Source organism: Austwickia sp. (genome assembly GCA_016699675.1).
Lineage (GTDB): Bacteria > Actinomycetota > Actinomycetes > Actinomycetales > Dermatophilaceae > Austwickia.
The window spans coordinates 2,761,874-3,223,246 of record CP064985.1 but is presented as its reverse complement, the minus strand read 5'-3'; the positions used below and the strand labels follow the sequence as shown (position 1 = coordinate 3,223,246).

The window sequence follows — 461,373 nt, the reverse complement described above, 5'->3', positions numbered from 1 at the left end:
ATCCCCGCGGTGAGAGCGAGCGCGACCGGTACGACGTACCACGGTGACTCCCGCGCCACGTAGCGACGCCGCTCCCCGAGGACGAGGAGGCCGATCAGCCCCAGATAGGCCAGCGAGCTGAGGTTGCGCAGGTACCAGTAGCCGGCGCCCGCCCAGTCGAGCGCCCGGAAAGCGACGGCCACCACCGGCACCGCCAGCCACGATGCCGCCACCCCGAGCGTGCACGCGGTGACATAGGTGACCAGATCAGCGGTGATGAGGAACTCCCGGCGCCGGCTGCCGCGGCCGGACAGATAGAGCTCCGCGGTGACCACGGCGGCGATGCAGTTGGACACGCCCGAATAGTTCCCCACCGGGGTGGGGCGGCCGGTGTGCAGCGCGATCAGCGCGGAGGACGCCACGATGAAGGCGATCACGAGCCAGAACGGCGCCCGCCGGTACTGGCGGCGATCACTGACGAACGGCACCAACCAGGCGAAGGCGATGCCGATGGCCGGCCACGTGGCGGCGATCTGGGCATCGCCCACGAGCAGCCGCCGGCCCGACCACACCGCCACGCAGTAGGCGAGACACCACACCGGGTGCGCCGTCCACGGCGAACCCACGGGATCGAGACGACGCCTCAGCGCCGCGACGAGCGGATGGGGTGTCGTCTCCTCCGTGAGATCTCGAACGAGTTGCCGCACCGGCATATTCCCACGATCGCAGATAGTCCCGGGAATGACCGATCGCTGCGGCGCGCTCCGACTTTCGGACGAAAATGAGGGCAACGGCAAGCCGGCTGCCCGGCTTAGAGCAGCGGTTGCATGCGTCCGAGGATGCGCTCGCCGACCCTGGCGAGAAGCCCGCGCGCCTGCCAGTCGTTGAGGTGCAATTGTCGACAATGCGACAGATCGCGGGCGAACACCTCTTCCATGTGCGCCGCCTGTTCGTCGCTGAACAGCTCCAGGTTGACCTCGTGGTTGCCGAGCAGGCTGAGCCGGTCGATGTTGGCGGTCCCGACCGTGGACCACAGGCCGTCGATGGTCGCGGTCTTGGCGTGCACCATCGAATCCCGGTAGAGCCAGATCGTGACGCCGCCCTTGAGCAGGGCCGCGAAGTACCCGCGGGCGGCCCAGTCCGCGACGATGTGGTTGCTGTATTCCGGGATCAGGATGCGGACGTCGACGCCGCGCTTCGCCGCCGCGAGCAACGACCCGAGAATCTCGCGGTCGGGCAGGAAGTAGGCCTGCGTGATGTAGATGCGCTCGACCGCCCGGTCGATGGCGTCGAGATAGAGCCCGCGCACGGGAAACAGCATGCGATTCGGTGCGTTGCGGGCCGCCCGGATCCGGGGCTCCCATTCCCGGGCGCCCCGATCGGGGATCTCGGGGTGCTTCTTCCCGCGGTATTCGTTCCAGAAGTCGATGAACGTGTTCTCGATCTCCCAGACGGCGGGGCCGGCCACCTTCAGGTGGGTGTCCCGCCAGCTGGTCGCGTAGAGCGACCCGATGTTGTATCCGCCCACGAAGCCCACCTCGTGGTCCACCACGAGGATCTTGCGGTGGTCGCGGCCGAAGTAGCGAGGCTGCAACATCAGCATCCCCAGCCGCAACGCCGGGAACCGCAGCACGTGCAGCGTCGCCGGGAACCGGTAGAACCGCGGGTCGACCACGAGGTTGGCGAATCCGTCGTAGACGACGAAGACCTGTACGCCGCGGGCGGCGGCGTCGATCAGGGCCCGCTTGAACGTCTCCCCCACGTCGTCGGACTTCCAGATGAAGGTCTCGAACAGGATCACCTGGCGGGCGTCGCGGATCGCCGCCAGCATGTCCGCGTAGAGGTCCTCGCCGTAGGTGTACGTCGTGACGGCGGACCCGGCCACCTCGGCCGTGGTCGGCGGCGTTCGGGGGAAGGCGCCCGGCGGCGACGTACGGTGCTTGCGCACCTCGTCGACGGCGATGACGATCGCCGCCGTCCCTACCTGGGTGGCCGTCGAGACCCCGAGCGCCCAGGCCCCGGCTCGCACGACGGAGGCGTGCGACGGTCGACGGAATCTGGGCATATCCCGAGGGTAGCCACGGCGGCTCCATGGCGCCTGATCAGGGCCTGTGCGAACGCGGGGTGTCGGGCGACCGGGCGCGGTCGGACGGGCCAGCGAGCCGGCGAGAGCTCAGGGATTGGGCGGGGCGGGGTTGTCGCCGGGTGGCCCCACCCGGGCCTGCGCGGTGGCTGACACGGTGAGTTCGACCGGGCCGAACACGGCCGCCAGCAGGGCGCTGGCCAGCGGCATCTCGACCGTGCCGGTGAGCACGACGGTGGCGGCGCGGCCGTCCCCCACGCCTGTCCCAGGGGCGAGGTCCCAACTCGACACGTGCACGGGACGCTCCGACTGGGCGAGGTGACGCCCTGCCTGTTCGCGCACCCCCGCGTCGGAGAGGGGGATCGTCGTGCCGACGCCGGTTCGGTACGCGGCATCATCGGCCAGCGCATCGGCGGCGTCGAGGGCGGCGGCGTCGGCGACGTCGTACAGGCGCACCCGCGCGAGCTGAACCGCCGTCACGTTGACGACCCCGACCACCAGGGTGAGGACCAGGACGCACACGCCGAGGATCAGCAGGCCGATCTGACCGTCCTGGGAGCCGTCCTCCGCGCCGTCGTCGGACCCGGCCTTCATCGCCTCCGTGAGCTCGTCCCTCATGGCGCGGTTTCCCGGAACCGGTCCACGGTCACGCCGTAGCCGCCCTCGATGCGGATCGTCGTGGGCACGGCGTCCGCCAGGAACGCGGGCACGAGCGGAAGCGGTACGTCGACCGTGGCGTCGACGTCGACCCTGGCCTCCGGGGTCAGGCACGGGTCGGCGGCGCACCGCACGGCGATGCGGCCGGTATCGAATCCGTGGTCGGCGAACGCGAGCCGCGCGGCGGCGTCGGCGCGAGCCTGCGGGGAGGACCCGCGGGGGGCGGTCACGTACGCGCGGCCGGCCTCCCGGGCGGCGGTGGAGACGGCGTACGACGCGGCCTGCAGGCGTCCCACCGTGAGCACCAGGTAGATCGTCGGAATGAGCAAGACGACGGCGAGGACGATGAACTCGATCAGCGCCGCGCCCTCCTCGCCCGCTACGCGCGGGGGCGATTCGGTCACGGCTGATCCTCGGCGAAGGCGCGACCACGGGTGTTGACCGCATCGGGCGGGCCCCACAGGGCCACGATCGGCAGGGGCGCCGTCACCTGGACCTCCACGACGGCGACCCCGCCGTCGAGCGTGCGGGTGGCTCGCACGTCCTCGGCGTACGCGGGCGACAGGCTGGCGGCGATCAGCTCGCGGCAGCGCTGGGCGCCGGCGTCGGGGGACGCCCCCACCCGGGCACCGGCGCGTGCCCCCTCCGAGGCGGCCCAGGTCAGGGTGTTCCGAACATGCAGAGCCAGGCCCAGCTGGAGCAGACCGGCGGCGAGGACGCTGACGAGGACCGCCACGAGCACGAAGTCCACGACCGCCGAGCCGTCCTGGCGACGCCAGCACCCGCTCGCCGTGGTCGCCGTGGTCCCCGTGGTCGCCGCCGCGGTCCCTGCGGGAGCCGTCGTCTCCGTGGGAGCCGTTGCCGCCGTGGGCGGCGCGGCGTCCAGCGCGGTGCCCGGCGCCCGGGGCTTCACCGCTTGCCGGGACCGGTGACCGACGCAATGGCCTGGGTGAAGAGCTCGGCGAGCTGGGCCCCGGCCAGCGCCCAGATCGTGGTGACGAGCCCGGCCGTCATCAACGTAATCAGCACCCAACCGGGAACGTCACCGCGTTCGCGATCGCGCTGGTCGTCATCCGGGCCGGCGGTCACCCGGGCCCATCGCATCAGGGTCGTGAGCACAACGAGGGGCGCGAGCAACGCGGCGGCCGACGGGCGGACGGGGGTCATGGTGGTGGCCTTTCGGTGGAGGGGCATGGTCACGGAGTCAGGCGCAGGGAGATGAAGCCGGGGTAGACGGCGAAGAGGACGGTGACGGGAAGCACCAGAAAGACCACCGGGATCATCATCTGAATCTCCTTGCGGCCCGCGGCCTCCAGCACGTGACGGCGGCCCTCCTCGCGCGCGTCCTGGGCTTGGGCCCGCAGGACGTCGGCGAGGGGGGTGCCGCGCTCGAGGGCGATCCCCACGCCGTCGACGAAGCGGGCCAGGCCGGGCAGTCCGGTCCGCGCGGCCAAACCCTGCAGGGCCACCGGGAGCGGGGCGCCCGCCCGGGCGTCGGCCAGGGCGCCGTGCAGTTCCCGCGCGAGCTCCCCGGAGGAGATGCGGCAAACCCGCTCCAGGGCCGCCGCCGTACCCTCGCCGGCGCTGATCGACAACGCGAGCAACTCGGCGACGGTGGGGAACTCCGCCATCATCCGGATCTCCCGACGGCGGACGCGCCGAGTCAGCGCCCAGTCCCGGGCGACCACTCCCCCGACGGCCCCGATCAGGACCGCGGTCACGGCCACCACGACGGAGCTCGGGTTGCGCAGCCACGCCGCCGTACCCAGTCCTGCACCCGCGGCGGCACCCGCCGCGCCCCAGGTCACCTGAGCGGCCCGGAAACCCGGGACATCCACGGGAAGACCGGCCCGGAGCTGCCGCCGGGCGACCGATGGCGCGCCGCCGAGCAGCCGCTCGATGAGGTCGGCGAGACGGTCCAGCACCGGCCGAAGCAGCGGTGTCCGCGCGCGGTGCGCCGCCACCGGAAGGAGCCGATTGGGGGGTGTGGTCTCGCGGAGGTAGGGCTCCAGCCGCGCGATCAGGGTGGGCTGGCGCCGCACCGGGGCCCCCGCCCAGAGCAGGACCACGCCCGCGGCGAAAAGGGCGCCGCAAACCGCTCCGAGACTGGCAAGAACGCTCATCGCAGCACGCGTTCGTCGTCGGGAAGCCGGGCGAGCACACTCATCAACCGGTAGGCGACCAGGCTCACCGCCGTGCCGGCGAGGAGGACGACGGCGCCCGCCACGCTCGAATACGCGCGCACCGACTCAGGGCGGGTGGCCAGCATCCCGAGGACGAGCCACGGGGCGGCGACCGCGAGTCGGGCAGCGTTGACCGTCCAGCTCTGCCGCGCCTCCAGTTCCGCGCGGGTCTGGGCGTCCTCCCGAAGAAAGGCGGACAGGGTCCGGAGCAGCCGGCCGAGGTCGCTGCCCCCCACGTCGCGGGCGATGCGCAGCGATTCGACGAGGCGGTCCGCGACGGGGTCGGCGAGACTCGCCTTCAGCCGATCGAGGCAGAAGGAGAACCGCCCCGTGGCGCGATAGTCCTCGCCGAACGCGCAGAACGCGGGACGCAGCTCGTGCGGGCCACGGCTGCCGATCTGCGCGATCGCCTCGGGGAGCGAGAGTCCGGCCCGTACGGCGGAGGCCAGGTTGTCCACCACGTCGGGCCAGACCTCGCGCAGGGCCCGGCGCCGGGACCTGGCCCGGCTGCGGACCACCGCGAGGGGCAGATAACCGACGAGGGCGCCGAAGATCACGGCGATCGGCAGGACCCGCGTGCCCACCCACGCCAGCACCATCGCCGTGCCCGCGGCGGCCACGCACGCGCCGGCGAGCCGGGCCGGGGTGGCCGTCGGGAATCCGGCGAGCACGAGGTCGTCACGCACCTCCAGGCGCCGGGTGTGGTCGCCCGGCGGGCGCACCGGACGGGGCCAGAACGACCACCACACGCAGCACACCCCCAGGCCGAAGAGGAGACCCACCACGGCGCCCGTCATCGGGTGCCGCCGCCGGTCGGCACGGGCAGGTGGTCCTCATCGCCGCTCTGGAGGAGGGCCGCGAGGTCGTAGCCGACGCGCTCGAAACGCTCGGCGTGGGGCGGGTACCCCTCCGCGCGGACCAACCGGCCACCCCGGCGGACGAAGAGGTCGGCCACCTCGACCACATCGTTTTCGACGCGTCCGGGCAGACCGACGATCTCGCGAACCCGTCGCGTGCCGTCCCGTTCCAGGGCCAGCTGCACGACGAGGTCGACGGCGTTGGCGACGGTCGGCACGACGAAGCGAGACCCGACGTTCTCGCCCGCCAGCAAAGGGAGGGTGCACATTTTCAGGACGGCCTCGCGGGCCGAATTCGCGTGAAGCGTACACATCCCCGGGACGCCGCTGTTCAGGGCGATGAGCAGGTCCAGGCTCTCCGCCTGCCGGACCTCCCCCACGATCAGCCGGCTCGGCCGCATCCGCAACGCCTCCACGACCAGCCGCCGCAACGGGACCTCGCCGGTGCCCTCCAGGCTGGGTTGCCGGCATTGCAGGGCGGCCCAGTCGCGCACGGCCAGCTTGAGTTCGAACACTTCCTCGCAGGTCACCACGCGTTCGCGGGGCGGGATCGCGCCGGCGAGGCAGTTCAGGAGCGTCGTCTTGCCCGCCTGCGTGCCGCCGGCGACCAGGATGTTCAGCCCGGCGACCACGGCCGCCTCGAGGAACCGGGCCGCACCCCGGGGCAGCGTGCCGAGCCGCACCAGGTCGGTGAGGCGCTCGGCCTTGACGACGAACTTGCGGATGTTGACGAGCCAGTGCCGCCGGGCCACGTCGGGGATCACCACGTGCAGCCGGCTCCCGTCGGGCAGCGTCGCGTCGACGAAGGGGCTGGAGAGGTCGACCCGCCGCCCGGAGGACTTGAGCATCCGCTCGACGAGATCGCGGACCGCCTCGTCCGACAGCAGGGTCGTGGTCAGCTCCGCCGTGCCGCCCCTCGCCACGAACACCTGGTGCGGTCCGTTGATCCAGATCTCCTCGATCTCGGGATCGTCCAGATATCGCTGCAGGGGCCCCAGGCCCGCCACCGCATCCATGACCGACCGGATGGCTCCCGCCGGGTCGGTCAGCCGCGGCAGGTTGCCCTGCAGCGACCGCAGCTCGTAGTCCTCGACCGTGGCCTCGACGAGTTCCAGGAGCGCCGCCCGCTCGACCATCGGGTCCAGGCCGGCACGACGTACCAGCTCCCGCACTTCCTCCTCGACCAGCTCGACGGCTGGTGGCATCGTCCCCACCCCCCGGTGACCCTCGCGCCTCGGCGCCTGTGGGCGCCCCCAGGAGACAGAGGCTACGGAGGGGCACCGACGACCCACCGGCTATCCACAGGCAGGTTGCCCGGGGCGTACGCGGCCACGGCCCCGCGCGGGGTCGGCCGGGGCGGGGCCAGAACGGGATTCGACCAGCTCCGCGCTAAATGTGATTTAGATCACTGCGCGCTGCCCCGGAGCCACTCGACCGCCTGCAGCGCCGACCAGCCGTCCGGATGGGCGGCCAGCAGCCGCTGGGCCCCCTCCAGGTCCTGCCCGAGGGTGATGCCGGGCCGCTCGACGTACCCGTCCTTGCGTTCCTGCCCGAGCCCGATGTTGGCCAGCAGCGCATTGCACAGGCACTTGCGGCCAACGGTGTCGGCCTCCGCGCCACCCTTGCGGACATAGACGTCAACCGGCTCGCTGGGGCAGCGATAGCCCACGGAGCCGTCGCCGCGCTCGTACGGTTCCCGCAGGTAGGACAGGTCGCACAGGCGCGGGCGCGCGGCGTACGTCTCCTGCTCCGAGACCGTCCCCGCCACCTGCGCGACCTTGAACGGGAAGCCGGTCGGCGACGCCCGCGGATCGTTACGGACCACCAGTGTGCCCGCCCGCAGCTCGGTCATCAGGCGCTCGCGCACGTCCGGCGCCAGCCCCGAATCCGTCGACAGCGCGAAGACCGTCCCGCATTGCACCCCGGCCGCGCCGACGGCCCGCACCTCGGCCACCGCCTCGGGCGTGGAGCGCGCACCGGCCACCCAGAACGGCAGCCCCACGTCCGCGATCTTGCGAAGGTCGGCGAGGTCACGCTCGCCGTAGATCGGGTCACCATCGGCGTCGAGCTGCATCTTCCCCCGCGGCGGCGCGCTGTGCCCACCCGCGGGTGGACCCTCGACGACGAAGCCGTCGGGGCGGATCTCGGCGTCCCGGTGCAGGTAGCTGGCCAGCGAATGCAGCGAGACGATGGCGAGGAAGTTCGGAAGCGCTAACGGCGGCAAGCACTCGCCCAGCGCGGCCACGGGGTCGACGCGCGAGACGTGCCGCCGGGTGCCCCCAGTAACGTCGATCGTCAGCTCACCCGGCCGACCCGCCGCGAAGTCCCGCAGCAGCCGGGGGATCTCGCGCGGGATGCCCGCCCCCATCAGCACGTAATCGACACCCGCCAGCATCGCCCCCACCGCCGCCGCGGGCGTCGCCATCTGGATCTTCTCCAGGAAGTTGATACCGATCCCGCCGCGGTGGCCCTCCTTCGCGAGCCACACCTCGACGAAGTTGCCGGTGAGCGACAGCTCGACCGCGTCCCGGGTCGGCTCGATGGTCAGGGTGGGATGGGGCCGGTACGGCGCCCCGCCGCGCCCCTGCGGCCGCAGGTAGCGGGTCAGCACCCGCTCCGCCATTCCCTGATCCGGGAAGTGCGCAAGCGCCCGTACGCCGTGGCCGCCCGGGTCACCGTCTTGGAGCCGGCGCGCCAGCACCGCGTCCAGGGCCGTGCCCGACACCACCCCCAGCTCGCCCGCCAGCGCGACGGAACGCGCCATCTGCCATGAGGAGACGGCCACGCCCATCCCGCCCTGGATGATCGTCGGCGCGGGCTCGGGAATCACGGGTGCTGCCTCTCGCTAGCGGTGGACCGCGGGGATGTCGGCCCGGCCGGCGGCGGTCACCGACTCGGCGGAGCCACGCTACCGAATCGGGCCGCGATGGTCCCAGCCCCGTCGCCGTCCACACCCCCGGGCCCCGCGGGGTCCGTCCACAGGGCGCGCCGCCGGCGCGCGGCGACCCAAGGTCGGCGCGGCAGGCTCGCCGCGTGGACCTTCCCCTGCACCTTCGCGCCGCCGGTGCGGCCGAGCGGCTGCGCGTCGTGGTGCGGGTGGCCGAGGGTACGCCGTTCGCTCGCGCCCGCGACGTCCTGGGCCGCGCGGCCGGTGCGCCGCCGACAGCCTCCTGGTGGGTCGGCGCTCGCCGCCTCGGGCCGGAGGACCGGCTCGGATTCCCGCCGCTTCTCGACGGCGCCGAACTGGTCTGGGCGGTCCCTGGCCGGGTCCCGGTCCCCGGGGAGCGCACGGCTGCCCGGCGCGCCACGATCGAGGCCCGCGTCGTCGCCGGTCCCGAGGCCGGCCGGATCTTTCCGGTGCCGCCCGGAGCGTGGGTCCTGGGCCGGGGCGGCACTGCCGACCTGGCGCTGGTCGACGCCGGGCTCTCGCGGCGGCACGCCTGCCTCACGATCTTCGCCGAGTGCGCCCGCATCGCCGACCTCGGCTCCGCCGACGGCACCACGGTGGGCGCGGCCCCTGCCGGGCCGCGTGGGGTCGAGCTGCCGCTCGGCACCCCCGTGGCGATGGCCGGCACCGTCATCGTCCTCGCCCAGCGGTCGTCCGCGCCCCCATCCGCACACCCCCCGACGCGCGCGCCCGCGAACCCGGACCCTGGCACGACCCAGGCCGCGGGGCCCGTTCCGCGCGGTGACGGCACCCTGGGGGTCAACCGCGCACCCCGCGTGCCGCCCGAGGCCGGCGCCCTCGTCCTGCAGCTCCCCGCTGCCCCGAATCCCGCGGAGCGGCCACGGTTCTCCGCCCTCGTCCTGCTCCTACCCCTGGCCGTCGCCGTGCTCGCGGCGACGCTCCTGCGTAGCCCCGCGTACCTGGCCTTCGGCCTGCTTGGTCCGGCGATGTCGCTTGCCCAGTACGCCGCGGAGCGCCGCCGGTATCAGGAGCGCTCTCAGGCCGACGCCGACCGACACGCAGCCGGTCTGGAGCAGCTGCAGGAGCGCCTGGAGTGGCTACTGGAGCGCGAACGCCGCGAGCGTCGCCGCACCTGTCCGGACCTCGCGACCCTCGCCGCGGCGTGCGCAGCGCGCTCGGGCGAGCTGTGGGCGCGCCGGCCCGGCGACGACGACTGGCTGGAGCTGTCCCTCGGCCGCGGGACGGTGCCCGGCCGCCTCGCGCTGCGCGCGGGGGACGGCGAACTCGTCCACCCCCGCCTGGAGGGGGTGCCCCTCACCGTGGCGCTGCCCCGCTGTGGAGTCCTCGGGGTGGCACCCCTGCCGGCCGCGCGAAGTCTGGAGCCCCTCGGTCCCCAGGCCCCGAACCAGGCCCCGAACCAGGTCCCGGACCAGGCCTCGGCCGTCGGTGTGGCCAGGGCCCTCGTCGCCCAGGCGGTCGCCTGGCACGGGCCGCGCGACCTGCACGTGTGGCTCCTCGTCGACACGCCGGAAGCGCTCGTGGAGTGGGACTGGATCTGCGCCACCCCGCACGGCCGCGACCCGGACTCCGGGTGGCTCGCCCGGTGTGCGGCACCCGGGGAAAGCATGGCGCGCGTCGTGGCGGAACTGGCCGCGATCCTCGATGACCGGGCGGCCGCGCGGGTTGACTCGTCGGCGCACCCGGAGCCTAGCCACCTGCTGATCTGGGTCGGCGCCACGCAGCTGCGAGAACAGCCGAACGTCGCGCGCCTGCTCCGCGACGGGCCTGCCCATGGCCTCTACTCGATCTGCCTGGCCGACGCCCCCGAGCGCCTCCCGGTCGAGTGTCTCGCGGTCGCCACGGTCTCCGGCGCGGGCAGCGGGGGCCGCGGCGCACAGCTCCGGCTGACGAGCGCGCCGACCAACGCGAGCGGACGCCCGGACGCCCTCCCCGCCGATGTGGCCCGGCGCATCGCCGCCGATCTCGCTCCGCTGCGCGATGTCACCCCGCGCGCCGGCGCGGCCGTCCCGGACCTGGTCCGGCTCGACGACATCCGCGGCGCCGACGCCTTCGACGCGAACCGCTTGGCCGCGGACTGGCGTCGCTGCCCGACCACGACGACGTTCGCGCTCGGCCGCGACGCCGCGGGACCGGCCGAGTTCGACCTGCGGGCGGACGGTCCGCACGCCCTCGTCGGGGGCACGACGGGCGCCGGCAAGTCCGAGTTGCTGCGGGCCCTGGTCGTTGGGCTGGCCCTCGGCAACCGCCCGGACCGGCTCGGCTTCGTGCTCGTGGACTACAAGGGTGGGTCCGCCTTCGACGCGTGCGCTCGGCTGCCGCATACCATCGGCCTCGTCACCGACCTGGACGCGGACGACACCCGGCGAGCGTTGGCCGGCCTGGAGGCGGAACTGCGGAGCCGGGAGGCGCGGCTGCGGGAGGCCGGGGCGGAGGATTTCGGGCAGTACGCCGCAGCGGTCGACGCCGGGGCCACCGGCCCGGACGGCAGCCCACTGCAGCACTTGGCCCGGCTCGTCATCGTCGTCGACGAGTTTCGCGCCCTGATTGAGGAGCTCCCGGATTTTGTGGCCGGCCTCGTCCGTCTGGCCGCGCTCGGGCGCTCGCTCGGCCTGCACCTCATCCTCGCCACCCAGCGACCCGCGGGCATCGTCTCCGCGGACATGCGGGCCAACCTCGGGTTGCGGATCGCGCTGCGGGTGCGGGACGCGGTCGACTCCCTCGACATCGTCGAGACGGCCGAGGCCGCCGCGATCAGCCCACGCGTGCCGGGGCGGGCCGTGGTGCGCAGCGGCGACGGCCAGCATCGCCTGGTGCAGACCACCTATCTGGGCGACGCCGCCGGCGCCGACGCCTCGGAGCGCCCCATCGAGGTGCTGCGCGCCGACGGACCGGACCTCCTCGCGCCGCAGGCGATGCTGCCCGTCCTCGCGGTCGAGACCAGCCTCGGGCCGGACCACGACACGGCGCCGGCGGCGGCCGCCCGAAGGTCCCGCGGCGACAACGACCTGAGGCGGGTCGCCGACGCCCTCGGTGCCGCGGCGGCGCTCGTCGGGGCGTGTCCTCCGCCACCGCCGTGGCTCCCTCCGCTCCCGACCGAGGTGGCCCTGGCAGAGCTGTCCGGGCCGGCCCTGCGGGAAGGCACGGTACGCCGCGACGGGGCGCGCCCCTGCGAGCGACCGGTGGCGCCGGCACTCCTGGTGGACGATCCCGTCCGCCAGCGCCGGTGGGTGCACAGCTGGGAGCCGGCCGACAGCCACCTCGCCGTGATCGGCGGGGCGCGCAGCGGGCGCACCACTGCGCTGCGCACGCTGACGGTCGCCGCCCTCGATGCCGGCTGTCCGACCCGGCACCCGACGTACATCGTGGACGCCAGCGGTGGCTTGGCGGCCCTCGCCGGGTACCCCCACGTCGGCGCCTACCTCCGGCTCGACCACGAGGGGGCACTGCGCCGACTGGTCGCGGCGCTGCACGATCGATCGCGCACCGCAGCCGGAGCCGGAGCTGCACTCGGAGCCGATCTGACCGCTCCCGACGCGGCCCTGCTCGTCGTCGATGGTTGGGAGCAGTTCCGCGCGGTGCTCGACCGGGTCGATCACGGCGCCGGCACCGACGATCTGGTCCAGGCCGTCCGGGGCGGGTGCACGCTGCTGGTCTCGGGCGGCCGGGAGCTCCTGAGCGGCCCCCTCGCCTCGATCGTCGCCGACCGCCTGGTCCTCGACCTGCCGGATCCCACCGACGCCTACCTGGCCGGGGTCGCCGTCCGCGCCGGCCACGTGCCCCCCGGACGGGCCCGGCTCAGCCGGTCGGGCCTGGACGCCCAGGTCGCCCGAGTGGCGGATGCCCGCTTGGCCGACCGGATTCCAGGCGACCGGGCAGCGGGCCCGGCTGGGGACCACCGGGGGGCCGGGCATCGGCCCGGCCCGCCGCACGCTGCGCAGCACCAAGAGGCGGAGCACCGAGCCGTCACGGCGAGGGCCGCGGCGGCCGCCGACCGGCACGTGGGCTGTCCAGGTCCCGTCTGCCGCGTCTACGACCTGCCACCGCTCGTGCCGTCCGAGGCGCTCCCAGCACCGACGACGGATCTCGGAACACCCCTCGGCCTCGCGGGCGACGGCAGCACCGCCGTCCTCCTCCTCGACGGGCGAGGCGTGCTCATCGCGGGACCGCGGGGCAGCGGCCGCACCGCCGCCCTGGCGCAGGTGACGGCCGCGCTGGAGGCTGCCGGTCGTCCGTGGCTGCGGTTCTCGGGACGCCGTCCTGGAGGCAGCCCCGGCAGCCCCGCGGACCTGGCCCGGGCCCTGCGCGATCTGCCCGGCGCCGTGTGCCTCGTCGACGACGTCGACGCCCTGCTGGGCGGCCCGTATGAGGACCTGCTCACCGCCCACGCCGAGAGCCCCGGCGCCGGCTCGGTGGTCGTGGCCGGGACGCTCGGCGCGCTGATCGGGAGCTATCGGGGCCTCATCGGGGTGCTGCGCCGCTCGTCGTACGGCCTGTTGCTCTCGCCGGGCCCCCGCGGCCCGGAGCTGTTCGGACATCCACTGCCGGACGGCGAGCCGGCGCTACCCGGCCGGGGCTACCTCGTCGACGACGGCCGGATTAGCACCGTTCAGGTGGCCTGGTCCGCGGGGGCCGACCCGGACCTGAACGGGTTGGCCCGGCAGCCCCCTCAGCCCCCTTGAGCCCGCGGCGGCCGCCCGGCGCCGCGGCCCGCCAGCGTGGCCGCGATGCCCGCCGCCGCCACCGCGCCCACCAGCACCGCGAGGGCCCACTGTCCCGATTGGGCCAGGCTGACGCAGATCAAGAGGACGAAGACGTTCCAGAGCACGGCCGGCGTGCGGGCCCACCCCGCGCCGCGCCCTAGCCCGCGGGCGACGACGGCCAGGCAGGCGGCGCCGACCAGGAACACCACCACCGACATCAGCGTCTGCACCGCATCGGCGCCCTCCCCGCGCGCGAGCTCCACCAGGTAGAACGCGCTGAAGCCGAGGATCGCCACCACCTGCAGGAGCAGCAGGCCAGCGGCAGCGCGCAGCGGGCGGGCAGCGGGGACCGCCACGGGCGGATTCGGGGAGGTGCGAGCCACAGGGACACCGTACGGCGTCGTGCGGGCCGCCTCGGCCGCGGCAAGGCCAGCAGGATCCGGACCGCGGGCAGGGTTGAGGTGACGTCCAGGAAATTCATAGGTGATTCTGCGCGCACCGTCGCGCAAAAACCTTCCATTGATCGGAAGGGAGCACTTAAACTAACAAGTCGATCAGGGCCTGGCGTTCGCGCCGGAGGTCGATGCCGACCCCGGGTGAACCACGAGAGGCCCTGAACGGTGTGGAACAAGGCGGCCACCATCGTTGTTGGCATCGTCGCGCAGGATTCGTCGACCACCTGAGTGCCTAGCGCTCGACGACGGCCCCATCGCCGCCACGACTCCCCGACCTCAGCCGGGCTGACGCTCGCCTCTACCGAGGCATGTCTTCGCACCACCACAGACCGCACACGCTCAACCCCCACAGGAGCACACAATGGACTGGCGCGACCGCGCTGCATGCCTGGAGGAAGACCCCGAGCTCTTCTTCCCGATCGGCAACACGGGGCCTGCCCTCCTGCAGATCGAGGAGGCCAAAGCCGTCTGCCGTCGGTGCGATGTCCAGGACACCTGCCTGAAGTGGGCGCTGGAGTCCGGGCAGGACGCCGGTGTCTGGGGCGGCTTGTCCGAGGACGAGCGTCGCGCGCTCAAGCGCCGCAACGCGCGTGCCCGTCGGGCCGGCTGACTCTTCCGATATCCCGCCTCGGCGCGGAGTGGCCACCTCGGCCGCTCCGCGCCGAGGCGTTCTCCGGGAAAACCATACGGACGTCCTACTCACTGTTCGAGGAGGCGGGGTCCCCCGGGGAGCCGGCGCAGGCGGGCCTGGAAGCGCACCTCGGTGCCGCGCGGGGATCGCGGCTGCCAGCTGATCTCGCCGCGCAGGTCCTGCACAAGCGCGCTCACGATCTGGGTGCCCAGCCCTGAGCCGCCGGGCTGGAAGTCGTCGGGCAGCCCGGCCCCGTCGTCACCGACGACCACGGTGAGGTAGTCGTCGTCGCCGTGCCGTTCCCGGTGCGCATCGACCGTGACGATCCCGCCCCCGGGGCGCAGGCCGTGTTCCACGGCGTTGTGCACGAGTTCGGTGACGATCATCGCCATGGAGGTGGCGTCCTCGGGGCTGAGCTGGCCGAAGCTCCCGCTGCGCCGCCAGGCGATGTCGTCATCCTGGTTGGCGACCTCCACGACGGCGTTGAGGGCTCGGGCGACGATCGCGTCAAAGTCGACGACCTCGTCGAGCGTGCGGCTGAGGGTCTCGTGGACGAGGGCGATCGTCGCCACCCGCCGCTCCGCCTCGCGCAGCGCCGACTTGGCGTGCTCGTCGGCGACCCGCCGGGACTGGAGCCGCAGGAGCGCGGCCACCGTCTGCAGGTTGTTCTTGACCCGGTGATGGATCTCGCGGATCGTCGCGTCCTTGGTCAGCAGTTCCCGCTCGCGGCGGCGCAGTTCGCTGACGTCCCGGACCAGCACCACGGCGCCGATCCGGGCGCCGCCCTCCGTCAGCGGGATCGCCCGCAGCGACAGCGTCGCGAAACGCGACTCGACCTCGGTCCGCCAGGGGGCGCGGCCCGTGACGACCACGGCCAGCGCCTCGTCGACCTGCGAGTGGTCGGGGATCAACGCGGTGGTCACCTCGGACAAGGACGCCCCGTCGAGGTCTCCGTGGTGACCCAGCCGGTGCAGGGCGGAGATGGCATTGGGGCTGGCGTACATGACCATGCCCTCGACGTCCAGCCGCAGCACCCCGTCCCCGACCCGGGGGGCGCCGCGGCGCAGCCCGGTGGGGGCGCCCAGCGTCGGGAACTCCCCGCCCGAAATCATGCGTGCCAGGGTGTCGGCGATCCCTCGGTAGGTCAGCTCGAGGCGGCTGGGCGAACGCATGGCCGCCAGGTTGCTGTGCCGCGTGATGACCGCGAGCACCCGACCGGCCCGCACGACGGGGATCGCGTCCTCCCGCACGGGGGCGTCGTCGCCCCATTCCGGCCCCTGATCCCGGATCACCCGGGCCCGGCCGGCGCAGAGTTCCAGGAGCGCCCGGCGTCCCGAGCCCGCGACCGAGCCCACGATGTCGTCGAAGAAGACCAGCGGACCGGTGTTCGGGCGCACGTGCATCGCCGCGACCCAGCCGTCCGGCGCAAGGGTGGTACCGCGCACCCAGAGCACCAGATCGGCGAACGACAGGTCCGACAGGATCTGCCAGTCCCCGACCAGCAGGTGCAGCCAGTCCACGTCGGACGCCCCCAAGACCGGGTGGCCGACGAGCACGTCGTTGAGGGTGGGCACTTCCCGAGCGTACCCGCGTCGTCCGCGCCCCCCGCGGCGCGGCTCAGGCGCCGCCGGCCCGCGCCACCCCCCGCAGCGTGCGCAGGGCCACCGACAACGGCGCCAGCCCGGGGCTGTCCATCTCCCGTACGCCGGCGAGGGCGACGTTCGCCCGGTGGAGGGCGGCCGCGTTGGCCGAACGCCACGCAGACAGTCGCTCGTGGACCGACTGGTCGGGATCGGTGGAGGTGAGGACCGAGCGGGCCAGTGACTCGATGGCCGAGTAGAGGTCGTCGCGCATGGCCCCGCGCGCCAGCGCGTCCCACCGCGTGGCCCGGGGCAGCCTCGACACCCGCACGAGCGTGTCCTCGATGCCGAACTGCTCGGAGATCGCGTAGTACATCCGGGCCACGGACGACTCGTCCTCGCCGGTGGAGTCCGCGAGCTCGACGACGTCCAACACCGCGAACAGGTCGAGCAGCCCGGCGCACCAGAGCGCGAGCTCCTCGGGCACGCCGGCGTCGACATACTCCGCCGCGTCCCGGCGCAGCCGCTGCGAGTCCCGCCCGGCCAGGAGGTCGGGCAACTCCGCGCGGATCCGTTGCGCGGCCCCGGAGAAGTGCTCGATTTCCGCGGCGACGTCGACGTCGCCCGAGCGCCGCTGCAGCCACCACCGCACGGCCCGGTCGATCAGCCGGCGGAAGCGCAGGTACATCTGCGTCTGCACGTCCGTGCTCACGATGTTGTCGAGCGCCTCGACCGCGGCGACGTAGCCACGCAGGTCGAAGACCTCGCGCGCCACGATGAAGTCCCGTGCGATCGCCTCGGTGTCCGCGCCGGTCTCCTCGGTCGCCCGGAAGACGAAGGTGATCCCGCCCCGGTTGACCAGCGAGTTGGCGACCGAGTTCACGATGATCTCCCGGCGCAGCGGGTGGTCCCCGAGGTATTCGTCGTAGCCCTCCCGAATCGCCGGCGGGAAGTAGTCGGACAGCGCGCGGTGGAACCACGGCTCGTCGGCGAGGCCGCCCTGGGCGAGGTCGGCCTTGACCGCCAGCTTCGCGTACGCCACCAGCACGCACAGCTCCGGCGACGCCAGGCCCTCACCGGCCTGGCGGCGCCGCTCGATCTCGGCGTCGTCGGGCAGGAACTCCAGGGGCCGGTCGAGGTCCCCGCGCTCCTCCAGCCACTTGATGAAGCGCTCGTGGACGCCGAGCATGTCGGCGTTCTGGCTGCGGGCGTTGCCGAGCAGGACGTTCTGCTCGTAGTTGTCGCGCAGCACCATGGTGGCGACGTCGTCGGTCATCGACGCGAGGAGCGTGTTGCGCTGCTTGAGCGTCATGTCGCCCTCGCGGGTCAGCCCGGTGAGCAGGATCTTCAGGTTCACCTCGTGGTCGGAGGTGTCGACGCCGGCGGAGTTGTCGATGGCGTCGGTGTTGACCCGCACGCCGGCCTGGGCGGCCTCGATGCGGCCGAGCTGGCTGCAGCCCAGGTTGCCGCCCTCGCCGATCACCTTGGCCCGGATCTCGCCGCCGTTGACCCGGATCGCGTCGTTGGCGCGGTCGCCGATGTCGGCGTTGCTCTCGGTGGCCGCCTTGACATAGGTGCCGATGCCGCCGTTCCACAGCAGGTCCACCGGCGCGAGGAGCACCGCCTTGATGAGCTCGGCGGGGGTCAGCGCGGTCACCGACTCGGGCAGGTCGAGCGCGGCCCGCACCTGCGGCGTGATCTCGATGGACTTGGCGGTGCGCGGGTAGACGCCGCCGCCCTCGCTCAGCAGGCTCACGTCGAAATCGGCCCAGGAGGAGCGCGGCAGCTCGAAGAGCCGCCGGCGCTCGGCGTACGTCGTCGCGGCGTCCGGCTCCGGGTCGAGGAAGACGTGCCGGTGGTCGAACGCGGCGACCAGCCGCGTGCATTCGCTCAGCAGCATGCCGTTGCCGAAGACGTCGCCGCTCATGTCGCCGATGCCGACCGCGGTGAACTCCTCCTGCTGGATGTCGCGGCCCAGCTCCCGGAAGTGCCGCTTCACCGACTCCCACGCGCCGCGGGCGGTGATGCCCATCCCCTTGTGGTCGTAGCCGGCGGATCCGCCGGAGGCGAAGGCGTCGTCGAGCCAGAAGCCGTAGCTCTGGGCCACCCCGTTGGCGATGTCGCTGAAGCTCGCGGTGCCCTTGTCTGCGGCCACGACGAGGTAGGGGTCGTCGGGGTCGTGCCGGACCACCCGGGCCGGCGCGACGATGTCCGCGCCGACCCGGTTGTCGGTCACGTCGAGCAGGGCGGAGATGAACAACTTGTACGCCGCGATCCCCTCGGCCAGCCAGGCGTCCCGGTCGGTCGCCGGGTCGGGCAGCTGCTTGGCGAAGAACCCGCCCTTGCTGCCCGTGGGCACGATGACGGCGTTCTTGACCATCTGGGCCTTGACCAGGCCGAGGATCTCCGTGCGGAAGTCCTCCCGGCGGTCGCTCCAGCGCAGCCCGCCGCGCGCGACCTTGCCGAACCGCAGGTGCACGCCCTCCACGCGGGGGCCGTAGACCCAGATCTCGAACATCGGGCGCGGGGCCGGCAGGTTCGGGACCTTCTGCGGGTCGAGCTTGAAGCACAGGGTCGGCTTGGCCGCGACGCCGCCCGGCTCCTGCGGGGCCGCCCCCGAACCGCCGCCCTGCTCCGGCGCGGGCAACTGGTAGAAGTTGGTCCGCAGCGTGGCCAGGATGACGCCGAGGAACGCCCGGATGATGCGGTCGTGGTCGAGGCTCGCGACGTTGTCCAGGCCCTCCCGGATCCGGCGGACGATCGCCTCCTCCGCCGCGGTCCGCGCCGGGGAGGCCACGCCGTCGAACCGGTCGGGGTCGAAGCGGGTCTCGAAGAGTTCGACGAGCATCGTGGCCAGGTTGGCGTTGGTGACCAGCGTGTCCTCGGTGTACGCCTGCGTGAACGGCGTTCCCGTCTGGCGCTGGTAGCGGGCCACCGCGCGCAGGATGACGACCTGGCGCCAGTTCAGCCCGGCGGATAGGACGAGCCGGTTGAAGCCGTCGCTCTCGGCCGCGCCGGACCAGACCGCGCCGACGCAGTCCTGGAAGCGCTGCCGCGCCCCGTCGGTGCCCTGGGTCCAGACGTCCTCGGAGTCGGCCCGAAGCCCGAAGTCGTAGATGAAGACGCTCTCGTCGGCGCCCTCCAGCTCGTAGGGCCGCTCGTCGGTGACCTCGACGCCGAGGTTGGTGAAGATCGGCAGCACCGAGGTGAGCGACAGGCCGCCCTTCCGGTACAGCTTGAGGCGGCGCTCCCCCTGCGGGGACCCGGGCAGGTGGTAGAGGCTCATCCGCAGCTCGCCGGACTCGTCCAACTGCTCGATGTGGCGCAGATCCGCGACCCCCACGCGGGCGTGGAAGTCCTCCTTGTAGGCCTCCGGGAATGCGGTGCCCCAGCACGACAGCAGCCGGGCGGCGGCCTCCTCGCCGTACTCGGCGCGGGTGGCCTCCGCGAGGTCCTCGGTCCAGGTCCGGGTGGCGTCGAGCACCTGCCGCTGGAGATCCTCGACGTTGACGTCCGGCACCTGCTCGCCCTGGCGGACCCGGACGACGAAGTGCAGCCGGGCGAGCGCGGACTCCGAGACCCGGGTCGTGTATTCCACGGTCTCGCCGTTGAACGCGTGCTTGAGCAGCGCCTCCAGGCGCAGCCGCACCGCGGTCGTGTAGCGGTCCCGGGGGATGTAGACCAGGCAGCTCATGAACCGGCCGTACTCGTCCTTGCGCAGGAACAGCCGGGCCTGCCGGCGTTCGCGCAGGTGGACGACCGAGGTGGCGATCGCCTCGAGATCCGCCACGTCCGCCTGGAACAGCTCGTCGCGCGGATAGGTCTCCAGCACGCCCAGCAGGTCCTTGGCCAGGTGGCTGTCCGGCGCGTAGCCGCTGCTCTCCAGGACGCGCCGCGTCTTCTGGGCGATGAACGGGACCGTCAGCACCGAGTTCGTGTAGGCGCCGGCGGTGAACAGCCCGATGAAGCGACGCTCGCCGCGGACCTCCCCGGCCGCGTCGAAGGTCTTGACCCCGACGTAGTCGAGGTACACCGGCCGGTGCACCGTCGAGACCGTGTTGGCCTTGGTGACGACCAGGACCCGCTTCTCCCGCGCCCGCTGCGCGGCCACGCCGGTCAGCCGGTTGAACGAGGAGGCCGCCGGGGACTCGGTGTCGTAGCGCATCAGGCCGAGGCCGGTGCCCGGCATGGGGACCAGCACATCGTCGCCGGACTGGTTCTCCAGCTGGTACTCGCGGTAGCCGAGGAACGTGAAGTTCCCCGCCGACAGCCATCCCAGCAGGTTCTCCGCCTCGGCGACCTCCTCGGCGGGGACGCTGGCCGGCGGCTGCTGCGCGAGCTCGTCCGAGATCCGACGGGCCTGTTCGGTCATCCGCGGCCAGTCCACGACCGCGACGCGGACATCGCCGAGCACCCGGCGCAGCCCGGCCGCCAGCTCCTCGCGGACCGCCGGGTCGCTCTCCCGGTCGATCTGCAGGTGCATCCAGGACTCGACGCAGACGCCGAACTCCTTGGGGGCCTGCTGCAGGTCGACGTCGAGCACCTCGGCGAGCGCGCCCGCCGCGTCCCGCCGTACGACGAGCTGGGGGTGCACGAGGAGGTGCACCGACCGTTGTTCGCGGGCGAGGTACGCCGAGACGGAGTCGACCAGGAACGGCATGTCGTCGGTGACGATCTCGACGACCGTGTGCCCCGTGGTCCACCCCTCCTGCTCGACCGTGGGCGTGAAGACGCGCACGTTCACCGAGCCAACCGGCCGCTGCGCGGCGAGAGAACGGTGCGACAGGGCCGCGCCCAGCAGGTCCTCCGGACGGCGGGCGAGCAGGTCCTCGGTGACGACGTGCCGGTAGTACCGGTGCAGCAGCCGCTCCATCGGCTCCCCCGGCGAGCGACCGGCCAATTGTGCCGCGGAGCGCAGCAGCTGGTCGCGGGACTCTTCGAGGGTCAAGGTCATGACGGGCTCACCTTCAGCGGTCCTTCGGGCACGACGGCGTGCATGGACGCCTTCAGGCTAGTGAGGCAGGTGGTACGTCGTGCGCGGGTTGCCAAGCACCGGTGACCTTTTCGCTAGGCGGGGCTAGTCAGGGCTAGGCCCGCCTAGTCCACAGGGGCCAGATCGTGGCCGCCGCGCGGTCGCCGGCCTGATTAGGCTGGCCGGCGTGACGGGCGCACCGGGTGGAGCTGGCGAGAGCGCGGAGGTCGCGGCGGGCAGCGCCGACGCCGCGGAACGCTGGGCGCGGGTCGTCCAGCACCTGACCCTGGACGTGGGGTCCCGCCAGGAGCAACGCGCGGTCCGCGATGCGCTCCAGCGGCTGGCCGTTGGCCTGAGCCCCGAGCGAGGGCAGCGATGACCGGCGCGCCGACCCGGGTCGACGATCCGTACCCGGCGTACGACGTACGGCTCGACGGCGACCCCGGGTCGTGCCACGCGGCCGCCGCGGCGCTGCGGGCGGCGACCCGGGACCTTGGCGGCCCCGGCGGGCTCGACCACACCAACGACCCGGGCGGCCCCGACGGCCTCGGCGGCCTCGGCGGCCTCGGCGGCCTCGGCGAGACGGGAAAGGAGGTCGTCGCGGATGCGCTACGGCTGGCCGACGCCCTCGACCGGTTCGCCATCGAGCTGCGACGGGCGCAGACCGACCACGCCCGCGCCTGTGCCGCCGACCGCGACGACGACGACCGGGCCGCCGACGAACGCAACGCCGCCTTGGCCCTGGCCGCTCGGGCCCGGCGACGGTTGCGGATCGCCAGCGCCGACATTTCGGCCGCGGGCCGCTACGGTTGTCCGCCATGAGGCTGACCCTGACCCTGTCGTACGATGCGGCGCCGTCCCGGGTGGGACGCATGCTCCTCGACGAGGAGTTTCAGCGCCGCGTCTGCGCCGCGACGGGTGATGCGCAGGCCCGGGTGACCGTCACCGAGAGCGGGCCGCCACCCTCGCCTGCGCGGGTCAAGACCGCCCGCAAGCTCCCCACCGACCGCCTTCCCGAGGCGATGCGCGCCATCGTGGGGCATAACCTCACCGTGGTCTATGCCGTGGACTGGCCGGCCGATCGGGGCGACGCGGGCTGGCGCGGCGACGTGGTGGTCACCGTCGAGGGCAAGCCGGTGCGCCTGGACGCCACGGCGGAGGTGGCGCCGACGGGAGCGGGCACGACGATCACGTACGACGGCGAACTCGCCGCTCATCTGCCGTTCATCGGCGGCAAGGTCGAGCGCGGCGTGGAGCCCCTGGTCCGCTCGGCCCTCGAGGCCGAGCAGCGGATCGGGGCCCAATGGCTCGCCGAGCACCCGGCCTGACGGCCGCGCGCCACCTCCCGGGCACGAGGCGGGCGCCGGCACCCGCGCGGGTGCCCGACGCCCGGCGGGCCGACGCCCCCGCCGGGCGTCTCCCTCAGATCTCCCCCGCCGCCAGCCGGCTCAGCTCGCTGACGTGGTACCAGAGCAGCTCGTCGTCCTCGTTCGAGCCCGGCTCGGCGGCGTGCAGGGCGACGACCTGATCGACCGTGACCGGTGTGGACAGGCGCACCTCGTAGCCGTCGTACGCGCCGCCGGCCGCGACCTCCTCGACCGTGGCCGGGTCGACGTCGGCCGCCGCGACCACCACGCGGCCGCCCGGTGCGTCGGCGGCGACCATCTCGGCGGCGATGAGCAGCGCGTCGTACTCCCGCTCCTCCTCGTCGTCGCTCGGGAACGCCGCGCGCACCGTGGCGGTGACGGCCGAGGCCCGCACCGACCCCGGCTCCACCCGGCCGGTCGCCGCGAGCGTGGCCAGGCCCTGCTCCCCCAGCCCCAGATACACGCGAGTCGAACCCACGCCGTCCCCTTCCTCCGGCTCCTCGGGAGCGGTCCAGGTGGCATCGCCGGCCTCGGCCGCCAGCACGTCGGAGAGCTCGATCAACGCCTCCCTCACGTAGTCCGAGAACGCGTCGAGGTCGTGCATCGCCCCGCGGTCGCCGTTCAGGCCGAGGCCGACCGTGCCGTCGTACGACGTGAGCCCGACCGCCAACGCCTGACCGAGGGCCAACGGGATCACCGGGTAGCTCACGACCATGCGGCTGCCCGCGACCCAGAGCGGGTGCTGCGGCCCCGGCACGTTCGTGATGACCAGGTTGAAGAACCGGCGCGAGGCCGCGTTGCCCAGTTGCGCCCCCAGGTGGTGCAGGGTCGTGGGCGCGAACCCGGCGATGTCCGAGAGCGCCCGGGCGCCGATGGCTCGGCCGCCGCGCACCTGCTGGCGCATCTGGAAGGTGACCTGCTCGAGGCGCATCACCGGGTTGGGCTCGCCGACCGGCAGGTCGATGAAGCAGGCCCGCACGGAGTTGCCGAAGCCCACGTCGCCGTCCCGCTCGGACACGCTGACCGGCACCAGCGCGCGGACCCGGGCGGTCCCGCTCACCGGTTCGCCGCGGCTCTGCAGCCAGCTGCGCAGGGCACCGGTGAGCACCGTGAGGATCACGTCGGTGACCGTGCAGTCCCGGGCCTCCCGGAGGCGTTGATAGTCGTCCCGCGCGGTCCGGAAGGTCTCCAGGGGGATCCCGAGGAACCGGACCCGCCGGGCGACGCCGACCCGGACGTTGAGCGGGCTCGTCGGCGCGGGGTCGGTGGCCGTGCGGGCCACGGCGGTGGCGACGTTGCGGGTCTGGCACAAGACGCGCCCGGCCAGCGCGGCCATGTCGGCCAGGCTGCCGACGACGAGGCCGCCCCACCGGTTGGGCCGGGCGACGACCTCGAACGCGGTGGAGGCCATCAGCTCCAGGTTGGTCGGCTCCCGCCGGGGCTCCAGCCGGGGCGGCGGCTCGGGCCGCACGTCCGGGTCGTCGTCGAGCAGCAGCTGGGCGATGTCGACCGCCGCGATGCCGTCGACCACCGCCTGATGCGTCTTGGTGACGATGGCGACCCGGCCCCCCTCGAGGCCCTCCACGATGTACAGCTCCCACAGCGGGTGGGCCCGGTCCAGCGGTCGAGACAGGATCCGCGCGACGAACTCCTCGAGCTGATCCTGGTTGCCCGGTCGCGGCAGCGCGGAGTGCCGCACGTGGTAGGTCAGGTCGAAGTCCGCCGCGTCCACCCAGAACGGGCTCGCGATGCGGCCGGGAAGCTCGCGGACCTTCTGCCGATAGCGCGAGGCGATCGCGACCCGGCTGGCGACAAGTTCGGTGAACCGGTCCCCGTCGAACCCGTCGGGTCCGGGCTCGAGCACGAGCACCGAGCCGACGTGCATGACGGTGGTCGGCTCCTCCAGATATAGGAACGAGGCGCCGAGCGGGGTGAGGTGATCCTCCACGCACCCCATGCTCACACAAGGGCGCACCCCGGGGTTTGGATACGAGGACACCGCTGTCGGAAGTTCACGCCCGTCGGCGTCGCCGCCCCCGCCGCCCGGTCGCCCCGCGGCCGTCGGCCCGGCCCGCCGGGCGGCCCGTGAGGTGTGCGGCGAGTCCGGCGAGGGCCACTCGGGCGGGCGACTGCGGCGCGCATTCGGCCAGCGTGCGACCCTGCAGCGCGGCGCGATCGAAGGCCTCTCGGTCGTCGGGGACGAACCACACGTCCGCCAGCCCGGCGAACCGCTGCAGCGCCGCGGCGACCCCGTCCTCGGGTCGCCTCCCCACCGCGCTCTCGCGTAGCCGGTTGACCACGACCGTACGGCGGGCGGGGGTGCGAATCGTGTCGATCTCGGCCAGCCCGCGGACCAATCGCAGCAGGCCGATGGGTTCCGCGCCGCCCACGACCACCAGGTGATCGGCGCAGGCCAGGGTGGCCAGGGTGGCGCCGTTGCGCCGCGGCGCCGAGGTGTCGTAACTCAGTTCTTCGTCGTCCTCCACGCTGAAGCCGCAGTCGACCACGACGAGTTCGGCCACCTGCCGCGCCAGGGTCAGGACCCGATCCAGGGGGTCGGGGCGCAGCTCCGGCCAACGGTCGGCCCGGGAGATCCCGGCGAGCAGCGCCAGCCCCGGGGCGACCTGCAGGCAGCGCTCCACGAGGTCCGGCACGTCGAGATCGCCCTGGTCCGCGCGGCGTACCGCGCCGGCGAGGCCGGGCGATTCGTCGAGGATGGCGAGCGAAGCGGCCTGCACCCCGCCGTACGGATCGGCGTCCACCAGGAGGGTGCGGACGCCGGCGCGGGCGGCCTCGCTCGCGATGCCGAGGGCGATGCTGCTGCGCCCCGGCGCACCCGCCGGCCCCCAGACGGCCACGATCTGCCCGGGGCGCGGCGCGGCGGGCCGGCGCGACGGGGTGGCGTCGGCCTCGCGGGGCCGCCAGCCCGACTCGATGTCCGGCGCCGCGTGGCCCTCGAGGGGGCCGCCGGCCCCGGCGTACGCGGGCCACGCGCCGGGCGGACCGTCCGCGCGACGCCCGTCGGCGTGCCCACCGCCCCTGTCGAGCCCGTCGAGCCCTGCCCGTCCAGTGGGATCGGAGTCGTCGCTGGCCGCCTCGGCAGGGTCGGCGCCGTCGCCGGCCAGACCGGCCAACCAGGCGCGCACCTCGGGGTCGGCCCGACCCGTCAGCACCGTCTGCAGCCGGTCCGGCCCGGCGTCCGCCGGGACGACGACCGCGATGCCCCGACCGCGCAGGCTGCGTTCCTGGGCCTCGTCGGCGGCGTCCCCGGGCCGCACGACGCCCACGACGCGCACCCCGTAGCGTTCGAGTTCGACCACGGCCGTGCGGTCCAACCCCGCCAGCCCGGCGCTCACCAGCGCGCTCTCCCCCAGCCCGGCGGCGGCGGTGGACAGCAGTTCGGGCAGGTCTGCACAGCGCCGCGCGAGGTCCAGGCCCGGCGCGGCCGCGATCGCGTCCACCACCGTGGTCTCCCACGACTCGGGGACGGCAAGCAGGACGGTGGCCCGCATCAGCGGTCCCGCTGCGCCGACCCGGGGGCGGGCACGAGGGTGATCTTGGCGCCCTGATCCATCGCCGCGAGCAGCCGCTCGACCTCCGCGTCAGGCACCTGAACCTGGACGCCGGTCGTGCCGACGCCGGTGAGCCGGCCCTCGTCCGCGCTCGGGACCCGCCCCACGGGGGCGCCGCGAATCAGCCGGCGGGGGGTGCCGTAGGTCGGCGTACCCGTCCCGGGCTGCCGGTCGTTGACCCACACGTCGACGACCGACCCGGCCACGAGCACCCGGGCGGAGTCGGGGCTGACCGGCACCATCACCGGGGAACGGCGGGCGTCCTCGGCGCGCGCGAGCGCCGCCGCGGGCAGCAGTTCGCCGGCGCGGACCTCACGGACGACCACGGCACCCTCGGGCAGCGGGGCGGTGGCCGACAGGTAGGTGGCCGCAGCCGACCCCAGCGCCACGTCGACCCTGGTAAGGCGCTCGGCGGTGAGGCGCTCGCCGGGGACCAGGGCGCTGGCGGCGGCGTACACCGGCGCGGTGCGGTCGGCGTTCGCCACGATCCGTACGCCGAGGGCGACGGAGGCCAAGACGAGCAGCAGCCCCACGAGGAGGCGGCCGTCCCGCCACGAGGGGCGGCGCAGCCGACGCGCCTGCTCTGGTTGTGTGCTCACGTGTGTTTCCCCCTGAGTACCCCTGGACCGTCCGTCCCGTGGACCGTCCGTCCCGGGCGGCCCGACCAGGCCGGCCGCCCCGGCGGACCTGGACGTTCGCCCATTATCACCGCGCACCCGCGACGCCGCCCACCCTTTGCCGCACAGCGGTGGACAACCCAGCCCGCGCCCCGCTGGAGCGGCCCGCGCCCTCCGACTCGGCCGGCGGCCTGTGGACGACGCCGGAGGGCCCCAGTCGATGTGGTAGACAACGAGCACCACCGGACCTGACCGCGACCACCCACAGCACCCGGCCGACCTGGAGTGAGCATGCCGCACCGATTCCTGCCCCTGGCGGAGGTCTGCGAGATCCTGGCGATCTCCTCCGCCCAGGGCTACGCGCTGGTCCGCTCCGGCGAGCTGCCCGCGATCCAGATCGGCGGTCGGGGCCAGTGGCGGGTCGAGGCCAGCGTGCTGGAGGAGTTCATCCAGGCGAAGTACGCCGAGCAACGCGCCGCGGTCGAGCACGACGCGAAGGGCTGAGACCCGGCGTCGGGGATCGGTCAGGTGGAGCTGACGGCGACGAGGGCGTCGAAGGCGATGACGCGTCGGCCCGATCCGGCCTCCCGGCGGGGCGGGACATCGAGGGGATGTTCGAGCAGCTCCAGGTGGTCGGCGCCCACCACCTCGATCGTTCCCGGCACCTGACGGCCCAGGACGTCGTCGACGAGCACCGGGGCCCGGTTGCGGGCGACGCCGCGCAACGCGTAGCCCAGGCCGTACCGCCGGGCGGCCGTCACGTCCGACCCCGCGGCCACCCGCCGGCCCAGCCCCGTGACCGCGACCAGCGCACCCAGCCGGACGATCCGGCGGGCGCCCCCGTCGCCGAGCACGAGGAAGTCCGCCCCGAGGTCCAGCACCGACCCGGTCAGCCGGCCGCCACCGAGGACGAGCAGCTCGAGCACGTCGGGCCTGCCGAGATGCGCGCCGATGCGGTCCGCGAGGCGCACCGTCGCCCGCTCGCGGCGGGTGCGATCGGCGACCTCGCCACGGGCCTCCTCGCGCGCCTCCGCCTCCCACTGTGCCGCCAGCTCGTCGAAGAGCCCCTCCCAGCGCATCGCTCTCCCTCCGCTCACCGTGCCCCCAAGGGTGTCAAGCACGCGCGGCGCTCGCAGGCGATTGCCGCCGCGCAGCGGTGCAGTTATCAACATCTAGAAGCATCGAACGACATCAAACGCTATTAGCCGCTACGTTGAGCCCATGAGCACCGCTGCAGCCCGGGCCGGAGTCGCGCCCCCGGCCCGCCCCCACGTCGCCCGTGCCGCGGCCCCCCGACGCCTGGTCGCACGCCGCCAGGTCGCGCGGCGCCTGGTCGCACGGCTTCTCACCGGTGCCGCCCTGGCGGCGTCGGTCTGGGTCTTCGGCGTGGATGCCTGGACCCTCCTCGGTCGGTGGCGCCTGCTCGATCCGAGCGGCTGGATTCGGCTGGGTTGCGCGGCGGTGGTCGCCATGACGAGCGGGTGGTTGCTCCTAACGTCCGTCGGGTGCGCGGTCGCCCGGCTGCCCGGCCGGGTGGGCCGCGCGGGCGCGGCGTGCGCGCGGGCGTTGGCTCCGGTCGCCGTACGCCGGGCGCTGGCGCTCTCCCTCCTCGCCTCGGCAGCCGGGCCCGGGGTGGCTCAAGCGGCGACGTCGACTCCGGCCGTGGCGGCCGCGCCGGCCGCGCCGGCCGCGCCGGCCGACGACGGTCTGCCCGACCCTCGGCTGCGGCCGGATGCCGAGCCCGGACGCGAGGCGTCGCCATCGGTCGTGGTCCGGCCCGGCGACACCCTGTGGGACCTCGCCGGCACCCACCTCGGCACGCGGGCGACCCCGCAGCGCATCGCCGGCGCGTGGCCGCGGTGGTACACGGCCAACCGCCCCCCGGTGCAGGACCCGGATCTGATCTTCCCGGGTCAGGTGCTACGGATCCCCACCCCCGACGCGACCAGCGGCGATGCGCGATGACCGCCGCGCCCGTGCTGGTCTGTCCGGTCGTCGTCCACGGCCACTCCGGGGGTGTCGCGTACGGCGGCTCGGCAGTCTTCGTCGGGGACCCCGCCACGGACGGCGCCGGTGGTCGCCTCGCCTGGCGCTCGCTGGACGCGCCGCGGCTGGCGGCGATCCAGGATCAGCTGCCCTTCGACGACCCGCGGCACTCGCACGCTCCCCGCCCCCGCCCGCGGGACACCACCTTCGAGCGGCAGCCCACCCCGACGGCGCAGCTGCCCCCGGCGGACGCGTTCGCAGCCCGGCTCGCCCTGGCGGCGGTGGAGGTCGCCGCCGGCGCCAGGCCCGCGACGCAGCTCATGCGGCACTGCGCCCCGCGGGTCTTCGAGTCGCTGGTGCGGCGGCAGGCGCACCACGCGGGGCGGCTCACCCGACGGCCGGCCGTGGCCCTGCGCCGGGTGCGCGTGTGTCACGTGCGCGACGGCGTCGTCGAGGCGGCGGTGATCGTCGTCGTGGCCCGGCGGGTGCGCCCGGTCGCCGTACGTCTTGAGGGACTCGACGGGCGCTGGCTGGTCACCGCCCTCGAGATCGGTTAGCCCTTCTTGTTCTTCTTCTTGGCCGCGCGGCGCTCGGCGCGACTGCCGCCGGTGGCCACCGAATCGACGGGCTGTCCGTCCCCGTCCTCGTCGCGCTCCTGCACCGAGCCGTCGTCCGCGGGCGCGCTGTAGTGCAGGTGGTCGGCCTTGTGCTCCTCCAGGCCCTTGGCGTGCACCTCGGGCTGGCCGGCCACCGCACCCGGCGTACCGGCCTCGTCCGCGACCGCCACCGGAGGGGCGACCTCGACCTCGACGTTGAACAGGAAGCCGACCGACTCCTCCTTGATGCCGTCGAGCATCCCGTTGAACATCTGGTAGCCCTCGCGGGAGTACTCGACCACGGGGTCCTTCTGCGCCATCGCGCGCAGCCCGATGCCCTCCTGGAGGTAGTCCATCTCGTAGAGGTGCTCGCGCCACTTGCGGTCCAGCACGGCCAGGACCACGCGCCGCTCGACCTGCTTCATGACGTCCTCGCCCAGGGTTTCGGTGCGCTGGTCGAAGGCGTGCAGCGCGTCGGAGGCCAGCTCCTCGCGCAGCATCTCCCGGGTGATCGCCTGCCGACCGCCGGCGGCCTCCTCGACTTCGGCCAACGTGATCGACACCGGGTAGAGCTGCTGCAACGCGGTCCAGAGCGTGTCGAGGTCCCAGTCCTCGGAGAACCCCTCGGCCGTGGCCAGCGCCACGTAGCTGTCGATCGTGTCGGTGATGAAGTGCCGCATCTGGTCGTGCATGTCCTCGCCGTCGAGCACCCGGCGGCGCTCGGCGTAGATGACCTTGCGCTGGGTGTTCATCACGTCGTCGTACTTCAGGACGTTTTTGCGGATGTCGAAGTTGCGGCCCTCGACCTGCGTCTGGGCGCTCTGGATCGAGCGGGTGACCAGCTTGGACTCGATCGGCACCGAGTCCTCCATGCCGGCGCTGGTCATGAACCGGTCGACGAGGGCGGCGTTGAACATCCGCATGAGGTCGTCCTGCAGCGAGAGGTAGAAGCGGGACTCGCCGGGGTCGCCCTGGCGGCCGGACCGGCCGCGGAGCTGGTTGTCGATGCGCCGCGACTCGTGCCGCTCGGTGCCGAGCACGTAGAGCCCGCCGAGTTCGGTGACCTCGTCGTGTTCGGTGGCCACCTGCTTCTCGGCGGCGGCGAGGGCGTCGTCCCAGGCCGCCTCGTACTCCTCCGGGGTCTCCTCCGGCGACAGGCCCCGGTTCTTCAGCGCGGTGACCGCCCGGAACTCCGGGTTGCCGCCGAGCATGATGTCGGTGCCGCGGCCGGCCATGTTGGTCGCCACGGTGACGGCGCCCTTGCGGCCGGCCTCCGCGACGATCGCCGCCTCCCGCTCGTGCTGCTTGGCGTTGAGGACGGCGTGCGGTACGCCGTGCTTGCGCAGCTGCTGGGAGAGGTACTCGCTCTTCTCCACGGACGTCGTACCGACCAGCACCGGCTGACCGGCCTGGTTCTTGTCGACGATGTCCTCGACGACCGCGTCGAACTTCGCCTTCTCCGTGCGGTAGACCAGGTCGGAGTTGTCCCGGCGGACCATCGGCCGGTTGGTGGGGACCTGGACCACGCCCAGCTTGTAGATCTGGTGCAGCTCGGCCGCCTCGGTCTGGGCGGTGCCGGTCATGCCGGCGAGCTTGTCGTACATGCGGAAGTAGTTCTGCAGGGTGATGGTGGCCAGCGTCTGGTTCTCGTTCTGGATCTCCACCCCCTCCTTGGCCTCGATGGCCTGGTGCATGCCCTCGTTGTAGCGCCGGCCGGGCAGCATGCGGCCGGTGTGCTCGTCGACGATGAGGACCTCGCCGTTGAGGACGACGTAGTCCTTGTCCCGCTTGAACAACTCCTTGGCCTTGATGGCGTTGTTGAGGTAGCCGATCAGCGGCGTGTTCACCGACTCATAGAGGTTGTCGATGCCGAGCAGGTTCTCGACCTTCGCGATGCCCTGCTCCAGCACGCCGATCGTGCGCTTCTTCTCGTCGACCTCGTAGTCGCCGGTCGGCTCGATGCCGCGCATCCGGTCGCCGGGGCGGCCCCGGTGCAGCTCGGTGACGATCTTGGCGAACTCGGTGTACCACTTCGTGGCCTGGTCGGAGGGGCCCGAGATGATCAGCGGGGTGCGGGCCTCGTCGATGAGGATCGAGTCGACCTCGTCGACGATGGCGAAGTGGTGGCCGCGCTGGACGAGCTCCTCGGTGGCCCAGGCCATGTTGTCGCGCAGGTAGTCGAAGCCGAACTCGTTGTTGGTGCCGTACGTGATGTCCTTGCCGTATTCGAGCCGGCGCTGCGCCGGGGTCATCTGGGAGAGGATGCAGCCGGTCTCCAGGCCCAGCATGCGGTGCACGCGGCCCATCAGCTCGGACTGGTACTCCGCCAGGTAGTCGTTCACCGTCACCACGTGCACGCCCTTGCCGACGAGCGCGTTGAGATAGCTCGGCAGGGTGGCGACCAGCGTCTTGCCCTCACCGGTCTTCATCTCTGCGACGTTGCCGAAGTGCAGCGCCGCGCCGCCGACGATCTGCACGTCGAAGTGGCGCTTACCGATCGTGCGCTTGCTCGCCTCGCGGACCGCGGCGAAGGTCTCGGGGATCAGCCGGTCGATGTTCTCGCCGTCCTCGAGCCGCCGGCGGAACTTGGCCGTCTCTTCCTTCAGCTCGGTGTCGGAGAGCTTCTCGAAGTCGTCCTCGATGGCGTTGACCTGCGGCGCGTAGGCCTGCAGCCGCCGCAGCTCGCGTCCCTCACCGGCGCGCAGGATGCGATCGACGAACTTCGGCACGGTGAACACTCCTGGTGCGGGGACGGTACGGCGGTTCATGGCGAACTGTACGGCGGGCCGCCCGCCGCCGGCCGCCGCGAAAGGCGACCGCCCCCAGGGTAATCGACCTCCCTGGCGGCGGCGGACGCCTCGCCGACCGCCTGGGCCGCGCCGCTGGCCGGGGGGCTAAAGCGGTTGCCGCGCGAGGCCGGTGCGCGTTTGAGTGGCAGGGTGCAGCCTGACTTTCCCACCTGCGTGCCCGAACTCACCGACGGTGTGGTCCTGCTGCGGGCCCATCGCGACCCGGACGCCACCCGGATCGTGGCCCAGTCCCGCGACGCCGCCTCACTGGACTTCACGACGGTCCCGCGCCCGTACGACGAGAGCCATGCCCGATCCTGGCTGGCGGCCATCCGAAACGGTTGGGTGGCCGAACCCCCGACGACGTGGCACTGGGCGATCGCGACGGCCGACGACCCCGACGCCTTCCTCGGCACCATCGACCTGCGGCCGACCGGCGGGGGCTCGGCCGAGACCGGCTACGGCCTGCACCCGGACGGCCGCGGCCGGGGGCTGATGGCGCGGGCGCTGCGGCTGCTGCAGGGGTACGTCGCCGCCCACCCCGAGCTGGGCATCGAGGTGATCCGGTGGCGCGCCGTGGCGGGCAACTGGGCCTCCCGGCGCGTGGCCTGGGCGTGCGGATTCACCCACGAGGGCACGCAGCGGTCCCTGCTGGCCCAGCCCACGCCGGACGGGACGGCGACCCGGGACGTCGACGGGTGGGTGGCCTCCTGGCGGGTCGGAGAGGCCACCGGGCCGCGACACCCCTGGTACGACGTGCCCGTGCTGACGCTCCCGGACGTGGGCGTCGGCGGGATCCTCGGGGGGCAGGCCGTGGATCTGCCCGCCGGCCTGCTGGCTGTCCGGCTGCGGCCGTGGCGCGAGGGCGACGGGGCCGCACTGCCGGTCGAGCTGGATGAGGTCGCCGCGCGCTTCTTGCCGCGTGTCGTGCCCACGCGCTCGACGTACGACGCGTTCCTTCTCGACCGGCGCGAGCGGGAGGCGAGCGGTACGGGCGTGGCCTGGGCGATCGTGGGGGGTCGCGGAGCCCGCGGCGAGGCCGGGGACGACGCGGAGGAGCTGCTCGGCGGGATCCACCTCTTCGACATCGCGCACACCCGGCGGGCCGGCAACGGCACGGTCGGCGTGTTCCTGCTGCCCGCCGCGCGCGGCCGTGGCCTGTTCACCCGGGCGCTGGGCGTGGTGCTGGACCACGCGTTTGCGCCGGTCGCCGATGGCGGGTTGGGGCTGGCCAGGGTCCGCTCGGACGCCGACCTGGCGAACGTCGCGTCGGTGCGGTCGATGCTGCGGGCGGGGATGACGTACGTCGGGATGACCCGAGAGGAGCGTCCGGACACCCGACCCGGCTTCCTCGGCGAGCGGGTCGACATGTGCGCGCTCGAGGCCCTGGCCAGCGACGATCGAGAGGTGGTCGGGGAGTTCAACCGGCGAGGGTGGTCACGCCCCAGGACGATCTGGGGTGACGGCGTGCTGCTGCGGGAGTTCCGCGAGTCCGACGCTGCGGCCGTGGCGCGGCTGATGCGCGACCCCGAGTTCGGGCCGGAGCACCGGCCGAACGCCGGAGAAGCGGACGCGCGGCGCTGGATCATTCGGGGCCTGGCCGGCAACTACCGCCGGTTCACGCTCCGCTGGGCCATCTGCCCTCGTCAGGATGGCCACATCGAGGAGGCACCGGTGGGCTACATCCGCGCGTTCGGGCTGGATGAGCGCCTCTATCGCGACGACGCCGAGATCGGCTACACGTTGCACCCCGACGCGCGGCGCCGCGGGCTCGCGACGGCCGCGGCGCGGGCCCTCGTGGCCTACCTGCTGACGCCGGCCGAGGACGACGGGTACGGCCTTCGCCGGGTCACCGCGATCACCGCCCCGGAGAACATCGCCTCCCAGCGCGTCCTGGAGGCCGCCGGGCTGCGGCGTTGGTTCGTCGACCCACAGGTGGTGGCGCCGGACGCTGACGAGGGCACCCGAAGCGCCTGCCAGGGCGAGAATCCTTCGCCGGACCGATGGCGCTACGGCCGGCTCCGGGATCATCCCCCGCCAGCGCCGGACTGATCCCTCGGGGGGCAGGGTCAGATCAGGCCGAGCTTGAGCAGGAGCGCCCGGTCGAGGTCCGCAAGCTCAAGAGCGTCCAGAACGCCACGGAACTCGATCAGCCGGCCAGGATCGACGGAGAAGATCTGGTCCGTGAGGATGCGCGTCACCGTGCCGTCGACGTCGATCTCTGGCCGATACACGGCGCGCCCAGCCCGCGTCGACGTCAGAGCTACCGTGACCACGCTCGTCGCGAATCGGTCCGACTGAATGACCACGGCCAGTCGTCGGCCCTGCTGCTCGTGACCCCGAGCCCCCGGCGCCGCGCGGATCGTGTAGCTACCCCCGCGGAGGATCACTCAGCGAAGCCCATATAGCGCTGGATGGCGAGGACCTCGCGTTGATCTTCGGGGTCCTCCGCTAGCCGCTCCGCATCAGCCTGGGCCTGCTCGATGGCGGTTTCCCGGTAGGTGCGCAGCACCGCGTAGCGCACGGCATCGGTGCGGCTTCCGTGCTTGGCCACCAGCTCCGATAACGCCCGCTCCGTGGCCCGGTCCGTCCGAACTTTCAGCTTGCCCACCTAGGAACCGTAGTACGAGCTGCGTCGGGCGGCCGCCTTGTAAGTCGGTCGCTGGCTCGCCATAGGACCCAGGAAACCCGGGGCCGCGTAATCCCTTTTCGGGTACGGCGGGCGGCGGGCTACCCTGGGCCAGCCCGCCGTCGGCCAGCAGAAAGCCCGCCATGTCAACCCAGCGCCGCACGCCCAGCGCGCCCGCCCAGCCAGCGCCGGACCTCGGCGCGCTGGAGCCGGACCCGGCTCTCCACGACCACCGGGTGCTGCTCTGGCTGGTCGCCGCCGCGTTCGTGGTCATCCTCAACGAGACGATCATGACCACGGCGATCCCCCGGCTGATGGCGGACCTGCACGTCAGTGCCTCGGCGGCGCAGTGGCTGTCGACGGTCTTCATGCTGACGATGGCCGTGGTGATCCCGACGACGGGGTACCTCTTGCAACGGCTCACCACCCGCGCGGCGTACCTGTTGGCGATGGGCACCTTCTGCGCCGGCACGCTCCTCGCCGGCCTGGCCCCGACGTTCGCCGTGCTGCTCCTCGCCCGCGTGGTCCAGGCGGTCGGTACCGCCATCATGATGCCCCTGCTCATGACCACGCTGATGCAGGTGGTGCACGAGCGGGACCGCGGCCGGGTGATGGGCAACGTGAGCCTCGCCATCTCCGTGGCCCCCGCGGCCGGGCCGGCGGTCTCCGGGGTCGTCCTGCAGGCGCTCTCCTGGCGCTGGATCTTCTTCCTCGTCCTACCGGCCGCCGCCGCGATCGCCCTGCTGGGGCTCCGCGGGCTGCGCAATGTCGGCGAACCCACCGCCCGGACACTCGATGTGGGCAGCGTCCCGCTCGCCATCGTCGGCTTCGGTGCGCTGGTCTACGGCCTGTCCGAGGTCGGCGCCCCGGCCACCCGCGCGGTGGGCCTGGCGATGCTCGCGCTGGGCGCCGTCGGGGTGGCGGCCTTCACGTGGCGCCAGCTCGCTCTGGGGCGCCGCGGCGGCAGCCCGCTGCTCGACGTCCGGGTGTTGCGGTCCGGCACCTTCGCGCGGTCGATGGCGGCGATGGCCATCGCCTTCATGGCGCTGATGGGCGTGGTCATCCTGCTGCAGCTGTTCCTGCAGTCGGTCCTCGGGCAGCCGCCGCTGGTGGCCGGCCTGGTGGTGATGCCCGGGGGCATCGCCATGGGGCTCGCCGCGCCGGTGGTGGGTCGGCTGCTGGACGCCCACGGCGCCCGGGTGCTCATGATCCCTGGCGCCGTCGTCCTGGTCGGCGCGTTGGCCGGGACGGCATGGCTGGTCCGGGCGGGTGCGACCGCGCCCCTGGCGGCATTCGTCGGGCTCCACGTCGCGCTCTCGCTGGGCCTGGCCCTGCTGTTCACGCCGCTGTTCACGCTGGGGCTGGGGCGGTGCCCGAGCACCTGTACGCCCATGGCTCCTCGGTCCTCGGCACGACCCAGCAGGTGGCCGGCGCGATGGGTACGGCGGCCTTCGTCACCGTCCTGGCCGCGACCGGTGGCGACGCGGCCGGATTCGGCTGGGCCTTCGCGGTGGGAGTGGCCCTGGCCTTGGCCACGCTGGCCCTCGTGCTGACGCTGCCGGCGCGCAACGCCGCAGCGGCACCGGACGCTCCCGAGCCGCAGCCCCTGACGTAGCGCCGCGCCGCGGCGACCCTCACGAAATGGGCCGACACCCACGGAAACGGCGCGCGCGTCGGCCCATTTCGCGCGCTTCACGGGCCAGCCCGGACTCGATACCGTGGGCCGGACACACCCACCGCCGAGCCACGGGAGTACCCATGAGCGCACCCCTGCGAATGCGAGCGGCGGACAGCGTGCTGGTGCTCATCGATTACCAGGAGCGCCTGATGCCCGCCATGGACGACGGCGCCGCCGTGGTGGCCAAGGCGGTCTTCCTGGCGCGGGTTGCCCGCGAGCTCGACGTGCCGGTCGTGGCCACCGTTCAGAACCCCAGCCGGCTGGGCCCCAGCGTCGACCCGTTGCCGGAGCTCATCGACGAAACGGTCGAGAAGATGTCTTTCGCCGGCTGCGGCCCCGACCTGGACGCCGCGCTGGGCCGCCGCGGCGCCCTGCGCGGCGGCACGTCCGAGATCGTGATCGCCGGCTGCGAGACGCACGTGTGCTTGCTGCAGAGCGCGCTCGGTCTCCTGGAGGCCGGCCGCCGGGTCTGGGTCGTCGCCGATGCCTGCGGGTCCCGGCGCCCGGCCGACCGGGAGGCGGCGTTGGAGCGGCTGCGCGCGGCCGGGGCGGTCATCGTCACCGCCGAGATGGTGGCCTTCGAGTGGCTGGCCACCGCGGCGCATCCCCGGTTCAAGGCGGTCTCCGCGCTGGTCAAGGACCTGTGACGGGATAGCCCACCACGCCGTCGAGGCGCAGGAACGCCGCGAGCAACGCCAGCTCCGCGCCGAGCTGCTCGGGCGCGTCCGCGCGCCGCCGCAGCGCGCCGTCCTCCCAGTGCACCGAATGCACCCGCAGCACCCGCCCGGTCCGATCCGACCGGTCCGCCTTGAGGTCGACCCGGCCCACCAACGCGTCGCCGAGCAGGAACGGCATCACGTAGTACCCGAACACCCGCTTCGGCGCCGGTGTGTAGAACTCCAGCCGGTAGTCGAACCCGAACAGCGCCCGCACGCGGGGGCGCGTCCAGATCAGCGAGTCGAACGGACTGAGCAGGGCCCGCGTGCCCATCCGGGCCGGAACCCGGGCGTCGCGGTGCAGGTACGTCGCCGCCCGCCAGCCGCCCACCCGCACGGGCGCAAGGACCTCCTCGTCGACGAGCCGCGCGATGGCCGGCCGGGCCTGGGCGATCGACAGGCGAGCGTAGTCGCGCAGGCACGCCTCGCTGGCCACGCCGTGCGCCCGCGCCCCCATCTCGATCAGCGCGGCGAAGGCGTCCTCGTCCCGGACCGGTGCGGTGCCGTGCGGCCCCGCGGCGACCACCTCGGGCGGCAGGACCGCGGACCGTACGGCGTAGCGGCGCTCGAACTGGCTGCTGCGCCCGGCCGACGACACCCGCCCCGCCCAGAACAGGTGCTCCAGGGCCGCCTTGACCAGGGACCAGTTCCAGCCCCACTCCTTGGCCCGGGCCGGCTCGTCGTGCTCCAGCGCGGCCTCGCACTCCCGCGCCGTGAGCGGCCCGCGCGCCGCGACCTCGGCGTACACCGACTCCACGAGCCCCGGCCGCTCGGCCGCGATCTTCTTCATCCACCCCCAGGACTCCTCCTCGGCCCGCCGCATCCGAAAACCGCACAACGGCCACGTCGCGGGGGCGATGAGGGAGGCCTCGTGGGCCCAGTACTCGACCATGTCGCGGCGCCCCGGCGATCGACCGTCGCGCAGGGCGTCGAGCAGCGCGGGGTCGTACGGCCCCAGCCGGGCGTAGAACGGCAGATAGTGGCTGCGCGCGACGACGTTCACGCTGTCGATCTGCACGATCCCGACGGTGTCGAGCACCCGGCGCAGGTGGGCCGCCCGGACGACGCCGGCGGGGGTGCGCCGGGACGTGAACCCCTGCGCGGCCAGCGCGATGCGCCGCGCCTGCGCCGGGCTCAGCTCGTCGCGGGGGGCGCGGGCCCCGGCCGCCGAGGCCCCGGCCAACGACGGGCTCACCGCCGCAGTCCGGGCCCTGGGTCGCCGTGGTCGTCGACGAGGCGCTCGCGCACGGCGTACATGGCGGCCTCCACCCGGCTGTGCAGCTGCAGCTTCTCCAGGATGGAGCGCACGTGGTTCTTCACGGTGTTCTCGGAGATGAACAGGGACTTGGCGATCTCCCGGTTCCCCAGCCCGCGCGCGACGTGGACGAGCACCTCGCGTTCGCGATCGGTGAGCCGGGCGCCCGTGGGGACCGCGGCGTCGCCATCGTTGCGGGCCAGGCAGGCGAACTGGCGCATCAGGCTGGCCGCCATCGTCGGGGAGACCAGCGAACCGCCCGAGCGCAGGGTCCGGATCCCCGCGACGACCTCCTCGGGAGGGACGTCCTTGAGGAGGTAGCCGTTGGCCCCGGCCCGGACCGCGTCGAACAGGTCCTGCTCGTCGTCGCTGGTGGTGAGCATGATGATCTGGGTCTGCGGGAACCGGGACTTGATGATCTCGCAGGCCTCGATGCCGTTCATGCGCGGCATCCGTACGTCGAGCACCACCACGTCGGGCCGGTGTTCCTCCACGGCGGCGATCGCGCTCTGGCCGCTGTCCGCCTCGCCGACCACCTCGATGTCGGGCTCGGAGGACAGCACGAGGTCGAGTCCGCGCCGGTAGAGGACGTGATCGTCGACGATGACCACGCGGGTGGGGGCGCCGTCGTAGGCCTGCTCCCCGTCCATGGCGTGGTTCACCGGGTCATCATGACACGACCCGACCGCCGGGCCGAAGAAGCCGACCGGTCGGCGCACGACCGGGCACGCGAAGGCGGCCGGCCCCTTCCGGAACCGGCCGCCTCCCAACGGTGTTCGCAACAACGCCGGGCGGACCGACGCGCCTCACGCGGCGTCGGTCGGGACCTCCAGCGCGATCACGCCGTAGTCCCAGCCCCGACGCCGGTAGACGACGCTGGGCCGGGCCGAGTCCTTGTCGATGAACAGGTAGAAGTCGTGGCCCACCAGCTCCATCTCGTAGAGCGCCTGGTCCAGGCTCATCGGAGCGGCGGCGTGGACCTTCTCGCGCACCTGCACGGGGATGTCGCCCTGGGCGCCCAGTTTCTGCTCCAGCTCGGTGCGCGGCTCGGGCTCCTCGGCTACCTCCGGCTCGGGGGGCAGCGTGGCGTCCAGGTCCACGGCCGGCTCCTCGAGCCTGCGGCCCCGCCGCCGGACCTTGCGCTTGTCGCCGGCGCGGCGCAGCCGCTCCGCGAGCTTCTGTAGTGCGAGGTCCATCGCGGAGTACTTGTCGTCGGAGAAGGCCTCCGCCCGGATCACGGGTCCCTTGGCGATGCAGGTGATCTCGACGCGCTCACTGCCCTTCGGCGCGGCCTTGCTGGTCTCGTGACTGACCACGACGTCGACCCGCTGGGTGCGTGGTGCGTACTGCTCGACCTTGGTGAGCTTGTCGCCGAGAACCTGGCGGAATCGGTCCGAGATCTGGACGTGACGGCCGGTGACGGTGATCTCCATGGGGACCTCCTATGGGGACGGGTGCGTGGGGAGAACGAACGAGACGGCGGTGCGGTGCCGGCATTCCCCCTTCGGTTGGGTCCGGAGACGACAAAACGCCCCGCGTCACCCGCTGCGTGGCCGGGTCGCGAGGCGTGCCTCCATGCCGGAATGTTAATTCATTTCCGGAGCCGTGACCAGCCCATTCACGATAATGGCGACCGTCACACCGGGCCGCGTGCCACGCCGCGCGGGGGTCATGCCGCCGGCGCGGGACGGCCCCGACGCGTCGTGGCGGCGATGCAGGCCGCAGCGACGACGGGGACGCCCGCCGCGTGCAGGGCCCGGGCCGCCTCGACCAGGGTGGCACCCGTGGTCACGACGTCGTCCACGACGATGACGGGACATCCCGCCACCCGGTCGGGCGCCGTGAAGGCCCCCTCCAGATTGGCGGCCCGCGCCCGAGTCGTCAGGCCGGACTGATCGGCCAGCCGCCGCCGCACCGTCAGCGCCCCTGAGTCGAGGCGCACCGCGACTCCGCGCGGCAGCCGGCTCGCGGTCCGACGCGCCAACGTCTCCAGCGGGGCGTCCCCACGACGCCGGCGGGCCTGCGCCGTCGTCGGCACGGGCACGAGGAGCACCGTCGCGCGCGCGTCCGCGGGGTACGCCGCCGTCACCGCCGCGGCGAGCAGGTCGGCCAGCGGCCTCGCCAGGTCGCGGCGGGCATCGTCCTTGTACGCCGACAACGCGTGCCGCAACGGCCCCTCGTACCGCGCCGCGGCCCACGTCGGCGGGAACCCCGCCGGGGTCGGCGACGGCCACACCTGGCGCGCCGGGCCCTCCCATCCGCCGGCCACGTCGCTCGCACAGACCCGGCACCACGCCGTACCCGGCCGGGCGCACCCGCCACACGTCACCGGCAGGGCCAGGTCCAGCGCTTCCCCGATCGCGTCGCGCCATCGCATGGTCGCGAGCCTGCCCCGCACCCCACCCCGACGGGCGGTGGGCCGGCCAGGGCGGTGGACGGCGGCGGGTCGCGACGGGGGTGTGGACGGCTCGTGGTTTGGCACGCGGCCGGCAGCGGGGCCAGGTCAACGGCGGCACCCGGGGGCCGGTGGCCAGCCTCAGCGGCAGCCGTCAGGGCACGACGATGTCCGAGGCGGGCCCGGCGTCCTGCCAGTAGCCGGCGACCGAGATCAGCAGCCGTCCGGCGGTGGTGACCACGCCGACGCGTCCCCCGCCGAGGGCGGCGATGGCCCGCGCCCCGGGGACGGCCCCCAGCTCGGATCCCTCGGCCCGCCCGTCGAGGTCGACGTACGTCGCCCGCAGCTCGGCGGTGGCCGCGCCGCGGGCCAGGACCGTGAGGCGGTACGCCGTGGTCCACGTGAGGTCGACGGCGTCGAGCAGGCCGCCCCCGACGTACAGCGGGGCCGTCAGCGAGCTGACCCGCTGGTCCTGTCCGCGCACGACCCCACTGACGCCGATCCGCACCCGCCCGTCGGCCTGCCGCAGCAGCAGCGCCACGCGCTGGGCGTCGGGGGCCACCTTGAGCGCGACGACGCGCTGCCCCGCCAGCCACGGCGTACCGATCGGAACGGGTTGGGCGGTCCCGAGTTCGCCGCGCGTGTCGATCACCCAGATGGTCGGCGCCCCCGACGGGGCGGCGCCCGCCAGCCACAACCCCTGGTGGCTGTCGAAGGCGGGCCGGACCAGGCCCGTGGCGAACGGCGCCTGCACCGCCGAGTAGCCGACGGCCGGGGTGTCCCCGCGCTGCCGGTGCCTGATGAGGCCGGCGCCGTCCCCCGTCACCGCCGCGAAGTCCCTCAGCCCCGGGCCCACCGCCAGCTTGCTGTAGGTGGGATCGATGCGCGGCAGTTGCACCCCACCGGCGTCCTCGGCCACCTTGCGCGGGTCCGCGGGACGCACGGCGACGAGCCGATCCTGGGTGCGCACCACCGCCACCTCGGGCTCGGGCCCCTGCGCCTTCTCGTAACCCAGCCCGGCGAGGTCGTACGGCGGCCCCGCCACCCCGACCAGCTCCAGCGGCCGGCCGTCGGCCCGCAGCGAGACGCCCGCGACCGACGTGGCCTGGGTGAGTGTGGCGATGGACTGCGCCAGCGCCGCGCGCCGATCCTCGGCGCTGCTCGTCGTGGGGATGGTCAGGTCCAGACGGGCCGTCCCGCCGGTCACCGACACCGACTCCACCGACAGGCGCGTGTTTGCGGGAAACCCCGTGGTCACGGCGCCCTGCAGGTACGTCGGGATAGGCTCGAGCTGGGCCCGCGCCAGGGCGGTCGGCAGGCCGCTGGTGATCGGGAAGAACCGACGATCCGGGATGAGGGTCCGCGCGATCGGGGACGCGTAGGTCACCGAGAACGGCTGATAGGACCGGTTGAAATAGAACTGGTCCAGCCAGAGCCCGAAGTCCGCCGGCAGGTGGGCGATCCGCCACTCGCCCTCGACCTTGTAGAGCTCGACCTGGATCGTGCGCTGCTGCGGCTCGGGGAGCTCGACGTACCGGCCGTCCGCGGCCAGCGTCGCGACCGCCTCCACCGAGGCATGCACCGTGGCGTTGTCCTGGTCGCCCTGCGCCACGGTGGCCTTCACCGCGCCGGTGTAGAGCACCGCCGAGCGCGACCCGGGGGCCCAGCCCTCGGAGACCGCCGGGGTGAGGAACTCCCGGGCCGGGCGATAGTCCTTGCTGACCGTGGGGCCGGACGCCGGGTCGTCGTAGCTCAGCGCGGACCCGGCAACGAGGAAGCCCTTGACGATGAGTTCCGGGCCGGCCCCTGGGATCGGCGTGACCGGGTGCATCCGCAGCGGGGTCGAGAGCGGCGCGGCGACCGGGTCGCCCGGCATCACGCTGCTGCTGGACGGCAGACCCGCGCAGCCCGCGCTCGCGGCCGCCAGCAGCGCGCCCATCGCCGCGGCGCGCACGCGACGGGCGGGTGTCGGGGCGCCGCGGCCACCCCCGCCGACCCGGGAGCAGCCGCCACCGCGGCCACCGCCAGCCACCGGCGGCCTCACGGCGTCGCGTCCAGTTCGGGATCCACCAGATCGAGCTCGGGATCGATCAGATCCAGTTCGGGATCCACCAGGTCGAGCTCGGGGTCCACCACGTCCGGCTCGCGATCCACGAGCTCCAGCTCCGGATCCACCAGGTCCAGCTCCGGGTCGACGACGTCCGGCTCGCGATCCGCCGGCGCTTCGGCGGGGACGGCCGCGGCGGGAACGGCCGCGGCGGGAACGGCCGCGGCCGTGGTCGCCGCATCGCGGTCCGCACCCTCCGCGGGTACGTCGTCGCCCGGCACCAAGGGGTCGTCGATCGCGCCCGCCGTCTCGTCGGCGGGCGGCACGGGCAGCGTGCTCGTGGTGGGGTCCCCGGCGGCCTTGATGGGCTCCCCCAGCGGGACCCCGTCCGCGCCCAGCTCGGCCGAGGTGGGGTCGGCCAGGGGCAAGGGCGAGTAGCCGATGGGCCGGCCCGCGACCCGGGGCAGGGTGAGCCGGAACCGGGAGCCGACCCCGGGTTCCCCCCACGCCTGCAGGGACCCGTCGTGCAGGCGCGCGTCTTCGAGGGCGATGGCCAGGCCCAGGCCGGTCCCGCCCGTGGTCCGCTTGCGCGCCGGATCGGCGCGCCAGAAGCGCGTGAAGACCAGGTCGGCCTCCCCGGCGCGCAGGCCGATGCCGAAGTCGCGGACCGCCACGGCGACCGCGGCGTCGTTGCCGCCCATCTCGACCCGGATCGGGCGGCCCTCGCCGTGCTCGAGCGCGTTGCTGACGAGGTTGCGGATGATGCGCTCGACCCGGCGGGGATCCATCTCGGCGCGCAACGGTTCCTCCGCGCCGACGAGGGTGATCGAGCTGCCCTTGTAGCGGGCCAGCCCCATCAGTCCGGTGAGGACCCGGTCGACGACGGTGCGGATGTCAATGTTCTCGCGGTCGAGGTTCGCGGCGCCGGCATCGATCCGGCTGATCTCCAGCAAGTCGCCGAGGAGCTCCTCGAATCGCTCCACCTCGCCGTACAGGATTTCCGTCGACCGGGCCGACACCGGCGGGAACTTCTCGTGCTCGTCGTAGATCACCTCCGCCGCCATCCGGATCGTGGTGAGCGGGGTGCGCAGCTCGTGCGACACGTCCGAGACGAATCGCTGTTGCAGCGCGGAGAGGTCCTCCAGGCGGGAGATGTGGGCCTGCAGGGCATCGGCCATCCCGTTGAAGGCGGTGGCCAGCTTGGCGAGGTCGTCCTCGCCCTTGATGTCCAGGCGTTCGTTGAGCCGCCCGTTGGCCAGGCGCTCGGCGACGACCGCCGCCTCGCGGACCGGGTCGACGACGAGCCGGGTGACGACGTGCGAGATGAGCCCGACCAGGACCGCGAAGATCAGCACGCCGAGCAGGAAGGTCCGCACCACCATGGCGAGGATCTGCTGCTGCCGGTCGAGCGGGTAGAGGTAGTACAGCTCGTACGGCCCCGCCTCGGGCACCCGCACGATCGACCCGACCACGACGGCGGGCACGTCCTCGCCGCCCCGGGGCACGGTGACGATCTGGACCTGCTGCACCCCGGCGTTCTTCGCCAACTCGTCGCGCATCTGGTCGGTGATCACCCCGATGTCGATGCCCGTGTCGAGCGTGGGCAGCACGATGTCCTTGACGTCGTTCGCGCGGGCCCGCATCAGGATCACCTTGCGGACCCCTTCGGCGCTGTCGGACTCCTGAGCGCGCACCAGGTCCCAGGTGAGCTGGCGCAGGCTGTCCGCGTCGAGCTTGTCCGTCTTGTCGAGGGCCTCCTGGATCGACCCGGCGCCCTTCGCCGCCTCCTCCTTGGCGATGCGGGTGCGGTCGTCCACCAGGCCGTCGGCGATGCGCTGATAGAGGAACGTCTGGAGCAGGCCCATGACGACCAGGCACAGCAGGACCGTGGAGACGACGACCCGGAAGTGCAGGCTATGCCGCCACCACCGGGCCAGCCAGTTGCCGACTTGCGTGGCGCGGCGCCGCAGTGCGTGCCAGGCGGCCCGCGCCAGGCGGCCGAGCCAGTCCGCGGCGGTGCCCAGGTCCCGGCCTAGCCGGCGGGCGTCGAGAGCCATCGCGTCAGCTCGGGCCGGCCTTATATCCGACCCCGCGCACGGTCACCACGATCTCCGGATGCTCGGGGTCCTTCTCGATCTTGCTGCGCAGCCGCTGCACGTGCACATTGACCAGGCGGGTGTCCCCCGCGTGCCGGTAGCCCCAGACCTGCTCCAGCAGCACCTCGCGGCTGAAGACCTGCCACGGTTTTCGCGCCAAGGCCACGAGCAGCTCGAACTCCAAGGGCGTCAGCGGGACGATCTTGCCCTCCCGCTTGACGCTGTGGCCCGCGACGTCGACGACGAGGTCGCCGATCGTCAGGCGTTCCGGCTCGGGGTCCTCCCCGCGGCGCAGCCGGGCACGCACGCGGGCGATGAGCTCCTGCGGCTTGAACGGCTTCACCACGTAGTCGTCGGCGCCGGACTCCAGGCCCACGACCACGTCGATGGTGTCGGTGCGCGCCGAGAGCATGACGATCGGAATGACGGATTCGGCGCGGATCCGGCGGCACACCTCGATGCCGTCCATGCCGGGCAGCATCACGTCGAGCAGCACCAGGTCGGGCTTCGCCTCGCGGACGGCCTCCAGGCCGGAGGGGCCGTCGGCGCGGTGCAGGACCTCCAGGCCCTCGGCGCGCAGGACGATGCCGAGCATCTCCGCCAGGGCCAGGTCGTCGTCGACGACGAGCACCCGTGCCTTCATGACCGCTTCCCTTCTGCTGCTGCCCTGCCGATCCTACCCGCGGGCAACCAGCCGACGACGGCGCGCCGCGCGGCGGCGGCTCGTCGAACGGCTTCGCGTCGGCCCAGCGAAGGTAACGCCGGCCGGCGACAGGTAACGCGGGCCCGGCGAAGGCAGCGGATCAGTAGCGGTAGTGCTCCGGCTTGTACGGACCCTCCACGTCGACGCCGAGATACTCCGCCTGGCCCTTGCTCAGCTGGGTCAGCCGAACCCCGAGGGCGTCGAGGTGCAGCCGGGCGACCTTCTCGTCGAGGTGCTTGGGCAGCGTGTAGACCCCCAGCGGGTAGTCCGCCGTCTTCGTGAACAGCTCGATCTGCGCGATGGTCTGGTTGGCGAAGGAGTTGCTCATCACGAAGCTGGGGTGCCCGGTGGCGTTGCCGAGGTTGAGCAGCCGCCCCTCGGACAGCACGATGATCGAGCGGCCGGCGGGCTGCCCCTCGGGCCCCGCCTGCGCGAACGTCCACTCGTGGACCTGCGGCTTGATCTCGACCTTGCTGACCCCCTCGACCCGGCCGAGGCCGGCCATGTCGATCTCGTTGTCGAAGTGGCCGATGTTGCCGACGATGGCCTTGTTCTTCATCGCCACCAGGTGCTCGGCGCGGATCACGTCGTAGCAGCCGGTCGTGGTCACGAAGATGTCGGCCGAGCCGACGACGTCCTCCAGCGTGGCCACCTGGTAGCCCTCCATCGCGGCCTGGAGCGCGCAGATGGGATCGATCTCGGTGACGATGACGCGGGCGCCCTGGCCGCGCAGCGACTCGGCGCAGCCCTTGCCCACGTCGCCGTAGCCGCAGACCACGGCGGTCTTGCCGCCGATGAGGGTGTCGGTGGCCCGGTTGATGCCGTCGATGAGCGAGTGCCGGCAGCCGTACTTGTTGTCGAACTTGGACTTGGTCACCGAGTCGTTGACATTGATCGCCGGGAACAACAGTTCGCCGCGCTCGGCGAGCTGGTAGAGCCGGTGCACACCGGTGGTGGTCTCCTCGGTGACGCCCTTGATCTGCTCGGCGACGCCGGTCCACTTGGTGGGGTCGGCGGCGAGCGTACGGCGTACGAGCGCCTTGAACACCCCGAACTCGGCGCTGTCCTCCTCCGTCGTCTCGGGCACCCGCCCGTCCGCCTCCCATTCCTTGCCGTGGTGGACGAGCATCGTTGCGTCGCCGCCGTCGTCGAGGATCATGTTCGCGTACGTCGGGGCGCCGTCGGCCCCCGCGGGCCAGGACAGGATCTGCTCGGTGCAGTCCCAGTACTCCTCCAGGGTCTCGCCCTTCCAGGCGAACACGGGCACGCCCTGCGGGTCGGCGGGCGTGCCGTGTGGGCCGACGACGACCGCCGCGGCCGCCTCGTCCTGGGTGGAGTAGATGTTGCAGGAGGCCCAGCGCACCTGCGCGCCCAGCGCCACCAGCGTCTCGATGAGCACCGCGGTCTGCACCGTCATGTGCAGGGACCCGGCGATCCGGGCGCCGGCCAGGGGCTGCGAGGCCGCGTACTCCTCGCGGATCGCCATCAGGCCCGGCATCTCGTGTTCGGCGAGACGGATCTGGTGCCGTCCGGATTCGGCGAGCGCGAGGTCCTTGACCTTGAAGTCGAACACGATGGGGATCCTCTGGGGTCGGGGAGGTGCCGGTCGTGCACCGCGTTCCAGGGTACCGCCGTGGCCGGGGACCCCCGAATCGCCAGCGACGGCCCGCGCCGCCGACAATGGGGGCAGACCTCCCGAAAGGACGGATGATTCGATGGCTGGTGGACTCGTCGCCCTGTTGGACGACATCGCGGCCCTGGCGAAGTTGGCCGCCGCGTCGATCGACGACGTGAGCGCCGCCGCGGGCCGGGCCAGCGCGAAGGCCGCGGGCGTGGTGGTGGACGACACCGCCGTGACGCCGCGCTATGTCACGGGCTTCACCGCGGACCGCGAGCTGCCGATGATCAAGCGCATCGCCATCGGCTCGCTGCGCAACAAGCTCCTCTTCATCCTCCCCGGCGCCCTCTTGCTGTCCCAGTTCGCCCCCTGGCTGCTCACGCCGATCCTGATGCTGGGCGGGACGTACCTCAGCTTCGAGGGTGCCGAGAAGATCTGGGAGAAGATCAGCGGTCATCACGCCGCGGAGGAGGCACCGGCCGCGGCGCAGGGAGCGCAGCAGGAGGAGCAGATGGTGGCGGGGGCCATCCGCACGGACTTCATCCTGTCCGCGGAGATCATGGTGATCGCCCTCAACGAGGTCGCCAGCGAGGGCTTGCTCCAGCGGGCCATCATCCTCACGGTCGTGGCCATCGTCATCACGATCGGCGTCTATGGGGTCGTCGCGCTCATCGTCAAGATGGACGACATCGGCCTGCACCTGGCCGGTCGGCAATCCTCGGCGGCGCAGCGCGTCGGCGAGCTCCTCGTCAAGGGCATGCCGAAGCTGCTGAAGGCGCTGGCGCTGGTCGGCACCATCGCCATGCTGTGGGTCGGCGGCCACATCCTGCTCGTCGGCGCGGACACCCTGGGCTGGCACACGCCGTACGGCCTCGTGCACCACGCCGAGGAGGCGGTGGCGCACGCGACCGGAGCCCTCGGTGGCGTCCTCGGCTGGCTCACCAACACGCTCGGCTCCGCGATCGCCGGCCTCCTCGTGGGCGCCGTGGTGGTGGCGATCCTGCACCTCATCCCACGCAAGAAGAAGGCCGACGCCGCGGCGTCGGCCGGGCACTGACGATCTCGCCGGATCGCGGGGGTCGGTCAGGGCTGCGTCGGCCCGGCGTACGGGCTCGCGTAGGCGATGACGTTGTCCCGGTAGGTGTTCCCCTCCGCCGTGCGCAGCAGCGGGCCGCCGCAGGTGACGATGGCGAGGCGGCGCGGGCCGTCCGTCGGGAAGCTCGGGAGGGCGTCCTTGCCGTGCACGACGAGCCCGTCGATCCGCCAGCGGAGGGCCCGCCCCGCCGCGTCGGTGGTGACCACGAGCGCGCCGGGTTCGATGCGGTGCAGCGCGTGCAGGGCGCCGTCCCCCACCCCCGCGACGCTCACGTGGCCCGCGAGCAGGGTCGTCCCGGTCGCGGCGTCGAGTCCGGGACCCTCCCGCCACCGCCCGACCGTGGCCGGATCGCCGGGTATCACCAGGTCGCCGCCCGCCCCGACGGACTCGGGCACGAGGGGGGCGTCGATGTCCAGGCTGGGGATGCCGAGGCGGTCGGGCCCGTACGCCGGAACCGGTGCGGGGCTGGGCGCGGGGGCCGGCGCGGGTTGGGCGCGCTGATCGAACTGGTACGTCGGCAGCGGTGCCTCCGGCGGCGCCTGCGGGTGCACGCCGCGCCAGAGCAGGGCGACCCCCGCGGCCACGAGCAGCACGAGGAGCACGGCGAGCACCGACCGCCATCGCGACGCACCGCCGCGGCCGTCCGCGCGCGAGGCGCGGGCGGCCGCGGGGGAATCGGTCCGCAGCAGGGCAGGTCCCATGCGGCGGCGGCTAGCCCTCCGTGCGCCGGCGGGACAGGACCACCAGGCCCGCGCCGGCTCCGGCGATCAGGACGATCCCGCCGCCGACCAGCAGCGCGTCCGGGCCGTCCTCCGGCGCGATGCCGGTGTTCACCGTCGTGACCCGCGTCCCCGGCCGCGGCGCCGCGCCCGGAGCGGGCCGCGCGCCGACGCCGTGGTTCGGCGGCGGCGGCGCCGCGGGAGTCGAGGGCGTCGTCGTCGCGCCGGACACCGGCGGGACCCCCGCCGAATAACTCGAGCTGCCGGTGCCCTCCGTGGGCTGTCCCGGCGCGGTGGCGCCCGTCGTGGTTTGGGTGCCCGAGCCGACCGGCGGCCGCGTCGCGGACGTCGACGACGAGGGGGCAGGGGCCGTGGCCGAGTCCGTCACCTCGCCGCCCGGCGCCGGCGGCGCCGCGGTCACCGTCACGACGGTCCCGGGCGCGGTGACCGTGCCACCGGGCACGGGGAAGGGGTACGGGACGGACACGGTGACCGTCGCCGTCGTGGGCGGCTGGGTCGTCGTCGGAGTGACGGTCGTGGTGCTGGTCACCGTAGCCGTCACGGTGTCCGTGATCGTGCTGGTCACCGGCGCGGGCACCGACGCCGAGGAGGTGGCGGTTCCCGGCGGCAGGGTGGGCACGGAACTTGTCGGTGCCGACGTGGTGGCAGGTGCCGACGTAGTGGCAGGCGCCGACGTAGTGGCAGGGGCCGTCGTGCTGGTGGCCGGCTCCGTCGTCGGGGCGGGTGCCGTCGTGGTCACGGGAGCGGTCGTGGTGGCCGGCGCACTGCTCGTCGGGGCGCTCGTGGCCGGCTCGGTGGTCGTCGTCGTGCCGGGCGCCGTACTCGTCGGTGCACTCGTGGCGGGCGCCGTCGTACTCGTCGGGGCGCTCGTGGCCTTAGCCGTGGTCGTGGCCGGAGCCGTCGTGGTGGCGGGCGCCGTGGTGACCGGTACCGTCCCCGTGCCCTGGCCGCCGGCGCCGGGGATCACGGTGTTGACGGGGATCGCGCCGCCGCCGACGGACACGGAGCCGGCGTTGGTGTATTGATCCAGCGTGTCGTCGGTGAGCCGCGAGAAGCCCATCAGCATGAAGACGCGGCCCACGTCGGCCGACTGCGGCGTGATCTGCACGACGGCCTTGGCGGCGGTGCATTCGAGCACCTTCAGCCGGTTCTTCGGCACGAAGGCCTGGCCGACGAGCTGCCCGGAGAGGTTGGCGGAGCCGGACCACATGGTGAAGGCGGTGCAGTCGACCGCCTGGCCGGGACCGGGGGTGTCCGTGAAGGTGATCGGCTGCGCGCCCGTGACGCGCGGCCCCGTGATCGCCCACTGGATGCGGGCGTCGGCGGGGATGCCGTCCTTGCCCGCGGCGCTCGGCGGCAACCACTTGGCCCACTTCGTCGCGGTGGTCGAGTAGTCGTTCTGCGGCAGGACGCCCACGTCGACCCGGTCCCGGTAGACGCTCCCGCTCGCGGTGAACACGAGGTCGTGCGGCCCGGGCTGGACGGACTGGCGCAGCTCGACGCTGAAGAAAGCGGAGCCGTGCACGCCGATGTGGCGCTCGGCGTAGTCGGTCACGGTGAACGTGACGACCTGCCCAGCGACGCCGGCCTTGGCCACGACCTCCCCCGCGCCGTCCTTGAGGTCGAAGTTCGTCCCGCCGAGGATCGCCAACTCCGGCGGCCCGGTCAGGGTGAAGGTGTCGCCGGCCGTGGTCCCGTCGGGCACCTGCCACTTCAGGTCGAGCGTCATCGCCGACCCGACCGTGGTGGAGCTCTGCCGCACGGACACGTCGGTGATGGCGGAGTCGACGGTGGCGGCGTTGGACCAGGCCACGGGGATGGCGACGAGGAGTCCGGCCGAGGCGACACCGCCGAGGATCCGCGACAACGGCAGCCGCCGGACGGTGGGGCGCGAAGGATTCATGGTCGTCTTTCGCTCGGGCCGGCGGCCCCCGAGGGAGGCGTCAACGCCTCCGCCGCCGGATGAAACTGGCGACGACGGGTCAGCCGGGTCGCCTGGACGCCACTTACCATAACTGCAATTCCCGGCCGGAACCGCCGCGAACACACGAACTGGAACGCGTGTCACAACTACTCTGACAAGTACTTTCGCCCAACTGGCGGCATCCGATCGTCCAGGACGAGCGCCTGACATTATGCCAATTGGGGCGCGGCACGCGCCTACGGTTGGCTGACGTCCTCGCCCTCGACGGGCATGTCCAGGACCTCCGACGGGGCGGTCAGCTCCAGGCCGAGGAGGGCGTTCTCCAGGACCTCGGTGAGGGCCGGGTGGATCCAGTACTGGCCGCGGGCCACCTCCCCCACGGTCTGCCCGAGCGACATGGCCTGGATGGCGGGCTGGATGAGCGTCGACGCCTGCGCGCCCATGATGTGGGCGCCGAGGAGCCGCCCGGTCCGGGGGTCGGCGAGCACCTTGCAGAGGCCCTCGGTGTCCTCCATGGCCCAGCCGTACGCCGTGTCGCCGTACCGTTGCACCTTCCCGACGTACGGCGTCCCGGCGGTCGCGAGGTCGCGTTCGGTCGCCCCCACCGACGCGATCTGCGGCGAGGTGAACACGGCCGAGGGCACGAATCGGTGGTCGAAGCTGCGCAGCGCCTCGGGGTGGGCGAGGTTGTGCGCCACGACGCGGGCCTCGTGGTTGGCGACGTGCTTGAGCTGGTACGGCGAGCTGACGTCGCCGAGGGCCCACACGCCCTGCACCGCGGTGCGCCCGTGGGCGTCCACGACGACCCGGCCGTCCTCGTGCACGCCGATGCCGGCGGCCGGCAGGTCAAGGTCCGGGGTGTTGGGGGCCCGGCCGGCGGCGACGAGCAGGACGTCGGCCGCGACGGTCGTCCCGTCCGTGAGCGTCGCCTCGACGCCCCCCTGCGGGCCGGGTCGCACGGCAATGAACTCGGTCCCCAGCCGGACGTCCCACCGCCGCTGCGCGATGTGCGTGAACGCCGCCGAGATCTCGTTGTCCTCCTTGCGGAGCATGGCCGGACCTCGGACGACGAGAGTGACGCGCGTCCCCAGCGCCGAGAACACGTGCGCGAATTCCGCGGCGATGAACCCGCCCCCGACGATGACGATCGATTCCGGCAGGGCGGGCAGGCGCATGACCGTGTCCGAGGTTTCGTACGGCACCCCCGCGTCGCGTATCAACTCCGGGATCTGCGCGGCTGACCCGGCCGCGATGACGATCTGATCGGCCGACAGCCTGCTCTCGCTGCCGTCGGCGCCGCGCACGGTCAGCTCGCGGGGGCCGGTGAAGCGGGCGCGGCCCTGCAGGACCCGCGTGTTCGGCCCGTTGCGCCGGTAGTCCAGCCCCGCGCCGGAGATCGGGTCGATCCGACCGAAGATCCGGTCCCGGATCGCCGGCCAGTCGACGGCCTCGATGCGAGCGCGCACGCCGTACCGGTGGGCATCCCGTACCGTCTCGGCGACCTCCGCGGCGTAGACGAACATCTTGGTGGGGATGCACCCGACGTTGAGGCAGGTGCCACCGAAGACGCCCGACTCGATGACCGCGACCTGTTTGTCGGCGAAGTCCGGGGTCACCAGGGAGTTGCCCGAGCCGGAACCGATGATGGCGAGGTCGACGTGGTCCACGCGTGTGAGGATAACGCCCGCGATTCGACCGACTTGGCCGGCCGCTGCGGCGCCCGGGCGCGGCGGCCGGGCGCGGCGGGCAGGGCGCGGCGGCCGGGTGAGGCCGGGGCTAGCGGCTGGTGTGGTCGCGCAGCTCTGTGATGTGCCGCGACACCGCCGGGTCCATGCCGAGCCCGATCGCCAAGTACGTCGCCAGGTAGTCCGTCGTCGCCATGAGCTGGGCCAACCGGGCCAGGCCGGGGCCGGGATCGGCCTGAACGGTGAGCACCTGCACCCCCGCGTCCTCCGCCGTGGCCACCACGCCGTCGACCAGGGCCGCCCGGTCGGCGTCCTCGGGGGACTCGATCGGGCCGGCCGCGTCGCGCAGCAGCAGCAGCCCCAGCTGCGGCTGCGGCGGGCCGTCGAGGAAGGGATCGGCGAAGATGTCGCGGCCCGCGGACAGGGCGGTCACGCCGTCCCCGCCGCCTGCGGTGAACGGCCCGTCGAACGTCGCCACGACCTGGGAGGCGGCGTCGGGCAGCACGCCGTACGTCGCGGGCACGCGGGCCGTCCGGGCCAACATCGAGGAGGCCCGCAGGGCGGCCACCCCACCGAGGTCGCCCTCCCCCAACACCACGGGCACCGTCTCGGCGATCTGCAGGGCGAGGATCTTGGCCGGGTTGACGAAGGCCTCGCTTGCGGGCCGGCAGGCCTCCGCGCACTCGTCCAGCCGATCGGCGACCTGCAGCAGCAGCGCGTCCGACACCTCGACGACGCCCAGGCGGTCGGCCGCCTGCAGGACCGGCGCCGTCATCGACCACAGCGAGGTCCGGCTCGACGTGCGGGGATTGCGACCGGCCGCGATGTGCACCCCGCGGGCCCGGGCACAGACCGCCGCCAGCGGCGAGTCCTCCGCGCCGACCGTGATCAGGGACGCGCCCCGGCGGGCCGCCTCGGCGGCGACGGCCAGCGGCCCCGGCGCGCGGCCGGACAGGGACACGGCCACGACGAGGTCGAGCGGGCCCACCCAGCCCGGCAGCGGGACGTTCCGGCGGATCGTCACGGGCACCGGCGAGCCCGGCTCGGCGAGCAGTTCCAGGATGTCGCCCACCACGGCGGACCCGCCGAGGGAGGCCACCAGCACCGACCGCGGCCGCTCCTGGCCGCGCAGCCGGTCGACGCCGGCGTCGGCCGCGAGCGTCATCGCCTCGCGCACCTGCGCCCCGGCCGTGGCCAGCGCGCGCAGCGTGTCCCGGCTGTCGATGAGAGCGACCCGCTGGGGGTCGTCCAGGACGGCTTCGTCGATCATCGGCATCTCGAGCCTCCTTCGTCCGCTGCCGCACGGCAGGCCCTCATGGGGCTGACGGTAGCGCCTCGTCGATGAGCAGGACCGGGATGCCGTCCTCGGTGCGGTAGGCGCGTCCCTCCGGCCGCTGCGGATCCATGCGACAGGCGCCGACGCAGTCGAGGAACTGCACTTCTGGGGATTCCGGGGACTGCCCGGCCGCGACCCGGTCGGTCAGCACCCCGCCGCACGCCGGGCAGCGCAGGATCTCCCGCAGCCACGGCTCGATCGAACGGCTCACGGCGTACCCCCGATCCCGCTGCCCCGGACGATGGCCAGGACGTCGTCGCGAACCTGCGCCATCGTGGCGGCGTCGCCGGCCTCGACATTCAGGCGCAGCAGCGGCTCGGTGTTGCTCGGCCGCAGGCTGAACCACCACATGGGCTCCCCGCGGTGCTCGACCGTGACGCCGTCGAGCGTGTCGACGTCGAGCGTGTCGACGTCGACCCCCTGCGGCCGGGCCCAGTCCAGGACGGCCTGGGTCGAGGCGGCGGTGTCGGCGACGGTGGAGTTGATCTCGCCGGAGGCGACGTACCGGTCGTACTGCGCCACCAGCGCCGACAGCGGCCCGTCCTGCTCCCCGAGCGCCGCCAGGACGTGCATGGCCGCGAGCATGCCGGTATCGGCGTACCAGAAGTCCTCGAAGTAGTAGTGCGCCGAGTGCTCCCCACCGAAGACGGCCCGCTCGGCCGCCATGGTGGCCTTGATGAAGCTGTGCCCGACCCGGGTGCGGACGCCCCGGGCGCCGAGCTCGGCGATGACCTCGCGGACGGCGTGGCTGCAGATCACGTTGTAGACGATGGTCACCTCGGCGGCCGGCGTGCCCGCGGCGACCAGCTTGCCGATCTCCCGCGCGGCCACCAGCGCGGTGATCGCCGACGGGCTGACCGGCTCGCCGCGCTCGTCCACGACGAAGCACCGGTCGGCGTCGCCGTCGAAGGCCAGCCCGAGGTCGGCCCCGTGCTCGACCACCGCGCGCTGCAGGTCGCGCAGGTTCTCCGGCTCCAGGGGGTTCGCCTCGTGGTTGGGGAAGGTGCCGTCGAGCTCGAAATACAGCGGTACGACGTCCAGGGGCAGGTCCGCGAGCACGGCGGGCACGGTGTGGCCGCCCATCCCGTTGCCGGCGTCGACGACGACCTTCAGCGGCCGGCTCCCGGACAGGTCGACCAGGCCGTTGAGGAAGGCGGCGTAGTCGGCCAGCAGGTCCCGCTCGGCGATCCGGCCCGGGGTCATCGGCAGGTCCTCGGCGGCGCCGTCCAGCAGCCCCTGGGCCACCCGCGTGATCTCGGCCAGCCCGGTGTCCTGGCCCACCGGACGCGCCCCCGAGCGGCACAACTTGATGCCGTTGTACTGGGCCGGGTTATGGCTGGCGGTGAACATCGCGCCGGGCATCCCGAGGGCGCCCGAGGCGTAGTAGAGGCCGTCCGTCGAACACAGCCCGATCAGCGTCACGTCGAGGCCGTGCTCGGCGACGCCCTGCGCGAACGCCCGGGACAGCTCCGGCGAGGAGGGCCGCATGTCGTGTCCGACGACCACGCCGCGGGCGCCGTCGGGCAGCGCGACCTCGGTCGCGAACGCGGCGCCGATGGCCCGCGCCACGCTCGCGTCGAGCTGGTCCGGGACGGTGCCCCGGACGTCGTAGGCCTTGATGAAGTCGGCTAGTCGGCGGTGCGTCACGCGAAAGAGCCTAATCGGCGCGGACGCTGGGCTTCACATGTCCCGCAGCACCCGCAGCTGGGGCCGGCCGAGCGGGGCGGGCTTGGTGGCGGGGCGGCCCGCCTCGGCGCCCTCGGCGGCCACGTCGGCCTCGGCCTCGTCCTGCGCGGCGCGGCGGCGCTTCGCCTCGGACCCGCGGGCCCGCGGGCGGGCGTCGACGGCGTCGGCCACGGCTAGGAGGTCGGCGTCCTCCTCGGGCTCCACCAGCTCGCCCACCAGCCGCACGACGTCCCAGCCCTTCGGAACGGTCAGGCGGGTGCCGTGGGTGGCGCACAGGTCGTAGGTGTGCGGCTCGGCGTACGTCGCGAGCGGCCCGAGCACGGCGGTTTGCTCCGCGTAGTTGTAGGTCAGCGTGGCGACTGCCGCCCGGGGACAAGCGGTCTTGGAACACCGACGCATGACTGTCACGGAAGTGAGGGTAACCCCCCGCCCCGCCGCGTGCCGAGCCCTACCCCCGCACGGGTTGGCGTGTCGTGCGGGGCAGTCGCGGCGCTGTCGGCGCCCCGTCCTACAGTGGGCGGCATGCCGCGAAGCGTCCGACCGACCGATCGCCGCCTCGGTCGGCGGGACCGCCATGGTCGGGGGGTCCGGGGCCCGCTCGCGTGGCCGCCCGTCCCGTCGATGCGGTCCCGCTCAGATGCCTTCGACGACCTCGTCCTCGACGCCGTCGAGCGGATCGAGCGGCGGTTGCCGCAGGGGCTGGGGGATGTGGAGCTGGCCGTCGAACTCGTGCCGCCGTCGGATCCCGCCCCCTGGGAGCCGCAGCAGGTGCCGCTGTCGCGCCTGTTCCCGGCGGACCGCGGGCTGGCGACGCGGGTGGTGCTCTATCGGCGGCCGATCGAGACCCGGGTCGACGACCCCCGCGACCTGGCGGCGGTCGTCAACGACGTCGTGGTGGAGCAGCTTGCGGTCGCCCTCGGCCTCGACCCCACCGAGCTGGACCCGGGCTACGAGGAGCGCAGCTGATCGGACGGCGCTCGGCGCTCAGACCGCGCGGCGCTTGAGCTTGCGGCGCTCCCGCTCCGACAGGCCGCCCCAGATGCCGAAGCGCTCGTCCTTGGCCAGGGCGTAGTCCAGGCACTCGGCCCGCACGTCACACCCCACGCAGACCCGTTTGGCCTCCCGGGTGGAGCCGCCCTTCTCGGGGAAGAACGCCTCCGGGTCGGTCTGGGCGCAGAGGGCGCGATCCTGCCAGGAGAGCTCGCCCTCCTCCACGTCCGGCTCGACTCCGAACACCAGCCGAAGCTCCTGCATGGCCCCTCCTGACGGGAAATGACACCCAGCCCCGTGCGCGGATGCGGTGACCCGCTCGACCGGTTCGACGACCGCCGGTCGATCACGAAGGCGACAACAGTGGAATTACACGCGTGTCATCTTGGATTCGTCAAGCGGTGATCTGGTAATGGACCAGGGCATTCGTTCAGGTCGAACGGCTGGTAGTGAACGCTCCGCGCAGCTCGCAGGTGGTCTGGCCGCCGCGCGGCGCCGTTGCGAAAAACCCCTTCCGTCCCGCGCGCACCAGTCAGGCCCCGCGCCCCGGCGCGGCAACGGGCCACACCCCGGTGGTTGGATGGCCGTCATGCGCATCACCGCCCTGGCCGGCGGGGTCGGCGGCGCCCGCTTCCTGCGGGGCCTGCGAGACCACCTGGACGCGACCGGCCACACCGACGCCGAGCTGACGATCATCGGCAACACCGGCGACGACATCACCCTGTTCGGCCTGCGCGTGTGTCCCGATCTGGACACCCTCGCCTACACCCTGGCGGACGCCGTCCACGAGGAGCAGGGCTGGGGCCGGGCGGACGAGCGCTTCACGCTGGCGGCGGAGTTCGCCGCGTACGGCGCCCAGCCGGATTGGTTCACCCTGGGCGATCGGGACCTCGCGCTGCACGTGCTGCGCAGCCAGTGGCTGGGCCACGGCATGACGCTGTCGGCGGCCACGGCGCGGGTGGCGGACCGCTTCGGTCTGCCCGACCGCGGGGTGCGGCTGTTGCCCATGTCGGACCAGCCCGTCGAGACGCACGTCGTGATCGACCGCGGGGAGGGCCCGGCGGCGGTGCACTTCCAGGAGTGGTGGGTCCGCCACCGGGCGGCCGTTGCGGCCCAGCGATTCGTGGCGGTGGGGATGGAGCACGCGACGGCGGCACCGGGGGTGCTCGACGCCATTCGGACCGCGGACGTGGTGCTCCTGCCGCCGTCGAACCCGGTCGTGTCCATCGGGATCGTGCTGCTGGTGCCGGGCGTTCGGGATGCGCTGCGGGGCACCGCGGCGCCGGTGGTGGGCGTCTCCCCCATCGTCGGCGGCGCCCCCGTCCGCGGGCACGCCGACGCCTGCCTCGCACCCCTCGGGGTGCCGGTCAGCTCCGCCGGGGTCGCCTCGCTCTACGCGGACTTCCTCGACGGCTGGCTCATCGACGCCGGTGAGAGCGGTGCGGAGGACGCGGTGGCGGCGGGCGGACGGTACGTCGTACGGCGTACCGACCTGCTCATGCCCGACCGCGCGGCCGCCGCGCGCCTGGCCGGCGACACCCTCGATCTCGCGTTGAGCCTGAGGGAAGGCTGACGGAGTGGCATCGCCCTCACCGACGGACGACCCGTTCCCTCAGGTTGAGTCTCAGCACGGCCCGGGGGTCGATTCGGCCGCCGCGGTCGAGATGTGGCCGTTGACCGGCATTCCCGAGATCGCGGCCGGTGCCGACCTCGCCGGCGAGCTGGTGGCCGCCCTGCGGCGCGCCCCCGGGGACCTGCGTGACGGCGACGTCCTCGTCGTGTCCAGCAAGGTGGTCAGCAAGGCCGCCGGGCTGCGCGCCCCCGCCGCGCACCGGGCGGGGCTGGTCCTGGCGGAGTCCGAGCGGGTGGTGGCCGAGCGGCTCGGGCCGGCCGGGGTCGCGCGCATCGTCGCCGCGAAGGCCGGGCCCGTGCTGGCCGGCGCGGGCATCGACGCCTCCAACCTCGGGTCCCTCCCCGTCGGCGCGGTGGACGCCGGGGGCCAGGGTGGCGACGTCCTTCTCCTCCCCCGCGATCCCGACGCCGCCGCGCGCGCCCTATTAATAGGAGTACGCGCCGCCCTCTCCGCCCGTGGGCTCGAGGCGCCCGACCGGCTGGGGCTGCTGGTCTCCGACACGGCGGGGCGACCCTGGCGAACAGGGCAGGCCGACATCGCGATCGGCGCGGCGGACATGCCCGTCGTCGAGGATCTGCGCGGCGGGGTCGATGCGGACGGGCGGCCCCTCGGCGTGACGGTCCGAGCGGTCGCCGACGAGCTCGCGAGTGCCGCCGACCTCGTCAAGGGCAAGGTGGCGCGGGTGCCCGCGGCGCTGGTGCGCGGGTGGACCTGGCCGGCGCCCCCCATCCCGGCGCCCGAGGCGGCCGCTGCAGAAGGCGCGGCGACGCTGATTCGTCGGGGCGGCGGCGATTGGTTCGCGCTCGGTCACGTCGAGGCGGTTCGCGCGGCGCTCGGCGTACGGCCCGGGACGCCCGAAGCCGTCGACGTCGGGATCCGCGCGACGACCTCCGAGGCCGTGCCCGCCCGCGTCGAGCGGGCCTGCCGCCTGGCGCTGTTCGACGGGCTGGGAACCATCCCCGCCGGACACCCGCGGGCGCACCTCGCGGGCACCCGGCCGGCCCTGGCCGGGGCGCGGGTGGACCTCGTGCAGTACGGCGTGGTCGCCGAGGCCCCCGACGAGCTCACCCTCGGGGTCGTGGTGGGCCGGCTGCTCCCGGCGCTGGCCGCGGAGGACGTGCCCGCCGCCTTCGCCCGCACCGAACCCGCGGGGACCGGTCATGGTCCCCGCGCCGTGATCGTCTTCGTCGGCGAGGGCTGACGCGCCCGCCGGTCGACACGGGACGAGCCGCGACCTCGTGCGGCGCCTGGGGGCGCCGACCGGAGGGGACGTGCCCCGGGAGCCGACGGGTCACCCGACCGCCCCGACCGGTAGCGTCACGCCATGGAACCTTCTCCCGCCGTGGTCGTCGACACGATTACCGCCCTCGTCGCGAGCGACTGGCCGACGGCGCCGGCCGAGGTCGAGCCGTGGCTGGTCGCGCACGGCGTACGACCTGAGCAGGTCCGCGAGATTCCCCCCAGCCCGCAGACCCTGCCTGGGGCGCGGCACTGGTCCGCCCGCGCCGGATCCGGCTGGGGGGAGGCGCAGCTCGGCTGGGTCGCCTACCACGAGGAGTTCGTCGGGCTGGCCTGGTTCCTGTGGCATACGGCCCCGACACCGGAGTTCCAGGGCGCCGCCCGCTCGCTGGCCGACGCGCTGAGCGCCGCGTACGGATCGCCCGAGGACACGACGGGCGCCCCAGAGCCGACGGACAGCACCGACGCCTCAGGCCGCACCGGGCAGGGCTGGACCAGCCTGTGGCGACTTCCCTCGCACACCATCGACCTGTACACCCACCTCGCTCGGTCGCCCCAACCCGGCCTGCCGCCCGTCGGGCAGTGCGTACAGCTGGAAGTCGACCTCAGCCGCCGGGCGGACGCGCTCGAGCAGGCCGCCCGGGAGCGGTTCACGCGGTGGTCTCCGCCCCAGGGGCCACCACGCTGACGCGGCGGCCCGGCTGCCACGTCCCGCGAAACGTTCCGGCACCCGAGCGCGGCCGATCAGCGTCGGGACCGCGCGACGCCTCAGCGCCAACCCCTGAGCGCCACCCCGCAGCGGGACGGCTCAGCGCGCCGACGATCCCGGCAGGTGGGTCCGCACCGACATCCGGGGGCCGCGCCGCGGTCGGGTCGCGCCGGTGAGCTCCAGCAGGCGCTGCACGCGATAGCGGTGCCCCGCGTACGGCGTGAGCAGCTCGGCCAGCCCCGCGTCGTCGGTCTCGACGCCCATCAGCGCCCAGCCGATGTTGCGGGCCACGTGATAGTCCCCGAAGCTCACCGCGTCCGCGTCGCCGAACGCCACGTGCGCCACCTCGGCCGCGGTCCAGACCCCGATACCGGGAACGGCCCGCAACCGCTCCCGGGCCGCGGCCGGCTCCAGCGCGCTGAGCCCCTCCAGGCGCCCCGCCCGCCGGACCGCCCGCATCACCGTGTCCGATCGATGGCTGTCGACGCCCGCTCGCAGCCACTCCCAGGACGGGATCGCCGCCCACCCCGCGGCCGACGGCGCGATCATCAACCCCAGCTCCGGCCCAGGCCCCGGGGCGGGCTCGCCGAATCGCCGGACCAGCACCCGGTACGCCCCGAACGCCTCCGCGCCCGTCACCTTCTGCTCGATGATCGCCGGCACCAATGACTCCAGGACCAGCGTGGTCCGCGGCACCCGCCACCCGACGAACCGCCGCCGCGCCGCCGCCACGGGCGCGTGCCGCGGCACGAACTCCGTGTCGTCGTCGCCCTCCCCCAGGATCGCCGGGAGCGCCTCCAGCACCCATGCGCGTCCCGGGCCCCACGCCTGGGCACGCACCGTCCCGGCAGCTCGGTCCTCCGCCAGGTGCAGAGTGACGGGCCCGTCCGGCGTGCGCCAGCCCTTCCAGAAGGCCTCCTGGCCCTCGCCCCGCCAGGTGGGGTCGCCCGCGCCCCGGCGTACGACCGCGAGCGCCGCGACCAGGTGCACCCGCCGCGGCAGCTCGACCACCCGCTCGGAGACCGCCCCGCCGGCGCCTCCCGCGGCGGAGTGCGCCGCCCTGGGGGCCGGCGTCACAGGCGCTGACGTGCGGGTCTCCATGGCTGCACAGGGTAGCTTGGCGGGGTGACACTGCCCCGCACCATCCTCGACGCGCTGCTGCGCGACGACGCGACCAAGCCGCGGCTGACCTGGTACGGACCCGGCGGCGAGCGCGTCGAACTGTCCGCCCGGGTGTTCGACAACTGGGTGGCGAAGGCGGCCAACCTGCTGACGGAGGAGGCCGACGTCGGGCCGGGGATGATGGTGGCCCTGGACCTACCGGCGGGGCACTGGCGCGCGGCGTACTGGGCCTTCGCCGCCTGGAGCTGCGGGGCCACGCTGCGTCTCGACGGCGACCGGGATGCCGACGTGCTGGTGACGTGCGATCCGGTGGCCGCGATCGAGGCGACCGGCTCCCTGCGGGTCCTGGTGACGACCGCCGCGCTGGCCCGGTCCCATCCCGACGGCACCCCGCCCGGGGTGATCGACGAGGCGGCGGAGCTCGCGACGTACGGCGACCGCTTCGTGCCGCTGCAGCAGGCGCGGGACGCGGACCCGGCGCTGGTGGCGGGCGACGGCACCGCCTGGCCCTATGCAAGCCTCGTCGGCGACCGACCCGTCGACGGGATCCGGCGGCACATCGACGCCACCCGCGGCGACGTCGCCGCGCGGCTGCGGCTCATGCTCGCGGTCTGGGACGCGCGCGGGTCGATCGTCGTGACCAGCGGCGGCGGCGACGCCCTACGGCGGATCCTGGACTCCGAAGGGGTCGACGAGACGGACTAACCCGTCAGCGCACCGACGCCGGATCCATGACCGACCAGGTCTTCTGGTCGAGCGCGCCGGTGACGGGGAGCCCCTTGGAGCGCTGCCAGCGCTTCACCTCGGTCCAGGTCGTCCAGTCGAACTTGCTGGTCGTCGGCAGGCCCAGCAGGCGCTGCGCGGTCAGCACCTCCGCGCCGGTGGCGCCGAACACCGTCGTGGCGTGCGAGGTGCGCGGCGCGGCGACCGGCGCCGGACAGTCGTCGATGAACCGGCCGGAGTAGAGCGCCGCCGGCTCCGTCGCGGCGGTGTAGACCCGGCACGGCCCCTCGTCCCACGTGGTCAGCGCCACCCCCGTCCACCAGGAGGTGTTCTTCATCGCGCCGTCCCAGGTCAGGGAGGTGTGGATGTGGTCGGTGTGCGGGCTCGACCCGGAGTAGGGCTGCCAGCCGCCCCCGATGTCCCAGGTGCCCCAGATCTGGCGGTTCCAGATGAGGTACATGACGCCCAGCCGGCGCGCCATCGCGCCGTTGTCGGCGGTGAGCCAGGTGACGATGTCGTCGGCGACCTTCTTCTGGGCCGGGTCGGCGGCGTTGATCATGAAGTCGACGGCGCGGCCGTCCTTGTGCTCGCTGGTGCCGGACTCGGTGCAGGAGCGGGAGATGCCGTAGACGGTCTTGGGGTAGATGGTCTTGAGCAGCTCGCCGTACGCGATCGAACCCGGCTTGTCCGTCGGGTCGCAGCTGATCTGCGCGGTGTAGTCGCCGAGGCGGTCCAGGGCGGCGGGCAGCTGTACCTGCGGCGTCGGCATGGTCGTGCCGGTGGCGGGCGGCTTCGGGGCCACCTTGGGTCGGCGCGCGATCGCACTGCCCCGGCCGTACGACGCCCCGGTGATCGCCACATCGGGGTCGGCGGCCGAGGGCACCGCGGCGTATCCGGGGGCGACCGCCAGCACGCCGAGCGCCAGCGCCGAGGCCAACAAAGAGGACACGCCGCGTGCTCGAGAGGTCATGTGGGTCTCATCGGCCAAAGCCACACGCACGTGAGGGCCACCCGCTTGGCCCCGGCCGGTAGATTCGCGGCCATGGACAAAGTGGTCTCAAGTGCCGCCGAGGCGGTTAAGGACATCCCGGACGGGGCATCGCTCGCGGTCGGTGGTTTCGGCCTCTGCGGGATCCCCAGCGTGCTCATCAAGGCCCTCCACGAGCAGGGCACATCGGACCTCGAAGTCGTCAGCAACAACTGCGGCGTGGACGACTGGGGCCTAGGAATCCTCTTGGCCGACAAGAAGATCCGGCGCATCCAGGCCAGCTACGTCGGGGAGAACAAGGAGTTCGCCCGGCAATACCTCTCCGGCGAACTGGAGGTCGAGCTCACCCCCCAGGGCACGCTCGCCGAGAAGATGCGCGCCGGCGGTTCCGGCATCGCCGCGTTCTTCACCCGCACCGGCGTCGGCACCCAGGTCGCCGAGGGCGGCCTGCCGCTGAAGTACGCCGCGGACGGATCCATCGAGAAGGCGTCCGACGCCAAGGAGACCCGCGAGTTCGAGGTCAACGGCGAGCAGGAGACCTTCGTGCTGGAGCCCTCGATCCAGTGCGACTACGGGCTGGTCCGGGCCTGGAAGGGCGACCGGCACGGCAACCTCGTGTTCCACAAGTCGGCGCGCAACTTCAACCCGCTGGCCGCCATGGCCGGCAAGATCACCATCGCCGAGGTCGAGCACCTCTACGACCCGGGCGATCTGGCCCCGGACGAGATCCACCTGCCAGGCATCTTCGTCCAGCGGGTTGTGCACCTCGACGACGTGCAGCGCCACGACAAGCGCATCGAGAAGCGGACCGTCACGCCCACGCCGTTCCCCGCGGGTGCCGGCAGCGAGGACCAGGAGGACGAGGACTGATGGCACTCACGCGTGAGGAGATGGCCGCCAGGGCGGCCAAGGAGCTCAAGGACGGCGACTACGTCAACCTCGGGATCGGCCTGCCGACCCTGGTGCCGAACTACGTCGGCGACGACGTCGAGCTCGTGCTGCAGTCCGAGAACGGCATCCTCGGCGTCGGTGCGTACCCGTTCGACGCCGACGTCGACCCTGACCTCATCAACGCCGGCAAGGAGACCGTCACGACCCGTCGGGGCGCGAGCTTCTTCGACTCGGCGACCAGCTTCGGGATGATCCGCGGCGGCAAGGTCGACGCCGCGATCCTCGGCGCCATGCAGATCAGCGAGAAGGGCGACATCGCCAACTGGATGATCCCCGGCAAGATGGTCAAGGGCATGGGCGGCGCGATGGACCTGGTCCACGGCGCGAAGAAGGTCATCGTCCTGATGGAGCACGTCGCCAAGGGCGGCGCCCACAAGATCCTGAAGGAGTGCGAGCTGCCGCTGACCGGCAAGCGCGTGGTCCAGCGGATCATCACGGACCTGGCCGTCATGGACGTGACGGACGAGGGCTTGGTGTTGCGTGAGCTCGCCCCGGGCGTCACCGAGGCCGAGGTCAAGGAGGCCACCGGCTGCGAGCTGATCGTCAAGCTCGACGGCTGAGCGCCGGGACGAGCAACGACGGAGGGGGTACGGCGCGTCGCCGTACCCCCTCCGCTCGCGTTCGCGAACGCGTCACGAGACGGGCAACCGTCCCGCCCAGCCGCCGCCGAGCCGGGCGACGGCGCCGGTGAACCCGCCCCGCCCGTCGCCGGAGTAGCGCAGCAGGGTGCCCGAGCCGTCGATCGCGAGGATGTCGGAGCTGCCGTCGCCGTCGGCGTCGCCGACGGACCACACCGCGGCCATCGGGGACCATCCGTTACCGATCTTGCGCTGGCCCTTGATCTGGCCGGCGCCGTTGCCCGAGTAGAGGTAGAGGTCGCCGGTGGTGGTGACGCCGAGCAGGTCGTCGTTCCCGTCGCCGTCGAAGTCTCCCGGCGTGACCAGCTTGACGATGCCGCCCCAACCGGTGCCGATGTTGATCGGGACGGTGAGATTGCGGCCGTTGCCCAGCGAGATGACCAGGCGCTGGGTGTCGGTGTCGATGGCCAGGACGTCGGGCTTGCCGTCGGCGTTCCAGTCGCCGGCGCCGATGAAGGACCGGTAGTGGGTCCAGCCGTTGCCGATCTGATATTGGGTCAGCCAACCGCCCGAGCCGTCGCCGGCGTAGAAGTAGAGCCGGCCGTCCTTGAGACGCCCGATGATGTCGGGCTTGCCGTCGCCGTTGAAGTCGCGCGCGGAGAACAGGTCGGTCATCCCACCCCAGCCGACGCCCACCGTGCGTCCCGCGCCGAACCGCGCGTCGCCGTCGGTCCCCTCGCCGGGGTGCAGCAGCAGGTCGCCGCCGGCGTCGCGGGCCAGGATGTCCGCGGTCCCGTCGCCGTCGTAGTCCCGTACGTCGGGGCTGGAGGCGACCTGGAACCACGCGGAGCGCGTCTTCATGAGGCCGCGGAGCTCCTCGCCGCTGACGGTCGCGGTGCCGGCCTCGCCCTCCAGGCGCGCGGTGAGGATCCGGCCGCCGTACTCGCCCCGACCGTCCCGGGTGAGGATGACCAGCCGGCGGAACTTGCCGATGCCGCGCGCGTTGTCGAGGTTGCTCGCCGGGATCGTCGCCGTCCAGGTGTTGCCGGCGTTGGGCACGGCCCCGTCGTACGGGTCGGCCTTGACCGCGAAGTAGGGCTGCCCGCCGACGGTATAGCCGCCGTTGCTCGCCGAGAACTCGGCGCTGATCAGCGCGCCGTTGTAGGTGAGCACGACGCCGGCCGTCGCCGCGATCGCGGCGTCGGTGCGCGCGTCTTCCTTCGGGGTGCGCGCCCCGCCCGAGATCTGCGCGGCGCCCGAATACACCTGACAGGTGATGGTGTCGCAGATGTCGTACCAGGAGCCGGCCGCGCGCTGCGCCTGGCGATAGCGGGCCGCGTACGTGCGGGCCGCGACGGTCTGCGCGTTGAGCGCCGACGCGCCCCAGGAGGCGGGCATCTCGTTGGGGATGACGCCGCGCAGGTAGGTCTCCATGGTGGTGAAGAGCACGCTGCGGACCGCCCCGGAGACGACGCTGGCGTGCACCTCGCCGCGGACCTCCTCCCAGACGCCGCCGGGCAGCAGGACCCTGACGATGCCGGCGTCCGAGGCGAAGGCCACGTCCGAACCCAGCGTCAGCCCGGCCGGGGTGAAGGGCTTCCACGCCCCCGCGGCGTCCTTGTAGTCCAGCTTGACGGGATTGGCCCCGCTCACCCGCCAGGCGGTATAGCCCGCCCCCGTCGGCAGGGTGACCCGGCCCCCGGGCACGACGACCCGCAGCCCCTCGGCGGGCGCGACGACGGTGTCGCCGTCCGCGTCGGACAGGGCCACCCGGATCGCGTCGTTGGGGATCGAGGTGCGCGCGGTGCCGGGGTAGTAGAAGTCCAGGATCTGGGTGTAACTCAGGCCCTTGGTGGCGGCGCCGTACGCCCCCCATTGGCTCATGCCGCGGCCGTGGCCGTAGCCGTGGCCGACCACGCTGAATTGCCCGGATCCGGGCCGGGGACTGACCTCGGCGGCGGTGGCGGGAGCGGCGAACTGAAGCGGCGCGACGACGCCGGTGACGAGCGCCGCGAGCCGGAGGGCAGCGCGACGCAGGCAGGGATGACTATTCATGATGGTTTTCCTTTCGGCCCGCGGTGCCAGAGTCCGAGGCCTGCGGCGAGGGTACCCGACGAAGATCTCGATCCCCGGGACGAGGGGCCGCGCGCGGCTCCCCGTCAACGGGGCCTCGGCGGGGCAGGCTGGACCTGCCAGCCTCGGCGCAGGGGGCCGCCGACAGGTGCGCCGACGAGGTCGCGTCGGGCAGGACGCACGGCACGGGTCGGGAAAAATCGCCCCGACTCCCGTCGCGGGGGGTCGCCTGGCTCAGGTCGCTGCGGCCCCGGTCGAAAGGTCAACCATGCGAATTGTGCCCTCCCGCCGCTCCCGCGCGCGCGCCCTCGGCGCCGCCTCGCTGGCCCTCGCCGCCTGTCTCGGCTCCGGCCTGTCCGCGGCGGCCAGCCACGCCGCGCCGGCCGGACTCGGCATGCGACCCGACGTCGCGACGGACGCCCCGGCCTTCGTGCCGGCGGCGGCGCGTGGCCTCACCGACCAGACGCCGCAGGCGCTGCCCGCCGGGGCCGCCGCCCCAGCGGGCAGCGCGGCCGCCGCGGGCGACGCCGCGACGAAGGTGCTGCCCGCCGCGGCCGACGCCTTGCGGCAGCTCCCCACCGGCGCCGAGTGCCCGGCCGGCATGACGCGCGCCCGCACGCTCTACGCCGGCGGCTTCGAGGACCGGGTCCTGCCCGAGGCGACGTACACCAAGGGGTGGTCCATCGTCTCCGGCGGCCGCACCGGCAGCTACGCCGCCAAGTCCTCGATCAGCGCGACCGACCCCAGCACGCAGCCGAGCGCCGACACCGGCTACTGGCCGCTGGCCATCCCCTACGTGACCAGCGGCGGCGGCCGGACCATCCTGCGGTACGCCATCAAGGGCGACTACCCGGACGACGCCGCGTACGTCGCGGTCAACGCCGAGTCCGGCTGGGCCGCGCCGTCCAGCTCGTGGGGCCTGGTGACCCTGGACGTGACGGACGCGATCACGGCGGCCGACGCGAACTCCCTCGACGTGCGGTTCGCGAACTTCCCGGCCAAGCCGGCGACCAACTCGACGATGTACCTCGACGACATCGAGGTCTACACCTGCAGCGCCGCGTCCAAGACCCGTGGCGACTTCGACGGCGACGGGCTGGCCGACCTGCTGACCGTCAACGCCGGCGGTGACCTGCAGCTGTGGCCGGCGACCGGCGACCTGCACCTGAAGAGCCCGATCCGGGCCGGCTGGGGCTGGGGTGGGGCGACGTGGCTGGGATCGCCCGGCGACCTCAACGGCGACGGACGCGCCGACATCATGGCTCGGTTCAGCGACGGTCGGCTGATGGCGTACTACGGCGACGGCGCCGGCGGGTTCACCGTCGGATCCAAGCAGGTCGGCAAGGGCTGGAACGGCATGACCGGCATCGTCCCGATGGGCGATCTGGACGGCGACGGCAACTTCGACGTGCTGGCCCGCGACGCCGTCGGGAACATCCGCCGGTACTGGTTCGTCAGCGACGGCACGATGACCGGCGGCACCATCGTCGGCGTCGGCTTCGGCGGCTTCACCTCGCTGTTCACGATGGGTGACTTCGACCGCGACGGTCGCTGGGACCTCACGGGCATCGCCCCCAACGGCGACATGCGCGTGTACACCACGCTGCCCACCGGTGGCCTGTGGGGCACCGGCCAGAAGATCGGCAACGGCTGGGCCTTCAAGCAGGTCAGCAGCTCCGGCGACTACGACCGGAACGGCTACGCCGACGTGCTGGGCCTGACCTACGACGGGCGGATCCTCGGCTATCCCGCCAAGGCCGGCGGCACCTGGGGCGACACCGTCACCACGGGCGTGGGCTTCGGCGCCTTCCGGCTCATCCTCTGACGTCCAGCCGCCGGCGCGGCGGTGAGCCGCCAGCGCCGGCGGTGAGCCGTCGGGTCAGGCGGCGATGTCGACGGTCCGGTTGGACCGCGCGGACTCCAGCACGGCCTGCGCCGTGCGGACCGTGGCCAGGCCCTGGGCCATCGTGACGATGTCGGACGGCTCGCCGAGAACCGCGTCCCGGAACGCCTCGTGCTCCAGCAGCAGGGGCTCCTTCTTGGTGAAGCCGTAGCGGATGGAGTCGCCCTCCGTCACCCCGCGGAACTGGGCGATGCCCTCCCACGGGGTCTCGGTCGAGCCGTTGGCGTGGAACGTCAGATCGGCGAGCAAGGTGTCCACCACGAAGGCGCCCCGCTCCCCCGTGATCACCGTGACGCGCTCCTTGAAGGGCGTGAGCCAGTTGACCAGGTGGCTGGTCACGGTGCCGTCGGCGAGCCGCCCGGTGACCGCGACCAGATCCTCGTACTTGCGACCGCTCTTGTACGCCGTGTGCGCCGCCACCTGGGTGAAGGGCTGCTGGGTGACCCACGCGGTGAGGTCGATGTCGTGGGTGGCCAGGTCCATGACCACGCCGACGTCGGAGATCCGCGCCGGGAACGGGCTCTGTCGCCGGGTGACCACCTGATATACCTGGCCGAGTTCCCCGTCGGCGAGGCGCTTGCGGGCCTGCTGCAACGCCGGATTGAACCGCTCGATGTGGCCGACCGCGCCCACCAGTCCGGCGGTCTCGAACGCCGCCGCCAGCCGCTCGGCGGCCGCCGTGTCCTGGGCCAGGGGCTTCTCCACCATGGCGTGCACGCCGGCGGCGGCCAGCTTCGTGCCGATCTCTTCGTGGTACGCCGTCGGCACCGCCACCATCGCGTAGTCGATGCCGATGGCCAGGAGCTCCTCGACGCTGGCCACCAGGGGACGGCCCTTGGCGACGTGGTGCGGGTCGCCCTGGGCGTCGCACACCGCCACGAGATCCACCCCGGGCAGGGTGCTGAGCACCCGACCGTGGTGGCGGCCCATCATGCCGAGTCCGACGAGGCCGGCGCGCAGATTCGCCATCACGCACCCGCCGTGGCCAGCGCGTTGACGGCGGTGACGATCCGCTCCAGGTCGGCCTGGCTCAGGCTCGGGTGCACCGGCAGGGACAGGCACTCCCGCGCGGCCCGCTCGGTCTCGGGCAGGTCGACGTCCGCCTGGAAGGGCTTGAGCCGGTGGTTGGGCACCGGATAGAACATGCCCGATCCGACGTTGTGCTCCTCGCGCAGCGCCTTCGCCAGGCCGTCCCGGTCGTCCGCGACGCGCACCGTGTACTGGTGGTAGACGTGCACCGCGCCCGGGGCGACCGGCGGCGGGGTGACCCCGGCGAGGTTGGCCGTGAGGAAGGCGGCGTTCTGCTGCCGCTGGGCGGTCCAGGCGTCGACCTTCTTCAGCTGCTCGCGTCCGATCGCGGCGTGGAGGTCGGTCATCCGGTTGTTCAGCCCGACCACCTCGTTGTGGTATTGCATCTCCATGCCCTGGTTGCGGTACAGCCGCACGAGCCGGGCGATCTCCTCGTCGGCGCAGGAGACCATCCCGCCCTCGCCGGAGGTCATGTTCTTCGTCGGGTAGAGGCTGAACATGGCGAACGCGCCGAAGGCCCCCACGGGTGTCCCGTTCAGCGCGGCGCCGTGGGCCTGCGCGGCGTCCTCGAACAGCTTGATGCCGCGGGCCTCGCAGACGGCCTGCAGCGCCGGCATGTTCGCGGGATGCCCATAGAGGTGTACCGGCAGGACGCCCACGGTGCGGTCGGTGACCGCCGCCTCGACCGCCGCGGGATCGAGGCAGAAGCTGTCGGGCTCGATGTCGGCGAAGACCGGCGTGGCGCCCGTGAGCGCCACCGAGTTCGCCGTCGCGGCGAACGTGAAGGACGGGACGATCACCTCCATCCCCGCGCCGACGCCGGCGGCCAGGAGGCCGAGGTGCAGGCCCGAGGTGCCGGAATTGACGGCGACGCAGGGCCGCCCGAGCCGGAAGTGCGCCGCGAACTCCTCCTCGAAGGCCTTGACCTCGGGTCCCTGGGCGAGCATCCCGCTGCGCAGGACTCGCGTCACCGCCTCGATCTCTTCGTCGCCGATCAGGGGCTTCGCAGGCGGGATGAAGTCGTTCATGACGGCGGAGGACCTCTTTCGACGATGGCTGCGGGAGGGCACAAGCTGAGCCGGCCGTGCGGCGCCCGATCTGGTCGGCCCGCGGTACCGTCGGGTACGGGCCGGGACCACGCCACGCGGCGACGCGCGGCGATCCAGCCTCGACTCTATCGAAGCGGGCTCCCCGGAGAGGAACGCGAGCCGTGAAGGTGGTCAGTGTCGTCGGGTCACGGCCGCAGTTCGTCAAGCTGGCGCCGGTGGCGCGGGCGCTGGCCGACGCAGGCGCAGAGCACGTGGTCATGCACACCGGGCCGGCCTATCTCCAGGCGATGTACGCCGACCTGTTCGAGCGGTTCGACCTGCCCGGGGTGGATGTCCACCTCGAGATCGAGCCCCCCTCCGCCACCGGCGAGACGGCCGAGGTGCTGGTGGCGCTCGAGGCGGAGCTGGCCGAGCGGCGGCCCGACTGGGTGCTCGCCTACGGCGACACGGACACGACGCTCGCGACCGTCCTGACCGCGGCCACGCTGCACCTGAAGTCGGCGCACGTCGAGGCCGGCCTGCGGTCGTACAACCGGGCCATGTCGCAGGAACGCAACCGCGTCGCGGCGGATCACACGGCCGACCTGTTGCTGGCCCCAACCGTGGGCGCGGTCGAGCACCTGACCCGCGAGGGGCTCGCGGAGCGCACCCGCCTGGTCGGCGACGTCATGGTCGACGTGCTCAACTCCGCGCTGGCCAGCGTGCAGCAGCGGCCGCCGCTGGGCGTGCCCCCCACGAACGGCCCGTACGTCGTCGCCACCCTGCAGCGCTCGGCCAACATCGCGGACCCGGACCGGCTGGCCGAGATCGTCAGGTCCCTCGGCGCGCTGGCCGCCCCGGTGCTCCTGGTCACCAACCCGCGCCTGTTCCGGGCGGCCCAGCGGCACCAGGTCGACCTGCGGGTCGGCAGCATCCGCCGGGTGCCCCCGCTCACCTACCTCCAGATGATCCACCTGTTGCGCGGCGCGAAGGGGGTGGTCACCGACTCGGCGGGCGTACAGAAGGAGGCCTACGTCCTCGGCGTCCCGTGCACCACGCTGCGCTCGGAGACCGAGTGGCCGGAGACGTTGCAGGGCGGCTGGAACGTCCTGGAGCGCGACGTGACCAGGCTGGCGGCGCTGGCCCTGCGCCCCGCCCCGGGGGCACCGCGCGAGCAACCGTTCGGGGACGGTACGGCGGCGCGGGCCATCGTCGCCGAGCTGCAGCGGGGCTGAGGGCGGGCCCGCCGAACGACGGCGTACGCCGTTCGGCGGGTCACGGTGGGCGTGGCTCGCGACGGCGGTCCTCAGGCCGTGACCGCCTCGGGCAGGCGCACCGAGTCGAGCGGGATCACGGGGTAGAGCTCCGGCTCCTGGTCGGGACGCAGGGCCGTGGGACCGTAGATCCACTCGGTGAAGATGTAGTCGTAGGTGTCCCGACTGCGCAGGATCTCGTTGCGCTGCAGCCGCTTCTCCCCGTCGTGGTGCCACAGCTCCCCCCAGACGCGGCCGGTCGACAGGACCCGGCGGCAGTGTTCCGGACGGACGGCGTTGTACGCCGTGAGCACGTCGTCCCAGTCGATGGTGGAGCCGGCGTCGGAGCCTGAGTCAGCACCGGACCCGGCGGCGGCGCCGCGGACCGCCCGCTGGGCGGCGACGTGCTCGCCGAGCACCCAGGCGTCCTCGATGGCCATGATCGCGCCCTGCCATGTACTGCAGGGGCGGGTGCGCCGCATCCCCGAGCAGCGCAATCCGCCCGTGCACCCAGTTGTCGATCGGGTCGCGGTCGAACATGCGCCACCACCGGTCCCGCCACATGAGCGGCAGCCCGGTCTGGATCGGCTCACACAAGCCCTCGAAGGCGGCGTCCAGCTCGTCGGGGGTCCCCCAGTCCTCCTCGCCGGCCAGGGCCTTCGGCGACTCGAACACCGCCACCTGGTTGAACATGTCGCCGCCGCGCAGCGGGTACTGCACGAAGTGGCACCCCGGCCCGACGTACAGCACGACGTCGGTGTCGGACACGTTGTTCTCCCGCACCATCTCGATGGGGACGGCGCCGCGGTAGGCGACGTACGCCGAGTTGACCGGCTGGTCGTCGCAGAGCAACTTGCGTGCCACGGAGTGCAGGCCGTCCGCGGCGATGACGAGTTCGGCCGTCTCCACGTGCCCGTCGGAGAAGGTCACCTCCGCCCCGTGGTCGGTGTTGGCGAAGCCGACGGCCTGGCTGTCCGTGACCAGGTCGACGCCGAGGCGCTCGCAGGCGCGCAGCAGGGTGCCGTGCAGGTCGCTGCGGTGGATGACCAGGTAGGGGAAGCCGTACTTGCGCTCCAGATCGTCGAGGTCGAGCCGGGTGAGCTCGGTGTTGTCGACGGCGTCGCGCATCACCATGGCGCTGGGCTGAACACCGAGGGCCTTGATCTCGTCGAGCAGGCCGAACTCGTTCAGGATCCGGGTGCAGTTGGGGGCGATCTGCATCCCCGCCCCGACTTCGCCGAAGGTCTTGGATCGCTCGAAAAGCCGCACCTTGATGCCCTGCCGGGCCAGGGCGATGCCGGCGGCGAGGCCGCCGATGCCACCGCCCACGATGAGGACGTCGGGTCGCGATGAGGTGGTCATGGTTCTCTCCTTGTCAGGAACGGGGGTGGGGTGGGGGCTCGTCAGAGCCAGGGGCCCAGCGCGGGGGCGGGCCGGCCGTCGGCGCCGACGACGCCCTCGGCCGGACGGCCGGCCAAGTAGGCGGTGACGTCGGGCAGCGAGCCCGACACGTCGGGCCGTACGCCGCGCTTGGTGACGATGTCGTCCTGAAGCGCCAGCAGGAAGTCGTCGGGGAGGTCGGCGAACCGCAGGCCGGTGGCCAGGTCGACCGCGTGGACCAGAACCTCGCGGGCCCGGAGCCAGCCGATCTGAGCGGCCGGGACGGTGCGGCCCTGCGCGGTGACGACGGGGGCGGCCCACTGCTCCTCGCTCAGGGCCGCCATGTCGCGCTCCAGGCGGGCGGCGGCGGTGCCGAACCAGTCCTGCAGCTCGGCCGGCGGGCGACGGCTTCCGTCCTCGATGTCCTGGGCGCGCTGGTCGGACGAGGCGTACATCGGGGTCTCGATGCCGGTGGCGGCCCAGCGCACGAGGTTGCGCAGCGCGTCGGCATTGGCCGCCAGGTGGGCGACGAGGTGGGCCCGGGTCCATCCGGGCAGCGCCGAGGCTTCGGCGTACTGTTCCGGACTCAGCCCCGCGATCTGGGAAGCCGACAGGGCGGTTCCCTGGGCCACCCACCGCAGCGAGTCGTCGAGCGCGGGGCGAACCCCACCGGGCAGCTCGTCGGGGGTGACCAGATAGGGCCCGACCGGAGTCGTGGCGTCCCAGGCCTTGCCCTGCAGCCACTCGCGGGTCCGGAACTGCCAGTCGCGGCAGGTGATGTCGTTGAGCACGGTGAATCCGGCGATGGCCGCCTCGGCCTGCGCCGCGGTGGCCCGGCGCACCGGCGCGCCGATGACGACCGCCAGCTCGACCTCCCAGTCGAACTTCTCGGTCTCGGGGGGCCGCACGATGTCGTCGTGGGCGCCGATCAGGCAGTCCCCGAACTTGGCGAACAGGGTGGGGTATTCGGGTAGGTCCCGGCCCATCCCCTGGATGTGGTTGCGGTAGTTGAGCCCGACGCAGACGACCTTGCTCGGCTGCGGGACCAGGGGGGCGAAGTCGGCATCGGCGACGGCGTACCGGGGCCCGTCGGCGGCCTGCGCCGCCGCGGCCCAGCCGGGCTGCGCGAGGACCGCGCCCACGTCGGGCTGGCCGAGGTCGACGAGCGCGTCGCCGTCGAGGCGTACGGCGGTGGTGTGGCCGGAGCGGCGGATGGTGGCGAGTTTCACGAGAGGTTCCCTTCGGTGTGCGTGCGGGCCAGGTTGAGGCGCTCGAAGATCGGCGCGTCGCTGAACTGGAAGAGGTCGAGGGCGCCGGAGTCGGAGTCGGACGGCGCGGCCTCCGAGCGGATCGACAGGGGCTGCCAGGACGGGACGACGAACAGGTCGCCGCGGGACACGGTCCAGGTCTGCTCGCCGACCGTGACGACCCCGGAGCCGTCGAAGACCTGGTAGACGGACGATCCGGTCTCGCGCCGGGGCGCGGTCTGGGCGCCGCGGACGATGCGGTGGAACTGGGTGCGGATGGTCGGCAGGACGTCGCCCGCGGTGGTGGGGTTGGTGAACCGGATCGCGGCGTGGCCGGGCTCGACGGTGGCCGCGTGGCCCTCGCGCTCCAGGTCGAGCTGGTCGGCGAGCGCCCGATCGGTGTCGGCCCAGCGGTAGCACAGCAGCGGGCTGCCCTCGCGACGGCCGAGCTGGGCGAGCGGGGCGACCCCCGGGTGTCCCCACAGGCGCTGCGACCGGCTGCGCTCGGGCGTGCCGTGCTCGGCCGGGGTGAGCTCCTCGCGGCCGAAGTCGAAGAACTGGGCCTCGACCTCGAACTGGAACGGGATGTCGAGGCCGTCGAGCCACGCCATGGGGGTCGTGGCGGCGTTGTGGTGGGCGTGCCAGTTCCAGCCGGCCTGGGGCAGGAAGTCCCCGCGGTGCATGGGCACCGGGTCGCCCTCGACGACGGTCCACACACCGGAGCCTTCGAGGACGAACCGGAAGGCGTTCTGGGTGTGCCGGTGCTCGGGGGCGTCCTCGCCGGGCATCAGGTACTGGATCGCGGCCCACAGCGTGGGCGTCGCGTAGGGCCGGCCGCCGAGCGACGGGTTGGCCAGCGCGATGGCCCGGCGTTCGCCGCCGCGGCCGACGGGGACGAGATCGCCGGCCCGGCCCGCGAGGTCGAGCAGTGCGGCCCATTCCCAGCGGTGCGGCTGGGCCTTGGTCGTGGGGCAGCGCGGCATGAGGTCGCCGATCTGCGTCCAGAGGGGGACGAGGCGCTGCTGGTCGAAGCCGCGGTAGAGGTCCTGCAGCTCGGGGGTGGCGACCGGCTGGCCGGGCGCGTCGACCGCGACGAGGGCGGGTGAGGTCATGGGGGTTCCTTTCGGGGGCCGGGCGGTCGGCCCGGGTGCAGGGGTTAGTGGGCGAGGACCGTGACGGGCTTGTCCGAGGCCGGCTTGGTCGCGGCGAGGGTCACCAGGAGCAGGACGGCGGCGAGACCGGCGGCGATGGAGAAGGCGAGGAAGTTGCTGCCGACGCCGAGGTTCGCCTCCAGGAGCCAGCCGCCGACCTGCGGGGCGAGGACCGCCCCGAGCCGGCCCACGCCGAGGGCGAACCCGAGCGCGGTGCCCCGCAGCTTGGCCGGGTAGTGGCTGGCCACGGCCGCGATGATGAGGCACTGGGTGCCGTGGGTGCCGACGCCGGCCAGGATGAGCGCGGCGTACACCGGCAGGACGCTGCTCGGGTAGGTGAGCAGGTAGGCCAGGCCGATGGCGGCGAGCGCGGCCGCGGCAATCGCGCTCTTGATCGGGCCGAAGCGGACACCGGCCCACGCCGTGATGATGGAGCCGAGGACGGCGCCGACGTTGAGCGCGATGAGGAATCTCAGCGGGTTGCCCATGTCGAACCGGGCATCGCTGCCCATGAGCTTGGGCAGCGATGCCCAGGCCGTACCACGCGAAGAGCGTGGCCACGGTCGCGATCGAGTACATCACGGTGGCGAGCAGCCAGGGCGCGCGCAGGATGGCGCCGATACCGGTGGCGTGGTCTTCGCGGTGCCCGTGGACCTGCTCGTCGGCGGTGTGGTCGATGCCGTACGTCGCGTCGATGCGCGCCGCCTCGTCGGGGCGGCCGTGGGCTCGCAGCCAGGTGGGCGACTCGGGCAGGAAGACGACGCAGAGCGGCAAGAGGACCAGGACGGCGGCGGAGGCGACGGCGTACATCGGTCGCCATCCGGCGGCCGGGATGACGGAGGTGCCGATGAGCGCGGCTGCCGTGCCGCCGATGGGCACGCCCGACATCATGATCGTCGAGACGGCGGAGCGCGTTTTGGCGCTGACGAATTCGGCAGTCAGGGCGTTGGCGGACGGGACGAGGCCGCCCAGGCCGAGGCCGGCGAAGAAGCGCAGCAGGCCGAAGATCTCCCGGTTGGGAGCGAAGTAGCACAGCGCCGTGAACAACGAGAACCACAGCGTGCACCAGAGGATGGTGCGGCGCCGGCCGAGGCGGTCGGCGAGGGCGCCGGCCGCGAGGGCGCCGACGAGCATGCCGCCGAAGGCCAGGCTGCCGATGAAGCCGGCGGTAGCTGCGGTCAGGCCCCACCCGGGTTCCTTGAGGAGGGACGGGATCGTGGTGCCGTAGACGATGAGGTCGTAGCCGTCGAAGACCACGATGAGCCAGCACAGCAGGATGACCAGCCATGCGGGACGAGTACGCAGCCCCGTGGGCCGCTCGGAGACCAGTGTGCTTGTCATGTCCACCAAGGTCCCGCTGTTCTAATCAGCAGAATCCAATTTTCTGTCTTGCAGAACACGTGCTGGACTGGGCACATGCCGAAAGACCTGAAGACCCCCCCGCCGTACGCCGTTGCCAGCGTCGACCACGCCCTCCGGATCGCGGCATGGCTGCAGCTGGAGGGCTCGATCACGGTCACGAAGGCCGCGAACCGCCTCGGGGTCGCGCGCTCCACCGCGCACCGCCTCCTTGCGATGCTCGTCTACCGCGACTTCGCGCTGCACGAGGACTCGGGCGAATATCGAGCCGGGCCGGTGCTCGAGCTAGCAGGCGCCTCACACTCCGCCACCGCGCGGCTCCGGGAGGCCTCGCTCGGCCCGATCGAGGCCCTCGTCGCCCGCATCGGCGAGACCGCCAACCTCATCATCCGCACGGGGGACACCGCCCGCTTCGTCGCGAGCGTCGAATGCAGCCAGGCCCTGCGGGTGGGCAATCGGGAGGGGATGGTGTTCCCGGCCCACCGCGTGGCGGGCGGCCGGGTGCTGCTCGCCGAGCTCGACGATGCCGCTCTCGCCGCGCTGTACGCGCCGGAACGGTACGCCGACCGCCCCGACGAGCGACCCGACGTCGAGCGACTCCTCAAGGACCTGGCGCGAATCCGCAAGAGCGGCTTCGCCGTCAACCAGGGGTGTCCGAGCGGGGGCTGGTCGCGGTCGGCCGGGCCGTGCCCGGCCCCGACGGCGCCGGGATCGCGGGGCTGTCGATCTCGATGCCGAGCGTGCGGTACACCCCGCAGGACCTGCCCCGCCTCGACGCGGCCCTGCGCGATGCGGCCCAGGCCATCGCCCGACTGTTGTGACGTTGTTCGGGTTCGGCAACTGAGAACAGGGGCACATCCCGACCGCGGCGTCAGCCGCGGCCCACGACGACGAAGGTGACCCCCGCGAATCGGTCCGGGTCGAGGGCCTTGCGCCCGTCGACGACCACGGCCACGCCGGGGATGTCGGCGGCGCCGTACTCGCGGTAATCCGCGTGATCGGCCTGCAAGATGGCGACGTCCGCGGGCTCGCCGCGCTGCCACGGGGCGAAGCCCAGCTCGGCCAGCTCCTCGGGGCGGAACATCGGGTCGTGGACGAGCACGTCGGCGCCGCGGGCGCGCAGGGCATCGACGGTGGGATACACCCCCGAGAACGCCGTCTCCTTGACCCCGCCGCGGTAGGACGCACCGAGCACGACGACGCGGGCTCCCGCCAGGTCGCCGTACGCGGCCGCCGCCAGCCCCACCGTGTAGGCGGGCATCTCCAGGTTGGCCTCGCGGGCCGCCCGCACCACCGTCGCGTCCGGGTCGGTGTGCAGGTAGAGCCGGGGGTAGATCGGGATGCAGTGGCCTCCCACGGCGATGCCGGGGCGGTGGATGTGGCTATACGGCTGGGAGTTGCTCGCCTCGATGACCTGGTAGATGTCGATGCCGCGGCTCGCCGCGAACCGCCCGAACTGATTAGCGAGGCCGATGTTCACGTCCCGGTACGTCGTCTCGGCGAGCTTGGCCATCTCCGCCGCCTCCGCGGTGCCGAGGTCCCAGACGCCGTTCGGGCGGTCGAGGTCCGGCCGCTCGTCGAAGTCGAGCACGGACTCGTAGAACTCGCGGGCGCGCTGCCCCCCCTGCGGCGAGAGGCCGCCGATGAGCTTGGGATATTTGCGCAGGTCGGCGAAGATCCGCCCGGTCAGGACGCGCTCCGGGGAGAACACCACGTGGAAGTCGCGGCCCTCGACCAGCCCGGAGACCTCCTCCAGCAGCGGCTTCCAGCGGTCCCGGGTGGTGCCCACGGGCAGCGTCGTCTCGTACGACACCAGCACCCCCGGGTGCAGCCCCGCCCCGATGCTGCGGGTGGCGGCCTCCATCGTGCGATAGTCGGGCACCCCGTCGGCGTCGACGTGCAGGGGCACCACGACGACGACCGCCTCACTCGCGGCGACCGCGGCGACGGTGTCGAGCGTGGCGCGCAGGCGACCGGCGTCGACGGCAGCGGCCAGGCGCTGGCCGAGCTCGGCCTCCCCCGGGAAGGGCTCGGCCCCCTGATTCACCAGGTCCACCAGGTCGGGCTTCACGTCGGCCCCGAGCACGGTGTGGCCCTGGGCGGCGAACTGCACGGCCAGGGGCAAGCCGATCTTCCCCAGTCCGACAACGGTGATGTTCACAGGCCCCTCGTTCCCTGGTGTGGCGCGTTCGGCGCCGCAGCCCCGCCGCGGGCCGCGCGGCCCCAGCCGATCTTAGGCGCTGCGCCGCAGGCCACGCGGACGGCGGGGCGGCCTGGCGTCAGTCCGTGGGGTCCGGGGCGGGGTGCAACCGGTTGAGGGCGCGGCTGAGGGCCTCGACGACGCGCGGGTCGTATTCGTACCCCAATCCGAGATAGATCCGTTCCATCCCGGCCCGGCGAGCCTCCGCGTAGTCCGGTCCGAGGCGACCGCCGTAGTCATCAAAAGCGTTGGCCACCTTGATGATTCGCGCCCCGATCGGCACGTCGGCGCGGCCCGACATCACCCGGTGGTAGGGGACGGACTGGTTGCAGAGCAGGTTCGCGAGGGGCCCGGGCGGGCCGCCCTCGCGCAGCAGCATGGCCCCCCGGTCGGCGATCCGCTGCTGATCGCTGGGCGCGGCCTGGACAGTGGCGCCCCGGGGAAGGGTACGGCGTAGCTCCAGCTGGCCCAGGTCGTGCACGAGCGCGGCGCTCGAGAGGGCCTCGGTCTCGCGTTCCGACATCCGCATCTCGCGCGCCATGAGGCGGGCCAGCTCGCTGACCCGCGCGGCGTGGCCTTCGGCGACATAACCGACGATCTCCGGCATGCGCGACAGCGACCGCAGCGCTTGGGCGTAGGTGTCCTGGACGTGCACGAATCTGCGTACGGCGAAATCGGTGAGCCCCAGGAAGGCGAGCAGCAGCGGAACCGCGACCAGTCCGAGGACTGAGCTGGTGAGCGCGATGAGGGCCCCCGTGGCCGCGACGGCGGCACCGAGCGGGTAGTGGCTGCGCGCGTCATCGGGGGCGAGGGTGCGCCAGCCACCGAACAGGGCGGCCGTGCGACCCACAGACCGCAGGGGGGCCTCGAACAGGGCCGTCAACAGGCCGATGCCGACGATGACGAACGCCAGCAGCCAGCCGGGCCAGTCCTGGCCGGCGACCTCGAGGGTGGCGCCCCGGAACAGCGGGAGTTCGCGGACGATCGCCGCGGCGACCGCCACCGTGAAGAGCCGAATGGCAGCGTCGAGGGCCGTGTCCAGGTCGTCCCACCGCATTCTGCCCCGCGCGACGAGCACCGCCTGGCCGCCCCACTGCCCCAGCAGGACGACGACGAGGACCTCGGCGCTGGAGCACCAGAAGGGGTAACCATCGAGCTTGGTGGTGACCGCGAGACCCATGCCGGCCGCCGCGGAGATCGATGAGGTGGGGAGCCGGCCCGGGATATCTAACCGGAACTGCTCCGCGACGGCGATGAGCAGCACGTAGAAGAGGAGCGCGGCCCAGTGACCATGGGCGCCGCGCAGGACGTTGCCCGGCATGAGCATGCCGAGGACGACGGACAGCGCGACGAATGCCAGCACGACCACGCGGGTGTGCGTGGCGGTCACCGTGCGCCCCCCGGGGGCTCCTGCGGGGTTCGCACCGTCCGGACCCTGGCCCGCCGCGGGGCCGCGGACCGCGAGCCGTGCTCTCGGGCCGCGTCATCGTCGGGGCCCAGGCTCGTGGCGGCGCGGGACGAGTCGTCCGCCGGTGGCGCATCCGGCGTGTTCGGCGCGGTCGCCGCGATGGCGCCCCCACTGGACAGCTCGTCGGCGATGACATCGGACATGGCGGGGAGGGTGTGGTGGTCCCAGAGCCAAGACCCCTCGTTCAACGGGTCGTCGTGGCCGGGCCGCTCCCGACCCCGAAGCGCGACGGTCAGGGCCTGCAGGACCCGGGGGTCGAGCTGGGCGCCGGCGGAGAGCTGCAGCTCGGCGAGGGCTCCATGGGTGTCGAGCGCTGCGCGTTCCCCGCGCGAGGTCGTCAGGGCGTCGAACGCGTCGGCGACAGCGAGGATTCGCGCCTGGAGCGGGATCTGCTCGCCGACCAGGCCGTCGGGATAGCCGCGCCCATCCATGCGCTCATGGTGGGACCGGATCGTGGGGGCAGCCTCGTGCAGGAAGGGGATGCCCGCCACGATGCGCTCGGCCAATTCCGGGTGCGGCAAGAGGGCCTGCACGTTGGTGTACGGCCCCGTTCCGCCGCGTTGGACGTCGGTGGCCCGCACGACGGACTTCATCGCGATGTCGTGCAGATGCGCCGCGTAGCCCAATGTTCGGCGCTCGTGCTCGGTCAGGCCGAGCTGACCGGCCATCAACTGGCAGAGCTCGTCAACGCGCGCGCCGTGGGCGGCGACGCGACCGTCGGGGCCGTCGCCGGCCCGCGCGAACATGCCGACGATGCGCTCGTGGGCGCGGACCTCGTCGCCGTACTGGACATAGACGAAATGCGCGATCGCCAGCGGCGCCGAGATGAGCACCGCGCTTAACGGGCCGACGCCCGCTGGCCCCCACAGCAAGACGAAGACGAACGCGACTAGGGCGTAGCCGAGGTAGAGCGGGACCAACTCACGGATACTGCCGGCCAGAACATGGCGCGGATTACCCCCCGAAATCGCGATCATGCCGCCGAGGACGGCGACGTTCACCACGAACATCGCCAGGTCGGCGGCGAGCAAGGGGGCTCCCAGGTGCCGCAGCAGCGGCGTTCCCGTCTCCCCCAGCGGGAGGACGTGACCGCCGCCGACGAGTCGGAACACCAGTCCGCCGGCCAGGGTCATCGATCCCGTCATCACGCCGTTGAAGACCGGAACGATGGACCGACCGTACTTCGTGTCGATCTGCGGGACCAACAGGCCGATCACCCCGGCAATGAGCGGGCCGTAAACAACCATGCAAGCCAGCAAGATAGCCGTCATGAATGAGTTAGCCGCACCGGTGGTTGGCAAGTCCATGGTGCGCACACTCACCACTGACAAGGCGAGAAAAATGGCGATGCCGGGGATGTCAGCGCCGGTGAGGGAAAGATCACGAACGGCGACGACGGCCATGAACAGCCAACCGATGGCAATGCTGAGGACATACGCAAAGGGCCCCCACGATTTGCGTGAGGACCCCCCCGGTGCGGGATGTTCTGTCACGAACGACCTCGCTGGGTGCGCATGGTGGTAGTTGTATCAGATCACGGCTGCCAAAAGATGGTGCGCCGACGGATGGTGAGGGGTGTCATGGAAATTCTCCTTGCGCTGCAGGGCTGGTGCAGCGCGATGAGGGGGGCGGGGCGAACCCTACAGCCTCGTCGACCCCCCCCTTCGCGGGAGTCCGTCGGCCGCCTGAGTCCGACTCGGTCGACCCGGAGCAGGTCGACTTCTCAATCTTGACACTCCAAGGCGATCTCGTCGACTTCTGAGGGGAATCCGTTGAGAAATTATACTAAAGTTTGGGCATCCCGTTCCGAAAGCGCGCACATTCAAGGACCACTCGTTTTGGACGCACGTCCAGGAAATGCACGGTCTTAGCGACATATTCTGCCCTCAGTGGCACGGTCCGGAAAGAGCGGGCCCCGCTCGACCCCGCCCCCCCAGGGTAGGTGCCCGGCTCTCCGCCGCGATGTGTCAGACTGAGCCGAAGTCCGCCGCGGCCCCGCGGCGAGGACGGCCAGGGCCAGGACAGCCCGGGCGAGAGCAGCCAGCACGAGGAGCAGGACGATGAGCAAGCGTGCCCGCAAGCGTCGCGACCGCAAGAAGAACAAGGCCAACCACGGGCGCAAGCCCAACGCCTGAGCGGTCCGCCGGACAGCCGAAGGGGCCCTCCCCACCTGGGAGGGCCCCTTCGGGCGTCTGGGCGCACGCATCGTACGGGGGCTCAGCGCTCCTCGAACCGCACGTGCTCCTCGTAGCGCACCGCGTCGTAGTCGACCCGCACCGTCGTGATCCGCGTCATGATCGACAGCCGCAGCGTCTCCGGCGCGGGTTCACACGCACACGACCGCCGGATGAGCGCCTTGAGCAGCAGGTCCCGCTCGTACGCGGTCATGCACTCCCCGCATTCGTCGAGGTGGGCGCGCACGCGGGCGACGTCCTCCGCGGTCATCTCGTCGTCGATGTATTCGTAGACCCGAAGCAGCACCTCGGAGCAGTCCGTGGGTCCGGGGTGGGCAGCGTGGGATTCGGCGTGCTGGCTCACTGCGCCTCACCCCCGAGGAATCCCCGCTCCCGGGCGTAGTCGGTGAGCAGCTCCCGCAGCTGACGACGGCCGCGGTGCAGCCGAGACATCACGGTGCCGATGGGGGTGTCCATGATCTCGGCGATCTCCTTGTAGGAGAAGCCTTCGACGTCGGCGAGGTAGACGGCCAGCCGGAAGTCCTCGCCGATCTCGGCGAGGGCGCGCTTGACGTCGGAGTCGGGCAGGTGGTCCAGCGCCTCGGTCTCCGCGGACCGCAGGCCTCGGGAGGTGTGCGACTCGGCGCGGTGCAGCTGATAGTCCTGCACCTCGGCCGCGTCGGACTCCAGCGGCTGGCGCTGCTTCTTGCGGTAGGAGTTGATGTAGGTGTTGGTGAGGATGCGATACATCCACGCCTTGAGGTTCGTCCCCGGGCGGTATTGGTGGAACGCCGCAAAGGCCTTGGCATAGGTCTCTTGCACCAGGTCTTCGGCGTCCGCGGGATTGCGGGTCGTGCGCAGCGCCGCGGAATACAACTGGTCCAGGAACGGCAGGGCCTCAGCCTCGAAGCGGGCCGCCCGCTCCTGCGGCGTCTCATTGGCCACGTCCACCAGCTCCGCAGTGCTCGGCTCCGCGGTGGGGTCACTCGGCTCGGCCGGTTCCAGGTCCGCCGTCAGCGCTCCGGGGGTCCGATTCGTTTCGCTCATCGCGCTCAAGCCTAACCGGGCGGATCGCTGCCCACTTCCTGAGCCCGGCGTGAGCAGCTGCCCCTCAGGCAGCGCGGGATGGGTGAGGAACAACGGTTCTCCTCGCGGGTGGCGACGACTCCGACGGGGGCGTTAACGCGGGTCGGCGGGGACGCATTCCCCGGCGTACCGGTTCGTCAGCCAGTCCCGGACCGCGGCGACCACGTCGCCGGGGTCGCGGGAGAAGCCGTGCCCGCCCGCGACGGCGACGACGGGGGCCTCGGGGACGGCCGCGCGGATCTCCGCGGGTCGGCCGAAGGGGTCGGTGCCCCCCTGAACGACCAGGACTGGCACCGCGACCCCCACCAGCTCGGCGGCGCGGCTCGCGGCGGGCTTGCCGGGCGGGTGCAACGGGAAGGCCAGCGCGAGGACACCGTCGGCGCCGACCGCCCCCGCCGTACGGCAGGCCACGCGAGCCCCCGCGCTGCGGCCCCCGACGACCAGCGGGACAGCGAGGCGATCCGGGCCGGCCCGCAGGCCCGCGAGGATGGCCAGCCACGCGGCGTCCAGCTGCCGCGGCGGCGCCGCCACCTTGCGCCCGGCCACCTTCCAGGGCTGCTCGACGAGCACGACCTGCCACGGCCGCGGGTCGGTCGCGAGCCTGGTGAGCGCCGCCAGGTCCGGGGTCCAGTCCCCCGAGCCGGCACCGGCGCCGTGCGAAAGGACCAGGGCTCCGACCGGCTGCGGCGGGGTCCACGCGTGCGCTCGGGCGGAGCCGTGGGGGGTGTCGAGAGCGCGGACGGTACGGCGTACGCCGTCGGCACCCGCCGCATCGGTCCCCCGGGCCTCCTCGGCCACGCCGGGCGTTTTCGGCGCGGCACCACCGGCGGCTCGGGTCGGCGCCCGATCTTCCCGGTTCATCCGCCGATCACCTCCCCCGTCATCGGGTCGACGACGCCGACGAGTTCGTCGCGGCCCAGGGGCCGGAGGAGGTCCGGACCGTTGGCCGCGGATGAGCCCACCTCGCGGTCGATCGGATAGGCGGCGAACCGACCGGGCTCGCGGGGCCGCACCAGGTGGGCCACCGCCTCGGGGTCGGTCAGGCCGGGGTCGAGCCAGGCCGCCCAGTCGGCGCGGTCGAGCACGAGGGGCTGACGGTCGTGGATGCGATCCAGGCCGGGTTCGGCGGCGGCGGTGACGATCGTGAAGGTCGTCAGCCACGCCTCGGGGTCGTCGTCGGGGCGGGCCGCGTCGCGCCAGAACTCGTAGAGCCCGCCCAGCGCCACCAGGTCGCCGTCGAGGCGGTGCATGAAGAAGGGCTGCTTGCGGGGCTTGCCCTTGGCGTCCTTCGCGACCGGGCTGGACTGCCACTCGTACCAGCCGTCGGCCGGCACGATGAGCCGCCGGGTCGCGGCGGCCTTGCGGAAGGCCGGCTTCTCGAACAGCGTCTCCGCCCGGGCGTTGGTCATCCGGGCCCCCACGCTGGGGTCCTTCGCCCAGCCGGGCACCAACCCCCAGGTCATCAGGCGCAGCTGCCGCACCGGCTCAGCAGGCCCCGGCGGCTCGGCCGGGTCGGCGTTCCCCCCTGCGGCGCTGCCCGGTCGGGGGACCCGCTCCACACAGACCCGGGCGTTCTTGCTGGGCGCCATGTTGAAGTCCGGCTGCCCCGCCGGCGGTTGCTGCGGGTTCTTGAGGATGCTGCGCACCGCCTCGGCGGTGTGATCGGCCACCACCTCGAGCTCCTCCACGAGCTCGTCGGTGGACTTCGAGGCTGCGTAGCGGCCGCACATGCCGGACAGCCTAAGCGCGCCGTTCCCGACGGGCGGGCGGTTGCGGGGGCGGTGGGGGCCGGTAGCGTGAGGGCTCAGGCCTCCCCACCCTGGGGACCCCCGATGTCAGGAGGATTCATGACCCTCGTCCGCCGCCTCGCCCGTCCGGCGCTCGCCACGGTCTTCGTGACGGGGGGCATCGACGCGCTCCGGCACCCTGGCGGGCGCACCCAGGCCGCGGCCCCGGTGGTGGAGCGGGTCTCGGCACTGACCGGGATGCCGAACGACCCCGAGCTGATGGTCCGCGCCAACGGCGCGACGATGGCGCTCGCGGGCCTGGCCCTCGCCTCGGGCCGCCTCCCCCGGGTCGCCAGCGGCCTGCTCGCGGCGTCGTTGGTCCCGACGACCTACGCGGGCCACGCCTTCTGGACCGAGACGGATCCGGCGGCGCGCAAGCGCCAGACGCTGCAGTTCCAGAAGAACCTGGGGCTCCTCGGCGGCGTCCTGCTGGCCTCCGTCGACACGGCCGGAAAGCCGGGCCTGGCCTGGCGGGCGCGCAACGCTGCGCGCATCGCGCAGCGGGAGGCCCGCAAGAATGCGAAGGCGGCCCGCCGCGAGGCGAAGCTCGCTGCGGTTCAGGCCAAGTTGAAGGTCTCCTGAGAGACGGCGCGCCGACCGTGTCCGACCCCGTCCCGGCCGAGGGTGACTGGGCGGCGCCGTACGCCGCGGCGCCCGTGCAGGCCAGCGTCACCCTGCCCGGCAGCAAGTCCCTGACCAACCGCTATCTCGTGCTCGCCGCGCTCGCCGGCGAGGAGTCGCGGTTGCGACGGCCGCTGCGCAGCCGCGACACCGTGCTCATGGCCGCCGCCCTGACGGCGCTCGGGGCGCGCATCGACGACATCGCCGGGGACGACCCGGCGCAGGCCGACTGGCTCGTCACACCCGGCCCCCTCCGGGGCGGCACCGAGGTCGACTGCGGACTCGCCGGGACCGTGATGCGCTTCCTGCCCCCGGTCGCCGCCCTGGCGGACGGCCCGGTGCGCTTCGACGGGGACGAGCAGGCCCGCGGGCGCCCCATGGGGCCCGGGCTGCAGGCGCTGCGCGATCTGGGGGTCGGCGTCGACGGCGACGCGCTGCCGTTCACGGTGCGCAGCGCGGCCGTGGTCCCCGGCGGTGCGGTGACGCTCGACGCCTCGGCCAGCTCCCAGTTCGTCTCGGGGCTTCTGCTCGCGGGGGCCCGGTTCTCCGACGGGCTGACCGTGGTTCACGACGGCAAGCCCATTCCGTCCACGCCGCACATCTCCATGACCGTGGAGGCCCTGCGCGACGCCGGCGTCGACGTGGACGACTCGTGGCCGGATCGCTGGCGGGTGGAACCGGGGCCGGTGCACGCCCTCGACGTCCAGGTGGAACCCGATCTGTCGAACGCGGCCGCCTTCCTCGCCGCGGCGATGGTCACCGGCGGCCGCGTCGAGGTCCCCGGCTGGCCGCAGCACACCACCCAGGCGGGCGACGGGATCCGGGACATCTTCGACGCCATGGGCGGTCAGGTGTCGTTGAGCCGCGAGGGCCTAGTCGTCACCGGCCCGGACCGACCCGAGGGGCTGGACGTCGACCTGCACGACGTCGGCGAACTCACGCCGGTGGTGGCGGCGGTGGCGGCGCTGGCCGCGTCGCCCTCCTGGCTGCGCGGCATCGCCCACCTGCGCGGCCACGAGACCGACCGGCTCACGGCGCTGGCGACCGAGCTGACCAAGGTCGGGGCCCGCGTCGAGGTGCTCGACGACGGCCTGCACATCGTGCCCGGACCGACCCGGCCGGCGCGGCTGCACACCTATGCCGACCACCGGATGGCGATGGCGGCGGCCGTTCTCGGCCTCGGGGTGCCCGGCGTGGTGCTGGACGACGTCGCCACGACGGCCAAGACCATGCCCGACTTCGCGCGGCGCTGGACGGCGATGGTGACGACGCCCTCGCTGCCGGTCAGCGCCGGACGCGGCCGGGGGGCCTGATGGCGCGGGGCCAGGACCGGTACGACCACTACGAGGATCGGTTCCGGTCCCGGCCCAACCCCCGCGGCAGCAGGCCGCGCACGAAGGATCGGCCCCGGCACGACGACGCCGTCGCCGGGCGCGTCGTGGCCATCGACCGTGGGCGATACACGACGCTGGTGGAAGACCGCGAGGTCCTCGCCATGCGGGCCCGCGAGCTCGGCCGCAAGGGGATCGTCGTCGGCGACGAGGTAGGCCTGGTCGGCGATGTGTCGGGGTCTCCGGACGCGCTGGCGCGGATCGTGCGCGTCGCGGAGCGGGCCAGCGTGCTACGGCGTACCGCCGACGACACCGACCCCGTCGAACGCGTCATCGTCGCCAACGCGGACCAGCTCGCCATCGTCACGGCGCTCGCGGACCCTGAACCACGACCGCGGATGGTCGACCGGTGCCTCGTTGCGGCGTACGACGCTGGCCTATCGCCCCTGCTCGTGCTCACCAAGTCGGACCTGGCGGACCCGGCGGAGTTCCTCGCGGCGTACGACGGCCTGTCCGTTCCGGCCGTCGTGACGAGCGTCGAACGTCGTACGCCGAGGGCCGGCGCCCCCGGTGCCCCCGACGGGGCCGACCCGGCCGAGCCGGCGAACGTGACCCCCGGCGAGCGGATCGTCCACGGGCTCGACGCGCTGCGCGACCACCTGGCCGGGCGCGTGACGGTGCTCGTCGGCCATTCCGGGGTGGGCAAGTCGACCCTGGTCAACGCCCTCGTTCCCGGCGCGGACCGGTCGATCGGCCGGGTCAACGACGTCACCGGGCGCGGCCGGCACACGTCGACCTCGGCGGTGGCCCTGCCCTTGCCGGACGACCCGGAACGCGGCTGGGTCATCGACACCCCCGGCGTGCGCTCGTTCGGCCTCGCACACGTCCCCGCCGAGGAGATCGTCGACTTCTTCGAGGACCTCGCCCCCGGGCACCGCCGCCTGTCCGCGCGGCTGCAGCCACGACGAACCGGACTGCGGACTGGACGACTTCGTCGCGGCCGGCTCCGCGGGCCCCAGCGGCCCGGCACGGCTGGACTCCCTGCGCCGCCTGCTCCGGGCCCGGGCGGGGACACCCGAGTGACCGGCCCGACCGGGCTTGCGGAGGCCATCGCGCGGCACGGCGTCGCGCTGGCCGCATTCGACGTCGACGGCACGCTGCTGACCAGCGATCACCGGGTCACCGACCGGCTGGTGGCGGCTGTTGCCGGGGCCCGCGCGGCCGGCGTCGAGATCGTGCTGGCCAGCTCCCGAGGCGCGTCGGCGCTGCGACCCGTGCTCGCGACTCTGGGCCTCGATGAGCCGGGCGTCCCGTTCGTCGCGGCGGGTGGAGCGTTCGTCGGTACCCGGGACGGCGCCGGTGCCTTGGTCCCGCTGGCGCACCGGCCGGCCCCCCTCGCAGGCGCGCGGGCGTTCGCCCGGTCCGCGCTGGCGGCGGGCCTTGCGGTGGGGTGGTATGCGGGCGACGACTGGTACGTCGCCCAGCCCGACGCGACGATCGAGGCGGAGATCCGCGTCGTCGGGGTCGAGCCGACCGTCGTGGCGGCGTCGGCGATGACGCAGGATCCAAGCGCGCGGCCGGCGGAGCCGATCGGTGCCGACGCCGGGGCGCTCCCTGCGCCGGACAAGATCCTCGTCATGGCCCCCGAGGGGCGCATGGCCGCCGTCGAGGCGCTGCGGGCCGATCTGCCGCCCGGGCAGTCAGCGCAGACCTCGAATCCCACGTTCCTGGAGATCAACGGCGCCGGGGTGGACAAGGCCGTGGCGCTGGCCGATCTTGCGAGCGAGCGCGGGCTCCCAACGTACGGGCTTCTCGCGATGGGCGACGGCCCCAACGACGCCGCCATGTTGGCGCTCGCCGGGCTGGCGGTCGTGCCTGCGAACGCCCGCGAGGCCGCCCGCGCCCACGCCGACGTGGTGGTGCCGAGCAACGACGAGTACGGCGCCGCGATCGTGCTGGAGGCGCTGGCCCGGCGGTCCGCAGCGCGCCCCGAAGGCCGCCGCTGAGCCGCGCGCGAGCCAGCCGTCGCGCCGCTGGCTGCGGGCCACTAACCTGGGGAGATGGCGAAGAACGGCAACGGTTCGAGCGAGGACTCCCGCCCGAAGCCGAAGAAGATGGACAAGGACCTCTACGAGGCCGAGCTGCTGCACCTGCAGGAGCAGCTGGTCGAGATGCAGGAGTGGGTCCGCACGACCGGGCAGCGGCTCGTCGTGATCTTCGAGGGCCGCGACGCCGCGGGCAAGGGCGGGGCGATCAAGCGGGTCACCGAATACCTGAACCCCCGCATCGCGCAGGTCGTCGCGCTGCCCGCGCCGACGGAGCGGCAGCGGACGCAGTGGTACTTCCAGCGGTACGTCGAGCACCTGCCGGCCGCCGGGGAGATCCGGCTGTTCGACCGGTCCTGGTACAACCGGGCCGGCGTCGAGCGGGTCATGGGCTATTGCACGACGGAGGAGCACCGGCGTTTCCTGCGGCAGTGCCCGATCTTCGAGCGGATGCTCATCGAGGACGGGATCATGCTGCGCAAGTACTGGTTCAGCGTCTCCGACGCCGAGCAGGAGCGCCGCTTCAAGTCCCGGCTCACCGACCCGATGCGGCGCTGGAAGCTCTCCCCCACCGACCTGGAGTCGTTGACCCGCTGGGAGGACTACAGCCGGGCCAAGGACGAGATGTTCGTGCACACCGACATCACCGATGCCCGGTGGCGGGTGGTGGAGTCCGAGGACAAGAAGCGGGCGCGGCTGAACATGATCGCCGACCTGCTGGCGTCGGTGCCGTACGAGCACGTGGATCGGCCCGAGTTGAAGATGCCCAAGCGGCCGCCGTCGACCGGTTACCGGCGGACCGATCGGAGCCTGCAGCTGGAGGTCCACGACCACGCGGCGGACATCATGAAGAACGGGAAGGCCGACAAGGGCCGCGTCAGCTACGTCGACCCCGAGGACTGACGAAGGACGCAGCGAAGGGTGGGCCGAGCGCAGCGAGGACCCGCCCGGAGCGGAGTCCGAGGAAGTCCTCGCAGGGGGCCCGAGGACTGACGAAGGACGCAGCGAAGGGTGGGCCGAGCGGTGACTCGCTGGGGCCACGCCCGCCCGTGAGTGAAGCCCGCCCCCGCAGGGGGCGGGCTTCACTCGTGTCGGTCGGGCGAGCCTAGACGCCCGCCCCGACCTCGTGCCGGACCGCATCCGCGGTGCTCCCGGTGCCCGCCGCCTGAGCGGCCGGCACGCTGGCGAGGATGCGACGCATGGTCGTGGCGTGCTGGTCGGCCGACAGGCCGGCGACCAGGTGCCAGACGTCGGGCGCCACCTGCACGGCGCCGGGGAGCCCGGCGGCCTTGAGCGCGGCGGTGTCGACCCGGGCGGAGTCGCGGACCTGCAGACGCACCCGGGTGGCGGCGACGAGGTCGGCGGCCACCACGTTGTCGGGGCCGCCGGCCGCGTCCAGCCACTGCTGGGCCTGCTTCGCCTCGGCGTCGCCGACCACGACGACCGTGGTCTCGGGGGCGTCGGTGCCGAGGTCGGCCTTGTGCGCGGCCTTCTGCTCATCGGTCCGGTAGTCGAAGAAGAGCACCAGCAGCATCGAGGTGACGAACGCCGCCGTGATCGCGATGAGATACAGCGGGATGTTGCTGAAGGCCGGGATGGTCAACAGCGAGCTGAACACGAACGCGCTGGTCCTCAGGCCGCCGCCGAATCCGATGATCAGGCCGCCGACGAGGCAGCCCGCCAGCAGCCGCGGGTAGATCTTCTTGAACCGTAGGTGGATGCCGTAGAGCGAGGGCTCGGAGATGCCGCCGAGGAGGCCTGCGGCGAGGGCGCCGGTCGCGGTTTGGCGCATCTGGATGTCCTTGTCCCGGGCGGCCAGGATAAGGACGCCCGCGGTCGCACCGAAACAGGCGAAGTTCCACGCGCCCATCGGACCCTGGATGTAGTCGTAGCCGAGGGTCTGGATGTTGAGCAGCATGATCGCGTTGATCGGCCAGTGCAGGCCCAGCGGGACCATGAACGGGTAGGCGAGCGGCACCACCACGGCGAAAATGAACGGCGAGAAGTCGTTGACCGCCTTGAGCACGTTCGCCAGACCTGCGCCGGCGTACACACCGATCGGGCCGATGAGGAACGCCGTCAGCGGCAGCATGATCAGCATGGCCAGGAAGGGGACGAAGATCAGCTGCAGGTTGGCCGGGATGATCTTCTTCAGCAGCTTGTAGAGCGGTCCGAGCACCGCGGCCATGAGCAGCGGGGGAAATACCTGCGAGCCGTAGTTGAAGATGGTCAGCGGCAGCCCGAAGATTCGCACGACGTCGACGTGGCTGCCGGCGACGGTCATCTGCTCGGCGGCCGATTTCAGGCCCGCGAACCCGGGCAGCATGACGATGGCCATGATCGCGAACCCGACCCAGGGGTCGGCGTTGAGCTTCTTACTGGCGTTGTAAGCCACCATCAGCGGCAGGAAGACGAACACGGTCTGCCACATGAGATTGACGAACTGCCAACTCACCGGGAGCTGAGTGCGCGGGTCGGCCCAGTTTCCGATGATCCCGAGCGTGCTCATGAGCGACATGAACGTGATGAACAGCGATGCGCCGAGGAGCGCCCCGAGGATCGGCCGGAACGAATCGGACAGGAACTCGAAGAAGCTGTCCAGCCAGGAGAACCTGCCGCGCGGGCCGGCAGCCCGGGCGGCGGCCTTGACATCATCGGCGGAGGCTCCCCCGCCGCCGGCCATCTCGGGCAGGGCCTGGATCTCGTTGTACGCGTTCTGCACGGCGCCGCCCATGATGATCTGGTAGCGGTTGCCGGCCTGCGGCACCGCGCCCATCACGCCGGGAATGGCCTCGACCTGGTCGGTCTTGATCCCGGAGGCGTCGTTGAGTTGGAAGCGGAGCCGGGTGGCGCAGTGGGTCAGGCTCACGATGTTGCCGGGCCCACCGACGGCCTTGACGATCTCACTCGCGGTGTTCGACATGGGGTGTCCTTGGGGTTCGCAGGTCGGTGGGGGTCAGTCGTCGTCGGTCGCGACGAGCGCGCGGACCTCGGCGGGGGTGCCGCAGCGTACGGCGCGTGCGGCGAGGCTCTTGCAGTCGGCCATCGAGTAGGCCCGCACCTTCGCCTTGACCGCCGGGATCGCCGGGATGGAGCAGCTCAGCTCGTCGACGCCGAGCCCGACGAGGATGGGCACGGCCTGGGGGTCGGAGGCGATGCCGCCGCAGACGCCGAGCCACTTGCCCTTCTCGTGCAGGGCCTTGGCGGCGGTCGCGATCAGCGTGAGCACCGCGGGGCTGCAGGGGTCGACCTGCGCGGCCAGCTTGGGGTGACCGCGGTCCATCGCGAGCGCGTACGACGTGAGGTCGTTGGTCCCGACGCTGAAGAAGTCGCAGCCCTCCTCGGCGGCGAACTGCCAGGCCATGACGGCGACGGAGGGGACCTCCATCATGATGCCCACGGACACGTCGGCGGTGCTGCCGACCGCCGCCCGCTCCTCGTCCCAGATCTTCTTGGCCGCCCGCCAGTCGTCGATCGTGGCGATCATCGGGAACATCACATGCAGCTCGGCGCCGGCATCGGCGGCGGCCAGGATGGCGCGGCACTGGGTCCGCAGCACCTCGGGCCGCTCCAGGCCGACCCGCACGCCACGCATCCCGAGGAAGGGGTTCTCCTCGGCGGGCAGCGGCAGGTACGGCAGCGGCTTGTCCCCGCCGACGTCCAGCGTCCGGATGACCAGCGGCTGCCCGGGGCGCAGCGCGGCCGCGCACTCGGCGTACAGCCTGGCCTGCTCCGCCTCGTCCGGGGCGCTCGCCCGGGAGAGGAAGACGAACTCGCTGCGCAGCAGGCCGACGCCCTCCGCGCCGCGGGTCATCGCGTCGCGGGCGTCCTCGACGCCGCCGATGTTCGCGGCGACCGTCACCCGGTGGCCGTCCGTGGTGACCGCCGGCTCGTCCTTGTGCGCCTCGTCGCGGGCCTTGCGTTCGGCGTCCCGCTGCTGCCGCTCCTGGATCGCGGCGATGGCCTCATCGGAGACGTTGGTCTGCAGCGAACCCTTGGTGCCGTCGAGGACGACCTTGGCGCCGTCGGGGATCGCCAGGGCCCGGCCCTCGATGCCCGCGACGGCGGGGATGTCGAGCGACCGCGCGATGATCGCGACGTGGCTGGAGGCGCCGCCGTTGGTGGTGGCGAAGCCGACGACCTTGGTGCGGTCGAGCTGCGCGGTGTCGGAGGGGGTCAGGTCCTCGGCGATGAGAATCGCCTGGTCCGGGAGCTGGGGCTTCTCGCTGCGTTGCCCCGTCAGCTCCTCCAGCACGCGGTGGCCGACGTCGCGGACGTCCGCGGCGCGGCCGGCGAGCACCTCGTTGGCGAGCCCGGCGAGGCGCTGGGCGTAGGTGTCGACGGCGCCGCGCCAGGCGTACGGGGCGCTCTTGCCCTTGTCGATCTGGCTGACGGCCAGGTCGAGCAGGTCCGGGTCGGCGAGGATCTCCTGGTGCGCGCCGAAGATGGCGGCCTTGTCGGGGTCGGCGTCGCCCTCCAGCCGGCGCTGCAGCGCCGAGAGGTCGAGCAGGGCCCGGTCCAGGGCGGCGTTGAGCTTGCGGCGCTCGGTGTGGTGGTCTTCGCCGAACTCGGCGACGGTGATGTCGTCGTGGCGGACCTGGACGACGGTGCCGATGCCGAGGCCGGGCGACGCGGAGACCCCGAGCAGCAGGTTGGGGTCGCCGGAGCGGGGCCGGGCGGGCTCCGCGGGGGTCCTCTGCCCCGCCAGGCCGGCTGCCGGCGCGTCGGGCGCGGGGACGGCCGGGACGGGTCCGGTGTCGTCGGTGCCGATCGGCGGGCATTCCTCGCCCAGCCCGGACTTGATGGCGTCGACGATCCGGGCGACGGCCTCCTCGGCGTCCGCCCCGTGGGCGCTGATCGTGACCTTGTCGCCGCGGGCCACGGCCATCGCCATGACCGCCATGATGCTCTTGGCGTTGGCGGCGTCGTCGCCGCGCCGCAGCTTGATGTCCGAGGAGAACGACTTGGCGAGGTTCGCCAGCGTCGCGGTCGGCCGGGCGTGCAGGCCAGTCGGGTTGGGGATCAGCAACGCCTCCGACGTGACGGTGCGGCCGGCCGCGCCGCCCACCGCACCCGTCGTACCGTCCCCGCTCGGCGCCGCGAGGACCACCTCCGCGGCCACGTCCTGACCGGCCGTGACGATCCCCTTGCGGGGGGTCAGGCTCGCGATCATCTCCGAGTTCGCCACGACAACCTGCGTGAGCAGGCTCTTGGCCTGGGCGGCGACCATGTCGAGGTCGAAGTCGACCAGCACGTCACCGACGCCGACCTGCTGGCCGACCTTCACCTTGGGGGTGAAGCCGGCGCCGGCCATCTTGACCGTGTCGAGCCCGATGTGCAGGAGCACCTCGAGACCATCCGCCGAGCGGATCGTCACCGCATGCCCGGAGGGCTGCAGGTCCGCTACCTCGCCGGCGATCGGGGCCAACAGCTCGTGGCTCAAGGGGTCGATCGAGAAGCCCTCGCCCACCATCTTTCGAGCGAACACCGGATCGGGAATGACCTCGATGGGGACCATCACCCCGGTGAGTGGGGCGCTGAGCTCGATTCGAGCCCCGCCGTCGCTGGTGACCACGTTCGCCTCCTGAGGCTCCGGCTGCCCCGCCCACCTCGTCGTGGGACGTACGTCCGAAGGTGCGAACAGCCTAGTGCCGACCGCCCGCCGCGCCAGTTCAGGGGGCCGTGCCGCTACCGCGTGGCGAGGTCGCCCCAGACGGCCTCGGCGCCGGTGTGGCCGACCCGGAAGGTGAGGTAGAGGACGCCCAACGCGACGAGGGTCGTCACGATGGAGGTCGCCAGGACCAGGGCGCGGGGAGCCCGGTGGGGCTGCGGCGTACCGTCTCGTCCCGGCTCATAACTGACGGAGTCGCGGCCCGGCGTGCCGCGGCGGGCGCGCCAGGCGAGGTACGCCGGGACGAGGGCGCACACGAGCAACAGGCCCGCGAGGGCCGGGAGCAGGTCGCCGACCTCGGCGTGTTCGTGCACGGCGGCGGTCTTGGGGACCTGGTGCTCCAGGCGTTCGCCGCTCTCCTTGGCAAGGAAGGTCAGGGCGAAGACGACGAGGTTCGCCGCGGCCACCGGGATCGCCAGCCGCGACCACCAGGCGGGGCGCCAGGACAGCAACCCGGTGCCGAGCGCGAGCAGCGGCAGGAGGACGACGACGCCGTGGACGAGGAGCGGGTGGGTGGGCAGCCCGAGGATCGTGGTCAGCACTCCCCCATCGTCGCGGGCCCGGGGCCTGCGGGGGGTTTTGACGCGCGGCTGGTCGGCGGCGAATTCGGCCGCGTGAGCAGGCGCGCCTGGTCGGACCGGGGGTGGCCCGGCGATTCGGGATACGTTGGTCGCCATGCCGACGTACGACGACGACCTCCGCCTCGCCCACGTCCTCGCGGACGCCGCCGAGCGGGTGACGATGGAGCGCTTCCGGGCCGTCGACCTGCACGTCGAGACCAAGCCCGATCTCACCCCGGTCAGCGACGCCGATCGCACCGTCGAGGAGCTGCTGCGCAGCCAGCTCGGCCGGACCCGCCCCCGGGACGGCGTCGTCGGCGAAGAGTTCCCGGAGACCGGCCACTCCCCGCGCCGCTGGGTCATCGATCCCATCGACGGGACGAAGAACTTCGTGCGCGGCGTGCCCGTCTGGGCCACCCTGATCGGGCTCATCGATGGCGACGACCCGGTCGTGGGCCTCGTGGCCGCGCCCTCCCTGACCCGGCGCTGGTGGGCCGCGAAGGGCACCGGCGCGCGGACCGGCCGCAGCCTGGCCAGTTCCACCCCGCTGCGGGTCAGCGCGGTGCGCGACCTCGGCGACGCGTCGCTGTCGTACTCCAGCCTCGACGGCTGGCGCGAGGCGGGCCGCGGCCCCGGGTTCCTCGACCTGCTGGAGTCGTGCTGGCGGACGCGGGCGTACGGCGACTTCTGGTCCTACATGCTCGTCGCGGACGGCGCCGTGGACGTGGCCTGCGAGCCGGAGCTCGCGCTGTACGACATGGCCGCGCTCGTCCCGATCGTCACCGAGGCCGGTGGGTCGTTCACGTCGCTGGACGGCCGCCCCGGCCCGTGGGGGCCCGGCGCCGTCGCCACGAACGGCCTGCTGCACGACGAGGTGTTGTCCCGCCTGGCGCCCCCGGCCGAATAATCCGTCCCGTCCCGCGCGGGCAAGCCCTCTGCCCCGCTGGCCCGCTCCCCCTGGCCCGCGTGTCCCCTCCCGCTTGCCCGCTCGCCATCTGGCCCACTCTCCCGCTGGCCCGCGTGTCCCCTCCCGCACTGGCGCCCTCTTTCCCCTACTGACGCCCCACTTCAAGGAGGGCGCCAGTGGGGGAAATGGAGCGCCAGTCGGGGTGGCGGGCACTCGACGCTCAGGAATCGAGGAGTCAGCGGCGGGTCGCCAGGAAGTCGCCGATCCGCCCGATCGCCTCGGCGAGGACGTCCTCGGACGGGAGCGTGACCAGCCGGAAGTGGTCCGGCTCGAACCAGTTGAACCCGGTCCCGTGCGTCACCAGGATCTTCTTCGCGCGCAGCAGGTCGAGCACGAACGCCTCGTCGTCCTCGATCGGGTAGACCTCGGGGTCCAGCCGGGGGAAGCAGTACATCGCCCCGTGCGGCTGCACGCAGGACACCCCGGGGATGTCGTTCAGCAGCTTCCAGGCCAGCTTGCTCTGGTCGTAGAAGCGCCCGCCCGGCACGATGAGTTCGTTGATCGACTGGTACCCGCCCAGCGCCGTCTGGATCGCGTGCTGCGCCGGCACGTTGGCGCACATGCGCATGTTCGCCAGCAGCACCAGCCCTTCGAGGAAGTCCTCGGCGATCTCCTGGGGGCCGCTGACCATGACCCACCCGGCCCGGTAGCCACAGACCCGGTAGGCCTTGCTCAGGCCGCTGAAGGTGAGGCAGAGGACGTCGTCCCCGCAGTACGTCGCCGCGTGGTGATGCACCGCGTCGTCGAACAGGATCTTCTCGTAGATCTCGTCGGCGAAGACCACCAGCTGGTGGCGCCGCGCGATGTCGACGAGCCCCTTAAGGGTCTTCTCGCTGTAGACCGCGCCAGTGGGGTTGTTGGGATTGATGATGACCAGAGCCCAGGTGTTCTCGGTGATCTTGGCCTCGATGTCGGCGAGATCGGGGTTCCAGCCGTTGTCCTCGTCGCAGCGGTAGTGCACCGGGGTGCCGCCGGACAGGCTGACCGCGGCGGTCCACAGCGGGTAGTCCGGCGCCGGCACGAGGATCTCGTTGCCGTCGTCGACGAACGCCTGCAGCACCATCGTGATGAGCTCGGAGACGCCGTTGCCGATGATGACGTCCTCGACGGCGCAGTCCTTGAGGCCGCGGCTCTGGTAGTACTGCGCCACCGCCGTGCGCGCCGAGTAGATGCCCCGGCCGTCGCTGTAACCCTGCGCGTTGGGCAGGTGGTGGATCATGTCGGCGAGGATCGACTCGGGGGCCTCGAACCCGAAGGGGGCGGGGTTGCCGATGTTGAGCTTGAGGATCTTGTGCCCCTCGGCCTCGAGACGCTGCGCCTCGGTGAGGATGGGTCCCCGCACGTCGTACCGGACGTGCTTCAGCTTGTTGCTCTGTCGAATCCTGCGCATGCCGGCAAGTCTGTCACGCCCGGTCCATCGGTTTTCGACGCCGACGACGCGGTACGGCGACGTGCAGGCCCGCCTCGAGCAGGGTGAGCGCCGTCAGCCCACTAATGCCAGACGCGGCCCCCGCCGCACATTACCCGTCGCCACCCGTCACCGTGGTTGCGGGAAATGGCTGCTGGACGGCTCCTGTGGTGATCGCGGCAGATCGCGGACGATCAGGCGGGGAGCACGCTCACGTCGCCCCGGTCGAGCGCCCGCAGCGGCTTCTTCAGCTGGCCGGCGTCGCCGACGACGATGCTGGTCCACGTCCCGTCGATCCAGTCCCGATAGGCCTTGCGCAGCCGCTTCGGCGTCAGCTCCCGCATGTCGTGCAGCACCCGCGTGGTGTGCTCGGTGGTGAGCCCCTCCAACGCCCGCTGGGCGGCCTCGTCGGCGATGGTGTCGGCGGTGGCGTACCGGCCCGGCGCGGTGTGACACAGGAAAGCGATCCCGGCCTCCGTCTCCGCCTCCTCGAAGCCGTCGCGACCCGCGTCGAGGATGTCGAGCATCAGCCCGAGCGACTCGGCGGTCACCTCGGTGCGCACGGAGCCGCTGGCGATGAAGAGACCACCGCCGCGACGGGGCCGGAAGCCACACCGTACGCCGTACGTGTAGCCCTTCTCCTCCCGCAGCACCGCATCGAGCCGGGCCTGCGGGCTGCCACCCAGCAGGTAGCCGAGCACCGGGAACGGCGCCCAGCCGCCGGCCACGGTGCGGTCCGGCCCGAAGCACCCGACGTACAGCTCGCTTTGCACGCTGCCCGGCCGGTCCACCAGAACGATCCGACTGCGCTTGTGCCGGGGACGCTTGGGCGCCGGCTGCACGGGCGACGCACCGCGCCCCCAGCCGCGCAGCGCGAAGTCGACCTCCCCGGCCACGTCGACGTCGCCGATGTCCCCCGCGACCACGACGACCGAGCCGGCCGGGCGCACCACCATCGCGTGATAGGCCGCCACGTCGTCCCGCGTGATCCGCTCGACGGTGTCGGCGGTGCCCCCGGTGGGGCGGCCCAGGCGCTCGTCGGACCCATAGAAGGCCCCGGCGAACGCGATCGCGGCGCGTTGCCCGGGGTGGGCGAGTTCCTGGTCGATCTCGGCGAGCCGGGTGCGGACGTGCCGGCGGACCTGCTGCTCGGGGAACGTCGGGCGCAGCAGCGCCTCCGCGAGAAGCTCCAGGGCGCCGCTCACGTGCCGCCGGGTGACGTCGACCTCGACGATGAGGCCACGCTCGCCGACCCCCGCCCCGAGCGCGACGCCGCGCCGTTCGAGCAGTTCGGCCATCTCCTCGACGTCGTGGTTCTGGGTGCCCTCGTCGAGGGTGCGGGCCATGATCGTGCCGACGCCCTCCAGCTCGCGCGGCTCCCCCGCCAGGGGCGCGGGCAGCGCCACGCGGACAGACCAGACGTGCTGGCCGGGGACGTCGTACACGACGACGCGCACTCCGTTGTCGAGTTCGGTGACCGTCGGGGTCGGGAAGCTCCACGGCCCGGGCGCCTGGACGGCCGGGCGGCGCGGGAACTTGGCGCTCACGCCGCCCCCTCCGTCCGGCTCGGGTCGGCCGGGTCGGGGGGGTCAGCGGCGCCGGCCGATTCGGCAGCATCGTTACGGTCGCCCGCGGCGTTGATCGCGACCACGGCGCGGTGCTGCGGGCGCAGCCACTCGGCCGCCGCCTGCTGCACCTGGTCGGCGGTCACCGCGCCGAGCCGGTCGAGGTAGGTGTTGACCGCGTGGGGGTCGTCGTACAGGCAGGTGTAGTGGCTGATGGCGTCGGCGCGCTCCTCCAGCGAGGTGAGCCCGGACAGCCAGCTGCGCTCGGTCTGGGCCAGGACCGCCTCCATGTCCGCGGCGGTGGGCCCCTGGGCGGCGAACTCCTCGATCAGCTCGCAGGCCCGCTCCTCCAACCGGTCCAGCTCCACCCCGTCGGCCGCCTGCAGGACCAGGAAGCCCAGCGAGACACCGTCGGCCAACCCGAGCGAACCCGCGGACACGTAGTCGGCCAGCTCCTCGGTCCGCACCAGCGCCTTCTCCAGGCGAGACGTGGCCAGTCCGCCGAGGCAGTCCATGGCGCTCGCGGCGGAGAGATAGTCCGGGGTGTTGTCCTCCGGAAGCCGAAATCCCAGGTAGAGCCGTCCGGACGGCACGAACTCGGCGCGGCGCAGGTGGGCGGGTGCACCCGCGGGCTCCAGGGGAGGGGTGCTTTCCCGGTCGGGCACGGGGCCGGCGGGGATGGCCCCGAAGTAGCGCTCGGCGGCGAGGAAGGCCTCCGGTACGCCGACGTCGCCCGCAATCGTGAGCACGGTGTTGGCCGGCGTGTACCAGTGCCGGAAGAACGCGTGCACGTCCTCCAGCGTCGCCGCGTCGAGGTCCGCCATCGAGCCGATCGTCGAGTGATGGTAGGGGTGCCCGGGGGGGAAGACGAGGGTGTAGAGGTCGTTGAGGGCGTTGCCGTACGGCGCGTTGTCGTAGCGCTGCCGCTTCTCCTCCTTGACCACGTCGCGCTGGTTGTCCAGGTTGGCCTGCGTCACCGCGTCCAGCAGGTAGCCGTGCCGGTCGGCCTCCATCCACAGGGCCAGCTCGAAGGCGCCCTTCGGCACCGTGTCGAAGTAGTTCGTCCGATCGAACCAGGTGGTGGCGTTGAGCCGGCCGCCGTGGGCCATCAGCGCGGCGAAGTGCTCGCCGCTCGCGACGTGCCGCGACCCCTGGAACATGAGGTGCTCGAAGAGGTGCGCGAAGCCCGTCTTCCCCGCCGGTTCGTGCCGGGACCCGACCCCGACCCACAGGTTGACCGCGACCGTGGGCACGCTGTGGTCCTCGTTGACGACGACCCGCAGACCGTTGGCGAGCGTGCGGTCCACGATGTCGTACGCGAGGGGCATTGCGACAGCTTAACGGGCTGCGGTCGAACCGACCCTCGGGTCAGTTGAGGGGTTCGCCGCGCAGCAGCCGCCCGCTGGTGCGGGTGCCCAACCGTCTCAGCGCCAGCCGGCCGACCAGCTGCTGGTTAGTCGTGGCGCGCTCGGCGCGGCCGCTGCCGATGAACGTGATGAACCACCGCAGCAGGGTCGTGACTTGCTGCTTGAAGCCGGTGATGTAGAGCAGGTGCAGCACCAGCCAGGCGACCCACGCCGGGAATCCCCAGAGCCGGAACCTGCCGACGCTGACGACCGCCTGGTACTTGCTGATCGTCGCCATCGAGCCCTTGTCGCGGTAGCTGAAGGGCTCCCGCGCGGGGGCCGCCGGGGTGGCCTCGGCGAGCGCGGCCGGGGCGGTGGGGGTCGCCTCCGTCGTGGTCGCCTCGGTCGTCGTCGTCTCGGTCGGTGGGGTTACCTCGGCGGCGATGGCCGCCGCAGCGTACGACGCGGACTGGATCGCCCCTTGGGCCACCCCGGGCACCCCGGGCACCGACATCAGATCGCCGATGACGAAGACCTCCGGGTGTCCGGGCAGGGTCAGGTCCGGCCCGACCACGACGCGGCCGGAGCGGTCGACCTCGGCGCCGGTCTGCTCGGCCACCGCCCGGCCGAGCGCATTGCCCTGCACGCCCGCCGCCCAGACCTTGCACACGCTCTCGATGCGCTCGGTGCGACCGTCCTGGTGCCGCAGCACCACGCCGGTGGCGTCGACCTCGGTCACCAGCACCCCCAGCTGGACCTCGACGCCGAGCTTGGCCAGTTCCGACTGGGTGATCTTGCCGAGCCGGTCGCCGAACGCCGGCAGCACCTGCGCCGCGCCGTCGACCAGCAGCACCCGGGCGCTCGCCGGGTCGATGTGCCGGAAGTTGCCGGCGAGGGTCTTGCTCGCCAGCTCGCGGATCTGGCCGGCCATCTCCACGCCGGTGGGTCCGGCGCCGACGACGACGAACGTGAGCAGCCGCTCCCGCGCGGCCGTGTCCTCCTCGAGCTCGGCCAGCTCGAACGCGCCGAAGATGCGGCTGCGCAGCTCGAGCGCGTCGTCGAGGGTCTTCATACCCGGGGCGTACGTCGCGAACTCGTCATGCCCGAAGTAGCTCTGGCCCGCACCGGCCGCCAGCACGAGATAGTCGTACGGCGTCGTGGTCTCCTTGTCGTGGAAGCGACTGGTGACCGTGCGGCCCGCGACGTCGATGTCGGTGACCAGGCCCTGCAGCACCGTGGCGTTGCGCTGCCGGCGCAGCACCTGCCGGGTCGCGGGCGCGATCTGGCCCTCGGAGAGAATGCCGGTCGCCACCTGGTAGAGCAGCGGCTGGAAGAGGTGCTGCGGCGTCTCGGCGATGAGGGTGATGTCGACGTCCGCGCCCTTGAGGTGCTTGGCGGCGAAGAGCCCGCCGAACCCCGACCCCACGATCACCACCCGATGCCCCGGCCGTGGTGTGCTGCGCATGCGCTGACCTCCCCGTGTCGAAAGTGGTTGGCGCGCCGAGGCGTCCCAACGCCGTCCGCACCGAGGCTACCCGCCCCGATTTCGGTCGCTACCAGCGCAGTCCCGCCGCGAGCAAGCGCGACTCCGTCTCGAACCTGACCTGCGGCGGCAGGGGCGGCCGACTGTCGGGTGCGTCGATCCCCAGCGTGTGGCAGGCCTGCACGAGTTCCAGGTCATAGGCGCCGGTGGCGGCGGTCACGCGAAAGGCTCGTGCCGGCTGCGAGGTGCGGTACGTCGCGGCCACCAGGCTCGCGAGGCGGGTCAGCTCCCGCTCGTGCCCCCCGATCGCGACCTTCGGGGGTACGTCGGCGCAGCCGGACGGATCTGACGACCTCTGTGAGCCCAAGAGTCCCCGCGGGTCCGACTGGTCAAGCGATCGCCGCACCGGGAGCCGCGCCCAGGCCGGCCGTTCGCCCACGAGCAGGCCCATGCCCAGCTCCAGGAGGGGGAAGATGCCGCACACCGCCGCGATCAGTGCCAGATACTGCACCCAGCCCGCCATAGCGCCACCTTCGCCGGCCACGACTTCCTTGCGTGACGCCAGCGTACGCCGGGGCGGCCGGGCGGGACAGCCCCCACAACGCCGTGAGGGCGAACCGTCTGAAACGGTTCGCCCTCACGGCATTTGAGGCTTACTGCCTTGGTAGCGGGGGCAGGATTTGAACCTGCGACCTCTGGGACGATCAGGTCCGATTTCCGCTACTTCGGAATGTCTTCGGTCGGCCGCGATTGACTCGATCTACACGGAGACCGGTTGATCACCGACGTCGCCACTGTACCGGATGTCTCGGGTCACCTCGGCCTCGTTCGCGATGTACGTGATGGGATTTCGATGGGCTCTCACCGCTCGGCCGCCGCATGATGAGATGCACCGAGAAGAATTTTCAGCACTGGTTGCCGCTGGTCGTCTTCTGTTGTCTCGCACCGTCTTCGACCAGTTCGGAGTCGCCGATGGCGGGCCGGATTCGGTGGTTGACATGGGCTCCGTCCAAGCGCACCTTCGATGGGTGGACACCAACGATGTCATCGTCTCCCTGACGCCAGTCGGGGCGGACGGTCCCGCCGAATCAGCGGGACCGGTGACGACATCGTCGGAAGTCCCCGGTGCCGGTGCCGCACCGGCACCAGCGGTGGTGGTAACTCCCCAGCACCATGACGAGTTGCGCGGTGCCGCTGCCGCGGCGGCACCGTCGGCGGTGCCGGGGATTCCCCGGCACCGGTTCCGGCGAGTCGCCGGAACCGCGCTTGCTCGCCGGCCTCTTCGTTGTTGTCCTCGTTGAAGCGGCGGACAAGCTCCTCGAAAACGGTTCCCATGCCGTGGTTGTCGAGGCCGGTGGGCGACAGGTCCAGGTTCGGGTCGAGGAACTTCGACAACAGCGTGCCGATCGCGTCGCCCTTGGAGAGCTTGGGGATCTGGTTGCGCAGCTCGAAGTTGTCGATGTTCTCCTGCACGTTGGGCGAGAAGCCGTCGAGGTAGGCCTCGAAGTCGAGCTTGAGCCGCGCAGCGTTCGTGATCGAGCTCAGCGCCTTCATCGTGAAGGACGACGTGTTGTAGAAGTCCTGCCCTGCGGCTTGGCGCAGAGCCGCGTCTTGGTTGACGATGCCGGCCTTATCGAGGGTCGCCTTGGTCTGGACGACCGCGTCCTTCGTCGTTTCCAGCACCGAGTCGAGCCGGCGCAGCACCGTGAAGGGCAGAATCACGTCGCGGTACTTGCCGCGGACGTAAAGGTCGCGCAAGACGTCGTCGGCGATCCCCCAGATGAGATTGACGATCCTGCTGTGCTTCGCGCTATCCACGCCGAGAACCCTATTGGGAGCCTCCGACGAAAGTGTCGAGATCCCGACGGCTGGTGCCGCTCGCAACGCCTCAGACCCCAAGGCCCCGTCGTCCCTGGCCAAGTTCTTGCGACGCGAGCCGCGTCGAGGCTTCCGTTGCCCGGCGGAGCGCCGCCTCGGCCCGCGCGCGGTCGAGGCGCTGGTTGTCGTCGACAGGTTGGCCACCGAGCGGGTCGCGGCTGGTGATGCCGTAGCGGTCGCGGTAGGCGGCGATGGCGATGACACTCCGCAACCAGTGGATGCGATCGACGGCCGGTGCGTCGCCGATCCGCTGGATCCAGGACTCGCGACGCTTGATGCCAGTTTCGGCGAGGGTCTTGGCGCGCTGTTCGATCAGGACCTTCCGCTCGTCGATTGCCTTGCGTATGTCCGCCGCCATCGGGCCGATGGGCTCGGGGATGAGGCCGGCGATCAAACGTGCTGGCCGTCGGCTTCGGCGGCTACCTGCATCAGAGGTGGCCAACCGGAGCCGGTGCCGCAGCACGGCGGCGACGTCGTCGGCGTCGCCGAGGCCGTACCGGTTCACCGCGACCGGCAGGATGCGGTCGACGTCGTGGCCGTTCCCCTCGGCTCGGCGGAGTTCGGCTGCGAAGGCGCCGTAGGCGTCCGAGGCGAGGACGTCGTCGCGCTGTGCTTCGGTGAGGCCGCAGCGGGCGAGCAGTCGTGCCCAGCGGTCCCGTTGGGCGGCCGCGGCGAGGGTTTCCAGCTCGGCGGCCAGCTGCCGGATGCCTCCCCAGGCTTCCTGCTCGGCCTCGATCGTCTGCGTCGCCGAGAGTTCGGCACCGACGTTGGCGAGGACACCGGTCAGCACCTCGCGGGCTGTGGGGACGTCCTGGTCATCAGGTGTGCCGTGGTTGTCGTCAGCGTCTCCGGTGATGACGTAGGCGTGGTTGTGGTCGCGGCCGCGGGTCATCTCGACGTACAGGTTCTCCCTCGTCGTCGACTCGGTGACGACCACGTGCGAGGTGTCGACGGTGATGCCTTGAGCACGGTGGGCGGTGATGGCGTAGCCGAGGTCGACGTGCTCGGCGACGTACGCGGCCGGGAGGACGACTGCTCCGCTGCGGCGGTCCTGGCGGCGGACGACGAGCGAGCCGTCGGGGCGTACGTCATTGACTGTCCAGCGGTCGCCGTTGCGGACCCAGCCGTTGCGCAGCGTGCGCAGGCGGCGGTCGTTTTGGCGGGTGATGATCCAATCGCCCGTGGTTGCGTTGGTGCCGTCGATCAGGGTGACCGCTCGCCCGTGGGCGCCGCCGCGCTCGGCTTGGGCGCGGACGTTGAGGTCGCGAACTGTCGCGGCGTTGTCGGCGATCAGGATGCTGGCTCGCCCGTGGTCGACGTCGTGCTTCCAAGCGACGTACGCGGCCTCGGTCATGGACTCGCCCGTGCCGCCGTCTACTCGCCCGTGGTCGATGTAGGTGTCTACGACGTCGACTCGCCCGTGGCGAAGGTCGATGCTGGCGAGCTTCTCCCACTTGTTCGTGAAGCGGTGGATGTCGACGAGCTCCGGGGCGTCGTCCCTGGCCTCCACGAGCATCCCGAACGCGCCGCCCGCTTCGACCGACTGGAGTTGCGCCCAGTCTCCGACCAGGAGCACCTTCGCACCGGCCTGTTCGGCGTGGGCGGTGATCCGATCGAGCGTGAGGGTGCCGGCGAGGGTGGCTTCGTCGATGATGACGAGCTGACCGCGACTGAAGCGCACGTGACCCTGCTGGTGCTCGTACAGCCACTTCGCGGTGTTCTCCGTGCCGATGCCGAGCTCCTCCGCGAGGACGGCGGCGGCCGCGGCACTCGGGGCGAGCCCGGCAACGCTGTTTCCTCCGTGCTGCTGGGTCCATGCCTTCTTGAGGACACGCAGGGCGGTGGTCTTGCCTGCTCCTGCTGGGCCGACGAGCAGGTCGAGTTGCCGCCCGGAGACGGCGACCTTCGCGATGGCCTGCGCCTGCTCGGGGCTGAGTCGATGGCCCTTGACCGGTTGGTTGGTGGTCGTGTCGACGACCTCGATGTCGACGGTCGGGGCCGTGATCGCGTCAGCCCGTTTCAGGAGTCGATCCTCGGCCGCGAGCAGGTGTTCAGCGGAGAAGACCGTGGAGTGCTTCGGACGGAACTCACTGCTGCCATCGACGCGCGTGAATGAGGCGGGCGTCTTCGTCAAGTCGGGCGGGGTGAGCCGCAGGGAGCCGTGCTCGGCGGCTTCGACGATCAGCCCGGTGATGGCTTCCCGGTCGCTGGCGGAGGCGAATCGCCAGCCGAGAATCTGCCGGGACGTCTCAGCGTACAGGTTCGCGCGTCGCCAGGTCGATCGCTTCTCGCCGACCGCGATCACCACCGAGCGCCCAACTTCCTCGATGAGGTCGAATGGGATGTCGTCCGCGCGGAGCAGCCGCTGCGGGGCGTTGGCGAGAGCGTTCTGCGCCCAGGTCGTGGCGTCCTCTCCCAGCAGATCCGTCGCGCGGCGGCGCCACCCGGCTGTGAGGTCAGCGAGTGAGTGGATGTGCTTCGGTGGCCGGGTGGTCAGGTTGGCCGTCTGGCGCAGCTTGTTGATCGTCGACCGTTTCGGCTGGTGGCCGTGCGTGGCGACGTACTCCGCGATCGCGGCCTCCGTCGCCGCGTCGATGTCCCGCGACCGTTGCGAGAACGCCGTGACGAGCTTCTGCGGCACGCCGGTGATCTCCCAGGCGGGGTTGCGGTCCCGGCCCCGCGCTCGGCGTTCCCAGCAGACGCCGAGTGCTCGGGTCAGGTGGTCGCTGAAGATCGCTTCGTGCAGCTCGGACACGGCGACGGTCCAGTGATGCAGCGGGGTGCCGTCGAGCGTGCGCCACTTGCCGTCGCGCACGGTCTTGACCCTGTTGGAGATGACGACGTGGGTGTGCAGGTGCGGGTCGCTGGCGCGGGAGTCGTAGTGGTCGAACGCGGTCGCGACGACGCCGGTGGTGTCGAGCTGCACGACCGAGCCACGCGCGCCCTTGGCGCCCGCCCGGGTGGCGACGATCTCGCGCTCGACGAAGTCGAGTGCCTCGGTGACGGCGCGGTGGTGTGCGTCGGCGATGATCGCCTGCGTCCCCGCATCAGTGACCCCCCACAGGATGCTGGCTGACTTCGGGATCGAGAAAGTCATGTCGAACCCGGCCACCGCGTGCTTGCGCTTGCCCGTCTTGGGCTGGGCATAGGTGCGGAATCGGGAGCCGAGTTGCTCGCCCGTGGCCGGATGCTGGCCGTGGCCAATGAGTCGCCGGAGCTGCTCGTCGGCAACCTCATCGCCGACCTTGAGCCCACTGTCGAGGCTGACGACGCCGGAGCCGAGCCAGTAGCCGGGCGGGGTGCCCTCCTCGGTGTAGTAGCGCGTCAGCGGGTCGCGCAGCGACCTGTCCCCGTCACCCACCGCGACCGTGCGCAGCAGGTAGTCGACCCCCTGGCCAGCGTGCATCGACTTGATCGTGACGGTCACCGCGACCACCTCCATTCAGGAGGTAGGTGTGCAGGCGGGACCGCCCCGCGGGTTGGTCATCCCGGGACGGGCGACCTCGGTTGCAAGAAGCGTCGAAGGAAATCAGGAGGCGGTGGGAGCGGGACGGGCGGAGGGCTCAGGAGCCAGGAAGAAGACGATGAGGACGTTGACGAGCAGGACGAGGGTGACCATGAAAGGTGCGGGAGCGCGGGCTGGAGAACGGTTGGACGACAGAATGGCGCTCGTGAGCACCCTGGCCGACGCCGTACTCCCGCTGATCCGAACGCGGTCCGACCTCTACCGCTACGGCGCCGCCAACGCGCACGGCCGGGACATGCACGAGGCGGTCGACATCCTCGAGGCCGCGATCCCCTCGGCCGATCCGGCCGAGATCTACTCCGTCACGCACAAGGCGCTCGCGTCGTCGCTGAAGGTGATCGCGCGCGCGGACGATTCCAGCGGCATCATCGGCGACGCGTGCCGTCGGCTGTTGGAGCTCCACCCGCGGGCAGCGGCTGCGGCCACGACGCCGGTCGGGAAGCTGATCGACTGGATGATGAAGTTCCAGTTCGACGACGAGGTCGACTACTTCGAGCTCGACCCGGTGGCGTACGCGCCGGCCCTCGGCGACGTCGGCATGGCCTCCTATCGGAAGCGGCTGGCCGAGGTCGCGGCGAAGCTCGGACCTCGTCCGGCCGACCGGTGGAACTCCGGCCACTCCCACGAGTGGTTCACCCTGGACTGGAACGCCCAACGTCTCGCTGTCTTCGACCACGACATCGATGCGATCATTCGCACCCACGCCAAGGACCGGAAGGTTGCGGCATGGCTGGAGGACACCGCCGAGGCGTTCGAGGAGATCGGCGAGATCGATCTCGCCATCGACTGGGCGAAACAGGCGACCGGATTCGACCGCGGGCACCAGTCGCTCAAAGCTGCCGACTACTGGTGCGGCCTCCTGGAGACACACCGGCCGGCCGAGGCGCTCGACGCGCGACTCTCGGTGTTCCGCAAGTGGCCGTCGTCGACCTCGGCGGCTCGGCTGCACAATGCGGCGGGCAAGTCCTGGCCGAACTACCGCGACGAGGTTGTGGCGATCCTGGCGGCGAGTCCGCGGGACGCGGTCCTGTTCGCACTTCTCACCTTGAAGGAGCCGGAGTTCGCGTGGAACCTCGCGCATTCGCTGGCGCTCGACAGCGACCACACCTGGAGCGAGCTGGTGAAGGCGTACGAGAAGGTCGACCCGATCGCCACGCTGCCGATCCACCAGCGCCTCGTCAAGAACGAGTTGGTCGAGGCCGGCGCCCAGCATTACCGGCTGGCAGCGCGAAGGCTGGCGAAGATGCGGAAGCTCAGCGCTGGGTCGCACAAGTCAGCCGAGGTCAACGACCTGATCGCGGACCTGCGCGAGACCCATCGGCGCCGTCCGCGGCTGCAGCAGGAGTTCGACCGAGCAGGGCTGCCCTGACGGCGCGTCAGTCTCCGTCGGCCCGAGGCGACCTGCCGCGGGTGACCTTGACGTTGGGCGGCAGCGGCTCGTTCGGGTCGCTGGTCGCCTCCGCACGTTCGGCAACCTCGGCTTCCGCAGCGAGCAGCGAGGCTATGTGGCGGCGCGGCGCGACAACGGCTGCAGGTGTCTGGAGCACACCCTCGTAGCCTTCTACATCGCTCTCCTGCGGTGTCCACGTGCGATGCCGTTCGGCCACCCACTCGGCACCGTCATACTCGGCGATTCCCCAGTCGACGCCGTCGGGGATGCAGATCACGACGAGCTCGGCGTTGGGGCCGCTGGCGGCCTGGCCGAGGGTCTCCACGACGTCAACGAGGCGAGAATCGTTTCTGCGGAGCGCGTTCTCGCCGATGACTCGGTAGGGCTGCATGAACGACGACTTCTCGTCGACCTCCAGTCCGAGCGCAGCGGCGGCCTCGCGGGACAGCCCGAAGCCTCCGGGCTTCGCGTTCACGACAATCATCTGCACAGCCGGCCCCCTCTGCTCCTCTGACTGCCTCCTGGCCGAGATCGACGCTACGGATCGCCTCCGACATGACCAAGCGATTTCCGATAACGCGCCTGCGAGACCTTGAGGAGCGATATCTAAGCGGATATCATGGGGGACATGGCTGGAACGATCATCGAGCGGGCACGCCGCGGCAGTGGACTGTCGCAGCGCGAACTGGCGCGCCGTTCGGGCACCTCGCAGCCCACGCTCTCGACCTACGAGCACGGCACCAAGTCGCCGACGCTCGCTGTGGCCGAGAGGATCGTCAACAGCAGCGGCTTCGATCTCGACCTCGTGCCCCGCGTCGAGTTCACCACCCACCCCGGTGCTCGCGGTGAGCCGTTCGTCGTCCCTGATCGCCTGTGGCGCCTCGACACAGCTTCAGCCTTCGCGACAGTGACGCTGCCCCAGCATCTGCACTGGTCCGGCCCGTCCCGTCCCTACAACCTTCGCAATCGGCGCGACCGCGCCAGGGTCTACGAGATCGTGCTTCGGGAAGGTGAGCCCGGCGATCTGCTCGCCTATGTCGATGGAGCACTGTTGGTCGACCTCTGGGACGAGCTCGTCATTTCGAAGGCGATCCGAAGCGCTTGGGAGCCGCTCATCACTTCGTTCGGTGCCATCGCGTGAGCGACTCACGGCTGAGCGACTTCCAGGTCGAACTGGCCAACGTGTTCTTCTCCCTGCCAGAGTCGGCAGGCTTCCTACTCGCCGGCGGCGGCGCGCTGATCGCGCAGGGGATCGTGCCGAGGCCGACCGAAGACCTCGACTTCTTCACATCGCGTCACTCAGGCAGCGTCGTGGCAGCGAGCGATGCCCTCATCGCTGCGGTCACGGCTCGCGGGTGGACACACGAGTTGGTGCGGACCGGCGAGGAGTTTCGGCGGTGGGCGATCACCGGTCCGGAGACGGTTCTCGTGGACCTCGCGGTCGACAGTCCCGCCTCCAGCACTCCGACCGTCACGATCGCCGGCCCGAGCTTCGCGCCCGACGAGCTTGCGATCCGCAAGACACTCGCGCTGTTCGGCCGCGCGGAACCCCGCGACTTTGTCGACGTCTACGTGCTGCACCAGCGATTCGACCGCGAGGAGACGCTTCTGAAGGCAGCCGAGGCCGATCCAGGCTTCGACCTCGCGATGTTCGCTGCAACGCTGCGGGCCCACGGCCGCATCGAGGACCAGGACTTCCCGGACGTCGGCGTACCCATCACTGCCGTTCGGACCTACTTCGATGCTTGGGCCGACGAGCTCGACCCGCGTTAGTCGTCCTCACGAGCAAACGCCTGGTCCAGCAGCTCGGCGGTCAGCGGGTTCACCTGCTCGTTGCGGCGGATGTAGTGCTCGATCGTCACCTTGGGATCGGTGTGGCCGAGCAACTCGGAGGCCAGGTTGAGGCTGGCCTGATCGTTGATCACGGTCGCGACCGTGCGGCGGAACATGTGCGGACTGACGCCCTCGATGCCGGCGTCGCCCAGGACCCTGCGGAGCTGGCGTCGCACGTTGGCCGTCGTGAGCGGCGTCCCCTCGCGACTGCGGAAGACCAGCGCGTCCAACGAATGGTCGGCCATGATCGCCAGCCGGCGGCGCAGCGCCTCGGCCGTGAACGACGGCAGCGCGATCACGCGGTTGGAGCGATCCGTCTTCGGGTGCTCCTGGCGGTAGGTCCCGACGCCGCGCTCGGAGATCACGGTGCCGCATATGCGCAACGTGGCAGGCGTTGTCGTCAGGTCCAGGTCGCGGCGGCGGATCGCGAGCACCTCGCCGATCCGGGCCGAGGTGCCGAGCACCACCTCGACGATCTGGCCGAGCTGCCCGTCCGGGTTCGGGCCGGACCTGCCGCGCGACTGCTCCCACGCCTTGATCACCGCTCGGATCGCGTTGACCTCGGTCGCAGTAAGCGCGGTCGGCGTCCGCTTCGGCTTGTGCAGCCGCGCGACGCCGTCGATCGGGTTGCGGTGGATCACCTCGTGCCGCACCGCGAGGCTGAACGCGAGCCGCAGCACAGTCTTCGCCCGCTTCGAGCGGGCGTACGACTGCTTGCCGAGCTCCTTGAGCAGGGCGTCGCAGCGGGCGACGCCGATCTCGCGCAGCGCGTAGCCGCGGAAGGCCGGGAGCACGAGCCGGTTCATGTCGCGCTCGTAGTTGAAACGGGTCGCCGGGGCGATCCTGTTCTCCAGATCAAGGTCGGCCAGCCAGTAGTCGACCAGCGCCGGGAAGGGGCTGTCGGGCGTCAGCGTCGTGTCGACCGGCTGGAACGCGTTGCGCTCAGCCAGCCGCCGTTTCAACGCCGCCTCGGCCGCCGGCCTCGACGACGCGGTCGCCTGCACCAGGCGCGTCTGGCCGTCCCAGTCGCGGAAGCGGGTTCGGGACTCGACCTTGCCTTTCGACCGCTGGATGAAGGCGATCTCGCCGTACCCGCCGATCGGGATGCGCGGCCTACTCATGGGAGCCACCCTCGTGTCGCTCCTCCAGCCACGCGGCGATGTCGCTGGCCGCGAAACGCAGGTGCTTGCCAAGCTTGAAGGCTCGCGGCGCCCGGCCGGACAGCCGCCAGTCGTAGATGGTCTGCACGGGGACACCGAGGTACTCGGCGAGCTCCTCGACCCCGATCAGGGGCTCCAGCCCCAATTCTGTGGTGTTCATGCCCATCAGGTGTGCGAGCCGGACCGAGCAGCCCCGAGGCAATCGGAACCGACGACCACGACACCCGGCTGGGCGGCGCTGCGCACCTGTCAATGTGATGGGTAAACGATGGGATCGCATCTCGCCCCCAAAGCGAAAGTCCAGGTCAACCATGGGCTGACCTGGACTTTCTTCGTAGCGGGGGCAGGATTTGAACCTGCGACCTCCGGGTTATGAGCCCGGCGAGCTACCGAGCTGCTCCACCCCGCGTCGGTAGGTCTCCAGTCTACCCGCCACGGGCCAAGCGTCCAAATCAGCGACCGGATCAGGACCGGGCGCCGCTCAACCGGCCGGCGTGGCCGTCGGCGCCGGGGTCGCCGCCGGGCTCGACGTACCGCTGGGCTTCGGCGTACTGCCCAGCACCTGCCCCGACAGCCGCGCCGCCTTCTCGATGGCCGCCTGGAGGGCCTTCTGCGCGTCGCCGTACGCCGCGAAGTCGCCCTTCTTGAGCGCCTCCTGGCCCGCGGTGTACTGCTTCTGCGCCTCCGCCACCGCGGCCCGCAGCTCGGCGGCCGGATCGGCCTGCGCCGGCGGGGTGGCAGGACCGCCGGGGGACGGCGCGGGGGCAGGGGTGGGGGCTCCCGCGTCCCCGCCGAAGAGCTGGTTGAGGGCGGAACCGAGGTCCTTGCCCCACGCGAGGCGGTCACCGAAGGAGACGACGATGGCCTGATTCAACGGGTACGACGTGCCGGACTGGCTACTGACATAGATCGGCTGGACGTACAGCAGACCGCCGCCCACCGGCAGGGTGAGCAGGTTACCCTTCTGCACCCGAGACCCGGACTGGTTGTTGATGCTGAGGAACTGGCTCAAGGTCAGCTGGAAGTCCGTCGAGTTCTGGTTGCTGGCGTTGATCTGGTTCTGCACCTGCGCCGGACCCATGACGTTGGTATTCGCCGGCAACTCGAGCAGCCGCATCTTGCCGTAGCCCTCGCGTCGCTTGCCGGCCTCGTTGCCCGGCTCGGAGTCGACCGCGAGGAAGCCCGTGAGGAACTGCCGGTTCTCACCGGCAGGGGTGAACGACGTGGTCAGGCTGAACGCCGGACCCTTCTGGTCGGGCATGGCGATCGAGAGATAGTACGGCGGCTGGCCGGACTTCACGTCGGACGTCGGCTCCTGCGGGACCTTCCAGTAGTCGCCGCCGGAGTAGAAGGCGTTGGCATCCGTGACGTGATAGCGGCTGAGCAGCTCGCGCTGCACCTTGAAGAGGTCCTCGGGGTAGCGCAGGTGGCTCATCAGCGCGCCCGAGATCTCGCTCATCGGCCGGACCGTGCCCCCGAACGCCCCGGACCAGGCCTTGAGCACCGGGTCGGCGTCGTCCCAGCTGTAGAGCTTGATCGACCCGTCGTAGGCGTCCACGGTCGCCTTGACCGAGTTGCGGATGTAGTTGACCTGGCCGGCGCGGATCTCCTGGACGGACTGCCGGGTCCGAGTCACCGCGTCGGAGGTGGCGCTGTCGATGGCCTGCAGCTGGCTGTAGGGGTAGTTGGCGCTGGTCGTGTAGCCGTCGAGGATCCACTGCACCCGCCCGTCGACCACCGCCGGGTAGGGGTTGCCGTCCAGGGTCAGCCAGGGGGCCGCCCGCTCCACCCGCTCCTTCGGGGTGCGGTAGTCCAGCATCGTGGAGTAGTCGCCGACCTGGTCGGACAGCATGATGTTGTACTCGCGGTAGACGGTCGCATAGGCCAGCCGCTTGAAGACGTTGTCCATCTTCACGCCGCCATTGCCGCTGAACGTCGTCCGCTGCTCCTGGCCCTGGTCGGACTGGTAGTCGATCTCGCGCGGCGCGGCCCCGCCCGGCGCCCCGGTGATCGAGTAATCCCGCGTCGTCTCCCCGAAGTAGATCCGCGGCTCGAACTGGCCCAGTTCACCCTGCACCGGGATGTCCCGGGCGAAGAAGATCGGCTCGCCGCGGCTGTCGCGCTGGGTGCCGTACGCCGCGACCACGCCGTAGCCGTGCGTGTAGACCGTGTGGTCGTTGACCCAGCTGCGCGACGGGGTGTTGTTGAGGTCGAGTTCGCGGGCGGCGATCACGGTGTCCTGCTTGGCGCCCTTGATCGAATACCGGTCGACGTCGAGGACGTCGGGGAACTCGTAGTAGCGACGCAGGCCCTGCAGCTGCTGGAACGTCGGCTGCACGATGAGCGGGTCGACTACGCGGATCCCCGGGATCGTGGCCGAGTCCGCGGAGAGGCCGCCCGCCTCCGGGGTCTTCTTCGCGTCGTACGGGTCCTTGGTGATCGTGTCGATCCCGAACGCGGCGCGGGTCGCCTCGATGTTGAGCTTGAGGTACGGCGCCTCCAGTGCCTGCTCGCTCGGCTTGACCCGGAAGCTCTGAATCGCGGCCGGGTAGAGGCTGCCGACCACCAGCGAGACGACCACCAGCGAGATCACGCCGATCAGCGGCAGCCGCCAGGTGTGGGTCCAGATCGTCGAGAGGAACAGCAGCGCGCACAGCACGGCCGCGACCGCGAGCACGCCCTTGGTCAGCAGGACGGCGTTGGCCTCGGTGTATTGCATGCCGGTGATCCGCCCGGACGCCTCGACCGACAACTGGTAGCGGTCGATCCAGTAGCCCATCGCGCGCACCAGCACGAACGCCGCCGCCAGCACGGAGAGGTGGATGCGGGCGGCGGGCGTGGTCCGCACCCCGCCGGCGCCCACGGCCAACCCGCCGTACACGTAGTGCGTGACGATGGCCGCGATGATCGCCAGGACCAGCGTCATCGTGAAGAACGACTCCAGGAACGCATACCAGGGCAGGTCGAACACGAAGAACCCGATGTCCTTGCCGAACGTCGGGTCGGTCTTGCCGAAGTCGACGCCGTTCGCGAAGAGCAGCAGCGTCTTCCACTGGCTGGCCGCGGCGAGACCGGCGAACAGCCCGAGCACCAGCGGCACGACGACCGTGCCCACCCGTCGGACCGGGTCGAGCATCTGCCGGTAGCGGTCGAGCGCCTGCTCGGCCTGGGTCGCGGGAGCGTAGATGGGCCGGGTGCGGTAGCCGACGGCCAGGCTGGAGCCGATGATCGCGCCGGCCGCGACCAGCCCGCCGACGAACAGGGCGATCTGCGCCCATACCTGGGTCCAGAACACGCTGCCGAAGCCGACGCTGTCATACCACATCACCTGCGTCCACAGGTACGAGCCGAACGAGACCAGCCCGATCAGCGCCGCGATGACCAGCAGCGTGATGGCCAGCGGCGAGAAGCGCGGGGCCCCCGGGCGGCCCCCGCGGCCGGACCCGGCCGGTCGAGGCCGCGGCATGCCGAACCCGCCGAAGCCCCGGGGCCCACCGGCCCCCGGGCCGCGACCGCCGGGACCCCCGGGTCCGCTCGGGCCGCCCGGTCGCCCGGGACCGCCCGGTCCGCGAGCGCCCGCGCCACCCCCGGGACTGCCCGCACCCGGTCCGCGCGTCGCGCCGAACCGGCCCGCGAATCCGCCCAGGCCGAAGGGGAATCCGTCGCCACCGCCGCGTTCCGACGGCTGGTCTCGACGCGGCGGCTCGCCGCCGGGCTTGTCGGGGTGCTCGCGCTCCGGATCGCCGCCGTTCGCCGCGGAACCGCCCGCCGGCCGGCCAGGGCCCGCCTCGGGGCGGCTCGCTGAGGGGGTGTCGGACGAGCCCTCGCGGGCCTTGTCGTCGTCGTCCCGCTGGTCGTCGAAGCCTTGCTGACTCACGCCGTACCGCCGTCCCTGATCCGTGCTCCCGCGGCCGCCCGGTCCGATCAGCCACGGCGCGCCTACGCGCTCCAACGTACCTGTGCTCCTGCGAGTTTCCCACGTCCGCCGGTCCGACATCGGCGGCCCCGCGGGCGCGTCGGCCGGGATCGGGCACGATGGGGTCCGTGACCTCTGTGCAGCACGTGCATCCCCCGCTGGTCCAGTGCGCGATCGAGACGGAACGGTACGTCGCGTCGGCCGGGTGGGATCAGCCCGTCCGGCTGTTCGCCCTCGTCGAGACGGCGAAGCTGCTCGCGGCCGAGCCCACGCTCGCCGATCAGTTGCGCGCCGGCCGCGACGGGCAGGGCGGCGGCGATGCCGCCTCCGAGGCCGACAGGCCCGGCCGAGACGGCGCGGACCTGGCCACCCCCGAGGCGGATGAGCCGGACGCCCTCTCGGCCATCGAGCAGGACGGGCTGCCGCCCACCGACCCGCTGGAGGACTTCCTGGGCATGCTCGCCTGGCCGGCGGAGGTGGCCGGGGTGGCCCTGGCGATCGAGCGGATCGTGGTCCCGCCCGAGGCGGAGGCCGAGCTGCCCGACGACCCCGACGAGGCCGCGCTGGCCCTGGTGCGCCATCCCGCCCGCGTCGACGTACGGCTCCTCGTCGCCGTCACCCGGGACGGCGAGTCGACCTGCCTGCTGCGGCAGCGCCCGAACGACGCGGACGACCGCGTCGCCATCGGCCGCGACATCGCTCCGGACCTGGTCGCGGGCCTGGCGGCGACGCTGGAGGACTGAGCGCGCGGCCAGCTCGGGGCGAGCGCACCCGCCCATCTCGGCAGCTCAGCAGCCCGGGAGACCCGCGCCCTGGCCGGCCGCGATGGACTCGATCGCCTTCTTCGCCTCGTCGAACGAGCCGACCCGGACCACGTGCAGCCCGTCGGGGATGTGGCCGCGCACGTCGGTGCAGTTGTCCTTCGGCGCCAGGAACCAGTCCGCGTGATCCCCGGCCCGGGCGCCGGCCATCTTGTGGTCGATGCCGCCGATCGGGCCGACCGACCCGTCGTCGGCGATGGTCCCCGTGCCCGCGATCTTCGCGCCGCCGGTCAGCGGGCCGGGGGTGAGCTTGTCGTACAGCCCCAGACTGAACATCAGCCCCGCGGAGGGCCCGCCGATGGAGCCGGCGTGGATGGTGACGTCCACCGGGTAGCGGAAGTCCACCTTCAGCCCGACCCCCACGACGCGGCGGCCGTCGGTGACGGTGGTGCCCACCTGCACGGGCACCTCGGCGCCCGCGCGCTTGACGACCATCGCGAGCTTGCCGCCGTCGGGGACCGCCGAGATCGTCTGCCGCAGCTCCACGACGTTGGTCACCGGCTTGCCGGCCAGCGACACGATCTCGTCGCCCTTCTGGAGCACGCCGTCCGCGGGGCCGCCCGGCACCAGCCCGGCGATGGTGATCGTCACCGGCACCGTGCGCCCCGTCGCCCGCATCGCCACGGCCTTCGCCTCGTCCTGGGCGCTGGTCATCTGGATGCTGGTCTGCTCCTGGATCTGCTGGCGCGTCACGCCGCTGGGATACACCTCCTCCATCGGCCTGATGTCCGAGCCGGGCTGGACCTTGGCCCACAGGTAGTCCCACGCGGTGATCTCGTGCTCCGGGCCGCCGAAGACCGCCACGGTGGTGAAGTAGAGGTCGCCGCTCGCGTCGTACGTCTCGGTCCCCTTCACCTCGATGACCGGCTTGCCGTCGATGCTGCCGAGCGTGTCGTAGACGGGCCCCGGACGGAAGATGACGTACGCCGGGTGCACGAGCATCCCCGCCATCACGATGGCGAGCGCGACCAGCAGGCCGAGGAGCCGGCGCCGTATCCCCGACGTGAACCCCCACCCGTCCAGGCGCTCCCCCCACCGCGCCGGGCGGCGCTGCGGTGCCTCGATCACGCGATCCCCACCCACTCGTCGTCGCCGTCGACGAACCGCTGGTGCTTCCAGATCGGCACTTCGGCCTTGAGGCGGTCGACGAGGTCGTGGCAGGCGGCGAACGCCTGGGCCCGGTGCTCCGCGGCCACCGCGGCCACGACGGCCACGTCCCCGACGGCGAGGTCCCCCGTCGCGTGCTGCACCGCGATCGCCACCAGCCCCGGCCCGCGCGCAATCTCGGCGGCGAGGGCCTGGAGCCGGTCGGTGGCGCTGGGGTGCGCGGAGTATTCCAGCCGCGTCACGGACCGGCCGTGGTCGTGGTCGCGGACGACGCCCAGGAACGTCGCCACGCAGCCGGCCCGGGGATCCTCCACCGCGGCGACGGCGTCGGCCAGCGACGGCGCGGGGCCCACGTGGGCGTGCACGACGCGGGCCGGCGGACGCGCGGCGTCGGGACCGGCGGCTCCGGTGGCTTCGGCACCGGCGGCGGGTTCGGGTTCAGACACGGCCTCGCGCGTTCCTTCCCTGCAGACGCCTGCGCCCCACTCGTGGGAACGCCGCGGCGCCGAAGGTGGTTATCTGGTGGCAGACATCTTCTCAGGTGCGTTTCTCAGGTGCGTCAGGAGTCACCGTGTCCGATACCCCCCGCCCCCGCGACGACGAGCCGGACTTCGCCGAGCTGTTCCGGCAGTTGCTCGGCGACGCGGACAACCCGGCGATCGCCGACGCGATGCGCTCCATGGGCCTGGACCAGGCGAACCCGGCCATGATGGGCGCCCTCGCCGCCCAGTTCAAGGCGCTCTTCGCGGCGGCCCCCACCGAGGGGATCAATCGCGAACTCTGCGAGGACGTGGCCCGCAAGACCGTGTCCGCCGGGGGCGACACCGTGGTCACGGACGCCCAGCGGCGCGAGGTCGAGGAGGCCGTGCACGTGGCGGACCTGTGGCTCGCGCAGGTGACCTCGTTCGAGGCGCCGGAGGCCGGCGCGCAGGCCTGGAGCCGCGCCGAATGGGTCACCCGCACCATGCCGGTGTGGGCCAAGGTGGTCGCCCCGGTCGCCACCGGCGTCAACGCGGCCATCGGCAAGGCCATGCGGGGCCAGTTCGAGCAGTTCACCGCCGGCGAGATGCCCGCGCTGCCCGGGCTGCCCCCGGGCCTCGACCTGGCCGGCATGATGCAGCAGTTCGAGCCGATGCTGGGCCGGATGAGCAGCTCGATGTTCGGCGCCCAGATCGGCCAGGCCGTCGGCGCGCTCGGCGGCGAGGTCGTCTCCGCGACCGAGGTGGGCCTGCCGCTGCTGGAGCGGCCCGCGGTCGCCCTGATCCCGGCCAACGTCGCGGCCTTCGCCGAGGGCCTGGAACTCGACGTCGCGCAGGTGCGCCTCTACCTGGCCCTCCGGGAGAGCGCCCGGGTCCGCCTCTTCGCCGACGTCGGGTGGTTGGGCCCGCAGCTCCTCGGCGCGGTGCAGGCCTACGCCCGCGACATCCGGATCGACACCGAGGGCATCGAGAGCAAGATCACCCAGATCGACGCCCGCAACCCCGAGGAGATGCAGAAGGCCCTCGCCGACACGCTCTTCTCGCCGGAGCCCAGCGAGGCGCAGAAGACCGCGCTGGCCCGCCTGGAGACCCTGCTGGCCCTCGTCGAAGGATGGGTCGACGTCGTCGCCGGCAAGGCGTGTGAGGGTCGGTTGCCGCAGGTGGGCGCCCTGGCCGAGGCCGTGCGGCGGCGGCGCGCCAACGGCGGACCGGCCGAGGCCATCTTCGGCAACCTTGTCGGCCTGCAGCTGCGGCCCCGCCGGCTGCGCGATGCGGCCAACCTGTTCTCCGCGCTGGAGAGCGCCGGCGGAGCCGCGGCCCGGGACGGCGTCTGGGCGCACCCCGACGTCGCGCCGACCGCGGAGGACCTCGACGACGTGCTCGGGTACGTCGAGCGAGCGCGCGGCGGCGCCGGCGTCGACGACGGCCTCGGCGGCCTCGGCAGCGAGATCGACGCCGCCCTGGAGCAGATCCTGGCCAGCGCGGATCGACAGTCGTACGCCGACGAGCAGCGCGCCGCCGCCGAGGAGGACGGGCCCATCGACGGCGGCCCCTGGCCGCGGAACGCCCCGAAGCCACCCGAGCAGCCGGGCGACGAGGGGACCCCGGACGCCACTCGCTGAGGACGCCCGCTGCCCGAGAATGACCGCCCCGACCCTGATGAGCACCTCGACCCGATGACCGCTGCCCGCACCACCGCCGCCCAATGAGCCCTGTCCGATGACCGCGCCGACCCCGACCGACGGGCCCGCCCACCGCGACGCCGTCCGCACTCTGACGGCGTACGCCGCCGCAGACCCGCACCAGGCCCGCCTCCGCGACGAGTTCCTCGCCCACCTGGCCGCGCACCCCGACGCCACCCGCCGCTCGGGACCGCCGGCGCACCTCACGGTGGGGGTCCTCGTCCTCGACCCCGCCGGCGTCCAGGTGCTGCTGACGCACCACCGCAAGGCCGACGCCTGGTACCAGTTCGGCGGCCACCTCGAGCCCACCGACGCCACCGTGCGCGCCGCCGCCGCCCGGGAGCTCGCCGAGGAATCGGGGCTGCCGGGCCTGGAGCTGACGGCCCTCCCGGTGCACCTCGACCGGCACGCCCTCCCCGGCGCGTTCGGACGCTGCCGGGAACATCTCGACGTGCGCTACGCGGCGGTGGCGCCCGCGCACGCCGTACCGGCGGTGAGCCCCGAATCGCACGACGTGCGCTGGTTCCCGGTCGACGACCTGCCCCCGGGCGCGGCGGCTGACCTCGGCGGCCTCATCGCGGCCGCCCGGCGGGCCCTGCTGGGCGAGGGGCTCACCGCCCCGGGAGCGCGGCGATGAGCCCGACCCGAGCCGGCAGGCCCACCGATCGCTCCACCGGCCGCGGTCCGCGCCGTCGGCCGGCCCCCGAGTGGCTGCCCCAGCAGCACGGCGCCTGGGCGATGCTCCTGGTCCCCGCGCTGGTCGGCGCGGTGCGCGGCGGCCTGGACTGGCTGCAGCTCGTGCTGGGTGGCGCGATGCTCGCGGCGTACGGTGCGGCGAACGCCGCCTCCCTGGCCGTGCGGGCCCGGGCTCGGCGGCGGTATCTGCGGCCGATCACGACGTACGCCGGCGTCGCCGCCGCCCTCGGGCTGGTCGCGGTCCTGGTCCACCCGGCGCTGCTGATGTGGCTCTCGGCGTACCTGCCGCTCGGCCTGCTGACCGGCTACCTCACCTGGCGCCGCCGCGAACGATCCCTCCTCAACGACGCCACGACGATCCTGGCCGCGTGCCTGTTCGCCGGCGTCATGTTCCAGGCGGGCCCAGCGCGTCGCGGGCTGGCCACGCTCGCCGCCTTCGCGGAGTGGCGCGTGATGGTGTGGGTGATCGTCGCCCTGTTCGCGTATTTCTTCGGGACCGCCCTCTACGTCAAGACGGTGATCCGGGAGCGGACCAACCCCCGCTATCACCGGGCGTCCGTGACGTACCACGCCGGCTGGGCGGTGTTCTGGGCGCTGGCGGGGGTGTTCGGCATTCCCGTCGGCCCCTGGACCCAGGTCGGCCTCGTGGTGCTCTTCGTGTTGCTCACGGCCCGCGCGAAGGTCATGGCCGGGCGGCGGGTCAAACCCCTGTACGTCGGGTTGGGCGAGATCGCTTTCTCCGCCGCCATCGCGCTGATCACGATTCTGTGGTGACCTCCCCCGCCCGGCCGTCCCCGCCGTCCCCGTCGGCATCGACGCCGTCGGCATCGAATGCGTCGGCATCGGCATCGTCATCCCCGCCCTCGTCGCCTCCCTCGGTGCCGCGGAGACCGCGCCCGGCGGCGTACCCCGCGAGGTAGCCGCGGGCCCGCTCCAAGTGCGGGTACGCGGCAAGCAGGCCCCAGAACCGCGGCGTGTGCCCCGGCTCGATCAGGTGGGCGAGCTCGTGCAGCAGGACGTAATCGCGGACATACGCGGGCATGCCCGCCACGCTTCGGCTGATGCGGATCGTGCCGTGCGCCGGGGTCGCCGAACCCCAGCGCGTGTTCTGGTTGTCGACCCACCGGACGGACACCGGCGCCGCGCGCCCGCCGAGGTACTCCTGGGACAGCTCCCGCGCCCGCCTCGCCAGCGTCGCGTCGGAGGCGCGGGCCCCCGTGCCGCGGCTCAGCATCCGGGCTCGCATCTTCTCGACCCACTCGCGCTCCTGCGCGGGGGTGAACCAGGCGGGGACGTTGACGACGAGGGTGCCGGCGTCGAGCCGGGCGGACACGGTACGCCGTCGCCGGGCGGACCGCTTCACCACCACCGGGAGGTCGGGCCCGCCCCCGCCGTACCCTCCTGCCCCGGTCGACCCGCCCGTCCCGTCCCGGGATTCCTCCGAGCCCTGCCGCGACACGCCTCAGCGACCCCGGAACGTCGGCGCCCGACGCTCGCCCGCCGCCGCGATGCCCTCCTGGAGATCCGCGGTCGCCATGGTGACGGCCTGGGCCAGGCCCTCCCACTCGAGCGCGTCGGCGAAAGAGGAGTGCCCCCCGTCGCGTAGCGCCCGCAGCGTGAGCCGGGTGGCGACGGGCGCGGCCGCGGCGATCCGGTCCGCGGCCTCCAGCGCCGCCGGCAGCACCTCCTCGGCGGGCAGGGCCCGGGCGGCCAAGCCGAGGCGCACCGCCTCCTCGCCGTCGACGATCCGGCCCGTGAGCAGCAGGTCCCGCGCGACCGCGAGCCCGGCGACCTGCGGCAACGACCAGGTGGTGGCCATCCCCGGGTGCAGCCCGAGCGCCGTGAACGGCACGCCCACCTTCGCGCCGCCGGCGACATAGCGAATGTCGCAGGCCAGGGCGACGGCCAGCCCGGCCCCGATCGCGGCGCCGTTGATCGCGGCGATCGTCGGGACCTCCAGGGCCGGCACCGACAGCCAGGTGCGATAGAACCGCAGCATCCGCAGGCGCAGATCGTTGACCGTGGCGTCGGGCTCGCTCGCGATCCAGGACAGGTCGCCCCCGGCGCAGAACGCGCTCCCGGAGCCGGTCACGACCACGGCGGCCAGCAGCGGGTCCGCCCCCAGCAACGCCGCCGCCCGCGCCCACGACGCGGTCATCTCATCGCTCATCGCGTTGCGCTTGTCCGGTTGGTCGAGCGTCAGCACGGCGATGTGCCGCTCCGCGCTCACTCGTCGCTCCACGCGCAGGTGCTCGTACGACGTCTCCCACCACGTCTTTTCCGTCATGGACGGCAGCCTAGGGGAGGACGGGGACACCGCAGGCTGCCGCGGTGGGGCCGCGCGACGCGCCGATTGGCATAACTTCACCGCCTGCCGGGCGGGGGCGTGGTCCTCGCCTATCGTGACAGCGGCCGCGCCCCACGGGGCTGGTCGGCCGCCGAACGCAAAGGAGACGGACATGGCCAGCGAGACCTACAAGGGCGAGTTCTACTGCGTCAAGTGCAAGGACAAGCGCGACGCCGAGGGCGACATCGTCGAAACGAACGGCCGACGCATGGCCAAGGGCAAGTGCCCGGCCTGTGGCACGAACCTCAACCGCATCCTCGGCAAGGCCTGACGACGCTGACGACGCTGACGACGGCGTCATCCACACCCCACCCCCGAACGGTTCGCCGCGGGGCCGGCTGTGGATGACGCTCGGGCGGGGCGAGCGGGGCGGGGAGACTGGCACGGTCAGCACCCGACCACGAAGGGACCGCCATGCCGCAGCTCGCCCCCGCTGGCCCGGTTCGGCGTGGCTCGGGTCTCGTCGTCCTCGACGGGAGCGACTCGCTGACGGAGAGTCTTGCGCCGCTCCTCCACGACCTGGGAGTGCGCCTTGAGGTGGGCACGACGGCCGCCGACGCGGTGGACCTCGCGGTCCGCGCCGGGGACGACGAGGCGGTTCCCGACCTCGTCGTCTTGGCCGGCCAGGCCTGGGTCCAGCCCTCGCGATGGGCGACGTGGCGCAGCCTCGGCATCCCGCACCTTCCCATCGACTGGGAGCGGCGGCGCGTCAGCGTCGGCCCCGTGGTCGTGCCCGGGTCACCGTGTCTGGGTTGCCTGGCGCTGCACCGCTACGACGTACGCCGGTCGGGGCGAGGCACCCTGGCGCGCCCCGACCGGAACCGTCCGGACGGCGGGGATCCGGTGCTGGCCACCCTCGGCGCCGGCATCGCCGCGCTGCTCACCCGCAACCTGGTCCTGCATCGGCGCTACCTGCCGGGGCTCAGCCTCGAGGTGAACCTGCCCGACCCGCACATCGTCACCCGGCGGTGGGCGCCGCACCCACGGTGCGACGGTCACATACCCCAGGACAGAATGGCCCTGTGACCGAATTGCCCAGACGCGCCATCGCGCGGACCGCCAAGCTCGCCGGACTCCCCCTCGGCGTCGCGGGCCGGGCCGCCCTCGGCGTGGGCAAACGCATCGGCGGCCGGCCCGCCGAGCAGGTCGCGCTCGAACTCCAGCAGCGCACCGCCCAACAGCTCTTCCAGGTGCTCGGTGAGCTGAAGGGCGGGGCGATGAAGGTCGGGCAGGCGCTGTCGGTGCTGGAACCGGCGCTGCCGGAGGACATCGTGGGCCCCTACCGGGCGACCCTGACCCGGCTGCAGGAGTCGGCGCCGCCGATGCCCACCCGCAGCGTCGAGAAGCTCCTGCGCGACGAGCTCGGCGCGCACTGGCGCTCGACGTTCGACGAGTTCGACATGACGCCCGTGGCGGCGGCCTCGATCGGGCAGGTGCACCGGGCGATCTGGAAGGACGGGCGGCAGGTCGCGGTGAAGCTGCAGTACCCGGGTGCCGGGGCAGCCCTGCTGGGCGACTTCCGTCGGCTGTCGCAGATCCTGCGCGTGACGGCGGGCTGGGTGCCCGGGCTCGACCTCGCCCCGCTCGTGCGCGAGTTCGAGGGACGCCTGGCCGAGGAGCTGGACTACGCCCTGGAGGCCCGGCGGCAGCGCGCCTTCGCCGCAGCATTCTCCGGCGACGAGTCGGTGTTCGCCCCCGACGTGGTCTTTCAGCAGAGCACCGTGCTGGTGAGCGAGTGGGTCGGCGGCCGGCCGTTGGCCGACATCGTGGTGAGCGGCACGTCGGCCGAGCGCGACCACGCCTCGGATCGCTACCTGGAGTTCCTGTTCTCCGGACCTCAGCTGGCGCGGCTGCTGCATGCCGACCCGCACCCGGGAAACTTCCGGATCCTCCCGGACGGGCGGCTCGGCGTGATGGACTTCGGCGCCGTCGGCGTGGTGCCCGACGGTCTGCCCCCGGCCCTGGGCCAGGCGCTGCGCCACGCGCTCGACGACGACGCCGAGGGGGTGCTTGGCGTGTTGCGCGCGGAGGGGTTCGTGCGACCCGGGATCGACGTGGACCCGCTTGCCCTGCTGGACTTCCTGCGCCCCTTCACCGAGCCGATCGCGGAGGAGACGTTCACGTTCAGCAGGGCCTGGATGGGTAGCCAGGCGGAACGGTTGCGCGATCCCCGGCAAGAGCATTTCGGCCTCGCGTTGCGGCTCAACCTGCCGCCGGAGTACCTCTTGATTCACCGCGTGTGGGCCGGGGGCCTCGGGGTGTTGTCCCAATTGGGCGGGACCGTCCCCGCGGCGGAGATCGCCTACAGCTGGCTGCCGTCCCTGGATCCGGACTGGGACGAGCGGGTCGCCGGCAGTCGCGAAGCAGGCCCCCGCGACGCGGGCGGCGTCAGCGCAGACCGATGAGGTCGCGCCGAATCGTGGCCTGGTAGGCGCCCTCGACGCTGTCCTCGACCGACGCGTTGCGCTTCTTGGCGGTCTCCACGCGGGAGACGGCCAGGCGGAGGCGGTCGAGCGTAAGCAGTGAGCTGTTCTTCATGATGCGGTTTCCCTTCCATGGGCTTTTTGGGCGTGCGGCATCGCTCCAGTCAGACTGGGGAGGGATACCGGGTGACGTGTCAATCATACGTGAGAAGGTAAAGGGAAGACAAATCCCTGCCGAGAAGGCTTGACCTTGTCGACGAAACATCCGATACTTTGCGCCTGACTGGACGATCGACCAATTCGTTTGGCTGGGTGAATTTTCCTGTGCCGCCTCCGGGGTGAGGCCGGGGCGGGGGCAGGCCCTGGGCCAGGGCCTGCCCCCCACCTGCCCGCGATTGCGCGCCCGAGGGGCGCCGTGTGCAGCGCCACGCTCAGGCGGCGACGCTGTCCTTGCGGGGGCGACCGCGGGGTCGCTTGCGGGCGACGATCTCGCCGCCGATGAAGAGCTGGCCGCCCCACACCCCCCAGGGCTCGGCGCGCTCGAGCGCCCCCTGGAGGCATTCGCGTTGCAGCGGGCAGCTCAGGCAGGCCGCCTTGGCCGCCTCCACCTGGTCGGGATGTTCGGCGAACCACAGCTGGCCGTCGTCCGCCTGGCAGGGCAGCAAGGGCGGATGGGTGGTCCGGTGGTCTGGTCGGGTTGCCGTGATGCTCATGGGTTGGTGCTCCTGGTGCGAGTACTCGTCCCGCGACCGGCGCCTCGTGAGCAATGAAGAGGCCGCGGGACCCGTCGTTCGGGTGCCGCGGCCGGAAGAGCCTGATCGTGCGATCAGATCATGGGCTCTCCCCGGCCGGATACCGCGGACGGGAGGTGAGGAAGGAAGGCGTCGCGAGCGACGGAGGTGACGGCGTGGCCATCGGTGCCGGGGCACAGAACGACCCCGAAGCCCCACTCGACATTGGGCATACGGGTGCCGTTGGCCTCACCGTTGGCCGCCAGGCCGAGCGGACCGACCGGACGCACGCGGACATACGCGGCGCCCCGGTCCACGGAGGCGGACGTCGTCGGGGCGGTCTTGGTGATCGTGATGCTCGACATCGTCGGCCTCCTCTCGTGGCGCGGGCGTGGGCCAGGACCGGCCCACCAGACTGGAACCAGGGTAGGCGGCTCCGCGGCTGTCGCCAAGCTATTTTTGACCTGGGCTTTTGTCCGTGGGTGATGCCGAGTCCCCCGCGACTACCGCGAGGACCTCGTCGACCGCCGCGCCACCCACCAGGGCCAGCACCGCCCCGCCGTACCGGTCGAGCTTGCGCGCCCCCACGCCGGAGATGCGGTTCAGCGCGGCGGCGTCGCCCGGCTCGGCCTCGGCGATGGCGGTCAGGGTGGCGTCCGTGAACACGACGTACGCCGGCACGCTGTCCCGCTGCGCGACCGCGAGCCGCCACGCCCGCAGGCGCTCGAAGGTGGCCTCGTCGTACGTCGGGGGGCAGTCGGCGCACCGGCCGATCTTCTTGGCGGCGGCGGTGACGAGCGGTACGCCGCAGCCCCGGCAGGCCACCGCCTTGGCGGGGCCCCGCGTCCCCGACCGGCCACGCTCCCCGCCGCCGCCGCTCTTGGGCGTCGACCGCGCGCCGTCCCCCAGGACGGCGGCCGCGCCGTCGAGGAACCGCGACGGGCGACGGGTGAGGCGACCCCCGGCCTGCCGCGCCCCCGCCCAGCTCAGCCGAAGCTCGCGCCGGGCCCGGGTCAGCCCCACGTAGAGCAGGCGGCGCTCCTCGTCGATGGCGTCCGGACCCTCGGCCATCGTGATGGGCAGGTAGCCGTCGCTGCAGCCCACGAGGAAGACCACGTCCCACTCCAGGCCCTTGGCGGCGTGCAGCGAGGCGAGGGTGACGCCCTGGACCGTGGGCGCGTGCTGGGCGGCCGCCCGCTCGGCCAGCTCGGTGACCAGGTCGCGCAGCCGGGCCTGCGGGCTGGCCGCCACGAGGTCGTCGGCGAGGCGCACCACCGCGGCCACCGATTCCCACTTCTCCCGGACGGCGCCCCCCGCGGCGGGTGGGGTCGGCAGCCAGCCCATGCCGGCCACCACGTCCCGGGCCAGCTCGGGCAGCGGCACCTCCCCCGCGTCGGAGACGGCGGCACCGCGCAGCAGGTCGCGCGCCTGTCGCACCTCCTCGCGTTGGAAGAAGCGCTCGCCGCCGCGGACGAGGTAGGGGATGTCGGCGGCCGCGAGGGCCTGCTCGAAACCCGCGGACTGGCCGTTCGTGCGGAACAGCACCGCGATCTCGCTCGCCGGCGTGCCCGCCCGGATGAGCGCGGCGATGGCCGCGGCGACCCCACCGGCCTCGGCATCCTCGTCGTCGTACGCCGTCAACGACGGGCTCGGCCCCGGCTCGGCCTGCGCCTCGAGGCGCAGCGGCTCGGGGCCCCCCATGAGTCCCGGGCGCTGCTGGCGCAGCACGAGATTGGCGAGGCCGACGACCTGGGGCGTGGAGCGGTAGTTCCGGACCAGGCGGACGATCCGGGCGCTGGAGTGCCGGCGCGGGAAGTCGAGGAGGTGGCGAGGCGTCGCGCCCGTGAACGTGTAGATCGTCTGGCTGGGATCGCCGACGACGCAGACCTCCTCGCGGCCCCCGAGCCAGAGTTCCAGCAGCCGCTGCTGGACCGCGTTGACGTCCTGGTATTCGTCGACGACGAAGTGCCGGTACTGGTCGCGGACCTGTGCGGCGATGTCGTCCCGGTCGGCGAGGATGCCGCACATGACGAGCAGGACGTCCTCGAAGTCGATCACGCCCTGCTCGGTCTTGGCGACCTCGTAGGCGTCGAGCACCCGAGCCATGGCCGTGAGGTCGAGCCCCGCCGGGTCGCGCCGCGCCGCTCGGGCCGCCGCCACATAGCTGTCGGGGGTGAGGCCGCTGACCTTGGCCCATTCGATCTCGGCCGCCAGATCGCGGACGGCGGCCCGGTCCAGTTGCAGGCCGAGGCGCACCCCCGCCCGCGCCACGAGGCCGGCCTTCTGGGGCTGCAGCCGCGGCGGCGCGCCGCCGATGGCCCGCGGCCAGAAGTAGGACAGCTGACGCAACGCGGCCGCGTGGAAGGTGCGGGCCTGCACCCCGCCGACCCCGAGATCGCGCAACCGGGTCCGCATCTCACCCGCCGCGCGCGCCGTGAACGTCACCGCCAGGACCCGACCCGGCTGGTAGGCCCCCGAGTGGACGCCGTACGCGATCCGGTGCGTGATGGCTCGGGTCTTGCCCGTCCCGGCGCCCGCGAGGACGCACATCGGCCCGAGCGGCGTCGAGGCCACGTCGCGCTGCTGCGGGTCGAGGCCGGCCAGGACGGCATCGGCGTCCCAGGCCAGGCCGGCCGCGATCCCGCGCGGGCCTGGCCCGGTCTCCCGGTCGCCGCGCCCGGTCTCCCAGTTGCCTCCCCCGATGTCCGAGCCGCCGCGCTCGGTCTCCGGGTCGCCGCCGCCGGTCCCCGCGGGCGGCGGGGACCCCTCGATCGGTCGCTGGCTGTCCATCGCCTCGCATCCTCCCAGACGCCCCCGACACTGCGGACGACCCGCACCCCGGAGCCACCAAGGGGCACCGCCGACGGGTTGCCGGCGTCCCGTGCGGAACAATCACCGCATGACCGGCAAGACGCCCCACTCAACGCCCACGAAGCCACCCCCGGGCACCGTCGTCGTATACCTGACCGCGTGGTGCCCCTACTGCCATCGGCTGCGCCAGGGCCTGGATGCCGCCGGGGTTCCCTATGCCGCGGTCGACGTGGAGCAGGACGAGGCCGCGGGCCGGTACGTCGAGGGCGTCAACGGCGGCAACCGCGTGGTGCCGACCGTGCTGTTTCCCGACGGGAGCACCCTGACCAATCCGCCGGCCGAGGCGGTGCAGGCCAAGCTCGGCCGCTGAGGGGCGGGCTCAGCCGGCGTCGCTGCGGATGGAGGCCGGCTCGCGACGTTGCCGCAGCGGCCCGCCGTACCAGTCTTCGATCAGGCGCCGCGCGATGGACAGGCGACCCGGGATGCCGAGCCGGCCGGAGCCGATCTCGGTCGCCAGCTGCTCGCGGGTGTACCAGGCCACCTCGGCGATCTCCTGGGGGTCAGGTCGCAGCGCCGCGTCGGTGGCTCGCGCGGTGAAGCCGAGCATCAGCGAGGCGGGGAAGGGCCACGGCTGGCTCCCGACGTACGTCACCTCCCCCAGCGTGAGCCCCACCTCCTCGGCCATCTCGCGCACGACCGCCGCCTCCAGCGTCTCGCCGGGCTCGACGAAACCGGCGAGCACCGAGACCCACCGCTCCTTGAACGTGGGCCCGCGGCCCAGCAGCAGGCGATCCTGCGGGTCGGTGATCGCGACGATGACCGCCGGGTCGGTGCGCGGGAACTGTTCGGAGCCCTCCGCGGTGCAGCGCCGGACCCAGCCGGCGGCGACCGGCTGGGCGGGTGATCCGCAGCGGGGACAGAAGCCGTGGCGGGCGTGCCAGCGCGCCAGCCCGACCGCGGTCATGGCGGCCTCGTAGTCGAGCCCGTCCAGCCAGGCGCCGACCTCCCGCAGCCCGGCCCAGTGCTCCGTCGCCGGGGTGGTCGGGGCGGTCGCGGTGGTCGGGGCGGTCGGACTCGCCGGGGCCGTGGGGTCGATGCCTTCGCCGGCGTCGCGGAGGGCGGCGACGTACGCCGTACCCGCCTGGTCCCGCCCCAGGAACACGTGACCCCAGCCCCGGGCGGCCTCGCCCGGCACCGGGGCGCGCCAGGTGAGCCGGCGGGCCCGGGCATCGCTCCCACCCCCGGCGGATCCGGGGGCGGGAGGCGATGCCGGCGCGACGGGCAGGCGGTCCCCGATGACGTCGAGAACCCGCGTGGTCGTCGTCGCGAGGACCGCGTCGAGCAGGCCCGCGGTACGCCGTTCGTCGGCGCGACGGTCGAGGGTGGGCCGGTCGTCCGGTCGAGGCATGGCGCCAGGCTAGGGCCGGCAGCCGTCATGGGCGATCGACGGGGTCGGCGGGACCTCGCGCCGGACGGTCGAGGCGGCCGGTACGGTGGCTGCGTGACCCCCGACGTCCCCTACCTGGCTGCCCTCGCGTGCGGGGCGGTCGCGGGGTTGCGGCCGGTCCGGGCGCAGCTGGTGCGGGACCGCCCGGGCGATCGATTCGCGGTGGCGTTCGTGGCGGACTCCGAGGGCCGGCCCTGGGTGGTCCGCCTCCCGGCCGATGCCGTCGCGGCGGCCCAGCAGGACGCCTCCGTTGCCCTCCTCGACTTGTTGGCGCGGCGGGTGCCGTTCGCCGTGCCCGCGCCGAAGGGCCACGCGGCCCTCAAGGACGGCCGGCGCGCGATGGTGTACCCCTACATCGACGGGCAGCCGCTGCGGTTCGCCGCGATCCCGCCGGGGCCGGGCCTGGCCAGCGAGCTCGGCCGCGCCATCGCGAGCCTGCACAACGTCGATCGGCGCCTGTTCGACGAGGCGTCGATGCCGGCGTACTCGGCCGAGGACTGCCGCCGCCGGCACCTGGTGGATCTCGACCGGGCCGCCGCCACCGGCTTGGTGCCGGTGGGGCTGCTGGCGCGCTGGGAGCGACAGCTCGACGACGTGTCCCGGTGGCGATTCGCCCCGACCCCGATCCACGGTCGACTCGACGGCCCGCAGGTGCTGGCCGCGTTCTCCGACGATGCCGACGCGGCCAGCGGTCGGGTCCGTGGGCTGCTGGGCTGGGAGAACGCCCAGGTCGGTGACCCCGCCCAGGACCTGGCTCGCCTGTTGGCCGAGGCCGGCCCGCAGACGGCCGACACGGTGCTGGAGGCCTACACGATGACGCGGGTCGAGCAGCCCGACCCACACCTGGAGTGGCGCGCCCGGCTGACCGCCGAGCTGCGGCTCGGCGGGGAGCTCCTGGTGGCGGTCTCCGGGCGCGAGCGCCCGGCCGTGGCCGCGGCGGTGCACGCGTTGCGTCAGCTCGACGAACAGGTCGGCGACCCCGATACTCCGCCCGCGCCGGTCCGCCCGGACCCCGCCGTCGATGTCGTGCCGGCGGGTCCCCCGAGGGGCGATCAGCTCTATCAGAGCGGGGCGCGCCCGGCCGAGCCGTCGCGGCCCGAACCGGCGGCGCAGCCTGAAGAGCCGTCCTGGCCCGAATCGACGACGCGGCCGGTCGAGCCGTCGCAGCCGGAACAGCCGTCGCGGTCGGGCGAGCCGTCGCGGCCCGACCGACCGCCGCCCGTTGCCTCGACCGGTGCGGTGCGCTTCGACGACGAGGACGACGAGGCCAGTCCCGGGGGCGCGTGACGTGGGCGGCTACGCGGTCGTCGTCGCGGATGGCAAGCGGGCCGCGTACGGGACACCGCCTGCCTCGGCGCCCTCGAGGACCTGCCGCCCGCCCGGTATCCCGAGGTGTGCTGGCCGGCCGACGACGCCGACCTGCTGGCGACGCTGGCCCGACTCCGCGGCGCCGGGGTTCTCCCCGTCGTCCTCTGGCAGGCGTTCGCAGCCGTTAGCTCCCGGCTGATGCAGGTCCGGGCGGCGCTGGTCGGGCCGGGCCCGCACCCGGTGCACGTCATCGGCGGCCCGCACGCCTCCGCCGAGCCGGAGGCGTGCGCCTGGGCGGGATTCGACCTGGTGGCGGCGGGCGAGGGCGAGGTCACGATGCGGCTCCTGGCGGACGCGCTCGACGCGGGGAGGGATCCGCGCGAGGTGGACGGGCTCGGGCACCTGGGTCCCGCCGGGTATCGGCCGTCGCCGGGCCGAGCCGTCGAGGCGCTGGACGATGTGCCGTCGTTCGCCATGCGGCAGCGTCGGATCGGGCCGATCGAGATCACTCGTGGCTGCGTGTACGCCTGCCGGTTCTGCCACACGCCGTACGTGTTCCGCGCGGCCTTCCGGCATCGCAGCGTCCCGAGCGTGCTCGAGCACGTGCGGTGGATGCTGTCGCTCGGCAAGCGGCACGTGCGGTTCCTGACGCCGACCGCGATGTCGTACGGCGCGACGGCGGTGGCCCCGGACCTGGACGCCGCCGAGCGACTGCTTGCTGCGGTTCGCACGGAGTTGCCGCCCGACGGGCGGGTCTATTTCGGGACGTTCCCCTCCGAGATCCGCCCAGAGCACGCCACGCGCGAGGCGTTGACGCTGGTCACGCGCTGGGCGGACAACGACAATGTCATCATCGGGGCGCAGAGCGGCTCGGACGCGGTCCTGGGAGCGGCGCACCGCGGGCACGACGTGGCGAGCGTCCGGGCGGCGGTCTCGAACTGCGCTTCGGTCGGGCTCACCGCCAATGTCGACATCATCTGCGGGATGCCGGGCGAAACCGACAACGACGTCCAGGCCACCCTCGACCTATGCCGGGACCTCGTCGCGGACGGCGCGCGGATTCACCCCCACACGTTTCTGCCGCTGCCGGGGACGCCGTGGCGCGACATGCCTCCCGGCCGGGTGGCGCCGGCCGTCCGGGCCCAGGTGGCGGAGCTGACGTCGCGGGGGCAGGCGTACGGCAGCTGGGAGCGACAGCAGGAGGTGGCTCGCACGCTGGCGGAGTTGCCGTCCCACCGCGTCCGCCCCCGACGAGCCCGCCCGAGCTAGCCGCCTCCCCACCCGACGGCGCTAGCCTCACTCGCAACCGATTCCGTCGCCGTCACGGTCGAGGTGCCTCCCGTACCCGGGCTGGCCCCGCAGAATGGGCGCCTTGCCGGCAGCACGCACCGCCGCGCAGTTCGCGTAGGAGGCGGGCGCATCAGGTGCCGCCGCCGGGGCCGAGTTGCCCGTGGGCGCGGCTCCGGCTGCGAGGGGGGCAGCGGGCACGGTCACGGTGACCGTCACAGGGGCCGCCGTCACCGTGACCGTCGTCGTCGGCCCGGGAGTCGTGACGGTGCTCGTCACGACGGAGGTGACCGGCGCGATCGGCGTCGCGGACGACGCTGAAGTGGTCCGTTGCCCCTGCGAGAACGAGCTGATCACCGCCAGGCCAAGGAACCCCGCAGCGGTGTAGATGACGCCCTTCTTGACCTTGCCCATACGCGGCCGGCTCGCCCCACCTGGCTCAGGACGGTGCGGATCGGTGAATGCCATGGTGAAACCCCTCCCCTGATGACCTGGGGGCGGCTGTGGTCGCGAAGGTCCCCCGGTTCGAATGGCGACGGCGCCGCACCGATGCTCGGTTTCCCCGCGGCTCTCCGTCTCGGCCAGGGTAAGCCCGCAATGAGAAAGGGAAACACAACGATTCGGCCCGCTTGGATCCATCGGGCGATGACGCTCACCACCCCGTCCCGCGTCGTCGGCCGCGGACGCTCGCCCGGGCCCGTTTCCTTAGAACCGAACGCGCCCAGCACCCGCCCAGACCGAACAACGAGCGTGGGACGCGCAGCCCTGATCGGGCACGCAGCCGCGCGTCCGCGCCGAAGGGTGCGCCTATGAGGAGCCGGTGAGGATCGCCGCCAGGTCGGCCTCCCCTGCGAGCTCCGGGAACACGGTTTCGCCCGTCGTCACGTAGTAGAACGCCGCGCGCACCGACTCCAGAGGCAGCCCGCGCAGGCGGGCATACGCGAGCCGATAAACCGCCAGCTGTATGGCGGCCGCCCTGGCCCGCTCCCCCGTCGGCGGACGTCCGGTCTTCCAGTCGACGACGATCACGCCAGCCCCGTCCCGGAACACGGCGTCGATCCGGCCGCGGATCGCGACCCCGGCCAGGTGGGTCTCCAGGGCCAGTTCGACCTCGAGGGGGTCGCGGTCGGCCCACTCGCTGGCCAAGAACCGCGCCTTGGATTCGGTCAGGTCCAGGACGTCGTCGCCCTCATCCCCGCTTCCCGGCAGATCGTCGAGGTCGACGATCGCCGCCTGCTGGTAGCGCTCCTCGACCCAGGCGTGAAAAGCGGACCCGGCCCGCGCCCGCGTCGCGGGGGGCGCGGGCATGGGACGGCGCAGCCGGCTGGCGAAGGACTCTTCGTCGGCGGAGAGGGACACCAGCGCGGAGGTCGACAGGTGCGTGGGAAGGTCGATGCGCGGCGTCGTGGCGGCGGCCGCCTGGCGTCGCTCCCGGAGCAACGCCAGGAGCTCCAGATCGTCGAGGTCGCCGGTCGCCGCGCCCGCGACTACCTCGGACTCCAGGGCCGCCACGGCGGCCGACGGCTCCGTCGGCAGCGACCGCACCTCCTCCGCCCAGATGTCGGCCGCGTGCACGAGGCCACGCCGGCGCGCCGCCAGGGCATCATGCGGCCACGGCATCGATTTAGGTCGGCCATCGCCCGGATGCGCGGGCATCCCCGTTCCCGGCTCGGGCTCCGGCATTCCTGCCCACGGGCCGCGGACGAGGGGGACGCCTCCCGCGTCGGCCAGCAGCTCCCGGAGGAACCTGGAGGTGACCCGCGGCGTGGTCGCGTCCGTCCACACCGGGGCCGTCAGGATCGCCAGGTGGCGGCCGCGCGTGAGCGCCACATAGGCCAACCGTCGCTCCTCGGCCACGGACCGCTCACCGCCGGCCTCAAAGGTCGCCGTCAGTTCGCGCTCCAGCTCGGCGAGGTCCGCGGCGCTCTGCCACCGCAGCACGGGAAGGCCGGCAGAGTCGCCGCGTAGGTCGTACGGCAACCGGTCCAGTCCCACGCACCACCCCTTGTCCCGGGCCGTCGGCAGGGTCCATTCGCCGGTGCCCTCGTCGTACGACGACCGTCCCGTCCCGGTGCTCGGAAAGGCGCCCTCGACCAACCCGGGCACGGCCACGACGTCCCATTCGAGGCCCTTGGCCGCATGCACGGTGACCACCTGGACGGCGCCCGACGCCACCGCTGCCGTCGGCGCCTCGAGGCCCCGCTCCTCCTCGAGCGCCACTTCGAGCCACGCGAGGAAGCCGCCGAGCGACGGCCGGTCTGCCGCGGCGGAGAACGCCGCCGCGGCATCGGCGAGGGCATCAAGATGGGTCCGGGCTGCGTCGACCGGTACGTCGGGTCGGGCCAGCAGCTCGACATCGAGCCCCAGGAGCCGCTCGGCCTCGGCGCACATCTCAGCCAGGGGAGCGCCGGTCAGCCCGCGAAGGCGCGCGATCCGCACCGCCAGCTGACCGAGCCGTTCCCGCGCCGGCGTGCTCAGCGTCTCACCCTCGGACCCGACCCAGCCCGGCGGTGGCAGCCGTTCCACGGCCTCGACGATGCTCGGCTGTTCCTCGGGCGGCGCGATCAACGTCGGCGCCGGCGCCGCTGGCACAGCAGCGACCTCGGCAGTAGCGGTCACGTTGGCGGCGGCCACCGCCGGTGGCGCCGACTCGCCGCCCGTCCCAGCATCGCCGCCCGTCCCTGCCTCGTCGATGGTCGCGGATCTGCTTCCCGAGCGGTTCCGTTCGCGCCGGTGCAGCTCGCGGGCCCAGGCCCCGAGGCCGTCGAGATCCGCGGCACCGAGCCGATACGCCGGCCCGGTCAGCAGGCGCATCAAGCGGTCGCCCCGGCCCGGGTCCGCCGTGACGGACAGCAGCGCCACCACGTCCTGGACCTCGGGCATCGTGAGCAGACCACCGAGCCCCACCACTTCGACCGGCAGGCCACGCGCCCGCAGCGCCTCGACGATGGGGACGAACTGGGCGCGGCGGCGGCAGAGCACGGCCGCCGAGGTCCCCGTCGGCCGGCCGTCCCCGTCGTACCACTCCCGCGCGATCCGCGCGGCCACGTACGCCGCTTCCAGGGCCGTCGTCTCGAGGCGGGCCACCTCGACCGCTCCGCGAGCGGCAACAGGTGCGGGTTGGAGCCGCCGGACGGGCACCGGCGAGGCCGCCACCAGGGGGGCGGCGACCCGGTTCGCGGCGACGAGGAGGCCCTCGTCGTTGCGCCAACTCACGGACAGGTGGCGGATCCGCGCCTCCTTGGGCCCCGCATCGTCCCATTCCGGCGCGAACAGGCGCGGGAACTGCGCCAACGTGGTCGCGCTCGCTCCTCGCCAGCCGTAGATGGACTGATGGGGGTCGCCCACGGCGACGACGGGCACCTGGGCGCCCCCGGCCGGATCAGCGAAGAGGGAGCGCAGCAGCACGAGTTGAGCCTCGCTCGTGTCCTGGAACTCATCGAGCAGGACCACGCGGTAGCGGGCGCGCTCGTGCGCCGCGACCTCCGGGAAGTCGCGGGCCAGCCGAGCGGCAACGGCCACCTGGTCGGCGAAGTCGAGGCACCCTCGGGCCGTCTTGGCTGCGGCGTACGCGGCGACGATGGGCAGGACCTGCCGCCGGGCGGCCACCACGGCCAGGAGCTCGCGCACCTGTCGGGGCAGGCCCCTGGCCTTGGAGGCACCGAGCGGAAGTGCCTCGACGCGCCGCTGCAACCGCTCGTAGTAATCGCCGATCTCCGCCAAGCCGCGCAGATGCTCGGCCATCTCCCCAGCGAGGGCGACCACCGCACGCGTGACCGTCGCGGGCGCCGCGGCGACCTTGTCCATCGGGCCGTCGTACGCCGTGACCACCTCGTGGGCGAGCTGCCAGGCGGCGGCCTCGGTGAGCAGCCGGGCATCGGGTTCGACGCCCAGGAGAAGACCGTGTTCCGCGACGATGCGTCCGGCGTACGCGTGGTAGGTCGAGACCACCGCCGCCCCCTCGGTCGCGGCGGGGACGAGCGCAGCTCCAGAGGCCGCCAGCGCTCGCAGCCGTGCCGCGATGCGCGCCGCGAGCTCGCCAGCCGCCTTACGCGTGAACGTCAGTCCCAGCACCTCGTCCGGGGCGAGCCGGCCGTTCGCGACGAGCCACACCACCCGCGCGGCCATCGTCTCCGTCTTGCCGGAGCCGGCTCCCGCCACGACGAGCGTGTTCTCCAACGGGGCCTCGATGATGTCGCGCTGCTCGGGTGTCGGCGGCGGCAGGCCCAGGACCTGCGCTATCTGGGTCGCGTCGAAGGACGGTGAGGGGGTCTGCTCGGCGGCCGGCCCCATAGATCCGGGGCCGGTAGAGGTCCTCGTCTCGGCCGTGCCCAGCGGTTGAGCCGTTCCGAGCCCGGCCGGTGATTGAGCCACCCCGACCGTCGTCAGCAGGGTCGCCGTCATGTCAGATCGCCTCTCCCTCGCCGCTCGCCGGGCAACACGAGCGCCCCGAGCAGGTGCGACACCAATCTCCGGCGCGAGCCGGGAACGTCCCGGCCGCCATGCCGTCCGCGGTCTCTGCGAGCAGTCGCCGGGCCCAGTTCGGGTCGTCGTCGGCGGACAGCGGTGGTTGCAGCTGGAGATCCACCTTGGTGGCAGCGGCGGCCTTGCCAAGCTGCAGCAGCGCAGCGCCCGCCGACCTGTCGACATCGAGGCCACCCGCGGCGACGACGGCCTGATAGGCGCCGAGCTGCGGATGACGCGGCAGGTCGTCGGCACGGGGCTTGCTGGCGCCGGTCTTGAGATCGACGACCCGCACCCCGCCGTCGTCGGACTCCTCGACGCGGTCGATCCGCCCCCTGATCTCGGCCCGGCCGACCGAGACCGACACCTCCACCTCCCGCCCCACGAGCCGCCATCCCTGGCCACGGGCCTGCGCGTCGTAGCGCGCCAGCCGGTTCAGCATCTCGCGGGCCTGGCTCAGAGCCCGCTCGGACAGCCAGCCCGGGGGCAGTCCCAGACTCGGCCAGCGAGCGCTCAACTCGGCCTGCAGGGCGGCGACGTCGGAGTTGTCCACCTCGGCGGCGATGGCGTGGACGAGCGTGCCGACCGCGTCAGCCCCGCCCGACCTGGGCCGTTCGCCGCCGGCCGTGGACAGCAGCCAGCGCAGGGGGCAGTTGCCGAACGCCTCGACCCGGGACGGCGACACCCGCACGGAGGCCTCCGGGTCCCGACGTGGTCGGTCATCGGTGGTCTCCCGAAGCGTCCACCAGTCCTGCGGGCTCGCGCCGGGCATGCCCTCGGTCGCCAGCAGCGCGAGGCGGCGGGCCGTGGCACCGGCGCGGCGGCGGTCCGGGGCCGTGGCCAGCTCACGCCGCAGCCGGGCCACCGTTCCGGCGGCCGTCATCCGCTCCGGCACCGTGAGCGCGGGCCGAGCGTCGCAGCCGGGCGGTGGGCCACCGTCGATGAGATCGAGGTACGCCGAGGGCTGCTCGTCCTCGTTGGCCGTGGCGGTGACGAGGAGCCGTCCGCGGGCCCGGCTGACGGCGACGTGGAACAACCGAGCCTCGTCGTGCCGGACGGCCGCCAGCGCCTCGCGCGGCCCTGCCGACCTCCCGGCCAAGAGGTCGACCAGAGCCTGGGATCCCAGCACGGAGCCGCGCAAGCGCACGTCGGGCCAGACCCCCTCCTGCACCCCGCACACGGCCACGACGTCCCATTCCGATCCGGCTGCCCCGGCGGGCGTCGTCACGGTGACCGCCTCCGTCCGGGGCGCCGCCTCGGCCAGCAGGTCACCCGCGACGTCTTGGCCGAGCACCTGCTCCAAGAAGCCGTCCGGTCCCCGACCCGGCAGCCGGTCGACGTATCTCGCGGCCGCCTCGAACAGGGCCACCACCGCGTCGAGGTCACGATCGGCGCGTTCGCCGGAGGCTCCCCCCTCCGGCGCCGTACGCCGCCACCCCTCGCCCACGCCCAGGGCCGACCAGATCGCCCACAACACGGACTCGGCGGTGACATCGGCACCGCGGCCCCCCGGCTCGTCGTTCGCCCGGGTTCCCGCCGCACTCGCCGTTCCCGCCGCAGCCGCCGCACCCGCCGCGACAGCCCGCGCGAGCCTCCTGGGGGAGGTGCCCTCGGGCCCGAGTCGATCAAAGGTTCCGTCCCCCAGCAGACCGGCCACCAGCGCAGCATCGACGGAACGCGCCGGAGTGTCAACGCCCCGAGGGGCTTCGGCCGCTCGCAGGGCGCGGCGAAGCCGGCGAACACCGGACGCATCCACGCCGGCGAGGGGGGAGGCCAACAGGTCGAGCACCACCGTGGCCTCGAAAGCAGACCCGCCGGACCCTGCCTCGTGGCGAGCGACATCGCGCCCCGCAAGCACAGCGCCCGGGGCCTCGCCAGCCGCGGCCAGGCTGACGCGAAGCAGTTCGAGCAGGGCGGCCACAACGGGCTCCTCCCGCAGCGGCACCTGCGCCCCGGGCAGGACGAGTGGGATCTGCGCACCCGTCAGCACGCGGCGCAGTGTGGCCGTCCGCGCCCTGCCGCGCACGATGACCGCCATCTGCGACCACGGAGTGCCGTCGATGAGGTGGGCTCGACGCAGCTGCTCGGCGACGTGCCGGGCCTCCTGGGTGGCCGAGCGCGCGACCAGCACCTCGACGCCGCCACCGCTCTCGGGGCCGGCGGAGCAATCAGGGCGTCCCGCCCCCCCGGGGCGCGCGGGAAACTTTTGCTGGGTGCCCGCTGACGGCGTCGCGGCCCGGTGGCGTGCCTCGCCCACCGTCCCGATCCGCCCGGCGACCTGCGCCGTCACTGCGGCCAGCTTGGCGGGCTGGCGCCACCGATGCGGCAACACGTATCTGTGGGCCCCGGCGGCCAGATCCATGAAGAGCCGCGGGTCGCCGCCGCGAAAGGACTGCGTGCCGACATCAGGGTCGCCGATCAACAGCAGGTCCGCGCCCCCCGCGGCAAGCGCCGCCACGAGTCTGGCGCCGGGCGGCGTGAGCTCGTGGGCGTCGTCGACAACGATGGCCTGCAGCCCGGGAAAGGACTCGCCGAGAAGGCCGGGATCGTCATCCAGGGCATCCGCTGCCGCGGCCAGCAGCGCCGCCGGGTCCAACCCGCCGGGGTTCGCGAGCGCGGTCACCGCCTCGTACTCCGCTCCCACCCGCGCCGCCGCCACCCATTCGGGACGCCCGTGCACGCGGCCCAGGGCGGCCAGATCCTCGGGGGCGACCCCCCGCTCGGCTGCCCGCATCAGCAGGTCGCGCAGCTCGGAGCGAAAGCCTCGGGTGCCCAACGCCGCCTCGAACCGATCGGGCCACCCCGGTCGGGGCGCGGCGCCGGCGGCGTGGCCGGCCAGCAATTCGCGCAGAATCACGTCCTGCTCGGGGCCGCTGAGCAGACGCGGCGGCGTCAGCCCCTCCAGAACCGCACGTCGCCGCAGAATCCCGTACGCCAGCGACGACGGCGTACGCGCCGCCGGCTGACTCGAGGTCCCACCGACGACTCCCGAGATGCGGTCGCGCAACCGGGCGGCCGCCACCCGCGAGCCGGCGAGCACAAGACACGCATCGAGCGAGACGCCCTCCGCCACCCGGCTCGTCACCGCCGCGATGGCGACCGTGGTCTTGCCCGTCCCGGGCGCCCCCACGACGAGGGCTCGCCCCCCGCGATGGGCCGCCGCGGCGGCCTGCGTCTCGTCCAGTGCAGGCAACGCCCAGCGCGGCGACGCGTCGCCCGCACGTCCGTCGCGGACGGTGGATCGCTGCAGCAGGACCATGGGCCGATTCCAGCACCGGGCACCGACAACGCTCAGCCGTCGGCCTCAGCCGTCGGCATCGTCCCTGGTCGGGAGCGCTACCCGACCTCGAGCAAGGCAGCCGCCGGGGATCCTCGGCCGGCGCCGCACGGGCAGAAGCCGTCCGGCCGTTCAGTACGCCGGAATCTGCGCGTCCACCTCGGTCCGCCAGCCCAACAGACCGCCGGCCACGTTGACCGCCCCGACGTACCCCGCCGCCCGAAGGAGGGCCACGGCCTCGGCGGACCGGACCCCGGACCGGCAGTACACGAGCAGCTCCCGATCGGTGCCGACGCCGGGCAGCCGGGCCGAGGCGCGGAGCGATCCGAGGGGAACCCAGAGTTCCTCCGGCGCCGGCAGCTTGACGATCTCCCGTTCCGCCGCCTCCCGGACGTCGACCAGCAGCGGCGCCGACGGCCCGGCCAGGCGTGCGGCGGCGACGGCCGGGGCGACCTGCGGAACCGACTCGCCGCCAGGCTGCGTCGGCGCACCTGTGCCGTTGACTGCCGGTTCGTCGACACCTCGTACGTCGAGCGCCGCGCAGGCCTCGTCCAGATCGACCAGCCGCACCTCGGCACCCGGCGAGCACGAAGGGCACGCGGGATGGGCCGCCAGCGGCACCGTGCCGACCCTGGCGGCCAGTGCGTCGTACACCAGCATCCGCCCCACCAGCGGTTCCCCCACGCCGAGCAGGATCTTGAGCACCTCGGTGGCCTGCAACGTCCCGATCACCCCCGGCAGCACGCCTAACACGCCGCCCTCCGCGCACGACGGAACCGAACCGGGCGCGGGCGGCCGCGGAAAGACGCACCGATAGCACGGACCGGAGCGGCCGCGACCGACGGAACTCGGCCACCACACGCTCACCTGACCGTCGAATCGAGCCACCGCTCCCCACACCAGCGGGCGGCCCACCAGCACGCACGCATCCGAGAGCAGGTAGCGCGCCGGGAAGTTGTCCGTGGCGTCCACGACCACGTCGTACGGCGTCAGCAGGTCCACCGCGGTCGCCGCGGACAACCGCACCTGATGTCGCTCGATCACCACATGCGGGTTGAGGTCCGCGATCCGGTCCGCCGCCGAGTCCACCTTCGGCCGGCCCAGGTCGGCCGTGCCATGCACGACCTGGCGCTGCAGGTTCGTCACGTCCACGATGTCGTCGTCGACGACGCCCAGCACGCCCACGCCCGCGGCGGCGAGGTAGGTCAGGACGGGGCTGCCCAGTCCCCCGGCGCCCACGACCAGCACCCGGGCGGCGGCCAGCCGCTCCTGTCCGGCGAGTCCCACCCCGGGCAGGAGGAGGTGCCGGGCATACCGTTCCCGCTCGCGGGCGGTGAGCCCACCACCCGCAATGCCGCCCGACCTTGGCGTACTCGACTCCATGCCGGGGAGGTTACTGGCTAGGATTGACGGCACCAAAGGGCCCCCGCCCCACGGCCGAAGGAGCGACGTGACCACGAACGATGCAGTCCCAGCGGGCCGCGGTGCACGGCTGAGCCGGCAGGCGCGCCGGGCCCAGCTCCTGGAGGCGGCCCAGGAAGTCTTCGTCGGCTCGGGATACCACGCCGCGGCCATGGACGAGATCGCCGAGCGGGCGGGCGTGAGCAAACCCGTGCTCTACCAGCACTTCCCCGGGAAGATGGAGCTCTACCTGGCGCTGCTCGACGACGCGAACGACCAGCTCACGGCCGCCGTGCTGACCGCCCTTCAGACGGCCTCCAGCGAGGCCGATCGGGTCGCGGCGACCATGGACGCCTACTTCGAGTTCGTCTCCCGCGAGCGCACGCCGTACCGCCTGGTTTTCGAATCCGATCTGGTCAACGACCCGGCGGTCCGCGAGCGGCTGGATCGAGTGGAGGCCTCGGTCGCGGCGGCCATCGCGCCGCTCATGCAGGCGAACACGGAGTTCACCGTCGACGAATCCAGGCTCCTCGCCGCGGCGATGGTCGGCATGGCCCAGCAGTCCGCGCGGTTCTGGCAGGCGCACGGGGAGACCATTCCTCGTGAGCGCGCGGCCGGGCTCGTGGCAGCGCTCGCCTTCAAGGGGGTCAAGCGGCTGCCGCTGACGTACGCCGAGGTGGACGCCCTGTTCTCGCGCGCGGCCCCGGCCTGACGCGACGCGGACGCGTGCCCTAGCGGCCGGCAGCCAGCCCACCGGGTGATACTGGTCGCCCAGCCCTGAAGCGAAAGGACACAACCCCGTGGAGATCCGTATCGGCGTGCAGCACTGCAGCCGGGAACTCACCCTGGAGTCGGAGCAGGCTCCCGAGGAGATCGAGAAGGAGATCGCCAAGGCAACCAGTTCGGGTTCGATGCTCCGGCTGGCCGACGCCAAGGGCGGCGTGGTGTGCGTCAACGGCGCCGCGATCGGCTACGTGGAGATCGGCGCCCCCCGCAAGGGCGGAGTGGGATTCGGCATGCTCTGATCCGCGGCGGGCCGACCCCGGCTCGAGTCGATCCGGGGGCTGGCCGCACCGTGGCATCTGCGCCCCGACCCGAATTCCTCGTTGGTCGACTGTCCGAATCGTGGCCTTCACCCCGTTCGTCGTGCAAAACAGCCGTACGACGCGCCACTGAGCGCGTCAGGTGGCCGCTTGACGGGGACGCACGGCTGACCAGGGCGTGTGATCAGACTGTTGCCTGCCGAGGCGTGTCAGGGTCGAGGCAGCGGGTAATCAGCCCGTGGAGGGCCACAGGGAGGGCCCCGACACACAGCCCATGAAGGAGAGCAACATGATCGGCACCATTATCGGCGCCATCATCGGCGGATTGATTATCGGCGCGCTGGCGCGTCTGGTCATGCCAGGTCACCAGAACATCTCGGTGCTCATGACGATCGTCCTTGGCATCCTCGGCTCGGCGATTGGGTCGTGGATCGTCTACCAGGTCGGCTACAGCAACAGCAACGGCGGCTTCGCGATCATCCCGTTCCTCGCGGGAATCGCGGTAGCGGCCATCCTCATCGCCGTCTACATGTCGGTCACCGGCCGTCGCGGGATCACCCGCTGACGGCTCACAGGCCACCGCCGAGGGGCCCCGGGCGTGCTGCCCGGGGCCCCTCGGTGCGCCCGGAGCCGCGCCGAGAACGCACTGGCTGGGGCGCCGCGGTATCATGAACAGGACATTCGGTGCCCGATCGGCTCGACGACCCACCCGCGCGGGGTGAAACGCGCGGAATTGAAGACCTCCGATCGGCTCCGCACTACGCCCCCGGGCGTGGCGCCCTACGACGCCGTAGCGCCGCGTGAGCCATCCCGACTCTTCGCCGTGGGCCCGATCGAGAGACGACATTGACCACAGTGCACCTCAGCTCGACGTCCGCGGACGTCGAGCACGACCTACCCACCATCGACGCCGGCGAGAACCCCACCGTGGCCCCCGAGGTCACCTTTGGCAGCTTCGGCGTGCACGACGACATCGTCGCCGCCCTGGCGGACCACGGCATTGTCACCCCCTTCCCCATCCAGGCCATGACCCTGCCCGTGGCCCTGGGCGGACACGACATCATAGGTCAGGCCAAGACGGGCACCGGCAAGACGCTCGGCTTCGGCGTACCGCTTTTGGACAAGGTGATCGCCCCCGGCGACGAGGGTTTCGGCGCGCAGGATTACCCCGGACGTCCCCAGGCTCTCGTGGTGGTCCCCACCCGTGAACTGGCCGTCCAGGTCGCCAGCGACCTCTCCCGGGCCGGCAAGCGCCGCGGCATCCGCGTCGAATGCATCTACGGCGGAAGGGCGTTCGAGCCCCAGATCGACGCCCTCGGCAAGGGGGTCGAGGTGGTCGTCGGTACGCCGGGTCGCCTGATCGACCTCAACCAACAGCGCCACCTCAACCTGCACTCGGTGCGGACCGTGGTCCTCGACGAGGCCGACGAGATGCTCGACCTGGGATTCCTGCCTGACGTGGAGAAGATCCTCGCGGAGACCCCCACCTCGCGGCAGACCATGCTCTTCTCGGCCACCATGCCGGGCGCCGTCGTGGCGCTGGCGCGCCGCTACATGACCCAACCGACGCACATCCGGGCCATGGTCGCGGGCGACGAGGGCAGCACGGTGCAGGCGATCGAGCAGTTCGTCTACCGCGCGCACGCCATGGACAAGGTCGAGATGCTGAGCCGCGTGCTGCAGGCCAAGGACCGCGGGCTGACGATCGTCTTCACCCGCACCAAGCGCACCGCCGCGAAGGTGGCCGAGGAGCTCACCGACCGCGGCTTCGCGGCGGCCGCGCTGCACGGCGACCTGGGCCAGGGCGCCCGTGAGCAGGCCATGCGCGCCTTCCGCAAGGGCAAGGTCGACGTGCTCGTCGCCACCGACGTTGCGGCCCGGGGCATCGACGTGGAGAACGTCACGCACGTCGTGAACTATCAGTGCCCCGAGGACGAGAAGACCTACCTGCACCGCACCGGCCGGACCGGCCGCGCGGGACAGACGGGCGTCGCGATCACCCTCGTGGACTGGGACGACCTGCCCCGCTGGGGCCTCATCAACAAGGCGCTCGACCTGGGCATCCCCGAGCCGGTCGAGACGTATTCCAGCAGCGAACACCTCTACAGCGACCTGGAGATCGACCCGTCGGTGACCGGTCGGCTGCCCAAGGCGGCCCGCGTGCGCGCGGGTCTGGATGCCGAGGAGCTGGAGGACCTGGGCGAGACCGGTGGCCGCGCAGGCAAGGGCCGCGGCGGCGCCGGGCCGCGGGGGCGCCGAGGCGGTACGTCGAGCGAGGGCAAGACGTCGGGCCACGGCCACGGCCGCGGCGAGGCCAAGGAGCACAAGGGCGCCAAGGAGCACGGGAAGGCCAGCGCGGATGGCGAGGCCAAGCCCCGCCGCAAGCGGCGCCGCACCCGTGGCGGCGGCGCGGCGGTCACCGCCGATTGAAGTCCGTTCTGGCTCTGAAGGGTCAGAGCAGGTCTGAGTGAGTCGACAGCTCGCAGTTGAAGCGAGCTCCCCGGCTGAGGCAGTCTTCGCGACTGCCGCCCTCTTTCCCCCACTGGCGCCCGCCTTCATTGCGGGCGCCAGTACCAACAAGAGGGCGCCAGTCGGGTAAGTGGGGCGGCGGGCGTTTGGGGTCTTGGGCCTTCCGAGCACCGCGGGGATCTTGAGCGCCTGAAGTGCGGCCTCATCCCTGGGTCTTGAGCGCCTCGCACCTCTCGTCGGTCTCGGGCACCTCAGATGCCCCGGAATTTTCGGCGTCCTCGCCGGGCAGGCCCGCCCAGTCGCTCATCTCGGCACCGTGGGCCGAGCCCTCCGGGCAGTGCGCCCGAACATCGCACCAGCCGCACAACGCCGACGGGCGCGCCGCAAACATGGTCGAATCGCGCCCGGCTACGGCGTACTCCCGCTCGGCCGACACGAGGTCCCGCACGATCGAATCGGCCTCGGACACCTTGCGCGCGAGGGACTCCGGGGTGTGCTCGTGGGCGACGACCGCCCCTGTCGGCACGTGGTGCAGCTCGACGCGAACGCAGTCTCGACGAAAGACCCGCGCGGCGCCGACGGCGTACAGGGCGAGCGCCAGCGACGTCCGCGCCTCCTCCTCGGTGCACGGGCGGCGACCGGTCTTGTAGTCGACGACGACCAGGTGCCCGTCGCGGTCGTCGAGCCGGTCCACCCGCCCGGAGAACGCCAGGCGATCCGTGGTGAACGCGACGGTCCGCTCGGTGCCGACCGGGCGCGAGTGGCGGGCCTCCCCCAGCGAGCGGAGATAGGCCAGCACCTGCCAGCGCACCCGCTCGCGCCAGCGCTGGGCCTGCTCGGCGTCGCGGAACCCCAACGAGGTCCACTGCGCATCGACGAGGGCCGAAACCCGCTGCGGCGTACGTTCGTTCGGCGCCACGTCCCAAAAGTCGCGCAGGACGGTATGGGTGACCGTGCCCACCGTCGTGTGGGCCCGCTGCGGTCGCGGCGCGGGACGCGGTACGTCGAGATAGCGCAGCCGGTATTGGCGGGGGCAGTCCAACCACGTCAGCATCCGGCTGGGGCTCGCCGAGAACAGCCGCGGGGGCAGCCCCACGAACTCGCCCTGCCGTGCCGACGGTTCACTCACGCCTGCAGGCTAACCAGACCGGTGCGCCGCCCGCGGGAGGCGCCGCGTGCTGTGGAACAACCGCTCGGGTGTGGACGCGCGGCAGCGGCCTCACCCGCGCTGCGAGCCGCGAAGCGCAGACCGGGCCCAGGTCTCGTGCGACTCCGGTTGCTCAGGCCGAGTGCACGAAGCCGATGATGCCGTCCGCCATCATCTGCACGGCGATCGCCGCACACAGCAGCCCCGCAATCCGGCTGACCAGCGTGGTCCCGCCCTCGCGAAGCACCCGGTGGATGGCGCCGGCGTACCGCATCGACAGGTAGACGACCGCCATCGCCGCAGCCAGCGCCAGGATGATCGAGGCGCGCTGTCCCATGGTGTGCGCCCGCTGCATCGACACCATGATCGTGACGATGACCCCAGGCCCGGCGAACAGCGGCACGGCGAGCGGGACCAGGGCGATGTTCGTGCGGGCCACGTCGGCGTCGGCGTCCTCCTTGCCCATGAGCAGCTCCAGCCCGATGAGCAGGAGCAGCAGGCCCCCGGAGACCTGCAGGGCGGGGACGGAGATCTTGAGATACTGCAGGATCTGCTCCCCCACCAGGGCGAACGTCAGGAGCACCCCGAAGGCCACCACGGACGCGCGAGCGGCGACGGCCTGGCGGTCGTGCTTCTTGTACGACTTCGTCAGGCTCAGGAAGACCGGCAATGCCCCGGGCGGGTCGAGGATCACGAGCAGGCTGATGAACACCGAGCCAAAGAAGCCCGTGTCCAGGTTCATTCCTGCACCACTGCCGTCGCCGTCGGCCGGCCGAGCAGCGCCTCGTACACGTCGCGCGGGGTGGTCCGGTCCGCCAGCCGATTGCTCTTTCCGGTGCCGTGGTAATCGCTGGAGCCGGTCACGAGCAGACCTAAAGCTCGGGCGAGGTCGAGGGTGTGCGCCTCCTGCTCCGGCGTGTGGTCGGGGTGGTGCGCCTCCAACCCCACCAGTCCCGCCGCGGCCATCTCCTCGATCACCTCGTTGGCGACGATCCGGCCGCGCTTGGCCGCGAACGGGTGGGCCATGACCGGCACGCCCCCGGCAGCGATGATCAGCCGCACGCCGGCGACGGCGCTGGGCGCGTAATGCTTTGCGCCGTAGGGCGACCCGTCGTACAGGAAGCGCGCGAACGCCTCGTCGCGATCCGCCACCACGCCGCCCGCGACGAGCGCGTCGGCGATGTGCGGGCGCCCCACCGTCGCCGACCCGGTGACCTGCGCCAGCACCTCGTCGTAGCTGATCGGCACGTCGGCGGCCAGGTTCTCGGTGATCCGGCGGGCGCGGTCCACCCGGCTGGACCGGGCCTTGTCGATCTCCTGCAGGAGCGGCGCGTACGTCGGGTCGTGCAGGTAGCCCAGGACGTGCAGGGAGATCCCGCCCGCCGTACAGGACAGTTCGATGCCACGCACGAGCCGTACGCCGTGCGCGGTGGCCTCGCGCGTCGCCTCGGCCCACCCTGCGGTGGAGTCGTGGTCCGTGATCGCCACGACGTCGAGGCCGCGCTCGGCTGCGGCAGCCATCAGCTGGGCCGGGGTGTCCGTCCCGTCGCTGGCCGTGGTGTGGGCGTGCAGGTCGATGAGCACGCCAACCAGCCTATGGGATGGGGCGACGTACGCTGACCGGCATGGATTTCTCCGGCGAGGCCGCAACTTGGGATGACCGACCGGACCGGGTCGCGCGCAGCAGGGCCGTGGCCGACGCCATCCGCGCGGCCGTCGACCTCGACGACCATCCGGCCACCCTGGAGCTCGGCGCGGGCACGGGGCTGCTGTGCCGCCAGCTGGCCGACACCCTCGGACCCGTCACGTTGACCGACTCCGCGCCGGGCATGGTTCAGGTCGCCCGCGCCCGCATTGCTGAGCTCCACCTGACGGCGTGGCGCGCCGAACTCGTTGGCGCGCAGGAGACCGCCCTGCCCGGTGGCCCCTACGGCCTGGTCCTGTCGCAGCTGGCGCTGCACCACATGGCCGACGTGGCGGGCGCGCTGCGCGCGGCGTACGACGTGCTCGCCCGGGGCGGTCGGATCGCCTTGGTCGACCTTGACCACGACCCGGACGGCGCCTTCCACGCGCAGCACGCCGACTTCGAGGGACCAAACGGGTTTCCCCGCGCCGACATCGTCGCCTGGTTGACCCACGCCGGGTTCGTGGGGGTGCGCATCACGACCGCCACCGTGGTGGACAAGGTCGTCCGCGACGAGACGCGCGCATTCCCCCTCTTCCTGGCGACGGCACAACGCCCGGCCTGACGGGGTTCCTCTACCGGGAGCCGGTGGCGCCGGCGCCGGCCGGCGCCACCGAAACCGATGTCACCGGCGCGGCATCAGCACTGTGTAGTCGAAGTCGAGGACCACGTTCGGCAGGTACTTGCCGTCCTCGCCCTTGTACGGGAATTCCGCGCAGGGCAGGTCCTTGGTGGCGACGGTGCGCACGCGCAGGGCGCCGATGTCGTCGCGGCCAGGCAGCACCAGCTTCTCGAGGACCTCCGACCAGGCGTAGACCGTGTGCCCGGCGAAGGTGGGGTTGGTGTGCGAGCCGCCGTTGATCGCCGCGATGGACAGGGCGTTGCCCAGGCCGTTGAAGCTCAGGGCGCGCGCGAAGCTGATGATGTTGCCGCCGTAGACGATGCGGCGGCCGTTGCGGCCCTGGCCCTCGGTGTGCTGGTTGAAGTGGACCTTGGCCGTGTTCTGGTAGAGGCGGGTGGCCATCATGTGGTCCGCCTCCTCGATGGTGTTGCCGTCGACGTGGTCGATCTTCTCGCCGACCTCGTAGTCGTCCCACAGGTACGGCGAGCCGGCGAGCTCGACGTCGTAGCCGCCCTTGCGGATCGACCAGGGCACCTGCAGCTGATCGACCGGCACCGACGTCGGCAGGCTCGGGACCACCGTGTCGGGTGCGGGCTTGGCCTGGTCCTTCTTGTTCACCATGACCCAGCGGTTGTAGTCCAGGACGACCTCGTCGCGCTGGTTGACGCCCACAGAATGCACGTAAACCACGCCGGTCTTGCCGTTGGAGTTCTCCTTCAGGCCGGTGACCTCGGAGGTGGTGGTCAGCGTGTCGCCGGGGAAGACCGGGACGCCGAACACGCCGCCGGCATAACCGAGATTGGCCACGGCGTTGATGGAGACGTCCGGGACGGTCTTGCCGAACACGATGTGGAAGGTCAGCAGCGAGTCGATCGGCATCCGCTCCTGGCCGCAGGCCGCCGCGAAGGTCGCCCCGGAGGAGACCGCGAACCGCGATCCGTACAGCGCCTGGTAGAGCGCCACATCTCCCTCGGTCACCGTGCGGGGCGTCGCGTGCCGCAGCCGCTGCCCGATCTCGAAGTCCTCGAAGTAGTTCCCGCTCATCACCTTCGCCATGGGGCGAATCCTGCCCGATCCGCGCTGCGCACGGCGCCGGTACGGGCGTGCCATCCCTCACGTACGGCGACCCGCATGCGCCGGCCCCCCGTCACTCGTCCGTCCCCCGGCCGGTGCCGCCATGGCAGCGAAGGTGCAGCTCAGGAGCGGTCGTTGACGTCCACGACCGGTACGCCGGGCGGCAGCGCCGTCGGCTCGCTCGGCGGGCGGGGATCCGCACCGGGCGGGGTGCCGGCTTGCGACAGCAAGATCCCGGCGAGCATGACCGCGCAACCCGCGTAGCCCCGTGCGGTCATCGTCTCCCCGAGCAGCAGCGCCCCGCCGATCACCCCGAAGACCGACTCCATCGACATGAGCAGCGCCGCGTGGGACGGCAGGGCGTCGCGCTGGCCGAGGATCTGCAGCGTGTATCCCACCCCGACCGACATGAGGCCGCCGTACAGCATCGGCACCAGGGCCGCGCCGATCCCGGCGTACGGCGTCGGCTCCACGACCGCCGCCGCCCCCAGGTTGAGCAGCGCGCATGTCCCGAACTGGGTGACGGAGAGGCGCAGCGCGTCGAGCCGCGCGTACCGGTCGATGAGCAGGATGTGCCCGGTGAAGAAGACCGCGCACGCCAGCACCAGGGCGTCCCCGGCGGCGATCGTGAGCCCCTCCGTCACGCAGAGCAGGTAGAGACCGACCAGGGCCAGCCCGACGCCGGCCCACGTGAACCGGCCCGTCCGATGCCCCAGCAGCATGCCGACCAGGGGCACGAGCACGATGTAGAGCCCAGTGATGAAGCTGCCCTTGCCCGCCGTCGTGAGCCCCATCCCGGCCTGCTGAAACAGCGCCGCCACGAATAGAACCGCGCCCACCAGGAGCCCCGGGGCCCGGCACCGGCGCCAGGCCGCGAGCCGGTCCGCCCGCGCCGTGCCGCTCCGTCGATCGAGGACGGTGATGAGCGGCAGCAGCGAGAGCGCGCCGAGGGCAAACCGGACCCCGTTGAACGTCAGCGGGCCCACATGCTCCGCCCCGACGACCTGCGCGACGAACGCAAACCCCCAGATGGCCGCCGCCACGAGCAGCATGAGGTTGGCGCGCAGTCGGACCGGTGACATGCGCGCCAGCGTAGGACAGGGCCCAGCCGGTCGTACGCCGTGCCCTCCCCACCGGCGCCCCGATAGGCTGCCCCCATGGCTGACTTCGATGTGGTGGTCCTGGGCGCCGGCCCGGGCGGATACGTGGCGGCGATCCGGGCCGCGCAGCTCGGCAAGAAGGTTGCCGTGGTCGAGAAGCGCTATTGGGGCGGAGTCTGCCTCAACGTGGGCTGCATTCCGAGCAAGGCGCTGTTGAAGAACGCCGAACTCGCGCACACGCTGAACCACGAGAAGGCCAAGTACGGCATCGAGGGCGACGCGACGATGTCGTTCGGCCCGACCCACAAGCGGTCCCGTCAGGTCAGCGCGGGCATCGTCAAGGGCGTCCACTTCCTGATGAAGAAGAACAAGATCACCGAGATCGACGGCTGGGGCACGCTCACCAGCCCGACCTCCATGGAGGTCGAGTCCGACGGCGGCGAGAAGAAGACCGTCACGTTCGACCACCTCATCATCGCGGCCGGTGCGACGGTCAAGACGATGGGCATCGAGCTATCCAAGAACGTCGTGACCTACGAGGAGCAGATCCTCGACGAGAACCTGCCGAAGTCCATCATCATCGGCGGGTCCGGCGCGATCGGCGTCGAGTTCGCCTACGTGATGGCCAACTTCGGCGTCGACGTGACGATCGTGGAGTTCCTCGACCGGATGGTCCCCACGGAGGACGCCGACGTGTCCAAGGAGCTCGCCAAGCACTACAAGAAGCTCGGCGTAAAGGTGATGACCGGCACCAAGGTCGAGTCGGTCGAGGACACCGGCTCCGGCGTCAAGGTCACGGTCTCCCCCGCCGCCGGCGGCGACAAGCAGGTGCTCGAGGCGGAGCGCATGCTCACCGCCTTCGGATTCGCGCCCCGCGTCACCGGCTACGGCCTCGAGAACATCGGCGTGACGGTCTCCGAGCGCGGCGCCATCGAGATCGACGACTACTGCCGCACCAACGTGCCCAACGTCTACGCCATCGGCGACTGCACCGCCAAGATGATGCTGGCCCACGTCGCCGAGGCCATGGGCATCGTCGCCGCGGAGACCATCGCCGGCGCCGAGACCATGCCGGTCGACTACGTCAACATCCCGCGGGCGACCTACTGCCACCCGCAGATCGCCTCGATGGGCTTGACCGAGGCGCAGGCCAAGGACGCCGGCCACGAGATCAAGACGGCGAGCTTCCCGTTCACCGCCAACGGCAAGGCGCAGGGCCTCGGCGAAGGTGTCGGCTTCGTCAAGGTGGTCGCCGACGCCAAGTACAACGAGATCCTCGGCGTGCACATGATCGGCCCGGACGTCACCGAACTGCTGCCTGCAGCAAGCGTCGCCAAGCAGTGGGACCTGACGGCCGACGAGGTCAGCCGCACGGTGTTCGCCCACCCGACGCTCGGCGAGGCCCTCAAGGAGGCCATGCACGGCATCGCGGGGCACATGATCAACTTCTGAGCCACCGCTTCGGCACCGAGGGGTGCCCGCCCCACACCGGGGGCGGGCACCCCTCCGCGTCCGTCGGGTTCAGCCGGTGTTCTGCAGCCCCGCCGCGGCGCCGTTCATCGTCAGCAGCACCACGGTGCGCCACCGCTCCGCCAGCTCCGGGTCGGCGAGCGCGTCCGGCCCGTGCAGCGTCCGCAGCGCGTGGATCTGCAGGTGCGACAGGGCGTTGATGTAGGGGCGCCGCATCTCGATCGCCGCGTGCAGGTGCGGCTTGCGCTCCAACAGTTCCCGCTGGTCGAGCACGTCGAGCACCCACTGCAAGGTCAGGTCGTACTCGGCCAGGATCCGCCCGACCAGCTCCGGCGCGTCGCCCAGCTCCAGGAACGCCTCCCCCAGCGCCCGGTCGGCTTTGGCCAGGCTCATCTCCGCCACGTCGATGAGCGAGGCGAACAGCGGCCAGTCCCGGTAGGCGCGGCGCAGCTCCGCCAGGTCGCCCACCGCGGCGAGGCCCGTCCCCAGCCCGTACCAGCCGGGCACGTTCACCCGCGCCTGCGCCCACGCGAACACCCACGGGATCGCCCGCAGGTCGGCCAGCGACCGGCCGACATCGACCCCGCTGCGGCGCGACGGGCGAGAGCCCAGCCGCAGCTCGCCGAGCTCGTCGAGCGGGCTCGCCTGGGCGAGCAATTCGACCAGCCCCGGGCTCGTAACCAGCTCGCGGTACGCGGTCCGCGACGCGGCGTCGATGCGCGCGCCGACCTCGGCGTACCCCCGACCGCTCTTGCCCCGCAGCCGCGCCCGCTCGGGTTCGTCCGTCAGGAGCACGGCGCTGGTGAGGCGTTCGAGGTGGCGCTGCCCCACGAGCACGTCGCCGTACCGCGCCGCGATCACCTCCCCCTGCTCCGTCACCTTGAACCGGCCGTCCACCGATCCCGTCGGCTGCGCCAGGATCGCGCGGTGCAGCGGACCGCCGCCGCGGCCCAGGGAGCCGCCGCGGCCGTGGAAGAGCGTGAGCCGTACGTCGTGCCGCTCCGCCCACGACACCAGCTTCTGCTGGGCCTGGTCCAGGGTGAGCGTGGCGCTCGCCGGTCCGACGTCCTTGGCCGAGTCGGAGTAGCCGAGCATGACCTCGACGTTGCGGCCGGTCGTCGTCACCCAGGCGGCGGTGGTGGGCAGCGCGAACCACTCCTGCAGCGTCTCGCGGGAGCGTTCGAGGTCTTCTCCCGTCTCGAAGAGGGGCACGACGTCGAGCCGCAACGGGCGGTCGCCGACCGCGAGCCGGGCGAGGGCGCGCACCGCGGCGAGGTGGGCGGCGCTCTGGCTGAAGCTGACGATGTACCGCCCGCAGCAGTGCGGCCCCCACCGCTCCTGCAACCACGCCATCACGCGCAGGGTGTCGAGGACCTCGGCCGTCCGCTCCGAGGCCTCGGCGGTGCGCCGCCCGGCGACGCCGTCGGGCCACCCGTGGGTGGCGAGTCGATCCAGATACGCCGCATCGCGCGCGGCCGCCAGCGGATCGGCGACGCCCTCGACCCCCGTGAGCAGCTCCACCAGGGCCGCCTCGTGGACGGCCGAGTGCTGCCGGACCTCGAGCTCGGCCAGGTGGAAACCGAAGGTCTGGACCAGCCAGATCAGCTGCTGCAGCTCGCCGTACGCCGCCCGCGCGTCCCCCGCTGCCACCAGGCTCTCCTGGACCAGCGCGAGGTCCGCGAGCACCTCGGCCGGACCCGCGTAGGCGAGTCCCGCGCGCTCGGCGAGCGTCAGCTCGAGCCGGGTGACGATGACGAGCATCTTCTGCCGGTGCGGCTCCCCCGGCGAGTCCTTGACGAAGCGGGCCATGGCCTCTGGCAGCCGTACGGCGTCGTTGGCCAGGGCCTCCACGAGCGCATCGGAGGGCGGGGTGCCGACCTCGTCCATGGTGAGCGTCCGCGCGATCCGGCCGGCGATCCGGGCGAGCGCGGCGATGGCGTGCTCGGCCTGGGCGGCCATGGTGCGCCGGGTGACGTCGGCGGTGACGAACGGGTTGCCGTCGCGGTCCCCGCCGATCCAGCTGCCGAACCGCACGAACGCGGGCGGCAGGCTCCGCGACACGCCTGCGTGGCGCAGGCCCTCGTCGACGGCCCGGTAGAGCCGGGGCACCGCCCGCACCAGCGTCTGGTCGAAGACGGTGAGGATCGTCTTGACCTCGTCCTGGGGCTCGGGGCGGGTCCGCCGAAGCGTGGAGGTGCGTTGCAGGATGTCGATGTCCTCGAGCATCCGGCGCCGGGCGAAGTCGCGTTCGAGGCCGCCGGACCACGGGTCGTCGTACCGGTCCAGCTGCTCGCTGATCCGGGCCAGCGCCGTCGCGACCGCGCGGCGACGCGCCTCGGTGGGATGGGCCGTGAGCACCGGGTGGATGCGCAGCCCCGCGATCCGGTCGGCGGCGCGCGGGCCGAGCTCGGTGATCGCCGCGGCGACCGCGCCATCCTCCAGCCCGGTGCCGAAGTCGGCGGTCTCGGCGCGCAGCGACCGCGCGCGCAGGCGCTCGTCGGCGAGGTTGGTCAGGTGCAGGTGCACGGTGACCGCGCGGGCCAGCTCCGCCGCCGTGCCGTCGTCGAGGTCGGCCACCATGGCGTGCGGCCGGGCGAAGCTGTCCCGATTCGTGGCGCTGGCGGAGGCCGCTACGAGCGTGCGCATGAGCTCCAGGAGATCCTCGCGGCCGGACTCCGCCAGCACGCTCGCGTGCAGCGAGGTCAGCAGATCCAGGTCGGAGCGGACGCTGGGGAGCGCCGAGTCCGGTTGTCCGGCAGGGTGATCGCCGGGCGGAGGCGAGCTGGGCAGCGGCATGCCCCCAGCCTAGGAACACCCCGGCCAAGTCCACGACTGTTCACGCCGATGACGGGAGCACATGGCGACCGGTGGGCGTCCCGGCGGCCCGCTGCTCGCCTGCGTTCGAGGTGAACCGATGTCCAGCAAAGGGGCCCGCCCATACACTCCCGCCTCAAGCGCAACGGTGCGTAAGGGAGGTATCTGACATGTCTGACGAGTCCATGCCGAGAGGAACCTACGCCACCTTGGAGGACAGGCGGAGGTGCTCACTGCCGCGGAGCAACGTTTCGAGCGGAGCCGACAGACGGCGGGCCTCTTCCTGGCGCCCAGTGCATTCCTGGTGATGCTTCTCGCGCCGATCCCCTTGCCCTGGAATCAGAAGGCGCTCGCGGCGATCTTCGTCTTCGTCATCTTGTTCTGGCTCACCGAGGCGATACCGATCCCGGTCACGGCCATCCTCGCGCTCGCCCTGTGTGTCATCTTCCAAGTGCCGGCCGCGGCGGGCAGTCAATCATCGACACAAGTCGTCTTCAGCAGCTTCACGTCATCGACGATCTTCCTCTTCCTCGGTGCCTTCATCATCGCGAAGGCGATGTCCACCCATGGTCTTGATCGCCGATTCGCCCTGTTCGTGCTGTCGTTGCCGGGAATCGGCACGTCGACGTACGGGGTCATCATCGGTTTCGGCCTCATCGCCCTGTGCCACGGGTTCGTCGGCATCTCCAATACCGCGACGACGGCCATGCTGCTGCCGATCGGGCTCGGCATGATGGGCACCCTGGGGCGATTCGTCAGCGAGCAATCGGGAACGGACACGCACCCGAGCCGGCTCCGCTTCGGGACGGCGTTGATGCTGATGATCGCGTACGGCGCGAGCGTCGGCGGCTTGACCACCCCGATCGGCAGCCCGCCCAACCTCATCGGCCTCGGCTTCATCGAGCGGCAGACCGGCCTGCGAGTGTCGTTCTTCCAGTGGGTCCTCACCGCACTGCCGATCGTCATCCTGATGTTCGTCGCCCTGTGCGTCATCCTCGTCATGCTGAACCGACCGGAAGTCGGTCGGATCCACGGCGTTCGCGAGTACGTCGTGCAGGAGCGCCGCGAGCTTGGACCGTGGAGCCGCGGGGAGAAGAACACCCTGGCCGTCTTCGTCGTGGCGGTCGTCCTGTGGTTCTCGCCGGGCTTCCTCGCGATGATCCTGGGCGAGAAGAACGTGGTCGCGGCGTGGCTCACCACCCGACTCGACGAGGGCGCCGTGGCCGTCCTGGCTGCCTCGATGCTCTTCTTCTTGCCGGTGAACTGGCGCGCCCGTCAGTTCACCCTCAACTGGAACCAGGCCTCGCAGATCGACTGGGGCACCATCCTGCTCTTCGGCAGCGGCATCACCCTGGGCACGCTGCTGTCCAGCACGGGGCTGGCCAAGACGATCGGCACGAACGTCGCCAGCGGGCTGGGCGTGTCCAGCCTGTTGTCGATCACCTTGCTGGCCACCGTCGTTTCGATCCTCATTTCCGAGACCACCAGCAACACCGCCAGCGTCGGCATCGTCGTGCCCATCGTGATCCCGATCGCCGTGGCGGCCGGGGTCTCGCCCGTGATCCCGGCCCTGGCCGCGGTGTTCGGCTCGTCGTACGGCTTCATGCTGCCGGTGTCCACGCCGCCGAACGCCATCGTCTACGGGTCGGGGATGATCCCGATCACGAAGATGGTGCGTTCCGGGTTCGTGTTCGACATCATCGGCGCCGTCCTGATCGTCGCGGGCGTGACGGTGATGACGCAGTTGGTCGGGATCGCCTGAGTCGGAGCCATGGCCTGCTCCGTAGCGCAGGACCGGTGCACCGGCCGGGATGGCCGGTGCACCCGTCCTGAGTGCTGAACGCCCGGGCTCAGCTCTCGTCGGCGAGGGAGTCGACGTACCGGAAGATCACGGGGAGCACCACGAGGCAGACCAGCGCGGCCAACGACACCCAGATCGCGGGAGCCAGCTTGCTGATGTCCTTGGTCGCCCACGTCATCAGCGCGGGAGTGAAGCCGGCGAAGAAGATCGCCGCGATGTTGTAGCTCAGCGCCATGCTGGTGGAACGGATGGCGGCGGGGTAGACGCGTGGCAGGGTCGAAGGCGCGATGCCGGCGAAGACGGCAACGTTCGCGCACAGGATCATGTGGACGATCAGCAACACCGGCAGCGACCTCGCCGCGTGCACCCAGGACAGCGCCGCCAGGGGGACGAACAGCATCGCGACCACGCCGTACGTGATCACCCGCCGCGCCCCGAAGGTATCCGCGAGCCGTCCCGAGAACACGCAGACCGCCACCATCACGATGTTGCCGACCAGCGAGGCGAGGAAGGCGTCCCGAGAGGAGAAGCCGAGGCCGATGGCGGGGCTGCTGTAGTAGGTGGGCAGGTAGATGATCAGCGCGTAGACGCACACGGTCCACAGGATCGAGAACACCGCGCCGGCCAGCAGCCGCCCCAGGTGCGTCGTGACGAGCAGATTGATCGGGGTGCTGGCGCCCTCGTGGGCCCGCTGGGCGGCCCGCTCCTCGAAGGCATGGGTCTCCGGCAGGCGCTGGCGCACGTAGAACCCGATCGGGATGATCAGCAGCCCGATGACGAACGGGATGCGCCACGCCCAGTCGATGATCTGCTGCTTGGTCAGCAGCGAGGTGATCGTGAAGCCGATGACGGCCGACATCAGGTTCCAGGCGGCCATGCTGGCCTGCAGCCAGGAGGCGTAGAGCCCGCGACGGTCGGCGGGGGCGTGCTCGACGAGGTACGCCGCGGCGCGCCCGATCTCGCCGCCGGCGGAGAAGCCCTGCAGCAGGCGGCCGAGCAGCAGCAGGAAGGCCGCGCCCGCACCGAGGACGACGTACGGCGGGGCCACCGCCACGATGAGCACGCCGAGGCCCATGATCAGGATCGTCGCGGTCAGCGCGGCCTTGCGGCCCTTGCGGTCGCCGTAGATGCCGAGCAGGACGGCGCCGAGCGGGCGGGCGGGCGGGCGATGAAGCCGACCGCGAACACCAGGAAGGTGTCCAGCAGCGCGGTCGTCTCGTCGCCCTGCTTGAAGAAGTTCGCGGCGATGTAGCTGGCGAAGAAGGCGTAGACGGAGAAGTCGTACCACTCCATCGCGTTGCCGATGGAGGCCGCCAGCACGGCCTTCTTGGAGATCGCGCCGCCGGGGGCGGCCGGGCGCACGGCGGGATTGGTCGAGGTGCTCATGGGTCGGCTCCGGTCAGGTGGGATTCGGCGTTGAATCGAGGCGAAGGAGGGTGTGGGCGAGGGCGACGGCGCCCTGCGCGATGTGCGCGGTCTGGGTGAACTCCTCGGGGCAGTGGCTCTTGCCGGCCGCCGACGGGACGAAGATCATGCCCATCGGGGCCAGTCGGGCCAGGTGCGCGGCGTCGTGGCCGGCGCCGCTCGGGACGCCCTTCCACGGCACCCCGAGCGCGTCGCAGGAGCCGGCGATGAGGTCCTGCATGGCGGGGGTGGCCGGCACGGGGGCCTGGACGCTGAGCCATTCGGCCTCCACCGCGACCCCGCGCCGGCGGGCCTGCTCGGCGATGTCCGCGACCAGCTGGGACCGGGTCGCGGTCAGCCAGTCCGGGTCGATGCTGCGCATCTCGGCCCACAGCTTGGCCCGCTCGGAGATGACGGCCATCCCGGCCGGGGTGGCCTCGATGTGTCCGGGGGTGGCGACCGCGTGGGTGGGGGCGCCACAGGCGACCCGCTCGACGGCCAGGACCGCCTCGGCGGCCGCGACCAGCGCATCGTGCCGGTCGGCCATGGCGGTGGTGCCCGCGTGGCCGGCCTCCCCGGCGAAGGTCAGCAGCAGCCGCTGGATCCCCGCGATCGCGGTGACGACGCCCAGCTCGTGGCCGCTCTGTTCCAGCAGGGCGCCCTGCTCCACGTGCAACTCGACGTACGCGTGCACGTCCTGCGGCCGCCAGGCCGCCGCCAGCGCCCCGGCGGGGTCGCCGCCGAACGCGCCGAGGGCGTCGCCGAGACGCTCCCCCGCCTCGTCCGTCAGGTCCAGGTGGGCGGGCGTCAGGGCGCCGGCGATGGCCCGCGAGCCGAGGCAGGACAGCCCGAACCGGTTGGCCTCCTCGCCGAGGAAGTCGACGACGACCAGGTCGTGCTCCAACGTGCTGCCGTGGTCACGGAACCAGGCCGCCAGTTCGATCGCGGCGAGGACCCCCACGATCCCGTCGTACCGGCCGCCGCGGGCCACCGTGTCGGTGTGCGAACCGGTGACCAGCGCGGGCGCCCCCGGCCGTGAACCAGGAAGCACGCCAATGACATTGCCCATCGCGTCGACGCGGGTGGTGAGCCCGGCCTCGATCATCTGGCGGCGGATCCAGCCGCGGGCGTCGCGGTAGGGCTCGGAGAAGACCTCACGGGCCCAGCCGTCCTGGCGGTCGTCGCGGTACGCCGAGAGCGCCTCGATCCGGTCGGCGATGCGCAGCGCGTCCGCACCCAGCCGGTCGGCCTGGGCCGCGGTCAGCTCAGCCATCGCCGTGACCCGGCAGGTAGCGGAGGAAGTCGATGCCCATGATGTCCTCGCACTCCCCGACGGCCACCGGGTCGGTCGCCGAACTCGACAGCGGCAGAAGATCACTGGGCACGTGGATGAGGATCGTGTCCATGCCGGGCACCGCATCCTTGACCGCGAGCGGGAAGCCGTCGTCGCCGCTGAGCAGGATGATGGTGTCGGGATAGGTCCCGACCCGCTCGGTGCCACGGTCGATGGCCATGTACTCGTTGAGATAGGGAACCGTGTGGTCGCCGATGCGGAAGGTGCCCCGGTCCCACCCGCCGCGGGTCTCCAGCGGCCCCTCGTGGGGCAGTGGGCCCCGGTCGAGGATCGTCCCGCCCAGCCGCCGGATCACGGCTGCGGCCACGTCCTCGCCTTGTCCGGGGTCGCCGACGCCCGCTTGTTCCATGTCGCCGCCGAGGTCCAGGGCCAGCGAGATCGAGCCCAGCGCCGCGTGCTCCTTGACCCAGGACAGCTCGACCACATTGCGGGCGGAGGCGATGAATCCGCCGGTGCGGACCGAGATGTCGCGCAGCACGTCGTCGCAGGTGGAGACTGTGCCACGGTTGACGGACAGGAAGTGCCCGTGCAGCGCCCGGTTGCCGCCGGAGACCACCTGGGTGGAGACATAACCCGGCCGGGTCGTCAGGCCGAGCGAGCCGAGCTTCCCGGTGGGGTGGGCCCGCACGTCGCCCGCCGCGTCGAGCACCTTCACGCCGAGGACGGCGGACTGGATCCAGCCGTTGTGGGTGGTGGAGTAGCCGTTCTGGGCGGTCATCACCGCGGCGATGGGATGCTCGCTGTGCTCCATCAAGGCCTGCAGCGCGTGCACGTAGTCGACGGGGCGGATCTCCCAGGTCGGCGAGGCCGGGGCGCCGATTGCCGTGACGGTGGCCACCCAGGCGTCCTCGGGCAGCTCGTCGACGGAAGCGAGCTGCGGTACGCCGATCGACGTGGCGATGTGGCCCATCAACTCGCCGTGGTGTTGCCAGCCGCCGCCGCCGCAGGCGAAGACGCCCCCGCCGATCACGCCGCGGCGGGCATCGTCACTGGTCAGGTCGCGCATAAGGGTTCCTCCTAGGAATCGTGGGGGGCGGCGGGCGACGCGTGGTCGCCGGTTTCCGCCGGGGATCGGTACGTCGTGAGCCGCAGGGTCTCGGTGTCTTCGGCGGCCTGCTGGGCGGTCTCGTAGCCGGCGACCGCGTGGCGGATGACGCCGAGTCCCGAGTCGCCGTCCAACGCCCGACGCAGCCGGATGGCCGCGGACGGGGTGCCGTCGGCGACGACGGAGACCCCGGCGGACTGCATCCAGCCGGCGTACCCGCCCCCGCCGGAGTGGATCGCCACGAGGTCGGCACCACCGCTGGCCAGCACCATCGCATCCAGCAGCGGCCAGTCGGTGACGCCGTCGGAACCGTCCCGCATGGCCTCCGTGCCGATCCGCGGGTGGGTCATGCCGGCCGAGTCCAAGTGGTCGCGGGAGAACAGCACCGGCGCACTGATCCGGCCGGAGGCCACCGCGTCGTTGACCGCCACCGCGACCCGGGAGCGCTCCTCGTGGCCGAGCCAGCAGGACCGCGCGGAGAGCCCCTGGGCGGGGACGTGCCGGGCGGCCAGCGCGAGCCACTGCGCCACCTCCGGCCGGTCTGGGGTGAGCTCGGCGGCGATGCGGTCGACCTCGGCGAGATCGGCGTCGTCTCCGGACAGCGCGACCCAACGGAACGGCCCGATGCCCCGGCAGAACAGCGGTCGCAGGTAGGCGTCCATGAAGCCGGCAATGGCCCGCACTCGCGCGGATTCGGCCTCGCCGAGGTGTTCGATGGCCTGCACCCGCAGGTTGTTGCCGTTCTCGAAGACCACCGAGCCGGCCGCCTGGAAGGCCAGCATGGCCTCGACCTGGCGGGCGATGCTGGCGCGGGCCGCGGCCTCCACCTCGGCGGGGCGGTCCTCGCGGGCCGTCACCCAGTCCTCCAGGGTGAACTCCTCCGGGACATAGCCGTAGCGGACGTCGTGGGCCGCGGTCTGGTCGGTGACGACATCGGGCCGGCCGGGGCAGCCGGGGGGCCGCTCGGCGGCGGCGTACCGCCGGGCGAGCTCGGGGAACACGATCGCGGCTTCCGCGCAGCAGCACCGCGACCGGGACGCCCTCGGCGGTCCCGCGGGCGAGCGCCGCCAGGGCCTCGTCCAAGTCGTCGGTGGTCAGGTCGGCGCCGCCGGCGGCGTCCAGCCGGGTGATCTTCGCCGGGTCGATCTCCACGGTGAGCGAGGAGAAGCCGGCCATCTTGGCGCTGATCGGCTGCGAGGACCCCATGCCGCCCAGGCCGGCGGTGAGCATCCAGCGGCCGCGCGGATCGGCGTCCCCGAAGTGCACCCGGTTGACGGCGCGCAACAGCTCGTAGGTGCCCTGCAGGGCGCCCTGGCGGCCGATGTACTGCCACGCCGCCGCGGTCAGCCCGCCCCACATGGTCTGGCCCGCCGCCGCCCGCCGATAGAACGTCTCCTCGGTGGCCTACCGCCCGACGGTGTTGTTGACGGCGGAGAGCACCTTGGGCGCCTCGGGGTGAGTCTTGAGCACCCCCACGGGGCGACCGGTCTGCAGGATGAGGGTCTCGTCGTCGGCCAGCGTGCGCAGGGCCTCGACGATGGCGTCGTACGCCGCCCAGTTCAGGGCGGCGCGACCGAGCGCGGCGTACACGACGGGATCCTGCGGTCGCTCCCCCACCTCCAGGACGTTCTCGAGCATCCGCAACAGGCCCTCGGTGCGCCAGGACCGGCAGCGCAGGGCCAGGCCGCGCTCGGCCTTGACCAGGCGGGGCCCGCGGGGGCTGTCCGGGTCGGTCATGACGATCCTCCGGGAGTAATGGGATAAGGGCTTTCGTGCGGCGGGAGCCAGGTCGAGGAGAGGCTGGCGGGTACCCGTTGCTGGAGCTGCTCGACCGCCTCCGACAGAAGGACCAGGGCCCCCTCGGGGTCGGCCTGGGGAGTGGGGCCCACCAGGGACAGCGCGCACAGGCAGCGCCCGTCGGTGAGCACCGGCACGCCGATGCCCCACAGCCCCGGGTTGATCCAGCCCTCGGTGATGTGGAACCCGCGGGCCCGGATGTCCGGCAGCTCGGCCCGGATCTGCTCGGCCGAGGGGGTGGCGGCGGTGAACGGCCGCAGCCCGGCGCCGAGCGCCCGATCGACGACATCGTCGGGGGCGTAGGCGAGCAGAGGGGTGACACTGGCGCCGGCGTACAGGGGTCGAATCTCCCCGGGGCAGTAGGCGAGCGAGGTGGTGCGCATCGAGGCCGCGCGGCGCGTGTCCAGGCACAGCGCCGCCGAGTGGACCCGCACGGTGAGGGCCACCGTCAGCCCCGACCGGGCGCCGAGGTCGCGCAGCACCGGACGGGCGACGTCGACGAGGTGGCTGCGCCCCTCGGTGGATTCCTCGGCCATCCGCCCGCCGGGGAGGAGCTGACCGTGCTGCTCCATGAGGAAGCCGGCGGCCTGGAGGGCGCGCACGTAGCGGTACGCCGTGGAGGAGGGCATGTCGAGGTCGGCGCAGATCTGCGCGACGGAGACCCGGCCCCGGTCCTGGACCAGCGCGAGCACCCGCAGCCCGCGGTCCAGCGAGGACAACCCCTGGGGGGTCACGACGGGCCGCCCCGGGTCACCCAGCGGCCCTCGCCGGGCGCGCCGAGGAGGCCCTGGTCGGCGTCCCAGACGACCCGGCCGCGGCTGATCGTCATGGTGACGGCTCCCCCCGGGGCCAGCCCGTCGTAGGGCGACCAGCCGGCATTGGAGCGCTGGTCCGCCGCGCTGATGGGGTCGTCCGAGGGGGTGAAGACCATGAGGTCGGCGTCGGCGCCGACGGTCAGCTGGCCCTTGTGGGCCGCCAGGCCGTAGCGGCGGGCGGGCGCGATCGTGAGCGCGTCGACGGCGCGGCGGAACTGCGGGCCGAGCCCGTAGCGGCGCAGCGCCGCCCCCAGCGTGAGCGCGACCAACGTCTGTGTGCCCGGCACCCCGGAGTGGTTGTCGAGGATCCGCTCGTGCGTCTTCATCTCCACCGGCCACGGCGCGTGATCGGAGACGACGCAGTCGACCACGTCGGCGGCCAGGGCGGACCACATGGCCTCCCGGTCGGCGTCGGGCCGCAGCGGTGGGTTGATCTTGAGGCGCCCGCCGTGGTGGCGCATGTCGTCCTCAGTGAAGGTGAGGTAGTGCGGGCAGGTCTCCACGGTGAGGTCGGCGCCGTCGCTGCGGTACCACTGGGAGAGCTGGATCGAACGGCCCAGCGACAGGTGGCACAGGTGCAGGCGGGCCCCCTGCGAGTGGGCGACCTCGGCGGCGGTGAGCACCCCCAGGGTCTCGCTGACCGGAGGCCGGGTGCGGCAGTGGGTCAGCGGATCGGTCGAGTCCTGGTGCGCCGGATCGGCCAAGGCCGCCTTGATGATCTCGTTGTTCTCGGCGTGCACGCACACCGTGGTGTCGGCGCCCCGAATCGCGGCCATGACGTTGACCAGATCGGCGTCGTCGATCCGCGGGAACCGGCGCGGGTCGGTGTCGAAGAGCGAAACCTTGAAGCCGACCGCCCCTGCGGCGACCAGCTCTTCGGCCCGGCGGTAGCCGCCATGGGGCTCCAGAGTGCCGAGCAGGGCGACGTCGATCACGGCCTGCTGCGCCACCAACTCGGTCTTGGCCGCCAAACGATCCACCGTGTTGATGGGGCCGGGACCGTCGAACGGCATTTCCACGATCGTGGTGACCCCGCCCGCGGCGGCCGAACTCGTCGAGGCCACCAGCCCCTCGCCGGCGTGGGAGTAGGAATGCACGTGCGCGTCGACCGCCCCCGGCAACACCAAGGCCGTGCCGACGTCGATGTGGCGGGCGCCGGCGCTCGGCGTACGGTCGCGCGCGTGATCGGCCCGCGCCGTGCCGCCCTGCTGAGCACCGGCGCCCGCCACGGCCGATGGCACCGCGTCGTCGGCGGCCTCGACCGCCACGATCCGACCGTCGGCCACGGACACCCGACCACGGGAGTACCGGCCGTCGTCCCAGCCCAGGACTCCGGTGACGATCAGATCGACGCGTTCCTCGTGTGCCATGTCGGGAAAGGTAAGTCGCGGGCCGCCCAGCTCCCAAGCGACTTCCCGCAGATTGGGAAGAACCGCAGGCCGGACGGCGGCCACCGACCGTCCGGACGGGCTATTTTCGGGCAGTGCCCGCCGGGCCTCCCGGATGCGGCGCGACCGGTGGTGGCTAGATTGGGAGCCATGACTGCCCTACGCACCGATGTCGACCCGGATGGCCTGCTGGAGTTTTCGGTGGTCTACACCGACCGAGCGCTCAACCACATGTCGCAGCGGTTCATCGGCGTGATGCAGGAGATCATCGCGATCCTGAAGGAGGCGTACGGCGCTCACACGGTCGGCATCGTGCCCGGCAGCGGTACGACCGGCATGGAGGCGGTGGCCCGTCAATTCGCCCGCGGCAAGCGGTGCCTCGTCGTGCGGAACGGCTTCTTCTCGTTCCGGTGGTCGCAGATCCTGGAGATGGGCGGGCTCGCCGCCGAGGTGACCGTGTGCCAGGCGCGACAGGCGGGCGAGGGAGCCACGGCGCCATTCGCGCCCGCGCCGATCGAGGAGGTCGTGGCGGCGATCCGGTCGAAGCGGCCGGAGCTGGTCTTCGCCCCGCACGTCGAAACCGCGTCGGGAATCCTGTTGCCGCCGGAGTACATTCGCGCGCTCGCGGACGCCACGCACGAGGTCGGCGGCCTCTTCGTCCTCGACTGCATCGCGTCCGGCACGGTGTGGGCGGACATGCGCGAGCTGGGGATCGACATCATCGTGGGGGCCCCGCAGAAGGGCTGGAGCGGGTCGCCGTGCGGCGCGTTTGTGATGCTCAGCGAGGCGGCGCGGACGGCGCTCGACTCGACGACCAGCGACAGCTTCGCGATGGACCTGCGCAAGTGGGTGCCGATCGCGGAGGGGTACGTCGAGGGCAAGCACGCCTATCACGCGACGATGCCGACCGACGCCCTGGCCCGCAACGCCGCGGTGATGCGGGAGGCCCGCGAGGTCGGCTTCGACGTGCTGGACAAGGCGCAGCGGGAGCTGGGCGCCCGGGTGCGGGATCTGCTCGCCGAGCGTGGCTTCTCGTCGGTGGCGGCGCCTGGGTACGAGGCCCCCGGGGTGGTGGTGTGTTACACCGACGACCCGGAGCTGAAGACCGGGGCGGCCTTCGCCAAGGTCGGCGTCCAGGCGGCGGCCGGCGTACCGCTCCAGTGCGGGGAACCGGAGGGCTTCTCGACGTTCCGGCTCGGCCTGTTCGGGCTGGACAAGTGGGCCGACGTCGACGCCTGCGTCGCTCGCTTGGCGGCGGCGCTGGACGAGATGGGCTACCCCGCGGCGTCGTCTTCCTGAGCCCACACCCCCGGCCTCCGCAACCATGGTGATGGCTCCCGCAACCATGGTGACGAGTTTCGGCCCCCAGACCGCGCCCATGGTGATGGCTCCCGCAACCATGGTGACGAGTTTGACTTCGGCTACCGCGAGGGTCGGGCCCGCCGCTTGAGCGCCCGCGAGAGCGCATGCGTCTGGGACGCCGAGGCGCGGGATTCGCCGACGGGCCGTCCGACGTACGTGCCCAGGCTCACCCCCGCTGCCAATGCCAACCCCACCGTCCCGGCCTGCATCAGCGTGGTGAGGCCGGCGTCGGAGCCGCGGGCCATGTATTCGTACAGGCCCCGGTAGACCATCCCACCCGGCAGCAGGGTGATCATCCCGGCGGTGGTGATGGCGAGCGCGGGGACCCGGAACACCCTGCCGAGGGCCTGCGCGCCGAGCCCGACCGCGAACGCCCCACAGGCGCTGGCCGCTTCGGCCGCCAAACCTGCGGCGGAGGCCGTCAGATAGGCGGCCCAGCCCAGGGTCCCGGACGCCAGCGCCACAAGGACGGTGCGCGGCCCGGCGTACGTCGTCAGCGCGAACGCCGCGGACACGAGCGCGGCCAGCCCCATCTGCACGACGGGAGAGGCGACGAAGGCGGTCGAGGGAGGCACATACGCCGGCATCCCCACCCGCTGACCCACCCCGAGGACGACGAGGATGCCCACGACGATGCCCAGCGTCATGAGGAGCACCTCGAAGCCGCGGCCGGTCGCCGTCACGTAGTACCCGTCGATCGCGTCCTGCGCGGCCCCGACCAGCTGCAACCCAGCCAGCAGGACGACGATCCCGGCCGTGACAACCACCGACGGCGAGATGTCGGCCAGGCCGGGCACGTCGTGGTCGCGCGCGTACATCAGCGCCACCGCCACGGCCGTCGGGATGGCACCACCGACGATCTGCGCGAAGAACGCCGCGAGCCGCCGGGCCGCCACCCAGGCCAGCGCCCGGTCGATCGCCACCGCGGTCACCAGCGTGATGAGGATCGCGAGCGGGGTTCCGTTGAGCAGCGCTGCGATGGCGGCGGCCAGGCCGGCGTTGGCCGCGGAGACGAGCCCACGCCGGTAGGGGTGCGGGCGTTCCATGATCTCCGTGAACCGGGCGCGGGCCTGATCGACCGCAACGGGATCCTCGGCAACCTCCCGGACGAGCGCCTGGATGCGCTGCAGCCGGTCGAATCCGTCGCGCGACCCGACACCACCCGCATGATCGTCACCGGGTCCTCGTCGGCGCCGCGGTGATGCGAGACCGTGATGGAGGTGTACGTGACGTCCACGTGCACCGACTTCAGCTCATACGCGTCCGTGAGCTGCAGTACCGTCGCGGTCACGTCCGCCGCCGACGACCCGGTCGTGAGGAGAGCCTCGGCGATCCGCATCGCGAGGTCGATGACCGCCCGGGCCCGCGCCTCGGCTACGCCATCCGCCACGGAGCTGAGCCGCATGCCCCACGTGGGCGGCGCGCCCTCGACCGCGTGCAACAGTCGCGACCGGAGCGCCGTGGCGCTGAGACCGCGGGCGCGGAGTTTCGCGCCGCGCCTGGTCGCCGACGCGGAAGCCCTCGCCTTGGTCTTGTCGTCCCGGGACGCGGCGAGCGGTACGCCGTCCGACCGCGCCTCTCCGTCCTTGGACACCGTGCGCGGGGGTGCGATCTGGTCGGGCCACTGCTGGTACGCCGACTCCAGCAACCCTTCCCGGTGGCCCACGCCGGAGGTTCGGCCATCGGCCCGTGCCCGCAGCTCCCCGTCTCTGCGGGTACGCCCCCTGTCGCCGCCCCGCGCCTCGCCGCCCCGCGCCTCGCCGCCCCGCGCCTTGCCGCGCCGCTCCTCGCCTCGCCCCACCCGGCAAGCCTCGGTCCCCGAGTGGCGCAGTGGCAAACCCGCACGGTACGTCGTGCGGCGGCGCCTGTTCGCCTCACCTCATGGAGGACGGAGTCCTGCCGGGTGCCCGCGCTCGGCACACAAAATTCTTGTGGTGCACGTTTGCGGGCGAGGCAACTTCCGCCCGGCGAAGTGGAGCATCAGTGGGGAGGAGCCCTTTGGGGCGCGAGAATGCTTGCACTGCGACGTTGGCCACCTTTCAGGGCAGGTTATCTGTTGCGATCACGACAGGCTCCATGGCCTGATCGCTGTCCATGCCAGCCAGCAACCTGAGGTTCCCCCCGGACCGTGGAGGCATCGACAATGAGGATTGAGATGCCAGAGAGACGAAAGAAGTACGACCGGGAGTTCCGTGAGGGAGCGGTCCGGATCGTCGAAGAGACCAAGAAGCCGATCGCGCAGGTCGCGCGCGATCTCGGGGTGAACGAGGACACGTTGGGGAACTGGGTGACCAGGTCACGCGCCGCGCGAGAGGGGACATCGAGCTTGTCCACGGGCGATTACGACGAGTTGAAGCGCCTGCGCGCTGAGGTCGCCGAGTTGCGGATGGAGCGTGATGTCCTCAAGCGATCCGTGGTCCTGTGGGTGAAGGAGGCGACGAAGTGAGCGTGGCACGCTTCATCGCTGACCAGAGGACCAACTACCGGGTGCCACACACGTTCACCTGCGCCCTGCTCGGGGTGAGCCTGGCGTGGTTCTACAAGTGGGTGGGCCGCGCGAACGGCCCGGCCGCGAGCTCAGGTCTGCACACCGATCGGGACCGGCGCCGGGACACGATCGACCGGGCCGTGGCGGTGATGTTCCGGAAGCGTCGTGGGCTGCACGGTTCTCCGCGGTTACACGCCGATCTGGTCGTGGACGGGTGGACGGTGAGTGAGAAGACGGTCGCTGACTCGATGCGCCGGCAGGGCCTGGTCGCGCGAAAGATGAAGCGCCGCAACGGATTAACCCGGCAGGACAAGGCGGCACCGAAGTTCCCGGACCTGCTGCGCCGGGATTTCACCGCTGAGCGTCCCAACGCCCGCTGGGTTGGGGATATCACTGAGATCCCGACCACGGGCGGGAAGCTGTACCTGGCCACGGTGATCGACTTGTACTCGCGGCGGCTGCTCGGTGCCGCGACTGGGATCCACCCGGACGCCGACCTGGCGTGCGCGGCGATCACGATGGCCGTCGCGGCCCGCGGCGGCATCGACGCGGTCAACGGCCCGAACTGGCGGGAAAACGAGTCGCAGCGGGTCATTTTCCACACCGACCGGGGCTCGACCTACACGGCGAACTCCTTCACCGGGCTGTGCCGCCGGCTCGGGATCCGTCAATCCATGGGACGCGTCGGATCGTGTTTCGACAATGCAGCCGCGGAGGCGTTCTTCTCCTCCCTGGAGTGGGAAGTCCTCTGCCGGAACGAGTTCACCACTACCCAGGCGGCCCAGGCCGTCCTGCTCGATTGGTGCTACGGGTTCTACAACCACGAGCGCCGACACAGCTCAGCAGGCATGATGAGCCCCATCGCCTACGAAACCACTGCGGCCACCGCCCGGGAAGCCGCATAGCCAAACCTCCACGATTCGGGGGGAACCACAACCCTTGGGTCGCCCCGGCGCGGCACTCGGCCCCCCTCCTCATCCTCGGAATCGCCCTGACGAGGGTGCCGCAACCCGTGGTCTGGAACGGCCTCACGAACAAGCCGCCCTCAGCGACCGACCGCGTGCTTCAGCCGGTTTGGCCACCCCGCCGAGCCCAGATCCCGGCTCAAATCCGGGCGAACGGCTCTGAGCTGGACCGCTTCTGGTTCCGTTATCGATTCGTGACTTCTCCGATCATCTATTGAAGGTCCAGGACAGCCGTATAGGCCGGTGAGGCGGTCGGACCACGCGACCTGCCGCGCACCCCGCTCGCGGGGCGTCGCTATCACGGAAGATGGCCCACGAAAAGAGGATTCGGATGTCCGCCCCCAAGCACCGCGCCCCACGCAGTCGCGCTCGGCTCGCCGCCGTCGCCCTGCCGCTAATTGGCGCCGCCCTGGTAGCCCCGACAATGTCCGCCAACGCCGCGGCTCCGACATCCTTGTACGTCTACGACGGGCCAGGCTGGCTCCGCGACTACATCAATCTGCCAACCCCAGCGACCTGCAATGGGACGTTGACAGTCACAGTGGGGAGCAACGCCCCAGTCAGCCCTTCTTCCGGTGGCAAGAACGTGGTCTTTGCCACGTACCCCGGCGCCGACAAGACCCTGGTCGTCGTCAAGTGTGACGCCACGACCTACCCGACGTACACCTTCGAAACCAAGCAGACATACCAGGCCGTGGCGACGACCGCGGAACCGGTGATCACGGATAAACCGGGAACAGGCAGTGACGCGGTCACGCTGAGCAACTTGCCCGGGGTCACCTGGACCGTCGCCACCACCCCAGCCTCCGCCGTTGACGGTGACTACTACGCCACCTGGTTCGAAGGCGCGAAGACCAAGAACCTGGTCCTTCCGGCGAACACTACTGCGGTCACGGTGACAGCCACTGAGGTCACCGGCTTCACCCTCTTCAAGAGCGGGGCTTTCACTCCGGTGGCCACTGCCTGGTCCCGTGCAGTCACCACCGGGCCTGCGACGGTCATCGTGCCCGCTGCCTCCGAACCGAAGTTCATCGATGCCGACGGCACCAGCGGCGATGCAGTCACCGTGACACCCGTCGCGAATGTGAGTTGGACGGCCACGGGGGGGGCGACAACAGTTCCGATCGACCTTAGCGGCGCCAAGTCGGCGGTGACCAAGAAGCTGTCCGACCTGTTCCCTGCCGAGGCGAAGAACCAGGCAACCATGGGCGTGAAGATCACCGCCACCTCGTCCGACCCGGCGAGTTACACCGTGAAGAATGCCTCCGGGGCGGTGGCGGAATACCTCAAGAGCTTCCAGTACCAGCCAAAGACCATCAATGCGGTCGACACCGTGGTAGCCGCCGTGGACAACCCGGGGACGGCGGCAGACGCTGTCGCGATCACGAGCCCGGCGGGGGTGAAGTGGAAGATCGACGGCGTCGAGGTGAAGGTGACCGCGGGTAGAGAGACCAAGACCCCTGTCAAGACCGCGAGTGTGGTGGTGACGGCAGAGGCTGCCAGCACGGACTACCTACTCAGTGGCAGCTTCGGTGGCACCATCACTTTCACCAATCCGAACATCACGGTCCCGGACCCGTCTGCTTCGATCACACATGTGTCCTCGAACAGCACGGTGACCCTCACCGGGGTGGACAACGTCAGCTACACCGTGAATGGCACCGCCGTGACGGTCGCCACCGGCACTTCTAAGACATTCACGATTCCGGGTACCGGCCAAATTGTCATCATTGCCAAGCCGAAGGCAGGCTTCTCCTTGGCTGGAGCTGCCGGGGACGGTTCGAAGACCTTCGCTGGCTAACCCGGATGTTGCACGGTGCTGCCGTGGTGGGGGTCGGGCCGTCGGTGACGCCTCGATGGAGTTGATGCTGGCTGTCGGGTATGACAACGCCCCGGGATGTCGTTTCCGGTGGGCGTCGTCTTCCACGGACAAGGATGGGCTGCGGTTCGTTGGGGCCGGGGTATTCGCTGGTCAGGGCGGCGCGAGGCCGGTGAGGCGGTCCCAGCCCGCGGTGAATAGCGCGGCCCAGGGCGCGGTGGTCTTGATGTGCAGGAGTCGCGCTCGGGCGCTGCGGGCCAGGGTCGCTGCGATCGTGAAGAGCCGTAGCCGGAGGGTTTTGGGTTCCCACCGGCGGGCCTGGTGGTCGGGGTAGGCGAGCAGACCCAGCCAGGTGAGCAGGTCGCCAGCGATCTGCACGACCAGCAGCCAGATCCGGTTTTGGTCGAACCCCTGCAACGGCAGGTTAGTCAGGCCGCAGTCCTTGGCGATGCGGATCCGGTCTTCGCAGCGGGCCCGGCGGCGGTGGCGTAGTTCCAGGTCGGCGAGCTGCCCGCGGGTGGTGTTCGTGACGAACGCGGTCAACCGGTAGCCCTGCACGTCGGTGAACCGCAGCTGCGCGCCGGGGTGGGGACGCTCGCGACGGACGATCACCCGCATCCCGGGCGGGTACCCCTTCAGGAGATTCTTGCTGGCGAGCAGGTCGGTGAACTCCACGACGGCCGCACCCTCGCGCAGGGCGCCGTCTGCGTCGTAGGCGTCCTGCCACGCGGTCGCGGGCACGAGGGCGTACAGGTCCGGGGTGGCCGCGGGCAGGGTGTACCCGATCGAGTAGGACAGGCCCCGGCGGGCCAGGAAGCCCAAGAACTCGCGGCTGCCGCCAGCGCCATCGGTGCGGACCAGGACCTTCTTGCCCGGCCGGGACGGGTTGATCCCGGGCACCGCGGCCAGCGCGTTCTTGGTCACCGCGACGTGGTCGGTCGCGGTGTTCGAGCCGGCGTTCCCGGGCCGCAGCAGCATCGCCAGGGATTCGCCGGTGCCCTCGGGGCCGTGGTCGAGGAAGGCACACAAGGGGTGGAATCCGAAGGTCTTCTTAAACGTCGCCGCGGCGGCCTCTTTGTCCGAGTGGGCCGTGATCAGCGTGGCGTCCAGGTCGATCACCAGCGGAGCAGCCGCTGACACCTGGTGAGTGGGGGCGTGGGCACCGGCCAGCTTCCAGGCCACGGCTCGCGCTGCGGTCCGGGCCGCCGCCACCGCCTGCTCCACGACACCGACGTCAGCAGCCAACGTGGCGATCGTTCGGGAGATCGTGGCATCGGAGGCGACCAGCCCATACAGGCCCGGTTCGGCACGCAGCAACGCGACATCCCGACAGGCGTCACCGCCCAACGCCAGGGCGATCGCTAGATCCACCAGCACCTTGGCCGGGTCATGGCGAGCCAGCCGCTTACGCCACGGCCCCAACGCGGCGCTCAACGAGGCCGCCAAGCCCGTGGTGGTCGCCGTCCGGGCCAAGAGCACCCCACCGGCATGGGCCACCGCGGGCACCGCCGCCGTGTCAACTCGGACATGGGGATAGGGACCGCTACGCTTACTCACCTGGGAAGTGCCCTTCGACTACGACGATTTCGACCTAGACAACCGACATCCTCGCAGCTCAAGGGCACTTCTCACGTCACGGTACGCTCAACGCAATGAAATCTCCGGGCTAACCCGGATCGTTCACGAGACTCGGGTGTGATCGGCGCGTAGAAGCACGGAAGTGCCTGTCCAGCAAGGGAAACTTGGGTTTGCGACGACTCAAGATCTCCGAACCGGAAGGCACTCCGTAGGTGAAGCGTACTTCGTGGTCTACCGGCTTGTCCGTGACCTCCGATGGTGTCGGCGTGGTGGCCCATGCGGGCAGCGTCGCCACCCGCCTTCTGGCCGACCGGGTCGGCCTCACGTCCGAGTTGTCCAAGGTGATGGTCCGCCGCAACTTCGTCCCCGGTCACGACCGCGGCAGGGTGCTGACCGACGTCGCGGTGATGCTCGCCGACGGCGGGGAGGCGATCGCCGACATCGACGTGCTGCGCCACCAGTCCAGCGTGCTGGGCCGTGTCGCGTCGGCGCCGACGGTGTGGCGGGCACTGGACGAGGTCACACCTGGCCGGTTGAAGAGGATCCAGAACGCGCGGGCGCGGGTCCGCCGCCAGGTCTGGTCCCAGCTGCCTGACGGCGTCCCGGCGAGCAAGGTCGCCGGGACCGATCTTGACGATCTGATCGTGCTCGACACCGACGCGACCATCGTGATCAGCCACAGCGAGAAGGAGAACGCGGCGGCCACGTTCAAGCGGACCTTCGGGTTCCACCCACTCGGGGTGTGGTGCGACAACACGAGTGAGTTCCTCGCCGCCAAGCTCCGCGCTGGCAATGCCGGCTCGAACACCGCCGCCGACCACATCGAGGTCCTCACCGACGCGATCGCGCAGATCCCCGGCACGCACCGCAAGAAGCTGCTCATCCGCTCCGACGGCGCGGGCGCATCGCACAAGCTGCTGGACTGGCTTACCGAGCAGAACCGGGTCCGTGGCCGCAGCGTGGAGTACAGCGTGGGTTTCGCGGTCACCGAGAAGATCCGCGACGCCATCGACCTGGTCCCGAAGAAGGTCTGGACCCCGGCACTCGACGCCGACGGTGGGATCCGCGAAGGAGGTGACGTCGCCGAGCTCACCGGGCTCTTGGACCTGAGCAGCTGGCCGACCGGAATGCGCGTCATCGTGCGCCGCGAACGACCCCATCCCGGCGCCCAACTGTCGCTGTTCGAGGAACGTGACGGCTGGCGCTACCAAGCCTTCGTCACCAACACCACGACCGGACAACTGGCTTTCCTCGAGGCCCGGCATCGGGCGCACGCTCGGGTCGAGGACCGGATCCGGCACGCCAAGGACTCGGGGCTGGGGCGGTTCCCGTCGCGGGAGTTCGAGATCAACCGGGTGTGGCTTGAGGTGCCCTATTTCTTTCGGACACAGGATCCAATAGGATCCTATTCAAGAGGAGAGGAACATGAGTGGGGCAAGGCATCGTTTCAGCCCGGAGTATCGCGAGCAGATGGTCCGGCTGTACTTAGAAGTCGAAGGACGGAAGACCGTTTCGCAGGTGGCCCGTGAGAACGGCCTCGGCACCGAGACGCTGCGGTCCTGGGTCAAGCGTCATAAGGACGAGCACCCCGCCGAAGAGCCCCCACTATCGGTGTCCGAACGCGCCCGGCTAGCGGAACTCGAACGCGAGGTTCGCGAGCTTCGGCTGGAGCGGGAATTCTTGGGAAAAGCGGCGGCCTTCTTCGCCAAGGAGTTCCGGTGAGCGCGAAGTACGCGTGCATCGCGGCGGAGAAGGCGACTCGCAATCCAGATGGCACGGCGCGGTATCGGGTGCGGCAGATGTGCCGATGGCTCGAGGTGTCCGCGTCGGGATTCTATGAATGGTCCTCACGGGCGGAATCGGCGACCGCGACGCGGCGAACTCGACTGGCGGCCATGATCGAGTACGTGTTTGCGGAGTTTGAGGGTCGCTACGGGTACCGGCGTATCCACGCAGTGCTCTCACGCCGTGGCTACCCCTGCCACCCCGAGACCGTGCGTGCCGTGATGGGCCAGCTGGGGCTCGTTGCCTGCCAGCCTCGGACCTCGCGGCGGTGCACAACCCGCCAGGCCGCGCAGGTGGCGGACATCCCCGATCTGGTCGGCCGTGACTTCAGTGCCGATTCCCCGGGTGCCAAACTGGTTGGAGACATCACTTACGTCCCGACCGGCCAAGGCTGGTTGTATGTGGCGTTAGCCCGGAGATTTCATGGTTAGTGTGGCCGGTAAACGCTGAAAGGTGCTCTTGACCTGGGAGAATATCGATTGCTGAGGTCGATATTGCCGGGTCGAAGGGAGCACCTTTCAGGTGAAGCACACTACCCGGATCTACCCCAGAATCAAGGTCGACGCGGCCACCGTTCCGGCGGTTGCCCAGGCCGGTGGGGCGCTGCTGGCCCAGACTGCGACAGTGTCGGGGCTGGCCGCGACGTTGAGTGCGGCGCTGACGCCGTGGCGTAAGTCGCTGGCCCGGCATGACCCGGCCAAGGTGCTGCTCGATCTGGCGATCACGCTGGCCCTGGGTGGGGACGCCTGCCGCGACGTGACGTTGTTACGAGTCGAGCCCGCCCTGTACGGGCCGGTCGCTTCCGATGCGACGATTAGCCGGACGATCGCGTCCCTGACCTCGCAGGTCACCGCCGTGGAGAAGGCCGTGGCCGCGCCCGAACCGCGGCCCGCGCCCACGTGTGGCATCGGGCCGGAACCCATGCCCCGAACCACGCAGCCTCAGCAACCGATCCGCTGGTCATCGACCTTGACGCGACGCTGATCACGGCCCACTCCGAGAAGGAGAACGCCGCCGCCACGTTCAAACATGGCTACGGCTTCCACCCGCTGTGCGCCTTCCTCGACCACGGCAAGACGGGCACCGGCGAACCGCTCGGCATGCTGCTGCGAGCGGGGAACGCTGGGTCGAACACGGCCGCTGACCACATCGCCGTGACCAAGACGGCGCTGGCGGCGGTGCCCGGGATCAACCCCTCCCGGCCCGGCAAGAAAGTCTTGATCCGCACCGACGGCGCCGGTGGCACCCGGGAGTTCCTGACCTTCCTGGACCGGCGCGGCCTGTCGTACTCCATCGGGTACACCCTGCCCACCAGCACGCCCCAGCTGTACGCGCTGATCCCCGAGACCGCCTGGCAGGTCGCCCTCGACGCCGACGGCGACGTCCGGGACGGCGCGGCCGTCGTCGAGCTCACCGACCTCCTCGCGGCTAAGGGTCTCCTCACGGGGTACCCGGCCGGGATGCGGGTCATCGTCCGACGCGAACGACCCCACCCCGGCGCCCAACTCCGCTTCACCGACGTCGAGGGGTACCGGCTGACCGCTTTCGTCACCAACACGACCCGTGGGCAACTGGCCGACCTGGAACTACGCCACCGGCGCCGGGCCCGCTGCGAAGACCGGATCCGCATCGCCAAAGACACCGGCCTGACCAACCTGCCCCTGCAGGGCTTCGCCCAGAACCGAATCTGGCTCCTGATCGTGCAACTCGCGAACGACCTGATCGCGTGGATGGGCATGCTGGCCTACCCCGAGCACCAGGCCCGCCGCTGGGAACCCAAGACGCTACGGCTGCGGCTCTTCACCATCGCAGCCACCCTGGCCCACACCGGTAGGCAACGCCTGCTCCACGTCAAGGTCACGGCGCCCTGGGCGGGACTCTTCACCACCGGATGGGACCGCCTCGCGATCCTGGCCCCGCCCTGAGCAACGCCACCACCCCGCCCCGACAACCCGCAACACAGCCCTCGTCCGTGGAAGACGACGCCCACCGGAAGCGCCGCCCCGGGACATTGTCATACCCACCGGCCAGAATCAGCCCCACCGAGGCGTCAACGACGGCCCGGCCCCCACCAGCAAGCCCCCATGCAACATCCGGGTTAGTGATCGACTGCTATTCGCGGGCGATCGTGGGGTGGGCCATGGCCGAACACTACCGCACCACACTAATCACCGCCGCGATCGAGATGGCCGCCCGTAACATCACCCTTCCGGATGGTGCCGTATTCCACAGCGACCGCGGCAGCAACTACACCTCCGAAGAATACCGCCTCGTCCTCGACCGGTTGGGCCTGAAGCGTTCTGTAGGTCGAACCGGTATCTGCTACGATAACGCCTTAGCCGAATCAACCAACGGCGCATTGAAAGTCGAACTAGTTAACCGTCGTCATTACGCGACGCGTGACGAGGCGGCGCGGGCCATCGCGGCTTACATCGAAGTGTTCTATAATCGGCGCAGGCATCATTCCCGTCTCGGGTATCAAACACCCTGGGAAGTCCTAAACGGTTTCCAACATCCCAGTCAGGCTGCCTGACAAACCCAATAACCGAGTCCGAGAAACGCCGGGCAGCCCAGCTGATGCTGGTGCAGATCGCTGCCGACCTGACCGCATGGACCCGGCTCCTCGCACTGACCGGAGACGCGAAGTCGCTGGCGGCGTGTGAGCCGAAAGCGCTGCGCTACCGCTTCCTTCACGTCCCAGCCCGGCTGACTCACAGCGCCCGCCGACGACGCTTGCGGATACCCGAGTCGTGGCCATGGGCGGCCGCGATCGTCGCAGTCTTCGCCAACATCGCCGCGATCCCACAACCCGCCTGACCCCCCCGTCCGCCCACGACATCACGACCCGGAGAACCGCAGCCCGGCAGCGCCAGCCGGCCCAATGTCGTACCCGCGCACCGTCATCGACTCACCCCACGCAGCGATGCCGTCGTCGGCACCGTCATGAAAGACCGGGGCTAACGCGCCGGATCGACGTGCCGTACCGCTGCTCTCGCTGCAGCGGTACGGCGCGTCGGCGTACCAAAGAGAGCTGCTTTCCCGCGGTGGCACCGGAAACCGAGGGAAGCACTCGCTGCAGTGAGCGTGGACGTCGGGAACCGGCGGCAAGGACGGAAGGGCGCCCTGCCGGCCCAGCGCCGACCACGGGCCGGCCCCGTGGCATGGTGGGCGGGTGAGCGAGAAGCAGACCAAGGCCGAGCATCGGGGGATTCCCGTCACCGACGAGTTCCGGGCGTACATCGCCACGGGATGGGCCGACCCCGACGAGACGCTCCCCCTGCGCGCCGAAGTCGCCGCCTACGCCGCGGACCGGCGCCGCCGCCTCTCCGAGCACTTCCCCGGCGAGCGCCTCGTCATCCCCGCGGGCGGACTGAAGGTCCGCAGCAACGACTGCGACTACGCGTTCCGCCCGCACAGCGCGTTCGCGCACCTCACCGGCCTCGGCGCGGACCGCGAGCCGGACGCCGTACTCGTCCTGGACCCCGCCGAGCAGGGCGGCCACGACGCGATCCTCTACCTGCGTCCCACCTCGGGCCGGGACACGGACGAGTTCTTCGCCGACGCGCGGTACGGCGAGTTCTGGGTCGGACGCCGCCCCGGGCTCGCCTCGGTGAGTGCCGAGCTGGGCCTGGAGACCCGGGACCTGGCCCAGTTCGAGAACGAGGTGGGCAAGGACGTCGGTCTGATCCAGCTGCGGGTGGTCCGCGAGGCCGACGCGATGGTGGCCGCCCAGGTCGACGCCGCCCGCGCCACCGTCACCCAGGACGCCGCGGTCACCCAGGACGCAGCGGTCACCCAGAAAGCCGCGGCTGCCCAGGTCGACGCCGCCGCCCAGCAAGCCACCCACAGCCAGAGTCAAGAGTCCGCGCAGGACGAGGGCCAGGAGGAGAGCGAGGCGCAGGACGAGTACGCCGCAGACGTCGAGCTCAGCCGCTACCTGTCCACGATGCGCCTGGCCAAGGACGCCTGGGAGGTCGACCAGATGCGCGCGGCGTGCGCGGCGACCGCGACTGCGTTCGAGGCCGTCGTCGCGGAGCTCCCCGAGGCCATCCGACGCGGCCGTGGCGAGCGTTGGATCGAGGGCACGTTCAACCGCACGGCGCGCCACGAGGGGAACGGCGTGGGGTACGAATCCATCTGTGCCGCAGCGGACCACGCCAACACGCTGCACTGGATCCGAAACACCGGCGACGTCCACGACGGCGACCTCGTGCTGCTCGACGCCGGGATCGAGATGGACTCCCTCTTCACCGCGGACATCACCCGCACCCTGCCGGCGAACGGCCGATTCACCGAGGCCCAGCGCCGGGTCTACGACGCCGTGTACGCCGCCCAGGAGGCCGGCATCGCGGCCATCCGGCCGGGCATCCAGTTCAAGGACGTCCACGCCGCCGCGATTCGGGTCATCGCGCAGACCCTGTACGACTGGGGCATGCTCCCCGACGGCGTCACCGTCGACGACGCCCTGGACAAGGACAAGGGGCAGTGGCACCGCCGCTGGATGGTCCACGGCACCAGCCACCACCTGGGCCTCGACGTACACGACTGCGCCCTGGCGCTGCGCGAGGACTACATGGACGGCGAGCTGCGGCCCGGCATGATCCTGACGGTCGAGCCCGGCCTCTACTTCAAGTCCGAGGACCTCCTCGTCCCGGAGGAGCTGCGCGGCATCGGCGTACGGATCGAGGACGACGTCCTCGTGACGCAGGACGGCTGCGAGGTCCTCTCGCACCACCTACCCCGTACGTCGAGTGCCGTCGAGGAGTGGATGGCGGGCCTGCTCCCCTGACCCGGGCTGTCCCGGTCCGACCCGGTCAGACCCCCCGGTCCGAGAATCACCGCAGCGGCGCGCCGCCCTCGTACGCCGCACGCACGTCGGCGACCACCTGGTCGGTCTGCCGCGTGAGCGTGCCGCCGTTGTCCACGGCAGCACCGCAGGGACCGACGACCACGCGCAGCCACGACATGCCGCCCGTGGCGTAGTCGAGCCGGACCACGTACACCCCGGTCCCGCCCAGCCCTGCCGTGGTCGGGCAGCCCCGGCCGTCGCCCGCGCGCGCCGCGTCGCTCACCGCCGGCAAACCGGCGACTCGAGCAAGCCACGATCCGTCCGCCGCAACCTCCCGTTGGCCCAGCAGCGCGGCGGTGGATCCGCCGGGAGCCGCGGCGGCCTCGGGGCCAACCAGGGGGTAGCTGCAGATCAGAGCACTGGCCCCCGGCGCCTGTTGGACGAGTCGCCCGGCGAGATCGGCCCCCGGGGGCCCCGGTGCCGGAAGGGTAGCCGGCAACGCCGACGGGCAGGTGGCGGCAGTGTTGGCCTGGCTCAACGCGCCGGACGACGCCGCCTTCCCCGTTGCCGCGTGCGGCAGTCCCGACGCCGTCGCGGTCGTGCGGCGCACGCTGCTCCCCGCGGCCGAATCCGCGCTCTGCGTCGCCGCGCCGCCGCCCCGGCCCAGCGCAACAACTCCCCCACCGACCAGTGCGAGTGTGGCGAGGGTCCCGGCGGCCGACAAGCCGGTACGGCGTCGCGCCGCGCGCTGCTCGACCCGCGCAACGACCCCGTCGTACGTCGTGGCGCCGCGCGACTCGGGCCCCGCTGCAGCGGACAACCGGCCCAGCAGGTCCGCGTCTGCGGGCCCGCCCTGTGGACCCTCGGTCTCCGGAGAGTCGGTCACGCGCTCACCTCCCCCGTCGATCCCCGGGACGCGCGTCGAACGCCCTCGCCCACGCCATCACCCGTGCTGGGGTCAGCACCCGGGCCTGCGCCTGCGTCTGCGCCTGCGCCTGCGCCGAGAATCCGGCGCAGGGCAGCGAGGCCCTTGCTGGCCTGGCTCTTCACCGTGCCGTCGGAACAGCCGAGCAGCCGGGCACAGTCCTGCACCGACCGGTCCTCGGCGTACCGCAAGACCACCACCTGCCGCTGCCCCACCGGCAGCGTCAACAACGCCCTCGCCAGCTCCACGTCGAGACCACCGTCGGGGACGCCACTGGCTCCGCCGGGTCCGGCGTCATCCCCAGAGCTGGCACCGCCGGAACCGGCCAGCGGGTCGGAGCCGCGCCGCCGTTCCGGCAGTGTCTGGGTGGGCACCTCGCCGCGCCACCGGCGCCGCCACCAGGCGCCCTGAAGATGCAACATCACCGTCCGCACGTAGGCCTCCTGCGCCCCGTCGCCGATCTGATCCCAGCGCGGCCAGGTCCGGGCCAGCGCCTCCTGCAACAGGTCCTGTGCCAGGACCTCGTCACCGGTAAGCAGGTAGGCCGTGCGCAGCAGCGCGCGCGTGCGCGCCTGCACGAACTCCCGGAAGCCCGCCGGCTCCGCCATACCCCCTCCTCACCCGTACAGAGGCGCATGGCCCGGCGGGAGGTTGCCGGGCAGTCCCAGCGTGGCACGGACCGCCGCGTCAACCCGTGGCTTGATGAGCCGCGTCAGCCGCGCCCGTCGCGTCGGCCTGCGTCAGCCGCGCCCGTCGCGGGGGTCCACCGCGTCGTGCGCATCCTCGGCGGCGGAGTCGTCACCCGAGACGCCCCCGGAACCGGCCCGCGTCCCGGGGACCGTCGGGGCGGGCTGCTGGCGGGCCGCGCGCTCGGCGTCGAGGGCCTCGCCATAGGTGCGGTACTTCGGCGCCGCCGGACCAGGCTGGACCGCGTGGCCGTCAGGCCCCGGCTGGACAGGCTGACCGGAGGGCGCGACGCCGTACGGCGAGTGCGCGGTCGCGCCCGAGCCCGCCTGGGGTGGCGGAGCGCCGGGCGTCGCCGCACCCGGTCCGGCGCCCGCACTGCCGGCCCCCGCAGCTCCGTACGGGCCGCTGAAGCCCTGGCCCGGCGGCACCGGCGCCGGACCGGCCGCCCCCCGGGACTGCGGTTCACGCCCGGCATCGCTGGGCACGCCACGCCGTTGATCCTCCAGCAGCGCGCGCGCCTGCCCGATCAGGGTGGCCTCGACCAACACCTCGTAGCGCGTCGCCACCACCTGCATGACGGAGGTGAAGTCCCGGGCGCCGCCGGTGAACCGGTAGAGGATCAGCGCCCAGATCATCCCGAAGATCGCGCCGACGATCACCGCGGTGAGGAACTGAGCCGCGCCCCCACCCTGCACGAACGCCCACATCAATAGGCCGAAGAAGGCGCCCATCCACGCGCCGGAGGCGGCGCCGGACGCGAGGATCCGGCCCGACGTCAGCCGGCCGGTGACGCGCTCGACCTGCTTGAGATCCGTGCCCACGATCATGACGTTCTGCACGGGGAACTCGCGATCCGACAGGTAGTCCACCGCGCGTTGCGCCTGCTCGTACTCCTCGAACACGTGCAGGCTCATGGGGTGCGGCAACTGCAGGCGACTCAAGGGGATGCGCGGCTGACCGGCGGGCTGGGTCATCGGGTTCACTTCCTGACGGCGCTCGTCGTACGGGTGGCTACCCGCTCAAACGATCCGCCCCGGACAGACATTCCGGCGCGCGCGCTCCGGCGTCGCGGTGTTGGTGCCCGTCGCCCCGGACGCGCGCTCCGGCTCGGCGCGCTCGCGGGGGGCTGTGCCCGGCAGCACTCGAACGACCCGCGCGAATCGCAGATCACGTCGGCCGACTCGGGCGAAAGCACCGTATCCGAGCACAGTGAGCGGGTCCTCCTGGCTGGCGGGGAGACGGGGGGCGAGCGCATGGGACGGCGTGTTGGGCGCCGGGGGGATGCGCTTCACGGCGACGTCAAGACGCCGGATCGTGGTCGGCAGGGCGCCGTTGACCGGCCGACCACGACCCGCGCATGACGCGGGCTCAAGGGGGTCAGGCGAAGCTGGCCGCAACCAGCAGTCCGACCCGGTCACGTCCGCGAACTGGAGCGGCACAAGCCGTCGCCACGCTCCGCGAGAACGAGACAGAAAAGCCGACGATCTGACCGGGTCTTGGTAAAGCCGACCGTCCAGAACGTTCATCCTGATAGTGACAGTTACGAAAACGCCGATCAAGTCCCGACGCGACCGTTCGTCGATTGTTCGACCCGCCTAGCAGGCACGATGTCTGTCCCGGCGCGCTGCGTCGGATGGATCTGGGAACCGGCGAATGCCCCCACGATCCCGTCGACAAAGGTCGCGCGGACGACCGTTAACAGACGTATTCGCAGGTGAATGACCCGCCCGCACGAGGCAGCCGGGCGGCCGCCGGCTCGTCCATGACCGCCCACAGACCGCTTAACCACCCTGCCGCGGCGGCAACAGCCAATCCTTCGCCACCGTCTCACCATGCGTCGGTTTGCGCAACGCACCGCCGGTCCCAGGTGGCGCTTTCCCGCGAGCCGCCCAGCCCGGGCCTCGAGGCCTTCCGGCCCATGCTGGGCGGCCGGAGCCAGCCAGCCGTCCGAGCAGTTCTCCTAGTCTGGGTCTGTGGTGCTCAGGTGGGCGGACGCCGTGACCATCGGGACGCTCGCGGGCGCCGTTTTGCTCCTCGTGGCCGGTGCGCTGGACAGCCTGGACCGACCCCGGCTGGCGGCCACGCTGGCGCGCCAGAGGTTGCTCGGGCCCCGCGGGCGCCGGGTCGTCGGCGCCGCCCTCGGACCGGCGCAGCTGGCGGTCGGCGTCGTCGTGCTGGCGCTCTGGGTCGGCGGCGCCCCCGGCTTCCGCGAGAGCTGCGCGGTGCCGACCGCGCTGTACGCGGGCTTCGCCGCCTACCTGCTGGTCCTGGTCCGTCGTCGCCCCGGGGCCCCATGTGGCTGCCTCGGCGGGGACACGCCGGCGGGGGTCCCGGCTATCGGGCGGGCGGCGCTGTTCGCCGCCTGCTCGGCAGGCAGCGCGATGAACTGGCCCCCGGCCGCCGGGGCGACCGCGATCGACATGCCCGCGCCGGACCGCCTCATCCTGCTGGCTGCCGCCGGGCTGCTCGCGGCGATCGCTGCCCTGCTGCCGACCGTCCTCACAGATCAGGCCCGGGACGGCGAGGCCGCCCGGCGCTCAAAGGGCCGCCACCAACGCCACGGCTAGCGCCGCCGCGAACGCGCTTAGGAGAATCCCGTGGATCGGGCGCGCGTGGCGATCAAACGCTCGGTCCCATTCGGCGTCCCTTCCGTAGCGCAGCGCCGAGACCGTCATCACGGTCCGGCCGAGACCGAAGCCCACGCCGGCCAGCAGCGCCGGTGCCCACCCCGCCAAGAGCGCCAGCACGGGCACCACGACGTACGCAAGCCCGGAGGTGACATACGTCCGCACCCCGGTACCCATCTCCAGCCCGAACTCGAACGGGCCCCAGAATCGGCCGTGCCGAAGCACGGACTCCGGGACCAGCCGGGCGTTCTGGGGCAACCCGAAGGACAACGCCCCGACCTCCCGAAGCGCGACCACCGCAAACCACACCGCGATCATCGCCGCCCAGAACGCGGGTGGCGCCACAAGTCGCACCAAGGAACCCACGGTCACCAGGACCGCCGCCGAGAGCAGACCTCCCACGACGAGCCCCACCCCGAAGGCGTACTGCGGCCAGCCTCGCCACACGGGCGAGTTCAGCACGAAGGCTGAGTTCCGACTTCAAGTGGATCCAGACACGGAGAAGCCGGCGATGGCGCCCATGGCCAGATACGCCGTGAGCGCGATCGCCGGCCCTGCCCCGGCCCGCCCCAGGCCCGCCGCAACGAGAGCCCCCAACGCCGGAACCGCCGAAAACGCCACGAGCAGGGCGCCGGCGAGGGGATGCCACGCAGGTGGCTGCGGCGGGGCGGTCGTCATGTCAGACCTTGGCCCGGCAGATAGTCAGGTAGCTGTACCAGGTCATGCCGTAGTACTTGACCGACATGACGCCGTCGGAGCACCGCTAGGTGACCCCGTTGACCGTCCAACGCCACGCGTTCTTCGTGGTCGTGGCCCCGCAGGCCGTGGAGATCGGCCGGTAGGACCGCGTCTGGGACCAGCTGATCCGCTCGCTGACGGCCTTGTGCCAGCCGGTGCTGTCGCACATCGTGGACCCGATGTAATAGCCGCCGAAGCACGCACCAGGCTCCGCGGTATAGACCCCCACGTTGTCGCGCTCCTCGGCGTAGCCGTTCGGATAGGCGTCCTTACAGTCCAGGGCGTCCCAGCCGGTCAACCCGGTGGGGGACGTCTCGGCCCGGGCCTGCCCGGCGCGACCGAGAGGGGACCACCCCAGCGCGGTGGCGCCGATCGTGGCCCCGGCCAGCGCCATCGCGCGCAGCACGGTGCGGCGCTTGGCCAGGGAGCCGAGCTCGGTGAGAGCCTTGGTCCGCTCGCGCACCGGCTCCTCGGAAACGGCGTCGGGGATTTCGCTGAGCTGAAGAGTCATCGGGGAATCCTTTACGGGTCAATGGGTCTGTCGGGCGGGCCACAGCGCGAGCGCGGCGTCGGAGGAATCGTCAAGACCTGTGGATGGGTGAGTTTTACGGGGTTGCTCGCGGTGAGCTCGACTTCGTGGCCGTCGGTGTTCGATAGGTAGGCGGCGTAGGTCTGCGGGCCGCCGGCGTGGGGGTGTTTGTCGGCGAACATGAGTGCCCAACCGTTCTCGGCGGCAGCGGCGGTGAGGGCGTCGACCTGGGCCTGATCGCCGGCGTGGAAGGCTAGGTGGTTGAGCCCGGGGCGTTTCCTGTCGTGAGGTTCGGCGAGCATGTCGGGCGACTGTTCGATCACGATGTAGGTGTCCGCCAGGCGCCAACTGCATCCACCGGTCCATTCCTGAAACGGCTGGTAGCCCAGCTCGGTGAGCAGCCATCCCCACTGCGCGGCGGCGCGGTCGATGTCGGGGACCCATAGCTCGACGTGGTGGATGGTCCCGATCGGTGCCGAGCTCACGCGGCCGCTCCCGTCTCGTCGTCGTCGCGTTCGACGAGTTGGCCGTTCTTGAAGGTCGCACCCGCGCGGACCAACGCGACCAGGTGCGGTGCATTGACCGCGCGCCAGCGTGCTTGCGCGGACTCGATGAGCTTGAACGCCATGGCCACCCCGGCAGCCCGGGAGCCGGGTCCCTTGGTGACCCGCTGACGAAGCCGGACGGTGGCGAAGGTCGACTCGATCGGGTTGGTCGTGCGCAGGTGGATCCAGTGCTCGGCCGGGTAGTCGTAGAACGCCAAGAGCACGTCGAGGTCCTCGGTGATCTTCGCGGCCGCCTTGGGCCACTTCGCACCGTAGTCGGCTACGAACGCCTTCGCCGCGGCCTTCGCGTGGTCCTTGTCCTCGGCGTTTCCAGATCTCCGCCAGCGCGGCCTTCGCGCCGGGCTGGGCCGACTTCGGCAGCACGTTGAGGACGTTGGCGATCTTGTGGAACCAGCAGCGCTGCTCACGAGCCTCGGGGAACACCTGCCGGACCGCGGCCCAGAACCCGAGTGCACCGTCGCCGACCGCGAGCACCGGTGCCCGCATGCCACGTCGCTTGCAGCACCGGAGCAGGTCGAGCCAGGACTCGGTCGACTCCCGGTGCCCGTCGTCGAGCGCGATCAGTTCCTTCGAACCGTCGGCACGCACGCCGATCATCACCAGCAGGCACACCTTGTCCTGCTCGAGACGGACCTTGAGGTGGATCCCGTCGACCCACACGTACACGTAGTCGGTCTCGGCCAACGAGCGCTTGTTGAACGCGGCCGCCTCGTCTTGCCAGTCCTTCGTCAGCCGGGTGATCGTGGCCGCCGACAGGCCCGCACCGGAGCCGAGGAACTGGGTCAGCGCCGGGCCGAAGTCGCCGCTGGACAGGCCGTGCAGGTACAGCAGCGGCAACACCTCGGCAACCTTCGGCGACTTCCTCGCCCAGGCCGGCAGGATCGCCGAGGCGAACCGCTGCCGCTGCCCGGTGATCGGGTCGACGCGCTTGTCGTTGACCCGCGGTGCACGCACCGGGATCGCGCCCGCCGCCGTGGTCACCTCCCGCGACCCGTGATGACCGTTGCGCACCACCAGCCGCCGACCCGCCTCGTCGACCTCGTCGGCGAACGCCTCGATGTAGACAGCGACCTCGGCCTGCAACGCTGCCGCAAGCATCTGCCGAGCGCCGTCACGGACGATCTCATCCAACAGCGAACCACCGGCCGACTCGTTGGACGCCGAAGCGTCGTGAACTACCTTGAGCATGGATGTACCTTCCCGAGCCGGCGCGCCAACGCCGACCCCGATCCGAACTTGAGCATGGACTTCGATCTTGCTCGGGAGGTACGTCCACCTCACGTCACCTCGCCGAGCGCCATCCACAGGTTCTGATCATTGCTCGCACCGTCCGGCCCACCTCCGTGACCTCATCAGGAGATTGCCCGGCCCGCGAGCCGTGGCTCATCACAGATTTGCCCCGATGTGACTTCTTCCCGGACCGGTACCGGCCGCTCGGCGACCGTGACCACGCCCCGTCTCGAGGAAGGAACAACGATCGCCATGGCCATCGTCGCGCATTCACATCCGTTCGTCATCGGCGTGGACACCCACGCCCGCAACCACGCCCACTCGATCCTGGTCTGCCCGCAGGGCGAGCTGCTCGACGAGGGCCAGTTCCCGGCCACGACGGCCGGGCTTGCACGGGCTGTCGCGTTTGTCGCGCGCCGCACCGGCGGCGACGTGGCGGTCCTGTGGGTCATCGAGGGCACCGGCACTTACGGGGCGCGGCTGGCCCGCGTCGTGGCCGACGCCGGCTACGAGGTCGTCGAAGCGCCACGGATGAACGCGCGCGCCGACCGTGGCATCGGCAAATCCGACCCGCTGGACGCCCGCCGCATCGCCGCAGCAGCCCTCCCGTTGCAGGTCACAGCGCTGCGCCACCCGCGGGCCGACGACGGGGTCCGGGCGGCTGTCCGCGTCCTGCTCGCCGCCCGAGACCACATGAGCACCGAGCGCACCGCCACGATCAACGCTCTGACCGCGCTCTTACGCGTGGCCGACCTCGGGATCGACGCCCGACGCCCGCTGACCGGCGCCCAGATCACCACGGTCGCCGGCTGGCGCACGCGAGAGGAGCCCCTGGCAGTCTCCACTGCCCGCTGGGAAGCCGCCCGGCTGGCTAAGCGCGTCGCCGCGCTCGATGACGAGCTCAAGGACATCACCAAGCGGATCAGCGACCTCCTTCACCAGAGCCCCGCCAGCGTCCTGCTCGAACAGCCTGGCATCGGCCCCATCACCGCAGCCCGTCGCCCTCACCGCGTGGTCCCACCTGGGACGCATCCGATCAGAGTCCGCCTTCGCCAGCCTCGCCGGCGTGAACCCGATCCCGGCCTCCTCCGGCAACACGGTCCGCCACCGCATCAACCGCGGCGGCGACCGGCGCCTGAACCGCGCGCTGCACATGGCCGTCGTCACCCGCATGCGCATGGACCCCCGCACCCGCGCCTACGTCGAACGCCGAAGCGCCGAAGGACGCACCCTCCGAGAGATCCGCCGAAGCCTCAAGCGCTACCTCGCCCGCGAGATCTACCGCCGCCTTAACCCGGAGATTTCATGGTTAGTGTGGCCGGTAAACGCTGAAAGGTGCTCTTGACCTGGGAGAATATCGATTGCTGAGGTCGATATTGCCGGGTCGAAGGGAGCACCTTTCAGGTGAAGCACACTACCCGGATCTACCCCAGAATCAAGGTCGACGCGGCCACCGTTCCGGCGGTTGCCCAGGCCGGTGGGGCGCTGCTGGCCCAGACTGCGACAGTGTCGGGGCTGGCCGCGACGTTGAGTGCGGCGCTGACGCCGTGGCGTAAGTCGCTGGCCCGGCATGACCCGGCCAAGGTGCTGCTCGATCTGGCGATCACGCTGGCCCTGGGTGGGGACGCCTGCCGCGACGTGACGTTGTTACGAGTCGAGCCCGCCCTGTACGGGCCGGTCGCTTCCGATGCGACGATTAGCCGGACGATCGCGTCCCTGACCTCGCAGGTCACCGCCGTGGAGAAGGCCGTGGCGCGGCCCCGAACCGCGGCCCGCGCCCACGTGTGGCATCGGGCCGGAACCCATGCCCCGAACCACGCAGCCTCAGCAACCGATCCGCTGGTCATCGACCTTGACGCGACGCTGATCACGGCCCACTCCGAGAAGGAGAACGCCGCCGCCACGTTCAAACATGGCTACGGCTTCCACCCGCTGTGCGCCTTCCTCGACCACGGCAAGACGGGCACCGGCGAACCGCTCGGCATGCTGCTGCGAGCGGGGAACGCTGGGTCGAACACGGCCGCTGACCACATCGCCGTGACCAAGACGGCGCTGGCGGCGGTGCCCGGGATCAACCCCTCCCGGCCCGGCAAGAAAGTCTTGATCCGCACCGACGGCGCCGGTGGCACCCGGGAGTTCCTGACCTTCCTGGACCGGCGCGGCCTGTCGTACTCCATCGGGTACACCCTGCCCACCAGCACGCCCCAGCTGTACGCGCTGATCCCCGAGACCGCCTGGCAGGTCGCCCTCGACGCCGACGGCGACGTCCGGGACGGCGCGGCCGTCGTCGAGCTCACCGACCTCCTCGCGGCTAAGGGTCTCCTCACGGGGTACCCGGCCGGGATGCGGGTCATCGTCCGACGCGAACGACCCCACCCCGGCGCCCAACTCCGCTTCACCGACGTCGAGGGGTACCGGCTGACCGCTTTCGTCACCAACACGACCCGTGGGCAACTGGCCGACCTGGAACTACGCCACCGGCGCCGGGCCCGCTGCGAAGACCGGATCCGCATCGCCAAAGACACCGGCCTGACCAACCTGCCCCTGCAGGGCTTCGCCCAGAACCGAATCTGGCTCCTGATCGTGCAACTCGCGAACGACCTGATCGCGTGGATGGGCATGCTGGCCTACCCCGAGCACCAGGCCCGCCGCTGGGAACCCAAGACGCTACGGCTGCGGCTCTTCACCATCGCAGCCACCCTGGCCCACACCGGTAGGCAACGCCTGCTCCACGTCAAGGTCACGGCGCCCTGGGCGGGACTCTTCACCACCGGATGGGACCGCCTCGCGATCCTGGCCCCGCCCTGAGCAACGCCACCACCCCGCCCCGACAACCCGCAACACAGCCCTCGTCCGTGGAAGACGACGCCCACCGGAAGCGCCGCCCCGGGACATTGTCATACCCACCGGCCAGAATCAGCCCCACCGAGGCGTCAACGACGGCCCGGCCCCCACCAGCAAGCCCCCATGCAACATCCGGGTTAACGCCACCGCCCAGCTCGACCAGGCGGCTGCTTGACAAACATAGGAGATTCAACGGCCGCCTGGAACACCTCCGCGGCTCCGCCCTCGGGTTCCGCAACCTCACCAACTACATCGCCAGATCCCTGCTGGAAACCGGCGGATTCAGGCCACGACTACACCCTCAATTGCGATGAGCCCGTAATGGCCGCCGGGGGCACGACGGATGATCTTGCGGGGGGGCATGGCTCCTCCACGAGCAGTGGTGTGGGCAAGGGCGAGACGGTCGACGGGACGCGTTGGTCTCGATGGAGGCCACCCCCAGACCCCGTCGAGATACGTCCGTCCTGAACGCCAGCCCGATAGTGCCAGTAGCCCATTCATCCCGGCAAGGGGCGATCAGCGCCGGGCTGCCGAGCCCGGGTCCTGGTCGGGGTCGGCCGGCTGCGAGGCCGACCCGGGGGACGGCGAAGGGGCGGCTGTGCACCCGCCCCCTTCGCCGTTCTGCCGCCCGGTCCGCGGGTCGGCGTCGCTCGATCAGCGCAGCTTGTAGTCCTTCAGCAGGCTGCGGCCGATGATCATCTTCTGAATCTCGGCAGTGCCCTCACCGATGAGCAGCATCGGGGCCTCGCGGTAGAGCCGCTCGATCTCGTATTCCTTGCTGTAGCCGTAGCCGCCGTGGATCCGGAAGCTCTGCTCGACGCAGTCCGCGCAGTATTCCGCCGCGAGGTATTTGGCCATGCCGGCCTCGACGTCGTTGCGCTTGCCGGAGTCCTTGAGCTTGGCGGCCATCACCATCATCTGGTGCGCGGCCTCTACCTTGGTCGCCATGTCGGCGAGACGGAACAGGATCGCCTGGTGGTCGACGAGCTTCTTGCCGAACGTCTCGCGCTGCTGGGCGTAGGCGACGCCGAGCTCGAACGCGCGGCGGGACACGCCACAGGCCCGCGCGGCGACGTTCACGCGGCCGACCTCGACGCCGTCCATCATCTGGTAGAAGCCCTTGCCGGGCACGCCACCGAGGATCTGGGCGTCGGTCGTCTTGTGGTTCTCCAGGACCAGCTCGGTCGTGTCGACGCCCTTGTAGCCCATCTTCTCGATCTTGCCGGGGACCGTGATCCCGTTCTCCTGCGTGCCGAAGCCGGGCTCCTTGTCGATGAGGAAGGTCGACATGTTCTTGTAGACGCTCGGGTCCCCGGTGTCGGTCTTGACCAGGACCGCGGTGAGGTTCGAGGAGCCACCGTTGGTCAGCCACATCTTCTGGGCGTTGACTAGCCACCCGTCGCCGTCCTTGACGGCCTTGGACTTGATGGCCGAGACGTCCGAACCACAGCCGGGCTCCGACATCGAGAAGGAGCCGCGGATCTCGCCGGCCGCCATCTTCGGCAGGTACTTCTGCTTCTGCTCGTCGGTGCCGTGCTGCAGGAGCATGTACGCGACGATGAAGTGGGTGTTGATGATGCCGGACACGCTCATCCAGCCGCGCGCGATCTCCTCGACCGTGAGCGCGTAGGTGAGCAGGGACTCGCCGAGGCCGCCGTACTCCTCGGGGATCATCAGGCCGAAGATCCCCATCTCCTTCATCGCCTCGACGATCTCGGTCGGGTATTCGTCCTTGTGCTCCAGCTCCGTCGCGACGGGGATGATCTGTTCCTCCACGAACTCCCGAACCAACTTGATGAGTTCGGCCTGCTCCTCGTTGAGGCCTTCGGTGCGCTGCAGTCGGGACATATCACCCTCGTCTCGTGATCGGTTAGTGCTACGAAAGCCGTACGTCGTGCGGTGGGGGGATCCCCGCGCCACGGCTGGCTCGGCTCCCTGCCTGGGGGCGAGTATGCCCCGCCGAGCAGGGCACTCGGCACGTTAGGCCGGGTGAAACCGAACACTCTGCGACCGACGCGAGGACACCGGTCCCAGCTCGCTGGTGGCCCACCGAAAACCCACCTTGCAGGGCCCCGAGTAGCTGCGCGCGACGCTCACCGACGCGCGACGCAGGGGGTGGGTCGTGGTGGTCTCGTTCGGGGCGATGCCCTCGATGAGCGTCACCTCCGGCGGCGCCGCGTCCGGCTGGAAGACCACCTGCAGATAGAGCTCCCGCACCCCGGTCACGAACCACAGCAGCGCCTGACCGTAGTCCTGCGCCAGTACCGGGAGCCCGTGGAAGCCGATCTCGTATTCGAGCAGGTGCACAGCCCCGCGGCGGAGGCGCGGCAGCGCGAGGTCGGCGACGCACATGGAGTCCGCCTTGTCGGCCACGGTCGTGCGAATCGCACACCCCAGGATCGGGGTGATGACGACGTCGATCCCCCGCAGGGGGTGTCCCGCCGAGACCAGATAACCGTCCAGCCCGTCCTCCTCCGCGCGAAGCACCTCCCGGCACAGCACGCTCGGGGCATCGCCGCTGTGGTCGGCCAGGGCACGGGTGTGGTTCACCAGTCGCTCGATGCCTGCGTCCACGTCGCGTCCGAGCCAGTGTTGGACATCATCGATCGCGGCGCGCTGCCGCATGATGTCCGCGCAGGCCGGCCGGGCGTTGTCGGCGGCGAAGTCGGCGGCGGGGGCGGGCACCAGCTGCGCCAGCTGGCCGCGCGGCACCTGCAGGATGGTCTCCAGGGCGCCCAGGGCGCGCAGCGACTGAGCCCGCGCCGGAATGCTGCGCCCACTCTGCCAATAGCTCAAGGTCGCGATGCTCACCGGATGGCCACGCGCCTGCAGGTGTGCGGCGACGCGCTCCAGAGCCAGCCCGCGGGCGGCCAGTGCCGATCGCAAGGCGTCGGCGAACGCTGCGTCAGCCACTCACCGGCACCTCCGTCGGGACTCATCTATCCGCCGCACCCTAACCACTGGTCGGCATGGTGCGGCCGGTCATGAGCCGCCCGCGTCGGGTGGTTCGGCCCAGGTCGCGCGCTGGCCCCGACGAGTCAGCGGGGATCCACAACGGGCGTGACGAGGCCTGCCGCGGGACCGGTTTCGGTGGTGGAATGGGCCCGCAGTGAGGCACCACCCCGCCCAATCGGACCGGGGCCAGGCGAAGAGAGGGACGACAGCATGACCGACCGCTCCTACCGGATCACCGAGATCGTGGGCACGTCCAAGCAGGGCGTCGACGACGCCATCCGCAACGCCGTCTCCGCCGCAGCGCGCGACACGGCCCATCTCGACTGGTTCGAGGTGGTGGAGATCCGCGGGCACATCGTCGACCAGCAGGTCGCCCACACCCAGGTCACCGTGAAACTCGGTTCGCGGATGGACTGACGGCGCCCCGTCGGCGGGCGACGTCAGCCAGCAGCTCCGCGTGTGGGGGCCGCGTCCGCGGGCGCGGCCCCCACACGCGCCGGGCCGCACCCGACCCGCTGCTTAGGCCTCGGCTTCGAGGGCCTTGATCGCGTCGTGCATCTCCAGGGAGCGCTTGGCGCTCTCCACGTGCAGGCTTTCGATCATCTTGCCGTTGTAGGTCACGACGCCGCTGCCCTTGCCGTCCTCCCACGCCTGGAGGATGCCGCGGGCGTCGTCAACCGCCTTCTCGCTGGGGGCGAACGTCGCATTGGCCGGGGCGATCTGGCCCGGGTGAATCAAGGTCTTGCCGTCGAACCCCCACTCCCGGCCCTGCTGGCACTCGGCCACGAAGCCTTCCTCGTTCTTCACGTCGTTGTAGACGCCGTCGAGGATGACCTTTCCTGCGGCGCGGGCGGCCAGCAGGCACAGCTGCAGTCCGGTCTGCACGGGCGACCGGCCGGGCACGTGCTCGGCGTACAGCTCCTTGACCAGGTCGTTCGTGCCCATGACGAGCACGGACAGGCGCGGGCTCGCGGAGGCGATCTCGTAGGCCCGGAACATGGCGATCGGCGTCTCCACCATGGCCCAGAGCGTGGTCTTCGCCGGGGCGCCGTACTTCTCCATCGACGCGACGAGGTCGAGCACCGCCTGTGCCGACGACACCTTCGGCACCGCGATCGCGTCGGGACCCGCCGCGCACGCCGCCTTCATGTCCTCCTCGTGCCACTCGGTGTCCATGCCGTTGACCCTGATGATGAGCTCGCGGTGGCCATACTCGCCGGAGCCCGCCGCCGCGCACGCGTTGAGCCGGGCCTGGGGCTTGGCGTCCGGCGCAACCGCGTCCTCCAAATCCAGCAGGATGCCGTCACACGGCAGGGCCTTGGCCTTCTCGAGGGCGCGCTCGTTGGAACTGGGCATGTAGAGCACCGACCGGCGGGGCCGGAAGCTGGTTTCGGTCATGTCAGGCTCCCTTCGCCTTGGCCTGCGCGGCCGCCTTGGCCTGCGCGTAGGCCTCCTTCAGATCCGGGTCGATCTCGGCCAGCTGCTCGGCGAGGTTCACGACCACGAGGCACTGCTTGCAGGAGGCATCGTCCTCCATCTTTCCGTCGACCATCACGGCGCCGGTGCCGTCGCCCATGGCCTCGACGACCTCGTAGGCGTGCACGAGCTCCTTGGGGTCGGGGCTGAAGACCTTCTTGGCGATCTCGATCTGCTTAGGGTGCAGCGTCCAGGTGCCGACGCAGCCGAGGAGGAAGGCGTTGCGGAACTGGTCCTCGCAGGCCACGACGTCGGAGATGTCACCGAACGGGCCGTAGTAGGCGTAGATGCCGTGCATGGCGCAGGCGTCGACCATGCGGGCGATCGTGTAGTGCCACAGGTCTTGCTGGAAGATGGTGCGCTCGCCGTGGAAGTCGTAGCCCTCGTCGGTCTTGGCCGCGTCCGCTCGCACGAGGTAGCCGGGGTGCCCGCCGCCGACGCGCGTGGTCTTCATCCGCCGGTCCGCGGCGAGGTCGGCAGGGCCGAGCGAGATGCCCTGCATGCGGGGCGATGCGCCGCAGATCTCTTCGACGTTGACCATGCCGCGCGCCGTTTCGAGGATGGCGTGCACCAGGATGGGCCGCTGCAGCTTCGCCTTGGCCTCGAGCTGGGCGAGGATCCGGTCGACGTACTGGATGTCCTCGGCGCCCTGCACCTTGGGGATCATCACGACGTCGAGCTTGTCCCCGATCTCCGTCACGAGCGTCGTGACGTCGTCGAGGAACCAGGGGCTGTCGAGCGCGTTGAGCCGGGTCCACAGCTGGGTCATGCCGAAGTCGGTGGCCTTGCCGATGGCCACTAGGCCCGCGCGCGCCTTCTCCTTGTTCTCGGCCTTGACGGCGTCCTCGAGGTTGCCCAGCAGGACGTCGACCTTGCCGACCATGTCGGGGATCTTCGCCGCCATCTTCGCGTTGCTGGGGTCGAAGAAGTGAATGGCCCGGCTCGGGCGGGCAGGGATTTCCCGCAATGGCGTGGGAGCCCCCACGGCGAGGGGGGCGAAGAAGTCCTTGGCGCTGCGCACGGCGGCATCCTCCTGGTCGACGATTGGGCGACGGCGGGCACGCCAGCCTCGCCAGGCGGCGCAGGCTGGGTCGAATGCGACGCTAGCAGCGGCGATCCGACCAAACCGCCCGGACGGCTGTGACGGCCTTCACGCGTTCGGGCGGTCTCGCCCGGCAGGTAGCCTCGAGAGCGTGACCACCCGCGTGTTCGTCAGCCGCCTGGCCAGCCTGAGCGTGTTCGACCCGCTCGGCGACCAGGTGGGGCGAGTGCGCGATGTCATCGTCACGGTCAGCCCCGCGCGCCATCGGCCGCGCGTCATCGGACTGGCGGTCGAGGTGCCCGGCCGGCGTCGCGTCTTCGTCCCGATGACCCGAGTGACCAGCGTCGAGGGTGGCCAGGTCGTCACGACGGGGCTGGTGAACATGCGCCGCTTCGAGCAGCGCCCGAACGAGACGCTGGTCCTCGCCGAGGTGTTCGACCGCTCCGTCACGGTCCGGGATCCCGAGGGCGACTATCGGGCGGTGATCGAGGACGTGGCGATCGAGCGCGAGGGCACTCGGGACTGGGCCGTGGTCAAGGCCTTCGTCCGCAAGGACGACGGGGACCGGCAGGGGTTCGGGCTGCGCCGCAGCCTGGGGTTGCGGCGGCGCCGCGGCGAGACGGCCACGGTCCCGATCGAGGTCGTCGTCGGACTCTTCACCGCCGACGAGGAGCAGGGCGCCGACCTCCTGCTGGAGAGCTATGACGAGTTGAAGGCCGCGGATCTGGCTGAACTCATCCATGACCTGCAGCCGCAGCGACGCATCCAGGTGGCGACCGCGCTCGACGACGAGAAGCTCGCCGACGTCCTGGAGGAGCTGCCCGAGGACGACCAGGTGGCCATCCTCGCGACCCTGGAATCCGACCGGGCCGCGGACGTGTTGGAGGCCATGCAACCGGACGACGCCGCCGACCTGCTCTCCGAGCTCAGCCCCGAGGCGCAGGAGCGCTATCTGGAGCTGATGGAGCCCGACGAGGCGGCTGACCTGCGGCGCTTGCTCGAGTATGACGAGGACACGGCGGGCGGTCTCATGACCACCGAGCCGGTGATCCTGCCGCCCGAGGCCACGATCGCCGAGGCGCTTGCTGTGGTTCGCAGGGCGGAGATCTCGCCCGCCATCGCCGCCACGGTCTTCGTCTGCCGGGCCCCGTTGGAGACCCCCACGGGTCGCTATCTGGGCATGGTCCACATCCAGCGGCTCCTGCGGGAGCCCCCGCACGCGGCCGTCGGCTCGATCCTCGACAAGAGCGTCGACCCGGTGCGGCCGGACGCCTCCATCGGCACGATCACGCGGGAGATGGCGACGTACAACAACGTCTCCGTGCCGGTTGTCGACGACGAGGGACACCTGCTCGGGGCGGTCAGCGTCGACGACCTCCTCGACCACCTGCTCCCGGACGACTGGCGCGAGGACCGGCACGAGGTGACCGATGCGGGATAACCAACGGACGAGGGAGGCCCGGGACGCTCGCCTGGACCAGCCGCGCGAGGCCGGCCGGCGGGGCGTCCGGCTGCCGAGGCTCGACCCCGAGGAGTTCGGGGTCATCGCCGAGAAGTTCGCCCGGTGGATGGGGACAGCCCAGTTCCTCATCTACATGTCGGTCTTCGTCGCTGCGTGGCTGGCGTGGAATACGCTGATGCCTCCCGCCGTACAGTTCGATCCGCGCGAGCTGAACTACACCATGCTCACGCTCATCCTGTCGCTGCAGGCCTCCTATGCCGCGCCGCTCATCCTGCTGGCGCAGAACCGGCAGGACGACCGCGACCGCGTGGCCCTGGAGCAGGACCGGGCCCGCGACGAGCGCAATCTCGCCGACACCGAATACCTCACGCGCGAGGTCGCTTCGTTGCGGATCGCCCTGCGCGACATGGCGACTCGCGATTTCCTGCGGTCCGAGCTGCGGGACCTCGTCGAGGAGCTCAACCAGCAACACCACCGCGACTGCCCGCACTGCGGCCGCCCCGCCGAGGAGCAGCGCGCCGCGCCCAAGAAGACCAAGTCGGGCAAGGGCAAGCGCGGCGAGACGAAGGGGCCCAAGCCGAGCGAGCCGGACCCCATCGCCGCCGAGGCGCGGGCGCGGCTCGCCGGGGAGCGCCGCGAGGGTGACGCGCCGGGGTCGGGTCCGTCGTAGCCCAACGCTGCGTCGTCCGCGGGTTCGTCGCAGCACCACGTAGGTCGAGCGCCCGCGGGACCAGTCCACCGGGCGACGGCGGCCCCATCTGAGACGACCGTTAGAGTGTGCCGCATGGCTGCTCCGACCCGTGACGCACTGCTCGCCGCCCTCGCGACCGTCGAGGACCCCGAGATCCACCGGCCGATCACCGACCTGGGCATGGTCCAGGAGGTCGAGGCGGACGAGTCCGGTCGGGTCCGCACCCACATCCTGCTCACCGTGGCGGGATGCCCGCTCCGGGAGAAGATCACCCGGGACGTCACCGCCGCCCTGATGGACGTCGAGGGGGTGACCTCGGTCGACGTACAGCTCGGCGTGATGACGGACGAACAGCGGGCGCACCTGCGCGAGACGATCCGCGGCGGCGTGGCCGAGCGGGAGATCCCGTTCGCGAAGCCGGAGTCGCTGACGCGGGTCTACGCGATCGCCTCCGGCAAGGGCGGCGTCGGCAAGTCCTCGATCACGGCCAACCTCGCCGCCGCTCTGGCCGCCGAGGGCCTCAAGGTCGGCGTCGTCGACGCGGACGTCTACGGCTTCTCGATCCCGCGGATGCTGGGCGTCGAACGGCAGCCCACGCAGGTCGACGACCTCCTCATGCCGCCCGAGGCGCACGGCGTCAAGGTGATCTCGGTCGGCATGTTCGTCCCCAACAACACCCCCGTCGTCTGGCGCGGGCCGATGCTGCACCGGGCGCTGCAGCAGTTCCTCTCCGACGTCTACTTCGGCGACCTCGACGTCCTCCTGCTCGACCTCCCGCCAGGCACCGGCGACGTGGCGATCTCGGTCGCGCAGCTCATCCCGGGGTCCGAGATCATCGTGGTCACGACCCCGCAGCAGGCCGCGGCCGAGGTTGCCGAGCGCGCGGGTTCGATCTCCGTGCAGACGCACCAGCGGCTGGTGGGGGTCATCGAGAACATGTCCTGGCTGGAGCTGCCCGACGGCAGCCGGCAGGAGATCTTCGGCACGGGCGGCGGCCAGGCCGTGGCCGACTCGCTGACGCGGATCACCGGCGCGCAGGTGCCGTTGCTCGGTCAGATCCCGCTCGACACCGCCTTGCGCGAGGGCAGCGACGGCGGCCGACCGGTCGCCGTGCACGCGCCCGACTCCCCCGCCGGGACCGCGCTGCGCGGCATCGCGCGGCAGCTCGCGTCCCGTTCCCAGGGCCTCGCGGGCAAGCGCCTGGGGCTGAGCTTCACCTGAGGCGTCCTGCGCCCCCGGCGCGACGACTCCCATCGGAGCCCCAACGTCTCAGGACGCCCACGCCGCTCCGATCGGAGCCCCGGGAGGTGCGCCGCCGCGCCCGGCGTACGGTCGCCGAGGAAGCCACGCCGCGCACGCTCGCTCGGGCTACGTGGCGTCGTCGTCGTACGGCGTGGGGCGACCCGGATCGTAGACGGCGGGGGGCGGCGGTGCGAAGTCCTGCGCCGTCGAGCCAGCACCCGTGGCAGCGGCCGTGGCCGCGCCCCCCATCCCCGCCAGCCCGGCCGAGCCTGCCATCGCCTCCGAACCGGCGCCGGCCGGCTTCGGGTCCTCCAGGAGCGCCTCGCGCACGATCCGACGCGGGTCGTACTGCCGCGGGTCGTAGGCCTTCCAGTCGACCTCGTCGAACTCGGGGCCCATCTGCTCGCGGAGCTGTTCCTTGGCACCCTCGGCCAGGGAGCGCAGCTCGCGGATCCAGGACCGCAGCTTGGCCGCGTACTGCGGCAAGCGTTCCGGGCCGATCAGCAGCACAGCGATCACCGCGATGATCACGAACTCCCAACCGTTGATGTCGAACACCCGCTGCGCCTCCGTTCGGACCGGTTGCCCGCGCACCATCCTGCCTCAGCCGACTGAGTGCGAGCTGTCCGATCGGCGCGGGAGCATTCGATCCGGCCCGGGAGACCCCTAGCGGCCCGCGATGTCGCGCCGCCGGTAGCCGACCAGGCCCAGCGCCACGAGCAGCACGGCCACCAGCGACTCGATGAGCACCGGCGGCCACGCCATGGGTTCGCCCGGGATCTTGGGCAGCTGGGCGAACGGGGTGGCGTTCAGGGCCGCCTCCGGCAGTTTGAGGATGCCGCCCAGCCAGTTGACCAGCATCGACCACGCCACGACCAGCCACGGCAGGACGGCCAGGCGGGGCACCCAGCCCACGACGGTCATGGCGAGCCCGACCACGAGCCACACGCCGGGCAGGAGGGCGAGGCCACCTCCGACCACCCGGCCCACGATCGAAACGTCCTCCGCCACCCCCTGGGGCAGCGCGCACAACGCGGCACACGCCGCCATGACGAGGCTGGGTACGCCGAGCGCGAGCCCGAGGTGGGACCAGGCGAACGCCGTACGTCGGGTCGCCGTGGCCAGCATGACCTCGGCGTGCCCGTCGAGCTCTTCGCGCCGCAACCGCCCCAGGCACTGCAGCGCGAACGCGACGACGAGCGTGACGATGATCCCGAGCATGGCGACGTAGAAGGCCGACTTGAGGTCGGCGATCCCGCGGCCCATCGCGCGGATCCGCTCGGCGACGGCCGCGTCGTCCTTCAGGGCGGTGTCGAACGTGCTGCTCAGCATGCCGACCACGGCACCGAAGACCAGGAGGCCGACGACCCAGACGCCGATGCTGCCGCGCTGCAGCCGCCAGGCGAGTCCGGCCGCGGAGGACAGCGCGGGCGTCGCGTGCGCCGGGCCCGGAGCGGCCGGCCGCAGCCCGGCGCCGAGGTCGCGGCGCGACTCCAGGGCGACGGCCAGGGCCAGCAGGGCGACGGTGAGGAGCGCGGGCAGGAGCAGGACCGGGAGTCGGTCCCCGGCGTACGGCCTCGCCAACGCCGGCCATTCGACGGGCGAGATCCACTGGAGCGATCGGAGCGGGCTGTCGACGGGCGAACCGTCCGCGAGCGCCCGCACGAGGAACGCCGCGCCCAGGGCGCTGAGCCCGTACTGCCGAGCCGTCCGAGCCGAACTCGACAGCTGCGCGGCCACCGCGCCGACCCCCACCCACACGGCGGTGCCGAGCGCCATCCCGAGGCCGAAGGTCAAGCCGCCGGGCCCCGGGGCATAGCCGGCCAGGGCGGCGGCGGACAGGACGCCGTACGCGCTCGCCGCGATCAGGCCCAGCGTGATGGCGGCGGCCAGCGGCGCGTGCCGCCCGATCTGACCGGACCGGAGCAGTTCGAGCCGGCCGTCCTCCTCCTCGCCGCGCGTGCCGCGGATCACGCCGAGCACGGCCATGATGGCGGCCATGGCGAGCACGAAGGTGCCGACCCGGAACATGACGAAGCTGCCGGTGTTCATCAGGTCGAACGGTGGCCCGAGCAGGGCGCGCATGGTCGGGTTCGCGGCGAGCGCCTCGGCGGCGACGCGGCCGGCAGGGTCGTCGGACACGATGCTGCGGTATTGGCTCGCCGTCGTCGGGAACATGCTGGTCAGCACGAGGATCCAGATCAGGTAGAACCACCGGCTGCCGCGCGCCGCCGCGCGCAGGCAGACACCGAAGCCGCTCATGCCGCACCCGCCGGCCAGTTGCGGGTCGCCGAGTCGTCGCCGTAGTGCCGCAGGAACAGTTCCTCGAGGGTGGGGGGCGAGCTGGTCAGAGACCGTACGCCGCCGTCGGCCAGCCGGCTCAGCAGGGCCGGCAACGCGGCCGGCTCGACCTGGCAGGACAGCCGCGAGCCGTCCAGCACCACGTCGTAGACGCCGGGCAGGCTCGTCACGTCGACGGGGGTGGCCGTCTCGGCACTGACCTGGGTGCGGGACAGGTGGCGCAGGTCGGCCAGGGTGCCGGACTCCACGATGCGGCCGGCCTTGACGATGCTGACCCGGTCGCAGAGCGCCTCGACCTCGGAGAGGATGTGGCTGCTCAGCAGGATGGTGCGGCCGCGGTCGCGCTCCTCGCGTACGCACTCCGTGAAAACGCGCTCCATGAGCGGGTCGAGACCCGAGGTCGGCTCGTCGAGCAGGAGCAGCTCGGCGTCGGCCGCAAGGGCGGCGACCAGCGAGACCTTCTGGCGGTTTCCCTTGCTGTAGGACCGACCCTTCTTGCGGACGTCGAGATCGAAGCGCTCGACCAGCTCCGCCCGGCGGCCGGAATCGAGGCCGCCCCGGGCGCGGCCGATGAGATCGATGGCCTCCCCCCCGGTGAGGTTCGGCCACAGGCTCACGTCGCCCGGGACGTACGCCAGCCGTCGGTGCAGTTCCGCCGCCTGCGCCCAGGGGTCCCCGCCCAGCATCGTGACCTCGCCCGCGTCCTTGCGAAGGAGCCCCAGCAGGACGCGCAGGGTCGTGGACTTGCCCGAGCCGTTGGGTCCGAGAAAGCCGTGCACCTGGCCCTGTTCGACGCGCAGCGAGAGGTCGTCGAGGGCGACCGTGGAGCCGAAGGTCTTGCGCAGGCCGCGCGTCTCGATGACGGCGTCGTTCATCAGTCCTCCCGGGATGAGGTCTCCTGCACGCATCATGCACCGATCCAGGGCGGCGCAACCTCAGGCACGTTCCACGGGCATGGCGAGTCCCGGCATGGCGAGTACCGGGCATGGCGGACCTCGGGCATGGCGAAGCCCCGCCGACGGATTAGTCGCGTCGACGGGGCTCCGGGTCTCGGGAGTGCGGCAGCCGGTCAGGCGTGGTCCGAACCACTCTCGTCGCTGCCGTGGTGCTGGACCGCCTCGGCCGCGTCGCGAACCTTCTGCTCCGCGCGAGCGGCGGCGTCGGCCATGGCGTCGGTCGCCGTGCGCGCGGCGTTCTTCACCTGGTCGGAGGCCTTCATCATCTGCACATTCATGAGGCTGCCCAGCTGAGCCGCCTCGCCCTGCAGGGCCGTGAGGTATTCGATGTTGGCGTCCGCGACGCGGTAGGCGAACTGGCGCTGGACCTCCAGGGCCTTGGTCCAGAAGTCGAAGGACCGGTCGATGCCCTCGCGCATCTGCTGGTTCAGCTCCTTGGGGTCCATCTTGGCGAAGCCGGCGGGCATGACGCCCTGCCATTCGTTCATCATCTGCTCCATCGTCGCGACCCAACGCTCCTGGGCGTTGCGGGCGGCGTCGTAGTACGAACCGGTGATGCTCATGAGATGCCTTCCTTGCGGTGGGGATGGGCGGCGGCTCGGCGAAACCACCACTCGTCGATTGAAATAGTACGCACGCCGCGCACGGCATGTCAACCGTCCATGATTGATATGCCAAGCGCCAGCGTGTCCGGCGGCTACGACTCCAGGTGGCGACGTCGCAGGCTCCGGTAGACCCCGATCACCACCTGCTTCTCCTCGTCGGTGAGCAGCGGGTCGGCCAAAACGCTGGCCTCCACGCCGGTGGCCTCCCGCTCGCCGTCCTCGGCCGGTCGCAGCCAGCCGGACTGGCTCAGCAGGTATTCGGTCGAGAGATTCAGGGCCTCGGCGATCGATGAGACCACCTTGAAGGAGGGCTGGTGCAGCCCCCGCTCGACCTGGCTGAGATAGGCATTCGACACGTTGCTCAGCGAGGCCAACTGCCGCAACGAGAGGTCCGCGAGCTGCCGCTGGGCGCGGATGAAGGACCCGAGCGCCCCTGCGCCCGGGGAAGATCCGGTCGCCCCGTCGGGGGTCGACGCATCCCGCTGTTCATCCGTTCGTCGGGCCATGGCCGAGATTCCCTTGCTCATACTCAACGGTAGTTCCATCTAGCGCACCTATAACCATCGTAGGGCCGAGGTCGGATCGGCCGATGATCGTCGTCACACGAGGTCGGATGACTCCCCCCGCGGACATCCCGGCCACCCTCGGAGGCCACATGACCGCGGATCGCCCCATGTCCCCGCTCGAACAGGTGCGACGCGCCTACGAAGAGACCGAGCGTCGCACGAGCGAGTCGATGGAGGGCCTGGTCGCCACCGAGGGCTTCTCCGATCTGCTCGCGATGACGGTCGGCAACGCCATGTCGCTGAGCAAGATGTCCGGCACGTTGCTGGACGACGTCGTACGTCGGACGCGGTTGGCCGGCCGCACCGACGTCACCCGGCTGGCCCAGCAGCTGGCGCGGACCGAGGACAAGCTGGAGCTGCTCCTCCAGCACGTGGAGGGCATCCACGACGCGCTCACCCAGCTGCGCGCCGACCTCGCCCGACCCGGTGCGCCGGCGGCGTCCGCGGCGACGCCGGACCAGGACACATGAACCCGCTGCGCACCCTCACCAAGCTGTCTCGGACCGCGCTGACCACGTCGAACATCCTGCTCACCGTCGAGGAGACGCGCATCGGCGTGACGCCTCGCGTCGTGATCTGGACCCACCGCAAGACCACCCTCTACCGCTACCGAAGCACCACCCGGCGCCACAAGACCCCCGTGATGCTGGTCTTCGCCCTCATCAACCGGCCCACGATCTTCGACCTCCAGCCGGGGAACTCCTTTGTGGAGTTCCTGCTCCACAAAGGCTTCGACGTCTACCTCATCGATTGGGGCGTGCCCGGCGACGAGGACCAGGACATGGGGCTGGCGGAATACGTCTGCGACGAACTCGCCTGGGGGATCCGCGAGGTCCGGCGCTCCTCCGGGTCGGCCGACGTGAGCCTGATCGGGTGGTGCATCGGCGCGGCCCTCTCGGCGATGTACACGGCCCTCGCCCCCCGGGGCATCGTGCGCAACCTCGTGCTCCTGACGATGCCGGTCGACACCAGCGACTCGCTCTACACCACCTGGCTGGCCCGCGATGCCTTCGACGTCGACCACGTCGCCGACAGCGTCCCGGCCCTTCCAGGTGGCTACGTGGACTGGGCGAACCGCCTGATGAAACCCGTGGCCAACTACGTCACGACGTACCGCAAGCTCTGGGAATCCGTCGACGCGGGCACGGTGAACCGACAGACCTGGCAGGCCATGAACAAGTGGGTCGGCGACAACCCGCCGTTCCCCTCGACGGCCTTTCGTCAATGGGTGACGTGGATGTACAAGGAGAACCGCTTGGTCCGCGGCCGGTTGTTCCTGCGCGGCCGGCGGGTGGACCTCGGGGCCATCGAATGCTCGACGCTGGTGGTCACCGCCGACGCCGATCACATCGCGCCGCGGGAGGGGACGCTCCCGCTACTCTCACTCGTGGCCTCTTCTGACCTGGAGCATTTCGACCGCCCTGGCGGACACATCGGGCTCATGGCAGGATCCAAGGCTCGCAAGCAAATTTGGCCCGACATCGCGGCATGGCTCGCGGCCCGAAGCGACGAGGTGGTGCCCCACACGAGTTCGACGTCTCACGATCAGGATTAACCCGCATCCCCTACGAGAACCAGTTCGCACTGACTGCCCCGTAGTGCCGTCGTCAAAGGAGACACGACATGACCACGACGCAGAACCCGTCCGCCCCCAGCTCCCCCACCAACCCGAAGGAAATGCAGTCCTACCTTCAGGGCAACAAGCTGCACGACCGGGTCGCCTTCGTGACCGGTGGAACCCGTGGGATCGGCGCGGCGATCAGCGAGAGCCTCGCCTCCCAGCACGCGCACGTCGCCCTCGGCTTCTCCGGCAACGTCGAGAAGGCGGAGACCCACCTCGCGCTGCTCAAGGACCACTTCCCCGAGCAGAACTTCAGCCTGCACCAGGGCAATGTCGGCGACCCCGAGTCCTGCCGCCGCACGATCGCCGAGGTCATCGAGCAGCACGGCCGCCTCGACATCCTCGTCAACAACGCCGGGATCACCAAGGACAAGGTGATCACGAAGATGAGCGACCAGGACTGGTACGACGTCATCAACGTCAACCTCTCCGGCTCGTTCTTCCTCGCCCAGGCGGCGCTCAAGCACATGATCGAGCGCGGCACCGGCCGCATCGTGAACGTCAGCTCGCTCATCGGCGAGCACGGCAACATCGGCCAGGCCAACTACGCCGCGTCGAAGTCCGGTGAGTTCGGCCTGACGAAGACGCTGGCCAAGGAGGCCTGCTTCCACCTGGAGCGCGCCGGCAAGCTCACCCCCGACAGCATCGGGATCACGGTCAACACCGTGACCCCCGGCTACGTCCTGACCGAGATGGTCGCGGCCATCCCCGAGAAGGTCCTCGACAAGATCGCCTCCGGGATCCCGGTGCGTCGCCTCGGCAAGCCCGAGGAGATCGCCCGCGTCGTGCACTTCCTGTGCGCCGACGAGTCCGGCTACATCACCGGTCAGGTCTGGGGCGTCAACGGCGGCCAGGACATGTGATCCGCGGGGGTGGCTAGGGAGAGATCCCCCGGCCACCCCCAGGGTCTGGGTCTGGTCCAGAACGTCAGCGGAGGAGAAGGAAATGGACAACAAGGCACCCGTAGACCCGAAGGCCGTCGAGGAGGCCGTGGCCCGCATCAAGGAGATGAGCGACAAGCTCATCGAGTCGAGCCGAAGTGCCGGGCTGGCCAGCCTGGACGCCTATGAGAAGTCGCTGGAGAGCATGCTTTCGTTCCAGCGCAAGGCCGGCAAGGCCACGCAGATCGACTTCATCTCCGAGTTCGCCGCGATGCAGGCCAACTACATCAAGGCGATGAGCGAGGCCTACACCTCGGCAGCGCGGCAGATGCTCACCTGAGTCTGCGCCTCGGACACTCCCGGCGTACGACGCAGGACCCTCGACGAGTCGGGCTCCCCGCCCAGGTGGGGAGCCCGTCTCGTTGGTTCGTGGGTGAGGGCCGGTACGCCGTATGCGGCGACGAGCTGTACGCCGTACGGGATGACCGGTTGCGGGCCGTCAGGCGGGACGCAGGCCCGGAATTCGGGTGGCGCGGGACCGCTTGCTGGTGGGCGCCCGGTGCGCCAGGGCCTCGCGGAGCTGGGCCCGGCCGCGGTGAATCCGCGAGCGCACGGTGCCGAGCTTGATGCCGAGCGTGGCCGCGACCTCTTCGTAGGAGAGGCCCTCGATGTCGCACAGCACGACGGCCGCGCGGAACTCGGGCGCGAGGGCGTCGAGCGCCCGCTGCACGTCGTCGTCGAAAGTCCGCTCGTCGTACGTCTGCTCCGGCCCGGCCTCGCGGCTGGGCAGCCTGGCGGCGGCGTCCTCGGCGAGGGCGTCGAACCGGATGCGCTGGCGCCGACGCATCCGATCCAGGAAGAGATTCGTGGTGATGCGGTGCAGCCACCCCTCGAACGTGCCCGGCTGGTAGCTGTCCAGCGACCGGAACACGCGCACGAACACGTCGTGAGTGAGGTCCTCGGCGTCGTGCGGGTTGCCGGTCAGCCGATAGGCGAGCCGGTAGACCCGGGCCGAATGTTCCCGCACCACCTCCTCCCAGGTCGGCGCCACCCAGTCGGGTGTCACCTCGGGGAGGTGGGCTGCGTTCACTGCGGTCCTCACATTCGTCGGCCGGCAGTCCGTGCCGGGCAGCCGTCAGGGTCGACCTAGCCGATGATGCCGCATGTCCCTGGGAATCGCCTGGGGGATGGCCCTGGAGCGGCCTGTCGGACGGCCCGCGACCATCGGGCTCTCATCTCCGCGAGTTGGCGTCCGTCCGCCGAACGCGGCGCCACTAGGCTTCGCCTATGAGCGGGCAGAAGGTGGCCTCGTGGGCCTACACCGAGGACTTCATCGGCGAGACGGTCGCGCTGGAGACCGCCCGAGCGCGGGGGGAACAGCTGGGCGCCACGCCGGTCCTGCCGGGCACCGGGGCGGCCCTGCGGATGCTCGCGGCGGCCTGCCACGCCAAGACCATCGTGGAGATCGGCTCCGGCGCCGGGGTCTCCGGCCTGTGGATCCTCGAGGGGATGCCCGCGGACGGCGTACTGACGACGATCGAGATCGAACCGGAACACGGGCGGGCCGCCAAGTCGGCGTACGCCCAGGCGGGCGTCCCCGCGAACCGGACCCGCATCATCACCGGCGACGCCCGGGACGTGTTGCCGCGCCTCACCGACGGGGCCTACGACATGGTGCACGTGGACGGGGACAAGCGCGACTATCCGGGGTATGTCGAGCAGGCCATCCGCATTCTGCGTCGCGGCGGGGTGCTTGCGATCGACAACATGCTCTGGCACGACAAGGTGGCGGACCCGGCCGCCCGGGACGACGTGACGACGATCATTCGCGACCTCGGCAAGAGCCTGCGCGACGACGACCGGGTCATCCCGACCCTGCTCCCCGTCGGCGATGGGCTGTTCGTCGCCATCAAGCGCTAAGTGCACGCCTCAGGGGCGCCGCCGAAGTGGCGGCGCCCCTGAGGCGTTGGCGTGACGGCGCGCGAACGCTCGGTCAGAGCGGCACGTTCTCGCAGTTCTGGATCGCTCGGCCCAGGTCGGCGGCCTCGTCGGGCGTCATCTCGACCACGAGGCGACCGCCACCCTCGATCGGCATGCGGACGATGATCGCACGCCCCTCCTTGGTGACCTCCAGCGGCCCGTCGCCGGTACGCGGCTTCATCGCGGCCATGTGTGCCCCTTTCTCAGGCGTTACCGTTGCGCTCTTTGTGCCGTCCGGCCCCGGCCGAGCCCGTACGCTGCGAAGCAGCGGCACGACTGACCGGGACGCCCGATGGCGCGCACTCGTTGCTCCATTATCTCCGCTCGCTTCTGGCATGCGAAATCGGGGACGGCCGTGTCGCGCCGCGACAGGTCGATGTCGTGCGGTGATGCGGGCTCCAGCCCGCCGAACAGGAGGAGTGCAGATGTCCACGAGTAGCCCGGTCGAGGTCAGCTGTGCGGGAGGCGTCGCCACCGTCCGCCTGTCGCGTCCGGAGGCCATGAACTCCCTCGACAACGCCACGAAGGACGCCCTGCGGGATGCGCTCGCGGCGGTGGCCTCGGACGAGGACGTCCGGTGTGTGGTGCTGACCGGGTCGGGCCGGGCGTTCTGTGTGGGCCAGGACCTCAAGGAGCACGTCACCGGCCTGCGGGCCGGGGACGCCGACCTCGCGCAGACGGTCTACGAGCACTACAACCCGATCGCGGAGCTGCTCGCCACGATGGACAAGCCGGTGATCGCCGCGGTCAACGGGGTGGCCGCGGGGGCGGGCGCGGCGTTCGCGATGGCCTGTGATGCGCGGATCTTCACTGAAGGGGCGGCGATGAACCTCGCCTTCTCGGGGATCGCGTTGTCGTGTGACTCCGGTACGTCGTACTGGCTGCCGCGCCTCGTGGGTCCGGCGAAGGCCAAGGAGCTGCTGTTCTTCCCGCGCACCCTGAAGGCGGCCGAGTGCCTGGAGTTGGGCCTGGCGACGCAGGTCGTGCCGGAGGCGGAGTTCGAGGCGGCGGTGGCCGATCTCGCGGGCAAGCTGGCGGCGGGGCCGACGAAGTCGTACGGCGCGATGCGGCAGAGCGTGGCGTACGCCATGGGCCGGGGCCTGAGCGACGCCCTGGCCTTCGAGGCGGAGCAGATGCAGCGCACCGGCACCTCGGCCGATCACGCGGCCGCAGTGGAGGCGTTCCTGGCGAAGGAGAAGCCGGCGTTCACCGGTCGCTGACGACGAACCCAGCGCAGCGTAGTTCGAGGAAGCGGCCGGCGGTTACGCCGGCCGCTTCCTCGCGGTCACGGTGGGAAGTCGCTCGGGGGAACGAACCGCCACAGCTCGTACAGCCACCACCACTGGGTCGCCACCCCGAGAGCGGCCCACCCGGCGGCCAGTGCCCACGTCCGTACGGCGGAGGGGGCCCCCCGCCACGCGCCGTCGACGGCGATGACCGCCCAGGGGAAGCACGGCAGCAGGTAGCGGATGACGCTGGTCCCCGGGTCGAGCACGACGGCGAGGTAGAACGGGTAGGCCAGGATCCAGGTGCGCAGTACGGGGCCGAGGCGCGCGGCCCACGGCCCGAGGGCGAGCCCGAGGAGCAGCGCGACGATCGCGGCCAGGGCGAGCCGGGCGGCGGTGCTGCCGGCGCCGCGGAAGAACCATTCGGAGATGCCCACCCAGGGCGTCAGGGGCACGATGTTCTGGCCGTGTCGCCAGGTGGCCATGGTGTCGGTGTACGCCGTGCGCACCCCCGTCCCGAGCCAGGCCACGAGCGGCCAGGTCAGGCCGGCCAGGCCACACCCGGCCAGGGCGGCCAGCATTCCGGTGCCCTCGCGTCGCTGGATGGGTCGGTCGGCGCGGCGGCGCCAGCGGACCACGACGGCGACGAGCGCGACCACGCCGAGCGGGACGGCGATGGGGCGGGCCAGCCCGGTGAGGAAGGCGCAGCCCGCGGCCGCCCACCACTGTTCGCGGTCCAGAAAGCGCAGGACGAGCGCGAGCAGCAGGATCGCGAGGCTCTCGGTGTAGGCCACCTGGAGGACGGGTGAGGGGGCGCAGGTGGCCCAGACGACCACCGCGGCCAGGGCCGCTCGGGGACCCACGTGGTCGCGCAGGGTGGTGCCGATGACGACGGCCGCTGCGCCGCCGAGCAAGAGCGACAAGGTGGCGCCGGCCAGCGCGAAGGGTGCGCCCGTGAGGCCCATGACCAGGCGGGTCAGGACCGGGAACAGGGGGTAGAACGCCCACGGGTTCTGTTGCAGGTCGCCGGTGTAGGGGTCCCGCGGGAGCTCATGCGGGTAGCCGTGCTGGGCGATCTCGCTGTACCAGCCCGCGTCCCAGAGGCCGACGATCGTGCCGTAGGTGACGTGTTCGCCGGTCCAACCGACCGGGACCTGGTAGCGGGTCAGCACCGCCAGCAGCACACCGCTGACGAGCCGGGCGACGGCGTACAGCCCGATGATCCACCCGACGTACGGCACGTGTCGCGCGCCGAGCTCGACCCCGCGGGTCTGCGGGGCGAGGGGACGCGCTCGGGAGGCGGCGCGCGGTCGCGACGCGGCGTGCGCGGGGGTCACGGCGCGCGGTCCCCGCCCGGAGGGTCGGTGGGGTTCGGTTCGCGAGGGGCGTCGGCGGGCTGTGCGGCGTGGGCTGCCGGACCGGGGCCGGCCACGTCGTCGGGGTCGATACCGGGGCCAACGGTCGTCAGCGCCGCGAGGCGCTCGTCCCGGGTGGCGATCTCTTCGGCGAGCCGGTCGAGGACGGCGTCGACCTGGTCCATCCGATAGCCGCGCACGGCCCGGTCGAAGCGCACCCCGGCGAGGTCGGCGCGGGTCAGCTCGCCGTGGCGGCCGGGCGGGAGCACGTCGTGGCCGGTCGTGTGGACGGGCTCCGGCATGGCCACGCTCGCCTCGCTGCCGAGCCTTCCCACGGCGAGGGCGGCGACGGCCCCGGCGACGAGCACGACGAGGGCGCTGAGGAAGACCATCACGGTCTCGATGGTGCCACGGTCGGGGCGATCGACGGCCGTGCCCCCTCCGCGCTCCCCCGCGCGTCGGCCCGCGGGCTCACTCGGGGCGGTGCGGCGGCGGCTGCCCGTCGGACTCGACGATGATCCGGACGGCTTCGGCCACGTCGTCGGTGACCTGCAAGAGGTCGACGTCCGTGGCGGAGATCGTGCCCGCCGGGACGGCGGAGTCGCGCAGCCACGCCACCAGACCGCTCCAGTAGCTGGAGCCGAGGAGCACGATCGGGAACGACGTCACCTTGTGGGTCTGGACGAGGGTGACCGCCTCGAAGAGCTCGTCGAGCGTGCCCATGCCGCCGGGGAGCACGACGAAGCCCTCGGCGTACTTGACGAACATGGTCTTGCGGGCGAAGAAGTAGCGGAAATGGACGCCGAGGTTGACGAACTCGTTGAGGCCCTGTTCGAAGGGCAGCTCGATGCCGAGCCCGACCGACGTGCCGCGCGCCTGCGCCGCGCCGCGGTTGACGGCCTCCATCGATCCCGGGCCGCCGCCGGTGATGACGGCGTAGCCGGCGTCGATGAGGGCGCTGCCGAGGCGTACGCCGAGGTCGTAGGTGGGGTCGTCGCGCCGGGTTCGCGCGGACCCGAACACGCTGACGGCGGGCCCCAGTTCGGCCAGCGCGCCGAAGCCCTCGACGAACTCCGCCTGGATGCGCAGCACGCGCCAGGGGTCGGTGTGCAGCCAGTCCGCCCGGTTCGGCGAGTCGAGCAGGCGCTGGTCGGTGGTCGAGTGCGGGATCTGGTGGTCGCGGAGGGTGACGGGCCCGCGGTGGTACGCCGCGTGGCGAGCCGCGTCCCCGTCCGCGTCGGGCGTGCCGGCTGGTCCATCGGCATTCGGCGGGGGCGGGCCGGCCGGTCCGTGTGGCGTGTGGCTCACCTGCCCCACGGTAACCGCCCGGCCGAGGCCGCCGTCAGGGCTTGCTGGGCGGCAGCGGGTGGACGTGCGGCACCTCGCGGAGCACGGCGGCCAGGTCGACGAGCAGCTGCCCGTCGACGTGGCTGGGGCGGCGCGCGAGCGCGATGTCGCGGTACGGCGCGGGGTCGGCGAGACGGCGTACGACGACGCCCGGGTGCGCCGCGACCGGTGGGCTGACGCTCAGCTCCGGCAGCAGCGTCAGCCCGACCCCGGTGGCGACCATGTGCCGCAGCGTTTCCAGGCTGGTGGCCCGGAATCCGCCGCGCTCGTGCCCGCCCGCGGAGGCGCACACGGCCAGGGCCTGGTCGCGCAGGCAGTGCCCGTCCTCGAGCAGCAGCAGCTCCTGGCCGGCCATCGCGTCGGCGGGCAGCGGCTCGGGCGCGGCGGCCAGCTCGTGCCCGGCCGGCATGGCCAGCAGGAAGTCCTCCCGGAAGAGCGGCTCGGCGGCGAGGGACTCCTCCGGCAGCGGCAGCGCCAGCAGCGCGGCGTCCAGCGTGCCGGCCCGCAGCCGCTCGATCAGCTCCGGGCTCTTCTCCTCGACGAGCAGCAGCTCCAGGCGGGGGAACCGGGCGCGGACGCCGTCCACGATGTGCGGCAGCAGGTACGGCGCGAGGGTCGGGAACAGCCCCAGGCGCAGCGTGCCGGCCTCGGGGTCCGCGACGGCCCGCGCGATCCGGCGGATCTGCTCCGCGTCCTCGAGCAGGTGTCGGGCCTGGGTGACGACCGCCTCCCCCGCCGCCGTGAGCAGGACCGAGCGGGAGCCGCGCTCGACGAGAATCACGCCGAGCTCGGACTCCAGCTTCTTGACCTGGGTGGACAGCGTGGGCTGGCTGACATAACAGGCAGCCGCCGCCCGGCCGAAGTGGCGGTGATCGGCCAGCGCCACCAGGTATTCGAGGTCGCGCAGGTTCACGCCGGCTGCGGCACCGGCGCGCTGGTGCGGATCAGGTGGTCGAACGCGGACAGCGCCGCCGTCGCGCCGGAACCCTCGGCGACCACGATCTGCTTGTACGGCACCGTCGTCGCGTCGCCGGCCCCGAACACTCCGGGCAGGTTGGTCGCGCCCCGGCCGTCGATGACGATCTCGCCGCGGTCGGACAGCTCGACGGTGCCCTTGAGCCACTCGGTGTTGGGGAGCAGCCCGATCTGCACGAAGATCCCCTGCAGCTCCAGCGATTTGGTCTCGCCGGTGGTGCGGTCCTCGTACGTCAAGCCGGTCACCGCCGTACCGTCCCCCACCACCTCAGTCGTCTTGGCGGACATGATGATGTCGACGTTCGGCAGGCTCTTGAGCTTGTCGACCAGGACGTCGTCCGCGCGCAGCACGTCGAGGAACTCGATGACCGTCACGTGGCCCACGACGCCCGCCAGGTCGATCGCGGCCTCGATGCCGGAGTTGCCGCCGCCGACGACGGCGATCCGCTTGCCCTTGAACAGCGGGCCGTCGCAGTGCGGGCAGAAGGTGACGCCCTTGTTGCGGTATTCGGTCTCGCCGGGCACACCCATGTGTCGCCACCGGGCGCCCGTCGCCAGCACGACGGTCTTGGCCTTCAGCGAGCCGGCACCGAACTCGACTGTGTGCAGCCCGCCGGGCTCGGCGGCCGGCACGAGCTTGGTCGCGGCGGCCCCCTTCATGAGGTCGACCTCGTACTTCTTCACGTGCTCCTCGAGGTTCGCCGCGAACGTCGGGCCCTCGGTGTAGGGCACGGAGACGAAGTTCTCGATGGCCATCGTGTCGAGGACCTGGCCGCCGAAGCGCTCGGCCACCAGGCCGGTGCGGATCCCCTTGCGCGCGGTGTAGACCGCCGCCGACGCGCCCGCGGGGCCGCCCCCGACGATGAGCACCTCGTAGGGCTCCTTCTCGGTCAGCTTCGCGGCCGCGCGCTCCTGGGCGCCCGAGTCCAGGCGGCCCACGATCTGGGCCGCGTCCATGCGGCCCTGGTCGAAGAGCTCGCCGTTGAGGTAGATGGTGGGCACGGCGAGGATGTTCTTGTCCCGGATCTCGTCCTGGAACAGCGAGCCCTCGACCGCGGTGTGGCTGATCTGGGGGTTGAGCACCGCCATCGCGTTGAGCGCCTGCACGACGGTCGGGCAGTTCTGGCACTCCAACGACATGTACGTCGTGAACTCCAGGGGGCCCTTGAGCGCCTGGATCGCCTCGACGGTGTCGGCGTCCTCCTTGATCGTGTGCCCGCCGACGTGCAGCAGCGCCAGCACCAGCGACGTGAACTCGTGACCCAGCGGCAGGCCGGCGAACGTCACGTGGATGTCGCTGCCGGGCCGCACGATGTCGAAGCAGGGGTGCCGCTTGTTGGCGCCGTCGAAGCGCGCGGTGACCTTGTCCGACAGGTCCGCGATCTCGGTGAGCATCGCCCGCATGTCCTCAGACTTCGGGCCCTTGCCCAGGGTGGCGACGAGCTCGATGGGCTCCTTCACCATCTCCAGGTAGGTCTTCAGCTGGTCCAAGAGCTCCTTGTCGAGCATGTCTCTCCTCAGGCGAGTCGTGCGGTGGGTGCTGCCGGGTGGATCGAAGAGGGTGCGCGAACGGCGGGCGACCGGCGTGGGTCGCCCGCCGTTGCGCGGAACGTGACTGAGTACGACGCGATCAGAGCTTGCCGACCAGGTCGATCGACGGCTTGAGGGACTCCGAGCCCTCCTGCCATTTGGCCGGGCAGACCTCGCCCGGGTGGGCCGCGACGTACTGGGCGGCCTTCACCTTGCGCATGAGCTCACCGGCGTCGCGGCCGATGCCCTCGGCGGTGGACTCGATGTACTGGATGACGCCCTCGGGGTCGACCAGGAACGTCGCGCGGTCGGCCAGGCCGGCGCCCGGGCGCATGTTCTGGAAGTTGTTGGTGATCTCGCCGTTGGCGTCGCCGAGCATGAAGTACTTGATCTTGCCGATCGTCTCGGTCGTGTCGGCCCACGCCTTGTGCACGAAGTGCGTGTCGGTGGAGACCGAGTAGACCTCGACGCCCATCTTCTGGAGCTCGTCGTAGTGGTCCGCGAGGTCACCGAGCTCGGTGGGGCAGACGAAGGTGAAGTCCGCGGGGTAGAAGAAGAAGATGCCCCACTTGCCCTTCACGTCCGCGTCGGAGACCTCGACGAACTCACCGTTCTTGTAGGCCGTGGTCTTGAACGGGAGGATCTGGGTGTTCATCAGCGACATGGGAGGTGCTGCTCCTTTGTGGTCTCGGGGTGCGCTTCCGATAAGAAACCTATATCGAAACGAGCTAAATCGCTAGGCGACGTTGATCGTTTCTCTGCATGTCGTCCATAGGGTCCGGCTATGACGGGCGTGAGCTGCCGCGATGCCGCTCAATCGGACGAACCACGCGCGAGCGAGGCGAACGTCCGTCACGAAGGCCAGTCTTCCGGATCAGGACAGCCAGCGCAGCAGTGCCGCCTCGGCTTCCCGCAACTGCGCCAGCGGCACCCGTTCGTCGTCCTTGTGGGCGAGCAGGGGGTCGCCGGGGCCGAAGTTCACCGCCGGTACGCCGAGCGCGGCGAACCTCGCGACGTCGGTCCAGCCCTCCTTCGCGGAGACCGGTACGTCGAGCGCGGTGACGAAGTCTCGGGCGGCGGGCCGATCCAGGCCCGGCCGGGCGCCGTCGGCCAGGTCCACGACCTCGACGGCGTACCCGTCGAACACCTCGCGCACGTGCGTCACCGCCTGCTCCCCCGTCAGGTCCGGCGCGAACCGGTAGTTGACCAGCAGCGCGGCCACGTCGGGGATGACATTGTTGCCGCCCCCACCGCTGATCCCGACGGCGGACATCCCCTCGTGATAGGTGAGCCCGTCGACGTCGACGACCCGGGCCTGGTAGCCCGCGAGCGTCGCCAGCGCGGGGGCGAGCTTGTGGACCGCGTTGTCCCCCATCCACGGTCGGCCGGAGTGGGCGGCCACCCCGGTCGTGCTCAGCCGCACCCGCAGGGTGCCCTTGCAGCCGCCCTCCACTTCCGCGCGGGTCGGCTCCAGCAGGACGGCGAAGTCGGCGGCGAGCAGGTCGGGGTGGGAGGCGACGACGTGGCCCAGGCCGTTGCGGGCCGACTCGACCTCCTCGCAGTCGTAGAAGACATAGGTGACATCGCGGTTCGACGCCGGCAGCTCGGCGGCGAGGCGAAGCTGCACCGCCACGCCGCCCTTCATGTCGACGGTCCCACGGCCCCACAGCTCAGGGCCATCGGCGCCGTCCTGCCGCCGGGTGGGCAGGTTGGGCGGATCGGTCAGCGGCACGGTGTCGAGGTGTCCGGCGAGCAGCACCCGCTCGCTGCGCCCGAGTGACGTCCGCGCGATGACGACGTTGCCGATGCGGTCGACACTCAGGTGGCCGAGCCCTCGCAGGGCCGCCTCCACGGCGTCCGCCAGGGGCGCCTCGTCGCCGCTCACCGAGGGGACGTCGCAGATCGCGGCCGTCAGGGCGACCACGTCGAGGGTGAGGTCCAGGTCGGGCGCGGTGGGGGTGCTCATGTCGGCAACCGTAGCCCGAGCCCGGGGGCCCCTCGAAGGCCCAGCGGGTATCGTTGCCGGACTGGCGAATTCGGCCGGAGGGAGCATGATGTCCGGCAGCTTCACCCGCTCGCGTCACCGAGCGGGCATCGTAGGCACCCCAAGTCGGCGCGCCGTGCTGGGCGGGTTGGCCGGCCTCAGTCTGCTGCCCTTGGCCGGGCGCGCCCAGGCCGCGGCGGTGCCCCGGCAGATCGCCGAGCGCTTCTGGCGCCCCGCCGACGTGGGCGCCGGCCGCCTCGGGGGCACGGTGGTCACCCCGGCCGGCGTACGAATCGGCAGCCCCCTCGGCCCCCGCGACTACGCCGACCCGTGGGGCGGGGGCGCGGGAGCGGTCCGGTACGACGTCGCCACCTGGGAGAGTCCGGCCGTGACGCCGGGATTCGCGTGGACGGAGCTAATCGCGTCATGGAACGCGGACACGCCGCCGGGCACCTGGGTGGAGATCCTGATCCGGGGGCTCGACGCCAGCGGGGCGCCCACCGCGTGGTTCGTGATGGGCCGCTGGTGTGCGGCCGACGTCGCCGAGGGCGGGGCGATCACGCGGGCCAGCGTGGCGGGCCAGCGCGCCGCCGGGGCGTCGGTCGCGACCGACACGCTGATGACCGGCGGGGGGGCGGCATTCCGCTCCTGGCAACTGCGGGCGAACCTGCTGCGCCGCGCCGGCACGACCGCCAGCCCGGCGCTGCGGCTCGCGGGCGCGATGGCCAGCGCGGTGCCGACGGCGGGCTCGATGAATGAGCCGACCAGCGCCTTCGGCGGGACAGTGGCCACGCTCGACGTACCGTCGCTCTCCCAGGAGGTGCACGCCGGGCACTACCCGCAGTGGGGCGGCGGCGGGGAGTCGTGGTGTTCGGCGACGACGACGGCGATGCTGCTGGACTACTGGCGGGCCGGGCCGAGCGCCGCCGAGCGGGCCTGGGTCGTCCCGCCCGTGGACGGGCAGGTGGACCTCGCGGCTCGGCGGGTCTACGACGCGGCGTACGGCGGGACGGGGAACTGGCCGTTCAACACGGCGTACGCGGCGACGCGGACGGCGGCGGGGGTGCCGCTGGAGGGGTACGTGACCCGCCTTGCCGACCTGGCCGCCGCCGAGGCGTTCATCCGGGACGGGGTGCCGCTGGGGGTTTCGCTGTCCTTCACGGCCGATCAGCTGACCGGGTCCGGCTACGACACCGACGGGCACCTGATGGTGTTGGTCGGCTTCGACGCGGCGGGCAACCCCGTGGTCAACGACCCCGCCTCGCATCTCGTCGCCAGCAACGCGCGGGTGCGCGCGGTCTATCAGCGCGGCCAGTTCGAGCGGGCGTGGGCGAACTCGGGCCGTACGGCGTACGTGGTGCGGCCGAGCCGCGCGCCGACGCCGCCCCAGACGCCCCTGCCGCCGGCCCCCTCCGCGCCGCGGGTGGGCATCACGCCCGGGGGACGGACGATCCCGCGTCGCTGGTGAGCGAGGCCGCGACGTCGTGCCGGAACAGGTTGTTCTTGGCGTCCTCCAGTGCCAGTGCGGCGGCCTCCAGCTTGTGGGCCTTGGCCGCGGGCTGGCGGGCCTTGAGGTCGTCGTACTCGGCCTGCAGCCGGTCGATGGCCGCGGTCAGGAACTCTCGGGTGGGCGTGGGCCGGCGGGGTCCGTGGGAGTCGTAGCTGGCGATCGCCTCCAGCGCCTTCTGGGCCGCCAGGAAGGCCGCGGACGGCGCCGCCGCGAGCATGAGGTACCGCCAGACCGAGGACATAACGGCATGATGGCGCGACCAGGACGCTCGTACAACTCCGCGCCGTTCAGATGACGCCTCGCCGTTAACTGCCTTCGCCCTTGCGACCTCGGGCGGCCGCTCACCAGGGCACCGTGCTCGCCCATGACCTGCTGGTGATCCGCCGCTCGGACTGTGCCCCGGCGCACCGGCAGGGCTCGCCTAGGGTGTCTGCATGAGCACGCAGCGCACCGCCTGGGGATGGGGACTGGCGACGATCACCGACGAGGGCACGGTCCTGGACACCTGGTATCCGGACCCCGCGCTTGGCGAGCCGCCCACCCAGAGCACGCACGCGGTGCCCGCCGACCTGGCCGCGCTGGAGAAGGCCGACCCGCGCCGCGGCGTACGCATGTCCTTCCAGCTCACCACCATCGACCTGGACGCCGCACCCGCCGACACCGCCGACGCCTATTTGCGGCTGCACCTGCTCAGCCATCGCCTCGCGGCACCCAACACGGTCAACCTCGACGGCATCTTCGGGGTGCTTCCCAACGTCGTGTGGACCTCCGGTGGCCCGTGCTCCCCCGAGGGCTTCGAGGCGACGCGGGCGCGGCTGCGCGCCGAGGGTCCGGTCGCCGTCTACGGCGTCGACAAGTTCCCGCGGATGGTCGACTACGTGGTGCCCGGCGGGGTACGGATCGCCGACGCCGACCGCGTCCGGCTCGGCGCCCACCTCGCCGAAGGCACCACCGTGATGCACGAGGGCTTCGTGAACTTCAACGCGGGCACCCTGGGCCACTCCATGGTCGAGGGCCGGATCAGCCAGGGTGTGGTCGTCGATGACGGCTCCGACATCGGCGGCGGGGCCTCCACGATGGGCACCCTGTCCGGTGGTGGCACGGAGCGGGTCCGCATCGGACGCCGGTGCCTGGTCGGTGCGGAGGCGGGCATCGGTATCGCCCTCGGCGACGACTGCGTCGTCGAGGCGGGCCTGTACGTCACCGCGGGCACCAAGGTCACGTTGGCGGACGGGCGCGTCGTCAAGGCCCGGGAGCTGTCCGGACAGGACAACCTGCTGTTCCTGCGCAACTCCGTCACCGGCGCCGTCGAGGCCCGGGCCCGCGACGGCCACGGCATCACGCTCAACTCGGCGCTGCACGCCAACGACTGAGCTGCATGCCCCCGATTGACGCCAGTCGCGGCGGGCCACGACGTACGCCCTCAGTGCCTGCTCGGAAGAGGCCCTCCGCGGCGAAAGCGCGACGGCGCGGCGCTCGCAAGGGCGTCCGCCGCGAACATTCCGCACGGTGGCGCAGCGTCATCGCGGCGCTCGGCGCCCTGGTGCTGGTCGCGGCGCTCGGCATCGCCGTCAGCCGGTTTCTCGATCCGGGGCTCGGTGGCCCGCCGCGGTGCACGTTCACCAACGCGTCCGGGAGCGTCTTCGACCTCACCCCCGAGCAGGCCCGGCACGCCGCCACCATCGCCGCGATCGCCACCCGGCGCGACCTGCCCCCTCGGGCCGCGACCATCGCCATCGCGACAGCCATGCAGGAATCCAAGCTCCGCAACCTTCCCGACGGCGATCGCGACTCGGTGGGCCTGTTCCAACAGCGACCGAGCCAGGGCTGGGGCACCCCGGCGCAGATCCGCAACCCCGTGTACGCGGCGGGCAAGTTCTACGACGGGCTGGTCAAGGTCCCGGGCTGGCAAACGCTGCCGCTCACCGAGGCCGCCCAAAAGGTGCAGCTCAGCGGGGCGCCGCATGCGTACGCGCAGCACGAGACGGAGGCGGCGGCGTACGCCGAGGCGCTCACCGGCCTCCGGCCCGAGGCGGTGGGATGCCGCCTCAAGGACGCCGCGACCGGACCGAGCGCCCAGCAGGTCCGCGCCCAGCTCGAAACCGAGGCCGGGCTGGCGGCCGACGCCGTGGATGGGGCGATCGTCCTTCAGGCGCGTACCCGGCGGGCGGCCGCCACCGCCGCGGCCTGGGCGGTCGCCGGTGCCGACGACCTGGGCGTGGCCGAGGTGCGACTGGGCTCGCGGGTCTGGCGCCGCACCACCACCGAAGAGTCACTGGCCTGGGCGGCCGCCAGCGAAGAGGCCGCCGACACCGCCGTACGGATCACGCTGGTGCACCGCTGAGCCGCACGGTTTCTGGCGCACCAGCCGAAGCGCATGACTCTGGTGCACGGCTGACACATCGACGGAGCCCGAAGCCTCGCACTGGCGCCCTCTTTCCCCGCACTGGCGCCCTCTTCCCCCCACTGCCGCCCTCCTTGAAGCCGGGCGCCAGTAAGGGAAAAAGGGCGCCAGTCGCGGAACCGGGCGGCAGTAGGGGGGGTAGCGCCCGGGAAATGGGCGCCAGTGCGGGCAAGTGCCCGGGAAATGGGGCGGCAGTTGGGGGGCTAGCTGCGCCTGGGCGTCACAGCTAGCGCGACGACAGGCGGTCTGCCGCAGCGGCGATGCGCTCGTCGGATGCTGTGAGGGCCACCCGCACGAACCGCCCCGAGCGCGGCCCGTAGAAGGACCCCGGCGCCGCCAGGATCCCCCGGTCGGCGAGCCAGCCCACGCTGTCCCAGCAGTCCTCGTCGCGGGTACCCCACAGGTACAGCCCCGCCTCGGAATCCTCGATCCGGAAGCCGGCCGCCTCCAGCGCGGGCAACAGCGTGGCCCGACGGGCGGCGTACCGCTCCCGCTGCTCCGCGACGTGGACGTCGTCGCCGAGGGCCACCCGCATGGCCTCCTGGACTGGCCAGGGCATCATCATCCCGGCGTGCTTGCGCACCTCCAGGATGTCCGCCACGAGCGCCGGGTCGCCGGCGAGGAACGCCGCGCGATAGCCGGCGAGGTTGCTCTGCTTGCTCAGCGAGTAACACGCCAGCAACCCGGTGTGGTCCCCGCCGCACACCCGAGGGTCGAGCAGGCTCGGCACCGACCCCGGCGCGCCGGCGGGACGGGGCGCCGCAGCCGAGCCGCCAGCGTTGTCCGGGGCCTCCGGGGCGTCCGGGCTCTCGGCGCGCCAGTCCAGCTCCGCGTAGCACTCGTCGCTGACCACGATCGCCCCGCGGGCGCGGGCCCACTCCACGACCTTGCGCAGGTGCGCCACCCCCAGGACCTTGCCGGTCGGGTTGCCGGGGCTGTTGACCCAGATCAGGCGCGGCGCCGTCGCGGCGCCGACCGGACCCAGCTCGGTCAGCCCCGCGAACGGCACCGGGGTCGCGCCGGCGAGGCGGGCCCCCACGTCGTACGTCGGGTAGGCCACCGACGGGAACGCCACGGCATCCCCCGGGCCCAGCCCGAGCAGCGTGGGCAGCCAGGCCACCAGCTCCTTGCTCCCGATCGTCGGCAGCACTCCCGCGGGATCCACGTCCGGAACCCCGCGGCGCCGCGCGAACCACGCCGCCACCGCCTCCCGTAGCGGCGCCGTGCCGTAAGTCTGCGGGTAGCCCGGGGCGTCGGCGGCCCCGATGAGCGCACGCCGTACGACGTCCGGGGTCGGGTCCACGGGAGTCCCCACCGACAGGTCGACGAGGCCGCCGGGGTGATCCGCGGCGCGGGCCTTGTACGGCGTGAGGGTGTCCCACGGGAAGTCGGGCAGGGCGAGCCGCCCGGCGCCGCGCCCGCCCGAGGCATCGGCGGCTGGCCGCCCGCCGGGCAAACGACCGGCGGGCGGGACCGCGCTCTCGCGCGTCCCGCCCGCCGGTTTCGCCGCGTCGGTCACTCGCCCTGCGGGGGGAGCGCCGCGATCAGCGGGTGGTCTTTGCCGGTGCGGCCGAGCTTGGCGGCGCCACCAGGGCTGCCCAGGTCCTCGAAGAACTCGACGTTGGCGGCCGTGAAGTCGGACCACTGCTCCGGGACGTCGTCCTCGTAGAAGATGGCCTCGGTCGGGCACACCGGCTCGCAAGCGCCGCAGTCGACGCACTCGTCGGGGTGGATGTAGAGGGTGCGGTCGCCTTCGTAGATGCAGTCGACGGGACACTCCTCGATGCAGGCCTTGTCCTTCACGTCGACACACGGCTGGGCGATGACATACGTCATTGGGATCGATCCTCCTGAGCTGGTCTGACGCCAGGCTTCACCCTAGCGGTGCGGGCGCTCGCGTGGGAGTCGACGGCGCGCCGGGCCTGACCTTTTTCCACGCTTTTTTCGCGGCGCCCGCGGAGGGTGTCAACGCCTGGGCTTCGGGTCTTCGTCGGGCAGGGCGTCGAGCAGCGACCCGGCGGCGGCACGAGCCTCCACGAGCAGCGCCCGCGAGAGAGCCTCCGGCCCCTCCCCCGCGCGGCCGGCATCCTCCAGCGCCCGTGCCGTCGTAGGCGACTCGTTGGGGGCTCCGTGCCGGCCGGGAGCCCGCGCTCGACGTCATGCACCAGGTCCGCCAGGGCCTGGGGTCAGTGCCGCAGCTGCAGTGCGACGAGGGTGAGGTCCGACAGTGCGGCGCGGTACTGGTCCAGCGACTCGGCGAGCGCACCGCCGAGGTCCTCGCCGTCCAGCGCCAGGTCCGCGCGCGCGGCCGCCGCCTCCCGCGCCGTGTGCACCCGAGACTCCAGGTCCTGCGCCGAGGCGATCGCCGCGAGTGCGGTTCCGGCTGCCTCCCAGGCGGTCAGAATGCGACGCCGCAGCGGCGCGGGTCGCCACGCGGGGACGACCGCGAACCCCACCAGCAGCCCGACGACCACCGCGGCGAGCATCAGCCCCGTGTATTCGAGCACCGACCGCACGGGGTCCAGGTGGCGGCTGGACACGTTGAGCCCGACCGAGACGAGCACCATGCAGCCGTTCCCGATCGCGGGTCTGTCGGTGATGAACCACAGGCCCACGACCAAGGCGGCGAGGCTGAGTCCCATCAGCAGCGGCGTCGGCGCGAGCAGCATCACGGCCAGCGCCACCGCGGCCCCGACGAGCACCCCCGTCAACCGGGGCATGGCCTTGGCGAGGGAGGCTTCCCAGCTCGACTGCAGGATCGAGAACGCCGCTAACAACACGGTGGCGGCGAAGGGGTCCCCCGGGCCGAACCACGCCGTGAGCACCAGCATGATGAGCATGCCGAGCGCGGTGCGCAGCGCGTGGCGCAGGTGGATCGAGCGGGTCCGCAGCAACGGCCGGCGGGCCCCCCGCAGGGTCGCCAGCTGCTCGTCGGACAGGGCGACGGCGGAGTCGTCGCGGTCGACCGTCGCGGATTCAACTTGGTCGAGGCCCGCCCCAGCCGTCCGCACCTCCGGTGCCGCCACGCCCACCTCGTCGGGCCCCGCGGAGCCCTCCCCCGCAGCCGGCCCCGCGTGCTCGCTGGCGCTCACGGCCGTAGCGACGGCAGTGTTCGGCTCGGCCACCGCCTCGGAAGCGCCCGGCTGGGTCACGGCGTCGGCGTTGGCGTCGGACTTGCCCGGCTTCGGGGGCTTGCTCCGAAGCTGTTGGGCAACCTCGGCCGCCCGCTCGGTCAGGGCCTCGACCGCCTCGACCGCCGCGGTCGCCGCCGGGTCCTCGCCGACCCGCAACTCCCGGGACGCCTCCTGCAGTCCCAGCCGATACCGTGCGGCGCCCTCCAGGGCCCGTCCCAGGCACACCGGCCGGCCGTCACCGGCCCAGGTGGCGAAGGCGCCGGTCAGGTCGGGAGGATCCGCGTCGAGGACGGCGGCGATCGCGGCACGGGTCTCCTTGCGGGGATCGCCGGTCCCGAAGAGCAGCCGCAAGGCCATCGCGACGATGAGGCCCGCCGCAACGGCGGCGACCAGCTGCGCCGGGCCGAAGGGTCCGCTGGCCAGGGACGCATAGGAGAACAGGGTGGCCATGCCGACGCCCTGACCGACTCCGGCGTACCGCGGCCCGCGCAGCGGCAGCAACGCGCCCACGAACACGATGAGCACGGTCGCCGCGATGGCCGCCGAGCGGGACACTGAGCAGGCGGGGACCGACGGCCGCCACCAGCAGGCCCGGCGCGAGGATGGCCATCAGGCGTACGTCGGCGCGCAGCGGCCCACCTAGAAACGCGATCAGCGAGAACAACGCCACGAAGGCCCCGATGATCGCGACCGCGCCCGCACCGAACGCCGTACCCAACGCGAACGCCGGCCCGCACGCGGCGATCATCAGGATCAGGACGACCGGGCTGCCCTTCGGTTTCATGCGCGCGGCAACCCGAGGCCGCGCCGGATCAATCCAGGCTCCGGTATTCGCCGCGATAGAAGATCAGGGCCGCGTCCGGGTCGTCCGTGGCGTCCAGGCCCACGACCTCGCCGACGATGATCGCGTGATCCCCGGCCGGATGGACGGCGGCGGTACGGCACTCCAGCCGCGCGAGGGCGTCGGTGAGCAGCGGTACGTCGGTCGCGGGTCCTCGCGTGAACGGGATCCGGTCGAGCTGGCCGTGCACCGGGCGGCCCTTCGTCGCCAACCAGTCGGCGGTGCCGCGGGCCCCCGCGGGCAGGATGCTCACGCCCCACACGCCGGACTCGACGATGGCGTCGTGCACGCGGGACTCGACGTGCACGCAGGCGAGCACCTGGAGGGGTTCGATCGACACGGAGGTCACCGAGTTCGCGGTCATCGCGTGGTCGACGCCGCCGACCGTGGTGGTGATGACCGTGACGCCCGTGGCGAAGCGTCCGAAGACCCGCCGGAACAGCCGTGGATCGACGCCGGCGGGGGCCTGGGCGCCCTCGATCGGGGGCTGGACGCCGGCGGGGACGCCCGGCGTCACGGGGTTGGCTGGGGAGGAGCTCATGGTGCTCTCCGCTCGTCGATGGTGGCACCCGGCGGCATCGGCGCGAAGTCGCCGGTGTCCGGGTCGAGGGGCACGAAGGACTCGGTGCTCTGCAGGCGGGCGGCGACGTCGTTGGAGAGCGCGTACCAGCCCGATCCCAAGCGGACCTGCGTTCGGTGCGCGGCGAGAGCGGCGTCGCGGCGCGCCAACGCCGCGAGATCGCCGGTCACCTCCCAGGCAATCAGGGCGTCGTCGACGACCGCCGCCGGGTAGTCCTCGCCGGGCGCCGGCACGGTGATCCGCTCCTGCGTCGCCACGTTCTCGGCCAGCCAGCGCCGGTCGCCCATGGCCCGGCTACGGCGTACGACGACGGCCCACAGCGCCGGCCGCTCCCCCTCCGCGAGCTCCGCGACCGCCGCGCAGGTGGCCTGGTGGACCCGCACGTGATCGGGGTGTTGATAACCGCCGCACGGGTCGTAGGTCACCACGACGTCCGGCCGAAGCGCGCGCAGGTGCTCCCCGATGGCGTCCGCCACCTCGTGCAGGGGCACCCGACACAGCGCCCGCGGATGGTCCATCGTCGGCGTCCCGGCCATGCCGGAATCCCGAAACGCGGCGTTGCCGGGGCCGCGCACGTCCTCGCCGAGGACGTGCTCGACCGCCCCGAGGGCCGCCATCGCGGCGCGCAGCTCCACCCGCCGGTAGGCGCCCAGGGTGTCGTCCAATGCGGACAGGTGATGCGCGAGGTCGGCCGGGATCACCTCGCCCTCGTCACCGAGCGTGCAGGTGAGCACGTGGACGTCCGCCCCCTCGATCGCCCGCTGCGCCACGGTGACCCCGGTGGCGAGCGTCTCGTCGTCCGGGTGCGCGTGGACGAAGAGCAAGGTTCGGTCGGCCGACGAAGTCATAGCGCCTTCCACGGTACCGCTCCGGCCGCGGCCCGAGCCCGACCGCCTCTCGGCATTCGCGACGGTGCGACGGCCGCTCCTGAACCGTACGTCGTGCCACTACCAGGTCCCGCTGTTCATCTCCAGTCTCCCGCTAGGCCAAGCCGCGGCCCTAGTCTTCGCCACATGTCGCCGCAGAACTTCCGTGAGTATCTCGATGACCTCCTCGAGCGGGGCTATTCCATCGATCACGACATCACGGGCTCGGATCCGGATCTGATCGATCCCGGCGGTTCTCCGGTGGACACCTGGCGGGAGGACTATCCGTACGACGACCGGATGAGCCGGGAGGAGTACGAGCAGCTCAAGTACGACCTGCAGGTGGAACTGCTCAAGTTCCAGTACTGGACGCAGGACGTCGGCGGCCGCCACGTGCTGCTCTTCGAGGGCCGCGACGCCGCCGGCAAGGGCGGCACGATCAAGCGATTCACCGAGCACCTGAATCCCCGGTTTGCCCACGTGGTGGCCCTCGGGACGCCGACGACGACCGAGCAGGGCCAGTGGTATTTCCAGCGGTACGTCCAGAATCTCCCCACGGCCGGGCATCTGGTGCTGTTCGACCGGTCCTGGTACAACCGCAGCGGCGTAGAGCGGGTCATGGGCTTCTGCACGGAGGAGCAGCACGCGCTGTTCTTGAAGCAGGCGCCGGTGTTCGAGCGGATGCTGATCGAGGCGGGCACGTCGTTGACGAAGTTCTGGTTCTCGGTGACGAGCGCCGAGCAGCGGACCCGGTTCGCGATCCGCCAGATCGACCCGGTGCGGCAGTGGAAGCTGTCCCCGATGGACGTGGAGTCCCTCGACAAGTGGGAGGCGTATACCGCCGCCAAGGAGGAGACCTTCCTGGCGACGGACACCGACGCCGCGCCGTGGATCACGATCAAGTCCAATGACAAGAAGCGCGCGCGGATCAACGCGATGCGCTATTTCCTGTCGCAGTTCGAGTACCAGGGCAAGGACCACCGGGTGGTCGGCGAGGCCGACCCGAACCTGGTGACCCGGGGCCGCGACGCCGTCGGCGACTGACGACGGCGTCGCGCCAACCCGCTAGGGTCTGCGCTGCTCCTCAGCCTTAAGGTCCGCCTCTGCCTCCCCGGCGTCCTTGCGGCCCCGGCCGACGCGCATAGCCCGGCTGAACGGCGACTCCGGGAACGGCGTGGAACCGCCGACGCCGGGGATCTGCGTGGTGGCAGCGCTATCGCGGTCCCGGCCGGCCTCGAACAGGTTGCGCGGCAGGTGCGGGGTGAGGACGGGCCGGTCGGGGACGGGGTTGACGGACTCGACGGCGGGGAAGACCTCGTCGACGGCTGCCTCGACCTGCGGCAGGTCCTTGGTCGCGTGGTAGCGGGACCGGTCGACCGCAACGACGACGATGGCGGCGGCCACGGCGGCGATGCCAAGCCGGGCCCAGGTGTTGGCGCCGGAGCCGATCGACAGCTGCACCACGGCGGGGGCGATGAGCACCGCCACCAGGTTCATGACCTTGATGAGCGGGTTGATCGCGGGGCCGGCGGTGTCCTTGAACGGGTCGCCGACGGTGTCGCCGATGACGGTCGCGGCGTGGGCGTCGGAGCCCTTGCCGCCGTGGGCGCCGTCCTCGACGATCTTCTTGGCGTTGTCCCAGGCGCCGCCGGAGTTGGCGAGGAAGACGGCCATGAGCACGCCGGCGGCGATGGCGCCGGCCAGGAACCCGGCGAGCGCGCCGAAGCCGAGGGCGAACCCGATGACGACCGGGGAGAAGGCGGCCAGCAGACCCGGTGTGGCCAGCTCGCGCAGCGAGTCGCGGGTGCAGATGTCGACGACGCGCCCGTATTCGGGCTTCTCGGTGCCCGCCATGATGCCGGGGTGCTCCCGGAACTGCCGGCGGACCTCCAGCACGATCGCCCCGGCCGCGCGCGTCACCGCGTCGATGGCCAGGCCCGAGAACAGGAACACGACGGCCGCGCCCGCGATCAGGCCGACGAGCGTCGAGGGCGTGACGATCGCGTACGCCTCGAGGGTCTCGGTGGCGGCGGCGCCGGCCTTGTGCAGCGCCTCGGTCACCGCGTCGTTGTACGACCCGAACAGCGCGGTCGCCGCGAGCACGGCCGTGGCGATCGCGATGCCCTTGGTGATGGCCTTGGTGGTGTTGCCGACGGCGTCCAACTCGGTGAGGACCTGCGCCCCGGCCTCGTCGACGTCGCCCGACATCTCCGCGATGCCCTGCGCGTTGTCGCTGACCGGCCCGAAGGTGTCCATGGCCACGATCACGCCGACGGTGGTCAGCAGGCCACAGCCGGCAAGGGCGATGAGGAACAGCGAGACGATGATGGAGCCGCCGCCCAGCAGGAACGCCGCGTAGACGGCGATGCCGATGATCGCGGCGGTGTAGACCGCGGACTCCAGGCCCACGCCGATCCCCGACAGGACGACGGTGGCGGCGCCCGTGACCGACGTACGGGCGACGTTGCGGGTCGGTTCGCCGTCGGTCCCGGTGAAGTGGCCGGTGATCTGCAGGATGATGAACGCGAGCAGGATGCCGAGGATGACGGCGAGCGCGGCGAGCATGCGCGGGTCGCGGCCCAGGCCGGCGACGTCCGCGTCGATGCCGCGCAGCCCGGCGAAGGTGCTGGGCAGGTAGAGGTACGACGCCGCGGCGCACGTGATCGCCGACACGACGGCCGCGATGGCGAAGCCGCGGTTGATGGCGCGCAGGCCGTTTTCGCCCGGCCGCACCCGGGTGACCATGACGCCGAGGATGGCGGTCAGGGCGCCGATCGCGGGAACGACGAGGGGGAAGACCAGGCCCTGTTCGCCGAACGCGGCGCGGCCCAGGATGAGCGCGGCCACCAGCGTGACCGCGTAGCTCTCGAACAGGTCGGCGGCCATGCCCGCGCAGTCGCCGACGTTGTCGCCGACGTTGTCCGCGATGGTGGCGGCGTTGCGGGGGTCGTCCTCGGGGATGCCCTGTTCCACCTTGCCGACCAGGTCGGCGCCGACGTCGGCCGCCTTGGTGAAGATGCCGCCGCCGACCCGCATGAACATGGCGAGCAGCGCGGCGCCGAAGCCGAATCCCTCGAGCACGGCGGGTGCCTGGGTCCGGAAGATCAGGACGACGACGGCCGCGCCCAGCAGCCCCAGGCCGACGGTGGTCATGCCGACCGCCCCGCCGGTGCGGACGGCGATCCGGAAGCCGGGGGTGCGGTCGCCGTCCCGGGACGCGGCCGCGACGCGCACGTTGGCCTGGACGGCCAGCGTCATGCCCACGTAGCCGATCGTCGCCGAGAAGAGCGCGCCGACCACGAAGAACGCGCTGCGGCCCATGCGGATCGAACCGTCGTCGGCGGGGAGCAGGAAGAGGAGGAGGAAGACCAGGAGGACAAACCACGCGAGGGTGCGCATCTGGCGGTTCAGGTAGGCGGCGGCGCCCTCCTGCACGGCGCGGGCGATCTCGACCATGCGCGGCGTACCCGTCGGGCACTGCAGGACCTGTCGTCGGAACACGGCGCCCATCACCAGCGCCCCGAGGGCTACGACGCCCACCACCAGCACGATCGTCAGGCTGTCCGAACCGAGGGTGAGATCCGAAGTCGTTTCCACGCTGGGCGCCATTGCCCCTCCTCTAGTACCCGAGTGAGGGAACAGTATCGGCGCCACGACCGTCGGTCGACATTATGGACAGGGCGCGCCGGAACCGACCGGTCGCCCGCGGCAGACGGTCGGTTGGCCAGCGATGAACGGTCGTACGCCGGGTCGCGCGGGCGCGCTGCGGTCGGCTCCCGTCCGGCCCGCCACTTCCTACACGCCGTACGAGGCACGACGTACCGCCCGTCGTACAAACGACGAAGAACGAACCGCCGTACGCCGTACGACGTCGCGAGGTCAGAGCAGCTTGTCCGCGGCGGCGACGATCACGCAGGTGGTGAGGACGCCGAGCGCCCGCTCCAGTTCCTCCTGGGTGGGGAACGTGGGGGCGATGCGGATGTTGCGGTCCTGCGGGTCGACCCCACCGGGGTAGGTGGCGCCCGCGGGCGTCAGCGCCACGCCGGCGGACTTGGCCAGCTCGACGACGCGCTTGGCCGTGCCGGGGACGACGTCCAGGCTGACGAAGTAGCCGCCCTTGGGGTCGGTCCAGGAGGCGACGCCCAGCGCCCCGAGGTCGGCGGCCAGGGTCTTGCCCACGGTCTCGAACTTGGGCGCCAGTACCGCACGGTGCTTCTCCATGTGGCCGACGATGCCGTCGGTGTCCCCGAAGAAACGCAGGTGCCGCAGCTGGTTGATCTTGTCGGGGCCGATCGAGCGGATGTCGTCGCGCTTGAGGAACCACGCGACGTTCGCCGGGGAGGACGCGAAGAACGAGACGCCCGAGCCGGCCATGGTGACCTTGGACGTCGAGGCGAAGACGAAGGCCCGGTCGCGGTTCCCGGCCGCCTCGCACTCGGCCAGGATCGGCAGGAGCTCGTCGTGCTCCTCGGCGAGGTGATGGATCGCGTAGGCGTTGTCCCAGTAGAGCCGGAAGTCGCCGGCGGCGGTCGGCATCGCCGCGAGACGACGTACGGTCTCGTCGCTGTAGGTCACCCCCGTCGGGTTGCTGTACTTCGGCACGCACCACATGCCCTTGATCGAGGCGTCCGCCGCGACCAGCGCCTCCACCTCGGCCATGTCCGGGCCGGTCGGGGTCATCGCCACCGGGCGCAACTTGACGCCCAGCTCGTCGCACACGGCGAAGTGCCGGTCGTAGCCGGGGCTGGGTGCCAGGAAGGTGACCTCGCCGGGCCGCCAGGGCGCTCCCCCGCCCGGCAAGGTGTGGAAGAACGAGCTCGCCACGCACAGGTGCATCAGCGCGAGCGAGGCGTTGTCGCGGATCACGATCTGGTCCACGGGGACGTCGATCAGCGGGGCGAAGATCTCGCGGAGCTGCTGCAGGCCCTTCGGGGCGCCGCCGTAGTTGCGCAGGTCGCCCTCGACGTCGCTGGCGTGATCGCCGGCCCCGGGCAGGGCGAGCATCCCCTCGGCCAGGTCGAGCTGGGCCGCGCAGGGCTTGCCGCGGGTGATGTCGAGTTTGAGGCCGGCCGCGACGTACTCGTCGTAACGGCGGCGCGCCTCCGGCGCGACGGCGGCGAGGGCCGAGGTGTCGACCTGCGACATGGGTGCCTCCACGGTGCTGCGGCTGGGTGTCAGCGCTCACGCTACCCAGGCGCCCACGCCTCGCTCGCACCCCGAGCGGGCGGGTCTCGCTTCGCGGACAACGCCGTACGCCGTACGGCGGCACCGCCCCTGCGCCTACCTGCCGCTAACGGCCGCCCCGGCAGCTGACGCTCATGGTGGTGGTTGGTGCTCCCGGTGGTGGTTGGTGCTCACGGTCGTGGTTGTCACCACCACCGTCTGCGCCAGCCGCAACCGTCAGCGCTACCCACTACCGCGAGCGCTCGACCCGCAACCGTGAGCACGGGAGATCGGGCGATCGGGCGATCGGGCGGTGGATCGATAGGGCCGGGCTAGACCGTGAAGCCCAGGCGGTGGCTCCGTCCGGCCGCGAGCTCCGCGGCGTGCTCGGCCAGACCGACGCAGTCGGACAGCGTCGCCCCCGCGGCCAGCCGATCGAGGACGCGCTGCTCGGCCGCCTTGACCTCGTGGGCGCCGGCCACCGCTGCCTCGGCGTGGGCCGGGTCGAGGACGATAATCCCCTCGGCGTCGGCGATCACCACGTCGCCGGGGTTAACGGTCACGCCGCCGCAGGTCACGGGGATCTCATACTCGCCCAGCTCGGTCCCGCTGCGGGAGAACGGGGTGATCCACCGGGAGTAGATGGGCAGCGCACAGTCCCGCACGTATCCGATGTCCCGGTACCCGCCATCCACGATGATCCCCGCCAGGCCTCGCGCCAGCGCGCCGCGAGCGATGATCTCGCCCGCGTAGGCAAACTCCTCCCCACCCCCGTCCACCACGAGCACGCTGCCGCGCGGCGCGTGCTCGACCGCCCACGCGAGGGGGAAGAAGTCGCGCCGCACCCGAACGGTGTACGCCGTCGCGCACACGAATCCCGCCGCCGACCGCAGAGCAATGGCGCTGGTCAGCACGCGGGTCAGGCCGGCCCGGTCGCTGATCGCCGTGGTGTCGACGACGCGGACCCGCTCGGCGAGCGCGGCCAACCCGGCCGGGGTCAGGTCGGACTCGGTCACGGCGTACCTCCTGGGCTCGATCGGTGAGGAGCACAGTAGACCCATGACCGATCCGCGCTCCCCCGCAGCCTCCGCCGTCGAGATCGCCCAGGCCGTCCGGACGGGGCAGGTCCGCTGCGTCGACGTGGTGACCGCCGCGCTCGACCGCATCGCCCGGCTCGACCCACAGCTACGCGCGTTCGACGTGGTCCGCAGGGACGCGGCCCTGGCCGAGGCCGCCGCCCTCGACGAGCGCGCCGCGGAGGGCCCGCTCGCGGGAGTGCCGGTGGCCGTGAAGGCCGCGTACGACGTCGCCGGACTCGTCACCACCCATGGCGGCCGCTCCAATTCGACGCCGGCCCAGGAGGACTCGGAAGTCGTTCGGCGGCTCCGGGGGGCGGGCGCGATCGTCGTCGGCACCACGCACATGCCCGAGTTCGGCCAGTTCCCCTTCACCGAGGGGGCCGCCTGGGGGGCCACCCGCAACCCGTGGGATCCCACCCGCTCGCCTGGGGGCAGCAGCGGCGGTTCCGCGGCGGCGGTCGCGACCGGGTGCGTGCCCGTCGCGATCGCCGGCGACGGCGGCGGCTCGATCCGCGTCCCGGCGTCGTGCTGCGGAATCCTCGGGCTCAAGCCGGTGCGGGGCCGGGTCAGCACCGCGCCGTGGCCGGACCTGTGGGGCCCGCTGGGCACGACCGGGCCGCTGACGAGGAACGTGGCCGACTGCGCGACGACGTACGACGTGATCCGCGGGGCGACGCGGGTGGACCGGTACGCGGCTCCCGAGCCCGCCGAACCGTTCGCGGCGGCGGCCGCCCGCGATCCCGGCCGGCTGCGGATCGGGGTGCTGACCCGTCCACCGTGGCCCGGGCTGCGGACCGACCGCCGGGTGGCCGCGGTCGTCGCCGAGGTGGCGCAGGTCCTGGCCAGCGCCGGGCACGCCGTCACCGAGCTGCCGGGCCGCTGGCCGGACGCCCAGCCGGCCTTCCTGCCGCTGTTCTACGCGGCGCTGCGCGGCGAGGCCGCGCACGTCGAGCACCCGGACCGGCTGGAGGCCCGGACCCGGTCCTCGCTGCGGGCAGGGGCGTGGGTGCAGCCGCAGGTCCGGCTGCAGGCGATCCGCCGGGCCGACCGGATCCGGGCGGCGGTAGAGCGCCGCTTCGCCGCCTGCGACGTGGTCCTGTCCCCCACGCTGGCCTGCCTCCCGCCGCGGCTGGCCCGCCTCGACGGAGCCGGGAGCAGCCGGGCCTTGCTGCGCTCGTTGCCCATGGTGGCGTTCACGACGCTGGCTAATGTCACCGGCCATGCCGCGGTCTCGGTCCCCGGCGGCGCGGTGGGCGGCCTCCCGGTCGGCGTCCAGCTCTACGCGCCGCACAGTGACGAGACGTGCTTGCTCCCGCTAGCAGCCCAGCTGGAACGCCTGCGGCCGTGGGGTCCGCCGCCTATCGGATGACGGAGACGGTGAGCGGCAGATCGCACGCGGCCCAGGCCCGGTCGGCGGTGAGGACGCGCTCGTTCGGAATCCGGGCGGCCAGCGCGAGGCACAGCCGGTCCCCGAGCGATAGCGGCCGCGCCCAGGGCTTCGCGCGCAGAGCTCCCGCCAGGTTGGCATCGTCCTCCGTCACGGGGACCACGCGTACCAGCGGATCCAGGCGGCGTCGGACGGCCCTGCTGTCCCCTCCAGCATCGACGAGCTTGCCGACACATTCCGCCCAGTTAGCGGCCCCCAGAACAGCGGGCTCACCGGACGCCAGGGCCGCACGGACGACCTCACCCCCGGGCTCGGCCTGCACGAGCGCGAGAACCGCGGAGGCGTCGAGGACGATCACTCGATCCCTCGACCGGCTTCCCGCGCCGCCTCGGCCCGCCGGTCGCTGATGAGCTCGTCCACGAGGCTTCGCTCGGGGACGAGGGGCGCCAGCATCCCGTACAGCAGGTCGGCCGCCGTCTTCGGGTCCGGTTGCGGCCGTAGGGTGACGGCGCCGTCGACCACGTCAACGCGCAACGTGTCGCCCTCGCGGAGGCCTAGCAGGGAACGCACGTCCGCCGGGACAACGATACGGCCCTGCTTCCCCATGACGACCGTGGCACTCATGCCACAAGGATGCCACTCAGGTGAGCTATGTGCCACGAGGCCCTGCGGAGGCGCGGTTCGATGTTCAGCCGCCGAGGCGCGATGCTCAGCCGTCGCGGCGGGCCTCGCTGCGCACCCGCGCCGCGCTGCGGGCCCGTTCGGTCCCGTCCAGCACCACCTTGCGCAGCCGCACCGCCTCCGGCGTCACCTCCACGCACTCGTCCTCGCGGCAGAACTCCAGGCTCTGCTCCAGGGACAGCCGCCGCGGCGGGATGAGCCGCTCCAGCACGTCCGCGGTTGAGGACCGCACGTTGGTGAGCTTCTTCTCCTTGGTGATGTTGACGTCCATGTCCTCGGTGCGGGAGTTCTCGCCGACGATCATGCCCTCGTAGACCTCGGTCGTCGGCTCCACGAACAGGGTGCCGCGCTCCTGGAGGTTGAACATCGCGTACGTCGTCGCGGCCCCCGTCCGGTCCGCCACCAGCGACCCCGTCAGCCGGGTGACGATCGGCCCGCACCACGGCTCGTACCCCTCGAACACGTGGTGCGCGATCCCCGTCCCGCGGGTCTCGGTCAGGAACTCGGTCCGGAAGCCGATCATCCCGCGCGAGGGCACCAGGAACTCCATCCGCACCCAGCCCGTGCCGTGGTTCACCATCTGCTCCATGCGGCCCTTCCGGGCGGCCATCAGCTGCGTCACCGTCCCCAGGAACTCCTCCGGGGTGTCAATGGTCAGCCGCTCGACCGGCTCGTGCACCTTGCCGTCCACCTCACGCGTGACGACCTGGGGCTTGCCGACGGTCAGCTCGTAGCCCTCCCGGCGCATCTGCTCCACGAGGATCGCCAGCGCCAGCTCGCCGCGGCCCTGCACCTCCCAGGCGTCGGGGCGCGCCGTGGGCAGTACCCGCAGCGACACGTTGCCCACCAGCTCCCGGTCGAGGCGGTCCTTGACGAGCCGCGCGGTGATCTTCGCCCCGCGCACCCGCCCGGCCAGCGGCGAGGTGTTGGTCCCGATCGTCATCGAGATGGCCGGCTCGTCGACCTTGATCAGCGGCAAGGGGCGCGGGTCCTCGGCGTCGGCCAGGGTTTCGCCGATCATGATCTCCGGGATGCCGGCGATGGCGATGATGTCGCCCGGCCCCGCCGTACGGTCCCCCTCCAGCGGCTTGCGCTCCAGGCCCTCGGTGATGAGCAGCTCGGTGACCTTGACGCGCTCCTGCGTCCCGTCGTGCTTGCACCAGGCCACCTGCTGGCCCTTGCGGATCTCCCCGTTGTGCACCCGCAGCAGCGCGAGGCGGCCCAGGTAGTTCGAGGAGTCGAGGTTGGTGACGTGCGCCTGAAGGGGGGCCTCGTCGTCGTACGTCGGGGCGGGGATCGTTTCCATGATGGTCTTGAACAGCGGCTCCAGGTCGCTGCCGTCCGGCTGGCCGCCGTCGGCCGGCCGCTCCAGCGAGGCCCGTCCGGACTTGGCCGAGGCGTAGACGATCGGGAACTCCAGCGCGGCGGCGTGATGCGCGCGGTCGAAACTGTCCTCGATGAGGTCCATGAACAGCTCGTAGACCTCGTCCTCGACCTCCGCGATGCGGCTGTCGGGGCGGTCCACCTTGTTGATGCACAGCACGACGGGCAGCTGCGCGGCCAGCGCCTTGCGCAGCACGAACCGGGTCTGCGGCAGCGGCCCCTCGCTCGCGTCGACGAGCAGCACGACGCCGTCGACCATGGACAGGCCCCGCTCCACCTCGCCGCCGAAGTCGGCGTGGCCGGGGGTGTCGATGATGTTGATCGTCACGCCGTCGGCGCAACCGGCGGCCCGCGCCGACGGCCCGTTGTAGTGGATCGCCGTGTTCTTCGCGAGGATCGTGATGCCCTTTTCGCGCTCCAGGTCGCCGCTGTCCATCGCGCGGTCCTGGACGTGGTCGTGCTCCCCGAACGCCCCGCCCTGCCAGAGCATCTTGTCGACGAGGGTGGTCTTGCCGTGGTCGACGTGGGCGACGATGGCGACATTGCGGATGTCGGCGCGGGTCTTCAAAGCCATATGGCCCATTCTCGCAGCCCGCGGACCGTGCCTGCGACGCGCCCGCGCCGCGGCGGTGTGGGTGGCTGCGTCACGGCGGCCCGGCTGCTGCGTCACGCCCGCCGGCGGCGGCGGACCCGAATTCACGCAGCGTTCGCTTCGGGGCCACATCCGGGGCCCGCCGGGCGGCGTTCGATGGTCTCGGTCGCCGCGGCGTCGGGCCGCGGCCGGTGGAAAAGCCGAGGCCCGCATGTCCCGCTCGTCCCGTACGCTCGCCGCCAGCCTGCTCCTCGGCTCGCTCCTCGGTGCCGTCGCCGCGTGCGGCTCCCCCGGTTCGTCCGGGGGAACGGGCGGTACGTCGTCCGCCAGCGCGGCCGCAGGGTCGGCGTCGACCGGCGGCACGGGCGGCACCGGCAACACGGTCGGCGGCTCGGGAGGCGTCACCGGCACCGTCGAGACCGCCGGGTCCTCCACGGTGGGGCCGCTGACCACGTCGATCGGGGAGCGGTTCCACGCCTACACCCCCGCCGTCACCGTGACGACGAAGATCACCAGCACCGGGGCCGGCCTGGCGGAGTTCTGCAAGGGTCAGCTCGACATCGCCAACGCCTCGCGGGCCATGGAGCAGGCCGAGACCGACGCGTGCAAGGCCGCCGGCGTCGAACCGCACCAGATCCTCGTGGCCAACGACGGCATCTCCGTGATCGTCCCGGCCGCCGACCGGACGGTGACGTGCCTGACCACGGCCGAGCTGAAGAAGCTCTGGGAGCCCGACGCGGCCGGCCGGGTGACGACCTGGAAGCAGGTCCGCGAGTCCCTGCCGGCGACCCCGTTGTCGCTGTACGGCCCCGACAAGGACTCCGGCACGCTCGACTTCTTCACCACCGCGATCACGGGCGGAGAGAAGAAAATCCGCGCCGACTACGCCGGCAGCGAGGACGACATGGCCACCGTCCGCGGGGTCCACGACCACCCGGGCGGGGTGGGCTTCCTCGGCTTGTCCTACCTACGCGAGAACCCCGACCTGGTCAAGGGCGTCGCCGTGGACGGCGGAAAGGGCTGCGTCAGCCCGACGGCGGACACGGTGCTCGACGGCAGCTACGCGCCGCTGAGCCGGCCGCTCTATATCTACGTCAACGGCAAGCGCCTCAAGGAGCGCCCCCAGGTCAAGGCGTTCGTCGAGTACTACGTCCAGTGGGCCCGCAACGTCGCCATCGACAGCGACGTCGTGCCGGTGACCGAGACGCAGCGCCTCAAGGCCAAGGAGCAGCTGGCCGAGGCGGTCAAGTAGCTCGGCCCCACGACGTACCGCTTCATTCGCTCAACAGGCCCGCGATCGCCCGCACGACGGGCAGGTCGCCCGGCAACCACGCGACGTCCTCCAGCTCCGCGACCGAGAGCCAGCGCACCGCATCGTGATCCTCGCGCGACTGCGGGACACCGCCCGCGACCTCGGCCAGCCACACGCCCATGACGTGCCGCTCGCCCAGCGGCCACAGCCCGCCCGGCGCGGGCCCCGGCACGAACGCGCCCAGTCGGACCTGGGTCCCCAGTTCCTCGCGCAGTTCGCGGGCGGCGGCGTGCTCCCACTCCTCGCCCGGCTCGACCTTTCCCCCGGGCAGCTCCCACCCGCCCGCCAACGGCCCCGGACCGATCCGGCGGGCGGCCAGGAGTCGCGTCGGCGCCGCCAAACGGTCCACCACGGCCACGCCGACGACCCCGACGACCGCGTCGCCATACGGTCGGTGACCCGGCACGTCGGGGCGCGTCGGCGCAGGCGTGGCCTTGCGGGCGTCGCTGGGCGAACGTGTCACGATAGACAGTGTGCCAGTAGGCACGTCAGGCGTTCGCCCTGGTCAGGCGGGGACCTAGGTCCCTTCAGAGGCCCGCGTGGGCGGACTCAAATGGAAGTGCGTCAATGGTGACGCGGCTTGCAGTGCGCAAACGCACCGACGCGTAGAAGGACCTTCATGTCTCCCCTCTCCCCCCAGTCCCTCCTCGACGCTGCCCTCCCGGCGGCCGGCGAGGCCGACCTGAGACTGCCCGATCTCGACCTGGCCACGTTCTTCTCCGGGGCGATCGGCGGTCGCACGCTGCTCTCGCTCGGGTTGATCGTCTGCGTGCTGGGCCTGGCGTTCGGCTTCCTCACCTACCGGCAGCTGCAGAACATGCCGGTGCACGCGTCCATGCGCGAGATCAGCGAGCTGATCTACGAGACCTGCAAGGCCTACCTGGTCCAGCAGGGCAGGTTCCTGCTCATCCTGTGGGCGTTCATCGCCGTCGTCATCGGCGTCTACTTCGGCGCGTTGATGCACTTCAGCGTCGGCCGCGTGGCGATCGTGCTGCTGTTCAGCCTGATCGGGATGGCCGGCTCGTACGCCGTCGCCTGGTTCGGCATCCGCGTCAACACGTTCGCCAACAGCCGTACGGCGTTCGCGGCACTGCCGGGCAAGCCGTTCCCCGTCTACGCGATCCCCATGAAGTCCGGCATGAGCATCGGCATGGTGCTCATCTCGGTCGAGCTGTTCATGATGCTCGTCATCATGCTGTTCCTGCCGGGCGAGATCGCCGGCTCCTGCTTCATCGGCTTCGCCATCGGGGAGTCGCTCGGAGCGTCCGCGCTGCGGATCGCGGGCGGCATCTTCACCAAGATCGCGGATATCGGCTCCGACCTCATGAAGATCGTCTTCAAGATCAAGGAGGACGACGCCCGCAACCCCGGCGTGATCGCCGACTGCACCGGTGACAACGCGGGCGACTCCGTGGGCCCGTCCGCGGACGGCTTCGAGACGTACGGCGTGACCGGCGTCGCGCTCATCACCTTCATCCTGCTGGCCGTTCACGACCCGAAGGTGCAGGTCCAGCTGCTGGTCTGGATCTTCGTCATCCGCGCGGTCATGGTCATCGCCTCGGGCCTGAGCTACCTCGGCAACGAGATCATGGCCAGGGGCAAGTACGCCACGGCCGACAAGATGAACTTCGAGGTCCCGCTGTCGGCCCTGGTGTGGCTGACCTCCGTCGTCTGCATCGTCATGACGTTCCTCACCTCGGCACTGCTCATCGGCGACCTCGGCGACGGCACCCTGTGGTGGAAGCTGTCGATCATCGTCAGCTGCGGCACGCTCGCCGGGGCCCTCATCCCCGAGCTGGTCAAGGTCTTCACCTCGACGCACAGCCGGCACGTACGCGAGGTCGTCATCTCCTCCCGCCAGGGCGGCGCCAGCCTCGACATCCTCTCCGGCCTGGTCGCCGGCAACTTCTCCGGCTACTGGCTGGGGATCGCCATCGTGCTGCTGATGGGGATCGCCTACGGCATCGGCTCGCTCGGGCTCGGCGCGCTCATGGTCGCCCCGGCCGTCTTCGCGTTCGGCCTGGTGGCCTTCGGCTTCCTCGGCATGGGCCCGGTGACCATCGCCGTCGACTCCTACGGACCCGTCACCGACAACGCGCAGTCCGTCTTCGAGCTGAGCGTCATCGAGGACATCCCCGGCATCGAGGCCGAGCTTAAGAAGGACTACGGCGTCGACGTCAACTGGGACCGCGCCAAGCTGCTGCTGGAGGAGAACGACGGCGCCGGCAACACCTTCAAGGCGACGGCCAAGCCGGTGCTCATCGGTACGGCGGTCGTGGGCGCCACCACGATGATCTTCTCGATCATCATGGCCCTGACCGGCGGCCGCGACGAGGAGATGGTCAACCTCTCGCTGATGCACCCGCCGTTCCTGCTCGGCCTGATCGCCGGCGGCGCCGTCATCTACTGGTTCACCGGCGCCTCGATCCAGGCGGTCACCACCGGCGCCTACCGGGCCGTCGAGTTCATCAAGGACAACATCCGGCTGGACGGGGTCACCAAGGCCTCCGTGGAGGACTCCCGCAAGGTCGTGGAGATCTGCACGCAATACGCCCAGAAGGGCATGCTCAACATGTTCCTCGGGGTGTTCTTCTCGACCCTGGCGTTCGCGTTCTTCGAGCCGTTCTTCTTCATCGGCTACCTGATCTCGATCGCGCTCTTCGGCCTCTACCAGGCGATCTTCATGGCCAACGCCGGCGGCGCCTGGGACAACGCGAAGAAGATCGTCGAGGTCGACCTGCACGCCAAGGGCACCACCCTGCACGACGCCACGATCGTGGGCGACACGGTCGGCGACCCCTACAAGGACACCAGCTCGGTGGCGCTCAACCCGGTCATCAAGTTCACGACGCTGTTCGGCCTGCTCGCCGTCGAGCTGGCCGTGCAGATGGCCGAGCAGGCCGGCTCGACGACGCTGACCCACGCGTTGGCGGCGGCGTTCTTCGTGATCTCGGCGTACTTCGTCTACCGCTCCTTCTACGGCATGCGCATCGGCTCGGGCGCCGAGGGCGCAAAGATGCTGGCCGGAGAGCCGGAGCCGGCCGGAGCGATCGCCGAGCCGTGACCGGTCGACGCCGCGGTTGACCGCCGAACGGCCCATGCTCGCGGGAGGGGTGTCCACAAGACGGACACCCCTTCCGCGTGCTTTCCCGCCGTCTCTACCGTGCCCACATGCGCATCTCCGATGTTCTTAAAGGCAAGGGCGATTCGTCCGTGGCGACGATCCGTCCCGACGACGACGTCTCGGCCCTGCTCGCTCTGCTCGCCAGCCGCGGCATCGGCGCCGTGGTCGTCAGCGACGACGGCGCGACGATCGCCGGCATCGTCAGCGAGCGGGACATCGTGCGTCGCCTCGCCGACCGGCCGGACTCCCTGCACGCGGCCGTGCGCGACATCATGACCGTCGAGGTCATCACCTGCACCCCCGAGACCACGGTCGAGGAGCTGTCGGGCGAGATGACCCAGCGCCGCATCCGGCACATCCCCGTCGTCCGGGGCGGCCAGATGATCGGTCTGGTGAGCATCGGGGACGTCGTCAAGCACCGGATCGGGCAGCTGCAGGCGGAGGCCGAGCACCTCGCCGGCTACCTTCACCAGTGATAACGCGGGGTTAGCTCGACCCCAAGCCAGGGCCCGGCTGTATCCGAACTGTGCCCTGACCGGGACGAGAAATCCCCGCAGTGTCGCTGACAGCGCGCCGGGCCGTCGGTTAGGTTGCCATTCACCTGGACCCCACGGTGCGCCGCTGCCCTCAGGAGGGCGTAGCGCGTTCCCCTGAGAAAGGCAGCTCATGACTGCACGTCGTACGTTCGCGGTGCTCGCCGCCGCGTCCCTGTTGACCGTGGGCCTGTCGGCCTGCGCAGAGTCCAAGCGCGACGCCGGGTCCACCGGCACCGGCGGGTCCGCAGCCAGCGGCGGCGGGGGCGGGGGCGACACGTTCACGTTCGGCGCCGCGGGCGCCCCGAAGGTCCTCGACCCCTTCTACGCCACCGACGGCGAGACGTTCCGGGTGGCCCGGCAGCAGTTCGAGGGCCTGGTCATGTTCAAGCCCGGCACCGCGGACCCGGAAAAGGGCGGCCAGAGCCTGGCCACCGACTGGAAGTCCAGCTCCGACGGCTTGACCTGGACCTTCAACCTGCGCGAGGGCGTCAAGTTCTCCGACGGCACCGAGTTCAACGCCGAGGCCGTGTGCAAGAACTTCGAGCGCATGTTCAACCAGACCGGCGGGCAGAAGTCCGCGCTCTACTGGTCGGAGAACTTCGGCGGGTTCAAGGACGGCAAGGAGAAGTCCCTGTACGCCGGGTGCACGGCGAAGGACGCCAAGACGGTCGACCTCAAGCTCACCAGCGTGACCAGCAAGTTCCCGGCGATCCTCGGACTACCCTCGTTCTATATGCAGTCCCCCACGGCGCTGGAGAAGTACAACGCCAACCAGGTCACCGCCCAGGGCGAGGGCTTCGCCTTCAACGACTACGTCACCAAGCACCCGACCGGCACCGGCCCATTCATGCTGGACAATTACGACCAGGCCAACAAGACCGTCACGCTCAAGCGCAACGACAACTACTGGGGCGAGAAGCCCAAGATCGCCAAGCTGGTCTTCAAGATCATCCCCGATGAGACCGCGCGCCGGCAGGCGCTACAGTCGGGCAGCATCCAGGGTTACGACTTCCCGAACCCGGTCGACTGGGCTCAGCTCAAGGACGGCGGCAACAACGTCCAGACGCGCCCCGCGTTCAACATCATGTACTTCGGATTTAACCCCAACACCAACCCCAAGCTGAAGGACCTCAAGGTCCGCCAGGCCATCATGATGGCGATCAACCGGGAGCAGATCGTCAAGACACAGCTGCCCGAGGCCGCTAAGGCCGCGACGCAGTTCATCCCGGAGACGGTGGCCGGCTACAACAAGGACCTCAAGGTTCCGGAGTACAACCCGGACAAGGCCAAGCAGCTGCTGACCGAGGCGGGCGCCACCGGCATGACGCTCGACTTCTGGTATCCCTCCGAGGTGACCCGGCCCTACATGCCCGCACCGCAGAAGATCTACGAGGCGGCCAAGTCCGACCTGGAGAAGGCCGGCATCAAGGTCAACACGACCACCAAGCCGTGGAACGGTGGCTACCTGGACCAGGTCGACGCGGGCAAGGCCTCGATGTTCATCCTGGGCTGGACCGGCGACTACAACACCGCCGACAACTTCATCGGCACGTTCTTCTCCAGCCTGGACAACCGGTTCGGCCTGAAGAACTACGACTGGGGCCCGGAGCTGGTCAAGGCCCTCAAGGACGCCGACGCCACGGCCGACGAGGGCGCCCGGGCGAAGAAGTACGAGGACCTGAACAAGAAGCTGGTGGACCAGTACCTGCCGGCCATTCCAGTGTCGCACTCCCCGCCGGCGATCGTCGTCAAGAACACCGTCAAGGGGATCGTTCCCAGCCCGCTGACAGACGAGAAGTTCTCGGGCGTCACGATCGGCTGACCAGTCGTGCTCTGACCGACGCGACCTGACGCGGGCGGGTCGGTGCCTGGCATCTGCCGTGGCACCGACCCGCCCCTGGCAAGGAGGCCCCTGTGGTCCGCTTCATCGTGCGCCGGCTGCTCCAGATGATCGGGGTGGTCTTCGTGCTGTCCCTGCTCCTCTTCCTGTGGCTGCACTCGCTGCCCGGCGGCACGGTCTCGGCCTTGCTCGGCGACCGCGGCACCCCGGAGAGCCGCGCGGCGCTCGAGGAGGCGCTGGGGCTGAACCAGCCCATCTGGGTCCAGTACGGCGCCTTCCTGTCCCGGGCCGCGCGCGGCCAGTTCGGCGCCTCGACGTTCGTGCTGCCGGGCACCGACGCCCTCGACATCTTCATCGCGCGCTTTCCGGCCACCATCGAGCTGAGCATCTGCGCCATCGCGCTCGCCGTACTGCTCGCGATCCCCCTGGGCTATCTCGCCGCCCGGCACCGGGGATCCGCCCTCGACACCGCGGGCATCCTCAGCTCCCTCGTCGGGGTCGCGGTGCCGGTGTTCTTCCTCGCGTTCCTGCTCAAGTACGTCTTCGCGATCCAGCTGCATTGGCTCCCGGACGGCGGCCGGCAGAGCATCGAGGCCACCCACATCACGAACTTCTTCGTCCTCGACGGGCTCATCACCCGCGAGTTCGACGCCTCCCTCAACGCGCTGAAACACCTGATCCTGCCCGCGCTGGCGCTGTCCACGATCCCGTTCGCCGTCATCTTCCGAATCACCCGCGCCGCCGTGCTCGACGTCCTCGAGGAGGACTACGTGCGGACCGCCGAGGCCAAGGGCCTCACGGCGCGCGTCATCCGGGGCCGGCACGTGCTGCGCAACGCGATGCTGCCGGTCATCACGACGATCGGCCTGCAGATCGGGGCGCTGCTCGCCGGGGCGGTGCTGACGGAGAAGGTGTTCAACTTCCCGGGCATCGGCGACGCGCTCGCGCAGAGCTTCGAGCAACGCGACTACCCCGTGCTGCAGGTGCTCATCCTGGCCGCGGCGGCCGTGTACGTCGTCGTCAACCTGATCGTGGACGTGCTGTACGCCGTGGTCGACCCGCGAGTAAGGACCAGGTGAGCGCCATGCTGTCCTCCCGCAAACGGCGTATCGACGCCCTGGCCGCCCTCTCGGGCCCGCTGCGCTCGGCGCCCGGCGACGACGGCGGCGGCGCCGTCGCGACGGTCGACGACGTCAGCGAGGTGCAGGTCGCGGACGCCGGCCACCTCGACGAGAGCATGGGCGTCAGCCTGCTGGCCTCGGCCTGGAAGCGGCTGCGGCGCAACCCCATCTTCCTGACCGGCGCCACCATCGTCGTGCTCTTCCTGCTGCTGGCCCTGTTCTCGCCGCTGCTGGCCCCCCACGACCCGACGGAACGCCTGCTGATCAACCAGATCAGCCAGCAGACCAACCCCGTGCCGGGGCCGCAGGACGGCTTCCCGCTCGGCGGCGACCCCTCGGGGCGCGACCTGCTCTCCCGGCTTCTCGTCGGCAGCCGCCAGACGTTGTACGTCGGGGTGTTCGCCACGCTCGGCGGCCTGCTCGGCGGGCTGACCCTGGGCACCCTGGCGGGGGCGCTGGGCGGCTGGGTGGACTCCCTCGTGATGCGCCTGGTCGACGTGATGCTCTCCATCCCGTCGCTGCTGATGGCGTTCTCCATCGCCGCCATCGCCTCCAAGGGGTCGCAGTGGACGGTCATCATCGCCATCGCGATCGTGCAGATCCCGATCTTCGCGCGGCTCCTGCGCGGCACGATGCTGGCCCAACGGCACAGCGACCACGTGCTGGCGGCCCGCGCGTTGGGGGTCAAGCCCGGCGCGATCGTCTTCAGGCACATGCTGCCCAACGCGCTCGGGCCGGTCATCGTGCAGGCCACCCTCGTGCTCGCCGTGGCGATCATCGACGCCGCGGCGCTGAGCTTCCTCGGCCTCGGCGACCCCGACGGCATCATCCCCGAGTGGGGGCAGATGCTCGGCACGGCCCAGATGTACCTGGCCGGCTACCCGCATCTCGCCTTCTACCCCGCGATCTGCATCATCGTCGTCGCCCTCGGGTTCACCCTCATGGGCGAGTCCCTGCGCGAGGCCCTCGACCCGAAGAGCCGGAGGTGAGCGGCGTGGCCACGACGACCGGCCCGACGTTCGGCGCCCCGCGCCATCGCGTGACCCCCGATGAGGCGTTGGTCCGGGTCCGCAACCTCTCGGTGACGTTCACCCGCCAGGGCGAGCAGCCGTTCACCGCCGTCGACGACGTGAGCTTCGACATCTTCCCCGGCCAGACCGTCGGCCTCGTCGGGGAGTCCGGCTGCGGCAAGTCCGTGACCTCGCTGGCGATCATGGGGCTGCTGCCCCGCCGCGGGAACCGGGTCGAGGGGTCGGTCGAGATGGAGGGCACCGACCTGCTTCGGCTGCCCGAGGCCCAGATGCGGGACCGGCGCGGACGGGATCTCGCCATGATCTTCCAGGACCCGCTGAGTTCGCTGAACCCGGTGGTGCCGATCGGCGTGCAGGTCACCGAGGTCATCGAGCGGCACCGCGGCAAATCCCGCAGCGAGGCGATGCCGCTGGCCGGCGACCTTCTCAAGAAGGTGGGCATCCCGGATCCGAACCGGCGGTTGAAGGAATACCCGCACCAGCTCTCCGGCGGCATGCGGCAGCGGGCGCTGATCGCGATGGCGCTGGCCTGCCAGCCCCGTCTCCTGATCGCCGACGAGCCCACGACCGCGCTCGACGTCACCATCCAGGCGCAGATCCTCGCCCTGCTCAAGGAGCTGGTGGAGGACTCCGGCACGGCGCTGCTCATGATCACCCACGACCTCGGCGTGGTCGCCGGGCTGTGCGACCGGATCAACGTGCTCTACGGCGGCAAGATCGTCGAGCGCGCGGACCGGCACGAGCTGTTCGCGGAGCCCCGCCACCCCTACACCGCCGGCCTGTTGGCCTCGATCCCCCGGCTCGACGCGCCGCGTGGTGCCCGGCTCACCCCGGTGCCCGGGTCGGTGGCGGACAACCTGCCGTGGAGCGGGGCCTGCGCCTTCGCCCCGCGATGCAGCCAGCCCATTGACGAGTGCGTGTCGACGATGCCCCAGCTCATCTCCGAGCTGCCGGAGCCGGCGCCGTGCCGGGCCCTGCGCTGTCACCATCCGATGGCCCCGCCGCGCGCCACGCCCGCGCCCACGCCTGGGCCCACGCCTGGGCCTACGTCGGCGCCGACCATCGCCGAGCCCGAGCAGGAGCGCCCATGAGCACCGCCGTACCAGCGCCCGCCGCACCCGCCGGCGGCGACCCGCGCGACGGTGCCGACGGCCGCGATGTGCTGGTCGACGTGCGCGGCCTCAAGGTGCATTTCCCCATCAAGCGGGGGGTGATCCTGGATCGCACGGTGGGCTATGTGTACGCCGTGGACGGCATGGACCTGCGGATCCATCGCGGCGAGACCTATGGCCTCGTCGGGGAGTCGGGCTGCGGCAAGTCGACGTTCGGGCGGGCCCTGTTGCGGCTGGAGCCCCTGACGGAGGGCACGGTGCTCTTCGACGGGGTCGACATCGCCTCCCTGCGGGGCGAGGAGCTGCGCTGCCGCCGCAAGGACATGCAGATGGTCTTCCAGGATCCCCTGTCCAGCCTCGACCCCCGGCAGTCGGTCGAATCACTGCTGGTCGAGGGCATGCGCGCGCACGGCCTGGGCAAGGACGTCAAGTCCGCCGGCAAGCGGCTGCGCGAGCTGCTGGCCGCGGTCGGACTCCCGGCGGCGGCGCTGAAGAAGTACCCGCACGAGTTCTCGGGTGGCCAGCGCCAGCGCATCGGGATCGCCCGGGCCCTCGCCGTGGACCCGCAGCTCGTCGTGGCCGACGAACCCGTCAGCGCGCTCGACGTGTCGGTCCAGGCCCAGGTCATCAACCTGCTGGAGGACCTGCAGAGCGAGTTCGGGCTCACCTATCTCGTGGTGGCCCACGACCTCGCCGTGGTGCGGCACATCAGCGACACGGTCGGCGTCATGTACCTGGGCGCCCTCGTCGAGGAGGCCGACGCCGACGACCTCTACGCCGCCCCGCTGCACCCCTACACGCGGGCGCTGATGTCCGCGGTGCCGGTCCCCGATCCGACCGTGGAGGACCGGCGCGAGCGGATCCTGCTGACCGGCGACCTCCCGAGCCCGGCCAACCCGCCGGCCGGCTGTCGCTTCCACACCCGGTGCCCGTGGCGGCAGCAGGAGCGCTGCGACTCCGAGCGCCCGGAGCTTCGGGCGGTCGCGATCGAGGGCGTGGCTCCCGGGCATCGGGTGGCCTGCCACTACGCGGAGCAGATCGCCACCGGCGCGCTGCAACCGCACCGGGTCGAGGCCCAGCTCGTCGACCCCACGCTGGTGGAAGACGCCCCCGGTGGGGGCCCCCTGCTGGGGCCCGCGTCAGTGGGCGAGATCAGCTGAGCTGCGCGGCGGTACGGCATACGGCGTCGCACGCGGCGGTCCGGCGTATGGGCCTACCACCGGCCCGAATGCCCCGGGCATGGCAGACGACCCCGGGACGGCCGCGCGGCCCTGCTCCGGAACGACGAAAAGGCCCGGCGTCGCGACGCGACCCGGGCCGGCAACCCGGCTCAGCCGAGTCAATGGTCCGTGGCGGGCGGCGGCCCCTCCTCCGCCGCCCGCCACGTTCCGCAGTCCTTATCGACCCCACCCGCAGGATCGCAAGAGTTTTCCGGAGCAAACCTGGACACTTGAGGGAAGCATCCTGCACTGCGCCGTCCACGGCCCCGACGGGTGTTAACAACCTTCTTCGTATTGAACGCCGCTCGTCCCGGCATGCCCATCTCCAGGCCCCCGTGTGCGGCCACCGTCCCTAGGGTGCCTTTATGCCCCGCCCCCGTCCTGTCCTCGTGATTCAACACGAGGACGGGTGTCCCCCCGGCCTGCTGGCCCCGTGGGCGGAGCGCACCGGGGTCGCCCTCGATGTCCGCCTCTGCCATCGTGGCGAGTCGCTGCCCTTCTCCCTCGGCGAACACGGCGGCCTCATCCTGCTGGGCGGTGACATGGGCGCCTACGACGACGCGAGGTTTCCCTGGCTCACCGCGGCGAAGAGCCTCGTGATCCAGTCGGTCATCCAGAGCGTGCCGTTCCTGGGGCTGTGTCTCGGCCACCAGCTCGCCGCGGTCGCGCTCGGCGGCCGGGTGTCCGTCCGCCCCGAGGGCCCCCGGCGCGGTGTCTTCGCGGTCCGGATGCTCCCCGAGGCGGCCCAGGACCCCCTCGTCGGCGAGCTGGACGGCCACGCCGCCATGCTCCACTGGAACTCCGACATCGTCACCACGGCCCCCGGAGGGGCCACTGTGCTGGCCCGGGACGATCAGGGGCACGTGCAGATCCTGCGGTTCGCGGAGCAGGCCTGGGGCATCCAGGGCCATCCCGAGGTGGATGCCGGCATCGTCTCCGGATGGCGCCGCAAGACCGGCTCGGCCCCGGCGCCGCAGGTCGACACGACGGAAGAGGTCGTCGCGGCGGTGGCCGCCCGCGAGGCCCATCTGGCGCGGACCTGGCGGCCCGTCGCCGAACGGTTCTTCGCCGCCACGCGGCGACCAGGCCCCGGTCCCGGCGGTCGCGCGGTGGTCCCCCTGCCGCCGCCTCCCTCGACGCCGTACCGCGGCCACATCCACCACCGCTGAGCTCGAGACCCCGGGGCTGTGCACCCGGTGCGTGCTGCGTGAGACGCGTTGTCCATGGGGCGCCGTTCCGCTCCCGGACCGCCGAACGCGAGGGCGCCCTGCGCTGCGGGCCCGCAGACGCAGCGGTGCCCCGGCCCTTGAGGACCGGGGCACCACCTCCGACGTACGCCATGGGCCGAGTCAGGCCCCCAGCGACCCGGCTACAGAATGCCGGCCTTGCCCGACTGGAACCGCTCCAGCTCGGTCGTTAGCATCGCGACGTGCTCGCGCTCCTCGGCGGCGAGCTCCTCATAGAGCTCCCGCTCGACCGAGCCCTCCGGGCACTCCTCCACGTGCTTGCTGAAGAAGTCGACGGCGCGCTGCTCGAAGCCGATCGCGACGCGCAGCAGGTTCGCCGGGTCCTCCGGCCGGTGGTCGAGGCCGGCGTAGATCGCGGCGCGGGTGGTCTCGAAGTCGGGCGACGCCGGAGGCACCTCGGCGTGGTAGCGCCGCTGCAGCGTCTCGAGGTGCTCGTCCTCCATCTCCGACATCCGCCCGAACAGGTCCTTCAGGACCGGCTCGCCGGCCTCCTCCGCGGCCTTGCGGTAGTAGGCCCCGCCGCCCAGCTCGATCTCGAAGGCGGTCCGGATGGCCTCCATGGCCTTCTCGTTGTCCTCGTCGATCGGGCCGGCGCCCGCATCCCGCACGAGCGTGCCCTGGCACAGCGGGCACTGACCGTACGGGAACGCGAAGCCCTCCGAGACCTTGCCGCAGCTGTCGCAGCGCCAGGTCAGCGTCTGGCCGGCGCAGCAGATGTAGGACTCGTCGCCCTCCAGCGGCTGGTGGCACTTCGGGCACAGCAGGTGGCTCTCGGCCGCCGCCTCGTCGACCGGGGTCGGGGCGGGGGCGTCGCCCGGGGCCGTGGCCGCCGGGGACGGCGCCTCGTCCTGCGGCGCGGGTGCATCGACACCCAACGTGGCGGGCATCTCGGAGAGGGATTCGGCGGTCGGCTCGGGCATCACTTCCTCCTTCGCGATCACGGGGGATTCGAACGCGTCCGCCATCTCGGACGTGATCGGCCAGGTGCGGTCTTCGGTGGACTCGCCCGAGGCCAGGTAGGCGCCGATGGCCTTGGCCGCGCGCCGCCCGGCTCCCATCGCCAGGATGACGGTGGCGCCACCGGTGACGATGTCGCCACCAGCGAAGACGCCGGGCTTGTTGGTGGCCTGGGTGTCGGGCTCGGCCACGATGTAGCCCCACTTGTTGAGCGTGAGGTCCGGGGTGGACTGACCGATGATCGGGTTGGCGTTCGTTCCGAGCGCGTAGATGACGGTGTCGCACTCGATGTCCTCGAAGACGCCGGTGCCCACGGGCTTGCGCCGGCCGCGCTCGTCGGGCTCGCCCAGCTCGCAGACCTCGGTCTTCATCGCGGTGACGTTGCCGGCGTCGTCGAGGCGGATCTCCACGGGAGCGTGCAGGAAGCGGAACTCGATGCCCTCTTCCTTCGCGTGCCGCAGCTCCTCGATGCGGGCCGGGGCCTCGGCCTCGGAGCGGCGGTAGACGCAGGTCACCTTCGGTACGCCGACACGCTTGGCGACCCGCAGGCAGTCCATGGCGGTGTTGCCGGCGCCGATGACGATGACCGACTCGGACTTCGCCACCGGGGTGTCGAGGTAGGGGAACTTGTTGCCGCCCATGAGGTTGATGCGGGTGAGGAACTCGTTGGCGGAGAGCACCTGGCCGGCGTGCTCGCCCGGGATCCCCAGGAAGCTCGGCGCGCCCGCGCCGGTGGCGACGTACACGGCGTCGTACCCGCGGTCCTTCATCAGCTGGTCGATCGTGAACGTCTTGCCGACGACCTTGTTGGTGTCGAACTTGACGCCCAGGTCGCGCAGCCCCTGGACCTCGCGGTCGATGATGTTGCGCGGCAGGCGGAAGCTCGGGATGCCGTATTGCAGCACGCCGCCGACGACGTGCAGCGCCTCGTAGACCGTGACGTCGGCGCCGGCCTTGGCCAGGTCGGCGGCGGTCGCCAGGCCCGAGGGCCCGGAGCCGATGATCCCGACCTTGCCGAGGGAGCGGGACACCTGCGGCGGGGTGGCGCGGCGCGGTACGGCGTTGTCGCCGACGAACCGCTCCAGCCGGCCGATGCCGACGGCCTCGCGCCCGCGCTTCTCGTTGCGGACGATGCACTGCGCCTCGCACTGGCTCTCCTGCGGGCAGACGCGGCCGCAGATCGAGGGGAACAGGTTCGACTCGTTGATGACGCCCAGCGCGCCGTCGAGGTCGCGGACCAGGACGTGGCGGATGAAGCGCGGGATGTCGATGTTCACCGGGCAGCCGGCGATGCACTTGGGCTTCTTGCACTGGATGCAGCGCTCGGCCTCGGCGAACGCCTCGGCCATGCCGTAGCCGAGGTTCACCTCCTGGAAGTTCGTGGCCCGGATCTCGGCGTTCGCCTCCGGCATGGGGGTCTGCTCCGGCGGGACCTGCATCGCGGTGCGGTAGCCGCGCTTGCCCTCGACGAAGAGCTCCTGCTCGAGGTTGCAGATGTGCCCGTAGGACTCGGTGGCCTCGGCCTCCAGACCACGGAATCGGGACTGCCGCGTCATCAGCTCGCCGAAGTCGACCTTGTGGCCGTCGAAGTCGGGGCCGTCGACGCAGGCGAACATGACCTTGCCGTCGACGGTGACGCGACACGAGCCGCACATGCCGGTGCCGTCGACCATGATCGAGTTCAGCGACACCATCGTCTTCGTGCCCGAGGCGCGGGTGGTCTCGACGCAGGCACGCATCATCGGCATCGGGCCGATGGCCACCACCAGGTCGGGGTGTTCCTTCTCGATGACGTCGGCGAGCGCGTCCGTGACGAACCCGGGCCGGCCGTAGCTGCCGTCGTCGGTGCAGACGATGAGGTCGTCGCAGTACTCGCGGAACTTGTCCTCCCAGAACACCAGGTCCTGGTTGCGGAAGCCGATGATGCCGGTGGTCCGGTTGCCGGCCTCCTTGAACGCGCGCAGCTGCGGGTAGACGGGCGCCACGCCCAGACCGCCGCCGACGAGCACGACGTGCCCGACCTTCTCGACGTGCTGCGGCAGGCCGAGCGGCCCGACGAAGTCGGCGAAGATGTCGCCCTTCTTGTAGCGGTCGCGCATCTCCTGGGTCGTCTTGCCCAGCGCCTGGATCACCAGCGTGATGGTGCCTCGGTCCCGGTCGAAGTCGGCGACGGTCAGCGGGATGCGCTCCGACCCCTCGTGCAGGCGCAGCATCACGAAGTGCCCCGGCTGCGCGGAAGTGGCCACATCCGGCGCTTCGACGTCCCAGAGGAAGGTGGTGTCGGAGAATTGCTGGCGATCAACGATCGTGTACACGGATCTGGACCTCTCTGTCCTGACTTCCTGCCCCGGGGAACCACCCGCTACCCCGCGAGCATGACCAACGCTGCCTGTGTGCTGGGCCACACTCTAGGCGCGCGCGGAAGCGCGCGGGAATGCCCGAAGGTCCCCTACCGACGGGTTGTCCATCTGCGGTCCTGGCGTACTCCCGCAGGGCGACCCGCGCGCCGTCGTGGGCCGGTCGTCGGGCCGGTTGCGTAGCCAGGCCGCGCGGCCGGCCTCTCATCAGGCCGGCCAGCCGTCAGGCCGTCAGGCCGTCAGGCCGGCCAGGCCGTCAGGCCGGGGCGGTCGTGTTCCCCGCCCGGCCAGACCGCCCGGACGATCCCCGCGGCCGCCAGGGCCTTGCGGCACCCCGGGCAGGGCGGGTCGGTGATGTACGCCGTCGCGCCCTTGGTGTCCCGGGTGGCGAACAGCAGGGCGTTGACCTCGGCGTGGATCGCGATGCAGAAGCCCGGAGTTCCCGGCCGGTCGTGGTCGCCCAGCTCCGGCACCTCGTCGTACCCCAATCGCCCCCGCGGGCAGGCGCCGTCGAGGCAGTCGGGCTCCCCCGGGGCCGCGCCGTTGTAGCCGGTGGCGATGATGCGGCGGTCGATGACCAGCACGGCCCCGACCCGGCGTCGGGTGCATTTCGCCCGGGTGGCCACGGCCGTGGCGATGCCGAGGAAGTAGTCGTCCCAACCGGGGACCGGCGCTGGCGCGGACATGGGCGGAATCCTAGACCGAGCCTGCGATGGGACAGGACGTCCTTCCTCGCAGGACCTACCCGACCAGCAGGGCGGCGTGCCAGATGCTCTCCTCCAGGGTCTTGCGCTCCTTCCAGCGGCCCCCGCCGTTGGTGGGGTAGATGAACGCGGTGCCGCCGGGGCTGACGGCGAGGATGTCGTCCATACCGTCGCCGTCCCAGTCGCCGACGCTGGCCACCTTGGGGAAGGTCCAGCCGGCGCCGACCTTGGTGCCGGTGCCGTACATGTTGCCGGTGCCGGTCACGACGTACGAGCGCATGTCCCCGGCGGCGTCGATGGCGTAGAGCCGACTGGGGGTCCCCGGCCGCCCCGACGTACGGACGGCGACCACGTGCCGGAACCCGCCCCACCCCGACCCGACGACCGAACCACCGGCCAGGCCGCCGTCGGCGCGGAAGCTGTAGAAGCGCATCAGCCCGTCGCCGCTGCCGGCGATCAGATCCTGCCGCCCGTCGCCGGTCACGTCGCCGACGGGCAGGATCCAGCGCATCCCCTGCCACCCGTTGCCGACCTTGCGGGAGCTGGTGAAGGTGCGTACGCCGTCGCCGAAGTAGGCGAGCAGGTCGCCCGAGGCCGTGCGCGCGAGGAGGTCGGTGAACCCGTCCCCGTTGGTGTCGCCCACCGACCCGATCCAGGTCATCGAGGCCCAGCCCACCCCCGCGCGCCAGAGGGTGCGCGACTGCGTCGGCGTTCCTGCGGAGAGGATGAGGTTGCCGTCGCGCATCACGAACTTCGCCTCAGCCAGGCCGTCGCCGTTGAAGTCGCCCGGCTCGCCGGTGGGGGCCGGCGAGCACTGGTAGATCGCGAGCCGGTCGATGTCGACGGTGCTGCGGCTGGCGGCGTCCCGCGCGATGACGACGCTGAACGGCTGGCCCAGGGTGGCCTCGTTGGCGCCGTCGGTGAGGTCGAAATGGACGGTACGCCACGAGTTCTGGGCCGCAGCCCCGGTCGCCGCGGGGACCGCCCATGCCGTACCGCCGTACTTCGGCGCCACCGCGACGTCCTGCGCCGCGAAGTCCCCGCGGACGTCGAACTTCACGTAGACGCGCGCTGCCCCGGGGGACAGCTGCGGGGAGGCGAGGATCTGCGGGACCGCGCTGCCGGTGCCGGCGTGGCGCAGGAAGGCGTTCGAGCCCTCGCTGACCAGGGTCATCCCGGAGGTGAACGGGGCAGCCGTGCCGGTGTCGAAGGTCGCGGCGGCCAGCGTGGTCGTCCGCGTCGATCCGGCCGGGCAGTCCCGGCCGGGCGCGGGGTTGACCCCCCAGGCGGGCGTCATGCGCGCGGGGGAACTGGGGGTCACCTGGGTGGACTGGCGCGCCTGGGTCGCGGCGCGGGGTCGCGGCACCGTCGGGTCGTCCGCCGCGGAGGCGGACGGCAGGAGGACGCCGTACGTCGTGAGGGCGAGCGCGGCCCCGGCTGCGATCAGGCTCAGCGATCGGGTGCTGCGCTGCTTCACGGGTCCTCCCGGGGACAGAGCGGGGGCTACGCGGCGACCTGCCGGCGTGCCTTCCCCCTGAGCACGATGGTTTCTTCGGGCGAGGCGGCGGCGGCGCCGTACCGGCCCCAGTCTGCCCGCCGTCGGGGGTCCGGTCCCCTCCTGCGCCGCAACACGCTGCCGGCTGAGGCGATTTCGTCGCTCCCGACCCCGATGGGCGAGCGGGTCGAAACCGAAAAATCGCTGTCCGCGGGCCGCCGGCAGATGGCGTCGTCCCGTGGCGGCTCTGTCCCTCGTCCGGCCGGGCGACGACGGCGAGCCGTGCCTATCGGGCAATCACCCGGGGCTCCCCGACGACGGCAAGGACAGCCGCGACGCGGGGTTGATTCTTCACCTCACCTCTAGGAAGGCAGCATGGCCCATTCCTCTCGCCTCGGTCGTCGCAGCTGGCAGGCGGCGGACATCGACGGGCTCGATGCCTTGCTCGCCGAGCTGGATGCCGGCGCGACGATCCGAGGCGGCTCGCCGCACCATCTGACGATGCATGCCGCCAGCCAGGAGGCACTGCGCATCACCGCGGAGCTGAACGGGCGTTACCACCCGCAGGAGGAGATCGTGGAGCTCATGAGCGCCCTCACCGGACGGCAGGTTGCCGATTCGTTCCGGCTGTTTCCGCCCTTCACCACGGACTTCGGCAGGAACCTCCGCTTCGGCGAACGGGTATTCCTCAACAGCGGTTGCCGCTTCCAGGACCAGGGCGGAATCGACATCGGCGAGGGCGCGCTCATCGGTCACAACGCCGTCATCACGACCCTCAACCACGAGCTCGACCCGGCCCGCCGGGCCGACATGCATCCAGCGCCCGTGCGCATCGGGCGGGACTCATGGCTGGGCGCCAACGTCACCATCCTGCCCGGGGTCACCGTCGGCGACGGTGCCGTCATCGGCGCGGGATCCGTGGTGACCAAGGATGTCCCCGCCCGCACCGTCGTGGCCGGCGTCCCCGCCCGCCATATACGCGACATCAACGACTACTCGTAGGGGTCCCCATCCTCAGCACGTGCACGACTCGCTGATCGGCGTCGACCTCGTACACCAGCCGATGCTGGATGTTGATCCGGCGCGAGTAGCAGCCCGCGAGGTCAACGACGAGCTTCTCGACACGTGGCGGAGCGGCGAACGCGTCGTCGGCGATCAACTCGAGCAACAACTGGGCCTTGGGCTTCCATCCTGCGGCCGCCAATTTCCTCGCGTCTTTCTGGGCTTGCCGCGAATACACCAGCCCCCACCCGCTCACCAGTCCAGGGCCTCAGACCCGGCGCGAATGCCCTCCGCACGAGCCTCGCGAATGGATTCGGTCATCCCGGGGATCGATGCAAGGAAGAGCGTCTCCTGGATCGCGCGCCAGTCATCCTCGCGGACCAGGACCGCATTGCCAGGTTGACCGGTGATGGTCAGTGGCTCGGCCTCGTCGTTCACCTGGTCGATCAGTCGGTACAGGTTCGCGCGTGCGGTTGTTGCACTGACCGCCGTCATCATGTCCACCTCCGTCACGAGCGTACGCGATGACGTACGCACCGGCAGGGCATCCCGCTGGATCGACCCTCCGCCAGCGGAGTCGGCACACCCCAGGTCGAGTGGGCTCTCGTGCGCACGTGAGCTGACCCGCCCTCGGGAGAGCGGACTCACGCAGCACGGCGCACCGCCCGGTCGCTAGACGTTAAACCGGAACTCCACCACGTCGCCGTCGGCCATCACGTAGTCCTTGCCCTCCATCCGGACCTTGCCCGCAGCCTTCGCCTCGGCCATCGAACCGGCGGCCATCAGGTCGTCGTACGACACGATCTCGGCCTTGATGAAGCCCCGCTGGAAGTCGGTGTGGATAACCCCGGCGGCCTGCGGCGCCGTCCAGCCCTGGCGGATCGTCCAGGCCCGGGACTCCTTCGGGCCGGCGGTCAGATAGGTCTGCAGGCCCAGGGTGCGAAAGCCGCTGTGCGCCAGCTTGTCCAGTCCGGGCTCGTCGACGCCGACCGATTCCAGCAGCTCGCGGGCCTCCTCGGCCTCCAGCTCCGCGAGGTCCATCTCCAGCTTGGCGTTGAGGAAGACGGCCTCGACGGGGGCGACCAGCGCCGCCAGCTCGGCCTTGGCCGCGTCGTCGACCAACTGGTCCTCATCGACGTTGAAGACGTACAGGAAGGGTTTGGTGGTCATCAGCCCGAGCTCGCGCAGCGCCGTGAGGTCCACCTGGTCGCGCTTGCTGAAGAGGGTCTCGCCGGCTTCCAGAATGGTCTGCGCTTCTACTGCCGCGTCGTAGTGGCTCTTGTCGATCTTCTTGCCCTTGAGTTCCTTCTCCAGGCGCGGCACGGCCTTCTCCAGGGTCTGCAGGTCGGCGAGGATCAGCTCGGTGTTGATGGTCTCGATGTCGCCCTGGGGGTCGACCTTGCCGTCCACGTGGGTCACGTCGTCGTCGACGAACGCCCGGATGACCTGGCAGATCGCGTCCGCCTCACGGATATTGGCCAGGAACTTATTGCCCAGGCCTTCGCCCTCACTGGCACCGCGGACGATGCCGGCGATGTCGACGAAGGAGACGGTCGCGGGGACGACCTTCTCGCTGGCGAACAGCTCCGCGAGCCGATCGAGCCGGGGGTCGGGCAGCGGGACCACGCCGACGTTGGGCTCGATCGTCGCGAACGGGTAGTTCGCCGCGAGCACGTTGTTCTTCGTCAACGCGTTGAACATGGTGGATTTGCCGACGTTGGGCAGTCCGACGATGCCGATGGTGAGGGCCACGAGGGGCCACTCTACCGGGGGCGGACCGCCCATCCCGCATCGCACCGGCACGTCGAAACCGCAGGTCGGAGCATTGTCGGACCTCCGGTGCAAAGTGGGGGCATGGTCATCTCCAGCCCGGTGCTCGCGGCGACGCTGCTCCTGGCCGTGCTCGTCGGGGGCGCGGTCGGTGCCCTACTCGCCTCGAGTCGCGCGGCAGCGCGGCTCGCGGCGCTGCGCACCGAGCGCGACCTGCTGCGGGAACGCGAGGAGCTGTACGCCGAGAGCCTGGCGGACCTGCGCTCCTCCGACGATCAGGACTCGGCCACGGCCGCCGCCCTGGCGCCGCTGCGCGAGGCCATGACGAGGGTCGAGCGCCAGGTGGGGGTGCTGGAGCGGGACCGGCTGGAGCACTACGGGCAGCTGTCGGAGCGGCTCGCCGAGGTCACCGCCCAGGCCGGGGCGCTGCGGCGGCAGACGGCCGGACTCGCGGGGGCGCTCAACGCCTCCGCGGTGCGGGGCGCCTGGGGGGAGGCCCAGCTCCGCCGGGTCTGCGAGCACGCGGGGATGCTCCCGCACTGCGACTTCGAGGAGCAGGTGAGCGCCATCGCCGGGCACGACGCGGCCGTCCGGCCCGACGTGGTGGTGCGGCTGCCCGGGGAGCGCACCCTGGTCGTGGACGCCAAGGCCCCGTTGGCCGCGTTCCTCGCGGCCCAGGCCGACGGCATCGGCGAGGACCGGCGCCGCGAGCTGCTGCGCGAGCACGCCCGGGCCCTGCGTGGGCACGTCGACTCGTTGGCCGCCAAGCGCTACTGGTCGGCGTTCTCCAGCTGCCCCGAGATGGTCGTGTGCTTCGTGCCGACGGACGCGATGCTTGCGGCGGCGCTCTCCGCGGACCCGGGCCTGTACGACGCCGCGCAGGCTCGCAAGGTCGTGCTCGCCAGCCCGGCGACGCTGCTCGCCCTGCTCCGCAGCGTGGCGTTCGCGTGGCGGCAGGACGCGCTGGCCACCAGCGCCCGGGACCTGCTGCGGCTGGGCGCGGAGCTCTACGAGCGGATCGGCACGGTCGGCAAGCACCTCGCCGCGATGGGCGGATCGCTGCGGCGCTCCGTGGAGGGCTACAACGCCCTGGTGGGCACGCTAGAGGGGCGCGTGCTGGTGACGGCGCGCCGGATGCACGACCTCGGCCTGGCGGACCAGCCGCCGGCGGCCGTCGCAGCCGTGACGGCCACCCCCCGACCGCTGACCGCCGCGGAGCTCATCGCCGCCGTCGAGGACGAGCTGGCCGGCCCGGAGCCGGTCACGGCCGACGACGTGGCGCGAGTGCTGCCGCCGCATGCGAAGCCGGCCACCCGGCGAGGTACCATCGGCGCGTGACCAGCGATTCCTCCGATCTTCGGGCGGACCTGGGTCCTGGGGACCAGCCCCGGGAGGAGGCCGGACGCCCAGCGGACGGGCGGCCCGCGCTGGCGATCGGCCCCGCGAACTACGCCGGCCAGGCCTACCGGTGGGCGGTCGCGGTGCGGGAGCGTACGCCGTACGACGCGTGGTCGTTCACGTACGGCGAGCACGACAAGCCCATGTACTACTTCGTCTACCCCTCGGACCGCTTCATCGGCGCCCCGCAGCTCTACCTACCGCACGCGCGGGCCCGGCGCGTCGACGCCGCGATCGCGGGCGCCACCCACGTGGCCCTCGACGGGTTCGAGCGCCTCTACCGGCTGCCCGGCATCGGCAACGTCCGCCACGACGCCGGCGTCCTCGGCCGCCGCGGGCTGCACATCGCCCTCATCTCGCACGGCAGCGACACCCGCGACCCGGACCACCACCAGGCCCGCAACCCTCACTCCTACTTCGGCGCGTCCGAGCCGGCCTACGTGCGCAAGATGATCAAGCGCAGCGCCCGCAACCGCGCGTTCGCGCAGGCGAGCGGCCTGCCCCTCTTCGTCAGCACCCCGGACCTGCTCTGGGACCTACCCCAGGCGACCTGGCTACCGGTGACCGTGGACGCGGCGGTGTGGCGGACCACCGAGCCCGTGTTGGAGCACGCCCGGCCGAGGGTCGTGCACCTGCCGAGCCGCCGGACCCCGCCGACGAAGGGCACCCACCTGGTCACCCCCGCGATGGAACGCCTGGCCGCGGACGGGATCATCGACTACACCGAGCCGGAGAAGGTGGCCCACGCCGACGTGCCGGCCGTCATCGCCGGCGCGGACGTGATCATCGACCAGATTACCGGCGACGCCTACGGCACGGCCGGCGCCGAGGCGATGGCCGCGGGACGGCTGGTCCTCGCCGGCCTGCACGGCACCCGCGCCAAGATGCCGGAGGATCCCCCGATCGTGGACGTCAGCCCCGACACGATCGCCGACGTGGTGCGGGACATCGCCGCGCACCCGGAGAACTACCGCGCCAGGGCCCACGCCGGCCCCGGCTTCGTCGAGCGCTGGCACGACGGGCGCGTCGCGGCGGCCGCCCTGGCAGGGTTCCTCGGCGACACCCCCTGACCCCGTCACGCGCTGGCGCCGTCAGGCCATGACACGGTCAGCGCGCTGACACCCACGGCCCGGCGGGGCGACCGGCGGCTAGGCGCGCAGCGCCCGCAGCACGCCGTACCCGCCGCCGGCCATCGCGACCAGGGAGATCGCGACCGACGCCACGACGTACGGCGTCTCCCCCAGCATCGGCCGCCCCACCTGGGCGAAGCCCCACACGAGCACGATCGCCACGAGCGGGACGGCGACGACGCGCCAGGCGGTACGCCGGGCCGCGCCCGACAACCGCATGACCCAGATGGTCCAGTACAGACAGATCACCAGGCCGGCCAGGGAGTACGCCTGGATCCCCCACATCCGGTCGCCGACCACCAACCCCAGCGCCAGCGCCGGGATGCGCAGCCCGGCCTCCAGCCAGGCGAGCGCGAACAGCCGCCGCACCTCGTTCTTCACGGTCGCGTAGACGGACAGCGGGGAGGAGACGAAGTTGACCATGAGGTACGGCGCGAGGATGCCCGTGATCAGCCCCGCCACCTCCCACTTCTCCGCCCAGATGGCGACGAACACCTCCCGGCCCAGGAGCGTGATCGGCACGAAGACGGCCACCGCGACCCCGAAGAGGACCGTCGCGAGCCGTGTCACGTGCCGCGAGGTGTCCTGCTCGCCGCGGTGCATCTCCGCGAACCGCACGTAGAAGACGCTGGCCACGGCCTGTCCCAGCAGCGCTACCGGTGCGGCGAGGAGCATCTGCGAGAACCCGAACTGCCCCGCGAACTTCTGGTCGTAGAACGCGGTGATCAGCGGGGTGACCGCGCCGACCGTGACGGCGTTCAGCAGCGCGGGCAGGAGGATCCAGACGGGGAACTGTGACCACCGGCGGATCAGGCCCCAGCGCGGCCGGCGGCGCCAGTCCAGCCCGCAGGCGCGCACCATGAGGCCCGTCGAGAGCAACCGCCCGACGCCGTAGCCGATGCCCAGGCCGGTCCCCGTCTGCCGGGCGGCGCCGAGCGCCAGCTGGGCGCCCACCGTGGCGACGGTGCCGGTGACGTTGGCGTTGCTCACGTCGCGGAACAACTGGCGGCGCGACAGGTGGCTGCGCAGCACGTTGAAACCCGCGCTCGCCCACAACACGAACGGGGCGATGAGCACGGACAGCCGAAGCTCCGGCGGCACGGGACGCGGGCCGTACGCCACCAGGATCGACACCGGCACCAACACCGCCGACAACAGCGTGGCCAGGGTGAGCGTCAACCGGGCCAGGTCGTCGGCCTCGTCCTGCTCCTCGGCCAGCGGGATCGCCAGCTCGAGCCGCAGCGTCACCGCCATTGCGACGATCGTGGCGAACGCGACGAGGTTGCGGAACACGCCCATCTCGTCGTCGCCGTACATGTGCCCGAGCGGCACCTGCGCTGCGAGCTGCAGGATCATCACGACGCCGGTGCCCGCCCCCAGGGTGGCGACGTGCCGGCCGGCCCCGCCCTTGCCGAGCCGGGCGAGCGTCGCCAGCCGCGCCCAGCGGTCCCGGGCAGGGCTCACGACAGCACCGCGCGGACCGTCTGCCACAGAATCCGGAGGTCGCCGACGAACGAGCGGTCCCGGACGTACGCCGCGTAGAGCGCGGCCTTGCGCGGCAGGATCGACTCCACGTAATGCTTCTCCGGGTCCGCGGCCAGGGCCAGCTCGTCCGCCTCGTGCCGGAACGCGATGCTGCCGGGGTCGGTGATCCCCGGGCGGACGGACAAAATCACGGGGCGCAGGTCCGCCGGCCACTGCGCCACATACACCGGCACCTCCGGGCGGGGCCCGACCAGCGACATGTCCCCCACCAGCACGTCCACCAGTTGGGGCAGCTCGTCGAGCTTGCTGGCCCGCAGCACCCTCCCGACCCGGGTCACCCGCGCGTCGCCGCTGGCCGACACCAGCGAACCGTCGTGGACGGCGCGCATGGTCCGGAACTTGTGGATCCGAAAGAGGCGCCCTTCCAGCCCGACCCGCTCCTGCCGGAACAGGACGCCCCCGGGGCTCTCCGCCGCCACCGCCGCCGCGATCACCGCCATCACCGGCGCAGCCACCACCAAACCGACGCCGGCGACGGCCGCGTCGACCGCCCGCTTGGTCGCCGGCGCGTCCAGGGCGGACCGCAGGGACCCCGCCGTACGCCGAAGCCCGGCGCCCCCCGACGTACCGCCGGCCGCCCCCGCAGCCGTGCTCACGCGAGGATCTCGCGGACGGCCTCGACCACGCGCTCGGCCTGGGCCGCGGTCATCGAGGAGAAGATCGGCAGACTCACCACCCGGCCGAATTCCCGCTCGGCGATGGGGAACTGCTCCGGCCGCAGCCCGTAGCGGTCCCGCCAGTAGTGCTGCCGGTGCAGCGGGATGAAGTGCACGCTGCACCCGACGCCGGCCTGCGCCATCCGCGCGATGAAGTCGTCCCGTGACACCGGCGCCCCGGCCCGCAGCCGCAGGATGAACAGGTGCCAGGCGTGCGTGCTGTCCGGCTCGGTCGGCTCGGCCGGCAGGTCGACGGGCAGATCGGCGAACGCCTCCCGGTAGCGCTCGGCCAGGGAGCGACGCGCCGCGAACATCTCGTCCTGCCGCCGCAGCTGCACCCGGCCCATCGCAGCGGCGGGGTCGGTGAGGTTGTACTTGTACCCCGCCTCCACCACCTCGTAGAACCAGCTCGGTGCCGTGCTGCGGTAGCGGTCGAAGACGTCCCTACTGATGCCGTGCAGGCGCATCGTGCGGATGCGGCGCGCCATCGCCTCGTCCGCGACGACCACCATGCCGCCCTCGCCAGTCGTCATGGTCTTGGTCGCGTAGAAGCTGAAGACCGCCGCGCCACCGGGGCCGGCGAGGGCGGCGGCGGACCCGATCAGGGCCCCCCGGGAGTACGTCGGGAAGGAGTGCGCCGCATCCTCGACCACCCGCAGGCCGTGCCGGCCAGCGAAGTTCCCGGTGGCCTCCCGGTCCACGGGCAGGCCCGCCAGGTGCACCGGCATGACGGCCTTGGTGCGCTCGGTGACCGCCCGCTCCGCCGCGGCGTAGTCGAGGCACAGCGTGCCCGGGTCGACGTCGACGATGACCGGCTCGGCGCCGAGGTAGCGCACCACCTCGGCGGTCGCCGTGAAGGTCCAGTCGGGCACGATGACCTCGTCCCCCGGACCCACGCCGCACGCGTCGAGCGCCAGGTGCAGCCCGGAGGTCGCCGAGTTCACCGCGATCGCCGTGACGCCCCCGCCGAGGTAGACCCCGAACTCCTTCTCGAACGCCGCCGCCGCCGGGCCCGTCGTCAGCCATCCCGAGCGCATCGCCTGCGCCACGGCCTCAATCTCCGCCTCGCCGATGTCCGGCAGCGCGAACGGGATGAACGGTTCCGTGCTCTCGCGGCTCACGTTTCCTCCTGGCCTCGGCATGGCCCTCGCGGCATCAACTCACCCGCTGGGTAGGCTACCTTCGGCACCGTGCCGCACCGTTGCGGCCCGACGGCGGCCGAACGCAGCGCCCGAGGAATCGTGCCTGCCGACGGCCCGAGCACGGTCGCACTCGGTGCCAACTGACCCGAGGGGCCACCAGATGAACGTCGTCACGCCCACCGCCGCCACGGCGACCCACCCAGGTCGTCGTGGGGAGCGCCTCGAGCGCTTCGTTGACCGCTACAACCCGCTGGCCCAGAAGAGCCTCATCCTGTTCCCGCTGCTGGCGGTCGCCGGGCCCTTCGCGTCGCTGCGGCCGGGCTCCACCGGGTTCCCGTACTTCTATCGCATCCTGTTCGTGGCCGCCCTCGTCGTGGCCGTGCCGATGCTCCTGATTCGGCTGCGTCGCCGGACGTTTCCGCTGTTGTTCGGGGCCGTCCTCGGCCTCTGGTTGGTGTGGACCTCGGTGAGTCTGCTGTGGACGCCGGACCGCAGCGCCGGTCTGCGCGAGATCCTGGCCGGCGCCTCGGCGCTGCTGGGCGCGTTCGTCATGCTCGTCCTGTCCGCCGGCACCGCGCGCAGCCTCCGTTACCTGCGCTGGGGCTGGATGCTGGCGTTCGGGGTGACCGTCCTCGTGGTGGTCTGGGAGATCTTCACGTGGCGGCATCTGGGCGAGGTGACCGGTGCCGTGGAGTGGTGGGTCTTCAGCGCCTATACCGTCGCGGGCCTCGACACCAACCCCAACGGGCTGAGCAACTTCGTCAACGCCGCGGCGGCGGTGATGGGCGCCCAGCTCATCCGCGAGGTCCGGCCCCGCCGGCAGGCGCGCGCCGCGGTGGACGCCCTGGAGTACGACGGGATGCCGCCGCAGGACCCGCCGTCTGGAGCACCGCAGGCGGTCGCCGGTCGGTGGGCCCGGGGCAGCCGCTGGCGCATCGCCGCCTTACTGCTCGGCCTCGTCGTGGCGGGCTATCTCTCCCTGCTGACCAACTCCCGCTCGGGAGTGCTGGTGATGGCCACCTTGTGCGTCCTCGCCGCGGCCTTCACGCTGCCCACCCGCCGGTACGTCGTGGTCCCGGTGGCCCTCGTCGCGCTGGCGGCCGGCCTCCTGGTCCTGGAGCCCGTCGAGCTCGACACGTTGCGGGTGCAGCCCACCACCCAGCCCGCCGATGTCGAGGCGCGACCGAACTCGCACGTCCACGAGTCCATGACGGCCGAGGAGGTCGCGGCGGACGCCGCCGCGGCGGACCGGCTGCGCGTCGAGCTGATGGCGTCGGGTCTGCGCCAGGTGGAACAGCGCCCCCTGCAGGGATTCGGGGCCGGCGCGGCGCTGACGCGCCTGGAGCAGGATCCCCAGTACCAGCCCAACGCGGACGTGAAGAACCGCCGGATCCTGCCGCTGCACAACACGTTCCTGGAGATGGCGGTCAACTACGGCGTACCGTTCGTGCTCCTCATCCTCGCGCTGCCGCTCGTAGTCGCCGGGGCGGTGCTGCGGCCCCGCGCGCTGCTGCGGTATTGGCCGGACCCGCTCGTGTTCGAGTGTCTCGGTATGCTGCTCGCGTTCCTGGTCATGAGCGTCATCACCAGTTCCTCGATCGGCACGCCGGTGTTCTGGCTGATGCTCGCGTACGCCGCGGCCCTGGCGTGGCACTACTCCGACGTGCTGCGGGCGGTGCGCGGCGCCGACCCGGCCGCCTCCCCCGAGAAAGCGAAGGGCCGATGAAGATCTCGATCCTCTCCCCGGTGTTCAACGAGGAGAAGCACATCGAGGAGATGATCGAGTCGGTGCGGGCCCAGGACCACGAGGACTGGGAGATCTGCTTCGTCGACGACGGGTCGACCGACGCCACGGTCGCGAAGATCGAGGCTGCGGCGGCGGCCGACGGGCGGGTTCGCCTCGTCGCCCACGGCGAGAAGCTCGGCAAGGCGGCGGCGTTCAACCGCGCGTACGCCGCAGCCACCGGCGATGTCGTCACCATCCTGTCGGGCGACGACCGCCTCCCGGCCGGTGCGCTGGCCATCCGGGCCGCCGACATGGCGACGTGCCGCCCGGGCGAGCGCGGGATGGCGACGTACAAGCTGCGGTCCTTCTCGGAGGACCCCGCCTTCGACGCGATGGTCCTGCCCCGGGGCGACGCCACGAGCATGTCCGGCGGGTCGCTGACGCTCAGCCGCGAGCTGGCGGAGGCGATCTTCCCGATCCCGGAGTCGCTGCCCAGCGAGGACATCTGGCTGGGCTGCGCCGGCCCGGCGCTGTCCCGGCGGCACATCCAGAACCCGATCGTGACCTGGGACTACCGCATCCACGGGGGGAACTCGAACCCCCGGCACCGCGGCTTCGAGGCGATGTCCGCCTCCATCGCCCCGCGGCACGAGGCCTGGCGGCTGCTGCTCGACCAGGACCGCTTCGAGCTGCCGGCGGCGGACCGGGCGACGCTGGAGGCGCGGTACGCCGCCGAGCAGCACCGGCGCCGCGGCGACGTCGTCGGCATCCTGCGCACCCGCGGCCTGCCGCTCGTGGACCGGCTCGGGTTCGCGGGGATGGCGGACCCCCGCCTGTGGGCGCTGCGGCGCCGGTTCTACAAGGTCCTGTCCGGCCGCCAGGGCCGCTGAGCCCGCCGTGCGGGTCCTCGTCCTCGGCCGCGGCCTGCCCGGGCCGGGTCAGCCGCTGCTCGGCATCTTCGAATACCAGCAGGCCCGCGCCCTCGCCGCCGCCGGGCACGAGGTGGTCTACGGCGCCCTCGACATCCGGTTCCTGCACCACGTGCGGCCGTGGGGGACGCGGCTGCACGAACGGGACGGCGTGCACGTCGTCGAGCTGAGTCTGCCGCTGGGCCGCCTGCAGTACCGCGGCGGCTATCGCCTGGTCCGGGCCCTCTGGGAGATCCTCTACCGCAGTTGCGTGAGGCGCTACGGCCGCCCCCACGTCGTGCACAGCCACTTCGTCGGGTGGTCCGCGGCGGCAGCCCTCGGCAAGCGCCGGCACGGCTACCCCCTCGTGGTCACCGAGCACACCTCCGGGCTGATGGCCCCCGACCCCCCAGCGCGGATGCTGCGCGGGATCGACATCGCGTACGCCGCCGCCGACGTGCTCATCGCGGTCAGCCCCGGCCTGGCGGGCCGCATCCGGGAGCTGACCGGCCACGAGGCGGTGTACGTGCCGAACCTGGTCGACACCGCCACCTTCGCGGGGGTGCGCAAGGCGCCGCACCAGGGCGTCCGCGTCGTCACGGTCGGCAACCTCATCGAGCGCAAGCGCGTGGACGTGCTCCTGGAGGCGTGCGCGCTGCTCGGCCGCGACGACCTGACGCTGACCGTCGTCGGCGCCGGGCCCGAGCTGGAGACCCTGCGGGCCCGGGCCGCCGAGCTCGGCCTCGCCGGCCGGGTGCGGTTCCGCGGGAGCCTGCAGCCCGAGGAGATCGCGACGGAGTTCGCGGCGGCCGACGTGTTCGCCCTGGCCTCGCGGGAGGAGACCTTCGGGGTCGTCCTGGTCGAGGCCATGGCCGCCGGGCTGCCCGTGGTCTCGACGCGGTCCGGCGGCCCGGAGGGCTTCGTGACCGCCGAGACGGGGGTGCTCACCGGCCTGTCCGCGGCCGAGATCGCGGAGGGATTACGCGCGGCTCTGTCCCGCAGCTGGGATCGCGAGGCGATCCGCGCGTACGCCGTACGGCATCACTCCCCCGCCGTCGTCGCCGCGCGGCTGACCGAGCTGTACGCCGTCGCCATCGCCCGCGCCACCCCCCGTTGAGCCCGCTGCCCACCGCCGGGGCGTGGGCGGTCCTGCGGGATCCGCGGTTCGCCCGGTACTTCACCGCGCGCCTGGTCGCCACCTTCGGCTCCTCGATGGCGCCGATCGCGGTGGCCTTCGCGGCCCTGCACATCGACCCCGCCCCCGGTGGCCTGGCGTTGGTGATCGGGACCCACACCGGCGCCCAGATCCTGTGCCTGCTGTTCGGCGGCGTGGTGGCGGACCGGTGGCCCCGGGTGCGGGTGCTGCAGGGCGCGCACGTCGTCACGGCGCTGACGCAGGGGGTGGCCGCCGCCCTGGTCCTCTCGGGGCGGGCCGACATCCCCACGCTGGCCGTCATCGAGGCTGTCAACGGCGCGGCCAGCGGGTTCGCCGTCCCCGCGATGACCGGCATCGTCCCCTCGGTGGTCGACCGGGACCGCCTGCAGGAGGCCAACTCGCTGCTGGCGCTGGCCCGGGGCACGCTGCGGGTGCTCGGGCCGGCCTTCGGCGGCGCGCTTGTGGCCACGGTCGGGCCCGGCTGGGCCCTCGCGACCGACGCCGTCACCTACACCGTGGCGGTGCTGGTCCTGGCGGGGCTGCGGCTCCCCCGCGGCGCGGTGGAGTCCCCCGCCGGGTTCGTGCGCGAACTGGCCGAGGGCTGGACGGAGTTTCGCAGCCGCCAGTGGGTGTGGGTCATCGTGGCAACGTTCGGGGTCATCAACGCCATTGGGGTGGGGGTCGTGGGCGTGCTCGGCCCGCTCATCGCCGTGCGTACCCCCGAGCTGGGCGAGGCGGGGTGGGGCTTGGCGTTGGCCGCCGATGCCGCCGGCGGGGTGGTGATGACGCTGGTCATGATGCGCCTGCGGGTACGTCGGCCGCTGCTGGTCGGCCAGCTGGCCGTCGCCTGGATGGCCGCGCCGATGGTGTTGCTGGGGGTGGCCCCAGCGGTGCTGCCCCTGGCGCTGGCCTTCGCGCTCAGCGGCACCGTGGTGCAGGTCTTCGCCATCGCCTGGGAGACGGCGTTGCAGGAGCACGTGCCCCAACACGTGTTGTCGCGGGTCTCGGCGTACGACGCGCTGGGCTCATTCCTCGGCATCCCCGTCGGGACGTTCGCCTTCGGCTGGCTCGCCACCCGGTTCCCCCCGGGGCAGGTCGCGATCGCCGGCGGGATCGCGTACGCCGTGGTCGCGCTGGCGGCCCTGCTCTCCCCCGAGGTCCGCCAGCTGCGCCGCGCCTGATCCCGGGACGCTCGCCCGAGCGGCGCTCCGCGCGCTAGTGCAGGTGCCCACCGATATCGGTGGGCGTGATCTCTTCGGAGGCCCCGCGCGCCTTGAGGTCGCGGCGCAGCTCGTTCGGCAGGGCGAACAGGAGTGACTCCTCGGCAGCGGTGACCTGCTGCACGGCGTCGTAGCCGCGCTCGGCCAGGCTGGCGAGCACGTCCCGCACGAGGATCTCGGGCACCGACGCGCCGGAGGTGACCCCGATGGTGGCGACCCCCTCGAACCAGGAATCCTGCAGCTCCGCGGCGTAGTCCACCAGGTGTCCGGCCCGCGCCCCGTGCTCCAGCGCGACCTCGACGAGGCGCACGGAATTGGAGGAGTTGCGCGAGCCCACGACGATCATCAGGTCGCAGTCCCGGGCCATCTTCTTCACCGCGAGCTGGCGGTTCTGGGTGGCGTAGCAGATGTCGTCGCTCGGCGGGTCGATGAGCTGGGGGAACCGCTCCCGCAGCCGGCGTACGGTCTCCATCGTCTCGTCGACCGACAGCGTCGTCTGGGACAACCAGACCACCTTGGTCTCGTCCCGGACGCGCACGTTCGCGACGTCGTCCGGTCCGTTGACGATCGTGATGTGCTCCGGCGCCTCGCCGGAGGTGCCGACGACCTCCTCGTGGCCCTCGTGGCCGATGAGGAGGATGTCGTAGTCCGTCTCGGCGAACCGGCGCGCCTCGCGGTGCACCTTGGTGACCAGCGGGCACGTGGCGTCGATCGTCTTCAGCGAGCGCGCGGCCGACTCCTCGTGGACGGTGGGCGCCACGCCGTGCGCGGAGAAGACCACCGTCGCCCCCTCCGGCACCTGCGCGGTCTCGTCGACGAACACCGCGCCGCGCCCGGCCAGCGTGTCGACCACGTGCTTGTTGTGCACGATCTCCTTGCGCACGTAGACCGGTGGCCCATACAGCTCCAGCGCCTTCTCGACCGTGACCACCGCCCGGTCGACGCCGGCGCAGTAGCCGCGGGGGGCGGCGAGCAGGACACGCTTGGTTTCGGTCACGCGTCCATCGTACGAAAGGCGCCGCGCCGTACCCTGGGCGCGTGCCCCCCGCCGCCGGCCCTCCCGAGGTCCCGCCCGGCACCGTGCCCGGCAAGGCGCCGGGTGACCTGCCCGGCAAGGCCGCCGAGACCACCGCCGAGCGGCCGTGGCCGGTGCGGATGCTGTCGATGAAGATCGCCGAGTACGTCGAGCGCATGTCGCAGCTCTGGGTCGAGGGCCAGGTCGTCGAGCTGTCCCGGCGCTCGGGATCGCTGTGCTTCCTGACCCTGCGCGACCCCGACGTGGAGCTGTCGTTGCGGGTGACGATCTCGGCGTACGCCCTCGACGCCATGCCGGTGCCCCTGCGCAGCGGCCAGCGCGTGGTGGTCCAGGCCAAGCCGACGTTCTGGACCAAGCAGGGCAGCCTGCTTCTGGAGGGGCGCCAGATCCGGCCGGTCGGCGAGGGCGAGCTGCTGGCCCGCGTCGAGCAGCTCAAGCGGGTGCTGGCGGCCGAGGGCGTCTTCGACCGGGAGCGCAAGCGCCGGCCGCCGTTCCTGCCGGAGGCGGTCGGGCTGATCTGCGGGCGCGGCAGCGCGGCGGAACGCGACGTGGTCGAGAACGCGCGCCGGCGCTGGCCCGCCGTGCGCTTCGAGATCCGCGAGGTCCCGGTGCAGGGCTCGGACGCTGTGCTGGCCGTGGCGGGGGCGTTGGCCGAACTGGACGCGCTGGCGCACGTCGAGGTGATCGTCATCGCGCGAGGCGGCGGCTCGTTCGAGGACCTGCTGCCGTTCAGCAACGAGGCGATGGTCCGCGCCGTCGCGGCGGCCCGGACCCCGGTGGTCAGTGCGATCGGGCACGAGGTCGACACCCCGCTGCTGGACTTCGTCGCGGACGTGCGGGCGTCCACGCCGACCGACGCCGCCAAGCGCATCGTCCCGGACGTCGCGCAGGAGCGGTCCGGGCTGGACGACGCGCGGCTCCGGCTGGGCGGCGCGGTGCGCGGACGGCTCGCCGAGCAACGGCGGCTGTTGGCGACGCTGCGGTCCCGTCCCGTGCTGCGCGATCCCGCGGCCATGCTCGCGCCGCACCGCTCCCAGGTGGATCAGCTCCGCGGTCGCGCGGACCGCAGCCTGCTGGCCCGCACCCGCCGGGGCGCCGACGAGGTCGGCCACCTGCGCGCCCAGGTCCGGGCGCTGTCGCCGCTCTCGACCCTGCAACGCGGGTACGCCGTGGTCGAGCACGCCGACGGCCGCCTCGTGAGCGGCCGCGACCAGGTCGAGGCCGGCGAGTTGCTGCGGGTGCGGGTCGCCGACGGCGACTTCGGTGCGCGCGTGGTGGGCTGACCATCGGCGCGAGCAACGCCCGGGGACCACGAATTCCTGGCCAGGCCCGCGCGACGGCCGCGCCGCCAGGGGCCTGTCGGTGCCGCCGCCTAAGGTGGCCTTCGTGACCGCCGCCGAGAACACCGTCCCCGCCGCGAAGACCGTGGACCGCCATGCGGATGTGGCCGAGCTCAGCTACGAGTCCGCCCGCGACGAGCTGATCGGCATCGTCGGCCGGCTCGAGGGCGGACAAGTCGGCCTCGAAGAGAGCATGCGGCTGTGGGAGCGGGGCGAGGCCCTGGCCGACCACTGCGCCGCGTGGCTGGACGGCGCGGAGCGCCGGCTCCGCCGGGAGGACGCGGCGGCCGAAGCCGACGAGGCTGAGGCTGAGGCTGAGGGCTCCTAGCGGGAGCTCGTCTGCGCCGCCGACGGTGTGGCAGCGGCCGTCGCGTCCTGGAGCTGAAGGGATCCCGCGAAGCGCTCGAGGTCGGCGTAGTCGACCTCGCCGGAGAGGACCGTGGTCAGGCCGCCCGGCGCGTCGGCGCCCTGCGCGACGAGGCTGCGCTGGGTCCGTGGGGGGCCGCCCTCCACGGCCGCCGTACGCCGAGTCCACGTGACGCCACCCACCTGCGACGTACCGTCGTCGCGTCCTGCCCTGCTCTGCCGCGACACCCACGTGGCCACCTGCTCCGCGCTCACGCCGTCGCCGGGGCGGGTCTGGGACAACACGACGTACCGGTCGTCGCCCGGCAGGTGGTGGTAGCCGACCTCCCAGGTCGGCACGCCCTTGTCGTCCGCGGCGAGGCGCACGCTCGTCGGGTGCCAGTCGTCCCCGGTACGCACGGTCGCCAGCGGCCAGTGCTTCTCGGCGGCGAGCTGGCCGGCGACCCGCGCCACGTCGACCGTCGTGCGCTCGCGCTGGGCGGGGTGCGGCATGAGCGCGACGAGCACGAACACCACGACGGTCATGATGACCATGGAGATGACCAGGCTGCGCCAGTTGCCGCGGCCGTGGGTGCTGGTCCGCGCTGGGGGTCCGGACGGTGTCGTCGCGGGATCAGCGCCGGTGGCGGGCGGGCTGGGCTCGGTGCTGGTCACGCGGACCATCGTAGGCGGACTGGCATGACCGCCCCGCGCCCGGACCGCCCCGAGGCCGCCGAGACGTCGTGCCCGGCCGGTCGGCGGCCCCGGCCCCTCGCGCGACGAGGGCAGCCCCAACGAATGGCGAGGGGCGGCCGGGTCGTGATGACCCGGCCGCCCCGCTACGCCGTACGTCGTGTGCTCAGGCGTCCTGCGTCCGCCCTGCCGCGGCGGCCTCGCGAGCCTTGGCCCGCTCGAGCGCGCGCTTGCGGTCCGCCTCGTTCTCCTCGGCGATCTGGCGCGCCTTGTCCTCGTCCCGGGTCAGGCAGGTGCCGGACTCCGGGTCGAAGACGTGCATCAGCGCGGGGTCGAAGAGCAGTTCGGCGTCGTCGCCCTCGCGGACCCGGCTGCGCGAGTCGAGGTTCACGACCATCTGGGTGCGCATGCCCTCGCCGTCGAGCTCACGGTCCAGCTCCTCCAGCTTGGACTGGACGGCGGCGTCGGGCTGGTCGTACGGGACGTAGGCGTACTGCTCGTTGCCCAGCCACTCGGTGACATCGACCGGGACGGTGAACCGTACGGCGTTGTCCGGCACGCTGTCGCCCAGCGTGGCGTCCTTCAGGTGCTCCGGCCGGATGCCGACGATGACCAGGTCCTTGCCGCGGATCTTCTCCGCCAGAGCACCGCCGACCGGCACGTCCACGAACGGCAGCTTGAGGTTGCCGCCCTCGACGCGGGCCGGAAGGAAGTTCATCGGCGGGGAGCCGATGAAGCCGGCCACGAACAGGTTGACGGGCTGTTCGTAGAGCTCGCGGGGGCTCGCGCACTGCTGCAGGATGCCCTTCTTGAGCACGGCGACCCGATCGCCGAGCGTCATCGCCTCCGTCTGGTCGTGGGTCACGTAGACGGTCGTGATGCCCATGCCGCGCTGCATCCGCGCGATCTCGGTGCGCATCTGGCCGCGCAGCTTGGCGTCCAGGTTGGACAGCGGCTCGTCGAAGAGGAACGCGTCAGCGTCCCGGACGATCGCGCGGCCCATCGCCACGCGCTGGCGCTGACCACCGGAGAGGTTGCCGGGCTTGCGCTCGAGGTGCTCCTTCAGCTCCAGCATCGCCGCGGCCTTGTTGACCTTCTCGCGGATCTGCCCCTCTTCGAGGCCGCCCTTGTTGAGCCGCAGCGGGAAGGCGATGTTCTCGAACACCGTCAGGTGCGGGTAGAGCGCGTAGTTCTGGAACACCATGGCCAGGTTGCGGTCCCGCGGCGCGAGGTCGTTGACCCGCTTGCCGTTGATGTTGAGATCCCCGGAGGTGATGTCCTCCAGGCCGACGATCATCCGCAGCAGCGTGGACTTCCCGCAGCCCGACGGGCCGACGAGGATCATGAACTCGCCGTCCTTGATGTCCAGGCTGACGTCGTTCACGGCCGGGAAGCCGTCACCGTATTTCTTGACGATGTTCTTCAGCTCGATCTGAGACATGTGCTGATTTCTCCTAAGTCCGTGGGCAGGGCAGGCGTCGCGGGCCTAGCCCTTGACCGCACCCGAGGTGAGACCGGCGACGATCCGGCGCTGGAAGATGAGGACGAGCAGGACGACGGGGATGGTGACGACCACGGCCGCCGCCATGATGGCGCCGGTCGGCTGCTCGAACTGCGAGGCGCCCGTGAAGAACGCCAGGGCGGCCGGCACGGTGCGGGCCTTGTCCGACGTCAGCGAGATCGCGAACACGAAGTCGTTCCACGCGGTGAAGAAGGTGATGATCGCGGTCGTGAACACGCCGGGGGTGGCCAGCGGGACGATGACCTTGCGGAACGCCTCCCAGCTCGTCGCGCCGTCCACCTGCGCCGCTTGCTCCATCTCCCAGGGGATCTGCCGGAAGAACGCCGTCATGGTCCAGATCGACAGCGGCAGGGTGAGCGCGAGATACGGCAGGATCAGGCCGGGAATCGTGTCGAACAGGCCCACCTGGCGCCACAGGTCATACAGCGGCGTGACCATCGAGATCACCGGGAAGAACGAGACCGCCAGCGCCGTGCTGAGGATCAGGCGCTTGCCGGGGAACTCCAGCCGGCTGATCGCATACGCGCAGAACATCGCGAGGATGACCGAGATCAGCGTGGATACGAGGCACACGACGAACGAGTTCCGCAGCGCCGGCATGAACAGCTCGGAGGCCCCACCGCGGAAGATCAGGTCGTAGTTCTCCGTGGTCGGGTCGGTGGGCCAGAAGTTGCCGGCGACCGCCTTGCCCGGTACGGCGAGGTCGGCGGGCTTCTTCAGCGACAGGGCCACCATCCACAGCAGCGGGATGACGGTCCAGATCATGATCAGGATGGACAGGACGAACAGCGTCCACTTGGTCTTGGTGGAGACATTGGTGTCCATGGGTCAGCCCCTTCCCTCGGCCAGGTCGACCTTGAAGCCCTTGATGAAGAGCATCGCGATGCCCACGACCGCCAGGAACAACAGGACGGACAGCGCCGAGCCCATGCCGACCTCGACGCGGCTGATCGTCTGGTTGTAGGCGAGCAACGAGAACGAACTCGTCCCGTTGGCGCCGCCGGTCATGATGAAGATGTTGTCGAAGATGCGGAAGGCATCCAGCGTCCGGAAGAGCAGCGCGACCATGATGGCCGGCTTCATGTTCGGCAGGATCACCCGGGTCAGGATCTGCATGAAGCTGGCCCCGTCGACCTTGGCGGCCTCCTCCATCACGGAGTCGACCTGCGCCAGGCCGGAGAGCAGGAGCAACGACATGAACGGGGTCGTCTTCCAGATCTCCGAGAGGCAGATGATCGCGATCGAGGACGGACCGCTGCCGAACCAGTCGTAGTTGGTGTCGAAGGCGCCGAACGAGAGCGCGTGCAACCAATCGTTGGCGTAGCCCATGGAGGTGCTGAACGCGTAGAACCACGAGAACGCGGAGACGACCGTGATGATCGAGTAGGGAATCAGCACGATCGTGCGCAGCGTCTTGCGGGGAATGATCACGCGGTGCATGACCATCGCAATGATGAAGCCGAGCACCAGCTCGACGGCGACGGTGATGATCGTGATCACCACCGTCACCCAGATCGCCTTCCAGAAGACGCCGTCCTGGAGCGCCGTCAGGTAGTTGTTCAGCCCGACGAACTCGCGGTTGTTGGGGTCGGAGAGCCGGTACTTGAAGAAGCTGAGGTAGAGCGCCTGAAGGATCGGGTACGCCGTGACCAGCAGCATGATGATGAACGCCGGCCCGGCGAGCTTCCAGCCCAGGGACCGCTCGGCCTTCGCCCGATCGGAGAGGTACACCTCTTTTTTCTTGCGCCCCGAGGCGGGCGCAGTCGCCGCCGCGGCGGGCTTGTCGACAGCGGTGCTCATAGCAGCGCCTCTCCCTTCAGGACTCGCTTGATGAGGTCGGCCGCTGCCCCCGGGGTGCTGCTGCTCACCGAGCTCGGCGGACTGTAGGTCTTCTGGATCGCCGTGGAGACGTCACCGTAGTACTGGGTCAGGGGCCGGGGGGCGCCCTCGTCCAACGACGTACGGATCATCGCGGCCAACCCGTTCGGGAACGCCTTGGTGACCTCGGGGTCGTCGTACACGCTCTTGCGCGCCGCCGGGTTACCGGACTTCAGCATGTAGAGCTTCTGGTGCTCCGGGCTGATGATGCACTGGATTGCCTTCCAGGCCTTGTCCTGCTTGGTGCTGGCCTTGTTGACGCCCACCTCGATGCCGCCGAGCGGGGGCTTGCTGGGTTGGCCGGCGACCGTCTGCGGGTAGCGGGCGAACGCCATGTCCGCGCCGATCTCCTTGTTGGCCGCGGGGACGGCGTTCCAGACGTAGGGCCAGTTCAGCATGAAGCCCGAGGTGCCGGGGTTGGTGAAGAGGCTGACCGCGTTCGTCTCGTCGAGCGAGCCCATCGCCGGTCCGCCGACGCCGCTGGAGGACACCTTCTTGATGACCTCGGCGGCCTTCTTGCCGGCGTCGCTGTCGAGGCCCAGCTCCATCGTCTTGGCGTTGTCGGGGTTCTTGGCGATGATGTGGCCGCCGGCGCCCTCGATGAGCGCGTTGATCCACACCATGTAGCCCTCGTAGAGCTTGGACTGGACGCCGATCGTCTTCTTGGTCTTCTGCGCCGCCTCGATCAGCTGATCCCAGGTGACGTCCTTGGTCATGTCGATGCCGGCCTGCTGGGCCACCGACTTGCGATACCAGAGCAGCTGGGTGTTGGCCCACATGGGCGCCGCGACGAGTTTGCCCTTCCAGGTGGCCGCGTCGATGATCGGCTTGACCGCGTCCTCGGTGAGCTTGTCCTTGTACTGAGCCGGCACCTCGGCGAGCCAGCCCGGCTCGGCGAACTCCGCGACGAACACCGGGTCCAGGCTCATGAGGTCCATGCCCGCATCACCGGCGGCGAGGCGGCGCTCGACCTGCTGCCGCTGGTCGCTGGCGCTGTTGGGCAAGAGCTGGATCTTGATGGAGTACTCGCCCTTCGCGGCGTCGGTGCACTCCTTCGCGATCTGCGCCTGGCCACCCTTGGTGGGGTCGGAGCCACCGCCGTCGGGGTTGATATACCAGGTCAGCTCGTTGCTCGGGCCGCTCGACCCGCAGGCGCTGAGGCCCGCGACGGCGGTCAGGGCGCAGGCCGCGACTGCGGCCGCCCGTTTCGTCATCTTGCGATTCCGCACCACGACTCCTTTGTCTCGTCCAGTGCTCGCACGCCGGCCGCGGGAGAGGTAGACGCGGCGACATCGCAGCACAGCGGGGTCCCACCGGTGGGGCGGCGGACCTGGGGGGCACAATGCCACCGGCGCTGGCAAGGCGCACGTCGGCATGCAGCGTACCTTAACGTCTTTTCCGAAGGGTGATGCGCACCCCCCTCCACAACGGCCTGCGACGACGACGCCCGGGCCGCGACGCCGGTCCTAGGCTGGTGGCGGAAACCCCCGCACCCGCACGGCTAAGGAGAGACGGCATGGCCGAATTCGCCTATGAGGACCTGCTACCGATCGGGGCGGACGAGACGCCGTACCGCAAGCTCTCCGACACGGGGGTGCGCACCGTCGAAGGCCCGGACGGGCGCACGTTCCTGCAGGTCGACCCGGAGGCGCTGACCCTGCTCGCCGAGACGGCGATGCACGACATCGCGCACTATCTGCGCCCCGCCCACCTCGCCCAGCTCAAGAAGATCCTGGACGACCCCGAGGCGAGCAACAACGACAAGTTCGTGGCCCTCGACCTGTTGAAGAACGCCAACATCTCGGCCGGCGGCGTCCTGCCGATGTGCCAGGACACCGGCACCGCGATCGTCATGGGCAAGCGCGGCCAGCACGTGCTCACGGCGGGCGTCGACGAAGAGCCCCTGAGCCGCGGCGTCTACAACGCGTACACCAAGCTCAACCTGCGCTACTCCCAGAACGCCCCGATCACGATGTTCGAGGAGAAGAACACCGGCAACAACCTGCCGGCGCAGATCGAGCTGTACGCCGACACGATCCCCGGCCACGAGACGACGTACAAGTTCCTCTTCATGGCCAAGGGCGGCGGCAGCGCGAACAAGAGCTACCTGTTCCAGGAGACCAAGGCGATCCTCAACCCGGACAGCCTCATGACGTTCCTGGAGGAGAAGATCGCGAGCCTCGGGACCGCGGCCTGCCCGCCGTACCACCTGGCCGTCGTCATCGGCGGCACCAGCGCCGAGTTCGCCCTGAAGACCGCGAAGTACGCGTCCGCGAAGTATCTGGACACGCTCCCCACCGCCGGCGACCCGGCGACCGGCCACGGCTTCCGCGACCTTGAGACCGAGGAGAAGGTGCTGGAGCTGACGCGCAAGCTCGGCATCGGCGCGCAGTTCGGCGGCAAGTACTTCTGCCACGACGTGCGCGTCATCCGCCTCCCCCGGCACGGCGCCTCGCTGCCCGTCGCGATCGCGGTGTCCTGCTCGGCCGACCGGCAGTGCCTCGGCAAGATCACCGCCGACGGCGTGTTCATCGAGCAGCTGGAGTTCGAGCCTGGGCAGTACCTGCCGGAGATCAGCCACCGCGACCTCGCCGGCGACCTGGAGGGCGAGGACGCCGCCCAGCAGGTGGTCAAGATCGACCTGACCCAGCCGATGGACGCCGTCCTGGCCGAGCTGACCAAGCACCCCATCAAGACCCACGTCTCCCTGACCGGCACGCTGGTCGTCGCGCGCGACATCGCGCACGCCAAGATCAAGGAGCGGCTCGACGCGGGCGAGGAGATGCCGCAGTACCTCAAGGACCACCCGGTGTATTACGCCGGGCCGGCCAAGACGCCCGAGGGGATGGCCTCCGGCTCGTTCGGCCCGACGACGGCCGGCCGGATGGACAGCTACGTCGACGCGTTCCAGGCCGCGGGCGGCAGCAAGGTCATGCTCGCCAAGGGCAACCGCAGCAAGGCCGTCACCGACGCCTGCGCCGCGCACGGCGGGTTCTACCTCGGCTCGATCGGCGGCCCCGCGGCGCGGCTGGCCCAGGACTGCATCACGAAGGTGGAGGTCCTGGAATACCCCGAGCTCGGCATGGAGGCGGTCTGGAAGATCGAGGTGAAGGACTTCCCGGCGTTCATCATCGTGGACGACAAGGGCAACGACTTCTTCGCGACGGTCGGGCCGAAGGCGATCCAGCAGACCATCCCCAAGCGGCCCGGCATGGAGGATCCGCAGCAGGACATCGACGCCGGACCCGTCGACGCACCGGTCGACGCACCGAAGGAGTAGGTCGATGACGCTTCAGCCACGTCCCGAGACCCCCGCCCAGGCCTGGGCAGCGCTGAAGGCCGGTAACGCCCGGTTCGTCGCCGGCACGCCCGAGCACCCGAACCAGGATGCCGCCCGCCGGGGCGAGTTGACCGGCGGGCAGGCCCCGTTCGCGACGCTGTTCGGCTGCGGCGACTCGCGATGCGCCGCGGAGGTCATCTTCGACCAGGGCTTGGGCGACCTGTTCGTGGTGCGTACGGCGGGGCACGTGATCCACGAGGGCGTCTTGGGCTCGCTGGAGTTCGGCACGGAGGTGCTCGGTGTTCCCCTCATCGTGATCCTCGGCCACGACTCCTGCGGCGCCGTGAAAGCGGCGGTCCAGCACTACCAGGGCGGCTCGATGCCCGGCGGATTCATCCGCGACATCGTCGAGCGGGTGACGCCCAGCGTCATTGCGGCCGCGAACAACGGCAGCACGGCCACCGACGAGGTCGAGGCGGAGCACGTCCGGCAGACGATGCGGCTGATCGATGAGCGGTCCCAGCTCATCCACGCCGCCGTGGAGGAGGGGCGCTGCGCGATCGTCGGGCTCACCTACGCGTTGGCCGAGGGGAACGCGCGCTTGGTCTCCGCGATCGGGGACATCGGGGAGGGCTGACTGGGCGGCGGGCGCCGACCGGGCGGGGGGCTGACGGGGCGGCGAAAGCTGCCTAGTCAGCCCGTACGTCGAGTGCCAGGGCCCGCCTCGCCTGCTCGCTGGTTGGTCTTCGGGGCGGCGACCCAGGCCAGAACGGCCCGGGTCGCCGAGCCGGTCAGAGGGCTAGGCGGTCCTTGACGACGTCGGCGAGCTGGTCGGCCGCCGCCTGGGCCTTGTCCTGAGAGTCGGCCTCGACCATGACGCGGACCAGTGGCTCGGTGCCGGACTTGCGCAGGAGCACGCGGCCGGTCGCCCCGAACTCCTTCTGCGCCTGCGCCACGGCGTCCTGCACGACCTCGTCGGCGTCCACGCGGTCCTTGTCGACGCCCTTGACGTTGACGAGCACCTGGGGCAGGCGGGTCATGACCTTGGCGAGCTCGCTCAGCGTGCGGCCGCTCTCCACCACGCGAGCGGCGACGTTGAGGGCGGTCAGCACCCCGTCGCCGGTCGTGGCGTGGTCGAGCATGATGACGTGGCCGGACTGCTCGCCGCCGAGGTTGAAGCCCTTGGCGCGCATCTCCTCGAGGACGTAGCGGTCGCCGACGCCGGTCTGGGTCGTCCGGATGCCCTCCCGCTTCATGGCCTGCAGGAGCCCGAGGTTGCTCATGACGGTGACAACCAGGGTGTCGTTCTTGAGGCGGCCGGTCGACTTCAGGCCCACGGCGAGGATGGCCATAATCTGGTCCCCGTCGACCTCGTTGCCGTCGGCGTCGACCGCCAGGCAGCGGTCGGCGTCGCCGTCCCACGCGAAGCCCAGGTCGGCGCCGCGGGCGACCACGGCGTCCGCGATCTTGTCGAGGTGCGTCGAGCCGTAGCCGTCGTTGATGTTGAGGCCGTCGGGCGAGCCGCCGATGACGTCGACGGTGGCGCCGGCCCGTTCGAAGGCGGCCGGGCCCACCGTGCTGGCGGCGCCGTGCGCCGCGTCGACGACGACGTGCAACCCGTCGAGGCGGGTGGGGACGCACTCGCGCAGGTGGTCGAGGTAGAACTCGCGGCCTTGCGGGAAGGGGCGGATGCGGCCGACCGCCGAACCCTGTGGCCGTTCGGTCCACTGCGCGCCCATGTGCTCGGTGATCTGGTCCTCGGTGGCGTCGGACAGCTTGTGCCCGCCGCGGCCGAGGAACTTGATGCCGTTGTCGGGCATCGCGTTGTGCGAGGCGGAGAGAACGGCGCCCATCTCGGCGCGCATGCGCGCCGTGAGGTAGGCGATGGCCGGCGTGGGGAGCACTCCCGCGTCCAGCACGTCGACCCCGGCGGAGGCGAACCCCGCGCAGACGGCCGAGCCGAGGAACTCCCCCGAGGCCCGGGTGTCGCGACCGACGACGGCGACGGCCCGGTGGCCGCCGTATGCGCCCCGGTCGCCGAGTGCCCGCGCCGCGGCCACGGACAGGTTCAGGGCGAGGTCTGCGGTGAGGTCCTTGTTGGCCAAACCCCGGACTCCGTCGGTCCCGAACAGGCGCGCTGCCATGCATGTCTCCTTCTCGTGTTCCCCCGGTCGCCGTCCGCGAGATCCCCCCGCACGGCGCGACGGCCCTCGCGTTCCGCGAACGACCGTCACGTCCTAGTGTACGGCGACCGTGCGGCTGCCCCCGTCGCCCGCGAGCACGATGGCGAGCTCGAGGACGCCTCGCGACCCGTTTCGCGCCCGGCCCCGTGACACGCGAACTGCCCGGTGCGGCAACGCCGCCACCGGGCAGTTCGAGGGTGCGCCAGCGCTGGTGGAGCCGAGCCCTGACGCGAAGCGTCAGCGCTTGGAGTACTGCGGCGCCTTGCGCGCCTTCTTGAGACCGGCCTTCTTGCGCTCGGGGACGCGGGGGTCCCGGGTCAGGAAGCCGGCCTTCTTCAGCGCGGACCGGTTGAGCTCGGGGTCGACGCCGTTGAGGCTGCGGGCGACGCCGAGGCGCACCGCGCCGGCCTGCCCGGAGGCGCCGCCGCCGTGGACGCGGACCAGGACGTCGTACGCGCCGTCCAGCTCGAGGGTCTTCAGCGGTTCGTTGACGATCTGCTGGTGGACCTTGTTCGGGAAGTAGTCCTCAAGGGTGCGGCCGTTGATCTTCCACTCGCCGGTGCCCGGGACGATCCGGACGCGGGCGATGGCCTGCTTGCGGCGGCCGGTGGCGGCGCCGGGCGCGGAGGCCGACGGGCGGCGCGCCGGCTCGGCCGCGCGGGCGTCGGTCTGGGTGGTGTATTCGGACAGCGCGGGCTCTTCGAGCTCGAGTTCGGTGGTGATGTCGGACACGGTTCTCCTCGGGTGCGGTGCGGCTGGGTCGGCTCAGTGCGGCGGGGGCCGACTACTGGGCGACCTGCGAGATCTCGAAGGGCACCGGCTTCTGGGCCTGGTGCGGGTGGTTGGCGCCGGCGTACACCTTCAGCTTGCTGAGCTGCTGCCGCGCGAGGGAGTTCTTGGGGAGCATGCCGCGGATGGCCTTCTCGACGGCGCGCTCGGGCGACTTGGCCATGAGCTCCGTGTAGGACGTGGACCGGAGGCCGCCCGGGTAACCGGAGTGGTGGTAGGCCTGCTTCTGCTGCAGCTTGCTGCCGGTGAGGGCGACCTTGTCGGCGTTGATGATGATGACGAAGTCGCCGGTGTCGACGTGCGGCGCGAAGGTGGGCTTGTGCTTGCCGCGCAGGAGGACAGCGGCCTGCGAGGCGAGGCGGCCGAGAACCACGTCGGTGGCGTCGATGACGTGCCACTTGTGCTCGATCTCGCCCGGCTTCGGGGTGTAGGTACGCACGGGTCAGCCTTGCTTTCTCTCGTGATGCTTGCTGGTGCGGGGCGCTCGCGGAGCGGAGCGGTCGTGCCCGGCCCCGCCAGTGGAGAGCCGCCCGCGCGACCGGAATCCGTCGCCGCGTGCACAACAGGCCTCCATGCTACCGAGGCCGCCAACGTCGCCCAAATCCTCCGGAACGGGTCTTGACGTGCAAAAACGTCGCCTGTATGTCGGAGGTGGGCTAGGTATGCAGCGAAACCGTGCAAAAATTCTGTGCATGACTGGCCCTGATCACGGCGAGCCACCCCCTACCGATCCGGATGTCGCCACCATCGCCGACGCCGACCTGATCGCGGACGGGCCACCGCTCCCGGCGTACCCCGTGGACGCCGCGGCCCTGCGCACCCTGGCCCATCCGCTCCGCTCCCGCCTGCTCGCCGAGTTGCGCTCGCTGGGGCCGGCGACGGCGACCGACCTCGCGGTGAGCCTCGGCACGAACACGGGGGCCACCAGCTACCACCTGCGCCGCCTGGAGGAGGTGGGGCTGGTCGCCGACACCGGGGCTGGCCGCGGTCGGCGCCGGCTCTGGGCGGCAGCCACCGACGGTCGCGAGGTCGCGCCGGGTGATGACGAGGACGATGACGCGGCGGCCGAATGGCTGGCCAGGGACTACGTGCAGCACTTCGCCGGGAAAGCCCAGGACTGGATCGGTCGGGCTGGTGAGTGGTCGCCGACCTGGCAGGACGTCACCGGGCTGGACGATCGGCTGGTGCTCGTCACGGACGACCAGCTCGCGGCGCTTCGTGGCGAGGTCGACAACGTGCTCGCGCGGTATCGCCGGGTGGGCGCGGGCAACCCACAGGCCAAGCGGGTGACGTTCTACACCTGCGCCTTCCCGGTGGATCCCCCTGGTCGCGGGACATCCGGGCGCCCCTCGCGGGGCGGGCCTACGCGCTGATCGCCGACGCCAAAGGGAAGCGCCCGGCCGGCAAAAGGCGCGGGACCCCACGCCTCCCCCTGCGCCGGCCGGGCGACGCCCTCGGAGCACCGTCCCCGGCCGGTCGCTGGGGGGCGGCCGGACGTCGGCTCGGCGACGCCCCATTGGGGAGTCAACCAACATGGACGATCGTCCTGGAGATTGATTATGACCGGTAACCGGTTGTTTTTCCCAGCCCGCGGCAAACGGTGTTTGCGCACGACCGCTTCGCTGGCACTTATGCCCGAGGCTCGACGAAGACCGCCACGGTGCGCGCCGGCACGGCGGCCACCCCCCGGCCGGCGTCCCAGGCCGCCGAGCGCACGACCTCGTCGGTGCCCGCCTGCTGGACCGGGGAAAGGCGCAACGCGGCCCCAGCCATCCCCGGCACCTCCTGCCGTACGGCGTTCGGGGTGGCGTTGAAGACCACCAGAACCTGTCGGTGGGCGTCGTCGACGGCGGCCCCGGCCGTGTCGTCGAGGCGCATGACGACCACGCCCGGGTGGGCGGCCCCGGTGCCCGACGCCGGGAAGGAGAGCTTGGCGCGGATGGCCTCCGCGCTGCCCAGCCGGAACAGCGGCGTCGACGCCCGCAGCCGCAGCAGGTCCTGGGCCTGCCCGGTCGCGGCGGCGAGGTCGGCGGCGGTCGGCTTGAGCGCGGCGTCGGCGAGCAGCGGCCGGGCATAGTCCCACTTGCCCTCGTTGTCGGGCGCCGGTGGCAGGCCCCGCCCGAAGCCGTTGTCCTGGCCGGTGAAGTCCAGCAGGTTGAACCAGTCGCCGGAGTCGTAGCTGTTGCGGTCCAGGCTCTTGCTCCGCAGCAGGTCGGAGCCGGCGTGCCAGAAGGAGATCCCTTGCGACAGCGCGACGGTCGCCAGGGCCAGGGTGTTCATCCGCACGCGGTGCGGCATGCTCGTGGCCCGCGGCAGCTTGTAGGCGAGCGCATCGAAGAGCGTCTCGTTGTCGTGCGCGTCGACGTAATTGACGACCTCGCCGGGCTGGTCGGCGTATCCCGCCGGTCTGCCGTGGTAGTCGATCCCGGCCCCGGTGACCGGTTTGCCGGTCGCCTGGCTGGTGAAGGCGAAGGTACGCAGGTTGCCCGCGAGCGCGAGCTGGACCAGGTCGGTGGCCCGCGCCAGCGACTGGGCCTGCGCGGCGCCATCGCCATTGATCAGCGCTCCGTTGGGGTCGGTGGCCACCCCGGTGCCGAAGCCCTGCGCGCGCGGATCGTCGTCGAAGGGGCCGCCGCCGCGGACCGCGTCGCGGAGCCGGTCGTTGAACGTGCCGATGTCTGTGCCACCGAGCTGGCCCTGCGTCGCCTGCTGAAAGCGCGCGTTGTCGGCGACCTCGCCGAAGTTCCAGCCCTCGCCGTACAGCGTGATCGCCGTGCCGGCCACGCCGTCCTTGGCGGGCGTGAGCGCATCAAGGGCCGCCCGGATCTCGCGCATGGTCGCGACCGAGTGGTGGCCCATGAGGTCGAACCGGAAGCCGTCGACCCGGTAGTGCTTGGCCCACACCACGATCGCGTCGACCATGAGCTTGCTCATCATGGCGTGTTCGCTGGCCGTGTTGCTGCAGCACGTCGACTTGGCCACGGCGCCGTTGGAGTCCAGGCGGTGGTAATACCCGGGAACGATCCGGTCGAGCACGGACCAGGGCGCCTGCCCGTGCGCGGTCGTGTGGTTGTACACCTGGTCCAGCACGACACGCAGGCCGTCCGCATGCAGCGCGCCGACCATGGTCCGGAACTGGGCGACGCGCTGACCGCCGTCCGCGCCCGGCGTCGGCGCGGCGTACGAGCCCTCCGGCGCCAGGAAGTGCAGCGGGTCGTAGCCCCAGTTGAAAGCGTCCCGCTTGGCCACCGCCATGACGCAGCGCTGCTGCTCGGGGCTGTCCGGCGGAAGAGAGCGGAGGTCACACTCCGGGGCCGACTGGCCGGCCTTGTCCTCCGGGATGGTCGCGATGTCGAAGCTGGGCAGCAGGTGCACGGTGTTGAGCCCAGCCTTGGCCAGCGTGCGCAGGTGGGCACGACCCGCGCCCTCGTCCGCGAAGGCCAGGTAGCTGCCGCGGTGCTCGGCGGGCACCTGCGGGTCGGCGACCGAGAAGTCGCGGATGTGCAGCTCGTAGATGGCCTGATCGACGCTGGCGCGCAGCCGCGGCGACGATGTCGACCGCCATTGGTCGGGGGCCCAGCGCGGGTCGGTGAGGTTCACCAGCACCGAGCGGGTCGAGTTGAGGGTGAGGGCGACCGAGTACGGGTCGGTGACGAGGTTGGTCTCGACCCGGCCCCTGGCCGGGGCAAAGACCGTCACCTCGTAGAGGTAGCGGGCGTCGGCCATCGCCGCCGTACCCGTCGCCGTCCAGGACCCGTCGGGCTGGCGCGTCATGGGCGTTCGCGTGGCGTCGCCGGTGGGCGCGTCGCCCGCAGCACCGGCCGGCCAGGTCAGCAGGGACACCGCCTGGGCGGTGGGCGCCCACAGCCGCAGGGTGGGCACCCCATTGGACCAGCTCGCGCCGTAGGACCCCTGGGTCGCCTCGGCCGCGTAGAGCGCGTCCAGGACGGCGGCGACCTGCACCCCGGTCGCGTCGAGCAGCCGGCCCCGATCGTCCGTGAACGCCACCGCCACCTGCCCCTGCAGCAGCTGCTCGACCAACGCGGGCCGAGCCATGTCGGGCGGGAGGCGCAGGAGCAGATAGCTCTTCAGCTCCGGGTGCGCCGCGACCACGTCGCCGGGCAGCCCCGTGGGGTCATAGGTCAGGTCGTACGCCGTCGCCCCCGTGCCGGTCAACGCCTCCCCGGTCAACGCCTCCCCGGCCACCGCGAGCCCGCCCGCAGGGGCCGCGTGGAGGCGCCAGGTCAGGCGCGCGGGGTCAGTCCCGGACGGTACGGCGTCGCGCGGCCACGCCACGAGGCCCGGAGCCACCCACACCGCCTTGGCGTGGCTCAGATCCCCGGCGGCGCGGGGCTGCGACGTACTCACCGTGAGCACGTGGGTCGCGAGGACGTAACTGAAGGTGACCAGCGCGCCGTCCTGCGGCACCGTGAACGTGACATACGCACCGTCCCTCGCCCCTCCTGCTCCGTAGTTCTCCGCCCAGCTCAGAGCGTGGGCGACCTTCACCTCATAGGTGCCACCCGGGATCGCCGACGTCGACCAGGTGTAGACGCCGTCCCCGTCGGGATCCGTGAGCCACGACCGCATGCAGTCCGGCGCCCAGTCGGTGGGGCACCCCAGGCGGGCCTGGAAGCTGCCCGGCGCGGTGACGATCGGCCCCTGCGCGTCGGAGGTGACGTAGTGCGTGGCGTGGTCGTAGTAGAACGACACGGGGCGGCCGGGCGCTCGGTAGCCGATGTTGCCGCCCTGGGCCGCCCCACCGGTTCCGTAGTTCTCGTCCCAGGTGCCGTTGATCGCCGCCTTGTAGGCGTAGTCCCCCGCCGGTAGCGCGTCGTACGTCCTCTTCCAGACCCGGTCCTTCGCGTCCAGCGGGAGACTCGCCTGGGCGCAGTCGGGCAGCCAGTCGGCCGCGCAGCCCATCGCCCGGTTGTGCGTGCCGGGGATGCTCACCGACCTGGGCTGATTTACCTGGCCGAGGGGTCCGGTGCCCCCACCCGCACCGGGTGGCGCGGGGTTGCCCGGCGCGCCTGGTCCGTCCGGTCCCCCTGGTCCGCTCTGGCCCCCCGGACCCACGGCGGACGTCCCGACAATCGCTGAGCTGGAGACCGCCGCGAGCGCGCCCTGTCGGTCCTTGGCGATCGCGCGGTACTCCAGCAGGGTCCCCGCAGGCAGCCCGGTGGTGTCGTGGAAGACGCGGTACGGAGGGTGGTCATCGGTCCCCAGGGCGGTCCAGTCGCTCGTGCCGAGCGGGCGATATGCGAAAGACACCTGGGCGAATTGGCTCGCCGACAGGCTCGCGGCGATCTCCGCCCGGCCGGCGACGACGCCGCCGGCGCCCGGGGTGGTGATCGTGACCGCGGGGGGCGTGCTCGGCGTGGCCATCGCGTGATCGGCGCGGAATACCTGCACGGACAGCGGCGGGACGGTCACGGTCACGCGGCCGTCCGTGCCGGAGGTCAGCGGGGCAGACGCGCCCACCAGCGGCGCGAAGGACATGGCGGCGCTGTACGTCGGGAACGTGGCGCTCTGGGCGGTGGTCGCGTTGTTGGCCGCCACGACGTACTCGATCCCGTCGTCCGCCCGCACTCGCGAGAAGGCGTAGAGACCCGCGGCGTCCGAGGCGTAGCGATCGATCTGCGCCCCGTCGGCCAGGGCGGGATGTTCGGCCCGGAGCTGGGCCAGCGCGGCCAGGTGCCGATAGAGGACGCCGGTGGTGTCGTAGTGGTCGCCGGACCCCATCGTCCCGCCCCCCACCAGGGCCTCCGCGGCGTACTGCCCCACCTGCGTGCCGAACATGTCCTGGCGGGCGTCCTTGTCGCCGCCGGCCCCGGCGAAGCCCTGCTCGTCGCCCGAATAGACGACGGGGTTGCCGCGGGTGAGGTACATGAGCGAATGCGCGAGCTCGTCGCGGGCGAGCAGCTCGGCGCCGCCGTACCCGGCCTTGGCCAGCATCATCCCCACCCGACCCATGTCGTGGTTGCCGAGGAAGGTGGGCAGTTGGTAGGCGTTCGAGTCGGCGTCGGTGTACCAGTCGTCGGCCGCGTAGAACTCCCGCAGGCCGGTGGTGGCCTTGCCCTGCGCGAAGGCCAGCGCCGCGGCCTGGAACCCGAAGTCGAGGGTGGCCTGCACCTTTCCGGCCGTGCTGTAGCGCGACTCGACCCTCGAATCGGCGTCGTAGACCTCCCCGAACATGAAGAAGTCGGGCTTGCCCGCGTCCCTGGCGGCCTGCCGCACCCCGGGGGCGAAGCGCTGCCAGAACTCCAGGTTGACGTGCTTCATCGTGTCGATGCGGAAGCCGTCGACGCCGGACTTTGCCCAGGTCGCGTAGATATCGGTCAGGCCCTTGACGACCTCCGGCCGCTCGGTCCACAGGTCATCCAGGCCGACGAAGTCGCCGTACGTCACGGACTCCCCGGCCCACGTCGAGTCGCCGCGGTTGTGGTACATCGTCGGATCGTTGAGCCAGGCCGGCACCTTGCGGGTCTTGTCGGCCTCGCTGCGGAACGTCGGGCGGTAGGGGAAGGTGACCGCCGGATCGACCGCGGGAAAGGTGTCCTTGCCCGCGTAGTCGGCGTCGTCGAAGGCCTGACCGGCGGCGTCCTTGTACGGCGTCGCCGACTTGGGGACATAGGCGTGCGCGCCACTCGCCGAGTCGACGACGTCCGCCGTGTGGTTCGTGATGATGTCGAAGAAGACCTTCATGCCCTTGGCGTGCGCCGCGTCGATGAGGGCCGTCATGTCCTCGTTCGTGCCCAGGTGCGGGTCGATCTGCGTGAAGTCGGTGACCCAGTAGCCGTGATAGCCGGCCGAGGCGTCGGCCCCCGTGCCCTGGACGGGCTGGTTCTTGAACGACGGCGTCAGCCAGATCGCCGTGGTGCCCAGACCCTTGATGTAGTCGAGCTTGGCCACGACGCCCTTGAGGTCGCCGCCGTGGAAGAACCCCTTGTCGGTCGGGTCGAACCCGGTGCTCAGGCGGCCGCCGGTGTCGTTGGCCGTGGAGCCGTTGGCGAACCGGTCGGCCATGAGGAAGTAGAACCGCTCCGTGGTGAGCGCCGCGCGCAGGCTGTCCTTGGCCAGCGCCGTGTCGTCGGTGTCCGCCGCGCCCTTGACTGTCGGCGCCCGCACGCCGAGGAGGTGGGTCCCGTCGTCGTAGCTGACCTCGACCCTCGCCGGACCCTGCAGTCGCAGCGGGAGATTCGCGCCGTTCCTGGCCCCGCCGGCTCCGTAGTTCTCGTCCCACGTCGCGCCGAGGGTCACCTTGTAGTCGTAGGTGCCCGCGGGGATGTCGAAGGTCCTGCGGTACGTCGTGCCGCCCGGCACGGGCTCGAGACGCGTGCCGGCGCAGTCGGGCTGCCAGTCGGCGGCGCAGCCGAGTTCGGACTGCATCGACCCCACCAGCGTGACGACCTTGGCGCCCGTGTCCTCGCCGACCGGTTGCGCCGCGGATCGCACCGTCGGGACGGCAGGCCCCCGCGCGGCGCCCGCGGCCCCGACGCCGACGGCATCGACCGGGCCCAGGGCCGCCGCCGCGACGGCCAGCAGCGCGCTGCCCAGGGCGGCGGCGACTGCTGAGCGGTTCATGGCGGCTCCCGAGGTGGCACAAGTCTCTGGGCTGAGGGCCAACGTCCTTCGCCCGGAACGACATCGGCCATCGATGCGGCGCATCTGGTCGACGTGCGTCAGACAGTAGTGCCTCGCACCGACAGCACACGTGCCCGGATCTCACCCGCGAACCCGCGCGGCCCGGTCCGCGAGCCAGGAGGCGGACCTGCCGAACACCGCCGAGTCCGAGCTGGCATGCGGCTCGGTCCCGTGCTCAGGCGCGAGCCCCGTCCCCGCCCCCATCGGCGGTCGGGGGCGCCCCACGGCGTCGCAGCGACCGGCCGTCCGCATAGCCCACCGCGGCCGCGGCGGCCTCCTGGGTCCACCCATGGGCGAGGAGCTCACCCGCCCGCTCTCGACGCACCGCCGTCGCGTAGGCGTGCGGAGTCATCCCGACCGCCCTGGTGAAGTGCCGCGCGAGCGTCCGGTCGCTGACGCCGAGCCGCGCGGCGAGCTGGCCGAGGCCGAGCGGAGCCTCTTCCGGGTTGTCGAGGAGGTCCTGTGCGCGGTGCGCCAGGTCGTTGAGGTGATCGCGGTGCGCCAGGCGCACGGAGTGCTGCGCCGCCGCGCCCGGACGCCAGGCCGGCACTACGAGCGTGCGCGCGACGCGAGCGGCGATTGCGGGGCCGTGGTCGTGCGCCACGAGGTGCAGCGCGAGGTCGATCCCGCTCGCGATTCCGGCCGACGTATGCAGGCGGGGCGCACAGGTGTAGAGGACGTCGCGCTGCACCCGCACCCCCGGGTAGCGAGCGAGTTCCTGTGTGAGCTCGTGGTGCGTGGTGGCCGGCCGGCCCCCGAGCAGACCCGCCTGGGCCAGGAGCAGCGACCCGGCGCAGACGCTGGCCACGTGCCCGCCCCGGTCCGCGTGCTCGCGCAGCCCGGCCAACATCGCCTCCGGCAGGGGCCGCGGATCTCGTGTCGTCTTCCAGCCGGGCACCAGGACAAGGTCACGTGGGTGCAGCCGCGGCCAGATCGGATCTGCGGTCAGCATCAGCCCATGGTGGGACGTCACGGCCCGGTCTACCCCGACATAGGACACCGCGTACCCACTTCGGCCCGGACCGCTCGCACCGCCCGGACCGCCGCCGACGACCTCGTCGCCCGTGACGAAGACCTGCGCCGGACCCGCGACGTCCATGATGTGCACCCACTGCGGCAACACGATCAGGACACGGCGGGAGGACGGCATGGCTTCATGGTGCCAGGACGTCCGCGAGGGTGCTGATCGTGGCGAAGCGGCCCGCCAGGGCGGCGGCGGTCCGCTCAACCACGTCCGCCGCGGACAGCGTGCCGGAGCCGTCCGCCAAGGCTAGGGGGTGGGTGGCGGTGGCGTCGATACGACCTCGACCGCGTATCCGTAGTCGCTGGCCAGCCGAGCCGTCGTCTCAACGCACTGCTCGGTGCGGATGCCGATGAGCCGGATCCGGTCGACCCCCAGCCGCGTCAGCTGCTGTCCCAGGTTGGTGGTCGTGAACGCGTTGTGGCTGGTCTTGGTGATCAGCGGCTCGCCTGGGCGAGGCTCCAGCCCGGACGCCAGCACCACCTGGCCCAGGGCGGGGTCGAACGGGCCACCGCTGCCGGGGGCCGCGTGCAGCACCCAGACCACGTGTTCGCCCACCCTGCGAGCATGGTCGACGAGCTGTTGCGCTCGCTCCACGATGTCCGGGGCGGAGATCTGCGCCCAGTCCGGGCGGCGTCGGAAGGATTCCTGAATGTCGATGACGATCAGCGCGGTGCTCATGACTCCACCCTCCCGCCCGGACCGCGGCGGGCCCAGGGCGGGAACAGCCCCGGACCGGAACGATCAGGTCAGATCAGGTCAGGTCAGGTCAGGTCAGGTCAGGTCAGGTCAGGTCAGGTCATCGTCGCCCGAGCTGACTGGGGCGTTATGCGACCCAGGGCGCGCATAACGCCCTAGTCACTTCTCCGTGGTGGCTCAGTCTCGGCATCCCGGGGCCAGGACCCGGACCGCGCGGGCCTGGCGTGCTCGGGCCGCCAGCTCGGCATCCGGCGGGTAGCCGACCTCCTCCAGGCACAGCCCGTGGGGCGGCATCACTGTCACGCTCGAGTCCCGCACTCCGACCTCGAGCACCTGACGCGCCCACCCCGGTTGGCGGCGGCCCTCCCCCACCGGCACCACCGCGCCCACGAGGGAACGCACCATCGAGTGGCAGAACGCGTCCGCGATCACCGTTGCGACCAGGACTCCCGCGGCGTCCCGCTCCCAGCTGTAGCGCAGCAGCGTCCGCACCGTCGTGGCGCCGTCGCGCCGCTTGCAAAAGGCAGCGAAGTCATGCAGTCCCTCCAGGGACCTCGCCTCCGCGTCCAGCGCCGCCACCTGAATCGATCGCGGATGAGCGACAACCTCCCTGCGCCGCAGCGGATCCAGTTCCCACGGGCGGTCCGTGAGCCGGTAGGAATAGCGCCGATGGGTCGCCGAGAACCGGGCATCGAAACCCTCGGGCGCGAGCGCCACCCGCCGTACGGCGATGTCCGGCGGCAGCACCCCCCGCAGCCGGCTCACGGCGGCGGCCGCCGGCTCCCGATCGGACCGGCCCGGCAACGCGCCGTACGCCGCGCGCGGCACGTCCACGTGGGCCACCGCGCCGCGGGCGTGTACCCCCGCGTCCGTGCGCCCCGCCACCGTGAGTCGCAGGCCGTCGACCCGCAGGATCGTGGCGAGCGCGGCGGTGAGTGCGCCCTCGACGGTACGGCGGCCGGGCTGGGCCGCCCACCCCGAGAAGTCGGTGCCGTCGTAGCCGAAGTCGAGCCGCAACCGTACGGCGTCGCTCGCCGGGTCCGGCGGATCCGAGCTGGTCACCGACTCAGCGTAGCCCCAGAAGCCCCAGCACCCAGCAGGCCGGCACCCCGCCGCTGGCACCGCACTGACGCCCTCCCTTACGCACTGACGCCCCTCTTCACGAGGGGCGTCAGTGGGATAACGAGAGCGTCAGTGCGGGGACTAGGCGTCCTTGGCCTCGAGCTCCTCGGCACCGGTGGCCAGGGCCGCCGGCTCGACACCACCGGACTCCTCCAGCTCCGTCGCGGGCGTGGCCGCCGCGGGCGCCGGGGCGTCCGCCGCGTCCATCGTGGCCTCGTCCGGCGTCCTGGTGGCCTCGACGGAGGCATCCGTCACCGGGGCCTCGGCCGCGGTCGCCTCGTCCGTCTGCGTGGATTCCGCCGCGGCCGGAGCCGCGTCCTCGACCGGTGCGGCCGGGGCGGCAGGCGCGGCCTTCTTGGCCGCCCGCTTGGTTGCCGCCTCGGCCTCCTTGACGGTGGCCTTCTTCGGCGAGTACGCCTCGCGGACCAGCTCGATCACGGCCATCGGCGCGTTGTCGCCCTTGCGGGGGCCGATCTTCGTGATGCGGGTGTAGCCGCCGGGGCGCTCGGCCATGTCGGGCGCGATCTCGGTGAAGAGGCGGTGCACGACGCCCTTGTCGCGGACGACCGTGAGCACCCGACGACGGGCGTGCAGGTCGCCGCGCTTGGCGAAGGTGATCATCCGCTCGGCCAGCGGACGCAGCCGCTTCGCCTTGGCCTCGGTCGTGGTGATCTTGTCGTGCTCGAACAGCGCCGTGGCGAGGTTCGCCAGGATCAGCCGCTCGTGCGCGGGGCCGCCGCCGAGGCGGGGACCCTTCGTGGGGGTGGGCATGAGATCTCCTGTGGGTCTGCTGACCGATCCGCTCCGCCGCCGTCAGCGGCCGAGCATCCCGGTCGAATCGGTCAGTACTGCTCGTCCTCGGCGAACGCCGAGTCGTCGTCCTCGTCGTACCGGTCGACGATCGCCGTCGGGTCGAATCCGGGCGGGCTGTCCTTGAGCGACAGGCCCATGCCGACCAGCTTGGCCTTGACCTCGTCGATGGACTTGGCGCCGAAGTTGCGGATGTCCAACAGGTCCGCCTCGCTGCGGCCGACGAGCTCGCCGACCGTGTGGATGCCCTCGCGCTTGAGGCAGTTGTAGGACCGCACCGTGAGGTCCAGGTCCTCGATCGGCAGCGCGAGGTCGGCGGCGAGCGCCGCGTCCGTCGGCGACGGGCCCATGTCGATGCCCTCGGCCTCGACGTTGAGCTCGCGGGCCAGCCCGAACAGCTCCACCAGCGTCTTGCCGGCCGAGGCCAGCGCGTCGCGGGGGGCCATCGAGTTCTTCGTCTCGACGTCGACGATGAGCTTGTCGAAGTCGGTGCGCTGCTCGACACGGGTCGCCTCGACCCGGTAGGTCACGGCCAGCACCGGCGAATAGATGGAGTCGACCGGGATCCGGCCGATCTCCTGGTCGCCGGCCTTGTTCTGCTGCGCGGAGACGTAGCCGCGGCCGCGCTCGACGGTCAGCTCCATCTCAATCTTGGCGGCGTCGTTGAGCGTGGCGATGTGCAGGTCGGGGTTGTGCACCTCGACCCCGGCCGGCGGGGCGATGTCGGCGGCGGTGACGACGCCGGGGCCCTGCTTGCGCAGGTACATGACCACGGGCTCGTCGTGCTCGCTGGAGACGACGAGGCCCTTGATGTTGAGGATGAGTTCGGTGACGTCCTCCTTGACTCCGGGGATCGTCGTGAACTCGTGCAGGACGCCGTCGACGCGGATGCTCGTGACGGCGGCGCCGGGGATGCTCGACAGGAGCGTCCGGCGCAGGGAGTTGCCGAGGGTGTAGCCGAAGCCGGGCTCCAGGGGCTCGATGACGAACCGGGAGCGCGCCTCGGAGATGGCCTCCTCGGAGAGGATGGGCCGCTGGGCGATGAGCACGGTGTGTTCCTTCCCGCGGGCGACCGCTATATGAAGCCCGCAAGTGGTGCCGGCCGTGGGGTGCCGGCGGCCCGATCCGCATCTGTCCACGGGCCGGGCCTGGCGACGCACCGGAGCCCCCGACGTACGTCGGGAGTCCCGGACACGCCGGCGGCGGGGGCCGCTGGGGCCCCCGCCTTCGGTGTCAGTTCTTCGAGTAGAGCTCGACGATGAGCTGCTCAGTGAGCACGGTGTCGATCTGCTCGCGCACCGGCAGCTGGTGGATCAGGATCTCCAGCGTGCCGGGCACGACCTTCATCCAGGCAGGGATGGGGCGGTCGCCGAACGTCTGGCGGGCCAGCTCAAACGGGAACAGCTCGCGGCTCTTGGGGCGGATGTCGATGATGTCGTACTGGCTCACCCGGTAGCTGGGCACGTCGACGCGGACGCCGTTGACCAGGAAGTGCCCGTGCGTCACGAGCTGGCGGGCCGCGCGGCGGGTGCGCGCCAGGCCGGCGCGGTAGACCACGTTGTCGAGCCGGGACTCCAGGATCCGCAGGAGATTCTCACCGGTCTTGCCGGAGCGGCGCACGGCCTCCTCGTAGTAGCTGCGGAACTGCTTCTCCATGACGCCGTAGGTGAAGCGGGCCTTCTGCTTCTCCTGCAGCTGGTGAAGGTATTCCTTCTCCTGGATCCGGCCGCGGCCGTGCTGGCCGGGCGGGAAGGGACGGTTCTCGAAGTTCTTGTCACCGCCGACGAGGTCGACCTTGAGCCGGCGGGACTTCTTGGTGATGGGGCCGGTGTAGCGGGCCATGATGGTTCTCCTTCTCGCTACGGGCGTCAGACGCGGCGGCGCTTGGGCGGGCGGACACCGTTGTGCGGCGTCGGCGTGACGTCGCTGATGGCGCCGACCTCCAGGCCGGTAGCGGTCAGGGAACGAATGGCGGTCTCGCGGCCGGAGCCCGGACCCTTGACGAACACGTCGACCTTGCGCATGCCGTGCTCCATGGCGCGGCGAGCGGCGGCCTCGGCGGCCATCTGGGCGGCGAAGGGCGTCGACTTGCGCGAGCCCTTGAAGCCGACCTGGCCCGCGGACGCCCAGCTGATGACTGCGCCGGTGGGGTCGGTGATCGAGACGATCGTGTTGTTGAACGTGCTCTTGATGTGCGCGTGCCCGTGGGCGACGTTCTTCTTCTCCTTGCGGCGCACCTTCTTGGCGCCCGCGGCCATCCGGCTCTTGGGAGGCATGAGTTCTGGTTTCTCCTACATCTTCGGACAGGTGAGTCTGCGGTGTCGGTCTTCGAAGAAGGCCTCGGCGGGGGTGAGGAGCACCCGCCGTACACATCGGGGAGCGTGTCGCCCCCGACGCGGGGTGCTTACTTGCCAGCCTTCTTCTTGCCGGCCACGGTGCGCTTGGGGCCCTTGCGCGTGCGCGCGTTGGTCTTGGTGCGCTGACCGCGCACGGGCAGACCGCGACGGTGCCGCAGACCCTGGTAGCTGCCGATCTCCACCTTGCGGCGGATGTCCGCGGCGACCTCGCGCCGCAGGTCACCCTCGACCTTGAAGTTCTCCTCGATGAAGTCGCGGAGTTTGACGAGGTCGGCCTCGGTAAGGTCCTTGACGCGGGTCGACGGGTCGACCCCGGCCGCTGCGACGGCCTCCTTGGCGCGGGTGCGACCCATGCCGAAGATGTACGTGAGAGCGATCTCCACGCGCTTCTCGCGCGGGAGGTCGACTCCGACAAGTCGTGCCATGAGGAATGGTTCTCCTGATCATTGCGGAGGTCTGGAGCAACACCGTCCCAGCGACGTTGCGCTGGTCCTCGGCCTCCGTGCCGGGGGTGACGTCCGGGTCGATGCCCGGGGCCGGGTGCTGCTGTCGTACTGCATATGCGTCGGCGATGAGATCAGGCGACGTGGTGCATCGGTGGTGCTGCGTGCCGGGCGGTCAGCCCTGGCGCTGCTTGTGGCGCAGGTTCTCGCAGATCACCATGACCCGCCCGTTGCGGCGGATCACCTTGCACTTGTCGCAGATCTTCTTGACGCTCGGCTGAACCTTCATCTGCCTTCGTCTTCGGATCTGGCCCTCCGCGCGCGCATCGTGCTCCACGCGAGGGGGGCGGGTCGGAACGGGATGGGTGGCGCAGCGGCAGTGGCGATGGGCGTCGCCGTACGTCGTGCGCCGGTGCTGCTCAGCGGTAACGGAAAACGATGCGCCCTCGGGACAGGTCATAGGGGCTCAGCTCGACCACCACCCGGTCCTGGGGAAGGATCCGAATGTAGTGCTGCCGCATCTTGCCCGAGATGTGGGCGAGCACCTTGTGTCCGTTGCTCAGTTCCACGCGGAACATCGCATTCGGCAGAGCCTCGATGATCGTGCCTTCGATCTCGATGACACCGTCCTTCTTGGCCATGTCCTCCGCAATCCGTCGAGCCGCCGGCCGAGAGCCGACGGGCACCTTCCGGGCTGGGCCCGGCTATCGTCCCCGGTCATCAGGCCGGGGTGTCGGTCCCGCGAGCGCGGCGACGGCCCCCGACACGACGCGACCTCGGACACCGGTCCCCAGCGGGGCTATGTCGAGGTCGATGCGGGACGGCAGGCACACCGAAGCGACGTTGAACCGACTCGTCAGTCTAGTGCAGGCGTTCTGGGAACGCGAAATCCGCTGCGGCCTCAGCCGAGCGGACCGTACGCCGCCCCCCGCCCAGCCAACTCCGCCGCCCCGCCGTCCGGGGCGGTGAGCACCCACAGGCCCGCGTCCGTGACGGCGACCGTGTGTTCCCAGTGCGCGGCCCGGGACCCATCGACGGTGACCACGGTCCAGTCGTCGGCGAGGACCCGAGTCTGCGAAGACCCGGCCGTGATCATCGGCTCGATGGCGACGGTGGCCCCCGACCGGATGGCGGCCGTGCGGCCCTTGACCCGGTAGTTGTAGACGTCGGGTTCCTCGTGCATCTCGCGGCCGATGGCGTGCCCGGTGTACCCCTCGACGATCCCGAACGGCCGGTCGAGCCGCCGCCCCTGGGCGGTCACCTCGTCCTCGATCGCCGCGCCGACGTCGCCGAGGACCGACCCGATCCGGAAGGCCGCGATGCCGGCCCACAGGGCCGCTCTGGTGGCCTCGGACAGGGCCCGGTCGTCCTCGGTGGCCGCCTCCGGCCCCCCGACGTGGACGCTGATGGCGGCGTCGCCGTGCCAGCCCTGCAGGATGGCGCCGCAGTCGACCGAGACCAGATCCCCGTCGCGCAGGACCCGCTCCCCCGGGATGCCGTGGACGACCTCGTCGTTGACGCTGACGCAGAGGGTGTGCCGGTAGCCGGGCACCTCGGGGAAGGACGGTCGCGCCCCGTGGTCGCGGATGACCCCCTGGGCCAGCGCATCGAGAGCGCCGGTCGTCGTGCCCGCCACCGCCGCCTGCGCGACGGCGGCCAGCGCGTCGGCGACGACGAGACCCGCCGCCCGCATCAGGCGGATCTCGTCGGCGCTCTTGACGCCGAGCTGCTCGCGGCGGCCGAACATCACCAAGGAGCCCCGGAGGTCAGGCGGAGGCGGTCGGGCGGGCCGGCCGCGGCGGCGTCGAGGTGGGCTGCGCGAGCGCGTCCATGCACCGCTGGTACACCTCGTCCATGGAGCCGGTCCCGTCGATCTCCCGCAGCAGGCCACGCCCGCGGGCCATGTCCGAGATGGGCGTGGTCTCGGCGTGGTAGACCTTCATCCGCTCGCGGATGACCTCCTCGGTGTCGTCCGGCCGACCCTCGATCTCGGCGCGCTTGAGCAGCCGCTGGACGACCTCCTCATCGGGCACCTTGAGCTCCAGCACATGGTCCAGGTCGGTGTCGTGGGACCAGTGGAACTCGCGCAACGCCCAGGTCTGCTCCACCGTGCGGGGGTAGCCGTCGAGCAGGTAGCCATGCGCGGCGTCAGCCTCGCCCAGCCGATCGAACACGATCTCGTTGGTGACGTCGTCGGGCACGAAGTGGCCGGCCTCAATGATCGCCTGCACCTTCTGCCCTAGCGGGGTCTGGTTCTTGATGTTGGTGCGGAAGATGTCGCCGGTGGAGATCGCCGGGATCCCGAGCGCCTCCGCGATCCTGGCCGCCTGAGTACCCTTTCCGGCTCCGGGCGGGCCGAGCATCAACAGTCGCATCGCAGCATTCCCTTCCGTCGACTCCCGCGCGTCGTCGTCGACGCGGGCGAGGGCCACGGCATTCGCCGTGCTCAGCGGGAATCCTAGTCTCGGGGATACGCCGCGTGGGCGGGATCGCCCGCCCTGCGGAACACCGCGGCCGGGGCGCCGGTGCCGGTCAGCGCAGGAAGCCCTCGTAGTGGCGCTGCTGCAGCTGGCTCTCGATCTGCTTCACGGTCTCCAGGCCGACGCCGACGATGATCAGCAGTGACGTCCCGCCGAACGGGAAGTTCTGGTCGGCGTTCAGCATCACGAACGCGATGATCGGGATGAGTGAGACCAGGGCCAGGTAGAGCGCGCCGGGCACGGTGATGCGGTTGAGGACGTAGCGCAGGTACTCCGCCGTGGGCCGACCCGCGCGATAGCCGGGGATGAAGCCGCCGTACCGCTTCATGTTGTCGGCGACCTCGTCGGGGTTGAACGAGATCGAGACGTAGAAGAACGTGAAGAACACGATGAGCAGGGTGTAGATCACCACGTGCCAGACGCTGCGCTGGGGCACGATGTTCTGCGCCATCCAGTTGATCCACTCGGGCCGCTCCGGGTTGGCCTGCTGGAACTGGACGATGAGCCCCGGGATGGCGAGCAGGGAGCTGGCGAAGATGACCGGGATGACGCCGGCCTGGTTGACCTTCAAGGGGATGTACGTCGTGGTCCCGCCGTACATCCGCCGCCCGATCATGCGCTTGGCGTAGGTGACCGGGATGCGCCGCTGGCACTGCTCGACGAAGACGACGGCGGCGATGATCAGCAGCCCGATGGCGATGACGAGCAGGAAGGTGTCCCAGCGGCCGTCGCGCTCCTTGATGGACCACAGCGAGGTCGGGAAGCGGGCGGCGATCGAGGTGAAGATCAGCAGCGACATGCCGTTGCCGATGCCCTTCTCCGTGATCAGCTCGCCGAGCCACATGATCAGGCCGGTGCCGGCGGTCATGGTCAGCACCATGATGGCCGGGGTCCACCAGTTGTCGTCGGAGAGGATGTTCGTGCACGACGCCCCGAACAGGCTCTGCGGGTTGTGCGCGAACGTCACGAAGGTCGAACTCTGCAGCACCGCCAGGGCGATCGTGAGGTAGCGCGTGTACTGCGTCAGCTTGCTCTGCCCCGTCTGCCCCTCCTGCTTGAGGGTCTCGAACCGAGGGATCACCACCGTGAGCAGCTGCACGATGATGCTGGCCGTGATGTAGGGCATGATCCCCAGCGCGAACACGGACAGCTGCAGCAGCGCCCCGCCGCTGAAGAGGTCGGCGAGGCCGAGCAGTTGCCCGCTGCCGCCGCCGTTCTTCTGGCACTCGCGCACGGCGACATAGCTGACCCCCGGGGTGGGCACGTACGAGCCCAGCCGGAAGATCGCCATGATGAACAAGGTGAAGAGGAGCTTCTTGCGCAGATCCGGCGTCTTGAACGCGCGGACGAAGGCGGTGAGCACGAATCCTCCTGCAGTGCACGACGACCGGGATGACATCGGCCGGCGCACATCGTCGACTTCGGGGACGATAACACCCCGGGGCCGGTGGTCCCGGCACCCGGGGCGTGATGGGTACGGCGTAGCGCCGCGTGGAATCAGAGCTCGGTCGCGGTCCCGCCGACGGCCTCGATCTTGCTCTTGGCCGAGGCCGAGAACTTGTGCGCGGTGACGCTCACCTTGACGGTGAGCTCGCCGTCGCCGAGCACCTTGACGAGCTGCCCGGGACGCACCGCGCCCTTGGCCGCCAGGTCCTCCGCGGTGACGTCGCCACCGTCGGGGTAGAGCACGCTCAGCCGGTCCAGGTTGACGACCTGGTATTCGGTGCGGAACGGGTTCTTGAAGCCGCGCAGCTTGGGCAGCCGCATGTGCAGGGGCATCTGGCCGCCCTCGAACCGCTCGGGCACCTGGTAACGGGCCTTGGTGCCCTTGGTGCCGCGGCCGGCCGTCTTGCCCTTGCTGCCCTGCCCGCGACCCACCCGGGTCTTCGGGGTCTTGGCCCCGGGCGCCGGCCGGAGGTGGTGCACCTTCAGCGCGTGGCCCGTCGGCTCGGTCGCTTCGCTCGCCTCAGCGGCGTCGTTCTTCGCCATGGTCAGTCAACCTCCTCGACGGTCACGAGATGCGTCACCGTGCGGACCATGCCCCGGATCTCCGGGCGGTCCTCCTTGACGACGCAGTCACCGATGCGCTTGAGGCCCAGCGTGCGCAGGGTCTGGCGCTGGTTCTGCTTGCCGCCGATCTCGGAACGGATCTGGGTCACCTTGAGTCGGGCCATCACGCACCCGCTCCCGCGCGGGCCCGCAGCAGAGCCGCCGGCGCCACGTCCTCGAGCGGAAGGCCACGACGGGCGGCCACGGACTCGGGCCGCTCCAGGTCCTTCAGCGCCGCCACCGTCGCGTGGACGATGTTGATCGCATTGTCGCTGCCCAGGGACTTCGAGAGCACGTCGGAGATGCCGGCGCACTCCAGCACCGCACGCACTGGGCCACCGGCGATGACACCGGTACCGGGAGCGGCCGGGCGCAGCAGCACGACGCCGGCCGCGGCCTCCCCCTGCACGGGGTGCGGGATGGTTCCCTGGATGCGCGGGACCTTGAAGAAGGCCTTCTTGGCCTCTTCGACGCCCTTGGCGATCGCGGCGGGAACCTCCTTGGCTTTGCCGTAGCCGACGCCGACGGTGCCGTCAGCGTCGCCGACGACGACCAACGCGGTGAAGCTGAACCGCCGGCCACCCTTGACGACCTTGGAGACGCGGTTGATCGTCACCACGCGCTCGACGTACTGGTTGCGCGCCTCGTCCTGCGCGCCCCGACGGTTGTCGCGGTCGCGACCGCCGCGGCGGTCGCCTCGCTCGTTACGGTCGCCGCCGGCACGGTCCGCGCCACCGGCGGCACCGGCGCCAGTGCCTCGGCGCTGGGGTCCAGCCATCAGTCGATCCTCTTCTCGTAGTTCGTGGTGCCGATCGCAGCACCGCCACGGGTCACGCTGCTCACAGGACCAGCCCACCTTCGCGGGCACCCTCGGCAATCGCCGCGATGCGCCCGTGGTATTTGCTGCCGCCACGGTCGAACACGACCGAGGAGATGCCGGCCGACTTGGCCCGCTCCGCGAGCAGCTCGCCGACCTTCTTGGCCTTGGCCGTCTTGTCGCCGTCCAGGGAGCGCAGGTCCGCCTCCATCGTCGAGGCGCTGGCCAGCGTCTTGCCCGCCAGGTCGTCGACGATCTGCACGAAGACGTGCCGCGACGAGCGCGTCACGACCATGCGTGGCTGCGCCTGGGTGCCCCGGATCTTCTTGCGAAGCCGCAGGTGGCGACGGCTGCGCGCGGCGGCCTTGCTCTTGCCGCGCTTGGTGATGATCGCCATGGGTTACTTACCAGCCTTTCCGACCTTGCGCCGGATGACCTCGCCGGCGTACCGCACACCCTTGCCCTTGTAGGGGTCGGGCTTGCGCAGCTTGCGGATGTTCGCGGCGGTCTCGCCGACCAGCTGCTTGTCGATGCCCGACACGCTGAACCTGGTAGGGCCCTCGACTGCGAAGATGATGCCCGCCGGCGGCTCGACCGTGATGGTGTGGCTGTAGCCCAGCGAGAACTCGAGGTTGGAGCCCCGGGCGAGCACGCGGTAACCGGTGCCCTGGATCTCCATCTTCTTCTCGTAGCCGCTGGTGACGCCCACGATCATGTTGTTGATCAGGGTCCGGGTCAGGCCGTGCAGGGAGCGCGACATCCGCTCGTCGTCCGGGCGGGAGACGGCGATGGCGCCGTCCTCACCGCGGGCGACGGAGATGGGCTCGCGCACGCTGTGCGACAGCTCCCCCTTGGGGCCCTTCACGCGCACGTTCTGACCGTCGATGCTGACATCAACGCCGGACGGGACGGTGACCGGGAGTCGTCCGATTCGGGACATGGTTTTTCTCCTCCTCGCTTTCCGTCACCAGACGTAGGCGAGGACTTCCCCACCCACGCCCTTCGCCGCGGCCTGCCGGTCGGTGAGCAGCCCCGAGGACGTGGACAGGATCGCCACGCCCAGGCCACCGAGCACCTTGGGCAGGTTGGTCGACTTCGCGTAGACCCGCAGGCCGGGCTTGCTGACGCGGCGGACGCCGGCGATCGAGCGCTCCCGGTTGGGGCCGTACTTGAGGTCGATGGTCAGGGTCTTGCCGACCTCGGCGTCCTCGACCTTCCACGCGGCGATGTAGCCCTCCTTCTGGAGGATCTCCGCGATGTTCGACTTGAGCTTGCTGAACGGCATGGACACGGTGTCATGGTGCGCCGAGTTGGCGTTCCGCACCCGCGTCAGCATGTCCGCGATGGGGTCCGTCATGGTCATTGGGCTTCTCCGCCCTTTCTCACCGGGGTTTCCCCACCCGCCGAATGCGGCGAGGGCGACCTACGGTGTTCCAAACTTTCGGGTGGGTCGGTGGTTACCAGCTGCTCTTGGTGACGCCGGGCAGTTCGCCGCGGTGCGCCATCTCCCGCAGGCAGACGCGGCAGAGGCCGAACTTCCGGTACACCGAGTGGGGACGCCCGCACTTCTGGCACCGGGTGTAGGCCCGCACCTTGAACTTGGGCTTGGCGTTCGCCTTGTTGATCAGCGCGGTCTTGGCCACGGTCAGTTCTCCTTGAACGGGAAGCCGAGGTGACGCAGCAGCGCCCGACCCTCGTCGTCATTCGTCGCGGTCGTGACGATGGTGATGTCCATGCCGCGCACGCGGTCGATGCGGTCCTGGTCGATCTCGTAGAACATCGACTGCTCGTTGAGGCCGAAGGTGTAGTTGCCGCGCCCGTCGAACTGCTTGGGCGACAGGCCACGGAAGTCACGGATCCGCGGCAGCGCGACCGTGACGAGCCGGTCGAGGAACTCCCACATCCGGTCCCCACGCAGCGTGGCGTGGCAGCCGATGGGCATGCCCTCGCGGAGCTTGAACTGCGCGATCGACTTGCGCGCCTTGGTGACGACGGGCTTCTGGCCGGTGATGGCCGTCAGGTCGCGCACCGCGCCCTCGATGAGCTTGCTGTCGCGCGCGGCCTCGCCGACGCCCATGTTGACGATCACCTTGGTGACGCCGGGCACCTGCATGACGTTGCCGTAGGCGAACTCCTTGAGCAGCGCGGGCTTGATCTCCTCGCGGTAGCGGGCCTTGAGCCGCGCCGCCGGCGCCTCGGTCGATTCGGTCGTCGTCGTCATCACAGGTCCTTCCCGGAGCGCACGGCCACCCGGATCCGGGCCGTCTTCGTGCGCCCGTTGCGCTCGACGGTCTCCATCCGGGTCCGGATGCGGGTCGGCTTCTTGGTCTCGGGGTCGACGATCGCCACGTTGCTCACGTGGATCGGCGCCTCGGTGTGCACCAGCCCACCGGTGCGCGACCCGCGCGAGGTCTGGCCCGCCTTGGTGTGCTTGGTCACCCGGTTGACGCCCTCGACCAGCACGCGGCCGGTCTCGGGGTAGACCTCGATGACCTTGCCCTGCTTGCCGCGGTCGCCACCCTTGTCCTGCTTGCGACCCGTGATGACCTGCACGAGGTCACCCTTCTTGATCTTCATCTTGGCCATGGCCTCAGAGCACCTCCGGGGCGAGCGAGATGATCTTCATGAACTTCTTCTCGCGCAGCTCTCGTCCCACCGGGCCGAAGATGCGGGTGCCGCGGGGGTCCCCGTCGTTCTTGAGGATCACGGCGGCGTTCTCGTCGAACTTGATGTAGGAGCCGTCGGGGCGACGGCGTTCCTTCTTGGTGCGCACGATGACCGCCTTGACGACATCGCCCTTCTTGACGTTGCCGCCGGGGATGGCGTCCTTGACGGTGGCGACGATGATGTCGCCGACGCCGGCGTACCGCCGACCCGACCCGCCGAGAACCCGGATGCAGAGGATTTCCTTTGCACCCGTGTTGTCGGCGACCCGCAGTCGCGACTCCTGCTGAATCACTTCTCACTCCTGTCGTCGCGCCGGTTCTCTGCCCCCGAGCGGGGGTCGAGCCTTGCGGAACGGATCTTGGGGTTTCGCTCTTCGGGGTGCCGCCCGCCCGCCGTACGGCGTCGCGGGGGCGCTCCGGCCAGCGGAAGGCTTACTTGGCGCGCTCGAGGATCTCCACGACCCGCCACCGCTTGGTGGCGGACAGCGGCCGGGTCTCCATGATCAGGACGCGGTCGCCGACGCCACACTCGTTGGCCTCGTCGTGCGCCTTGAGCTTGTTCGTACGCCGCATGACCTTGCCGTAGAGGGCGTGCTTGACGCGGTCCTCGACCTCGACGACCACGGTCTTGTCCATCTTGTCGGACACGACATAACCCTGAGCCGTCTTGCGGGACCCGCGCACGGGTGCCTGCGTCGCCTGGGTGCTGTCCGCCATCAGTTGGTCCCTCCGATGTTCAGCTCACGCTCGCGCATGATCGTGTAGATCCGGGCGATGTCCCGACGGACGGCCCGCAGCCGGCCGTGGTTCTCCAACTGCCCGGTCGCAGACTGGAACCGGAGGTTGAAGAGCTCCTCCTTGGCCTTGCGCAGCTCGTCGACGAGCTTGTCCTCGGACAGCTCGCGCAGCGCGCCCGCCGCCAGGTCCTTGCTACCGACCGCCATCAGAAGTCACCACCCTCACGCCGCACGAAACGGCACTTCATGGGGAGCTTGTGCATCGCCAGACGCATGGCCTCGCGGGCCGTCTCCTCCGTCACACCGGACAGTTCGAACATCACGCGACCGGGCTTGACGTTGGCGATCCACCACTCCGGCGAGCCCTTGCCGGAACCCATCCGGGTCTCGGCGGGCTTCTTGGTCAGCGGGCGGTCCGGGTAGATGTTGATCCAGACCTTTCCGCCACGCTTGATGTAGCGGGTCATGGCGATACGGGCGGACTCGATCTGCCGGTTCGTCACGTACGCCGGCTCCAGGGCCTGGATGCCGTATTCGCCGAAGGCGATCGTGGTGCCGCCCTTGGAGGCGCCGGAGCGGTCGGGGTGGTGCTGCTTGCGGTGCTTGACGCGACGCGGAATCAACATCAGGACTGCTCTCCCTCAGTGCTGGCCGGACCGGCGGCCACTGCCGCCTCGGCACTGGCGGAGCCGGCGGACGCGGGCGCCTCGGCACCCTCGCGGCCACCGCGCTCGGGACGGTCGCCACCCGGGCGACGGCCGCGGGCGGGCCGGTCGTTGCGGTCCCCACGCGGGCTACGAGACGGCCGGCCGGGGGCCGCGGCCTGCTGGGCCGCGAGTTCCCGGGCGGTCATGTCGCCCTTGTAGATCCAGACCTTCACGCCGATGCGGCCGAAGGTCGTCTTGGCCTCATAGAAGCCGTAGTCGATCTGCGCGCGCAGCGTGTGCAGCGGCACCCGGCCCTCGCGGTAGAACTCCGAGCGGCTCATCTCGGCGCCGCCGAGGCGGCCGGAACACTGCACCCGGATGCCCTTGGCGCCGGCGCGCAGCGAGGACTGCATGCCCTTGCGCATGGCGCGCCGGAACGACACGCGAGCGGACAGCTGCTCGGCGATGCCCTGGGCCACCAGCTGCGCGTCCATCTCGGGGTTCTTGACCTCGAGGATGTTCAGCTGCACCTGCTTGCCCGTGAGCTTCTCCAGCTCGGAGCGGATCCGGTCGGCCTCGGCGCCGCGGCGGCCGATGACGATGCCCGGGCGCGCCGTGTGGATGTCGACGCGGACGCGGTCCCGGGTGCGCTCGATCTCGACGCGGCTGATGCCGGCGCGCTCCATGCCCGTGGACATGAGCTTGCGGATCGCCACGTCCTCCTTGACGTAGTCGCGGTAGCGCTGCCCGTGCTTCGTGGAGTCCGCGAACCACCGGCTCTTGTGCTCCGTGGTGATGCCGAGGCGGAAGCCGTGCGGGTTGACCTTCTGCCCCATCAGCGGGCACTTCCCTTCTTCTCCGGCTGACTCACGACGAGCGTGATGTGGCACGTGCGCTTGTTGATCCGGTAGGCCCGGCCCTGCGCGCGCGGCTGGAAACGCTTCATCGTGGGACCCTCGTCGACGTACGCCGTGCTGACGACCAGCTCGCGCTCGTCGAACGGCGCGGACGTCTTGTCGGCGAGGAAGCGGGCGTTCGCGATCGCGGACGCCAGGCACTTGCGCACCGGGTCGGAGGCCGACTGCGGCGCGAACTGCAGCACGGCCAGGGCCTCGACGGCCCCCTTGCCGCGGATGAGGTCGACGACACGGCGGGCCTTCATCGGCGTCACGCGCACGTTGCGCGCCTGCGCCTTGCCTTCCATGAGCCTGTCCTTGGTCTCTGTCTGGGCTGCCATCAGCGACGACGCCCCTTCTTGTCGTCCTTCACGTGCCCCTTGAAGGTGCGCGTCGGGGCGAACTCGCCGAGCTTGTGGCCGACCATCGACTCGGTGACGAACACCGGGACGTGCTTGCGGCCGTCGTGCACGGCGAAGGTGTGACCCAGGAAGTCGGGGGCGATGACCGACCGACGCGACCAGGTCTTGATGACGTTCTTGCTCTTGGCCTCGTTCGCGGCGTCCACCTTTTTCTGCAGGTGGTCGTCGATGAAGGGGCCCTTCTTCAGGCTACGCGGCATGTTTCCAGGCTCCTATCAGCGCTTCTTGCCGGTCCGACGGCGTCGAACGATGAGCTTGTCGCTCTCCTTGTTGGGGTGGCGGGTGCGACCCTCGGGCTGACCCCACGGGCTGACCGGGTTGCGGCCACCGGAGGTGCGACCCTCACCACCACCGTGCGGGTGGTCCACCGGGTTCATCACGACACCGCGGACGGTCGGGCGCTTGCCCTTCCACCGCATGCGGCCGGCCTTGCCCCAGTTGATGTTGCTCTGCTCGGCGTTGCCGACCTCGCCGACCGTCGCGCGGCAGCGGACGTCGACGTTGCGGATCTCGCCGGAGGGCATACGCAGCTGGGCGTACGGGCCGTCCTTGGCGACGAGCTGCACGCGCGCGCCGGCAGATCGAGCGATCTTCGCCCCGCCGCCGGGCCGCAGCTCGATGGCGTGGATGACCGTACCGACCGGGATGTTGCGTAGCGGCAGGTTGTTGCCGGGCTTGATGTCGGCGCCGGGGCCGTTCTCGATCCGATCCCCCTGCGCGAGGCGGTTTGGCGCCAGGATGTAGCGCTTCTCGCCGTCGGCGTAGTGCAGCAGCGCGATGCGCGCGGTGCGGTTGGGGTCGTACTCGATGTGCGCGACCTTCGCCGGCACGCCGTCCTTGTCGTGGCGCCGGAAGTCGATGACGCGGTAGGCGCGCTTGTGCCCGCCGCCAATGTGGCGGGTGGTGATGCGGCCCTGATTGTTGCGCCCGCCGGTCTTGCTCAGCGGCCGCACCAGGCTCTTCTCCGGCTCCGAGCGCGTGATCTCGACAAAGTCGGCCACGCTCGCGCCGCGACGACCCGGTGTCGTCGGCTTGTACTTGCGGATACCCATGTTCTCGTCCTGTCGTCCTCGTCAGCGGCTCAGGCTCGCGCCGTGCCGAAGATGTCGATCGAGCCTTCCTTCAGCGTGACGATCGCCCGCTTGGTGTCCTTGCGCCGACCGATGCCGAGGCGGGTACGGCGAGCCTTGCCCTGCCGGTTCAGCGTGTTGACCGAGGCGACCTTGACGTTGAAGATGCGCTCGACGGCGATCTTGATCTCCGTCTTGTTGGCGCGCGGGTCGACCACGAACGTGTACTTGCCCTCGTCCATGAGGCCGTAGGACTTCTCGGAGACGACCGGCTTGATGAGGATGTCGTGCGGATCCTTGCCCAGGGTGCTCACTTGCTGGCCTCCTCGTCATTGGCCGGGACCGAGGCGCCGGCCGCGGCGGGCCCCGCGATGTAGCTGCGCAGCGCCGCCTCGGAGAAGACGATGTCGTCCGCGCACAGCACGTCGTACGTGTTGAGCTGGTCGGCCATCAGCGCGTGCACCGCGGCGATGTTGCGCAGGGACAGCAGCTGCTGCGCCTCCGCGCGGCCGAGCACGACGAGCAGGTTGCGCCGCTCGCTCACCTTGGCGAGCAGCCCCGCGGCGGCCTTGGTCGACGGCGTCTCGCCCTCGACGAACGCGCTCACGCAGTGGATGCGACCATGGCGGGCCCGGTCGGACAGGGCGCCACGCAGCGCGGCGGCCTTCATCTTCTTGGGGGTCCGCTGGGCGTAGTTGCGCGGCTGCGGGCCGTGGACCGTGCCACCGCCGGTGAACTGCGGCGCCCGGGTCGAGCCCTGGCGGGCGCGGCCGGTGCCCTTCTGGCGGTAGGGCTTGCGGCCACCACCGCTCACGGCGCCGCGGGTCTTCGTGGCGTGCGTGCCCTGGCGGGCGGCCGCGAGCTGGGCCACGACGACCTGGTGGATCAGCGGCACGTTGGTCTGGACGTCGAACAGCTCGGCCGGCAACTCGATGGTGCCGCCCGCCGTGCCGTTCGCGTCAAGGATGTCGATGGTCGTCATGGCGTCAGGCTCCCTTGGCCGCCGTACGGACGAGGACGATGCCGCCGCGCGGGCCCGGGATGGCGCCCTTCACGAGCAGCAGCCCCTTCTCGGCGTCCACGGCGTGGATCGTGAGGTTCTGCGTGGTCTGGCGCACGCCGCCCATGCGGCCGGCCATGCGCTGTCCCTTGAACACGCGGGACGGCGTGGCGCAAGCACCGATCGAGCCGGGCTTGCGGTGGTTGCGGTGCGCACCATGGGAGGCGCCGACGCCGGAGAAGCCGTGCCGCTTCATGACGCCCGCGAAGCCCTTGCCCTTGCTGCGGCCGGAGACATCGACCTTGGCGCCCGCCTCGAACGCCTCGGCGGTGACCTCCTGGCCGAGGCTGAACTCGCCGGCGTTCGCCGTGCGGATCTCGACGAGGTAGCGGCGCGGGGTCACGCCCGCCTTGCTGAAGTGGCCCGTCTCGGGCTTGTTGACCTTGCGGGGGTCGATGGCGCCGAAACCGATCTGGACGGCGGCGTAGCCGTCGGTCTCGGGCGTGCGGACCTGCGTCACGACGCAGGGCCCGGCCTTGATGACGGTCACCGGCACGAGACGGTTGTCCTCGTCCCACACCTGCGTCATCCCGAGCTTCTCGCCCAGCACGCCAGAGACCACTCGGTCGGCGCGCCCCGTTGCTTGGGTAGTCATTCTCGCGTCCTCAGAGCTTGATCTCGATGTTCACGTCAGCCGGCAGGTCGAGCCGCATCAGCGAGTCGACGGCCTTCGGCGTCGGGTCGACGATGTCGATCAGACGCTTGTGCGTGCGCATCTCGAAGTGCTCGCGGCTGTCCTTGTATTTGTGCGGCGACCGAATCACGACGAAGACGTTCTTCTCCGTCGGCAGCGGCACCGGGCCCACCACGGTGGCGCCCGCGCGGGTCACCGTGTCGACAATCTTGCGCGCCGAGCTGTCGATGACCTCGTGGTCATACGACTTCAGCCGGATGCGGATCTTTTGTCCCGCCATCGCCTCGTCTGACTCTCTCTCGTCGTTCGTCGTCTCGCCGGGCCTGTCCCGATCCCTCCGACCCCCGCGGTCGGGTGTGTCGCCCTCGCGGGGGAAAGACGCGCACGCCGGAAGAGACCTTCCGTGGTCCGCGTCATCGGTGTCCGGTTGATCCCGGGCTTGGATGTCCCTCGCCCGGGGCCAGTCCCACGGAGCCGAACTCCGCGGTGCTAGTCACCTCTGTTCGAGGGACGGCGAGCGGGCGTGGGCCCACGTCGCGCGTCAAGCAACCGGTCTATAGTTCCACACCCCCGGTACCTGCTCCAAATCGCTGGTCCCGACCGGGGATTCCCTACCGCCGACTCGCTTTCCGCAGGGTCAGGAGCCGGTGGGTCCGCACCGGCGGGGCGATCCGCTCGAGCAGGTCCGCGCTGCCCCACGAGCGGGGCACCAGCGCCCGCGCCAGCGGCGGGGCCAGGATCAGCCGGCGCTGCCCCTCCAGCGTGAAGCCGGGGAAGAGGTCGACGGCCTCCTGCACCCGGAAGGCCCGGACGTCCGGGTTCTTCGGGTTGTCGATGGCGAAGTCGCAGGAGAGGAAGACCCCGCCGGGCTTCAGGACCCGAGCGATCTGGGCCGCGGCGGCGGCGCGCACCCGGTCGTCGAGGATCGAGGAGAACACGAGGTTGGCCACCACCACGTCCATGGCGCCGTCGGGCAGGGGCAGCGCGCCGTCCGGGTCGAGGACCTCGAGCGGGCACTGCGGGAACGTCTGCCGGGCCCGCTCGATCGCCGCCCGTCGGATGTCGACGCCGTGCAGCCGCTGCGGGCTCGCCCCCCAGGCCAGCCAGCGCCCGAGCCAGCGACCGTTCCCGCAGCCGTAGTCGAGGATCTCCAGCTCCCCCAGCCGGTCCCAGAGCCCGGCCGCACGCAGTGCCGCGAGGGTGGCCGTCTCCATGCTCTGGATCCGCTGCAGGTAGACGGGGTTGACGTCGGCGTACTCCAGGTCCGTGTCGTAGCCGCGCGCGGTGTAGATGCGCTCGACGCGCGCGGCCTCGCGGGCCGCGTCCGGCTCCTCGCCGGTCGCGTCGGGCCGGTCGCTGGTCGGGTTTCCCCCGGGGGTTGCTCCTGCGCCCGCTTGGCTGAGGGGTACGGCGGGCGTCGCGGGGGTGGCGGACGCGGTACGGCGGCGCCGGCGGCTCTCACTCCTCCGTCGACCGGCCGCGGTCTCGGCGGCCTGCGCGAGCAGCTCGACCAGCCGGGCCGCTCCGACGGCCTCCGAGAGATGATCCAGGTAGTAGCTCCGGCCCGCCTGGCCCTTGGCGGCCAGCTCGCCGGCGTCCAGCCCGCGCGCCGCGAGCACCGCGTCGGCGAGGGCACGGGGATCGCCCGGGGGGATCGCCCAGCCGGCCCCGGACTCCTCGATGAGCCGGCGCGCGTCCCCGCCGACGGCGCCGATGATCGGCCGGCCCGTCGCCAGGGTCGCGGGCAGCTTGCTGGGCAGCGTGCTCGCGAAGACCGGCAGGTCGGCCAGGCTGATGAGTTGGACCTGGGCGGATCCCAGCACGTCGGCCATGCGCTCGACAGGCTGTGCGTCGGCGAACGTCACGTTGTCGAGGCCGCGGCGGCGGACCTCATCGACGAGGCCGGCCTTCGCCACTCCACCGCCGACCAGCAGGAACCCGATGTCGGTGTGGTCGCGCACCAGCTCCGCGGCACCCAGGACCACGTCCAGCCCCTGGACCTCGCCCATGGCCCCGGCGTACATCACCGTGAACGGCCGCCGCGCCGGCAGGCCCACCTCGGCCGGCGTCTCCACGGGGTGGAACGCCGCCTCGTTGGCCCAGTTCGAGACGAACGTGAGCTTGTCGCGCGGTACGCCGCGGGCGGCGATGACATCGGCCATCCCCGGCGAGGTGACGGCGATGAAGTCCGCCTCGGCGTACAGCCGGTCCATCACCCGGTGCAGGGCCTTCTCGGCCCGCCCGACCGTCCCGCCGGAGATCATCCCGCTGGCCGTCACCGACTGCGGCCACAGGTCCTGGATCTGCAGCCCGAACGGGATGCCCCGCAGGTGCTTGAGGACCAGGCCGGCGCCCGCGGTGAACGGCGGCGACGGCACGACAAGAACGGCGTCGGACCGACCCAATGCCTTGCTCGCCAGGGCCGCGGCGCTCGCGCCGAACGACAGGTAGTTGCCCGCCCGACGTACCGGGTTGGCGTCGTGACTCACGTACAGCGGCGCCCGGTGCACCGTGACCCCGTCGCGCACCTCGCGCTGGTAGGGGCGCAGCCGATAGCCCTCGGCCAGCCGCCCGCTGGGGTAGTTCGGGAAACCGGTGAGCACGTCCACCTCGTGGCCGAGCGCGTGCAGGGCCCGCGCGATGACACCGAAGGTCATGGCGGAGCCGCCCTCGGGGTCGTACCACTGGGTGACCATGCCGATGCGCACGAGTGGGATCCCTTCGCCGGTCTGCGTGCTCAGCCTACGTCGCGCGGCGACCCCGGGTTGCAGCCCGCGGCGACCGTGCGGGCATAGCCGACCGCGGGGCGGGCCGGCTCCAGATACCAGGCGTCCTTCGTCGCTGCGAACTGCGCGTGACAGACGAACTGGTCCCGCATCCCCGCCGTGTCCGCCTCTGGCACCGCGACCACGACCCGACGCCAGGCCTCCTCCGCGACCTCGGTCGTGCCGTGGTCGCGCAGGTAGGTCGTTGGGGTCACCACGAGCGCCCGCTCCCCCTCGCGGGTCACCCAGGTCAGGTCCGCGACCAACGGCGGGTACGTCGTGGGCCCGGCCCCGCCCGGCGTACGGGTCCCGGCCGCGCCCGACGTACCGGTCCCGGCCGCGCCCGGCGTACCAGTTCCAGCGGCACCCGACGTACCGGTCCCGGCCGAGCCGCACCCGCCGACTCCCGCCAGGCAGCCGACCGCCACCAGCACCGCCGTCGCGCTCCCGAGCCGGGGACGCAACGCGGCAGGGCCCGGGCGAAGCGCCCGGGCCCTGCCGCTGTGCTCACGCACGATGGCCGAATCGGCCGTCAGATCACTTGATGATCTTGGTGACGCGCCCGGCGCCGACGGTGCGGCCGCCCTCGCGGATGGCGAACTTGAGGCCGTCCTCCATGGCGATGGGCTGGATCAGGTCGACCTTCATCTCGGTGTTGTCACCGGGCATGACCATCTCGGTGCCCTCGGGCAGGTGCACGACGCCCGTCACGTCCGTGGTGCGGAAGTAGAACTGCGGACGGTAGTTGTCGTAGAACGGCGTGTGCCGGCCACCCTCGTCCTTGCCGAGGATGTAGACGTTCGCCTCGAACTCGGTGTGCGGGGTGGTCGAACCCGGCTTGCAGACGACCTGGCCGCGCTCCACCTCTTCGCGCTTGATGCCACGAAGGAGCAGGCCGACGTTCTCGCCCGCGCGGCCCTCGTCGAGCAGCTTGCGGAACATCTCGATGCCCGTGACGGTCGTCTTCTGGGTCTTGTCGTGGATGCCGACGATCTCGACCTCCTCGTTGACCTTGAGGATGCCGCGCTCGATACGGCCGGTGACGACCGTGCCACGACCGGTGATCGTGAAGACGTCCTCGATCGGCATGAGGAACGGCTTGTCCGTCTCACGCAGCGGCTCGGGGATGTAGTCGTCGACGGCCTGCATGAGCTCCAGGATCGACTTGCTCCACTCGGCGTCGCCCTCCAGCGCCTTCAGCGCGGAGACCTTGACGACCGGCAGGTCGTCGCCGGGGAACTCGTAGATGGAGAGCAGCTCGCGGACCTCCATCTCGACGAGCTCGAGGATCTCCTCGTCGTCGACCATGTCGGTCTTGTTGAGCGCGACCACGATGTAGGGGACGCCGACCTGGCGGGCCAGGAGGACGTGCTCCTTCGTCTGCGGCATCGGGCCGTCGGTCGCGGCGACCACGAGGATCGCGCCGTCCATCTGCGCCGCGCCCGTGATCATGTTCTTCACGTAGTCGGCGTGGCCGGGGCAGTCGACGTGCGCGTAGTGGCGCGTGTCGGTCTGGTACTCGACGTGCGCGATGGAGATCGTGATGCCGCGCTGGCGCTCCTCAGGAGCCTTGTCGATCTCGTCGAACGGCGTGAAGGGGTTCAGGTCCGGGTGAGCGTCGTGCAGCACCTTGGTGATCGCCGCGGTCAGCGTCGTCTTGCCGTGGTCGATGTGACCGATGGTGCCGATGTTGACGTGCGGCTTGGTCCGCTCGAACTTCGCCTTCGCCACTGGGGTCCTCCTGTTGGACTTGGTGTTTCAACGCCGTACGCCAAGCTGGACGTGGCGACGTCTTTCTGGTGGGGATGATGCCTGATGTGAAATTGACTTGAGCGTCAGCGGGACAGTCTACCCGGCCTGCGAGAGCTCACTCACCACGCATCTTCTTGACGATCTCCTCCGAGACGTTCCGGGGAACCTCTGCGTAGGAGTCGAATTGCATGGTGTAGTTCGCCCGGCCCTGCGTCTTGGACCGGAGGTCGCCGACGTAGCCGAACATCTCCGACAGCGGCACGAGGGCCCGCACGGACTTGGCGCCGGAGACGTCGTCCATGGCCTGGATGTGCCCGCGGCGGCTGTTGAGGTCGCCGATGACGTCGCCCATGTAGTCCTCGGGCGTGCGCACCTCGACGGCCATCATCGGCTCAAGGAGCACCGGGTCGGCCCGGCGTAGGGCCTCCTTGGTGCACATCGAGCCGGCGATCTTGAACGCCATCTCCGAGGAGTCGACGTCGTGCGCCGCGCCGTCGATCAGCGTGGCCTTGACGCCCACCACTGGGTAACCCGCGAGCACGCCGACCTGCAGCGCGTCCTGGATGCCGTGGTCGACGCTCGGGATGTACTCGCGCGGCACCCGGCCACCCGTGACCTTGTTGTCGAACTCGTACATCGCGCCTTCGGTGGTCTCCAGGGGCTCGTAGGTCACCTGGATCTTGGCGTACTGGCCCGACCCACCCGTCTGCTTCTTGTGGGTGTAGTCGTGCTTGTCGACCGTCTTGCGGATGGTCTCGCGGTAGGCCACCTGGGGCTTGCCGACGTTAGCCTCTACCTTGAACTCGCGCCGCATGCGGTCGACGAGGATGTCGAGGTGGAGCTCGCCCATGCCCTTGATGATGGTCTGGCCGGTCTCCTGGTCGAGTTCGACCTGGAACGTCGGGTCCTCTTCGGCGAGCTTCTGGATCGCCGTGGAGAGCTTCTCCTGGTCGCCCTTCGTCTTGGGCTCGATGGCCACGTTGATGACGGGCTCGGGGAAGGTCATCGACTCCAGCACGACGTGCTGCTGCATGTCGCACAGGGTGTCGCCGGTCGTGGTGTCCTTCAGGCCGATCATCGCGTAGATGTGGCCCGCGCTCACCGAGTCGACCGGGTTCTCCTTGTTCGCGTGCATCTGGAAGAGCTTGCCGATGCGCTCCTTCTTCTGCTTGGTCGCGTTGTAGACCGGCTGGCCGGCCTCGATGTGACCCGAGTAGACGCGCACGTAGGTGAGCCGACCGAAGAACGGGTGACTGACCACCTTGAACGCCAAGCCAGCGAACGGCTCCTTGGCGTCGGCGTGGCGCACGACTTCCTTGGTCTCGTCCTTCGGGTCGCGGCCGACGATGGCCGGGACGTCGAGGGGCGAGGGCAGGTAGTCGACGACCGCGTCGAGCATGGGCTGCACGCCCTTGTTCTTGAACGCGCTGCCGCAGAAGACCGGGTAGACCTCGGAGTTGATCGTCATCTTCCGGATGGCGGCCTTGAGCTCGGCGTTCGTGAGCTCCTCACCCTCCAGGTATTTCTCCATGAGGGTGTCGTCGCTCTCGGCGACCTTCTCGACCAGCTCGTGCCGGTAGGTCTCGGCCTGCTCGAGCAGGTCCGCCGGGATCTCCTCGATCGCGTAGTCCTCGCCCTTCTGCACGTCGCCGTGCCAGACAAAGGCCTTCATGGTGATGAGGTCCACGACCCCGGAGAAGGTGTTCTCCGCGCCGATGGGCAGCTGCATGACCAGGGGCGTCGCGCCCAGGCGGTCGACGATCGTCTTCACCGTGAAGTAGAAGTCGGCGCCGAGCTTGTCCATCTTGTTGACGAAGCAGATCCGGGGCACGTCGTACTTGTCCGCCTGCCGCCACACGGTCTCGCTCTGGGGCTCGACGCCCTCCTTGCCGTCGAAGACCGCGACCGCACCGTCCAACACCCGCAGCGACCGCTCCACCTCGACGGTGAAGTCGACGTGGCCGGGCGTGTCGATGATGTTGACCTGGTGGTCCTTCCAGAAGCAGGTCGTGGCCGCGGACGTGATCGTGATCCCGCGCTCGGCCTCTTGCTCCATCCAGTCCATCGTCGACGCGCCGTCGTGCGTCTCACCGATCTTGTAGTTGATGCCGGTGTAGAACAGGATGCGCTCGGTGACGGTCGTCTTGCCGGCGTCGATGTGCGCCATGATGCCGATATTGCGGACCTTGCTCAGGTCCGTGAGGACATCCAGTGCCACTAGCTCTCTCGTCTCGTCTCGTGCGGTGCTCGCATGCGGTGGTGCGCGTGATGCGCGGGTGCTCCGGGGAGCGGCTCGGTCCGTCGGTGCCCACGCCGTACGGCGTACGCCGTGGCCACCAGCGACCCGAGGGTGCCCGGCGGTCGCGACCAACGCGACCGCCGGGCATCGAAGGGATTACCAGCGGTAGTGCGCGAAGGCCTTGTTGGACTCGGCCATCTTGTGGGTGTCCTCGCGCTTCTTGACCGAGGCCCCGAGCCCGTTGCTCGCGTCGAGGATCTCGTTCATGAGGCGCTCTGTCATCGTCTTTTCGCGGCGCTGCCGGCTGTAGCCGACGAGCCAACGCAGCGAGAGCGTCGTGGCCCGGCCGGGCTTGACCTCGACCGGCACCTGGTACGTCGCGCCACCCACGCGGCGGGACTTGACCTCCAGCGCGGGGCGGATGTTGTCCAGCGCCCGGCGCAGCGTGACGACCGGGTCGGTGCCGGTCTTCTCGCGGCAGCCCTCCATGGCGCCGTAGACGATGCGCTCGGCGATCGACTTCTTGCCGTCGAGCAGGATCTTGTTGACGAGCTGCGTCACCAGCGGCGACCCGTAGACGGGGTCGACGACGAGCGGGCGCTTCGGGGCAGGACCTTTGCGTGGCATTACTTCTTCTCGCTCTTCGCTCCGTAGCGGCTGCGCGCTTGCTTACGGTTCTTGACGCCCTGGGTGTCGAGCGAGCCGCGGATGATCTTGTACCGCACGCCGGGCAGGTCCTTCACCCGGCCGCCGCGGACGAGCACGATCGAGTGCTCCTGCAGGTTGTGGCCGACGCCGGGGATGTACGCCGTGACCTCGATGCCACTGGTCAGCTTCACACGAGCGACCTTGCGCAGCGCGGAGTTCGGCTTCTTCGGCGTGGTGGTGTAAACGCGGGTGCAAACGCCCCGACGCTGGGGGCTGCCCTTGAGCGCAGGAGTCTTGGCCTTGCTGGCCTTGTCCTGCCGTCCCTTCCGGACGAGCTGGTTGATCGTAGGCACGTAGTCTCCGTGATCCTGGTCATGACCGGCCTGCTGCCGGCCTCCTTGTGATGCCCCGCCCGACCCTGTCGGGTCGTGCGGAGTGCTCTCCCCTGCACTGTCCGCGCCCCTGGGCACAGTACGCCCGTAGGCGAAGTGTCCGTGGAATGCGCCGACTGCCCGGCGAGAGGACAGCCCGGACCGTCGATGGACCCGGGACATGCCGTCCCAGGCTACCGGCAGCCCAGTTCCGGGACCAAATCCCGGCCGGTGCACGGCGATCCGGGGCGCCGCCACGGGGTGAGGCGCCTCACCTGATCACGCGGCACGCAAACAGGTGGGCGCCGCGATGGGGCCGCCACGAGGTGAGGCGCCTCAGATCCGAGCGGGACAACACCCGTACATACGTGAGCTCCCCCGCCACCAGGTGAGGCGCCTCACCTGATCACGCGACACGCAGAGGGTGGGCGCCGCGCTGCGCGCGACGCCCACCCTGCGCTGCGTTTCTGCGTCAGTCGCGGTCCAGACCCAGCGAGGCGTCGTCCAGGCGGACGGCCTCCCCGGAGCCCGGGCCGAAGACCGGGTAGTCGAACTGCTGGTAGTCGGGCATCGCGTACATCGCGGCCTTGGCCTCTTCGGTCGGCTCGACCTTGATGTTGCGGTACCGCGGTAGGCCGGTCCCCGCGGGGATCAGCTTGCCGAGGATCACGTTCTCCTTCAGGCCCAACAGCGGGTCGCTCTTGGCGTGGATCGCCGCGTCCGTGAGGACCCGGGTCGTCTCCTGGAAGGAGGCCGCCGACAGCCAGCTGTCCGTGGCCAGCGAGGCCTTGGTGATGCCCATGAGCTCCGGGCGTCCGGACGCGGGCTTGCCGCCCTCGGCCACGACGCGACGGTTCTCGGTCTCGAACGCACCCCGCTCGGCCATCGACCCCGGCAGCAGCTCGGCGTCGCCGGCCTCGATGATCGTCACCCGGCGCAGCATCTGCCGGACGATGACCTCGATGTGCTTGTCGTGGATCGACACACCCTGCTGCCGGTACACCGCCTGCACCTCGTCCACCAGGTGCATCTGCACGGCCCGCGGGCCCTGGATGCGCAGCACCTGCTTGGGGTCGACGGCGCCCTGCACGAGCTTGGTGCCGACGTCGACGTGGTCGCCGTCCGCGATGAGCAGGCGGGCGCGCTTGCTCACCGGGTAGGCGTGTCCCTCGGACCCGTCGTCCGGCGTGAGCAGGATGCGACGCGCCTTGTCGGTCTCCTCGATCTGCACGCGGCCGGTGGCCTCGGCAATCGGGGCCACACCCTTCGGCGTGCGGGCTTCGAAGAGCTCGACCACACGCGGCAGACCCTGCGTGATGTCGTCACCGGCCACACCACCGGTGTGGAAGGTCCGCATCGTCAGCTGGGTGCCCGGCTCGCCGATCGACTGGGCCGCGATGATGCCGACGGCCTCGCCGATGTCCACGAGCTTGCCGGTGGCAAGCGAGCGCCCGTAGCACAGCGCGCAGGTGCCGACGTGGCTGTCGCAGGTCAGGACCGAGCGGACCTTGACCTTCTCGACCCCGGCCGCGACGAGCGCGCCGATGACGACGTCACCGAGGTCGATGCCGGCCTCCGCGAGCACCGTCCCGGACGCGTCCACCACGTCCTCGGCCAGCGTGCGGGCGTAGACGCTCGTCTCCACGTCGTCGTGCTGCACGAGCGCGCCCTGGCTGTTGCGGGTCGCGATCGGCATGAACAGGCCACGGTCGGTGCCGCAGTCCTCCTCGCGGATGATGACGTCCTGCGAGACGTCCACGAGGCGCCGGGTGAGGTAGCCCGAGTCCGCGGTCCGCAGCGCGGTGTCCGCCAGACCCTTGCGGGCGCCGTGCGTGGAGATGAAGAACTCCAGCACGGACAGGCCCTCGCGGAAGTTCGACTTGATCGGACGCGGGATGATGTCGCCCTTCGGGTTCGACACCAGCCCTCGCATGCCGGCGATCTGGCGCAGCTGCATCCAGTTGCCTCGAGCGCCCGAGGAGACCATCCGGAAGATCGGGTTGGTCCGCGGGAGGTTGGTCTCCATCTCCTTGGCGACCTCGTTGGTCGCCTGAGTCCAGATCTCGATGAGCTCCTGGCGACGCTCGTCGTCGGTGATCAGACCCCGCTCGTACTGGGTCTGGACCTTCTCCGCCTTGGCCTCGTAGCCGGACAAGATCTCGCCCTTGCGCGGCGGCGTGACCACGTCGGAGACCGAGACGGTCGTGCCCGAGCGGGTCGCCCAGTGGAAACCGGTCTCCTTCAGCGCGTCGAGGCTCGCCGCGACCTGCACCTTGCTGTAGCGCTCGGCCAGGTCGTTGACGATCGTCGACAGGCGCTTCTTGTCGACCGGCGCGTCCACGAACGGGTAGTCCATGGGCAGGGTCCGGTTGAAGATGGCCCGGCCCAGCGTGGTCGTCAGGATCATCTCCGGGACCCGGCCACCCTCGCCGGCCTCGACGCCCTCGGGCAGCTCGACGCCCACCGGCGGCACCAGGTCCTGCAGCCGCAGCGTGATCATCGAGCCGATCTCCAGCTCGCCCGCGTCGAACGCCATCCGCGCCTCCGCCTCCGAGCGGAACGCGCGACCCGCGCCCCGGCCCTCGGCCACTTCGGAGGTCAGGTGGAACAGGCCGATGATCATGTCCTGGGTGGGCATGGTCACCGGGCGGCCGTCCGCCGGCTTGAGGATGTTGTTGCTGGACAGCATGAGGATGCGGGCCTCGGCCTGCGCCTCGGTCGACAGCGGCACGTGCACGGCCATCTGGTCGCCGTCGAAGTCGGCGTTGAACGCCGAGCAGACCAGCGGGTGGATCTGGACGGCCTTGCCCTCGACCAGCTGCGGCTCGAAGGCCTGAATGCCCAGGCGGTGCAGCGTGGGCGCGCGGTTGAGCAGCACCGGGTGCTCGGTGATGACCTCTTCGAGGACGTCCCACACCACGGGGCGGGCCCGCTCGACCATGCGCTTGGCGCTCTTGATGTTCTGCGCGTGGTCGAGGTCGACCAGCCGCTTCATGACGAACGGCTTGAACAGCTCGAGCGCCATCTGCTTGGGCAGGCCGCACTGGTGCAGCTTGAGCTGCGGGCCGACGACGATGACCGAGCGGCCGGAGTAGTCGACGCGCTTGCCGAGCAGGTTCTGCCGGAACCGGCCCTGCTTGCCCTTGAGCATGTCGGACAGCGACTTCAGCGGGCGGTTGCCCGGACCCGTGACCGGGCGGCCGCGGCGGCCGTTGTCGAACAGCGCGTCGACGGCCTCCTGCAGCATCCGCTTCTCGTTGTTGACGATGATCTCGGGGGCGCCGAGGTCGAGCAGCCGCTTGAGCCGGTTGTTGCGGTTGATCACGCGGCGGTAGAGGTCGTTGAGATCCGACGTCGCGAACCGGCCACCGTCGAGCTGCACCATGGGGCGCAGGTCCGGCGGGATGACCGGGACGCAGTCGAGCACCATCGACATCGGGGTGTTGCCGGTGACCTGGAAGGCCGTGACCACCCGGAGCCGCTTCAGGGCCCGCGTCTTGCGCTGCCCCTTGCCGGTGGCGATGATCTCGCGCAGCAGGTTGGCCTCGGCCTCCAGGTCGAAGGTCTCCAGCCGGCGCTGCAACGCGGCCGCGCCCATGCCGCCCTCGAAGTAGAGCCCGTAGCGGTCCCGCATCTCGCGGTAGAGGATTTCGTCGCCCTCCAGGTCCTGGACCTTGAGGTTCTTGAACCGATCCCAGACCTGCTCGAGCCGCTCGATCTGGGCGTCGGCCCGCTTGCGCAGGTTGTTCATCTCCCGCTCGGCACCCTCGCGCACCTTGCGGCGCGCGTCGCCCTTGGCGCCCTCGGCCTCCAGCTCGGCCAGGTCGGCCTCGAGCTTTTGGGCCCGCGCCTCCACGTCCGCGTCGCGCTGGTTGGCCAGCACCTTCTTCTCGGACTCCAGCTGCGCCTCCAGGCTGGGCAGGTCGCGGTGGCGACCCTCCTCATCCACCGAGGTGATCATGTACGCCGCGAAGTAGATGACCTTTTCCAGGTCCTTCGGGGCCAGGTCCAGCAGGTAGCCGAGGCGGCTCGGCACGCCCTTGAAGTACCAGATGTGGGTCACCGGCGCGGCGAGCTCGATGTGTCCCATCCGCTCCCGACGTACGCCGGAGCGGGTCACCTCCACGCCACAGCGCTCGCAGATGATGCCCTTGAAGCGGACGCGCTTGTATTTGCCGCAGTAGCACTCCCAGTCCCGGGTCGGGCCGAAGATCTTCTCGCAGAAAAGGCCGTCCTTCTCGGGCTTGAGGGTGCGGTAGTTGATGGTCTCGGGCTTCTTCACCTCGCCGTGGCTCCACGCGCGGATGTCGTCCGCGCTGGCCAGGCCGATCCGCAGCTCATCGAAGAAGTTCACGTCAAGCACTTGGTGCTTCCCTACTCTCGGTCAGGTTCGAGTACGTCGGGTCGGTGTCGGGTCGCGCCGCTAGGTGGCGACCGGTCGGAACGCGGGTCAGCGTCAGACCTCTTCGACAGAACTGGGCTCACGCCGGGACAGGTCGATGCCGAGCTCCTCCGCGGCCCGGAACACTTCCTGGTCCGGTTCGCGCAGGTCGATCTGGCTGCCGTCGGAGGACAGCACCTCCACGTTCAGGCAGAGGGACTGCATCTCCTTGATGAGGACCTTGAAGGACTCGGGGATGCCGGGCTCGGGGATGTTCTCGCCCTTGACGATGGCCTCGTAAACCTTCACGCGGCCGGTGACGTCGTCGGACTTGATCGTGAGCAGCTCCTGCAGGGCGTAGGCGGCGCCGTACGCCTCGAGTGCCCACACCTCCATCTCGCCGAACCGCTGGCCACCGAACTGGGCCTTACCACCCAGCGGCTGCTGGGTGATCATCGAGTACGGGCCGGTGCTGCGCGCGTGGATCTTGTCATCCACGAGGTGGTGCAGCTTGAGGATGTACATGTAGCCCACCGAGATCGGCGCCGGGAACGGCTCGCCGGAGCGGCCGTCGAACAACTGCGCCTTGCCGGAGGCGCCGATGAGCCGTACGCCGTCGCGGGTCGGCAGCGTCGAGTCGAGCAGACCGGTGATCTCCTCTTCCTTGGCGCCGTCGAACACCGGCGAGGCGACCCGCGTGCGCGGCCCGGCCTCGCGGACCTCGGCCGGCAGGTTCGCCGCCCACTCCGGATCGCCGTCGATGGTCCAGCCGCGGCTGGCGGCCCAGCCCAGGTGGATCTCGAGGACCTGACCGATGTTCATGCGGCCCGGTACGCCGAGCGGGTTGAGGATGACATCGACCGGGGTGCCGTCCTCAAGGAACGGCATGTCCTCGACCGGCACGATCTTGGAGATGACGCCCTTGTTGCCGTGCCGGCCGGCGAGCTTGTCGCCGTCGGTGATCTTGCGCCGGTTGGCGACGTAGACCCGCACGAGCTGGTTGACGCCCGGGGGCAGCTCGTCGCCCTCCTCCCGGTCGAAGACCTTCACGTGGATGACCGTGCCGGTCTCGCCGTGCGGCACCTTCAGGGAGGTGTCGCGGACCTCGCGGGCCTTCTCGCCGAAGATCGCGCGCAGCAGGCGCTCCTCCGGGGTCAGCTCCGTCTCACCCTTGGGCGTGACCTTGCCGACCAGCAGGTCGCCGTCGCGGACCTCGGCGCCGATGCGGATGATGCCGCGCTCGTCGAGGTCGGCCAGGACCTCCTCGGAGACGTTCGGGATGTCCCGGGTGATCTCCTCGGGGCCCAGCTTGGTGTCGCGGGCGTCGATCTCGTGCTCCTCGATGTGGATCGAAGAGAGCACGTCGTCCTGCACCAGGCGCTGGGACAGGATGATCGCGTCTTCGTAGTTCAGGCCCTCCCAGGGCATGAACGCCACGAGGAGGTTGCGGCCGAGGCTCATCTCGCCGCCGTCGGTGGCGGGCCCGTCGGCGATGACCTCGCCGGCCTCCAGCCGCTGGCCCTCCGCCACGACGACCCGCTGGTTGTAGCAGGTGCCCTGGTTGGAGCGCATGAACTTGGCGATCCGGTAGGTCTCGTGGGTGCCGTCGTCGTTGGCCACGGTGACCGTGTCCGCGGCGACGGACTCGACCACGCAGCCCTGCCGGGCGCGCACGACGTCCCCGGAGTCGAGAGCGGCGCGGTATTCCATGCCCGTGCCGACCAGCGGGGCCTCGCTGCGCACCAGCGGAACCGCCTGGCGCTGCATGTTGGCGCCCATGAGCGCGCGGTTGGCGTCGTCGTGCTCCAGGAACGGGATCAGCGCGGTGGCCGCGGAGACCATCTGCCGGGCCGAGACGTCCATGTAGTCGACCTCGCCGCCCGGGACGTCGATCGCCTCGCCGCCCTTGGTGCGGACCAGGACCCGCTCCTCGGCGAAGTGGCCGTCCTCCGTCAGCGGCGCGTTGGCCTGCGCGATGACGAACTCGTCCTCCTCGTCCGCGGAGAGGTAGTGCACCTCGTCGCTGACCTGGCCATCCACCACCTTGCGGTACGGCGTCTCGATGAAGCCGAAGGGGTTGATCCGGCCGTAGGAGGCCAGCGAGCCGATGAGGCCGATGTTCGGGCCTTCCGGCGTCTCGATCGGGCACATCCGGCCGTAGTGGCTGGGGTGGACGTCGCGGACCTCCATGCCCGCGCGGTCGCGGGACAGACCGCCCGGGCCCAGCGCGGACAGGCGCCGCTTGTGGGTCAGGCCGGCCAGCGGGTTGTTTTGGTCCATGAACTGGGATAGCTGGCTCGTGCCGAAGAACTCCTTGATGGAGGCGACGACCGGGCGGATGTTGATCAGGGTCTGCGGCGTGATCGCCTCGACGTCCTGCGTGGTCATCCGCTCGCGGACCACCCGCTCCATGCGGGACAGCCCGGTGCGGACCTGGTTCTGGATGAGCTCGCCGACGTTGCGCAGGCGGCGGTTGCCGAAGTGGTCGATGTCGTCGACCTCGACCCGGATGTCGGCCTCCTCGCCGTGCCGGACGCCCTTGATCGTGCTCTCCCCCGCGTGCAGGGCGACGATGTAGCGGATCGTGGCGACGACGTCGTCGACCGTCAGGGTCGAACTCGTCAGGTCGGCCTCGATGCCGAGCTTCTTGCTCAGCTTGTAGCGACCCACCTTGGCCAGGTCGTAGCGCTTGGGGTTGAAGTAGAGGTTGTCCAGGAGGGCCTGGGCCGCCTCCTTCGTCGGCGGCTCGCCCGGGCGCAGCTTGCGGTAGATGTCGAGCAGCGCCTCGTCCTGGCCGCCGGTGTGGTCCTTCTCCAGGGTGGCCCGGATCGACTCGTACTCGCCGAAGGTCTCCAGGATCTGCGCGTCCGACCAGCCGAGCGCCTTGAGCAGCACCGTGACGGACTGCTTGCGCTTGCGGTCGATGCGCACGCCGACCATGTCGCGCTTGTCGATCTCGAACTCCAGCCAGGCACCGCGGCTCGGGATCACCTTGGCCGAGTAGATGTCCTTGTCGGAGGTCTTGTCGGGGGTGCGCTCGAAGTACACGCCCGGGCTGCGGACCAGCTGGGAGACGACGACGCGCTCCGTGCCGTTGATAACGAAGGTGCCCCGGTCGGTCATGAGCGGGAAGTCGCCCATGAACACCGTCTGGCTCTTGATCTCGCCGGTGTTGTTGTTCATGAACTCGGCGGTGACGAACAGCGGGGCGCTGTAGGTCATGTCGCGTTCCTTGCACTCCTCGATGGAGTACTTCTGCTCCTCGAACCGGTGGTCCCGGAACGAGAGCGACATCGATCCCGCGAAGTCTTCGATGGGCGAGATCTCCTCGAAGATCTCCTCCAGTCCGGAGCGCTCGGGTACGTCGTTGCGGCCGGCCTCCAGGGCCTCCTCGACCCGGGCCTGCCACCGCTCGTTGCCGAGCAGCCAGTCGAAACTCTCGGTCTGCAGGGCCAAGAGGTCGGGTACCTCTAGCGGCTCTCGGATCTTGGCGAACGACACGCGGCCGGAGGCCGTCAGTGCCGTGGACATCTTCTGGTTCGCAGTGCGCGAGGCAGCCAAGGAGGGTCCTTCCACGGGCCTTTGTCACAGTCGGCGGTCGGCGCCGCGCCCACCTGCAATGAGCATCCGTCCCACCACTCGGAGACACACCACGAACCTGCAGGTCACGTGCTGATCAGACCGGTGGGGACGGCCACGTCGTCGCGGGCTACACAGAGAGGGGCAGCGCAAAGCGACAGCATACCCGTGGTGTCGACGGGAGTCCAATCGCCACCCCGTGGCGAGACTCGACCGGAACCACAGTCTCGGCCCGCCGCGTCCGCGCCGACGCGGCGGCGGTTGTGGACCTCGACTCGGGCTCGACGGGCGCCGTCGCGCGGCGCCGAATCTGCAGCCCGGCTCGATGATCCGCAGTCCCAGGTGCGGCCCGTGGAAGACCAGCCTGAGACCTCGAGAATGCCCTGGCTCTGGGCGGTCGTCAAGGTGATCTGCGCTGCTTGTGCTCCCCCGGGACGCGACAGCGGGCCGGTTCCCACTGGAACCGGCCCGCTGTCGGTGCTGCCGAGATGCCGTCAGGTCACTTGAGCTCGACGGTGGCGCCGGCGCCCTCCAGGGCAGCCTTGGCCTTCTCCGCGGAGTCCTTGTCGACCTTCTCTAGGACGGGCTTCGGGGCGCCGTCGACGAGGTCCTTGGCCTCCTTCAGGCCGAGGCTCGTGAGGGCGCGCACCTCCTTGATGACCTGGATCTTCTTGTCGCCGGCCGCCATGAGCATGACGTCGAACTCGCTCTGCTCCTCCTCGGCGGGGGCGGCGTCGCCGCCGGCGCCCGGAGCGGCCATGACCGCGCCCATCATCGGGGCGGCGGCCTTGACGTCGAACGTCTCCTCGAACTGCTTCACGAACTCCGAGAGCTCGATCAGGGTCATCTCCTTGAACGCGTCAAGGAGCTCTTCGGTGCTGAGCTTGGCCATGAGGCTTTCCTTCCTTGCTTCGTGCCGTGAGTGGCTCGTGATGGGTTGTCCTGAGTGACCTCAGGACGCGTCGCCACCCGCGGCGACGTCTTCGGTGGCCGCCGTCTCGGCGGCCGGGGTGTCCGCGGCCTCGGGGGTCTCGGCCTCGGACGCCGCTGGCGCCTCGGCCTCGGTCGCCTCAGCGTCGGACGCTTCGGCCGCGGGGGCGGGAGCGGCCGCTGCGCCGCCCTGCTCCTCGACCTTGGCGCGCAGCGCGTCCACCGTGGCGGCGAACTGCGACAGCGGGGCCGCGAACAGGTAGACGGCGTTGCTGAGCGACGCCTTCATGGCGCCGGCCAGCTTGGCCAGCAGAACCTCGCGGGACTCGAGGTCCGCGAGCTTGGTGATCTCCTCGGCGGTGAGCGGCTTGCCTTCGAGGTAGCCGCCCTTGATGACGAGGAGGGGGTGCGCCTTGGCGAAGTCACGCAGGCTCTTGGCCGCCTCCACCGGGTCGCCCGTGATGAAGGCGATCGCGGACGGACCGGTCATCTGGCCCTCGAAGGCCGTGACTCCGGCCTCCTTGGCGGCGATGTCGGTCAGCGTGTTCTTGACCACGGCGTACGAACCGTTCGCACGCAGCGAGTTCCGCAGCTCCTTGAGCTGCGCCACGGTCAGGCCGCGGTACTCGGTGAGAACGGCCGCACCGGACTCGCGGAACTTGCCCGTGAGTTCGGCGATGGCTGCCTGCTTCTGCGGCGTCGCCATAGAGGCCTCCTTCTCCTGGTGTGCCGGCACCCGTGGCCCCGCATGAAAAAGGCTCCCGGCGCAGGGCACGGGAGCACGGGCGCGGCTTCCGGATGCGGGCGCCGCCAAGTCGTACGTCGTGGCCTGCGCCGGACGCCCCGCTTCTGCGGGGACCTTCGGTCGCTGGCGGGCCTGGCGGCTCGCTGGCGACAACCGGCGGTCATGGGTCGTCGTACAGGTTATCCGCCGGCGAGCGATGCGGCCAAATCGCCGGTCCCGCACCACCGATCATGCGGCCGGAAGGCCGTCCGCGCGGGCTGCGGACGCGCAGACTCGGGGAAGGCGCAGAAAGACGGGAGGCGCGATGACGATCGACGTACGGATCAGGCCGGCGGAGCCCGCCGACGCGGCCGCCATCGCGGCCCTGCACACCGCCAGCTGGCGCTCGACGTACCGCGGCATTCTCGCGGACACCTACCTTGACGGCCCCGTCGACGACGACCGGCGGGCCGTGTGGGCGCAGCGCCTCATCGCGCCGCCGCCGGGCCAGATCGTGCTGGTCGCCGACCCCGGGGCGGCGGGAATCGTGGGGTTCGGCTGTTGGTACGCCGCGGCCGACGCGCATTGGGGCAGCCTGCTGGACAACCTGCACGTGGCGCAGGATCAGCGCGGGCGGGGCATTGGCGGCCGGCTGCTGGCGGCGGGCGCGGCTCGCTGCGCCGAGGAGGCCCCGGGCATCGGCGTCCACCTGTGGGTCCTCGCGGGCAACGACGCGGCGACCGGCTTCTACCGGCGCCACGGTGCGGTCCCGGCCGGGGCGGGCAGCTGGGATGCGCCGGACGGCCGGTCGATCCCGGAGGTGCGGATGGCGTGGCCCCCTCCCGGTGGGTGGGCTCCCCCGGCGCCGACGGCGGGCTAGACGCACGCTGCGCCGTACCGGAGAACCGGTACGGCGCAGCGTGATGCGGCAGTCGAGCGATTGACGCGGGGCGGACCGTCAGACGGTCGCGTCCTCGGCCATGAGGTTGCGCGTCTTGGTGTGATCCACCGGGATGCCGGGGCCCATGGTCGTCGACATGGTGGCCTTGAGCAGGTAGCGGCCCTTGCTGGCGGACGGCTTGAGCCGCTGGATCTCGTCCATCGCCGCGGAGTAGTTCTCCACCAGCGCCTGCTCGGTGAACGACGTCTTGCCGATGATGAAGTGCAGGTTGGAGTGCTTGTCGACGCGGAACTCGATCTTGCCGCCCTTGATGTCGGTGACCGCCTTGGCCACGTCCATCGTCACCGTGCCGGTCTTCGGGTTCGGCATCAGGCCCCGGGGGCCCAGCACCTTGCCGAGGCGACCGACCTTGCCCATGAGGTCCGGCGTGGCGACGACCGCGTCGAAGTCCAACCAACCGCCCTGGATCTTCTCGATCATGTCGTCCGAGCCGACGAAGTCCGCACCGGCGGCCTTGGCGGCCTCGGCGTTGGCGCCGTTGGCGAAGACCAGCACGCGGGCGGTTTTGCCGGTGCCGTTCGGCAGGTTGACGGTGCCGCGCACCATCTGGTCCGCCTTGCGGGGGTCCACGCCGAGGCGCAGGGCCATCTCGACGGTGGCGTCGTACTTCGTGGTGCTGGTCTCCTTGGCCAGCCGCACGGCGGCAAGCGGGCTGTAGAGGGTGTCCGGGGAGATCTTCTCCGCGGACGCGCGGTAGGACTTGCTGCGCTTCATTGCTGTCTCCTTGCTGGTGGTGGAGGTCGTGGTCCGGGCCAGCGCGTGGCCCTGCCACTGGGGCGCCGTCGGACGGCGGCGCCCTGGGTCGCCTTTGGGGCAACCCGGAATCAGCCCTGGACGGTGACGCCCATCGAGCGGGCCGTGCCGGCGATGATCTTCATCGCCTGCTCGACGTCGTTGGCGTTGAGGTCGACCATCTTCTGGGAGGCGATCTCCCGGACCTGGTCCTGGGTCAGTGTCGCGACCTTGGTCTTGTGGGGCTCGCCGGAGCCCTTCGCGATCCCGGCGGCCTTCTTGATCATCTCCGCGGCGGGCGGCGTCTTGAGGACGAACGTGAACGAGCGGTCCTCGTAGACGGTGATCTCGACGGGGACCACGTTGCCGCGCTGGGATTCCGTCGCGGCGTTGTAGGCCTTGACGAACTCCATGATGTTGACGCCGTGCTGACCGAGCGCGGGGCCGACGGGCGGAGCCGGCGTCGCGGCGCCGGCCTGGATCTGCAGCTTGATGTAGCCGGAGACCTTCTTCTTCGGAGGCATGGGCCTCCTCCTTACTTGATCGTGGGCCGACGCCATGGGCGATGACCCGGTTGCACCGACGAGCGCGACCGTCCGGCCTGCCCTTCGGGATATGGAATCGGTCCGGCGGTACGCCGTGCCGAGCTTGGGGTTGCCTGGGGCTCGCGCCCCGGGCGTTCTTACAGTTTGGCGACCTGGTTGAAGGAGAGCTCCACCGGGGTCTCGCGGCCGAAGATCGAGACCAGCACCTTGAGCTTCTGGGTCTCCGGGATGATCTCGGAGATCGTGGCGGGCATGGTCTCGAAGGGGCCCTCCATGACCGTGACCGACTCGCCGATCTCGAAGTCGACCGCGGCCGTGCTGGAAGTGGCCTGGGCGGCGGGCTTGGCCGCGCCGGCTGCCGGCTCGGCCTGCACCGTGGGGGCGAGCATTGAGTAGACCTCGTCGAGGCTCAGCGGAACCGGCGAATAGGCATTGCCCACGAATCCGGTGACGCCGGGGGTGTGCCGCACCGTTCCCCAGCTCTCGTCGGTCAGGTCCATCCGGACCAGGACGTAGCCGGGCATCCGCACCCGGCGCACGAGCTTCTTCTGGCCGTTCTTGATCTCGGTGACCTGCTCCATCGGCACCTCGACCTGGAAGATGTAGTCCTCCATGTTGAGGGACTGGGCGCGCTGTTCGAGGTTGGCCTTCACGCGGTTCTCGTAGCCGGCGTAGCTGTGCACGACGTACCAGTCACCGATCTGACCACGCAGCATCGCGCGCAGCTCGGCGGCCTCGTCGATCGGTGCGTCGATGGCCTCTTCGGCGAATTCGTCGGCGGCGTCCTCGTCCTGGGCCTCCTCGGCAGCCAGCGCCTCGGCCTCGTCGGCCGCGCCACCCTCGGGGTCGTCGCCCGCCGCGCTGTCGTCCGCGTCGCCGCCCTCGACCCGGAGCTCGTCCTCGTCGAGCGCGTCCTCGCCCTCGTCGGCGACGAGCGCCGGTGCCTCGGCATCCGCCGCGTCCTCCGCGTCGTCGTCAGCGCCGTCCTCGGGCAGCTCGTCGAGGGCGTCCGCGTCGGTCTCCGCGCCGGCGTCGGCCGGGGCGATCTCGTCGGCCTCCGCCGCGAGCGCGTCGGGGGTGGGCTCGTCGACGTCTGCGTCGAGACCGAACGGGTCGGCGTGGTCGTCCGAGAAGCCGGGCGTCCGCTGATCAGACACGTCGATGACCTTTCCTCTACATACGGTGGGGCGGCCGTCGGCCGCCGCATGGTCGGGTGCGGCTTAGGAAGCGCCGCCCGCGAAGACCCAGAACACGAGCCTGGTGAACAACTGGTCCAGGCCGAAGACGAACAGCATGATCGTCACGACGAACGCGATGACCACCGCGGTGTAGGTCAGCCACTCCTGACGGGTGGGCCGCACCACCTTGCGCAGCTCGTCGATGATCTGACGCAGGAAGAGCCCGATCGAGCCGAAGAACCCGCGCTGGGCCGGCGTGGCCCGATCCGGCCGGGTGACCGGTCGTTTCGGGGCCTTGGGACGGGAATCGCCCGTGAGGCTGTCGTCGGCCACCGTTCCTCATCTCCTACGCTCATCGGCGCCACAGCGCGTGCGTGCTGTGGCGCCGGTGGCGTGCTGCTCGTCATGCTCTTCTCGCTGGGTCACGGTCGCGGCGCTGGCGTCGTCGTCCGCTTCCGCATCGCAGGGCAGGAGGGACTCGAACCCCCAACCGCCGGTTTTGGAGACCGGTGCTCTGCCAATTGAGCCACTGCCCTACGGACCACCGCGTCGCCGGTCGGGCACGCCGACCAGGACGGGGCTTGCGTCCAGGGGTAGAGCATACGTGACGGTCCGCACCCAAATCCAACCCGCCTCGCCGGGGCCGGACCCCAGGGCGCCCTGACCCCGGCGGCAATTCAGACCGCGCGGGCGATGAAAACCTTCTCCCCGCGCATCAGCCCGAAGCGCACGCATTCCCCCGGCGTCCCGGCCCGCTCCGTGACCTCGAACCCGCCGGCCCGCAACCGATCGACGAAGTCCCGGCCGTAGTAGCGGATGTGGTCCTCCTGGCCGAAGTGCAGCAGGCGCTCCGCCGGATCGACGATCGCGGGGTTCTCGTAGGTCTGGGCCCACGCCTCCACGATCGGCACGAGAGCCACCAGCAGCGCGCCCGGCTTGAGCACCCGGTGAATGCTGGCCAGCGCCGCCGCGTCGTCCACGTGCTCCAACACGTGGGAGGCGACCACCACGTCCAGCGAGTCCTCGGGAAGGTCGATGTTCTCGATGTCGAGCAGCAGATCCGCCCGGCCGGGGGTGATGTCCGCGGACCGGTAGGAATCGGCCCGGCTGCGCAGGAAGGCCTCCATGGCCGGCTCCGGCGCGAAGTGCAGGACGCTGCCGAACGGACCGGGGTCGGCCTCCTCCAGCGCCAGCACCACCAGGCGGTGCCGCTCCACGGACAGGCAGCGCGGACACTTCGCGTCGTACCGGGGCGGCCGCCCACCCGGCAGGAACCGCCCCGCGAACCCGCAGATGTTGCACTCGCGGGGGAACTGGCCGCGCATCTCGCGAAGGGTGAGCGCGACATAGGACAGGCGGCGCAGCCGCTGGAAGCGAGGGACCTGCGGGGTGTCGATGGGCACGGGGCGAGTTTAGTTGCCGCGGCCCCAGGCCCGTGCGGACCTCGCCGACCTCGCCGACGGGACAGCCCTGACCGATGGCGCCCGCGGGGCCGCTTACCGTAGGGAGATGCGGGAGGAAGCCGGCGGGGCCGTGCGGGACCTGGCCACGCTGCCGAAGGCCCACCTGCACCTGCACTTCACCGGGTCGATGCGGTTCGCCACGCTGCAGGACCTGGCCGGCACACACGGCGTACGGCTCCCCCGATCCCTCACCGAGACCTGGCCGCCGCCGCTCACCGAGGCCGCCGAGGCGCGGGGCTGGTTCCGGTTCCAACGGCTGTACGACGCCGCCCGGCACTGCGTTCGCTCCGAGGCCGACATGCGCCGCCTGGTGCGCGAGGCCGCCGCGGACGACGCCGCCGAGGGGTCGGGCTGGCTGGAGCTGCAGATCGACCCGACCAGCTACGCGCCGTACGTGGGCGGCCTGACGCCCGCCCTGGAGATCGTCCTCGACGAGGCCCGGGCGGCCAGCGCGGCGACGGGGACCGGAGTGGGCGTCATCGTGGCCGCCAGCCGGATCCGGCATCCGCTCGAGGCGCGCACGCTGGCCCGGCTGGCCGCCCGGCACGCCGGCGACGGGCCCGGCCAGGTGCTCGGGTTCGGCCTGTCGAACGACGAACGCCGTGGGGACACCCACGAATTCGGGCCCGCTTTCCGGATCGCGCGGAATGCCGGGCTGGCCGCGGTGCCGCACGCGGGCGAGCTGCTCGGACCGGCCGCGGTGCAGGAGACGCTCGAGGCGTTGGCCCCGCGGCGGCTGGGGCACGGGGTGCGGGCCGTCGAGGATGCCGAGGTGCTGGCCCGGGTGGTGGATCGCGGGGTGGCGTTCGAGGTGTGTCCCGGCAGCAACGTGGCCCTCGGGGTCTACCACCGGCCCGCCGACGTGCCGCTGCCGCGGCTCCTCGCCGCCGGGACCCGCGTGGCGCTGGGCGCCGACGACCCGCTGCTGTTCGGCTCGCGGCTGGTGGCTCAGTACGTCGCCGCGCGCGAGGTGCACGGCCTCGACGACGCCGCGCTGGCCGGACTGGCGCGCGCGTCGATCGAGGCGTCGCTGGCCCCGGCCGACGTACGGCGTCGCCTGCTGGCCGGGGTCCATGCGTGGTTCGCCGCTGCCCCCACTTCGCCCGCCACCGAGCCCCCACCCCTGCCACCACTCCCCCCGCCAGCCTCGGGGTCGGTGCTCAGAGGCTGAGGCCCACCAGGACCGGCTCGTTGACCAGCGTCACGCCGAAGGCCTCCTGGACCCCGGCGCGGATCTCGCCCGCCAGGGCCAAGAGATCGGCGGCGCGGGCGCCGCCCCGGTTGGTCAGGGCAAGCACGTGCTTCGTCGACAGGGCCGCCGGGCCGGGCAGGCCGTGGCCCTTGCCGAAGCCCGCGTGATCGATGAGCCACGCCGCGCTCGACTTGACGGTCCCATCGGCGGCGGGGAACGCCGGGGGTACGGCGTCCGGACCGAGCCGCTCGCGCACCCGGCCGGTCAGCGCCTCGAAGTCCGACGCGCTCAGGACGGGGTTGGTGAAGAACGACCCACAGCTCCACGTGTCGTGGTCGGCGGCGTCGAGGACCATGCCCCGGCGGCGGCGCTGCTCCAGCACCCCCTCGCGCGCGTCGGCCAGCGGAACGCGCGCGCCCTGCTCGACGCCGAGGCCGCGAGCCAGGTCGGCGTACGCGATCGGCCTGCTCAGGGTCCCGACGTCGAGCTGGAAGGCGACGTCGAGGACGACGTACCGGCCCGCCGCGGCCGCGTCCTTGAACAGGCTGTGCCGGTAGGCGAAGGCGCAGTCGGCGTTCGCGAAGGTGCGGACCCGCTGCTCGCGCCGATCCCAGACCCGCACGTCCCAGATGGTCTGGGCGACCTCCTGGCCGTAGGCGCCGACGTTCTGGATGGGCGTCGACCCGGTGAGCCCAGGGATGCCGGAGAGGCACTCGACCCCGGCCCAGCCCTCGGCCACGGTGCGGGCCACGAAGCCGTCCCAGTCCTCGCCTGCCGCGACTCGCACGACGGCGCCGCCGCAGAGGTCGGCAGACTCCGTCTGGATCCCCGTCGTGGCCACCCGCACGACGGTCCCCGCGAAGCCCTCGTCCGCGATGAGCAGGTTGGATCCCCCGGACAGGACCAGCAGGGGTTCCTCGGCGTCGTCGACCTCGCGGACGGCGTCGACCAGTTCGTCCGTCGTGGTCACGGTGACCAGGCGCCGGGCCGGGCCGCCGACGCGCATGGTGGTCAGTTCGGCCAGGGGCGCGTCGAACTCCTCACGCATCGAAGTCCGCCACCTCCTCGCCAGCCCGGGCGAGGAGCACCGTCGCCTGGGCGCGGGTGAGGGCCTGCTCCCCGCCGCAGGTCACGATCAGCTCGACGACAGCGCGCGGGCCGGCCGGGTCGTCCTCGGCCAGGCTCTTCACGAGGCCGCGGACCTCGACCCGCACGTCGGTGTCGTAAGGCACCACCACGGGCGCCGTGAACTTGGTGCGGTAGTCGACGACCGCTGTCGGGTCGCCGGCCCAGCGGCAGACCAGGTCGATCGCGGCCCCCATCGTCCACATGCCGTGGGCGATGACGTCGGGCAGCCCGACGGAGCGGGCGAACGCCTCGTCCCAGTGAATGCGGTTGTGGTCGCCGCTGGCGGCGGCGTACGCGATGAGCCGTTCCCGATCCACGACGAGCGAACTGAATCCGAACTCGCGCCCCACGCCGACCGCGTCGACGGGGCGCCGAGTGCTCACTTGCCCTCCCCTCGGACGACCAGCATCGAGGTGACATGCCCCACGAGCGGGGCTGTGTCCGGATCCGGACCGACCGCCGGCGCGCCCTCGCGCATCTCCACCTGAGTGGTGACCATGACGTTGCCGGCCACTTCCCGGACGCGCTGCACCGTGAGCGTCGCGACGATCTCTTCGCCGGCAACGATGGGACGCTCGGAGGCGAACCGCTCCTCGGCGTGCACGACCTGGGCGAAGTCGATCCCCGCCGCGGGGTCCGCCACGTATTGCGCCTCACAGCGCTGGGCGATGACGACCGCGAACGTCGGGGGGGCCACCACGTCGGCGTATCCCGCGGCCCGTGCGGCCATGGGGTCGTGATGGAGCGGACTGCTGGCGCCGACGGCCGTGGCGAAGGCGCGCACCGCCTCGCGGCCCACGACGTACGGCTCGGACGGCGGGTAGCTGCGCCCCTCGAAACTGAGATCGACCGGCATGGCGCTCACCCTAGGACACGCGCCCGACAGCAGCGACGGACCCTTCCGCACCGACAAGCCCGACGGGCCCTACGGCAGGGACAGCCGCCCTGGCGGGCCGCTAACGACGCCGCGGCGGCCGCCTCGCGATGAGGCGGCCGCCGCGGAAGCGTCGGAAGAAGGTGCGACTCAGCGAGTCTCGCGGTGCGCCGTGTGCTTGCCGCACTTGCGGCAGAACTTCTTCATCTCCAGACGATCCGGGTCGTTGCGCCGGTTCTTCTTGGTGATGTAGTTGCGGTCCTTGCAGTCCACGCACGCGAGCGTGATCTTCGGACGGACGTCGGTGGTCTTGCTGGCCACGGGACTACCTGACTTTCGGATCGGGTGAGCTGTCGGCGCCGAACGCGGCGCGCGTCGACACAACAGGATACGCGGTCGGAGGATTCCCGCCGACACCGCATCGGTAGCGAGGGCGGGACTTGAACCCGCGACACCACGATTATGAGTCGTGTGCTCTGACCACCTGAGCTACCCCGCCAAGGGCGATCGGCGCGCCGCCACCGCGCTGGTGAGCGGGCGGCGGAGCCGAGCCGGAGCCCCGATAGGGAATCGAACCCTAGACCTTCTCCTTACCATGGAGACGCTCTGCCGACTGAGCTATCGGGGCGCCCCCGGAGCCAGGGCTCCGGGCGTGCCCGCCCACTGTACAGGGCACCGCGCCCCCTCGCGAAATCCGCCCCCGGCCAGCGGAGTCGGCCGGTGCACCCGCTCCCGGAACTGCCCCCGAGCGGCCCCGAGCGGCCGCGGACGGGCGCGGCCTGCCACGCACGGGCGGCGACGCAGCGCGCACGTCAGTCGTCCACGCCCCGCGCGACGAGGGCGTCGCCGACGCGCTGGGCGTGGCGCACGGTGCGGACCACCAAGGGGGTCGCGAACGCCCGGATGCTGCGGTCCAGCCCCCGGGCGCTGCGCGCCTCGCGGGTCTGCTCGGCCATCCGCGTCACCACCGGGATGGACCGAATGGTCAGGGCCAGGGCCAGCCCGAGCCGCTCCGGGTCCACCCCGAACCGGCGCAGCCGCCCCGCGGCCGACACGGCCGCGTCGAGCATCTCCTGCACCGGGGTGGTCAGCGTCACCAGGCTGGCGGCCAGCACCGCGATGACGAGGTTGGCGCAGGTCACCGCGGCCGTGAGCCAGCCCGAGGCCCATACCTGAAACGCGAAGAGGACGGCGACGAACCACCGCAGCGGGCGCGCCTGCTCCCAGGCGACCGCGGCGGGCACGCGGGCCACGACGTACGCCCCGAGCACCACCACCGCGCCCACCGCCGCGGGGACCGGACCCGGCCGCACGAACAGGGCCAGTGTGAGCGCCGCCAGCAGCAGCACCTTTACGCCCGGCCGAGCGCGGTGGACGAGGCTGTCGCCGGGGACGTACGCGCCGGTCAGCACGCCATCAACCCCCGGTACGTCGCCACCGACTCGGCCCCCGGCCCGTCGGCCACCACGCGGCCCTCGTCGATGACGATCACGCGTTCCCAGTGCTCGACCAGCTCCAGGTGGTGGGTGACCAGCACCACCTGCTGCGCGAGGGTCTCCAGCAGGTGCGTCACCTGTCGGGAGTGCCGCAGGTCGAGCAGGGTGGTCGGCTCGTCGCAGACCAGCACGGTCGGTTCGGTCACGAGGATCGCAGCGAGCGCGAGGAGCTGCTTCTGCCCGCTGGAGAGCAGGTGCGCCGGGTGATCGGCGTGGTCCGCCAGGTCGAACCGGGTTAGGGCCTGCGCGACCAGCCGGTCTCGCTCGTCCTTGGCCAGCTTTCGGCGGCGCAGCGAGAATCCCACGTCCTCGGCGACCGTCGGCATGACGATCTGCGCGTCGGGATCGGGGAAGACGAACCCGACCCGGCGGCGCACCGCGGCGCCGTCGCGGGCGACGTCGAAGCCGTCGACGACCACCCGACCCGACGTGGGCGCGACCAGCCCGTTGATCATCCGCGCGAGCGTGGACTTGCCGGAGCCGTTCGCGCCGACGATGCCGATCCGAGGTTCGGCGAGCGTCAGGTCGACCCCGCGCAGGACCTCCCGCTCGCCGTAGCTGTGCCGGATCCCCTCGAACTCGATCACCGGCGCCGCAGCGGCGGCGTCAACCCCGGCAGCGCCCGGTGCACCGCGGCAGCCACGACCGTCGCCACGGCGGCCTTGACCAGGTCACCGGGGATGAACGACAGGCACGCGGTGGCGGCGGCGGGGAGGCTGAGGTTGCCGCGCAGCGCCATGCCGGGAATCCCGAAGAGATAGACGACGCCGATCCCGCCGACCAGGCACGACACCGCGAACCACCACGTCGCCGCGCGCGGCAGCCGGCTCTGCACGAGGGCGCCCACGGCGGCGGCCCCCACGACGTACCCGATGAGGAATCCGCCCGTCGGGCCCTGGAAGGCCGCGAGCACCGGTCGGCCGCCCGACAGCACGGGCACGCCGAGGGCGCCGACGAGCAGCATCAGCGCGATCGCGGCCCCGCCCCGCTTCCAACCGAGCACCGCGCCGCTGAGCATCACCCCGAGGGACTGCAGGGTGATGGGGGCCGGGTTGCCGGGCAGGTAGACCGGTGGGGCCACCGCGAGGACGGCGGTGAGGGCCGCGAAGGCGGCCACCAGGGCGAGGTCGGTCGCCGTGAAGCGGCCGCGCGCGGAGGGGCCCCGGGCGGTACGTCGGGCGTCGGGCTCGGCATCGACACGGGTGGCCATGACAACTCCTGGGTGGGCGAGGGCGACTCGGCCCGCAGTCGAGCCGACCAGACGCGCCTGAGCCTAACACCTAACTTGAACGCCGTTCAGGACTAGCCTCGGGTGCGGGTCCCTACGGCGTCGGGGGCCCCGAACAGCGCTGGCGTGCCAGGATCGTGGGACCTTCGACCCATCTGGCGCCGACGCGCAGCCAATGAACTGTTCCCCGACGGCGCCCAACTCTGGAGCGCCGCACTGCGAAGGAGTCCACCCCGTGCTGATCGGCATTCCGAAGGAGACGCACGCGGGTGAGACCCGCGTGGCGGCGACCCCGCAAACCGTTGGCCAATTGCTCAAGCTCGGTTATGACGTCGTTGTGGAGAGCGGCGCCGGCGCCCACGCCGCTCTCTCCGACGAGGCGTTCACCGAGGCCGGCGCTCGGCTCGGCGAGGTCGTCGACGTGTGGGCCGCGGACATCGTCCTCAAGGTCAACCCGCCGAACGACAACGAGCTGGCCATGCTGCGTGATGGCGCGACGCTGATCGGCCTGCTGAACCCGCGGCTCGACCAGGCCATGGTGAACAAGCTCGCCGCGCGCAATATCACCGCGCTGTCGATGGATGCCGTGCCGCGCATCTCGCGCGCCCAGTCGATGGACGTGCTGTCGTCGATGGCGAACATCGCCGGTTATCGGGCGGTCGTCGAGGCGGCGCACGAGTTCGGCCGGTTCTTCACCGGCCAGGTCACCGCCGCGGGCAAGGTCCCGCCGGCCAAGGTCTTCGTGGCGGGCGCAGGGGTCGCCGGACTCGCCGCCATCGGCGCCGCCAACGCGATGGGCGCGATCGTCCGCGCGAACGACGTACGACCCGAGGTCGCCGAGCAGGTCGAGTCCATGGGCGCCGAATTCGTCGCCGTCGAGGACCCGAACGCCGAGGTCAGCACCGATGGCTACGCCAAGGAGATGGGCGCGGACTACCAGGCGCTGCAGGCGAAGATGTACGCCGAGCAGTGCAAGGACGTCGACATCATCGTGACGACCGCGCTGATCCCGGGCCGGCCCGCGCCGCGGCTGATCACCGCCGAGATGCTGGACACGATGAAGCCCGGCAGCGTCATCGTCGACATGGCGGCCCAGACCGGCGGCAACGTCGAGGGCACCGTCGCCGGCGAGAAGGCGGTCGTCGCGAACGGCGTCACGCTGATCGGCTACACGGACCTCGCGGGTCGGCTGCCCACCCAGGCGAGCCAGCTGTACGGGCAGAACATGGTCAACTTCCTCAAGCTGGCCACCCCGGAGAAGGACGGCCAGCTCGTCCTCGACGAGGAAGACGTCATCGTCCGCGGCATGTCCGTCGTCAAGGACGGCAAGCTCATGTGGCCGCCGCCGCCGGACCTGGTCAAGGTCTCGGCCGCGCCCGCCGCGCAGCCGGCCGCCGAGGTGGCGCCGAAGCCGGAGAAGCCCGTCAAGGCGCCCATGTCCCAGAGCCGGAAGCTGACCACGGCCGCCATCGTGGCCGTGCTCGCGCTCGTCCTGTTCGCGTTCTCGCCGGAGGCGTTCCTCGGGCACTTCATGGTCTTCATGCTCGCGTGCGTCATCGGCTACTACGTCATCGGCAACGTGCACCACGCGCTGCACACGCCGCTGATGTCGGTCACCAACGCCATCTCGGGCATCATCGTCGTCGGCGCCCTCCTACAGGTCGGCCGGGCCGAGAACAACCTCGTCATGAACGTTCTGGCGTTCATCGCGATCCTGCTGGCCAGCATCAACATCTTCGGTGGTTTCAAGGTCACCGGCCGGATGCTCGAAATGTTCAAGAGGGGCTGACCTAGACATGACCGACACCGTCAATGCCTTCCTGCCGGCAACGCTGGCGCAGGGCACGTACATCATCGCGGCGCTGCTGTTCATCCTGGCCCTCGCCGGGCTGAGCAAGCACGAGTCCGCCAAGGGCGGCAACACCTACGGCATCTACGGCATGGCGCTGGCCATCCTCATCACGATCGTGGCGGCCGTCGGCGGGATTGACTACGCCCGCAACACGGCCGACCTGCAGGACCGGTCCGGCTCCGGCATGAACGGCATCCTGTTCATCGCCGTCGCTATGGCCATCGGCGCCGTCATCGGCATCTGGAAGGCCCAGAAGGTCGAGATGACCGGCATGCCCGAGCTGATCGCACTGCTGCACAGCTTCGTCGGTCTGGCCGCCGTGCTCGTCGGCTACGTCTCCTACTTCGACGCCCATGAGCGGATCGCCGAGGCCGAGCGCAACAACCACCCCTTCCCGGCCGACCTGGCCGGCTCGCTGGGCCCGATCCACAGCGGCGAGGTCTTCATCGGCGTCTTCATCGGCGCCGTCACCTTCACGGGCTCGATCGTCGCCTACCTGAAGCTGTCCGCGAAGATGAAGTCCGCCCCGCTCATGCTGCCGGCGCACAACATGCTCAACCTCGGCGCGATCGTGTTGTTCTTCATCCTCACGGCGGTCTTCATCAAGAGCCCGAACCTGCTCCTGCTCATCCTCATGACGGTCATCGCGCTGGCGCTTGGGTTCCACCTCGTCGCCTCCATCGGCGGCGGCGACATGCCGGTCGTGGTGTCGATGCTCAACAGCTACTCCGGATGGGCCGCGGCGGCCGCCGGGTTCATGCTCAACAACGACCTGCTCATCATCACCGGCGCGCTCGTCGGCTCCTCCGGTGCCTTCCTGAGCTACATCATGTGCAAGGGCATGGGCCGTTCGTTCTTCAACGTCATCGCCGGCGGCTTCGGCTCGGACGGCGCGGTCGTGGGCGAGGCCAAGGACTACGGCGAGCACCGCGAGATCGACGCGGAGGGCGCCGCCGAGATGCTGCTCGACGCCAAGTCGGTCATCATCACCCCCGGTTACGGCATGGCCGTGGCGCAGGCGCAGTACCCGGTCGCCGAGATCACCGAGGAGCTGCGCAAGCGCGGCTGCAACGTCCGGTTCGGCATCCACCCGGTCGCAGGTCGGCTGCCGGGCCACATGAACGTCCTGCTGGCCGAGGCCAAGGTGCCCTACGACATCGTGCTGGAGATGGACGAGATCAACGACGACTTCGACGAGACGGACGTCGTGCTGGTCATCGGCGCCAACGACACGGTCAACCCGGCCGCGCTCGACGACCCGTCCTCCCCCATCGCGGGCATGCCCGTGCTGCACGTGTGGGAGGCCGCGAACGTGATCGTGTTCAAGCGGTCGATGGCGACCGGCTATGCCGGCGTGCAGAACCCGCTGTTCTTCAACGAGAACACGCAGATGCTCTTCGGCGACGCCAAGGAGCGCGTCGACGACATCCACCGAGCGATCAAGTCTCGAGTCTCGGCCTGAGCTTCTTCCCCTCCCCTGCAGTAGTAGCTTACCCCTGATAGTTTTCGGACTATCAGGGGTAAGCTTATTTCTATGTGGATCGAGAACGGCAGCCCCGTCGCGACCCTGATCGGCGACGTCGTGGGGTCCCGGCGAACCGCCGACCGGACCGTCCTGCACGAGGCCCTGCTCGCGGCGATCCGGGAGGTCAACGCCGCCGGCCCGGTCGTGCCGCTGCGCATCACGCTCGGGGACGAGTTCCAGGGCGTCTTTCGCGATGTGCCGGCGGCCGTCGGCGCCATGCTCACCCTTCGGCTGCGGCTGCTCGGGGCGACCGGCCCGGCGGGCCCGGTGACCGACACCCGGTACGGGCTGGGGTGGGGCCCCGTGCAGCTCCTGGAGCCCGACACCGGGGTTCACGGCGTGCAGGACGGGCCCGGCTGGTGGTCGGCGCGCCGGGCGATCGAGGAGGTCGACCAGGCCGGGAGCCACCGCCGGGGCGGCGCGCTGCGGGCCCGGTTCTGCGACACCGCGGACCCCGACGCCAGACCGTACGCCGACGCCGGCGGCACCCCGCTGGCCGGCCTGGTCAACGCCACGCTGGGCACGCTGGACGAGCTGGTCGCAGGGTTGTCGGACCTCGACGTCAGACTCATCCGTGGGACGGCGGCCGGGCTCACCCAGAGTCAGCTCGCGGCCGCCGAGGGCATCACCCAGTCGGCGGTCTCGCAACGGCTCGCGCGCAACGGGAGCTGGGCGCTGCTGGCGGCGCTGCGCGCGTTGTGGGCTCCGGAGTCGGCGTCCTAGGTCTGCGGGAAGGGGAGGTACGTCGTGAGCTGGCTGGCGTTGTGGTTCCTGGCGCTCGCGTGCCTGGACCTGGCCCGGGGCGCACCCGGCCGTCGAACGCCGCTGACCGTCGGCGGCGTCGTGGCCGTGGCCATGTGGCTGCTCACCGGCCGGACCACCGTCGCCGACCTGCTGGCCCTGGGCGTGGCCCTGGCGTCCTTGTGGGCCTGGCTGGCCGCCAGCCAGGCGGCCCTGTCGGGGTCGCAGGAGCGTCCCCCGGGCGTCCGCCGGGCGGTGGCGACGCTCGTCGTCCCGGCCGCGCTGGCCACCCTGTGTGCCGGGTGGGCCCACCCGATCGACGGCCCCCTGGTGGCCTGGCTCGGCTGGGCGCATCCGCCGCTGCTCGCAGCCCTCTCCCCCGAGCGCGCCGTGGCCGCACTGGCTGCGATCCTCGCCCAGTGGGGCACCGGCAACGTCGTGGTGCGGCTGGTGCTGGCCGGCACCGGCGTACCGCGCACGAGCGACGGCGAGGAGTTCACCGCCGAGCAGCGACTCAAGGGCGGTCGGCTGCTCGGCCCGATGGAGCGCACGTTCATCCTCGGCCTGGGGCTCGTCGGGCAGCTGCCCGCGGCCGCCGTGATCTCCGCCGCGAAGGGCCTGCTGCGGTTCCCCGAGCTGCAGGCGGTGCACCGCGAGAGCCTGCTCGGCCCCGCCGGCACGCCGGTGCGTCCGCCGCCGGGGCCGCAGCGCATCGACACCGCGACGGAGTACTTCTTGGTTGGCACCTTCACGAGCTGGCTGTTCGCCGTGGTCTGCCTGGTCTGCCTGCGCTAACCGCAGGTCCGGCGCTTACTCCAGCGCGCTCACTTCAGCTCGGTCACTCCCGCCCGCTTACACCCGCCCGCATACCCCCGCGCGGTCACTCCCGCGCCCGCTTACTCCAGGGCGGCGTCGGTGAGTTCGGGCAGGAACAGGGCGGCGAGCGCGGCGATCGCGAACGCCGCGGCGAAGACCCCGAACGTCAGCGGCTGACCGCCCCAGCCGAGCAGGTAGGGCACCGACAGCGGGGCGATGATCGAGGCCAGCCGGCCGAAGGCGGCGGCGGATCCGGCGCCCGCGGCCGCGGATCCCGGTGGGATAGATCTCGGGCGACACGGCGTACAGGGCTCCCCACGCGCCGAGGTTGAAGAAGCTGAGCGCGAGGCCGGCCCCGATGATGGCGGCGTCCTCGCGGGCCCCCCCGAAGGCGAAGGCCGCCACCGCGGAGCCGAGCAGGAATCCCGCCAGCGTGCCCCGGCGGCCGACCTTCTCGATGAGATACGCCGCCAAGGCGTAGCCCGGGATCTGGGCGAGCGTGATGTAGAGCGTGTACTCGAACGACTTCACGACGGTGTGCCCCTGCGCGTGCAGCAGGCTCGGCAGCCACGAGAAGGCGCCGTAATACGACAGGTTCACCATGAACCAGACGCACCACAGGGCCGCGGTGCGCCGCCGGTACTCGGGAGACCACAGCTCCGCCGAGGCCCTGCGCGACCCCGCCTCCTGCGCGCGCCGGGTCGCGACCTCGGCCGCGGCGGGATCCTCGGGGGGCTCGACGCCCGCGGATTGCTCGAAGACCCGGACGGCCCGCTCGGCCTCGTCGTACCGGCCCGCCCGCTCCAGGAAGCGCACCGATTCGGGCAGGCCCATCCGCACGACCACGGCGTACAGCGTGGGCACGATGCCGACCAGCAGCGCCCACCGCCAGCCGTCGTCGGAGGTGGGGATCACCTTGAAGCCGATCAGGGCGGCGAGAATCCAGCCGACCGCCCAGAAGGCCTCCAGGATCACGACCATGCGGCCGCGGATGAGGCGGGGTGAATACTCGCTGACCAGCGTCGAAGCCACCGGCAGCTCGGCCCCGAGCCCGAGACCCACGACGAACCGCATGGCCATCAGCACCGCCACGGACTGGGCCAGCGCCGAGGCGCCCGTGGCGAGCCCGTAGATGAGCAGCGTCAGGGCGAACACCTGCCGGCGCCCGATCCGGTCGGCCAGCAGGCCGCCGACGCTCGCGCCGATCGCCATCCCGACGAAGCCGATCGACAGGATCCACGACGTCTGGTCCTTGTCGAGGTGCCACTGCACGGCGAGAGCGGTGACGACGAACGACATGAGCCCGACGTCCATGGCGTCGAGTGCCCACCCGATGCCCGAGCCGACCAGCAGCTTCGAGTGCGCGCGGGTGTACGGCAGGCTGTCGAGGCGCTCCGAACGGGTCGGCACCGGCCCGGAGCTCACGAGCCCCCGCTCGCGTCGCGACTCGGGGCACCGTTCCCCGCGGTGTCCTCCCCGGCCTCGGCCGCCGCCTCGTCCGCGGCGAGCGCGGCCTTGCGGCGCTCCAACGCCATGTCCTTCCAGTCCCCCGGGGGCAGGATGATTTCGGGGTACACCGGCTGCCACATGGCCTCGTAGACCCGCTGCACCGGGTCGTCGAGCTTGACCTGCGAGAGGCCCTCCTCGTATGCCGTCTCGGCCACCCGAATCGCGACCGTGCCGGAGACGCGGCGCAGCTGGGAGATCGAGGGCAGCAGGGACCGGCCGTACGGGGCGACGTCCACGATCTCGGCCACCGCCTCGGCGGCCGCGGCGATCATCCGATCCGACACCCGGCTCGCCTTGCTCACCACGACCCCGAGGCCGATCCCGGGGAACACGAGCGCGTTGTTCGCCTGGGCGATCTCGAAGCGCCGCCCGCCGTATTCCACCGGGGCGAAGGGGGATCCGGTGGCCACGAGCGCCTGCCCGTTGGTCCACTCGATGATGTCCTTGGGCACGGCCTCGGCCCGCGAGGTGGGGTTCGACAGCGGCATGATGATCGGCCGGTCCACGTGCGCGGCCATGTCCCGCACGATGGCCTCGGTGAACGCCCCGGCCCGGGCCGAGGTGCCGATGAGCATGGTGGGGCGGACGTTGCGCACGACATCGGCGAGCGAGATGTTGCCGGGGTCGTCGAGCTGCCAGGAGGCCAGCTCGTCCTGCGGGCGGGCGTACGGCTGCTGAAAGTCGCGCACCTTCTCGCCCAGCCCGGTGTGGATCAGGCCTCGCGAGCCCAGGCACCAGAACTGCCGGTACGACTCGGCCTCGCCCAGCCCCTCGCGGATCATCCGGTCGCGCATGAGGTCGGCGATGCCCACCCCCGCCGTACCGGCTCCGAACACGACGACGCGCTGCTCGCGCATCCGGCTGCCCGTCGTCTTCACGCCGGCGAGGGCCGCCGCGGTCACGACTGCCGCGGTGCCCTGGATGTCGTCGTTGAAGGCGCAGTAGCGGTGCCGGTACGTGTCGAGGATCCGGTGGGCGTTGCCCGCCCCGAAGTCCTCGAAGTGGATCATGGCGTGCGGGAACAGCCGAGTGGCGGTGGCGACGAACTGCTCGATGAACTCGTCGTACACGGCGCCGCGCCGGCGGCTGTGCCGGGAGCCCAGGTAGAACTCGTCGTTGAGCAGCTCCATGTTGTCGGTGCCCACGTCGACGACCACCGGAATGACGCGGCGGGGGTCGATCCCGGCCGCGGCGGTGTAGACCGACAGCTTGCCGACGCAGATCTGCACGCCGCCGACGCCCTGGTCACCGATGCCGAGGATGCCCTCGGAGTCGGTGACGACGATGAGGTCGCACTGGTCGGGTTCGAGGCCGTAGTTGAGCAGCGACTCCTCGATCTCCTCCGGGAAGTCGACGGAGGTGAACACCCCGCGCATGCGGCTGAACGTGTGGCTGAACCGCTCGATGACGTCGCCGATCGTCGGGGTGTAGACGATCGGCAGCATCTCCTCGAGGTGCTCGGACAGCAGCCGGTAGAACAGCACTTCGTTGCGGTCGCGCAGCCCGGCCAGGTAGGCGTACTTCGCCACCGGGCTGGACTGTTCGAGGTAGTTCTCGTAGCTGCGGCGCACTTGCCAGTCCAACGTGGCGACGCCGGGCGGCAGCAGGCCGGTGAGGCCGAAGGCGTGCCGTTCGGGCCAGGTGAAGGCGGTGCCGCGGTTGATCGTCGGCAGCGTCATGATCGTGCTTCCCCGGGTGTGGATCTTCAGCCGCTGCCCGCGAGGTCCGGGCACGAACTCGTAGTTCCGGTTCACCATGCGGTCAGCCTAGCCCCGCACTCCGGCCGAGTCGCCCATCGCGCCAGCTCAGCCGGGTGCGCAAGCCGAGCCGCGGAACGGCTCAGACCAGGCCCGCGAAGTCGGGTTTCTCCTTGGCGAGGAAGGCGCGCACTCCCTCGCGGAACGCCGCGCTGCCGTAGGCCCGTTCGAGGAGTCGCTCATCGTGGTCAAGGTCGCCGGCGTACGCCGTGATGTCGGCGAGCTGTTCCTTGGTGGTGCGCACCGTGCTGGGTGCGGCCTGCAGAAGCCCGCTGACGAGGGCCTCGACTTCCCGATCCAGATCGGCGCGGCTGTCGGACACCGCGACGAGGGCGCCGAGCTCATACGCCCGTCGCGCGTCCAGCAGGCGGCTTGCCAGCAGCATCTGCCGGGTCACGGACTCCCCGAAGACGTGTACGCACCGTTCGAGCAACGGCCGGGACAGGGCGTTGCCGAGGGTCCGGGCGATGGGATAGCCGAACCGGGAGGTGGTCGTGGCGACGCGCAGGTCGCAGTACGTGGCGACGGCCAGTCCCCCGCCGACGCACAGCCCGTCGACCGCCGCGATGCTCACCTGGGGGAGGCGCCCCAGGTCGGTGAGCAGGCGCCGGACGCGTCCCTCGTGCGCCACGGCCTGGGCGCTCTCCGTCATCGCCACGAACTCGGCGATCTCGTTGCCGGCGGCGAAGGCCACCTGTCCGGCGCCGCGAAAGACGATCACCCGGGCCGCGGCGTCGTCAGCCAGGGCGTCGAACAGCGCGCGCATCCCGTCGTACATCACGAACGTGAACGCGTTGTGCCGGTGCGGCCGGTTGAAGGTGACCTCGACGACCGCGCCGTCCTCGCGGCGGGTGACGAGCAGTTCGTCGGCGTGCTGAGCGGTCACGGCGGCCTCCTCGGGCGAGTTCCTACCGCCATCCTCGCCCTCCGCGGGCCAGCACGGCCCGGATCGCGTCCCGCAAGATCTGGGGCGCGGCGGTCATCGCCGGCCCGTACCAGGTCAGGGCCCGGCCGTCGATCAGCGCAGCCGGGACGTCGAAGGCCTCCGGCCCGTCGTGCGTGGTGAAGCGGTAGGGCTCGTCGGGCAGGAGAACCACCTCGTACGGCGTGCTCTCGGCGACCTGCGCCGGGTCGATGCGGGGATAGCGCTCGGCGTGGTCGGCCAGCACATGGTCGACGCCGATCCGGTCCAGGACGTCCCCGGCGTAGGTGTCTCGCCCCAGCGCCATCCACGGCCTGCGCCAGATCGGGACCAGCGCAGTGATCCGGCTTCCGCGCGCGACCGGCTCCGGGTCGGCCCAGGCGGCCACGGCGTCGTCGTACCAGCCTCGAACCGGCGCCGCCAGCACCTCGAGGAGGCGACCCAGCGAGGCCAGCGCGGTGGGGACGTCGCGGATGTCGGTGACCCACACGGGGACTCCCGCGTCGCGCAGCGCCGCGACGTGCTCGGGCTTGTTCTCCTCCTCGTTGGCCACGACGAGGTCCGGCGCGGCCGCGACGATGGCCTCCACCGCCGGGTTCTTGGTGCCCCCGAACCGCGGTACGTCGAGGTCGGCCGGGTGGGTGCACCAGTCGGTGGCACCGATCAGGGGGTGCGGACGGTCGCCGTACGACGTCGCGATCGCCTCGGTGAGCGAGGGGACCAGGCTGATAACCCGCTCGGGAGCGCGCCCCAGCGGGACGGGATGGCCCAGGTCGTCGCGGTCGAGGTCTTCGCGATCGAGGTCGTCGCGAATCGCGTCGTCGCGGTCGAGATCGTCCCGCAGGGTCATGGCCCTATCCTGCCGGGTCTCTCGCCCGGGTCCAGCTCGGCCCCGGGGTCGCCCAGCATGAAGCCGCCGATCAAGCCGCCAGAACTGTGGTGATCCCGACCCTTATCGAGGCCTCATCGGTGGCCTCATCGCACGGATCAGTGACTTCGCCTCGGCGGTCTGGGCGTGTTCCCCGCACTGCCGCGTCAGCCATCAGCACCAGGAAGTCAGGCCGGCCGGGCCCATGAGCTGCGCGATCAGGCGGGTCGGGCCCAGGCGCTGCGCGATCTGGCCCGGACCGGCGGTCGCGGACGACCTCGGGCGTTCAGGTACGCCCGCTCGAGGCGACGTAACACCTGGTCCTGGGAGTACTCGATCGCTCGTGGGGTGAAGCCGACGACCGTCACGCCGTACGAGCCCAGTTCTCCGTCCGCCTCGATCGTGGCGTCAAAGCCTGGGCCGTCGTGGAACTGCATCGAGTGCACCATGATCGCCAGACCGACATCGTCGAACCAGCCGTCGGGGGAGATCAGGGGCTCCGACGCGGGACCAAACAGCTCGGGATTGCACCACATGGACGGCAGGGCGGCCGAGGCCTCGACGAGCCGCGCGAGGCCCAGTTCCGGCATCGACCAGGCGCCAGCGGCGGCCGCCTGGATCGCACGAGTGACCACCGCAGAGTGTCGCCGGCCGAGCGCGTCGTTGACGTGGGCCAACCGGTCGAGGCTCACGAGGCGCCGTTGGACGGCCTCGATGACCAGCGCGGTCGCCGACTCCGTCCCGTGCTCTCGGGCCGCTGCGACTACGGCCCGTTCCGGCGAGACGAAGCACAGTTCGCCGCGGTGGCGGATCCGTCGGTCCGGCACCCTCGTGCGGCGGACCCGCACCCAGCGCGCTTGTCTCGTGCGGGCGGGCGCCGGCACATCGACCTGGATGACGCGGGGCGCACCGGCGTGAGTGAGCCCGTACCACCAGGCGGCGGCATGTCCGGCGATAGCCGCGTCCGGTCCGGCGTAGAGCAACGCCGCGAGCATGCGCTGCGACTGGCGCAGCGGGGACCGGTCGACGTGCAGGACGCCGGGAAGCACAACCTCCCAGTCGCGGCCGAGGGCCCACCGCACCGCCGCATCGGTCAAACCCCCCGACCGCGCCTGCCTGCGCGTCAACAAGCCCCACTGGCAGCGGATTGTGCGGGCGAGATCGTCGGGAAGGTCCATGCGGCCAGTTCACCGTGTCTGGCCCCTTCGTCGCCCGCCAGGCGATTCGACCTGTGGGCGAGGCTGGGTGGTCGGCTGGGTGTGGACGGGAGCGGTTGGTGCCTGCTCGACCGGTTCGAGCGGCGCGCTGTGAAGCGCCGGCGGGGACCGGAAGCCAGCGGACGCGGCCGCCGATCGAGCTGGCGGATGAGGCCGCCGATCGAGCTGGCGGATGAGGCCGCCGATCGAGCTGGCGGATGAGGCCGCCGATCAAGCCGCCAGAACTGTCGTGATCACGACCTGGACCGAGGCTTCATCTGCGTCTTGATGCGCACCAGCCGTTCGGCCGTCGTAGCGGACGACCTAGCCCCGCCGCACCCTGCGGAGACCGTGACCGTTGGTGACCTGCCCTTTTGGTACCAAGGTACTAAACGGGCAGGTCACGAACGGTCGGCCCTTACGCTCCACGGTGATTCGACGCCAGGATTGCCAGCCATGACGCGTCTGCCATGGCGGGGGCTGGGAACGCTCATCATCCTGCTTGCAGGGTTGTTGCTGATGCTCCCGGGTGGGGCGATGGCCGCCTCAGCAGAGGGCGTCATCTCCCCCGAGAGCGCCAAAGCCAGCTCCGACGATCCCCCCAAGGTGACATTGGCTCTGGTCAATGCGACCGGTCAACCCGTGAGCCTCGACCCCTCACTCGAGGCGAGCCCTGGCTGCTACGCGAAGGCCGAGCCAGGCACGATCGGAGCCTGGAAGACCGACACGGTCACCGTCACCTTGCCGAAGGGCTGCGACGTTACGAGCACGCGCCGGCTCCTCCTCGGTGCGGGGCTGGGTTCCACGCTGATCAAGCCGGCCGACCCCACAGCCCCCGAGGGGGCCGACATCTACGCCAAGAGCGCGACCTCGGCGTTGGTATCGCTCCTCGTCCCCGCCTGCTACCTCATCGCGCATTGGCGTGGCGACGCCGGAAAGCGTTCCGCTGCTCAGCAACACACGCGTGCCCTCGTGGTCGCTGCCCTCACAAACCAGGTTCGCGAGCTAAATCAGGACGCGCTCAAGCGCTTCCTGAAAGCGTCTTTCCCCGAGAAGAGTTCGCCATGGACGCCCCTTCGAGGGCTGGCCGCGACCTGGTCGTTCAAGGACTCCTGGCTTGCGAACATCAACACGGCCTCCGTCGGCGTCGTCACCCTTGTCGCGACGACGGGGGCGTTGGACGCGGTCTTCGGGCCACAGGCGAAGGCCGTGGGTTTGTTTCTGGCGCTCCCCGCAGCGGTGGGCGCCGTCCTCGTGGCGCTCGCCATCGCGGCTCTGAGGGCGTTCGGCCCGGACCCGAGTGGCGTTACCGTTCTTGGCTTCCTGATCGCCGCGGCACTGGGCCTGTTCGCTACGGTCTTCAAAGTCGCCACGGCCACGTGGGCCGTTTTCGCCACGGCGCCGGTCCATGACGCGCTCAAGTTCTTACTCGTGGTCGCCGGTGGGGTGGGCGTCGGGTTGACCGTCAAGTACGCAGCCACCGGCTGCCGCGCCACCCTTGTCAAGGGGCTTTCACACGAGCTGGGCACCGAGTCCGACACCCTCAAGGCCGCGTGGCTTATCGCCCACGCCATCCGCCCTGAGACGGCCCCCATCACCGAGCCATCACCCATCGTGGAACGGCCCTGGGTCATCGCATTCTGCGACGCGGCGGACACGCTACGAGCGTCGGACAGGCCAGGGGCGGCGGAGGCAGGGTCGTCGTCCCGCGCCGACTGGCAGCTTGGCAACTACCTCCTACCGGGTCGCGGAGACACGTCGAGTCGAAGGTCCGCGTTGTTGTGAGGCGGCGCCCGGGGGCTCAGCCGCTGGTCGTTCACGTGGCCGGGCGGCCCACGACGCGACTCTGGCGGCGGGAGGCGCCGTACGACGGAGGGGACGGTGACCAGAATGGCCACGATGGCCAGCCCTTACGCGAACCACGGCGGCCGATCAGAGATCAAGGACGAATCGCAGCGCCTGATCGACGGCGGCAACGTCGTCACGCGGGAGCATCCCGATCTGCGCGGCCAGCCGGTCTGTCGACACGACGCGCAGTTGATCGCACCGCGCAAAGGACGTGTGCTCCAGTCCGCTGCTGCCGGGCTCTAATTCAACGTGGCTGCGCAGGCCGTAGGACGCGGACGTGATGGGCACGATCCCGACGAGCCCGCCCGGTCCATTGTTGAGGATGTCGACCGACACCACGACGGCCGGTCGGCGGAACGCCGGCTCGTGGCCGACAGGCCGCCCCAGGTCGACGTAGTACACCTCGCCGCGCCAGATCACGCCAGGGCATCCCATTCCTGCCGTTCGGCCAGGTACTCGCGCCACCGCTGTGGATCATTCCTCAGCCTCTGGTAGTCCTGGTTGAGCCCGCGCAGAAACTCCTCTCGCTCCAGCGCGTCGATCGCGGCATGCAAGACGTCGATCACGGTCGTTTGGCGGGCCTTCGCGAGGGACGCAAGGCGCTCGGAATCGGGCCGCCGCACCCGGACTGTGGTGGTGTCACTATTGGCCATGGAGCCATTGTAGACGAAATGTAGACGCGCTTGTGCTTGGTCACCGTTCGACGAGGCGACGCAGGGCGGCCGGTGGCTCGAACAAGAAGGTCAGGCCGGATCGTCTCGCTGCGATCTCCAGGCCGAGGCAGGCCAGCGCGACGACGGCGGCGATGGCCAGACTGGACCACACGACGGTGACGTCTACGTGCTCCCAGAACGCGAGGCGTTGGGTCTGTCCCGCGACGGCCAGGCCGAGCAGCCCGATGATTGGCCAGTGCAGCACGTAGATCGAGAACGTACGTCGGCCGACCCAGGAAGCAGGCGCCCGGAAGAAGCGCCATCGTGCCAGCCCGAGAGCTGCCGCCATCAGGCACACCACGGCGCCCAGTCGGGTGACAGTTCTCCCCAGGGGTCAGCTGCAGGAGACGCTCGGCCTGCGCCATGTCGCTGTCGTCCCGTGGCACGAGCGCCACTTCCAGGTCGAGGCCACATATCCGGATCTACCGGCGGACGTCGTCAAAGCTGGGCGAGGTGGCTTTGGACTCCCACCGGGCGATCCCGGCTGAGCCGTCCTCGCTCGCTCGGCGAGCTCGGCCTGGGTCAGGCCGGCCCGCCGCCTGGCCTCACGAATCAGATCTCCCGCTCGCACCCACTCGCGATCACAGAGTGTGTTATCTCGTGTCGGGGGTCCATTCGTCCACATCGATCCGGTCGCTTCCCTGAACCGCTGCCGGAGTGGGCGGTCCGTTGGCCGAGTTAGGGTCGAAGAATGAGCGTGCCACCCCCGGTCGGCGTCGTCGTGCGTGAGGGTATCGAGAGCGACGAGGACGCCATCGGCGCAGCCTTCGAGGACGCGTGGGGCGGACCCATCGTCGTTTCGCATGGGGTGACCTATGACCTGCGGGCACTTCCGACGTACGTCGCGGTGCACGACGAGGGACGCGGTCCTGTGGTCGCGGGCGTGTTGTCGTACGTCGAAGCCGCCGACGGCCTGGAGGTGGTGGCCGTGAGCGCGGTGACGCGGTCGGCGGGGGTGGGGTCGGCGCTCCTCGCGGCGGCGGAGACCCACGCCCGCCGGCTGGGTTTGCCGCGGCTGTGGCTGGTCACGACCAACGACAATCTGGACGCGCTGCGCTTCTATCAGCGCCGCGGCCTGCGCATCGTGGGCGTGGCGCCGGGCGCCGCGGACGAGGCGCGCCGGGCGAAGGCGGCCATCCCGGGAGCCGGGGCGGTCCCTCCGGTCGGCGACTACAACATCCCGATCCGCGACGAACTCACCCTGGAGCGACGCTTCGACTGACGACCCGACCGTAGGCGACCGAGCAGTACCTGTGCACGTCAGGCCGTACGGCGTCGCGATCGCCGCACCACGCGCTCCGGCCGGCGCGGGAGGTCGAGGGGGTGGCCGAGGTCGTCCAGCCTCGGGGCCGACGAGGTTATGCCCGACTCGCGACCGCTGGCGCGGTGACTCCGGTCACGCGCCGGCGCAGCGCCCGCGGGGGCTCGAAGAGGAAGGTCAACCCCGCCCGCTTGGTGATCGTCTCGACCGCGAGGGCAGTGGCGGCGATGACCGCGGCTACGACGAGGCTCGACCAGACGACGATGAGGTCCGAGGCGAGCCACTGCGCCAGTGGTTCGGCGGAGGCGACGCACGCGAGGCCGAGGAGCCCGATGATCGGCCAGTGCAGCACGTAGATCGACAGGGTTCGCCGCCCGACCCAGGCAGCGGGCACGCGGAGGAGACGCCACCGAGCCAGCGCGCGGGCCGCCGCCATGAGGCCGATCACCGCGCCGAGCCGCATGGCGGTGTTGGCGAGATAGACCCACGGTCCGGAGAGCACCTTCCCCCCGATGAGGACGGCGCCGGCGACGAACGCGAGCACGCCGGCGACGACGGCGCGACGCGTGGCGATGATCTGCGCGACGCGGGGTCCGACGACCACGCCGAGCGCGAAGTAGAAGGCGAGGTGCGGCACGCCCGTCCACGCCGCGGCCGTGTCGGTGTCGCGGATCTCCTCTAGCCAGCCCACGACGAACAGGATGCCCAGCACCAGCCCTGGCGGAACGCGGCGCGCGAGCGCGAGGACCGTGACGCAGAGGGCCAGCCCGTACACGAACCACAGCGGACCATCCTGGGGAGCCACCAACTCACCGGGGAGTTGCGCCCAGGAGTGCACGGTCGAGGTGATCATGATCCCCTCGTGACGCGGCACCCCGAGTTCGAGAGCGACGTAGGCGATCGTCCAGAACACGTAGAGGTAGGCGTTGGTGACGATGGACAGCCGGGCGCGCGGGTTGCCCACCCCGGACCGGATCTTGGACCCGGCCAGCCAGCCGGACAGGAACAACAGCAGCGGCATCCGCAGGTGCCCGAGGACCTCGTAGTTGAGTCGGTCCCACAGCGTGTAAAGCGGACGCCCGGACTCGGGGCCAGCCACGGGAAAGACGAGCCGATAGCAGACGTGGGTCAGCACCACGGCCAAGACGCAGGCGCCACGGGCCATGTCGATCCAGTCGACGCGGCGCTTCTCAACCCTGGTCGGCGGGTCCGCCGTGGGCGCCGGCTCGGCCGTGGGCGCCGGCTCGGCCGTGGGCGCCGGTTTGGCCTCGGCCGTCCCGGCGTCCGCCACGAAGCTCGCTCGGCCCCCGTTGATCATCCCGTCCCCCGACATGTCTGCCTCCCCAAGGCATCGCCGTTTTGGGCCTTTTGCTCCCGGGTGGTCATTCTCCGGGACGAGCGTCCATGGGTGTCAAACCGACTGGGTTGGGCGTGGTCGTCGATGGATCGGCGGACTTCCTCGGCCCCGGATCGCCGGTTCTCATCCGCGTCTCATCCGCGTCTCATCTGCGGCTCAGCCACGAACACCCGGCTTCGCCGCGACCGGCCGGTGACGGTCGAACAGCACGAAACGGCCCCTGGTCAGCAATCTCGCTGATCAGGGGCCGTTTCCGGGGGTGGTGGCAGGTCAAGGATTCGAACCTTGGTAGCTTTCGCGACGGATTTACAGTCCGCTCCCATTGGCCGCTCGGGCAACCTGCCGTGCTCGCCGCAGCGCGCCCGGACAGCATAGCAACCCGTGGCCGGGGGCAGTCCAATCGCTTCCGGGGCCGCCCGCCACGAGCCGGGGTCGCACCGCGCACGGGCGCACTCCCGCCGCTCCGGGAGGCGGGACGGGGAGCCCGCCCCGCGTCGGGCAGAATGAGCCGACCCCCCGACGCCGGCGCTGCCGTCGCGTCCCCGGCACCCAGACCCGCGAGGTGGCTCATGGCCGACAGCTCGTTCGACATCGTCAGCAAGGTGGACCGCCAAGAGGTCGCCAACGCCCTCACGCAAAGCCAGAAGGAGATCGCCCAGCGGTACGACTTCAAGGGCGTCGGCGCGAGCATCGAGTTCAGCGGCGAGGACGTCGTGGTGATGAAGGCGAACAGCGAGGAGCGCTGCCTCGCCGTCCTCGACGTCTTCCAGACCAAGCTCGTCAAGCGGGGGGTTTCGCTGAAGTCGCTGGACACCGGCGACACGAAGCCGCGGGCCTCCGGCAAGGAGTACCGCCTCGAGGGCACCCTCAAGAACGGCATCAGCCAGGAGCACGCCAAGAAGATCAGCAAGCTCATCCGCGACGACTTCCCCAAGACCGTCAAGGCGCAGATCCAGGGCGTCGAGTTGCGGGTGACCAGCAAGAGCAAGGACGACCTGCAGGCCGTCATGGCGATGCTCAAGGGCGCCGAGCTCGACGTGGCGCTGCAGTTCACCAACTACCGCTGAGGTACGTGGTGATCGGGGCCGTCGTCGAGGTGATGCTGCCCGTCGTCCTCGTCGCGGCCGTCGGGGCCACGCTGTCCCGCTTCTTCCCGCTGGACCTCGACACCATCGGCAAGGTGGGCCTTTACGGGTTCTTCCCGTTCCTCGCCTACCAGAGCATCGTCACGACGACGGTGTCGGCGCAGACGGGCCTCGTCTTGGGCCTGGCCTACCTGGCGGTGACCGGCGCGGGCGCGGCGATCGCGTGGGCCGGCGCCCGCGGCTATCCGCGCGCCGAGCGACGCGGCATCGTCGCCGGCGTGGCCCTGGGCAACAACGGGAACTTCGGCCTGCCCATCGCGCTCCTGGCCCTGGGCCGCGAGGGGCTCGACCAGTCGCTGGTCATCTTCGTCTGGTCGATGGTCGTGATGTTCACGGTGGGGCCAGGGCTCCTGGGCGACCACGCCGACCTGCGGGGGGCCGCCCGCACCGTCCTGAAGCTGCCCGTGCTGTGGGGTATCGCGGTCGGATTCGTCGTGCGCGCCACCGGCGTCGGCGTACCGCTCGGGCTCTCCCGCGGCATCGAGCTGCTCGCCCAGGGCGCCATCCCGATCGTCCTGCTCGCCTTGGGGGCACAGATCGCGGCGACCTCCGGCGCGCGCCCCACCCGCACGGTCGGCCTCGTCGCGGCGACCCGGCTGCTGCTCTCCCCCGTGCTCGCGGCGGGTATCGGTGTGGCGTTCGGGCTGCACGGCACGGCCCTCGCCGCGCTGGTGCTGGCCAGCGCGATGCCCACGGCGGTGAACGCGTTCATGATCGCGAGGGAGTACGGCTCCGGGGCTGACACGCAGGCCTCAGTCGTGGCGCTCAGCACGCTCGCGAGCGTGGTCACGATCCCCGTGACGATCACCCTCCTTCCGCTGCTGCCGTAGGACGCTGCCGGATCGGGGGGCCGCTGGGCGACGCTCGGCGGGGCGGAGAGCGCACGGTTCGGCCGCCGGGTCGCCCGCGGTCGCCCCGCGGTCACACCCGGCCGAATCGGCCGCACCGTGTACGCCGTTCGCCGCGGGCCTTCCCCACCGGGCTCCCCGCGGTCGACTCGTGCGGCGGACCTCTGCCCCGCCTGCTAGGAAAGTCCGCATGACGACGACGTCCGAGAGCTACCGAGCAGCCCGGGACTTCCTCCTGGAGAACCGCGAGAACTACGACAAGGCCGTGGCGGAGTTCCGCTGGCCCGACATCACCGGCACCTGGAACTGGGCCACCGACTGGTTCGACGGCTACGCGCGCGGCAACGACAGGACGGCGCTGTGGATCGTCGAAGAGGACGGATCCGAGGAGAAATTCACCTTCGACCACATGGTGACCCGCAGTGACAAGCTCGCGGCCTGGCTGGTCGAGCAGGGCATCGGCAAGGGCGACCCCGTCATCCTGATGCTGAACAACCAGGTCGAGCTGTGGGACTCGATGCTCGCCATCATGAAGCTGGGCGGCGTGATCATGCCGACGACGACCGCCTTGCAGGCCGCCGACCTGCAGGATCGGGTCCAGCGCGCGGGCGCCAAGGCCGTCATCGCCAACCCCGTCGACGCCGGCAAGTTCTACCGCATCGCCGATCAGCACCCCGACGTCATCCTCATGTCCGTGGGCGAGGGACCCGAGGGCTGGGCCGACATGCGGGCCGCCCAGGACCGCGCCGAGGCGCCCGCCTGGACCGCGCAGACCCAGGCCGAGGACCCGCTGCTGCTCTACTTCACCTCCGGCACGACGTCCAAGCCCAAGCTCGTCATGCACACCCAGGTGAGCTATCCGGTGGGGCACCTGTCGACGATGTACTGGGTCGGGCTGAAGCCCGGCGACACGCACCTGACGATCGCCGGCCCGGGCTGGGCCAAGCACGCGTGGAGCTGCTTCTTCGCGCCGTGGATCGCGCAGGCGTGCATCTTCGAGTACAACTACACCCGCTTCGACGCCGCGGCCCTGTTGGGGCAGATGGAGCGGGCCGGGGTGACCACGTTCTGCGCGCCGCCGACGGTGTGGCGGATGCTCATCCAGGCCGACATCAGCGGCAAGCAGGGCTCGCTGCGGGAGATCATCGGTGCGGGGGAGCCGCTGAACCCCGAGGTGATCGAGCAGGTCAAGGCCAAGTGGGGCATGACGATCCGAGACGGCTTCGGCCAGACCGAGACCTGCGCGCAGGTGGGCAACTCCCCGGGCCAGCCGGTCATCCCGGGCTCGATGGGCCGGCCCCTGCCCGGCGTACCGTCCGTGCTGATCGACCCGGTCTCGGGCGAGCCGACGCAGACCGAGGGCGAGCTGTGCCTCGATCTGTCCGCCACGCCGGTGGGCCTGATGGCCGGATATCAGGGCGACGACAAGCGGGCCGCCGAGTCGATGAAGGGCGGCTATTACCACACGGGCGACATCGCCAGTAGGGACGAGCACGGCACGGTGACCTTCATCGGCCGCACCGACGACGTGTTCAAGGCCAGCGATTACAAGGTGTCTCCGTTCGAGCTGGAGTCGGTGTTGATCGAGCATCCGGCGGTCGCGGAGGCGGCGGTGGTGCCGGCGCCGGACGAGGTGCGGCTGGCGGTGCCGAAGGCGTACGTCGTGCTGGCGGCGGGCTGGGAGCCGAACGAGGACACGGCGTACGAGATCTTGAAGTACGCCCGGGAGCACCTGGCGCCGTTCCAGCGGGTACGGCGGCTGGAGTTCGGTGAGCTGCCCAAGACCGTGTCGGGCAAGATCCGCCGGGTCGAGCTGCGCCAGCGTGAGGACGAGTTGGCCGGTGCGGGTGCGCGCGCCGACGGTGAGTACCGGGACGACCAGTTCCCGGGGCTTCGCGGTTGACGTCGATCTAGCGAGCGCAGCGAGCGATGAGGAGTCAGCCAATCGAGCACGGCTGACGTCGATCTAGCGAGCGCAGCGAGCGATGAGGAGTCAGCCGATCGAGCACGGCTGACGTCGACGGGCATTCTGAGCTGGGCAGGGCGCCGCAGCTCGGCATGGCCGCAGCGGGGCCCCGCCTGTCACGATCTTGGCGAAGGGGAGAATGTGGGCATGACTGCCTCTGCCCAGGCCCCGAGGACCGCCCGGCCCCACGTCGTCGTCGTCGGGACCGGCGGGACCATCGCCGGCTCGGTGGCCGCAGCGACAGGAGTGGCCTACCAGGCGGGGGTGGTCTCGGTCGACGACCTCCTCGACGCCGTACCGGGGCTCGGCGACATCGCCCGGGTCAGCTACGAGCAGTTCTGCCAGATCGACTCCTGCGACATGACCTTGGATCGCCAGGTGGGGTTGGCGCGGCGGGTCGCCGACATCGCGGCTCGTGACGACGTGGACGGGGTCGTCGTCACGCATGGGACGGACACGATGGAGGAGACGGCGTACCTGCTGCATCTCGTGCTGCCCGGCCCCACGCCGGTCGTCCTGACCGGCGCGATGCGGGCGGCGGATGCGCCCGGCGCCGATGGCCCTGCGAACCTGCTTGCTGCAGTTCGCACCGCTGCGTCGGCGGCGTCGGCGGGGCTGGGTGCCCTGGTCGTGATGGGCGAGGCGATCCACTGCGGTCGGGAGGTGGTCAAGTCTGGGGCGGCCCGGGACGCGTTCGCCTCCGCAGCCGGTCCGCTGGGGTGGATGACGGCGCGGGGCCCGTCGTACGCCGTCCGCCCCGCCCGCCGGTACGGCGCCGGCAGCGCCTTCGACCTCGCGTCGCTCCCGGCGCAGCTGCCGGCGGTAGAGACCGTGTACGGGCGCGCGGGCCTGCCGACGGCGATCCTGCGGTCGGCTGTGGACTCAGGGGCGAACGGGATCGTGTACGTCGGACACGGTGGCGGCAATGTGCCCCTCGACGTGCGCGGACCACTCGCCGAGATCGCCGCGCGAGGCGTCCCCGTCGTCCGCGCCACTCGGGTTGCCGACACGGTGGTCGCGCGGGATAGCACCGTCCCTGACAGCGCGTTGGGCCTGATCGCCGGGGGTGACCTGAACCCGGCGAAGGCTCGGATCCTGCTCGCCCTCGCGCTGAGCCAGACGATCGACGCCGACGCCCTCCAGCGGATCTTCGACTCCCACTGAGCGCCGGGTAGCGGGGACGGTCGCCGACCCACCGGATACCGCTGCGCCGCGTCCGCCGCCCAGGCTCACGCTACCCGGACCGCCTGATATCGCCAAGGTCGCTTGCTCTGCGGAGTCGCTGAGATGGATGGGCGCGCAGACCTGGCAGCCCTGCGCGTCGGTGCGCTCCTCCGCCGCCCCAAAGAGCGAAGGAGTTAGTCTTCCAACGAAATCCGCCCGGACTCCGGCCCGTGTCGGGCACTGCTGCGGGCGGCGAGGCCGGACGTGGACCCAGCCTGACGCCGGGCCAGGTCGAGCGCTGGGGCCCGCCCGCCCCATGAACGCGGACGAGGGGGAGCGATGAAGGGCATCCAGGGCGCGTCGCCGTCGACCGGGACGACGAAGCGGCGGTTCGGCGGCTCGCGTGAGCGTGGGACTCACCGGTGGACCTCCCCCGCTCGTGAGGCGCCCCCCCCGGAGGGGCGGCGCGTCACGAGGGGCACCGGGTGGCCACGCGTTGTCGTGGCGCTGGCCCTCTTGGCGGTCCTGATCGTGACAGCCGGACAGGCTCGGGAACTGCGCCGGAATGGGTTCATCCCGGTCGATTCCGAATGGCTCATCAGCTACGGCGGCGGTTTTCATCGCCGCGGCCTCTTCGGGTCGATCTATATGGTGCTGTTCCCTGACGGCACGGCTGGGCTGTGGCTGCTTTTCGCCCTGCAGACCGCGCTGTGGTGGCTGCCTCTGGGGTACGCCGTGTGGTGGATCCACCAATGCGGGTATCGCTGGTTCGCCCTCGCTCTCACGCTTTCACCGGGGGCCTTCATGTTCCCCGTCTGGGACGCCGGCGGCTTTGGTCGCAAGGGGATGCTGGGGCTGAGTGCGCTCACGCTCGTCGCCATCGCCGGAAGAGCTCACCGGCCCGCCCTGAGATGGCTTGGTGTCGCCTGCGCTGGCCTTCTCTTCCTGGTCGGGGCATTCTCCTGGGAGATGACCGCGGTCATGCTGCCCGCGATGATCTTCCTGCTGCGGCGCGTCGCTGGAGGCCGAGCGCAGGTCGCTCTCCGAGCGGGTTTCGTTGCCATCGGCGCGCTGGGGCTGCTCTTGGGCCTGGCCTTTCCGGGGACCACGGGCCATCGGGACGCCGCATGCTCCGCCGTGGTCGCTCAAGGGGTTACCGACCAGGTGTGCAGTGGCGTCTTGCGCTATATCGGCGAACCCGTAGCGACCATTCGGGCCGAGATCGCGCACGCGTACCCCACCTACCTTGTCTATATCCCGCTCATCCTGCTGTCCGTGCTCCCCCTGGCCACCTCGCGGTGGATGCAGCGCCATGCCGTTCTCGCGGGAACGTCGCTGCTGATGATCGCCCCCCTCTTCGCCGTGGCCGTGGACTACGGGCGGTGGACGAATGTCGTCGTGCTCGAACTGCTCATCTGCCTGATGAGCTCCGAACACCGCCCACGGTCCACCCTCGGTTGGAATGCGCCGCTCACGGTGATCTACCTCGGTTCCTGGGCGCTGCCGCACTGGATCCACACGAGTCTCGGGCCCATGAGGTGGGGCGGTCTCATCGCCGTCATCGCGCAGCTGTGGTCCTCGGGATGAGCCCGGTGCGGGCGGGCGTGGGGGACTCTGTGCACGACACGACCACCGCACCCGTCCGGTGTCAGTCGGTGCCGATCCGGTCCACCTGCTGATGCAGGGTCTCGGCGAGGTAGGACAGCCCACCGCGCCCCCCGGCCGCCTCAGCGATGCCAGCCACGTTCATGTCAACTTCGCGAATGACGGCGTTGATCCCCGCGAGGGCTTGGCCGGCCGCGTCTGCGGCGTCGTTGGCGGCCTGCACCTGTACCTCGATTTCCAGCGAGGAGCGCGTGGTCTCGTCCGCGAGGTTCTTCACCTCATTGGCGACGACCGCGAAGCCCCTACCCGCCTCGCCGGCACGAGCGGCCTCAATCGTGGCGTTGAGCGCCAGTAGCCGGGTCTGCGCGGCGACGCGCCCGATCAGTCGTGTGGCTTCATCGATCTCGGCGCTGGTCTGGGCCAGCCGTTCCATCGTTGTCAACGCCTGGTCGGCCTGGGTGACCGCCGCGGTAGCGGACTGCGCCAGTGCATCCGCGGAGGCGCCGAGTTCGGTGGCCGCGCCAGCCACCTGGGTGGAAATGTCCTTGGCCGCCGCCGCGATCTCGCGCTCCTCGGCCTCCTTCTCCGCAAGTGCAGCCGCAGCCCGTTCCATCTGGGTCTGCCCGAAGTTGACCCGCTCGGCCGCTTCCCGGAATGCGCCGGCCAGCCCGCGCGTGAGGATCTGCCGATAGAACCGCCCGTCCGACGCCGCGGCCAACGCCGTGGCCGACTCGCGCACGAAGGCGTCGCAGGTATCCAGGACCGCATCGACGTGATCCGCCAGCTCGACTAACTCGGCACGGGCGTGAATCGAACCGACGCGAGGTTCCAGGTCGCCGACCTTGGCGGCGGCAAGTACTGCGACGATGGCCGCCACTGCCGCGTCGTCGCGGCGTGCGGCGCTCGGAGCAGTTGTCAGGTGGGCCGCGCCCACCCCCTTGCGACTCGGGCGGCGGCGCAACCTCGGGCGATCAGACATGGTCCAGCCCGCTCTGCTCATTGAGGATCAGTTGCCACACGAAGCGCTCATAGCTGAGGCCGGCTGCGCTGAGTCGGTCGGCCAGCGCGCTGGCCGACGACAGCGCCGCCTCGCTGCGTTTGGAATGAGCGCGTTCCTGGTCACGCATCCATGCGTAGACGGGTTCGATCCGAGCGATCGCACTCCGGTCCGGCCAGCGGCGATTGGAGTGGTATCCGACGATGCGCCCTGCGGCATCCCGTGAAGGGGTCACGTGGGCCAGTACCCAATAGAAGTCCCCGGACCGGGTGCGGTTCTTGACGTAAGCGAAGATCTCCTGGCCGTCGGCGACGGTTTGCCATAGCAGTCGGAACACTCCGCCGGGCATGTCCGGGTGCCGGATGATGCTGTGCGGACGGCCCAGGAGGTCGGCCCGTTGATAGCCGCTCACGTCCACAAATACGCTGTTCACGTAGGTGATGTGCCCCTTGACATCCGTCTTGGAGACAATCACCTCATCGGCGCCGAAGGTGATCTCCTGCACTGTGGTGGCGACCGTCGTCATCTGAAGTTCCTCCCTGTCGAGCCCAGCGCGGGGGCGCCGTGGGCACCCGCCTGATCGACGAGCTGTCCTCAGGCTGAAGGTATGTGGGGCAAACTCACAGGTTGGAAGCCGGGACACTGGCGCAACGGAGCCGCGGCCTGCGTACTCGATCGCCCGCACGCGGTGCCACCCAGTCGGCCGGGTAGGGCAGGACCCGAGTCGCGACACAGAGTTGCCGAACGAGGAGGGCGAGCCGCACGGCTAAAGGACCTACCTCACGCGCGGTCGCGTCAGTGTTCGATCGCCGGTCCCCGCTCCAATCGCGCCCGTTCGGCGGCCAGTCGCCCCTTCGCCCAGCCCTCCGCATCGCGGCCGACCGAGACCGGCTTGCGGACCAGGCCGGGGAAGAGCGTCGCCGCGTAGTCCTCGACCTCCGCCGTACGCGCCGCCAACACCGGCACCAGCTCGGCACCGGTGGAACAGCGGTAGTCCGTCGCCGCCGACTCCGTCTCGGCGTCGGTCGCCGAGCGCAACCGCTCGCGGATCCGGACCGCGTACGAGGCCAGGAATGACGCCCGGAACGACCGGGTCCGGGAGCCACCCCGGATCGTCAGCCGCTTGCCTTCGGCGTTGAGCGCCTGCGTGGCCTGCACGAGGAGCGAGGTGAACAGGGTGTCGACCGAGGCCATGTCCACCTCGTAGCCCACCAGCGTGACCAGGTCCAGGCCGGTGATCCATACGGTCTTGACACGGTTGGCCCGCGCCACGGCGTTCAGGAGCAGGATCTTCTCCTTCACGTACGGCGTTGCGATCCAGATCCGCCGTCCGGACGGACCGCCGGTGCGTCGGGACGGGTCGGCCGCCGTGAGCATGGCCTGGTCGATGCTGTGCCGGGCCATCAGCTTCTGGGCCGCGGCCGTGAAGGTCTCCGCCTCGGCCTCGTAGTTCGTCGACTCGGCCTGCGCGAGCATCTGCCGGACCCGGAAGAGCACCTTGTCGTCCACCGGCTCCGCCCGCGGTGTCTCCGGCGCCTGCGGGGTGGCCGTCCCGGGCAACGGCAGCAGGGTCTCCAGCGGCACCAACCAGCTCAGGGCCACGATGAGCCGGACGCTGGCCTCCAGCACCAGCGCCCAGCTGCCGGCCGCGGCGGTCCGCGCCACCAGATAGCTGCTGGACGACGGCCACCAGAGCGACGCGCCGTACGCCGTCAGCTGGTCGAACCACCGCTGGTCCATCCCGGCGCTCGGGTAGCTCGCCAGGTCGCTGGCCATCACGTCCCCGAGCAGTTCCACCGCCAGCCGGTCCTGCCGCCCACCCAGGTATGCCTGCAGATCCAGCGGCTGCCACCCGCGCCGCCATGCCTCGCGCACCGCCCCGGCCAGATGCTCGCCGACGACCTGGTGGACTGCGGCGAGGGCTGGGGGCGTCGCACCCAGCTGCACGATCTCTCCGAGGACCGCGTCCAGACTCCCGCCACGCTCGGCCGCCACCGCGCCGTACGCCTGCCGAAGGAGCTCCTCCGCGCGGGTGCGCACCCGGACGGTCTCCGCGAGGCCGTCCGTCGCCGTGCCGTGGCCCGCACCGCTGGGCGACCCTACCCCGGCGCCCGCGGCCCGCGGCCGGTCATCCTGCCGCGCCCGGTCCGCGTGCGTCTGCCGCGCCCGCGCTCGGTCCTTCGCCTTGGCCTTGCGGCGCTGCTGGTTGCGCTGCCCCATCACTCCCCCGTCCCTCGCCCCATGCGGCGCCAGCCTGCCACGAGCCACCGACAGCGCTACGTGACGGCTGCCCCGGCCCGGGGCCCGGCCCCCACGCCCTCAGGGCGGCGGCTCAGGCGCCGAAGCGCGCCCGCGAGGCCAGTGCCTGCTCCAGCTCGGCGAGGCCGTCGACGACCTCACGGCGTACGGCCTCGCTCAACCCGCCACCCGACAGCGCGACCCGCGCGGCGTCGGCGGTCGCCTCCTCCACCAGCACCGCCGGGAAGGCGAACGCGGCGACGCGGGCGAGGGCGTCCTCGCCCAGGCGATCGCCCAGGGCCGGGACGTCCACGAAGTAGCGCGCGACGTAGTCCCGCAACGCCGCGGGATCCCGAGCCATCCAGAACCCCGTCGCCAGGGCGTTGCGCTCGTAGTTCGACAGCCCGTCCTCGTGCGTCAGCTGCCGCCAGGCCCACGCCTTGGACTGCGGTCCGGGCAGCGCGGCACGCGCGGTCAGGTACGCCAACCCGCCGGCCAACGTCCGGTCCTGCTCGTGCCGTCGGTCGAGGGTGGCCAGGTCGCTGAGGCCGCGCTCGGCCAGGGTCGTCGTGGCGAGCCAGCGCAGGTCCGCGTCCCCCGCGAGCGGCTCGACCTCGGTGTCGCCGACCATGACGCCGCGCAGGTACGCCGCGTCGGTCTCCCACCGCGCCCGGGCTCGGGCCCCCACGACGTACGCCGAGGAACCCACCTCGCGGCTCGCCGTCAGCGCCCGAGCCACCTCGGCCAGCCGCGGCTCGGCGATGACCCGCTCGGCGGCGGAGAGGAACACCCGCACCAGCGGGCGCAGCACGGTCGTCGTGATGCCATGCAGCAGCGCGGGGTCGGTTTCGACGGGGAGCGCCGCCTCCGCCAGCCCCAGCACCGTGCGCGGGTCCACCGTCGCGTCGTGCAGCCCGTCGAGCAGCGCCGCCCAGACCACCGCCCGCGCGACCGGATCGGGCACGCGCGGCAGCTCGGTCGGCAACGCCGCCAGGCTGCGCGCCGACAGGCGGATGGTCGCCCACGTCGCCGACCCCGCGTCCGGGATGACGAGGTGCGGCACCGGCGCCCCGACCACCCCGTCCAGCTCGATCTCCTCGTCGTCCAGCAGCACGTCACGCCGCCAGACCTCGCGGCCGTCGTCGTACCCCGCGATCTGGAAGGCGTGCGGCCGGTCGGCGGGCCCCCAGGAGTCGGGCCGCCCGGCCGCGTCGCCGCCGGCCGGCGCCACGCGGCGTACGTCCGCCGCGCTCACCCGCGCGCCGTCGCTGCGCAGGTCGACCGCGATCTCGTCGAGCCCCGCGGTCCGCAGCCACGCGTCCGACCAGGGCCCAAGCTCGCGGCCGGTGGCGCGCTCCATCGCGGCGAGGAAGTCCGCGAGCGACGCGTTGCCGAACGCGTGGGACTCCAGGTGGTCGCGCACCCCTGCGAGGAAGCCCTCGTCGCCGAGGTAGGCGACGAGCTGCGCGAGGACCGAGGCCCCCTTGGCGTAGGAGATCCCGTCGAAGTTCTGCAACGCGGCGGCCGCGTCGGCCGGCGGGTTGCCCGCCACGGGATGCGTCGAGGGGCTGCGCTCCGCGGCGTACCCCCAGGTCTTGCGCGCCATCGTGAAGTCCGCCCACGGCGACCCCAGCGGGGAGACGGCGGCGGCGCTGCGGTGCGCCATGTACTCCGCGAACGACTCGTTCAGCCAGAGGTCGTCCCACCAGCGCATCGTCACCAGGTCGCCGAACCACATGTGCGCCATCTCGTGCAGCACGGTGTTGACGCGGCCCATCCGCTCGGCGTCGCCCACGGTGCCCCGGAAGATCATTTGGTCGCGCAGGACGACACAGCCGGGGTTCTCCATGGCGCCCGCGTTGAACTCGGGCACGAACACCTGGTCGTAGCCGCCGAACGGGTAGGCGATCCCGAACAGCTCCTCGTAGTAGTCCAGCCCGGCCTTGGTGATCCGCAGGATCTCGGGCGCCTGCGCGGCGAGCAGGTCCGCCATCGAGGCCCGGGCGTAGATCCCGAGCGGGATGCCGCGGTGCTCGTCCCGATGCGCGGCGTAGGGACCGGCGCAGACGGTGACGAAGTACGTCGAGAGCGGGCGCGTCGTCGCCAGCGTCCACCACCCGTCGGCGTCGGGCGCCGGGCCGCTCGCCCCGTTGCCGACGACCAGCCAGCCCTGCGGCGCGCGGACGCGCACGTCGTACGGCGCCTTGAGGTCCGGCTGGTCGAAGCAGGCGAACACGCGGGGCGCCGCGTCGAGGAAGAGGTGCCCGAACACGTAGCGGAGGCCGTCGGCGGGGTCCACGGCGCGGTGCAGGCCCTGACCGTCGCGGCTGAAGGCCATGTCGGCCTCGACGACGAGCTCGTTGCTCGCCGCCAGGCCGGGCAGGGGCAGCCGCCCGTCCGTGACCGTGCTCGGATCGAGCGGCGCGCCGTTGAGCGTGATCGAACGAACGCGCCGGGCCTTCAGGTCCGCGAAGCTCGTGGCCCCCGGCTCGGCACTGGCGAACCGGACGACGGCGCGCGAGGCGAACGTCTCGCCGGTCTCGTCGTCGGCCGTCGCGGAGGTGAGGTCGAGGCGCACGTCGTACGCCGTGATCGTGAGCAGTCGGGCGCGCTCGACGGCCTCGGCGTGAGTCAGGGAAGGCACGCCGTCAACTCTGGCACGGGCGGTTCATCGGCCGCCGGCCATCCTCTGCAACCGCTCGATGCGGGCCGGCATCGGCGGGTGGGTGCTGAACAGTCCCGACACGTCCTGCGCGCGGAACGGGTTGGCGATCATCAGGTGGCTGGTGTTGACGAGGTCCTGCTGCGGCGGCAGCGGGGCCCGGGCGGTGCCCTGTTCCAGCTTCCGCAGGGCGCTGGCCAGCGCGAGGGGGTCTCCGGTGAGGCGCGCGCCGTCCTCGTCCGCGTCGTACTCCCTCGTCCGGCTGATGGCGAGCTGGATGACCGACGCCGCGAGGGGCGCGAGGAGCGCCAGGGCCATCATGGCGATCGGATTGGGGCGGTCCTCGTCGCTGCCGCCACCGAAGAAGAGCATCAGCTGGGCCACGCTGGTGATAACTCCAGCAAGCGCGGCGGCGACCGAGGAGGTGAGGATGTCCCGGTTGTAGACGTGCATCAGCTCATGCCCGAGGACGCCGCGCAGTTCGCGCTCATCCAGCAGGCGCAGAATACCCTCGGTGCAACAGACCGCGGCGTGGCTCGGATTGCGGCCGGTGGCAAAGGCATTGGGCGCCTCGGTGGGCGAGACGTAGAGCCGGGGCATCGGTTGGCCCGCCTTTTGGGACAGCTCGGCGACGATCCGGTACATCGCCGGCTGCTGCTGGGGGGTCACCGGGTGGGCCCGCATAGACCGGATGGCGATCTTGTCGCTGTTCCAGTAGCCATAGGCGGTCATGCCGACGCCGAGCAGGGCGAACAGCCAGATGAAGCGGCCACCGCCGATGAGCGAGCCGATCCCGAGCAGGAGGGCCCAGATCGCGCCGAACAGCGCGGCGGTCTTGAGCCCGTTGTAGTGCCGATGCATGTCGGGGGCAACGCTGGGCAGGGCGCTTCCGTTCCCGCGGACGTCGCTCCTCCGCCCGAGCGCGCCCAGGGCACCTTGCGCAATCGAGGGAAGTCGCACGGCCAACTGCTAGCAGAGTTGAATGAACTCTGGCTAAAGTTAGCCCTATCAGCGCGCCGGGGCCGCCGTTGCCTAGGATGAGCGGTCTCGGGCAACCCGCCGGGCGACTCGCGCGCCCATCCACCCCACAGAGGTCGGTGAAGCACCTCATGACCACCATCGACAGCACCGAGGTTCGCACCGTCGACCGCGTCGTCATCCGCTTCGCGGGTGACTCCGGCGACGGCATGCAGCTCACCGGCGACCGGTTCACCTCCGACACCGCCGGCCTCGGCAACGACCTAGCCACCCTGCCGAACTATCCCGCCGAGATCCGCGCCCCGCAGGGCACCCTTCTCGGCGTCAGCAGCTTCCAGCTGCACTTCGCCAGCTTCGACGTGTTGACGCCGGGCGATGCCCCAGACGTGCTGGTGGCGATGAATCCCGCCGCGCTCAAGGCCAACCTCGGCGACCTGCCCCGCGGCGGCCTGATCCTCGCGGACACGGACGAGTTCACCAAGCGCAACCTGGCGAAGGTGGGCTACGTCGACAACCCCCTGGAGGACGGCAGCCTGGAGGACTACCGGCTGCACGCCGTGGCGCTCACCACGGTCACGGTCGAAGCGCTGGCGGATTCGCCGCTGACGCGCAAGGAGAAGGAACGGGCGAAGAACATGTTCGCCCTGGGCCTGCTGGAGTGGATGTACAGCCGCAATCTGGAGGGCACCAAGGCCTTCCTGGAGACCAAGTTCGCGCGCAAGCCGGAGATCCTCGCCGCCAACCTGGTTGCGCTGGAGGCCGGCTGGAGCTACGGCGAGACCACGGAAGACTTCAACGTGCGCTACGAGGTGGCGCCCGCCCCGATGCGGTCTGGCCGCTACCGCAACATCACGGGCAACACGGCGACGGCGTACGGTCTAGTCGCCGCGGCCCACCGGGCCGGCCTCAAGCTGCTGCTCGGCTCCTACCCGATCACCCCCGCCTCCGAGATCCTGCACGTCCTGTCGGGCATGAAGCGGTTCGGCGTGACCACCGTGCAGGCCGAAGATGAGATCGCCGGCGCCGGCATCGCGCTCGGCGCGAGCTTCGGCGGGGCGCTCGGGATCACCACCACGAGCGGCCCGGGCCTCTGCCTCAAGAGCGAGACGATCGGCCTGGCCGTCTCCACCGAGCTGCCCCTGGTCATCGTCGACGTGCAACGCGGCGGTCCCTCGACCGGGCTGCCGACCAAGACCGAGCAGGCCGACCTGCTGCAGGCGCTCTACGGGCGCAACGGCGAGTCGCCGGTGGCCGTCATCGCCGCGCAGTCCCCGACGGACTGCTTCGACGCCGCCTACGAGGCGTGCCGGCTGGCGGTCACCTACCGGCACCCCGTCATCCTGCTCACCGACGGCTACCTCGCCAACGGCTCCGAGCCGTGGCGGCTGCCAGACATCGGCAGCCTCCCGGCGATCGACCCGGCGTTCGCCACCGGACCCAACGCCACGAACGCCAAGGGCGAGCCGACGTTCCACCCCTACCAGCGCGACGAGGCGACGCTCGCGAGGCCGTGGGCCCCGCCGGGCGTCCCCGGCCTGGAGCACCGCATCGGCGGCATCGAGAAGGCCGACGGCCACGGCGCGATCTCGTACGACCCGGCCAACCACCAGGTCATGACCGAGCTGCGGCAGGCCAAGCTGGAGAAGATGGCCGAGTCGATCCCGCCGCTGGAGGTCGACGACCCGACCGGCGACGCGGAACTGCTCGTGGTCGGCTGGGGCTCGACGTACGGCCCGATCACCGCAGCCGTCCGCAACATGCGCCGCGACGGCCTGAAGATCGCCCAGGCGCACCTGCGCCACATCGCGCCGCTGCCGCGCAACACCGGCGCGGTGCTGAAGTCCTACCAGCGCGTCGTGCTGCCGGAGATGAACCTCGGGCAGCTCGCGCTGGTCCTGCGCGGCAAGTATCTCGTCGACATCCGGTCCTTCACGCAGGTCAGCGGCCTGCCCTTCGTGCCCCTGCAGATTCGGCAGATGCTCGAAGACGAGCTGCGCATCCTGCAGGGCCCGCACGCCGTCCGCACCGGTTCCCAGGAGGCATGAGATGAGCACCGTCGACCTGCCGATGCCGGGCCTCACGGGCCTGCACGGCGTTCCCCAGGTTCCGGAGGGCGAGAGCCTGACCCGCAAGGACTTCACCTCGGACCAGGAGGTCCGCTGGTGCCCCGGGTGCGGCGACTACGCGATCCTCGCCACGTTCCAGGGCGTCATGCCGGAGCTCGGCATCCGCCGCGAGAACGTCGTCGTGGTCTCCGGGATCGGCTGCAGCTCGCGCTTTCCCTACTACGTGGACGCCTACGGGATGCACTCGATCCACGGGCGTGCCCCGGCGATCGCCACCGGCCTCGCCACCGCGCGCGAGGACCTGTCCGTCTGGGTCGTGACCGGTGACGGCGACGCCCTGTCCATCGGCGGCAACCACCTCATCCACGCGCTGCGCCGCAACGTGAACCTCAAGATCCTGATGTTCAACAACCGGATCTACGGGCTCACCAAGGGCCAGTACTCCCCCACCTCCCCCATGGGGATCATCACCAAGTCCTCCCCCCAGGGTTCCCTCGACGCGCCGTTCAACCCGGTGGCGCTGGCGCTCGGGTCGCAGGCCACGTTCGTGGCGCGCACCATGGCCTCGGACCGCGACCACCTGTCTCGCACGCTGCGCGCCGCTGCGGCCCACCGCGGGGCGGCGTTCGTCGAGATCTATCAGAACTGCCCGATCTTCAACGACGGCGCCTTCGACGTGCTGCGGGACGCCCAGTCCGCGGAGGCGCGCCTGCTGCGCATGGAGGAGGGCCAGCCGCTGCGCACGGCCGACCGCGTCGTCATCGCCGGCCCGCAGGGGCTCGAACTGGTCCCGACCGACGAGGCCCCCGAGGACCACATCCTCGTGCACGACCCGCGCAACCCCGACCCGAGCCGCGCCTTCACCCTGGCATGGATGGACCCGGGCGACATGTCGCACGTGCCTGTCGGGATCTTCCGCGACGTGCCCCGCCCGGCGTACGACGACCAGGTCCGCGGCCAGGTCAACGAGGCCATGGCGGCGGCCGGACACCTCACCGACGAGGACGTCAACAACCTCTTCGCCGGCCGGGACCCCTGGGTCGTGGAGGAGGAGGACGACGACTGATTCGCTGGGGGCGTCCGAGCCGGGCAGCCCCACGGTGCCGCCGTCGAGTGGGCGGCCAGAGCGCGACCACGCCCGGGGCGTGGCCTACGGTCTGGCCGCCTACCTCATCTGGGGCTCGTTCCCGCTCTACATACGCGCCCTCGCGCCCTCGGGGGCCGTCGAGATCCTGGCTGAGCGCATCGTCTGGTCGCTCGCGTGCTGCCTGGTGTTGCTGGTGGCCACCCGCGGGCTGCCCGGGCTGTGGGCGCAGCTGCGCCGGCCGCGCACGCTCGGCGGGTTGGCGCTGGCCGGGGCGCTGATCTCGGTCAACTGGGTGACCTATCTGATCGCGGTCACCTCGGGGCGGATCACGGAGGCCGCCCTGGGCTACTTCCTGAATCCGCTGGTCAGCGTCGCGCTCGGGCTCATCGTCCTGCGCGAGCGGTTGCGGCCGCTGCAGGCCGTCGCCGTCGGCGTCGGCGTCGTGGCGGCGGCGGTGCTCGCGATCGACGCCCACGCCGTGCCGGTCATCCCGCTGGCCTTGGCGTTCTCGTTCGGCACCTACGGGCTGGTCAAGAACAAGCTCGGGACCACGCTCACCGCCGTGCAGAGCCTGACGGCCGAGACGGCCGTCCTCGCCCCCTTCGCGGCGGCGGCCATCGGCCTGCTCGCCGCGCAGGGGGAGTCCACCTTCGGTGGGTACGGCGGGGCGCACGCACTCCTGCTCGCCTCGACGGGGCTGATGACCGCGGTCCCCCTGCTGTTCTTCGCGGCCGCCGCCCGGCGCGTCACCCTCGTGACGGTCGGGCTGATGCAGTTCATCGCGCCCGTCTTGCAGCTGCTGTGCGCCCTCGCCGTCGGCGAACGACTCTCGACCGGCCGCTGGGTGGGATTCGCCGTCGTGTGGCTGGCCCTGCTGCTGCTGGTGGCGGATCTGGTCCGGTGGGGCGTCAGTACACGGGCTCGGGCTCGGCCACGGTGACGAAGCCGGCGCCGCGCGCCTGTTCGACCACCGCGATCAGCACGCTGATGAAGCCCTGCAGGACGTCGAATGTGGCCTCGTCGTCGTGGTCGACGAGCCAGCTCAGCATCACGCCGTCGCACACCGCGAGCACCATGCGGGCGAGCGTGCGGGTGGGCAGGCCCTCCGAGCCGCGGATGCCGAGGTATTCGGTGATCATGACCTCGATGGCGTCGATGTAGGTCTTGTAGAGCAGCCGGGCCGACTCGCCGTCGCCGCGGATGGACCACGCGGCCAGCTCGTAGGACAGCAGCTGGCGTCCCGGCTGGGTCTGGGTGTGCTCCCAGAACGCCTTGAACGCCTCGTAGGCCTTCTCCTCGAAGCCGCCGGTGTGGCCGTCGAGGGCCTGGTTCACCGCGCCGATGATCGGCTTGATGAAGGACTCGGCGACGGCGTTCAGCAGGGCTTCCTTGCTGCTGAAGCAGTAGTGGACCACGCCGAGCGAGACGTTCGCCTCGTCGGCGATCCGGCGCACCGATGCAGCCGCGAGTCCCTCGCGAATCGCCAAATCGATCGTTGCCTCGATGAGTTGCTCACGACGCTGATCGGCCGGAACGCGCGACATAAGACCACCTCAGGACCAAGTTTACAGCGCGAGCATTCTCGCGCCGCCCCCACCTTAAACCGACGACGTGCGTTATGAAAGTGCCCCCCACGACGCCCGTCGAGAGCGTCGCGCCGTCCGGCAGTTTCTCTGCGCCACACGGCGGTTGGCTCCGAGGAGAGTCATGAACCGAGCCCCGCGGAGTCACCGTGAAGCCGGCCAAAACCACCCCGAGGCACGCAGGTCATCGTACTCGGTCAGCGTTCAAGACGTGAGCCCAAGCGCCGGGCGGCTGACATATTATTACCTGCCCTGCGTAACGGATTCGCGCATCCCAGCGCGTGTCGGGCGCGGCGTGTCGAACAGACGTGCCGCCTCGGCAGGTCACGGCGGCGCAAACGGCGTGTCACTGCGGCGCAACGACAGGCAAGGCCACGCGTCGGCATGGCGCGACGCGGCGCGCGGCGCCCTCAGACGCTGCGGTCCGCGACGCCCGACGCCAGAGCCGCGAGGGCCCGCACCGCGGGCCCATCCGGCAGGGGGCGTAGCAGGTCGCGCGCCTCGTTGGCCACGCGACGGGTCTCCTCCCGGGCGTGCCCGAGCGCGGGATGCCCCCGGAGCAGCTCTAGGGCCCGCGCCACCCCGGCGTCGTCGACCCGCAGGTCTCGGGAGAGCAGCTCCAGGAGCTCGGCGTCGGCCGGCGCGGCGGCCCGGCGGACATAAAGGACCGGCAGGGTGGCCACGCCCTCGCGCAGGTCCGTGCCGGGCTGCTTGCCGGAGGTGCCGCCGTCCGAGGCGATGTCGAGGAGGTCGTCCGCCAGCTGGAAGGCGACGCCCAGCCGCTCGCCGTACTGCCGCATGATCTCTGCGGTCCCAGCGTCACACCCCGAGAACATCGCGCCGTACCGGGCCGCCGTGGCGATCAGCACGCCGGTCTTGTCGGCGAGGACGCCCAGGTAGTAGTCGACCGGGTCGGCGCCGTCCGGGCAGGCGCGCACGTCGCGGATCTGACCCGAGCACAGCCGCACGAACGCCTGCGCCTGGATCTTGACGGCCTCGGGCCCCAGATCGGCGACGATCGCGCTGGCCGTGCCGAAGAGCAGGTCGCCGACCAGGATCGCGATCGAATTGCCGTACGCCGCGTTGGCGCTGGCCACGTGGCGGCGTACCTCCGCCTCGTCCATGACGTCGTCGTGATACAGCGACGCGAGGTGCGTCAGCTCGACCGCCGCCGCGGCCTGGACCACCTCGTCGGTCACCCCGTCGCCGAGGTGGGCGGCCAACAGGGTCAGCAGCGGCCGGAACCGCTTGCCGCCGGCCGCGAGCAAGTGGCCGCTGGCTTCGGCGATGAACGGGTCCGCGTGGTCGACCTGGTCGTGCAGGTAGTCGTCGACCGCCGCGAGCCCGGCCTGGAGGCTCGCTGCCAGGCCGGGCTCGACGTCGGGTAGGGCGAACGGGGGGCTCCCCGTCATGGCAGGAACTGCGTGGTCGACTCGAAGACCGTGAGCAGGGGCGCCGGGAACACGCCGAGCACCAGGGTGACGATGACCCCGATGGCGATCGCGAAGGTCGTCCCACTCGAGGGCGTGACGACCTCGACGACGCCGGCCCCGTCGCCGTCCGCCACCGGCGAGCGGAACATCAGGCCCGCGACGCGGAAGTAGGCGAACGCGGTGATCAGGCTGCACAGCACGCCGACCACCACGAGGACCACGCCGGCCGGCCCGCCGTGCGCCACGGCGGGCACGAAGGCCGCGACCTTGGCGGTGAACCCGCTGGTGAGCGGGATCCCGGCAAAGGCCAGCAGCAGCAGGAAGAATACGGCGGCGAACCGCGGGTGCCGGCGGCCGAGCCCGGTCCACTGCGCCAGCGCGGTGGCCTCCGTGCCGCCCTGCCGGACCAGGAACGCCATGCCGAAGGCCGCCACCGTGGTGAACCCGTAGGCCGCGAGGTAGAACAGCACGCCGTTCACGCCGCTGCGGTCGAAGGCGAGGAAGCCCACGAGGATGAACCCGGCGTGCGCGATCGAGGAGTAGGCGAGCAGGCGCTTGATGTCGGTCTGCGTCACGGTGAGGACGGAGCCGACGATCATCGTCAGGCCGGCCACGACCCACAGCGCCACCGTCCAGCTCCACCGGGTCGAGCCGATCCCGACGTACACCAGACGCAGCAAGGCACCGAACGCCGCGACCTTCGTGCAGGCCGCCATGAAGCCGGTCACCGGGGTGGGGGCGCCCTGGTAAACGTCCGGAACCCAGCTGTGGAACGGCCACGCGCCGATCTTGAACAGGATGCCGAACAGCAGGAAGAGCGCGCCGGGCACCAGCAGGGCCGGGTCGTTGGCGCGGCCCACCGCCATCGCGATGCCGGACAGCGACACCGTGCCGGCGAAGCCGAACAGCAGCGCCGCGCCGAACAGGAAGAAGGCGGAGCTGAACGAGCCGAGGAGGAAGTACTTCAGCGCGGCCTCCTGGCTGAGCAGGCGGCGCCGGCGCGAGATCGCGGTGAGGACGTAGAGCGGCAGGGACAGCACCTCGAGGGCGACGAACATGGTCAGCAGATCGCCCGCCGAGACGAACATCATCATGCCGCCGGTGGCGAAAAGCGCCAGCGGGAAGGCCTCCGTCGTCGACGCCCCGAGTCGCTGGGCGATCTCCTCCTGCTTGCTGCCGGGGACGGCTGCACCCGAGGGGGTGAACGCATCCGCGACGCGGCCGGAGAGCCGGTCGGCCATGATCAGGATGGACGCGAGCGCGAGCACCACGATCAGGCTCTGCAGGAACAGGGCGACACCGTCGATCACCGCGGCCCCGGCCAGGGTCGAGGTCTGGTTCGGGCGGGCCAGCAGCAGGATCGCGGCCAGCGCGCCCAGCAGGGTCACGATCGCCACCCCGAACTGGAGCTCGTGGCGGCTGCGCCGGGCGGCGAACGCCTCGATGAGCACCCCGATGAGCCCGCCGCCGAAGACGATCAGCATGGGGGCGATGGCGCTGTACGAGATGTCGATCTTCGTGAACGTCGCCGACGGTACGTCGATCGCCGCCCAGACCGCCGGGATGACCGGGTTCACTTCGCACTCCCCTCAGCGGCACCCGCGCTGGGAGCCGGATCCTGCACGCCGACGATGGACAGGGTCTTGTCGACGGCCGGGTTGATCACCTGCAGCGCCAGGTTCGGGTAGAAGCCCAGCACCACGAAGATGGCGATGAGCGGGGCCACCACGAGCCGCTCCCGGGAGACGAGATCGGGGACGCGCAGCGCCGGCACCGACGGATCGTCCTCGGCCTCGACCGCGCCGTCGTGATCGACGACCCGGCGGCCGGGCGGCGGGCCGGTGAAGACCCGCTGGTACCAGAGCAGCACGTAGAGCGCCGCCAGGATGATGCCGATCGAGGAGATCGCCGCCACCCACGGGTAGCGCTGGAAGGTGCCCATCATCACGAGGAACTCCGAAACGAAGCTGCCCAGGCCCGGCAGCGCCAGGGCGGAGAGGCCGGCGACCAGGAAGGTGCCCGCAAGCAGCGGCGTGACGCGCTGCCAGCCGCCGTAGTCGCGGATGAACGGGCTGCCATGGCGCGCGATGAGCATCCCTGCGAGCAGGAACAGCGCCGCAGTGCCGAACCCGTGGTTGAGCATGTAGAGGACGCTGCCCTGACCGCCCATCCGGGTGAAGGCGAAGATCCCCAGCACGATGAAGCCGAAGTGGCTCACCGAGGTGAAGGCCACCAGGCGCATCATGTGCTGCTGACCGATCGCGGCCAGCCCGCCGTACAGGATGGACAGCAACGCGAGCGCGATGACCACCGGCGTCGCCCACTGGCTGGCGTTCGGGAACATCTGCAGGCAGAAGCGCAGCATTCCGAACGTGCCGACCTTGTCGAGCACGCCGACCAGCAGCGTCGAGGTCGCGGGGGTCGCGGCCTCGGCCGCGTCCGGCAGCCAGGTGTGCACCGGCACCATCGGGGCCTTGATGGCGAACGCGATGAAGAAGCCCAGGAACAGCAGCCGCTCCGTGGTCGGGTCCATCGACAGCCCGGTGAGAGAGGAGACGAGGAAGCCGGTGGAGCCGCCCTTGCCCTGCACGTAGACCCCGATGACCGCGGCGAGCATGACCAGGCCGCCGGCGAGGGAGAACAGCAGGAACTTCAGCGCGGCGCGGCGGCGGTGCTCCCCCACGCCGTAGCTGGCGATGAGGAAGTAGACCGGGATGAGCATGCCCTCGAAGAAGACGTAGAAGAGGAAGACGTCGACGGCGGCGAAGACGCCGATCATGAACGCCTCGAGAAGCAGGATCCAGGCGAAGTAGCCGTTGTCCCGCATCCCGTCCGCCGGCATGTCCTCCCAGGCCGCGACGATGCAGATCGGGACGAGGATCGCGGACATCACGATCATCGCCAGCGCCATCCCGTCGACGCCCAGGGCGTAGCTGATCCCCCACTGCGGGATCCACTCGTGGGTGGCCTTCAGCTGGAACTGCTCGGCGGAGCCCGTGTCATAGACGCCCAGCCACGCGATCAGCGCGCAGACCAGCACGACCAGGGAGAACCCCAGCGCGACCGGACGGGCCATCCGACCCCCGCCCCGCGGGAGGAACGCCACGACGAGCGCCCCGACGAGCGGGACGACCATCATGACGGTCAGCCAATCGACGTTCTTCATCACTGCACCACCCAGACGGCACCGAGGAGGACGACGATGCCGACGAGCATCGTCAGGGCGTAGGAGCGGACGAACCCGTTCTGCAGCCGACGCAGGCCGCTCGACAGGGCACCGACGGCGCCGCCCAGGCCGAGCATCGAGCGGTCGATGCCGCCCGAGTCGGTGAGGACGGTCCCGCGGACCAGCGCGTTGCCGGGCCCGACCAGGGCGATGTCGTTGACGTCGTCCTGGAAGAAGTCGTTGCGGGCGAGCGTGGCCAAGCCACCGGTCGCCGGGGCGCCGACGCGACCCTTCCAATACTTGGTGTAGGCCAGGAACGCGCCGGCGAGCACCAGCAGCAATGTGAGCCCCATGATGAGCCACGCGTTCAACACCGGGTGGTGCTCGGCGCCGTGCGCCTCCGCGCCGACGGCCGGGCCGAGCCAGTCGGTGAAGCCGAGCCACGCCAGGACCAGGCCGATGAAGGCCGAGCCGACCGCGAGCACCATCATCGGCACGGTCATCGTGCTGGGCGACTCGTGCGGGTGGTCGTGCCCCAGCCAGCGGCGCTCGCCGTGGAACGTCATGAAGAACAGGCGCGACATGTAGAAGGCGGTGAGGCCCGCGACGAACATCGTCAGGAAGCCGAACACCCAGGGGCGCCAGCCCTCGCCGATGAACGCCGCCTCGACGATCTTGTCCTTGCTCCAGAATCCCGCGAACGGCGGGATCCCGAGGATGGCCAGCCAGCCGAGCAGGAAGGTGCCCCAGGTGATCTTCATGACCGAGCTCAGGCCGCCGAAGGTGCGCATGTCGACGCGGTTGCCCATGCCGTGCATGACCGACCCCGCGCCGAGGAACATCCCGGCCTTGAAGAAGCCGTGCGTGATCAGGTGGAAGATCGCGAAGGCGTAGCCGACCGGTCCCAGGCCCGCCGCGAGCATCATGTAGCCGATCTGGCTCATCGTGGACGCCGCGAGCGCCTTCTTGATGTCGTCCTTCGCGCAGCCGATGATCGCCCCCATCGTGAGCGTGATCGCACCGATGATGACGACGGCCAGCTGGGCGGTGGGCGCCAAGTTGTAGATCGCGTGGCTGCGCACCACCAGGTAGACGCCGGCGGTGACCATCGTCGCCGCGTGGATCAGCGCCGAGACCGGCGTCGGGCCGGCCATGGCGTCGCCGAGCCAGCTCTGCAGCGGGAACTGCGCCGACTTGCCACAGGCGGCGAGCAGCAGCAGCAGCCCCAGCACCGTGAGCGCGGTCTCGTTCGCGTGGCTCGCCGCCCCGAAAACGCCGGCGTAGTCGACCCGGCCGAACGTGAAGAACATCAGCATGATCGCCAGGCCGAGCCCGAAGTCGCCGACGCGGTTGGCGATGAACGCCTTATTCGCGGCGGAGGCGTACGGCGGGTTCCAGTTCCAGAAGCCGATGAGCAGGTACGACGCGAGACCCACGCCCTCCCACCCGACGTACAGCAGGAGGTAGGAATCGGCGAGGACCAGCGTGAGCATCGCCGCGACGAAGAGGTTCAGGTAGGCGAAGAAGCGACGCTTGTCGTGGTCGTGCTCCATGTAGCCCAGCGAGTACACGTGGATCAGCGAGCCGACGAAGGTCACGAGCAGCACGAAGCTGATCGAAAGCTGGTCCAGGAGCATCCCGGCCGACAGGTCCAGCGACCCCGCCGTGATCCACGAGAACAACTTGAGGTGGAAGGCCCGCTGCTCCACGTCCTGCCCGAGCATCTGCAGCAGGATCGAGGCCCCGACGAAGAAGCTCATCCAGGACAGGACCGTCGCGAGGATCGGACCGAACTCGTCGGTCTTGCGACCGCCCACGAGCAGGACGGCGGCGCCGAAGAGCGGGAGGGCGACGAGGAGCCAACCGTACGCCGCGGGGCCGGTCGCCGCCGCCGCTTCGGGGGCGGGTGCGGACGCCGTGATCAGGCCGACGGCCGAGGGGATCGATAGCACGCCTTCTCGCTCCTTACAGCTTCAGCAGGTTGGCGTCGTCGACCGAAGCCGATCGGCGGGCACGGTAGATGGCCATGATGATCGCGAGGCCGACCACGACCTCCGCGGCGGCGACCACCATGACGATGAGCGCGATCACTTGGCCGTCGAGGGTGCCGTTGAGGCGGGAGAACGTCACGAACATCAGGTTCACGGCGTTGAGCATGAGCTCGATGCCCATAAACACGACGATCGAGTTTCGTCGCGTGAGGACGGTGGCCGCACCGATCGTGAAGAGGATCGCCGCGAGGTAGACGTAGGCCATCACGCTCATCGCTGCGACCCCTCCTCGATCTCGTTGTCGACGAACTCGACCGCGTCGGTGAACGGCTTGGGGCCGGTGACCTGACGGCGCGCCGTGAGGATGCGGCTGACGGACAGCTCGCTCGGCGTTCCGTCCGGCAGCAGCGCCGGCGTGTCGACCGCGTTGTGCCGCGCGTAGACGCCCGGGGCGGGCAGGCCCGCGACGTACCGGTTCTCCCGGACCCGTCGGATCGACCACTCGCGCTGACTCGGCCGCGGGATCAGGCGCTCGCGGTGCGCCAGCACCATCGCGGCCAGGGCCGCGGTGATCAGCAGGGCGCTGGTCGTCTCGAAGACCCAGACGTACGGGCCGAAGATCAGGCCCGCGACGCCAGCGACGTGGCCGTCCCGGTTCACCGCGTCCAGGCCGCCGGGAACCCCGACGACGCGGGCGTGCCCGAGGATGGACAGCAGCAGGACGCCGAGGCCGAACGCGAAGAGCAGCGAGATCCAGCGGTGCCCCTTGATCGTGTCGACCACGGACTCACTGGCCTCGACGCCGATCAGCATGATGACGAAGAGGAACAGCATCATGACGGCGCCGGTGTAGACGAACACGTGCACGATGCCGAGGAAGTCCGCGCCGAGGGCCAGGTAGACGATGCCGAGCATGACCATGACCAGGGCCATGGACATCGCGGCGTAGACGGCCTTGCGGGCGAACAGCAGGCCGAGTCCGCCGCAGACCATCGTGATCGCGACGATCCAGAAGAACACCGACTCCCCGGTGGACATGAACGATGCGTCGGTCATTTCCGCTCCTCACCCTCCACGCGGTGCTCGACGTACTGGCGCTGTTCGAGGGTGCCCTTGGTGACCTTGCCCTGGTAGTAGTCCCGCTCCACCATGCCGGTCACCATCGGGTGCGGCGGCTGCACCATACCGTCGCCCAGCGGCGCCAGCAGTTGGTGCTTCTCGAAGATGAGGTCGGCACGCGTGTGGTCGGCCAGCTCGTAGAAGTTCGTCATCGTCAGGGCCCGGGTAGGGCAGGCCTCGATGCACAACCCGCAGAAGATGCAGCGCAGGTAGTTGATCTGGTAGACGCGGCCGTAGCGCTCGCCCGGGGAGAACCGCCCTTTGCCGCCCTGAGCGGTGGGGGTGTCGTCGTTGTCCGCGCCCTCGACGAAGATCGCGTCCGCGGGGCACGCCCAGGCGCACAGCTCGCAGCCGACGCACTTCTCCAGGCCGTCCGGGTGCCGGTTGAGCTGGTGGCGGCCGTGGTAGCGAGGGGCCGTGGGCGCCTTGACCTCGGGATATTCAACCGTTGCGACCTTGCGGAACTGCGTCTTGAAGGAGACCCCGAACCCGGCCACGGGGGCGAACAGGTCGGCGAAGAAACCGCGAGGCTTCTCCTCCTGCGGGTCCTTGTTCTGTTCGCTCATGGCGTCACCTCGCGCGTGTGGCGGCTCACTTCGGGTTCTCCTCCGTCTTGGAGCTGGCTTGCGCTGGTCCGCGCTCGGAACGGCCCTCGCTGTCGGCCCGGTCCGCCGCGTCGTCCGTCAGGACGCCCGTGGTCGCCTTCGCGGGCACCGTGGCGGCGCCCGAGCGGGTGCCGCTGACGACGGTCGAGGACTCCCCCGACTCGGTGAGGCGTTGGCCGGGCAGCGGGGGTACGGGGTAGCCGCCGGCGAAGGGATCGACCTCGGTGGGCACGATCGTCGCGACGTCGCGCTCCGCCATCGCCCGGTCCCACGCGGAGACCGCGATCCAGGCCAGCAGCATGATGACGAGCAGGATCGGCAGCAGGACGAGGTTGAACGGCCCCACCGACCAGGTGCCGAAGAAGCCCGCCTGCGCCCCCTTTATGAAGGCCGCGGCCAGCACCCAGAACAGGGTCACGGGGATGAGGAACTTCCAGCCGAACTTCATGAACTGGTCGTAGCGGGTGCGCGGCAGGGTGCCCCGCAGCCACACGAAGAACCACATGAACACCCAGAGCTTGCCGGTGAACCAGAGCAGGCCCAGCCAGCCGGCAGAGAGCCGGCCGTCCATGATGTAGTGCAGCCCGAAGGGCGCCTGGTAACCGCCGAGGAACAGCGTGGTGGCCAGCGCGGCGACCGTGAACATGTTGACGTACTCGCCGAGGAAGAACATGCCGAACCGCATGCCCGAATACTCGGTGTGGAACCCGGCGACCAGCTCACCCTCGCCCTCGGCGAGGTCGAAGGGCAGACGGTTGGTCTCGCCGACCATCGTGATGATGTAGACGACGAAGCTGACCACCAGCGGGAACATGTACCAGACCCGGTCCTGGGCGGCGACGATGTCGCTGGTGCGCATCGAGCCCGCGTAGAGGAACACCGCGACCAGCGACAGCCCCATCGCGATCTCGTAGCTGATGACCTGCGCCGAGGAGCGCAGACCGCCGAGGAGCGGGTACGTCGAGCCCGACGACCACCCGGCGAGCAGGACGCCGTACGCGCCGATGCCGGCGACCGCCAGCACGAGCAGGACCGACACGGGGGTCTCGGTGAGCTGCAGCGGGGTGTGGTGGCCGAACACGTAGACCATGCCGCCGAGCGGGATGATCGCGAAGCTGATGAACGCGATGGCGCCGGAGAGGATGGGCGCGATCAGGTACATGAGCCGGTCGGCCTGCCGCGGGATGAACAGTTCCTTCCAGATCAGCTTGAAGGCGTCCGCGATCTCCTGCAGGATGCCCCACGGTCCGAACCGGTTGGGACCGGGCCGCTGCTGCATCCGGCCGATGACCCGGCGCTCGAACCAGATCACGACGACGACCTGCAACATCAGGTAGACGAAGATCAGCACCGCCTTGATCAGCGAGAGCCACCAGGGCGTGTCGCTGAAGTCCGGGAGCTCGATGTTCGCCGGGACCACCGTCGACATCGACAGCGCGCTCGCGCCGCTCATGCCGCACCACCCTTCGTGACCGTGACGACATCGCCGGCGTCGACGCCGAGCGTGGCGCGGACCCGCGACCCTGCGGAGTTGGTCGGCAACCACACGACGTGGTCGACCATCGGCGTGATCTGGGCCGGCAAGGTGATCGACCCGGCGGGCGTGGAGACCGTGACGGCCATCCCGTCGACGATGTCGAGCAGCCCGGCGGTCGCGGCCGACAGGCGCGCGACGGCCAGCGGGGCGGTGCCCGCCAGATAGGGCTCGCCGTCCTGCATGCGGCCGGCGTCGAGGAGCTGGTGCCAGGTGGCGAGGACCGCCTGGCCCGGCGCCAGGCTCGGCACGGGTCGGGAGTCCGCGGTGGGCGTGGCCAGGTGCCGCCCGGACCAGGGCTGCAGCCCGCCGAGCTCGGCGCGGATCTCGTCGACGGAGCGGGCGTTGAGTGAGATGCCCATCTCGGCGGCGAGGAGGTCGAGGACCCGGTGGTCGCCCATCGCGGTCGTCGCCAGCGCCGCGGTGAAGGGCGTCACGCGGCCCTCCCAGTTCAGGAAGGCTCCGGACTTCTCCGCCACCGGTGCGACGGGAAGGACGACATCGGCGGACTCGGTCGCGATGCTGTCGCGGACCTCGAGGCTGACGACGAACGCCCGCTCCAGCGCCTGGGCGACGACGGGCTGGTCTGGCAGGTCGCTGACCTCGACCCCGCCGATCACGAGGCCGGCCAGCTGACCGCCGGCGGCCGCGCGGACGATCGCCGCGGCGTCCCGCCCGCCCGGCGCGGGCAGGTGATCGACGCCCCAGAGCGCCTGCAGGTCGGAGCGCGCCTGCGGCTCCCGGGCCGGGCGCCCACCCGGCAGCAGGTCGGGCAGGCAGCCGGCCTCCAGCGCGCCGCGCTCGCCGGCCCGGCGCGGGATCCACGCGATGCGGGCGCCGTTGGTCTTGGCGAGCATGGCCACGGCCGACAGGGCCCCGGGCACCGTGCCCAACCGCTCCCCCACGAGGAAGATCGTGCCCTCGACGATCGCGGACGCGGGACCCTCGAGCTCGGCCCGCCGCTCGCGTAGCGCGTGCAGCACCTCGGTCTCCGTGCCCGGCGCCGCCTGAATCAGCGCGCCGCCGACCTTCGTCAGACCCCGCGAGGCGTACGGCGCGATGCCGTAGACCGCGGTCTTGTTCTTGCGCCACGCCTTGCGCAGGCGCAGGAACACCATCGGCGACTCCTCCTCGGGCTCGAAGCCCACGAGGAAGACCGCGGCGGCGTTCTCCACGTCGGTGTAGCTGACGCCGCCCGCGTCGCCGAGGCCGGTGCCCGCGACGAGCGCGCCGAGGAACTGGGCCTCCTCGGCCGAGTGCGGCCGGGCGCGGAAGTCGATGTCATTGGTGCCGAGCGCCAGCCGGGCGAACTTGCTGTAGGCATAGGCGTCCTCGGCGGCCAGCCGGCCACCGGTCAGGACGCCCACTCCGCCCTCGGCCTGGGCGCGGGCCAGCCCGTCGGCGGCCGCGGCGAGCGCCTCCGGCCAGCTCGCCGGCCGCAGCTCGCCGTCCTGGCGGACCATCGGCGTGGGGATGCGGTTCGGCTGCGTGGCGTAGGTGAACGCCCAGCGGCCCTTGTCGCAGTTCCACTCCTCGTTGACCTCGGGGTTGTTGATCGCCATCCGGCGCAGCACGGTGCCGCGCCGTTGGTCGACCCGCAGGGCGCAGCCGCTGGCGCAGTGCTCGCAGGCACTCGGCGTGCTGACCAGGTCGAACGGACGCGACCGGAACCGGTACGCCGCGCCGGTGAGCGCACCCACCGGGCAGATCTGCACCGTGTTGCCGGAGAAGTAGCTCTCGAACGGTTCCTCCTGGTAGATGCCGATCTGCTGCATCGCGCCGCGCTCGACCAGGGCGATGAAGGGGTCGCCGGCGATCTGGTCGGAGAAGCGGGTGCAGCGCTGGCACAGGACGCACCGCTCGCGGTCGAGCAGGACCTGGCTGGAGACGTTGACGGGCTTGGCGAACGTGCGCTTCACGTCGTCGAACCGGCTGGTCGGCCGGCCGTGGCTGAGGGCCTGGTTCTGCAGCGGGCACTCGCCGCCCTTATCGCAGACCGGGCAGTCCAGCGGGTGGTTGATGAGGAGGAACTCCAGCACGCCCTTCTGGGCGGTGTCGGCCGCCTCGGAGGTGTGCTGCGTCTCCACGGCCATGCCCTCGGACACCGTCGTGGTGCACGCGGCCTGCGGCTTCGGCATCTTGCGCAGCGACCCGTCCGGGCCCGGCGTGGCGACGTCGACCAGGCACTGCCGGCAGGCGCCGACCGGGTCCAGCAGCGGGTGGTCGCAGAACCGCGGGATCTCCACGCCGAGGCGCTCGGCCGCGCGGATCACCAGCGAGCCCTTGGGAACGGCCACGGGCACGCCGTCGATGGTGAGGGTCACCATCTCGACGGGCGGCGGGAGCTGGGCGTTGCCGCCGTCGTCGACGCTATTGGCGCCCGAGGCCGGACTGTTCTGGACCGTCATCGGGACACGCTCTCCTTCGCGAACAGGACCGACGCCGCCGGCGGGAAGAGTTCGGCGGCGGGCGTGTGGTAGCCCTTCTCGAACTCCTCGCGGAAGTGTTTGATGCCCGACTGCACGGGCGTCGCGGCGGCGTCGCCGAGGGCGCAGAACGACCGGCCGAGGATCTGACCGGCCACGTCGAGCAGCTTGTCGACGTCGCCCTCCTCGCCCTTGCCGTCGACGAGGCGCTGCAGCACCTGCCGCATCCACCAGTTGCCCTCGCGGCACGGGGTGCACTTGCCGCAGGACTCGTGCGCGTAGAACTCGATCCACCGCGACACGGCCCGGACCACCGAGACCGTCTCGTCGAAGACCTGCAGGGCGCGGGTGCCGAGCATCGAGCCCGCGGCGGCCACCGACTCGTAGTCCAGCGGCACGTCGAGGTGTTCCTCGGTGAAGATCGGCGTGCTCGACCCGCCCGGGGTCCAGAACTTCAGGCGCTGCCCGTTGCGGACCCCGCCGGCCATCTCCAGGAGCTCGCGCATCGTCACGCCGTACGGCGCCTCGTACTGCCCCGGCCGCTCGACGTGCCCGGACAGGCTGAACAGGCCGACGCCCTTGGACTTCTCGGTGCCCATGCTGGCGAACCAGTCGGAGCCGTGCAGGAAGATCGGCGCGACCTGCGCGATCGTCTCCACATTGTTGACGACGGTCGGCCGGGCGTAGAGGCCGGCCACCGCCGGGAACGGCGGCTTGAGCCGCGGCTGACCGCGCCGGCCCTCCAGGCTGTCCAGCAGCGCCGTCTCCTCACCACAGATGTAGGCGCCGGCTCCGGCGTGCACCGTGATGTCCAGGTCGAAGCCGGTGCCGAGGATGTCCTTGCCGAGGTAGCCCGCGTTGTAGGCCTCGGCCACGGCGTTCATGAGGCGCCGGTAGACGTGGACGACCTCGCCCCGCAGGTAGATGAAGGCGTGGTTGCAGCGGATCGCGTAGCTCGTGATGATCATGCCCTCGATGAGCAGGTGCGGGGCGTTGAACATCACCGGGACGTCCTTGCAGGTCCCGGGCTCGGACTCGTCGGCATTGACCACGAGGTAGCGCGGGTTGCCGTCGTCCGGCGGCAGGAAGCCCCACTTCATGCCGGTGGGGAAGCCAGCGCCGCCACGACCGCGCAGCCCGGAGTCCTTGGCCTGCTGGACGAGGTCCTTGCGGTCGATGCGGATCGCCTTGCGCAGGGCCTGGTAGCCGTCGAACCGCTCGTACGTCGCGAGGGTGTAGGACTGCGGCTCGTCCCAGAACCGCGACAGGATCGGCGTGAGCTGCGTCATCACTGCGCCTTTCCGTCGGCCGCCGGGGCAGTGCCGGTGCCGGGCTTGTCGGCCGGGGCGTTGGACGGGGTGTCCTGGCTGCCGACGGTCTTCTCCGGCGTGCTCGCCGGGGTGGCGGCCGCCTGCGTGCTCGTGCTGATCCGGGGTGCGCCGCTGCTGGCCTCGGCCGCGGGGGCAGACCAACCGCGCTCCTTGGCGTACTTGAGCCCCACCAGGGTGGCCACCCCGGCCGTGTCGCCCTCGGTGGCCCGCCCATCGGGGAACCCCGCGAGGACCCGGCTGACCTCCTTGAACGTGGCTACGGTGGCGGCGCCGCGAGTCGGCGCGACGGCCTGGTCCGCGCGCAGCGCGTCCACCAGCGCGATCGTCGACTCCGGGGACTGGTTGTCGAAGAACTCCCAGTTCGCCATCACGACTGGCGCGTAGTCGCAGCCGGCGTTGCACTCCACGCGCTCGAGCGTGATCTTGCCGTCGGGCGTGGTCTCGTCGTGCCCGATGCCGAGGTGGGCGCTGACCGCGTCCCAGATGGCGTCGCCGCCCATGATCGCGCACAGCGTGTTGGTGCAGACGCCGACGGTGTACGAGCCGTTGGGGTGCCGCTTGTACTGGGTGTAGAACGTCGCGACGCCGCTGACCTCGGCGGGGGTGAGGCCCGTCGTCTCGGCGCAGAACTCGATGCCGCGGGTGCTCACGTAGCCGTCGATGCTCTGCACCAGGTGCAGCAGCGGGAGCAGGGCCGAGCGTTTGTCGGGGTAACGCCCGACGACCTGGGCCGCGTCGATCCGCAGGGCGGCCAGCACGTCCTCGGCGTACGGTTCGGACGCGACATTCGGCTGGCTGCCGTAGTTCGGCTGGTGACCGTGTGCCATCAGCGGTCCACACCTCCCAGGACGGGGTCGATCGAGGCCACCGCGACGACCGTGTCGGCGACCGCGCCGCCCTCGACCATGGCCGCGACGGACTGCAGGTTGTTGAAGGCCGGGTCGCGGAAGTGCGCCCGGTAGGGCCGGGTGCCGCCGTCGCTGACGAGGTGGCAGCCGAGTTCGCCCTTCGGGGACTCGACCGCGACGTACGCCTGACCCGGCGGGACCCGGAAGCCCTCGGTGACGATCTTGAAGTGGTGGATCAGGGCCTCCATCGAGGTGCCCATGATCTCCTTGATGTGCTCCAGGCTGTTCCCCTGGCCGTCGGCGCCCACGGACAGCTGCGCCGGCCAGGCGATCTTCTTGTCCGCGACCATGACCGGCTGCCCCTCGCACTTCTCGAGGCGCTCGATCACCTGGTCGATGATCTTCAGGGACTCCCAGATCTCCAGGAAGCGGACCCGCAGGCGGCCGTAGGCGTCCGCGGAGTCCCAGGTGGGGACCTCGAAGTCGTAGGTCTCGTAGCCGCAGTAGGGCGCGTTCTTGCGCAGGTCGTAGGGCATCCCCGCGGCCTTGAGGATCGGCCCGGTCACGCCGAGGGCCATGCACCCGGTGAGGTCGAGGTAGCCGACGTCCATCAGCCGGCCCTTGAGGATCGGGTTCTCGAGGCAGAGGTCCTCGAGCTCCCGGACGCCCTGGCGCAGCAGCGGCCACTGGTCGTCGATGATCGCCTTCCAGTTGCTCGGCAGGTCGTTGCTGACCCCGCCGGGGCGGATGTAGCCGTTGTTCATCCGCAGGCCGGTGGTGGCCTCGATCAGCCGGAAGAGCCGCTCCCGCTCGCGGAAACCGATCGTCATGACGGTGGTGGCGCCCAGCTCCATGCCGCCGGTGCCGAGGCACACGAGGTGGCTGGAGATCCGGGTGCACTCCATCATCAGGACGCGGATCAGCGTCGCCCGCTCGGGGATCTGGTCCTCGATGCCGAGGAGCCGCTCGATGGCCAGGCAGTACGCCGTCTCCTGGAACATCGGCGTCAGGTAGTCCATCCGGGTGCACAGCGTCACGCCCTGGGTGAACGTGCGGTATTCCATCGTCTTCTCGATGCCGGTGTGCAGGTAGCCGATGCCGACCCGCGCCTCGGTGACGGTCTCGCCGTCGAGCTCCAGGATGAGCCGAAGCACCCCGTGCGTCGACGGGTGCTGCGGGCCCATGTTGACGACGATGCGCTCGTCGGAGTGCTCGATCGCCTCCGCCGCCAGCGCGTCCCAGTCGCCGCCCTCGGCCTGCAGGTAGTGGTCGCGGGGGCTCTCGTCGGTGCCCGCACCGGCGGTCGCGTGGACCTTCTCGCTCGCCGTAGCCATCAGTTATACGACCTCCGCTGGTCGGGGGCGGGCACGGTGGCGCCCTTGAACTCCACGGGGATACCGCCGAGGGGGTAGTCCTTGCGTTGCGGGTGGCCCGGCCAGTCGTCCGGCATGAGGATCCGGGTCAGGGCCGGGTGCCCGTCGAAGATGATCCCGAAGAAGTCCCAGGTCTCCCGCTCGTGCCAGGTGTTGCTGGGGTAGGTCTCGACGATGCTCGGGATGTGCGGGTCGGCGTCGGGGCAGGTCACCTCGACCCGGATGCGCCGGCTGCCGTGCGTGATCGAGAGGAAGTGGTAGACGGCGTGCAGCTCGCGCCCGTGGTCGGCCGGGTAGTGCACGCCGGAGACGCCCGAGCAGATCTCGAACCGCAGGGTGGGCTCGTCGCGCAGGGCCCGCGCCACCGCGGGCAGCGCCTCCCGGGCGACGAAGATCGTCATCTCGCCGCGGTCGACGACCACCTTCTCGACGGCCTTCTCGTACGACGTGTCGCCTGCCGAATCCCCGCGCGACAGCGCCTTGCCCAGCTCGTCGGCGACCGCGTCGAAGTAGCCCCCGTACGGGCGCTCGGCCGCGCCCGGGAACAGGATCGGCGCGACCAGGCCGCCGTACCCGGTGGTGTCCGACCCCTTCGTGGCGCCGAACATGCCACGGCGCTCGCCGCGGACCTCGGGGGTCGTCGCCTGCGTGGGCAGGTTGCTGCCGCCGGTCTCCTGCGCGGCGCCGGCGGTGCCCTTCACGCTCTCCGTCATGCCAGCAGGCCCTTCTGGTCGATCAGCGGCGTCGCGGACAGCGCCGCCTCCTCGGCGGCGCGGGTCCACTCCTTGCGCTTGCCCGGGGTGTAGGGGGTGTTCATCATCTGGTGGTGCAGCGTGATGAGGGCATTGAGCAGCATCTCGGGGCGGGGCGGACAGCCCGGCAGGTAGACGTCCACCGGCACGATGTGGTCGACGCCCTGCACGATCGCGTAGTTGTTGAACATCCCGCCGGAGCTGGCGCAGACGCCCATCGAGATGACCCACTTGGGCTCGGTCATCTGGTCGTAGACCTGGCGGACGACCGGGGCGAACTTCTGGCTCACCCGGCCGGCCACGATCATGCAGTCGGCCTGGCGGGGGGTCGCGGCGAACCGCTCGGAGCCGAACCGCGCGATGTCGTAGTCCGGGGTGCCCGAGGCCATCATCTCGATGGCGCAGCAGGCCAGACCGAACGTCGCGGGCCAGATCGACGTCTTGAGCAGGAAGCCGATGGCCTCGCTGATTTTCGTCGTGTAGACCCCTGAGGGGTACTTCTCGACATCGACCATGTCAGTCCCACTCCAATCCGCCGCGACGCCACACGTAGGCGTAGGCGATGAACACCGTCAGCACGAAGAGCACCATCTCGACCAGCGCGAACAGCCCGAGGCGGTCGAATCCGACCGCGAACGGGAAGAGGAAGATCGACTCGACGTCGAAGATGATGAAGAGCATCGCGGTCGTGTAGTACTTCACCGGGATGCGCCCGCCCGCGTCCGCCTGGGGCGAGGGTTGAATGCCGCACTCGTAGGCGTCCAGCTTCACCTTGTTGTAGCGCCGGGGCCCGACGAACTCGAAGGCCAGGACCGACGCGGCGGCGAACCCGATGCCACAGGCGAAGAAGAACAGGATCGGCAGATAGGGGCTGGTCATCACGACGCGCTCCCCTTTCGGTGGCTGGTGCTGCGGTGCTGAGTCAGGTTCGTCCGGTGGTGCGTCTCGCGGCGGTCTGTCGCGAGGCGGTCGGCCTGTGGCGCAGGCGCTCCGGGGGCGCGACCCGTCGTCATCCTAATGAATCCCATCGCTGGTTAGGCCGAAGGAGCCAGCCGGGACAACGCGGCGATGAACCGGTCGTCGAGCCGCCCGCCCCGGGGCTCGGCCAGGTTGGCCATGGTCTTGAGGAGCACGCGCATCAGGGGGGTGATCGGCAGTCCGTACTTCACGCACAGCCGCATCACCTCCGGCTTGCCGATCAGCGCCGCGAACCCGCGACCCAGCGTGTAATAGCCGCCGAGGTGGTCCTTCATCACGGTGTGGTACGACGCGAGCACGCGCTCCCGGCCCGCGTCGTCGGCGCGCGCCCGGGCCTGCACGATGATCTCGGCGGCGGTCCGGCCCGCCTCCAGCGCGTAGTCGATGCCCTCGCCGTTGAACGGGTTCACCATGCCGCCGGCGTCCCCGACCAGCAGCAGCCCGTCGGCGTACAGCGGCTGGCGGTTGAACGCCATGGGGAGCGCCGCGCCGCGGATGGGCGCGGTCATGGTCTCGGGACGCAGCGTCCAGTCGGCCGGCAGCGTCGCGACCCAGCGGCGCATGACGTCGCGGTAGTCGACCTGCCCGAAGGCCGGCGAGGTGTCGAGCATGCCCAGGCCCACGTTCGCCGTACCGTCGCCGCAGGCGAACAGCCAGCCGTAGCCCGGCAGCAGGATCTTCTTCGTGGCCGGGTCGCTCGGGTCGTCCTGCGGGTTCTCGGGGACCCACAGCTCCAGCCAGGACTCCATGTAGTCGTCGTCGCTGCGCACCGGCGATTCGTAGTAGGTGCGGACGGCGACGCCCATCGGCCGGTCGGCGCGCTTCTCGCGGCCCACGGCCGTGGCCAGCCGGGAGGACACCCCGTCGGCCGCCACCACCACGGGGGCGGTGTAGGTCGCGGTCTCGCCGGTGGCCTTGCCGTCCGGGCCCATCAGCTTGGCCGTCACGCCCGTGACGCGGCCGGGGCGGGCGCCCCCCTCCGCGCGGATCGCGCCGGTGACGTTGACGCCCTCGAGTAGGCGAGCGCCCTTGGCTGCGCCGTACCGCGCGAGGATCTCGTCGAGCTCGGCGCGCTTGCGGACCATGCCGTACGGCGGGAAGTGCGCGGTCTGCGGCCAGTCGAGCTGGAAGCGGTGACCGCCGCCGACGATGCGCAGGCCCTTGTTGCGGATCCAGCCGTCCTCTTCGCGGGTCGGTACGCCGAGCTGGGCGAGCTCGCGGACCGCGCGCGGGGTCAGTCCGTCGCCGCAGATCTTGTCGCGGGGGAACCGGGCCTTCTCCAACAGCAGGACGTCGAGGCCGGCCATCGCCAGGTACGCCGCCGTGGCCGAGCCCCCGGGACCGGCTCCGACCACGATGACGTCGGCGGACTCCCGGGTCGGTGGAGCCCCGGCAGCGGGACCCTCCTGAGCTGACGCGGGCTGAGACACGGCGTCCTTCCGTGGTGCTTGGGTGCTTGCTTGTGGCGAGCGGCGTGTGCGGCGGCCCTGGTGTGGACCGGCGACGCAAACGCCTCGACCCTACCGGACGTCGGGGGCGGTCCCGGCGCTACGCCCGCCGCGCGCGGTGCAGGGCCACGATGCCGCCGGCGAGGTTGCGCCACTGCACGTCGGACCAGCCCGCGGCGCGGATCGCGGCGGCCAGCTCGCGCTGGTCGGGCCACGCCTGGATCGACTCGGCGAGATAGACGTAGGAGTCCGGGTTGGAGCTGAACCGGCGGGCCATCGCCGGGATGGCGGCCATGAGGTATTCGACGTACGCGCGCCGGAAGGTGGGGTTCACCGGGCGCGAGAACTCGTTGACGACCAGCCGCCCGCCGGGGCGGGTGACCCGCGCGAACTCCGCGAGCGCCGCCGGGTAGTCGCGGACGTTGCGCAGCCCGTAGGACATCGTCACGGCGTCGAACGAGTCGTCGGCGAACGGAAGCCGGGTCGCGTCCGCCGCGACGAACGCGAGCTGCGGGTTCTTGCGGCTGCCGGCCCGGAGCATGCCCAGGGAGAAGTCCGCCGAGACCACCTGGACCCCCGCACGGTGGAAGGTCAGCGAAGAGACGCCGGTGCCGGCCGCGATGTCGAGGACGCGCTGCCCGGGCCGGGCGTCGACCGCCGCGACCATCGCCGCCCGCCAGCGCCGGTCGATGCCCGCGGTCATCAGCGTGTTCATCAGGTCGTACTTCGTCGCCACGTCGTCGAACATCGAGGCGACGTCGCGAGGCTGCTTGTCGAGGCCGGCACGGATCACGTCGGTCATCCTCGCAGACGGGGCCGCGCGGGCGCGGGTCGCGCCGGGGTGAGGGCGCGGGCCGCGCCGGGGTCCGGCGGTGCGGGGCGGTGCCGGTGCTCGGTGCGCCGCGCCGCCCGCTACGCCGTACGCTGGAGGCCGACATGCACGACATCACCATCCTCGGCCCCACCCCCGCGACCAGCGGGATCGTCCCGGATTCGGCGACGATCCCGCGCCTTTCCGTTCGCACCCGCGCCCTGGCCGCCGCTCCCGACCTGCTCTCGCTCCTGCCGACGACCGGTCCCGGCGATGCCGCCGCGTGGGTACGCCGTGGCGACGGGCGGATCGGCTGGGGCTGTGCGGCGCAGATCCGCACCGAGGGCCCGGACCGGTTCGCCGAGGCGGAGGCGTGGTGGCGGGCGGTCGTGGCCGCCGCGGGCGCGGCGGTCGAGGGGCTGGTCGCGTTCGGCTCGTTCGCGTTCTCCCCCCACTCCCCCGCCGGCGGGGTGCTGCGCGTGCCCGAGATCGTGGTGAGCCGCTGCGCGGGCCGGGCTTGCGTGACCACCATCGTCGACGCGGACGCGGTGGCCGGCCCCGGCGGCAGCGGCGAGACAGTGACGCTGGACGCGGTGACCCGCGCGCACGACGCGCTGTGGGCCCAGGCCGGCGGCGGTGAGTCCGAGCTCCGCTCGCCCGGGGAGGTCGCCTTCTCCGACGGCGCCCGGTCGGGCCCGGCGTGGCAGTCCGCGGTGGCGGACGCGGTCGCGCGGATCGGCGCCGGCGAGCTGGACAAGGTGGTGCTGGCCCGGGACCTGTACGCCGAGGCGGCCGACGTCGTCGACCCGCGGTGGCTGCTGCGGCGGCTGGCGGCGGAGTACGAGAACACGTGGGTCTTCGCCGTGGACGGGCTGGTGGGCGCGACGCCGGAGATGCTCTGCCGCCTGGAACGCGGGCTGGTCACGTCGCGCGTGCTGGCCGGCACCATCCGCCGCACCGGCGACGACGAGCGCGACCTGGCCCTCGCCGGCTCCCTGGCGCGCAGCAGCAAGGACTTGGAGGAACACGAGTACGCCGTGCGGTCGGTGGCCGACGCGCTGGCGCCGCACTGCACGTCGATGAACCTGCCCGAGGCGCCGTTCGTGCTGCACCTGCCCAACGTGATGCACCTGGCCACGGACGTGACCGGCCGGCTCACGAACGGCGCGACCTCGATCACGCTGGCGGCGGCGCTGCACCCGTCGGCCGCCGTGTGCGGCACGCCACGCGACGTGGCCGCCCGGGTCATCGACGAGCTGGAGGGGATGGATCGACGGCGGTACGCGGGCCCGGTGGGCTGGGTCGACGCGTCCGGCGACGGCGAGTGGGGTATCGCGCTGCGCTGCGGCGAACTGGACGCCGACGACCCACGCCGGGTGCGGCTGTTCGCGGGCTGCGGGATCGTGGCCGGCTCCGACCCGGCGGCCGAGCTGGCCGAATCCGCCGCGAAGCTTGTGCCGATGCGGTCCGCGCTGGCCGCGGGCCCGCTCGCCGGCCCGAGCGACGACTGAACCGCTACCACATCGAGAACCGCGGGCGACAAAACCCCAGGTGGCGGTCTCGCAGGCGGGCGTGGGGCGGGCGATTTGGTAGAGGTTCGGTCGCTGCGCACCGTCAGCAGCCGTGCGGCTGCCCGCTACGCGCCAGACGCCATCGTTGGCGACGGGCCGGGTCGTGGTTTTTGACGCAGCTCGTCACCGCGAAGCGGGGCTGGGCGCCGCGTCGCGCTCGGATGGTTCCGAGCCGAGGTCGAGGACCATCGCCTGACGCGGCCAGCGCAGCAGCCCGTGGCGCTCCTCGTTCCGGCGCAGGGCTGCCAATTCGGGCCCGGCGAGCGCGTCGGGCAGCACCCGCCAGCCGAGCCGGGCGTAGTACGGGCCGTTGAACGGAACATCCCGGAACGTCCGCAGCGTCATCTGCTGGTGTCCGTGGGCCCGAGTCCACGCCGCGGCGGCCCCGAGCAGACCGGCACCCACACCCCGACGCTGGTGCCCCGGGGCGACGCTGAGCTGCTCCAGGTGCGGCGTACCGTCCACGATCTCGACCCGGGCGAAGCCCACCGGCGCATCCTCGGCGTCGACGGCCACCCAGACCCGACCGGCGGCGGCAGCCTCGGCGTACGCACCCGCCGGCGACGGGGCCGCGTCCGCGACCACGTCCATCGCCAACAGCCGAAACTGACTGTCGCCGCTGGCCTCGATGGCAGGCAGGAGGACGAGGTCGCCCGGGCGGGCAGGCCGGATCGTCGGCGGAGCGGTCGCGTGGCGCACCCTCCCAGCCCACCCGCCGACGGCCCCGGCGTCAAACACGTTTCGCCGTGCCACATTCGGTGTTTGGTGGGCGGGGCGCCGGGCGGCAGAGTGCTCCCATGGCGCAGCTCGACCCGTTATCCCCCGGCCCGGCCGACTTGTCCCCCAGCCCGTCCGACGCTCGGTTCGACCCCGGGGTGGTGGATGCCCCGGAGCGGGACGAGGTCGACTTCCCGGCCGACCTGCTGCTGGGGGCGGCGACGTCGAGTCACCAGATCGAGGGCGCGATCGCGACGCGCGGCCCGTCGATCTGGGACAGCTTCGCCCGGCTGCCTGATCGCATCGAGCGCGGCGAGACCGCCGACATCGCCTGCGACCACGTCGCCCGGTTCCGGGAGGACGTCCAGCTCATGCGGGACATGAATCTGCAGTGCTACCGGCTGTCGCTGTCCTGGCCGCGGCTGCTGCCGACCGGGCGGGGCGAGGTCAACGGCGAGGGCGTCGTCTTCTACCGCTCGCTGCTGAAGGCGTGCAAGGACGCGGGGATCGCGACGTACGTCACCCTCTACCACTGGGATCTTCCCCAGGCCCTGGAGGACGCCGGGGGCTGGCGCAACCGGGAGACGGTGGCGGCGTTCGAGGCGTACGTCGACCTCGCCGCCGGCCGCCTCGGCGACCTGGTGGACGCCTGGATCCCGATCAACGAGCCGGAGTGCATCGCGTTCCTCGGCCATGACGCGGGGGTGCACGCGCCGGGGCTGCGGGACACCCGGGCCGCGTTCCGGGTGGCCCACCACCTCAATCTCGCGCACGGGCTGGCGGTGCAGCGGCTGCGCGCGCACGGCGCCCGGCGCATCGGCACCGCGCTGAACCTGGCCGTCAACCTGCCTGCGGCCCCGGATCACGCGCACCAGGAGGCGGCCCGGCTCGCCGATCTCGTACACAACGAGATCTGGCTCGGGCCGCTCATGGACGGCCGCTACTCGGAGGAGCTCGTCGAGCTCGCCCGGCCGATCGGCGACTGGGACTGGGTGCGCCCCGGGGACACCGAGATCGCCGCGACGCCCGTGGATTTCACCGGGGTGAACTACTACTTCCCGCGCCTGGTCGCCCCGCGTCGACCCATCGCGGCCTCGCTGTTCGGCCGCTGGCAGGACATCGCTGCGGATGAGGTCGCGCCGCCCGCCGACGCGCCGCGCACGGAGATGGGCTGGTGGGTGGAGCCGAAGGGACTGAGCCGGCTGATCCACGCCACCCATTGGCGCACCGGGCTACCGATCGTGGTCACCGAGAACGGCACCGCCACGGGCGACGAGCCCGGCACCGTGCTGGCCCCCGAGCGCCAGTTGGACGACGTCGACCGGGTCCGCTACCTGCACGATCACCTGGTCCAGGTGGCGGCCGTACGACGGGCCGGGGTGCCGGTGCAGGGGTACTTCGCGTGGTCCCTGCTGGACAACTACGAGTGGTCCTGCGGCTACCGGCCCCGGTTCGGGCTGGTGCACGTCGACTTCGGGACCGGCAAGCGGACGCCGAAGCGGTCCGCCAGCTGGTACACCGAGGTGGCCCGTACGCGGCGCCTGCCGGCAGCTCCCCCGGCGTACCGCGGCTTTCGTTCCGCGCCCGCCGCGCCCCGCGGACGCTGGCCGGGCGGCCCGTCCCCGACGCCCCCGCCGGAGTCCGCGCCCTCGGGACGAGTCGATCTGTGATCGTGCGGGCGGGGCCTCCCCGCCCACGCACGACTTATCCACAGGCCGACCGCTCACGACCTGCATGTTTGGTGCCATGGCACCCTTTGTGCAGGTCACGAACGGTCGTTGAGACATTCGAGGAACTCAGAGCGCGCGACGCGCTATGAGTCGGCGCGTCCCTGGGACCAAGGGCTCGCGCCCGCGGCGGCGGCGCGCAGCGCGTCGTACGTCGCCCGGTGGCTGCCTCGCGCGATCGGGACCTCGACGACCCGCAGGCCGCGCGGCGGGGTTCCGAGCGCGGCGGCCAGCTCGGCAGCCGAGGTAACGCGCTGATGCGGTACGCCGTGGGAGGCGGCCAGGGCCGCCAGGTCCGTGCCGGTCGGGGTGGCGAAGATCCGCTCGTGATGGCGTTCTCGGCCGGGCTCGCCGTACTCCAGCGTCGCGAAGATCCCCCCGCCGTCGTCGTTGGCGACGACGATCGTGAGGTCCGGCCGCGGCTCGCCCGGTCCGATGAGCAGGGCGTTGGTGTCGTGCAGGAAGGTGAGGTCGCCGACGAGCGCGTACGTCGGGGCGTCCCCCGCGAGCGCCATCCCGGCGGCGGTGGACACGCAGCCGTCGATGCCGGCCAGCCCCCGGCTGCCCACGACCTCGACGGCGTCGCCGACGCGGGCGATGTCGACGTCGCGGGCGGCGTTGCTGGACCCCACGAACAGCCGCGATCGCGCCGGCAGGGCCGCCAACACCGCACGGGCCAGGGCCGGCCCGGTGGGCGGCAGTGGTGGTGACGGAGAGGGCGGCGGCTGGGCGGCTGGCCCCTCCGCGGTCCCCGCATGGGCCCAGGCCAGCGCCGGCTCCACGGCGCGCGCGACCTCATGGCCGAGGCGTTGCCAGGCGCGGTACCACTCCTGGTCCGCGCCGCCCCGCACCGTCTCGATGCCGACGTTTCCCCGGCCGACGAGCGCGGCGTAGGGGAGCACGCGGGTGAGGAGGTGCGCGGGGTCGGGCCAGACGGTACGCCGGGTGACCAGCTCGACGTCTCCCCCGCCGGGCCGGGCCGCATGTTCGCGCAGCAGCCCCGCGAGGGCGCGGGTCAGGGACAGCCGGCCGACGACGAGGATCCGCTCCGGCGCGAGGTGCGCGAGCAGTCCGGGCACGGCGGCCACGAGGGGCGCGTGCGGGAGCGGTTCGCCCGCGTCTCGGCGCCCGAATGGCTCGGCGAGCACCGGCCAGCGGTGTTCCTGCGCCAGGCGCAGCACCTGTCGGGTGGCGGGCGGCGCGTCGAGGTCGCCGAGGACGACGAGGGTGCGCGGGACGTCCGCGACGGGATCGACGCCGGTCGTCGCGCGGGCCGACCACCACGGGGGCCTGGCCGGCGACGAGGTGCGGGTCCAGGGCCCGCCGTCCGGGCGGCCGGCGAACGACTCCGGAGCGACGTCGGCCCGCGGCCCGGGCGCAGCGGTGACCGGCCCGCCACCACTCGGCGCGGCGGCCAGCTCGGCGCCCAGGTCGGGGGCCAGCGGCTCGCGCAGGGGGACGTTGAGGTGTACCGGCCCCGGCTCCCCGCGGAGGTCGCCCAGCGCCGCGGCCCAGGCCCGGTCAATGGCCGTACGCCACGACGCCTGCCGGGCGGCACCGGGCTCCGGCGTACCGAGGTCGTGCTGCCAGCGCACCGCCCCGCCGAAGATCTTCACCTGATCGGTGGTCTGGTTGGCCTCGGTACCGCGCAGCTCGGGGGGCCGGTCGGCGGTGAGCAGGAGGAGGGGTACCCGGCCGTGGCTCGCCTCTAGAACCGCCGGATGGAGCTCGGCGACCGCCGTACCGGAGGTCGTCACGACCGGCACCGGCGTGCCCGTCGCCTTCCCCAGCCCCAGCGCGAGGAAGGCCGCGGACCGCTCGTCGACGCGGACGTGCAGCGTGAGCCGCCCCGTGGCATCGGCGTCCGCGAGCGCGTAGGCGAGCGGCGCCGACCGCGAACCCGGGCACAGCACGGCGTGCCGGCAACCGAGCCGGACCAGCTCGTCGACCAGCACCGTGGCGAGCGCCTCCGCCGGATTCACCCCAGGTCCCCCTCGTGAAGTCGCAGGTCGGGGTAGGGAATCGGCCGCTTGCCCACGGTCGCGGCCGCCTCCAAGCCGGCGAGACCCGCCTCCGGCCGGTCGTCCCCCAGGGCCAGCCGAGCGGCGATCGTCCCGGCGAGCACGGCGTACCCCTGCGCCGGCCAGCCCACCTCGGGCGCCGGACCCGGCACCGCGAACCCGCGCGGGGTGAACCCGGTCGGCAGCGGGCCGGACGGCACCGACCCGCCGGGCGCGACGATCGTCTGCCCGTCCCACGACAGCCCCGCGTCGCCGACGATGACGCACAGGGACGCGGGCAGGTAGCCGCCGTCCGCCATCGCGGCCGCGCCCGCCTGGTCGAGGATCACGACGTCGACGCGCCCGAGGTCGGCGTCGGTGAGCGTGGGCGGGTACGGCGTGAGCAGGGCGACGATCTGCAGGTCCCGGGCGTACGCCGCGTCGATCAGCACCATCGCCCGGGGCAGGGAGGACCAGTCGAGCAGCAGCACGTCGCCCGGCTGGAAGCCGTCGAGCGCCGCGACGTCGGCGAAGACCCCCTCGCCGGCGTCGGCGCCGGGCAGGAGGATGCTCTCCTCGCCGCCGGCCCCGGCGGGCAGCGACCGCAGCAGGCGGGCGGACTCGCCCGGCGTGGGCCGGACGGTGGTGACGTCGACGTCGGCCCGAGCGAGCCGGTCGCGGATGGCGCGGCCGGCCGCATCGGAGCCGACCGTGGCCACGCACCGGACGGTGGCTCCGGCGGCGGCCGCGGCGACCGCGGCAAGGGCCCCGGTGCCGGCCACCGACGCCCCGAGCGTGTGCGCGATGCGCAGGGCGGCGGGGCGGGGCAGGAAGTGATACTCCACGATCCGCTCCACGGCCACCCCGCCCGCGACCAGCACGCGTCCGCTCATGAGCGCCCAGCCTGGCATGCCTCTGGGGGGCGCCGACCGGGCACCCTGACGTGAGTTGACTCGTCTCGGGGCGAGTGGGCTCTTATGAGCACGGGTGCTCACCCGCCAGGACGAGAGCCGACACACCCAGGGACTCGCCGGGAGCGGCGGCCTGCCCGGCCAGGGGAGTCACGACTGCACCAGCGTCACGGGCATCGAGGAGTCGGCGGGGAGTCCGAGGTCGGACGGCGTGCGGCCGCGCGCCACCAGCTGCGCCCCCAGCGCGGCGATCATCGCGCCGTTGTCCGTGCACAGGCCGGGACGCGGCACCCGCAGCCGGATCCCGGCCGCCGCGCAGCGATCGGCCGCCATGGCCCGCAGCCGGGAATTCGCCGCCACGCCGCCGCCGATCAGCAGGTCCTCGACGCCGTTCTCCCGGCAGGCGAGGACCGCCTTGCGGGTCAGCACGTCGGTCACCGCCTCCTGGAAGCTGGCCGCGACGTCGGCGACGGGCACGGGCTCGCCCGCCCGCTGGCGCGCCTCGACCCACCGGGCGACGGCGGTCTTCAGGCCGGAGAAGCTGAAGTCGTACCGGTGCCGCTCCATGTCCCGGCCGCTGGTCAAGCCGCGGGGGAACTCGACGTACGCCGTCTGCCCCGGCCCGCCCGCCGGGTCCACGCCGGGCACCCCTTCGGCTCCGCGCGCGGCCCGGTCGACCCACGGACCGCCGGGGAACGGCAGCCCGAGCACGCGGGCGACCTTGTCGAAGGCCTCCCCCGCCGCGTCGTCGATCGTGCTGCCGAGGCTCGTGATGTCGGCGGTCACATCGGGGACGAGCAGCAGGCTGGAATGCCCCCCGGAGACGAGCAGGGCCATCGTCGGCTCGGGCAGCGGGCCGTGCTCGACGACGTCGACGGCGACGTGGCCGGCGAGGTGGTTGACCCCGTACAGCGGCTTGCCCAGCGCGACGGCGAGCGATTTGGCGGCGGCGGCGCCCACGAGCAGCGCGCCCGCGAGGCCGGGTCCGGCGGTGACGGCGATGGCGTCGAGGTCGTCGAGCCGTACGCCGGCGTCGTGGCAGGCCCGCTCCAGCGTGGGGACCATGGCCTCCAGGTGGGCGCGGCTCGCGACTTCCGGGACCACCCCGCCGAACCGGGCGTGTTCCTCGACGCTGCTCGCCACGGCGTCGACCAGCAGCGTCTCGCCGCGGACGATGCCGACGCCGGTCTCGTCGCAGCTCGTCTCGATGCCGAGGACCAGGGGGCCGTCGGGCGAGGTCGGCCGGATCGAAGGGGTCACGCGCGCAGGTCCTTTCGCATGATGACGGCGTCGACGTCGCCGGGCTGGTAGTAGCGGCGCCGGGTGGAGATCGTGCCGAACCCGCCGCGCTCGTAGAGTCCGCGCGCCGCCGTGTTGTCGGCGCGGACCTCCAGCATCAGGTGGTCGGCCCCGGCGGCGCGGGCGGTCTCTTCCAGCCAGGCCAGCAGGCGGCCGGCATGGCCGTGGCCGCGGTGGGTCGGGGCCACCGCGACGGTCATGACGTCGGCCACCTCGCCGCCCAGGTCCGCGCCGGCGTACCCGATGATCTCCGGTGCTGCGGTCGCGTCGCCGGGGGTCGAGGGGGGTGCCGCCAGCACGACGTACGCGCGCCGCGGCCGCCCCGCGAACTCCGCCCACCACGTCGCCTCCGACCAGGCGTCGACTGCGAACAGGCGGGCGTCGAGCGCGGCCAGGGCGGGGATGTCGGTCCAGGCGGCCTCGCGCAGGGTCACGTCCACGATGCGGCTCATTTGCGGCTCATCGAGGGCTCATTGGCCGCACAGCGCAGGCTCACCGGGCGGGCCGGGGGACGGTCACGGCCTTGGCGGGCGTGGGGACGGCGTCGGGGCGGCGCAGGTACCGCGGGGTGGCGTCGTCGAGGTCCATTCCCGCGGACAGCCGACGGACGGCGAGGTCGGCCATGGCCCCGGCGGCCACATCGAGGGGGCCGCGGGCGTGCGGGAGCGCCTCGGGGTACAGCCCGGGGCCGCGGCCGGCGCAGGGCAGGGTGCGCACGCTCTCGGGGAGGTCGGCGGCGCGGGCGACGGCCGGGCCGGCCGTCCGGACCGGCAATCGGTGGGGGCCGAGTTCGTAGCTGGCCCAGTACACCTCGCGGCGGCGCGCGTCGGTGGCCACGGCGATCGGGCCGGGGGTGGGTTCGTCGAGGCCGTGTGCGTACGCCGCGTGCGCGAGCGCGTCCAGGCTGCACACGCCGTACGTCGGGAGCCCCCGCGCCCACGCGAACACGCGGGCCGTGACGAGTCCGACGCGCAGGCCGGTGAAGGGGCCGGGACCCGTGCCGGCCACGACGTGCGTGACGTCCGCGGGGACGGCGCTTGCTGCAGTGAGCACCCTGCGCAGGGCCGGGGCGAGGTGCTCGGCGTGCCCGCGTGGGTCCAGGACGGTCTCCTCGGCGACCACCGTCGCCCCGTCATGGAGCGCGACGGTGATGGCGCTGGTCGCGGTGTCGATGGCCAGCAGAAGCACCCGCCCAGGCTAGTCCACCGCACTGGCGCCAGCAGAACGCGCCCACGACACCAGCCGGGCGGTCGTCGTGCTCCGGCGCTGCGCTTGCTCAACTCGGCGCCACGTTGGACGTTGTCGCGATGTGCGCCCTACCGGTGGTCGCGATGTGAGCCCTACCGGTGGCGCGTGGGGGGCGAATGCCGGCGGTGAGCACCGTTCGTGACCGTTACGTGACCTTTCGGCCCACATCGACCGTTCGTGACCTGCGCTTTGGGTGCCATGGCACCCTTTGCGCAGGTCACGAACGGTCGTCCCGATTACTCCTCCCAGCGCGGTCCGTGCCCGATCAGACGGACGACGCGCGGATCCTCAGCCGGTGCGTCCGTCTGCCCGTCGTCTCCGTGGAAGTCGCCGTCGTTGTCGCCGCTCATGGCCCTGGCGCCGACGGTCGCGGCCCCGGTCGGAAGACCGGTCGTGACCGTTGCGTGACCTTTAGCCCCCAAATGACCGTTCGTGACCTGCGCTTTGGGTGCCATGGCACCCTTTGGGCTGGTCGTGAGCGGTCGCTCGTCGGCCAGCGCGCGGGTCAGCTCGACCTCCAGCCAGCTGTCGGCCAGCGACTCGGCCAGGCCGTGGCCCCACTCGACGACCGTCACGCTGTCCTGCGTCGAGGCGTCGAGGTCCAAGTCGTCCAGCTCCAGCGCACCGCCCAGCCGATAGGCGTCCGCGTGCACCAGCGCTGGGCCGCCGACCAGCGACGGATGCACGCGCGCGATGACGAACGTGGGGCTCGTGATGGGCCCGCGGACACCGAGTCCCTCCGCCAGCCCCTGAGTCAGGGTCGTCTTGCCGGCGCCCAGCTCCCCCGTCAACACCACGACGTCGCCGGCGCGCAACCGGGCAGCGAGCGCCCGCCCCCAGGCCTGGGTGTCGCTCGCGCCGGCCAGGACGATGGGACCTTCCAGCTCGATGCTCACCGGGTCACGGTACGCCACGCCGTACGGCGTACGTCGTCGTCGCGAAGCCCCGCGAGAAGCCGCCTCCCGAGCGGGACTCAGCCGCGCTTGAGGTGCCGGCCGCGGCCGACCTCGCGCGCCTTGCGGCGGCGACCCACGTCGAGGTAGTGCACCGGCGCGCGGGCCTCGTCCGAGGAGTGCCCGGCGGCCGCGGCGCGGCAGGCGCGGACCGCCAGAGCAAGCAACTGCTCGTTCAGGATCTCTGGGTGCTCGAGCATGATGACGTGCCCGGCCTCCTCGATCACGACGTGCTCCGAGCCGGGCAGCAGCCGCACGATCGCATCGCTGTGCGAGGGCGGCGTCAGCTTGTCCGCGGCGCCGTTGAAAACCAGGGTCTCGATGCCGCGGAACGACCCGAGCGCCTCGCGCTTGTCGTGCCGGTCGAAGTGCGGCATCATCGCCGAGATGACCTCCATCCGCGTGGAGAAGATCATGTCGGTCGTCAGTTCGGCCACGCTCATCGGCACCGGGGACCCGAACGAGCCCCAGTCGACGATGAAGTTCATGACGTCCTTGCTGGCGCGCACCGTCCCGTCGACGGCCTCCTGGAAGCGCGCCAGCCGCCCGGCCGCCGCGGGCCCGAACGCGTGCACGGCCTTGCCCGCGGCTGCGCCCAACCCATAGGACACCGACGACAGCCCGCCCGTGCTCGTGGCGACGAAGGCGGCGCCCACCACGCGTTCCTTGACGTACTGCGGGAAGTCCAGGCCCAGCGCCATGATCGTCATGCCGCCCATCGAGTGCCCAACGAGCAGGATCGGGCCTTCGGGGACGACGGCGTCGAGGACGTACTTCAGGTCCCGCCCCAGCTGATCGATGTGGTAGCTGTCGGTGTCGCCCGTGCCAGACAGGCCGTGGCCACGCTGGTCCCAGAGCACGACCCGGTAGCCGGCCTCGCGCAGCGCCCGCCGCTGGAAGACCCAGCAGTCCAGGGACAGGCAGTAGCCGTGGCTGAACACGACGGTGGGTTTGGTCGCGCCGGACTCGTCCTCGGTCGCCGTGCCCCGCGGCTCGTCGATGACGACGTGCAGGGGGGTGCCGTCGCTGGAGCAGACGGTCTGTTCGTGGTCGGGGGTTTCGAAGTACGCCGACCGCCGGGTGACCCCTCGCTCGGCGTCCAGCGCCAGCGCGACGCGCCGATCGCGGCTCAGGCGATCGGCCGCGGCCCCTGCGGCCGCCGTCAGACCGGCTGCCGCCAGGCCGAGGCCCAGCCCGGTGAGTGCGCGAATTGCGCCGACGGGCGTCCCGCCCGATGACCCGGCCGTGCTCACGCGTCCCCCTCTCCATGGAACACCCGGGGTAGCCGGGTGCTCATTCGAGTGATGATCTCGTAGCTGATCGTGTCTGTCGCGTCAGCCCAGTCCTGCGCTGACGGTACGCCGGTCGCCGGGTCGCCGAACAGGACCACCTCGTCGCCCTCGCGGGCATCCGTGCGCGGCCCGAGGTCGAGGACGAACTGGTCCATGCACACCCGGCCCGCGATGGTCCCGGGCGTGCCTCGGGTGCTCGAGGCTCCGCTCCTGGGTCCGGCCAGCACGCTCACCGGGCCGACGTTGCTGGCCGCTCGCGGCACCCCGTCGGCGTACCCGATCGGCACGACGCCCACCCGGGTCGCCGCGGCCGTGGTGTATGCGTGGCCGTAGGAAAGCCCCTGGCCGGCCGGGACCTCCTTGACGAGCGCAAGGTCGGCCGAGCAGGTCATCGCGGGGCGCAGGCCGAAGTCCGCAGGCCCGCCCACCTGCGGCACCGGCGAGAGCCCGTAGACGGCCAGGCCGGGACGCACCAGGTCGTACGCGCAGTTGGGGTCGGTCAGCGTCGCGGCGGAGTTCGCGAGGGAACGGACCTGTACGTCGAGTCCGGCGCGCTCGCACGCGTCGAGGTGCCCCTCGAAGGTCTCCCACTGGGCGCGCACGGTGGGGTGTCCGGGGGCGTCGGCGTACGCGAAGTGGCTCATCACTCCGACAATCGTCACGATTCCGTCCGAATCGAGTTCGGCCGCGCGGCGGATCAGTTCGGTGGCGCCAGCTCCCAGCGCGCCGTTGCGGCCCAGGCCGGTGTCGAGCTTCAGGTGGACGCGCGCCGTACGTCCCGCCTCGCGAGCGGCGGCGGCGATCTCGTCCAGGGCCCAGGGCGCCGAGGCGGCGAGGTCGATGTCGGCGCGGATGGCGTCCGCGAAGGGCGCCCCGGGGGTGTGCAGCCACGACACGACGCGGCCGCCGACGCCGGCGCGGCGCAGGTCGCGCGCCTCGCCGAGCAGGGCCGTGCCCAGCCAGGTGGCACCGCCAGCGAGGGCGGCCCGGGCGCTCGGCACGAGCCCGTGACCGTAGCCGTCCGCCTTGACCACGGCCATCACCTGCGCGCCGCCGGCCCGGCGGCACAGCTCCGCCGTGTTGGTGGTGATGGCACCGAGGTCGATGGTCAACCGTGCCGGAGTCGGGCGGGGATCGGCCAGGCTCACGGTGGTGGTGCGGGGCGTCACCCCCGTTCCGTACTCGTCGGTCACCGTCCCAGTCTGGCTCAGGTGGTGCACGGACGGCGAGGCGGGGCGACCCCGGCGCACGTGATTCATCACGCACGGCGCAGATCGCGACGATTCAGGGCGGGCGGCACCCCACCGTGGCAGCGCGAGCCGCCCGGCCCCTGGGTGCATCAACGATCACTCTGCCGCGCGCCATCCCTACCGACGCGCGAGCGGCGGCGCCGGGTGCCCGATCATCCTCAACTGTCGCTGACCAAGAGATGGCAGCGTGGCGCCGAAGACCTTGCGAGGTCTAAACTCGTGGCGTGTGGATCGTCGACATCGAGCTGGTGGAGCCCTGGCTTCGCGGGCTTGACGACCGCTCACTGGAACAGGTGGTCGCGGCAATCGAGGTTCTGCAGGACCGAGGGCCGAGCCTGGGCAGGCCGCTGGGAGACACAGTGGCGGCGTCGCGGCATCGCAACATGAAAGAGCTCAGACCAGGCTCCGTCGGCCGCAGTGAACTGCGCATCCTGTTCGCGTTCGACCCGCAAAGGCAGGCGATCCTGCTGGTCGCCGGAGACAAGACCGGCAACTGGAGGCGCTGGTACGCCGAAAACATTCCAATCGCGGACGACCTGCTCGACGCCCACATCGACCGACTCCGACGAGATGAGAAAGGGTGACCACGATGACAAGGACGATTAAGGACCTTCTGGCCGAGCGGCCAGTGGACCGGGTACTCGTCGAGGCACACAAGGAGCGCCTGCTCGCTGAGGTCCGGGCATACAGACTCCGTGAGCTGCGCGAACAGGCTGGCCTGACGCAGGCACAGCTCGCTGAGCGCATCGGTGTCGGCCAGCGCCAGGTCTCCAAGATCGAAAATGGCGACCTCGACAACGCGAAGGTCAGCACCATCCGCGGCTATCTCGAAGCTGTCGGCGGCTCCATGTCCATCGAGTATGTCCTCGGCGACCAACGCGTACAGGTGGCATGACGCGCACCACGCCTATTGCCCCGCTGCGCCAGCTGCAACGCCCTCGGAGCCGCCGACTGCTCCGCACTCAACCGCACCATCGCCGCCGTGACCACACACCAGAGCCGAACGCCGACTCATGCCGGATGCGGGTCCTAGGCGACCCCCGCGTCCAGGACCGCCTGGAACTGCGCGAGCACCGCCTCGTCGCCCGAGCGAACGATGTTTCGATCGGCCCGCGTCCAGACGAGCAGGTCAAGGTCCTGCGCCGTGCCGGACACGGTCGCCTCCGGGGCGCCGCCGTCCGCCCGCACGCAGCCCGGATGGTCGGTGAAGGTCTGCCCCCAGGCCTGGCCGGACCAGCGCAGCGTGCGCACCGACCAGCGCTGCCCCGTGTCCGTCGCCACCAGCTCAACGGTGCCGGTCACCGTGCGCTCCGCCTCCGGCGGCACCCAATTCCACATGACGTCGATCATGTGGTCGATGCCCTGGGCCGCCACCCCGGCGGCGATGGGCCCGATCGGGACGCCGGCCGCCAGCTCGGCGTCGACCCGGTGCATCGTCGCCTCGTGCAGCTGCATCCGCTTGGTGAAGCCGACCGTCTGGTCTGGCGGGAACCAGCTCCACGCTTCCTCGTCGTCGGCACGGTCCGACAGCGCGCTGAGCAGATCCCCGGTCGCCTTCGCACGCAGCTCCAGCAACGTCGGCACATCGTCGGGCAGCTCGGGAGCGCTCTCCTCGAGCTCCCCGACGGCCGGGCCGAACAGCCGGTCGCCCACCACCGCCGCCCAGAACTGGTGCACCTGGGTGAGGTGCTTGAGCAGGTCCAGGGCGCTCCAGCCGGGACACGTGGGCACGCGGGCCGCGGGATCGGCGCTGCTCAGGACGTCGGCGAATCGGTCGGCCTCGGCGGCAATGACGGCGAGGCGGTCGCTGGAACCGCTGGGTTCGCTCATGCGGCACAGCCTAGAGGCGGGCACCGACAACCCTCGCGTGCTTTTCAGGGCCGTGGCCCGGACCGGGTCAGCGGCGCAGCAGGGTCGCCACCGTGGGGGCGATCGCCTGGGCGACCGCGAGCGCCCGCACGGGACCGCCCGGGTTGGCGGTCTCGCCCGCCACGCCGTGCACCAGGGCCGCCAGCGAGCCGGCGTCCAGCGGATCGAGCCCGGCCGCCAGCAGCGTGCCCGCCAGCCCGGCCAGCACATCGCCGGATCCTGCGGTGCCCAGCCACCCCGGCGCATCGGCCTGCGCGCGCACCGGCAGACCGCTGGCCGGCGGCGGCACGACGTACGTCGTGTGCCCCTTCAGCAGCACCGTCGCGTGCAACGCCGCCGCCGCCCGGCGGGCGTGCCCGACCGGATCCGCCTCGACGGCCGCCCGCGTCACCTCCGCCTCCTCGAGCCGCGCCAGCAGCCGCGCCAGCTCCCCCGCGTGCGGCGTGAGCAGCGTCCGCGCCCCCGCACCCGCCCGCGCCCGTCCAGCAGCGCCAACCCGCCCGCGTCGACGACGCACGGCAGCCCGGAGGCCAGCGCCTCCCGGGCATGCGCGAGCTGCGCCCCACCCGTCTCGGAGGAATCGTCCTGGTCCAGCCCCGGCCCGACCAGCCACGCCTGGACGCGCTGGCCCTGCCCCGGCATGCCCAGCACGGCCTCGGGCACGGCCGTGCGCACCAGCCACGTCGGCTCGTGCGGCCCGACGTACCGCACCATTCCCGCCCCCGCGCAGACGGCCGCGGTCACGGCGAGGATGGCCGCACCGGTGTACCCCTGGCCGCCGGCCACGATCCCGAGCACGCCCCGGGCGTACTTGTCGTCGGTCGGCCCCGGCACCGGCCACAGCGCCGCGACGTCGTCGTGCTCCAGCCGCTCCGCCGCCGGCGCGGTCGTCGGGCTCAGGCCGATGTCGACCATGGTCAGAGCGCCGCACCGATCGGCCGTCGCCAGCAGATGCACCGGCTTCGCCAGCCCGAACGTCACCGTCTCATCCGCCCACACGCCGGGGGAATCGACGACCTCGCCCGCAGGGTCCGCCCCGCTCGGTAGGTCGACCGCGATCACGTAACAGTCCCCCGGAACGACCGCGAGCAGCTCCTCGATCGTCTCGGCGGAGTCCGGCGCCCAACCCGCGCGGCCGCCGATGCCGGTCAACCCGTCGAGCAGCAGGGTCGCCTCCGCGACGGCCGAGACCGCCGCCGCGGCCTCGGCGGCTCCCGCGCCGGTGTCCACGATCCGTACGCCGTGCCGCCGCGCCGCCTTCAACCCGCCGGGGTGCACCCCCCGCGGCGAGACCAGGACCCCGGCCACCTCATCGGCCGCACCTTTGCGGGCCAGCCGGGCCAGCGCGTAGAGCGTGTCGCCCCCATTGCCTCCCGAGCCCACCAGGCCCACCACGCGGCGGCCACCCCCGCGCGGCATCCCCCGCAGGCGCGCTCGCGCCACCGCGGCGAGCCCCTTGGCCGCGCGCTGCATGAGTTCGCCGTCGGGCAGCGTGGCCATCGCGGCCGCCTCGGCCTCCCGCACGTCCGGCACCGACCACGCCTGCAGCATCGCGACCTCCACGCTCGCCAGGGCGGCCGGGACCTCGCCCCGACCACCGCGTCAGCACTCGTCAGCCCTCGTGAGGCCCCGTCAGCCCTCGTCGTACGGTCAGCCCTCGGCGACGACGAAGGCGATGGCCAGCCCACCGTCGTGCGACAACGAGACGTGCAGTCGCCGTACGCCGAGTTCCGCCGCCCTCGCCGCCACGCTACCGGTCAGGTGCAGCGAGGGGGCGCCGTACTCGTCGGTGCGCACCTCCACGTCCCGCCACCCGAGGCCGCCCCTCGTGGCCAGGGCCTTGGCCACGGCCTCCTTCGCAGCGAAGCGCGCCGCCAACGACTCCACCGGCAGGTCGGCCTCGACGGGCGAGAACAGCCGCTCCCGCAGCCGCGGCGTCCGCTCCAGCGACTGCGCCATCCGCGTGATCTCGCAGACGTCGGTGCCGACCCCGATGATCACTGCACTGCGCGCGTCGTCACTCGACCGTGACGGACTTCGCCAGGTTGCGCGGCTGGTCCACGTCCAGGCCCTTCGCACCGGCCAGCTCGCACGCGAACACCTGCAGCGGCACGATCGTCAGCAACGGCGCCAGCAGCGGCGAAGTCGCCGGCACGCGGATCACCTCGTCCGCAAACGGCACGACCGCCTCGTCGCCCTCCTCCGCGATCACCAGCGTGCGGGCTCCCCGCGCGCGGATCTCCTGGATGTTGGAGACGACCTTGTCGTGCAGGTTGTACGGCGTGCTCGGCGACGGCACCACGATGAACACCGGCTGCCCCGGCTCGATCAGCGCGATCGGGCCGTGCTTGAGCTCGCCGGCGGCGAAGCCCTCGGCGTGGATGTAGGCGATCTCCTTGAGCTTGAGCGCACCCTCCAGGGCGATCGGGTAGCCCACGTGCCGGCCGAGGAAGAGCACCGAGCGGGTGTCCGCCATGAACCGCGCGATCTCCCGCACGCGCTCCATCTGGCCGAGCAGCGTCTCCACCTTCGCGGGGATGCCGGACAGCTCGCGCATCACGGCCTGGGCCTGGTCGGCGTACGACCCGCCGCGCAGCTGCGCGAGGTAGAGCCCCAGCAGGTAGCAGGCCGCGATCTGCGCCGTGAACGCCTTCGTCGAGGCCACCGCGATCTCCGGCCCGGCGTGCGTGTAGAGCGCCGCGTCCGACTCGCGCGGGATCGTCGCGCCGTGCGTGTTGCAGATGGAGACCGTGAGGGCGCCCAGCTCGCGGGCGTGCTTCACCGCCATCAGGGTGTCCATGGTCTCGCCGGACTGGCTGATCGAGACGACCAGCGTGTTCTCGTCGACGACCGGGTCGCGATAGCGGAACTCGTGGGCCAGCTCGACCTCGACGGGGATGCGGGTCCAGTGCTCGATCGCGTACTTCGCCGTCAGCCCCGAATAGAACGCCGTGCCGCACGCGACGATGACGATCTTGTCGACCGCGCGCAGGCGCTCCGGCTCGATGCGCATCTCGTCGAGGACCAGCTGGCCGTCCTCGTCGGTGCGACCCAGCAGCGTGTCCCCGATGGCGTGCGGCTGCTCCAGGATCTCCTTCACCATGAAGGAGCTGTGCCCGCCCTTCTCGGCCTGCGCAGCGTCCCAGGTCACCTCGAACCGCTTGCCCTGCGCGGGTGCGCCGTCGAAGCCGATGACCGACACGTCGTCCTTGGTGATCGTGACGATCTGGTCCTGGTCGACCTCCATGGCGGACTTCGTGTGCCCGATGAAGGCCGCGACGTCGCTGCCGAGGAAGTTCTCGCCCTCGCCGAGCCCGATGACCAGCGGGGAGTTGCGCCGCGCGGCGACCACGGTGCCCGGGTCGTCGGCGTGGACGGCGAGGAGCGTGAAGGCGCCCTCGAGCTGGTTGACCGTCGCGCGCATGGCCTCGGTCAGGTCGCCCTTCTCGGCGTACGCACGAGCCACCAGCTGGGCCGCCACCTCGGTGTCGGTCTCCGAGCGGAAGTCCACCCCGGACTCCAGCAGCTCGGACTTCAGCGCGTGGAAGTTCTCGATGATGCCGTTGTGGATGAGGGCCAGCCGGTCGTCGGTGCCCCCCAGGTGCGGGTGGGCGTTGGTGTCCGTCGGGCCGCCGTGGGTGGCCCACCGGGTGTGCCCGATGCCGGTGCCGGCGGCGGGCAGCGGGTGCGCCTCGATCTCGGCGCGCAGATTGGCGAGCTTGCCGGCCTTCTTCGCGGAGGCGATGCCCTGACCCGCGACGAGCGCGACGCCGGCGGAGTCATATCCCCGATATTCCAGGCGCGCGAGGCCCTCCATGATGACGTCGAGAGCGCGCTGGTCGGCCCCTGACCCTACATAACCCACGATCCCACACATATGACCAAGTGTAAGCGAGCGATGCCGGTGGCCCCTGACAGGTACATTCGGCCCTCTTGCGGCGGGGTGGTGCGGAAGAATGCCCGCGTGTCCCACTCCCACGACTCGATCCCGTCGCCCTATGTGGAGCTGGATCGGTCCGACTGGGCCCGCCTGCGCGAGACGCGGCCGCTGCAGCTCACCGACGCCGACGTCGCCCGACTCGCGGGTCTCGGCGAACAGATCGACCTGCGCGAGGTCGAAGAGGTCTACCTGCCGCTGTCCCGGCTGCTCAACTTCTACGTCGAGGGCGTCAGCTCGCTGCACACGGTGACCAGCAACTTCCTCGGCGAACGCCCGGAGCGTACGCCGTTCGTGCTCGGCGTCGCGGGCTCCGTCGCGGTCGGGAAGTCGACGACGGCCCGGCTCCTGCGCGAGATGCTGGCCCGCTGGCCAAGCACGCCGCACGTCGAGCTGGTGACCACGGACGGGTTCCTCTACCCCAACGCGGAGTTGCAGCGCCGCGGCATCCTCGCACGCAAGGGCTTTCCGGAGAGCTACGACCAGCGCGCGCTGCTGCGGTTCGTCGCCGAGGTCAAGGCGGGCGCGGAATTGGTCACGGCGCCCGTCTACAGCCACCTCGTCTACGACATCATTCCGCACGCGAAAATCGAGGTACGCCGTCCCGACGTGCTCATCGTCGAGGGGCTCAACGTGCTGCAGAGCCCGCGGTTGCGCCCGGACGGCCGCTACGGGTTAGCCGTGTCGGACTTCTTCGACTTCTCCGTGTACGTTGACGCCCGCATCGAACACATCAAGAAGTGGTACGTCGAGCGGTTCCTCAAGCTCCGGCGTACGGCGTTCGCGGACCCCGGCAGCTACTTCCACCGGTACGCCTCCCTGTCGGACGAGGAGGCCATGGCGACGGCCGCCACGATCTGGGAGTCGATCAACGAGCCCAACCTGCGCCAGAACGTGCTGCTGACCCGGGCCCGCGCCACGCTCGTGCTGACCAAGGGCGCCGACCACAGCGTGGAGAACGTGCGGCTGCGCAAGCTCTGAAGCCATCGATCACCCGCGGACGCCCGGCGCACGCGGTGACCATGGAACGGCGGCCCCTGGAACGGAGGGATGTCCAGGGGCCGCCGGGTCGAAGGGCCCGCCTGCCGTCTGGCTGCGGGCTGGGCGGGGCTGCTGTCGCGCCGGGCCGGCTCAGTACCAGTTGTTGGCGTAGTGGAAGTTCAGCGCGCTGCACGGAGTCCCGTATACGGACTTGATGTAGCCCAGCCCCCAGGTCATCTGGGTCACCGGATTGGTGCGCCAGTCCGCCGCGACGGTGGCCATCTTCTCGGCGGGCAGCGCCTGCGGAATCCCGTACGCCCCCGAACTGGGGTTGGTCGCGGTGTATCGCCAGGTGCTCTCCTTGTGCCACAGGGTCTGCAGACACGTGTACTCCCCGCCGGTCCAGCCCCGCTGGGCCGCCAAGGTGCGCGCGGTCCCCTGCGGGTCGGCCTGCGCGGCCGCCACCGCGGCGGCGTACGTGGCCTTCGCCTGCTCGGCGGCCTTGGCCTGCGCCTGCGCCCGGGCCAGCGCGGCCGCCCGCTCGGCGTCGCGCGCCGCGTGGACCTGGTCGGCCAGCCACACGGCCATGGGAACGGCCCGCTGCGGGGGCTGGGCCGCGGCTTGCGCGTTCTCGCGCAGGCCGTCGGCCGGGGCGGCCCCGGACAGCGTCAACGCGGCGGCCTGCGCCATGGCCGGGAGCTCGCCGGAGAACGTCATGCTCCCGCCCAGGGTCAGGGCGGTCACGCCGGCGACGGCGTACGCGCCCTGCCGTCGACGCGATCCCGCGGACGGTACGGCGTGCCGGCCGCGCGGCCGACCCGGCCGCCACGCGAACCAGGCTTCGAACATGGGGCGCCACGTGCGGGGCGAGGCACCGAGAGGGGGCGCGGCGCGATGGGCGCCACGGATGTGCGACACGAACAGACCTCCGTCGTAGGGCGACGTTCGATCCGTACGGCGTGCTGCTTCCCCCGCGCGCGCGTCGCCCCCAGCAGACGCCCGCGATCTCCGTTATCGGATCGAGACCTGCGTCAGCTTGGCACCGACTTGGACGACCGACCAAATTCGCGTCTCGACATCCGGGCGGGACCTCCCCGGAGGCGGGCGCCGGCAATCAGCTGTCGCCGCCCTCCAGCAGCTCCGTGACGAGGGCCGCGATCGGGCTGCGCTCGCTGCGGGTCAGGGTGACGTGCGCGAACAGGGGGTTGCCCTTGAGCGTCTCGATGACCGCGGCCACCCCGTCGTGGCGGCCGACGCGCAGGTTGTCGCGCTGCGCTACGTCGTGGGTCAGCACGACCCGCGAGTTCTGTCCGATCCGCGAGAGGACCGTCAGCAGCACGTTACGTTCGAGCGACTGGGCCTCGTCGACGATGACGAACGCATCGTGCAGCGACCGCCCGCGGATGTGGGTCAACGGCAGCACCTCGAGCATCCCTCGGTCGAGGACCTCGTCGACGACCTCGCTGCTCACCACGGCCGACAGGGTGTCGAAGACCGCCTGCGCCCACGGGTTCATCTTCTCGGCCTCGGTGCCGGGCAGGTAGCCGAGGTCCTGGCCGCCCACGGCGTACATCGGCCGGAAGATCAGCACCCGGCGGTGCTGGCGCCTCTCCAGGACCGCCTCCAACCCCGCGCACATGGCCAGCGCACTCTTGCCCGTGCCCGCGCGACCGCCCAGGCTGACGATGCCCACGTCAGGGTCGAGCAGCAGGTCGAGGGCGACGCGCTGCTCCGCGGAGCGGCCGTGCAGGCCGAACGCGTCGCGGTCGCCGCGGACGAGCCGTACGGCGCCGTCGGGAGCCACCCGGCCCAGGGCGCTGCCGCGCGGGGAGGCCAGCACGAGGCCCGTGTGTACGGGCAGCTCCTGGGCGCCCTCGAGGAGGACGCGGCCGTGCTCGTAGAGCTCGTCGATCTCGCGCGCCTCGACCTCCAGCTCGGCCATCCCGGTCCAGCCGGAGTCGACCGCGAGTTCGGCGCGATATTCCTGCGCGTCCAGACCCATGGCCGAGGCCTTGATCCGCATCGGAAGGTCCTTGCTGACCACGACCACGTCGCGGCCGCCCACGGACAGGTTCTTGGCCACCGCGAGGATGCGGCTGTCGTTGTCGCCCAGGCGGAATCCGGCCGGGAGGTGCTGCAGGTCCTGGTGGTTCAGCTCGACGTGCAGGCTGCCGCCGGTGTCACCGACCGGGACGGGCTGGTCGAGGTGGCCGTGCTGGATCCGCAGATCATCGAGCAGGCGCAGGGCGGACCGCGCGAAGTAGCCCAGCTCGGGATGGTGTCGCTTCGCCTCCAGCTCGGTGATGACCACCACCGGCAGGACGACGTCGTGCTCCGCGAAGCGGAGCATAGCCCGCGGATCGGACAACAGGACCGAGGTATCGAGCACGTACGTGAGGGTCCCCCCGCCCCCGGCCGGCCCCGGTGCGCTCCTGGCCCCCGGTGCGGTGGGGCCGTGCGCGGCTCGGGACGGACGGGATGCGCTCATGCAGCTGCCCCTTCGGTTCGGTCCGTCGGACGCCCCCCGCGACCGACGCTGATGATGGCCACGCTACGTGCGGCGACCGGGCCTCGCGCGTCGGCGCACCGCGGGCCACCTCGACGCTGGCAACTGTTCACCGGGACGTCAGCGTCGCGGCGTCGGGTCGGCTGGCGGGCCGGTCGCCCCTGCCGCCCCGGTCGCCTCGGGCACCCCGGTCGCCTCGGCGGCCACGGCCGCTTCGGCCACCCCTACCGCTTCGGGTCCGCCGGGGCCCGCCGCCGGGGGCGCCCCGGCGGGGCTGCCCACCGCCCACGGGTTCGCCCCCAGCAGGCCGCTCGGTGTCATGGCCTGGGCCGGGCGCCGGAACAGGCCCTGCACGCTCCAGACCACCAGGGCCAGCGTCGAGACGATGAGGGCGGACCGATCGTTGCTGAACGCGGCGTCGATCATCGAATAGGTGCACAGGAACAGGGAGACGTACACCGCCGCCCGGAACGTGCGCCGGTCCATCTTTGTCGAGGCCAGCAGCGTCCCGCCCCAGAGCATGTACCAGGGGTGGATCACCGGCCCGCACAGGCAGAACCCGATGAGGGCCAGCGAGCTGGCCATGACCGGCCGGCGCGGGGCGAGGCTGAACGTCAACCACAGGGCGAGCCCGAAGAACGTCACCAGCCCGATGCTGTTCATCAACGGCACCGGGACTAGCTGCACCGACTTGGGCAACCCCAGGATCAGGAAGCTGCCCTCGAAAATGCTCCCGACCAGCGTGGTCGGGGCCAGCAGCGAGCGGATCGAGGCCGGCACCGACAGGTTCGGGATCCACCCCCAGCCCAGGCCGGTCGCCAGGGTGATGGCCTCGAAGGCGGCCAGGCACACGCCGGTGCCGGCGAGCAGCCCCAGCAAATACGGGCGTCGCTGGACCGAGCCGGTCCGGTAACGGATGCCCAGCGCTACGACGCCGATGATGGCCATGATCGCCGTCTGTTTGATCGTGGCGGCGCCCCCGAGCGCGACGCAGCCGAGCAGGAGGTGCCCGCGGCTGGCCAGGAGCAGCGCGAAGACCGTCAGCGCGACCATCATCGCGTCGTTATGCATCCCGCCCACGATGTGCATGATCGCCAGCGGGTTGAGGACGCCGAGCCAGGTGGCCTGCTGCCGGCTCACGCCGACCCGCCCCGCCAGGCGCGGCAGGGCGTAGGCGATCAGGGCCATCGAGGCCAGCGCCGGGATCCGCATGGCCAACGCCCCTGCATAGGCATTGGGCTCGGTCAGCGCGACCACCAGGTGTTGCACCTGTAGGGCCAGCGGCCCGTACGGCGCCGGCGTCCAGAACCACATGAGGTCGACCTGGTCGGCGTACTCGCTCCCGGGCAGCGCCATCGGCCCCGACTGATAGGGATCCATCCCGCGCATGACGATCATGCCCTGCGCCGCGTAGCTGTAGGCGTCGCGGCTGAACAGCGGCGGACACAGCAGCAGCGGCAGGGCCCAGATGACCCAGGTGACCGGCGGTGCGGTCTCCCCCGCCGCGATGGGCCGCAACCGCAGCCAGGTGTCGAGGAGCAGGATCACCCCGACCGAGAGCACCACCGTCGCGGCGAAGCGGGGCACGCCGCCCTGCAACCACTGCAGGTGCAGGGCGCGCACGATCGGCGCGTTCTCGCTCGATCCGCGACTGTCGACGGGCAGGAACGCGGGGGTCATGGAGCCGAGGGCGATCAGCGCGGTCGCGAGCAGGCCCCGGCGGACCAGGGGCATGCGCCAGGCGTGCGCGAGGTCGGCGCGTAGGAAGGCCAGCGCGATGGGCAGGTTGGGTCGGGGCAGCCGCGGCGGGCGGCGCGGCCCCTCGCGCATGCTCATCACCGGTCGCTCCTCATGTGCCGAAGCGACGTTCCCGGTCGGCGAACGACCGCAGGGCGCGAAGGTAGTCGACTCGCCGGAAGTCCGGCCAGTACGCCTCGCAGAAGTAGAACTCGCTGTGGGTGCTCTGCCACAGCAGGAATCCCCCGATCCGCTGCTCGCCCGACGTACGGATCACCAGATCCGGGTCGGGCTGTCCTTTGGTGTAGAGATGCTCGGCGATGTCGCTGGGGTCGAGGGTGTCCGCGACCTCCGCGAGCGTGCGGCCCTCGGCGTCCGCCTCGCGGAGCAGGGACCGTACGGCGTCCGCGATCTCGTGCCGACCGCCGTAGCCGACCGCGATGTTGACGACGAGGCCCTCCACGTCGGCCGTGGTCGCGGCGCAGTCCGCCAGTCGCTTCGCCGTGTCCGCGGGCAACAGGCGCCGGGCCCCGACGATGTTCACCCGCCAGCGTCTGGACTCGGCGAGCTCCGCGACGACGTTCTCGATGATCCGCAGCAGGGGAGCCAGCTCCTCCTCGCCGCGCCGCAGGTTGTCGGTCGAGAGCAGCCACAGCGTGACCACCTCGACGCCGGCCTCCTCGCTCCACCCCAGGAACGGGACGATGTTGTCGGCGCCGGCCTGGTGGCCCTCGGCCGTGCCGGCACCCTTCTCCCGCGCCCAGCGCCGATTGCCGTCGAGCATGACCCCGACGTGACGGGGCACCCGGTCGGGGCGTAGGCCCGCCGCGAGGCGCCGCGCGTACGCCCCATAGATGAGGTCACCCAGGCCCACCGAACGCTCCCGTCCCCTTCCGCTACGTGCTCGGCTAGGACTGGGCGCCTGTCGTGGCGCTGGGGTCGCCTGGTCCGTCGAGGCGCACCCTCCCGCCGCGGTTGCCCTGGCGACGCGGCGGCCGCGTCACGGTCTCCTGGTCGGCCTCGACGAGGTGGCGCTGCTGCTCCAGCTCCTCGTCGTACTTGATGTTGCGCAGCCGCTTGTTCATGTTGCGCATGAGCAGCCACAACGCGCACGCCAACAAGAAAAACGCGAGAAAGCCACCGATGCCGCCGGAGACGGCTTGGTTGGCACCACTCATACTGTCTCCTTCACGACGTCGTACACGGGGCGGACGTCCTCCACCATGACACGGCGGGACAGCTCGTCGGCGGCGGGCGGGTCACCCAGACCGGCGAACAGGTCGTCCTCCCCCTCGGCGAGGGGCACATAGCTGATCGCGGCTTCGAAGTCCTCGTGCGGCCAGACCCGCTTCTCGATCTCCAGCGGGGCGGCGAACCACCACCCGTCCGGATCGATCTGGGTGGCGTGCGCGAGCAGCGCGGCGTTGCGCTGATCGAAGTGGTCCGCACAGGGCACCCGGGTGGTCACCCGCCGCTGCGGCATGGCGCTGCGTCGCTCGATCCATTCCTGGTACGGCGAGGGCAGCTTCGCCTCTTGCAGCGCTGCGTGCAGCGCGAGCATCCGATCGTGCGCGATGGTCTGGTTGTAGTAGAGCTTGAGGGGCTGCCAGGGGGCTCCCGCGTGCGGGTAGGCGCTCGCGTCGCCCGCTGCGCGGAACGCGGCCACACTCACGATGTGGGTCATCACGTGGTCCGGGTGCGGGTAGCCGCCCCGCTCGTCGTACGTCGTGAGGACGTGCGGACGGAACTCTCGAATCACCCGGACCAGCGCCTCCGCGGTGACACTCACGGGCTCCAACGCGAAGCAGCCATGCGGCAGCGGCGGCAGCGGGTCGCCCTCCGGCAAGCCCGAATCCACGAACCCGAGCCAGGTGTGCTCGACCCCCAGCACCGCCTGCGCCTTTGCCATCTCGTGGCGCCGGAACTCCGGCAGGTCGCGCAGCAGATCGGCGTCGTTCTTCAGCCGGGGGTTCAGGACGTCGCCGCGTTCGCCCCCGGTGCAGGAGACGACCATGACACGGGCACCGGCGGCGACGTATTTCGCGGAGGTCGCCGCGCCCTTGCTGGACTCGTCGTCGGGGTGCGCGTGCACCGCCATGAGGCGCCACTGCGACTCCTGCGTCACGCTGTTCCCCCTTCCGGGTCCTCGCTCCTGCGGGCTCGCCTCGTCCCCGACGCGGCCATCGGGTGACCGCCGACACACCCTACGGCGTGCGACGCGGCCACGGTGGATCCGTTGGGTCGAGCATAGGCCGCCGGCGAACCGGTGGGCGCAACCACGTGACCGGTCGGCGTGTGTCGTCGACCGGTGGTCCCACTCTCGCAGATGTGGCTCGCCGCCACCCAGGGCTCACCGGACCCGGATTAGGCTGATCCGGTGCGCATCCCCCGCCCCGCCCCCGGCCGAGCCAAGATCTGGCTCCTGGCCACCGTCACGTTCATCACGGCCACGGTGATCGCCGTCTGGTGGGGCCTGTCAGCCACCCTCACCAAGCCCACCTGGCAGTCGGTGACGTGGGAGATCCGGGACGACCGGGCCGCGGTGGCGACCTACACGGTGAACAAGCCCAAGGACATGACCGTCCTGTGTGTCGTGGAGGCGCTGGGCATGGACCACGCCCTCGTGGGGTCTCGCGAGGTGACGCTCGGCGCCGCCGACCAGCGCGAGTTGACATATCAGACCGAGGTCCGCACGACTGCCCGGGCCGTCTCGGCGAAGCTGCGCAACTGCCGAGAGATCGCCCCCTCCTGACCCCACGCGACCCCGCCCTGCGACTCGCCCAGGGCGCCGCCCGCGGCGCCCGTCCCTTCACCCCGCGCCGGCCCAATCCTGCACCGTCCTAACGAAACTCGGCCGCGGTCCGGGGTGCCCGGGCAGCCGCCAGGCTGACGGCGCGTCGGACAGGGCCTATAGTGGGTGACTTGTACGCACCCGGCGGTGGCCGCCGGGTGCGCTCGCGTCGGGGGAGCTGTCCGTGGGCCGTTGCGCACTCGGACCGGCGCCCGCACCACCCGGGCGCAGTGCCGCGGGTCGAGACGCATCGAGGGCTGGATGGAGGAGTGAGACCGTGTCAGAAACGACGACGCCACAGGCGAGCTACCTGACCCAAGAGGCCTACGACCGCCTCAAGTCCGAGCTCGACCACCTGAGCGGCGATGGCCGCACCGAGATCTCCAGGCGGATCGAAGCCGCTCGCGAAGAGGGCGATCTGCGCGAGAACGGTGGCTACCACGCCGCCAAGGAGGAGCAGGGCAAGATGGAGGCCCGCATCCGCCAGCTGCAGCAGCTCCTGGAGACCGCGATCGTCGGCGAGACGCCTCCCGACGACGGCATCGTCGAGCCCGGCATGATCGTCACCGTCGAGATGTTCGGCGACGAGGAGAAGTTCCTGCTCGGCAGCCGCGAGATCTCCGAGGACGGGCTGGACGTGTACTCCGAGAAGTCCCCCCTCGGCGAAGCCATCATGGGCAAGAAGGCCGGCGAGTCGGCGACCTACACGGCGCCCAACGGCAAGGAGATCACCGTCAAGATCCTGGCGGCCAAGCCCTACGGCGGCTGAAGCCGGCTGGTCCCCCGGCCGATCCCACGGGGCCGATCCCATGGGGCCTGTGCCCCGGCCCGGTCTCCTGTCCGACGCGTGGCTGGCTGGCTGGCCTGCATCTGGACAGGACCGCTGCTCGGCGGCGGGTCGGGCGCGGTCAGTCGCCGCGCTCGGCCCGCTCGATCGGGGCCGGCGGCGGGCCGACCGTGACATAGGGCAGGGTTGCGTGGATGATCGGCCCGATCGCCAGCGCATAGAGCAGCGTCCCGACGCCGAGGTTGCCGCCGAGCAGGTAGCCGATCACGACGACCGTCACCTCGATGCCGGTCCGGATGAGGCGCACGGACCGGCCGGTGATCCGCACCAGCCCGGTCATCAGCCCGTCCCGGGGGCCCGGCCCGAGCCGCGCCCCGACGTACGTCGCCGACGCGATCCCGTTCAGCAGGACTCCGGCGACGAGCAGCGCGGCCTGGACCGCGGGGACACTCGGCCGCGGCAGCACCGCCAGGCAGGCATCGAGCACCAGACCGATCACGATGACGTTCGAGATCGTCCCGATCCCCGGCCGCTCCCGCAGCGGGATCCACGCGGCGAGCACCGACGCGCCGATGATGATCGACCAGGCGCCGACGGTCAGGCCGAGGTGGTTGACGAGCCCCTGCGAGAGGACGTCCCAGGGCAGGACGCCGAGCCCCGCCGCCATCACCATGGCCTCGCCGACGCCGAACAGGACCAGCCCGGCCATGAGCTGCGTCAACCGACGCCCCGGCCGGTTGCGCAGCGGCAGCGGGGCGAGGTCGGGCATGAATCGCAGGCTATCGGTCGGCCCCGCGAGGTGCTTCACTGGCGTCATGTTCGACGAGCGTGTCAAGACGACGATGGTGGACCCGCGCGGCGCGATCACCGGCCGGCCAGCGCCGCTGCCCGGGATCCCGGAGCGCAACATCGTCCTGGAGACGTCGATGCACGAGTTCCCGGACGGCACGGAGGTGCTGTACGTCGCGTTCGGCTGCTTCTGGGGCGCCGAGCGGATCATGTGGCGCCTGCCCGGGGTGGTGTCGACGGCGGCCGGCTACATGGGCGGCTACACTCCGAACCCGACGTACACCGAGGTCTGCACCGGCTGCACGGGGCACACCGAGACGGTGCTGGTGGCCTACGATCCGGCCGCCATCTCCCCGGAGCTGCTGCTCAAGACGTTCTGGGAGAACCACGACCCCACCCAGGGGATGCGGCAGGGCAACGACGTGGGCACCCAGTACCGGTCCGCGATCTACTGGACCACGCCCGCTCAGGAGGCGGCGGCGCGCGCGACGTACGACGCGTTCGGTGCCGTCCTGCGCGACGCGGGCGTCCCGCGGCCGATCACGACGGAGCTGCTGCCCGCGGGCGGTGACCGGCGCACGGACGAAAAGGTGGCCGGTCCGTTCTACTTCGCGGAGGACTACCACCAGCAGTACCTGGAGAAGAACCCGAACGGCTACTGCATGCATGGTCCGAACGGGCTTACCTGCCCCGTCGGGTTGACCAGCGCGGACGGCGTGCCGGCGCAGCTGGACGTGGCGCCGCCGAGCTAATTGACCCCGGGCTGCGGCTCGCGGCGTCAGCCGGCGCGGGCCAGCAGCGTCTCGGCGCCCTTGGCGCACAACACGCGCACGCCCGTGGTCGCGCTGCGGGCTGCGGTCGGGCTCTGGCAGGCCCAGCCGCTGACGACGAGGGTCTTCGTGTTGCCGTGGGTGCCGTCGTCGGGGGCGGCGAGGTACGCCGTGAGCAGGCTCGTCGCCTGGGCGCACGTGAGGCCCGCGTCCGTGAGGTCCACGGTGAGCTTCGTCGTGCCCGTCGTCGTGCACGGTCCGGCGGGCGAACTCGGGGCGGTAGCGGGTGCGCTCGGCGCTTGGGAAGGAGCGGCGGACGGTACGGCGGAGGCTGCGGCACCCGGTGAGTCGGTGGCGGCCGACCCGCTCGGCGAAAATGGAGCCGCCGCGGCCCCGGTAGGCACTCCCCCGGCCGAGCGTGGCGCCGCGGCCGCGCTCGCCGAGGAGGCCTCACCAATGCCCTGCGCCGGGCCGGTTTCGGTCGCCGGGGCGGTGGTGCCGGCGACCGCGGCGGGCTGGGTGCCGGTCGACGTGGGCCGGGCCTCGCCGGCCAGCCCGACCAGGGCGATCGCGTCGCGGGTCGGCGTGGCGTCGCCGCCGACCCCCGCGAGCGCGGCGGCACCGAGGGTCACGGCGCTGACGGCCGCGGCGAGCGCCGCAGAGCGGGTACGCACAAACGTCATGAGACTCCCGTCCCGAGCTGGGTGATGTCCCGATCGGCCGCCCGGCACCGGGGCTGAGGAAGCCGCCGGCCGGCGATGCCGAGCCATCCGCCGGGCGACTCGCACGCTGCGACGGGCACCCGCCAGGTCAGGTCGGCTGGGTCGCGAGCTGTCGGCCCAGCCAGTCGCCCTGGTCCTGCAGCTTGGTGAGCACGGACAACAGGGCCCGCTCGCGACGCGACAGGTCGACGGCGACGGTGTCGTCCCGCCCCGTCTTGCGGGCATCCGGCGTGTAGGTGCCCAGCGGGTCGGGTCCTTGGGCGGCACGGGCGGCGACGTACGCCTCCCACGTCGCCCCGTTGACGTTCGCGGCCACGGACGACAAGGCCCGCGCCGTGCCGGTGAGCCGGCTCGACGTCCCCGCCGGGTCCGCCTCGAACGCGGCGGCGAGCTCCCGCTTGTCCAGCGCGGGGTCGCCGCGGCGGCCGGTGTGCAGGCCGGGTACGCCGGGCAGCCCGCCGCGCGCCGGTCGGTCGGCGTCCCCGCCGGCTCCCGCCGGGCTGGCTCCGGGCTGCGGCGTACCGGGGGTGCCGCCGAGCGGACCCGCGAGACCCAGGGCGCCGAGGATGCCGGCGGCCGTGTCGGGGGCACCGGCGGCCCGCGCGGCGCCGATCGCGTCGGCGGCTCGGCCCACCAGCCGGGCGGCGAGGTCGGTGACGTCCGCGGCCTCTCGGCGAAGACCCACCTGGAAGGCCCGGCCCGCGTCGGCGCGGTGCAGGTCGAGGGAGATCCCGGGCAGCACGTCGCGGATCGAGTTGGTCGCGGACTGCATGACCGCCGCGGTATGGCCCGCGCGCTGCACCTCGATCATCGCGTCGCGCGCCGCGGTCAGTTGCACGGCGCGACCGAGGATGGCCGAGGCGGCCGGCGGCTGCAGCCCGTTAACGATCGTGATGTTCTGGCCGCGGCCCGAACTCAGCGACTCCAGGTGCAGCTGCACCGTGCCGCCGGTGAGCTCGTTGAGGGTGGCCCGGACGCCGGCGCTGGACTGGTTGATGTATGACGCCAGGTCCGCCGGGGTCGGATAACGCCCGACTTCGATGACCGTGGTGTGCTCCTGGGCGGTGCCGAGCGCCTCCACGATGCCGATGGTCGTCTCCCAGCCGTCGCCGAGCGGGCTGTCGGGGTGGAACGACTGCGCCGTCCCGACCGCCCCACCAGCGGCGAGGGACAGCACCCGGACCGTGGCGAGACCCGCGGGGGCGTCGGCCGCCACCAGCGGGGTCGCGATGCCGGGCGCGCCCGACACGACGGTGCTGCTGGGCAGGCTGGCGCTGGGCGCCGTCGCCTCGGCGGCGACCTTGCCGAGCTCGGCCAGGGCCGCGCGCAGCGGGCCGACGGTGGACTCCGCGGACGGACGCGCGGCGGAAGTCTTCGCGGGGGTGTCGACCGCGCCGAGTATCAGGTCGGACCCGCGCACGGCCGCCGGCACGTCGCCATGGGTCAGGCGCGAGACGAGGTTCTCGACCCCGGCAGCGACCTGGGCGTACGCGGCGCTGCTCTGCGCGGCGTGCGCCACTTCGCGGAGCAGTCCGCCGAGTGCCGCAGCGGCCGCGGGGCCGCCGTCGACGGCCGCGCCGCCGGCGTCGACCGCCTGATCTCCGAGGTGGCCGAGCACCACGTTGCTGACGCCGTCCAGCGCGGCGAGGACGCCGTTGGCGGTGCCCAACCGGCTGGCGAGCACGCCCGACGACGGGGTCAGCGCCGGACCGTCGGCCATGCGGACGACGGCACTGCCGTCCGCGCCGATGACGCTCTCCAGGGCGCCGGAGTGACCCCCGGTCACGAGGGCCCGGCCGTTGATCGCGACGTCGACGCTGGCGCGCGGCCCCGGCTGGGCGGTGGCGCCGCTGAGCCGGGCGAGGGAGACCACGAGTTGTTCGCGCTGCCGAGCCAGGTCCTCGGGGATCGGGCGGCCGCCGTCGACCGCGGCGCTGATCCGGTCGTTGAGGCCGGCCACGCGACCGGCGAGGTCGTTGACGTCGGCGACCGCCCGGTCGATGCCGTCCCGCACGCTGCTCGCGTAGTCGTGGATCGCCGTGCGCAGACGCCGTACGTCGTCCGCCGCGCGCACCACGTCGGTGAGCGCCGCGCGGGGGTCCCGCGAACGCTGGGTCTCGGCCGCGTCGGCCTCCGCCTGCGCCGCCTCCGCGGCCCGGCGCGCATCCGCCGCGTCGGCCGAGCGCGCGGTCTCCTCCTGACGGCCGAACTCGGCCTCGACGCTGGCCGCCTGCGCGGCGGCGCGCTGGGCGTGGGCGCCCTGCGCGCGGGCATCTTGGGCGGCGCGGGCCGCCGAGTCGCTGCCGTCCCGAGCGTCGGCGGGATCGGCCGCGCTGGCCGTCGGCTCCTGACGGTACCGGCTGCGCTCGACGCGTTCGGCGCGCTCGGCCTGGGCGTCCGCGAGGGCCGCGGCGGCACGGGCGGCCTCGTCGGCCGCCGTACGGGTGATGAGGTCGGCTCGCACCGCCGCCTCGCGACGGTCCTTGTCGGCGCGCTTGCGGGAGGCAGCGGCGTCATCCGCGCGCGTCAACGTCACGTCCTGCGCGGCCTTGGCATCCGGGCGATCGCGGTCCTGTTCGGGCCACACGTCGGCGAGGCTGCGGCGGGCCGCGGCACCGGGATCCCCCACCGCCCGCTCGGCACCGACCAGATCGCTGCGGCGCGCCTCGAGCAGGCCTCCGACCGCCTGGGCCCGCAGCGACGTGGCGGACAGGGGCGGGAGCTCGACGGGCCGGGGCTGGGCGGTCGCGGGCACATCGACGGAGCCGCCCCGTGCGCCGGGGCCGCCCTCCTGGCGTGCACCGATGCGCAGCGACGCCATCGTGGGGAGCACTGGGTTGACCCGGTGCCCGCCGATGGGCTCGAGCGCGAAGCTCCCGTACGACATGGCCGTTTCTCATCCGTGAGTGGGGCCGCGGCCCCGAAGCTGTCCGATAGCCGCACCGGCGAAAGTGGAGGGTCTTCTCCAGTACGTCGTGCCTATCGGCCGACGGCTGGCGAACCTGAGGCTCGCGCGGTCGGCTGCGGTCCCGCCGCGGTGCTGGGATAGCGTGGTCGGTGACCGCACGCACGCCCCTCCCCGACCGTTCCGCCCGAGCGTCACCCTCCGGAGGACCGCATGGGACGCGCCCGACGAGCGCGCAAGATCGCAGCCGCCGCCGCGTACGGTGGCGGCCTCGGCTTCGCCGGCGTCGGCGCGGCGGGTCTGGTCGGCTACTGGACGATCAAGGCGGAGGCACGCCACGCCCGTCGCCGGATCGGCAAGCCGTTCGAGACGTTCCCGGAGGCGAGCGACCTGTACGGCGTCGGCGTCGGCGATCCCATCGACCTGATCGTGCTTGGGGACAGCCTGGCGGCGGGGGTGGGGGCCGAGAGCCGGTACGAGACCATCGGCGGCATCCTCGCCGTCGGCGTGGCCGCCCTCGCCGGTCGCCCCTTGCGGCTGACGAATGTCGCGGTCAGCGGCGCCGAGGCGAGCTGGCTCGACGCGCAGGTCACCCGGGCGTTGACCGCCGTGCCGGCGCCGCACTGCGCGGTCATCTCCGTCGGCGGCAACGACGTCACGCATCGCATCGACCGGGCGATCTCGGTGCGGCACCTGGAACACGCCGTACGGCGGCTGCGCGAGGCGCACTGCGAGGTGGTGGTGGGGACCTGCCCGGACCTGGGCACCATCGAGCCGCTGGCCCAGCCGCTGCGGTTGCTGGTGCGGCACTGGGCGCGCGACATGGCCGCCGCACAGACGGTGGCCGTCGTCGAGGCGGGCGGACGGACGGTGTCGCTGGGCGACCTGCTCGGGCCGCACTTCGCCGCGATGCCCGAGGAGATGTTCAGCGCGGACCGGTTCCACCCCTCGCCGGCGGGCTATGCCCGGGCCGCAGCGGCGCTGTTGCCCTCGGTGGCCCTGGCCCTCGACCTGTGGCCGCTGGATCCCGACGACGCCAGCCCGGACCGGCTGCGCGGAGAGGGGCTCGCCAGCATCGCGGACGCGGCCACCCGCGCCGTACGCATGCCCGGCAGCGAGGTGAGCGGCGCGGACGTGGCGGGCCGCGAACGCGGGCCGAGCGGGCGGTGGGCGATGGTGCGCCGGTGGGGCCGCCGCGCCGCGACCCCCGACGGGGGCGATCCCGACGAGGTCGATGACGACTGAGACCACGGCGCGGACTGGACGGGCACGCGTGACCCGTGCGCCGGGTCGCGAGCCTGCTTACGCTGACGCCATGCCACGCCACGAGCCGGGCCGGAACCAGGGCCAGGAGCCGGCCCACGAATCGGGGCGCGAGCGGGGTCACGACTCCCCCGAGCTGACCTGGTCGGGGATGGGCGTGGTCGCCTTCCTGTACGGCACCGCGGGCTCCGAGGCGATGTCCGCGCGGCTGCTGCTGCGCCTGCTCGGCGACCTCGGGCTGACGCCGGGCGCGGCCCGGAGCGCGGTCGCGCGGCATCGGCGCGCCGGGGCGCTGACGGCCGAGCACCGCGGACGGGCGACGACGTACCGTCTGTCCGGCGCCTACCTCGCCCGGTTCCGCCGCACGTCGACCGCGGACGAGCCGCGCGGACTCCCCTGGGACGGGCACTTCCACTGCCTCCTGGTCGAGGTCCCCGAGGAGCACCGGTGGTGGCGCGATGTGCTGCGGCGGGAGTGTTACGCGTGGGGGTATGGCCAGCTGCACCCGGGGGTCTGGGCCCACGTCGCGGATCACGCCCAGGAGGTGCTGGCCGGCGTTCCTGCCCCGCCGCCGAGCTCGTCCGTGGTGCCGGGGCGCGTCGCCCTGGACCCGGTCGAGATGCGTGCCCGCGCCGCTGCCATGTGGGAGCTCGCGGAGCGCTCGGCGAGCTACCGCCGGTACGCCGCCGCGATGCGCGCGGTGACGCTGCCGAGCGAAGCCCTCGAGCCTGAGGACCTTCGCCGGTACGTACGGGGCTACGCGCCGTTCCTGCAGTTTCTCGTCCACGATCCGCACCTGCCGGACGAACTCGTGCCCGCCGACTGGGGCCGTCCCGAGGCGATGGCCGCGCTCACCGACGGGATGGCGACGTGGATCCCGGCGCTGCGGCGGTACTTCGCCGAAGCGGAGGGGTGACCAGGTCCGGCGCCCGCTGCGGTGCCGGCTGCTGGGGTGCCGGCTGCTGGGGTGCCGGCTGCTGGGGTGCCGGCTGTGGCGGCACCGACTGCTCCGGTGCCGCCCGCGGCCTAGCGCACGGTGGCTCGGTTGCCCCGGATCGCGCGGGCGACCCCGTAGGTTACGACGGCGGTGCCCAGGAAGAACAGCGCCGCGATGCCCAGCGCGGCCGAGGCCGTCGCCTTCAGCCCGACGTACCACACGCCAAACGCAATACACGCGGCGATCACGCCGGCCACCAGGCCGTTCTTGAGATCGACGTTCATCGTCTTCGCCCTTTCCCTCGAATCATGAGCATCGATATCGGATTGGCAAACGCTCGTGTTCGAGGACGATACCAAGGGTGCCCGGTCGATACGACCCGTCCGCGTGAACTCTGGGGGAACGGTCCGTCAGGGCGCCACCGTGCCGCCGCTGACAGGCAGCGTCAGCGAGCCGACGTAACTGAGCGAGCCGCGACCCAAGAGCTGGTCCCAGTCGCCGAAGTAGACGTGGCCGCGCCGGTCGGCGTCGTGCAGGATGTAGATCCCCTGCCCCGTGGGGCGCAGGTCATTGCCGGCGCCGGTGGTGCAGAAGCCGCTGCCGATGCCGACGACACCGGCCGGGATGGCGCTCGTCACCAGCCGCGATGCCGGCGCCGAGGCCGGGTGGTCCACGTCCACGACGTACTGCGTCAGCCCCCGGGCGTCGGCGACCAGCACGAGCACCGTGCGCGGCGGCGGCCCGGGCTGGCTGGAGCCCAAGGCGGTGACGGCGGTGGCGGAGGTCAGCCCCGTGGCGATGGTGCGGGGCTTGGCCAGCGCGAGCGGCCCGCGCAGGTCCGCCGCGGCGCGGTAGAGCTCCAACCGGCCGTCGGTGCGCAGGACGGCGACCGCGGGGTACGGCTCGCCCTGCCCGCGCAGCAGGCCCCCGATGGCGCGGGCGTCCCCGAACCCGGTGCCCAGCACGACGTCCTCCCGCACCGACCCGGTCTCGGTCAGCGTGCCCTTGGCGATCTGCAAGACGGCCCAGCGGCCCCGCAGCGTGCCGTCGGCCTCGACGCTGAGCAGGCCGCGGCCCGCCACGAAATTCTGGCCGGTCAGGCCGGCGAGGTCGGCGAGCCGCGGCGACCCGGTGACCCCCTCGATGCGACCGAGGCTGCGGGCCGTCAGGTTCGTCGTCTCGATCAGGCTCGCGGTCGGCGGCGTGAGCACCGCCAGCTGGCTGCGGCACTGCTGACCCGCGAACCGCTGCGCCGCGGCCGCGTCGATCGGCGGTACGGCGGGCGCAGGCCGGTCGGCAGGTGCCTGCTCGGTGGCGCCGGCGCTTGGTGGCGCGGCCGAGGACGAGGCGTCCGCGGTGGGCTCGGTCGGGCCCCCGCTGGTCGCGGCACTGGTCGCGGGCGTGGACGATCCGCTGGTCGTCCCGGTCCCCGGCGGCGCCGACGAACACGCGATCGCGCCGGCCAGCACTCCGGTCCCGAGGATGACGGCCATCCCCCGTCGGGACAGCCTCCGCTGGATGCTCATGACTCCCCCTTCCCCCTGGGCCCGACGACGACGGCGGGCCTCTACAGAGCCAGACGCGTGGGCAACGGCGCAGGTTACGGGGGTTACCGGATCGTAGTTCAGGCGTCGCGGGGGGCCGGCTCATCGAGCCGGCGGCGCAGCGCGGCGAGCTCGGTCGCGAGCGCCGCGCCCAGGTCATCGAGGGGGCGGGACGGCGCTGCCGGGGCCGGGGCCACCGGAGCGGCGGGGATCGACCCCGGGTGGGCGGCGCGGTGCCGGGCGACGTCGTACGTCAGGGTGACCAGCTGGTCGTACGCCGCGGCCGGGCCGAGATCGGGAATCTTCGCTGCGGCCGCCGTACCGTTCGCGCACTCGTCGGCGAACCGCTGCGCGAGCGCGCGCAGCGCCGGGGCAAGCCGAAGCGCCTGGGGCAACGGCAGCCTTCGCCACCGCGCGCCCAGGCGCTCCAGTTCGACGCGGGCCGCTTCCGGGACGGGATGCGGCGGCGGGTCGACGATCACGACCGGGAGATTACTCCCGCAGGCTCACTCGCGGAACTGAGCGATGAGGCGCAGGACCTCCAGGTACAGCCACACGACCGAAACGATGAGGCCGTGGGCGAGCAGCCAGGAGTACTTCTCGGGGGCGCCGGTACGGATGGCCTGGTCGATCGAGTCGAAGTCCATGGCGAGGGTGTAGGCGGCCAAGCCGACGACGAACAGCGAGATGCCGATGCCCAGCGGGGTGCCGAACGGGAACAGCCCCCACCCATTGCCTCCACCGAGCATCGCCACAGCAAGGCTGATCAGGCCGAAGATCAGGTAGCCGACCATGGCCATTCCGACGATCCGGCGCGCACGCGCGGTGACCTTGATGTAGCCGGCCTTCCAACCCACGAACATGGCGACAAACACGCACAGCGTGGCGACGACGGCAGTCGCGACGATGCCGCGGTATTGACCTTCGAAGACTCGACTGATCGCGCCGACGAACAGGCCCTCCAAGGCGGCGTAGGCGATGATCAGGGGCGGGCTGATCTTCTTCATGAACGCGATGGCCAGGCCCACGCCCAGGCCACCGAACATGCCGACCATCCACAGCGTGGAGCCGAGAGCCCGGTTGCTGCCCATGGTCACCCAACTGAAAGCCGTGGTGGCGAGCAGAATGCCGAACAGCATCATCGTCTTCATCAGCACGTCGTCGAGCGTGACGCGGCCCATCTGGACCGGGCCGGCCGACGGCTGCTGGTACATCTGGTTGAGCTGGTCGTTGCTCATCTGGCCGTACTGCGGCGGCTGGTAGGGCATCTGCTGGCCGTAGCCCTGCGGCTGCTGGCCGTAGCCCTGGCCTTGCGGCATGTGGTCCTGGGGCTGGCCGTGTCGACCGTAGCCCTGCTGGCCCTGGCCGTACCCCTGCGGGAACGACGCCTGACCGGGGCCGAAGCCGGCGTACTGGCCTTCCTTCGCCTCTTTGTCGATCCGGTTGAAGACGGGGTTGCTCATGGGGGGTGGTTCCTCCGAAGTGGGTGGCGCGCGCGGTTTGCGCGGTCGCTGCCTGCAACGCCGCACGTCGAAGCGGCGTTCCCCATCTGTCCATCAGGTGAGACCTGGGCGCATATCGGCAGCTCACAGGCTTGGTGCCCCCGACGGGATTCGAACCCGCACTTGAGCCATTTTAAGTGGCCTGCCTCTGCCGGTTGGGCCACGGGGGCAGGGTCAGGCTATCCGAGGAGGGCCTGCGCGCCGCGCGGCAAGACCGCTCCGTGCTTCCGGCGGGTCAGGCCAGCGCCGCCGCGATCGCCGCGTCGAGCATGGGCTGGGTGAGCTTGCCCGTGAACGTGTTCTGCTGGCTCACGTGGTAGCTGCCGACGAGGCGCACCGAGCGCCCGTCCGGGGTGGTCAGCGGCGAGAGGGAGCCGTGCGTGAACGGTACGGCGGGGCGCGGGGTCGCCCACCCCGCTCGGAGTACGGCGTGCAGCGTCGCATCCCACCCGATCTTGCCCAGCGCGAGCATCCCCTCCAGCGTCGGCCCGACCAGGGCCAACTCGCGATCCAGCCACGGCGCGCAGGTGGCCTTCTCGGCCGTGGTCGGCTTGTTGGCGGGCGGGGCGCAGTGCACGGGGGCGGTGATTTGCGCCCCGACCAGGCGCAACCCGTCGCCGGCTGCGACGCTGGTGGGCCGGACGGCGAGCCCGGCCCGGTGCAGCGCCGCGTAGAGCCAGTCGCCGCTGCGATCGCCGGTGAACATGCGCCCCGTCCGGTTCCCGCCGTGGGCCGCGGGGGCGAGCCCGACCACGAGCAGGCGCGGGGCCGGGTCGCCGTACGAGGGGACGGGCCGGCCCCAATAGGGCTGGTCCGCGAAGGCCGCCCGCTTCGTGACCGCGACCTCCTCTCGCCAGGCCACCAGCCGCGGGCAGGCCGCGCACACCGAGACCAGCGCGTCCAGCTCGGCGAGGCCGGCCGCCGTCGCTGCCCGCGCCGCCACCTCGCCCGCCGTGCGACACACCGGGGTCGCCGCCGACGCCGGGTCCCCCGGCCACCCGCTGCCCGGCGGCACCGGCGAACCGAAGTTCACCCCCGTCACCGGGTGCGGCCACTCCCGACCGTTCGTGACCTGCGCCTTGGGTGCCATGGCACCATCGGGGCTGGTCACGAACGGTCGCCGCGTGCCGTTGCGCCGCCGGAGGACGCGCGGAGCAGGTCCGCGACGATGCCGTCGAGGATGTCGTGCACGCACGTGACCACGGCCAACCCCGGCGAGGACTCCGCCACCCGCGCGACGACGCGCGACCACACGATCGCCCCGGCGGCGATGACGTCCGCCCGGCCGGGCACCATCACCGGCAGCGCCGCGCGTTGGGCGCGGGTCATGGCGACGAGCTCGGCGCATGAGGCGAGCACGGCCTCGGGAGGGAAGGTCGCCAGGTGGACGTCCCAGTCCGCGTAGCTCGGCAGGTCCAGGGCCAGCGCCGTCAGGGTGGTCACCGTGCCTGCCACTCCGACGAGGGTCGCGATCTCCGCCAGGTCCACGGTCCGGGCCACCTCGTCCAGCGCCGCATCCGTCGCTCCCGCCACGGCCGCGACGTCGGCGGTCGAGGGCGGGTCGGAACCCAGCAGCCGCTCGGTGAGCCGCACCGACCCCACGTCGACCGAGATCGCCGCCTGCGGCGCGTCGCCGCCACGGACGAATTCCGTTGAGCCGCCGCCGAGGTCGACGACGAGGTACGGCGCCGCGTGGCCGGCGGCTCGGACCGCCGCCGTCGCCCCCGCGAACGACAGCGCCGCCTCCTCCTGCCCCGAGATGACCTCGGGGCGGACGTCGCGGCCCCAGGCGTACGGCGCGAACGCGGCCCGCACCCCGGCGGCGAACTGGTCCGCGTTCCTCGCGTCCCGAGACGCTGAGGTGGCCACGAACCGCACCGCCTCGACCGCGTGCCGGTCGCACTCCTGCGCGTAGGAGTCGATCACCAGCAGCGCGCGCTCCATCGCCTCTGGCGCGATCAGCCCCGTGGCGTCCACGCCCTGGCCGAGCCGCACGATCTCGGTGCGGCGCACCACGTCGGTCGGTGTCGCCACGGCACTCGACGTCGAGCCGGGCGCGGAGTCGCCCGCACCGACGTCCCCGGCGCCCCCGCCTCCCCCGGCCCCCGACGCGTCGGCCTCGCTGATGAGCAGGCGCAGCGAGTTGGTGCCGCAGTCGATGGCCGCTACCCGCACGACGTACCCTCCGGCTCCCCACCCGACGTAGCCCCGCCGTCCCCCACCGGCGACGATCCCCCGGCCGCCGCCGGCACGGTCACGCACGGCCCGGCCGCAGCCCAATCGGGCAGCAGCGCCAGCGCCTCGTCCCCCAGGGGATTGACCCCGGGACCCGCCGCCAGGGCGTGCCCGACCAGCACGTGCAGGCACTTGACCCGGCTCGGCATCCCCCCGGCGGAGACCCCGGCGATCTCGGGCACCTCGCCGAGCGCGTGGCGCCGCCGCAGGTAGTCCTCGTGGGCGGCGGCGTACCGGGCCGCCAGCTCGGCGTCCGCGCCGAGCCGCTCGGTCATCTCGCGCATCACCCCGGTGGTCTCCAGCGTCGAGATCGCGCCGGTCAGCCGCGGGCAGGTCGCGTAGAACGTCGTGGGAAACGGGGTGCCGTCGGGCAGTCGCGGGGCCGTGGCCAGCACGTCCGGCAGCCCGCAGGCGCAGCGGTGCGCGACGCCCGCGACGCCCCGGACCTCGCGACCGAGCTGTGCCGTGGTCGCGGCGAGATCGGCGGGAGTGGCGGGCGGGTACGGCGGGTCGGGGGCCTGGCTCACCGGCCGGTGCCCGGGGCGCTCGCCGTGCTCGCGGGGCGCGACGCGCTCTGCCGCGGCGCCGGCTGGTCCCCGCCGGCGCCCGGCACGGACTGCGGCGCGGACGGGGTCTGGGTCGGCGTCGTGGTCGGCGCCTCGGTCGGGGTCGGGTTCGAGTTCCCGTCGAGGCGCGTCGTGCCGCGCCCGATCCCATCGGTGAGCTCCACCGACGTCCACAGCTGGGTGTACCAACTCATCTGATCGTCGTTCGCGGGCGCGACCATCTGGCCGCGGACCTGGCCCTCGCGGGTGTCCGCGAGCCGATCCGCGCCGATCACGGTGAACGCGACTTCGCCCGGCTTGACGAACTTCAGGCGCTGCCGGGCCTGCTGCTCGACGTACGCCGGGTCGGCCCAGCGGGCCTTCTCCTCCTGCAGCGCCTGCACGGTCTGCTCCTGCTGGGTGACCTTGGCGCGCAGCTCAGTGAGCTCCTGCCGCTGCTCGAACCAGGAGCGCACCGTGGGCACCAGCATCAACGCCAGCAGCACCACCACCGCGCCGAGGATCGCCAACCGCCTGGCCGGCCCGGTCAACCGGGCGAGGGGCTCGGAGAGGCGACGCGACCCGCCCTCACCTCGGCGGCCCGGGGCCTCGCTTCGTCCCGCGGTGGGGCGCACCGCCTCGCCCACCCGGCCCGGCGAGCCGGTCCGCGGCGGACGCGCCCCGGGGGCCCGTCGGGTCCGACCCGACGTGCCCCCGGGGCGACGGTTGCCTCCCGACATGCTCAGCCCTCCGAGGCCTGGTACCGCGGGAACGCGGACGCGCCGGCGTAGACCGCCGCGTCGTCGAGGTCCTCTTCGATGCGCAGCAGCTGGTTGTACTTCGCCACGCGCTCGGACCGCGCCGGAGCACCGGTCTTGATCTGGCCGCAGTTGGTCGCGACGGCCAGGTCGGCGATCGTGGTGTCCTCGGTCTCGCCGGACCGGTGGCTCATCATGCACTTGTAGCCGGCGATCTGCGCCATCGTCACCGCGTCCAGCGTCTCGGTGAGCGAGCCGATCTGGTTCACCTTGACCAGCAGCGCGTTCGCCGTGCCGGAGTCGATGCCCCGCTTGAGGCGGGTCGGGTTGGTGACGAACAGGTCGTCGCCGACGAGCTGGACCTTGTCGCCGAGGCGCTCGGTGATCTGCTTCCAGCCCTCCCAGTCGTCCTCGTTCAGCGGGTCCTCGATGGAGACCAGCGGGTACGCCGAGACGAGCTCCGCGTAGTAGTCGATCATCTCGCCGGCGCTCTTGGTGCCGCCCTCGAAGGCGTAGCCGCCGTCCTTGTAGAACTCGGACGCGGCGACGTCCAGCGCGACGACGACGTCCTTGCCGAAGTCGTAGCCGGCCGCGCGGATGGCGTCGCCGATCAGGTCGAGCGCGGCGCGGTTGGACTCCAGGTTCGGCGCGAAGCCACCCTCGTCGCCGAGGCCGGTGGCCAGGCCCTTGTCGTGCAGCACCTTCTTGAGGGAGTGGTAGACCTCGGCGCCCATCCGCAGCGCCTCGCGGAAGCTCTCGGCACCGATCGGCGCGATCATGAACTCCTGGATGTCCACGTTGGAGTCAGCGTGGCTGCCGCCGTTGAGGATGTTCATCATCGGCACCGGCAGGACGTGCGCGTTCGGGCCACCCACGTAGCGGTACAGGGGCAGGCCGGCCGAGTCGGCCGCGGCCCGGGCCACGGCGAGGGAGACGCCGAGGATCGCGTTCGCGCCCATCGAGCCCTTGTTCTCGGTGCCGTCGATGGCGAGCATCTCGTTGTCGATGAGCCGCTGGTCGGCCGCGTCGAAGCCCAGGAGCCGGGGCTGCAGGTCCTCGACCACGTGCTCGACGGCCTTCTCGACGCCCTTGCCGAGGTAGCGGCCCTTGTCCCCATCGCGCAGCTCAACGGCCTCGAACGCACCGGTGGAGGCGCCACTCGGGACGGCCGCGCGGGCCATCGTCCCATCTTCGAGCACAACCTCGACCTCGACGGTCGGGTTGCCGCGCGAGTCGAGGATCTCGCGTGCGCCAATTGCCTCGATGCTTGCCACGGAATTCTCCTTGCGACGTGAGCGGGTTCTCTACGGCCCCGAGCCTACAAGCCGGGGGTTCCCAGCGGCGGCGGGGCGACGAGCCGCCCGCCCGGAGGCGATGGGCGGTCGCGCCCCCGAGGCCGCACGCTGCGGTGGGATCCCGACCCGCCGAATCGGGCGGGGCGGACGTTCAACTCCGCGTAGTCGTCGCGTTACTCCTTGTTCTCGGTTCTCGGTTCTTGGTTCTTGGTTCTCGTTGGCTGCGGTGGGGGCGCATGGTCGTCCCGGGTCGGACGTCGGCGGCGCCGACCGCGCTACCCGTCGGTGCCGACCGCCCTAATCGTCGTCGGTGACGACCAGGCCCGAGCCGATCGGTCCCCCCGTGCCGTGCTCGGTCGAGGTCGACGCCCCGAGCCCGGCGAGGTTGCCGGTCGCCGGATGGTCCCGCCCGAGCGGCCCCTTGGCCATCTCCCGCAGCAGGGCATCCGTGACGTCCCTCGCGAAGGTCACCGACCGGTCCGTCATGCCGGTGCCGGTCGTCGTCCCCGCGAGTGCCGCCGTCCACAACATGGTGCCCGATGCGAAGACCCCGGCCCCGGAGGTGGCCGTGTAGTACGTCGTGTCGCCGTACGTCTGGCCCTTCGTCGCGCACGGGACCGGCGAATGCGCAACGACCTGAACGTTCTTCGGGGTGCCGGCGATCGGATAGGCGCGGTCGATCTCGGTGCCCACCAACCCCGGGTACGTCGCCCCGTCGGTCGCCTTCGCGGCGGCGAACGCGAAGAACGACGCGTCCCGCACGACCAGCGGCCCGCGCGCGGGGAAGCACTCGTAGAGCATGCCGGTCAGGGAGTTCTCCGGTTTGGGCGCGGGGGCGCCGCGCCACAGCGCCGTCGTCGCCGGGCCCTGGACGGGGTCCAGGCCGGCGTCCTTGTATCCGACCATGGTGCGGCCCGCACCCGTCGTACCGTCGGTCAGCCGCACCCGCCAATAGGCGGCGTTCGCACCGAGGAACGCCAAGTTCGTGCCAGCGTCGCGCGCCTGCTCGACGGCGTCGCGCTCGGGGACGGTCCAGTACTCGTCGTGGCCCATCGTCACCAACCCGCGCGCCCCCGCGAGGATCCCGGGCCGGCGGTCGAGGTCCCAGGCAGTGGTGTAGCCCAGGTTCAGGCCCGCCTCGGCGGCCACCCGCTCGGCCCGCTGCACGATCGGCACCTCGAACTTGAAGTGCTCCATGGCTCCGCCCCGGTCGTACGGCCGGTCGAAGCTCACCCGGTGGCTGCGCGTCGCGAACGCCCCGGTCGGCCCCTTGTAGAGGCTGTGCCCGCCCCACTGGTTGTAGGCCTGGTAGCTCAGGTTCGCCGAGTCGAGCACGAGCCGGTCCCGCAACTCGCCGGTGCGCACGACCAGCGGCACGTAGCTTGCCTTCCCCGATCCCGGCGCGCGGAGAACGACCAGGTAGCTGCCCTCCGGCCAGCCCGTCGTTGGAACGGTCGCCGAGGGTTGCCAACGCGTGGTCACCGTACGGTCGGCCGCCACCTCCGCCCGTGGCTGCGGCACGCCGCGCACCGGCGTCGGGCTCGTCCACACCGCGCGGGCGCCGGTCCCGCCGTACCAGCCCAACCGGTACGCCGTGAGTGTGTAGTCCCCGAGCGTCGAGGTGGCGTAGAGCGTGGCGTCTTCGCCCGCCAAGACGCTCACCTGGCCGAAGTACCCCGCCAGCTCGGTGTCCCCGGCGGGGTCCGCCACCGTCCAGCCCGGGGTGCCCGGCTTCGCGTTCTCGTCCGCCACCCACGCGGCGTCGTGGCCCGCGGCGGCCGACGTACCGGCGGTTCCCGACGTCACCGACGAACCCGACCCGGACGCCTGCTGACCGGGGGCGGCGAGGGAACACGCGGTGAGCAGCGCGGATGCCGCCAGCCCGGCCAGGATCGCGGCCGCCGCCGCGCCGGACCCGCAGAGCCCGCCGGACCGGGCGCGTGCCCGCCGCCTCACAGCCCGCTCGTCTCGATCCGCTGCAGCGTGCCGCGCAGCGCCGTCGCCACATCGACCCCGTCGTCCCGCGCCGCCAGCACCAGCGCCAGCATCCGCGCGCCCACGTCCGTCCCCCGCGCGGCCTCCTGGGCGACGTCGAGCCGCCCGGCCCGATCCAGCCGCGCCACCACCTTGGCGGCCCGCTCCAGCCCGGCCATGCCGCGGGGGATGCCGTCGAACACGCTCGTCCGCTCCGGCTTCTCCGCCGCCTTGAGCTCCTCCCAGCGGGCCTCGACCTGCGCGGGGGTGCGGGCGTCGCCGTCGGCGAAGACGTGCGGGTGGCGGCGGCGCAGCTTGGTGGCGATGCCGCGCGCGACGTCGTCGAGGTCGTACGGGTCGGCGGCGTCCTCCTGCGCCACCCGCGCGTGGAAGACCACCTGGAGGAGCAGGTCGCCGAGCTCCTCGCGGACGTGCTCGCGGTCGCCGTTCTCGATCGCCTCGGCGAGCTCGAAGGCCTCCTCGACGGCGTACGGCGCGAGCGAGGCGTGCGTCTGCTCGGCGTCCCAGGGGCAGCCGCCCGGGGACCGCAGGGCGTCCATGACCTCGACCAGCTCGGCGACCCCCGTCAGGTCCGGGCGCGCGGGGCTCGACGGGCTCGAGGTCACCGCGAGGTCCCTCCGGCGGTCACTTCGAGGTCGTCGGGGCCGGCGTCGAGGCGGCCGGTGCGGGCGTGGCGGGCGTCGCCGGCGCTCCACCCGGAGCCGGGGAACCCGTCGGCGCCGGCAGCGTGCTGGGGTTGCCACCCGGCTGTGGCTGTCCCGGCTGCGGCTGGGTCGGCTCCGGCTGCGGAGGGGCGGGGGGCATCGGAGCCATCCAGTTCGGGGTCGCCGACGCGAGCGTCAGCTGTTTGCGGTCGAACTCGCCGTACCGCGGGTTCACGGCGATGTCGGCCTTCTGGATCAGCTCCACGGCCTTCGCCTGCGACGGGCCGTTGAGGACGGGGCCCAGCGACGCGGCATCCTGGAACGCGCTGACCGTCGCGTCGCTCCAGACCGGCTCCGGCTGGCCAGCGGGAATCAACGACCTCAACTGCAATCGCGCCGCCTCGGCACTCGCCGCCGGCGCCTTCAGTTCCGCGGCGTGGTTGCGGACCACTTCGGCCTGGATGAGGACAGGAAGGACTTCGCCGACCCCGATCTCCGCGTTGCGCGGCACCTTGGCCAGGTCGTGAATGACCGACCAGAGGTCGGCGTCCTTGATCACCTGGCCGTCCACGATGGCCGCGGCCGACGGGTCGGCGCTGCCACAGCCCGCGAGCCCGGTCGCCGCGACGACCAGCGCCGCCGCCGCACCACAGTGGCCCAGTCGAGGGGTCAGTCGAGGCTTCACGAGGGGTCCTTTCGGGCACGAACGTCTCCAGTGCCCGAGCCTACCCCCGACGGGGATGCCCCCTGCCGTGCGACGCCGTACGTCGTTCTCGCGCCGACCCTCGGGCTCCCCGGCGAGGCGACCCGGAGCCTCGCGGGCGGCACTGGCGCCGGCCGGGACGCCGTACGTCGTTTCGGCGCAGCCCCGCCCGCCCAGCGCTGGCCGCCGCCCGGCGAGGGGGGTTAACGTGATCGCCATCACAGTCCACGACCAGCCGCGTTCACCGACGAACGGAGCATTCATGACCGTCTACGCCCGGCCCGGCACCTCGGACAGCAGCATCGAGGTCAAGGACCGCTACGAGCACTACATCGGGGGCGAGTGGGTGCCGCCGGTCAAGGGTGAGTACTTCGAGAACATCACGCCGGTCACCGGCCAGGTCTTCACGCGGGTGGCGCGCGGCACGGCCGAGGACATCGACGCCGCCCTCGACGCGGCGCACAAGGCGGCCGACGCCTGGGGCAAGACCTCGGCGACCGAGCGGTCCAACATCCTGCTCGCCATCGCCGATCGCATCCAGGCCAACCTGACGGACATCGCCGTGGCCGAGACCTGGGACAACGGCAAGGCGGTGCGGGAGACCCTCAACGCCGACATCCCGCTGGCCGTCGACCACTTCCGCTACTTCGCCGGGTGCATCCGGGCCCAGGAGGGCGGGATCAGCCAGATCGACGAGACCACGGTGGCCTACCACTTCCACGAGCCGCTCGGGGTGGTCGGCCAGATCATCCCGTGGAACTTCCCGATCCTCATGGCGGTCTGGAAGCTCGCACCGGCGCTGGCCGCGGGCAACTGCGTGGTCCTCAAGCCCGCCGAGCAGACGCCCTGGTCGATCCTCAAGGTGATGGAGCTCATCGGCGACCTGCTGCCGGCCGGCGTGGTCAGCGTCGTCAACGGCTTCGGGGTCGAGGCCGGCAAGCCGCTGGCGTCCTCGCCGCGGATCGCGAAGATCGCGTTCACGGGTGAGACGACGACGGGGCGGCTGATCATGCAGTACGCCTCGCAGAACATCATCCCGGTCACCCTCGAACTGGGCGGCAAGAGCCCCAATATCTTCTGCGAGGACGTCGCGGAGGAGAAGGACGCGTTCTATGACAAGGCGCTGGAGGGCTTCGCGTTCTTCGCGCTGAACTCCGGCGAGGTGTGCACCTGCCCCTCCCGGGCGCTGATCCAGGCCTCGATCTACGACCAGTTCATGGCCGACGGCATCGAGCGGGTGAAGGCGGTCAAGCAGGGCGACCCGCTGGACGACTCGACGATGATGGGCGCGCAGGCGAGCAACGACCAGTACGAGAAGATCCTGTCCTACCTCGACATCGGCAAGCAGGAGGGCGCGAAGGTCCTGGTCGGCGGCGAGAAGGTCGACCTCGGCGGGGACCTGTCCGGCGGCTACTACGTGCAGCCCACCGTCTTCGAGGGCCGCAACGACATGCGGATCTTCCAGGAGGAGATCTTCGGGCCGGTGGTGTCGGTGACGCGGTTCGCGGACGACGCCGAGGCGCTGTCGATCGCCAACGACACGCTCTACGGGCTCGGCGCCGGGGTCTGGTCGCGGCACGTTCACCGGGCCTATGCGATGGGTCGCGCCATCAAGGCCGGCCGCGTCTGGACGAACTGCTACCACCACTACCCCGCGCACGCGGCGTTCGGTGGGTACAAGCAGTCCGGCATCGGCCGGGAGAACCACAAGATGATGCTCGAGCACTACCAGCAGACCAAGAACCTGCTGGTCAGCTACGCGCCCGACAAGATGGGCTTCTTCTGATCGATCCCGTCGCCCGTACGTCGGGTCCCGCCCACCCCTCGAATCTCGTGGGGTCCGGGCACTCGGCGTACGGGCGCTCCGGCCCACCCGACCGCTCGCCCCACCCGCTCCGTGCCAGGGCACCCAACCCGCAGGTCACGAACGGTCCCCGCCCCACCTCATGCAGGAGGTACGCCGTGAGCGAGCCGGTCACCCCCGACGAGGAGGCGTGCCGCTTCGACGCGGCCGGCGTCGAGGAGCTGCCGACCGACGGCCCGGCGCGTGTGGCCGTCACGCCGGCCGCCGCCGACCTGCTGCGCACCGTCGTGGCCAAGCACGGCCCGGTCATGTTCCACCAGTCCGGCGGGTGCTGCGACGGCAGCGCCCCGATGTGTTATCCGGTCGGGGATTTTCTCACCGGCGATGCGGACGTGCTGCTGGGCGCACTCGACGTACCCGGACTGGCGCCGATCGAGGTGTGGATCGGGCGACTGCAGTACGCCGCGTGGAAGCACACCCGCCTCACCATCGACGCGGTGCCCGGGCGTGGTGCGGGGTTCAGCGTCGAGGGCCCCGAAGGGATGCGCTTCCTCACCCGATCGCGCCTGTTCACGGACGCCGAGCGTGCCGCCTTGGGTCCCCGCGCTGAGGCCTGACAGACGGCTCGGTTACGGGGCTCGCACGGGCTACCGTTTCTCCACACCCCCGCCGCCCCGGCGGCGCTGTCCCCAGCCCACCGGCGACGGTTCCCAGGTCACGCTGCACATCGACGGCGAGGAGATCACGATCACGGTCGCGGAACTCCTCGCCTGACAGCCGCCGCCGAGACGCGGCCCGGGCGTCGGTGATCGAGGTGATCGTCGGTGGCGACCCGGCACGTCGGCCTGGGACTCGGCCGAATGGATCCACGCGCCCAGGGGGCACCCGTCATGGCGCGAGACGGTGGCGACATCGAGCACCGGGGCGATGAGCGCGCAGCCTGCGCCAAGCCCGGGTCATCCGACCCCTTCCCGCCCCCGCCTGCGGCACGTCCTGCGGCGAGGCGGCGCCGCCGACCCGCCCGGGCAATCTCTGTGTCGCGCCGGTGTATCAGCGGGGCGTGCGGCCGCTCTCACACAGCGTCGACGCGGTAGGGCGGCGGTCTTCCGCCGCTCTCCGAGCCGGCTCGCGGCCCCGCCGTCCCCACCTCCTGGAGGCTCCCCATGCCGAAGACCCCCGTAGCGAATGACAAGCGGCTGCGCGCCGTCGGCCCGATCGATCCGGTGCACGGCTTTCCGCTCTGGTACGAGGACCACACCGGCACCAAACTCGAACTGGGCGTCGGTGGCGCCGACCCTTACCTGCCTGCCGTCGACCCCACCCCCATGCCGGGCAAGCCCCTCAACGTCCCCGACAACTTCCCCGAGGAAGCCTTCTACTTCCTCGCTGAGGCCCGGATAGACCTCGGGGGCCCCGGCAAGGGGGCTCGGGCCCGGTTGGTCCTGGCTCTCGAGGCGGCCTTTGGGGGGCCGGGCGTCCCCGACGCCTCGGCCCGCGTGGTCTTCGCCCGCATCCGGGTCCGGATGGATGATGTCGTCCCTGGGAATCGCTACGAGATCACGCACCCGTACGGGGTCACCGTGGCGACCGCCGACGAGGGTGGCCGGGTCTTTGTCACCGACGATCGGGGCATCGCTGACCAGCTCTTCGACCGGGTGGTCCGCGATGGAGGGGTCGCGCCGTTTCTGACCTGGGCGTCCGGCGCACCGGACGGCTACATCGGCAACGGGGTCGACGAGCGGCCGGTCACCGGCAGCCCGTTCGGGACAAACTACTTCCGGGTGGGGGGCACGGACATCGGCGCCTACGGCGGTCCCCGAGACCCCGCCGATCCGGGCAACGTCAACGTCGTCTACACCGACCTGTTCACCGTGCAGGGGAAGAAGGCCACGCGTCAGGGCGTCACGCTCGACCGCGCTTCGTATTCGCGCACCAGCGCCGGCGCTGTCACGCTGGCCGTCCACGCGACCGCGACGGCAGGGCAGGAACTGGCCCTCGACGTACCCGCCGTGCCGCTTGTCGGCACGGGACCCAGGTACGTCGCTCACGCCACCCTCGACGCCGTACCCACGCTCGCAACCGTGGTCAACACCAGCGACAACCCCGCCACGCGGTCCACGCTGCCGGTCAGCGATCTCGTCGTCGTGTCCGATGCGGTGTGGGACGCCGCCAGCGGCGAACTCACGGTGCTCGCCGCAAGCTCCGACGCGACCGGCGTCACCCTCAGCCTGGAGCCCAACACCCCGCTTGACGTGCCGATCGTCGTCGCAGCCCCACCGGCGACCGTGGTCGTCACCTCCTCAGGCGGGGGCACCGGCAGCGCGCCGGTCCGGGTGGTCGGTCCCGCAGCTGCGTCGCTGGGGCCGGTCGCGCGCACCGTCCTCACCCAGGAGGTGGCCGCGACGCTCCCGGTCACGCTCGACGGCTCGGCCTCCACCGGCGCCACGGCGTGGACCTGGACGCAGACCAGCGGTACGCCGGTCGCGCTCGACGTCCAGGGCGCCACGGCCACCTTCACGGCCCAGTTCCCGGAGACGCTCGGCTTCAGGCTCACCGTCACCGGGCCGGGCGGTACGGCGTCCGAGGACGTCACTGTCACCGTCAACCCGCCCCCACCCCCGGACCAGCTCCGGGTGCAGAGCAGTCAGTACCGCACGGACCGCCGCCAGTTCCGCATCAAGGGGTCGTGCGTGGGGGTGCTGCCCAATGTGGTGTCGGTGAGCTATGCGGGGATCCTCCTGGGGACCGTGCCCGTCGACGTCACGCACGCCTGGTCCGTGGTGGCGACCCTGCCGGGCGAGGGCCCCGTGAAGCCGGATCCCCCGGCGCCTCCCGCGGGGGTCGCGACGGTCACCGTGACCTCCGGGCACGGCGTCACGACCACGGCCCCCATCGACATCCGCCACTGACCCCTCAACACAGAAAGGGCGACCCATGGCCCGCGGATACCGCTTGACCGGCACCTTCATCGAAGCCTGCAACTGCACCCTGATGTGCCCCTGCTGGGTCGAGGACGAGCCCACCGAGGACTACTGCGCCGGGCTGTTCGCCTGGCAGTTCGCGCCCGGCTCGAGCATCCGCGGCATCGAGGTGGGCGGCGGCAACCTGGTCAGTGTCACCGTGCACGGCGACAGCCGCCGCGGGGGCAGCAGCACCTCCGCGCTGTACGTCGATGACGTGCCGGACGAAGCCGTCGATCCGCTGCTCGCCGCCTTCGCGGGCCACGCCGGCGGTCCGCTGGCCGAACTCGCGCGCGTGACCGGCGACGTCGTCGACCGGGGGCGGGCCAGAATCACGTGCACCAGCGTCGGGGAGCGCTTCGACGTCGAGGTGCGCACGACGGGGGGTACCCAGTTGGTGGGCGCGCGCGGCACTGGCGAGCACTTCGACGGTTCGTCCCAGCCGCTGCGCCTGACTGGCACGGCGCTCCATCGCGAGCACGGCATCGGGGACAACGCCGTCACGGCGGGCCGAACCAACGTCCTGCGGGTGGGCATCTCCGCCCTGCCTGGGCCCCCGCTCGACGTCACCGGCCGGTCGAGCATGACGGGACCGTTCAGTTATGTCCACGACGATCGGATGGACGACGGCGATGGTGACGCGCCCGACAACTGATGCGGCGCGGCCTGATCGCCTGCTGGTGTCGGCGGTACTGGCGGTCGCGGCTCTCGCCTGGGTGGGGCTGGCCCTGACCCACGGGGCATCCCACGGCGACGTCGCCCACGACATCGCCAGCCCCGGGGGCCTCGCCCCCGATGTCGCCAGCCACGCTGGCACGACCCACGGGAACACGACCCACGGAGGCGCGACCCACAGGGGCACGGCCACACTCACCGCCGCCGCCCCATCTCTCGGGCCCGCTGTGACCCGGGCCGCGGGGTGGGTGCTCATGGTCGTGGCGATGATGCTGCCGCCGGCCGTGCCGCTCTTGCGGGTGGTGTCCCGGCTCGCGGGCACCCGCCCGGACCGGGCCATCCTCCTCACGCTCACAGCCACCGCCTTCACCGCCCTCTGGTCGCTCGTCGGCCTGGCCTACCTCGCAGCGGACGCGATGGTCCGCGCGGGACTCCCGGCGGCCGCCCACACCTGGCTCCAGGCCCACCCCGGGATCCCGGCCGGAGCCGTGGTCGTCGCCGCTGGGCTCTGGCAGTTCAGCCCCGCCAAACGGGCCTGCCTGACGTCCTGTCGCAGCCCCGCCGCGCTCGCGTTGCTCCGGTGGGGTTCGATCCCGCCGCGCAGGGCCGCGGCGTGGATCGGCGCGCAGTACGGCGCCGTCTGCGTCGGGTGCTGCTGGGCGCTGATGGCCCTCACCCTCGTGGTCGGCATGCCGGCCATGCCGGTGATGGTCACGCTCGCCCTCGTCATGGCGCTGGAGCGGCTCCTGCCGTCGGCGCGCCCCTTCGTCCCCGCCATCGGCGCGGCCACCGTGATCCTCGGTGTGGCCGTGCTTGCCGGCGCGGTGCCCGCCGCCTGGGTTGTCTGACCCGTCCTGGAAAGGAGTCCAGCCATGAGCAACTGCCGCCATGTCATCGCGCTCGAGATGCCGATCGTGTACACCCTCGACGGAGACCACGACCCCGACGGGATGGTGCTCGCCCCGAAGGCCCACGAGCCATTGCTGAGGTGGGCGCGCGCCCGGTTCGAGGACGACGACCGTCGCCTGCCCACCCTGCACCGCAAACGCCAACGCGCCCAGCTCGTCGTGGACGCCCTCGAGCGGCTGGAGGAGATGCTGAAGCGGCTACGGCACGGCCCCGACGAGGATCAGGAGCTGCTCGCCGAGTTGCTCCGCCGCGAGCAGGTCCCCGAATACGGTGAGGCCGAGGACCGGCTCGCCCACGGCCGGCGCCGGCCCTCGCACCGAGCCGGCGCCGTCCGACTCAACGTGCAGCGCACCCTCGACGAGCTGCGGGTTGCCCTCGCGGAGCTAGCGGACGACCGGCCCCCGGACGCCGCCGGTCCTCCGCAGGATCTCGACGTGCTCGACAGCACCCGCATCCGGCTGGTCAGTCTCAGCCCCCAGGAGCGGACCGCGTGGATCGCGCACTGGCGCGACCAGACGCACCTCCTCGACCGGGCCATCGCCGCGTGGTTCACGGACCTGGAGGCCGACCCCCATCGCCGCTTCAACGCGGCCCGCCTGGCCGACAAGTCCGGAGTCCCCCGCGAGCGGGTCGAGCAGCTGATCCTCAACGACCACCGGACGCCGCTGTCGGCCCCGGGGATCGACCGCGGCCCCTACGACCGGTTCAACCCGATGAAGCCGCTGCCGCTCGTCGAGCCCTACGTGCTGCGCACGCGCCGGGGCGAGCCGGTGACGATCACGGTCGAGAACGGGCTGTCGCGGCGCCGGTTCGGGTTCCACGTCCAAGGCGGCGGGATGTCGACCACCGACGGTGCCGGCGTGCGGCACTGCGACGGCGCGCACATCGGCGCCAATCCCGACACCACGCTCGCGCCGGGCGAGCGGCTCACGCTCGTGCACAACGCGGAGCACGAAGGCGTCTGGCCCATCAACGACCTCGCCGATGCCCGGGGCAGCGAACGCGGCAGCAACGTGCACGGACTGTTCGGTGCGCTCGTCGTCGAGCCGCCCGGCACCACGTGGAGCGACCCGACGTCGGGGCTGACGCTCAGCGACACGCCGTACGACGCCGGTCTGTACGTCGACGTCCTCGTCGCCGACGAACCGGTCGGCACCCAGGCACACCGGCGCTTCGTCGACTTCCATTCCGACGAGGTGCCGCGCAGCTTCCGCGAATTCGCGGTTTTCATTCACGACGAGCCCGAGATCCACTCCGGGCTGCACACGACGGGCGAGCACACGGTCATGCCGCTGTCCTACCGGGCCGAGCCGATGCACAACCGCCTGCCGCATCGCCTGCGGGAGCAGGTGGCGCGGACCCGCCACGAGCCGGACGTCGACCAGGTCGGCGTCGACCGAACGGCGGTCTGTTCGCGCCTCGGCGAGGAACTGGATGAGCAGTTCTGGACGGCGCGGACCCCGGAGGGCGAGTGGCTGGAGCGGATCGCCGGGGAGGAGCAGCACCACAGCTCTTGGCTGTTCGGGGAACCGGTCACGCCGGTGTTCCGGGCCTACCGGGGGGACCCGTGCCGGGTTCGGCTCGTCCACCCGGGCGTTAAAGAAACCCACGTGTGGCACTTGCACGTGCACCAGTGGCGGGCGATCCCGCAGGACGTCGCACCCCCGTCGGTGCACGGTTGCCTGCCGGACGGGAGCCCGGCTCCGAAGGGCTCCCAGCTGCTCGACGCGATCACCATCGGCCCGCAGACGGCGGTCACGATCGAGCCGCTCTACGGGTCGGGGAGCCGGCAACGGTCCTTCGGCGACGTCATCTGGCACTGCCACCTGTATCCCCATTTCCACCACGGCATGTGGGGGTTGTGGCGCAGCTTCGACCGGCTCGTCGACGGCCGCCGCGCCTACCCCGACGGCACGCCCTGCCCGGCGCTGCGGCCGCTGCCGGGCCGGACACCGGAACCGCCAACCGAGGCGGCGCCGGGGTTCCCGTGGTTCATCGACGGGGACTTCCCGATGAAGTCCCCGCCCCCTCCCGCTGCGGTGCCCGAGCACCGCAACGGCCGCCGGCTGCTGTTGGGGATGGACCTGGCCAGCGAGAAGGAGCGCACCGCGATGGACCCGGCGTGCCGCGACGGCGCCCAGCCGGGTGCGCTGTTCGTCGATCTTGACGGCCTGGCGCAGGAGGCGAACCGGGCCGCCGCCATGAGGGGGCCGCTGCGGATCGTGTCCTACGACGTCGAGGTGGTCAGCTCCCCGATCACCTACAACGCTGCGGGCTGGCACGACCCCCTCGGACATCACTACCGGCTGCTTGCCGTCGCGGTGCGGGAAAGGGACCCCGACGGCACGGAGCGGATCGTCCGGCCCACCGAGTCGTTTCGCACGCCGGCTTCGGTCAACCCCGAGCCGTTCTTCCCCCGGGCCAACCACGGCGACGTGGTCGAACTGCGCCTCCACAACGCTCTGACCTCGTTCCCGGCCGACGGGTTCGACGTGGGGCAGGCGCCTGTGGAGTGCGGTCTGCACGTGCACATGGTCAAGTTCGACGTGCTCGCGGCCGACGGGTCGGCGACGGGTTGGAACTACCTGTCGGGGGCCAGCTGCCGGGAGGCGGTGGGCTCGGACCATCCCGGCGAGCAGCGAACCCAGAGCCTGCACCGGTGGGTCGTCGACGAGGAGTTCGGCCCGTGCTTCTTCCACGACCACCTGCTGGCGAACTTCCGTCAGAAGCACGGCCTGTTCGCGGCGTTGATCGCCGAGCCCCACGGATCGCAGTGGCACACCGCCGACGACCAAGACGTCACCGCCTGGACAGGGAGCCGTGCGGTCGTCGTACCGCCATCGTCCTGCGGCCTGCCGCCGTTCCGCGAAGCCTGCCTCGCGGTCGGTGACTTCGTTCCACTGCTCGACCGCGGCGGACGACCGCTGAACCCGCCGCGGACCCTGAGCGGCGACGACGACCCCGGTGCGATGGCTGTGAACTACCGCAACGCCCCGCTCACGTTCCGCGGTGACGACCCGTCCCTGTGGTTCTCCAGCAGCGCCCACTCCGGCACGAACCTGCATGGAACCCGCGGCGACCCGGACACCCCGCTCCTGGAGGGCTACCCCGGTGAGCGGCTGCGCATCCGGCTCATCCAGGGCTCGCACGAGGAGCAGCACAGCTTCGTGGTGCACGGGATGCGCTGGCGACGGGACTGGGGCAACCCCACCGCACCGCTGGTCAACCAGCAGACCATCGGCATCTCCGAGGCGTTCACCCTCGACATCGACCCGACGAACGGCTCGCCGTACGGCGTGGGCGATCACCTGTGGGCGTTCGCCCCGATGGACGATCTGTGGGTGGGCTGCTGGGGGCTCGTGCGGGTCCTCCGCCCGACGGACGAGAACACCTCGCGACTCTGTCCGCTGCCCGATCTCAGCGGCGATCCCCAGGCCGCGCGCCACCGGATGGAGGTCGCGGCCGCGGCGCCGCCGCGCCCCGGCCGACGTGGTTCCGGGCGGTTCACCGAGCCCGTGCGCACCTTCGTGGTGGTGGCGCGGCGGACCGAGCACCTGTACGCCGGCCATCACCTCACCGATCCGTGGGGCCTGCAGTACCTCGTGGCGGAGTACGACGCCGAGGAGGAGCGGGCGGCGCGGGAGACCGGCCGGTGGCGGCCTCGGACCGTCGTCCCGTCCACCGATCCGCTCGTGCTGCGCGCCCGACGCGGCGAGTGGGTCAGGGTCTTCGTCGTCAACGAGGTGGTCCGCGAGCAGGACGTCGTGGGCCTGGCCCCGTTCGACGTCGAACCGTCCCCGCCGCGGCTGCCGTTGGAGCATCTCGACGAATGGGGGCGGCCCGACCGGCGTACGGTGAGCCCGCGGGTCTCGCTGCACGCCAGCCTGCTCAGCTACGACGTGGTCTCTTCCGACGGTTCATTCGTGGGCCGGAACACCGACGGGACCGTGGCGTCACCGCGCGCCGACGAGGAGGACGGCGGCGGCCACGGCGCTGGCGGCCACGGTGCCGGCGGTCGCGTCGTCCACCGCGGCGGGCACGACCATGCCGAGGCGAACTGGACCGAGATGTGGTGGTACGCGGACGAGTTCCTGGCGCCCACCACGCACCGGGAGGGCCCGGGGACGGCCTGCCTGCTCTACGACTTCGCCGACATCCGCAACCACCGGCACCACGGGCTGGTGGGGGCGCTGATCGTCGAGCCCGGCGACGTTCGCCCCTTCGCACCCCTGGCCTCCCCACCGGGGCCCGGCGTCCAGGGCCAGGAGTGCGAGGCGTGGAGCGGTGCGGCCGCGGAGCTCCGGGACGAGCAGGGCCAGGTCGTCGCGCAGGAGTCGACGGTGTTCATCCAGGACGGGCTGCGGTTGTTCGTCAACGGGCACCCCGACCTGCCGGTGCCCGACGTCGTGCCGGGGGACGATCCCGAGGACAGCGGGCACAAGGCCGTCAGCTACCGCAGCGGGCTGGTGCACCGAGGGATTCCGCGGTACGCCGAGTCCGAGCAGCCGCTCAGCCACGCGCGGCGTGGCACACCGCTGTGGCTGCGGGTGCTGGGTGCGGGCGACAAGCCACGCCAGCACACCCTCACCGTCCACGGCTTGGCCTGGCCGTTCGCCCCGTGGGTGCGGCGCGGTCCGTGGGTGGGCTCGCTGTCGGGGGTGGCGCCCGGGTGGGCCGAGACGTGCGTCATGACCCCCGAGCACACCGGCGATCACTGCGTGCGTACCGGCGCCTTCCGGTGGGGCACCGAGCTCGGCGTCTGGGCGACCCTCCGCGTCGAGTGAACGGCGCAGCCCCCAGTCGGGCACGAAGGGCGGCGGTCCACGGCCACGTCACCGGAACGCCATCGCCCGGCCACACCAGCCGCGTCGTGGCGCGCCATGATCGGCGCATGACGACCTCTCTGACCGGCCGCATGCTCGTCACCGGCGCCTCCGCCGGCATCGGCGCGGCGCTCGCCCGACGGCTTGCGCCCACCGCGTCCGAACTGGTCCTCGTCGCCCGGCGCCGGGACCGGCTCGAGGCCCTCGCCGGGGAGCTGCGCGCCGGCCACCCGCAGCTGGGCGTCACCGTGCGCCCGACCGATCTCGCCGACACCTCGGCCGTCTCGGCTCTCGCCGACGAGATCCTCGCCGCGGGCCCGATCGACGTCCTGATCAACAACGCCGGCCTCGGGCAGGAGTGCCGCTTCGTCGACCAGGACTGGGACCGGATCGCCCAACTCATCGCGGTCAACGTCACCGCGACGACGGCACTCGTACGGCGGGTGGGGGCGGCTATGGCCGCCCGGGGCGCCGGCGCGATCATGGTGGTCGGCTCCGGCGCGGGTCAGATGCCGATGGCGAACGGCGCGGTGTACGCCGCCACCAAGCACTACGTCCACGGCCTGTGCGAGTCGTGGCGGCTCGAGCTGGCGGGCACGGGCGTGACGCGACAGAGCTGGCGCCCGGCCCGGTCGACACCGAGTTCGACCAGGTCGCCGGCATGGACCAGGGCGCGGCCTCGGGCCCGCCGCAGTGGATGCGGATCAGCGCCGACGACTGCGCGGCGCAGGCCCTGGAGGCCCTGCGCCGCGACTCTCCGGTGAGCTTCCCCCGCCGCCCCTACCGGGCGCTTATGACGTTGGCCGGCGTGCTCCCGGACGAGGCCAAGCGCCGCATGCTGCGCCCCCGGGGCCGGTGATCCTCCGGAGCCGCTGATCCCCCGGCGCGCTGATCCCCCGCTAGTCCCCACCCGCACTGGCGCCCTATTTCCCCCACTGGCGCCCCGCTTGAAGAGGGGCGGCAGTCGGGGAAATAGGGCGCCAGTCGGGAACCGTCAGGGAACTAGGGCGCCAGTGGGAAATGGGGCGCCAGTCGGGAGAACGGGGCGCCGCCCCGACTACTTCACCGGGTTGACCACCCCGGCCGACCCGCCGCCACGACGTACCGGCTCGGCGACCGCCGTCAGGCTCCCGCCGCCCCCGACCTCGATCGCCGTGGCCGCCCCGATCTCGGCGGCGCTGGTCAGGGCATCTCCGGCAGGGTTGAGCCGGTAGCCCAGCGCGGTCAGGGCCGCCCCGTGCGCCGCCAGGTAGGCCGGCTCGGCCGTCACCGCGGCGGTGTTGCGCAGCGAGGCCCGGGGCGCGGCGAGCGCCTCGGGCGTCGTCATGCCCAGGTCGACCCGATTCACGATGGTCTGCAGCACGGTGGTGATGATCGTGGACCCGCCGGGCGAGCCGAGCGCGAGGAACGGTTCGCCCTGCCTCGTGATGATCGTCGGCGACATCGACGAGCGGGGGCGCTTGCCCGGCTCGATGCGGTTGGGGTCGGCCGGGTCGTACGCCGCGGTGAAGTCGGTCAGCTCGTTGTTGAGCAGGAAACCCCGCCCGGGGACGACCATGCCGGAGCCACCGGTCTGCTCGATCGTCAGCGTGTACTCGACCACGTTGCCCCACCAGTCCGCGACCGTCAGGTTCGTCGTCGAGACGTTCTCGGTGTCGGGCCGTGCCACCGCCGCCTCGGCCCGACACCCGCCCGGCGCGGCCACGTCGCCTGCCTTCGCGGGCGTGACCAGGGCCTTCGCCGGGTCGATCTGGCAGGCGCGCTGCTCCGCGAACCCCCGCGAGAGCAGCGCGGCCACGGGGACGTCCACGAACGCCGGATCCCCGGAGTACTTCGCCCGGTCCGCGAACGCCAGCGCGGACGCCGCCAGGTAGTAGTGCTGCGCCGCCGGCTTGCTCATGCCCTGCAGGTCGACCGTGTCCAGGATGCCGAGGGCCTCGCCCACCGACGTCCCGCCGGAGGATGAGCCGTCCATGCCGTGAACGGTCATCCCGCGGTACGTCGAGGTCACCGGCTTGCCCGGCACGACCTTGTACGTCGCAAGGTCGGCCGGCGTCATCGACCCCGCCGGCACCGGCAACGTCGTGTTGGCGGCCTTCTTGGGCTGGCGCACCGTGTCGGCGATCTGCACGGCCAGGGGGCCGCGGTAGAACCCCTGGGCCACCCCCTTGTCGCCGATCATCCGGTATGTCGTCGCCAGGTCGGGATTCGCGAACACGGTCCCCACCTGGGGGGCGTCCCCGCCGGGGAGGAAGAGCCGGGCCGTGTCCGGGAACGCGGCGAACCGCGCCTTGTTGTCGAGGGTCTGGCTACGGAACGTCGCGTCGACGACGAACCCCTCCTGCGCGAGCCGGGCGGCCGGCTCCAACGCCTGCGCCAGCGAGCGGCTGCCCCAGCGGCGCAGCGCCTCGTCCCAGGTGGCCGGCGTGCCGGGCACCCCGACGCTGACGCCGCTGGTCGCCAGCTGCGGCATCAGCGGGTACGGCTTGCCGGTCGCCGGGTCGACGAACGCGTCGTGGGTGATCCGCCGGGGCGCGGTCTCGCGCCCGTCGAGGGTGTGTAGCGCCTTGGTCTTGGCGTCGTAGTACATAAAGTAGCCGCCCCCGCCGATGCCGGCGCTGTACGGCTCCGTGACGCCCAGCGCCGCCGCCGTCGCCACCGCGGCGTCGACCGCGTTGCCGCCCTGCCGCAGCACCTCCAGGCCGATGGCGGTCGCGTAGTTGTCGACCGTCGTCACGGCCCCGCCGGTGCCCACGGCCGTCGGCGTCTTGGGCGGCACCAGCGCGGGCGCCGTCGCCGGGGCCGTCGCGACTGGAGCGGACGCCGCTGACGCATGCCGCGCCGGCGGGTTCGCGACCGCCGGGGCCGCCAGGGCGCCCGCGCCCCCAAGAGTCGCGACAGCGGCGGCGATGCTCAGAACGGTCCTGCGTCGGCGTGCGGCGGTCATCCGCCCTCCTCGGGCCCGGGCCGGGCCCGCGCCTCGCGGCGACCACCCGGCGTTGGCTGGCGACGTGCGCCCCTCACCTTGCCAGCCCCGCCGGGCCGGCGGAAGGGGCATAGCGGGCGAATCCGGGTACGCGCGGGGGCAACTCCCCAGCGAAAGCGCCCGGGTGCCGGCCGGCTACCGACGTACGGCGTCCGCCGGCGCCCCCGTGCGCGTCAGCTCGGCCAGCATGATCGCCCGGATGAGCTCCGCGGCCCAGTCCAGCACGGCCTTATCCCGCAACGGGCGCCCCCCGACCGGTGCGGTCTTCGGGGCGGGCACCAGGATCTGCCGGAGCGCCGGCTTGACCACCGTGCCCTTGTAGACCCGCTGCAGGCGCATCAGCCGGCTCTCGGGCAGCTCGACCGGGCCGAACCGCACGAAGTTGCCCTGTACGCCGATGTCGGCCACGCCGGCCGCCCGGGCCACCGTCCGCAGCCGCGCCACCTCGACGAGGTTCTCGGCCGCGGGCGGCAGCGCGCCGTACCGGTCCACGAGCTCGGCCACGATCTCGTCCAGCTCGGCCTCGTCGGCGACCTGCGCGAGCTTCTTGTACGCCTCCAGGCGCAGCCGCTCCCCGGGCACGTACTCGTGCGGCAGGTGCGCGTCGACGGGCAGCTCGATCTTGATCTCGACCGGTGCCTCCACCCGGTCCGGATCCCGGAAGTCGGCGACCGCCTCCCCGACGAGGCGCACGTACAGGTCGAAGCCGACGCCCGCGATGTGCCCCGACTGCTCGCCGCCGAGCAGGTTGCCGGCGCCGCGGATCTCCAGGTCCTTCATGGCCACGGCCATGCCCGCGCCGAGGTCGGTGTGCGAGGCGATCGTCGCGAGCCGGTCGTGCGCGGTCTCGGTCAGCGGCTGGCCGGCCGGGTAGAGGAAGTAGGCGTAGGCCCGCTCCCGGCCGCGCCCGACCCGGCCGCGCAGCTGGTGCAGCTGGGAGAGGCCCAACACGTCGGCCCGGTCGACGATCAAGGTGTTGGCGTTGGAGACGTCCAGGCCGGTCTCCACGATCGTCGTACAGACGAGCACGTCCGCCCGGCGCTCCCAGAAGTCGACGACGACCTGCTCCAGCCGGGACTCCCCCATCTGTCCGTGCGCGGTCGCGATCCGCGCCTCCGGCACCAGCTCCCGCAGCCGCGCCGCGGTCTTCTCGATCGACTGCACCCGGTTGTGCACGAAGAACACCTGGCCCTCGCGCAGCAGCTCGCGGCGGATGGCGGCCACGACCTGCTTCTCGTCGTACGCGCCCACGAACGTCAGCACCGGGTGCCGCTCCTCCGGCGGGGTGGCCAGCGTCGACATCTCGCGGATGCCGGTGACCGCCATCTCCAGGGTGCGTGGGATCGGGGTGGCGCTCATGGCCAGGACGTCGACGTTGGTGCGCAGCGCCTTGAGCTGCTCCTTGTGCTCGACGCCGAAGCGTTGTTCCTCGTCGATGACCACCAGGCCGAGGTCCTTGAACTTCACCTCCGGCGACAGGAGCCGGTGCGTTCCGATGACCAGGTCCACCGTGCCGTCGCGCAACCCCTCGATGACCTCCTTGACCTCGGCGTCGCTCTGGAACCGGGACAGCGCCTTCACCCGCACCGGGAACTGCGCGTAGCGCTCGGAGAAGGTCACCTGGTGCTGCTGGACGAGCAGCGTCGTCGGGACCAGCACGGCGACCTGCTTGCCGTCCTGGATCGCCTTGAACGCGGCCCGCACGGCGATTTCAGTCTTGCCGTAACCCACGTCGCCACAGATCAGGCGGTCCATCGGGACCTCCTTCTCCATGTCGGCCTTGACCTCGTCGATGGAGGAGAGCTGGTCCGGGGTCTCGACGTAGGCGAAGGCGTCCTCCAGCTCCCGCTGCCAGGGCGAGTCGGCCGCAAACGCGTGGCCACGGGTGGCCATCCGCGCCGAGTAGAGCCGGATCAGCTCGCCCGCGATCTGCTTGACGTGCCGCTTCGCGCGGGACTTGGTCTTCGCCCAGTCCGAGCCGCCCAGCTTGTTGAGGGTGGGCGCCTCGCCGCCGACGTACCGCGTCACCTGGTCCAGCTGGTCCGTGGGCACGAAGAGCCGGTCGCCGGGCTGGCCCCGCTTGGAGGCGGCGTACTCCAGCACCAGATATTCGCGGGTCGCCCCCTGGACGGTGCGCTGGGTCATCTCCACGAACCGGCCCACGCCGTGCTGCTCGTGCACCACGAAGTCCCCCGGCCGCAGCTGCAGCGGGTCGACCTGGTTGCGCCGCCTGGACGGCATCTTGCGCATGTCCCGGGTCGACCCGGCGCCGCCGGCGCCGCCCTGCCCCACCAGGTCTGTCTCGGTGACGACCACGAGGTTCGCGGCCGGCGCGGTGAACCCCCGCGGCAGACAGCCGGTCGTGACGTGCACGATTCCCGACTCGGCGAGGAAGCCCGGGCCGAGCCCGTCGGGCTCCAGTTGCCCCGGAATGCCCTGCTCGGCGAGCACCTCGGCGAGCCGTTTGCCGAGGCCGGTACCCTCCGTCACGACCGCGACCCGGCGCCCCTCGTCGATCGCCCAGCGCCGCAGCGCGGCACGGATCGCCTCGCCGTCGCCGCGCAGCCCCTCCATGTCGTGGCTGTCGACGGTGACCGCGAGCGCGTCGTCGCCGGCATCGCTGAGCCGCCCCGCGAACCCGGCCAGGCTCTCGTCGGCGGCGAACGGCGTCATGGTCCACCACGGCAGGCCGCGCCCGAGCGCGTGCTCACGGGCCCGCGCGACCGTCCAGAAGGAACCCTCGCCGAGGACGGCCTGCAGATCGATCGGTACGGCGGCGCCGGCGGCCGCCCCCGACCAACTCGCCTCCAGGAACTCATCGCTGGTGGCGACCAGGTCGTGGGCCCGCGCGCGGACCCGCTCGGGGTCGCTCACCAACACCCGGGAGCCCCGGGGCAGCACATCGAGCAGCGACTCCATCCCGTCGACGAGCACCGGCGCGAGCGACTCCATGCCCTCGACCGCGATGCCGGCGGCGATCTTGCCGAGCAGGTCGGCCACCCCCGGCAGCTCGTCGACCAGTTCCGCCGCCCGCGTGCGGACCTGGTCCGTCAGCAGGATCTCGCGGCACGGCGGCGCCCACAGGCCGTGCGCGGCGAGGTCCAGGGAGCGCTGGTCGGCGACCCGGAAGGTCCGGATCTCCTCGACCGTGTCGCCGAAGAACTCCACCCGGATCGGGTGGTCCTCGGTGGGCGGGAAGACGTCGAGGATGCCGCCGCGGACGGCGAACTCGCCGCGACGCTCGACGAGGTCGGTGCGCACGTACGCCGCGCCCACCAGCGCCGCCACCACGTCCTCCATGGCGCGTTCGTCGCCCGCGTGCAGCGCCACCGGGGTGAGCTCCCCGAGGCCGCGGGTCAACGGCTGCAGCAGGGCACGCACGGGGACGACGAGGACGCGGATGGGACCGTACGCCGCGTCATGCGGGTCCGGGTGCGCGAGGCGGCGCAGCACGGCCAGGCGGCGCCCCACGGTGTCGCTGCGGGGGCTGAGCCGCTCGTGCGGCAGGGTCTCCCAGCTCGGCAGGTGCGCGACCGCCTCGGCCGGCAGGAACGCGCGCAGGGCGGTGACCATGTCCTCGGCCTCGCGGCCCGTGGCGGCCACCACCAGGATCGGCGCCCCAGCGGCCGGGGGCGTCCCGGCCGGGGCCCCCGGGGCAGCCGCTCCCGGCGTACCGTCGTCGTGTTCGGCGCTCTCAGGCCCACCCGACCCACCGGCCCCGGCCAGCGCGGCCACGAACACCGGCCGCGCCCCCGTCGCGAGGGCGATGTCGACTTGGGCCTCACCGGCGTCGGCGGCCGCGAGCGCGCGCCGGATCGAAGGGTCAGCTGCCAGCGCCGTCGCGAGACGGACCAGGCTCATGGGGCTCCTTGGGGCACGTACGTCGGGCGGCCTCGGGACACGAGGCCCTGGGGGGCGAGCCCGGCAACCGCCGTACGCCGACACCCCGCGACAGCCTAAACGCCGCCTCGGACAGGGGCGACAAGCCTCCCGCCCCCAACCGCCCCACGGAGCGCCTCGGGGCCGCCGAACCCCGCCTGGTCACCCCGCGTCGCCCCCCGGGCCGGGGCACCCCGCAACCATGGTGACAGAAATCGCCCATGGCACCCCCCGGCCTGGTACGGCGACTGTGCCGTGGCGCACGCGGATCGCGCCCCGCGGTGGGTGGCCGCGGGGCGCGATCAGGACCGGGGAGCGCGGGCGGGGCCCACAGCCCAAGGGCCGCCGCTGTCAGTACGCGCCGGAGCTGTGGGTGACCGCCCGGAACGTACGGAACAGGATGTGCAGGTCGACGATCGGCGACCAGTTGTCGACATAGCGCAGGTCGAGCCGCAAGGACTCCTCCCAGGACAGGTCGCTGCGCCCGGAGACCTGCCACAACCCGGTCATGCCGGGGCGGACATGCAATCGACGCAGCGCGTCGGGCTCGTACTGCTCGACCTCGGCAGGCAGCGGCGGCCGCGGGCCGACCAGCGACATGTCTCCGAACAACACGTTGAGGAGCTGGGGCAGCTCGTCCATGGAGTAGCGGCGCAGGTACTTGCCGACCTTCGTCACCCTCGGGTCGTCCTTCATCTTGAACAGGACGCCGTTGCCCTCGCTCTTGACCCGGAGCGCCTCGAGCCGCTTCTCGGCGTCAACGCACATCGTGCGGAACTTGTAGATGTAGAAGATCTCGCCGCGGACCCCGACCCGCTTCTGCTTGAAGAACACCGGACCCGGATCGGTGACCCGAATCAGGAAGGCCACCGTCAGCAGGAGCGGCGACAACGCGAGCAGCAGCAGGAACGCCAGGCTGCGGTCCATGATGTCCTTGAGGAACACCGACCGGGTGGCGTGCGAGGGCCGCTCGACGTGCAGCAGCGAGAGGTTGTTCGACGGCCGGATCGTCATGCGCGGGCCGGCGACGTCGAGAAGTCCGGGGGCCACGATGAGTTCCACGGCGCGCTCCTCCAGCGCCCAAGCGAGCCGGCGGAGCGCCTTGCCCGCCAGGTCCGGGTGCGACGCGACGGCCACGACCTCGGCGTCGTAGAGGTCGACGGCGGAGATCGCGTCGCGCGGGGTCCCCATGACCGGCACGCCCTCGATGGAGGAGGTCGCGTCCCAATCCGTGTCCATGCCCGAGGTGCAGACGGCCACCGGCAGCAGCCCCTGATGCGGTTCGTGCTTGATGCTGCGCACTAGGGACGCCGCGGCATCGGCCCGACCCACGATGACGGTGCGTTGCATGAGCAGCCCCTTTTCGCGGCGTACCGCGAGCCAGTGCCGCATGTACCGCCGCGTGGCGAGCCCGCCGATGAGGAGCAGCGGCATGAGGGCGAGGACGTAGATGCGCGCCAGCTGCAGGGTGAACAGGAAGGACGTCACCCCGATCAGTGCCATCGTCCCCACGACGGCCCGTCCCACCGCCCGGTATTCCTCGGTCGAGACGCCGAGGTAGCGCCGCTCGTAGGCATTGGCCATCGCCAGCGCCGCCACCCACACGACACCCACCAACGGGATGATCGCGTAGTACTCCACCGGCACGAACTCGTCGCTGAAGCGAATCGCCGCGGCCAGGCCGCTGCACATTAAGCCCACCACGGCGTCCAGGACGACGACCCGCCGCAGATAGGCGACTGACCAGGAGTTGCGGGTCGAGGCGCGCGTCGTCGAGGCCACCAGGCTGGGCGCGAAGATTTCGGTGCTGCTGACCGGTACGTCCAGACGTTCGAGTGCGGGCCGGCGCCGATCGGCGCGGTGCCGCGCGCGGTCGCGACTGCGCGCGATATCGCGTTCGTGGATCGACACGTGCCAACCCTCCCAGTTGCAATTGCTCCCCGTGCCACCCCCGCGGCACCGCGGGCCCCGATGTCGGCTTTCGCCGCCATGCCTCTCGGCGTCCTTGCCGAGCGCCCCCCGGCGCCCCCGACATTGCCTCGCCCGAAAGGAACACTGCGTCCCCCCCGGGACGCGGGTCCCAGCCTATAGCGCGGGCACCCCTGCGGCGCTAGACGAATGGCCGTGCGCCATTCACAACTATCCCTCGAGTGTCACAGGATGGCACGCCCGGGTCGGGCCGCCGGTCCGGAGCGACGCCGGACTCTGCGCAGGTGGGGTGCCGTCACCGCGTCGGGGCGCCGACACCGCACCCCGTCACAACCCGGGCTTTGACTCACCTTCCGCCAAGCAAACCTCGACCTGATCCGCAGCGTCCGAAAGTACGAACGGCAGCTCTTTGCGCTCGGCGGCCCCGAAGTCGCGAAGAACGAAATCCGCCGGCGTTTGCCGACCGGGCGGTCGTCCAATTCCCACGCGCACCCGCAGGTAGTCCCTGGTGCGCAGGGCGGACGAAATCGAACGAAGTCCGTTATGCCCGCCTTCGCCCCCGCCGCGCTTGACGCGAATTTCCCCGAACGACAACTCAAGTTCATCGTGAACGACCACCACGGCGCCGGCGGGGATCGCGTAGAACGACGCGAGCGCCGCCGTCGCGGCGCCGGATTCGTTCATGTACGTCGTGGGCCGGGCGAGGATCACGCGCGGGCCGGGGGCCCCGCCCGCTCGCACGCCCAGCCGAGCATCGGCGACCATGGCCCGGGCCTTGTGGCGGCGCAGGCTCGCGCCGCAGCGGGTTGCCAACTCGTCCAGCACCATGGCGCCCACGTTGTGCCGGTTGCCGGCGTACTCCGCGCCCGGGTTGCCCAAGCCGATGACGAGGGCGGGGTCGAGCACGACGGGAGGCGACGTGGGCGGCACGGCCCTCAGCGTAACGGCCGGGGCGCCCCCCACTGGGGCGCCCCGGCCGGTTCCGGACGGTAGCGAGCGGTGGCGACGAGCGAGCCGCCGCGGGCAGCTCAGGCCTCGTCGTCGGCCTTGGCGTCGGCGGGCTTCTCCTCGCCGGCCTCCGCCACAGGAGCCTCGTCGCCGGACTCCTCCTTCTCGATGCCAGCCTCGGCCTCCGCCTCGGCCAGCTCGGCCTCCAGCGCCTCCGCCGAGATCGCCTGGGTCACGTTGACCACCAGCGTCTCCGGGTCGGTGACCAGCTCGACACCGGAGGGCAGCTCGATCTGCGAGGCGAGAATCTGCGTGCCGGCGGCCAGGCCCTCCACGGACACCTCGAACCCGGTGGGGATGCGGGTCGCCTCGGCCTGCACCTGCAGGGTCTGGGACTCGACGTTGACCAGGGTCTCGATCGCCGCCTCGCCCACGGTGGTCACGGCGACGTCGACCACGACCTTCTCGCCGCGGCGCACGATCACGAGGTCGATGTGCTCGATGACGGGCTTGAGAATGTCCCGCTGGACATCCTTGACGAGGGCCAGCTGGTCCTTCCCGTCGATGACGAGGTTGAGGACCGCGTTGGCGGTCTTCACCGCGAGCATCGTGTCGTGCCCGGGGAGGGTGAGGTGGATCGGGTCGGCGCCGTGCCCGTAGAGGACGGCGGGGATCTTGCTCTCGCGACGGATCCGGCGCGCGGCGCCCTTGCCGAACTCGGTGCGCTTCTCGGCGGTGATCTTGACGGTGTCGGCCATGGCATTCTCCTGACGGCGGGGGCCCGAAGGCCCGGTGGCGATGCCCTCGGCGCGGGACGCCGCGCGGACGTCCGGCTCGGGTGGGGCAGTCACCTGCCCGGCTCCACGACCGGCCCGCGTCGATCACGGACTCCGAGGCGGGCACTCGCCCGTACGGCGTCCCTCGCCGAGGCTCGGGCCATTCTAACCGCGGGCCCCATCAGGCTCGAAATCGCTCCGACCGGACCGCCGGCGGCCGCGCACCGAACCCCCGCCGATGCCGCCCACCTGGTGTGATTCGCCGACGTCGGTCGCCCACGTCGATCCCCTCAACCGTGCTCGCCGGGGTCGTCGCCCGACCATTGCCAGGGCGCGGCACGGGGCCGCGGAGACGCTGCCGGAGAGACGACGTGGCGTCGCCGGACGGTCGCCGCGGGCTCTTCGAGATGGCATAGACTTCTGACTCCGGCCGGCCTGGACGGATGTCCTGAACGTTCGCCTGCCTGGACTCTGCCGGGAGGCTGCGACGACAGGGGGACCTTCGATGACCGCTACGGCCCGGCGAATTCCGGTCCTGCCGTCGTCGACCCAGCAGGCCCCCGACCCCGGTCTTCCCGCCCCCGGAACGGTGATCCCCACCTGGATCGACACCCCCGATGGGGCGCTGGCGGCGCACGTGCACCTGCCCTACGGCCCCGAGTGCCGCGGCGCGGCCATCCTGGTCAGTCCCTTCGGACGCACCGAGACCACGATGCGGCCCGCGATGCGGCATCTGGCGGACCTGCTGGCGCGCCGAGGGTGCGTGACGATCCGGGCGGACTGGTCGGGCACCGGGGAGTCCGCGGCCCCCCTACGCGACGACGGCGTCGTGCCGCCGATGGCCCGCCGGCTGGCCGATGTCGCCGCCCTGGCGCACTACGCCCGGCACACCCTGGGTCAGGGGGACCTCACGTTGGTGGGGGCAGGCCTGGGCGCCGCCCTGGCCGCCATGGCCCTCGGCGATCCGCAAGGCCCGCGTGCGGACGCCGACGGCCGCACGCCGTACCGCTCTGTCGTCCTCGTCGACCCGCAGCCGGGCGACGACGCCTGGGTCCGCCTCCCCGCCGCGCGCGCGATGAGCGCCCGGAACACCGGGATTCTCCTGGTGAGTCGCGAGGAGGCGCCCATCGACGAGGCGGTGGAGGACTACGCGGACCGGATCGGCGCGGACCGGCTGGACGCGATCGACCTCGACGCCCTGGACGTGACCGCCACCGAACCCGTCATCCCGGTCGAGGCCTGGGACATCGTGGTGGACTGGCTCGGGTTGCCCGCGCGTCGACCCACCCCGGTCCCCATCCCGGCGCAGCGGGTCCGGACGGCGCTCGGCGGGGGCGGCACGGAGGAGTACGTCGAGGTCGGCGGCCTCCCCGGCGTCCTCACGTTGCCGGCGGCCACTCCGCGCCACGCCGTCCTGCTCGTTCCCGACGACGGTGCCCACCGCGGCGGACCCGGCGGCGACGGCTGGGTCCGACTCGCGCGCGCGGCGGCCCGCCAGGGCGTCGCGACGTTGCGGTTCGACCGGTCCGGGGCCGGCGAGGCGCGCGTGCTGGGTGCGGTGGACGGCGCTGATGCGCCCGTCATCTCCCCGGCGAGCGTCGCAGAGCACGTGGCCGCCGTCGAGTGGCTCGCCGCGCGCACCGGGACACGCCCCACGGTCGTCGGGCACGGCGCGGGCGCCTGGACGGCGCTGGCCGCCGCGGGCCGGGTGTCGGTGACCCGCGTGGTGTCCGTGGCCCAGGACGTGTGGACCACCGACCCGGAGCAGCCCGGTGAGCTGGGCGCCTGGTGGTTCGCCCACCTGCCGTACCCGATGATCCTGCGCCTCGGCCGCAACCGCGCCCTCCCCACCCCCCAGCCGCTCATCGAGGCGGCGACCGCGCGGGGCGCGGCGATCGACCTGTACGGCGACGCGCGGCACGCCGCCCGATTCGAGGCGGCGCGCGGCGCCGACGCGCTGGCGCGGCTCCAGGCCCGGGGGGCGAGTGTGCATCGGTACACCGAGCGCTTCCCACTCGACCCCCGACACCCGGACCTGCTGGACGTCATGCTCGGTCGGGTGTT

Annotated in this window: 389 protein-coding genes, 6 tRNA genes and 22 pseudogenes (2 of these 417 only partly in view); 132 read left to right on the top strand and 285 right to left on the bottom strand. The window is 71.7% G+C overall.

Annotated features, from left to right (window positions below):
• The 10 genes from IPK37_14705 to IPK37_14660 form a co-directional block, all read right to left on the bottom strand.
• Positions 1-692 carry the 5' end (the start) of a hypothetical protein gene (locus tag IPK37_14705; GenBank protein QQS00153.1) on the bottom strand. 1,366 nt of this gene lie to the left of the window's left edge, so the window shows 692 of its 2,058 coding nt (coding positions 1-692); it begins with the start codon at positions 690-692; its stop codon lies off the left edge, out of view.
• 98 nt (positions 693-790) lie between these two features.
• Complete coding sequence (locus IPK37_14700) at positions 791-2,044, bottom strand: phosphatidylserine/phosphatidylglycerophosphate/cardiolipin synthase family protein (protein QQS00152.1); 1,254 nt, start codon at positions 2,042-2,044, stop codon at positions 791-793.
• Positions 2,045-2,152: 108 nt separating this feature from the next.
• Positions 2,153-2,680 carry a hypothetical protein gene (locus IPK37_14695; GenBank protein ID QQS00151.1) on the bottom strand — a complete coding sequence of 176 codons (528 nt, stop codon included), beginning with the start codon at positions 2,678-2,680 and terminating at the stop codon, positions 2,153-2,155.
• The gene (locus IPK37_14690; GenBank protein ID QQS00150.1) at positions 2,677-3,123 is read right to left on the bottom strand and encodes a pilus assembly protein; all 447 of its coding nucleotides are present in this window, start codon (positions 3,121-3,123) and stop codon (positions 2,677-2,679) included. The genes IPK37_14695 and IPK37_14690 overlap by 4 nt, the downstream gene beginning before the upstream one ends.
• Positions 3,120-3,470, bottom strand: a complete 351-nt coding sequence (locus IPK37_14685; protein QQS02907.1) for a pilus assembly protein — start codon at positions 3,468-3,470, stop codon at positions 3,120-3,122. Before IPK37_14685 ends, IPK37_14690 begins: the two co-directional genes overlap by 4 nt.
• Before the next feature lie 158 nt (positions 3,471-3,628).
• Positions 3,629-3,823 carry a hypothetical protein gene (locus tag IPK37_14680; protein QQS02906.1) on the bottom strand — a complete coding sequence of 65 codons (195 nt, stop codon included), beginning with the start codon at positions 3,821-3,823 and terminating at the stop codon, positions 3,629-3,631.
• 92 nt (positions 3,824-3,915) lie between these two features.
• Positions 3,916-4,842, bottom strand: a complete 927-nt coding sequence (locus tag IPK37_14675; GenBank protein QQS00149.1) for a type II secretion system F family protein — start codon at positions 4,840-4,842, stop codon at positions 3,916-3,918.
• Entirely contained in the window at positions 4,839-5,699 is an 861-nt protein-coding gene (locus tag IPK37_14670; protein ID QQS00148.1) for a type II secretion system F family protein, read from the bottom strand. The genes IPK37_14675 and IPK37_14670 overlap by 4 nt, the downstream gene beginning before the upstream one ends.
• Complete coding sequence (locus IPK37_14665) at positions 5,696-6,964, bottom strand: CpaF family protein (GenBank protein ID QQS00147.1); 1,269 nt, start codon at positions 6,962-6,964, stop codon at positions 5,696-5,698. Before IPK37_14665 ends, IPK37_14670 begins: the two co-directional genes overlap by 4 nt.
• Before the next feature lie 200 nt (positions 6,965-7,164).
• Positions 7,165-8,550 (bottom strand): nitronate monooxygenase, encoded by a 1,386-nt coding sequence (locus IPK37_14660; protein QQS02905.1) that lies wholly within the window; start codon positions 8,548-8,550, stop codon positions 7,165-7,167.
• Between the two features lie 242 nt (positions 8,551-8,792).
• Here IPK37_14660 and IPK37_14655 point away from each other — a divergent pair, with 242 nt between their 5' ends.
• On the top strand, positions 8,793-13,367 hold the full coding sequence (locus tag IPK37_14655; GenBank protein ID QQS00146.1) for an FHA domain-containing protein: 4,575 nt from the start codon (positions 8,793-8,795) through the stop codon (positions 13,365-13,367).
• Here IPK37_14655 and IPK37_14650 read toward each other — a convergent pair.
• Positions 13,355-13,771 (bottom strand): hypothetical protein, encoded by a 417-nt coding sequence (locus IPK37_14650; protein QQS00145.1) that lies wholly within the window; start codon positions 13,769-13,771, stop codon positions 13,355-13,357. The two genes, IPK37_14655 and IPK37_14650, sit on opposite strands and share 13 nt — an antisense overlap.
• A gap of 433 nt (positions 13,772-14,204) precedes the next feature.
• Between IPK37_14650 and IPK37_14645 the strand changes: the two genes are divergently transcribed.
• Positions 14,205-14,453, top strand: a complete 249-nt coding sequence (locus tag IPK37_14645; GenBank protein ID QQS00144.1) for a WhiB family transcriptional regulator — start codon at positions 14,205-14,207, stop codon at positions 14,451-14,453.
• A gap of 89 nt (positions 14,454-14,542) precedes the next feature.
• Here IPK37_14645 and IPK37_14640 read toward each other — a convergent pair whose 3' ends face one another.
• Together IPK37_14640 and IPK37_14635 are read right to left on the bottom strand one after the other, a co-directional pair.
• On the bottom strand, positions 14,543-16,048 hold the full coding sequence (locus IPK37_14640) for a histidine kinase N-terminal domain-containing protein (protein ID QQS00143.1): 1,506 nt from the start codon (positions 16,046-16,048) through the stop codon (positions 14,543-14,545).
• A 43-nt stretch (positions 16,049-16,091) separates the two neighbouring features.
• Positions 16,092-21,008 carry an NAD-glutamate dehydrogenase gene (locus IPK37_14635; protein QQS00142.1) on the bottom strand — a complete coding sequence of 1,639 codons (4,917 nt, stop codon included), beginning with the start codon at positions 21,006-21,008 and terminating at the stop codon, positions 16,092-16,094.
• A 205-nt stretch (positions 21,009-21,213) separates the two neighbouring features.
• Here IPK37_14635 and IPK37_14630 point away from each other — a divergent pair, with 205 nt between their 5' ends.
• From IPK37_14630 to IPK37_14620, 3 genes are read left to right on the top strand one after another with little or no spacing between them, the layout of a single operon-like run.
• Positions 21,214-21,405: a hypothetical protein gene (locus IPK37_14630; protein QQS00141.1), complete on the top strand. Its 192-nt coding sequence runs from the start codon at positions 21,214-21,216 to the stop codon at positions 21,403-21,405.
• Positions 21,402-21,848, top strand: a complete 447-nt coding sequence (locus IPK37_14625) for a hypothetical protein (GenBank protein ID QQS00140.1) — start codon at positions 21,402-21,404, stop codon at positions 21,846-21,848. Before IPK37_14630 ends, IPK37_14625 begins: the two co-directional genes overlap by 4 nt.
• On the top strand, positions 21,845-22,354 hold the full coding sequence (locus tag IPK37_14620) for a DUF2505 domain-containing protein (protein ID QQS00139.1): 510 nt from the start codon (positions 21,845-21,847) through the stop codon (positions 22,352-22,354). Before IPK37_14625 ends, IPK37_14620 begins: the two co-directional genes overlap by 4 nt.
• 94 nt (positions 22,355-22,448) lie before the next feature.
• On the opposite strand, the gene IPK37_14615 is transcribed toward IPK37_14620, so the two are convergent.
• The 3 genes from IPK37_14615 to IPK37_14605 all read right to left on the bottom strand — a co-directional run bounded on the left by IPK37_14615 (position 22,449) and on the right by IPK37_14605 (position 26,564).
• Positions 22,449-24,341 (bottom strand): wax ester/triacylglycerol synthase family O-acyltransferase, encoded by a 1,893-nt coding sequence (locus IPK37_14615; protein QQS00138.1) that lies wholly within the window; start codon positions 24,339-24,341, stop codon positions 22,449-22,451.
• A 64-nt stretch (positions 24,342-24,405) separates the two neighbouring features.
• Positions 24,406-25,905: a hypothetical protein gene (locus IPK37_14610; GenBank protein QQS00137.1), complete on the bottom strand. Its 1,500-nt coding sequence runs from the start codon at positions 25,903-25,905 to the stop codon at positions 24,406-24,408.
• Positions 25,905-26,564 (bottom strand): flagellar biosynthesis protein FlgA, encoded by a 660-nt coding sequence (locus IPK37_14605; GenBank protein QQS00136.1) that lies wholly within the window; start codon positions 26,562-26,564, stop codon positions 25,905-25,907. Before IPK37_14605 ends, IPK37_14610 begins: the two co-directional genes overlap by 1 nt.
• A 309-nt stretch (positions 26,565-26,873) precedes the next feature.
• Here IPK37_14605 and IPK37_14600 point away from each other — a divergent pair, with 309 nt between their 5' ends.
• Positions 26,874-27,086 carry a helix-turn-helix domain-containing protein gene (locus IPK37_14600; protein QQS00135.1) on the top strand — a complete coding sequence of 71 codons (213 nt, stop codon included), beginning with the start codon at positions 26,874-26,876 and terminating at the stop codon, positions 27,084-27,086.
• 20 nt (positions 27,087-27,106) lie between these two features.
• On the opposite strand, the gene IPK37_14595 is transcribed toward IPK37_14600, so the two are convergent.
• Entirely contained in the window at positions 27,107-27,661 is a 555-nt protein-coding gene (locus IPK37_14595; GenBank protein ID QQS00134.1) for a hypothetical protein, read from the bottom strand.
• A 142-nt stretch (positions 27,662-27,803) separates the two neighbouring features.
• On the opposite strand from IPK37_14595, the gene IPK37_14590 reads away from it, so the two are divergent.
• Both IPK37_14590 and IPK37_14585 read left to right on the top strand, forming a co-directional pair.
• Positions 27,804-28,547, top strand: a complete 744-nt coding sequence (locus IPK37_14590; GenBank protein QQS00133.1) for a LysM peptidoglycan-binding domain-containing protein — start codon at positions 27,804-27,806, stop codon at positions 28,545-28,547.
• Positions 28,544-29,125, top strand: a complete 582-nt coding sequence (locus IPK37_14585) for a hypothetical protein (GenBank protein QQS00132.1) — start codon at positions 28,544-28,546, stop codon at positions 29,123-29,125. The genes IPK37_14590 and IPK37_14585 overlap by 4 nt, the downstream gene beginning before the upstream one ends.
• On the opposite strand, the gene secA is transcribed toward IPK37_14585, so the two are convergent.
• Positions 29,122-31,893 carry a preprotein translocase subunit SecA gene (gene secA, locus IPK37_14580; protein ID QQS02904.1) on the bottom strand — a complete coding sequence of 924 codons (2,772 nt, stop codon included), beginning with the start codon at positions 31,891-31,893 and terminating at the stop codon, positions 29,122-29,124. The two genes, IPK37_14585 and secA, sit on opposite strands and share 4 nt — an antisense overlap.
• Before the next feature lie 210 nt (positions 31,894-32,103).
• Here secA and IPK37_14575 point away from each other — a divergent pair, with 210 nt between their 5' ends.
• Positions 32,104-34,005 carry a GNAT family N-acetyltransferase gene (locus tag IPK37_14575; protein QQS00131.1) on the top strand — a complete coding sequence of 634 codons (1,902 nt, stop codon included), beginning with the start codon at positions 32,104-32,106 and terminating at the stop codon, positions 34,003-34,005.
• A 17-nt stretch (positions 34,006-34,022) separates the two neighbouring features.
• Here the strand turns inward: IPK37_14575 and IPK37_14570 are convergent, their stop codons facing one another.
• Both IPK37_14570 and IPK37_14565 read right to left on the bottom strand, forming a co-directional pair.
• Entirely contained in the window at positions 34,023-34,343 is a 321-nt protein-coding gene (locus IPK37_14570) for a type II toxin-antitoxin system PemK/MazF family toxin (GenBank protein QQS00130.1), read from the bottom strand.
• Complete coding sequence (locus IPK37_14565) at positions 34,340-34,555, bottom strand: hypothetical protein (GenBank protein QQS02903.1); 216 nt, start codon at positions 34,553-34,555, stop codon at positions 34,340-34,342. The genes IPK37_14570 and IPK37_14565 overlap by 4 nt, the downstream gene beginning before the upstream one ends.
• 170 nt (positions 34,556-34,725) lie before the next feature.
• On the opposite strand from IPK37_14565, the pseudogene IPK37_14560 reads away from it, so the two are divergent.
• Positions 34,726-36,197: pseudogene (locus IPK37_14560) on the top strand (DHA2 family efflux MFS transporter permease subunit).
• A 155-nt stretch (positions 36,198-36,352) separates the two neighbouring features.
• Positions 36,353-36,907, top strand: a complete 555-nt coding sequence (locus IPK37_14555) for an isochorismatase family protein (protein ID QQS02901.1) — start codon at positions 36,353-36,355, stop codon at positions 36,905-36,907.
• On the opposite strand, the gene IPK37_14550 is transcribed toward IPK37_14555, so the two are convergent.
• The 8 genes from IPK37_14550 to IPK37_14515 all read right to left on the bottom strand — a co-directional run bounded on the left by IPK37_14550 (position 36,894) and on the right by IPK37_14515 (position 47,048).
• On the bottom strand, positions 36,894-38,159 hold the full coding sequence (locus tag IPK37_14550; protein ID QQS02902.1) for a YcaQ family DNA glycosylase: 1,266 nt from the start codon (positions 38,157-38,159) through the stop codon (positions 36,894-36,896). The genes IPK37_14555 and IPK37_14550 overlap by 14 nt on opposite strands.
• Before the next feature lie 8 nt (positions 38,160-38,167).
• Positions 38,168-38,881, bottom strand: a complete 714-nt coding sequence (locus IPK37_14545; protein QQS02900.1) for a response regulator transcription factor — start codon at positions 38,879-38,881, stop codon at positions 38,168-38,170.
• 156 nt (positions 38,882-39,037) lie between these two features.
• A complete protein-coding gene (gene raiA, locus IPK37_14540; GenBank protein ID QQS00129.1) occupies positions 39,038-39,664 on the bottom strand; it encodes a ribosome-associated translation inhibitor RaiA in 627 nt (208 codons plus the stop codon).
• Positions 39,665-39,900: 236 nt separating this feature from the next.
• Positions 39,901-40,608 carry a ComF family protein gene (locus tag IPK37_14535; protein QQS00128.1) on the bottom strand — a complete coding sequence of 236 codons (708 nt, stop codon included), beginning with the start codon at positions 40,606-40,608 and terminating at the stop codon, positions 39,901-39,903.
• Between the two features lie 172 nt (positions 40,609-40,780).
• Positions 40,781-42,580 carry a GerMN domain-containing protein gene (locus IPK37_14530; protein QQS00127.1) on the bottom strand — a complete coding sequence of 600 codons (1,800 nt, stop codon included), beginning with the start codon at positions 42,578-42,580 and terminating at the stop codon, positions 40,781-40,783.
• Positions 42,581-42,666: 86 nt separating this feature from the next.
• Positions 42,667-44,730, bottom strand: coding sequence for a HAMP domain-containing histidine kinase (locus tag IPK37_14525; protein ID QQS00126.1), 2,064 nt, complete (start codon positions 44,728-44,730; stop codon positions 42,667-42,669).
• Between the two features lie 4 nt (positions 44,731-44,734).
• Complete coding sequence (locus IPK37_14520; protein QQS00125.1) at positions 44,735-45,412, bottom strand: response regulator transcription factor; 678 nt, start codon at positions 45,410-45,412, stop codon at positions 44,735-44,737.
• Between the two features lie 160 nt (positions 45,413-45,572).
• Complete coding sequence (locus IPK37_14515) at positions 45,573-47,048, bottom strand: adenosylhomocysteinase (GenBank protein QQS02899.1); 1,476 nt, start codon at positions 47,046-47,048, stop codon at positions 45,573-45,575.
• Positions 47,049-47,187: 139 nt separating this feature from the next.
• Here IPK37_14515 and IPK37_14510 point away from each other — a divergent pair, with 139 nt between their 5' ends.
• The gene (locus tag IPK37_14510) at positions 47,188-48,147 is read left to right on the top strand and encodes a DUF808 domain-containing protein (GenBank protein ID QQS00124.1); all 960 of its coding nucleotides are present in this window, start codon (positions 47,188-47,190) and stop codon (positions 48,145-48,147) included.
• Positions 48,148-48,173: 26 nt separating this feature from the next.
• Here IPK37_14510 and IPK37_14505 read toward each other — a convergent pair whose 3' ends face one another.
• The 7 genes from IPK37_14505 to IPK37_14475 all read right to left on the bottom strand — a co-directional run bounded on the left by IPK37_14505 (position 48,174) and on the right by IPK37_14475 (position 55,965).
• On the bottom strand, positions 48,174-48,887 hold the full coding sequence (locus IPK37_14505; GenBank protein QQS00123.1) for a class F sortase: 714 nt from the start codon (positions 48,885-48,887) through the stop codon (positions 48,174-48,176).
• Between the two features lie 10 nt (positions 48,888-48,897).
• A complete protein-coding gene (locus IPK37_14500) occupies positions 48,898-50,829 on the bottom strand; it encodes a hypothetical protein (protein QQS00122.1) in 1,932 nt (643 codons plus the stop codon).
• 257 nt (positions 50,830-51,086) lie between these two features.
• Positions 51,087-52,517, bottom strand: coding sequence for a mycothione reductase (locus tag IPK37_14495; GenBank protein QQS00121.1), 1,431 nt, complete (start codon positions 52,515-52,517; stop codon positions 51,087-51,089).
• Positions 52,518-52,626: 109 nt separating this feature from the next.
• Entirely contained in the window at positions 52,627-53,811 is a 1,185-nt protein-coding gene (locus IPK37_14490; protein QQS00120.1) for a phosphosugar isomerase, read from the bottom strand.
• Positions 53,812-53,848: 37 nt separating this feature from the next.
• A complete protein-coding gene (locus IPK37_14485) occupies positions 53,849-54,082 on the bottom strand; it encodes a hypothetical protein (protein ID QQS00119.1) in 234 nt (77 codons plus the stop codon).
• Positions 54,079-55,518, bottom strand: a complete 1,440-nt coding sequence (locus tag IPK37_14480; GenBank protein QQS00118.1) for a phosphomannomutase/phosphoglucomutase — start codon at positions 55,516-55,518, stop codon at positions 54,079-54,081. Before IPK37_14480 ends, IPK37_14485 begins: the two co-directional genes overlap by 4 nt.
• A gap of 33 nt (positions 55,519-55,551) precedes the next feature.
• Positions 55,552-55,965 (bottom strand): DUF3499 domain-containing protein, encoded by a 414-nt coding sequence (locus IPK37_14475; protein ID QQS00117.1) that lies wholly within the window; start codon positions 55,963-55,965, stop codon positions 55,552-55,554.
• A gap of 213 nt (positions 55,966-56,178) precedes the next feature.
• Between IPK37_14475 and IPK37_14470 the strand changes: the two genes are divergently transcribed.
• Positions 56,179-56,523: a metallopeptidase family protein gene (locus IPK37_14470; protein ID QQS02898.1), complete on the top strand. Its 345-nt coding sequence runs from the start codon at positions 56,179-56,181 to the stop codon at positions 56,521-56,523.
• 18 nt (positions 56,524-56,541) lie between these two features.
• Here IPK37_14470 and IPK37_14465 read toward each other — a convergent pair whose 3' ends face one another.
• Entirely contained in the window at positions 56,542-56,811 is a 270-nt protein-coding gene (locus tag IPK37_14465) for a WhiB family transcriptional regulator (GenBank protein ID QQS00116.1), read from the bottom strand.
• 325 nt (positions 56,812-57,136) lie between these two features.
• Between IPK37_14465 and cofD the strand changes: the two genes are divergently transcribed.
• The 3 genes from cofD to IPK37_14450 all read left to right on the top strand — a co-directional run bounded on the left by cofD (position 57,137) and on the right by IPK37_14450 (position 60,107).
• Positions 57,137-58,120 (top strand): 2-phospho-L-lactate transferase, encoded by a 984-nt coding sequence (gene cofD, locus IPK37_14460; protein QQS00115.1) that lies wholly within the window; start codon positions 57,137-57,139, stop codon positions 58,118-58,120.
• 100 nt (positions 58,121-58,220) lie between these two features.
• Entirely contained in the window at positions 58,221-59,381 is a 1,161-nt protein-coding gene (locus IPK37_14455) for a coenzyme F420-0:L-glutamate ligase (protein ID QQS00114.1), read from the top strand.
• Between the two features lie 123 nt (positions 59,382-59,504).
• Positions 59,505-60,107 (top strand): hypothetical protein, encoded by a 603-nt coding sequence (locus tag IPK37_14450; protein ID QQS00113.1) that lies wholly within the window; start codon positions 59,505-59,507, stop codon positions 60,105-60,107.
• A gap of 120 nt (positions 60,108-60,227) precedes the next feature.
• On the opposite strand, the gene IPK37_14445 is transcribed toward IPK37_14450, so the two are convergent.
• A complete protein-coding gene (locus IPK37_14445; GenBank protein QQS02897.1) occupies positions 60,228-61,112 on the bottom strand; it encodes a DNA-3-methyladenine glycosylase 2 family protein in 885 nt (294 codons plus the stop codon).
• A gap of 141 nt (positions 61,113-61,253) precedes the next feature.
• On the opposite strand from IPK37_14445, the gene IPK37_14440 reads away from it, so the two are divergent.
• Entirely contained in the window at positions 61,254-61,955 is a 702-nt protein-coding gene (locus tag IPK37_14440) for a TIGR03089 family protein (protein QQS00112.1), read from the top strand.
• A gap of 4 nt (positions 61,956-61,959) precedes the next feature.
• Here IPK37_14440 and IPK37_14435 read toward each other — a convergent pair whose 3' ends face one another.
• Positions 61,960-62,943: a peptidoglycan-binding protein gene (locus tag IPK37_14435; protein QQS00111.1), complete on the bottom strand. Its 984-nt coding sequence runs from the start codon at positions 62,941-62,943 to the stop codon at positions 61,960-61,962.
• A gap of 72 nt (positions 62,944-63,015) precedes the next feature.
• Between IPK37_14435 and IPK37_14430 the strand changes: the two genes are divergently transcribed.
• Positions 63,016-63,831 carry a CoA transferase subunit A gene (locus IPK37_14430; protein QQS00110.1) on the top strand — a complete coding sequence of 272 codons (816 nt, stop codon included), beginning with the start codon at positions 63,016-63,018 and terminating at the stop codon, positions 63,829-63,831.
• Positions 63,831-64,472, top strand: coding sequence for a CoA transferase subunit B (locus tag IPK37_14425; GenBank protein QQS00109.1), 642 nt, complete (start codon positions 63,831-63,833; stop codon positions 64,470-64,472). The genes IPK37_14430 and IPK37_14425 overlap by 1 nt, the downstream gene beginning before the upstream one ends.
• 72 nt (positions 64,473-64,544) lie before the next feature.
• Here the strand turns inward: IPK37_14425 and IPK37_14420 are convergent, their stop codons facing one another.
• Positions 64,545-66,545, bottom strand: coding sequence for a SpoIID/LytB domain-containing protein (locus IPK37_14420; GenBank protein QQS00108.1), 2,001 nt, complete (start codon positions 66,543-66,545; stop codon positions 64,545-64,547).
• A gap of 286 nt (positions 66,546-66,831) precedes the next feature.
• On the opposite strand from IPK37_14420, the gene IPK37_14415 reads away from it, so the two are divergent.
• Entirely contained in the window at positions 66,832-68,388 is a 1,557-nt protein-coding gene (locus IPK37_14415; protein QQS00107.1) for a VCBS repeat-containing protein, read from the top strand.
• Between the two features lie 54 nt (positions 68,389-68,442).
• On the opposite strand, the gene IPK37_14410 is transcribed toward IPK37_14415, so the two are convergent.
• Positions 68,443-69,435, bottom strand: coding sequence for a Gfo/Idh/MocA family oxidoreductase (locus tag IPK37_14410; protein QQS00106.1), 993 nt, complete (start codon positions 69,433-69,435; stop codon positions 68,443-68,445).
• Positions 69,435-70,523 (bottom strand): DegT/DnrJ/EryC1/StrS family aminotransferase, encoded by a 1,089-nt coding sequence (locus tag IPK37_14405; GenBank protein QQS00105.1) that lies wholly within the window; start codon positions 70,521-70,523, stop codon positions 69,435-69,437. The genes IPK37_14410 and IPK37_14405 overlap by 1 nt, the downstream gene beginning before the upstream one ends.
• A 182-nt stretch (positions 70,524-70,705) precedes the next feature.
• Between IPK37_14405 and IPK37_14400 the strand changes: the two genes are divergently transcribed.
• The gene (locus IPK37_14400) at positions 70,706-71,758 is read left to right on the top strand and encodes a UDP-N-acetyl glucosamine 2-epimerase (protein QQS00104.1); all 1,053 of its coding nucleotides are present in this window, start codon (positions 70,706-70,708) and stop codon (positions 71,756-71,758) included.
• 71 nt (positions 71,759-71,829) lie between these two features.
• On the opposite strand, the pseudogene IPK37_14395 reads toward IPK37_14400, so the two are convergent.
• From IPK37_14395 to IPK37_14380, 4 genes and pseudogenes are all read right to left on the bottom strand, one after another.
• Positions 71,830-73,138 (bottom strand): annotated as a pseudogene (locus IPK37_14395) (FAD-dependent monooxygenase).
• Between the two features lie 41 nt (positions 73,139-73,179).
• A complete protein-coding gene (locus IPK37_14390; GenBank protein ID QQS00103.1) occupies positions 73,180-74,385 on the bottom strand; it encodes a fumarylacetoacetate hydrolase family protein in 1,206 nt (401 codons plus the stop codon).
• Positions 74,382-75,515 (bottom strand): cupin domain-containing protein, encoded by a 1,134-nt coding sequence (locus tag IPK37_14385; GenBank protein QQS00102.1) that lies wholly within the window; start codon positions 75,513-75,515, stop codon positions 74,382-74,384. The genes IPK37_14390 and IPK37_14385 overlap by 4 nt, the downstream gene beginning before the upstream one ends.
• 44 nt (positions 75,516-75,559) lie before the next feature.
• Positions 75,560-76,895 (bottom strand): annotated as a pseudogene (locus tag IPK37_14380) (aromatic acid/H+ symport family MFS transporter).
• 75 nt (positions 76,896-76,970) lie between these two features.
• Between IPK37_14380 and IPK37_14375 the strand changes: the two are divergent.
• A pseudogene (locus IPK37_14375) lies at positions 76,971-77,734 on the top strand (IclR family transcriptional regulator).
• A 50-nt stretch (positions 77,735-77,784) separates the two neighbouring features.
• On the opposite strand, the gene IPK37_14370 reads toward IPK37_14375, so the two are convergent.
• The 7 genes from IPK37_14370 to IPK37_14340 all read right to left on the bottom strand — a co-directional run bounded on the left by IPK37_14370 (position 77,785) and on the right by IPK37_14340 (position 85,571).
• Positions 77,785-79,074: a nucleotide sugar dehydrogenase gene (locus IPK37_14370; protein QQS00101.1), complete on the bottom strand. Its 1,290-nt coding sequence runs from the start codon at positions 79,072-79,074 to the stop codon at positions 77,785-77,787.
• A 118-nt stretch (positions 79,075-79,192) separates the two neighbouring features.
• Positions 79,193-80,503 (bottom strand): hypothetical protein, encoded by a 1,311-nt coding sequence (locus tag IPK37_14365; protein ID QQS00100.1) that lies wholly within the window; start codon positions 80,501-80,503, stop codon positions 79,193-79,195.
• Positions 80,500-81,828 (bottom strand): HD domain-containing protein, encoded by a 1,329-nt coding sequence (locus IPK37_14360; GenBank protein ID QQS00099.1) that lies wholly within the window; start codon positions 81,826-81,828, stop codon positions 80,500-80,502. The genes IPK37_14365 and IPK37_14360 overlap by 4 nt, the downstream gene beginning before the upstream one ends.
• 970 nt (positions 81,829-82,798) lie before the next feature.
• Entirely contained in the window at positions 82,799-83,119 is a 321-nt protein-coding gene (gene rsrA / locus IPK37_14355) for a mycothiol system anti-sigma-R factor (GenBank protein QQS00098.1), read from the bottom strand.
• On the bottom strand, positions 83,116-83,802 hold the full coding sequence (locus tag IPK37_14350; protein QQS00097.1) for a sigma-70 family RNA polymerase sigma factor: 687 nt from the start codon (positions 83,800-83,802) through the stop codon (positions 83,116-83,118). The genes rsrA and IPK37_14350 overlap by 4 nt, the downstream gene beginning before the upstream one ends.
• 132 nt (positions 83,803-83,934) lie before the next feature.
• Positions 83,935-84,639, bottom strand: coding sequence for a hypothetical protein (locus tag IPK37_14345; protein ID QQS02896.1), 705 nt, complete (start codon positions 84,637-84,639; stop codon positions 83,935-83,937).
• A 59-nt stretch (positions 84,640-84,698) separates the two neighbouring features.
• Positions 84,699-85,571, bottom strand: coding sequence for an SOS response-associated peptidase (locus IPK37_14340; protein QQS00096.1), 873 nt, complete (start codon positions 85,569-85,571; stop codon positions 84,699-84,701).
• Between the two features lie 117 nt (positions 85,572-85,688).
• Between IPK37_14340 and IPK37_14335 the strand changes: the two genes are divergently transcribed.
• The 5 genes and pseudogenes from IPK37_14335 to ppk2 (IPK37_14315) all read left to right on the top strand — a co-directional run bounded on the left by IPK37_14335 (position 85,689) and on the right by ppk2 (IPK37_14315) (position 90,528).
• Entirely contained in the window at positions 85,689-86,210 is a 522-nt protein-coding gene (locus IPK37_14335) for a DoxX family protein (GenBank protein QQS00095.1), read from the top strand.
• A 17-nt stretch (positions 86,211-86,227) separates the two neighbouring features.
• Positions 86,228-87,562, top strand: a complete 1,335-nt coding sequence (aroA, locus tag IPK37_14330) for a 3-phosphoshikimate 1-carboxyvinyltransferase (GenBank protein QQS00094.1) — start codon at positions 86,228-86,230, stop codon at positions 87,560-87,562.
• Positions 87,562-88,663 (top strand): annotated as a pseudogene (locus tag IPK37_14325) (ribosome small subunit-dependent GTPase A). Before aroA ends, IPK37_14325 begins: the two are co-directional and overlap by 1 nt.
• Positions 88,660-89,586: an HAD hydrolase family protein gene (locus tag IPK37_14320; GenBank protein ID QQS00093.1), complete on the top strand. Its 927-nt coding sequence runs from the start codon at positions 88,660-88,662 to the stop codon at positions 89,584-89,586. The pseudogene IPK37_14325 and the gene IPK37_14320 overlap by 4 nt, the downstream one beginning before the upstream one ends.
• A gap of 108 nt (positions 89,587-89,694) precedes the next feature.
• Complete coding sequence (gene ppk2 / locus IPK37_14315) at positions 89,695-90,528, top strand: polyphosphate kinase 2 (protein QQS02895.1); 834 nt, start codon at positions 89,695-89,697, stop codon at positions 90,526-90,528.
• 202 nt (positions 90,529-90,730) lie between these two features.
• Here the strand turns inward: ppk2 (IPK37_14315) and IPK37_14310 are convergent, their stop codons facing one another.
• From IPK37_14310 to IPK37_14300, 3 genes are all read right to left on the bottom strand, one after another.
• A complete protein-coding gene (locus IPK37_14310; GenBank protein ID QQS00092.1) occupies positions 90,731-92,548 on the bottom strand; it encodes a PTS transporter subunit EIIB in 1,818 nt (605 codons plus the stop codon).
• A gap of 33 nt (positions 92,549-92,581) precedes the next feature.
• Positions 92,582-95,143, bottom strand: a complete 2,562-nt coding sequence (ptsP, locus tag IPK37_14305; GenBank protein QQS02894.1) for a phosphoenolpyruvate--protein phosphotransferase — start codon at positions 95,141-95,143, stop codon at positions 92,582-92,584.
• Between the two features lie 170 nt (positions 95,144-95,313).
• Positions 95,314-95,838 (bottom strand): hypothetical protein, encoded by a 525-nt coding sequence (locus IPK37_14300; protein ID QQS00091.1) that lies wholly within the window; start codon positions 95,836-95,838, stop codon positions 95,314-95,316.
• Positions 95,839-95,971: 133 nt separating this feature from the next.
• Here IPK37_14300 and hisN point away from each other — a divergent pair, with 133 nt between their 5' ends.
• Positions 95,972-96,763 (top strand): histidinol-phosphatase, encoded by a 792-nt coding sequence (hisN, locus tag IPK37_14295; protein ID QQS00090.1) that lies wholly within the window; start codon positions 95,972-95,974, stop codon positions 96,761-96,763.
• A 235-nt stretch (positions 96,764-96,998) separates the two neighbouring features.
• On the opposite strand, the gene IPK37_14290 is transcribed toward hisN, so the two are convergent.
• The 7 genes and pseudogenes from IPK37_14290 to IPK37_14260 all read right to left on the bottom strand — a co-directional run bounded on the left by IPK37_14290 (position 96,999) and on the right by IPK37_14260 (position 107,909).
• Positions 96,999-98,213 (bottom strand): pyridoxal phosphate-dependent aminotransferase, encoded by a 1,215-nt coding sequence (locus tag IPK37_14290; protein QQS00089.1) that lies wholly within the window; start codon positions 98,211-98,213, stop codon positions 96,999-97,001.
• Positions 98,214-98,425: 212 nt separating this feature from the next.
• Positions 98,426-99,778: an insulinase family protein gene (locus IPK37_14285; protein QQS00088.1), complete on the bottom strand. Its 1,353-nt coding sequence runs from the start codon at positions 99,776-99,778 to the stop codon at positions 98,426-98,428.
• Positions 99,775-101,124, bottom strand: a complete 1,350-nt coding sequence (locus tag IPK37_14280; GenBank protein ID QQS00087.1) for an insulinase family protein — start codon at positions 101,122-101,124, stop codon at positions 99,775-99,777. Before IPK37_14280 ends, IPK37_14285 begins: the two co-directional genes overlap by 4 nt.
• Positions 101,125-101,164: 40 nt before the next feature.
• Complete coding sequence (locus tag IPK37_14275) at positions 101,165-102,607, bottom strand: NAD(P)/FAD-dependent oxidoreductase (GenBank protein ID QQS00086.1); 1,443 nt, start codon at positions 102,605-102,607, stop codon at positions 101,165-101,167.
• Between the two features lie 88 nt (positions 102,608-102,695).
• Positions 102,696-103,148 carry a hypothetical protein gene (locus IPK37_14270; protein QQS00085.1) on the bottom strand — a complete coding sequence of 151 codons (453 nt, stop codon included), beginning with the start codon at positions 103,146-103,148 and terminating at the stop codon, positions 102,696-102,698.
• 746 nt (positions 103,149-103,894) lie between these two features.
• Positions 103,895-104,443: pseudogene (locus tag IPK37_14265) on the bottom strand (type I restriction-modification system subunit M N-terminal domain-containing protein).
• Between the two features lie 70 nt (positions 104,444-104,513).
• The gene (locus IPK37_14260; protein ID QQS02893.1) at positions 104,514-107,909 is read right to left on the bottom strand and encodes a relaxase domain-containing protein; all 3,396 of its coding nucleotides are present in this window, start codon (positions 107,907-107,909) and stop codon (positions 104,514-104,516) included.
• 256 nt (positions 107,910-108,165) lie between these two features.
• On the opposite strand from IPK37_14260, the gene IPK37_14255 reads away from it, so the two are divergent.
• Positions 108,166-109,398 (top strand): hypothetical protein, encoded by a 1,233-nt coding sequence (locus IPK37_14255; GenBank protein ID QQS02892.1) that lies wholly within the window; start codon positions 108,166-108,168, stop codon positions 109,396-109,398.
• 7 nt (positions 109,399-109,405) lie between these two features.
• On the opposite strand, the gene IPK37_14250 is transcribed toward IPK37_14255, so the two are convergent.
• Entirely contained in the window at positions 109,406-109,909 is a 504-nt protein-coding gene (locus IPK37_14250; GenBank protein ID QQS00084.1) for a hypothetical protein, read from the bottom strand.
• A gap of 129 nt (positions 109,910-110,038) precedes the next feature.
• On the opposite strand from IPK37_14250, the gene IPK37_14245 reads away from it, so the two are divergent.
• Together IPK37_14245 and IPK37_14240 are read left to right on the top strand one after the other, a co-directional pair.
• Positions 110,039-110,560, top strand: a complete 522-nt coding sequence (locus IPK37_14245) for a helix-turn-helix domain-containing protein (protein ID QQS00083.1) — start codon at positions 110,039-110,041, stop codon at positions 110,558-110,560.
• Entirely contained in the window at positions 110,557-111,192 is a 636-nt protein-coding gene (locus tag IPK37_14240; protein ID QQS00082.1) for a nucleotidyl transferase AbiEii/AbiGii toxin family protein, read from the top strand. The genes IPK37_14245 and IPK37_14240 overlap by 4 nt, the downstream gene beginning before the upstream one ends.
• Here IPK37_14240 and IPK37_14235 read toward each other — a convergent pair.
• The 4 genes from IPK37_14235 to IPK37_14220 form a co-directional block, all read right to left on the bottom strand.
• On the bottom strand, positions 111,189-112,373 hold the full coding sequence (locus IPK37_14235; protein ID QQS00081.1) for a site-specific integrase: 1,185 nt from the start codon (positions 112,371-112,373) through the stop codon (positions 111,189-111,191). The two genes, IPK37_14240 and IPK37_14235, sit on opposite strands and share 4 nt — an antisense overlap.
• A complete protein-coding gene (locus IPK37_14230) occupies positions 112,366-112,578 on the bottom strand; it encodes a helix-turn-helix domain-containing protein (protein QQS00080.1) in 213 nt (70 codons plus the stop codon). The genes IPK37_14235 and IPK37_14230 overlap by 8 nt, the downstream gene beginning before the upstream one ends.
• Positions 112,579-112,747: 169 nt before the next feature.
• A tRNA-Met gene (locus IPK37_14225) sits at positions 112,748-112,821 on the bottom strand.
• Positions 112,822-112,893: 72 nt separating this feature from the next.
• Complete coding sequence (locus IPK37_14220; GenBank protein ID QQS00079.1) at positions 112,894-116,409, bottom strand: UPF0182 family protein; 3,516 nt, start codon at positions 116,407-116,409, stop codon at positions 112,894-112,896.
• A gap of 38 nt (positions 116,410-116,447) precedes the next feature.
• Between IPK37_14220 and IPK37_14215 the strand changes: the two genes are divergently transcribed.
• On the top strand, positions 116,448-117,071 hold the full coding sequence (locus tag IPK37_14215; protein ID QQS00078.1) for a hypothetical protein: 624 nt from the start codon (positions 116,448-116,450) through the stop codon (positions 117,069-117,071).
• A gap of 45 nt (positions 117,072-117,116) precedes the next feature.
• Here IPK37_14215 and IPK37_14210 read toward each other — a convergent pair whose 3' ends face one another.
• Both IPK37_14210 and IPK37_14205 read right to left on the bottom strand, forming a co-directional pair.
• A complete protein-coding gene (locus tag IPK37_14210; GenBank protein QQS00077.1) occupies positions 117,117-118,217 on the bottom strand; it encodes a PDZ domain-containing protein in 1,101 nt (366 codons plus the stop codon).
• Positions 118,214-118,609: a molybdenum cofactor biosynthesis protein MoaE gene (locus IPK37_14205; GenBank protein QQS02891.1), complete on the bottom strand. Its 396-nt coding sequence runs from the start codon at positions 118,607-118,609 to the stop codon at positions 118,214-118,216. Before IPK37_14205 ends, IPK37_14210 begins: the two co-directional genes overlap by 4 nt.
• 218 nt (positions 118,610-118,827) lie before the next feature.
• On the opposite strand from IPK37_14205, the gene IPK37_14200 reads away from it, so the two are divergent.
• The 3 genes from IPK37_14200 (at position 118,828) to IPK37_14190 (ending at position 121,887) form a co-directional block, all read left to right on the top strand.
• Positions 118,828-120,357, top strand: a complete 1,530-nt coding sequence (locus IPK37_14200; protein ID QQS00076.1) for a zinc-dependent metalloprotease — start codon at positions 118,828-118,830, stop codon at positions 120,355-120,357.
• A 97-nt stretch (positions 120,358-120,454) separates the two neighbouring features.
• The gene (locus IPK37_14195; protein QQS00075.1) at positions 120,455-121,054 is read left to right on the top strand and encodes an NUDIX domain-containing protein; all 600 of its coding nucleotides are present in this window, start codon (positions 120,455-120,457) and stop codon (positions 121,052-121,054) included.
• Positions 121,051-121,887 (top strand): YwiC-like family protein, encoded by an 837-nt coding sequence (locus IPK37_14190; protein ID QQS00074.1) that lies wholly within the window; start codon positions 121,051-121,053, stop codon positions 121,885-121,887. The genes IPK37_14195 and IPK37_14190 overlap by 4 nt, the downstream gene beginning before the upstream one ends.
• On the opposite strand, the gene IPK37_14185 is transcribed toward IPK37_14190, so the two are convergent.
• The gene (locus IPK37_14185) at positions 121,871-122,476 is read right to left on the bottom strand and encodes a M48 family metallopeptidase (protein QQS02890.1); all 606 of its coding nucleotides are present in this window, start codon (positions 122,474-122,476) and stop codon (positions 121,871-121,873) included. The genes IPK37_14190 and IPK37_14185 overlap by 17 nt on opposite strands.
• Before the next feature lie 99 nt (positions 122,477-122,575).
• Positions 122,576-123,400 carry an enoyl-CoA hydratase/isomerase family protein gene (locus IPK37_14180; GenBank protein QQS00073.1) on the bottom strand — a complete coding sequence of 275 codons (825 nt, stop codon included), beginning with the start codon at positions 123,398-123,400 and terminating at the stop codon, positions 122,576-122,578.
• Between the two features lie 172 nt (positions 123,401-123,572).
• Between IPK37_14180 and IPK37_14175 the strand changes: the two genes are divergently transcribed.
• The 3 genes from IPK37_14175 (at position 123,573) to IPK37_14165 (ending at position 125,865) form a co-directional block, all read left to right on the top strand.
• On the top strand, positions 123,573-123,731 hold the full coding sequence (locus IPK37_14175) for a hypothetical protein (GenBank protein QQS00072.1): 159 nt from the start codon (positions 123,573-123,575) through the stop codon (positions 123,729-123,731).
• A gap of 143 nt (positions 123,732-123,874) precedes the next feature.
• Positions 123,875-124,486, top strand: coding sequence for a hypothetical protein (locus IPK37_14170; protein ID QQS00071.1), 612 nt, complete (start codon positions 123,875-123,877; stop codon positions 124,484-124,486).
• The gene (locus tag IPK37_14165; protein ID QQS00070.1) at positions 124,483-125,865 is read left to right on the top strand and encodes an AarF/ABC1/UbiB kinase family protein; all 1,383 of its coding nucleotides are present in this window, start codon (positions 124,483-124,485) and stop codon (positions 125,863-125,865) included. The genes IPK37_14170 and IPK37_14165 overlap by 4 nt, the downstream gene beginning before the upstream one ends.
• Here the strand turns inward: IPK37_14165 and IPK37_14160 are convergent.
• The 4 genes from IPK37_14160 to IPK37_14145 all read right to left on the bottom strand — a co-directional run bounded on the left by IPK37_14160 (position 125,849) and on the right by IPK37_14145 (position 129,242).
• On the bottom strand, positions 125,849-125,998 hold the full coding sequence (locus tag IPK37_14160) for a hypothetical protein (protein ID QQS00069.1): 150 nt from the start codon (positions 125,996-125,998) through the stop codon (positions 125,849-125,851). The two genes, IPK37_14165 and IPK37_14160, sit on opposite strands and share 17 nt — an antisense overlap.
• Positions 125,999-126,314: 316 nt before the next feature.
• On the bottom strand, positions 126,315-126,596 hold the full coding sequence (locus IPK37_14155; protein ID QQS00068.1) for a WhiB family transcriptional regulator: 282 nt from the start codon (positions 126,594-126,596) through the stop codon (positions 126,315-126,317).
• A 113-nt stretch (positions 126,597-126,709) separates the two neighbouring features.
• The gene (locus tag IPK37_14150) at positions 126,710-126,979 is read right to left on the bottom strand and encodes a hypothetical protein (protein ID QQS00067.1); all 270 of its coding nucleotides are present in this window, start codon (positions 126,977-126,979) and stop codon (positions 126,710-126,712) included.
• A gap of 88 nt (positions 126,980-127,067) precedes the next feature.
• Positions 127,068-129,242 carry a UvrD-helicase domain-containing protein gene (locus IPK37_14145; GenBank protein ID QQS02889.1) on the bottom strand — a complete coding sequence of 725 codons (2,175 nt, stop codon included), beginning with the start codon at positions 129,240-129,242 and terminating at the stop codon, positions 127,068-127,070.
• A gap of 271 nt (positions 129,243-129,513) precedes the next feature.
• On the opposite strand from IPK37_14145, the gene IPK37_14140 reads away from it, so the two are divergent.
• A complete protein-coding gene (locus IPK37_14140; GenBank protein QQS00066.1) occupies positions 129,514-129,795 on the top strand; it encodes a mycoredoxin in 282 nt (93 codons plus the stop codon).
• A gap of 9 nt (positions 129,796-129,804) precedes the next feature.
• Here the strand turns inward: IPK37_14140 and nudC are convergent, their stop codons facing one another.
• Positions 129,805-130,833 (bottom strand): NAD(+) diphosphatase, encoded by a 1,029-nt coding sequence (nudC, locus tag IPK37_14135; protein ID QQS00065.1) that lies wholly within the window; start codon positions 130,831-130,833, stop codon positions 129,805-129,807.
• 93 nt (positions 130,834-130,926) lie between these two features.
• Between nudC and IPK37_14130 the strand changes: the two genes are divergently transcribed.
• Entirely contained in the window at positions 130,927-132,159 is a 1,233-nt protein-coding gene (locus tag IPK37_14130) for a phosphotransferase (protein ID QQS00064.1), read from the top strand.
• A 105-nt stretch (positions 132,160-132,264) separates the two neighbouring features.
• Positions 132,265-133,449 (top strand): TIGR04013 family B12-binding domain/radical SAM domain-containing protein, encoded by a 1,185-nt coding sequence (locus IPK37_14125; GenBank protein ID QQS00063.1) that lies wholly within the window; start codon positions 132,265-132,267, stop codon positions 133,447-133,449.
• 27 nt (positions 133,450-133,476) lie between these two features.
• Here the strand turns inward: IPK37_14125 and IPK37_14120 are convergent, their stop codons facing one another.
• From IPK37_14120 to moeB, 4 genes are all read right to left on the bottom strand, one after another.
• Positions 133,477-133,881, bottom strand: a complete 405-nt coding sequence (locus IPK37_14120) for an excalibur calcium-binding domain-containing protein (protein QQS00062.1) — start codon at positions 133,879-133,881, stop codon at positions 133,477-133,479.
• A 393-nt stretch (positions 133,882-134,274) separates the two neighbouring features.
• Complete coding sequence (locus IPK37_14115; protein QQS00061.1) at positions 134,275-137,760, bottom strand: UvrD-helicase domain-containing protein; 3,486 nt, start codon at positions 137,758-137,760, stop codon at positions 134,275-134,277.
• Positions 137,761-137,872: 112 nt separating this feature from the next.
• Positions 137,873-141,190 carry an ATP-dependent helicase gene (locus tag IPK37_14110; GenBank protein ID QQS00060.1) on the bottom strand — a complete coding sequence of 1,106 codons (3,318 nt, stop codon included), beginning with the start codon at positions 141,188-141,190 and terminating at the stop codon, positions 137,873-137,875.
• Positions 141,191-141,340: 150 nt separating this feature from the next.
• Positions 141,341-142,591, bottom strand: coding sequence for a molybdopterin-synthase adenylyltransferase MoeB (gene moeB / locus IPK37_14105; GenBank protein ID QQS00059.1), 1,251 nt, complete (start codon positions 142,589-142,591; stop codon positions 141,341-141,343).
• Here moeB and IPK37_14100 point away from each other — a divergent pair.
• From IPK37_14100 to IPK37_14085, 4 genes are all read left to right on the top strand, one after another.
• Positions 142,590-143,321 carry a TetR/AcrR family transcriptional regulator gene (locus tag IPK37_14100; GenBank protein ID QQS00058.1) on the top strand — a complete coding sequence of 244 codons (732 nt, stop codon included), beginning with the start codon at positions 142,590-142,592 and terminating at the stop codon, positions 143,319-143,321. The genes moeB and IPK37_14100 overlap by 2 nt on opposite strands.
• An 88-nt stretch (positions 143,322-143,409) precedes the next feature.
• Positions 143,410-143,634, top strand: coding sequence for a DUF3107 domain-containing protein (locus IPK37_14095; protein ID QQS00057.1), 225 nt, complete (start codon positions 143,410-143,412; stop codon positions 143,632-143,634).
• A gap of 307 nt (positions 143,635-143,941) precedes the next feature.
• Entirely contained in the window at positions 143,942-144,217 is a 276-nt protein-coding gene (locus tag IPK37_14090) for a GlsB/YeaQ/YmgE family stress response membrane protein (protein QQS02888.1), read from the top strand.
• 281 nt (positions 144,218-144,498) lie between these two features.
• A complete protein-coding gene (locus tag IPK37_14085; protein ID QQS00056.1) occupies positions 144,499-146,082 on the top strand; it encodes a DEAD/DEAH box helicase in 1,584 nt (527 codons plus the stop codon).
• A 241-nt stretch (positions 146,083-146,323) separates the two neighbouring features.
• On the opposite strand, the gene IPK37_14080 is transcribed toward IPK37_14085, so the two are convergent.
• The 3 genes from IPK37_14080 to IPK37_14070 all read right to left on the bottom strand — a co-directional run bounded on the left by IPK37_14080 (position 146,324) and on the right by IPK37_14070 (position 148,852).
• The gene (locus tag IPK37_14080) at positions 146,324-147,175 is read right to left on the bottom strand and encodes a PD-(D/E)XK nuclease family protein (protein ID QQS02887.1); all 852 of its coding nucleotides are present in this window, start codon (positions 147,173-147,175) and stop codon (positions 146,324-146,326) included.
• 226 nt (positions 147,176-147,401) lie between these two features.
• On the bottom strand, positions 147,402-148,010 hold the full coding sequence (locus IPK37_14075) for an NAAT family transporter (protein ID QQS00055.1): 609 nt from the start codon (positions 148,008-148,010) through the stop codon (positions 147,402-147,404).
• Positions 148,007-148,852, bottom strand: a complete 846-nt coding sequence (locus IPK37_14070) for a PHP domain-containing protein (protein QQS00054.1) — start codon at positions 148,850-148,852, stop codon at positions 148,007-148,009. Before IPK37_14070 ends, IPK37_14075 begins: the two co-directional genes overlap by 4 nt.
• A 41-nt stretch (positions 148,853-148,893) precedes the next feature.
• Here IPK37_14070 and IPK37_14065 point away from each other — a divergent pair, with 41 nt between their 5' ends.
• Positions 148,894-149,517: a class I SAM-dependent methyltransferase gene (locus IPK37_14065; protein ID QQS00053.1), complete on the top strand. Its 624-nt coding sequence runs from the start codon at positions 148,894-148,896 to the stop codon at positions 149,515-149,517.
• A 60-nt stretch (positions 149,518-149,577) separates the two neighbouring features.
• On the opposite strand, the gene IPK37_14060 is transcribed toward IPK37_14065, so the two are convergent.
• A complete protein-coding gene (locus IPK37_14060; GenBank protein ID QQS00052.1) occupies positions 149,578-150,630 on the bottom strand; it encodes a MaoC family dehydratase in 1,053 nt (350 codons plus the stop codon).
• 140 nt (positions 150,631-150,770) lie between these two features.
• Complete coding sequence (locus tag IPK37_14055) at positions 150,771-151,730, bottom strand: DMT family transporter (GenBank protein ID QQS00051.1); 960 nt, start codon at positions 151,728-151,730, stop codon at positions 150,771-150,773.
• A gap of 75 nt (positions 151,731-151,805) precedes the next feature.
• Here IPK37_14055 and lpdA point away from each other — a divergent pair, with 75 nt between their 5' ends.
• The gene (lpdA, locus tag IPK37_14050; GenBank protein QQS00050.1) at positions 151,806-153,200 is read left to right on the top strand and encodes a dihydrolipoyl dehydrogenase; all 1,395 of its coding nucleotides are present in this window, start codon (positions 151,806-151,808) and stop codon (positions 153,198-153,200) included.
• 69 nt (positions 153,201-153,269) lie between these two features.
• Here lpdA and IPK37_14045 read toward each other — a convergent pair whose 3' ends face one another.
• The gene (locus IPK37_14045; GenBank protein ID QQS00049.1) at positions 153,270-156,014 is read right to left on the bottom strand and encodes a phosphoenolpyruvate carboxylase; all 2,745 of its coding nucleotides are present in this window, start codon (positions 156,012-156,014) and stop codon (positions 153,270-153,272) included.
• A gap of 188 nt (positions 156,015-156,202) precedes the next feature.
• Here IPK37_14045 and IPK37_14040 point away from each other — a divergent pair.
• Positions 156,203-157,794 (top strand): annotated as a pseudogene (locus tag IPK37_14040) (DASS family sodium-coupled anion symporter).
• 88 nt (positions 157,795-157,882) lie between these two features.
• Here IPK37_14040 and IPK37_14035 read toward each other — a convergent pair.
• From IPK37_14035 to IPK37_14010, 6 genes and pseudogenes are all read right to left on the bottom strand, one after another.
• A pseudogene (locus IPK37_14035) lies at positions 157,883-159,219 on the bottom strand (MFS transporter).
• 13 nt (positions 159,220-159,232) lie between these two features.
• Positions 159,233-160,510, bottom strand: coding sequence for a M20 family metallo-hydrolase (locus IPK37_14030; protein QQS00048.1), 1,278 nt, complete (start codon positions 160,508-160,510; stop codon positions 159,233-159,235).
• On the bottom strand, positions 160,503-161,597 hold the full coding sequence (locus tag IPK37_14025; GenBank protein QQS00047.1) for a DUF917 family protein: 1,095 nt from the start codon (positions 161,595-161,597) through the stop codon (positions 160,503-160,505). The genes IPK37_14030 and IPK37_14025 overlap by 8 nt, the downstream gene beginning before the upstream one ends.
• 11 nt (positions 161,598-161,608) lie before the next feature.
• Positions 161,609-163,274: pseudogene (hutU, locus tag IPK37_14020) on the bottom strand (urocanate hydratase).
• 95 nt (positions 163,275-163,369) lie between these two features.
• Positions 163,370-164,152, bottom strand: a pseudogene (locus IPK37_14015) (helix-turn-helix domain-containing protein).
• 11 nt (positions 164,153-164,163) lie between these two features.
• Positions 164,164-165,618, bottom strand: a complete 1,455-nt coding sequence (locus tag IPK37_14010) for a dihydroorotase family protein (protein QQS00046.1) — start codon at positions 165,616-165,618, stop codon at positions 164,164-164,166.
• Positions 165,619-165,786: 168 nt separating this feature from the next.
• Here IPK37_14010 and IPK37_14005 point away from each other — a divergent pair, with 168 nt between their 5' ends.
• Positions 165,787-166,935, top strand: coding sequence for an alanine--glyoxylate aminotransferase family protein (locus IPK37_14005; GenBank protein QQS00045.1), 1,149 nt, complete (start codon positions 165,787-165,789; stop codon positions 166,933-166,935).
• Positions 166,936-167,057: 122 nt separating this feature from the next.
• On the opposite strand, the gene IPK37_14000 is transcribed toward IPK37_14005, so the two are convergent.
• Positions 167,058-168,044: a threonine/serine exporter family protein gene (locus IPK37_14000; GenBank protein QQS00044.1), complete on the bottom strand. Its 987-nt coding sequence runs from the start codon at positions 168,042-168,044 to the stop codon at positions 167,058-167,060.
• Entirely contained in the window at positions 167,927-168,664 is a 738-nt protein-coding gene (locus tag IPK37_13995) for a threonine/serine exporter family protein (GenBank protein QQS00043.1), read from the bottom strand. Before IPK37_13995 ends, IPK37_14000 begins: the two co-directional genes overlap by 118 nt.
• A 489-nt stretch (positions 168,665-169,153) precedes the next feature.
• Between IPK37_13995 and IPK37_13990 the strand changes: the two genes are divergently transcribed.
• The 3 genes from IPK37_13990 (at position 169,154) to IPK37_13980 (ending at position 172,252) form a co-directional block, all read left to right on the top strand.
• Entirely contained in the window at positions 169,154-169,444 is a 291-nt protein-coding gene (locus tag IPK37_13990; protein QQS00042.1) for a transposase, read from the top strand.
• Positions 169,441-170,391, top strand: a complete 951-nt coding sequence (locus IPK37_13985) for an IS3 family transposase (protein ID QQS00041.1) — start codon at positions 169,441-169,443, stop codon at positions 170,389-170,391. Before IPK37_13990 ends, IPK37_13985 begins: the two co-directional genes overlap by 4 nt.
• A 391-nt stretch (positions 170,392-170,782) precedes the next feature.
• The gene (locus IPK37_13980; GenBank protein QQS00040.1) at positions 170,783-172,252 is read left to right on the top strand and encodes a hypothetical protein; all 1,470 of its coding nucleotides are present in this window, start codon (positions 170,783-170,785) and stop codon (positions 172,250-172,252) included.
• Between the two features lie 171 nt (positions 172,253-172,423).
• Here the strand turns inward: IPK37_13980 and IPK37_13975 are convergent, their stop codons facing one another.
• Positions 172,424-173,827 (bottom strand): IS1380 family transposase, encoded by a 1,404-nt coding sequence (locus IPK37_13975; protein QQS00039.1) that lies wholly within the window; start codon positions 173,825-173,827, stop codon positions 172,424-172,426.
• 233 nt (positions 173,828-174,060) lie between these two features.
• Here IPK37_13975 and IPK37_13970 point away from each other — a divergent pair.
• The 7 genes and pseudogenes from IPK37_13970 (at position 174,061) to IPK37_13940 (ending at position 180,422) form a co-directional block, all read left to right on the top strand.
• Positions 174,061-175,212: pseudogene (locus IPK37_13970) on the top strand (IS1380 family transposase).
• Between the two features lie 106 nt (positions 175,213-175,318).
• Positions 175,319-175,570, top strand: a complete 252-nt coding sequence (locus IPK37_13965) for a transposase (GenBank protein QQS00038.1) — start codon at positions 175,319-175,321, stop codon at positions 175,568-175,570.
• Positions 175,567-176,064, top strand: coding sequence for an IS3 family transposase (locus tag IPK37_13960; GenBank protein ID QQS00037.1), 498 nt, complete (start codon positions 175,567-175,569; stop codon positions 176,062-176,064). The genes IPK37_13965 and IPK37_13960 overlap by 4 nt, the downstream gene beginning before the upstream one ends.
• A gap of 91 nt (positions 176,065-176,155) precedes the next feature.
• A pseudogene (locus tag IPK37_13955) lies at positions 176,156-177,558 on the top strand (IS1380 family transposase).
• A 176-nt stretch (positions 177,559-177,734) separates the two neighbouring features.
• Entirely contained in the window at positions 177,735-178,166 is a 432-nt protein-coding gene (locus IPK37_13950) for an IS3 family transposase (protein QQS00036.1), read from the top strand.
• Between the two features lie 35 nt (positions 178,167-178,201).
• Positions 178,202-178,450, top strand: a pseudogene (locus tag IPK37_13945) (transposase).
• 355 nt (positions 178,451-178,805) lie between these two features.
• On the top strand, positions 178,806-180,422 hold the full coding sequence (locus IPK37_13940) for an aminopeptidase P family protein (protein ID QQS00035.1): 1,617 nt from the start codon (positions 178,806-178,808) through the stop codon (positions 180,420-180,422).
• 46 nt (positions 180,423-180,468) lie between these two features.
• Here the strand turns inward: IPK37_13940 and IPK37_13935 are convergent, their stop codons facing one another.
• The 3 genes from IPK37_13935 to IPK37_13925 form a co-directional block, all read right to left on the bottom strand.
• A complete protein-coding gene (locus tag IPK37_13935; GenBank protein ID QQS00034.1) occupies positions 180,469-181,308 on the bottom strand; it encodes a hypothetical protein in 840 nt (279 codons plus the stop codon).
• Positions 181,305-181,955: a SigE family RNA polymerase sigma factor gene (locus IPK37_13930; protein ID QQS00033.1), complete on the bottom strand. Its 651-nt coding sequence runs from the start codon at positions 181,953-181,955 to the stop codon at positions 181,305-181,307. Before IPK37_13930 ends, IPK37_13935 begins: the two co-directional genes overlap by 4 nt.
• Positions 181,956-182,087: 132 nt before the next feature.
• Complete coding sequence (locus IPK37_13925; GenBank protein ID QQS00032.1) at positions 182,088-183,008, bottom strand: hypothetical protein; 921 nt, start codon at positions 183,006-183,008, stop codon at positions 182,088-182,090.
• Positions 183,009-184,007: 999 nt separating this feature from the next.
• Between IPK37_13925 and IPK37_13920 the strand changes: the two genes are divergently transcribed.
• A complete protein-coding gene (locus IPK37_13920; protein ID QQS00031.1) occupies positions 184,008-184,601 on the top strand; it encodes a hypothetical protein in 594 nt (197 codons plus the stop codon).
• Here the strand turns inward: IPK37_13920 and IPK37_13915 are convergent.
• The 5 genes and pseudogenes from IPK37_13915 to IPK37_13895 all read right to left on the bottom strand — a co-directional run bounded on the left by IPK37_13915 (position 184,572) and on the right by IPK37_13895 (position 187,682).
• Entirely contained in the window at positions 184,572-185,123 is a 552-nt protein-coding gene (locus IPK37_13915; protein QQS00030.1) for a hypothetical protein, read from the bottom strand. The two genes, IPK37_13920 and IPK37_13915, sit on opposite strands and share 30 nt — an antisense overlap.
• A gap of 18 nt (positions 185,124-185,141) precedes the next feature.
• Entirely contained in the window at positions 185,142-185,339 is a 198-nt protein-coding gene (locus IPK37_13910; protein ID QQS00029.1) for a hypothetical protein, read from the bottom strand.
• Between the two features lie 85 nt (positions 185,340-185,424).
• Positions 185,425-185,910, bottom strand: a complete 486-nt coding sequence (locus IPK37_13905; protein ID QQS00028.1) for a hypothetical protein — start codon at positions 185,908-185,910, stop codon at positions 185,425-185,427.
• Between the two features lie 11 nt (positions 185,911-185,921).
• On the bottom strand, positions 185,922-186,413 hold the full coding sequence (locus IPK37_13900) for a VOC family protein (GenBank protein QQS00027.1): 492 nt from the start codon (positions 186,411-186,413) through the stop codon (positions 185,922-185,924).
• Positions 186,410-187,682 (bottom strand): annotated as a pseudogene (locus tag IPK37_13895) (IS256 family transposase). The gene IPK37_13900 and the pseudogene IPK37_13895 overlap by 4 nt, the downstream one beginning before the upstream one ends.
• Before the next feature lie 294 nt (positions 187,683-187,976).
• On the opposite strand from IPK37_13895, the pseudogene IPK37_13890 reads away from it, so the two are divergent.
• Positions 187,977-189,069: pseudogene (locus IPK37_13890) on the top strand (IS110 family transposase).
• Between the two features lie 59 nt (positions 189,070-189,128).
• Complete coding sequence (locus tag IPK37_13885; GenBank protein QQS00026.1) at positions 189,129-190,532, top strand: IS1380 family transposase; 1,404 nt, start codon at positions 189,129-189,131, stop codon at positions 190,530-190,532.
• Positions 190,533-191,222: 690 nt separating this feature from the next.
• Here the strand turns inward: IPK37_13885 and IPK37_13880 are convergent.
• Complete coding sequence (locus IPK37_13880; protein ID QQS00025.1) at positions 191,223-192,416, bottom strand: acyl-CoA dehydrogenase family protein; 1,194 nt, start codon at positions 192,414-192,416, stop codon at positions 191,223-191,225.
• A 132-nt stretch (positions 192,417-192,548) separates the two neighbouring features.
• Positions 192,549-193,481, bottom strand: coding sequence for a hypothetical protein (locus tag IPK37_13875; protein ID QQS00024.1), 933 nt, complete (start codon positions 193,479-193,481; stop codon positions 192,549-192,551).
• Between the two features lie 252 nt (positions 193,482-193,733).
• Here IPK37_13875 and IPK37_13870 point away from each other — a divergent pair, with 252 nt between their 5' ends.
• The gene (locus IPK37_13870; GenBank protein QQS00023.1) at positions 193,734-193,940 is read left to right on the top strand and encodes a dodecin domain-containing protein; all 207 of its coding nucleotides are present in this window, start codon (positions 193,734-193,736) and stop codon (positions 193,938-193,940) included.
• Between the two features lie 102 nt (positions 193,941-194,042).
• Here IPK37_13870 and IPK37_13865 read toward each other — a convergent pair whose 3' ends face one another.
• Both IPK37_13865 and IPK37_13860 read right to left on the bottom strand, forming a co-directional pair.
• Positions 194,043-194,921, bottom strand: a complete 879-nt coding sequence (locus tag IPK37_13865) for a CoA ester lyase (GenBank protein QQS00022.1) — start codon at positions 194,919-194,921, stop codon at positions 194,043-194,045.
• Between the two features lies 1 nt (position 194,922).
• Positions 194,923-196,020, bottom strand: coding sequence for a CoA ester lyase (locus IPK37_13860; GenBank protein QQS00021.1), 1,098 nt, complete (start codon positions 196,018-196,020; stop codon positions 194,923-194,925).
• A gap of 184 nt (positions 196,021-196,204) precedes the next feature.
• Here IPK37_13860 and IPK37_13855 point away from each other — a divergent pair, with 184 nt between their 5' ends.
• From IPK37_13855 to IPK37_13845, 3 genes are all read left to right on the top strand, one after another.
• Positions 196,205-197,482, top strand: coding sequence for a magnesium transporter (locus IPK37_13855; GenBank protein QQS02886.1), 1,278 nt, complete (start codon positions 196,205-196,207; stop codon positions 197,480-197,482).
• On the top strand, positions 197,472-198,173 hold the full coding sequence (locus tag IPK37_13850) for a DUF1003 domain-containing protein (GenBank protein ID QQS00020.1): 702 nt from the start codon (positions 197,472-197,474) through the stop codon (positions 198,171-198,173). Before IPK37_13855 ends, IPK37_13850 begins: the two co-directional genes overlap by 11 nt.
• A 114-nt stretch (positions 198,174-198,287) precedes the next feature.
• Positions 198,288-199,415, top strand: a complete 1,128-nt coding sequence (locus tag IPK37_13845) for an Mrp/NBP35 family ATP-binding protein (GenBank protein ID QQS00019.1) — start codon at positions 198,288-198,290, stop codon at positions 199,413-199,415.
• Between the two features lie 147 nt (positions 199,416-199,562).
• Here the strand turns inward: IPK37_13845 and IPK37_13840 are convergent, their stop codons facing one another.
• The 5 genes from IPK37_13840 to IPK37_13820 form a co-directional block, all read right to left on the bottom strand.
• A complete protein-coding gene (locus tag IPK37_13840; GenBank protein ID QQS00018.1) occupies positions 199,563-199,994 on the bottom strand; it encodes a twin-arginine translocase TatA/TatE family subunit in 432 nt (143 codons plus the stop codon).
• 108 nt (positions 199,995-200,102) lie between these two features.
• Positions 200,103-201,698, bottom strand: a complete 1,596-nt coding sequence (locus tag IPK37_13835; protein QQS00017.1) for a hypothetical protein — start codon at positions 201,696-201,698, stop codon at positions 200,103-200,105.
• The gene (locus tag IPK37_13830) at positions 201,695-202,612 is read right to left on the bottom strand and encodes an ABC transporter ATP-binding protein (GenBank protein ID QQS02885.1); all 918 of its coding nucleotides are present in this window, start codon (positions 202,610-202,612) and stop codon (positions 201,695-201,697) included. Before IPK37_13830 ends, IPK37_13835 begins: the two co-directional genes overlap by 4 nt.
• Positions 202,613-202,806: 194 nt before the next feature.
• Entirely contained in the window at positions 202,807-203,256 is a 450-nt protein-coding gene (locus tag IPK37_13825) for a hypothetical protein (protein ID QQS00016.1), read from the bottom strand.
• 134 nt (positions 203,257-203,390) lie between these two features.
• Positions 203,391-203,804, bottom strand: coding sequence for a helix-turn-helix transcriptional regulator (locus IPK37_13820; GenBank protein QQS02884.1), 414 nt, complete (start codon positions 203,802-203,804; stop codon positions 203,391-203,393).
• Positions 203,805-203,911: 107 nt separating this feature from the next.
• Here IPK37_13820 and IPK37_13815 point away from each other — a divergent pair, with 107 nt between their 5' ends.
• The 4 genes from IPK37_13815 (at position 203,912) to IPK37_13800 (ending at position 206,706) form a co-directional block, all read left to right on the top strand.
• Positions 203,912-204,334: a hypothetical protein gene (locus IPK37_13815; GenBank protein QQS00015.1), complete on the top strand. Its 423-nt coding sequence runs from the start codon at positions 203,912-203,914 to the stop codon at positions 204,332-204,334.
• Positions 204,331-205,419, top strand: a complete 1,089-nt coding sequence (locus tag IPK37_13810) for an alpha/beta fold hydrolase (protein ID QQS00014.1) — start codon at positions 204,331-204,333, stop codon at positions 205,417-205,419. The genes IPK37_13815 and IPK37_13810 overlap by 4 nt, the downstream gene beginning before the upstream one ends.
• A 68-nt stretch (positions 205,420-205,487) precedes the next feature.
• On the top strand, positions 205,488-206,348 hold the full coding sequence (locus tag IPK37_13805) for a 3-oxoacyl-ACP reductase FabG (GenBank protein ID QQS00013.1): 861 nt from the start codon (positions 205,488-205,490) through the stop codon (positions 206,346-206,348).
• 82 nt (positions 206,349-206,430) lie between these two features.
• Positions 206,431-206,706 (top strand): hypothetical protein, encoded by a 276-nt coding sequence (locus IPK37_13800; GenBank protein ID QQS00012.1) that lies wholly within the window; start codon positions 206,431-206,433, stop codon positions 206,704-206,706.
• Between the two features lie 159 nt (positions 206,707-206,865).
• On the opposite strand, the gene sigE is transcribed toward IPK37_13800, so the two are convergent.
• Positions 206,866-207,456, bottom strand: coding sequence for an RNA polymerase sigma factor SigE (gene sigE, locus IPK37_13795; protein ID QQS00011.1), 591 nt, complete (start codon positions 207,454-207,456; stop codon positions 206,866-206,868).
• Positions 207,457-207,653: 197 nt separating this feature from the next.
• Between sigE and IPK37_13790 the strand changes: the two genes are divergently transcribed.
• Positions 207,654-208,286 (top strand): O-methyltransferase, encoded by a 633-nt coding sequence (locus tag IPK37_13790; protein ID QQS00010.1) that lies wholly within the window; start codon positions 207,654-207,656, stop codon positions 208,284-208,286.
• A 73-nt stretch (positions 208,287-208,359) separates the two neighbouring features.
• On the opposite strand, the gene IPK37_13785 is transcribed toward IPK37_13790, so the two are convergent.
• A complete protein-coding gene (locus IPK37_13785; protein ID QQS00009.1) occupies positions 208,360-208,536 on the bottom strand; it encodes a DUF3117 domain-containing protein in 177 nt (58 codons plus the stop codon).
• Between the two features lie 235 nt (positions 208,537-208,771).
• Between IPK37_13785 and IPK37_13780 the strand changes: the two genes are divergently transcribed.
• Entirely contained in the window at positions 208,772-209,566 is a 795-nt protein-coding gene (locus tag IPK37_13780; protein QQS00008.1) for an enoyl-CoA hydratase/isomerase family protein, read from the top strand.
• Positions 209,567-209,631: 65 nt separating this feature from the next.
• Here IPK37_13780 and IPK37_13775 read toward each other — a convergent pair whose 3' ends face one another.
• From IPK37_13775 to IPK37_13745, 7 genes are all read right to left on the bottom strand, one after another.
• Complete coding sequence (locus IPK37_13775; protein QQS02883.1) at positions 209,632-210,813, bottom strand: hypothetical protein; 1,182 nt, start codon at positions 210,811-210,813, stop codon at positions 209,632-209,634.
• A 92-nt stretch (positions 210,814-210,905) separates the two neighbouring features.
• Complete coding sequence (locus IPK37_13770) at positions 210,906-211,322, bottom strand: DivIVA domain-containing protein (GenBank protein QQS00007.1); 417 nt, start codon at positions 211,320-211,322, stop codon at positions 210,906-210,908.
• 76 nt (positions 211,323-211,398) lie between these two features.
• Positions 211,399-212,235, bottom strand: a complete 837-nt coding sequence (locus tag IPK37_13765; GenBank protein ID QQS00006.1) for a TIGR00730 family Rossman fold protein — start codon at positions 212,233-212,235, stop codon at positions 211,399-211,401.
• Between the two features lie 34 nt (positions 212,236-212,269).
• Positions 212,270-213,187: a LysR family transcriptional regulator gene (locus IPK37_13760; protein ID QQS00005.1), complete on the bottom strand. Its 918-nt coding sequence runs from the start codon at positions 213,185-213,187 to the stop codon at positions 212,270-212,272.
• Complete coding sequence (gene ahpF, locus IPK37_13755) at positions 213,184-214,758, bottom strand: alkyl hydroperoxide reductase subunit F (protein ID QQS00004.1); 1,575 nt, start codon at positions 214,756-214,758, stop codon at positions 213,184-213,186. The genes IPK37_13760 and ahpF overlap by 4 nt, the downstream gene beginning before the upstream one ends.
• Positions 214,759-214,879: 121 nt before the next feature.
• The gene (gene ahpC / locus IPK37_13750) at positions 214,880-215,443 is read right to left on the bottom strand and encodes an alkyl hydroperoxide reductase subunit C (protein ID QQS00003.1); all 564 of its coding nucleotides are present in this window, start codon (positions 215,441-215,443) and stop codon (positions 214,880-214,882) included.
• A gap of 210 nt (positions 215,444-215,653) precedes the next feature.
• A complete protein-coding gene (locus IPK37_13745) occupies positions 215,654-216,745 on the bottom strand; it encodes a succinyl-diaminopimelate desuccinylase (protein ID QQS00002.1) in 1,092 nt (363 codons plus the stop codon).
• An 88-nt stretch (positions 216,746-216,833) separates the two neighbouring features.
• On the opposite strand from IPK37_13745, the gene IPK37_13740 reads away from it, so the two are divergent.
• Complete coding sequence (locus tag IPK37_13740) at positions 216,834-218,231, top strand: C39 family peptidase (protein QQS02882.1); 1,398 nt, start codon at positions 216,834-216,836, stop codon at positions 218,229-218,231.
• On the opposite strand, the gene IPK37_13735 is transcribed toward IPK37_13740, so the two are convergent.
• The gene (locus tag IPK37_13735; protein ID QQS00001.1) at positions 218,194-218,514 is read right to left on the bottom strand and encodes a hypothetical protein; all 321 of its coding nucleotides are present in this window, start codon (positions 218,512-218,514) and stop codon (positions 218,194-218,196) included. The two genes, IPK37_13740 and IPK37_13735, sit on opposite strands and share 38 nt — an antisense overlap.
• A 193-nt stretch (positions 218,515-218,707) precedes the next feature.
• Between IPK37_13735 and dapD the strand changes: the two genes are divergently transcribed.
• Positions 218,708-219,646, top strand: a complete 939-nt coding sequence (gene dapD / locus IPK37_13730; protein QQR99999.1) for a 2,3,4,5-tetrahydropyridine-2,6-dicarboxylate N-succinyltransferase — start codon at positions 218,708-218,710, stop codon at positions 219,644-219,646.
• Between the two features lie 149 nt (positions 219,647-219,795).
• Positions 219,796-220,617 (top strand): hypothetical protein, encoded by an 822-nt coding sequence (locus IPK37_13725; protein ID QQS02881.1) that lies wholly within the window; start codon positions 219,796-219,798, stop codon positions 220,615-220,617.
• A gap of 286 nt (positions 220,618-220,903) precedes the next feature.
• Here the strand turns inward: IPK37_13725 and IPK37_13720 are convergent, their stop codons facing one another.
• The 5 genes from IPK37_13720 to mshB all read right to left on the bottom strand — a co-directional run bounded on the left by IPK37_13720 (position 220,904) and on the right by mshB (position 226,080).
• Positions 220,904-222,133: a succinyldiaminopimelate transaminase gene (locus tag IPK37_13720; GenBank protein QQS02880.1), complete on the bottom strand. Its 1,230-nt coding sequence runs from the start codon at positions 222,131-222,133 to the stop codon at positions 220,904-220,906.
• A gap of 59 nt (positions 222,134-222,192) precedes the next feature.
• Positions 222,193-222,513, bottom strand: a complete 321-nt coding sequence (locus IPK37_13715) for a ferredoxin family protein (GenBank protein ID QQR99998.1) — start codon at positions 222,511-222,513, stop codon at positions 222,193-222,195.
• Positions 222,514-222,863: 350 nt separating this feature from the next.
• Positions 222,864-224,336 (bottom strand): FUSC family protein, encoded by a 1,473-nt coding sequence (locus IPK37_13710; protein ID QQR99997.1) that lies wholly within the window; start codon positions 224,334-224,336, stop codon positions 222,864-222,866.
• A gap of 287 nt (positions 224,337-224,623) precedes the next feature.
• Positions 224,624-225,193 carry a flavin reductase gene (locus tag IPK37_13705; protein ID QQR99996.1) on the bottom strand — a complete coding sequence of 190 codons (570 nt, stop codon included), beginning with the start codon at positions 225,191-225,193 and terminating at the stop codon, positions 224,624-224,626.
• Positions 225,190-226,080 (bottom strand): N-acetyl-1-D-myo-inositol-2-amino-2-deoxy-alpha-D-glucopyranoside deacetylase, encoded by an 891-nt coding sequence (gene mshB, locus IPK37_13700; GenBank protein ID QQR99995.1) that lies wholly within the window; start codon positions 226,078-226,080, stop codon positions 225,190-225,192. The genes IPK37_13705 and mshB overlap by 4 nt, the downstream gene beginning before the upstream one ends.
• A 165-nt stretch (positions 226,081-226,245) precedes the next feature.
• On the opposite strand from mshB, the gene ppk2 (IPK37_13695) reads away from it, so the two are divergent.
• Positions 226,246-227,142 (top strand): polyphosphate kinase 2, encoded by an 897-nt coding sequence (gene ppk2, locus IPK37_13695; protein QQR99994.1) that lies wholly within the window; start codon positions 226,246-226,248, stop codon positions 227,140-227,142.
• 306 nt (positions 227,143-227,448) lie between these two features.
• Here the strand turns inward: ppk2 (IPK37_13695) and IPK37_13690 are convergent.
• From IPK37_13690 to IPK37_13680, 3 genes and pseudogenes are all read right to left on the bottom strand, one after another.
• Positions 227,449-229,707: pseudogene (locus tag IPK37_13690) on the bottom strand (sodium-translocating pyrophosphatase).
• A gap of 270 nt (positions 229,708-229,977) precedes the next feature.
• Positions 229,978-231,243, bottom strand: a complete 1,266-nt coding sequence (locus IPK37_13685) for an aminotransferase class I/II-fold pyridoxal phosphate-dependent enzyme (GenBank protein QQR99993.1) — start codon at positions 231,241-231,243, stop codon at positions 229,978-229,980.
• Between the two features lie 350 nt (positions 231,244-231,593).
• Positions 231,594-232,322, bottom strand: coding sequence for an RraA family protein (locus tag IPK37_13680; protein QQR99992.1), 729 nt, complete (start codon positions 232,320-232,322; stop codon positions 231,594-231,596).
• Here IPK37_13680 and IPK37_13675 point away from each other — a divergent pair.
• A complete protein-coding gene (locus tag IPK37_13675; GenBank protein ID QQR99991.1) occupies positions 232,321-233,709 on the top strand; it encodes an amidase in 1,389 nt (462 codons plus the stop codon). The two genes, IPK37_13680 and IPK37_13675, sit on opposite strands and share 2 nt — an antisense overlap.
• Here IPK37_13675 and IPK37_13670 read toward each other — a convergent pair.
• From IPK37_13670 to typA, 3 genes are all read right to left on the bottom strand, one after another.
• On the bottom strand, positions 233,699-234,085 hold the full coding sequence (locus tag IPK37_13670; GenBank protein QQR99990.1) for a type II toxin-antitoxin system VapC family toxin: 387 nt from the start codon (positions 234,083-234,085) through the stop codon (positions 233,699-233,701). The two genes, IPK37_13675 and IPK37_13670, sit on opposite strands and share 11 nt — an antisense overlap.
• Positions 234,082-234,351 carry an AbrB/MazE/SpoVT family DNA-binding domain-containing protein gene (locus IPK37_13665; GenBank protein QQR99989.1) on the bottom strand — a complete coding sequence of 90 codons (270 nt, stop codon included), beginning with the start codon at positions 234,349-234,351 and terminating at the stop codon, positions 234,082-234,084. Before IPK37_13665 ends, IPK37_13670 begins: the two co-directional genes overlap by 4 nt.
• Before the next feature lie 85 nt (positions 234,352-234,436).
• Positions 234,437-236,365, bottom strand: coding sequence for a translational GTPase TypA (gene typA, locus IPK37_13660; protein ID QQR99988.1), 1,929 nt, complete (start codon positions 236,363-236,365; stop codon positions 234,437-234,439).
• Positions 236,366-236,594: 229 nt separating this feature from the next.
• Here typA and IPK37_13655 point away from each other — a divergent pair, with 229 nt between their 5' ends.
• Entirely contained in the window at positions 236,595-237,635 is a 1,041-nt protein-coding gene (locus IPK37_13655) for a PstS family phosphate ABC transporter substrate-binding protein (protein QQR99987.1), read from the top strand.
• Positions 237,636-237,657: 22 nt separating this feature from the next.
• Here IPK37_13655 and IPK37_13650 read toward each other — a convergent pair whose 3' ends face one another.
• On the bottom strand, positions 237,658-238,101 hold the full coding sequence (locus IPK37_13650; GenBank protein QQS02879.1) for an NUDIX domain-containing protein: 444 nt from the start codon (positions 238,099-238,101) through the stop codon (positions 237,658-237,660).
• A gap of 213 nt (positions 238,102-238,314) precedes the next feature.
• Here IPK37_13650 and IPK37_13645 point away from each other — a divergent pair, with 213 nt between their 5' ends.
• The 8 genes from IPK37_13645 to IPK37_13610 all read left to right on the top strand — a co-directional run bounded on the left by IPK37_13645 (position 238,315) and on the right by IPK37_13610 (position 248,848).
• Positions 238,315-240,759 (top strand): sodium-translocating pyrophosphatase, encoded by a 2,445-nt coding sequence (locus IPK37_13645; protein QQR99986.1) that lies wholly within the window; start codon positions 238,315-238,317, stop codon positions 240,757-240,759.
• Positions 240,760-240,866: 107 nt separating this feature from the next.
• Positions 240,867-241,295 (top strand): CBS domain-containing protein, encoded by a 429-nt coding sequence (locus IPK37_13640; protein ID QQR99985.1) that lies wholly within the window; start codon positions 240,867-240,869, stop codon positions 241,293-241,295.
• A gap of 190 nt (positions 241,296-241,485) precedes the next feature.
• Positions 241,486-243,177, top strand: a complete 1,692-nt coding sequence (locus IPK37_13635; GenBank protein QQR99984.1) for an ABC transporter substrate-binding protein — start codon at positions 241,486-241,488, stop codon at positions 243,175-243,177.
• A gap of 92 nt (positions 243,178-243,269) precedes the next feature.
• Complete coding sequence (locus tag IPK37_13630) at positions 243,270-244,274, top strand: ABC transporter permease (protein QQR99983.1); 1,005 nt, start codon at positions 243,270-243,272, stop codon at positions 244,272-244,274.
• 5 nt (positions 244,275-244,279) lie between these two features.
• Entirely contained in the window at positions 244,280-245,305 is a 1,026-nt protein-coding gene (locus tag IPK37_13625; protein ID QQS02878.1) for an ABC transporter permease, read from the top strand.
• Between the two features lie 50 nt (positions 245,306-245,355).
• Positions 245,356-246,438: an ABC transporter ATP-binding protein gene (locus tag IPK37_13620; protein ID QQS02877.1), complete on the top strand. Its 1,083-nt coding sequence runs from the start codon at positions 245,356-245,358 to the stop codon at positions 246,436-246,438.
• Positions 246,435-247,619: an ATP-binding cassette domain-containing protein gene (locus tag IPK37_13615; GenBank protein ID QQR99982.1), complete on the top strand. Its 1,185-nt coding sequence runs from the start codon at positions 246,435-246,437 to the stop codon at positions 247,617-247,619. Before IPK37_13620 ends, IPK37_13615 begins: the two co-directional genes overlap by 4 nt.
• A gap of 449 nt (positions 247,620-248,068) precedes the next feature.
• Positions 248,069-248,848, top strand: coding sequence for a type 1 glutamine amidotransferase (locus IPK37_13610; protein ID QQR99981.1), 780 nt, complete (start codon positions 248,069-248,071; stop codon positions 248,846-248,848).
• Between the two features lie 200 nt (positions 248,849-249,048).
• Here the strand turns inward: IPK37_13610 and gltA are convergent, their stop codons facing one another.
• From gltA to IPK37_13595, 3 genes are all read right to left on the bottom strand, one after another.
• Positions 249,049-252,198, bottom strand: coding sequence for an NADPH-dependent glutamate synthase (gltA, locus tag IPK37_13605; protein QQR99980.1), 3,150 nt, complete (start codon positions 252,196-252,198; stop codon positions 249,049-249,051).
• Positions 252,199-252,479: 281 nt separating this feature from the next.
• The gene (locus IPK37_13600; protein ID QQR99979.1) at positions 252,480-252,926 is read right to left on the bottom strand and encodes a dCMP deaminase family protein; all 447 of its coding nucleotides are present in this window, start codon (positions 252,924-252,926) and stop codon (positions 252,480-252,482) included.
• Positions 252,927-252,981: 55 nt separating this feature from the next.
• Complete coding sequence (locus IPK37_13595) at positions 252,982-254,421, bottom strand: VCBS repeat-containing protein (GenBank protein ID QQR99978.1); 1,440 nt, start codon at positions 254,419-254,421, stop codon at positions 252,982-252,984.
• Between the two features lie 519 nt (positions 254,422-254,940).
• Here IPK37_13595 and IPK37_13590 point away from each other — a divergent pair.
• On the top strand, positions 254,941-255,441 hold the full coding sequence (locus IPK37_13590) for a sugar O-acetyltransferase (protein ID QQS02876.1): 501 nt from the start codon (positions 254,941-254,943) through the stop codon (positions 255,439-255,441).
• Here the strand turns inward: IPK37_13590 and IPK37_13585 are convergent.
• The 3 genes from IPK37_13585 to ychF all read right to left on the bottom strand — a co-directional run bounded on the left by IPK37_13585 (position 255,425) and on the right by ychF (position 257,193).
• Positions 255,425-255,697 (bottom strand): Txe/YoeB family addiction module toxin, encoded by a 273-nt coding sequence (locus IPK37_13585; GenBank protein ID QQR99977.1) that lies wholly within the window; start codon positions 255,695-255,697, stop codon positions 255,425-255,427. The two genes, IPK37_13590 and IPK37_13585, sit on opposite strands and share 17 nt — an antisense overlap.
• Complete coding sequence (locus IPK37_13580) at positions 255,694-255,936, bottom strand: type II toxin-antitoxin system Phd/YefM family antitoxin (protein QQS02875.1); 243 nt, start codon at positions 255,934-255,936, stop codon at positions 255,694-255,696. The genes IPK37_13585 and IPK37_13580 overlap by 4 nt, the downstream gene beginning before the upstream one ends.
• 177 nt (positions 255,937-256,113) lie before the next feature.
• Positions 256,114-257,193: a redox-regulated ATPase YchF gene (ychF, locus tag IPK37_13575; GenBank protein ID QQR99976.1), complete on the bottom strand. Its 1,080-nt coding sequence runs from the start codon at positions 257,191-257,193 to the stop codon at positions 256,114-256,116.
• A gap of 102 nt (positions 257,194-257,295) precedes the next feature.
• Here ychF and IPK37_13570 point away from each other — a divergent pair, with 102 nt between their 5' ends.
• Positions 257,296-258,549: a DNA recombination protein RmuC gene (locus IPK37_13570; GenBank protein ID QQR99975.1), complete on the top strand. Its 1,254-nt coding sequence runs from the start codon at positions 257,296-257,298 to the stop codon at positions 258,547-258,549.
• Positions 258,546-259,679 carry a hypothetical protein gene (locus tag IPK37_13565; protein ID QQR99974.1) on the top strand — a complete coding sequence of 378 codons (1,134 nt, stop codon included), beginning with the start codon at positions 258,546-258,548 and terminating at the stop codon, positions 259,677-259,679. The genes IPK37_13570 and IPK37_13565 overlap by 4 nt, the downstream gene beginning before the upstream one ends.
• Positions 259,680-259,757: 78 nt before the next feature.
• Here the strand turns inward: IPK37_13565 and IPK37_13560 are convergent, their stop codons facing one another.
• The 3 genes from IPK37_13560 to IPK37_13550 all read right to left on the bottom strand — a co-directional run bounded on the left by IPK37_13560 (position 259,758) and on the right by IPK37_13550 (position 263,082).
• Positions 259,758-261,203, bottom strand: coding sequence for a lipopolysaccharide biosynthesis protein (locus tag IPK37_13560; protein QQR99973.1), 1,446 nt, complete (start codon positions 261,201-261,203; stop codon positions 259,758-259,760).
• Positions 261,200-261,799: a sugar transferase gene (locus tag IPK37_13555; GenBank protein ID QQS02874.1), complete on the bottom strand. Its 600-nt coding sequence runs from the start codon at positions 261,797-261,799 to the stop codon at positions 261,200-261,202. Before IPK37_13555 ends, IPK37_13560 begins: the two co-directional genes overlap by 4 nt.
• A gap of 77 nt (positions 261,800-261,876) precedes the next feature.
• A complete protein-coding gene (locus IPK37_13550) occupies positions 261,877-263,082 on the bottom strand; it encodes a DegT/DnrJ/EryC1/StrS family aminotransferase (protein QQR99972.1) in 1,206 nt (401 codons plus the stop codon).
• A 160-nt stretch (positions 263,083-263,242) separates the two neighbouring features.
• On the opposite strand from IPK37_13550, the gene IPK37_13545 reads away from it, so the two are divergent.
• Genes IPK37_13545 through IPK37_13530 form a run of 4 tightly spaced genes read left to right on the top strand, consistent with a single transcriptional unit; the run spans position 263,243 to position 268,053 of the window.
• Positions 263,243-264,808, top strand: a complete 1,566-nt coding sequence (locus tag IPK37_13545) for an O-antigen ligase family protein (protein ID QQR99971.1) — start codon at positions 263,243-263,245, stop codon at positions 264,806-264,808.
• The gene (locus tag IPK37_13540; protein QQR99970.1) at positions 264,805-265,698 is read left to right on the top strand and encodes a glycosyltransferase family 2 protein; all 894 of its coding nucleotides are present in this window, start codon (positions 264,805-264,807) and stop codon (positions 265,696-265,698) included. Before IPK37_13545 ends, IPK37_13540 begins: the two co-directional genes overlap by 4 nt.
• A 7-nt stretch (positions 265,699-265,705) precedes the next feature.
• Positions 265,706-266,833, top strand: coding sequence for a glycosyltransferase (locus tag IPK37_13535; protein QQR99969.1), 1,128 nt, complete (start codon positions 265,706-265,708; stop codon positions 266,831-266,833).
• On the top strand, positions 266,830-268,053 hold the full coding sequence (locus IPK37_13530) for an MFS transporter (protein ID QQR99968.1): 1,224 nt from the start codon (positions 266,830-266,832) through the stop codon (positions 268,051-268,053). Before IPK37_13535 ends, IPK37_13530 begins: the two co-directional genes overlap by 4 nt.
• A gap of 34 nt (positions 268,054-268,087) precedes the next feature.
• Here IPK37_13530 and IPK37_13525 read toward each other — a convergent pair whose 3' ends face one another.
• Complete coding sequence (locus IPK37_13525; GenBank protein QQR99967.1) at positions 268,088-269,089, bottom strand: 4-hydroxy-3-methylbut-2-enyl diphosphate reductase; 1,002 nt, start codon at positions 269,087-269,089, stop codon at positions 268,088-268,090.
• Between the two features lie 107 nt (positions 269,090-269,196).
• On the opposite strand from IPK37_13525, the gene IPK37_13520 reads away from it, so the two are divergent.
• A complete protein-coding gene (locus IPK37_13520; protein QQS02873.1) occupies positions 269,197-270,411 on the top strand; it encodes an exodeoxyribonuclease VII large subunit in 1,215 nt (404 codons plus the stop codon).
• A 103-nt stretch (positions 270,412-270,514) separates the two neighbouring features.
• A complete protein-coding gene (locus IPK37_13515) occupies positions 270,515-270,796 on the top strand; it encodes an exodeoxyribonuclease VII small subunit (GenBank protein QQR99966.1) in 282 nt (93 codons plus the stop codon).
• Here IPK37_13515 and IPK37_13510 read toward each other — a convergent pair.
• The 5 genes from IPK37_13510 to IPK37_13490 form a co-directional block, all read right to left on the bottom strand.
• Positions 270,793-271,488: a DUF4245 domain-containing protein gene (locus tag IPK37_13510; GenBank protein ID QQR99965.1), complete on the bottom strand. Its 696-nt coding sequence runs from the start codon at positions 271,486-271,488 to the stop codon at positions 270,793-270,795. The two genes, IPK37_13515 and IPK37_13510, sit on opposite strands and share 4 nt — an antisense overlap.
• 184 nt (positions 271,489-271,672) lie before the next feature.
• Positions 271,673-272,947, bottom strand: a complete 1,275-nt coding sequence (gene ugpC, locus IPK37_13505) for a sn-glycerol-3-phosphate ABC transporter ATP-binding protein UgpC (protein QQR99964.1) — start codon at positions 272,945-272,947, stop codon at positions 271,673-271,675.
• A 45-nt stretch (positions 272,948-272,992) separates the two neighbouring features.
• Positions 272,993-273,853, bottom strand: coding sequence for a carbohydrate ABC transporter permease (locus tag IPK37_13500; GenBank protein ID QQR99963.1), 861 nt, complete (start codon positions 273,851-273,853; stop codon positions 272,993-272,995).
• Between the two features lie 3 nt (positions 273,854-273,856).
• Entirely contained in the window at positions 273,857-274,828 is a 972-nt protein-coding gene (locus tag IPK37_13495; GenBank protein ID QQR99962.1) for a sugar ABC transporter permease, read from the bottom strand.
• Positions 274,825-276,120 (bottom strand): extracellular solute-binding protein, encoded by a 1,296-nt coding sequence (locus tag IPK37_13490; GenBank protein QQR99961.1) that lies wholly within the window; start codon positions 276,118-276,120, stop codon positions 274,825-274,827. Before IPK37_13490 ends, IPK37_13495 begins: the two co-directional genes overlap by 4 nt.
• Before the next feature lie 302 nt (positions 276,121-276,422).
• On the opposite strand from IPK37_13490, the gene IPK37_13485 reads away from it, so the two are divergent.
• Positions 276,423-278,186: a fumarate hydratase gene (locus IPK37_13485; GenBank protein QQR99960.1), complete on the top strand. Its 1,764-nt coding sequence runs from the start codon at positions 276,423-276,425 to the stop codon at positions 278,184-278,186.
• Between the two features lie 4 nt (positions 278,187-278,190).
• Positions 278,191-278,823: a carbonic anhydrase gene (locus IPK37_13480; GenBank protein QQR99959.1), complete on the top strand. Its 633-nt coding sequence runs from the start codon at positions 278,191-278,193 to the stop codon at positions 278,821-278,823.
• A 154-nt stretch (positions 278,824-278,977) separates the two neighbouring features.
• Here the strand turns inward: IPK37_13480 and IPK37_13475 are convergent, their stop codons facing one another.
• From IPK37_13475 to rplM, 3 genes are all read right to left on the bottom strand, one after another.
• Positions 278,978-280,330 (bottom strand): phosphoglucosamine mutase, encoded by a 1,353-nt coding sequence (locus tag IPK37_13475; protein ID QQR99958.1) that lies wholly within the window; start codon positions 280,328-280,330, stop codon positions 278,978-278,980.
• Positions 280,331-280,606: 276 nt separating this feature from the next.
• Positions 280,607-281,101: a 30S ribosomal protein S9 gene (gene rpsI, locus IPK37_13470; GenBank protein QQR99957.1), complete on the bottom strand. Its 495-nt coding sequence runs from the start codon at positions 281,099-281,101 to the stop codon at positions 280,607-280,609.
• Between the two features lie 52 nt (positions 281,102-281,153).
• The gene (gene rplM, locus IPK37_13465) at positions 281,154-281,597 is read right to left on the bottom strand and encodes a 50S ribosomal protein L13 (GenBank protein ID QQR99956.1); all 444 of its coding nucleotides are present in this window, start codon (positions 281,595-281,597) and stop codon (positions 281,154-281,156) included.
• Between the two features lie 253 nt (positions 281,598-281,850).
• Here rplM and IPK37_13460 point away from each other — a divergent pair, with 253 nt between their 5' ends.
• Entirely contained in the window at positions 281,851-282,531 is a 681-nt protein-coding gene (locus IPK37_13460) for a helix-turn-helix transcriptional regulator (protein ID QQR99955.1), read from the top strand.
• A 256-nt stretch (positions 282,532-282,787) separates the two neighbouring features.
• On the opposite strand, the gene pulA is transcribed toward IPK37_13460, so the two are convergent.
• The 45 genes and pseudogenes from pulA to rplJ all read right to left on the bottom strand — a co-directional run bounded on the left by pulA (position 282,788) and on the right by rplJ (position 326,103).
• Positions 282,788-288,742, bottom strand: coding sequence for a pullulanase-type alpha-1,6-glucosidase (gene pulA / locus IPK37_13455; protein ID QQR99954.1), 5,955 nt, complete (start codon positions 288,740-288,742; stop codon positions 282,788-282,790).
• A 235-nt stretch (positions 288,743-288,977) separates the two neighbouring features.
• Entirely contained in the window at positions 288,978-289,952 is a 975-nt protein-coding gene (locus tag IPK37_13450; GenBank protein ID QQR99953.1) for a DJ-1/PfpI family protein, read from the bottom strand.
• Positions 289,953-289,956: 4 nt separating this feature from the next.
• A pseudogene (locus IPK37_13445) lies at positions 289,957-290,504 on the bottom strand (isochorismatase family protein).
• A gap of 195 nt (positions 290,505-290,699) precedes the next feature.
• Positions 290,700-291,584, bottom strand: coding sequence for a tRNA pseudouridine(38-40) synthase TruA (gene truA, locus IPK37_13440; GenBank protein ID QQR99952.1), 885 nt, complete (start codon positions 291,582-291,584; stop codon positions 290,700-290,702).
• A gap of 483 nt (positions 291,585-292,067) precedes the next feature.
• Positions 292,068-292,415 (bottom strand): annotated as a pseudogene (gene rplQ, locus IPK37_13435) (50S ribosomal protein L17).
• 71 nt (positions 292,416-292,486) lie between these two features.
• On the bottom strand, positions 292,487-293,503 hold the full coding sequence (locus IPK37_13430) for a DNA-directed RNA polymerase subunit alpha (GenBank protein ID QQR99951.1): 1,017 nt from the start codon (positions 293,501-293,503) through the stop codon (positions 292,487-292,489).
• A gap of 184 nt (positions 293,504-293,687) precedes the next feature.
• Positions 293,688-294,296, bottom strand: a complete 609-nt coding sequence (gene rpsD, locus IPK37_13425) for a 30S ribosomal protein S4 (protein QQR99950.1) — start codon at positions 294,294-294,296, stop codon at positions 293,688-293,690.
• 26 nt (positions 294,297-294,322) lie between these two features.
• Complete coding sequence (gene rpsK, locus IPK37_13420; GenBank protein ID QQR99949.1) at positions 294,323-294,730, bottom strand: 30S ribosomal protein S11; 408 nt, start codon at positions 294,728-294,730, stop codon at positions 294,323-294,325.
• Between the two features lie 128 nt (positions 294,731-294,858).
• Positions 294,859-295,236, bottom strand: a complete 378-nt coding sequence (rpsM, locus tag IPK37_13415; GenBank protein ID QQR99948.1) for a 30S ribosomal protein S13 — start codon at positions 295,234-295,236, stop codon at positions 294,859-294,861.
• A gap of 193 nt (positions 295,237-295,429) precedes the next feature.
• Positions 295,430-295,543, bottom strand: a complete 114-nt coding sequence (gene rpmJ, locus IPK37_13410; protein QQR99947.1) for a 50S ribosomal protein L36 — start codon at positions 295,541-295,543, stop codon at positions 295,430-295,432.
• 130 nt (positions 295,544-295,673) lie between these two features.
• Complete coding sequence (gene infA / locus IPK37_13405) at positions 295,674-295,895, bottom strand: translation initiation factor IF-1 (protein ID QQR99946.1); 222 nt, start codon at positions 295,893-295,895, stop codon at positions 295,674-295,676.
• 260 nt (positions 295,896-296,155) lie between these two features.
• Positions 296,156-297,001, bottom strand: coding sequence for a type I methionyl aminopeptidase (map, locus tag IPK37_13400; GenBank protein QQR99945.1), 846 nt, complete (start codon positions 296,999-297,001; stop codon positions 296,156-296,158).
• Positions 297,002-297,020: 19 nt separating this feature from the next.
• Positions 297,021-297,629 (bottom strand): adenylate kinase, encoded by a 609-nt coding sequence (locus IPK37_13395; GenBank protein ID QQS02872.1) that lies wholly within the window; start codon positions 297,627-297,629, stop codon positions 297,021-297,023.
• A gap of 157 nt (positions 297,630-297,786) precedes the next feature.
• Positions 297,787-299,097, bottom strand: coding sequence for a preprotein translocase subunit SecY (gene secY / locus IPK37_13390; protein ID QQR99944.1), 1,311 nt, complete (start codon positions 299,095-299,097; stop codon positions 297,787-297,789).
• 134 nt (positions 299,098-299,231) lie between these two features.
• Complete coding sequence (gene rplO, locus IPK37_13385; GenBank protein ID QQS02871.1) at positions 299,232-299,666, bottom strand: 50S ribosomal protein L15; 435 nt, start codon at positions 299,664-299,666, stop codon at positions 299,232-299,234.
• 59 nt (positions 299,667-299,725) lie between these two features.
• Positions 299,726-299,908: a 50S ribosomal protein L30 gene (gene rpmD, locus IPK37_13380; protein ID QQS02870.1), complete on the bottom strand. Its 183-nt coding sequence runs from the start codon at positions 299,906-299,908 to the stop codon at positions 299,726-299,728.
• Positions 299,908-300,561 (bottom strand): 30S ribosomal protein S5, encoded by a 654-nt coding sequence (rpsE, locus tag IPK37_13375; protein QQR99943.1) that lies wholly within the window; start codon positions 300,559-300,561, stop codon positions 299,908-299,910. The genes rpmD and rpsE overlap by 1 nt, the downstream gene beginning before the upstream one ends.
• Before the next feature lie 61 nt (positions 300,562-300,622).
• The gene (gene rplR / locus IPK37_13370) at positions 300,623-300,991 is read right to left on the bottom strand and encodes a 50S ribosomal protein L18 (GenBank protein QQS02869.1); all 369 of its coding nucleotides are present in this window, start codon (positions 300,989-300,991) and stop codon (positions 300,623-300,625) included.
• Positions 300,992-301,000: 9 nt separating this feature from the next.
• Positions 301,001-301,540 carry a 50S ribosomal protein L6 gene (gene rplF, locus IPK37_13365; GenBank protein QQR99942.1) on the bottom strand — a complete coding sequence of 180 codons (540 nt, stop codon included), beginning with the start codon at positions 301,538-301,540 and terminating at the stop codon, positions 301,001-301,003.
• Positions 301,541-301,564: 24 nt separating this feature from the next.
• Positions 301,565-301,963, bottom strand: coding sequence for a 30S ribosomal protein S8 (gene rpsH / locus IPK37_13360; protein ID QQR99941.1), 399 nt, complete (start codon positions 301,961-301,963; stop codon positions 301,565-301,567).
• Between the two features lie 94 nt (positions 301,964-302,057).
• The gene (locus IPK37_13355) at positions 302,058-302,243 is read right to left on the bottom strand and encodes a type Z 30S ribosomal protein S14 (protein QQR99940.1); all 186 of its coding nucleotides are present in this window, start codon (positions 302,241-302,243) and stop codon (positions 302,058-302,060) included.
• Between the two features lie 2 nt (positions 302,244-302,245).
• A complete protein-coding gene (gene rplE, locus IPK37_13350; GenBank protein QQR99939.1) occupies positions 302,246-302,821 on the bottom strand; it encodes a 50S ribosomal protein L5 in 576 nt (191 codons plus the stop codon).
• Complete coding sequence (rplX, locus tag IPK37_13345) at positions 302,821-303,177, bottom strand: 50S ribosomal protein L24 (protein ID QQS02868.1); 357 nt, start codon at positions 303,175-303,177, stop codon at positions 302,821-302,823. The genes rplE and rplX overlap by 1 nt, the downstream gene beginning before the upstream one ends.
• 13 nt (positions 303,178-303,190) lie before the next feature.
• Entirely contained in the window at positions 303,191-303,559 is a 369-nt protein-coding gene (gene rplN, locus IPK37_13340) for a 50S ribosomal protein L14 (GenBank protein ID QQR99938.1), read from the bottom strand.
• Between the two features lie 139 nt (positions 303,560-303,698).
• Entirely contained in the window at positions 303,699-303,983 is a 285-nt protein-coding gene (gene rpsQ / locus IPK37_13335; protein ID QQR99937.1) for a 30S ribosomal protein S17, read from the bottom strand.
• Complete coding sequence (locus IPK37_13330; GenBank protein QQR99936.1) at positions 303,983-304,210, bottom strand: 50S ribosomal protein L29; 228 nt, start codon at positions 304,208-304,210, stop codon at positions 303,983-303,985. Before IPK37_13330 ends, rpsQ begins: the two co-directional genes overlap by 1 nt.
• Positions 304,210-304,629: a 50S ribosomal protein L16 gene (gene rplP, locus IPK37_13325; GenBank protein ID QQR99935.1), complete on the bottom strand. Its 420-nt coding sequence runs from the start codon at positions 304,627-304,629 to the stop codon at positions 304,210-304,212. Before rplP ends, IPK37_13330 begins: the two co-directional genes overlap by 1 nt.
• Positions 304,629-305,486 (bottom strand): 30S ribosomal protein S3, encoded by an 858-nt coding sequence (gene rpsC / locus IPK37_13320; protein ID QQR99934.1) that lies wholly within the window; start codon positions 305,484-305,486, stop codon positions 304,629-304,631. The genes rplP and rpsC overlap by 1 nt, the downstream gene beginning before the upstream one ends.
• Positions 305,486-305,854, bottom strand: a complete 369-nt coding sequence (gene rplV, locus IPK37_13315) for a 50S ribosomal protein L22 (GenBank protein ID QQS02867.1) — start codon at positions 305,852-305,854, stop codon at positions 305,486-305,488. The genes rpsC and rplV overlap by 1 nt, the downstream gene beginning before the upstream one ends.
• 32 nt (positions 305,855-305,886) lie before the next feature.
• Entirely contained in the window at positions 305,887-306,168 is a 282-nt protein-coding gene (rpsS, locus tag IPK37_13310; GenBank protein ID QQR99933.1) for a 30S ribosomal protein S19, read from the bottom strand.
• 15 nt (positions 306,169-306,183) lie between these two features.
• Positions 306,184-307,020: a 50S ribosomal protein L2 gene (rplB, locus tag IPK37_13305; GenBank protein ID QQR99932.1), complete on the bottom strand. Its 837-nt coding sequence runs from the start codon at positions 307,018-307,020 to the stop codon at positions 306,184-306,186.
• A 29-nt stretch (positions 307,021-307,049) separates the two neighbouring features.
• Positions 307,050-307,352 carry a 50S ribosomal protein L23 gene (rplW, locus tag IPK37_13300; GenBank protein QQR99931.1) on the bottom strand — a complete coding sequence of 101 codons (303 nt, stop codon included), beginning with the start codon at positions 307,350-307,352 and terminating at the stop codon, positions 307,050-307,052.
• Positions 307,349-308,020: a 50S ribosomal protein L4 gene (rplD, locus tag IPK37_13295; GenBank protein ID QQR99930.1), complete on the bottom strand. Its 672-nt coding sequence runs from the start codon at positions 308,018-308,020 to the stop codon at positions 307,349-307,351. Before rplD ends, rplW begins: the two co-directional genes overlap by 4 nt.
• A gap of 4 nt (positions 308,021-308,024) precedes the next feature.
• On the bottom strand, positions 308,025-308,693 hold the full coding sequence (rplC, locus tag IPK37_13290; protein ID QQR99929.1) for a 50S ribosomal protein L3: 669 nt from the start codon (positions 308,691-308,693) through the stop codon (positions 308,025-308,027).
• A gap of 10 nt (positions 308,694-308,703) precedes the next feature.
• Positions 308,704-309,012: a 30S ribosomal protein S10 gene (rpsJ, locus tag IPK37_13285; GenBank protein QQR99928.1), complete on the bottom strand. Its 309-nt coding sequence runs from the start codon at positions 309,010-309,012 to the stop codon at positions 308,704-308,706.
• 331 nt (positions 309,013-309,343) lie between these two features.
• Entirely contained in the window at positions 309,344-311,440 is a 2,097-nt protein-coding gene (locus IPK37_13280; GenBank protein ID QQR99927.1) for a methyltransferase domain-containing protein, read from the bottom strand.
• Between the two features lie 29 nt (positions 311,441-311,469).
• On the bottom strand, positions 311,470-311,931 hold the full coding sequence (locus IPK37_13275; protein ID QQS02866.1) for a DUF2599 domain-containing protein: 462 nt from the start codon (positions 311,929-311,931) through the stop codon (positions 311,470-311,472).
• A gap of 103 nt (positions 311,932-312,034) precedes the next feature.
• Positions 312,035-313,228 carry an elongation factor Tu gene (tuf, locus tag IPK37_13270; protein QQR99926.1) on the bottom strand — a complete coding sequence of 398 codons (1,194 nt, stop codon included), beginning with the start codon at positions 313,226-313,228 and terminating at the stop codon, positions 312,035-312,037.
• 136 nt (positions 313,229-313,364) lie between these two features.
• The gene (fusA, locus tag IPK37_13265) at positions 313,365-315,467 is read right to left on the bottom strand and encodes an elongation factor G (GenBank protein QQR99925.1); all 2,103 of its coding nucleotides are present in this window, start codon (positions 315,465-315,467) and stop codon (positions 313,365-313,367) included.
• Between the two features lie 177 nt (positions 315,468-315,644).
• Positions 315,645-316,115: a 30S ribosomal protein S7 gene (rpsG, locus tag IPK37_13260; GenBank protein QQR99924.1), complete on the bottom strand. Its 471-nt coding sequence runs from the start codon at positions 316,113-316,115 to the stop codon at positions 315,645-315,647.
• Complete coding sequence (locus IPK37_13255) at positions 316,115-316,489, bottom strand: 30S ribosomal protein S12 (GenBank protein QQR99923.1); 375 nt, start codon at positions 316,487-316,489, stop codon at positions 316,115-316,117. Before IPK37_13255 ends, rpsG begins: the two co-directional genes overlap by 1 nt.
• Positions 316,490-316,979: 490 nt before the next feature.
• Positions 316,980-320,870, bottom strand: coding sequence for a DNA-directed RNA polymerase subunit beta' (locus IPK37_13250; protein QQR99922.1), 3,891 nt, complete (start codon positions 320,868-320,870; stop codon positions 316,980-316,982).
• Between the two features lie 93 nt (positions 320,871-320,963).
• Positions 320,964-324,449: a DNA-directed RNA polymerase subunit beta gene (gene rpoB, locus IPK37_13245; protein QQR99921.1), complete on the bottom strand. Its 3,486-nt coding sequence runs from the start codon at positions 324,447-324,449 to the stop codon at positions 320,964-320,966.
• A gap of 517 nt (positions 324,450-324,966) precedes the next feature.
• Positions 324,967-325,359 (bottom strand): 50S ribosomal protein L7/L12, encoded by a 393-nt coding sequence (rplL, locus tag IPK37_13240; protein ID QQR99920.1) that lies wholly within the window; start codon positions 325,357-325,359, stop codon positions 324,967-324,969.
• A gap of 60 nt (positions 325,360-325,419) precedes the next feature.
• Complete coding sequence (gene rplJ / locus IPK37_13235) at positions 325,420-326,103, bottom strand: 50S ribosomal protein L10 (protein ID QQR99919.1); 684 nt, start codon at positions 326,101-326,103, stop codon at positions 325,420-325,422.
• Between the two features lie 343 nt (positions 326,104-326,446).
• Here rplJ and IPK37_13230 point away from each other — a divergent pair, with 343 nt between their 5' ends.
• Positions 326,447-327,001 (top strand): GNAT family N-acetyltransferase, encoded by a 555-nt coding sequence (locus tag IPK37_13230; GenBank protein ID QQR99918.1) that lies wholly within the window; start codon positions 326,447-326,449, stop codon positions 326,999-327,001.
• Positions 327,002-327,079: 78 nt separating this feature from the next.
• Here the strand turns inward: IPK37_13230 and rplA are convergent, their stop codons facing one another.
• The 6 genes from rplA to IPK37_13200 all read right to left on the bottom strand — a co-directional run bounded on the left by rplA (position 327,080) and on the right by IPK37_13200 (position 330,940).
• The gene (gene rplA / locus IPK37_13225) at positions 327,080-327,796 is read right to left on the bottom strand and encodes a 50S ribosomal protein L1 (protein ID QQR99917.1); all 717 of its coding nucleotides are present in this window, start codon (positions 327,794-327,796) and stop codon (positions 327,080-327,082) included.
• Positions 327,797-327,906: 110 nt separating this feature from the next.
• Positions 327,907-328,338 carry a 50S ribosomal protein L11 gene (rplK, locus tag IPK37_13220; GenBank protein QQR99916.1) on the bottom strand — a complete coding sequence of 144 codons (432 nt, stop codon included), beginning with the start codon at positions 328,336-328,338 and terminating at the stop codon, positions 327,907-327,909.
• A 158-nt stretch (positions 328,339-328,496) separates the two neighbouring features.
• On the bottom strand, positions 328,497-329,354 hold the full coding sequence (gene nusG, locus IPK37_13215; protein QQS02865.1) for a transcription termination/antitermination protein NusG: 858 nt from the start codon (positions 329,352-329,354) through the stop codon (positions 328,497-328,499).
• 225 nt (positions 329,355-329,579) lie between these two features.
• Positions 329,580-329,870 carry a preprotein translocase subunit SecE gene (gene secE, locus IPK37_13210; protein QQR99915.1) on the bottom strand — a complete coding sequence of 97 codons (291 nt, stop codon included), beginning with the start codon at positions 329,868-329,870 and terminating at the stop codon, positions 329,580-329,582.
• Positions 329,871-330,000: 130 nt separating this feature from the next.
• Positions 330,001-330,073 (bottom strand) — tRNA-Trp (locus tag IPK37_13205).
• A 141-nt stretch (positions 330,074-330,214) separates the two neighbouring features.
• On the bottom strand, positions 330,215-330,940 hold the full coding sequence (locus IPK37_13200) for a class I SAM-dependent methyltransferase (protein ID QQR99914.1): 726 nt from the start codon (positions 330,938-330,940) through the stop codon (positions 330,215-330,217).
• Positions 330,941-331,046: 106 nt separating this feature from the next.
• Here IPK37_13200 and IPK37_13195 point away from each other — a divergent pair, with 106 nt between their 5' ends.
• Positions 331,047-332,171, top strand: coding sequence for an adenosine deaminase (locus IPK37_13195; protein ID QQR99913.1), 1,125 nt, complete (start codon positions 331,047-331,049; stop codon positions 332,169-332,171).
• On the opposite strand, the gene IPK37_13190 is transcribed toward IPK37_13195, so the two are convergent.
• The 9 genes from IPK37_13190 to IPK37_13150 form a co-directional block, all read right to left on the bottom strand.
• Positions 332,161-333,240 carry a UDP-N-acetylmuramate dehydrogenase gene (locus IPK37_13190; GenBank protein ID QQR99912.1) on the bottom strand — a complete coding sequence of 360 codons (1,080 nt, stop codon included), beginning with the start codon at positions 333,238-333,240 and terminating at the stop codon, positions 332,161-332,163. The genes IPK37_13195 and IPK37_13190 overlap by 11 nt on opposite strands.
• Positions 333,233-333,703 (bottom strand): MaoC family dehydratase N-terminal domain-containing protein, encoded by a 471-nt coding sequence (locus tag IPK37_13185; protein ID QQR99911.1) that lies wholly within the window; start codon positions 333,701-333,703, stop codon positions 333,233-333,235. Before IPK37_13185 ends, IPK37_13190 begins: the two co-directional genes overlap by 8 nt.
• Positions 333,700-334,176: a MaoC family dehydratase N-terminal domain-containing protein gene (locus IPK37_13180; GenBank protein ID QQR99910.1), complete on the bottom strand. Its 477-nt coding sequence runs from the start codon at positions 334,174-334,176 to the stop codon at positions 333,700-333,702. Before IPK37_13180 ends, IPK37_13185 begins: the two co-directional genes overlap by 4 nt.
• Positions 334,177-334,344: 168 nt before the next feature.
• Complete coding sequence (rpmG, locus tag IPK37_13175; protein ID QQR99909.1) at positions 334,345-334,515, bottom strand: 50S ribosomal protein L33; 171 nt, start codon at positions 334,513-334,515, stop codon at positions 334,345-334,347.
• A 104-nt stretch (positions 334,516-334,619) separates the two neighbouring features.
• Positions 334,620-334,693 (bottom strand) — tRNA-Met (locus IPK37_13170).
• Between the two features lie 56 nt (positions 334,694-334,749).
• Positions 334,750-334,822, bottom strand: a tRNA-Thr gene (locus IPK37_13165).
• Between the two features lie 184 nt (positions 334,823-335,006).
• On the bottom strand, positions 335,007-335,603 hold the full coding sequence (locus tag IPK37_13160; protein QQS02864.1) for an energy-coupling factor transporter transmembrane protein EcfT: 597 nt from the start codon (positions 335,601-335,603) through the stop codon (positions 335,007-335,009).
• Entirely contained in the window at positions 335,600-336,277 is a 678-nt protein-coding gene (locus tag IPK37_13155; protein ID QQR99908.1) for an ABC transporter ATP-binding protein, read from the bottom strand. The genes IPK37_13160 and IPK37_13155 overlap by 4 nt, the downstream gene beginning before the upstream one ends.
• Positions 336,274-336,900, bottom strand: a complete 627-nt coding sequence (locus IPK37_13150) for a biotin transporter BioY (GenBank protein ID QQR99907.1) — start codon at positions 336,898-336,900, stop codon at positions 336,274-336,276. Before IPK37_13150 ends, IPK37_13155 begins: the two co-directional genes overlap by 4 nt.
• Positions 336,901-337,153: 253 nt before the next feature.
• Here IPK37_13150 and IPK37_13145 point away from each other — a divergent pair, with 253 nt between their 5' ends.
• The 4 genes from IPK37_13145 (at position 337,154) to IPK37_13130 (ending at position 341,831) form a co-directional block, all read left to right on the top strand.
• Entirely contained in the window at positions 337,154-338,707 is a 1,554-nt protein-coding gene (locus IPK37_13145) for a Re/Si-specific NAD(P)(+) transhydrogenase subunit alpha (protein ID QQR99906.1), read from the top strand.
• Positions 338,708-338,714: 7 nt separating this feature from the next.
• Positions 338,715-340,232 carry a Re/Si-specific NAD(P)(+) transhydrogenase subunit beta gene (pntB, locus tag IPK37_13140; protein QQR99905.1) on the top strand — a complete coding sequence of 506 codons (1,518 nt, stop codon included), beginning with the start codon at positions 338,715-338,717 and terminating at the stop codon, positions 340,230-340,232.
• Positions 340,233-340,337: 105 nt separating this feature from the next.
• Positions 340,338-341,018: an RNA polymerase subunit sigma-70 gene (locus IPK37_13135; protein QQS02863.1), complete on the top strand. Its 681-nt coding sequence runs from the start codon at positions 340,338-340,340 to the stop codon at positions 341,016-341,018.
• A 24-nt stretch (positions 341,019-341,042) separates the two neighbouring features.
• Positions 341,043-341,831, top strand: coding sequence for a hypothetical protein (locus IPK37_13130; GenBank protein ID QQR99904.1), 789 nt, complete (start codon positions 341,043-341,045; stop codon positions 341,829-341,831).
• A gap of 101 nt (positions 341,832-341,932) precedes the next feature.
• Here the strand turns inward: IPK37_13130 and IPK37_13125 are convergent.
• The 5 genes and pseudogenes from IPK37_13125 to IPK37_13105 form a co-directional block, all read right to left on the bottom strand.
• Positions 341,933-343,262: pseudogene (locus IPK37_13125) on the bottom strand (MFS transporter).
• A gap of 11 nt (positions 343,263-343,273) precedes the next feature.
• The gene (locus IPK37_13120; protein QQR99903.1) at positions 343,274-345,118 is read right to left on the bottom strand and encodes an NAD-dependent malic enzyme; all 1,845 of its coding nucleotides are present in this window, start codon (positions 345,116-345,118) and stop codon (positions 343,274-343,276) included.
• An 82-nt stretch (positions 345,119-345,200) separates the two neighbouring features.
• Entirely contained in the window at positions 345,201-346,004 is an 804-nt protein-coding gene (locus IPK37_13115; GenBank protein ID QQR99902.1) for an enoyl-CoA hydratase/isomerase family protein, read from the bottom strand.
• Positions 346,005-346,026: 22 nt separating this feature from the next.
• Positions 346,027-346,890, bottom strand: coding sequence for an ABC transporter substrate-binding protein (locus IPK37_13110; protein QQR99901.1), 864 nt, complete (start codon positions 346,888-346,890; stop codon positions 346,027-346,029).
• Between the two features lie 236 nt (positions 346,891-347,126).
• Positions 347,127-348,086 carry a hypothetical protein gene (locus IPK37_13105; protein ID QQR99900.1) on the bottom strand — a complete coding sequence of 320 codons (960 nt, stop codon included), beginning with the start codon at positions 348,084-348,086 and terminating at the stop codon, positions 347,127-347,129.
• Between the two features lie 474 nt (positions 348,087-348,560).
• Here IPK37_13105 and IPK37_13100 point away from each other — a divergent pair, with 474 nt between their 5' ends.
• Positions 348,561-349,889, top strand: coding sequence for a hypothetical protein (locus tag IPK37_13100; GenBank protein ID QQR99899.1), 1,329 nt, complete (start codon positions 348,561-348,563; stop codon positions 349,887-349,889).
• A 147-nt stretch (positions 349,890-350,036) separates the two neighbouring features.
• Here IPK37_13100 and IPK37_13095 read toward each other — a convergent pair whose 3' ends face one another.
• Genes IPK37_13095 through IPK37_13085 form a run of 3 tightly spaced genes read right to left on the bottom strand, consistent with a single transcriptional unit; the run spans position 350,037 to position 350,954 of the window.
• Positions 350,037-350,372, bottom strand: coding sequence for a type II toxin-antitoxin system PemK/MazF family toxin (locus tag IPK37_13095; protein QQR99898.1), 336 nt, complete (start codon positions 350,370-350,372; stop codon positions 350,037-350,039).
• Positions 350,369-350,605, bottom strand: a complete 237-nt coding sequence (locus IPK37_13090; GenBank protein ID QQR99897.1) for a hypothetical protein — start codon at positions 350,603-350,605, stop codon at positions 350,369-350,371. Before IPK37_13090 ends, IPK37_13095 begins: the two co-directional genes overlap by 4 nt.
• Positions 350,606-350,645: 40 nt before the next feature.
• Positions 350,646-350,954 carry a hypothetical protein gene (locus IPK37_13085; protein ID QQR99896.1) on the bottom strand — a complete coding sequence of 103 codons (309 nt, stop codon included), beginning with the start codon at positions 350,952-350,954 and terminating at the stop codon, positions 350,646-350,648.
• Between the two features lie 402 nt (positions 350,955-351,356).
• On the opposite strand from IPK37_13085, the gene IPK37_13080 reads away from it, so the two are divergent.
• The gene (locus IPK37_13080) at positions 351,357-351,887 is read left to right on the top strand and encodes a GNAT family N-acetyltransferase (GenBank protein ID QQR99895.1); all 531 of its coding nucleotides are present in this window, start codon (positions 351,357-351,359) and stop codon (positions 351,885-351,887) included.
• 136 nt (positions 351,888-352,023) lie between these two features.
• On the opposite strand, the gene IPK37_13075 is transcribed toward IPK37_13080, so the two are convergent.
• Positions 352,024-353,259 carry an acyltransferase gene (locus IPK37_13075; protein QQR99894.1) on the bottom strand — a complete coding sequence of 412 codons (1,236 nt, stop codon included), beginning with the start codon at positions 353,257-353,259 and terminating at the stop codon, positions 352,024-352,026.
• Positions 353,260-353,543: 284 nt separating this feature from the next.
• Positions 353,544-353,627, bottom strand: a tRNA-Tyr gene (locus IPK37_13070).
• A gap of 225 nt (positions 353,628-353,852) precedes the next feature.
• Here IPK37_13070 and IPK37_13065 point away from each other — a divergent pair.
• The 5 genes from IPK37_13065 to IPK37_13045 all read left to right on the top strand — a co-directional run bounded on the left by IPK37_13065 (position 353,853) and on the right by IPK37_13045 (position 359,993).
• Positions 353,853-354,350 carry a YajQ family cyclic di-GMP-binding protein gene (locus IPK37_13065; GenBank protein QQR99893.1) on the top strand — a complete coding sequence of 166 codons (498 nt, stop codon included), beginning with the start codon at positions 353,853-353,855 and terminating at the stop codon, positions 354,348-354,350.
• A gap of 8 nt (positions 354,351-354,358) precedes the next feature.
• Positions 354,359-355,258 carry an AEC family transporter gene (locus IPK37_13060; GenBank protein ID QQS02862.1) on the top strand — a complete coding sequence of 300 codons (900 nt, stop codon included), beginning with the start codon at positions 354,359-354,361 and terminating at the stop codon, positions 355,256-355,258.
• A 208-nt stretch (positions 355,259-355,466) separates the two neighbouring features.
• On the top strand, positions 355,467-357,179 hold the full coding sequence (locus IPK37_13055; GenBank protein ID QQR99892.1) for an AMP-binding protein: 1,713 nt from the start codon (positions 355,467-355,469) through the stop codon (positions 357,177-357,179).
• A gap of 210 nt (positions 357,180-357,389) precedes the next feature.
• A complete protein-coding gene (locus IPK37_13050) occupies positions 357,390-358,406 on the top strand; it encodes an asparaginase (GenBank protein ID QQR99891.1) in 1,017 nt (338 codons plus the stop codon).
• Positions 358,407-358,907: 501 nt separating this feature from the next.
• A complete protein-coding gene (locus IPK37_13045; protein QQR99890.1) occupies positions 358,908-359,993 on the top strand; it encodes a hypothetical protein in 1,086 nt (361 codons plus the stop codon).
• A 61-nt stretch (positions 359,994-360,054) separates the two neighbouring features.
• Here IPK37_13045 and IPK37_13040 read toward each other — a convergent pair whose 3' ends face one another.
• From IPK37_13040 to htpX, 5 genes are all read right to left on the bottom strand, one after another.
• Complete coding sequence (locus IPK37_13040) at positions 360,055-360,624, bottom strand: hypothetical protein (protein ID QQS02861.1); 570 nt, start codon at positions 360,622-360,624, stop codon at positions 360,055-360,057.
• Positions 360,625-360,982: 358 nt separating this feature from the next.
• A complete protein-coding gene (locus IPK37_13035) occupies positions 360,983-361,534 on the bottom strand; it encodes a PAS domain-containing protein (GenBank protein ID QQR99889.1) in 552 nt (183 codons plus the stop codon).
• Positions 361,535-361,803: 269 nt separating this feature from the next.
• Positions 361,804-363,228, bottom strand: coding sequence for a DUF2786 domain-containing protein (locus IPK37_13030; GenBank protein ID QQR99888.1), 1,425 nt, complete (start codon positions 363,226-363,228; stop codon positions 361,804-361,806).
• A gap of 112 nt (positions 363,229-363,340) precedes the next feature.
• The gene (pepN, locus tag IPK37_13025; protein QQR99887.1) at positions 363,341-365,890 is read right to left on the bottom strand and encodes an aminopeptidase N; all 2,550 of its coding nucleotides are present in this window, start codon (positions 365,888-365,890) and stop codon (positions 363,341-363,343) included.
• 24 nt (positions 365,891-365,914) lie between these two features.
• Positions 365,915-366,769, bottom strand: a complete 855-nt coding sequence (gene htpX / locus IPK37_13020; GenBank protein QQR99886.1) for a zinc metalloprotease HtpX — start codon at positions 366,767-366,769, stop codon at positions 365,915-365,917.
• A 176-nt stretch (positions 366,770-366,945) separates the two neighbouring features.
• Here htpX and IPK37_13015 point away from each other — a divergent pair, with 176 nt between their 5' ends.
• The 3 genes from IPK37_13015 to rarD are packed head-to-tail and all read left to right on the top strand — an operon-like array spanning position 366,946 to position 370,979.
• Entirely contained in the window at positions 366,946-368,931 is a 1,986-nt protein-coding gene (locus IPK37_13015; protein QQR99885.1) for a 2-oxoacid:acceptor oxidoreductase subunit alpha, read from the top strand.
• Position 368,932: 1 nt separating this feature from the next.
• A complete protein-coding gene (locus tag IPK37_13010) occupies positions 368,933-370,018 on the top strand; it encodes a 2-oxoacid:ferredoxin oxidoreductase subunit beta (GenBank protein QQR99884.1) in 1,086 nt (361 codons plus the stop codon).
• 34 nt (positions 370,019-370,052) lie between these two features.
• Positions 370,053-370,979: an EamA family transporter RarD gene (rarD, locus tag IPK37_13005; protein ID QQR99883.1), complete on the top strand. Its 927-nt coding sequence runs from the start codon at positions 370,053-370,055 to the stop codon at positions 370,977-370,979.
• Here rarD and IPK37_13000 read toward each other — a convergent pair.
• The 18 genes from IPK37_13000 to IPK37_12915 form a co-directional block, all read right to left on the bottom strand.
• Positions 370,948-371,583, bottom strand: coding sequence for a TetR/AcrR family transcriptional regulator (locus IPK37_13000; GenBank protein QQR99882.1), 636 nt, complete (start codon positions 371,581-371,583; stop codon positions 370,948-370,950). The genes rarD and IPK37_13000 overlap by 32 nt on opposite strands.
• A gap of 449 nt (positions 371,584-372,032) precedes the next feature.
• The gene (locus tag IPK37_12995; GenBank protein QQR99881.1) at positions 372,033-373,034 is read right to left on the bottom strand and encodes a polyprenyl synthetase family protein; all 1,002 of its coding nucleotides are present in this window, start codon (positions 373,032-373,034) and stop codon (positions 372,033-372,035) included.
• Complete coding sequence (nuoN, locus tag IPK37_12990) at positions 373,031-374,620, bottom strand: NADH-quinone oxidoreductase subunit NuoN (protein ID QQS02860.1); 1,590 nt, start codon at positions 374,618-374,620, stop codon at positions 373,031-373,033. The genes IPK37_12995 and nuoN overlap by 4 nt, the downstream gene beginning before the upstream one ends.
• A gap of 8 nt (positions 374,621-374,628) precedes the next feature.
• Positions 374,629-376,221, bottom strand: a complete 1,593-nt coding sequence (locus IPK37_12985) for an NADH-quinone oxidoreductase subunit M (GenBank protein QQR99880.1) — start codon at positions 376,219-376,221, stop codon at positions 374,629-374,631.
• Positions 376,221-378,173, bottom strand: a complete 1,953-nt coding sequence (nuoL, locus tag IPK37_12980; protein ID QQR99879.1) for an NADH-quinone oxidoreductase subunit L — start codon at positions 378,171-378,173, stop codon at positions 376,221-376,223. Before nuoL ends, IPK37_12985 begins: the two co-directional genes overlap by 1 nt.
• A 13-nt stretch (positions 378,174-378,186) precedes the next feature.
• A complete protein-coding gene (gene nuoK / locus IPK37_12975; protein QQR99878.1) occupies positions 378,187-378,486 on the bottom strand; it encodes an NADH-quinone oxidoreductase subunit NuoK in 300 nt (99 codons plus the stop codon).
• Positions 378,483-379,268, bottom strand: a complete 786-nt coding sequence (locus IPK37_12970) for an NADH-quinone oxidoreductase subunit J (protein QQR99877.1) — start codon at positions 379,266-379,268, stop codon at positions 378,483-378,485. Before IPK37_12970 ends, nuoK begins: the two co-directional genes overlap by 4 nt.
• On the bottom strand, positions 379,265-379,897 hold the full coding sequence (gene nuoI / locus IPK37_12965; protein ID QQR99876.1) for an NADH-quinone oxidoreductase subunit NuoI: 633 nt from the start codon (positions 379,895-379,897) through the stop codon (positions 379,265-379,267). The genes IPK37_12970 and nuoI overlap by 4 nt, the downstream gene beginning before the upstream one ends.
• 25 nt (positions 379,898-379,922) lie before the next feature.
• Complete coding sequence (gene nuoH / locus IPK37_12960) at positions 379,923-381,389, bottom strand: NADH-quinone oxidoreductase subunit NuoH (GenBank protein QQR99875.1); 1,467 nt, start codon at positions 381,387-381,389, stop codon at positions 379,923-379,925.
• Positions 381,386-383,878: an NADH-quinone oxidoreductase subunit G gene (locus IPK37_12955; protein QQR99874.1), complete on the bottom strand. Its 2,493-nt coding sequence runs from the start codon at positions 383,876-383,878 to the stop codon at positions 381,386-381,388. Before IPK37_12955 ends, nuoH begins: the two co-directional genes overlap by 4 nt.
• Positions 383,875-385,185, bottom strand: coding sequence for an NADH-quinone oxidoreductase subunit NuoF (gene nuoF, locus IPK37_12950; GenBank protein QQR99873.1), 1,311 nt, complete (start codon positions 385,183-385,185; stop codon positions 383,875-383,877). The genes IPK37_12955 and nuoF overlap by 4 nt, the downstream gene beginning before the upstream one ends.
• Positions 385,185-386,054, bottom strand: coding sequence for an NADH-quinone oxidoreductase subunit NuoE (nuoE, locus tag IPK37_12945; protein QQR99872.1), 870 nt, complete (start codon positions 386,052-386,054; stop codon positions 385,185-385,187). Before nuoE ends, nuoF begins: the two co-directional genes overlap by 1 nt.
• Positions 386,054-387,409 carry an NADH-quinone oxidoreductase subunit D gene (locus IPK37_12940; protein QQR99871.1) on the bottom strand — a complete coding sequence of 452 codons (1,356 nt, stop codon included), beginning with the start codon at positions 387,407-387,409 and terminating at the stop codon, positions 386,054-386,056. The genes nuoE and IPK37_12940 overlap by 1 nt, the downstream gene beginning before the upstream one ends.
• Positions 387,409-388,161, bottom strand: a complete 753-nt coding sequence (locus IPK37_12935; GenBank protein ID QQR99870.1) for an NADH-quinone oxidoreductase subunit C — start codon at positions 388,159-388,161, stop codon at positions 387,409-387,411. The genes IPK37_12940 and IPK37_12935 overlap by 1 nt, the downstream gene beginning before the upstream one ends.
• The gene (locus tag IPK37_12930; protein QQR99869.1) at positions 388,158-388,715 is read right to left on the bottom strand and encodes an NADH-quinone oxidoreductase subunit B; all 558 of its coding nucleotides are present in this window, start codon (positions 388,713-388,715) and stop codon (positions 388,158-388,160) included. The genes IPK37_12935 and IPK37_12930 overlap by 4 nt, the downstream gene beginning before the upstream one ends.
• Position 388,716: 1 nt before the next feature.
• Positions 388,717-389,079, bottom strand: coding sequence for an NADH-quinone oxidoreductase subunit A (locus IPK37_12925; protein ID QQS02859.1), 363 nt, complete (start codon positions 389,077-389,079; stop codon positions 388,717-388,719).
• A 155-nt stretch (positions 389,080-389,234) separates the two neighbouring features.
• Positions 389,235-390,608 carry a geranylgeranyl reductase family protein gene (locus IPK37_12920; protein ID QQR99868.1) on the bottom strand — a complete coding sequence of 458 codons (1,374 nt, stop codon included), beginning with the start codon at positions 390,606-390,608 and terminating at the stop codon, positions 389,235-389,237.
• A 118-nt stretch (positions 390,609-390,726) separates the two neighbouring features.
• The gene (locus IPK37_12915) at positions 390,727-391,419 is read right to left on the bottom strand and encodes a demethylmenaquinone methyltransferase (GenBank protein ID QQR99867.1); all 693 of its coding nucleotides are present in this window, start codon (positions 391,417-391,419) and stop codon (positions 390,727-390,729) included.
• A 143-nt stretch (positions 391,420-391,562) separates the two neighbouring features.
• Between IPK37_12915 and IPK37_12910 the strand changes: the two genes are divergently transcribed.
• Positions 391,563-392,948, top strand: coding sequence for a chorismate-binding protein (locus IPK37_12910; GenBank protein ID QQR99866.1), 1,386 nt, complete (start codon positions 391,563-391,565; stop codon positions 392,946-392,948).
• 183 nt (positions 392,949-393,131) lie between these two features.
• On the opposite strand, the gene IPK37_12905 is transcribed toward IPK37_12910, so the two are convergent.
• Positions 393,132-393,599, bottom strand: coding sequence for a GNAT family N-acetyltransferase (locus IPK37_12905; protein ID QQS02858.1), 468 nt, complete (start codon positions 393,597-393,599; stop codon positions 393,132-393,134).
• Between the two features lie 206 nt (positions 393,600-393,805).
• On the opposite strand from IPK37_12905, the gene IPK37_12900 reads away from it, so the two are divergent.
• Positions 393,806-395,395, top strand: coding sequence for a beta-glucosidase (locus IPK37_12900; GenBank protein QQR99865.1), 1,590 nt, complete (start codon positions 393,806-393,808; stop codon positions 395,393-395,395).
• A gap of 143 nt (positions 395,396-395,538) precedes the next feature.
• Here the strand turns inward: IPK37_12900 and menD are convergent, their stop codons facing one another.
• The 8 genes and pseudogenes from menD to alr form a co-directional block, all read right to left on the bottom strand.
• The gene (gene menD, locus IPK37_12895) at positions 395,539-397,434 is read right to left on the bottom strand and encodes a 2-succinyl-5-enolpyruvyl-6-hydroxy-3-cyclohexene-1-carboxylic-acid synthase (protein QQR99864.1); all 1,896 of its coding nucleotides are present in this window, start codon (positions 397,432-397,434) and stop codon (positions 395,539-395,541) included.
• A complete protein-coding gene (locus IPK37_12890; GenBank protein ID QQR99863.1) occupies positions 397,431-398,345 on the bottom strand; it encodes a hypothetical protein in 915 nt (304 codons plus the stop codon). Before IPK37_12890 ends, menD begins: the two co-directional genes overlap by 4 nt.
• A 168-nt stretch (positions 398,346-398,513) precedes the next feature.
• Entirely contained in the window at positions 398,514-399,611 is a 1,098-nt protein-coding gene (gene tsaD / locus IPK37_12885; protein QQS02857.1) for a tRNA (adenosine(37)-N6)-threonylcarbamoyltransferase complex transferase subunit TsaD, read from the bottom strand.
• Between the two features lie 8 nt (positions 399,612-399,619).
• On the bottom strand, positions 399,620-400,114 hold the full coding sequence (locus tag IPK37_12880; protein ID QQR99862.1) for a GNAT family N-acetyltransferase: 495 nt from the start codon (positions 400,112-400,114) through the stop codon (positions 399,620-399,622).
• A 40-nt stretch (positions 400,115-400,154) separates the two neighbouring features.
• The gene (gene tsaB / locus IPK37_12875; protein QQR99861.1) at positions 400,155-400,850 is read right to left on the bottom strand and encodes a tRNA (adenosine(37)-N6)-threonylcarbamoyltransferase complex dimerization subunit type 1 TsaB; all 696 of its coding nucleotides are present in this window, start codon (positions 400,848-400,850) and stop codon (positions 400,155-400,157) included.
• Between the two features lie 557 nt (positions 400,851-401,407).
• Positions 401,408-401,782, bottom strand: a pseudogene (tsaE, locus tag IPK37_12870) (tRNA (adenosine(37)-N6)-threonylcarbamoyltransferase complex ATPase subunit type 1 TsaE).
• Between the two features lie 101 nt (positions 401,783-401,883).
• Positions 401,884-403,116 carry an alpha/beta hydrolase gene (locus tag IPK37_12865; GenBank protein ID QQR99860.1) on the bottom strand — a complete coding sequence of 411 codons (1,233 nt, stop codon included), beginning with the start codon at positions 403,114-403,116 and terminating at the stop codon, positions 401,884-401,886.
• On the bottom strand, positions 403,113-404,414 hold the full coding sequence (gene alr, locus IPK37_12860; GenBank protein ID QQR99859.1) for an alanine racemase: 1,302 nt from the start codon (positions 404,412-404,414) through the stop codon (positions 403,113-403,115). The genes IPK37_12865 and alr overlap by 4 nt, the downstream gene beginning before the upstream one ends.
• 215 nt (positions 404,415-404,629) lie before the next feature.
• Between alr and IPK37_12855 the strand changes: the two genes are divergently transcribed.
• Both IPK37_12855 and IPK37_12850 read left to right on the top strand, forming a co-directional pair.
• Entirely contained in the window at positions 404,630-404,989 is a 360-nt protein-coding gene (locus IPK37_12855) for a type II toxin-antitoxin system RelE/ParE family toxin (GenBank protein ID QQR99858.1), read from the top strand.
• Between the two features lie 5 nt (positions 404,990-404,994).
• Positions 404,995-405,300, top strand: coding sequence for a helix-turn-helix transcriptional regulator (locus IPK37_12850; protein ID QQS02856.1), 306 nt, complete (start codon positions 404,995-404,997; stop codon positions 405,298-405,300).
• Between the two features lie 134 nt (positions 405,301-405,434).
• Here IPK37_12850 and IPK37_12845 read toward each other — a convergent pair whose 3' ends face one another.
• The 4 genes and pseudogenes from IPK37_12845 to glmS all read right to left on the bottom strand — a co-directional run bounded on the left by IPK37_12845 (position 405,435) and on the right by glmS (position 410,151).
• Complete coding sequence (locus tag IPK37_12845; protein QQR99857.1) at positions 405,435-406,235, bottom strand: maleylpyruvate isomerase family mycothiol-dependent enzyme; 801 nt, start codon at positions 406,233-406,235, stop codon at positions 405,435-405,437.
• A 67-nt stretch (positions 406,236-406,302) separates the two neighbouring features.
• Positions 406,303-407,825: pseudogene (locus IPK37_12840) on the bottom strand (bifunctional ADP-dependent NAD(P)H-hydrate dehydratase/NAD(P)H-hydrate epimerase).
• Positions 407,826-407,924: 99 nt separating this feature from the next.
• Entirely contained in the window at positions 407,925-408,275 is a 351-nt protein-coding gene (locus IPK37_12835) for a holo-ACP synthase (protein QQR99856.1), read from the bottom strand.
• A gap of 16 nt (positions 408,276-408,291) precedes the next feature.
• Positions 408,292-410,151 (bottom strand): glutamine--fructose-6-phosphate transaminase (isomerizing), encoded by a 1,860-nt coding sequence (gene glmS, locus IPK37_12830; GenBank protein ID QQR99855.1) that lies wholly within the window; start codon positions 410,149-410,151, stop codon positions 408,292-408,294.
• Positions 410,152-410,172: 21 nt separating this feature from the next.
• Here glmS and IPK37_12825 point away from each other — a divergent pair, with 21 nt between their 5' ends.
• Positions 410,173-411,192, top strand: a complete 1,020-nt coding sequence (locus IPK37_12825; protein ID QQR99854.1) for a type I pantothenate kinase — start codon at positions 410,173-410,175, stop codon at positions 411,190-411,192.
• Positions 411,193-411,342: 150 nt separating this feature from the next.
• Here IPK37_12825 and IPK37_12820 read toward each other — a convergent pair whose 3' ends face one another.
• The 6 genes and pseudogenes from IPK37_12820 to mca all read right to left on the bottom strand — a co-directional run bounded on the left by IPK37_12820 (position 411,343) and on the right by mca (position 417,533).
• Positions 411,343-412,041 carry a hypothetical protein gene (locus IPK37_12820; GenBank protein QQR99853.1) on the bottom strand — a complete coding sequence of 233 codons (699 nt, stop codon included), beginning with the start codon at positions 412,039-412,041 and terminating at the stop codon, positions 411,343-411,345.
• 265 nt (positions 412,042-412,306) lie between these two features.
• The gene (locus tag IPK37_12815; GenBank protein ID QQR99852.1) at positions 412,307-413,680 is read right to left on the bottom strand and encodes a PhoH family protein; all 1,374 of its coding nucleotides are present in this window, start codon (positions 413,678-413,680) and stop codon (positions 412,307-412,309) included.
• A gap of 297 nt (positions 413,681-413,977) precedes the next feature.
• Positions 413,978-415,528: pseudogene (gene mptB, locus IPK37_12810) on the bottom strand (polyprenol phosphomannose-dependent alpha 1,6 mannosyltransferase MptB).
• Between the two features lie 19 nt (positions 415,529-415,547).
• Positions 415,548-416,309 carry an isoprenyl transferase gene (locus tag IPK37_12805; GenBank protein ID QQR99851.1) on the bottom strand — a complete coding sequence of 254 codons (762 nt, stop codon included), beginning with the start codon at positions 416,307-416,309 and terminating at the stop codon, positions 415,548-415,550.
• Between the two features lie 34 nt (positions 416,310-416,343).
• Positions 416,344-416,613 carry a hypothetical protein gene (locus IPK37_12800; protein QQR99850.1) on the bottom strand — a complete coding sequence of 90 codons (270 nt, stop codon included), beginning with the start codon at positions 416,611-416,613 and terminating at the stop codon, positions 416,344-416,346.
• Positions 416,610-417,533, bottom strand: coding sequence for a mycothiol conjugate amidase Mca (gene mca, locus IPK37_12795; GenBank protein QQS02855.1), 924 nt, complete (start codon positions 417,531-417,533; stop codon positions 416,610-416,612). The genes IPK37_12800 and mca overlap by 4 nt, the downstream gene beginning before the upstream one ends.
• A gap of 279 nt (positions 417,534-417,812) precedes the next feature.
• On the opposite strand from mca, the gene IPK37_12790 reads away from it, so the two are divergent.
• Positions 417,813-418,187: a DUF4307 domain-containing protein gene (locus IPK37_12790; protein ID QQR99849.1), complete on the top strand. Its 375-nt coding sequence runs from the start codon at positions 417,813-417,815 to the stop codon at positions 418,185-418,187.
• 316 nt (positions 418,188-418,503) lie between these two features.
• A complete protein-coding gene (greA, locus tag IPK37_12785) occupies positions 418,504-418,995 on the top strand; it encodes a transcription elongation factor GreA (GenBank protein ID QQR99848.1) in 492 nt (163 codons plus the stop codon).
• Positions 418,996-419,134: 139 nt separating this feature from the next.
• Here greA and IPK37_12780 read toward each other — a convergent pair whose 3' ends face one another.
• Entirely contained in the window at positions 419,135-419,782 is a 648-nt protein-coding gene (locus IPK37_12780) for a hypothetical protein (protein QQR99847.1), read from the bottom strand.
• A gap of 46 nt (positions 419,783-419,828) precedes the next feature.
• Here IPK37_12780 and msrA point away from each other — a divergent pair, with 46 nt between their 5' ends.
• The gene (gene msrA / locus IPK37_12775) at positions 419,829-420,554 is read left to right on the top strand and encodes a peptide-methionine (S)-S-oxide reductase MsrA (protein ID QQR99846.1); all 726 of its coding nucleotides are present in this window, start codon (positions 419,829-419,831) and stop codon (positions 420,552-420,554) included.
• A gap of 26 nt (positions 420,555-420,580) precedes the next feature.
• On the opposite strand, the gene IPK37_12770 is transcribed toward msrA, so the two are convergent.
• Together IPK37_12770 and IPK37_12765 are read right to left on the bottom strand one after the other, a co-directional pair.
• Positions 420,581-421,255, bottom strand: coding sequence for a hypothetical protein (locus IPK37_12770; protein QQR99845.1), 675 nt, complete (start codon positions 421,253-421,255; stop codon positions 420,581-420,583).
• Between the two features lie 127 nt (positions 421,256-421,382).
• Positions 421,383-424,181: a hypothetical protein gene (locus tag IPK37_12765; GenBank protein QQR99844.1), complete on the bottom strand. Its 2,799-nt coding sequence runs from the start codon at positions 424,179-424,181 to the stop codon at positions 421,383-421,385.
• Positions 424,182-424,412: 231 nt separating this feature from the next.
• On the opposite strand from IPK37_12765, the gene IPK37_12760 reads away from it, so the two are divergent.
• Positions 424,413-425,444, top strand: a complete 1,032-nt coding sequence (locus tag IPK37_12760) for an SGNH/GDSL hydrolase family protein (protein QQR99843.1) — start codon at positions 424,413-424,415, stop codon at positions 425,442-425,444.
• A gap of 70 nt (positions 425,445-425,514) precedes the next feature.
• Complete coding sequence (locus tag IPK37_12755) at positions 425,515-426,378, top strand: hypothetical protein (GenBank protein ID QQR99842.1); 864 nt, start codon at positions 425,515-425,517, stop codon at positions 426,376-426,378.
• A 110-nt stretch (positions 426,379-426,488) separates the two neighbouring features.
• Here IPK37_12755 and IPK37_12750 read toward each other — a convergent pair whose 3' ends face one another.
• From IPK37_12750 to IPK37_12690, 13 genes are all read right to left on the bottom strand, one after another.
• Complete coding sequence (locus IPK37_12750; GenBank protein ID QQR99841.1) at positions 426,489-426,683, bottom strand: hypothetical protein; 195 nt, start codon at positions 426,681-426,683, stop codon at positions 426,489-426,491.
• A gap of 126 nt (positions 426,684-426,809) precedes the next feature.
• Positions 426,810-427,925: a hypothetical protein gene (locus IPK37_12745; protein ID QQR99840.1), complete on the bottom strand. Its 1,116-nt coding sequence runs from the start codon at positions 427,923-427,925 to the stop codon at positions 426,810-426,812.
• Between the two features lie 98 nt (positions 427,926-428,023).
• Positions 428,024-428,425 (bottom strand): hypothetical protein, encoded by a 402-nt coding sequence (locus IPK37_12740; protein ID QQR99839.1) that lies wholly within the window; start codon positions 428,423-428,425, stop codon positions 428,024-428,026.
• Positions 428,426-428,449: 24 nt separating this feature from the next.
• A complete protein-coding gene (locus IPK37_12735; protein QQR99838.1) occupies positions 428,450-429,406 on the bottom strand; it encodes a Bax inhibitor-1/YccA family protein in 957 nt (318 codons plus the stop codon).
• A gap of 132 nt (positions 429,407-429,538) precedes the next feature.
• Positions 429,539-429,615, bottom strand: a tRNA-Leu gene (locus IPK37_12730).
• 65 nt (positions 429,616-429,680) lie between these two features.
• Complete coding sequence (locus IPK37_12725; GenBank protein ID QQR99837.1) at positions 429,681-430,535, bottom strand: uracil-DNA glycosylase; 855 nt, start codon at positions 430,533-430,535, stop codon at positions 429,681-429,683.
• Between the two features lie 17 nt (positions 430,536-430,552).
• On the bottom strand, positions 430,553-431,620 hold the full coding sequence (locus IPK37_12720; protein QQR99836.1) for an exopolyphosphatase: 1,068 nt from the start codon (positions 431,618-431,620) through the stop codon (positions 430,553-430,555).
• On the bottom strand, positions 431,611-432,207 hold the full coding sequence (locus IPK37_12715; GenBank protein QQR99835.1) for a DUF501 domain-containing protein: 597 nt from the start codon (positions 432,205-432,207) through the stop codon (positions 431,611-431,613). Before IPK37_12715 ends, IPK37_12720 begins: the two co-directional genes overlap by 10 nt.
• Positions 432,204-432,737: a septum formation initiator family protein gene (locus IPK37_12710; protein ID QQR99834.1), complete on the bottom strand. Its 534-nt coding sequence runs from the start codon at positions 432,735-432,737 to the stop codon at positions 432,204-432,206. Before IPK37_12710 ends, IPK37_12715 begins: the two co-directional genes overlap by 4 nt.
• A 230-nt stretch (positions 432,738-432,967) precedes the next feature.
• Entirely contained in the window at positions 432,968-434,257 is a 1,290-nt protein-coding gene (gene eno / locus IPK37_12705; protein ID QQR99833.1) for a phosphopyruvate hydratase, read from the bottom strand.
• Between the two features lie 318 nt (positions 434,258-434,575).
• Positions 434,576-436,234: a hypothetical protein gene (locus IPK37_12700; protein ID QQR99832.1), complete on the bottom strand. Its 1,659-nt coding sequence runs from the start codon at positions 436,232-436,234 to the stop codon at positions 434,576-434,578.
• Positions 436,231-436,812, bottom strand: a complete 582-nt coding sequence (locus IPK37_12695; protein QQS02854.1) for a MazG family protein — start codon at positions 436,810-436,812, stop codon at positions 436,231-436,233. Before IPK37_12695 ends, IPK37_12700 begins: the two co-directional genes overlap by 4 nt.
• 85 nt (positions 436,813-436,897) lie before the next feature.
• Positions 436,898-437,602 (bottom strand): hypothetical protein, encoded by a 705-nt coding sequence (locus IPK37_12690; protein QQR99831.1) that lies wholly within the window; start codon positions 437,600-437,602, stop codon positions 436,898-436,900.
• A gap of 280 nt (positions 437,603-437,882) precedes the next feature.
• Here IPK37_12690 and IPK37_12685 point away from each other — a divergent pair, with 280 nt between their 5' ends.
• The 7 genes from IPK37_12685 (at position 437,883) to IPK37_12655 (ending at position 449,555) form a co-directional block, all read left to right on the top strand.
• The gene (locus IPK37_12685) at positions 437,883-439,406 is read left to right on the top strand and encodes an aldehyde dehydrogenase family protein (GenBank protein ID QQR99830.1); all 1,524 of its coding nucleotides are present in this window, start codon (positions 437,883-437,885) and stop codon (positions 439,404-439,406) included.
• A gap of 239 nt (positions 439,407-439,645) precedes the next feature.
• Positions 439,646-440,041: a DUF779 domain-containing protein gene (locus IPK37_12680; protein QQS02853.1), complete on the top strand. Its 396-nt coding sequence runs from the start codon at positions 439,646-439,648 to the stop codon at positions 440,039-440,041.
• Between the two features lie 546 nt (positions 440,042-440,587).
• Positions 440,588-442,333 carry a hypothetical protein gene (locus IPK37_12675; GenBank protein ID QQR99829.1) on the top strand — a complete coding sequence of 582 codons (1,746 nt, stop codon included), beginning with the start codon at positions 440,588-440,590 and terminating at the stop codon, positions 442,331-442,333.
• A gap of 43 nt (positions 442,334-442,376) precedes the next feature.
• Positions 442,377-443,039 (top strand): DUF1326 domain-containing protein, encoded by a 663-nt coding sequence (locus IPK37_12670; GenBank protein QQR99828.1) that lies wholly within the window; start codon positions 442,377-442,379, stop codon positions 443,037-443,039.
• A complete protein-coding gene (locus tag IPK37_12665; protein QQR99827.1) occupies positions 442,987-443,907 on the top strand; it encodes a DUF2182 domain-containing protein in 921 nt (306 codons plus the stop codon). The genes IPK37_12670 and IPK37_12665 overlap by 53 nt, the downstream gene beginning before the upstream one ends.
• A 24-nt stretch (positions 443,908-443,931) precedes the next feature.
• Positions 443,932-448,752 (top strand): multicopper oxidase domain-containing protein, encoded by a 4,821-nt coding sequence (locus tag IPK37_12660; protein QQR99826.1) that lies wholly within the window; start codon positions 443,932-443,934, stop codon positions 448,750-448,752.
• A gap of 107 nt (positions 448,753-448,859) precedes the next feature.
• The gene (locus IPK37_12655) at positions 448,860-449,555 is read left to right on the top strand and encodes an SDR family NAD(P)-dependent oxidoreductase (GenBank protein ID QQR99825.1); all 696 of its coding nucleotides are present in this window, start codon (positions 448,860-448,862) and stop codon (positions 449,553-449,555) included.
• Between the two features lie 293 nt (positions 449,556-449,848).
• On the opposite strand, the gene ggt is transcribed toward IPK37_12655, so the two are convergent.
• The 5 genes from ggt to IPK37_12630 form a co-directional block, all read right to left on the bottom strand.
• Positions 449,849-451,738: a gamma-glutamyltransferase gene (gene ggt, locus IPK37_12650; protein ID QQR99824.1), complete on the bottom strand. Its 1,890-nt coding sequence runs from the start codon at positions 451,736-451,738 to the stop codon at positions 449,849-449,851.
• A gap of 174 nt (positions 451,739-451,912) precedes the next feature.
• Positions 451,913-455,638: a transcription-repair coupling factor gene (gene mfd / locus IPK37_12645; protein QQR99823.1), complete on the bottom strand. Its 3,726-nt coding sequence runs from the start codon at positions 455,636-455,638 to the stop codon at positions 451,913-451,915.
• A gap of 369 nt (positions 455,639-456,007) precedes the next feature.
• Entirely contained in the window at positions 456,008-457,360 is a 1,353-nt protein-coding gene (locus tag IPK37_12640) for a sugar transferase (GenBank protein QQS02852.1), read from the bottom strand.
• Between the two features lie 552 nt (positions 457,361-457,912).
• Entirely contained in the window at positions 457,913-458,491 is a 579-nt protein-coding gene (locus tag IPK37_12635; GenBank protein QQR99822.1) for an aminoacyl-tRNA hydrolase, read from the bottom strand.
• A gap of 122 nt (positions 458,492-458,613) precedes the next feature.
• Positions 458,614-459,291 carry a 50S ribosomal protein L25/general stress protein Ctc gene (locus IPK37_12630; GenBank protein QQR99821.1) on the bottom strand — a complete coding sequence of 226 codons (678 nt, stop codon included), beginning with the start codon at positions 459,289-459,291 and terminating at the stop codon, positions 458,614-458,616.
• 523 nt (positions 459,292-459,814) lie between these two features.
• On the opposite strand from IPK37_12630, the gene IPK37_12625 reads away from it, so the two are divergent.
• A protein-coding gene (locus IPK37_12625) for a hypothetical protein (protein ID QQR99820.1) crosses the window boundary here: on the top strand, positions 459,815-461,373 show its 5' portion. It continues 205 nt past the right edge of the window; only the first 1,559 of its 1,764 coding nucleotides appear in the window; the start codon lies at positions 459,815-459,817; its stop codon lies beyond the right edge, outside the window.

What these genes read in the sequence shown, in the direction of transcription:
- IPK37_14700 (QQS00152.1), bottom strand. Translation starts at nt 2,044, where the DNA reads ATGCCCAGATTCCGTCGACCGTCGCACGCCTCCGTCGTGCGAGCCGGG.
- IPK37_14695 (QQS00151.1), bottom strand. Translation starts at nt 2,680, where the DNA reads ATGAGGGACGAGCTCACGGAGGCGATGAAGGCCGGGTCCGACGACGGC.
- IPK37_14680 (QQS02906.1), bottom strand. Translation starts at nt 3,823, where the DNA reads ATGCGATGGGCCCGGGTGACCGCCGGCCCGGATGACGACCAGCGCGAT.
- IPK37_14675 (QQS00149.1), bottom strand. Translation starts at nt 4,842, where the DNA reads ATGAGCGTTCTTGCCAGTCTCGGAGCGGTTTGCGGCGCCCTTTTCGCC.
- IPK37_14670 (QQS00148.1), bottom strand. Translation starts at nt 5,699, where the DNA reads ATGACGGGCGCCGTGGTGGGTCTCCTCTTCGGCCTGGGGGTGTGCTGC.
- IPK37_14665 (QQS00147.1), bottom strand. Translation starts at nt 6,964, where the DNA reads ATGCCACCAGCCGTCGAGCTGGTCGAGGAGGAAGTGCGGGAGCTGGTA.
- IPK37_14660 (QQS02905.1), bottom strand. Translation starts at nt 8,550, where the DNA reads ATGGGCGTGGCCGTCTCCTCATGGCAGATGGCGCGTTCCGTCGCGCTG.
- IPK37_14645 (QQS00144.1), top strand. Translation starts at nt 14,205, where the DNA reads ATGGACTGGCGCGACCGCGCTGCATGCCTGGAGGAAGACCCCGAGCTC.
- IPK37_14635 (QQS00142.1), bottom strand. Translation starts at nt 21,008, where the DNA reads ATGACCTTGACCCTCGAAGAGTCCCGCGACCAGCTGCTGCGCTCCGCG.
- IPK37_14625 (QQS00140.1), top strand. Translation starts at nt 21,402, where the DNA reads ATGACCGGCGCGCCGACCCGGGTCGACGATCCGTACCCGGCGTACGAC.
- IPK37_14620 (QQS00139.1), top strand. Translation starts at nt 21,845, where the DNA reads ATGAGGCTGACCCTGACCCTGTCGTACGATGCGGCGCCGTCCCGGGTG.
- IPK37_14610 (QQS00137.1), bottom strand. Translation starts at nt 25,905, where the DNA reads ATGCGGGCCACCGTCCTGCTTGCCGTCCCCGAGTCGTGGGAGACCACG.
- IPK37_14600 (QQS00135.1), top strand. Translation starts at nt 26,874, where the DNA reads ATGCCGCACCGATTCCTGCCCCTGGCGGAGGTCTGCGAGATCCTGGCG.
- IPK37_14595 (QQS00134.1), bottom strand. Translation starts at nt 27,661, where the DNA reads ATGCGCTGGGAGGGGCTCTTCGACGAGCTGGCGGCACAGTGGGAGGCG.
- IPK37_14590 (QQS00133.1), top strand. Translation starts at nt 27,804, where the DNA reads ATGAGCACCGCTGCAGCCCGGGCCGGAGTCGCGCCCCCGGCCCGCCCC.
- IPK37_14585 (QQS00132.1), top strand. Translation starts at nt 28,544, where the DNA reads ATGACCGCCGCGCCCGTGCTGGTCTGTCCGGTCGTCGTCCACGGCCAC.
- IPK37_14545 (QQS02900.1), bottom strand. Translation starts at nt 38,881, where the DNA reads ATGGACGGGGAGCAGGCCTACGACGGCGCCCCCACCCGCGTGGTCATC.
- raiA (QQS00129.1), bottom strand. Translation starts at nt 39,664, where the DNA reads ATGGAGATCACCGTCACCGGCCGTCACGTCCAGATCTCGGACCGATTC.
- IPK37_14535 (QQS00128.1), bottom strand. Translation starts at nt 40,608, where the DNA reads ATGCGATGGCGCGACGCGATCGGGGAAGCGCTGGACCTGGCCCTGCCG.
- IPK37_14525 (QQS00126.1), bottom strand. Translation starts at nt 44,730, where the DNA reads ATGGCTCTCGACGCCCGCCGGCTAGGCCGGGACCTGGGCACCGCCGCG.
- IPK37_14520 (QQS00125.1), bottom strand. Translation starts at nt 45,412, where the DNA reads ATGAAGGCACGGGTGCTCGTCGTCGACGACGACCTGGCCCTGGCGGAG.
- IPK37_14510 (QQS00124.1), top strand. Translation starts at nt 47,188, where the DNA reads ATGGCTGGTGGACTCGTCGCCCTGTTGGACGACATCGCGGCCCTGGCG.
- IPK37_14505 (QQS00123.1), bottom strand. Translation starts at nt 48,887, where the DNA reads ATGGGACCTGCCCTGCTGCGGACCGATTCCCCCGCGGCCGCCCGCGCC.
- IPK37_14500 (QQS00122.1), bottom strand. Translation starts at nt 50,829, where the DNA reads ATGAATCCTTCGCGCCCCACCGTCCGGCGGCTGCCGTTGTCGCGGATC.
- IPK37_14490 (QQS00120.1), bottom strand. Translation starts at nt 53,811, where the DNA reads ATGCCGATGATCGACGAAGCCGTCCTGGACGACCCCCAGCGGGTCGCT.
- IPK37_14470 (QQS02898.1), top strand. Translation starts at nt 56,179, where the DNA reads ATGCGGTCCCGCTCAGATGCCTTCGACGACCTCGTCCTCGACGCCGTC.
- IPK37_14465 (QQS00116.1), bottom strand. Translation starts at nt 56,811, where the DNA reads ATGCAGGAGCTTCGGCTGGTGTTCGGAGTCGAGCCGGACGTGGAGGAG.
- cofD (QQS00115.1), top strand. Translation starts at nt 57,137, where the DNA reads ATGCGCATCACCGCCCTGGCCGGCGGGGTCGGCGGCGCCCGCTTCCTG.
- IPK37_14450 (QQS00113.1), top strand. Translation starts at nt 59,505, where the DNA reads ATGGAACCTTCTCCCGCCGTGGTCGTCGACACGATTACCGCCCTCGTC.
- IPK37_14435 (QQS00111.1), bottom strand. Translation starts at nt 62,943, where the DNA reads ATGACCTCTCGAGCACGCGGCGTGTCCTCTTTGTTGGCCTCGGCGCTG.
- IPK37_14430 (QQS00110.1), top strand. Translation starts at nt 63,016, where the DNA reads ATGGACAAAGTGGTCTCAAGTGCCGCCGAGGCGGTTAAGGACATCCCG.
- IPK37_14425 (QQS00109.1), top strand. Translation starts at nt 63,831, where the DNA reads ATGGCACTCACGCGTGAGGAGATGGCCGCCAGGGCGGCCAAGGAGCTC.
- IPK37_14420 (QQS00108.1), bottom strand. Translation starts at nt 66,545, where the DNA reads ATGAATAGTCATCCCTGCCTGCGTCGCGCTGCCCTCCGGCTCGCGGCG.
- IPK37_14415 (QQS00107.1), top strand. Translation starts at nt 66,832, where the DNA reads ATGCGAATTGTGCCCTCCCGCCGCTCCCGCGCGCGCGCCCTCGGCGCC.
- IPK37_14410 (QQS00106.1), bottom strand. Translation starts at nt 69,435, where the DNA reads ATGGCGAATCTGCGCGCCGGCCTCGTCGGACTCGGCATGATGGGCCGC.
- IPK37_14405 (QQS00105.1), bottom strand. Translation starts at nt 70,523, where the DNA reads ATGAACGACTTCATCCCGCCTGCGAAGCCCCTGATCGGCGACGAAGAG.
- IPK37_14385 (QQS00102.1), bottom strand. Translation starts at nt 75,515, where the DNA reads ATGACCTCACCCGCCCTCGTCGCGGTCGACGCGCCCGGCCAGCCGGTC.
- IPK37_14360 (QQS00099.1), bottom strand. Translation starts at nt 81,828, where the DNA reads ATGGTTGTTTACGGCCCGCTCATTGCCGGGGTGATCGGCCTGTTGGTC.
- IPK37_14350 (QQS00097.1), bottom strand. Translation starts at nt 83,802, where the DNA reads ATGAGCGAAACGAATCGGACCCCCGGAGCGCTGACGGCGGACCTGGAA.
- IPK37_14340 (QQS00096.1), bottom strand. Translation starts at nt 85,571, where the DNA reads ATGTGCGGCCGCTACGCAGCCTCGAAGTCCACCGACGAGCTCGTGGAG.
- IPK37_14335 (QQS00095.1), top strand. Translation starts at nt 85,689, where the DNA reads ATGACCCTCGTCCGCCGCCTCGCCCGTCCGGCGCTCGCCACGGTCTTC.
- ppk2 (QQS02895.1), top strand. Translation starts at nt 89,695, where the DNA reads ATGGACAAGGACCTCTACGAGGCCGAGCTGCTGCACCTGCAGGAGCAG.
- IPK37_14310 (QQS00092.1), bottom strand. Translation starts at nt 92,548, where the DNA reads ATGTCGAACACCGCGAGTGAGATCGTCAAGGCCGTCGGTGGGCCCGGC.
- ptsP (QQS02894.1), bottom strand. Translation starts at nt 95,143, where the DNA reads ATGGTCCCCATCGAGGTCATTCCCGATCCGGTGTTCGCTCGAAAGATG.
- hisN (QQS00090.1), top strand. Translation starts at nt 95,972, where the DNA reads ATGCCGACGTACGACGACGACCTCCGCCTCGCCCACGTCCTCGCGGAC.
- IPK37_14290 (QQS00089.1), bottom strand. Translation starts at nt 98,213, where the DNA reads ATGCGCAGGATTCGACAGAGCAACAAGCTGAAGCACGTCCGGTACGAC.
- IPK37_14280 (QQS00087.1), bottom strand. Translation starts at nt 101,124, where the DNA reads ATGCCCCTCGCGTACGACATCGTGGACCGCACGCTCGCCAACGGTCTG.
- IPK37_14275 (QQS00086.1), bottom strand. Translation starts at nt 102,607, where the DNA reads ATGCGCAGCACACCACGGCCGGGGCATCGGGTGGTGATCGTGGGGTCG.
- IPK37_14270 (QQS00085.1), bottom strand. Translation starts at nt 103,148, where the DNA reads ATGGCGGGCTGGGTGCAGTATCTGGCACTGATCGCGGCGGTGTGCGGC.
- IPK37_14260 (QQS02893.1), bottom strand. Translation starts at nt 107,909, where the DNA reads ATGCACGCTGGCCAGGGGGTCGACTACCTGCTGCGCACGGTCGCGGTG.
- IPK37_14255 (QQS02892.1), top strand. Translation starts at nt 108,166, where the DNA reads ATGGCGCTCGTGAGCACCCTGGCCGACGCCGTACTCCCGCTGATCCGA.
- IPK37_14245 (QQS00083.1), top strand. Translation starts at nt 110,039, where the DNA reads ATGGGGGACATGGCTGGAACGATCATCGAGCGGGCACGCCGCGGCAGT.
- IPK37_14235 (QQS00081.1), bottom strand. Translation starts at nt 112,373, where the DNA reads ATGAGTAGGCCGCGCATCCCGATCGGCGGGTACGGCGAGATCGCCTTC.
- IPK37_14230 (QQS00080.1), bottom strand. Translation starts at nt 112,578, where the DNA reads ATGGGCATGAACACCACAGAATTGGGGCTGGAGCCCCTGATCGGGGTC.
- IPK37_14220 (QQS00079.1), bottom strand. Translation starts at nt 116,409, where the DNA reads ATGTCGGACCGGCGGACGTGGGAAACTCGCAGGAGCACAGGTACGTTG.
- IPK37_14215 (QQS00078.1), top strand. Translation starts at nt 116,448, where the DNA reads ATGGGGTCCGTGACCTCTGTGCAGCACGTGCATCCCCCGCTGGTCCAG.
- IPK37_14195 (QQS00075.1), top strand. Translation starts at nt 120,455, where the DNA reads ATGACCGCGCCGACCCCGACCGACGGGCCCGCCCACCGCGACGCCGTC.
- IPK37_14190 (QQS00074.1), top strand. Translation starts at nt 121,051, where the DNA reads ATGAGCCCGACCCGAGCCGGCAGGCCCACCGATCGCTCCACCGGCCGC.
- IPK37_14180 (QQS00073.1), bottom strand. Translation starts at nt 123,400, where the DNA reads ATGACGGAAAAGACGTGGTGGGAGACGTCGTACGAGCACCTGCGCGTG.
- IPK37_14175 (QQS00072.1), top strand. Translation starts at nt 123,573, where the DNA reads ATGGCCAGCGAGACCTACAAGGGCGAGTTCTACTGCGTCAAGTGCAAG.
- IPK37_14170 (QQS00071.1), top strand. Translation starts at nt 123,875, where the DNA reads ATGCCGCAGCTCGCCCCCGCTGGCCCGGTTCGGCGTGGCTCGGGTCTC.
- IPK37_14160 (QQS00069.1), bottom strand. Translation starts at nt 125,998, where the DNA reads ATGAAGAACAGCTCACTGCTTACGCTCGACCGCCTCCGCCTGGCCGTC.
- IPK37_14155 (QQS00068.1), bottom strand. Translation starts at nt 126,596, where the DNA reads ATGAGCATCACGGCAACCCGACCAGACCACCGGACCACCCATCCGCCC.
- IPK37_14150 (QQS00067.1), bottom strand. Translation starts at nt 126,979, where the DNA reads ATGTCGAGCATCACGATCACCAAGACCGCCCCGACGACGTCCGCCTCC.
- IPK37_14140 (QQS00066.1), top strand. Translation starts at nt 129,514, where the DNA reads ATGACCGGCAAGACGCCCCACTCAACGCCCACGAAGCCACCCCCGGGC.
- nudC (QQS00065.1), bottom strand. Translation starts at nt 130,833, where the DNA reads ATGCCTCGACCGGACGACCGGCCCACCCTCGACCGTCGCGCCGACGAA.
- IPK37_14120 (QQS00062.1), bottom strand. Translation starts at nt 133,881, where the DNA reads ATGGGCAAGGTCAAGAAGGGCGTCATCTACACCGCTGCGGGGTTCCTT.
- IPK37_14115 (QQS00061.1), bottom strand. Translation starts at nt 137,760, where the DNA reads ATGGGGCCGGCCGCCGAGCAGACCCCCTCACCGTCCTTCGACGCGACC.
- IPK37_14110 (QQS00060.1), bottom strand. Translation starts at nt 141,190, where the DNA reads ATGGTCCTGCTGCAGCGATCCACCGTCCGCGACGGACGTGCGGGCGAC.
- IPK37_14100 (QQS00058.1), top strand. Translation starts at nt 142,590, where the DNA reads ATGCCGGGGAGGTTACTGGCTAGGATTGACGGCACCAAAGGGCCCCCG.
- moeB (QQS00059.1), bottom strand. Translation starts at nt 142,591, where the DNA reads ATGGAGTCGAGTACGCCAAGGTCGGGCGGCATTGCGGGTGGTGGGCTC.
- IPK37_14090 (QQS02888.1), top strand. Translation starts at nt 143,942, where the DNA reads ATGATCGGCACCATTATCGGCGCCATCATCGGCGGATTGATTATCGGC.
- IPK37_14080 (QQS02887.1), bottom strand. Translation starts at nt 147,175, where the DNA reads ATGCTGACGTGGTTGGACTGCCCCCGCCAATACCGGCTGCGCTATCTC.
- IPK37_14075 (QQS00055.1), bottom strand. Translation starts at nt 148,010, where the DNA reads ATGAACCTGGACACGGGCTTCTTTGGCTCGGTGTTCATCAGCCTGCTC.
- IPK37_14065 (QQS00053.1), top strand. Translation starts at nt 148,894, where the DNA reads ATGGATTTCTCCGGCGAGGCCGCAACTTGGGATGACCGACCGGACCGG.
- IPK37_14060 (QQS00052.1), bottom strand. Translation starts at nt 150,630, where the DNA reads ATGGCGAAGGTGATGAGCGGGAACTACTTCGAGGACTTCGAGATCGGG.
- IPK37_14055 (QQS00051.1), bottom strand. Translation starts at nt 151,730, where the DNA reads ATGTCACCGGTCCGACTGCGCGCCAACCTCATGCTGCTCGTGGCGGCG.
- lpdA (QQS00050.1), top strand. Translation starts at nt 151,806, where the DNA reads ATGGCTGACTTCGATGTGGTGGTCCTGGGCGCCGGCCCGGGCGGATAC.
- IPK37_14045 (QQS00049.1), bottom strand. Translation starts at nt 156,014, where the DNA reads ATGCCGCTGCCCAGCTCGCCTCCGCCCGGCGATCACCCTGCCGGACAA.
- IPK37_14030 (QQS00048.1), bottom strand. Translation starts at nt 160,510, where the DNA reads ATGGCTGAGCTGACCGCGGCCCAGGCCGACCGGCTGGGTGCGGACGCG.
- IPK37_14025 (QQS00047.1), bottom strand. Translation starts at nt 161,597, where the DNA reads ATGCGCGACCTGACCAGTGACGATGCCCGCCGCGGCGTGATCGGCGGG.
- IPK37_14010 (QQS00046.1), bottom strand. Translation starts at nt 165,618, where the DNA reads ATGGCACACGAGGAACGCGTCGATCTGATCGTCACCGGAGTCCTGGGC.
- IPK37_14005 (QQS00045.1), top strand. Translation starts at nt 165,787, where the DNA reads ATGACTGCCCTACGCACCGATGTCGACCCGGATGGCCTGCTGGAGTTT.
- IPK37_14000 (QQS00044.1), bottom strand. Translation starts at nt 168,044, where the DNA reads ATGGAACGCCCGCACCCCTACCGGCGTGGGCTCGTCTCCGCGGCCAAC.
- IPK37_13990 (QQS00042.1), top strand. Translation starts at nt 169,154, where the DNA reads ATGCCAGAGAGACGAAAGAAGTACGACCGGGAGTTCCGTGAGGGAGCG.
- IPK37_13980 (QQS00040.1), top strand. Translation starts at nt 170,783, where the DNA reads ATGTCCGCCCCCAAGCACCGCGCCCCACGCAGTCGCGCTCGGCTCGCC.
- IPK37_13965 (QQS00038.1), top strand. Translation starts at nt 175,319, where the DNA reads ATGGTCCGGCTGTACTTAGAAGTCGAAGGACGGAAGACCGTTTCGCAG.
- IPK37_13930 (QQS00033.1), bottom strand. Translation starts at nt 181,955, where the DNA reads ATGGCGGAGCCGGCGGGCTTCCGGGAGTTCGTGCAGGCGCGCACGCGC.
- IPK37_13925 (QQS00032.1), bottom strand. Translation starts at nt 183,008, where the DNA reads ATGACCCAGCCCGCCGGTCAGCCGCGCATCCCCTTGAGTCGCCTGCAG.
- IPK37_13910 (QQS00029.1), bottom strand. Translation starts at nt 185,339, where the DNA reads ATGACGACCGCCCCGCCGCAGCCACCTGCGTGGCATCCCCTCGCCGGC.
- IPK37_13905 (QQS00028.1), bottom strand. Translation starts at nt 185,910, where the DNA reads ATGACTCTTCAGCTCAGCGAAATCCCCGACGCCGTTTCCGAGGAGCCG.
- IPK37_13880 (QQS00025.1), bottom strand. Translation starts at nt 192,416, where the DNA reads ATGTCCCGACTGCAGCGCACCGAAGGCCTCAACGAGGAGCAGGCCGAA.
- IPK37_13870 (QQS00023.1), top strand. Translation starts at nt 193,734, where the DNA reads ATGACCGACCGCTCCTACCGGATCACCGAGATCGTGGGCACGTCCAAG.
- IPK37_13865 (QQS00022.1), bottom strand. Translation starts at nt 194,921, where the DNA reads ATGACCGAAACCAGCTTCCGGCCCCGCCGGTCGGTGCTCTACATGCCC.
- IPK37_13850 (QQS00020.1), top strand. Translation starts at nt 197,472, where the DNA reads ATGCGGGATAACCAACGGACGAGGGAGGCCCGGGACGCTCGCCTGGAC.
- IPK37_13845 (QQS00019.1), top strand. Translation starts at nt 198,288, where the DNA reads ATGGCTGCTCCGACCCGTGACGCACTGCTCGCCGCCCTCGCGACCGTC.
- IPK37_13835 (QQS00017.1), bottom strand. Translation starts at nt 201,698, where the DNA reads ATGAGCGGCTTCGGTGTCTGCCTGCGCGCGGCGGCGCGCGGCAGCCGG.
- IPK37_13830 (QQS02885.1), bottom strand. Translation starts at nt 202,612, where the DNA reads ATGAACGACGCCGTCATCGAGACGCGCGGCCTGCGCAAGACCTTCGGC.
- IPK37_13825 (QQS00016.1), bottom strand. Translation starts at nt 203,256, where the DNA reads ATGAGCATCACCGGTTCGTACTACGACGCCGCCCGCAACGCCCAGGAG.
- IPK37_13820 (QQS02884.1), bottom strand. Translation starts at nt 203,804, where the DNA reads ATGGCCCGACGAACGGATGAACAGCGGGATGCGTCGACCCCCGACGGG.
- IPK37_13815 (QQS00015.1), top strand. Translation starts at nt 203,912, where the DNA reads ATGACTCCCCCCGCGGACATCCCGGCCACCCTCGGAGGCCACATGACC.
- IPK37_13810 (QQS00014.1), top strand. Translation starts at nt 204,331, where the DNA reads ATGAACCCGCTGCGCACCCTCACCAAGCTGTCTCGGACCGCGCTGACC.
- IPK37_13805 (QQS00013.1), top strand. Translation starts at nt 205,488, where the DNA reads ATGACCACGACGCAGAACCCGTCCGCCCCCAGCTCCCCCACCAACCCG.
- IPK37_13800 (QQS00012.1), top strand. Translation starts at nt 206,431, where the DNA reads ATGGACAACAAGGCACCCGTAGACCCGAAGGCCGTCGAGGAGGCCGTG.
- IPK37_13790 (QQS00010.1), top strand. Translation starts at nt 207,654, where the DNA reads ATGAGCGGGCAGAAGGTGGCCTCGTGGGCCTACACCGAGGACTTCATC.
- IPK37_13785 (QQS00009.1), bottom strand. Translation starts at nt 208,536, where the DNA reads ATGGCCGCGATGAAGCCGCGTACCGGCGACGGGCCGCTGGAGGTCACC.
- IPK37_13780 (QQS00008.1), top strand. Translation starts at nt 208,772, where the DNA reads ATGTCCACGAGTAGCCCGGTCGAGGTCAGCTGTGCGGGAGGCGTCGCC.
- ahpF (QQS00004.1), bottom strand. Translation starts at nt 214,758, where the DNA reads ATGCTCGACAAGGAGCTCTTGGACCAGCTGAAGACCTACCTGGAGATG.
- ahpC (QQS00003.1), bottom strand. Translation starts at nt 215,443, where the DNA reads ATGTCGCTGATGAACACCCAGATCCTCCCGTTCAAGACCACGGCCTAC.
- IPK37_13745 (QQS00002.1), bottom strand. Translation starts at nt 216,745, where the DNA reads ATGAGCACCCCCACCGCGCCCGACCTGGACCTCACCCTCGACGTGGTC.
- IPK37_13740 (QQS02882.1), top strand. Translation starts at nt 216,834, where the DNA reads ATGTCCGGCAGCTTCACCCGCTCGCGTCACCGAGCGGGCATCGTAGGC.
- IPK37_13735 (QQS00001.1), bottom strand. Translation starts at nt 218,514, where the DNA reads ATGTCCTCGGTCTGGCGGTACCTCATGCTCGCGGCGGCGCCGTCCGCG.
- dapD (QQR99999.1), top strand. Translation starts at nt 218,708, where the DNA reads ATGAGCACGCAGCGCACCGCCTGGGGATGGGGACTGGCGACGATCACC.
- IPK37_13715 (QQR99998.1), bottom strand. Translation starts at nt 222,513, where the DNA reads ATGACGTATGTCATCGCCCAGCCGTGTGTCGACGTGAAGGACAAGGCC.
- IPK37_13705 (QQR99996.1), bottom strand. Translation starts at nt 225,193, where the DNA reads ATGAGCTCCTCCCCAGCCAACCCCGTGACGCCGGGCGTCCCCGCCGGC.
- mshB (QQR99995.1), bottom strand. Translation starts at nt 226,080, where the DNA reads ATGACTTCGTCGGCCGACCGAACCTTGCTCTTCGTCCACGCGCACCCG.
- ppk2 (QQR99994.1), top strand. Translation starts at nt 226,246, where the DNA reads ATGTCGCCGCAGAACTTCCGTGAGTATCTCGATGACCTCCTCGAGCGG.
- IPK37_13685 (QQR99993.1), bottom strand. Translation starts at nt 231,243, where the DNA reads ATGTCGCAGGTCGACACCTCGGCCCTCGCCGCCGTCGCGCCGGAGGCG.
- IPK37_13675 (QQR99991.1), top strand. Translation starts at nt 232,321, where the DNA reads ATGACCGATCCGCGCTCCCCCGCAGCCTCCGCCGTCGAGATCGCCCAG.
- IPK37_13680 (QQR99992.1), bottom strand. Translation starts at nt 232,322, where the DNA reads ATGGGTCTACTGTGCTCCTCACCGATCGAGCCCAGGAGGTACGCCGTG.
- IPK37_13665 (QQR99989.1), bottom strand. Translation starts at nt 234,351, where the DNA reads ATGAGTGCCACGGTCGTCATGGGGAAGCAGGGCCGTATCGTTGTCCCG.
- typA (QQR99988.1), bottom strand. Translation starts at nt 236,365, where the DNA reads ATGGCTTTGAAGACCCGCGCCGACATCCGCAATGTCGCCATCGTCGCC.
- IPK37_13655 (QQR99987.1), top strand. Translation starts at nt 236,595, where the DNA reads ATGTCCCGCTCGTCCCGTACGCTCGCCGCCAGCCTGCTCCTCGGCTCG.
- IPK37_13645 (QQR99986.1), top strand. Translation starts at nt 238,315, where the DNA reads ATGTCTCCCCTCTCCCCCCAGTCCCTCCTCGACGCTGCCCTCCCGGCG.
- IPK37_13640 (QQR99985.1), top strand. Translation starts at nt 240,867, where the DNA reads ATGCGCATCTCCGATGTTCTTAAAGGCAAGGGCGATTCGTCCGTGGCG.
- IPK37_13635 (QQR99984.1), top strand. Translation starts at nt 241,486, where the DNA reads ATGACTGCACGTCGTACGTTCGCGGTGCTCGCCGCCGCGTCCCTGTTG.
- IPK37_13625 (QQS02878.1), top strand. Translation starts at nt 244,280, where the DNA reads ATGCTGTCCTCCCGCAAACGGCGTATCGACGCCCTGGCCGCCCTCTCG.
- IPK37_13615 (QQR99982.1), top strand. Translation starts at nt 246,435, where the DNA reads ATGAGCACCGCCGTACCAGCGCCCGCCGCACCCGCCGGCGGCGACCCG.
- IPK37_13600 (QQR99979.1), bottom strand. Translation starts at nt 252,926, where the DNA reads ATGTCCGCGCCAGCGCCGGTCCCCGGTTGGGACGACTACTTCCTCGGC.
- IPK37_13590 (QQS02876.1), top strand. Translation starts at nt 254,941, where the DNA reads ATGCATGCCGCCAGCCAGGAGGCACTGCGCATCACCGCGGAGCTGAAC.
- IPK37_13580 (QQS02875.1), bottom strand. Translation starts at nt 255,936, where the DNA reads ATGACGGCGGTCAGTGCAACAACCGCACGCGCGAACCTGTACCGACTG.
- IPK37_13570 (QQR99975.1), top strand. Translation starts at nt 257,296, where the DNA reads ATGGTCATCTCCAGCCCGGTGCTCGCGGCGACGCTGCTCCTGGCCGTG.
- IPK37_13550 (QQR99972.1), bottom strand. Translation starts at nt 263,082, where the DNA reads ATGCCGAGGCCAGGAGGAAACGTGAGCCGCGAGAGCACGGAACCGTTC.
- IPK37_13545 (QQR99971.1), top strand. Translation starts at nt 263,243, where the DNA reads ATGAACGTCGTCACGCCCACCGCCGCCACGGCGACCCACCCAGGTCGT.
- IPK37_13540 (QQR99970.1), top strand. Translation starts at nt 264,805, where the DNA reads ATGAAGATCTCGATCCTCTCCCCGGTGTTCAACGAGGAGAAGCACATC.
- ugpC (QQR99964.1), bottom strand. Translation starts at nt 272,947, where the DNA reads ATGTCTCAGATCGAGCTGAAGAACATCGTCAAGAAATACGGTGACGGC.
- IPK37_13500 (QQR99963.1), bottom strand. Translation starts at nt 273,853, where the DNA reads ATGGACACCAATGTCTCCACCAAGACCAAGTGGACGCTGTTCGTCCTG.
- IPK37_13495 (QQR99962.1), bottom strand. Translation starts at nt 274,828, where the DNA reads ATGAGCACCGCTGTCGACAAGCCCGCCGCGGCGGCGACTGCGCCCGCC.
- IPK37_13490 (QQR99961.1), bottom strand. Translation starts at nt 276,120, where the DNA reads ATGACGAAACGGGCGGCCGCAGTCGCGGCCTGCGCCCTGACCGCCGTC.
- IPK37_13485 (QQR99960.1), top strand. Translation starts at nt 276,423, where the DNA reads ATGGCCGAATTCGCCTATGAGGACCTGCTACCGATCGGGGCGGACGAG.
- IPK37_13480 (QQR99959.1), top strand. Translation starts at nt 278,191, where the DNA reads ATGACGCTTCAGCCACGTCCCGAGACCCCCGCCCAGGCCTGGGCAGCG.
- IPK37_13475 (QQR99958.1), bottom strand. Translation starts at nt 280,330, where the DNA reads ATGGCAGCGCGCCTGTTCGGGACCGACGGAGTCCGGGGTTTGGCCAAC.
- IPK37_13460 (QQR99955.1), top strand. Translation starts at nt 281,851, where the DNA reads ATGACTGGCCCTGATCACGGCGAGCCACCCCCTACCGATCCGGATGTC.
- pulA (QQR99954.1), bottom strand. Translation starts at nt 288,742, where the DNA reads ATGAACCGCTCAGCAGTCGCCGCCGCCCTGGGCAGCGCGCTGCTGGCC.
- IPK37_13450 (QQR99953.1), bottom strand. Translation starts at nt 289,952, where the DNA reads ATGCCGTCCTCCCGCCGTGTCCTGATCGTGTTGCCGCAGTGGGTGCAC.
- rpsD (QQR99950.1), bottom strand. Translation starts at nt 294,296, where the DNA reads ATGGCCCGCTACACCGGCCCCATCACCAAGAAGTCCCGCCGGCTCAAG.
- rpsK (QQR99949.1), bottom strand. Translation starts at nt 294,730, where the DNA reads ATGCCTCCCAAGAGCCGGATGGCCGCGGGCGCCAAGAAGGTGCGCCGC.
- rpsM (QQR99948.1), bottom strand. Translation starts at nt 295,236, where the DNA reads ATGGCACGACTTGTCGGAGTCGACCTCCCGCGCGAGAAGCGCGTGGAG.
- rpmJ (QQR99947.1), bottom strand. Translation starts at nt 295,543, where the DNA reads ATGAAGGTTCAGCCGAGCGTCAAGAAGATCTGCGACAAGTGCAAGGTG.
- infA (QQR99946.1), bottom strand. Translation starts at nt 295,895, where the DNA reads ATGGCCAAGAAGGACGGTGTCATCGAGATCGAAGGCACGATCATCGAG.
- map (QQR99945.1), bottom strand. Translation starts at nt 297,001, where the DNA reads ATGTTCGGCCGCCGCGAGCAGCTCGGCGTCAAGAGCGCCGACGAGATC.
- IPK37_13395 (QQS02872.1), bottom strand. Translation starts at nt 297,629, where the DNA reads ATGCGACTGTTGATGCTCGGCCCGCCCGGAGCCGGAAAGGGTACTCAG.
- rpmD (QQS02870.1), bottom strand. Translation starts at nt 299,908, where the DNA reads ATGGCCCGACTCAAGGTGACCCAGATCCGTTCCGAGATCGGCGGCAAG.
- rpsE (QQR99943.1), bottom strand. Translation starts at nt 300,561, where the DNA reads ATGGCTGGACCCCAGCGCCGAGGCACTGGCGCCGGTGCCGCCGGTGGC.
- rplF (QQR99942.1), bottom strand. Translation starts at nt 301,540, where the DNA reads ATGTCCCGAATCGGACGACTCCCGGTCACCGTCCCGTCCGGCGTTGAT.
- rpsH (QQR99941.1), bottom strand. Translation starts at nt 301,963, where the DNA reads ATGACCATGACGGACCCCATCGCGGACATGCTGACGCGGGTGCGGAAC.
- rplE (QQR99939.1), bottom strand. Translation starts at nt 302,821, where the DNA reads ATGACGACGACGACCGAATCGACCGAGGCGCCGGCGGCGCGGCTCAAG.
- rplX (QQS02868.1), bottom strand. Translation starts at nt 303,177, where the DNA reads ATGAAGATCAAGAAGGGTGACCTCGTGCAGGTCATCACGGGTCGCAAG.
- rpsQ (QQR99937.1), bottom strand. Translation starts at nt 303,983, where the DNA reads ATGGCGGACAGCACCCAGGCGACGCAGGCACCCGTGCGCGGGTCCCGC.
- IPK37_13330 (QQR99936.1), bottom strand. Translation starts at nt 304,210, where the DNA reads ATGGCGGTCGGTAGCAAGGACCTGGCGGCGGGCGCGCTGCGCGAGCTG.
- rplP (QQR99935.1), bottom strand. Translation starts at nt 304,629, where the DNA reads ATGTTGATTCCGCGTCGCGTCAAGCACCGCAAGCAGCACCACCCCGAC.
- rpsC (QQR99934.1), bottom strand. Translation starts at nt 305,486, where the DNA reads ATGGGGCAGAAGGTCAACCCGCACGGCTTCCGCCTCGGCATCACCACG.
- rplV (QQS02867.1), bottom strand. Translation starts at nt 305,854, where the DNA reads ATGGAAGGCAAGGCGCAGGCGCGCAACGTGCGCGTGACGCCGATGAAG.
- rpsS (QQR99933.1), bottom strand. Translation starts at nt 306,168, where the DNA reads ATGCCGCGTAGCCTGAAGAAGGGCCCCTTCATCGACGACCACCTGCAG.
- rplB (QQR99932.1), bottom strand. Translation starts at nt 307,020, where the DNA reads ATGGGTATCCGCAAGTACAAGCCGACGACACCGGGTCGTCGCGGCGCG.
- rplD (QQR99930.1), bottom strand. Translation starts at nt 308,020, where the DNA reads ATGACGACCATCGACATCCTTGACGCGAACGGCACGGCGGGCGGCACC.
- rplC (QQR99929.1), bottom strand. Translation starts at nt 308,693, where the DNA reads ATGACTACCCAAGCAACGGGGCGCGCCGACCGAGTGGTCTCTGGCGTG.
- rpsJ (QQR99928.1), bottom strand. Translation starts at nt 309,012, where the DNA reads ATGGCGGGACAAAAGATCCGCATCCGGCTGAAGTCGTATGACCACGAG.
- rpsG (QQR99924.1), bottom strand. Translation starts at nt 316,115, where the DNA reads ATGCCACGCAAAGGTCCTGCCCCGAAGCGCCCGCTCGTCGTCGACCCC.
- rplL (QQR99920.1), bottom strand. Translation starts at nt 325,359, where the DNA reads ATGGCCAAGCTCAGCACCGAAGAGCTCCTTGACGCGTTCAAGGAGATG.
- rplJ (QQR99919.1), bottom strand. Translation starts at nt 326,103, where the DNA reads ATGGCGACGCCGCAGAAGCAGGCAGCCATCGCCGAACTCACGGGCAAG.
- IPK37_13230 (QQR99918.1), top strand. Translation starts at nt 326,447, where the DNA reads ATGACGATCGACGTACGGATCAGGCCGGCGGAGCCCGCCGACGCGGCC.
- rplA (QQR99917.1), bottom strand. Translation starts at nt 327,796, where the DNA reads ATGAAGCGCAGCAAGTCCTACCGCGCGTCCGCGGAGAAGATCTCCCCG.
- rplK (QQR99916.1), bottom strand. Translation starts at nt 328,338, where the DNA reads ATGCCTCCGAAGAAGAAGGTCTCCGGCTACATCAAGCTGCAGATCCAG.
- IPK37_13195 (QQR99913.1), top strand. Translation starts at nt 331,047, where the DNA reads ATGCGGGAGGAAGCCGGCGGGGCCGTGCGGGACCTGGCCACGCTGCCG.
- IPK37_13190 (QQR99912.1), bottom strand. Translation starts at nt 333,240, where the DNA reads ATGCGTGAGGAGTTCGACGCGCCCCTGGCCGAACTGACCACCATGCGC.
- IPK37_13180 (QQR99910.1), bottom strand. Translation starts at nt 334,176, where the DNA reads ATGCCGGTCGATCTCAGTTTCGAGGGGCGCAGCTACCCGCCGTCCGAG.
- IPK37_13150 (QQR99907.1), bottom strand. Translation starts at nt 336,900, where the DNA reads ATGGCCACCCGTGTCGATGCCGAGCCCGACGCCCGACGTACCGCCCGG.
- pntB (QQR99905.1), top strand. Translation starts at nt 338,715, where the DNA reads ATGACCGACACCGTCAATGCCTTCCTGCCGGCAACGCTGGCGCAGGGC.
- IPK37_13120 (QQR99903.1), bottom strand. Translation starts at nt 345,118, where the DNA reads ATGGTGAACCGGAACTACGAGTTCGTGCCCGGACCTCGCGGGCAGCGG.
- IPK37_13110 (QQR99901.1), bottom strand. Translation starts at nt 346,890, where the DNA reads ATGACCCTGCGGGACGATCTCGACCGCGACGACGCGATTCGCGACGAC.
- IPK37_13105 (QQR99900.1), bottom strand. Translation starts at nt 348,086, where the DNA reads ATGGACCTTCCCGACGATCTCGCCCGCACAATCCGCTGCCAGTGGGGC.
- IPK37_13100 (QQR99899.1), top strand. Translation starts at nt 348,561, where the DNA reads ATGACGCGTCTGCCATGGCGGGGGCTGGGAACGCTCATCATCCTGCTT.
- IPK37_13090 (QQR99897.1), bottom strand. Translation starts at nt 350,605, where the DNA reads ATGGCCAATAGTGACACCACCACAGTCCGGGTGCGGCGGCCCGATTCC.
- IPK37_13085 (QQR99896.1), bottom strand. Translation starts at nt 350,954, where the DNA reads ATGGCGGCAGCTCTCGGGCTGGCACGATGGCGCTTCTTCCGGGCGCCT.
- IPK37_13080 (QQR99895.1), top strand. Translation starts at nt 351,357, where the DNA reads ATGAGCGTGCCACCCCCGGTCGGCGTCGTCGTGCGTGAGGGTATCGAG.
- IPK37_13075 (QQR99894.1), bottom strand. Translation starts at nt 353,259, where the DNA reads ATGTCGGGGGACGGGATGATCAACGGGGGCCGAGCGAGCTTCGTGGCG.
- IPK37_13065 (QQR99893.1), top strand. Translation starts at nt 353,853, where the DNA reads ATGGCCGACAGCTCGTTCGACATCGTCAGCAAGGTGGACCGCCAAGAG.
- IPK37_13055 (QQR99892.1), top strand. Translation starts at nt 355,467, where the DNA reads ATGACGACGACGTCCGAGAGCTACCGAGCAGCCCGGGACTTCCTCCTG.
- IPK37_13050 (QQR99891.1), top strand. Translation starts at nt 357,390, where the DNA reads ATGACTGCCTCTGCCCAGGCCCCGAGGACCGCCCGGCCCCACGTCGTC.
- IPK37_13040 (QQS02861.1), bottom strand. Translation starts at nt 360,624, where the DNA reads ATGGAACGGGCTGCGGCTGCACTTGCGGAGAAGGAGGCCGAGGAGCGC.
- IPK37_13035 (QQR99889.1), bottom strand. Translation starts at nt 361,534, where the DNA reads ATGACGACGGTCGCCACCACAGTGCAGGAGATCACCTTCGGCGCCGAT.
- IPK37_13030 (QQR99888.1), bottom strand. Translation starts at nt 363,228, where the DNA reads ATGGGGCAGCGCAACCAGCAGCGCCGCAAGGCCAAGGCGAAGGACCGA.
- htpX (QQR99886.1), bottom strand. Translation starts at nt 366,769, where the DNA reads ATGCATCGGCACTACAACGGGCTCAAGACCGCCGCGCTGTTCGGCGCG.
- IPK37_13015 (QQR99885.1), top strand. Translation starts at nt 366,946, where the DNA reads ATGAGCGGTCTCGGGCAACCCGCCGGGCGACTCGCGCGCCCATCCACC.
- IPK37_13010 (QQR99884.1), top strand. Translation starts at nt 368,933, where the DNA reads ATGAGCACCGTCGACCTGCCGATGCCGGGCCTCACGGGCCTGCACGGC.
- IPK37_13000 (QQR99882.1), bottom strand. Translation starts at nt 371,583, where the DNA reads ATGTCGCGCGTTCCGGCCGATCAGCGTCGTGAGCAACTCATCGAGGCA.
- IPK37_12995 (QQR99881.1), bottom strand. Translation starts at nt 373,034, where the DNA reads ATGACGGGGAGCCCCCCGTTCGCCCTACCCGACGTCGAGCCCGGCCTG.
- IPK37_12985 (QQR99880.1), bottom strand. Translation starts at nt 376,221, where the DNA reads ATGAAGAACGTCGATTGGCTGACCGTCATGATGGTCGTCCCGCTCGTC.
- nuoK (QQR99878.1), bottom strand. Translation starts at nt 378,486, where the DNA reads ATGAGCGTGATGGCCTACGTCTACCTCGCGGCGATCCTCTTCACGATC.
- IPK37_12970 (QQR99877.1), bottom strand. Translation starts at nt 379,268, where the DNA reads ATGACCGACGCATCGTTCATGTCCACCGGGGAGTCGGTGTTCTTCTGG.
- nuoI (QQR99876.1), bottom strand. Translation starts at nt 379,897, where the DNA reads ATGAGCGAACAGAACAAGGACCCGCAGGAGGAGAAGCCTCGCGGTTTC.
- nuoH (QQR99875.1), bottom strand. Translation starts at nt 381,389, where the DNA reads ATGAGCGGCGCGAGCGCGCTGTCGATGTCGACGGTGGTCCCGGCGAAC.
- IPK37_12955 (QQR99874.1), bottom strand. Translation starts at nt 383,878, where the DNA reads ATGACGGTCCAGAACAGTCCGGCCTCGGGCGCCAATAGCGTCGACGAC.
- nuoF (QQR99873.1), bottom strand. Translation starts at nt 385,185, where the DNA reads ATGACGCAGCTCACGCCGATCCTGTCGCGGTTCTGGGACGAGCCGCAG.
- nuoE (QQR99872.1), bottom strand. Translation starts at nt 386,054, where the DNA reads ATGGCACACGGTCACCAGCCGAACTACGGCAGCCAGCCGAATGTCGCG.
- IPK37_12940 (QQR99871.1), bottom strand. Translation starts at nt 387,409, where the DNA reads ATGGCTACGGCGAGCGAGAAGGTCCACGCGACCGCCGGTGCGGGCACC.
- IPK37_12935 (QQR99870.1), bottom strand. Translation starts at nt 388,161, where the DNA reads ATGACGGAGAGCGTGAAGGGCACCGCCGGCGCCGCGCAGGAGACCGGC.
- IPK37_12930 (QQR99869.1), bottom strand. Translation starts at nt 388,715, where the DNA reads ATGGTCGATGTCGAGAAGTACCCCTCAGGGGTCTACACGACGAAAATC.
- IPK37_12925 (QQS02859.1), bottom strand. Translation starts at nt 389,079, where the DNA reads ATGACCAGCCCCTATCTGCCGATCCTGTTCTTCTTCGCCTGTGGCATC.
- IPK37_12910 (QQR99866.1), top strand. Translation starts at nt 391,563, where the DNA reads ATGCACGACATCACCATCCTCGGCCCCACCCCCGCGACCAGCGGGATC.
- IPK37_12905 (QQS02858.1), bottom strand. Translation starts at nt 393,599, where the DNA reads ATGGACGTGGTCGCGGACGCGGCCCCGTCGCCGGCGGGTGCGTACGCC.
- IPK37_12900 (QQR99865.1), top strand. Translation starts at nt 393,806, where the DNA reads ATGGCGCAGCTCGACCCGTTATCCCCCGGCCCGGCCGACTTGTCCCCC.
- IPK37_12890 (QQR99863.1), bottom strand. Translation starts at nt 398,345, where the DNA reads ATGAGCGGACGCGTGCTGGTCGCGGGCGGGGTGGCCGTGGAGCGGATC.
- IPK37_12880 (QQR99862.1), bottom strand. Translation starts at nt 400,114, where the DNA reads ATGAGCCGCATCGTGGACGTGACCCTGCGCGAGGCCGCCTGGACCGAC.
- alr (QQR99859.1), bottom strand. Translation starts at nt 404,414, where the DNA reads ATGAATCACGTGCGCCGGGGTCGCCCCGCCTCGCCGTCCGTGCACCAC.
- IPK37_12850 (QQS02856.1), top strand. Translation starts at nt 404,995, where the DNA reads ATGACAAGGACGATTAAGGACCTTCTGGCCGAGCGGCCAGTGGACCGG.
- IPK37_12845 (QQR99857.1), bottom strand. Translation starts at nt 406,235, where the DNA reads ATGAGCGAACCCAGCGGTTCCAGCGACCGCCTCGCCGTCATTGCCGCC.
- glmS (QQR99855.1), bottom strand. Translation starts at nt 410,151, where the DNA reads ATGTGTGGGATCGTGGGTTATGTAGGGTCAGGGGCCGACCAGCGCGCT.
- IPK37_12825 (QQR99854.1), top strand. Translation starts at nt 410,173, where the DNA reads ATGCCGGTGGCCCCTGACAGGTACATTCGGCCCTCTTGCGGCGGGGTG.
- IPK37_12820 (QQR99853.1), bottom strand. Translation starts at nt 412,041, where the DNA reads ATGTTCGAAGCCTGGTTCGCGTGGCGGCCGGGTCGGCCGCGCGGCCGG.
- IPK37_12815 (QQR99852.1), bottom strand. Translation starts at nt 413,680, where the DNA reads ATGAGCGCATCCCGTCCGTCCCGAGCCGCGCACGGCCCCACCGCACCG.
- IPK37_12800 (QQR99850.1), bottom strand. Translation starts at nt 416,613, where the DNA reads ATGAGTGGTGCCAACCAAGCCGTCTCCGGCGGCATCGGTGGCTTTCTC.
- mca (QQS02855.1), bottom strand. Translation starts at nt 417,533, where the DNA reads ATGGCGGTGCACGCGCACCCCGACGACGAGTCCAGCAAGGGCGCGGCG.
- IPK37_12780 (QQR99847.1), bottom strand. Translation starts at nt 419,782, where the DNA reads ATGCCCGACCTCGCCCCGCTGCCGCTGCGCAACCGGCCGGGGCGTCGG.
- msrA (QQR99846.1), top strand. Translation starts at nt 419,829, where the DNA reads ATGTTCGACGAGCGTGTCAAGACGACGATGGTGGACCCGCGCGGCGCG.
- IPK37_12770 (QQR99845.1), bottom strand. Translation starts at nt 421,255, where the DNA reads ATGACGTTTGTGCGTACCCGCTCTGCGGCGCTCGCCGCGGCCGTCAGC.
- IPK37_12765 (QQR99844.1), bottom strand. Translation starts at nt 424,181, where the DNA reads ATGTCGTACGGGAGCTTCGCGCTCGAGCCCATCGGCGGGCACCGGGTC.
- IPK37_12760 (QQR99843.1), top strand. Translation starts at nt 424,413, where the DNA reads ATGGGACGCGCCCGACGAGCGCGCAAGATCGCAGCCGCCGCCGCGTAC.
- IPK37_12755 (QQR99842.1), top strand. Translation starts at nt 425,515, where the DNA reads ATGCCACGCCACGAGCCGGGCCGGAACCAGGGCCAGGAGCCGGCCCAC.
- IPK37_12750 (QQR99841.1), bottom strand. Translation starts at nt 426,683, where the DNA reads ATGAACGTCGATCTCAAGAACGGCCTGGTGGCCGGCGTGATCGCCGCG.
- IPK37_12745 (QQR99840.1), bottom strand. Translation starts at nt 427,925, where the DNA reads ATGAGCATCCAGCGGAGGCTGTCCCGACGGGGGATGGCCGTCATCCTC.
- IPK37_12735 (QQR99838.1), bottom strand. Translation starts at nt 429,406, where the DNA reads ATGAGCAACCCCGTCTTCAACCGGATCGACAAAGAGGCGAAGGAAGGC.
- IPK37_12725 (QQR99837.1), bottom strand. Translation starts at nt 430,535, where the DNA reads ATGGCACCCAAGGCGCAGGTCACGAACGGTCGGGAGTGGCCGCACCCG.
- IPK37_12695 (QQS02854.1), bottom strand. Translation starts at nt 436,812, where the DNA reads ATGGACGCCCTGCGGTCCCCGGGCGGCTGCCCCTGGGACGCCGAGCAG.
- IPK37_12685 (QQR99830.1), top strand. Translation starts at nt 437,883, where the DNA reads ATGACCGTCTACGCCCGGCCCGGCACCTCGGACAGCAGCATCGAGGTC.
- IPK37_12675 (QQR99829.1), top strand. Translation starts at nt 440,588, where the DNA reads ATGCCGAAGACCCCCGTAGCGAATGACAAGCGGCTGCGCGCCGTCGGC.
- IPK37_12665 (QQR99827.1), top strand. Translation starts at nt 442,987, where the DNA reads ATGTCCACGACGATCGGATGGACGACGGCGATGGTGACGCGCCCGACA.
- IPK37_12660 (QQR99826.1), top strand. Translation starts at nt 443,932, where the DNA reads ATGAGCAACTGCCGCCATGTCATCGCGCTCGAGATGCCGATCGTGTAC.
- IPK37_12655 (QQR99825.1), top strand. Translation starts at nt 448,860, where the DNA reads ATGACGACCTCTCTGACCGGCCGCATGCTCGTCACCGGCGCCTCCGCC.
- ggt (QQR99824.1), bottom strand. Translation starts at nt 451,738, where the DNA reads ATGACCGCCGCACGCCGACGCAGGACCGTTCTGAGCATCGCCGCCGCT.
- mfd (QQR99823.1), bottom strand. Translation starts at nt 455,638, where the DNA reads ATGAGCCTGGTCCGTCTCGCGACGGCGCTGGCAGCTGACCCTTCGATC.
- IPK37_12630 (QQR99821.1), bottom strand. Translation starts at nt 459,291, where the DNA reads ATGGCCGACACCGTCAAGATCACCGCCGAGAAGCGCACCGAGTTCGGC.